Below are 459,193 nucleotides of genomic sequence, written 5' to 3' on the forward strand. Positions count from 1 at the left end.
CAGCAGCCTGTGGCACCGCAACAGTATGCGCCAGCACCTCAGCAGCAGCCTGTGGCATCGCAGCAGTTTGCGCCAGCGCCTCAACAGCAGCCTGTGGCACCGCAACAACAGCCGCAAGACAGTCTGATCCATCCTTTATTAATGCGTAATGGTGACAGCCGTCCAGTTCAGCGTCCAACCACGCCGCTGCCGTCGCTCGATCTGTTAACGCCGCCACCGTCTGAAGTGGAGCCGGTTGATACCTTCGCTCTCGAGCAGATGGCTCGCCTGGTTGAAGCGCGTCTGGCCGATTTCCGCATCAAAGCCGATGTCGTGAACTACTCGCCTGGCCCGGTCATTACCCGTTTTGAACTCAACCTGGCACCAGGCGTGAAAGCGGCCCGAATTTCTAACCTGTCCCGTGACCTGGCTCGCTCGCTGTCGACCGTTGCGGTGCGTGTGGTGGAAGTTATTCCTGGCAAGCCGTATGTCGGCCTGGAACTGCCGAACAAGAAGCGTCAGACCGTTTACCTGCGCGAAGTGCTGGATAACACCAAGTTCCGTGACAATCCCTCTCCACTGACGGTGGTACTGGGTAAAGATATCGCAGGCGATCCGGTGGTTGCCGATCTGGCGAAAATGCCTCACCTGCTGGTTGCGGGGACCACCGGTTCCGGTAAATCGGTGGGTGTCAACGCCATGATCCTGAGCATGCTCTACAAGGCACAGCCGGAAGATGTCCGCTTTATCATGATTGACCCTAAAATGCTTGAATTGTCAGTTTATGAAGGCATTCCGCATTTGCTGACCGAAGTGGTCACCGACATGAAAGATGCGGCCAACGCCCTGCGCTGGAGCGTCAATGAGATGGAGCGTCGCTACAAGCTGATGTCTGCGCTCGGCGTGCGTAATCTGGCGGGTTATAACGAGAAGATTGCTGAAGCAGCGCGGATGGGCCGTCCGATTCCGGATCCTTACTGGAAGCCGGGCGATAGCATGGACGCGCAACATCCGGTACTGGAAAAACTGCCCTATATCGTCGTACTGGTGGATGAATTCGCCGACCTGATGATGACCGTGGGTAAGAAAGTGGAAGAGCTGATTGCCCGTCTGGCGCAAAAAGCGCGTGCCGCCGGTATCCACCTCGTCCTGGCGACCCAGCGGCCTTCCGTAGATGTCATTACGGGTCTTATCAAAGCGAATATCCCGACCCGTATCGCCTTTACCGTGTCGAGTAAAATTGACTCCCGTACCATCCTCGATCAGGGGGGCGCGGAGTCGCTTCTGGGGATGGGCGATATGCTCTACTCCGGCCCGAACTCTACCTCGCCGGTCCGTGTTCATGGTGCTTTTGTCCGCGACCAGGAAGTGCATGCCGTAGTGCAGGACTGGAAAGCGCGTGGCCGTCCGCAGTATGTGGATGGCATTACCTCCGATAGCGAGAGCGAAGGCGGTGGTGCAGGTGGTTTCGATGGTGGAGAAGAGCTGGATCAGCTGTTTGACCAGGCTGTTAACTTCGTTACCGAAAAGCGTAAAGCCTCTATTTCGGGCGTGCAGCGTCAGTTCCGTATCGGCTACAACCGGGCAGCCCGTATTATCGAGCAGATGGAAGCGCAGGGCATTGTGAGTGAAGCCGGGCATAACGGTAACCGCGAAGTGCTGGCGCCGCCTCCCTTTGAGTAATGCGGCTGCTTATTGCAAAGATGCGTAAAGCAGCTAAATTTAAGCATTTTCTTCTGTCACCTGCCTGCGGGCAGGTCCAGAATAGTGGACAAAGAGCGCCCATTCCGGGACGACGTTTTTGAAGGACTAACAATGAAAAAAATCGCAATCGCCTGTGCATTACTGAGTAGCCTTGTCACCAGCAGCGTCTGGGCTGATGCCGCCAGCGACCTGAAAAGCCGTCTGGATAAAGTGAGCAGCTTCCATGCCAGCTTTACGCAGAAAGTCACCGACGGTAGCGGGAACGCGGTACAGGAAGGTCAAGGTGACCTGTGGGTTAAACGTCCTAACCTGTTTAACTGGCATATGACCCAGCCGGATGAAAGCATCCTGGTCTCCGACGGTAAAACCTTGTGGTTCTTTAACCCGTTTGTCGAGCAGGCCACGGCGACCTGGCTGAAAGATGCCACCAGCAATACGCCCTTCATGCTGATTGCGCGTAACCAGTCCAGCGACTGGCAGCAGTACAACATTAAGCAGAATGGTGATGAATTTGTCCTGACGCCAAAAGGGAACAATGGCAACCTGAAGCAGTTCACCATCAACGTGAGCAGCAACGGCACCATCAATCAATTTGGTGCGGTTGAGCAAGACGACCAGCGCAGCAGCTATCAGCTCAAATCCCAGCAAAATGGCGCTGTAGACGCATCAAAATTCACCTTTACCCCGCCGCAGGGCGTAACGGTGGATGACCAACGTAATAAGTAAGAGGCGTGAGTGGGCAATCTGTCGCTCGATTTTTCAGATAATGCGTTTCAACCTCTGGCCGCCCGTATGCGGCCAGAAAATTTAGCGCAGTACATCGGCCAGCAACATCTGCTGGCTGCGGGTAAACCGCTGCCACGAGCGATTGAGGCCGGGCATCTGCATTCAATGATCCTTTGGGGGCCGCCGGGTACGGGGAAAACGACCCTCGCTGAAGTCATTGCCCGCTATGCCAATGCAGATGTCGAGCGTATCTCTGCAGTGACCTCCGGCGTTAAGGAGATCCGCGAAGCGATAGAACGCGCGCGGCAGAACCGTAACGCCGGGCGTCGCACCATTCTTTTTGTTGATGAAGTTCATCGCTTCAACAAAAGCCAGCAAGATGCTTTTCTGCCGCATATCGAAGATGGCACCATCACCTTTATTGGTGCGACCACCGAAAACCCCTCTTTTGAATTGAACTCGGCGCTGCTGTCCCGCGCGCGCGTCTATCTGCTTAAATCCCTTACAACCGAGGATATTGAGCAGGTGCTGACGCAGGCGATGGAGGACAAAGCGCGGGGCTATGGTGGTCAGGATATCGTTTTGCCCGATGAGACGCGTCGTGCCATTGCCGAGCTGGTGAACGGCGATGCGCGTCGGGCGCTGAACACCCTGGAAATGATGGCCGATATGGCCGAGCTGGACGGGGCCAGTAAGCGGGTGTTGAAGCCCGAATCATTGACGGAGATTGCCGGAGAGCGCAGTGCCCGCTTCGATAACAAAGGCGATCGGTTTTATGACCTTATCTCCGCTCTGCACAAATCGGTGCGCGGTAGCGCGCCGGATGCGGCGCTTTACTGGTATGCCCGTATCATCAGCGCAGGCGGCGACCCACTGTATGTAGCGCGGCGCTGCCTGGCGATTGCCTCGGAAGATGTAGGCAACGCCGATCCGCGTGCGATGCAGGTGGCCCTCTCAGCCTGGGATTGCTTCACGCGGGTGGGGCCAGCAGAGGGCGAGCGCGCCATTGCGCAGGCCATTGTCTATCTGGCTTGCGCCCCCAAAAGTAACGCTGTTTATACGGCCTTCAAAGCCGCGATGGCGGATGCTCGCGAACGGCCAGACTACGATGTCCCGGTGCATTTACGCAACGCCCCAACCAAGTTGATGAAGGAGATGGGCTACGGGCAGGCGTATCGCTATGCCCATGATGAGCCCAACGCATACGCTGCCGGTGAGGAGTACTTCCCGCAGGAAATGGCACAAACGCGCTATTATCACCCCACAAACAGAGGTCTTGAAGGCAAGATTGGCGAAAAGCTCGCCTGGCTGGCCGGACAGGATCAAAATAGCCCTATAAAACGCTACCGTTAGGTCCATCGTTGCGGTAATGTTGGCACTGTATACCCGCTCGACTTCAAGCTGCATGTGCATTGGCTGCGCTTGCTTGCCGCCTTCGCGCAGCTTGAATTATCCAGGGTCTATTACTGTGACCGCAGGCTGTGGTTACTTTTTCCTCTTTTAATTCGATAAGCACAGGATAAGCATGCTCGATCCCAATCTGCTGCGTAATGAGCCAGACGCAGTCGCTGAAAAACTGGCACGCCGGGGCTTTAAGCTGGATGTAGATAAGCTGCGCGCTCTTGAAGAGCGTCGTAAAGTTCTGCAGGTACAAACTGAAAATCTGCAGGCTGAACGCAACTCTCGATCGAAATCCATCGGCCAGGCGAAAGCGCGCGGGGAGGACATTGAGCCATTACGCCTGGAAGTGAACAAACTGGGTGAAGAGCTGGATCAGGCGAAAGCTGAACTGGACGTTCTTCAGACCGAAATTCGTGATATTGCCCTGGCTATCCCGAACATTCCTGACGACAGCGTCCCTGTCGGCAAAGACGAAAATGACAACGTTGAAGTGAAACGCTGGGGTACGCCTCGCGAGTTCGACTTTGAGGTTCGCGATCATGTGACCTTAGGCGAGATGCACGCGGGGCTGGATTTTGCCGCTGCGGTTAAGCTGACCGGTTCTCGTTTTGTGGTGATGAAAGGTCAGATAGCACATCTGCACCGCGCGCTGGCGCAGTTCATGCTGGATCTGCACACAGAACAGCACGGCTATAGCGAAACCTACGTTCCGTATCTGGTAAACCACGATACGCTGTACGGTACAGGTCAGCTGCCGAAGTTTGCGGGCGATCTGTTCCATACCCGTCCGCTGGACGAAGAGGCTGATAGCAGCAACTACGCGCTGATCCCAACCGCAGAAGTGCCGCTGACTAACCTGGTGCGCGACGAAATCATCGATGAGGACGATCTGCCGATTAAGCTGACCGCTCACTCACCGTGCTTCCGTTCTGAAGCGGGCTCCTACGGTCGTGATACTCGCGGTCTGATCCGTATGCACCAGTTCGACAAAGTTGAGATGGTGCAGATTGTGCGTCCTGAAAACTCCATGGATGCGCTGGAAGAGATGACCGGCCACGCTGAAAAAGTGCTGGAGCTGCTGGGCCTGCCGTACCGTCGTATGGCGCTCTGTACCGGTGATATGGGCTTTGGTGCGTGTAAAACCTTCGACCTCGAAGTGTGGGTGCCGGCGCAAAATACCTATCGCGAAATCTCATCCTGCTCCAACGTCTGGGATTTCCAGGCGCGCCGCATGCAGGCACGCTGCCGCAGCAAGTCTGACAAGAAAACCCGTCTGGTACACACCCTGAACGGTTCTGGTCTGGCTGTGGGACGTACGCTGGTTGCAGTGCTGGAAAACTACCAGCAGGCCGATGGCCGCATCGAAATCCCTGAAGTGCTGCGTCCTTATATGAAAGGTCAGCAGTTCATCGGTTGATTTGCTTTCAAGCATAAAAAGCGCCTACGGGCGCTTTTTTTATCCCTTTGTTTTGACTCGACGCAATAACCCCTCCCTCTAAAGTAGTAATACTTCTCTGCAGATTTGCCAGCACAAAATACTGCTAAAGGGCTAATCTCGTTATTTATATAAGTATATAGCGGTAACTACCGCACTCTCTTTCTTTGTGAGCAACCAGAGCGAATAGCTATGAAAATCAAAGCGCCAGAGGCTTTGCTGACAGCGGAAGTCAGTCGTCGTGGGTTAATGAAAACTACGGCGGTTGGCGGTCTGGCTGTGGCAAGTAGCGCGATCACACTCCCTTTTACCCGTCTGGCATCAGCCGCGAATGCGCTGGCGCCCGCAGGTGTAAATGAAAAGGTAGTCTGGAGCGCATGTACCGTTAACTGCGGCAGTCGCTGTCCACTGCGCATGCACGTTGTTGATGGCGAGATCAAATACGTCGAGACCGACAATACGGGCGATGATAATTACGAAGGGCTGCATCAGGTACGCGCCTGTCTGCGCGGCCGCTCAATGCGTCGTCGGGTCTATAACCCGGACCGTCTCAGGTATCCGATGAAGCGTGTGGGTAAACGTGGCGAAGGGAAATTTGAGCGTATCAGTTGGGAAGAGGCGTTCGATACCATCGCTGGCAATATGCAGCGCTTAATCAAAGAGTACGGTAACGAATCGATCTATCTGAATTACGGAACAGGTACGTTAGGCGGTACCTTAACGCGCTCCTGGCCGCCGGGTAAGACGCTTATTGCCCGTCTGATGAACTGCTGCGGCGGATACCTGAACCACTATGGTGACTACTCCACCGCCCAGATTGCCGCTGGTCTGAACTATACCTATGGCGGCTGGGCCGACGGCAATAGCCCGTCCGATATCGAAAATAGCCAGTTGGTCGTGCTGTTCGGTAATAACCCCGGTGAAACACGCATGAGCGGCGGCGGGGTCACTTACTATGTAGAGCAGGCCCGCGAAAAATCCAGTGCGCGGATGATCATCATTGACCCGCGCTATACCGATACTGGCGCAGGGCGTGAGGATGAGTGGATCCCTATCCGTCCAGGCACCGATGCCGCGCTGATCTCGGCGCTGACATGGGTGATGATCACGGAAAACCTCGTTGATCAGCCTTTCCTCGACAAATATTGCGTGGGATACGATGAAACCACGCTGCCTGCAGGCGCACCGGCTAATGGTCATTACAAAGCCTGGATTCTGGGCCAGGGCAATGACGGTATCGCCAAAACGCCGGCCTGGGCCTCTGCGATTACCGGCATTCCACAAGAACGGATCGTCAAGCTGGCGCGTGAAATCGCCGGGGCGAAACCGGCCTTTATTTCACAGGGGTGGGGGCCGCAGCGCCATGCCAACGGCGAGCTGGTCTCCCGTGCCATTGCCATGCTGGCGATCCTGACCGGTAACGTAGGGATCCATGGCGGCAACAGCGGGGCGCGAGAAGGCTCTTACTCCCTCCCGTTTGAGCGAATGCCAACCCTTGAAAACCCGGTGCAGACCAGTATCTCCATGTTTATGTGGACCGATGCCATCGAGCGCGGCCCGGAAATGACCGCCACGCGCGACGGCGTACGCGGTAAAGATAAGCTGGATGTGCCGATTAAAATGATCTGGAACTATGCCGGCAACTGCCTCATTAACCAGCACTCGCAGATCAACCGCACCCACGAAATCCTCCAGGATGACAAAAAATGCGAGCTGATTGTGGTCATTGACTGCCACATGACCTCGTCTGCGAAGTATGCCGATATCCTGCTGCCGGACTGCACCGCATCTGAGCAGATGGATTTCGCACTGGATGCCTCATGCGGCAACATGGCCTACGTCATCTTTGCCGATCAGGCCATCAAGCCGCGCTTCGAATGCAAAACCATCTATGAGATGACCACCGAGCTGGCGAAGCGCATGGGCGTGGCGCAACAGTTCACCGAGGGGCGTACTCAGGAAGGGTGGATGCGACATCTTTATGAGCAATCCCGCGAGGCGATCCCGGATCTGCTTCCTTTTGACGAATTTCGTAAGCAAGGCATCTTCAAACAACGCGATCCGCAAGGACACCACGTGGCTTATAAAGCCTTCCGCGCTGACCCCGTAGCCAATCCGCTGACCACGCCGTCCGGCAAAATTGAGATCTACTCCGCGCAGCTGGCTGAGATCGCGGCCACCTGGGAGCTGGAAAAAGGCGACGTGATTGATCCGCTTCCGGTTTATAGCCCGGGCTTTGAAAACTATGACGACCCGCAGAGCAAGGATTATCCGCTGCAATTAACCGGCTTCCACTATAAAGCGCGTACTCACTCAACCTATGGCAATGTCGATGTATTGAAGGCGGCCTGCCGCCAGGAGATATGGATCAATCCGCTCGATGCGCAAAAGCGAGGCATAAAAAATGGCGATCGCGTGCGCATCTACAACGGTCGCGGTGAAGTACATATCGAGGCCAAAGTGACGCCCCGCATCTTGCCTGGCGTGGTCGCGTTAGGGGAGGGGGCCTGGTACAACCCGGATGCTAACCGCGTCGATCAGGCGGGCTGCATCAATGTGCTTACGACGCAGCGGCCTTCACCGTTGGCAAAGGGCAACCCATCACACAGTAACCTGGTCCAGGTTGAGAAGGCATAAGGAGTAGCCGATGACCACTCAGTATGGATTTTATATTGACTCCAGCCGCTGCACCGGGTGCAAAACCTGCGAGCTGGCCTGTAAAGATTACAAAGATCTGACCCCGGATGTGAGCTTCCGCCGCATTTACGAATACGCAGGCGGCGACTGGCAGGAGGATAACGGCGTCTGGCAGCAGAACGTCTTTGCCTACTATCTGTCGATTGCCTGTAACCACTGCGAAGACCCGGCCTGCACCAAAGTCTGCCCGAGCGGCGCCATGCACAAGCGGGAAGACGGCTTTGTGGTGGTTAACGAAGAAGTCTGCATTGGCTGCCGTTATTGCCATATGGCCTGCCCGTACGGCGCGCCACAGTACAACGCAGCCAAAGGCCACATGACCAAATGCGATGGCTGTTACGATCGCGTGGCAGAGGGCAAAAAGCCGGTCTGCGTGGAGTCCTGCCCACTGCGTGCACTGGACTTCGGCCCGATCGACGAGCTGCGGCAGAAACACGGCAAGCTGGCAGCCGTTGCGCCGCTGCCGTCGGCGCACTTTACGAAACCAAGTATTGTCATTAAACCCAATGCCAACAGCCGACCGACAGGTGATACCACCGGCTATCTGGCCAATCCGAAGGAGGTGTGAGATGGGAAGCGGATGGCATGAATGGCCGTTAATGATCTTCACGGTGTTTGGGCAGTGCGTGGTGGGCGGCTTTATTGTCCTCTCATTGGCGCTGTTAAAAGGGTCGTTGCGGGCAGATAAACAGCAACGGCTGATAGGCACCATGTTTGGGCTATGGGTGCTAATGGGAATCGGTTTTATCGCCTCTACCTTGCACCTGGGTTCGCCGATGCGGGCATTCAACTCCCTGAATCGTATTGGTGATTCGGCACTCAGCAACGAAATTGCCAGCGGCGCACTCTTTTTTGCGGTTGGCGGGCTTGGCTGGCTGCTGGCGATGGTGAAAAAACTGCCTGCGGGCCTGCGTACACTGTGGTTGATCGTCACCATGGTGCTCGGCGTGATCTTCATCTGGATGATGGTGCGGGTCTATAACACCATCGATACGGTACCGACGTGGTACAGCGTCTGGACGCCACTGAGCTTCTTCCTGACCCTGTTTATTGGCGGGCCGCTGCTGGGTTATCTGTTACTGCGTATAGCGGATGTTGACGGCTGGGCAATGCGTCTGCTGCCGGTCATCACGCTTATTGCATTGACGGTAAGCGTGGTGGTGGCGCTGATGCAGGGGGCAGAGCTGGCGACTATCCATAGCGCTATCCAGCAGGCCTCGTCGCTGGTACCGGCATACGGTTCCCTGATGGCCTGGCGGGTGGTGATTCTGGTCGCCGCGCTGGTGTGTTGGATTGTGCCCCAACTGAAAGGGAATCAGCCTGCGCTGCCGCTTCTCTCACTGGCTTTTATACTGGTGTTGGTTGGTGAAATGATTGGCCGTGGGGTCTTTTATGGTCTGCATATGACGGTGGGTATGGCTGTCGCAAGTTAACGCGTTTTTTTGTTATATCAAGCCGGGCCGTCGTGCCCGGCTTTCTCTTTTTTCTTCATGAAATTTTTCAACTGAGCGTTTCGCTTGCAATAAACATTAAATCAATAAAAACAGTGGGATGAATTCTGCTGAGTGCGCCACATTGCTTAGCAGGATTAGTTTTATCAATCGACGTGGAACAAATCGTGCGAGGCCCTGAGACCAGTGGATTGACTTTGTTTTTACCAGTGGCATGATGCGCACGAAATCTATACTTCCTCACGGTTTTTAATCCATGTCCACCTATACCCGGCCAGTGCTGTTACTGCTCTGCGGCCTTCTTTTGTTGACGCTGGCGATTGCGGTGTTAAATACCCTCGTCCCGCTTTGGCTCGCCCATGAAAACTTACCGACCTGGCAGGTGGGTATGGTTAGCTCGTCTTTCTTTACGGGTAACCTGCTTGGCACCTTAATGACGGGAAGCCTGATCAAACGTTTTGGTTTTAACCGTAGCTATTATGTGGCGTCGCTGATATTTGCCGTGGGATGTGCCGGATTAGGGCTGATGGTGGGCTTCTGGAGCTGGATGGTCTGGCGTTTTATTGCGGGCGTGGGCTGCGCGATGATCTGGGTGGTCGTGGAAAGTGCGCTGATGTGTAGCGGAACCTCCCGCAACCGTGGGCGTCTGCTGGCTGCCTATATGATGGTTTACTACATCGGTACCGTGCTGGGACAGTTAATGGTCAGCAAATTCCCGACCGACTTGATGAGCGTGCTGCCGTGGGTCACCGGCATGGTGCTGGCGGCGATCCTGCCTCTGCTCTTTACGCGTATTGTGAACCAACATAGCGAACATCAGGAAGCCACGCACGTCTGGCCGATGCTGAGATTGCGCCAGGCGCGTCTGGGCGTTAATGGATGTATTATTTCCGGCATTGTACTGGGTTCACTCTATGGCCTGATGCCGCTCTATCTGAATCACCAGGGCGTCAGCGATTCCGGAATTGGCTTCTGGATGGCGGTGATGGTCAGTGCCGGCATCGTCGGGCAGTGGCCTGTCGGCCGCCTTGCCGACCGTTTTGGTCGCCTGCTGGTTTTGCGCGTACAGGTCTTCGTGGTGATCATGGGTTGTCTGGCGATGCTTAGCAACGCGGCGATGGCGCCCGCGCTATTTATTTTAGGTGCTGCGGGCTTTACGCTCTATCCGGTGGCGATGGCCTGGGCCTGCGAGAAAGTAGAACATCATCAGCTGGTCGCAATGAACCAGGCGCTGCTGCTGAGCTACACGATTGGCAGTTTGTTGGGGCCCACCTTTACCGCCATGCTGATGCAGAACTATTCCGACAATTTGTTGTTCATCATGATTGCCAGCGTGTCGTTTATCTATCTGTTAATGTTGCTGCGCAAAGCGGGCAAGCATCCAACCCCGGTGGCACATGCCTGATTAAATAAAAGCCTGTCGATGACAGGCTTTTTTGTCCTCATCACATATCAGAGTTTTACGCATTGTTTGTTTATTACGCCAGGTAATAATTCACACGAGTACTACCACAATAAGGCAGCAATCATGTCTACTCGTCGTTTTACCACTACAACGCTGGCGATAGTGTTGTCCTTAAGCTTTGCAACCGCACCTGCGATGGCTAATCCAGGAAATGGGAATGGCCACGGTAACGGGCAAGGTAATAGCGGCAATCATGGCAATGGCAATGCCAATAAAGGTAATGCTGGCAACCCGGACCATAAACAAAAAAACGGTCATCAGAACCAGGGCAAATCAAATAAAAGCGTCAGGGATGATGTCGATGCCCGCGTCAGCTACGATCATGCCCGTCACCTGGCGTTGAATTACGGCTTAACGGGGTATGATTCACTGCCGCCGGGGATTGCGAAAAATCTTGCGCGCGGCAAACCTTTGCCTCCGGGCATCGCGAAAAAAACCGTTCCGGCGTCGATGCTGGGGCAATTACCCTCTTATCCGGGCTATGAATGGCGCGTGGTCGGGAAGGATCTGGTCTTAATTGCGCTGAGTACGGCGATTGTGACCACCATTATTAATGGCGTCTTTGACTAATAAATAATACGCCCGGTGAATACCGGGCGTATTTGTTAATACATGACCTTATGACCGTACTGCTCAAGAATGCCTTTTACGCGTTCCATGGTCTCTTTCTTCGGCGGCTTAACGCCGTCCAGCTTATACTCTTCGCCCATTGCCACCCATTTGTGTTTTCCCAACTCGTGGTATGGCAGCAGCTCAATTTTTTCGACATTACCCATATCGCGGGTAAATTCTCCCAGACGATGGGCAGAATCGTCATCGTCTGACCAGCCTGGCACCACGACGTAGCGGATCCAGGTTTTGATGCCTTTGCCGGAGATGTATTTCGCAAACTCCAGGGTACGATGGTTCGACACGCCAACCAGGTTCTGGTGTATCTCATCGTTCATCTGTTTGAGATCGAGCATCACCAGGTCGGTCACTTCCAGCAGTTCATCAATGACGGGATCGTAACGACGCACAAAGCCATTAGTATCGAGGCAAGTATGGATGCCTTCTTCGTGGCAGGCCCGGAACCAGTCGCGGACAAACTCTGCCTGCAGGATGGCTTCACCTCCTGATGCCGTCACGCCGCCGCCGGAAGCATTCATAAAGTGGCGGTAGGTTACCACCTCTTTCATCAGCTCTTCGACTGTAACTTCTTTACCACCGTGCGTATCCCAGGTATCACGGTTATGGCAGTACAGGCAGCGCATCAGGCAGCCCTGGAAAAAGGTGATAAAACGGATGCCCGGGCCATCGACGGTGCCACAGGACTCAAAGGAGTGAATGCGACCAATAGTTGACATTGCGGTGATATCTCCAGCTTCGGCCCGTCCGGGGCCGGTTATGTGCACAGCTCGTGCTGACTGTGTCGAGTCTATTTTGGCTGTTATCCATCAAGTATAGATAGCGGGCAAAAGAGACTGTTGCGGGGAGGTGTTAAAAAGGCCCCACTTGCGTGGAGCCTTTATTGTACGCGCTTTACCGCGTGATTTCAGTCAATTCCCGTTACATGGATTGAGTGAAAGTACGGGTAATGACGTCTTTCTGCTGTTCTTTAGTCAGCGAGTTGAAACGTACTGCGTAGCCAGATACACGGATGGTCAACTGAGGATATTTCTCAGGATGTTCCATCGCATCGAGCAGCATTTCACGGTTCATGACGTTCACGTTCAGGTGCTGACCACCTTCGATGGACGCTTCGTGGTGGAAGTAACCATCCATCAGGCCTGCCAGGTTGGTCTTACGTACTTCGTCGTCTTTACCCAGCGCGTTTGGCACGATGGAGAAGGTGTAAGAGATACCATCTTTCGCGTAGGCAAACGGCAGTTTAGCAACGGAGGTCAGAGAGGCAACGGCACCTTTCTGGTCGCGACCGTGCATTGGGTTAGCACCTGGGCCGAATGGCGCGCCAGCACGACGACCATCTGGGGTGTTACCAGTTTTCTTACCATACACAACGTTAGAAGTGATGGTCAGAACAGACTGGGTCGGGATAGCGTTACGGTAAGTAGTGAGTTTCTGAATTTTCTTCATGAAACGTTCTACCAGGTCCACCGCCATGTCATCAACGCGTGCGTCGTTGTTACCAAACTGCGGGTATTCGCCTTCGATTTCGAAGTCGATAGCCAGACCGTCTTCGTCACGAATTGGTTTAACTTTCGCATATTTGATAGCAGACAGGGAGTCAGCCGCAACGGACAGACCTGCGATACCACATGCCATGGTGCGAACAACGTCACGGTCGTGCAGCGCCATCAGAGAGGCTTCGTAGCTGTACTTGTCGTGCATGTAGTGGATAACGTTCAGTGCAGTCACATACTGCTTAGCCAGCCAGTCCATGAAGTGATCCATGCGGTCCATGACTTCGTCATAGTTCAGCACGTCGCCTTTGATTGGCTCAGACTTAGGACCTACCTGCATTTTCAGTTTTTCATCAACGCCGCCGTTGATTGCGTACAGCATGGTTTTCGCCAGGTTTGCACGCGCACCGAAGAACTGCATTTGCTTACCAACAACCATTGGGCTTACGCAGCAAGCGATAGCGTAGTCATCGTTGTTGAAGTCAGGGCGCATCAGGTCATCGTTCTCGTACTGCAGAGAAGAGGTATCGATGGACACTTTAGCGGCGAATTTCTTGAAGTTCAGTGGCAGTTTTTCAGACCACAGAACGGTAATGTTTGGCTCCGGAGAAGGACCCATGGTGTACAGGGTGTTCAGGAAGCGGAAGCTGTTTTTGGTTACCAGCGTACGACCGTCAACGCCCATACCGCCGATAGATTCGGTTGCCCAAATTGGGTCACCAGAGAACAGTTCGTCGTACTCAGGGGTACGCAGGAAGCGAACCATACGAAGTTTCATGACCAGGTGGTCAATCATTTCCTGAGCGTCTTGTTCGGTGATTTTGCCCGCTTTCAGGTCACGTTCAATGTACGCATCCAGGAAGGTGGATACGCGACCGAAGGACATGGCGGCACCGTTCTGAGACTTAACGGCGGCCAGGTAGCCGAAGTAGGTCCACTGGATAGCTTCCTGAGCGTTAGTTGCAGGACCAGAGATATCGCAGCCGTATTTCGCTGCCATCTCTTTAATCTGACCCAGCGCACGATGCTGTTCAGCAATCTCTTCACGCAGACGGATAGTCGCTTCCAGGTTTACGCCGTTTTCCAGATCAGACTGCAGGGATAGGAACTGGGAGTATTTGTCTTTCAGCAGGAAGTCGATACCGTACAGCGCAACGCGACGGTAATCACCGATGATACGGCCACGGCCATACGCATCTGGCAGACCAGTCAGAACGCCAGATTTACGGCAGTTCAGAATATCTTTGGTGTAAACATCGAATACACCCTGGTTGTGGGTTTTGCGGTATTCGGTGAAGATTTTTTTCAACATTGGGTCCAGCTCGCGGTTATACGCTTTGCAGGAACCTTCAACCATTTTGATACCACCGAACGGGATAATCGCACGTTTCAGTGGGGCTTCAGTTTGCAGACCAACGATTTTCTCAAGGGCTTTGTTGATGTAGCCAGCATCGTGAGAAGTGATGGTGGAAGCAACGGAGGTGTCAAAATCAACTGGCGCGTGAGTGCGGTTTTCCAGTTTAACGCCTTCCATTACGCTGTCCCACAGCTTGGTGGTCGCATCAGTTGCGCCAGCCAGGAAGGATTCGTCACCTTCATACGGGGTGTAGTTTTTCTGAATAAAGTCACGGACGTTGACTTCATTCTGCCAGTCACCTTTCGCAAAACCTTCCCAGGCTGTGGCTAACTTTTCATTAAGCTCGGACATGTAACACCTACCTTCTTAAGTGGATTTTTTATTTACTGCCTGAGACATCATCAATGATGATTATCGCCACGCAGGTAAATGACCCAGTATGTCAACCCGACCAGCAGACCCCCACCGATAATGTTCCCGATAGTGACAGGGATCAGGTTATCTGTGATGAAATTCATAATAGTCAGGTGAGAGAAACTTTCCGGGGAAGAACCGATAGCGGTCCAGAACTCCGGGCTTGCAAAATTACGGATGACGATGCCCATCGGGATCATAAACATGTTTGCAATACTGTGCTCAAAGCCGCTGGCGACAAACATGGCGACAGGCAGAACCATAATCATGGCTTTGTCCATCAGGCTACGGCCGGAGTAGCTCATCCAGACCGCCAGGCAGACCATCAGGTTTGCAAGGATACCCAGCGCCACGGCTTCAATAAATGTATGGTGCATTTTGTGGTCAGCGGTCTGCAGGACATTTAGCCCCCATCCGCCGTTGGCTGTCATATATTCACCCGACAACCACATCAACAGTACAAACAGCAGGCAGCCAATCAGGTTGCCGATGTAAACGTTGACCCAGTTTTTCGCTAACTGCCCCCAGGTAATCTTACCGCTCGCTTTGGCGACAACGATCAATACCGTGGAGGTAAAGAGGTCGGCGCCGCAAATGACGCAAAGAATCAGACCCAGCGAGAAGCAAATGCCGCCAATCAGTTTCGCGATACCAAAGGGCATAGCGGCGGTGCCGGTGGTAGCAGTGATGTAGAAAACGAAGGCTATGGAGATGAACACACCGGCAGTAATCGCCAGGAAAAACGTGGTCATCGGCTGTTTCGTTGCTTTATAGACACCCGCTTCTTCGGCAACTTTCGCCATGGCAGCTGGGAGTAAAAGATCAAAAGGGTTGTCAGCTTTCACACTAACTCTCTCTTTATTAAGTCGGCGACGAGATACTAACAAAGCATTATAGAAGAGAAATTGATATAGATCATATCTCGCCTGGCTTATAGGCCCGCACTCTGCATGGTTTTACAGCAAAAGCGGAGTAAGTATTTGATTATCCGTATAAAAATAAATTTTAAAAGTTATAAAATGATTTGATTTTTTTCTTTCGCCGTCCTCCATAACAGTTAATTATAATGGAGTATTTACTATAAAAAGTTACAACAATATCCAGGCCGCTATTATTATAGTTACCGTTATTTAACTTTATTATTACAATTAAACTTGATTGCCTTATAAATAAAAAACGGGGCAATTAAATTGCCCCGTAATATAACGTAGGCGACGGAATACGCCTACTCTCTATAATGCTATTTGCGGTTATTTTGCCCAGTAAGCGCTTTTGGCTTTCTGCAGTTTCTCGTAGGCTTTTAACAGCGACTGATGCGCCGGGAAGGCTTTCAAATCGCTGTCCACTGCCTGCAGGCCGTAGAACGGTGCCTCACCACTCAGGGCTGCACTGGCAGCCTCAACGGCGTCTGCGCCATACATACGAACGAAGGCGTGCAGATACTGCAGCGGCTCACGCTCTTCTTCCTGAGAGAGCAGCAGCAAGGTCTGCAGGCAACGGTAGTAGTTCGCACGCTCAGCCGAGAAAATAGAGCCGTTGAACTCAATGGTCCATTCAACCCAGGTCAGAGCCTGCTCCAGATCGCCGCCCGCCAGGGCCAGCATTGCCTTTAGCTCACCGATGCGCAGGGTGTACCAGCCGTTGTCTTTACCGGTTGCCAGCCCCAGCAATTCACGTACGCGAGTAAAATCGTCATTACCTTCGTCATCGAGTTGGGTGATGAGGTTGAGATAATCTTCTTTTTCCCAACGGCTTTCCGGGAGGGAGAGCAGGGTTTCGCGCAGATGCGTGCCCATGGTGTTATTGGCCAACCACAGATCTTCAACCGGATAGATATCAGACATGCCCGGCGCAAGAATACGGCAAGCATAGACACCCAGATGTTCGTAATCGGCGATATACACTTCCTGATCTTCTTCACGGAAGATAGCCATCAGCGTGGCGAATTCCTCTTCGGTGGTGCCGGAGAAGCTCCAGTCCACGAACGGGTAATCTGCATCCTGCTTGAACATATCCCAGGAGATCAGACCGCTGGAATCGATAAAGTGGGTTTCAAGGTTAGCGTGTTCAGCGACTTCTTCGTCGTCAAAGGTGGGTGGCGTAAAGACGTCGAGATCTTTCAGACCGCGGCCCTGCAGCAACTCGGTAACCGTACGCTCAAGCGCTACGCCGAAGTCTGGGTGCGCGCCAAAGGAGGCAAAGCAGGTCCCGTTGGCCGGGTTAAACAGTACCACACAGATAACCGGGTATTTACCGCCCAGCGAGCCGTCATACGCGAAAATAGGGAAACCTTCGGCTTCCAGTTTAGCAATGGATTCCACCACGCCCGGGTAACGCGCAAGAACCTCGCTCGGGATCTCCGGCAGGCTGATTGATTCGGCGATAATGCGGTTTTTGATATGACGCTCAAACACTTCAGACAGACCCTGCACACGCGCTTCGTTGCGGGTGTTACCGGCGGACATACCGTTAGAGACATACAGGTTGCCAACGATATTCATTGGAATATAGACGGTCTGTTCGTCGGACTGACGGGTAAACGGCAGGGCACAAATCCCACGCTCATCATTGCCGGATTGCAGATCCACCAGCATGCTGGCGGTCAGTTCGTTGTCCAGATCGTAAAACGCGCGCAGACGATCGTCCAGAATACCTTCCGGCAGCTCGTCATCTTCGGTCAGCGGGAACCACTTCTCGTTCGGATAATGCACAAACGGGCCGTTGGCAATGGTGTCGCCCAGCCAGAAATCCGCAAAGAAATAGTTGGTGGAGAGACGCTCAAAGTACTCACCCAGCGCAGAAGCCAGGGCCGCTTTTTTCGTGGCGCCTTTACCGTTAGTAAAGCACAAGGCACAGTCTTTATCGCGAATATGCACGGACCAGACGTGAGGTACAGGGTTCAGCCAGGACGCTTCTTCAATATTAAAGCCCAGATCGGTCAGTTTTTGCTGGAAGCGTGCGATGGAATCTTCCAGAGCGGCGTCTTTGCCGGGGATAAAGGTTTGGGTCATGATTAGTCAGTTGTTGATGGCAGGATGCGCAATAATACGGCTTTTAAGGAAGGATGGCTATTAACGGGAGAGTGTCAGGGCATGGGGTGACCACATACCCTGGAAGATTAAAGAATAGGGGCGCAGATACTCACGATCATTGCGGCACCCGACAGACTGGTCCCAACAATTCCGGCCGCCATAACGGCGAAGCCAATGCCCAGCGTAAAGGGCCCGGCGATAGCGCCAAGCACAATAGTGGGAATAAACGCCCCCAGACCAAGGCCGGCCGGTAAAGATAGCAGCCCAAAGCCACCACTGACGACGCAGATTTCGTCACAGGTTAATTCACGCATAAAAAATCCTTTTCAATGAGTTTTGATTTCCAGACGAAAGATTTTAGGGAACAGGAATACCGGGAGTAAATCCCGCGATTGGGAGCAACGTCTGAAATCAGAAGAAATCAGATTTGATTTAGCCCCTGAGCAGCGCAGTCAGGCGGCGGAAAGCGGAACCTGAGCTATGCTTACAGGGAGTAACTTACTGTAAAGGAACAACAAAAATGAAAGCGTTCGATCTCCAACGGATGGCATTCGATAAAGTCCCTCCTGAATTTTTAGGTGAAGTTGCGCTGCGTAGCCTCTATACCTTTGTTTTGGTGTTTCTATTTCTCAAAATAACCGGTCGACGCGGCGTGCGTCAGATGTCGCTTTTCGAAGTGTTAATTATTTTAACCCTGGGCTCCGCGGCCGGAGACGTCGCGTTTTATGACGACGTGCCGATGGTGCCCGTGTTTATTGTTTTTGTGTCACTTGCCTTGCTCTACCGACTGGTGATGTGGCTGATGTCTAAAAGTGAAAAGCTGGAAGACCTGTTCGAAGGGAAGCCGGTCGTTATCATTGAAGAGGGGCAACTGGCCTGGGAAAAAGTGCAAAGCGCGAATATGACGGAGTTTGAGTTCTTTATGGAGCTACGTCTCAACAGCGTTGAACAACTGGGCCAGGTCCGACTGGCTATTATGGAAACCAATGGGCAGATCAGCGTCTATTACTACCCCGATGACGAGGTCAGGCCCGGGCTGTGTATCTTGCCGGATATGCTGATTGACCGTTTTAAGACCGTACCTGAGAGCGGGCAGTATGCCTGCATAAAGTGTAGCCATGTCGTGTCCATGCAGGCAGGCGATCATATGTTATGCCCACGCTGTACCAATCCAGAATGGACGAAGGTTAGTCGGGCCAAACGGCTCGCCTGACAGCCAATTTGTCGGTTTTGTGACAGGGCGGTGGTAGATTGTATTGTGTGACCTGCGCCACATTTCCAGGGTCATAAGTTTTAGACATTGCGGCGCGTGTCACTGAATGATAAAACCGATATCCACAGTTATAACTTATTGCTTTAAGCGTGGTGAGGGGAAATGGCTCAGGTCTTTAATTTCAGTTCAGGTCCGGCAATGTTACCGGCAGAGGTACTTAAGCAAGCTCAGCAAGAGCTGGTTGACTGGCAGGGTCTCGGTACGTCGGTGATGGAGATTAGCCACCGTGGTAAAGAGTTTATCCAGGTGGCGGAAGAGGCAGAAAAGGATTTTCGCGATCTGCTGAACATTCCCTCGAACTACAAAGTATTGTTCTGCCACGGCGGGGGACGCGGTCAATTTGCTGGCGTTCCGCTGAATATTCTCGGTGACAAAACCACGGCAGATTACGTGGATGCGGGCTACTGGGCGGCAAGCGCAGTAAAAGAAGCGCACAAATACTGTACGCCGAACGTTATCGACGCCAAAGTCACCGTCGACGGACTGCGCGCTGTGAAGCCAATGCGCGAATGGCAGCTTTCTGATAACGCCGCGTATCTGCACTACTGCCCGAATGAAACCATCGACGGTATTGCCATTGATGAGACCCCGGACTTCGGTAAAGATGTTGTCGTTGCCGCCGATTTCTCCTCCACTATCCTTTCCGCGCCGCTCGATATCAGCCGCTTCGGTGTTATCTACGCTGGCGCGCAGAAGAACATCGGCCCGGCGGGTTTGACAATCGTCATCGTACGTGAGGATCTGTTGGGTAAAGCCCATACAGCTTGCCCATCCATTCTGGACTACACCGTGTTGAACGATAACGACTCTATGTTCAACACCCCGCCAACCTTTGCCTGGTATCTTTCCGGCCTGGTCTTCAAGTGGCTGAAGCAAAATGGCGGTGTGGCGCAGATGGATAAAATCAATCAGCAGAAAGCTGAACTGCTTTATGGCACCATCGATAAGAGCGACTTTTACCGCAACGATGTGGCTAAAGCCAACCGCTCCCGCATGAACGTCCCGTTCCAGTTGGCGGATAGCAATCTGGATAAAGTGTTCCTGGAGGAGTCCTTCGCTGCGGGTCTGCATGCGTTGAAAGGCCACCGCGTCGTCGGCGGAATGCGCGCCTCTATTTATAACGCGATGCCGCTGGAAGGCGTGAAGGCCCTGACCGATTTCATGATCGACTTCGAACGTCGTCACGGTTAATCGCGCTGTTTTCACCCCCGCAGCATCGCTGCGGGGTTTTTATTAAGTTGAGTTGAGAGTTAAGTTTCATGGAATCCCTGACGTTACAACCAATCGCGCGAGTAGACGGCACCATCAATCTGCCGGGTTCAAAGAGTGTTTCGAACCGCGCCCTATTGCTGGCTGCGCTGGCAAATGGCACGACAGTCCTGACCAACCTGCTGGATAGCGATGACGTACGTCATATGCTCAATGCGTTACAAGCGTTGGGCGTTCACTACACGCTCTCTGACGATCGAACCCGTTGTGAAGTTACTGGTAACGGTGGGGCGCTGCGCGCTGCCGAAGAGCTCGAGTTGTTCCTGGGTAACGCCGGCACCGCTATGCGCCCCCTGGCCGCAGCCCTGTGTCTGGGTAACAGCAATATTGTGCTGACGGGCGAACCGCGCATGAAAGAGCGTCCGATTGGTCATCTGGTGGATGCCCTGCGTCAGGGCGGCGCGAGAATTGACTATCTGGAACAGGAAAACTATCCACCACTGCGCCTGCGCGGAGGCTTCACCGGCGGTCATGTTGAGGTAGATGGCAGCGTTTCCAGCCAGTTCTTAACCGCGCTGCTGATGACCGCGCCGCTGGCACCACAGGACACCGTGATTACCATCAAAGGCGATCTGGTCTCTAAGCCCTATATCGATATCACGCTGCATCTGATGCAAACTTTCGGCATCGAGGTGGAAAACCACGCTTATCAGCGCTTCGTAGTGCGCGGTGCACAGCAGTATCAATCTCCGGGCCACTATCTTGTTGAAGGCGACGCCTCTTCCGCCTCCTATTTCCTGGCCGCGGGGGCGATTAAGGGCGGCACCGTTAAAGTAACCGGCATCGGCCGTAATAGTGTGCAAGGCGATATCCGCTTTGCAGACGTTCTGGAGAAGATGGGCGCCACGGTGACCTGGGGGGAGGACTTCATCTCCTGTACGCGTGGCGAACTCAACGCCATCGACATGGACATGAACCATATCCCGGATGCGGCGATGACCATTGCGACGGCAGCGCTTTTCGCAAAAGGGACCACCACGCTGCGTAACATCTATAACTGGCGTGTGAAAGAGACCGACCGTCTGTTTGCAATGGCAACCGAGCTGCGCAAAGTGGGCGCAGAGGTAGAAGAGGGCGAAGACTACATCCGCGTTACACCGCCGGCACAACTGCAGGTGGCTGAAATCGGCACCTATAACGATCACCGCATGGCGATGTGTTTCTCGCTGGTGGCGCTCTCGGATACCCCGGTGACCATTCTCGATCCGAAATGTACCGCGAAAACCTTCCCGGACTACTTCGAACAGCTGGCGCGCATCAGTACGCTGGCGTAATCATCCTTTGCCGCATCATCGGATGCGGCATTTCCTTACGTTTCCTGACCCACACTCCCGCGCATTTCTTCTACACTCTGCTTCATTAATTTCGTTATTTGCACGCAAAGGTAACAGTTGCGCAAGATGACGCGTATAATGCGCGGCGTTTATATGAACGGTATGCCTTATTTAAGGAGAAAACGATGACGGCAGTTGCCCCGGTAATCACCATTGATGGGCCAAGTGGCGCAGGGAAAGGTACGCTGTGCAAAGCTATGGCGGAAGCATTGCAATGGCATCTTTTAGATTCGGGAGCAATCTATCGCGTACTGGCTTTGGCTGCGCTGCACCACCATGTGGATGTCGCCTCTGAAGAGGCGTTGGTCCCGCTGGCTGCGCATCTGGATGTTCGTTTTGTCTCGACCGACGGCAACCTTGAAGTCATTCTCGAAGGTGAAGACGTGAGCGGTGAAATCCGCACCCAGGAAGTGGCCAATGCGGCTTCGCAGGTTGCCGCCTTCCCGCGCGTACGTGAAGCCTTGTTACGACGCCAGCGTGCATTCCGTGAAACACCCGGTTTGATCGCCGACGGTCGCGACATGGGAACCGTGGTTTTCCCTGATGCGCCTGTGAAAATTTTCCTTGATGCCTCATCGGAAGAGCGAGCGCAACGCCGCATGCTTCAGTTGCAGGAGAAGGGGTTTAGTGTTAACTTTGATCGCCTTTTATCCGAGATAAAAGAACGTGATGACCGCGATCGTAACCGCGCCGTCGCGCCACTTGTTCCTGCAGAAGATGCGTTAGTGCTGGACTCTACCAGTTTAACTATTGAGCAAGTGATTGAAAAAGCGCTACAATATGCGCGCCAGAAATTGGCTCTCGCGTAATCGCGACCGATTTAGTAGTACCCCCGCTGCAATGGATTGACGGCGGGTATGTGAAACAACCCCATCCGGCACGGAGCCAGGTGGACGTTAATATTAACCTGAAGATTAAACATGACTGAATCTTTTGCTCAACTATTTGAAGAATCCTTAAAAACAATCGAAACCCGTCCGGGTTCCATCGTTCGCGGTGTTGTTGTTGCTATCGACAAAGACGTAGTACTGGTTGACGCCGGTCTGAAATCTGAGTCCGCCATCCCGGCTGAGCAGTTCAAAAACGCCCAGGGCGAGCTGGAAATCCAGGTCGGTGACGAAGTTGACGTTGCACTGGACGCAGTAGAAGACGGCTTCGGCGAAACCCTGCTGTCTCGTGAGAAAGCTAAACGTCACGAAGCATGGATCACCCTGGAAAAAGCTTACGAAGAAGCTGAAACTGTGGTCGGTGTTATCAACGGCAAAGTTAAAGGTGGCTTCACTGTTGAGCTGAATGGTATTCGTGCGTTCCTGCCAGGTTCACTGGTAGACGTTCGTCCAGTCCGTGACACCCTGCACCTCGAAGGCAAAGAGCTTGAGTTCAAAGTAATCAAGCTGGACCAGAAGCGTAACAACGTTGTTGTATCCCGTCGTGCCGTTATCGAATCCGAAAACAGCGCAGAACGCGATCAGCTGCTGGAAAACCTGCAGGAAGGCATGGAAGTCAAAGGTATCGTTAAGAACCTCACTGACTACGGCGCATTCGTTGACCTGGGCGGCGTTGATGGCCTGCTGCACATCACCGACATGGCGTGGAAACGCGTTAAGCACCCAAGCGAAATCGTGAACGTGGGCGACGAAATCACTGTTAAAGTGCTGAAGTTCGACCGCGAGCGTACTCGTGTATCCCTCGGCCTGAAACAGCTGGGCGAAGATCCATGGGTAGCTATCGCTAAGCGTTACCCAGAAGGTACTAAACTGACTGGTCGCGTTACCAACCTGACCGACTACGGCTGCTTCGTTGAAATCGAAGAAGGCGTTGAAGGCCTGGTGCACGTTTCCGAAATGGACTGGACCAACAAAAACATCCACCCATCCAAAGTTGTTAACGTTGGTGATGTAGTGGAAGTGATGGTTCTGGATATCGACGAAGAACGTCGTCGTATCTCCCTGGGCCTGAAGCAGTGCAAAAACAACCCATGGCAGCAGTTCGCGGAAACCCATAACAAGGGCGACCGTGTTGAAGGTAAAATCAAGTCTATCACTGACTTCGGTATCTTCATCGGCCTGGACGGCGGCATCGATGGCCTGGTTCACCTGTCTGACATCTCCTGGAACGTTGCAGGCGAAGAAGCAGTACGTGAATTCAAGAAAGGCGACGAAATCGCTGCAGTTGTTCTGCAGGTTGACGCAGAACGTGAGCGTATCTCCCTGGGCGTTAAGCAGCTGGCAGAAGATCCGTTCAACAACTGGGTTGCACTGAACAAGAAAGGCGCAATCGTAAACGGTAAAGTAACTGCAGTTGACGCTAAAGGCGCAACCGTAGAACTGGCTGACGGCGTTGAAGGTTACCTGCGCGCTTCCGAAGCTTCCCGTGACCGCGTTGAAGATGCAACTCTGGTTCTGAGCGTTGGCGATGACGTTGAAGCTAAGTTCACCGGTGTTGACCGTAAGAACCGTGCAATCAGCCTGTCTGTTCGTGCTAAAGACGAAGCTGATGAGAAAGATGCAATCGCAACTGTTAACAAACAGGAAGATGCAAACTTCTCTAACAACGCAATGGCTGAAGCTTTCAAAGCAGCTAAAGGCGAGTAATTCAAGTAATCCGATTCCTTTGAGCTATAACGCAGTTACGGCTCTAAGGATAACGAGTCTACTTGACAGATTGCAGGATTCGTCCTGTAATCAATAACAAAGGGCGGCTACGGCCGCCCTTGTTTAATAAGCTGTTCAGCTAATAGGTTTGAAGGAACCGGAGGAATCATGACCAAGTCAGAATTGATCGAAAGACTTGCCAGCCAGCAATCACACATCCCTGCAAAAGCTGTCGAAGATGCAGTGAAAGAGATGCTTGAGCATATGGCCTCGACTCTGGCACAGGGCGAGCGCATTGAAATCCGCGGTTTCGGAAGTTTTTCACTGCACTATCGTGCACCACGCACCGGGCGTAACCCGAAGACTGGCGATAAAGTAGAGCTGGAAGGTAAATACGTTCCGCACTTCAAGCCGGGTAAAGAATTGCGCGATCGCGCCAATATTTATGGCGACTGATTCTGCCCTGCTGGCGTGAATGAGTTGTTGAAGAAAAGCACCTGCGGGTGCTTTTTTTTCGTCTTAAATTCCTCTTCCTGAAAGAACCGCGCAATTTTTAGTGCAACCTTGCAATCATCTTGAAAACTTTTCGTACGCGCTTCCTTATTCATCTTAAGCCATATGACCAGGACTGAATGACCGGGCACACTCCCTGCTAACAGGGAGGTGGAAATGAGTCTGACTGCACTATCAACATGCGTCATCCTGGCGATCGTGCCATTGCTATGGCTGCCTGCGTTGCCAGATTTACATGTTATTCAGGCTATCGCCTTCGCAGGGGCCATCGGTGCCTGGTGTCGCTATCGGCCTGTGCGGTTGACCGGCTTCTGGCTTCTCTTTATGGCCTGGGGGCTGCTTGCCGGGCAGGCGATAGTCTGGCCGATGACCCACCTGACCAAAGGCCGGCAGGAGGCCGAGGTCATTCTTACCGCCAGCGATGGTGACACTACGCACCGGGCGAAAATTATCCGCATCAATGGTCAACGCCTCTCACCTGCCGTCGGGGTGAAGCTCTATGGTCAGGCGCTTCCCCAGGCCGGGTGTGCAGGGCAGCGCTGGCGCATGACGCTCGCCTTGCGTCCAGTGCATGGACAGCTCAATGAAGGGGGTTTTGACGCGCAGCGCCATGCCCTGTCACAACATTTACCGTTGACCGGGCGTTTCACGCACGCCCAGCTGCTGGATGCCCGCTGCAGTCTGCGTGCCCGCTATCTCGCCTCTCTGAGTGCGACGCTGGAGCCATATCAATGGGGAGCCGTCATGCTGGGATTAGGGATGGGGGAGCGGCTGACGGTCAAGCCAGAAGTAAATGACCTGATGCGGGAAACCGGTACATCCCATCTGATGGCGATTTCTGGATTACATATTGCGCTGGCCGCATCAGCTCTCTGGCTTTTGGTGCGTGCTTTCCAGTTTTTTATCCCTGTACATCGAATAGGCTGGCGAAGCCCGCTAGTTGCCGGTTTTTGCTTTGCTACATTTTACGCGGGGCTGACCGGTATGCAGCCTCCTGCGCTGCGTACCGTGGTATCGCTGGCGGTTTGCCTCGCCTTACAACTCAGCGGGCGACGCTGGTCATCATGGCAGGTATGGCGGGTTTGCATAGCCGCGATCCTGTTTGTCGATCCGCTGGCTGTGCTCTCTCATAGCCTGCTGCTTTCCGCCTTTGCGGTAGCGGCGCTTATCTTCTGGTTTCAGTGGTTGCCCGTGACGAATAGGAGGTTACCCCGGGGAGTGCAGTCCATTGCGAACTTGCTGCATCTACAGTTGGGAATGCTGTTTTTACTACTGCCCCTGCAGGTTGCGTTGTTTCATGGTTTCAGCCTTTCTTCGCTGGCGGCGAACCTGGTTGCCGTACCGCTGGTCACTTTTGTCGCGGTACCGCTCATTTTGCTGGGAATGTTTTGCCATCTTGTGGCCCTGAGCATGGTTGAAAATGGGCTGTGGATGGTCACTGATGCCGTACTTGATCTGCTGTTCAGGTTTTTGAAAATTCTGCCCAATGGCTGGATTGGGGTAGACAATCGGTGGACTGGGCTGGCACTCCTTCCCTGGCTTGCGCTTATCGGCTGGCGGATGCGCGTCTGGAAGAGCTCGCCGGTACTCGGTCTGGTGGTCATCATTGTGTTCACGTTCCCGTTTTGGCGAGCCAGGCACGATAACAGCTGGGCACTGCATATGTTGGATGTTGGACAGGGACTGGCTATGGTCATTGAACGTCAGGGCAGGGCGGTGCTTTATGACACAGGCCCAGCGTGGCCGGGGGGAGACAGCGCTCAACTGCACATTATTCCCTGGCTACGCTGGCATCATTTATATCCTGACGGCGTTATTCTCAGTCACGATCATCTGGATCACGCCGGAGGCCTGAACACCTTGCGCAAAACCTGGCCAGATATGTGGGTTCGTAGTCCGCTGCGTCAGGAAGACCATATGCCCTGTTTTCGCGGTGAACGCTGGCAATGGCAGGGGCTGACCTTTACCGCACACTGGCCTGTCGATGCCGTTCGCTGGCGCGGAAATAATCGCTCCTGCGTGGTGAAAGTGGATGACGGGGTACACAGCGTATTATTAACAGGCGATATTGAAGCTGAGGCGGAAAAGGCGATGCTGAGTCACCACTGGCAATATCTTCCGTCTACACTTATCCAGGTGCCTCACCACGGGAGCAATACCTCCTCAACGCTGCCTTTGATACAGCGCGTTAATGGGCATATCGCACTGGTCTCTGCTTCACGATTTAACGCCTGGCGCTTGCCGTCGGTGAAAGTGGCAAATCGCTATCGTAAGGAGGGTTATCAGTGGGTCACTACGCCCCAGAGCGGGCAAATCACGGTGACGTTTACACCGCATGCGTGGCAAATCCAACGTTTACGATATCAATATTTCCATCGTTGGTATCATCAGTGGTTTGGCGTGCCCGGCGATAACGGGTAGAATATGCGGCTATTTCAACAAATGCTGGTTTTATGAATGCATAACGATAAAGATCTCTCCACGTGGCAGACCTTCCGCCGTCTCTGGCCGATGATTGCACCTTTCAAGCCTGGTCTGATCGTGGCAGCCGTCGCGTTAATTCTCAACGCTGCCAGCGATACTTTCATGCTATCGCTTCTCAAGCCACTGTTGGACGAGGGTTTTGGTAAAACGGATCGCTCTGTGCTGCTGTGGATGCCTTTGGTGGTTATCGGCCTGATGGTCATGCGTGGTATCACCAGCTATGTCTCTAGCTACTGCATCTCCTGGGTGTCAGGAAAAGTGGTAATGACGATGCGCCGCCGTCTGTTCAGCCACATGATGGGCATGCCGGTCTCCTTCTTCGACAAGCAGTCCACCGGGACGCTGTTGTCGCGCATTACCTACGACTCCGAACAAGTTGCCTCTTCCTCTTCGGGCGCGCTGATTACCGTGGTGCGTGAAGGCGCGTCGATTATCGGCCTGTTCATCATGATGTTTTACTACAGCTGGCAGCTGTCGCTGATACTCATCGTACTCGCCCCGGTTGTCTCTATCGCCATTCGCGTCGTCTCCAAACGTTTCCGCAATATCAGTAAAAATATGCAGAACACCATGGGACAAGTGACCACCAGCGCAGAGCAGATGCTGAAAGGCCACAAAGAGGTGCTGATCTTCGGCGGTCAGGAAGTTGAAACCAAACGCTTCGATAAGGTCAGCAACAAAATGCGTACCCAGGGGATGAAAATGGTTTCCGCTTCATCCATCTCCGATCCAATCATTCAGCTGATTGCCTCCCTTGCCCTGGCGTTTGTGCTGTATGCCGCGAGCTTCCCAAGCGTGATGGAAACCCTGACGGCCGGTACGATTACCGTTGTCTTCTCGTCAATGATTGCCCTGATGCGCCCGCTCAAATCGCTGACTAACGTCAACGCGCAGTTCCAGCGCGGTATGGCAGCCTGCCAGACGCTGTTCAGTATCCTCGATTCAGAGCAGGAGAAAGACGAAGGGACGCGCGTGATTGAGCGTGCAAAAGGCAATGTCCAGTTCCGCAACGTCACCTTTACTTACCCCGGCCGTGAAGCGCCTGCGCTGCGTAATATCAATCTGGATATCCCGGAAGGTAAAACCGTGGCACTGGTTGGCCGGTCTGGTTCGGGTAAATCGACCATCGCTAGTCTGATGACCCGTTTTTACGATATCGATGAGGGTGAGATTTTACTCGATGGGCACGATTTGCGGGAATATACCCTGCAGTCGCTGCGTAACCAGGTTGCGCTGGTTTCTCAGAACGTCCACCTGTTCAATGATACCGTTGCCAATAACATCGCCTATGCCCGTACAGAAGAGTACAGCCGCGAGCAGATCGAAAACGCTGCCCGTATGGCCTATGCGATGGACTTTATCAATAAGATGGATAACGGTCTTGATACCGTTATTGGTGAAAACGGCGTGCTGCTCTCCGGCGGTCAGCGTCAACGTATCGCGATTGCCCGCGCGCTGCTGCGTGATAGCCCGATACTGATTCTCGACGAAGCCACCTCTGCGCTCGATACCGAGTCAGAGCGTGCCATTCAGTCGGCACTGGATGAGCTGCAGAAAAACCGTACCTCGCTGGTGATTGCGCACCGTCTCTCTACCATCGAACAGGCCGATGAGATTGTGGTGGTGGAAGATGGCGTCATTGTTGAGCGCGGCAGCCATGCCGATCTGCTTGAACAACGCGGTGTCTATGCTCAGCTTCATAAGATGCAGTTTGGCGCATGATTGCCCGCATCTGGTCCGGTGAGTCACCCCTGTGGCTGTTGCTGTTACCGCTCTCCTGGCTGTATGGCCTGGTGAGCGGTCTCATACGCCTCAGCTACAGGCTGGGCCTGAAAAAAGCATGGCGTGCTCCCGTGCCCGTGGTGGTCGTTGGAAATCTTACCGCCGGTGGCAACGGCAAAACGCCGGTTGTTATCTGGCTGGTAGAGCAGTTAACGCGTCAGGGGATTCGCGTGGGCGTTGTCTCACGGGGTTATGGCGGCAAAGCGGCTAGCTATCCTCTGGTGCTTAATGCGCAGACAACGACAGCAGAAGCTGGCGATGAACCGGTATTAATCTTCCAGCGTACCGGAGTGCCGGTGGCGGTGTCCCCGGTACGTAGCGAAGCCGTACAGGCGCTGCTGGAACATGCTCCGGTACAGCTGGTCATTACCGATGACGGTCTGCAGCACTACGCGCTGGCGCGTGATAAAGAGATAGTGGTCGTGGACGGTGTCCGTCGTTTTGGGAATGGCTGGTGGTTGCCTGCCGGGCCGATGCGCGAGCGGGCTTCCCGTTTAGATTCCGTCGATGCGATCATCGTCAATGGCGGCGCGGCCCAGGCGGGTGAGATCCCGATGCGGCTGCAGCCGGGGCTGGCAGTTAATCTGCTCAGCGGTGAACGTCGTAACGTGGCTGAACTCCCGGGCCTGGTTGCGATGGCGGGCATTGGCCATCCGCCGCGCTTCTTCGCCACCCTGGAGCAGTGCGGCGCCACGCTGGTAAAAAAAATCCCGCTGGCTGACCATCAGGCAGTGAGCCAGCAGCAGGTTGCGGCGATGACCACTTCGGGCCAGACATTAATCATGACCGAAAAAGACGCTGTAAAATGTCGCCCCTTTGCGCGTGATAACTGGTGGTATTTGCCTGTCGATGCAGAGTTAGAGGGCGAGCGCCCTGAAAAACTGCTTCTGGAACTGATCGCCCTCGCGCGCCAGGCTAATGAGGTCGCCACCGCGCATTAACTGACAGGACACGCTATGGCTCTCCCCTGGCTTACGCTTTCAGCTGCACGTCATCTTCATCTTTCTGCCCAGGGGCTGCTAAAAAAGCCTCGCCGCCGCGCAACGCCTACGGACATCCTTTTTGCCATTCAACGCATGTCGTTGCTGCAAATCGATACCATCAATATTGTCGCCCGCAGCCCTTACCTTGTGCTCTTCAGTCGTCTTGGTGCGTATTCGCCTGAGTGGCTTGATAACGCCCTCAGTAACGGCGAACTGATGGAGTACTGGGCCCATGAGGCCTGCTTTCTGCCGCGCAGTGATTTTGCCCTGGTGCGCCATCGCATGCGCGCCCCGGACAAGATGGGCTGGAAATACCGCAAAGAGTGGATGGAACAACACGCCGAGGAAATTAAAGCGCTGACAGAGCATATCCAGCAAAACGGCCCGGTCCGTTCCGCTGACTTTGAACATCCGCGTAAAGGTGCTAGCGGCTGGTGGGAGTGGAAGCCCCATAAACGCCATCTCGAAGGACTCTTTACCGCCGGGGAAGTGATGGTGATCGCGCGGCGGAATTTCCAGCGGGTCTACGATTTGACCCACCGGGTGATGCCGCACTGGGACGATGAGCGGGATATGCTCTCTCAGAGCGCGGCTGAAGCTATCATGCTGGAAAACAGCGCCCGCAGTCTGGGCATTTTTCGCCCGCAATGGCTGGCCGATTATTATCGGCTGCGCCAGCCAGCCCTTGCGCCCCTTATGCAGGAGTGGCAGGCGCAACAGCGGATCATTCCCGTGGAGGTAGAGTCGTTAGGCGCAATGTGGTTGCACAGCGATCTGCTACCTGAACTGGAACTCGCGCTGGCAGGAAAACTGACAGCAACCCACAGTGCGGTTTTATCCCCCTTTGACCCGGTGGTATGGGACCGCAAACGCGCCGAACAGTTTTTTGATTTTAGCTATCGGCTGGAGTGTTATACCCCGGCTCCCAAACGCCAGTATGGCTATTTTGTCCTGCCCTTGCTGCATAAAGGGCAACTGGTGGGGCGAATGGATGCCAAAATGCACCGTAAAGCTGGCGAGCTTGAGATTATTTCTCTCTATCTGGAAGAGGGGACGCGAGTCACCGCCGGGCTGGAGAAGGGGTTGCGCGCCGCAATAACTGAATTTGCTGCCTGGCAGGGCGCAACGCGCGTTCGGCTGGGTCAACTGCCGCACGGTCTGTTTGCTACCTGTCGAAGTGGCTGGGAAATAGACGCGGTCTGAAAAAGGAATATGGTAAGCTTTAGCCATAACCTATACGGAGGAATCATGGATCACCGTTTACTTGAAATCATTGCCTGCCCGGTGTGCAACGGCAAACTTTATTACAGCCAGGATAAGCAGGAACTTATCTGTAAAGTGGATAGCCTGGCGTTCCCTCTGCGTGACGGGATCCCTGTCCTGCTGGAAACCGAAGCCCGCGCGCTGGCGGCAGAAGAGAGCAAACCATGAGTTTTGTGGTCATCATTCCTGCGCGTTTTGCCTCCACCCGTCTGCCGGGTAAACCGCTGGTCGATATCAATGGCAAACCCATGATTGTGCATGTCCTTGAGCGTGCGCGGGAATCGGGTGCCGAGCGTGTGATCGTGGCAACCGACCATGAAGAGGTGGCTCGTGCGGTGGAAGCCGCCGGGGGCGAAGTGTGCATGACCCGTGCCGATCACCAGTCCGGTACCGAACGTCTGGCCGAGGTGGTTGAGAAGTGCGGTTTTAGCGACGACACGGTCATTGTTAACGTCCAGGGCGATGAGCCCATGATCCCGGCGGTGATTATCCGTCAGGTCGCGGAAAATCTGGCGCAGCGTCAGGTTGGAATGGCCACGCTGGCGGTGCCCATTCACAGTGCGGAAGAGGCATTTAACCCTAACGCCGTAAAAGTGGTGATGGATGCCGAAGGCTACGCGCTCTACTTCTCCCGCGCGACCATTCCATGGGATCGCGACCGTTTTGCCGCTTCGCGCGAAACCGTGGGCGATACTTTTCTCCGTCATCTGGGGATCTACGGCTACCGCGCCGGATTTATCCGCCGCTATGTGACCTGGGCTCCGAGTCCGCTGGAGCAGATCGAACTGCTTGAGCAGCTGCGCGTGCTCTGGTACGGCGAGAAGATCCATGTCGCCGTGGCCGAACAGGTGCCTGGGACAGGGGTCGATACCCAGGAAGATCTTGAGCGCGTTCGCGCAGAGTTACGCTAATCCCGCCCATCCCCTCCTTCGAGGGGATTTTTTCGCTTCATTTGATGAAATCTTTTCCCGGATTGATCTCAGAAGGGTGACATCCGTCGTCCGCGCGCTCATTATAAAAGCAGTAGTCTTGATGGGGGTAATCTCAAATGGAACAGCTGCGAGTGGAGCTCAGCCATCTGCTGGGAGAAAAATTGAGCCGCGTGGAGTGTGTCCACGAAAAGGCCGATACCACGCTCTGGTCTCTGTATGACAGCCAGGGTAATCCACTGCCGCTACTGGCCAGAAGTTTCTCCTCCCCGGACGTTGCCCGGCAGCTGGCGTGGAAGATCTCCATGCTGGCGCGCAGCGGTACGGTGCGCATGCCCACGGTTTACGGTGTCATGACCCACGAGGATCATCCCGGCCCGGATGTATTGCTGATTGAACGTCTGCGCGGGGTCTCTGTTGAAGCCCCGGCGCGCACCCCGGATCGCTGGGAACAACTAAAAGATCAGATCGTCGAGGCGCTACTCTCCTGGCATCGACACGACAGTGCTGGGCTGGTCGGCCCGGTCGACAGCACTCAGGAAAACCTCTGGCCGCTCTGGTATCGCCAGCGCGTTGAAGTCCTTTGGGGAACACTGAATCAGTATCAGAACACCGGATTAACGATGCAGGACAGACGGATCCTGTTTCGTACCCGGCAGTGTCTGCCCGCACTTTTCGAAGGTTTCAACGACAACAGCGTTCTGATTCACGGCAACTTTACGCTGCGTAGTATGCTTAAAGATCCGCGTAGCGATCAGCTGCTGGCGATGGTGGGGCCGGGGGTTATGCTTTGGGCACCGCGCGAGTACGAGCTGTTTCGTCTGAGCGACAGCGGCCTGGCAGAAGGATTGCTCTGGCACTACCTACAGCGCGCGCCCGTGTCCGAATCCTTCCTCTGGCGTCGCTGGCTTTATATGTTGTGGGATGAAGTGGCACAGCTGGTGAATACCGGCCGTTTCAGCCGTGCCAACTTCGATCTGGCCTCTAAATCACTGCTCCCCTGGCTCGTCTGAAGCACCCTTCAGCCATTGCCAGATTCTGCCCAGCGTCTCATACCCTACGCGATCGCTGTGCATTAACCAGACTGGAGAGGGGATGACCTTCTCCCAGGGGTTGAGCGGGGCGTTGATCGCTAACTGGTTTGCCGGCGCAGGTAGCGGATGCAGCCCCACATGCCTGAAGAAAATCATCGCACGTGGCAGATGAGAGGCGGAGGTCACCAGCAAGAAGGGCGCATCGCCAATCGCCTTCTTGACCGCTGCCGCCTCTTCTTCGGTATCTTTCGGGCTATCGAGCGTGATGATCTCGCTTCGCGGTACTCCCAGTGATTCTGCTACGCGTGCACCCGCTTCGGCCGTGCTTACCGGGTTCGTCTTCGCTGCCGCGCCGGTGAAAATCAACTTCGAGCCGGGGTTCGCCCGCCACAGGCGAATACCTTCGTTAAGCCGCGGCAGGCTATTGTTAATCAGGTTAGAGCTGGGTGCCCACTGGGGATCCCAGGTATAGCCGCCCCCCAATACCACAATGTAGGCCACTTTCTGTGTATTCTGCCAGGTAGGATAGCGCTCCTCTATGGGTCGCAAGAGCCCATCGGCAACCGGCTGCAGGCTTAGCAGCAATAAGGCCAGCCAACCGACGGTGGTCAAAATTTTTCCCGCTTTCTGAAACCGGCTGAACCACAGCAACGCCAGACCCAGCGCGATAATCAGCAGCAGCAGCGGCAGCGGCAACATCATGCCGCCAAGGTATTTCTTCAGTGTAAAAAGCATCCTTTTTGGTTCCTTTTTTAACCATATAGCAGGCTAATACCGGTGATATTACACCAGAGAGGTTCATTCTCCGCGCGGGTGTGACAAAATAGCGGTTTTGCAGTTAGCGAGTGGAACTCTCCCAATGCGGGATCGCAATTTTGATGACATCGCGGAAAAGTTTTCGCGCAATATTTACGGCACCACGAAAGGGCAGTTACGTCAGACGATCCTCTGGCAGGATCTGGACAACATTCTTGCCGAAGCGGGTGACCGTACGTTGCGTGTACTCGATGCCGGTGGCGGGGAGGGGCAGACTGCCATTTTGATGGCGCAGCGTGGTCACCACGTCACACTTTGCGATCTCTCTTCTGAAATGGTTGCGCGTGCACAACGGGCCGCAGAAGAGAAAGGTGTGAGCGAGAACATGCATTTTATACATTGCGCCGCTCAGGACATCCCGCAGCATTTGGAAACGCAGGTTGATCTGATATTGTTCCATGCTGTGCTGGAATGGGTGGCCGAGCCGCAGGCGGTGTTAAAAACGCTGTGGTCGATGTTGTCGCCTGGCGGTACGTTATCGCTGATGTTTTACAACGCCAATGGCCTGCTGATGCGTAACGTACTGGTGGGCAATTTCGGCTATGTGCAGCAGGGTATGTACAAAAAGAAACGGCGCACGCTTTCGCCGGATTTCCCCCGTGAACCGCAGCAGGTCTATGGCTGGCTGGAGGAGATTGGCTGGGAGATCACCGGTAAAACAGGCGTGAGGGTGTTTCATGATTATCTGCGTGATAAACAAAAACAGCATGACTGTTTAGACGCCTTAACAGAAATTGAAACGCGGTATTGTCGCCAGGAGCCTTACTTAAGCCTTGGCCGCTATATTCACGTCACCGCGCGCAAGCCGCAGATGCAAGGATAATCTATGAGTGAATTTTCCCAGACAGTCCCCGAACTGGTTGCCTGGGCCAGGAAAAACGATTTCTCCATCTCGCTGCCGGTAGACCGACTCTCTTTCCTGCTGGCGGTTGCCACGCTGAATGGCGAACGGCTGGATGGTGAAATGAGTGAGGGTGAACTGGTGGATGCGTTCCGCCATGTCAGTGATGCGTTTGAGCAAACCAGCGAAACCATTAGCGTGCGTGCCAACAACGCAATTAACGATATGGTGCGTCAACGTCTGCTGAACCGCTTTACCAGCGAGCTGGCGGAAGGCAATGCCATCTATCGTCTGACCCCGCTCGGTATTGGTATCACCGATTACTATATTCGCCAGCGTGAATTCTCGACCCTGCGTCTCTCTATGCAGCTGTCGATTGTGGCCGGCGAGCTGAAGCGCGCGGCCGATGCGGCGGATGAAGGTGGCGATGAGTTCCACTGGCATCGTAATGTTTACGCCCCGCTGAAATACTCGGTGGCCGAGATTTTTGACAGTATCGACCTTACCCAGCGCCTGATGGACGAACAGCAGCAGCTGTTGAAAGACGATATCGCTCAGCTGCTGAACAAAGACTGGCGTGCGGCCATCTCCAGCTGTGAACTTTTACTGTCAGAAACCTCCGGTACGCTGCGGGAACTGCAGGATACGCTCGAAGCGGCAGGGGACAAACTGCAGGCAAATCTGCTGCGCATCCAGGATGCGACCCTGTCCCACGACGATCTGCACTTTGTTGATCGTCTGGTCTTCGATCTACAAAGCAAGCTTGACCGTATTATCAGCTGGGGTCAGCAGGCTATCGATCTGTGGATCGGCTACGATCGCCACGTGCATAAGTTCATCCGTACCGCAATCGATATGGATAAAAACCGCGTATTCGCTCAGCGCCTGCGCCAGTCCGTACAGAACTATTTTGATGCCCCCTGGGCATTGACCTACGCCAGCGCTGACCGTCTGCTGGATATGCGCGATGAAGAGATGGCTCTGCGCGACGAAGAGGTGACCGGGGAGCTGCCGCCCGATCTGGAATATGAAGAGTTCAACGAAATTCGTGAGCAGCTGGCAGCAATGATTGAAGAGCAGCTGGCGGTTTATAAAGCCAAACAAACGCCACTGGACCTCGGTCTGGTGGTGCGCGACTATCTTGCCCAATACCCGCGCGCGCGCCATTTCGATATTGCGCGCATCGTGGTCGACCAGGCCGTACGTCTGGGCGTCGCGCAAGCAGATTTCACCGGACTGCCGCCGAAGTGGCAGCCGATTAACGATTACGGAGCCAAGGTACAGGCGCATGTCATTGACAAATATTGAACAAGTGATGCCAGTTAAGCTGGCCCAGGCGCTGGCAAATCCGTTATTTCCTGCGCTGGACAGCCAGCTGCGTGCCGGCCGTCACATTGGCCTGGACGAGCTGGATAATCACGCCTTTTTGATGGATTTTCAGGAATACCTCGAAGAGTTTTACGCGCGTTATAACGTGGAGCTCATCCGTGCGCCAGAAGGATTCTTTTACCTGCGCCCACGCTCCACCACCCTCATCCCGCGTTCGGTCCTCTCCGAACTGGATATGATGGTCGGTAAGATCCTCTGTTATCTCTACCTCAGCCCGGAACGTCTGGCGAATGAAGGTATCTTCACCCAGCAGGAGCTGTATGACGAACTGCTAAATCTGGCCGAAGAGAACAAACTGCTGAAGCTGGTGAACAACCGCTCGACGGGTTCGGATCTCGATCGTCAGAAATTACAGGAAAAAGTGCGCTCTTCTCTGAACCGCCTGCGCCGTCTTGGGATGGTCTGGTTTATGGGCCATGACAGCAGCAAGTTCCGCATCACTGAATCAGTGTTCCGCTTTGGTGCCGATGTGCGCACCGGCGACGATCCGCGTGAAGCACAGCTGCGCATGATTCGTGACGGTGAAGCGATGCCGGTGGAGAACCATCTGCAACTCAATGATGAGAATGAAGAGAACCAGCCGGATAGCGGGGAGGAAGAGTAATGATTGAACGCGGTAAGTTTCGCTCACTAACGCTGATTAACTGGAACGGCTTCTTTGCGCGTACCTTCGATCTGGATGAGCTGGTCACGACGCTCTCCGGTGGTAACGGGGCGGGTAAATCCACCACTATGGCGGCGTTTGTTACGGCATTAATCCCGGATTTAACCCTGCTGCATTTCCGTAATACCACCGAAGCGGGTGCCACCAGCGGCTCTCGTGACAAGGGCCTGCACGGTAAGCTGAAGGCGGGCGTCTGTTATTCGGTGCTTGACGTGATTAACTCCCGTCACCAGCGCGTGGTGGTGGGTGTTCGTCTGCAACAGGTTGCCGGTCGCGATCGTAAAGTCGATATCAAACCCTTTGCCATTCAGGGCCTCCCGACCTCTATTCAGCCTACCGCATTGCTCACCGAGACCCTGAACGATCGTCAGGCCCGCGTCCTGAGTCTGCAGGAGCTGAAAGATAAGCTCGATGAGATCGAAGGCGTGCAGTTTAAACAGTTCAACTCCATTACCGACTATCACTCGTTAATGTTTGATCTGGGCATTGTGGCCCGTCGCCTGCGCTCAGCTTCCGATCGTAGCAAATACTACCGTCTGATTGAGGCCTCGCTTTACGGGGGGATCTCCAGCGCCATTACCCGCTCGCTGCGCGACTACCTGTTGCCAGAAAATAGCGGCGTGCGTAAAGCCTTCCAGGACATGGAAGCTGCCCTGCGCGAAAACCGCATGACGCTGGAAGCGATTCGCGTTACCCAGTCTGACCGCGATCTGTTTAAGCATCTGATCAGCGAAGCCACCAACTATGTGGCGGCAGACTACATGCGCCACGCCAACGAGCGTCGCATCCATCTGGATAAGGCCCTTGAGTACCGTCGCGAGCTCTTTACCTCGCGTAAACAGCTGGTGGCAGAACAGTACAAACACGTTGAGATGGCCCGCGAGCTGGGCGAGCACAACGGTGCCGAAGGGGATCTGGAAGCCGATTACCAGGCGGCCAGCGATCACCTGAACCTGGTGCAGACGGCCCTGCGTCAGCAAGAAAAAATTGAGCGTTACGAAGCGGATCTCGATGAGCTGCAAATTCGTCTGGAAGAGCAGAACGAAGTGGTGGCCGAAGCCGCCGATAAGCAGGAAGAGAACGAAGCTCGTGCCGAAGCGGCCGAACTGGAAGTGGATGAGCTGAAAAGCCAGCTCGCCGATTACCAGCAGGCGCTGGATGTTCAGCAGACCCGTGCCATTCAGTACACCCAGGCGCTTCAGGCGCTTGAACGGGCTAAAGCCCTCTGTCATTTGCCGGATCTGACGCCGGACAGCGCCGATGAATGGCTGGAAACCTTCCAGGCCAAAGAGCAGGAAGCCACCGAGAAATTGCTCAATCTCGAGCAGAAAATGAGCGTAGCCCAAACGGCGCACAGCCAGTTTGAACAGGCTTATCAGCTGGTGGTGGCTATTAATGGCCCGCTGGCGCGTAATGAAGCCTGGGATGTGGCGCGTGAATTACTGCGTGACGGCGTCAACCAGCGCCACCAGGCAGAGCAGGTGCAGCCCCTGCGCATGCGTTTGACTGAGCTGGAACAGCGCCTGCGCGAGCAACAGGATGCTGAGCGTCTGCTGGCGGAGTTCTGTAAACGCCATGGCAAGCGCGTCGATATCGACGAGCTGGAATCGCTGCACCAGGAGCTGGAGACCCGCATTGCCTCTCTCTCCGACACGGTATCCAGCGCCAGTGAACAGCGTATGACGCTGCGTCAGGAACAGGAACAGCTGCAATCGCGTATGCAGCGCTTGCAGCAAAGAGCACCGGTCTGGCTGGCTGCCCAGAGTAGCCTGAATCAGCTGAGCGAGCAGTGTGGCGAAGAATTTACCTCCAGTCAGGAGGTAACAGAATATCTGCAGCAGTTGCTTGAGCGTGAGCGTGAAGCGATTGTTGAGCGTGACGAAGTCGGCGCGCGTAAACGTGACGTCGATGAAGAGATTGAGCGCTTAAGCCAGCCGGGCGGTGCAGAAGATGCTCGTCTGAATACGCTGGCAGAGCGGTTTGGCGGCGTGTTGCTGTCAGAAATTTATGATGATGTCGGTCTGGATGATGCGCCTTACTTCTCCGCGCTGTATGGCCCGTCGCGAAATGCCATTGTCGTGCCGGATCTGTCGCTGATTTCAGAGCAGCTGGCGGGCCTGGAAGATTGTCCGGAAGATCTCTACCTGATCGAAGGGGATCCGCAGTCGTTCGATGACAGTGTTTTCAGCGTCGACGAGCTGGAAAAGGCGGTTGTGGTCAAGATCGCCGATCGCCAGTGGCGTTACTCGCGCTTCCCGGAGCTGCCGCTGTTTGGCCGTGCCGCGCGTGAAAACCGCATTGAAAGCCTGCACGCCGAGCGTGAAAAGCTCTCTGAACGTTATGCGACCTTGTCCTTTGACGTCCAGAAAACCCAGCGTCTGCACCAGGCCTTTAGTCGCTTTATCGGCAGCCATCTGGGCGTGGCCTTTGAAGACGATCCGGAAGCTGAAATCCGTAAGCTCACCACCCGCCGTGCTGAGCTGGAACGTGCGATCGCCAACCACGAGAATGATAACCAGCAGAGCCGCGTGCAGTTTGACCAGGCGAAAGAGGGCGTGGCTGCGTTGAACCGTATTCTGCCGCGGCTGAATCTGCTGGCGGATGACACGCTCGCCGATCGCGTCGATGAGATTCAGGAGCGTCTGGCTGACGCGCAGGAAGCCGCGCGCTTTGTGCAGCAGTACGGTAATCAGCTGGCGAAGCTGGAGCCAATGGTCTCTGTTCTGCAGAGTGACCCGGAGCAGTTCGAACAGCTAAAAGAGGATTATGCGTACTCCCAGCAGGTACAGCGCGAAGCACGTCAGCAGGCATTTGCCCTGACGGAAGTCGCCCAGCGCCGGGCGCACTTTAGTTACTCTGACTCCGCCGACATGTTGAGCGGAAACAGCGATCTGAACGAAAAACTGCGCCATCGCCTGGAGCAGGCTGAAGGTGAACGCACCCGCGCCCGTGAAGCGATGCGCGGTCACGCGGCACAACTGAACCAGTACAATCAGGTGCTGGCGTCCCTGAAAAGTTCTTATGACACCAAGAAAGAGCTGTTAACCGACCTGCATAAAGAGCTGCAGGATATCGGCGTGCGTGCAGACAGTGGGGCAGAAGAGCGCGCGCGTCAGCGTCGCGATGAACTCCATGGCCAGCTCAGTAACAACCGTGCTCGTCGCAATCAGCTTGAAAAAGCGCTCACCTTCTGTGAAGCGGAGATGGACAACCTGACCCGTCGTCTGCGCAAGCTGGAACGTGACTACCACGAAATGCGCGAGCAGGTAGTCACCGCCAAGGCGGGCTGGTGCGCAGTAATGCGTATGGTAAAAGACAATGGCGTGGAACGTCGTCTGCACCGTCGCGAACTGGCCTATCTCTCCGGGGATGAGCTGCGTTCAATGTCGGATAAGGCGCTGGGTGCGCTGCGTCTGGCGGTGGCAGATAACGAACATCTGCGCGATGTGCTGCGCATGTCGGAAGATCCAAAACGCCCTGAGCGTAAGATTCAGTTCTTCGTGGCGGTTTATCAACACCTGCGTGAACGTATTCGCCAGGATATTATTCGTACGGACGATCCGGTTGAAGCCATCGAGCAGATGGAGATTGAACTGGGGCGTTTGACCGAAGAGTTGACCTCACGTGAGCAGAAGCTGGCTATTAGCTCCCGCAGCGCGGCGAACATCATTCGCAAAACCATCCAGCGCGAACAGAACCGTATCCGCCAGCTCAACCAGGGGCTGCAGAGCGTCTCGTTCGGTCAGGTGAATAGCGTGCGTCTGAACGTAAACGTGCGTGAGACGCATGCCACGCTGCTGGATGTTCTCTCGGAGCAACACGAACAGCATCAGGATCTGTTTAACAGTAATCGTCTCACCTTCTCTGAAGCGCTGGCGAAGCTCTATCAGCGCCTGAATCCACAGATCGACATGGGGCAGCGTACGCCGCAAACCATCGGCGAAGAGCTGCTGGACTACCGTAACTACCTCGAAATGGAAGTGGAAGTTAACCGTGGCTCCGACGGCTGGCTGCGCGCAGAATCGGGGGCGCTCTCTACCGGGGAAGCGATCGGTACCGGTATGTCGATTCTGGTAATGGTCGTTCAGAGCTGGGAAGATGAAGCGCGGCGTCTGCGTGGCAAGGATATCTCGCCATGCCGTCTGCTGTTCCTGGATGAAGCGGCGCGTCTGGATGCCCGCTCTATCGCCACGCTGTTCGAACTGTGTGATCGTCTGGAGATGCAGTTGATCATCGCAGCGCCAGAGAATATCAGTCCTGAGAAGGGCACCACCTACAAACTGGTGCGTAAAGTGTTCCAGAACAGCGAACACGTACATGTTGTCGGCCTGCGCGGATTTGCGCCGCAGCCGCCGGAATCCTTCCCGGGCACGGCAGACGCCTCCTGAACACTCCGAAAATAACAAAAGGCGGCGAATAAGCCGCCTTTTTTATTCCTTGATGATGTACCCGCGGCTACGATATCTTTAAAATTCTTTACATAAGGCAAGGCTTACCGCGGTATGCCTTCCTATACTGTAAAAAAGCCCGCTGAAGAGGGCGTTGTACACTGCTAACAGGGGGCAAGGGATGTTGCTAAACGAGAAATATGGGGGCCGGCTGTCTGCGCTAAGCATCTGCCTGGCATTACTGGCCGCACCGCTGGTCAACGCATGGGCCGATGAGCCGGAACTGGTGCCGACAGATAGCTCTGCCACCACCGGATCGCAGCCGACGGCGTTATTACAGCCGCTGGAGCAATCACCGGCAACAGCAATAATGGCGGGTATTCAACCGCTGCCCGCCGATACCAACACGGCACAATTGCGACAAGAACTGCTGGCAAACCTGCCCGCGGGTTATACCCCTGCCTACGTTAATCAACTGACGCTGTTATATGCCGCCCGTGACATGAAGCCCATGTGGGAGGATCGCGATGCGGTTCGCGCTTTCCAGCAGCAGCTCGCTGAGGTAGCCATTGCCGGCTTTCAGCCACAGTTCACCACCTGGGTTGAACTGCTGACCAATCCTGACGTCACTGGCATGGCCCGCGACGTGGTGCTTTCCGACGCCATGATGGGCTACCTGCAGTTTGTTGCCGGTATTCCGGTTAACGGGAATCGGTGGCTTTACAGCAACAAGCCCTACAAACTGGCCACGCCGCCGCTGTCGGTGATTAACCAGTGGCAGCTGGCGCTGGACAAAGGCTCGGTGCCGCGTTTTATCACCAGCCTTGCACCCGCACATCCGCAGTATTCGGTCATGCACCAGTCGTTGCTGACGCTGGTGGCCGCTACCCAGACATGGCCACAGCTGCAAAGCACAGCGACGCTTCGTCCGGGACAGTGGAGTAGCGATGTGCCTGCACTGCGCGAAATATTGCAGCGGTCGGGCGTCATTGACGGTGGCCCGAAAATTGCCCTGCCGGGTGACGATCCGCAAAACGTGGTGGTGAGCCCGTCCGCACCGGCCGTCAGTAAAAAAGCCCAGGCTGCGCCGAACAAGCCTGCGGCCTATGATCGCAACCTGGTGGCCGCGGTCAAAGCTTTCCAGTCCTCCCAGGGGCTGGGTGCTGATGGGGTGATTGGCCCCTCAACGCGGGACGCCCTGAATCTGACGCCGGCTCAGCGTGCTGGTGTACTGGCGCTTAATATTCAACGACTGCGCCTGCTGCCGGGAACACTCACGACCGGCATTATGGTGAATATTCCGGCTTACTCGCTGGTCTATTATCAGAACGGCAACGAAGTGCTGGCATCGCGAGTTATTGTCGGCCGGCCGGATCGGAAAACGCCGATGATGAGCAGCGCGTTAAACAACGTCGTAGTCAACCCGCCGTGGAATGTCCCGCCGACCCTGGCGCGCAAAGATATTCTGCCTAAGGTGTGGAACGATCCGGGGTATCTCGAGCGTCATAACTATACCGTGCTGCGTGGCTGGAACAGTAAAGAGCCGATAGATCCCTGGCGGGTTGACTGGGGCACCATCACCCCGTCGAATCTGCCTTTCCGCTTCCAGCAGGCTCCAGGAGCCCATAACTCTCTGGGCCGCTATAAGTTCAATATGCCCAGCTCGGACGCCATTTACCTGCATGATACGCCAAACCATAATCTGTTTCAGAAAGAGGCTCGTGCGCTCAGTTCAGGCTGTGTGAGGGTGAATAAAGCCTCTGAGCTTGCGAATATGTTATTGCAGGATGCGGGCTGGAATGACACCCGCATATCAGATGCCCTGAAGCAAGGTGATACGCGTTATGTGAATATCCGTCATAATATTCCGGTTAATCTCTACTATCTGACGGCTTTCGTTGGTGAGAATGGCCAGACCCAGTATCGTACAGATATTTACAATTACGATGCAATCTCGCGATCCGGCGCACAAATCTTGCCGAAAGCGGAACTTTTAATCAGGTAAATGAAGCAGTTCGGAAAATTCTGTTGTCGTAACTTTGGGTGAAAACGGGGCAATCTGGCTGTGAGCCCCGTCTTTCCTGGGTTTGGGCGCCTTGACGTTAGCTTTATAGCCCGGTAAGGTGCCCTTCGTGCGCTGAAGTGCATATAAACGATAACATTGACCTGTAGACCTGATTATCATGGACAAATTTGACGCTAATCGCCGCAAGTTGTTGGCATTAGGGGGCGTTGCGCTGGGCGCAGCACTCTTACCGACGCCATCATTTGCCACCCTCTCAACGCCACGTCCGCGTATTTTGACCCTCAACAACCTGCATACAGGTGAGTCAATTAAGGCCGAGTTTTTTGATGGCAGAGGCTATATTCAGGATGAATTAGCAAAACTGAACCATTTTTTCCGTGATTTCCGCGCGAATAAAATTAAAGCCATCGACCCCTTGCTGTTCGATCAGCTTTTCCGTCTACAAGGATTGTTAGGCACGCGTAAGCCCGTGCAACTTATCTCCGGCTATCGCTCCCTTGATACTAATAACGAGCTCCGTGCGCACAGTCGTGGCGTGGCTAAAAAAAGTTATCACACCAAAGGGCAGGCGATGGACTTTCATATTGAAGGTGTTTCGTTAGCCAATATTCGCAAAGCGGCGTTATCTCTGCGCGCAGGTGGTGTAGGATATTACCCACGTAGCAACTTTGTGCATATTGATACCGGTCCAGTCCGGCACTGGTAATAACGAACACAGGAGCAGTATGAACTATCGTATTATTCCGGTTACCGCGTTCTCCCAGAACTGTTCATTGATCTGGTGTGAGCAGACCCGCCTGGCGGCGCTGGTTGATCCTGGTGGTGACGCAGAGAAGATCAAACAAGAAGTGGCAGCATCCGGGGTGACTTTGACCCAGATTCTGTTAACCCATGGTCATCTCGATCACGTTGGGGCGGCTGCAGAACTGGCACAACATTATGCTGTGCCGGTAATTGGCCCGGAAAAAGAAGATGAGTTCTGGCTGCAGGGATTACCCTCTCAAAGCCGAATGTTTGGTCTTGATGAGTGCCAGCCCCTGACGCCTGACCGCTGGTTAAATGAAGGCGATAACGTTAGCGTCGGCAATATCTCTTTGCAGGTGCTGCACTGTCCGGGGCATACGCCAGGGCATATCGTCTTCTTTGATAGCGCATCCCGGCTGCTCGTCTCCGGCGATGTGATCTTCAAAGGCGGCGTCGGCCGCAGTGATTTCCCGCGCGGCGATCATAACCAGCTTATTCAGGCGATTAAACAGAAGTTATTGCCGCTTGGCGATGACGTGACGTTTATTCCGGGACATGGCCCGATGTCTACGCTGGGGTATGAGCGTTTGCACAACCCTTTCCTGCAGGACGAGATGCCTGTCTGGTAAGCAAAAAAAAGCCCGCGATGCGGGCTTTTTTTTTATCTATGTCTTACAGCACTGCGACGATGGCTTCGCACAGCGGCGCCATGTTATCTGGCGTCATGCCCGCCACGTTAACGCGGCCAGAGGCGACGGCGTACACGCCAAACTCTTCACGCAGACGCAGCACCTGTTCTTTGGTCAGGCCGCTGAAGGAGAACATCCCGTTCTGTTTGATGATGAAGCTGAAGTCGCGATTTGCCCCTTTCTCCGCCAGGGTGGTGACAAACAGCTGACGCATACGCTGGATGCGCTCACGCATGTCATTCAGCTCTTGCTCCCACAGGGCACGCAGCGCGTCATTGCTCAGAATGGTCGCAACCACTGAAGCACCGTGTGCTGGTGGGTTGGAGTAGTTGGCGCGAATCACGGATTTCATCTGGCTGAACGCACGGTCAACGGTGTCTGCATCGGCAGCAACCAGCGTACAGGCACCCACGCGCTCATTGTACAGACCGAAGTTTTTGGAGTAGGAGCTGGCAACAATCAGCTCTTTATGCAGCGCTGCGAAAGCACGCAGACCTTCTGCATCCTCCTCCAGACCACGAGCGAAGCCCTGATAGGCGAAGTCAAACAGCGGCAGCCAGCCTTTCTCTACGGAGAGCTGCGCCAGCTGTTGCCACTGCTCAAGAGTCGGATCGATACCGGTAGGGTTATGACAGCAGCCGTGGAACAGCACCACATCACCGGCCTGCGCTTCGCTCAGGCTTGCCAGCAGGCCGTCAAAGTCGAGGGTATGATTTGCCGCGTCGTAGTAAGCATACTCGCGTACTTCCAGCCCTGCGGAGTTAAACACGCTCTTGTGGTTAGGCCAGGACGGATTGCTTACCCAGACGGTTTTCGCAGAGGTGTTTTTTGCAAGGAAATCGGCGGCTACGCGCAGGGCACCGGTACCGCCAGGGGTCTGCGCAGTGCGAGCACGTTTATCGCTAATCAGGGTGTTGCCTTTGCCAAACAGGAGCTCCTGAGTGCAGCGGCCAAATTCCGGAATACCGTCGATGCCGAGGTAATTTTTGGTGTTTTCATTTTCCAGCAGGTACTGCTCAGCCTTTTTAACGCTGGTCAGCACCGGGGTTTTGCCGGTTTCATCTTTATAGACACCAATACCAAGGTTAATTTTGCCGGGGCGGTCATCGGCACGAAACAGATCGGCCAGGCCCAGAATTGGGTCGGCAGGGGCGGCGGTAATGTTCTCAAACATGACGAGGTTCCATTGTGATTACAGAAGTGAAATCCGCTACCAGATTAACGGTTGATTTACACGTTGCCAACCGTTTGCGATAAAAAGCGTGCGGCTTTTCAAAAGTCGCTATTTTTTTCTTTGGCACATAAAAAAACAGGGCCGAAGCCCTGTTTATTAAGCATATAACAAAGTGGTGTACTGATTAGAACTGGTAAACGAGGCCCAGAACGTAGGTATCGTCAGTTGCCAGACCAGTTGCAGCGGTGTAATCGTTGTCATCCAACAGGTTGAAACGGTATGCACCGTACACGTTCATGTTTTTGTTGAAGTAGTACCAGCTACCCACTTCTACGTATTTAACCAGGTCAGCGCTGCCGCCGTTGAAATCAGTACCCGCACGAGCGCTCAGCTCTTTACCTTTGGACTGAACGTAACCTACGGAAGGACGCAGGCCGAAATCGAACTGGTACTGAACTACCGCTTCGAAGTTTTCAGTTTTGTTTGCGAACTGGTCATCATTCTCACGCGTCATGTTGCTGGATTCGCCGTACATAACCGCTGCGTACAGGTTGTTCGCATCGTATTTAACGGAGGTCGCCCAGCCTTCAGCACGGGTACCTTTGCCATCAGCTTCCTGATCGTTGGTACGATCGGAGTTGGTGTAGGCTGCAGTAACGTTGAAGCCGTCCAGGAAGTCATAACCCAGAGAGTAGCTGCCGCCGTCGCCGTTCTGACGCTCAACATCGTGGCCGCTTACGTTTTTACCCTGGTACTGCAGACCCAGTGACAGACCATCTACCAGGCCGAAGAAGTTGGAGTTACGGTAGGTAGCAACACCGGTAGTACGGCAGGTCATGAAGTTGTCGGTCTGGCAGAGGGTATCGCCACCGTATTCAACCAGCATGTCGGTAGAAGCCAGCGCATCGTAGAACACGCCATAGTTACGACCGTAATCGAATGAGCCGTAGTCACCCGCTTTCAGGCCAGCAAAGGCCAGACGGGTACGGGTGTCCTGAGAACCTTCCGCGCTGCTGGCGTTCAGGTTGTATTCCCACTGGCCGTAACCGGTTAATTGATCATTAACCTGAGTTTCGCCTTTGAAACCGATACGAGCATAAGAGTCATCTGCGCTGTTGCTGTCGCCGCCAGATTTATCCCAAACGTGTTTGCCAACGACTTTGCCGTACAGATCCAGTTTGTTAGCGTTTTTGTTATAGATTTCTGCTGCGTTAGCTGCACCGGCTACCAGCAGGGCAGGGATAACCACTGCCAGGATATTGCGCTTCATCATTATTTATTACCCTCATTGGTTTTTTTATGACACTCGCCACTGCCGTCAATAAATTCTGTCAATAAATGTTTCCGGAACTATTGATGAGAGTTTGGTGTCTTTATGTATCTGACAGGCATCTTTCCATTCAAATTACCCTTTCGCTAGCCTGAAAGTGCTACAAACATCAAGAATCGGTTACAAAAAGCAATTATGTGTAACTGAATGTAAATTTTGAGGAACTTTGTGAAGCACCTCAAACTTCAGAGCTGAGTGGCGATAAAAACACCGTCTCGATTTCTATCTATATGAATTGCTTATCTTAATTTTAGATAATGGCATTTCTTATTACCAAAAACCTTTACAGCCTCTTTTTCTTATATGTATCTCCAGACATCCAGACTGCCAAAAAACTGCACAAATAATGTGCTAATGCTTTAGAAAAGTATTAGACGCAATAAGACTGGGGTTTATTTTTTGTTTGTAGATGATTCTGGAAATAAAAGGTAACAGCTAAGAGGATTTTGCGGGGTTGCTTTTAGAAATGATTGACGTTCAACTGACAGAAGTTGACATTGCAGCATAAAATAATGGCCAGCAAGGCTGGCCATAAATTTAATATTTAGAACGAGGCGTTGCGCGGCGTACGCGGGAACGGAATAACGTCACGCACGTTCTGCACGCCGGTGACATAGGCAATGAGACGCTCAAAGCCCAGGCCAAAACCGGAATGCGGCACGGTGCCGTAGCGGCGCAGGTCGCGATACCAGCTGTAATCTTCCGGGTTCAGACCCATCTCTACCATACGTGCATCCAGCACATCCAGACGCTCTTCACGCTGCGAGCCACCGATAATTTCACCGATGCCCGGGGCCAGTACGTCCATCGCGGCGACGGTTTTCCCGTCTTCGTTAAGACGCATATAGAAAGCTTTAATATCTTTCGGATAGTTTTTAACGACCACAGGGGCTTTAAAGTGCTTCTCAGCCAGGTAGCGTTCATGCTCGGACGCCAGATCAACACCCCAGAACACCGGGTTCTCAAACTTCTCGCCGCATTTTTCCAGAATCGCGACAGCGTCGGTGTAATCCACCTGAGCGAAGTCTGTGGTAACAAAGCGTTCGAGGCGTGCAATGGCGTCGCTATCTACGCGCTCAGCAAAGAACTTCATGTCGTCTGCACGTTCTTCAAGAACGGCTTTAAAGACATATTTCAGCATCGCTTCAGCCAGGCCAGCAACATCGTCCAGATCTGCAAACGCCACTTCCGGCTCCAGCATCCAGAACTCCGCCAGGTGGCGACTGGTGTTGGAGTTTTCTGCGCGGAAGGTAGGACCGAAGGTGTAGATTTTTGACAACGCACAGGCGTAGGTTTCACCGTTCAACTGGCCGGATACGGTCAGGAACGCCTCTTTACCGAAGAAGTCTTTGTCGTAATCCACTTTGCCTTCTGGCGTACGCGGCAGGTTTTCCATGTCCAGCGTGGACACGCGGAACATCTCTCCTGCACCTTCGGTGTCAGAGGCGGTGATCAGCGGAGTCGAAACCCAGAAATAGCCCTGCTCATGGAAGAAACGGTGCAGCGCCTGTGCAAGGGTATGACGAACGCGGGCCACGGCACCAATCATGTTGGTACGTGGGCGCAGGTGAGCCACTTCGCGCAGATACTCGATGCTGTGGCGCTTCGCCGCCATAGGGTAGGTGTCCGGATCTTCAACCCAGCCGGTGACTTCAACGGAGGTCGCCTGCAGTTCGAAGCTCTGGCCCTGGCCCGGGGAGGCTACCACGGTGCCGGTAACAATCACGGAACAGCCCGTGGTCAGGTGCAGAACGTCATCATTGTAATTGGGCAGAGAATTATTAATGACGGCCTGTACAGGATCAAAGCAGGAACCGTCATAGACGGCAAGGAAGGAGATGCCAGCTTTAGAATCTCGGCGGGTACGCACCCATCCGCGCACGGTGACTTCACTGTCAACGGCGACACGGCCCTGGAGTACGTCGGCTACAGGCACAACGCTCATAATATTCTCTCTGTAATTAGTCGGAAAAAATAAATACTTGTCCGCCCACGATGGGGGGATATCTATGTTACCTGGCATCTGCCATCAGACAAGCAGATTTCGCAGTCAAAAGAGAAGAAATAAGAAATAAATGAGAGAAGGGAGCCCACAAGGCTCCCTGAAAACGTCAACTGGCTTTTTTAACCTGGGGCAGGTCGAAGGCTTTGCGCAAAGCGCGTACAAATGCTTTGTCATGGCAGATAGTTTTGCCCGGGCTATCCGAAAGTTTAGCCACCGGTTTGCCATTACATTCTACCAGTTTAATGACAATATTTAGCGGTTTCACCTGGGGGATGTCGCAGGTCAGGCGGGTGCCAATGCCGAAGCTTAAATTCACTCTTGATGAGAAATGGCGATAGAGATCGACGGCTTTGGTCAGGTCCAGGTTATCCGAGAAGACCAGCACTTTAGTGAGCGGGTCGATGCCCAGCTTTTGATAATGGGCGATGGCTTTCTCACCCCATTCAACCGGATCCCCGGAATCATGCCGCAAACCTTGATAGCGCTCGGCAAATTCTGGCCCGAAATCGCGCAGGAAGGCATCCATAGTTATACAGTCGGTCAGGGCAATACCCAGCTGATTGGGATACTCTTCCAGCCAGGCGGCAAGCGCTGCACGCTGGCTGGTGGCGAGGTCGGGGCTGATCTGCTGATGTGCCTGGAACCATTCATGCGCCTGGGTGCCCATCGGCGTCAGGGAGAGGCGACGCGCCAGATCATAGTTACTGGTGCCGACAAACCACGGCTCCTGCTGAAGCCGTTGCGCAATAGCCTGCTGCACATCGCGAGAGAAACGACGACGCGTGCCAAAATCCATTAAGCGGAAGCGAGACATATCCAGCGATTCCGTCAGACGAGAGAAGTCGACAAGTTTCTCTTCCAGCATCATCAGGGCCTGATCGACGCCGGCATCAGGCGTGCGGTAACGGTGTACCAGTTCGCTGATGACCGCGAGCAGCGGGACTTCCCACATAATCACTTCACGCCACGGCCCGGCAAGGCGGATATTGAGCTTACCGTTTTCGTTGGAGATAGTGACCTGTTCCGGGTTATAGCGGAAATCACGCAGGAAGTTGAGATAGTCTTCTTTAAAGAAAGGCAGGGCCGAGAGCCACTGATATTCGTCGTCCCGCAGCGTCAGATGCTGCATAGCATCGACCTGTTCGCGGATAGCTTCAGCATAGATGCCGAGCAGGTCGTCACCACGGCAGCGAAACTCCGCCGCTACCTGTACATCGTAGTAATGGTGAAAAACGGCTTGCTGCATATGCAATTTATACGCATCGGTATCCAGCAACGTATGCAGAACAGGAGAAGCGAATTGAGTCATAGGTGCGCAGTAGCATCCTCTCACGGGAGCGTTTAGTACAATAAACAACTATTGAAACCGCTGGAGTATACCTTGTTTAGCGATTTATTGAACCCCGATCACACCATAAGCTGGATTTAGGGTCGAGGGCATTTCGTGCCCCGTGTTATACAAATGTAGCAAAAAGGGTGTTTGTAACTGAAAAGATGAACATTCTGCGTAGCGCGATCTACACAACAGGAATAGACTGGATTCGTTATTCGACAAACGATGCAAAAGGTTTTCTATGACACAACAGCCACAAGCCAAATACCGCCACGACTACCGTGCGCCTGAATACCTGATTAGCGATATTGATCTGACTTTTGACCTGGATGCCACAAAAACTCTTGTTACGGCCGTAAGCCAGGTGACGCGCCAGAGCGCGACGGCTGTTCCCCTGCGCCTCGATGGTGAAGACCTGACGCTCGTTTCCATCGCGGTAAACGACCAGGCCTGGACAGACTATAAAGAAGAGAACGGCCAGCTGGTTATTAATAACCTGCCGGAGCGTTTTACCCTGCGCATCGTGACCGAAATTAGCCCGGCAGCCAACACCGCGCTGGAAGGGCTGTACCAATCAGGTGAAGCACTCTGTACGCAGTGCGAAGCCGAAGGTTTCCGCCATATTACCTGGTATCTGGATCGCCCGGACGTTCTGGCGCGCTTCACCACCAAAATCATTGCCGATAAAACTCGCTATCCATTCCTGCTCTCCAACGGTAACCGTGTGGGCGAAGGCGAGCTGGAAAACGGGCGTCACTGGGTGCAGTGGCAAGATCCATTCCCGAAACCTTGCTACCTCTTTGCGCTGGTGGCAGGCGACTTCGATGTGCTGCGCGACACCTTCAAAACCCGCTCCGGACGCGACGTGGCGCTGGAGCTGTTCGTTGACCGTGGCAACCTCGACCGCGCGCCATGGGCGATGACGTCGCTCATCAACTCCATGAAGTGGGACGAGGAGCGCTTTGGCCTCGAATATGATCTCGACATCTACATGATCGTCGCCGTCGACTTCTTCAACATGGGTGCGATGGAGAACAAAGGCCTTAACGTCTTTAACTCCAAATACGTGCTGGCCCGTACCGATACCGCGACCGATAAAGATTACCTGGATATCGAGCGCGTGATTGGCCATGAATACTTCCACAACTGGACCGGTAACCGCGTGACCTGCCGCGACTGGTTCCAGCTGAGCCTGAAAGAGGGCTTAACCGTCTTCCGCGATCAGGAGTTCAGCTCGGATCTGGGTTCGCGTGCGGTTAATCGCATCAGCAACGTGCGCACCATGCGCGGTCTGCAGTTTGCTGAAGATGCCAGCCCGATGGCCCACCCGATTCGCCCGGACAAAGTGATTGAGATGAATAACTTCTACACCCTGACGGTGTATGAAAAGGGTTCTGAAATCATCCGTATGATCCACACTCTGTTAGGGGAAGAGAACTTCCAGAAAGGGATGCAGCTCTACTTTGAGCGTCATGACGGCAGCGCCGCCACCTGCGATGACTTTGTGCAGGCGATGGAAGATGCTTCCAACGTTGATCTTTCGCACTTCCGCCGCTGGTACAGCCAGGCCGGTACGCCGATTGTTACCGTAAAAGATGATTACAATCCTGAAACCGAGCAGTACTCTCTGACCATCAGCCAGCGTACGCCGCCAACGGCCGAGCAGGAAGAGAAGCACCCACTGCACATTCCTTTTGCCATCGAGTTGTATGACAACGAAGGAAACGTGATCCCGCTGCAAAAAGGGGGGCACCCGGTGCACAATGTGCTCAACGTTACCCAGGCGGAGCAGACATTTGTATTCGATAACGTCTATTTCCAGCCGGTGCCGGCGTTGCTGTGCGAGTTCTCTGCACCCGTTAAGCTCGAATATAAGTGGAGCGATCAACAGCTCACCTTCCTGATGCGTCACGCGCGCAACGACTTCTCCCGCTGGGATGCGGCCCAGAGCCTGCTGGCGACCTACATTAAGCTGAACGTAAACCGCCATCAGCAAGGACAGCCGCTGTCGGTGCCGGTCCACGTGGCTGACGCTTTCCGCGCCATTCTGCTGGACGAGAACATCGACCCGGCGCTGGCGGCAGAGATCCTGACCCTGCCTTCCACCAGTGAAATTGCTGAGCTGTTTGAGATCATCGATCCGATCGCCATTGTGGCGGTACGCGAAGCGCTGACCCGCACCCTGGCGACCGAACTGGCCGATGAGTTCCTGGCGCTGTACAACGCGCATAAGCTCGACGAATACCGTGTCGAACATGCTGATATCGGCAAACGTTCACTGCGTAATACCTGTCTTCGCTACCTGGCCTTCGGCGAAACCGAACTGGCTGATACGCTGGTAAGCAAGCAGTATCACGACGCGGATAATATGACCGACGCGCTGGCTGCCCTGGCCGCTGCGGTGGCCGCTGAGCTGCCGTGCCGCGACGCGCTGATGCAGGCGTATGACGACAAATGGCATCAGGACGGCCTGGTAATGGATAAGTGGTTCATTCTGCAATCCACCAGTCCGGCGGCAGACGTGCTGAATACTGTTCGCCGTCTTCTGAAGCACCGTTCATTTACCATGAGCAACCCGAACCGCGTACGTTCTCTGATTGGCGCGTTTGCCAGCAGCAACCCGGCGGCTTTCCATGCCGAAGACGGCAGCGGGTATCAGTTTATGGTCGAGATGTTGACGGAGCTGAATAGCCGCAACCCGCAGGTGGCGTCGCGTCTGATTGAGCCACTGATTCGACTGAAGCGTTACGACGAGAAGCGTCAGGCGAAGATGCGTGCGGCGCTCGAGCAGTTGAAAGGGCTGGAGAACCTGTCTGGCGATCTGTACGAGAAGATCACCAAGGCACTGGCCTGATAAGCAGGTAATAGCGAAACGGCAACCCTGGTTGCCGTTTCTTATTTTCTCCCTCTCGCCGTGAGAGAGGGCCGGGGTGAGGGCATCAGGCATTAACCTTAAAAAATGCCCGCTCACTTACCCCACGCTTCATCACCCGATCCAGCACCTCCGCTTCCAGTTCCGCCAGCCTCGCCGACCCGACGCGCCGCGGACGCGGGATATCCACGTTCAGATCCAGACCAATTTTCCCCTCTTCTATTAACAGCACACGATCGGCCATCGCCACGGCTTCGCTCACATCATGGGTTACCAGCAATACCGTAAACCCGTGTTCCTGCCAGAGGGATTCAATCAAACCCTGCATATCTATCCGCGTCAGAGCATCGAGTGCGCCAAGCGGTTCATCCAGTAGCAGCAAACCCGGGCGGTGAATCAGCGCCCGGGCTAAAGCGACGCGCTGTTTCTGCCCCCCGGACAACGCTGCGGGCCATTCGCTCGCGCGATCCTGCAGACCCACGGCGGCCAGCGCCTGGCTTGCCGCCTCCCGCCAGTGACCTTTCAGCCCCAGACCCACGTTATCGATAACCGTTTTCCACGGCAGCAGGCGCGCGTCCTGAAACATCATTCGGGTATCATCCTGAATCTCCGCCAGCGGCGTATTGCCCGCCAGCAGTTCACCACCATTGGGGGCCTCCAGCCCGGCGAGCAGGCGCAGCAGCGTACTCTTGCCACCGCCGCTACGGCCAACCACTGCTACAAACTGCCCGGCGGGGATATGCAGATCCAGTTGGTTCAGAATGGTGTTGTCACCGTAGCGTTTGGTCACGCCGTTCAGCAGCAACGGCGTTCCCTGGTTCAAGCGTGCAGTATTCATGCGTGTGCCTCACTTTTGACATAAGCCGGATTCCAGCGCAGCCAGATACGTTCCAGCCACTGAGCGCTGACGTCGGCGAGTTTGCCGAGCAGGGCATATAGAATAATCGCCACCACGACGACATCGGTCTGCAGGAACTCGCGGGCATTCATCGCGAGGTAGCCGATACCGGAGTTGGCCGAAATGGTCTCTGCCACAATCAGCGTTAACCACATCAGGCCGAGGGCAAAACGTACTCCCACCATAATCGAGGGCAGGGCGCCGGGGAGGATCACATGGATAAACAGGGAAAAGCCCGATAAGCCATAGCTGCGGGCCATCTCGACCAGCCCACGATCAATGTTACGAATACCGTGCCAGGTGTTGATATAGATAGGGAAGAGGGTGCCGAGGGCCACCAGGAAAATCTTGGCGCTCTCATCAATGCCGAACCACAGAATCACCAGCGGAATCAACGCCAGATGCGGCACGTTTCGCAGCATCTGAATGGAGGTGTCCAGTAGCCGCTCGCCCCAGCGGGAAAGCCCGCTGATCAGCCCCAGCGTCAGACCGATCGTCCCGCCGATCGTGAAGCCAATCAACGCGCGCCAGGAGCTGATCGCCAGATGCTGCCACAGCTCGCCGCTTGAACTTAGCGCCCAGAAAGCCTCTATCACCCCTTCCGGAGAGGGGAGGATCCGGCTCGACAACCAGCCCACTGACGAGGCCAGTTGCCAGATAGCCACGATACTGACAGGCAGCACCCAGGGCGCAATACGCAGCAGCCAGGTTGGGGAAGGTTTCGCCATACGTCCTCCTCAGCTCTGCGCGACGTTACGCGGAATAAATTCGTTGGCGACCGCCTCGCCCTGCAGTTGCAGGCGCTGCGGTTGTGGGACTTCCGGGATAGCAACATCCAGATGAGGGAAAAGAAGCTCACCCACTTTGTACGCCTCTTCCAGATGGGGGTAACCTGAGAGAATAAAACTGTCGATACCCAGATCGGCATACTCATTAATCCGCGCCGCCACGGTCGGACCATCCCCCACCAGCGCCGTGCCGGCGCCCCCGCGCACCAGGCCGACCCCGGCCCACAGGTTAGGGCTAATCTCCAGATTTTCGCGTTTACCCTGGTGGAGGGAGGCCATCCGATGCTGTCCTACGGAGTCGGTTCTGGCGAAAGCAGCCTGTGCTCGGGCAATGGTTTCATCGTCCAGATGGGCAATCAGGCGATCGGCGGCTTGCCAGGCTTCTTCGTTCGTTTCACGCACAATCACGTGCAGGCGGATACCAAAACGCACGTTGCGCCCGCGCGCCGCCGCTTTGGCGCGAACCTGTTCAATCTTTTCTTTCACAAGTTCCGGCGGCTCGCCCCAGGTGAGATAGAGATCGACCTGCTCAGCGGCAAGATCCTGGGCCACATCTGACGAACCGCCAAAATAGAGCGGTGGGCGCGGCTGCTGCACCGGCGGGAAGTAGAGCTTCGCATCGCGGACGTGGATATGTTTGCCCTCGAAGGTAACCGTCTCCCCCTCCAGCAGACGCCGCCAGACGCGGGTAAATTCAGCCGAGGCTTCGTAACGCTCGGCGTGATCCAGAAACACGCCATCGCCAGCCAGCTCCTGTGGGTCACTCCCGGTCACCAGGTTAAACAGAGCGCGGCCATTGGATAAACGGTCCAGCGTGGCGGCCTGACGCGCTGCCACCGTTGGCGAGGTGACGCTCGGGCGCAATGCCACCAGAAATTTTAAGCGCTGAGTCACCGGAATCATCGAAGCCGCGACCAGCCAGGCATCTTCACAGGAACGTCCGGTCGGGATAAGCACCCCGGTAAACCCAATCCGGTCCGCCGCCTGGGCAATCTGCTGAAGATAGCCCTGATCCACCGGGCGTGCACCGGACTCGGTGCCAAGATAGTGACCATCACCGTGGGTAGGTAAAAACCAGAACAGATTCAGACTCATGATTTTGCTCCTTTATGCGCTGTCGGTTGCCAGATACGGTCACGGATATCGATTTTTTTCGGTACCAGTCGATTTTCGTAGAAGAGGTCGGCGGTCTGCTGCTGCAACGCCGCGGTGTGAGTATCCACCGGCTTAATGACGGTGGGTGGGCGGTGATCCAGATAGCTGGCAATGACCGTCTCAGGAAGACCCATAGTCTTTGCCAGCAGAGCGATACTGGCCTGCCGCTGGCTCTGGGTCAGGGCATCTGCGTCGCTGAAGGTATCCAGCACCCCCTGAATAAAGGCACCGTTCTTTTCCGCATAAGGACGCGCTGCCAGATAGAAAGAGCCGGTCTGCTTGAGGGTTTCACCATCTTTCAGCACTCTAACTCCCCCCTGCAGCAAGGCTGCGGAGTAATAGGGATCCCAGATAGCCCAGGCGTCCACATTATGTTGCTGAAACGCGGCGCGGGCATCGGCCGGGGAAAGATAGACTGGCTGTATCTCTTTAAACGTCAGACCGGCCTGTTGAAGGGCCCGTAACAACAGATTGTGTGAACTGGAGCCTTTCTGGAATGCCACTTTGCGGCCTTTGAGATCGGCGACGGTTTTGATCGGGCTGTTTTCCGGTACCAGAATCACTTCCGCTTTTGGTTTTGGCGGCTCGACGCCAACATACACAAGGTCTGCGCCGGCGGCCTGAGCAAAGATGGGGGGAATATCGCCGGTGCTACCCAAATCAATGCTGCCCACATTTAAGGCTTCCAGCATTTGTGGCCCCGCAGGAAACTCGACCCATGAAAAATGGGTGTTCGGGTAGCGTTTTTCCAGCAACTGATGGCTTTTAGCCAGCACCATACTGACGCTACCTTTCTGATAACCAATCCGCAGATTTTCCGGTGCGGGTTCGGCGGCCTGGGCAAAGGAGGCGATCGCGATGATACCGGCCAGGCTCAGGCGGGCGAGGGTGTTAAACATGGACGACTCCTTTCAACTGACCAAAAGCAGGAACCTGGACGTCACGACGATGCAGCGCCTGCCAGAAGGTCTCAAGGGCGCTATCAAGCCGGATTTGCAGGTTGGGGGAGAAATGCGGTTTATGCTGATAGTCAATGACTTGCGAATCATCGGCAAATACGCCGTGCAGGATCTCCTGCGCTTTCAGGGCGCTAAGCACCGGCTTGAGGGCATAATCTACCGCCAGCATGTGCGCCACCGTGCCGCCTGTGGCAAGAGGTAGCACCACTTTGCCCTCAAGGGCGCGTTCCGCAAGCAGATCAAGCAGCGTTTTCAGTGCACCGGAAAACGAGGCTTTATAGACCGGGGTCGCCACAATCAGGCCGTCTGCGCCTTGCAACTGCTCACTAAAAGCCTTTAATGCCGGGCTATCGAAGCGGGCATAAAGCAGATCCTCTGGGGAAAAGTTGTGCAGATTCCAGTGGCATACTTCGACCTCCAGCGAGGTAAGTTTCTCGCGGGCATATTCCAGCAGTGCGCTGGAGCGTGAAGGAAAACGCGGACTTCCAGCCAGAGTAATAACGCGCATACATGCTCCTTATAACCAATTGTTTGCTTTTATCTAACATTGATAACATTTACAGGCAGTGTGTCATTGCGCGCTTATTCCACTAAATGATTTATACGCAAGTGAAATGCTAAAAAACGAATAAGGAGGAGAGGGAAAGTAAACGATTGCGTTGCTCCACGCTTTTTTTGCCGCAGGTCAATTCCCTTTCGGGCAAGATTCGCAGATAATACGCCCCCGGTTTGCACACCGGGAATCCAGGAGAGTTCATGTACTACCCCTTCGTTCGTAAAGCCCTTTTTCAGCTCGATCCAGAGCGCGCCCATGAATTTACATTCCAGCAATTACGCCGTATCACAGGAACGCCGCTCGAAGCGCTAGTGCGCCAGAAAGTGATGGATAAACCGGTGCAGTGTATGGGGCTGACCTTTAAAAATCCGTTGGGTCTCGCAGCAGGACTCGACAAAAACGGTGAGTGTATCGACGCGCTGGGTGCGATGGGGTTCGGCTCTATTGAGATCGGCACCGTCACGCCACGCCCGCAGCCGGGCAATGAGCAACCGCGTCTGTTCCGCCTGGTCGAGGCCGAAGGGCTGATCAACCGGATGGGCTTTAACAACCTCGGTGTGGACCACCTGGTCGAGAACGTGAAAAAGGCCCATTTCGATGGTGTGCTGGGTATCAATATCGGTAAAAATAAAGATACGCCGGTAGAGCAGGGTAAAGATGACTATCTGATTTGTATGGAAAAAGTCTATGCCTATGCGGGTTATATTGCGGTGAATATCTCTTCGCCGAACACCCCGGGCTTACGCTCGTTGCAATATGGCGATGCCCTCGACGATTTATTAATTGCGATAAAAAATAAGCAGAATGATCTTCAGTCCCGGCATCACAAATATGTACCGGTCGCCGTGAAGATCGCCCCGGATCTTTCTGAAGAAGAATTGATCCAGGTTGCCGACAGCTTAGTTCGCCATAATATTGATGGCGTTATTGCAACCAATACGACACTGGATCGATCCCTGGTACAGGGAATGAAGCATTGCAACGAAGCGGGAGGACTCAGTGGCCGACCGGTGCAATTAAAAAGTACAGAAATTATTCGCCGCCTGTCAGCGGAATTAAAAGGTCAACTGCCGATTATTGGCGTGGGTGGCATCGACTCGATAATGGCGGCCCGCGAAAAAATGGCCGCCGGCGCTTCGCTGGTGCAAATTTATTCTGGCTTTATTTTTAAAGGCCCGCCGCTGATAAAAGAAATCGTTAATCACCTCTAATCTTTTCTCTCATTATGACGACCAGGGCTTTATTTCCAGCTCTGGTTGTTTTATATTCCGGGACTGTTGCTTATTTAGACATTATAGTCTTTGATTATTGAAGTAAAAAAACGAGACGGTAATAAGGACTTTCTTACGACAGGACGTTTCGGGGACGGGAGAGGCAAATGCGAATTAAACCTGACGATAACTGGCGCTGGTATTATTGTGAAGAGCACGATCGCATGATGCTGGATTTAGCCAATGGCATGCTTTTTCGTTCTCGTTTTGCCCGCCGGATGTTAACCCCAGACGCCTTCGCCCCCAGCGGTTTTTGCGTGGATGATGCTGCGCTCTATTTCTCTTTTGAAGAGAAATGCCGCGACCTGGAACTCTCTAAAGAACAGCGTGCTGAACTGGTGCTTAATGCTCTGGTGGCGATCCGCTTCCTCAAACCTCAAATGCCTAAAAGCTGGCATTTCCTCGCCCATGGTCAGCGCTGGAGTCCGGCGATGGGGGATGCTGCCTGCGTTCATTTGAGCGATACGGCAGAAGAGGTAAGTTTGCTGGTGGTTGAGTCTGGCGAAAACGCCGCGCTCTGCCTGCTGGCGCAGCCCGGTGTGGTGATTGCCGGGCGCACAATGCAGTTAGGTGATGCAATAAAAGTGATGAATGACCGTCTTAAACCGCAAATGCGGGTGGATTCGTTCAGTCTGGAGCAGGCCGTTTAAGGCGCTAGCTGTAGCGACGTTTTAGGGACGCAGCTGCAGCACAAAATCGTGCCGTCATTACCCAGGGCGGATTGCTTCAATGCGGTCACTTCCCCATCCAGCAACCGAATACGACAGCTCCCACAAATGCCCGCACGGCAGGAATAGGGTACGCGAATACCTGCCTGCTCAAGCTGCTCAAGTAAAATCTGCTGATTATTGCCGTTCAGGGTTTTATCTTGCCACTGAATAGTCACGGTGCTTTGCGGCTGGCTCTCTACCTCGATCTCCTCTTCCGTTGCGCCGGCGCCGTAAACTTTCGCCGGCCCGGTTGCAAGAATTTCAATCTCATCGCCCACGCGGATCACGCCGCTATTGCGCGCTATCAGGTTCTGACCGAAATCCACGTCGCCGTTATCTTGCGCCGTACGGAATGATTGCAGCGTTTTCAGCGGCTCGCCCGCAGGATGTTTTTGCCCTTTTTCCGGACTGATGGTGGTGAAGATACAGCGGCTGCACGGCTTCGCCACGTCAAAAATGACGCTACCAATGCGGATAACTTTCCAGGTGTCCTCTTCCCATGGCTGCGCACCGGTTACCACAATATTGGGGCGGAACTGCTCCATCTGCACGCTGGCCTTGCAGCGGTTTTGCAGATCGCGCAGGGAGGCCTCGTTGGCCAGCAGGTAGGGGTAGCCATCGGCAAAGGAGAGGGGAACGCCTTCGTGACGCTTCACGCGACGCGTAGGAGCCTGTCCGACCCAGCGTAGCTGCACGTCACGGGCGAAAAAGCCGCTCAGCCAGCGGTTAATGGCATCAGGCGCGATATGCGCGGTGAAGTGGTTACCCCATACCTCCGTCGGTGCGTTGTCCGGCGCAAAATCGCTAAAACGTACCACGGCGCTGGAGCCGTCCGGCGCGGTCAGGTGTAAACCATCATGCAGCGGAGAAGGGATAAAGCGTACCATCTGCGGGAACTGACGCGCAGTAATGAAAGTACCATCCGTTTCGGTGAGCATAAAAATACGATCAAAGGCAAAACCGCTGACATCTGCCAGTGCATGCGTCAGCCCAATACCACGCATCGATTTGACCGGATGGATAAAAAGCCTGGATAACGTAGGCACGGCAATCTCCCGCAAATGAAAATAAGCCCTCAACTTTATGACATAGAGCGCATATTAGCTATAATGCGCAGCAATTTTCTAAGAGTAAAAGTGACGATATGAATTCTCTGTTTGCCAGTACGGCCCGTGGGCTGGAAGAGCTGTTAAAAACTGAACTGGAAAGCCTGGGCGCGACAGCGTGTCAGGTGGTTCAGGGTGGTGTCCATTTTGAGGGCGACACACGGCTTATTTACCAGAGCCTGATGTGGAGCCGCCTGGCCTCGCGCATCATGCTGCCGATGAAAGAGTTTAAGGTCTATAGCGATCTCGATCTCTACACCGGCGTACAGATGATCGACTGGACAGAGATCTTTGCGCCGGGGGCGACCTTTGCGGTGCACTTCAACGGCGTGAATGATGAGATCCGCAACAGCCAGTACGGCGCGCTGCGTGTGAAAGACGCCGTGGTCGACTGTTTTACCCGTAAAAATCGTGAGCGCCCGAACGTTGATCGTGAAAACCCCGATCTGCGTATTAACGTGTGGCTGAACAAAGAGACGGCGAGCCTTTCACTGGACATGAGCGGTGAAGGTCTGCATCAGCGCGGATATCGCGATCGCGCCGGTGCGGCGCCGATCAAAGAAAACCTGGCCGCCGCGATTGTCATGCGTTCTGGCTGGCAGCCGGGCACTCCGCTGCTCGATCCGATGTGTGGTTCAGGTACTCTGCTGATTGAAGCCGCTATGTATGCCACCGATCGTGCGCCGGGTCTGCACCGTGGCAACTGGGGGTTCAGCGGCTGGGCGCAGCATGATGACGCCATCTGGAAAGAGGTAAAGGCCGAGGCACAGACCCGCGCACGCGCCGGGCTGGCGGCTTACGGTTCGCGTTTCTATGGCTCGGACAGCGACTCTCGCGTCATTGAGCGCGCGCGCAGCAACGCCCGTCGGGCGGGCATTGGCGAGCTTATCGATTTCAACGTGAAAGACGTGGCGCAGCTGAGCAATCCACTGCCGAAAGGGCCGTACGGCACGGTTATTAGCAACCCGCCTTACGGCGAGCGTCTGGACAGCGAGCCGGCTCTGATCGCTCTGCACAGCCTGCTGGGCCGGATCATGAAAGATCAGTTTGGCGGCTGGAATCTGTCGCTGTTTAGCGCCTCTCCGGAACTACTGAGCTGCCTGCAGCTGCGCGCCGACCGCCAGTTCAAAGCCAAAAACGGCCCGCTGGACTGCGTGCAGAAAAACTATCATCTCGCGGAGAAATCCGGCGAAAGCAAGCCGACCACCGTGGCGGAAGACTACGCGAACCGTCTGCGCAAGAATCTGAAGAAATATGAAAAGTGGGCGAAGCAGGAGGGCATTGAGTGCTATCGCCTGTACGACGCCGATCTGCCTGAATACAACGTTGCCGTAGACCGTTACGCCGACTGGGTCATTGTGCAAGAGTATGCGCCACCGAAAACCATCGACGCGCAGAAAGCCCGCCAGCGTATGCTGGATGTGATTGCGGCAACCATCGGCGTGCTGGGTATTGCCCCGAATAAGCTGGTGCTGAAAACCCGTGAACGCCAGAAAGGTAAAAATCAGTACCAGAAGATGGGCGAGAAGGGCGATTTCCTGGAAGTGGGAGAATATAACGCGCGCCTGCTGGTCAACCTTACGGACTATCTGGACACTGGCCTGTTCCTCGATCACCGCATCGCCCGTAAGATGCTGGGCCAGATGAGCAAAGGAAAAGACTTCCTTAATCTCTTCTCCTATACCGGAAGCGCCAGCGTACACGCCGGCCTGGGCGGTGCGCGTAGCACCACCACGGTGGACATGTCCCGCACCTATCTGGAGTGGGCTGAACGTAACCTGCGTCTGAATGGTCTGACCGGCCGCCAGCATCGCCTGATGCAGGCCGATGTACTGGGCTGGCTGCGCGATACCGACGAACAATTCGATCTGATCTTTATCGATCCACCGACGTTCTCCAACTCTAAGCGTATGGAGGACTCGTTTGACGTTCAGCGTGACCACCTGCGCCTGATGACCGACCTGAAGCGCCTGCTGCGCAAAGGCGGCACCATCATGTTCTCGAACAACAAACGCGGCTTCCGCATGGATCACGACGGCCTGAGCGCTCTGGGGCTGAAAGCTGAAGAGATCAGTCAAAAGACGATCTCTCAGGACTTCGCCCGTAACCGTCAGATCCACAACTGCTGGCTTATTACCGCCGCCTGAAAGGAATAGTAAATGTCATTAATCAGTATGCACGGCGCATGGCTCTCCTTTAGCGATGCTCCCCTTCTCGATGATACTGAACTGCATATCGAGGATAACGAACGCGTCTGTCTGGTAGGCCGCAACGGCGCGGGTAAATCTACCCTGATGAAGATCCTGAACCGTGAACAGGGGCTGGACGATGGTCGTATCGTCTATGAACAGGATCTTATCGTCTCGCGTCTGCAGCAGGACCCACCGCGTAACGTGGCGGGCACGGTTTATGATTTCGTTGCGGAAGGGATCTCTGAGCAAGCCGAATATCTGAAGGGCTATCACGACATTTCACATCTGGTGATGACCGATCCGAGCGAAAAAAATCTCAATGAGATGGCGCGCCTGCAGGAGTTGCTGGATCACCATGGCCTGTGGCAGCTTGAAAATCGCATCACCGAAGTGCTGGAACAGCTCGGTCTGGATCCGGACATGGAGCTGGCATCTCTCTCCGGCGGCTGGCTGCGTAAAGCGGCGCTTGGCCGGGCGCTGGTAAGCGGCCCGAAAGTGCTGCTGCTGGATGAACCGACTAACCACCTGGATATCGAAGCTATCGACTGGCTGGAAGGATTCCTGAAGACCTTTAACGGGACGATTATCTTTATCTCGCATGACCGTTCGTTTATTCGCAATATGGCTACCCGTATTGTCGATCTCGATCGCGGCAAGCTGGTGACCTATCCGGGCGATTACGACACCTATCTGCTGGAGAAAGAAGAGAACCTGCGCGTTGAAGAGCTGCAAAATGCCGAGTTTGACCGCAAGCTTGCGCAGGAAGAGGTCTGGATCCGCCAGGGCATCAAAGCCCGTCGTACCCGTAATGAAGGCCGCGTACGCGCCCTGAAAGCGATGCGTAACGAACGTAGCCAACGCCGTGAAGTGATGGGCAGTGCCAAAATGCAGGTTGAAGAGGCGGCCCGTTCCGGGAAGATCGTTTTCGAACTGGAAAATGTCAATTATCAGGTTGATGGCAAAGTGCTGGTAAACAACTTCACGGCTCAGGTTCAGCGCGGTGACAAAATAGCCCTGATCGGCCCTAACGGCTGTGGCAAAACCACGCTGCTGAAATTGATGCTCGGCCAGCTAAAAGCCGACAGCGGCCGGGTCCACTGCGGTACCAAACTGGAAGTGGCCTACTTTGATCAGCACCGTGCTGAGCTCGATCCTGACAGAACGGTGATGGATAACCTGGCGGAAGGTAAGCAAGAGGTGATGGTAAACGGGAAACCGCGCCATGTGCTGGGCTATCTGCAGGACTTCCTCTTCCACCCGAAACGCGCCATGACGCCGGTGCGGGCACTTTCCGGGGGAGAGCGTAATCGACTGCTGCTGGCACGTCTGTTCCTGAAACCCAGCAACCTGTTGATCCTCGATGAACCGACGAACGATCTTGATGTGGAAACGCTGGAACTTCTTGAAGAACTGATTGATAGTTATCAGGGCACTGTGTTGCTGGTTAGCCACGATCGTCAGTTTGTGGACAATACCGTCACCGAGTGCTGGATCTTCGAAGGCGAAGGCCGCATCGGTCAATATGTCGGAGGGTATCACGATGCCCGCGGGCAGCAGTCTCAATCACAGGCGCTGAAGCAATCCCGCAGCAAAAATGATGCGGAAGCCGCGGTCACCAAATCAGAAACGGTAAAACGAGGCAGCAGTAAGCTAAGCTATAATCTGCAGCGCGAGCTGGAAGGGTTGCCGCAGCGTATGGAAGAGCTGGAAGCAAACCTTGAAGCCTTGCAGGCCCAGGTCGCCGATGGCGCGTTCTTCAACCAGCCGCATGACCACACTCAAAAAGTCCTGGCGGATCTGGCGCTGGCCGAGCAGGCGCTGGAAGAAGCATTCGAACGCTGGGAGTACCTTGAGGCTCTGAAAAACGGCGCTTAAGTAAATATGGAGCCAGAATGTGTGAACATCACCATGCCGACAGGCACATTTTATGCTCACAGTGTGACCTGCTCGTGGCGCTCCCGGCGCTTGAGCATGGTCATAAAGCGGCATGCCCCCGCTGCGGGACAACGCTGACAACCGAGTGGGACGCACCGCGCCAGCGTCCCACCGCGTATGCGTTTGCAGCCCTGTTTATGCTGCTGCTCTCTAACCTGTTCCCGTTCATCTATATGAAGGTCGGGGGTATCACCAGCGAAGTCGAACTGCTGGAGATCCCCCGCGTTATGTTCAGCGAAGATTATGCCAGCCTCGGCACCTTCTTCTTGTTGTTCGTTCAACTGGTGCCGGCGTTCTGTCTGGTGGTCATTTTGCTGCTGGTAAATCGCGTCAAAATGCCCCTGAGCGTAAAGATTTTGCTGGCGCGGATCCTCTTCCAGCTGAAAAGCTGGGGAATGGCTGAAATTTTCCTCGCCGGGGTGCTGGTCAGTTTCGTGAAGCTCATGGCTTACGGTGATGTGGGGGTCGGCAGCAGCTTTATTCCCTGGTGTCTGTACTGTGTACTGCAGTTGCGCGCTTTCCAGTGCGTGGATCGCCGCTGGGCATGGGACGATATCGCTCCTGCGCCAGCCCTCCCGCATGCGCCGCAGGTGGGCGTTCCCGGAATTCGCCAGGGTCTGCGCTCATGCCCTTGCTGTACGGCGATTTTACCGGCCGATCAGCGAGTCTGCCCGCGTTGTGGCACTAAAGGGCATGTCCGGCGCAAAAACAGCATTCAGTGGACGCTGGCGCTGCTCTTTACCTCCATCATGCTCTATCTCCCTGCCAATATTCTGCCGATCATGATTACCGATCTGCTTGGCGACAAGATGCCCTCGACCATTATGGCCGGGGTTGTTCTGCTGTGGGGGGAGGGGTCGTATCCCGTGGCGCTGGTTATTTTTATTGCCAGTATTATGGTGCCGACCCTGAAGATGATTGCGATTGGCTGGCTCTGCTGGGATGCAAATGGGCACGGACAACGTGATAGCGAACGGATGCACCTGATTTATGAAGTCGTCGAGTTTGTCGGCCGGTGGTCCATGATAGACGTGTTTGTCATTGCAGTTTTATCGGCGTTGGTGCGCATAGGGGGATTGATGAATATCTATCCCGCTCTGGGAGCGCTGATGTTTGCATTGGTCGTGATTATGACCATGTTTGCGGCCCTGACCTTCGACCCTCGTTTATCGTGGGATCGTGAGCCAGAGCCAGACCATGAGGATAATAAAAAGCATGGATAACAAAAGTGGAGAGGCGAAAGTGCAGAAGGTTAAACACTGGTCGCCGGTCTGGATCTTCCCTATCGTGACTGCGCTAATCGGTGCCTGGATCCTGTTTTATCATTACAGCCACCAGGGACCGGAAGTCACCCTTATTACCACTAACGCAGAGGGCATTGAGGGGGGTAAAACCACCATTAAAAGCCGTAGCGTAAACGTGGGCGTAGTGGAAAGTGCGACGCTGACCGACGATTTGACCCATGTCGAAATTAAAGCGCGCCTGAATGCCGGTATGGAAAAGGTGCTTCAGGGCGACTCCGTTTTTTGGGTCGTTAAGCCGCAGGTTGGCCGCGAGGGCATTAGCGGCCTGGGGACACTGCTTTCCGGGGCCTATATTGAGCTGCAGCCGGGAACCAAAGGCGGGCAAAAAAATGAGTATCAGCTTCTGGATTCTCCGCCCCTTGCGCCACCTGATGCCAAGGGTATCCGCGTCATTCTCGACAGCAATAAAGCCGGGCAGCTGAGTCCGGGCGACCCGGTGCTGTTCCGGGGCTATCGCGTCGGTTCGGTCGAAACCAGCACCTTCGATACCCAAAAACGCACCATAAGCTATCAACTGTTTATCAATGCGCCAAACGATCGTCTGGTGACCAGTAATGTGCGTTTCTGGAAGGATAGCGGTATCGCCGTCGATTTGACCTCGGCCGGTATGCGGGTTGAAATGGGCTCGCTCACCACGCTGTTTGGCGGCGGCGTCAGCTTTGATGTGCCGGAAGGACAAGAGCTGGGTCAGCCTGTTGCAGAGAAAAGTGCCTTCAAGCTGTTCGACGATCAGAAATCGATACAGGATGCGCTCTACACCGATCACATCGATTATCTGATGTTCTTCAAAGACTCTGTCCGCGGTCTGCAGCCGGGCGCGCCGGTAGAATTCCGGGGTATCCGCCTGGGTACGGTTGGTCAGGTTCCCTTCTTTGTACCGGGACTGAAACAGGTGCTGGATGACGACTACCGTATTCCGGTGCTCATCCGCATTGAGCCGGAACGTCTGATCAACCAGATAGGTGAAGATCAGGATATCGGGACGCATATTACCGAGCTGATGAACCGTGGTCTGCGCGGCTCGCTGAAGACCGGTAATCTGGTGACCGGCGCGCTCTATGTAGATATGGATTTCTATCCGAAAGCGCCAGCCATTACCGGAATGCGGGAGTTTGGCGGGTATAAAATCATCCCAACCATGAGCAGCGGGCTGGCGCAGATCCAGCAGCGCCTGATGGATACGCTGGATAAGATTAACAATCTGCCGTTGAACCCGATGCTTGAAGCGGCCACGCATTCTCTGAATGAGAGCCAGGCCACGATGCGTCGTCTACAGACCACGCTGGATAATCTGAATAAGCTCACTGCCAGCCAGTCGATGCAGCAGCTGCCTCAGGATATGCAGAAAACGCTGCGCGAGCTAAATCGCAGCATGCAGGGCTTCCAGCCAGGCTCCGCCGCGTATAACAAGATGGTGGCGGATATGCAGCGCCTCGATCAGGTATTGCGTGAACTCCAGCCGGTGCTAAAGACGTTGAATACGAAGAGCAACGCGCTGGTCTTTGAAGCGAAAGATCAAAAGGACCCTGAGCCGAAGGGGGCTAAATAATGAAAAAATGGTTATTGATCGCCGCAGCAGCAGTGCTGACTGCCTGTAGCTCGGGTAGCGACAACAAGAGCTATTACCAGTTGCCGCTGGCTAGCCAAACGGGAGGCAACAGCATGGCCAGCCAGGGTAACCGCTTACTTTGGGTAGAACAGGTCGCGGTGCCGGATTATCTGGCAGGTAATGGCGTGGTTTATCAAACCAGCGATGTTAAGTATGTCATCGCAACGAATAATCTGTGGGCAAGCCCGCTTGATCAGCAGTTGCGCAATTCGCTGGTGGCGAACCTCAGCAGCCAGTTACCTGGCTGGGTTGTTGCTTCGCAGCCTCTGGGTAGCGATCAGGATACGCTTAACGTCAATGTGACCGGTTTTCACGGGCGCTATGACGGGCGCGTGATTATCAGTGGCGAATGGCTGGTTAACCATCAGGGACAGCTAATTAAACGTCCTTTCCATCTGGAGCTGAAACAGCAGAACGATGGCTACGAAGAGATGGTGAAGGTGCTGGGGCAGGGCTGGGCGCAGGAAGCCAAAAGCATCGCCAGTGAGATTTCACGCTTGCCATAAGTAAAATTCATTATCCAAAACCGCAATCTGCCTCTCGCTGATTGCGGTTTTTTTTTGATGGTATCTCAGTCTGTTACTTGTGCCGCATCACAGATTTTGTACAAACGAACTTCCGTATAGTTCACATTTATGACACTGGCGTGAATTTTGCGCATTGACGCTGGGCTTTATTCGCGGTATTCGTTAGATGTGATTGCACATTTAGTAATCACTGTTTTCTTTTCCACCAGATCAAATAATGAGGGAAACGAGGCATGAAGAGACAGAAACGAGATCGCCTTGAAAGGGCTCATCAACGTGGTTATCAGGCTGGCATCGCCGGACGTTCTAAAGAAATGTGTCCCTATCAGACCTTAAATCAAAGGTCGCAATGGTTAGGGGGCTGGCGAGAAGCCATCGGAGACAGGGCAGTACTTGCTTGATAGCGTCTCTTTAAAAAAGAAACCTCCGCATTGCGGAGGTTTCGCCTTTAACGCCTTCAGTCAGCAATCAGAAAGCTGACGTATCCTGGAACAGGCCGACCTTCAGGTCGGTTGCGCTGTAAATCAGACGACCGTCTACCAGCACTTCACCATCTGCCAGGCCCATGATCAGACGACGGTTCACAACGCGTTTGAAGTGAATACGGTAGGTCACTTTCTTCGCAGTTGGCAGAACCTGACCGGTGAATTTTACTTCGCCCACGCCCAGCGCGCGGCCTTTACCTTCGCCACCCAGCCAGCCGAGGTAGAAACCAACCAGCTGCCACATCGCGTCGAGGCCCAGGCAGCCTGGCATTACCGGGTCGCCAATAAAGTGGCAACCGAAGAACCACATGTCCGGGTTGATATCGAGTTCTGCTTCTACGTAACCCTTATCGAAGTTGCCGCCGGTTTCCGTCATCTTCACGACACGGTCCATCATCAGCATGTTCGGGGCCGGTAACTGTGGGCCTTTCGCGCCAAACAGTTCACCGCGACCAGAGGCAAGAAGATCTTCTTTTGTATAGGATTCGCGTTTATCTACCATGTTCTCAGTAAGCCTTATTTTAGTGAAGGACGCAGGATAGCTAACACGTGTACGCTGAACAAGTCCGATCAGTTTGGACTAAACCATCCCAACCAGCGCAGCGGCCACGGATAACGATGACGAGACTCCTGCTGAGTCGCCTGGGCGATGCGTTCCTGAATGGTCTGCATGAGCGTTGTCTGACCCTCGCCATCCCATATCAGGTTTGTGAGTAAGGGTAGCGCATCCGCAATATCTTCAATCGCCCAGAGGGAGAATTGTTCCTCTTCTACTGCCTTCAACACATCCTGGCTGAGGCTCAGGTGACGCACGTTTGCCAGCGGAATGATCACACCCTGTTTGCCGTTCAGACCACGCTGCTGGCAAACCGTGAAGAAGCCTTCAATCTTCTCATTGAGGCCGCCTACCGGTTGGGCACGACCAAACTGATCCACTGAGCCGGTTATGGCGATACTCTGGTTAACTGGCACGTCGGCCAGCGCGCTAATCAGGGCACACAGCTCGGCCATGGAGGCGCTATCGCCATCTACTTCGCTATACGATTGTTCAAATGTCAGCGAGGCAGTGAAGGGGATCTGCTGCTCAAGCTGTAGCTCTGACATCAGATAGGCCTGCATGATCATCATGCCTTTAGCATGAATATTACCGCCCAGTTCCGCTTTGCGTTCGATGTCGATAAATTCGCCATCGCCAATATGCACAACGCAGCTGATGCGCGAAGGTTCGCCAAAGGCGCGCGGATGGCCCGGGAATTCAATCACCGACAGGGCATTGATCTGCCCGACACGTTCACCTTCCGTTTCGACCAGGATCTGATCAAGCAGGATTTCATCCTGCATCCGGTCAGCAAGATACCCTTCACGCCATTGGCGTTGCAAAAGCATCTGGCTCAATTGCTCGCCAGTGAAGAAGGCATCCGGCGTTAATGCGGCCACTTCACGGAGTTGCTTACCCAGCCACAGAGGGCAGAGCGGCAAGGTCTCTTGATCGCCTGTGTAACGGACGGCTTCACGAATCAGCACTGGCCAGGCATCAGGGGCAGGGACAGGTAGACCAGCACTTTCGGCCAGGGCGTTTACCCATAAACACCATTGCTGCATCTCTTCTGCATCAGCAATCTGAATGTTGTCTTCAAATTCGCTGTAAATGGCCTGATCGGCCAACTCCGGTTCCATCTCCTGGAAATCGGCCAGTGCTTCGCGATCACCCACCAGGACCACTTTTAATGACAGTGGCATAGAAGGAACGGAGACCGGAAGTGGACGAGACTCGTCAAAACCGACCCAATCAAAGCGCTGCTGACTCGCGATATTCTTTAAGCGCATCCACAAGAGCGGCTGGGCCTGCAGGGTACGCAGGGAGATGAGCAAGACACCGCCATTGGCCTGGTGCACCAGACCCGGCTGGAGGCTGACCTCACCATTAAACTGACGCAAGCAGCCAAAAAGCTGTTCAGCCTCTACCCAACCGGCCGTTGTAACACCGCCAGTGACCGCAAAACGGCCATCTGCAATCTCAGTGGGGGTAAAGGTGATAGTCGTGCCGTTGACGCAATACGTACCGCCAGAGACGGCGTCATTCTCCGGCAACAACTGCCGCATGGCGTCCGCCAGCAGGTTGAGATACTCCGCTTCATCCGGTGCTTTCAGCAACATAAAAGGCGACGTTGCCCAGGGGCTTAACGCCTGCTCCATTGCGTAATGCAAACGTGGCTGCGTGTCGCTTAATGCGGATTCGTCTTCTTTCGCGAGGTCGGGCTGTGCAAACAGTTCTTGATAGCTATCGGTATCCGGAACCAGGTCACGCCATGCTAATTTCGTAATCGTCAAAGTTGATGTTTTTTAGTCAGATGTAAAACGATGGATTATACCGTAAGGCTCAGGCTCTGCCCACGAAGGAATAGGAGTTTCACGCGGTGAATCTCATCTGGCGGTCACAGGCGTTGATTTCTTTTCAGCAGATTGGCAAAAAACTGATATTCTGGACAGAGTTACACGGTCACATTGGGATCGCAATGAAATATCAACAACTGGAAAATCTCGAAAGCGGCTGGAAATGGAAGTACCTGGTCAAAAAACACCGCGAAGGAGAATTGATAACTTGCTACCTTGAAGCCAGTGCGGCGAAAGAAGCGGTAGATTTATTGTTGACCCTCGAGAATGACCCCGTTCGGGTTAACGGCTGGATTGAACGCCATATCAACCCCACGCTGCTGAACCGCATGAAGCAGACTATCCGCGCGCGGCGTAAACGGCATTTTAATGCTGAACACCAGCATACCCGTAAGAAGTCGATCGATCTGGAATTTTTAGTCTGGCAGCGTCTGGCGGGGCTGGCTCAACGTCGTGGGAAAACCCTGTCTGAGACCATTGTTCAGCTGATTGAAGATGCTGAACATAAAGAAAAATACGCCAGCAAGATGTCGACGCTGAAGACCGATCTGCAGGCATTGCTGGGCAAAAAATAGCGTTAGCTTTTTCGCAGGCAATAAAAAACCCCGCAGAGCGGGGTTTTTTTATAAGACGATAACTTATGCCGCAGGCTGAGTTACAACGTCTTTGATGCCTTTAACTTCGATCTCTACGCGACGATCTGGTGCCAGGCAGTCGATCAGCGCTGCACGTGCTTTCACGTTGTCGCAGGTGCTGCCGGTAACTGGGTTAGATTCGCCCATACCACGTGCGGAGATCTTGTTGCTTGGGATACCTTTAGAGATCAGGTAATCAACAACAGACTGAGCACGTTTCTCGGACAGACCCTGGTTGTAAGCGTCAGAACCGATGCGGTCAGTGAAGCCCAGAACCACTACGGAACCGTCTTTCGGATCCAGGTTGCTCAGCTGGCTGTACATCTGATCCAGAGCCTGCTGGCCTTCTGGTTTCAGAGTTGCTTTGTTGAAGTTGAACAGAACGTCAGACTTCAGAGTGAAGTGCTTGGTCTGTACTTCTGGAGCTGGAGCCGGTGCTGGAGCTACGATTGGCGCAGCTTCTTCCTGCTGGCCGAAGCGGTAGGAAACACCTACGCTCAGCAGGCCGTTGTCTGGACGGGTACCAACGGTGTTTGCATCACCGATGTTGTTGGTCCACTGGTATTCCAGACGGGTAGCGATGTCACGGGTCATTGCCCATTCCAGGCCGCCAGCGAATACTGGGGAAACGCCAGTGTCGTGGTCTTTGAAGGAAGCGCCGCCAGGAACGTTAGCTTTAGCATCTGCACGCCAAACCATACCACCCAGACGGGTATAAACGTCCAGATCGTCAGTGATTGGGTAACCCAGTTTAGCGGTCAGCTGAACGCCCTGAGCCTTGAATGCGCCGTTGATGTTGTCGCCTTTGTATGGCATACGACCTAACCAGTCGTAACCCATTTCAAAGCCAACATACGGGTTAACCTGGTAACCACCGAATGCACCAGCGCCCAGCTGGTTTTCGTGGGTTGGACCATTGTTGTTGATAAAACCAGTATCGTGGAACTGAGACCAGCCCAGTTTAGCACCAGTATACCAGGTGTTATCTTTCGGAGCGGCCTGCGCTACGGTAGCGAAGCCAGCCAGTGCCACTGCAATCGCGATAGCTGTCTTTTTCATTTTTTGCGCCTCGTTATCATCCAAAAATCGCCATGAGAATCTCAATGAGAGTTCACGGTTAAATCCTTCACCGGGGGGCGGGGACAATAGAGTAACTCTACCGATATCTTCGGCTTAGGCCGAGCACCCCTGGCGATGTAAAGTCTACAACGTAGTTGGAAACTTACAAGTGTGAACTCCGTCAGGCATATGAAAAAAAAAGTTTTGTATACACAATATTTAACATAAATTGTGGTTATTCATGCCAGACGAAATCAGAGAAACCGCACCAGACAAGACTCTTCGTCGGATTTACACATGGAATTAATGGTGTACAAGTGGCGCAAAAAAAATTCCAGGAAAACTCTTATTTTTACTTAATGATACAAATTCGAGTGAATTTTTAGCCCAGAAAAGTGTCCCTTGCCCTGGGGACCAACCTGAACCGGACGCATTATAAAGCCCAGCGCGTTTCCTTCTTCAGCCGCTTCAGCGAGCAAATATTGCTCATCATCCGATAACGCTTCAGTAAACCAGCCAATAACCACACTGTAATTACCGGTGCGCAATGCTCTGGCCATGGATTCAACAGTATGGCAAGGCGCAAGCTGACTAACCTGCATAACTTTAGTCAAAGGCAGACCCGCTGACTGCACCCACTGGCGACTTAATTTCTGATTAGGCGTGAGCCACAACTGCCAGCGAGACTGCTGCCCCAGTTGCTGTAAAAGCGGCAGCAGCAGGAGTTGGGTCATCATGGGCTGGTCTTCACGGTAGAGCACTTCACTAATCAGCCCGGTGGAGGGACGCGCAGAAGAAGTCATTGCGCTATTGCCTGCAGTTGAAGTGAAAGATGTTGTGCGATTTGAATAGCCTGAAGAGTACATAATCAATCCAGCCCTGTAGTTACTGTATGGATATACAGTAACCCCTGTGCGACTAAAGATCAACCTCATTTTCTGAAAGCGTCTCGCAAAATTCACTCGTTGTTGCTGCCTCTTTCAAAATCATCTTGCCCATCGCCCGCAACTTACCTATTTTTTGACTAACGGATCCGTTAATAAAAACTTCATTTGTTACTTCATGATTTAAAAGGAATTATTATGAAAAAGATATCCTATGAACGGATCTATCAATCTGAAAAATACCTGTCCTCATTGGGAGAAGTAGAGCATCGCGCGTTGTTTGGCGGGTACGCACTGGCCGTAGACAATACGGTGTTCGCCATGGTTTCAGCAGGCGAGTTGTACCTGCGGGCCTGCGAAGAAAGCGCCTCCTATTTCGTCAAACAGGGCGCCTCATTCTTAACGCTGTTAAAACGTGGGCGGCCCGTCTTACTAAACTATTATCGGGTGGATGAGACCCTCTGGCAGGATCAAGAGCGACTGCTACGGCTCTCGTCGTTTGCGCTCGAAGCCGCCCGCCGGGAACGCTGTAAACGCTTTAAACAGGACCGCCTGAAAGATCTCCCCAACCTGACCTTCCAACTCGAACTGCTTCTGTGCGAAGCCGGAATTCCAAACGAAGAGGCGTTACGCACACTCGGCGCTGAGGCATGCTGGTTGAGGATCAAGCGGTTGAATAAGCATCTTAGTTACAAAGTGCTGTTTGCACTGGAAGGGGCGATCCAGGGGCTACATGAAGCGGCTCTCCCGGCAATACGACGCCGGGAGCTGATTGAGTGGTATAAAACATTGCCAGCGCAATAACGCTACTCTGGCAAGTGAGCAACCTGTTGTTGTAGTCGACAAATTTCTGGCAGCAACGCAATAAGCAGACCGATCTGTTGTAGAACCAGTGGCGCTTTGCTCTCCGTGCCAGGTTCAAGATGCGATATACGTTGCGCCAGTTCATTTAATGCTTGCTCTACCCGCGGCTCATCCGCCGGGCGCTGATGCAGTGCATCATCCACATAGCAGACAGCATCATCCAGCAGATCCAGTATCGCTGGGTTCGTGAGCCGCTCACGGTGCGCGCCCAGTGCAGATATATAGCTGGTGAAGGTGTGATTCAGGCACAACAGCCGGAAAGCCACCTCGCGGATCTCCGCCGTGGCGCGTGGCTCCCGCGTCATATTTGAAACCACCGAGGCCAGTTCGGCATCGCGATTATGCGCATCCCGCCGGGCAATACGATAAGCCAGGCGGTTATCGCGCCCCTGGTGGTACTGTTCGAGGATCGCGTCCAGGTAACGACAGTTGGCATTGACCGCCTGAGCCAGTACCCGCGGTAAGTTGCGAAACCGCCAGTCGGGCCAGATAAAACTCACTGCTGCCCAGGCGATAGCGCAGCCTATCAGGGTATCGATCACTCTTGGTAATGCCACTTCGAACCCTTCACCAAGGAGATTAAAGCAGAGCAAAACCAGCAAGGTTATAAACATGGTGGCATGCGCGTATTGCACATTACGGAAGGCAAAGAACAACACCCCGGTAATAACAATCAGAATCAGCTGTCCTTCCACTGAGGGGACGAAATAGAGGATCGGCAGGCCCAGCGCCACCCCGGCGAGGGTGCCAAGAATACGCAGCGCCAAACGGTGTCGGGTGGCATTGTAGTTAGGCTGGCAAACAAACAGGCTGGTCAACAGGATCCAGTAACCATGATGCATCCCGGTAATCTGGATAAAGGCATAACCCACACATAACACCACCGACATCCGCACGGCATGACGGAACAGCGCCGATTCAGGCGAGAAGTGGCGGCTTAGGCGCAGCCAGATATCACTGAAACCATGCATACTGTCGTCTGCCAGCTGGTTTTCCGCCTCATTGCCGGGCTGCGCCAGGGCCTGTTCGGATTCGATGGAGGCGAGCTGGGCATCAATCGCCCGCAGGTTATTAAGCAGGAAACCGAGGGCTTTCATCTGCTCGGCCGAGGTACCGCTGGCCTGCACGCGATCGAGCGCCGCATCCAGATGGCTAAAGGCTCGCTCGAAACGGGGATCATGCTGGTAAGGCGTGCGCAATAAAATAGAGCGAGAGAGCTGCTGACAGGCTTGCGACTGCATCGACAGCAGACGCTGAAAACGGAACATGACATCGCTATAACGAAATTTCTCGCGCAGGGCCGAGTATTGAACGTGAGAGGAACTGGCGCGCTCATGAATATCCTGCGCCACAAAATAGTAATGCAGGGTACGGCGGGTGCCACGCTGACCGCGGTCGCCGCGTAAGCGGGTAAGGAGCGAGGCTTTCGTCTGGTTTAGCGTTGTCACCAGTTGGCCATTCGCCAGCGCCACATCGTAAAGGGGAGCCTGGCTTTCATCTTCAATGTCCGGATCGAAAAGCCGTGATTTAAGTTCCAGATAGTGGGCCAGCTGTTCATAGCTGCGCGCCAGGTTGTCCTGCAGCGGGCGAATGGGGAAGATCAGATGACCCGCAAGGGTTAACAAGTTATACCAGATAGCGCCAATGAGCAGCAGCACCGGCTGTTGATACCACTGGTCGTAAAGCGATACGCCCAGCATGGTGTAAATGGCTATCAGCAACGCGCCGAACGCGATAGTGGCATAGCGCTGGCCCAGGCCACCCAGCAAGATAAAGCAGCTTGTCGAGAGCAGTAGTCCTAATGCAAAGAGCCAGGGCCAGGGGAAGAGCAGCTCCACGGAGGCCGAGGCGATAAAAAAGCAGATTAAGGTAATAACCAGGTTACGCAGTCGTCCGGCGAGGCGATCGTCAAGATCGGCCAGGGCGCCAGCAACCACCCCCAGCGTCAGGGGGATGGTCAGCTTTACCTCGCCCAGCCACCAGGGCAGGGCGGTGCTGCCGCAAAGGGCGATGAAGATCCTGACGTTATAAAGCCAGGCGCTGTTCCATGTATAGCGACGTAGCAGTGGGCTGAGCATGCGCGCAGGTAATCCTTATGACTGAAATCGACGACGGGCGCTATTTTCACGGGCGGCACGGGCGACCTCCACCGGGACCACTCTACGTCCGACCGGCCACAGGGCGATAGCGGCAATCTTAAAATTGGCGATACCAACCGGGATACCAATAATAGAAATACACTGAGCAATGCCCGCCGCAATGTGCATCAGGCACAGCCACCAACCGAAAAAGATCAGCCAGAGAATATTAAGCAGCGTACCGCCGGTGTTCATGATTGCGCTCTTCCCGTCCGGGTTTAACTCATCGACGTGAACGGCTTCGTTACCATAAGGGAAAAGCGAAAGACGGGTGATTTCCCAGCATGATCGCGTTAGCGGCAGGGTGAAAATCAGGACGATACTCACCAGGGTTGCCAGCAGCCAGGAGAGGGTGGTGGCAAAACCACCCAACACAAAATTCAAAATATTCAAAACGGTACGCATAATCCCTCAATTCCTTCCGGTTTGTTCACAGCCTGATGATTGTAACGTTTTTTTGCGCTGGAGCACCTTAAAACTGGCAGTTACACTATCAGGCAACTATCACCCCGTGGATCAGGCTGGACATGGAACTGAAAGCAACTTCGTTAGGCAAGCGCCTGGCACAACATCCCTATGACAGGGTTGTCCTGCTCAACGCAGGCGTTAAGGTTTCAGGCGAGAAGCATGAATATCTCATCCCCTTTAACCAACTGTTGGCTATCCACTGTAAGCGCGGTCTGGTCTGGGGTGAGCTGGAGTTCGTGCTACCGGCGGATAAAGTGGTGCGCCTTCATGGTACCGAGTGGGCTGAGACCCAACGCTTTCATCATCATCTGAATACACTCTGGCAAACGTGGAGTGCTGAGATGAGCGACATCGCGGCACAGGTCTTACAGCAAGTGCTGGCGGAGATCGCAGAGAGCAATGAGCAGAACAGCTGGTTAACCCGCGTCAAGACCCTTGGTCTGCAGCAAAAAATCACCCAGGCGCTGACAGCGCTGCCATTACCTCCCTCCCGGCTGGAGGAGTTTGATAACTGCCGTGACGCGTGGCGGCAGTGTCAGGCGTGGCTGAAAGATATTGACCAGAGCCGTCTGCTGCATAACCAGGCGTGGACGGATACCATGCTGACGCGCTACGCCGATTTTTTTGCCGGGATCGAATCTTCCCCCCTCAACCCGGCGCAGGCGCGGGCAGTGGTCAACGGCGAACACTCGCTATTAGTGCTGGCCGGTGCGGGTAGCGGTAAAACGTCAGTGCTGGTGGCGCGTGCCGGGTGGTTGCTCACCCGCGGCGAAGCGACAGCAGATCAGATCCTGCTGCTGGCCTTTGGTCGTAAAGCCGCGCAGGAGATGGATGAACGGATCGAAGCGCGTCTGCATACGCAGGAGATCACCGCCAGAACTTTCCACGCGCTGGCGCTGCATATTATTCAGCAGGGCAGTAAAAAAGTGCCGGTCGTCAGTAAGCTTGAAAACGACACCCCCGCCCGACAGGCTCTGTTCATCAAGGCCTGGCAACAGCAGTGCAGCGAGAAAAAAGCGCAGGCAAAAGGCTGGCGGCAGTGGCTTGAAGAGGAGCTTAACTGGACCGTCCCGGAAGGGAGTTTCTGGCAGAACGAGAAGCTGGCTCGCCGTCTGGCGCCGCGCTTGGACCGCTGGGTGAGCCTGATGCGTATGCACGGCGGCGCGCAGAGCGAGATGATTGCCGGTGCGCCGGAGGAGATCCGCGATCTCTTCTCGAAGCGGGTGAAGCTAATGGCGCCTCTGTTAAAAGCCTGGAAAACGGCCCTGAAAGAGGAGAATGCCGTGGACTTCTCGGGGCTTATTCATCAGGCGATTCTCATTCTGGAGAAAGGACGCTTTGTGAGTCCCTGGAAACATATTCTTGTGGACGAGTTTCAGGATATCTCGCCTCAGCGCGCGGCGTTGCTGGCGGCGCTGCGGGGGCAAAACAAACACACCTCGCTCTTTGCGGTCGGCGATGACTGGCAGGCCATCTACCGCTTTAGCGGCGCGCAGTTGTCGCTTACTACTGCCTTCCACCACTATTTTGGTGAGGGGGACCGCTGCGATCTGGATACCACCTATCGCTTCAATAACCGAATCGGTGAAATCGCCAACCGCTTTATTCAGCAAAACCCGCATCAGCTGACGAAGCCGTTAAACAGCCTTGCCGCGGGGGATAAAAAAGCGGTCACCCTGTTGGCTGACGATCAGCTCGACGCGCTGCTGGATAAGCTCAGTGGTTATGCCAAACCGGAGGAGCGGATTCTGCTGCTGGCGCGCTACCATCATCTGAAGCCTGCCACGCTGGAAAAGGCCGCGACTCGCTGGCCGAAATTACAGCTCGACTTTATGACTATCCACGCCAGTAAGGGGCAACAGGCGGATTACGTCATTGTGCTGGGATTGCAGGAGGGAAGTGACGCATTCCCGGCCCCTGCCAGGGAGTCGGTCATGGAGCAAGCGCTGCTGCCCGTTCCGGAAGATTTCCCCGATGCCGAAGAGCGGCGGCTATTGTATGTGGCGATAACCCGCGCCCGTCATCGCGTGTGGTTACTCTTTAATAAAGCGCAGCCGTCGTCTTTTGTGGCGGTATTGCGTGACCTGGATGTGCCAGTAGCCAGAAAACCTTGAGATCGTGCCGGGTGGGGGCCACCCGGCAAAGAGCTTACTTGAGACGCTCTGCGAGGTAACGCTGATAATCTGGAATCAGAATATCAACCTGACGATTAAACTGCGGTGACTCGATAATAAAGTCAGCCGTCGACAGGTTTGTGGCAACAGGGATATTCCACACCGTGGCCAGACGCAGCAGCGCTTTCACGTCCGGATCGTGTGGAACGGCGTTAAGCGGGTCCCAGAAAAAGATCAGTACATCAATCTTGCCTTCCGAAATCAGCGCGCCTACTTGCTGATCGCCGCCCATCGGGCCGCTAAGCAGGGCATTCACGTCAAGACCTGTTTCACGGTTAATCAGATTGCCGGTGGTCCCGGTCGCGGAAAGGGCATGGTGTTGCAGCAGGGGTTTATGGCGCTGCACCCAGTTGAGCAGCATCTGTTTGCAGTGATCGTGGGCGACCAGCGCAATGTGTTTACGTTCCGGGAGTGAGCGGGTAGTCAGTTCCATTATCGGTTTCCATCAATGTAAATGGCTACAGATTACTGGAAGCATCTGACGCTGCAAGAGAAAGGGCAAAAAATTGCGGGTCAGGAGGGGGGTTGTTGCTTCGCCCACTGCATGAAACGGTTGCGGGTATCCGTATCCGCCTGCGCAAACCAGTATTTTAACCGCTGTTCGGTTAAAGTTTGCGATTGAGGGGGCGGCATATCGAGTTCAGACACGCCCGACAGCAGCGTACTGTCGTCGGCCATCCTGATGGCAAATTGCGGCAGCGAAGCCGTCAGCCCGGCGCTGTTATACCGCTCAGTATCGCTTTCGTAATTGATCCCTTTCGAGGCGGTGGTGATGGCGAGGATATCCAGTTTGACCGGAATCGGCATCGCATCTCCGTCCAGCAGCTCAATGCGCGGCGCGTTATCAAATGACTGAGACTCTTTTTCCGTCTCCAGACGCGGCAAACTAAAGTTGACCTGGCTGATGCGCTGCGTGTTGAAGCTGGCAACCAGCGGTGGGGAGATATAGATCCGCTGCTCATGGCTGGCGAGACGAATGGTTTTTTCAACCCGAAAAACGATCTGATGGGGGCCGTTATCCAGCTCAATGCTATCTGCGCCACGTAACAGCGAGCTGGAGACCCTTTTACCATCCAGCACCAGCAGATCGATATCGGTGGAGAGTCTCAGCGTGGTAGCGGAAGCGCAAACCGGCATCATTAATACCATCATCAGTGTGGCAATGCCGGTTTTCATAACAGGCTCCTGGGTATCCGATAGGTCGCGGAATAATGTATCTAAATTTTTCGGTGATCATGTTTACTAACATATAGACATCATTGCGCCGTTTGCCCTCATACGAACGTATGGGTTAGATGGTTGCCTGCCCAGCTTTGGCTTACACTCACAAAAAGCCAGGAGGAAAAGATGAAAGAGAACGATATCGTTAACATTTTGACATCGACGCGCACCATTGCGCTGGTGGGGGCAAGCGATAAGCCCGAACGCCCGAGCTATCGGGTCATGAAGTATCTGCTCGATCAGGGTTACCATGTGATCCCTGTCTCCCCCAAAGTGGCCGGTAAAACGCTATTAGGCCAGCAGGGCTACGGGACCCTGGCAGAGGTGCCAGAAAAAATCGATATGGTCGATGTGTTCCGCAATTCAGAAGCGGCCTGGGGCGTCGCGCAGGAGGCAATTGCCGTGGGGGCGAAAACATTGTGGCTGCAGTTGGGCGTCATTAACGAACAGGCGGCCGTGCTGGCGCGTGAGGCGGGGCTGAACGTGGTCATGGATCGTTGCCCGGCTATCGAAATACCCCGTCTGGGAATGGCAAAATAATAAAAAACCCGGTCAGCCCTGGCTACCGGGTTTTTTTTAGTTCCGTAAACGTGGCGCCTGCAACTGTTTACGGATGGTCTGCGCCAGTTCGTCCAGGGTCGGCTGTTCAGGGTGTTCATCCTGTGCTTCGCCACTCAACTGGGCTTCGGCAAGATAGGTATGCACCGGCTGGCCATCGTCATCTTCCATTACCACGTGGTACCAGGGTGCGGCGCGGAGATCTGCGTTAACCGCCAGCTCATCGGCTGACGGTTCATCGAGTGAGTATTCCGGGTCGATATCAACAACCACGCCCAGATACCCTAACAGAGAGTGGCGGACCTGCTGGCCGATACCGAATTTGCTGGCAATCATAGTCACCTCCCGGGAAACGTTACTTACACTATAAGTGTGGGCAACATTCCACTTTTCAAGTTACATGACGCGACAGGCAAATCCTTTCAGATAAAGCCCTTCAGGATAGGTTGCGATCACCGGGTGATCGGCCGCCTGACGGAACTGCTCTATAAATTGTACATCACGACCGGCATCTACAGCGGCATCGGCCACAATTTTCTGGAACAATTCGTTTGTCATCAGGCCAGAGCAGGAGAAGGTCAGGAGCACACCGCCTGGGTTAAGCAGTTGTATCGCCAGCATATTGATGTCTTTATAACCGCGGCAGGCACCCATCAGCTGATTTTTGTTTTCCACAAATTTTGGCGGATCCATCACGATAACGTCGAATTTCTCGCCCTGATCGCGATATTTACGCAGCAGCTTAAACACATCATCCCGCACAAACTCAGCTTTACTCAGATCCAGCTTGTTGAGTTCAACGTTTTGTTTCGCCACGTCCAGAGCCTCCTGAGAGGTATCCACGCTCACCACGCTGGCACAGCCGCCCATCAGCGCAGAAACCGCAAAGCCGCCCGTGTAAGAGAAGCAGTTAAGGACGCGTTTGTCTTTTACGTACTGGCGGGTCGCCAGACGACTGTCACGCTGATCGAGGTAATAGCCGGTTTTATGTCCGCCCTGGATATCCACCAGCAGCTTCATGCCGTGCTCTTGAATCGGCAGCAGCGCAGGTGGCAGTTCGCCGGTGACCGGGCCCTGGGTCAACTCCATACCCTCTTTTTTGCGCACCGCCACGTCGCTGCGGTCATAAATCGCGCATTCCGGATAGAGGCCTTGCAGGGCGCTGATTAACGCCGCGCGTTGATACTCCGCACCCGCGCTCAGCAGCTGCAGAACCAGGAAGTTGCCAAAGCGGTCGATCGTCACGCCCGGCATGCCGTCGGACTCCCCGGCAATCAGGCGATAGCTGTCTAACCCGTCACGCTGTGCTAGCCAGTCTCGCCACTGCTGCGCCTGCTGCAAGCGGCGGGTAAAGAAGGCGATATCGATGGTTTCCTGAGGATCAAAGGTCCAGACGCGCGCACGGATTTGTGACGCGGGCGAGTATGCGCCGCGGGCTAACCATTTCCCCTGATGGTCAACGATATCGATGGTTTCACCGAGGCTGGCTTTTCCTTCCATTCGGGCAACGGCACCGGAAAAGACCCAGGGATGACGACGCAGTAATGACTTCTCGCGCCCTTTGGCTAACACTAAACGTACACTCATAATTGGCTATTCTGTCGATTCAATGAAATGGCCGCCATTTTCCCGAGTTCAGGGGGGAAATGCAACGCGCCACGAGGATAAGGAGAACGATGATGTCAAATATCTGCACGATCGCATGGGTCCACGGCACGGTTCAGGGGGTAGGCTTTCGTTACAGCACCCAGCGAGAAGCGACGCAACTTGGGTTGACCGGCTACGCGCGAAACATGGATGACGGCAGCGTTGAGGTCGTGGCTTGTGGTGATGCAGCGCAGGTGGAAAAGCTCATCGCCTGGCTGAAGGCAGGGGGGCCGCGCAGTGCTCGGGTTGAAAAGGTCTTATCAGAACCGCATCAACCCGGCCGGGAATATACCAACTTTGGTATTCGCTATTAAATACACTTCACCGGTTTAGGCAGGCCGGCGATCTTGGTCGCCTGTTTCGCCGGGCCTTTCGGGAACAGACGATAGAGATAGCGGCTGTTGCCTTTCTCTTCGCCAAACTTTTTAGCCATCGCCTTCACCAGCATACGAATCGCAGGGGAGGTATTAAATTCCAGATAAAAATCACGCACGAAACGCACCACTTCCCAGTGTTCAGGCGACAAAGTAATAGCCTCTTTTTCGGCAATCACTTCCGCCAGCGCTTCGCTCCACTGGCTGCTCTCTTTCAGATAACCGTCGTTATCGGTCTCGATCTCTTTACCGTCAAAGCTCAACATTTTTCATCACACGTCAGTCAAAAACCGCTGCAGTGTAGCAAAAAACAGAGCCCCGCATAAGCGGGGCCCGGGGATACAGCACAGTGAGGGGATTAATCGCGGCTGGCGAAGCCCAGGATACTCAGCAGGCTGACGAAGATGTTGTACAGCGACACATACAGGCTTACGGTGGCGCGGATGTAGTTAGTCTCGCCGCCGTGAATGATGTTGCTGGTCTCATAGAGAATAGCGCCAGAGGAGATCAGGATAAATACGGCGCTGATCGCCAGGTGCAGAGCCGGCAGCTGCAGGAAGATGTTTGCCACCATACCCACCAGCACAATCACAATACCTGCCATCAGCATACCGCCGAGGAAGGACATGTCTTTACGGGTGGTCAGCACATAGGCCGAGCAGCAGAAGAAGACCAGGGCCGTACCGCCCAGCGCCATACCAATCACGTCACCCATACCTGCTGACAGGTAAGTATTCAGGATCGGCCCGAGGATATACCCCAGGAAGCCGGTAAAGGCGAAGGCAGATAAAATACCAACAGGTTTATCTGCGGTTTTATAAGTCAGGAACATCAGGCCATACATGCCCACCAGCGTCAGAATCAGCCCTGGAGAAGGCAGCATCAGTACGGTGCTGGCAGTCGCGGTGAGGGCCGAAAACGCCAGCGTCAGGCTCAGCATGAAATAGGTATTGCGCAGCACTTTATGGGTGCTAAGCAGCGACGCGCGGTCGCGGGAAGAAGTAATTATACGATCCATGAGTCACTCTCTTATGACAGATGTAATTAACGGCAAGAATAGAGAACGACGCAGCCGTAACAAAGTGATTTTACCCATCTTTACTCAGTTCTTCAGGGCTTTACCCAGCATGATCTCTCCCAAAAGGCTTTTACCGCAGAAGGAAAAATGGTTTCAGCAGATTATCGAGATCAAGATCTTATAGGTCTCTGAAATATATTGCTTTATTTTAGTTACCCAGCTAAGAGTTAAATCCGCATCGTCAAAAAACAGACAATAAGGCGAAGGAAATGAAACCACAACCACGCACTATCTTTACACTCTCTTTGCTGACGGCAGGCATCCTGTGCGCAAGCGCAACGGCGTTTGCGGCCAGCGTGCCGGCAGGAACGCAGCTTGCAGAGAAGCAGGAACTGGTCAGGAATAATGGCAATGAACCGGCCTCGCTCGACCCTCATAAAGTCGAAAGCGATGTCGAATTCAATATTATAAGCGATTTATTCGACGGGTTGGTGAGTGTCTCTCCGCAGGGTGAGATTCAGCCGCGCCTGGCGGAAAAATGGGAAAACAAAGACAATACCGTCTGGACTTTCCATCTGCGTCCGGGCATTACCTGGAGCGACGGCACACCGATTACCGCGCAGGATGTGGTCTGGAGCTGGCAGCGGCTGATCGATCCGAAAACCGTCTCTCCTTACGCCAGCTATCCAGGCAGTATGCATATCGTGAATGCCGCCGAGATTGCCGAAGGCAAGCAGCCCACGGATAAGCTGGGCGTGAAGGCGATTAATGACACCACGCTCGAAGTGACACTCACCCAGCCGAACGCGGCCTTCCTTGCGATGCTGGCGCACCCGTCTATGGTGCCGATCGATAAAGTCCTGGTGAGTCGTTTTGGCGAGAAGTGGACCAAGCCCGAGCACATCGTCTCCAGTGGGGCTTACAAGCTGTCGCAGTGGGTGGTAAACGAACGCATCATTGCCGAGCGCAATCCGCGTTACTGGGATAACGCCCATACCGTGATTAACAAAGTGACCTATCTGCCAATCACCTCTGAAGCGTCTGACGTTAACCGCTACCGGGCAGGAGAGATCGATATTGTCTATACGGTGCCTATCAATCAGTTTGCCCAGTTGAAAAAAACGCTGGGCAGCGAGCTGGACGTCTCCCCGCAGCTTGCCACTTACTATTACCAGTTCAATACCACCCGCGCGCCATTTAACGATGTCCGCGTGCGTAAGGCGCTGAATTTGGCGCTCGATAAAGAGATCATCGCCGATAAAGTGTTGGGGCAAGGGCAGCGACAGGCATGGTTGATCAGCCAGCCAGATATCGGCGGCGTCACGCTGAAGAACCCGGACTACGCCAGCTGGCCGATGGATAAACGCATCGCGGAGGCAAAAAAGCTGCTTAACGAAGCCGGCTTTAACGAAAGCCACCCGCTGAGCTTCAACCTGCTTTACAACACCTCTGAGTCGCACCAGCGCATCGCCATTGCTGCAAGCTCGATGTGGAAGAAAAATCTCGGCGTGGAAGCCAGGCTGCAAAATCAGGAGTGGAAAACCATGCTGGATACCATGCACACCCATACGTTTGATGCGGTGCGCTACGCCTGGATTGCGGATTATGACGATGCCGCCACCTTCCTGAATAACTACCGCACCGGTGACAGCCAGAACACCAGCCAGTACAGCAACCCGGACTATGATCAGGCGCTGGTTAACGCCGCGAAGGCCAAAACCCCGGCGGAGCGCGGTAAGTTTTATCAGCAGGCCGAAGATCTACTGGCGCGCGATGTTCCTGCTATTCCGGTCTATCACTATGTGCGTACGCACATAGTGAAACCCTGGGTGGGCGGTTTTACGCCAGATAAGCTGGGCTACTACTACACCAAAGATATGTACATCAAAAAGCATTAAGGCTTAAAACGTGAGATTTTGTGCTGATAAAACGGTCAATGCGTTGTTATTTCAACCGATTGACTGCGATTTGGCTGTTTTTCAGGCAAACGAACACAATGGTGCTTTACAGGGCGTACTGAGGTGTTTATAGTGCGCCTCATTGGAAGCGTGGCCGAGCGGTTGAAGGCACCGGTCTTGAAAACCGGCGACCCGAAAGGGTTCTAGAGTTCGAATCTCTACGCTTCCGCCAAATACGAAGAACCCCGTGATAGCGATATCACGGGGTTTTTTCTTTTATGCTTCTCCAGCACGCTGCAAATCAGCAAGGGTATCGATATCCCTGACAATTCCCTCATCCTCCAGCATTAGATCTGACACAGCCCCCTGACGACGTGCAGCCTGCACAATAGACCTCGCACCAGCCTCGCCGCGTAACGCGCGCAAGGCGGCATAATACCGACGGTCAAAGCCCACCGGATGCCCGGGCTGAGAACAGTAGTGCGGTACGACGAGAGAGGTGTGCGTCAGGGCGTGGGCAACGGCCCTCAGCGTGTCGGGTTGGATAAAGGGCAAATCAGCTGGCAGGATCAGCCAGCCGGAGGCCTCCGGTGTAGCCATCACGCCCAGCGCAATTGACTCACCCATCCCGGCAGTTCCCCCCTCGGGCCTCACCAGATGCCACTCAAGCCGCGAAGCCGTAACGGCGGCCAGGGTATGGTCCAGCACCCTTTGCCCGTTAAGCCTCGCCTCCAGTTTATGGCTCAGCCCGCCGGAGGCCAGAAAGCGTTCGCCGCGCCCGGCCGCCAGCACAATCACCACCGGGGCGGCCACTAACTTGCCGCTCCGGCCTGCCGCGTGGCGGCGATATCCGCCAGCACGGAGAGGGCCAGCGTGCTGGCATCCCGCGCCCGGGGAAAGAGGCCGATGGGGGCCTTAATCCTGGCGATATCCTCTTGATGCCAGCCCAGCGCGAGCAAGGTTTCGCTGCGCTGCGAATGGGTACGCTGGCTGCCCAGCGCGCCGATATAAAAGGGGCGAGCGCGCAGAGCGGCCTGCAATACTGGCAACTCTCGGTGGAGATCATGCCAGAGCAGCACCACGGCGGTATCCGCATCGATAAGGGGGTCTGAAGCGTCCGTAAAACCGGTTACCTCATAGCCTGCCGCCTGGGCCAGCGCGGCGGTCGCTTGCGCCTCGACCGACTGACCCTGCAGGACCAGCTGCACGCGGGGCCGATAGCCGCGTTCAAACCCGCCGCTGCGCCAGCCCGTCGTGACAGCGCCCTCTATCGCATCGAGCTGCTGCGTGGCGGGGCAATAATGCAAACCGGCCGGGGTACGTCTTTCCAGGCTGTTAAGGACCGCCAGCAGTGGGCGAGCTGAACGCAGCCGGTGAAGGGTGAGGGTGATGCCGCCTCCGCAGGGTAAGACAATGTCAAACCAGGGCGATCCTTTGCCATACCGTATCTGGCGATCCTGACCTTTGACCAGGAGATCCAGCGCCTCGAAGGCCACAGCCGACTCCACGCAGCCGCCGGAAACGAAGCCACAATAGTGGCCATCGTCGCGCACGCACATCTGCGACCCCAGCGCGCGGGCCGCGCCGCCCTCGATACCGGTCAGGGTCACCAGCACGGCCTCTTTTCCGGCGGTGAGCGCCTCGACGGCAAAGCGCAGCACGGCGATGCTGTCATCGGTGACAAAGGCGCGGGAAGGGGAGGGAAGCGGCGCGTTGGAGGCAATGTTATTGAGCATCATGCCTCCCTCACACCGCATCCGGCAGGGCATCGATAAGCTTATCGAGGGTGATCGGGTAATCACGCACCCGCACGCCGGTGGCGTTATAGATAGCGTTGGCAATCGCCGCGCTCACCCCGCACAGCCCAAGTTCGCCGACCCCTTTGGCCTTCATGGGAGAGGAGATGGGATCGGTATCCTCAAGGAAAATGACCTCCTGCTCCGGAATATCGGCGTGAACCGGCACTTCGTAGGCCGCCATATCATGGTTGACGAAGTAACCCAGCCGCGTATCTACCGCCAGCTCCTCCATCAGCGCCGCGCCCAGCCCCATGGTCATCGCCCCGATCACCTGGCTGCGCGCGGTGATCGGATTGAGGATCCGCCCGGCGGCGCAAACGGCCAGCATACGGCGCACCCGCACTTCACCGGTAGCGCTGTCCACGCCCACCTCGACGAAGTGTCCGGCAAAGGTGGACTGCTGATACTCCTTATCCAGATCGCCAAACTCGATGCTGTCCTCGGCGGTCAGCACGCCCGATTTTGCCGCCTCGGCCAGCGGCGCGCTGTGCCCCTGGGCGGATATCGTCTCGTCGGCAAATTCGGCTGTCGCCGGGTCGAAACCCAGCTGCCGGGCAATGGCTTCCCGCAGCTTCACGCAGGCGGCATACACGCCTGCGGTAGAGGTATTCGCCCCCCACTGGCCGCCCGATCCGGCAGAGACCGGGAAGCGTGAGTCGCCCAGCCGCACGTCGACCTTCTCCAGCGGCAGGCCCAGCATTTCGGCAGCGGTCTGCGCAATGATGGTATAGCTCCCGGTACCGATATCGGTCATGTCCGTCTCAACCGTCACGCTGCCATCAGCGTTGAGATGGACCCGCGCGCCGGATGTTGCCACCAGGTTGTTACGAAAGCCTGCCGCCATTCCCATACCTACCAGCCAGCGCCCATCGCGCACCTGGCCGGGCTGCGCGTGCCGTTTCTGCCAGCCAAAGCGTTCCGCCCCCGTCTGCAAGCATTCGACAAGCTGGCGACGAGAGAAGCGGCGCTCGGGGTTAGCCGGGTCGACCTGGGTGTCATTCAGAATGCGAAACGCAACCGGATCCACGCCCGCCTTGTCGGCAATTTCGTCGATAGCGATCTCAAGGGCCATCAGGCCGGGGGCCTCACCCGGCGCGCGCATGGCATTGCCCTCAGGCAGATCAAGCGTGGCCAGCCGCAGGCCAGTATGGCGGTTTGCGCCAGCGTAAAGCAGCTCGGTTTGCTGGACTGCCGTTTCCGGCGTGCCGCCGGGAAGATTGCCCGACCAGCTATCATGCGCGATGGCGACAATCTTTCCTTCGGTGTCGGTACCGATACGGATGTGCTGGAGGGTGGCCGGACGATGGGTCGTGTTATTGGGGATCGTCGGCCTCGGCAGCATCACCTTGACCGGGCGCTTCACCGCCCGCGCCCCCAGCGCCGCCAGCAGGGCATCGCTGCGTAAAAAGAGTTTGCCGCCGAAGCCGCCGCCAATATACGGCGAAACGATGCGCACGTTCTCCGGCGGGATCTTCAGGGTCAGGGCCAGATCGGTACGGCACCAGTCAATCATCTGGTTTGAGGTCCAGACCGTAACGTTGTCGCCCTCCCAGACGGCCATAGAGGCATGGGGCTCCATCGCCATATGGCTCTGATCCGGAGTGGTGTAGATCGCATCGAGCTTCACCGCCGCCGAAGCAAAGGCGGTGGCCACGTCCCCGACGTTTTTGTCGGGGGTATCTTCCGGCGGCTCGGTGACGGAGGCTTTTTTCGCCGCCAGATCGTAGGCGCCCTGCGCTCGTTTACAGGTCACCTTGACCAGCGCTGCGGCCGCACGGGCCTGCTCGAAGGTCTCTGCCACCACCAGCGCAACCGCCTGATGGTAGTGCTCAATTTCAGGGCCGCCTAACAGGGTGGCCGTATTTTTCTCTCCCTTGCCAAGCGGTCCGGCGTTATCGGCGGTAATTACTGCCAGCACGCCGGGGGCCGCTTCCGCCGCCTTTGTGTCTATGGCGGTAATGCGCCCTTTGGCAATGGGGGAGCCGACGACGTGTCCGTAAGCAGCATTGGGGGCGATATCATGCCATTCGTACGCATAGTGCGCGCTGCCCGTGGTTTTACGGGGGCCGTCGATACGCGTATGGGGTTGGCCGACAACCCGAAGCGTGTCGATAGGGTTAGTGGTGGCGGGTTTGTCGAATTTCATGCGTGAGCCCTCGCTTCAGACAACACAGAGGCGAGCGTGCGCTTCGCCAGGGTGAGTTTAAAGGCGTTTTCAGGCGTGGGATGGGCATCCGCAAACAGCCTGTCATACACCGCCTGCGCCCCGTCCGGAAGGCGGGCATCTGCTTCATCCAGCCGCCACGGCTTATGGGCTACGCCGCCCAGGGCCACGCGGCCCGTGCCGTCAGGCTGAACGATGGCCGCCACCGACACCAGCGCAAAGGCATAGGAGGCGCGATCGCGCACTTTGCGGTAAATATGGGTCCCCCCTGGTGGCGGAGGCAGCGTGACGGCAACGATCATCTCTCCCGGCGTCAGGACGGTTTCCAGATGTGGCGTGGTGCCCGGGGCACGCCACAGTTCATCGACGGGAAAGGTCCGTGTCTTGCCGTCCGGATCGACCGTTTCGACTTTGGCGTCCAGTACGCGCATGGCGACCGCCATATCGCTGGGATGCGTGGCGATGCAGGCGTCACTTGCGCCCACCACCGCCAGCTGGCGGCTATAGCCCTCGCGCGCCGCGCAGCCGCTGCCGGGCAGGCGCTTATTACAGGGTTGGTTGGTATCATAAAAATAGGGGCAGCGGGTTCGCTGCAGCAGATTACCGGCGGTGGTGGCCTGATTACGTAGCTGGCCGGAGGCCCCGGCAAGCAACGCCCGCGACAAGACCGCGTAATCTTTGCGCACTCGGGCATCGGCGGCCAGATCGGTATTATGCACCAGCGCCCCGATACGCAGACCGCCGTCGTCGGTGGCTTCAATGCTATCCAGTCCGAGGTGGTTAATGTCGATCAGGTGGACGGGGGTTTCGATCTCCAGCTTCATCAAATCCAGCAGATTGGTCCCGCCGGCAATGAATTTTGCCCCCTCGTGGCGTTGGGCGCTCTGTGCGGCCTCGGCCGGGGTCTTTACGCGCTCATAGGTAAAGGCTCTCATGATTTCAGCTCCCCGGCGGCCTCTTCGATGGCGGCAAGAATGTTGGAATAGGCGCCGCAGCGGCAGATATTGCCACTCATGCGCTCGCGCAGCTCGTCAGGGGTCATTTCCGGCGGCGAGACCAGATCGAGAGTCACGTGGCTCGGGATCCCGGCTTCGATCTCTTTCAATACCGCGACCGAAGAGCAGATCTGCCCCGGAGTGCAGTAACCGCACTGGTAGCCGTCGTGTTTAATAAAGGCGGCCTGCATGGGGTGCAGCGCCTCAGGGGTACCCAGCCCTTCAATGGTGGTGATATCGGCATCCTGGTGCATCACCGCCAGCGTCAGGCAGGCATTCAGACGGCGGCCATCCACCATCACGGTGCAGGCGCCACATTGTCCGTGGTCGCACCCTTTTTTGCTGCCGGTCAGCTGCAGATTCTCGCGCAGGGCATCCAGTAAGGTGGTACGGGTATCGACCTCCAGGGTTCGCGGTTCCCCGTTAACCGTAAAAGAGAGGGGAAGACGTTCAGCGGGGGGCGTGGCCGCAGGGCGCTCGTCACCAAACGCCATACCCGGCGCAACGGCGGCGGTGGCGGCGGTGCCCGCGCTGACTTTTAACAGGGTACGACGCGTCAGGCTAAAATCCTGCTCGCCTTCGTCAGGGGTATTGCCATGGTTGCTCATGCCAGGCCTCCGGTATCAAATGAGAAAAGTTATTCCTGAAACGTTTTTTTAAGCTTCAAGCATAGTCCCTGCTGTAGGCAGGATTATTCCTAATTCGTTTGTCGGGAGGCTGGCGCAGGCAGGCTAGTCCATGAGATAGCGGATAACGGTGACGCCCTCTTCTTGCCGTACGCGGGATTTTACCCGCCAAGTCTGTTCAATTTGCTCCGGGGTGAATACCGTTGCGGGCTCGCCGCTTGCCACGATCCGCCCGCCTTTAAGCAGCACCAGCCGCTGGCAGAATCGGGCCGCCAGGTTGAGGTCATGCAGCGCGACGACCACCGTCAGCGGCAGGCTGGCAATCAGGCGCATTAGCTCCAGCTGATGCTGAATGTCGAGATGGTTTGTCGGCTCATCCAGCAGCAGTACCTGCGGTTGCTGAGCCAGGGCGCGGGCGATTTGGCAGCGCTGGCGCTCGCCACCGGACAGGTGACGCCACTGGCGATCGCGCAGCAAGGTGAGCTGCATCAGGCGCAGCGCCTCTGCCACAGCCTGCTCATCTTCGGCGTGCCAGCCCTGTAACAGCCGGCGATGTGGGGTACGTCCCAGGGCGACAATCTGCCCGACGCTGAGATCCCCATCCACCTCGGCATGCTGCGTAACAAACGCCATCTGACGGGCACGCTGCCTGAGGGGGAGGGCATCAAGGGCAATCCCATTCAGGCGTACCTGCTGCGCACCGGCGGGCAGCAGCCCGGCCAGACAGCGGAGCAGGGTCGACTTCCCCGAACCGTTTGGCCCCAGCAGGCCAACCCGCTGCCCGGCGCTCACCTCCAGATCGATACCATGGAGTACGGTTTTTGATTGCAACTGCACCTGCAGTCCCTTCGCTGAGATATTCATCTTTTTCTCTCCCGGCTGCGCCACAGTATCAGGACAAACGCGGGGGCCCCCACCAGCGCGGTGACCACGCCGATCGGCAGCACCTGGTGGGCGATCAACGTCCGGGAAACCATATCTGCGAGGATCATAAAATGGCTGCCGATAAGAAAGGTTAAAGGAATGGATCGCTGATGGCCCGGGCCGCTCACCATGCGCGAGATATGCGGGATCACGAGACCGACAAAGCCCACGGCGCCGATGGTGCTGACCATCACGGCGGTGATCAGCGCGCAGGTTAGCAATAACACCACGCGTACCCAGGTGACCGGAACCCCAAGGGTGGTAGAGACTTCATCGCCGAAGGTAAAGGTATCCAGCGCCCGGGAGAAAGCCACGATTATGAGCAATCCCGCCAGCGTAACCGCCAGCGCCAGTAAAGCATCGGGCCAGCGCACCCCGCTCAGGCTCCCCAGCAGCCAGAACATGACGCTGCGTGACTGCTCGGCGTTGGCCGAGGTGCTTACCACATACGCGGTCAGCGCGTTAAACAGCTGGGTACCGGCAATGCCCGCCAGCAAAATGCGCGGCGGACTGTCGGTCATGCCGCGCGTAATGACCATGATCAGCCCAAAAGCGCCGCAGGCGCCGAGAAAGGCACCGCTGCTGATGCCCAGCGTGGTACCGCCGATGCCCAGCAACATCACGCATACTGCCCCCAGCGATGCCCCGGCGGAGATGCCTAGCAGATAGGGCTCCGCCAGCGGGTTGCGTAGAATCGACTGCAAGACCAGCCCGCACAGGGCCAGCCCGCCGCCGCTGCAGGCCGCCATCAGCGCCCGGCTCATGCGATACTCCCAGACAATACCCGCCTCCACCTGGGGAAGGTCTAAGGCGGTCAACCCTAACCCATTAAGAATGGCCTGGCCTGCCGTGATAAAGGAGACCGCCATCTCCCCCTGAGTGGCGGCGAGCACCAGCATCAAGGGTAGCGCCAGCACGCCTGCCGCCAACAGCGTGCGGTATCGCCAGCGCGGAGGCGAGACGTGCAGACGCATGGCCAGAGTGCTCATGGCTGCGCCTGGAAGGCGGCCAGCTGTTGACCGATCAGCTCGACCGCATCCACGTTGCGCAGAGACGGATTTAACGACATGGCCGGCACCACGATGATGTGGTTATTTTTGACCGCAGGGATATGCTGGGTAACCGGATCGCTGCGTAAAAAGGCCTTTTTCACCGCGACGTCATCGGCGGGATAGAGCCGCCGCGCCATCTCAGCAATCACGATAATATCCGGCTGCGCCTGGGCAATACGCTCCCAGGTGACGGCAGGCCACTCGTCGTGCGAGTCAATAACATTGTTCAGCCCCAGGGTCTGGCCGATCCAGCCCGGCGCGCCAAAATTGCCCGCAACCCAGGGATCGCCGTTCAGGCGGCTACTGGAGAACCAGAACAACACCTTCAGCGGTGTTTTCCGCTGGCTGGCGGCCTGCTTTTGCGCCTTTTCGATGCGTTGCGTCAACGCCTTGATCAGGCTGTCCCCCTGCTGGGGGACGGCGAATAGCGTAGCCAGCTCGCGGATTTCGCGTTCAATTTCCGCAATGGAGAAGGGGGTGCTGCGCGCGCCATCCCCGTTCGAGCTGTCGGTGACGCGCTTGCCAATGCAATCCGCAGGAGAGATCCAGGTGTTGATCCCGAGCGCGGCGAACTGGTCGCGGGTGGCCACTTCGCCCTGGGGTCCGATATGCCAGTGATACTGGGCCAATACCAGCTCGGGTTTTTGCGCGACCACCGCCTCAAAGGAGGGGGCGTTATCGGCCAGCTTTTTCAGCCCTTTGCCCTGGGGGGCAAGCGTATCCGGTAAGGGGCCAAACCATACCGAGGTAGCGGCAATTTTCTTCTCCAGACCCAGCGCCAGTAGCAGCTCGGTTTCATGTTGCCCCACGGTCACAACGCGTTCTGGTGGGTGAGTAAACGTGTGTTTGACGCCGCAATTCTCCAGCGTCAGCGGGAAGGGGCCAGCCGCAAAAGCCTGGGCGGTGAACAGGAGCCATGTAGATGCAGCCAGGGAAAGTAAATGTTTAACGGACACGTGCCAGACCTCAAAAATGTTATGTTATAACATAATACATATAGTTAGGCGGGGTTCAACCCCTGAACAGCGCAAAGCGTCAATCGACGGAAGGAGGGAAGTATGAAGATGCAACGGGCGCAGTCGGACGCTGCGCCCGTGAAGGTTATTGCGTGGCGCGCTTTTGCAGGCCGTCGAGCAACGCCTGATGGAAGCGCACCGGGTCCTGCATCTGCGGTGCATGGCCCATATCGTCAAACTCTATCAGAGTGGCATGGGGGATCCGCTTCGCCGTCTCTTTCCCGAGCACCGCGTAGTTCCCCAACTGCTGGCGAATTTCAGGCGGGGCGAGATCCTTGCCGATGGCGGTATTGTCTTTGGTGCCGATCATCAACAGCACCGGCATCTTCAGTTCACTGAACTCATACATCACCGGTTGGGTGTAGATCATGTCGTAGAGCAGGGCGGAGTTCCACGCCACGCGCGCTTTACCGGGGCCGTTATTCAACCCGGCCAGCATCGTAACCCAGCGCTCGTACTCCGGCTTCCACTCCCCGGCGTAATAGGTATTCTTCTCGTACTGACGAATGCCCTCGGCGCTGGTTTTCAGCTCACGCTGGTTCCACTCATCAACGGTGATATGCGGTACGCCGCGCGCTTTCCAGTCTTCCAGCCCTATAGGGTTCACCATCACCAGCTGCTCGACCTGCTGCGGCCACATCAGCGCGTAGCGGGTGGCGAGCATGCCGCCGGTGGAGTGGCCGATAACCGTCACCTTATCAACACCCAACTGCTTCAGAAGCGCGTGGGTATTATCTGCCAGCTGCTGAAACGTATACTGATACTGTTCCGGCTTGGTGGATTTGCAAAAACCGATCTGATCCGGGGCGATGACCCGATAGCCGCTGGCGCTCAGGGCTTTGATAGTGGCCTCCCAGGTACCGGCGCAGAAGTTTTTACCGTGCATTAGCACCACGGTGCGGCCATTCGCGTTCTCGGGTTTGACATCCAGATAAGCCATATCCAGACGCTGTTTCTGCGAGGTAAACGTAAAGTGCTGAACCGGCCACGCGTAGTCAAAGCCTTCCAGTTTCTCCCCGTAAGCCGGGGCATCGGCCGCCAGTGCCGGAGTGGAAAGGGCAACGAAAAGCGCAAGGCAGGATAATCGTCGTGCGGTCATGCAGGCTCTCCCATAGCAAAGAGTGAAAGTGAACAACAATGACACACTGTAGAGCACCAGACGGAACGGGGGTGTAAAGCGGGGTAAAGATGGCCGGGGCTGCGGTAATTTCCGCAGCCCGCTGGAAGGTTATTCCCAGTTATCCAGTACGCGCTGGCGTACTGCTTCAGGGTAACCCTGGTCAAAGGAGGCATGCAGATGGCGTTTCTCCTGCAGGGTATCAAAGACCACTTTCGCCCCTTTGCCTGCGATGTACTCCGCTTCGTCATAGCATTGAGGCAGGCGTATCACTCGCTGGTCATCAAAGACCACGCGGCGGCCCACCGGGTGCACGCGGGTCGACAGCACCCATACCACTTCTCGCAGGTTGGTAGGATCGAAATCGTCATCCACCACGTACACTTTCGGGATAAAGACCATCGCATCGGTTTTGAATAGCACCTCGCCAATGCGGCGGCTTAACGCTTCGCTACTGACGCCCGGCAGCCGTTCGCGCCAGTTTTGCGGCACCACCACCAGTAGCCAGTGCACGGTAGAATCCTCCGGGATCCAGGCGGTTGTAATCGGCAGGTTTGCCTCGCGCAGCGAGGTCAGCGCATCGGAGGCCAGGCCCATCGCCCAGAGGGTATGTGATTCGTCGGTAGGACGCCCCGTTATCGACATGGGCCAGATAGGATCGTCCCGGTGGGTAATGGTCTCTACGTGGAAGGTAGGCTGCGCGGACGAGCCTTCTCCCAGATAGCCGCCGTACTCCCCATATGGCCCCTCCTGGCAATCCCGCTCGATGGAGACATGCCCCTCGATAACAATTTCGGCCGTGGCGGGAACGTCCAGATCGATGCCGATTGCCCTTACCACCGGCACTGGCGCTCCCGCCAGCGTACCGATGTAGTCAGCCTCATCCGCATGTGCCGGAATGGGAATACCGGACACGCACGAAATCGCTGGCGCAGGACCCTGTACCAGCGCATAGGGCATTGGCTGACCCAATTTCACCCATTCGCCCCAGATCTGGCCAATATGCTGGCTTGGCACGATCAGCCCCACCATACGTTTGCCGTCCACCTTCATTACGCGGGCGATAGACCAGTTCACCCATTTACCGTCTGGGGTTTTGACAATCAGCGTGCCCCAGGTGTTGGCATAACGGCCACCGTCTTTATCATGGGCAAACGGGATAGGGAAACGATCGAGGCTGGCGTCGTCGCCGCGCAAAATGTTCTGATGGCAAAGGGCATCGGCAGATCCCACGCGTACCGGCGGTATGCCGGGCTGACTTCGCGCGGCGGATAACGCTTCGATAATTTGCGGGCCAGTGGACTCGGGTGCCAGCCCCAGGGACATCGCCACACGGGCATAGGGCATGTCGCTGCGGGAGGAGAGGCTGGCCGGGGCGCCAAACAGACGAAAACCGGGCGCTACGCCGGCAACCTTATGAAATAGCGGGGCAGGGGACTGACGTTCATAGCTGCGACGCGTGATGGCGCTCGGCTCAAAATCACCGTCAACTTCCCGGCGGACGTGCATGATATCGCCCATCTCATCCAGGGCATCAATAAAGCTTCTTAAATCATCGTAATACTTCATCTGACTTTCCTTAAGTCCTGGGACGCGGTTCGCCCCAACGTTGCGTTAATGCGTTATCCAGCCCGAACTGATCGAGGATGCGCGACGCGCAGTGGTTAATGATGTCGTCGGTGCTTTGCGGGTGGTTGTAAAAAGCGGGCATGGGCGGCAACATCATTGCGCCCGCACGGGTCAGGGCGAGCATGTTCTCCAGATGGATAGCGTTGAGCGGCGACTCACGCGGCACCAGCACCAGCTTGCGCTGCTCTTTTAAGGTGACGTCGGCGGCGCGGGCAATTAAACCATCACCGTAGCCACAGCGAATGGCGGCGAGGGTTTTCATGCTACAGGGCACGACGATCATCCCATCCACCCGAAACGAACCGCTGGAGATGGCCGCCGCCTGGTCATGTTCGCTGTAACTCTTTGAGGCGAGGGCCAGAACCTCCTGTACACTGTAGGGCGTTTCCAGTTGGAGGGTTGCGCGTGCCCATTTCGAGATGACCAGATGCGTCTCGACGCCCAGCTCTTTGAGCGCGACTAGCACGCGCACACCAATGGCGGCGCCGGTTGCGCCCGTCATGCCAACAACAATTTTCATGGGGTTTATAAGAACCTTTATGATATAGTTTGAACTTAAACTGTTTGTGTTCGAACTATATGGTTATCGATTCAGGGAGTCAAGACAGCCAATGTCAAATCATCGCGACTTAATTCATGCCGCGCCGCTGTGGCCGCACGGTGATAGCTCACTTATGCACCTGATGCGCCGGGCGGGGCAGCACGCCACGCTCTGCTGGAGTCAGTGCGTGGACACGGGATTATCTGCCGTCCAGTACGCCATTCTGGTGGTGCTGGCCGAGGAGACCTCTTGCGATCAGCAAACGCTGGGCAGCCGGGCGGGCTTTGATAAAGCCACCGGCACCTATGTGATTGATCGTATGAGTAAGAGTGGATTACTGTCGGTGCAGACCGATCCCGACAACCGCAGGCGCAAGCTGGTCTCGATGAGTGCGGAAGGCGAGGCAATGCTGGCGAAGATGATTACGCAGGCAAAACAGGCTGAAAACGTGATTACTGAAGGAATGAGTGCGCAGGATATTGCCGATCTGAAGCGACTTCTAAGCAAGATTGGTGGCCTGCAGGCGCCCTGAAAGGGCGTCCCACAGGATCAAGGTCAGGCGACCGCGCGGGCGTTCTCTTCGATATCCGCACTGACGCGCACGTCGTCGGCATCAAAGATCATGCAGTGGCGATCGTCAAAAGCGAGTTCAATCTTCTGCCACGGGGCAAATTTCACGTCGCCCGGCAGGAGGATCTTCACGTTGTCGTGACCATAACACTGACCGAACAGATAGGTATTGTTACCCAGTCGCTCCACCACTTCGCAGTTAAAGGTGATGCGCGTCCCCAGGCGGGTATCGGTGGTTAAATGTTCCGGACGAATGCCCAGCGTCACCTGACTACCGGGGGTGAGCGGGGAGGTCTGGATCGCCAGGGTCAGAGAATGTTGCTGCGACAGGCTCACGGTCAGCTCCCCGGGTTGCCAGGCGGTGACGGTGGCGGGCAGGAAGTTCATTTTGGGTGAGCCAATAAACCCGGCGACAAACTTGTTCACCGGTTTGTAATAGAGATCCATCGGGGCGCCCATCTGCTCCACTTTGCCGTAATTCATCACCACAATTTTGTCGGCCAGCGTCATCGCCTCTATCTGATCGTGGGTGACATAGACCATGGTGGTTTTCAACTCCTGATGCAGGCGTGCCAGATGCAAACGCATCTCCACCCGCAGTTCCGCATCCAGGTTGGAGAGGGGTTCATCGAACATAAAAACGCGTGGGTTACGCACAATCGCGCGGCCTATGGCCACACGCTGACGCTGGCCGCCGGAGAGCTGCTTTGGTTTACGGTCCAGAAGATGCGAGAGCTGTAGCGTTTTGGCCACCATCTCAACCTGATGGCGAATCTGATCTTTAGGCACCTTATTCACTTTTAGCCCGTAGCCCATATTCTCGGCCACCGTCATATGCGGATAGAGCGCATAGGACTGGAATACCATCGCCACGCCGCGATGAGACGGCGCCACGTCATTCATCACCTCGTTGCCAATCAGCACTTCACCTTCGCTCACCTCTTCCAGACCGGCAATCATTCGCAGCAGGGTCGATTTACCGCAGCCAGAAGGGCCGACGAAAACGGCAAACTCACCGTCCTGAATATCCAGATTCACATTGTGCAGCGTAACGGTGTCGCCAAAACGTTTGGTGACACTCCTCAATTGTATATTCGACATTAATGTTCCCCGGTAAGCCGTCGTTTCTGTCTTTTGTGTATTACGTATAACAATTCACAAAGACGTTGTCCGGCGGCGCAAATTATCTGTCACGACTATAACTTCCTCTATTTGCATGCCCTATACAGATATTTCATTAATGTTATGAGGATCACACAACTTACAGTTTTTTGTAGAGTTATCATGATGTGAAGGGTAGCGTATAACAAACCAAAGAGGTCAGGCATCATTCTTAGCAGGCCAGCTATAGCAGGTTTTGCAGGCGCAAGGATAGATCGTCTGGCACCATAACAACCCTAAAATTGTTATACCTTCACATGAGGTTGATAATGAAAAAGAACATTCTCGCTGCTCTTATCCTCTCTGCTATCGCCACCGTTCAGGTTCATGCCGCGCAGCAACTTAACGTCTGGGAAGACATCAAGAAATCTTCAGGCATCAAAGATGCGGTGAGCGACTTTGAAAAGCAGTACGACGTTAAGGTCAACGTGCAGGAGATGCCCTACGCACAGCAGCTGGAAAAACTGCGTCTGGATGGCCCGGCAGGTATCGGCCCGGATGTCCTGGTCATCCCTAATGATCAACTGGGCGGGGCCGTGGTGCAAGGGTTGTTAACCCCTCTGAATATGGCGGCTGGCGCGACTGAGCAGTACACACCGGCGTCAATCAACGCTTTCAAAATGGATAACGTCCTCTATGGCGTGCCTAAAGCGGTCGAAACGCTGGTCTTAATCTACAACAAAGACCTCATCGACAAACCGCTGGATAGCCTGCAGGCGTGGTACGACTTTTCTAAGCAACAGCGGGCGAAGGATCAGTACGGCCTGCTGGCGAAATTTGACCAGATTTACTACAGCTGGGGCGCGATTGAGCCGATGGGCGGCTACATCTTCGGTAAAAACGACAAAGGCGGCTATAACCCGCAGGACGTTGGGCTGAACAAACCGGGCGCGGTCGAAGCGGTTACCTTCCTGAAAAAATTCTATGCCGACAATGTCTTCCCGGCGGGGATTATCGGCGACAACGGCCTGAACGCCATCGACTCCCTGTTTACCGAGAAAAAAGCGGCGGCGGTGATCAACGGCCCCTGGGCTTTCCAGCCGTATGAAGCCGCGGGCATCAACTACGGCGTGGCGCCACTGCCGACCCTGCCGGATGGTAAGCCGATGAGCTCATTCCTGGGTGTGAAGGGCTATGTGGTCTCGACCTGGAGTAAAGACAAAGCGCTGGCGCAGAAATTCATCGAGTTTATTAATCAGCCGCAGTACGTAAAAACCCGCTACGTGGCCACCCGTGAGATCCCACCGCTGACGGCAATGATTGACGATCCGCTTATCAAGAATGACGAGAAAGCCAGCGCGGTGGCGGTGCAGGCCGCGCGTGCATCTGCCATGCCGGGCATTCCGGAGATGGGCGAAGTGTGGGGCCCGGCAAACGCCGCGCTGGAGCTGAGCCTCACCGGTAAGCAGGATCCGAAAGCGGCGCTGGATGGCGCAGAAAAACAGGTTCAGATGCAGATCGAAGCCATGCAGGCCAGCAATCAGTAATTGTCAGAGGTAACAAAACGGGCGCCCCGCGCCCGTTTTTTGAAAGGAGTGGTCAGTGAGTATCATCCCAGAAAATTATGCCAGCGCGCGGCCAGCCGGGCGTCATGCCTGGTGCGGCCTGCTGTTGGCGCTCATCCCGGGTTTCGGCCAGTTTTATCATCGTCAGTGGCTCAAGGGCGTTATCTTTCTCGTGCTGCTGGTAAGCTTTGTCGGCGTGTTTGCAGACTTCCTGGGCGAAGGGCTTTGGGGGCTGGTGACGTTAGGCGAAGAGGTACCGCGCGACAACTCTATCTTCCTGCTGGCAGAAGGGATTATCAGCGTGCTGATCATCGCCTTCGGCGTGGGACTCTATGCGCTTTCGCTGCGGGACGCGTGGGCCAACGGTCGTAAACGTGACGAGGGACAACAGCTTAACAGCGTGCGCAAGCAGTACCAGATGCTGCTGAGCGAAGGCTTCCCCTATCTGATGATCTCGCCCGGCTTTATTCTGCTGGTGTTTGTGGTGGTCTTTCCGATTCTGTTCGGGTTTGCCATCGCCTTCACCAACTACAACCTCTATCACACGCCGCCGGCGAAGCTGGTGGACTGGGTTGGTTTCAAGAACTTTATCAACATTTTCACCCTCTCCATCTGGCGTTCCACCTTCCTGGACGTGCTGCAGTGGACGGTGGTCTGGACGCTGCTGGCGACCACGCTGCAGTGTTCCGTCGGCGTGCTGTTAGCCATCCTGGTGAACCAGAAAGATCTGCGCTTCAAGCCGCTTATCCGCACCATCTTTATTCTGCCGTGGGCAGTGCCGGGTTTCGTCACTATTCTGGTGTTCGCCGGCATGTTTAATGACTCTTTTGGCGTCATCAACAATGCCATTCTGGCCTTCTTTGGTATTGCACCCAAGGCGTGGATGACCGATCCGTTCTGGACCAAAACCGCGCTGATCATGATGCAGACCTGGCTCGGCTTCCCGTTTGTTTTCGCCATGACCACCGGCGTGCTGCAGGCGATCCCGGACGATCTCTACGAAGCCGCCACCATGGATGGCGCCAGCAGCTTTACCCGGCTGCGCACCATTACGTTGCCGCTGGTGCTCTACGCCATTGCCCCGATCCTGATCACGCAATACACCTTTAACTTCAATAACTTCAACATTATCTACCTGTTCAACAACGGCGGGCCGGCGGTAGTGGGGTCGAATGCCGGCGGGACGGATATCCTGGTGTCGTGGATCTATAAGCTCACCATGTCTTCGTCCCAGTATGCGATTGCCGCAACTATCACCATCCTGCTGTCGATCTTTGTCGTCGGGCTGGCGCTGTGGCAGTTCCGTGCCACCAAATCGTTCAAAAATGACGACATGGCATAGGAGAGAGAACAATGGCTCAATCACAAAGTATTAAACGTGAGAAGTGGCTCCGCCTCTCGCTCTCCTGGCTGGTGATCCTGCTGGTCTCCACCGTCATTATCTATCCACTGGTGTGGACGGTAGGGGCTTCGCTGAACGCGGGCAACAGCCTGCTCAGCTCGTCGATCATCCCGGAAAATCTCTCATTCCAGCACTATGCCGACCTGTTCAATGGCCAGGTGAACTATATGACCTGGTACTGGAACTCGATGAAAATCAGCTTTATGACCATGGTGCTGACGCTAATCAGCGTGAGTTTTACCGCCTATGCCTTCTCGCGTTTTCGCTTTAAGGGGCGCCAAAACGGGCTGATGCTGTTTTTGCTGCTGCAGATGATCCCGCAGTTCTCGGCGCTGATTGCCATTTTCGTCCTCTCGCAGTTGCTGGGGTTGATCAACAGCCACCTGGCGCTGGTGTTGATTTACGTCGGCGGCATGATCCCGATGAACACCTATCTGATGAAAGGGTATCTGGATGCGATCCCGAAGGATCTGGACGAATCGGCCCGCATGGATGGTGCCAGTAACTTCCGTATCTTCATCGAGATCATTATGCCGCTGTCAAAACCGATTCTGGCGGTGGTGGCACTCTTCTCCTTCACCGGGCCGCTGGGGGATTTCATTCTTTCAAGCACCATTTTGCGTACCCCGGACAAATACACCTTACCCATCGGGCTTTATAACCTGGTGGCACAAAAAATGGGTGCCAGTTACACCACCTACGCGGCAGGGGCAGTGCTGATTGCCGTGCCGGTGGCGATCCTCTATCTGGCGTTACAAAAATACTTCGTCTCCGGCCTCACCTCCGGCAGTACCAAAGGATAAGCACATGAAAAGATTCCAGCCCGCTCTGCTTGCGCTCTGCCTCTCGTGCGGATTCGCCGTCAGCACCTTCGCTGCTGATGCGCTGAAAACCCGTCCGTTTAACGGCATGCCGGATGATTTTATCAAAGGCGCGGATATCTCCACCTTGCTGGAGGCCGAGCAGCATGGGGCGACGTTTTACAATGCGCAAAACCAGAAGCAGGATGCCATCGCGATTCTGAAAGCGAACGGTGTGAATTACGTACGCCTGCGCCTGTGGGTTGACCCGCAGGACGGACAGGGCAATACCTATGGCGGCGGCAGCAACAACCTGGAGAACACGCTCGCGCTGGCGAAACGCGTAAAGGCCCAGGGGATCAAATTACTGCTCGATTTCCACTACAGCGATTTCTGGACCGACCCGGGCAAACAGTACAAACCAAAAGCCTGGGAGAAAATGGACTATCCGCAGCTTAAAACGGCGATCCACGATTACACCCACGACGTTATTGCCCGCTTCAAGAAAGAGGGTGTGTTGCCCGATATGGTGCAGATTGGCAACGAAATTAACGGCGGGATCCTCTGGCCGGAGGGAAAAAGCTGGGGGCAAAACGGCGGGGAGTTTGACCGCTTAGCCGGGCTGCTGAATGCGGCCATCGACGGCCTGAAAGAGAACCTCACCGAAGGCGAGCAGGTGAAAATTATGCTGCATCTGGCTGAAGGTACGAAAAATGACACCTTCCGCTGGTGGTTTGATGAAATCACAAAGCGTAACGTGCCGTTCGATATTATCGGCCTGTCAATGTACACCTACTGGAACGGCCCCCTCAGCGCGCTGAAGGCTAACATGGATGACATCAGCCAACGCTACAACAAAGATGTGATCGTAGTGGAAGCCGCCTATGGCTATACCCTGGAAAACTGTGACAACGCAGAAAATAGCTTCCAGGCCAAAGAAGAGAAAGATGGCGGTTATCCTGGCACCGTCCAGGGCCAGTACGACTATATACACGACCTCATGCAGACCGTTATTGATGTGCCGGCGCAGCGTGGCAAAGGCATCTTTTATTGGGAGCCAACCTGGATTGCCGTTCCGGGTACCACATGGGCCACTAAAGCTGGCATGAAATATATCCGCGATGAGTGGAAAGAGGGCAATGCCCGCGAGAATCAGGCCCTGTTTGATTGTCAGGGAAAAGTGTTGCCATCAATGACAGTATTTAAATAATCCCCCTCTGATTTCAGGAAGCTGTAAATATGACTAAATTCGCGCCTTTATTTCCTAAGGTTGCTGCGTTACTGCATGGCGCCGATTATAACCCGGAACAATGGGAAAATTACCCCGGTATTATTGAAAAAGACATTACCATGATGCAGCAGGCAAAATGTAATGTGATGTCAGTCGGGATATTTAGCTGGGCGAAACTCGAACCGCGCGAAGGGGAATATGATTTTGCCTGGCTGGATGCGGTAATTGAGAAACTTTACGCGGCGGGTATTCATATATTCCTCGCCACCCCGAGCGGTGCGCGTCCGGCGTGGATGTCGCAAAAATATCCGGAAGTGCTTCGGGTAGGGCGTGACCGCGTGCCGGCGCTGCACGGTGGGCGACACAACCACTGTATGACCTCGCCGGTCTATCGCGAAAAGACGCTGAAAATTAATCGCCTGCTGGCGGAGCGCTACTCGCAGCACCCCGCCGTGCTGGGCTGGCATATCTCTAACGAATATGGTGGCGAGTGCCACTGCGGCCTGTGTCAGCAAAAATTCCGCGACTGGCTGAAAGCGCGTTATAAGACGCTGGATGCGCTCAACCATGCGTGGTGGAGCACCTTCTGGAGTCACACCTACACGGACTGGTCGCAAATTGAATCGCCCGCGCCGCAGGGTGAGGTCTCCATCCACGGCCTGAATCTGGACTGGCGACGCTTTAACACCGCGCAGGTGAGCGACTTCTGCCGTCATGAAGTGGCGCCACTCAAAGCGGTAAATGCCGACCTGCCGGTGACCACCAACTTTATGGAGTACTTTTACGATTACGACTACTGGCAGCTGGCGAAAGAGATCGATTTTATCTCCTGGGACAGCTATCCGATGTGGCACCGTGAGAAAGAGGAAACGACGCTGGCCTGCTACACCGCCATGTATCACGACATGATGCGTTCGCTTAAAGGCGGCAAGCCTTTTGTGCTGATGGAGTCTACGCCCAGCACCACCAACTGGCAGCCCATCAGTAAGCTGAAAAAACCGGGGATGCACATCCTCTCGTCTCTACAGGCGGTGGCTCACGGGGCGGATTCGGTGCAGTATTTCCAGTGGCGTAAAAGCCGCGGCTCGGTAGAGAAGTTCCACGGGGCAGTTATCGACCATGTGGGGCATCTGGATACCCGCGTCGGGCGTGAGGTGAGCAAGCTGGGCGATATGCTGGCGCGTCTGTCGGCGGTGGCGGGTTGCCGCACCGAGGCGCGGGTGGCTATTGTCTTTGACCAGCAGAGCCGCTGGGCAATGGACGATGCCGCAGGCCCGCGCAATATGGGCCTGGAGTACGAAAAAACCGTGAATGAGCACTACCGTCCCTTCTGGGAGAAAGGCATTGCCGTTGACGTGATCGATGCCGATCAGCCGTTGAGCCAGTACGCGCTGGTGATTGCCCCTATGCTCTACATGGTCCGCCAGGGATTCGCCGAACGCGCCGAAGCCTTTGTGGCCGAGGGGGGGCATCTGGTCACGACCTACTGGAGCGGCATTGTGGATGAAAGCGATCTCTGCTTTACGGGCGGCTTCCCTGGCCCGCTGCGCAAGCTGCTCGGGATCTGGGCGGAAGAGATCGACTGTCTGGGCGAGGGGGAACGTAACCTGGTGCAGGGGCTGGCGGGCAATGCGTCGGGTCTGCAGGGGCCGTACCAGGTGCGTCATCTCTGCGAGCTGATCCACACCGAAACCGCCCAGGCGCTGGCGACCTACCGGGATGATTTTTATGCCGGTCGACCGGCGGTAACGGTTAACCGCTTTGGCAACGGCAAAGCCTGGCACGTGGCGTCGCGCAACGATCTGCAATTCCAGCGTGACTTCTTCGCCGGCATTATTAACGAACTGGCGCTGCCGCAGGCCGTCGATGCTGATTTCCCACCGGGCGTGGTGGCTACCGCCCGTACTGATGGCGAGAGTACCTGGGTATTTGTGCAGAACTTCACGGCGCAGCAGCAACTGGTCACGCTGCCAGAGGGCTATACCGACAGTATGACCGATGCTGCGGCGGTGGGCGAAACCGTGCTCCTGCCGTGGGATTGTCGCGTGCTGAAGCGCAGGGCATAACGCCCGGCGCCACGCATTACACGCCTGCTCAAATGAGCAGGCATTTTTTTACCCCTGGATACCCTGAATCATTCGGCTTGCAGACCAGGATGCGTATCGCGTTTGCAGCGTGAAGGATGACGGATATAACTGAGAGGCTACTGATGGATACCAAAATCACTCAGCGTTTAATTCCGGCATTTGGCGGAGAAGAGAATATCGAACATATCGAAGCCTGTATTACCCGCCTGCGCGTCACGGTAAAAGATTTAAATAAGGTTGACTCGCAGGCAATACAGGAGGAGGGGGCGTTAGGGGTCATTATTATTGGGCAACAAGTCCATGCGATATTTGGCCGACAATCCGATACCTTGCGCCAATTACTCGACGACCATTTTAATGGCCGTAAATAAATAAAAAAAACGGGATAGCCAATAAATGGTTATCCCGTAAAGGCCAAAATAACTACCCAGTGTTGGAGATAAAATAATGATAACAGGCAAATCAGAGAATAATGCTTACCACCAGGCTTCAACCTGGATGCCAAAGTTCCAGTTATTATTCGCGGTGCCATCCTGGAATGATTGACCCTTCTCAGAGTCATTCAGATAAGAGGCAAACACGCGCAGTTCCGGACGCGACATAAAATCAGGGCCATCCGCCAGACCCAGAGCGATGGTGTACTTCTCGCCGCTCTGTTTGTATTTCGCGCCGTCGGTGTAGGTGTCTTTCTGATAGAACCCGCCTACCTCGCCGATAAGACGCACATACTCCGTAAACTGATACTGCGCGCGGCCGACGAGGGAGATCAGGCGTGACTTCTCGGTGTAGAGGGTGGTGTCATCCGCCGAGCCCCAGGTGAGAACGTGGTTGAAAGAGAGCTTATCGGTGATGGGAATCAAGCCGGTGTTGATAACACGGTAACCCGAAGCATCGTTGACATAGTTCCACATGTCATACCAGCCTCCGCCCTGAGAGACCATATTCTGCGCCAGCCCTTTGTTGGCATACTGCAGCACCAGCTTGTTATAGCCGCCCAGCATCTCCTGGCTAATCTCGCCGGTGACCATCACGCCGTTATCAGCGTCATACAAGCCGCCGTACTCTTTCTGCTTGTTGGTGGGGTTTGGCATCGCGTAATCGATGCCCACTTCGGTCCACGCGCCTGCCCAGGGTTTCCAGCCGGCGTAGCGTACGTCGATATAGTTGATGTTGACATCGTTGTCGCCATCCACGCGGTAATCCACGTCATTGGCATCGCCACGGATCCACGCCACGGAGATGGCGCCGGGGCCGAGGGTATAGTTTTCAATACCGGCACCGGCGCCGGAAATGTTCCAGTATTTGGTATCGATGATGTGCAGGTCATGACGCTGGTAATAGCGTTTACCGCCCCAAATTACCGCGTTAGGATCGCCCGGGATCAGCCCTTTGATCTGCAGGTTGAGCTGACGCAAGCCGAACTCGGCGTCGTCATCCAGGGTCGATTCGTTGTCATTCGAGCCATCGGACACCATGCTGACCATACTGTCGAGGTAAAAACTGACATCGTTCTTCTTGTAAACTTCTGAGCCTAATTCCAGCTCACCGTAGGTGTCGGTCTCGTTACCCAGACGACCAATCTTGTTTTTTTGCCACTCTTCCATCCCGCCATCCCGCGAGACGCCCACACCAGAGCGAAGATATCCATGGAAATCAATAGGTACTGAAGACGCCGCTAACAGCGAAGGTGAGGCCAGCGCAGCCGCCAACGCAACGGATACAGAGCGGATCGTAGTGTTCATTGTAACCCTCTTATTGTTTTGTAATACGTTCACAAATCCGCTGTCATAAAATGCCTAAACCCTTTCCGTGGCAATTGTGATGTCATAAATGTGTGATTAAGTGCAAATAAAACAGCGAGATTTGTTACGAGAGATGAGATTTAAACAGAAATGTGGCAATGTGAGCGTCATACTTTTTTAGAGCGTGAACCGCGCAATGATGCTGCGATGAGCGTTTTTTTAAATGGCCCCTGTTACAATCAAACAATAACGACACAAGGAACCGGACCATGAAGTCGAAAAGCGCGACGTTAGAGGATGTGGCTCGCCATGCGGGCGTCTCCTATCAGACCGTGTCCAGGGTACTGAACAAATCTGCCAATGTATCCGAAGCCACGCGCCATAAGGTGGAGAAAGCCATTGAAATACTGCGTTATGTTCCGAACCGGCTGGCACAGCAACTGGTCGGCAAGCAGACGCAGACCGTAGGGCTGGTCACCATATCTCTGGCCCTGCATGCCCCTTCACAGGTGGCGGCGGCGGTAAAACGCTATGCCAATCTTGAAGGTTACCAGGTGCTGATCTCCATGATCGATGAGAACGTCAACCACAGCATTCAGGATTCGATCAACGAGCTGAAGTCTCAGCTGGTGAACAAAGTGATCATCAACGTGCCGCTGGAGGCTGACGAGGCGCAGAAAATCGCGTCAGATAACGATGACATCGTCTGCCTGTTCCTGGATGTTGATCCCTACAGCTCTGTGTTTAACGTTTCGTTTAACCCGGCGGATGGCACGCGCGCCAGCGTGAAATATCTGCACGAACTCGGCCACCGAGAGATCGCGCTGCTGGCGGGACCGGCCAGTTCAGTCTCGGCAGAGCTGCGCCTGAAAAGCTGGGTGGAGACGTTGAAGAGTTATGGGCTGGAGCCTGCCACCGTCGTGCGCGGCAACTGGGATGCGCAGAGCGGTTACGCGGGGGCGCTGCAAATGCTGCGTGAGACGGCCCACTTTACCGCCGTGCTGGTGGGGAACGACCAGATGGCGCTGGGGGTGCTAAGCGCCTTCCATCAACATCAGATCCCGATTCCGGGCGAGAAATCGGTGATTGGTTACGATGACACTTATGAAAGCTCATTCTTCTATCCGGCACTGACGACCGTCTCGCTGGATCTGGATCTGCAGGGTAAAGAAGCGGTGCGCCGCATTCTGGACCACGGAGAAGAGAATACGCTGCGCTTGTCGTCCATCCTACCGGCGCGGCTGGTGGTGCGGCACTCCACTGGCCCGAAAGGGGAGAAGGGTAAAAACCTGCAGGCGCTCGCCGACCAGCTGCGGGCCATTGCCCATCAACTGGAGGAGCGGTAAAGCCTCCTCATCATGGCGACTGGCCAGAGTTGCCTCTGAGCGTGCCTCACGCACAGAGGCGCAAGGGCAGCGGCAGGGAGGTAAGCTCTAATGGACAAATATCTAAGCGATACAGCGATAAACTCAGGCTTCTGACCCCGGAAAATAGCCCAACAGGAGCCCGCTGAATGTTTCATCACCTGCGCATTGCCAGACCCGTGACGGATCTCGCACGATCTTTTCATATGTACGCCAGCGGCCTGGGGCTGCAAAAGATTGCCGACTTTGACGATCATGACGGCTTTAGCGGCATCATGCTGGGCCGTGCGGGGCTGCACTGGCATATGGAGTTAACCCTCTGTCTGCACCATCCGGTACAGCCTTCCCCGACAGCAGAAGATCTGCTGGTCATGTACTATCCGGAAAAGCAGGCGTGGGAAGAGGCCTGTGAAAAGATGAGCGCGGCGGGCTTCAGGGCGGTGAACGCGTTTAATCCATACTGGGATAAGCAGGGGGCAACCTTTATAGATCCTGACGGGTACAGGGTCGTTATCCAGAACCGAGCCTGGGAGTCACCTAAATAACGGCTCAGAACGTCGGCTCTGCTGGTACGCATGCAGAATCGCCATGCACACAGGCTTACGCACGCGATAAACAACAGACTCCAGCCGAATGGCTGTATGCGTTATCCCACCACGGAAGACTGCGCCTTTAGAGTGAAAATAAAGGCGCAGATAGCACGTGAAATTACTGTTTTTTGTACCTTATGGTCTGCCCAAAAAAGCGTGTTCTGTTAACGCTGTTCTGAACCGCACCAGGCGCCGAGTAACGCCTTCAACACACTGATAAGACCCAACACTATGAGCGCTGCCAAAGCGGCCAGCAATACAAAATTTGCCATCGGTTAATCCCTTCTGATAACACGTTTCTCAGAAAGCGTAGACGCTGTTTTCAAATTTTCCTCCCTTAATAATCCAGTGCGCTCTTTTTGTTAAATGCTTCGTTTCGCACCGGGCATTTCGGGGCGTCTGGCGGAGGCTGAGGAACAACGCACTGGAGCTGCCAGCGTTGTCCTACAACATCGGCCAGAGTAGCGCCGAGAGAGTCGCCAGCCCGCCGAGAACCACCCACAACACGGTCATGCCACGCAACTGCGCCAGCGCAGTGCGCGTGCAAATAAGCCAGGCGGGAATGAGGAACACGATCACCGCAATGAGCGGCCCACAAAACGTCTCGATCAGGTTGATGACGTCCGGGTTCGCGTAGACGATGCCGAACGTGAGCAGAAACAGTCCCAGAGAGGCGGCGCGCTTGCGAGACGCCGCGTTTTTACCCGATCCGCTGGCCACCAGCTGGCTAAAGGTTTCCGCTACCGACAGGCCCACCCCGAGGAAAGATTTTGTCATGCCGAGTATGGCGATGAACGGAGCCACATAAAAGATGAGGTTGAAGCTGCCGTTTCCTTTAATCACAGAGAGCACGTTCAGGTTCTCCGCCTTCGCCTGCACGAAGCTGTCATGCGGAATACTTAGCACGCAGCTCAGCACGAAGAAGATGATACTGGTAAAGATGGCGATATAAGCCACGCGGATCACCCACAACGCCTTTTCCTCGCCCCCGGCTTTTTTCTCTTTATACCAGGAGGTGAGGGGGGAGATCATCGGCGCACAGCAGAACGAAAACGTAATCAGCGGCAGCGTCAGCCAGATGCCTTTCAGCGTCACCGGCAGCGGAGTGGTTTTCACCTCAGCAACCGCACCGGTGAAATTTGCAAGATGCCACTCCGGGATCAGTGAAACGGCGATAAGCAGCACCGATGCCGCGAAGGGCAGTGCCAGCGCGCTCATCGTCGCGACGACCTTATCGCGCCCCTTACTCAGTACCCCATATAGCGCAGCGACCACGATAAATGAAAGCGGCCCACGGCTGATGCTGGTCATCTGCAGATGATCCACGAGGAAGTTATCCAGCGCATTGACCAGCGCCACCCCGTAAACCAGGGTCACAGGGAAGAAGGTCACGCAGTAGAATAAGGTCATCAACTTCTCGCCGTGACCACTAAAGAAAGAACCGAAGATGGGCAGCATACCTTTTTCAGTCTGCTCCTCCCGCAGATAGACCCGACATAAAAGCAGGTGCGGTATCAGGGATAATGGCAGGCCCAGCAGCAGCATCACCAGGAAGATGACCGGCCCGCGCGTACCAATTTCCACCGGCAGGAAAAGCGTTCCCGCCCCGACCGCTGTGCCATACAGACCCAGGGTCCAGATATTGTCCTGCCAGCGCCAGCCCTTTCGAACGGGGAGGGTGACTGTCGTCGTTGAACTATTCATCATGTTTTACCGCGTGGATAATGACGCCTGAAACAGGGAGACCAAACCGGGAAATCGAATAAGTGTCGCCGGTCATCTTGCCAGTGAGGGGTGTAAAAAGGAGATCATCTGCCTCTGGAAATCGCGGTAGAGACATAACGTCCAGTGCTATCACGTACTGGGCCGAGAGGAGGTGCTTTCGCATACTCAAAACCTTGTAAGTATACCTGTAAGCAACTGTCATTATTTATAGAGTATGCTTTAACAGGCGGTTAATAAGAAAAGGCATTTGTGACATTAACGACTAAATAACGCCTGACTTTCCCTGCCTGCACCGCTTGTTAATCAAAAAAAAATACCTTAATAATTAATTACCATAAGTAATTTTATTTCTGAAGGAGAAGCTTATTCGAATATTTTATAGCGGAGCTGAATAGATGCGCCTGGGGGGAATTAAAAAAACATGAACAATACAATCTCATAACCAGCCTATAGCGTTACGCACGCTAAGGATGCTGCTGAAAATAGCGGGTGTGGGATGCCATAATTTTGTGGCGACAGGACATTGCCGGTTGGGTGAATTTTGTCTGTTTGTTTATATATTGTCGCAGGTTGGCAGCAATGATCGCTAAACCGCACAAATGTGCTAATTTTATAGCATCTATTAACAAAAGATGGCCATTTTCATAAGTTACCCTAATTTTTTGTCAAAGTTATAACATTATGAAAATATCCAAAAACCTTAGTCCTGCGTTCTGGTTCACCTTAATGCTGCCGTTACTGTTTATGGCGGTACGGTTCTCTCCCTTACCCTTATTTGATGCCTCTATGGTGGGTCAGATAGAAAATTATCAGGCACTCTGGTTACTCTTTTGCGGCGTATTCACACTGGCCGCGATGTTGCCACTCTCCCTCAATAAGCCCACCCGGCTATTCTGGATCTGGTCTGCATACTGGTGGTTTGTACTGCTGGGGAGAAGCATTAGCTGGGGGCGTGAATATTTCCCGGATGTGCCACATCTCTATTTCCGTATTATCTCCGTGCTCTGGATTGCACCGCTGATTGTTGCGCTTTTTTCCAGGGCTCTCAGGGCAGAAATAGCGCGCAAAATCAGAGATATTCCTTTCCCGGTGGCTATCTTCTCCCTGGCGCTCATCTCTTTCCTCATCTCCGATACGGTTGAGCATAAAAGAGTGCTCGCCTTCCTTTTCGTTGATAGCCCTGAACATCAGGATATTATTGAAGAGCTGTATGAAATACCCTTTATGGTCGCGCTATTTATGACGGCATGTTATTACATGCGGATTGATAAATTAGCCTTAGCACATCCGGTTCGAAACCGTCCCGATAACAGAGAAGCATCGATAACGCGCTCATAATTAATCGCTATCACGAGTCGTCATGCTGTGTTTTTACGGCATGATGGCAAAACAAAAATAGCGGCCAGGCTCGACTCCCCCTCTTTATGCCGCGAAAGGGGGATGTTTAACGGCCGTCACAAAGCGAAACCGACTATCTCTCTCCTTCATAAAAAGTGAGAAGTGTGCTCACGCCTTACCGCATTGCAACGCGTACTGAGCCGTATAAAACGCGTCGAGGGGCGTATCGTCCCGGTAGACCGCCCGGGTGTCCTCTCTGCATATCCACTCATCAAGAAACCAGTCATCTTTACATCTGGCGTCCCGGGATGGCTTCACCGTCCAGGTGGATTTTCTGCCGAAGAGTCCCCTCCGCTGAACGATACTGCCGATGCCTCTGTCGTCGCCCATGCGAATGATCTCAAACTTCGCCATCATAGCCTCATGCTAACGAATACTAAGCCCAGATTATCCCACCCTTGCGGCGCGGTTTCTTCACAGTCTGCGCTGTATTGCCTTCGTTGATGGAGATGAAAGCGGGGGGGGGGGTAACTCGGGTGACCGCGTAAAACGCGTTTCGTGGCGTGAACCGTCGAACGTTTCACTTTGCGACCCGCATCCGCGCAATCTGTCATAAACCTGTCACACTCAAGGTGATGCGTAAAAAAAAGAGGAAGAAGGGATGAAAAGAGCACTCCTGGCGATCGCCGTGGCAAGCAGCGTCGCACTCAGTTCTGGGGTACAGGCGCAAACCGCGCCGGAAGGGTATCAGCTTCAGCAGGTTTTAATTATGAGCCGCCATAATCTGCGCGCTCCGCTGGCCAATAACGGCAGCGTACTCGAACAATCCACGCCCAGCCAGTGGCCGGAGTGGGATGTACCGGGCGGGCAGCTCACCACCAAGGGCGGCGTCCTGGAAGTGTATATGGGCCATTACATGCGGGAATGGCTCGCCGACGAGGGGATGGTTAAGGCTGGGGAGTGTCCGCCGGCCAGTAACGTCTATGCCTACGCCAACAGCCTACAACGCACGGTCGCTACCGCGCAGTTCTTTATCACCGGCGCCTTCCCGGGCTGCGACGTGCCTGTCCATCATCAGGAACAGATGGGCACCATGGATCCGACCTTTAACCCGGTGATTACTGATAACTCTCCAGCGTTTAAAGAAAAAGCCCTTAAGGCGATGGAGGCCGAGCGGCAAAAAATGCAGCTTGGTGAGAGTTACAAACTGCTGGAGCAGATGACCCACTATGCCGACTCCCCCTCCTGTAAGGAGAAGCAGGTGTGTGATTTGAGCGAAGCGAAGGACACCTTCAGTGCAGACTACCAAAAAGAGCCGGGCGTTGCGGGCCCGTTGAAGGTGGGGAACTCGCTGGTGGATGCCTTTACGCTGCAGTATTACGAAGGCTTCCCGATGGATCAGGTGGCGTGGGGCGAAATCAAAACCGACCAGCAGTGGCGGCTGCTTTCGAAGCTGAAAAATGGCTATCAGGATTCGCTGTTCACCTCGCCAGAGGTGGCACGTAACGTGGCTAAACCGCTGGTGAAATATATCGATAACGCGCTGGTCACCGACCAGGCGAAGGCGCCGAAAATCACGGTACTGGTCGGGCATGATTCCAATATCGCTTCGCTGCTGACGGCGCTCGACTTTAAGCCTTATCAGCTACACGATCAGTACGAGCGTACGCCAATTGGCGGCAAGATCCTCTTCCAGCGCTGGCACGATAAAAACGGTAACCGGGATCTGATGAAGATTGAGTATGTTTATCAGAGTGCGGAACAGCTGCGAAACGCGGATGTCCTGACGCTGAAATCCCCGGCTCAGCGCGTGACGCTGGAGCTGACGGGCTGCCCGATTGATGCAAATGGTTTTTGTCAGATCGACAAATTCAATGCGGTATTAAACGACGCGGCGAAGTAAAAAAGTCCCCCCCGCGCTGGCGGGGGGGTAGTTGTCAGACGTTTTGCCGTTCTATGGTTTGCTCGCCCCAGAACAGCGAGTCTTTATCCGTCTTCTCAAAGGCGCGCACCAGTACTTCATCGCTGCCTTCTTCCCATATTTTCTCCGCCAGCTTCTCATCGTAGTTTGCGACTTCAAAGATAGCCTCTGCGATTTCTGGCGATGTATTACGTAAACTCGCCCATTCGCCCACGCGATGCGCTTTTGCTTCTTGAGTTGGCATATTCGTCCTCCTGTTTACGGTTAACCTTTCAGTTTGACGGCTAAGCCGGCAACATGTTCACCCTGATAGCGGGCAATATTCAGCTCCGCCTCGCTGGGCTGGCGGGAGCCATCTCCCCCGGCAATGGTCGTGGCGCCGTAGGGGGTACCACCACGTACCTGAGAAATATCAAACAGTTCCGGTGAGCCGTAGCCGATAGGTACAATCACCATCCCATGATGTGCAAGGGTAGTCCATGTAGAGGTAATTGTCTGTTCCTGGCCGCCGCCGGTGCCGGTTGAGCTAAACACGCTGGCAATTTTGCCGCGCAGCGCGCCGTTGGCCCACAGCCCCCCGGTCTGATCGAGGAAAGTGCGCATCTGTCCGGCCATATTGCCGAAGCGCGTTGGGGTGCCAATGATAATCGCATCGTAGTCCGCCAGCTCCTGCGGGGTGGCGACCGGGGTATCCTGTGTTTTACCCCCTGCGTTGGCAAACACCTCTGCGGGCATGGTTTCAGGTACACGTTTAATGGTTACCTCAACGCCCCCAATTCTTCTGGCGCCTTCCGCCACTGCCTGCGCCATCGTTTCTACGTGTCCGTACATCGAATAATAGAGCACCAGAATTTTCGCCATCTTGCTTCACTCCTCAATTATTGTCGCGCAGCCGAGCGCTGCAGTACCTTAAAGATATGACGTGCTGGCAGGAGTGCAAATTATTGCGCGGGTTGTTTGATCTGAGCACTGCTGCTTTTGCGGGGCAGGTGAGCGTCGCTTAAGATTCGCTCTGGCCACAAATCGAACTCCATTGCACCGTGCGGCAGCGCTGGTTTGACGATAACCGGCGTTAGGGTCTGCTGGCGCGCCGCGCATCACTCAGTCGTTGCAGCCCGAAGATCATTGTGGCGATAGGGAGCAGGCGCATTGTTGCAATATGAAACATATTTGCCGTATCGAATTTTCGGAACGATAAGAGATGCTTATGTGTAAGCGGCTGCAATTTTCATACGAAAGGCTGATTTCCTGTTGCTGAATATTACGATTCACTGGCCAGATGCCCTATGTTCACTAAGCTTAGTTTCACGCGGCACAGATAAACTGGCTGAGTAAGTGTCGCCAGGTGAAAGAATCCTCTTTTACTGAATGCAGTATGATGTCTAATATGTCGAACTCTGGAGGTAGCACATGGCTAACCATCGTGGTGGGTCAGGTAATTTCGCAGAAGATCGTGAAAGAGCATCAGCAGCAGGCCGTAAAGGTGGCCAGCAGAGCGGGGGTAATTTCAAAAATGACCCTCAGCGTGCGTCAGAAGCTGGCAAAAAAGGGGGCAAAAATAGTCACGGCAGCGGTAACAATAGCAAGTAGTGACTCATGTCTACGATACGGATAGCGTAATCCGTAACGTTGCTCCCACCGCCGGATAGCCCGGCGGTTTTTTTATCTCCGCAACATTGAACTGTTATCACCGACATCGCACACTAGCGGATTAATTCTTGTCTTTGGTGTGACATGTCTGCCTCTCGTTATGTTTTCTCCGTTAAACCGCAAGAAGCGTTATTAATTCTCATCACTATGTTCTGGGGTGGCACCTTTCTGGCCGTCCAGTATGCGGTCACTCTGAGCGATCCCTTTTTCTTTGTCGGCCTGCGCTTCGCCACGGCGGCAATTGCGGTGGCGTTGATCTCACTGAAATCTTTGCGCGGACTTACGCTTAAAGAGCTCAAAGCCGGCGTAGCGATCGGCGTGGCGATCGCCATGGGTTACAGCCTGCAAACCTGGGGTTTACAAAGCATCTCCAGCAGTAAATCGGCCTTTATCACGGCGATGTACGTTCCGCTGGTGCCACTGTTGCAATGGTTATGCCTCGGCAGAATACCGGGAATCATGTCGTGTGTGGGCATCGTGCTGGCCTTTATAGGCCTGATACTGCTGGCCGGGCCGGGCGATAATCTGCTGGCATTAGGACCGGGTGAGATCATCACCCTGGTAGGCGCGATTGCCATTGCGGCGGAGATCATTCTTATTAGTGCGTGGGCGGGACAGGTCGATGTAAAACGAGTCACCGTGGTGCAGCTCGCTACCGCGTCGCTGGTGGCATTTGGCGCGATGGTTCCTGCCGGCGAAGCCGTTCCAGCTCTGTCGCCGGGGCTGATTGTTGTTGCGCTCGGTCTGGGCATTTTTAGCGCCATTATTCAGGTCACCATGAACTGGGCGCAGAAAAGTGTCTCCCCGACGCGTGCGACCGTCATCTACACCGGCGAACCGGTCTGGGCCGGTATTTTTGGCCGCATCGCCGGCGAACGATTGCCTGTCCTGGCCCTGCTTGGCGGCGTCTTTATTGTCGTGGGTGTGCTGGTGAGCGAACTGAAGTTAAAAAAGAAGCGTAAAGCGGCCAGTGCTAACCTCAGACTAAATCGTGGTGAACAGAAATGCCCCTCTTTGGAGGGGCATTGGCTATTAACTGTCCTGCCCGACAACCTCCCCCTGGGGGACGGCTGCCGCCCGTCGGCTTAACAGCGCATTCAACAGAATTGCGCCGAAGGTCGCGGTGCCAATGCCGCCCAGAGTAAAGCCACCCAGCGACAGGGCAAAATCTCCCGCCCCCAGTACCAGCGTCACCGCCACCATGATCAGATTCCCGTTCTGACTCAGATCGACATGGTTTTGCACCCAGATGCGCGCTCCCGCCACGGCAATCAGGCCAAACACCACGATCGAGGCACCGCCAATCACCGGAGCAGGAATGGTGTGGATCAGCGCGCCAAACTTCGGCGAGAAGCCCAGCAGCAGGGCAATTACCGCCGCGGCCACAAACACCAGCGTAGAGTAGACTTTGGTCACCGCCATCACGCCGATGTTCTCGGCATAGGTGGTCACGCCGCTGCCGCCCACCGAGCCTGAAAGCAGGGTCGCCAGTCCGTCACCGACAAAGGCGCGGCCCATGTACGGGTCCATATTGCGCCCGGTCATCCCCGCCACCGCCTTCAGGTGGCCCAGGTTTTCCGCCACCAGGATCACTGCCACCGGGGCAATCAGCATCATCGCCTGGCCGCTAAACGTGGGGGAGGTGAGCTGCGGCACACCAAACCAGGCGGCGTTGTGTACCAGCGTAAAATCCACCGGTTTCCCCAGCCCGAGCAGGTTAGTGACCAGCGCATAGAGCAGGCAGGCGATGATCAATCCCACCAGAATCAAAAGCCGTTGCACCATGCCGCGGGTAAAGACCGCGACCAGGCCAATGCACAGCACCGTCATCACCGCCATCCAGCTATCAAATGCCGAGCCAGAGACCCCTTTCACCGCAATCGGCGCCAGGTTAAGGCCAATGGCCATCACCACCGCCCCCGTGACCACCGGCGGCATGAGCCGTTCTATCCAGCGGGTACCGCTTTTCATCACGATCAGCCCAATCAGGGTATAGACTGCCCCGCAGGCGATAATTCCCCCCAGCGCCACGCTGAGATTGGGGTTTACCCCCTGGCCGCTAAAGCCGGTGGCAGCAATCACCACCCCCACAAAGGCCGCGCTGGAGCCGAGATAGCTTGGCACCCGCCCCCCGGTTATCAGAAAGAACAGCAGGGTGCCGACGCCTGACATCAGGATCGATAAGTTCGGATCCAGCCCCATCAGGATGGGCATCAGCACCGTGGCACCAAACATCGCCACCGCGTGCTGCACCCCCATTACGGCGGTCTGAGGATACGAGAGTCGTTCATCCGGCGCGACCACGCCGCTACCCGTAGAGGTCGATTTCAACTGCCAGTGGGGAAAACCGAACATTGCCATGAGCAAACTCCTTCAGGAGGGTTAACAGGCTGGTCGCATAAGTGCGTGATAGCCGCGATCAAACCACACCAGCCCCTGCGGCGCGGGGTGGCACGTAATAGCCACAATGCTACAAAACAGAATGTCGTGGGTGCCCACGCTCACCACCTGGCTAATGTGGCAATCGAACGACACCAGCGCCTCTTCCAGCCGCGGGCAGCCGGTCTCCCCCCTCTGCCAGCGGGCGGCGGCGAAACGCTCCACCATCGGCGTTTTGCCGCCAAACAGATTAGAGAGCGGTTCTTGTCCGGCGCTCAGGGTATTCACGCACAGGGTGCGGTTTTCGCTAAAAGTGGGCCACACCGAGGCCCCCCGGTTCAGGCACACCAGCAGGGTCGGCGGCTCGTCAGTGACGCTACACACCGCACTGGCGGTAAAGCCCGCCTGTCCGGCAGGACCGTCAGTGGTGATGATATTCACCGCCGCCCCCATGCAGGCCATGGCGTCGCGAAAGGTCTGTTTATCAGGAAGGGTCATGATGGCTCCTTACGCCAGCCCGCAGGCGTCTTCAAAGGTGAGGCGCGGCAGGCGGGCATACACTTTGCTGGCATCGCCATAGCCGATGTTAACGAGCAGATTGCTCTTGAGAGGGGTGCCGGTGAAAAAGGCGGCGTCCACCTTCTCACGGTCGAAGCCGGACATCGGCCCGGTATCCAGCCCCAGCGCCCGGCAGGCGAAAATGAGATAGGCCGCCTGCATGGCGCTATTACGGAACGCCGTCTCCTCGGCCAGCGCCGGGCTTGAGGTAAACCAGCTTCGCGCATCGCCGTGCGGAAACAGCGCAGGCAGGCGATCATAGAACGTGCTGTCCCAGGCGACGATGGCCGTCACCGGAGCGGTAAGCGTCTTTTCCAGGTTGCCGCTGGAGAGCGCGGGGCGCAGCTTCTCTTTGCCCTCCGGCGTACGGATAAACACGAAGCGCGCCGGAGAACAGTTAGCGGAGGTCGGCCCCCATTTCAGCAGCGCATAGATCTCGCGCAGGGTCTCGTCGCTCACCGGCTGGGGCAGCCAGCCGTTGTGCGTGCGCGCCTGGGTAAACAGCGTATTGATTGCGGTGGGGTTGAGTGCTTCGCTCATTTCGACTCCTTAAAAAACGGGTTCGGATCTGTGTAGCAGGCTGGCCAGCCCGTTCAGCAGCAGGGTGTTAAAGGACTCGGGTTCGGTGACATTGCAGGCGTGGCCGCCATGGCGCATCACCACCTTTGTGCTGCGGGGCAGGGCCGCATGCAGCGCTGTGGAACAGACGGTCGGCACCAGCAGATCGTCGGCAGAACAGATCACCTGCACCGGGCAGGCAACGCACGCAGCCTGAAGGCTAAAATCGGCTGCCTTGAGGGCAGCGAGCCTGCGCAGCAGATTGGTTTTGCCCTGGAAGTGGGCCAGTGCCAGCGCCTCTTCCGCCTCCATACGGGGCGCACGGGCGGCCATCCAGTCTGCCGGGTAGAGAAACAGCGGCTGGGCCTCGACCCACGCCTGAGCACCGCCCGCATGCAGGAGCCGCTCGCGAATCTGGAAGCAGCGTCGGGTGTGGGGATTAAGCGTCAGCCAGCCGTTGATACAGACCAGCGCGCTCACGGCCTCAGGCGAGTCGATGGCCAGTTGCAGCCCCACCAGGGCGCCCAGCGCGTGACCCACTACGGCATAGCGTGAGATGCCCGCTGTTAAAAGCGCCTCGTGCAGTTCCCGGGCCATCTGTGCCAGGGAGTAATCCTCGGGCAGCGTCGCGGTATTGCTACCCGTGCCGCGCTGGTCGTAGCAGACCACCTGATACTCCTGCTCCAGCGCGGCGAGCTGAGGCAGCCAGTAGCTGGCGCTGCCCCCGAGCCCCGAAATCATTACCACGACTGGCGCGCCCGCCCAGGGCGGCGGTGAGACGGAGAGTTTCATCAGTCCCTCACTTAGCGATATGCGCAACAGAGGCGATCTCAACCAGCGCTTCCGGCTTCACCAGTCCGCACTGAATGCAGAATCGCGCCGGCTTATCGCCGGGGAAGAACTCCGCGTAAATTTCGTTAATCGCGGCGTAGTTTTTCCAGTCGGTGATAAAGATGCTGTTGAAGGTCACATCCTCCAGGGTGCCACCCGCCGTCTCGATAACGCTTTTGATGGTCTCGAGCACGTGGCGGGTTTGCCCCTTTGGGTCGTCGGGATAGACCACGTTATTCTGCTTATCAAACGGCAGGGTACCGGAGACATAGACCACGCCATCGGCAAGGGTGCCCGGCACAAACGGGGCGATGGGGGTGCTGGTGCCTGGCGGGATAATGACGGATTTAGGCATGGCGTGACTCCTCAGGCGATACGGGCAAGTGTGGCGGATGAAAGGGCATGGCAGAAGCTTTCGACATCGCTGACCCAACCAAAAAAGGTTTCGATATTGAACAGCGCGGCCTCTTGCGCAAATGCAGGGCCCGCCTGGTGGGTCGCGTCCTCCAGCACAACGCCGAAATATTCGAGGAAAAAGCCGTCGCGCAGGGTCGACTCCACGCAGACGTTGGTCGCGATTCCGGTAAAGACCAGATGACGAATGCCCCGGCTACGCAGGATGCTGTCCAGCGGGGTGTTGAAAAAGCCGCTATAGCGCGGTTTTGGCAACACGATATCGCCGGGCTGAGGCACCAGCTCATCCACGAGCTGGTAATCCCAGCTCCCTTTTGCCAGCAGCTTGCCCTGCAGTTCAGGCCGTTTGCGCATGGTTTTCAGGGCGTTCGATTTGTGGTAGTTGGGGGAGCCGGGGCCTCCCGCCTCGACGTACTGCTCATCCCAGCCGTTCTGGAACCAGATGATCAGCATCCCCGCTTCTCGTGCGGCGGTGACGGCGGTATGAATGTTCTCAATTACAGGCCGGGTGGTGGAGACGTCAAATCCGGCCAGATCGAGATAGCCTCCCGGGGTGGCATAGGCGTTCTGCATATCCACCACAATCAGGGCACTCTGCTGCGGCGCAAAGGTAATCGCCTCCGGGCGTGCAGGTAAGGTTGTCATTACGCGACCTCCCGGGTGGTAGCCGGGACATTCGCCCGACACTGCATCAAGGGCTGAATGCGTTCCCCGAAGGCCTCGATGCCCATCAGAAAATCGTCAAAGGTAAGCAACACCCCTTCGGCACCCGGAACGCTGGCAACCTCGTCGAGCATTTTCGCTACGCTGGCGTAAGAGCCAACTAGCGTGCCCATATTGATATTCACCGCTGAGGTGGGGTCGGCCATCTGGCGCACATTGGTGTCGGTGCCGGAGCGGGTGTCTTTCTGGCTCTGCTCGGTGAGCCAGCTCAGAGCCTCTTCGTCTGCCCCTGCTTTATAGTGTTCCCACTTCGCCCGTGCAGCCTCGTCGGTTTCGTCAGCAATCACCATAAACAGGACGTAAGAACCCACGTGGCGCCCGGTTTTCTCCGCCGCCTGCTGCATGCGAGCGGCCGTCGGCGCGAAGGCACTCGGGGTATTGACCCCTTTGCCGAAGCAGAAGTTAACGTCCGCATGCTCGGCGGAGAAGGCCATGCCCGCATCGCTCTGTCCGGCGCAGATCACCTTCATTGGCACCTGCGGCTGCGGGCTGACGCGACAGTCGTTCATGGTGAAGTAGTCGCCCTTGAAATCGCTTTTCCCCGTGCCCCACAGGTCGCGCAGGACGGTGACATATTCGGTCAGGTAGTCGTAACGTTTTGAGAAGTACTCGTCGCCCGGCCAGAGCCCCATCTGCTCATATTCGGGCTTCTGCCAGCCGGTGACCAGATTCACGCCAAAGCGTCCACCGGAGATAGAGTCGATGGTTGAGGCCATCCGCGCCACAATGGCCGGCGGCAGCGTCAGGGTCGCGGCGGTCGCGTAAATCTGGATGCGGGTGGTCACCGCCGCAAGGCCCGCCATCAGCGTGAAGGAGTCCATGTTGTGATCCCAGAACTCGGTTTTACCGCCAAAACCGCGCAGCTTGATCATCGAGAGGGCAAAATCAAAATGGTAGTGCTCTGCCTTTTGCACAATCGCTTTGTTCAGCTCAAAGGTCGGCAGGTACTGGGGGGCATGGGTGGAGATCAGCCAGCCGTTGTTGCCGATAGGGACAAATACGCCAATTTTCATCACAAACCTCTCTTACTCTGTGTGGGGTGAAAGTCAGACGTGGCGCTGCATCCTGCATCTCCTCTTCAGCCGCGTACTCCTGTTTTGCAAAGGCGATGCCAGTTTTGAAAAGGTTAATGTTATTAGTGTGTTAAAAGTAAGTTGATAAAAAAGGCATTTGAAAAGTGGACTAAACGGTCAAAAAGTCTGCACATAAATCAGGCAGTCATGCGCGATCGCGGTGCAGAATATCGTGTCATGTCAGGGGTTTTGCTATGCTGTTGGCAAAGAAAAAGGAGTGAGCACATGGCACAAGGCGCAGTGAAGGGCACCGGTAAGCGGTCGCAGGCGGTGAGCGCAAAGAAAGCGGCGATTCTGGCGGCGGCGCTTGAGACCTTTTCCCAGTTTGGCATCCACGGTACTCGTCTCGAACAGGTCGCTGAGCTGGCGGGGGTGTCGAAAACGAATCTGCTCTATTACTACCCGTCTAAAGAGGTGCTGTACGTAGCGGTATTACGCCAAATTCTTGACGTCTGGCTGGCACCGCTGAAGGCGTTTCGCGAGGAGTTCACTCCGCTGGTGGCCATCTCGGAGTACATTCGCCTGAAACTGGAAGTGTCGCGTGACTACCCGCAGGCTTCCCGGCTTTTCTGTCTGGAGATGTTGCAGGGCGCTCCGCTGCTAAAAGAAGAGCTGACCGGGGGCGTGAAAGCGCTGGTGGATGAAAAATCGGCGATTATTGCGGGCTGGGTGGCCAGCGGCAAACTGGCGGCGGTGGATCCGCACCATCTGATCTTTATGATCTGGGCCGCGACCCAGCACTATGCTGACTTCTCGGCGCAGGTAGAGGCGGTGACGGGCAAGACCTTACAGGATGAGGCGTTCTTCCAGCGCACCGCCGAAAACGTGCAGCGGATGATTATTGAAGGGATCCGCGTGCGTTAGTTGGCCGGGGGAAGCGGGCAGCTCAAATCGCCCTCTTCACACTGCATCAGGCTGGCGAGCATGGCTTCGCGCTCGCTGGTCTTCTCGGTAAGGCACTGATTGACGATCATGGGCTGTACGGAGCCGCCCTCGGTGCCAGAGCCGATAAAGGCGCAGTCAGCGTCGCGCAATTTAATCCACGCAAGTTGGGCGTTTTTCAGCAACCCTTGCTGAGCGCCAGCCGCACGCTTCATTGCTGCCTGGTATGTCTGGTTCAACTTACTATCCGCCTCCTGATACTGTTTTGCCGTGCAGATATTCAGATCCAGTTGCGTCGTCGCGTTTGCGCACTCATCCGCCAGCGCACTGGCGCTTAACAGCAACGCGGTGCCGGCGATCAGTAAAGATTTCATGTTTTCTCCCAGGGCCTAAAACGAAAAAAGCTCCGTTACCGGAGCTTTTATTAGCATAGCGTTAACCGATTGTCATCAGGCTTGCGTTGCCCCCGGCGGCGGCGGTGTTGACGCTGAGCGAACGCTCAACGTACAGACGCTCCAGTAGCAGATTCGTTTCACCGCGGGCGAAGCCCTGCACCGAAACAATCGCCCCTTCGCGGGCCGCAACCTCTTCGCAGAGTTCACGCAGCTGGTCAGAGTCGCCGTGATAAATCACCGCATCGAACGGCTGGCGGGCCAGCTCCTCTTGTTTTGCAAAGTGGATCCGCTCGCTGACCGCCTTAGGCAGCTGTTTAGCCAGGTCGCGGTGCAGGCCATCTTCTGGCCACAGCACTTCACAACCCGTTGCCAGCGCACCGGCCAGCTGGACCAGGGCATCCTGCTCGTTATCCGCCACACAGAGCACACGCTCACGCGGCATCAGCGTCCAGGTATTGCGCTCGCCGGTTGGTCCCGGAAGCAGACGCTGCGTACCGGCCTGCGCCAGCTCGCCATATTGTAGGCACAGGGCATGCAGTTCCGGGCGTTTCTCTGCCCAGGCTGCCAGCGCCTCTAGCGGACGGGTAAGGACGGTTTTCACCTGGGTGTCCACCGCGTACTGCGCATCCTGACGCGCCAGGGTTACACCCAGTGCGTTCTCCGGGCGGTTCGCCAGCAGACGATAAAGGTACATTGGACCACCGGCTTTCGGACCGGTGCCCGACAGGCCTTCACCGCCAAACGGCTGCACGCCGACCACGGCACCGACCATGTTGCGGTTGACGTACAGGTTGCCCACTTTGGCGCTGCCCGTCACCTGCGCGATGGTTTCGTCGATACGGGTATGCACGCCGAGAGTCAGACCGTAGCCGGAGGCGTTGATCTGTTCAATCAGCGCGGCAAGGTTATTACGGCTGTAGCGCACCACGTGCAGCACCGGGCCGAAGACCTCTTTTTTCAGCTCATCGAAGCTGGCGAGCTCAATCAGGGTCGGTGCCACGAAGGTACCGGTTTTCCACTCACGGGCGTCGTCACTATTTTCACGGACGGCCTGGTAGACCGGGCGGCCTTTAGCACGCATCGCCTGAATGTGATTTTCAATGTTGGCTTTCGCTTCGGCATCGATGACCGGCCCGATATCGGTGGTGAGACGACCCGGGTTGCCCATGCGGCACTCGGCCATCGCACCACGCAACATTTTCAGCGTATGGTCGGCAATGTCGTCCTGCAGGCAGAGAACACGCAGGGCGGAGCAGCGCTGACCCGCGCTGTCGAAGGCGGAGGAGAGCACGTCTACCACCACCTGTTCGGTCAGGGCAGAAGAGTCGACAATCATGGCGTTCATGCCGCCGGTTTCCGCAATCAGCGGCGTTGGGCGGCCCTGTGCGTCAAGACGGGTAGCAATGTTGCATTGCAGCATCGAGGCCACTTCAGTGGAGCCGGTAAACATCACGCCGCGCACCCGGGTGTCGGCGGTGAGCTGAGCACCGACGGTTTCACCGCGTCCCGGCAACAGCTGCACCACGCCCGGCGGCACGCCCGCTTCCAGCAGAATAGAGATGCCCTGAGCCGCAATCAGCGGGGTTTGCTCAGCCGGTTTTGCCAGGACGCTATTGCCTGCGGCAAGCGCGGCGGCAATCTGTCCGGCGAAGATCGCCAGCGGGAAGTTCCACGGGCTGATACAGACGACCGGCCCCAGAGGACGGTGCGTTTCGTTATCGAAATCATCGCGCACCTGACCTGCATAGTAGTGCAGGAAATCGACCGCCTCACGCACTTCGGCGATGGCATTACTGAAGCTCTTGCCCGCTTCGCGCACCAGGATGCCAATCAGCTGCTGCATCTGGTCTTCCATCAGCACCGCGGCGCGCTCCAGAATAGCGGCACGTTCCTGCGGCGGGGTGGCGAACCAGATTGGGGCATTATTCACTGCGCTATCCAGCGCCTGGTTAACTTCCTCTTCGGTGGCTTCACGCACATAGCCAACAATATCTTTTGGCTCTGCCGGGTTGAGCACCGGCTGCATATCACCGTCAGCCACCGGCTGTTCGAGGATCGGTTTGGCCTGCCATTTATGCAGGGCGCTGTTGAGCAGGGAAGAGGAGAGGGAGGCCAGACGGTGTTCGTTCGCCAGGTCCAGACCCGCGGAGTTGACGCGACCTTCGCCGTACAGATCGCGCGGCAGGGCAATTTTCGGATGCGGCAGGCCAACCTGACCCTCCTGCGCGGCCATCTTCTCTACCGCCTGTACCGGATCGGCCACCAGCTCATCCAGCGGCAGGGTGGTATCGGCGATACGGTTAACGAAGGAGGTATTAGCACCGTTTTCCAGCAGACGACGAACCAGATACGCCAGCAGCGTTTCGTGGGTGCCGACCGGAGCATAAATGCGGCATGGACGGTTGAGTTTCCCTTCCGCCACTTTACCGGTGACCTGCTCGTACAGAGGCTCACCCATACCGTGCAGACACTGGAACTCATACTGACCCGGGTAGTAGTTCTGCCCCGCCAGCTGATAAATCGCCGCCAGCGTGTGCGCGTTGTGGGTCGCAAACTGCGGGTAGATCAGATTGGGCACGCCAAGCAATTTTTTCGCACAGGCAAGGTAAGAGACATCGGTATACACCTTGCGGGTATAAACCGGATAGCCTTCCAGCCCTTCCATCTGGGCACGTTTGATTTCGCTATCCCAGTAGGCGCCTTTCACCAGACGGATCATCAGGCGGCGACGGCTGCGCGAGGCCAGGTCAATCAGGTAATCAATGACGAACGGACAGCGTTTCTGATAGGCCTGAATAACAAAGCCGATCCCGTTCCAGCCCGCCAGCTCTGGCTCAAAGCACAGTTTTTCCAGCAAATCTAATGAGATCTCCAGACGATCGGCCTCTTCGGCGTCGATGTTAATGCCGATGTCATACTGCCGCGCCAGCAGAGTCAGGGATTTCAGACGGGGATAGAGCTCTTCCATTACGCGGTCGTACTGCGCGCGGCTGTAGCGCGGGTGCAGCGCCGAAAGCTTAATCGAGATACCCGGGCCTTCATAAATGCCGCGCCCGTTGGAGGCTTTACCGATGGCGTGGATCGCCTGCTGATAAGAGACCATATAGGCCTGCGCATCGGCGGCGGTCAGGGCCGCTTCGCCCAGCATATCGTAGGAGTAGCGGAAGCCTTTATCTTCCAGCTTGCGGGCGTTCGCCAGTGCTTCGGCGATGGTTTCGCCGGTCACAAACTGCTCGCCCATCAGGCGCATCGCCATATCCACGCCTTTGCGGATCAGCGGTTCGCCGCTTTTACCGATAATACGGTTAAGGGAGCGGGAGAGGCTGGCTTCGTTGTGGGTAGAGACCAGGCGACCGGTAAACAGCAGACCCCAGGTGGCGGCATTAACAAACAGCGACGGGCTACGGCCAATGTGTGACTGCCAGTTGCCGTTGCTGATTTTGTCGCGGATCAGGGCATCGCGGGTGGCTTTGTCCGGAATACGCAGCAGCGCTTCGGCCAGGCACATCAGGGCGACACCCTCCTGAGAGGAGAGGGAGAACTCCTGCAGCAGGCTCTGCACCATGCCGGCACGGCCGCTGGCGGTTTTCTGATTACGCAGCTTCTCGGCCAGCTGGTATGCCAGGTTATGCGCCTGCGTCGCGATCGGCTCGGGCAGGCGGGCCTGCTCCAGCAGCATTGGCACGGCGTCGGTCTCTGCACGGCGGTAAGCGGCAGTGATGGCGGCACGGCTGACAGACTGCGGCAGGATCTGCTCGGCGAACTCCAGGAAGGGCTGATAGCTCTCTTCCGCTGCGTCGGCCGTCTCGTCGCCCTCGTTAGCCGCGCCGTTCAGCAGGGCTGGCAGCTCCGGTAACCCCTCTTCGCTCTCCAGTCGCTCCAGATAATTAAAAATGGCCTGCTTAATTAACCAGTGCGGCGTGCGGTCAATGCGGGTCGCCGCGCTCTTAATCCGTTCGCGGGTTGCGTCATCCAGCTTAACCCCCATGGTGGTCATGCCCATGCCAAAACTCCTGTTGTTCTTTAATGATGTTCTAACGTTTCGAGAAATATCCACCATGTTGCAACTTTGTGCAACCGTGTTAATTGTGACAGGGCTTGCAAGCTTAAAAATGAATGGATTGTTAACGACTGGTTAGCTGAAGAAAGAGGTAGCCGGCGGCGGCTAAGGCCCGTTTTTATGCGGTGCTTAACACTTTTAAAAGGTGCAACCCGTAAAAGCGTGAGCGAGTGCAACCTATAGGAAAGACCTATAAATTCTGGGATGAATTCGGTGTAAATGCAGTGTTAAATCGTTTGTGTGCGAGCACTGCTTACGGCAGGATACGCGCGGCCAACAGAAATAGAGATCATCATCACGTTCCGATGATGCAATAACAAGACAATCCGGATGATTGTCGCAGAACATTTGCGGAGTAGTTATATGGCAATAAGCACACCGATGCTGGTGACCTTCATCGTTTATATTTTTGGCATGATCCTTATTGGCTTCCTGGCCTGGCGATCTACCAATAGCTTTGATGATTATATTTTAGGTGGCCGCAGTTTAGGGCCGATGGTGACAGCACTCTCAGCGGGCGCCTCCGACATGAGCGGCTGGCTGCTGATGGGCCTGCCGGGTGCCATCTTCATCTCTGGTATTTCAGAAAGCTGGATCGCGATTGGTTTGACCGTCGGGGCCTGGATCAACTGGAAACTGGTGGCGGGCCGTCTGCGCGTGCATACCGAAGCCAACAATAATGCGCTAACCCTGCCGGACTACTTCACTGGCCGCTTCGAAGATAACAGCCGCGTGCTGCGCATCATCTCGGCGGTGGTGATTTTAGTGTTCTTCACCATCTATTGCGCTTCCGGCATTGTGGCCGGTGCGCGTCTGTTTGAAAGCACCTTCGGTATGAGCTATGAAACCGCGCTGTGGGCCGGTGCCGCAGCGACCATCCTCTATACTTTTGTAGGCGGGTTCCTGGCCGTCAGCTGGACAGACACCGTGCAGGCGAGCCTGATGATCTTCGCCCTGATCCTGACGCCGGTCATTGTGATTATCACCGTGGGTGGGTTTGGCGATTCGCTGGAAGTGATTAAGCAAAAAAGCATTGAAAACGTCGATATGCTGAAAGGGCTTAACTTCGTCGCTATCGTCTCCCTGATGGGCTGGGGGCTGGGCTATTTCGGTCAGCCACACATTCTGGCGCGCTTTATGGCGGCGGATTCTCACCACACCATCGTGCATGCGCGTCGTATCAGCATGACCTGGATGATTCTCTGCCTGGCGGGTGCCTGTGCAGTAGGCTTCTTCGGTATCGCTTACTTCAATAACAATCCGGCGCAGGCGGGCGCGGTGAACCAGAACGCCGAGCGCGTATTCATTGAGCTGGCGCAGATCCTCTTTAACCCATGGATCGCCGGGATTTTACTGTCCGCTATTCTGGCCGCGGTGATGTCCACCCTGAGCTGCCAGCTGCTAGTCTGCTCCAGCGCCATTACTGAAGATCTCTATAAGGCTTTCCTGCGTAAAGGGGCAAGTCAGAAAGAGCTGGTATGGGTAGGGCGCTTTATGGTGCTGGTGGTGGCGCTTATTGCCATTGCGCTGGCGGCAAATCCGGATAACCGCGTACTGGGTCTGGTGAGCTACGCCTGGGCGGGCTTTGGTGCCGCTTTCGGCCCGGTAGTCCTCTTCTCCGTACTCTGGTCGCGTATGACCCGTAACGGCGCGCTGGCGGGGATGATCATCGGTGCGGTTACCGTTATCGTCTGGAAACAGTTCGCCTGGCTGGGCCTGTACGAAATCATCCCGGGCTTTATCTTCGCCAGCCTGGGTATTGTGATCTTTAGCTTGCTGGGCAAAGCGCCATCTGCGGCCATGCAGAAACGCTTTGCTGAAGCGGATGCCCATTACCACACGGCACCGCCGGTTAAGCTGCAGGCGGAATAAGCCTGACGCACGCTCTCTAAGCCGGGTACGCCCGGCTTTTTTATTGCTAAATTTTCTGATTTACGTTGATATCTCGGGGCTTATAACAATGAGGATAGCAACCATGATATTTAAAACAGGGTTAATGGCAGGCACACTTTTACTGCTGGCTGGCTGCAGCGCACCGTCGCAACACGCGGCGGTAGCGGAATGTAAAGCCGATAACCAGATGCAGCAAACCACGCTCTATTTCGGGCTTAACCGCCCGGCAGGGGCAGAGATTACCGGTGCGGAGTGGCAACAGTTTGTCGACCAGGATGTTACCCCACGTTTTCGTGATGGCTTAACGGTGTTTGATGCACGTGGGCAATGGCTGGGGAACGACGGGAAAGTGGCGCGGGAGCCGAGCAAGGCGCTGATGCTGATACACGGTAAAGACGCGCAGAGTGAGAAAAATATTGAGGCACTGCGGGGGATTTATAAATCACGCTTCGCCCAGGAGTCAGTGATGCGTATTGACCAGCCGGTGTGCGTCCAGTTTTAACGAAAAACGGCGGGATACCCCGCCGTCAAGATTTACAGCACCAGGCCGGCAAAGCTCGCCGAGAGCAAGCTCACCAGCGTCGCACCGTAGACCAGGCGCAGACCGAAGCGTGATACCACGTTGCCCTGCTGCTCGTTCAGCCCTTTTATTGCCCCGGCGACGATACCGATAGAGGCAAAGTTGGCGAACGAAACCAGGAATACCGACAAAATGCCCAGCCCGCGCGGCGTCATCTCTGCGGCAATTTTTTGCAGCTCGATCATCGCCACAAATTCGTTTGCCACCAGCTTGGTGGCCATAATACCGCCTGCGTGCAACGCATCGCTAAGCGGGATGCCTACCAGCCATGCCAGAGGATAGAACACATAGCCCAGGATCTGCTGGAAGCTTAAACCAAAGATGCTGGAGAAGAGGGCGTTGACGGCGCTAATCAGTGCAATAAAGCCAATTAGCATCGCCAGAATAATCATCGCCACTTTAAAGCCGGCCAGAATATACTCTCCGAGCATTTCGAAGAAACTCTGGGATTCGTGCATTTTCTCCAGCTTAATATCCGGCTCAGCTTCCGGGCGCGTTGGGTTAATGACCGACAGAATGATAAAGGTGCTGAACATATTCAGAATCAGCGCCGCCACCACATATTTGGCCTCCAGCATCGTCATATAGGCGCCCACGATCGAGAGCGAGACGGTCGACATGGCCGTGGCTGCCATCGTGAACAGACGACGGGAGGAGAGATCGCCTAACACCCCTTTATAAGCAATGAAGTTTTCTGATTGGCCGAGCGTAAGGGAGCTGATCGCGTTGAACGACTCCAGCTTACCCATGCCGTTCACTTTTGCCAGCGCGCTACCAAGCAGGCGAATAAAGATCGGCAGAATGCGCCAGTGTTGCAATATCCCAATCAGGGCGGAGATAAAGACGATGGGGCAGAGCACGCCAAGGAAGATAAAGGCCAGCCCTTTGTCACCCATACCGCCAAAGACAAAGTTGGTGCCCTCGGCGGCATATTTCAGCAGCGTTTCAAAGAAGCCCGAAACATATTTAATAATGAACAGGCCGCTTTCGGCATGCAGGAAAAAGAACGCCAGTGCTATTTCGATCACGATGAGCTGTAAAATATAGCGGATACGAATTTTACGGCGATCGAAACTGACCAGCCACGCCAGCGCCAGGATAACCACCAGGGCCAGCAGGAAGTGCAAAATAGTAGACATATTTAATAATCAGCAGGTTTTCGAGGCGCACATTTAGCCACAGCCGCGTTTAAGGGTAAATGGACTTTTATTCATGAGCTTATAAAGCCGTTAGTTAACAGGGTAATGATTACCCTGCAAGGGGTTTACATCCTGTCATTAAAACGCCGCATATTTCGCTTGTATTTCTGCATGCCGTAATGATAATCACTATCACAAGAATTTACCTTTCTTTGCATCAATTGACGGCGATAAACATTTAAGGTGTCGGCATGTTTGTTCCATTTCTCATTATGTTACGTGAAGGCCTTGAAGCGGCCTTAATTGTCAGTCTTATCGCCAGTTACCTGAAACGCACCCAACGCGGGCGCTGGATTGGGGTGATGTGGATTGGGGTTTTCCTCGCCGCAGCGCTCTGCCTGGGGCTGGGCATTGCCATCAACGAAACCACCGGCGAGTTTCCGCAAAAAGAGCAGGAGTTATTCGAAGGCATTGTGGCGGTAATTGCCGTGGTCATCCTCACCTGGATGGTGTTCTGGATGCGTAAAGTGTCCCGTAACGTCAAAGTTCAGCTGGAGCAGGCGGTCGATAGCGCCCTGCAGAAAGGCAATCATCACGGCTGGGCGCTGATCATGATGGTCTTTTTCGCCGTCGCCCGCGAAGGGCTGGAGTCGGTCTTTTTCCTGCTGGCGGCATTCCAGCAGGACGTAGGTATCTGGCCACCGCTCGGCGCGGTACTGGGGCTGGCGACCGCCGTGGTGCTCGGTTTTCTTCTCTACTGGGGCGGCGTGCGTCTCAACCTCGGCGCTTTTTTCAAATGGACCAGCCTGTTTATCCTGCTGGTGGCCGCCGGGCTGGCAGCGGGCGCTATCCGCGCTTTCCACGAGGCCGGGCTGTGGAATCACTTCCAGGATGTGGCTTTTGACCTGAGCACTATCCTCTCTACCCACTCACTGGCGGGAACGCTCCTCGAAGGCATCTTCGGTTATCAGGAGACGCCGAGCGTCAGCGAAGTGGCGATCTATTTTATCTATCTTATTCCGGCGCTGGTGCTGTTTTTCATGCCATCACGCCCCAGCACGCAACCGACGCGGACTGCGCTGTAACGTGCTTTGTTTAGTTACAACATACTTATTAACGGGAAGGGTCATGGCTATTCAATTTCGTCGTACCACGTTACAGGCAGGTATTGCCGCGCTGTTGTCCTCTGCGTTTTATGTGCAGGCTGCCGATATTCCACAGGTGAAAGTCACCGTCAATGACAAGCAGTGTGAGCCGATGACCCTCACGGTCAACAGCGGCAAGACACAGTTCCTCATTCAGAACCATAGCCAGAAAGCGCTGGAGTGGGAGATCCTGAAAGGGGTGATGGTTGTGGAAGAGCGTGAGAACATTGCCCCAGGCTTTAGCCAGAAGATGACGGCCAACCTGGAGCCGGGTGAGTATGAGATGACCTGTGGCCTGCTGACTAACCCGAAAGGCAAGCTGATTGTTAAAGGCGGTGCCACTGCCGAGGCGGCGAAAGGGGAGGCCTTGCTGAGCCTGGGCGACGCCATCACCGCTTACAAAGCTTATGTGACGAAAGAGACCGCCGACCTGGTCGCCGGGACCAAAGCCTTCACCGATGCGGTGAAAGCGGGCGATATCGAAAAGGCCAAATCGCTGTATGCGCCGACCCGTCAGCATTACGAACGTATTGAACCTATCGCTGAGCTCTTCTCCGACCTCGACGGCAGCATCGACGCCCGTGAAGATGATTACGAGCAAAAAGCGGCCGATCCGAAATTCACCGGCTTCCACCGTCTGGAAAAGGCACTGTTTGGCGATAACAGCACTAAAGGGATGGAGCACTATGCCGATCAACTCAATAGCGATGTGCTGGAGCTGCAAAAACGCATCAGCGAGCTGGCATTCCCGCCCTCTAAAGTTGTGGGCGGCGCGGCAGGCCTGATTGAAGAAGTTGCGGCCAGCAAAATCAGCGGTGAAGAAGATCGTTACAGCCATACCGACCTCTGGGACTTCCAGGCGAACGTGGAAGGCGCGCAGAAGATTGTCGACCTGCTGCGTCCTCAACTGCAAAAAGAGAACAGCGCGCTCCTGACGAAGGTGGATGCCAACTTCAAAAAAGTGAACACCATTCTGGCGAAATACCGCACCAAAGACGGTTACGAGACCTATGAAAAGCTGACCGAGGCGGATCGTAATGCCCTGAAAGGACCGATTACTACTCTGGCGGAAGATCTGGCTCAACTGCGCGGCGTGCTGGGTCTGGATTAAGCATCATGAACAAGCACGATGAGTACGACGTTGCCCAGCCTTCGCGGCGTCGGTTGTTAAAAGGGGTCGGCGCGCTTGGCGGCGCGCTCGCTCTGGCAGGGGGTTGCCCGGTAGCGCATGCGGCAAAACCGCAAAGCGCGCCGGGGACGCTCTCCCCGGATGCACGCATGGAGACGCAGCCGTTCTTCGGTAAACATCAGGCGGGTATTCTTACGCCGCAGCAGGCATCGATGATGCTGGTGGCTTTTGATGTTCTGGCCAGCGATAAAGCCGATTTGGAGCGTCTGTTCCGGCTGTTAACGGCCCGTATCGACTTCCTGACGACGGGCGGCCCGGCCCCCGATACCCAGAATACACGCCTGCCGCCCATGGATTCCGGTATTCTGGGGGCCTATATTGCCCCGGATAATCTGACCATTACCGTCTCGCTGGGCGAGTCGCTGTTTGATGCACGCTTTGGTTTGCAAAAGCTGAAGCCTAAGGCGCTGCAGAAAATGGCGCGCTTCCCGAATGATTCGCTGGATGCCGCCCTCTGTCATGGTGATGTCCTGCTGCAAATTTGCGCCAACACCCAGGACACGGTGATCCACGCGTTGCGCGATGTGATCAAACATACTCCGGACCTGCTGAGCGTGCGCTGGAAGCGGGAAGGGTTTATCTCCGATCACGCGGCGCGCAGTAAAGGCAAAGAGACGCCGGTTAACCTGCTCGGTTTTAAAGACGGGACTGCCAACCCCGACAGCAGCGACAATGTGCTGATGAACGAGGTGGTATGGGTCACAGCGGATCAGGGCGAACCGGCCTGGGCCGTAGGCGGCAGCTATCAGGCGGTGCGTATCATTCAGTTCCATGTGGAGTTCTGGGATCGTACGCCGCTGAAAGAGCAGCAGACCATCTTTGGTCGCGATAAACAGAGCGGGGCGCCGCTGGGAATGAAAAACGAGCACGATGTGCCGGACTACGCCCGCGATCCCGACGGGGAGACTATCGCCCTCGATAGTCATATTCGTCTCGCCAATCCTCGCACCAAAGAGACCGCCTCCAGCCTGATGATGCGCAGGGGATACAGTTATTCGCTGGGCGTGACCAACTCGGGGCAACTGGACATGGGGCTGTTGTTTGTCTGTTATCAGCACGACCTGAATAAAGGCTTTTTAACCGTACAAAAGCGGCTAAATGGCGAAGCGCTGGAAGAGTATGTGAAGCCCATTGGCGGCGGCTATTTCTTCGCCTTACCGGGCGCCCTGGATAAAAATCACTACCTCGCTCAGGGTTTACTCGAAGCCTGAATAACTCTCCCGCATCGTGGTGCGGGAGAGCTTTTTTACTATGATCTTCCTGATGTTATTATTTTGTAATAATTCTGAATGACACTGTGGTCTGCTGCAGGGTGACTCTGAAAGTTGCATTCAGGTAAAATAAATGTTGCATTTGTTTTAAATCCTGATGTACTTATTCTAAGAAAGCGGTAAATCCCGGCAGTGATGTCTTTCACTATGGAGATCGCGAATGGTAGGGTCCTGTACTGGACAAGGTAAACGCAATAACCGCAGCACCCGACGCGGAGGCTTAGACTCCGACAACGATTTCTTCACCACAAAAAACGCCCCCACCAACGTAAATCATGATTTTTCCCACGTGCCGAACGGTGCGCGTAGCCGTTCGGCAATGTCCAACAACCAGGCAAGCTATGGCTTAAAAGGAAGCCAAACCTCAGATGTTTGTGCGCATAATCGCGCCGGCAACGGCGTGTGTGATGAATACCAACAACTCAAGGTGCTATCCATGGGAAGACAAAAAGCAGTGATCAAAGCTCGTCGTGAAGCAAAACGTGTGCTGAGACGAGATTCACGCAGCCATAAACAGCGTGAAGAAGAATCGGTCACCTCGCTTGTGCAGATGAGTGGCGTTGAAGCAATTGGCATGGCAAGGGACAGCCGTGATCTTACTCCTGTTGTGGCACGCAATGACGCTCAGGCGCAGTACCTGAATGCTATTGAGAGAAAATCGCTTATCTTTGCAACTGGCGAAGCCGGATGCGGTAAAACCTGGATAAGCGCCGCCAAAGCGGCGGAGGCTCTGATCCATAAGGACGTAGACAAGATAATTGTTACTCGTCCTGTGCTGCAGGCCGATGAAGACCTGGGCTTCCTGCCAGGCGATATCTCGGAGAAGTTTGCGCCTTACTTCCGGCCGGTTTACGACGTGCTCGTTAAACGGTTGGGCGCTTCCTTTATGCAGTACTGCCTACGACCAGAAATTGGCAAGGTAGAAATCGCGCCGTTCGCCTATATGCGCGGACGTACATTTGAAAATGCGGTTGTGATTCTCGACGAGGCTCAGAACGTGACCGCTGCGCAAATGAAGATGTTTTTAACGCGCCTCGGGGAGAACGTGACGGTCATCGTTAACGGTGATATTACGCAGTGCGATTTGCCGGCGGGCGTTCCGTCGGGATTAAGCGATGCGCTGGCACGTTTTGAGGAAGATGAGATGGTGGGTATTGTCCGCTTCACAAAAGACGATTGCGTACGATCGGCTTTGTGTCAGCGAACGCTGAATGCGTATTACTGAGTTCGCTGTTCTGTTCAAGGCCCGGGAAACCGGGCTTTGTTTTTTTGGGAGGGGGATAATGAGAACCCCCGCTGGGGTGCAAGATACGAAAAAAAGCCCGTACTTTCGTACGAGCTCTTTCTCAAATATGGCGGTGAGGGGGGGATTGACTCGCTGCGCTCGCCCTACGGGCAGATTCCTCGCAGGCTCGTCATATGTCCAACTGGCTGCGCCAGTTGTCGAACCCCGGTCGGGGGTTCTCATCCCCCCCTGGCGGAGAATATAAAAGAAAAAAGCCCGTACTTGCGTACGAGCTCTTTCTCAAAATATGGCGGTGAGGGGGGGATTGACTCGCTGCGCTCGCCCTACGGGCAGCCTGTTCGCTTCGCTCCCAGTCTGTCCAACTGGCTGCGCCAGTTGTCGAACCCCGGTCGGGAGTTCTCATCCCCCCGCAGGCGTGCAATATGCGAAAAAAAAGCCCGTACTTGCGTACGAGCTCTTTCTCAAATATGGCGGTGAGGGGGGGATTCGAACCCCCGATACGTTGCCGTATACACACTTTCCAGGCGTGCTCCTTCAGCCACTCGGACACCTCACCATATTGTCATCCCGTTGTTGCTGGGACGGGCGCTAATGTAAGGAAAACCCGAACGGTCGTCAACTCACTTTTTCAGTAATTTAGCGCGTTCATACAAACTTCAAGCAATATGATTCCTAATTGTTCTGAAAGCGCCTCTTTTATCAGCAACGCAGCAGCCGCATTTATTTGTTATGCTGGCAATCCAGTTGAAAATGAAAATAAAACAGCGCAGAAAAGCAGGAGAATTTATGGATATCATCTTTTATCACCCTACATTTGATACCGCTTATTGGCTTAATGCCCTTTCAGCAGCATTGCCGGGCGCGCGGGTTCGCGAGTGGAAGCGGGGAGATAAGGATCATGCGGATTACGCCCTGGTCTGGCATCCACCCGTCGAAATGCTCCAGGGACGCGATCTGAAAGCAGTATTTGCACTCGGCGCCGGCGTTGATTCGATTCTCAGCAAGCTGAAAGCCCATCCAGAGATGTTGCCTGAACATATCCCCCTGTTCCGCCTGGAAGATACCGGGATGGGCGAGCAGATGCAGGAGTACGCCGTGAGCCAGGTATTGCACTGGTTCCGCCGATTCGATGATTATCAGGCCTTCAAGTTACAGGCGCACTGGGAACCGTTAGCGGATTATCAGCGTGAAGACTTTACCATTGGGATTCTGGGGGCGGGCGTGCTGGGCTCGAAAGTTGCCGAAGCGCTGGCACCCTGGGGATTCCCGCTGCGCTGCTGGAGTCGCAGTCGTAAAGAGTTCCCAGGCGTAACCAGCTATGCCGGTGTGGAAGAGCTGCCAGATTTCCTCAAAGAGACCCGCGTGCTCATAAACCTGCTGCCCAATACGGCAGAGACGGCGGGCATTATCAATGGGGCGCTGCTCAGACAACTGCCCGATCAAAGTTATCTCATCAACCTGGCTCGCGGCGTGCACGTGGTTGAACCCGACCTGCTGGCTGCCCTCGAGAGCGGTAAACTGAAAGGGGCCATGCTGGATGTCTACAGTAAAGAGCCGCTGCCGCCTGAAAGCCCGCTCTGGGCGCATCCGCGCGTGGCCATGACGCCGCATATTGCCGCCGTCACGCGTCCGGCAGAAGCCGTCGATTATATTGCCCGCACCATCACACAGCTGGAAGCGGGAAAACCCGTCAGCGGACAGGTAGACCGCCAGCGCGGTTACTGAGTTAAACCCGGCGTTTGCCGGGTTTTTGCTAATATTCGCAGACGATAACTGCTATCCTTTGGGAAAGATGAGAGGAGAGAATGATGTATCCCGTTGACCTGCACATGCACACTGTCGCCAGCACCCACGCCTACAGCAACCTTCATGACTACATCGCACAAGCAAAGCTTAAGAACATCAAACTCTTTGCGATTACCGATCACGGCCCTGATATGGCAGATGCTCCGCACTATTGGCACTTTGTGAATATGCGTATCTGGCCACGCCTGGTAGACGGCGTCGGGATCCTGCGCGGCATTGAGGCGAATATCAAAAACACCCAGGGTGAGATTGACTGTACCGGCCCGATGCTCACCTCTCTGGATCTGATTCTGGCCGGGTTCCATGAACCGGTATTTGCCCCTCAGGATCAGGCCACAAATACCGAGGCGATGATTGCCACCATTGCCAGCGGCAATGTGCATATCATCAGCCATCCGGGCAATCCAAAATATCCTATCGACATTAAGGCAGTGGCGCAGGCCGCGGCCGAACACCGCGTGGCGCTGGAGATCAACAACTCGTCATTCGTTCACTCGCGTAAGGGCAGTGAGGCGAACTGCCGGGCTGTCGCGGCGGCGGTACGAGACGCCGGAGGGATGGTGGCGCTGGGTTCCGACTCCCACACCGCGTTCACGCTGGGTGATTTTAGCGAGTGCCGTAAAATCCTCGACGAGGTCGACTTCCCGGAAGATCAGATTCTGAACGTGACGCCTCGACGCATGCTCGACTTCCTGGCGTCGCGGGGGATGGAACCTATCCCTGAATTTGCTGAATTTTAACTGTGTAATGGACTAAATAAATGAATGAGTTTTCCATCCTCTGCCGCGTGCTGGGCTCTTTGTACTACCGTCAGCCTCAGGATCCGCTGCTGGTGCCGCTCTTCACCCTGATTCGTGAAGGCAAACTGGCGCAGAGCTGGCCGCTGGAGCAGGATGAGCAGTTACAGCGTCTGCAGAATAGTTGCGATATGCAGCAAATTGCCGCAGATTACAACGCTCTGTTTGTTGGCGAGGAGTGCCGTGTGTCACCTTATCGTTCCGCCTGGGAAGAGGGGGCAACAGAGGCCGAGGTACGGGCTTTTCTTTCAGAGCGCGGCATGCCCCTGTCTGATACGCCGGCGGATCACATCGGTACCTTGCTGCTGGCAGCATCGTGGATTGAAGATCATGCCGGGGACGACGAAAACGAGGCGCTTGAAACGCTCTTTGCGGATTACCTTCTGCCGTGGTGTGACACCTTCCTGGGGAAAGTTGAAGCCCATGCGGCCTCTCCATTCTGGCGGACCATGGCTCCCTTAACCCGTGACGCTATCGCAGCCATGTGGGATGAACTTCAGGAAGAGAACGAAGAGTGATTTACGTCACATAAATAATGTAACGGTGAATCTCATTTTACATATTATGTGCTTCTGATCGCATTTCACCGGCGCGTATCTGCTAAGATGCGCGCCATGAACATACTCCTTTCTATCGCAATCACGACAGGCATCCTCTCCGGTATCTGGGGGTGGGTAGCCGTCTCATTAGGGCTACTGAGCTGGGCCGGTTTCCTGGGATGCACGGCCTATTTCGCCTGCCCGCAGGGCGGACTTAAGGGGCTCTTTATCTCCGGCTGCACCCTGATGAGCGGTGTTGCATGGGCGTTGATTATCATTCACGGCAGCGCGCTGGCACCGCATATGGAGCTGGCAGGCTACGTTATGACCGGTATAGTGGCGTTTCTGATGTGCATACAGGCAAAACATCTGCTGCTTTCGTTCGTACCGGGCACCTTTATCGGCGCGTGCGCTACCTTTGCAGGGCAGGGAGACTGGGCGCTGGTGGTGCCGTCTCTACTGCTGGGGCTGGTATTTGGGTATGCCATGAAAAATAGCGGGCTGTGGATTGCCGCCAGGCGAGAGCGATCGCAACGCGTTGCGGCGCTAAATGAATAAAAAAGGCGAGACATCTGTCTCGCCTTTTTTGATGCGCCATTAGCAATCAGGATTCCGGCGGTACCGACATCTGACGGTATTTAACCAGGATATCGTTTTTCACATCATTTTTATTCTGCAGATCCCATAAACCACGATCGATACCGTCGTTAATCAGGAAAATAACCCCTGTCTCGATAGCAGACATCAGGCAGAGCATGACCGGTTCATTCGAGGTGTAGCCAATTTCACCCTCAAGCAGGCGCTGGTAATCAATAAAGCGGAAGACCCCTGCCTGAACCTCATAAGAGAGGATCGTTTTGCTGGTGGTGACCGAAGATAAGATCTCACCCGTGCTAACGTTAATAACACGAAGGTTAACCGCTATCTGATCCAGCTGGTACTGGGTATCGCCGCCGATACCAAAATACCGGGCCCCCACGCCGCCAGATTTCACGTTACTTTCGTAACCAATAATCGAACCTTCCACCATGACGTTTGCTGCAGTTAACGACTCGAGCGGAACACGGTTATTGATGGCAACGGTTCCGTTCTCCTGTGCGGCACGAATAATCTTACGTTCGTTCAGCAGGTTTTGCAGTCCCTGACGTTCCAGCGGCACAAACCAGCGAGAATCTTTTAACGCCGTCACCAGCATTGCCGTGGCGCTTTGCGGTACTGCAGTAGAGAAGTTACTCGCCGGGTAAGGTTTGAATTGTCCGGTCTCATCCTGGATGTTATAGACCGAGACGAAAACTTTCCCGGTCGGCATCGGCAGATGCGTTAAATCACGATAACTTTGGGCCCGAGGCATTAATGTCGGTTTTGCGGCTTCTTTAGGTGGAGCAGTTAAACAACCGCTCAATAAGCACACTGCAACAAGTAACAGTAAGCGCTGCATGATTATTGTCCTTATTACGACGTTGTCTAAAAGTCGGTTGAGTTAGTTTGTAAACCCGAAACCTGGATAGTGGAGGTTTTCCCCGTTTTCCGGTCGGTTACGTTTAACTGCAACTGCCCATCTTTATTAGCAATATCAACGATGTAATCGCTGGTCACCATGCGGCCAGGCTTACCGGTATTAATATTGGTTAACAGTCCACCCAATATTTGCGACTGAATAGCCTGGGTAAAGTTATCCAGCGCAGAGGGCGTTTCGATGCCAAAGTCATCATCAAAACTGGGATCTTTATAGGAGTTCTGAGCCTGGGCACTGTTTAAAAGGAATGCGCCATTATTGGGGTTTCCACCAAAATTAGGGTTGCGGAACTGGAAAGTCATATTCCCGGCCCAGGTAATGGGTGAAATAAACATTAATACAATCACTGCATGTTTTATACGCATGACAGCCTCCGGATAATAATGCTTTTAAAATTCGTCTTGTGCTAAATCGCCTGTGCTCAATAGAGCTTTATCTATTTGCAAACGATTAAGCGCCTCTTCGGTTTGCGCCAGGGCAACATTCACGTTGTCATCGAGACCTTGTTTGCCTGGGAATAAGAAAGTCTGAAATATCACGTCCTGATTGACCGTTATGGTTATCCAGCTTCCCCAACGTGCGCTGGGCCGCTCATTGATGGTTAAGTTGCCGGGGTAATCACTTTCCCATTTGTCGCTAAATGCACGATAAAAGCTGTGCCCGACAGATGAAACTGTGTGATCGGTCAATAATCCGGGGATCTCCACTTCAACCGCGTGCAGCTCCCCGGCAGCAAGTAAAAAACCTGCTGCGGCAATCCAACTCATGGTGCGTTTCATAGCGTTAACGCCTGAGGTTATCGTTTGCCCATGAAACAGCCTGAGTTCGGTTTTTAACAGCTATCTTCTTGAAAAGATTATAAAGGTGAGTCTTAACCGTATTTTCGCTGATAAATAACGAACGGGCGATTTCAATATTTGAAGCTCCGATGCGAAGTTTATTCAAAATCTCTTTTTCGCGATGCGTAAGCAAAGCGGATTCCGAACTGTTGTAGCGATAATTTCCGGAGTGGGTGATGAGATAGCTAGCAAGCTTTTGCGAAAAGTAGCATTCGCCGCGCAATATGCTTTGCAGCCCATCGATAACGCGCGTCTCGTCTTCACTGACATAAAAAACGCCGTTGATATGGGGCCAGCTTTCGATATCTCTGAAGGGATACTCGTCAGGAGTATTCAATAAAAGTACACGGATATTATTGTTTTTCCTGCTTAAAATATCCTGCCAGTAATGGATAAGCTTTTTGTCGGCTTCCATCATATCGAAAAGAATAATACTGCCAGTCGTAATGTCGTCAAAAGAACGTTGAATATTATGCAATTTCCCGTTCAGTGACAGAGTATGTTTCAAATGCTGTAGTAAAGCTGTGGCTTGTAACGAAGGTTTGGTGATCAACAATAAAGCATGACCATGAATACTATGGACTTCATTAAACATGATGAAACCCCTTTTTTCGGGACATCCGGCAGCTGCCCTCTTATATTAAGAGGGCACCAGAAGTACTGACAGATGTTGCACTGCTGTGTGTAGAAGAAAATCATATCCTCCAGAAGGAGGTAAAATAAAAAATACTACTGAACTTCTGATTTCAATCTAGCTATTACGATTTTTAAAGCAAGTGTTAAACATGTAACAGGATGTAAAAATCAATATTAATATGTAAAAACAGAGGGTTTAAAATGCTTAGATTTGATAATAAAGTTGTACATATTGATATTGGTGCACACATTTTAAAAATCATACAAATATTTATAACCAGATGAATTTAAATGTAAATTTAATTTGTACAGGCTTGCGCATCTGGTATGAGTTCTGCCCGGAATCTACGACTCAGGTTACAATCTGTAAACGTCTTAAGAAATGACGCCTTGTGTCACGCTCTTAAAAATATATCCTGTTTTATCACCTATAACGAAGCCGTAACGCCCGGTTCGCTGTCTGCAACGCTTTATTGTTAAAAGTGGAGAATGATCCGTCTGACATAACGATAACCAGACTTATCGCTACCTTGATGAGTATTAATTAATACTTTGGGGTGACCACAAGAATTAAAATACAACTGGCGGGTGAGATATTTAAATTGTTTACCCCGACATACTGTTCTTCGTAACGCGGCGTTAACAAATTTTCACTGTTGTTAACACAATGTTATTCACGTAAGTCCAGGTCCAGGGTGACAACATGAAGAGCAAGATGTTATTGATGTTAACATTGCTGGGTGCGCCTGGGGTAGTTTTCGCGGCAACATCAGATTTAGCGGTTTCTGAATATAATTTCGCGGTTAATGAATTAAGTAAAGCTTCATATAACCAGTCAGCCATTATAGGTCAGCAGGGCGTTAATAATAACGCTGCTGTTCGGCAGGACGGCTCGAAATTATTATCTGTCGTCTCACAGGAAGGCGGAAATAATCGTGCAAGGATAGATCAATCAGGCAGTTACAATCTTGCATATATTGATCAATCCGGTAATTCGAATGATGCAAGCATTAAACAAGCTGCATACGGTAATACCGCGATGATTATCCAGAAAGGTTCTGGTAATAGAGCGAGCATTGCGCAGTACGGTACACAGAAAACAGCAGTTGTAGTACAGAGACAGTCGCAAATGGATATTCGCGTTATCCAACGCTAACCACGCGCGGCACTTAAATCAATCCGATGGGGGTTTACCATGAAACTTTTAAAAGTGGCAGTTATTGCAGCGATCGTAGTTTCTGGCAGTGCTATGGCAGGTTCTGTTCCTCAATATGGCCACGGTGGTAATGGCGGCTGGGGCGGTAATAATGGCGGCCCAAATTCAAATTTGAGCATTTATCAGAGTGGCGGCAGTAACGCAGCACTTGCTCTGCAAACGGATGCAAGAAATTCAGATCTGACTATTCGTCAGAACGGTTTTGGCAACGGCGCAGACGTTGGCCAGGGTGCTGACGACAGCGACATTCTGCTGACCCAGCACGGCTTTGGTAACAACGCTACCATCGACCAGTGGAACGCTAAAAACGCGGATATCAACGTCTCTCAGAGTGGCGGTCGCAACGCCGCCGCAGTTGACCAGACTGCATCAGGCTCGAACGTCGTTGTCCAGCAGGTTGGTTTCGCCAACAACGCGACTGCACATCAGTATTAATCGACAAATCTGTGCTACAAAAAAACAGGGCCATTGCCCTGTTTTTTTTCGGGGGTTATTTATGAATACGCTGCTACTTCTTGCTGCGCTCTCCAGTCAGATAACGTTTCAAACCTCTCAGGAGAACGGCATGCTGACCATTATTCCGCAGGTCACGCTAACGGAATCCTGTCTTTGCCAGGTACAGATCGTCACGTTACGCAAAGGACAGGGGGGACAAAGTACCTCTCAGCAGCGTAATACACTGACGCTACCGGCGAACAGGACTGTCGACTTGAGCCGCATCAGCGTAAACGCCGGGCCTGATGATGCCATCAATATGGTTGTGACAGTATCTGACGGTAAATCGCTTCACCTGTCCCAGCAGTGGCCGCCGTCGAAATCCTGATTTAAAACATTCATTAAATCAATATATTATAGTTCTGGAATTAGTTTGAGCCCCTGTCTATGCTGACGTAATGGGTGTCGTCGATACCCGCCCACAGGTCCATTTTGGGCAGGTGGTTTCATCATCAAGGACGATATCATTAAGGGTCTCACTAATGGTTACGTCAGCCATCAAATATCTCTCTGGTCTCTCTGTCACCCTCCTTTTCCTTGCGCCTGCTCTCTCTGCCACGCTGGAAAACGCAGCGGTTATCAAAATCGTTGGCCGCATTATGGAAGATCCCTGCGTCATCTCGCCGCAACAGCAAACGGTACAATTTACCTGCTATCAGGCCGGTGAAATGCACAGCCGCAACGTCAGCTATCAGGCAGTCAGTGACGGGGCGACCGTGAATGTTGGGGTCGCAGATTTAAGTATGAAATACCTGACTCCAGAGCGAAAACTGGCCATTCTTGAGGTCAATTACCGCTAGGCCCGGCCTCGATTAAAACAGGGAAGAGGTCAAAATCTTCCCTTTATCTACGTGGCCTCTGCGATACAATTAAAAGAAAACCGCAAGCAGAGGTACTTATGCAGGCGCGAATTGAAGTTATCCAGGGCGATATCACCACACTGCAGGTGGATGTCATAGTGAATGCGGCCAATCCTTCCCTGATGGGCGGCGGCGGCGTGGATGGGGCCATCCACCGGGCGGCAGGTCCGGAATTACTAGAGGCCTGTAAAAAGGTGCGTCAGCAGCAGGGCGAGTGCGCCCCGGGTCAGGCGGTCATAACCCTCGCAGGCAATCTTCCTGCTAAAGCGGTGATCCATACCGTCGGCCCTGTCTGGCAAGGCGGCGATCACCATGAAGCCCGTACCCTTGAAGAGGCCTATCTGAACAGCCTGAAACTGGCCGCAGCCAATGGCTATCAAAGCCTGGCATTCCCGGCCATCAGTACTGGCGTTTACGGTTTTCCGCGCGTGGCCGCTGCAGAAATCGCCGTCGCTACGGTTTCAGACTATCTCACCCGCAAGCCTCTGCCGGAGCGGGTATACTTTGTCTGTTATGATGAAGAAAATACCCGGCTATATCAGCGACTCCTTACCCAGGGAGGACAAGAAACCGACGCATAATACGCGGCTAGGCCGCGCCATTGCGCCGGTAAGCTCTGCACATCCCGGCCTGTGTGGTCTACTCCCGCTGGATGACAGCCTCGACGCTTTTGCCTGTCGTTACCGGCTGGCCGAGATGGCAGAGCGCTCGCTTGATGTGCAGTATTACATCTGGGAAGACGACATGTCCGGGCGGCTGTTGTTTTCCGTACTCTTAGCCGCAGCCTCGCGCGGGGTGCGGGTTCGCCTCTTGCTGGATGACAATAACACCCAGGGCCTGGATGAAATCCTTTCTCTTCTGGATGCGCATCCCAATATCTCTGTTCGCCTTTTTAACCCTTTCTCTTTTCGTAGCCTGCGTGCGCTGGGTTATCTGACCGATTTTGCCAGGCTCAATCGGCGCATGCACAATAAGTCGTTCACGGTTGATGGCGAAGCGACCATTATTGGCGGACGCAACGTGGGTGACGCCTATTTTGGCGCCGGTGAAGAGCCGCTTTTTTCTGACTTGGACGTCATGGCCGTTGGGCCTGTGGTAAAGGATGTGGCAGACGATTTTGAGCGGTACTGGCGCTGTGCGTCGGTTTCGACTTTGCGACAAGTGTTAGAGCTTTCCGAGACGGAGATCGCGGAAAAACTCACCCCGCCGGAAACCTGGTACCAGGGGGATATTACCCGCCGCTATCTCGACAAGCTCGCGTCGAGTGAATTTATCACTCGCCTCGAAGCCCGTGACCTACCGCTGATTTGGGCCAAAACGCGACTACTCAGTGACGATCCCGGTAAAGGGCAGGGTAGGGCAAAGCGACACTCTCTACTGCCGCAGCGTTTGCTGGATGTAATGGGCTCGCCGGAACAGCAGATCGATATTATCTCTTCTTATTTTGTTCCCACCCGTTCGGGCGTGGCGCTGCTGCTGCAAATGGTACGGAAAGGGGTGAAGATTGCCATTCTCACCAATTCTTTAGCGGCCAATGATGTGGCGGTAGTTCATGCAGGTTATGCCCGCTGGCGTAAGAAATTGCTGCGACACGGTATAGAGTTATATGAGTTAAAACCGACCCAGGAAGGGCCGCCGGTACTGCACGATCGGGGGATAACCGGGAATTCCGGTTCCAGCCTGCATGCGAAAACCTTTAGCATTGACGGGGAGAAGGTCTTCATTGGTTCGCTCAATTTTGATCCCCGCTCCACGATGCTCAATACCGAGATGGGCTTTGTAATTGAGAGCAAAACCCTGGCACAGCTTATACATAAGCGCTTTTCGCGTAGCCAGCGTCATGAGGCCTGGCAACTACGGCTGGACAAATTCGGGCGTCTGAACTGGATTGAGTACAAAGAGGGCAAAGAGATTGTGCACAAAAAGGAGCCCAAAACCCGCTTCTGGCAGCGCGTGCTGGTCCGCCTCACTTACTGGCTGCCGGTGGAGTGGCTACTGTAAAAGCTGCGCCGGACCATAATCCGGCGCACCGTGATTAGTTTGCGGCTTGTTTGACGCTTTCAGCCTTGTTCTGCGGTTTACCCGAGAAGAGGAAACGCAGCAGGGGAATGCGCAGATGAATTTCGTACAGCACAATCGCCAGGCCGACGACAAACACCAGTCCGGTAATAAATCCTAACAGGTTCGAACCGATATGCGGCGTAATGTATGCACCAAAGAAGAGCGTCAGTGGGTGGTGCACCAGGTAGATGAAGAGCGAGGCATTAACGAAATAGGTCACCCGTGACGATTTAAAATTCAGCAGGCGGTGGCCCAGCGCAAAGACCACATTTACCATCCACAGCCCAAGTAGCATGGTGATCACGCTTTCAGTTTCATACATCCAGGCATCGCCGCTGCCATATTTCTGATTCAACAGATAAGCCATAAATGCCAGCGCCGCACCCAGCGTACATCCGCGGGAAGGGGTGGTAAAAAGCGCCTTCAGCTGAGGATAGATAAAGGCCAGCGCGCCCAGGAGGTAGAAAGGCAGATAGTAGAGCGTCTGCATGACCACAAAGTTGAACATGCCGTCGCTAAGAATAGGGGGGTAGAGGATAAACAGCGTGCGACGAACCGCCGCGTAAGCGATGCCCAATAGCAGGAAGACAATCGACAGTTTACCCAGCGTAATTCGTTCAAACAGACCTTCGCTACGGGTAGCAAGGTGATGCCGCACGCGGCTAAAGATCCACAGACTAATGGTCGTTAATACCACCAGTACCAACAGGAACCAGAGATGTGAAATCAGCTCCCAGGCGAGGGTGTTGTATTTTTCATACCCGGAGAGGTTATGCCAGCCATCCGCTTTTCCCTTCACATACTGAAGCATGATGAATTGAGGTAGCGTGAGGAGCGGAATGGCGGTCAGCATCGGTATCCCGACGCGCTCAACACGCACTTTCCACCAGCGTTTCAGCGGATAGCGCAAAAACAGCATGTAAGAGAAGTAGCCGGAGATAACAAAGAAAACCTGCATCCGGAAAGAGTGAATAAAGTCGTTAAACAGCGTTAGCCACCAGGAGGGCTCGGCGCTATTCACGTGCCAGACGTGGCTTGAATAGATTAATGAGATATGAAAGGGGATCCCCAACAGCATGAGCCATGCCCGAATGGAGTCGAGGAAATATTCACGTTGTGCAGGTGCTGTGCTCATATAACGTTGTGCATTCTCAGACTTTTCGTCTTATCCCTAAAGGTCATAGTGGTTACATTCGAGGCCAACCCTACACGAAGTCCGACACACTGTCTCCAGGATAAGCACGCAAAGTGAAAATGGGTTACTTTCACTTGCTTAATCCATGAGCCAGCGCGCTGAACAAAGCGGTGATTATGTTGTCGGAATGCCTGATTTTCCATTAAAATGGATCGGATCGATATAAGCACACAAAGGGGGAAGTGCTTACTTATTATGAAACATAAACCACAAATGATGAAAATGCGTTGGTTGGGGGCAGCTGTACTGTTGTCTCTATATACCTCATCGGCCTGGTCCTTTACCATCGACGACGTCGCAAAACAGGCAAAATCGATGGCGGGCAAGAGCTATGAAGCGCCAAAAAGTAACCTGCCCTCCGTTTTCCGCGACATGAAATATGCGGACTATCAGCAGATCCAGTTTAACCGCGACAAAGCTTACTGGAACAACACTAAGACCCCGTTCAAGCTTGAGTTTTATCACCAGGGGATGTATTTCGACACGCCAGTCACCATTAATGAAGTGACCGCCACGGCAGTGCGTAAAATCAAGTACAGCCCGGATTATTTTAATTTTGGCAACGTACAGCACGATAAAGACACGGTAAAAGATTTGGGCTTTGCTGGCTTCAAGGTGCTTTACCCTATTAACAGCAAAGATAAAAATGACGAAATCGTCAGCATGCTTGGCGCAAGTTATTTCCGCGTGATCGGTGCCGGCCAGGTGTACGGTATCTCTGCGCGCGGTCTGGCCATTGATACGGCGCTGCCCTCTGGCGAAGAGTTCCCGCGTTTTCGTGAGTTTTGGGTCGAGCGGCCAAAACCTACCGACAAGCGTCTGACGGTTTATGCACTGCTGGATTCCCCTCGCGCGACCGGCGCGTACCGTTTTGTGATCATTCCAGGCCGCGATACGGTGGTTGACGTTCAATCCAAAGTTTACCTGCGCGATAAAGTGGGCAAGCTGGGCGTTGCGCCATTGACCAGTATGTTCCTGTTTGGGCCGAACCAGCCCTCTCCGGCGACCAACTTCCGTCCTGAGCTGCATGATTCCAATGGACTGTCGATTCATGCCGGTAATGGCGAATGGATCTGGCGTCCACTGAATAACCCGAAACATCTGGCTGTTAGCAGCTTCGCGATGGAAAACCCGCAAGGCTTCGGCCTGCTGCAGCGTGGCCGCCAGTTCTCTCGTTTTGAAGATCTCGATGACCGCTACGACCTTCGCCCAAGCGCCTGGATTACGCCGAAGGGCGAATGGGGTAAAGGCAAGGTTGAACTGGTAGAGATCCCGACCAACGATGAAACCAACGATAATATCGTTGCGTACTGGACGCCGGATCAGCTGCCGGAAGCCGGTAAAGAGATGAACTTCAAGTACACCATCACGCTGAGCCGCGATGAGGACAAACTTCATGCTCCGGATAACGCGTATGTCATGCAAACGCGTCGCTCTACCGGTGATGTGAAGCAGTCGAACCTGATTCGTCAGCCCGATGGCACCATCGCATTTGTGGTGGATTTTGCCGGTCAGAACATGAAGACGCTTGCGCCAGATACCCCTGTAACCGCCCAGGCAAGCATTGGAGACAACGGTGAAATCGTTGAAAACAGTGTGCGCTATAACCCGGTCACTAAAGGGTGGCGTTTAACCTTGCGCGTGAAAGTGAAAGATGCGAAACAGCCGACTGAAATGCGTGCCGCTCTGGTGAACGCCGACCAGCCGCTGAGTGAAACCTGGAGCTATCAGCTACCTGCCAATGAATAAGACAACTGAGTATATCGACGCCATGCCGCTCTCTGACATAGAGAAAGCGGCATTGCCGAAGGACGATATCCGCGCGGTACATACCGCGCTGGATGCAGAACGTCACCCATATACCCGTGACGACGATACGCCGCTGGGCTCGGTTAAGGCTCGCCTTGAGCAGGCCTGGCCCGATTCGCTGGCTGAAGGGCAACTGATAAAGGATGACGAAGGGCGTACCCAGCTTGAGGCAATGCCGAAGGCAACGCGTTCTTCCATGTTCCCGGATCCGTGGCGCACGAACCCGGTAGGCCGCTTCTGGGATCGTCTGCGCGGGCGCGACGTCACGCCGCGTTATCTTTCTCGCCTCACGAAAGAGCAGCAGGCAAGCGAGCAAAAATGGCGTACCGTGGGCAGCATCCGTCGCTATATTTTGCTATTGCTGACCGTGGCGCAAACCGTTGTCGCTACCTGGTACATGAAAACCATTCTGCCTTACCAGGGGTGGGCACTGATCAACCCGGCAGACATGCTCGATCAGGATCTGCTCGTCTCCTTTATGCAGATCCTGCCGTACATTCTGCAAAGCGGCATCCTGCTGCTGTTCGCCGTACTCTTCTGTTGGGTCTCGGCCGGTTTCTGGACCGCGCTGATGGGCTTCCTGCAGCTGCTGATAGGCCGTGACAAATACAGCATTTCGCACTCTACGGTGGGGGATGAACCCCTGAATCCCGAGCACCGTACTGCGCTGATCATGCCGATTTGTAACGAAGACGTGGATCGCGTCTTCGCCGGACTGCGCGCTACCTGGGAGTCGGTGAAAGCCACCGGTAACGCGGCGCACTTCGACGTTTATATTCTGAGCGACAGCTACAACCCCGATATCTGCGTTGCTGAGCAGAAAGCGTGGATGGAATTGATTGCGGAAGTGCAGGGCGAAGGGCAGATCTTCTATCGTCGCCGCCGCCGTCGTGTGAAGCGTAAAAGCGGTAACATCGATGACTTCTGCCGTCGCTGGGGTAACCAGTACAGCTATATGGTGGTGCTGGACGCCGACTCCGTTATGACGGGCGACTGTCTGACCGGTCTGGTGCGCCTGATGGAGGCGAATCCGAACGCCGGCATTATCCAGTCTTCGCCGAAAGCGTCGGGTATGGATACGCTGTATGCGCGTTGCCAGCAGTTTGCCACCCGTGTTTACGGGCCGCTGTTTACCGCGGGCCTGCACTTCTGGCAGTTGGGTGAATCCCACTACTGGGGCCATAACGCCATCATCCGTGTTCAACCCTTTATTGAGCATTGCGCCCTGGCGCCACTGCCAGGCGAAGGGTCCTTTGCCGGTTCTATCCTCTCCCATGACTTCGTTGAAGCCGCCCTGATGCGTCGTGCCGGGTGGGGGGTGTGGATCGCTTACGATCTGCCAGGCTCCTATGAAGAGCTGCCGCCGAACCTGCTGGATGAACTGAAACGCGACCGCCGCTGGTGTCACGGGAACCTGATGAACTTCCGTCTGTTCCTGGTTAAAGGGATGCACCCGGTTCACCGTGCGGTGTTCCTCACCGGGGTAATGTCTTACCTCTCTGCGCCGCTGTGGTTTATGTTCCTTGCGCTGTCCACGGCGCTCCAGGTGGTGCATGCGCTCACCGAGCCGCAATACTTCCTGCAACCGCGCCAGCTTTTCCCGGTGTGGCCGCAGTGGCGCCCTGAACTGGCGATTGCGCTCTTTGCATCAACCATGGTGCTGCTGTTCTTGCCGAAACTGCTGAGTATTGTGCTCATCTGGTGTAAAGGCTCGAAGGAGTATGGCGGGTTCTTCCGCGTCACGCTCTCGCTGCTGCTGGAAGTGCTGTTCTCGGTGCTGCTGGCGCCGGTACGTATGCTGTTCCACACCGTGTTCGTGGTTAGCGCCTTCCTCGGCTGGGAAGTGGTCTGGAACTCACCGCAGCGTGACGACGACTCCACGCCGTGGAGCGAAGCCTTTATGCGTCATGGCTCGCAATTGCTGCTGGGTCTGGTTTGGGCAGTGGGTATGGCATGGCTGGATCTGCGTTTCCTCTTCTGGCTGGCACCGATTGTCTTCTCGCTGATTCTGTCGCCGTTTGTGTCGGTGATATCCAGCCGTTCAACGGTCGGTCTGCGTACCAAGCGCTGGAAACTGTTCCTCATTCCGGAAGAGTATTCGCCGCCGCAGGTGCTGGTTGACACTGACAGATTCCTTGAGCTTAACCGTAGCCGTTCGCTGGAAGATGGGTTTATGCACGCCGTATTTAACCCATCCTTTAACGCGCTCTCTACGGCGATGGCAACGGCCCGTCACCGGGCAAGCCAGGTGCTGGAGATCGCCCGCGATCGTCATGTGGAGCAGGCGCTGAATGAAACGCCTGAAAAACTGAACCGTGACCGTCGTCTGGTGCTGTTGAGCGATCCAGTGACCATGTCGCGTCTGCACTATCGTGTCTGGTCAGCCCCGGAGAGATACTCGTCGTGGGTTAGCCATTACGAGACGCTGAAGCTTAATCCGTTGGCGCTGAAGGCGAAATAAGCCTGAGGTAAAAAAATACCGGCCTGTGGGCCGGTATTTTTTTCTATGAGGTAACCATGAAAGTCATCATCGTCATCATGATGTCCCTGATGCTAACTGGATGCGGAAGCATCATTAGTCGCACCATCCCTGGACAGGGGCATGGTAATCAATATTATCCCGGTGTGCAGTGGGATGTTCGCGATTCCGCATGGCGCTACCTGACGGTGCTGGACCTGCCGTTCTCGCTGATATTTGATACGCTGCTCATGCCCATTGATGCCCATCACGGGCCGTACGAATAGTTAACGCTCGTCCCACTCGTCTGCCGCGGTCTGCCCCTCTTCGGTATCCAGCGGCGGTTCGAGCTGGAACTCACCTTCATCCCACTCATGGAGGGTATTCTCCTCCAGCCACTCCTGGCGCAGTTCAATTTCATCGAAATCGCCGTCGAAAACAGCCTGCGCTGCTTCGCCACTTAATACCGGCAGGCATTCCCCCTCCTGGCCATCGTCGGCAAAAAACTCGACCTGCCACATAATGTCCCCATCCTGCAGAACATATTTTTGAATATTGAGTTGCTCAATATTCGCATTCTCTTCCTCAATGCCTGGATTATTGGCGAGATACTCCTCGCGTGCAGCGTCAATAGCTTCTTCCAGCGTGGCGTACATAGTCATAAGTGTCTCCCTGTTTTCGACATAGCATTCAGGGAAAGGATAGCTTATCCACTGAAATTGCAAGTATGAATGCGCAGAAAGCCGTCAGCCATTTTTCTTAATGACGCACTGCCGGGGAGGAAGAAGGGGGATTTCGCGGCGATTTGCGCGTTGCTCTCGCCATGCTGAGCCAGGAATAGATGGCGTTAAAGAGCACGACGCAGGCCGTCACGATAAATACGGCCCTGAAGCCGAAGCTCGCAGAGACACCGGCCCCCACCAGCGGCCCCGTGACATTACCAATATCGCGAAAAGACTGGTTATAACTGAATATCCGCCCGGCAATCTGGTTGGTGGAGTTGTAGACCAGCAGGGTCTGTACGGCGGGCAATAGCGCCCCGTCAGCGGCGCCTAACAGGAAACGTAATACACCCAGTTGCCAGGGGGACTGCACCATCGACATAGGAATCAGCAGCAGCACCGAAATAATCAGGGCTGCGATCAGGATTTTCTCTGGGCCAATGTGATCGCCGAGTTTACCCAGTCGCGGCGCACTGATCAGCGCCGCCACGCCGGGTACCGAGGCAATCATCCCGCTAATAAAGGCGATATTGCTCACGTTGCCCGCTAAATCGCGCACATAGAGCGTAAGGATGGGGGCTATAGAGCCGGTCGCAACCTGAATGATTAAGGTCGTGACAAAGAGACTTAACACCAGTTTCGGATTTTTCAGGGCGCCTATCACCTGACGCGCATGGAGCATCTCTTTCTTCGCCACCGGGGTAAAGTTTTCCCGAATGCACAGCAGGGTGACGATAAAACAGATGAACAGCACCGCCGCGGTGATAAAAAAGACCGGCCGCAGGCCATAAATATCGGCCATAAAACCGCCCGCCAGCGGGCCGAGGAGTGCGCCGCTTACCGCCCCGGTAGAGAGCGTACCCAGCGCCCAACCGCTTTTATGTCGCGGTATCTGCGTAGCAATAAGCGCGTTGGCATTGGGCACAAACCCGCCCAGTAAGCCCAGCAAAGCGCGCAAAATCAGCAACTGCCAGACATTTTGTGCCAGCCCCATCAGCACCATGATGATGGACATGCCCAGCGCTGAGCGCAGGAGCATGATTTTACGCCCTTTCCGGTCAGCAAGTCCGCCCCAGAAGGGGGAGGCAATGGCCGAAAAGAGAAAAGTAATGCTAAACACCAGCCCCGACCACATATTCAGCGCGCTATGGCCGGTTACCCCGAGCTGTTCGACATACAGCGGCAGAAAAGGCATGACCAGACTGAAGGCTGCGCCGGTTAAAAAACAACCGAACCACGCAACCGCGAGATTACGTTTCCAGTTTATAGGGGCATCTGAGGGCGACATAGCAATCCGCAATAATATTATGAGAGGTAATAAGCCTGCTAATTATGCGCCTGCGTGATGATTGCTGCAATGGAGGAGGGCTTTTATCGCTAAAAGAGAGGCGGCCTGCTGGCCGCCCCGGGGAGATTAATAGCGGGAGGGAACGCCCTCCGGCCGGGTTTTAAAGCGACGATGTAGCCACATATACTGTTCAGGTGCCAGCATGATGCACTTCTCCACAACCTCATTCATCCAGCGGGCGGTGGTCTCGGCATCGTCAAGCGGGGGAGCCAGCTCGGGCTCCAGCATCATCAGTTCATAACCTTTACCATCAGGTTTTCGCCGCGGTACGAAGGGAACAATCGCCGCTTTGGACATGCGCGCCAGCATCCAGGTACCGGAGGTCGTCGCTGCCTCTTCTACGGCAAAGAAGGGGACAAAGACGCTGGCGTTACGACCATAGTCATGATCTGGCGCGTACCAGATGACCTCACCTGATTTCAGGGCGCGAATCATCCCTTTCAGGTCTTTACGGTCAATCATGCTCTTATTGGAACGCATACGTCCCCAGGTTTGTAACCAGTCAATCACCGGGTTATCGTTGGGACGATAAACGCCGATGCCGGGCGCCTGCATGCCAAACATTCGTGCACCGATTTCGAGGGTGAGGAAATGGACCCCAATCAACAGCACGCCGGTTTTATCGGCCTGAAGTTGATGCACCGGACCCATGCCGGTACCGGTGACGTCATACCAGCGTGCCATCCGCTTATCAGACCAGAACCAGGCCATGCCTGTTTCCATCAGCCCCATACCGACGGATTCAAAGTTTTTAACCACCATCTCATGGCGTGCCTTTGCGTCCATTTGTGGAAAGCAGAGCTCCAGATTGCGATCGGCAATGCGGGCACGGCGTTTCATCAGGCGCAGGGCAAGGTGGCCCAGAACACAGCCAAGGCGATAGATGATGGGGTAGGGCAGCTTTACCACTAACCATAATAAACCGATCCCCAGCCAGGTAGGCCAATAACGTGGATGGAGTAGCGCCATGGAAAATTGAGGTAAATGGGTCATGTTTTTCCTGTTCTTAAACGTCCTTATGCAGCATTGTCGCATTTTTCAATCTATTGCCCAAATTTCTGCAAAAAAAGCGATCTCATGTTGCGGGTAAAGCGCAAAACGAAATTTTGTGAGTCAGAAATGTAGCGCAAAATGAAGGGATGTAAATTCTCATTGTTTGCTATATCATGCGGCCCGATTTGATTCTCTAACGATTGCAGGAACCGTACACCATGCCAGTGTTACACAACCGCATTTCGAACGAGGAGTTAAAAGCGCGCATGCTGGCCGAAACAGAGCCGCGCACGACTATCTCGTTCTATAAATATTTCACCATCGTCAATCCGCACGAAACGCGTGACACCCTCTACAAAGCCCTGACTGCGCTGAACGTATTTGGCCGCATTTATCTGGCCAAAGAGGGCATCAATGCGCAGATTAGCGTGCCTGAAAGCAAAGTCGACGCGTTACGTGATTATCTCTACGGCTTCGATCCTGCACTGAATGGGCTGCGTCTGAACGTGGCGCTGGAAGATGACGGTAAATCCTTCTGGGTGCTGCGTTTGAAAGTGCGTGAACGCATCGTCGCCGATGGGATTGACGACCCGACCTTCGATGCCAGCGACGTGGGTGACTATCTGAAGGCGGCTGAAGTGAATGCCATGCTCGACGATCCCGATGCGGTGTTTATCGATATGCGTAACCACTATGAATATGAAGTGGGCCATTTCGAGGATGCGCTGGAGATCCCGGCAGATACCTTCCGTGAGCAACTGCCTAAAGCCGTTGAGATGATGCAGGAACATAAAGATAAAAAGATCGTTATGTACTGCACCGGTGGGATCCGTTGTGAAAAGGCCAGTGCCTGGATGAAGCACAACGGCTTCAATAAGGTGTGGCATATTGAGGGCGGCATTATTGAGTATGCCCGCCGTGCCCGTGAGCAGGGCCTGCCGGTACGATTTATCGGTAAAAACTTCGTCTTCGATGAGCGGATGGGTGAGCGAATTTCGGAGGATGTGATCTCGCATTGCCATCAGTGCGGTACATCATGCGACACGCATACCAACTGCAAAAACGACGGTTGTCATCTGCTGTTTATTCAGTGCCCGGCATGTGCTGAGAAGTTTAATGGCTGCTGTAGTGAACTGTGCAGCGAAGAGAGCGCTCTGCCTGAAGAGGAGCAGCGCCGTCGCCGCGCGGGACGTGAAAACGGTAATAAAATCTTCAATAAGTCGCGTGGTCGTCTCAATACCCGCCTGGGTATTCCTGACCCGGAATAACGGCTGTCCGGCCCGGCTGCAGCGAGCAACCGGGCCGACTTCACTTACTTCTTCTGCACGCCTTCAACAGAAATAATCAGATCCACTTCCTGCGATGCCGGACCCAGATCGGTAGTGATATTAAAGTCCTTCAGACGGATTTTACCCTCAGCTTCAAACCCGGCGCGTTTGCCGCCCCACGGATCGTCGCCCTGACCAATCAGCTTCGCTGCCAGCGTCACTGGTTTAGTCACGCCGTTTAAGGTCAGGTTACCGGTGATATCCAGTCCGTCACCTGCTTTTTTAACTTCTGTAGACGCGAAAGTCGCCTGCGGGAACTTCGACACGTTCAGGAACTCTGCGCTGCGCAGGTGTTTATCACGCTCAGCGTGGTTAGTGTCTACGCTGTTGGTATTGATCGTGACATTCACTTTATCGGCAGCCGGATTTTTTTCATCGAAGGTAAAAGACCCATCGAAATCATTAAAGGTGCCGTACAGCCAGCTGTAGCCCAGGTGCTGGATGCGGAAGTTGACGAAGGCGTGCTGCCCTTGTTTATCAATTGTATAGTCTGCTGCAACGGCGGCGCCGGTGGTGAACAGCAGAGTTCCTAAGGTTAATCCCAGCAGGCTTTTTTTCATCTTATGCTCCAGAGTCAGACGACGCTTTACCCAACATACGTGTCAGGGTGGCATCTTTATCGATAACGTGATGTTTGATGGCGGCGAGGCCATGTAAAACGGAAAGAACAACCAGGCTCCAGGCGAGCCATAGATGTAGTGAACCCGCGAGATCCGCCTGCGTACCGGCATCTGCCAGTAGTGCAGGGACATCAAACAGGCCGAATACGCTGATGGGCTTGCCGTCGGCGGTAGAAATCAGGTAGCCGCTAATCAGAATGGCAAAGAGTAGGCCGTAAAGGGCGATATGGGCCGAGGCGGCCGCCAGTCGGGTCAGGCGAGTCTGGCTTTGCAGCGGTGGCGGTACCGGGGAGACGTGGCGCCAGATAATGCGGATCACCAGACCCATCATCAACAGGATGCCAATGCTCTTATGCAGCTCGGGTGCCTGATGGTACCAGCCATCGTAGTAGCTAAGCGTGACCATCCACAACCCGAGGCCAAACATGGCATAAACGACAATGGCCGTTACCCAGTGTAATAACAGGGAAATAACACCATAGCGTGTTGGGGAATTACGTAACTGCATAGTCAGTACCGCAATAATATTAATGTGCGGTCAACATGACGTGTCGGAAATAGTAATGCAAATGATATTTAATAATAATGACTATTAATTTTTATCTTTCAGTTACTTTGATGATGACAGGGATTTTACATCAGCTTTTTCGTAAAAAATGAACTGTTTAGCAGCCCTACAGCCGATTTGATTAGGTTAATAACATTCAAATTATTTGCGATGAATTTATAGTTATTTTAAGAAGTGTAAGGTTGTGTCAGGGGTTATGCCGCATAGAACAGAATATAAACGACATCGATAACGGCTAATAATGACCACAGCACAATATAGAGCATCAGATGCTCACGAATATTGTTGATCAGATAGTTAAGCAGGCGTCGCATTCACTTCCCATTTGCGAAAAGTTAAAGGCTTCGGCATCCCGAAGCCTGGGGCAATTATCAGCGAAAGCGTGCTAAGGAGAAGGGCGTCAGATCAAACGACGGCGTGATATCCTGGGCAAATTGCGCGGCAATCTCACCCAGTACGCTGGCAAACTTAAAGCCATGACCGCTGAGGCCGGTGATCAGCAACGTATTATCATGCCCTGGCAGCGTATCAATAATAAAATCTTCGTCTGGGGTGTTGTCATAGGTGCAGGCTGCTCCATGCAGCAGACCGCCTACGCCCGGCAGTACATTCCGTAAGAATGTAAAACACTCCGATCCATCACTGGCTATGGCACCAAAGGGGACGCGTTCTTGCTGGGACGTGATGGGTTGCCCGCCGTTATGTTTACCGATCTTGAGTTCATCATTTTCAGCAGGAAAACCGTAGAACTGATTGCCGTCTGGCAATTCGCCGGTAAACGCCGGGAAGTGGTTTTTACTGCTGTAGCGGCCATCGGCCTGGAACCACGCAAAGACTTTGCGCACTGGCTGCACTGGCAGGTCAGGCACCAGGCTGGAGACCCAGGTCCCCGAACTGACCAGCAGTCGATGCGCGCTATATGCACCATCAGCCGTTTCTACCGTCACCTCATCATCACCATGCTGAATGCGGCTCACCGGGCAGTTAAACAGCTGCGCGCATCCGGACTCTTTCGCCAGAGCAATCCAGGTCTTAATCGCCAGTTCGCTACGTAACACCCCAGAACTGCCTTCAAACAGACCGACATAGTTCTCAGGCACCCGAATTTCAGGCCAGCGCGCCATAATGGCCTCGCTGCTCATAGACTCTACGTTGAGGTTAAACTTCTGCGCGCTCTGGGCGACATTTGTCAGAAATTCAGAATCAGCAGGCCCCAGGTTGATCACGCCGGTACGCTCAAAGACGGCCTCACCACTGATCTCTGCCAGCTCATCCCACAGCGCCTGCGCGCGTAACACCATCGGGACATAGCGCTCGCCCTCGCCGTAAGCGTGACGAATCAGGCGGGTATCACCATGGTGGCTCCCTTCGGTGTGTGGCGGCATATGGGCATCTATCATCAATACCTTCAGCCCGGCACGGGTTGCATAATAACCTGCGGCGGCGCCGACGGAACCACTGCCAATAATGATTAGATCGTATTTCATATAAATCTCTTTACGCTGCACTTTACATAGCAGAGTAATTAACATGGCGGGGTTATACAAGGGAGAAATAAATAAGGCACCCTGAGGTGCCTGTTGAGTGAAAATTGGGCATATTCTTAATGCCGACGATACTCATTTTCCTGGTAGTCACCAGATTCTATTTTTGCAATTCCTGCTTCTAAAATAGAAATAAACTGGCGTGCGACATCTGTTGTTAACCACAGAGTCTGCCCAACCTCCGCTTCTTCACGGTCCGCCTGATTTGGGGTCTGGTAGTGTAAGCGCAACATCAGCGCGTCGTAGCTGTCTACGGTGCTAATATCCCAGCCGACGAGAGGATGGGTCTGGATGACTTCATTATTCTTTTCCATCTTAACCCCCTTAATACGTGTTAGAAGACAACGACTTTGAGGTTCAATGCGTGTTTTTCTGAAGCTACTTCAGTATACATTAAATAAGGGTTCTGATCGGAAAAAGAAACCATCGCAACGTAAATAGTTACATTTTAGGAATGTTCGAACAATAAATCACCGTGATGCTCACGATTTTAAAAGAAGTCAGGCAGTGCGGGGAACTTTCTTAAAACGAAACGAAAAAAAGCCGGGGCGACCCGGCAAAAAACACAATGAGGGCGTAAAACTTAATCGGTAATAAACCAGTCATCAGCGCTCTCCCAGGTCTCCTGGAGGATTTCGCTGATACGCTCTTTATCTTCTTTGGCACCACCTAATACTGACAGGTTATTGGCGGCAGCATAACGCACGGTAACGGCACCATCGCGCTCGGGAAAGGAATCGTTGATACGACGGGATAATTCACCCGCCAGCGCATCCAGCGCGCCGACAGGCATGGCTGTGGTTCTGGCGATCGTGACTTCAATACGCATAATAACCCCCTGTGCAATATACTGTGTATTTATACAGTTCTATTGTTGCCAACGCAACAGGGGGAGACCACTTTTTTAACCTTTAACCGTCCATTGCACGGTTTCACCCGCCAGGAATGGAATTACGGTGTCATCCGTCAGGGCAATCGACTCCACCACCTGGCTCTCTTCGCGCACCAGTTCAACGAACGTATCGTTAACCGGCAGGTTGTAGAATTTCGGGCCGTTAAGCGAGCAGAAAGCTTCGAAGTGTTGCAAGGCATTCATCTCCTCAAAGACCTGGGCATAGCTCGCCAGTGCGGTAGGCGCATTAAAGCAGCCTGCACAGCCGCAGCTGGCCTCTTTGCGATGACGTGCATGCGGCGCGGAGTCTGTACCCAGGAACACGCGGTCAAAACCGCTGGCGACCAGCTCACGCAGCGCCTGCTGGTGGATATTACGCTTCAGGATCGGCAGGCAGTACAGATGCGGACGCACGCCGCCAACCAGCATATGGTTGCGGTTAAACATCAGGTGCTGCGGGGTAATGGTTGCCGCCAGACGCTCGTTGCCCTCGCGGACATAATCTGCGGCATCTTTAGTGGTGATGTGTTCAAACACCACTTTCAAACCCGGCAGGCGCTGGCGAAGCGGTTCCATCACGGTATCGATAAAGCGGGCTTCACGATCGAAGATATCGATGTCGGCATGGGTCACTTCACCGTGCACCAGCAGCGGCATACCCAGTTTCTCCATGCGCTCCAGTACCGGCATAATGGCATCGACGCTGGTCACGCCGTGGCTGGAGTTGGTGGTGGCGTTTGCCGGATAGAGTTTGGCGGCGGTGAAAACCCCTTCGGTAAAGCCGCGCTCAATCTCTGCTGGATCCAGCGTGTCAGTCAGGTAGCAGGTCATCAGCGGAGTAAAGTCATGCCCGGCCGGTACGGCAGCGAGGATGCGGTTGCGATAGGCAATAGCGGCATCAACGGTAGTGACTGGCGGTACCAGGTTAGGCATGACAATCGCGCGGCCATAAATTTCACTGGTATAAGGCACGACGGTGGCCAGCATGTCGCCATCACGCAGATGGATATGCCAGTCGTCAGGACGGCGGATTTTCAGAACCTGGGGATGTGCAGTCATTAGTATGCTCCGGCTTGGTAGGAATCAGTCATGAAGGCTGTTTTTTGCCGGACACAAAGGATAGGCGGAAACGTTTTCGTTTGCACTCTTTTTACAAAAAAAGGCGCCGAAGCGCCGTTATATTTACTCAGTGAAGGGGATTATGATTTCTCCCGGCTTCACTTCAATGCCTTTGGCATATTTCTTCGCCAACGCTTCGCCTTTGCTCTTATCTTCACTCAGGATATAGGCTGGCTGTTTATTGAAGTAGCTGCGCAGCGACTGGTTGAGATAAGGCATCAGGGTCTGAAGTACCGGTTTCATTTTCTCCGGCGTGACGACCGCATCGGCAATCTCCATCTCCTGCAGATAGATCGCCCCTTCTTCTTTATTGAAGACCGGCAGCGCTTTTAGTTTGAGCTGAATATTGGCCTTCTGGCTGCCAAACAGGGAGCTCATGTCCAGGCTGGCATCACCGGAGAGCATCACTTTGTTTGGCTCTTCCCGGCCAATCTTACTGTCCAGGTTGGTCAGTACAATATGCGCATCCGCCACGCCGGGGACGCCGATATCTTTGGCAAAATTATTATGTTTCTGAAGCGCCTGGTTAATTTCCTGCTCGCTGACGGTGTACTGAGTAAGCTGATTGCAACCAACCAGCAGGCCGCTCACTATAAACGCAGCGGCAATAACGATTTTCTTCATGTTTTTCCTCAACATAATGTCAGCACTTAACGCCCGACGAGCCAGTATGTCAGGCGAGAGTGTTACAGACCAGCAGAAAAAGCTGAAATCAACGGGCGGGCAGAGGGTGCCCGCCCGTCCGGGCTTACAGTGCCTGGGAAGAGAGAAGGTTGATTTGGGTCTGCTTCGCCATGTTATCGCGATAGTCCGCGACCCGCGTTGGCCAGGTAATGCCCGCGACCAGCGTCAGGTTACGCAGCAGTGGGAAGAGGTGAATATCATCGTTAGATAACTCGCCATTGACGGCGTTAGGCTGGACGATGAGCTTGTCCAGCGCCCGCAGGTCATCGCTGATATTTTTTACCAGACCGGCGGTGTGGGCCATATGCTCATCAAAGCTGCCGATAGCGGCCTCTTTCTTCTCAACGAAGTACGCACGGGCCTCTGGTGTAGAAAACTCATCAAACGCAGATTTCGCGAAGCGGGGGATAAGCAGACGATTCACGTAACCGTTCACTTTGCGTAGCCACTCTTCAATGGCGGGGTTTTGCTTGCCAGTGAGCAGCGGCTTGCCATCAAGCTGGTCGACATAGTGGACGATATCCATGCTTTCGGGCAGGTAACGGCTGTCGTCTTTTTGCAGGATGGGGGCCATTTTCTTACCAATCATCCGCGTGGGCGTTGCTTCGTCATCATTCTGCAGCGTGATGAGTTCGACGGGTAGATTCTTCAGACCAAAAATCATTCGGGCTTTAAGACAGAACGGGCAGTGATCGTAAATATAAAGTTTCACGTTTCTCCTCCAGTTGTTGACCATCAATAGTCAGTATGGAGGAGAAAAAAGCATGAGACAAATCAGGCCCCAGGCTCCAGCATGGTGCCCGCGCTACGTTTGTGGCTGAACTGCCAGCCCAGCGCGAAGAAGGTGATCACCCCGATCACCGCCAGCATCACCCAGGGTAACTCCGGCTGACTGAATGCTTTGCCGGCATCAAACAGCCAGCCGCCGCCTGCATAACCCAGCGCACCGCCAATCGCCAGTCCGAGGCGGCTAAAGCCCATATAGCTACCGCGTGCGCGGGCATCCGCCAGCTGGGCGCTCAGGGTTTCACGTGCCGGTTCGGCGATGATCGAGCCAATGTAAAAAGTGCAGATCAGAATAAACAGCTGCTGTAGCGAGCTGACCATCCCGATCGGCAGCATGCTGATCGACATTAACAGCAGTCCTGCCATTAACCGGTGCTCCAGACGAAACCGCTTTTCGCTCCAGCGGGCTATCGGATAGAGCAGAGTCAGCGACAGGCTGGCTTCGATGGCATACATCCATTTCACCGCTGCCGGGGAGCCGGCGATATCGTTGACCATGATGGGCAGCATAAGCATGACCTGCACCGCCAGCATGTAATAACCCGCCAGGGTCAGCACGTAAGTGACGAAGCGTTTGTCCCGCAGCACCCGGCCCATCCCTTCGCGCACCGGGGCCTTAACGGTGGAGAGTTTCCACGCAGGCAGTAGCCAGGCGTTGAAGCCCGCGCACAGGATAAAGAGGACGGCACCCACGGCGCAGACCAGGCGGAAATCATACTGCAATAGCCAGCTACCCAGCAGGGCGCCAATTACCGCGCCGGCACTGTCCTGCATCATCAACAGGGAGAAAAACCGTCCACGCTGCTGCGGACGTATCAGTTTGACCACCAGCGCGGTGCGCGGTGGGTCAAACAATGTTCCTCCGAGCCCGGAGATAAGGCAAGAGGCCCACAGTATCCAGGGTTCGTGAGCAATGCCCATGGTGGCAAACCCGGCCGCACGTAGCAGCATGCCGGTGACGATCATCGGTTTGGCGCCGAAGCGGTCGGCAATCGCGCCACCAAAGATCCCCAGCCCTTGCTGCACAAACTGGCGCAGGCCGAGGGCAATACCGACCATTAATGCCGCCCAGCCCATTTGATCCACAAAGCGGATCGAAATCAGAGGGAATACGACAAAAAAGCCCAGTACCACCAGCATGTTATCGACGAGAAGGAAGTATTTACCCAGGTTCCGGGCCTGCGAGATGCGGGACATTTCCCCTCCGGGAAATTAAAAGGTAAGCGCGCTAATATTCTGCGGGGTTATGAACATTTTTCCCACTGTCCCGGCGACAATATTTTTTTATCAAACGAAGACTTTGATTGGCGCTTTTCATCGTAAAGTGTGAAAAGTCACGAAAATGGTATGTCACTGTTTTCACAGACGGCAACCGCACAGGTATAGTAAAGATAACGGGCCGAGGCTGTAACGGGAAGGAGTGGTATCGATGTTTGGCTATCGCAGTAATGTGCCGAAGGTGCGCCTGACGACCGACCGGCTGGTTGTGCGTCTGGTGCACGAGCGTGATGCCTGGCGTCTGGCGGATTATTACGCCGAGAATCGTCAGTTTTTAAAACCCTGGGAGCCCATTCGGGATGAGAGCCACTGTTATCCCTCTGGGTGGCAGGCGCGCCTGGGGATGATTGCAGAGTTCCATAAGCAGGGCTCGGCATTTTATTTCGCTCTGCTCGATCCCGATGAAAAAGAGATCATCGGCATCGCCAATTTTTCCAACGTGGTGCGCGGGTCTTTTCATGCCTGCTATCTCGGCTATTCAATTGGCCAGAAGTGGCAAGGGCAGGGGTTGATGTTCGAGGCGCTCTCCGCCGCCATTCGCTATATGCAGCGCACCCAACGTATTCACCGCATTATGGCGAACTATATGCCGCACAACCAGCGCAGCGGCGATCTGCTGGCGCGTCTCGGCTTTGAAAAAGAGGGATACGCGAAAGATTATCTATTGATAGACGGCGAGTGGCGCGATCATGTCCTGACGGCGCTCACAACCAAAGAGTGGAGCGCAGGACGCTAAGGAGATGTCATGAAATATCAGTTATCGCTTATGGAAGCGCGGGTGATCGGCAGCCTGCTTGAAAAACAGATCACTACCCCTGAACAGTATCCCCTGTCGATCAATGCCGTGACGCTTGCCTGTAACCAAAAAACTAACCGCGAGCCGGTGATGAACCTTGCAGAACATGAGGTTCAGGATCTGCTTGATGCGCTGGTCAAGCGCCACTATCTACGAACAGTGAGCGGGTTCGGCAACCGCGTCACAAAGTACGAGCAGCGTTTCTGCAACTCTGAATTTGGCGACCTGAAACTCAATCCCGCCGAGGTGGCGGTCATTACCACACTGCTGTTGCGTGGGCCTCAAACCCCGGGTGAACTGCGCAGCCGGGCCGCGCGGATGTACGAATTTGCCGATATGCAGGAGATTGAGCAAACGCTGGAACATCTGGCCTCCCGCGAAGACGGGCCCTATGTCTTGCGTCTGCCGCGGGAGCCGGGCAAACGTGAGAGCCGTTATATGCATCTCTTTAGCGGCAATGTCGAAACGCTGATAAACGTGGTTGAGGCGGTGGCACCGGTAGAGGATGAGAGCCTGCTTGCCCGCGTCGAGGCGCTGGAAGGTGAAGTCGCCGACCTAAAACAGCGGCTCGATTCGCTGCTGGCACATCTGGGAGATTAACCGTGACAAAATTACGCGTAGGTGTTGTAGGGTTGGGCGGCATTGCTCAGAAAGCCTGGCTGCCGGTATTGAGCGCCGCCACCGACTGGACGCTGCAGGGGGCCTGGTCTCCGTCGCGGGACAAAGCGCTGCGTATCTGTGAGACCTTCCGCATGCCCTATGCTGGCTCGCTGACCGAACTGGCCCAGCAGTGCGACGCGGTCTTTGTTCATACCTCTACGGCCACCCATTACCAGGTGGTGAGCGAACTGCTCAACGCCGGCGTGCATGTCTGCGTAGATAAACCGCTGGCAGAAAATATTCAGGATGCCGAGCGTCTGATTGAGCTGGCCGCGCGGAAAAAACTTACCCTGATGGTGGGCTTCAATCGCCGTTTTGCCCCCCTGTATCAGTCGCTGAAAAGCCAGCTCTCCGGCGCGGCTTCTCTGCGAATGGATAAGCACCGCGCTGACAGCGTCGGCCCCGGCGATCTGCGCTTCACGCTGCTCGACGACTATCTGCACGTGGTAGACACCGCACTGTGGCTGGCAGGCGGTAACGCGCAGCTCGATAGCGGCACCCTGCTGGCGAACGAGCAAGGCGAGATGGTCTATGCCGAGCACCATTTCAGTATTAACCATTTGCAGATTACAACCGCCATGCATCGGCGGGCGCGCAGTCAACGGGAGTGGGTTCAGGCCGTCACCGACGGTGCGCTGGTGGATGTCACCGATATGCGTGAGTGGCGAGAAGAGAGAGGGCAGGGGGTGGTACACCGCCCGGTACCGGGCTGGCAGAGTACGCTGGAGCAGCGGGGTTTTGCAGGCTGCGCGCATCACTTTATTGAGTGCGTGCAAAATCAGACCATTCCGGAGACGGCGGGCGAGCAGGCCATTATGGCTCAGCGCATCGTCGAGAAGCTGTGGCGCGAGGCGATGAGCGAGTAACCGTTATCTGCGGGTTCAACCCCTGTAACATCTGCCGATAGTAATTCCCCGGAATCCAGGTAGACTAAGCGCTTCTTTCAACGCCTGCACTGCAGGCGTTTTGCCGTGTGGTTGTGGAAATTCACGTTAATGAACCTATTAAAATCGCTGGCCGCCGTCAGCTCGATGACCATGTTTTCTCGCGTGCTGGGCTTTGCACGCGATGCCATTGTGGCAAGGGTTTTTGGTGCAGGCATGGCGACCGATGCCTTTTTCGTCGCCTTTAAGTTGCCCAACCTGCTGCGTCGTATCTTTGCTGAAGGGGCTTTCTCACAGGCGTTTGTCCCAATCCTGGCTGAGTACAAAAGTAAGCAGGGCGAAGATGCTACCCGGGTGTTTATCTCTTACGTTTCGGGTCTGCTGACCCTGGCGCTGGCCATCGTCACCGTGGTGGGGATGTTGGCAGCGCCGTGGGTTATCATGGTGACCGCGCCAGGCTTTGCCAACACGGCAGACAAATTTGCTCTCACCACCCAGCTGTTGCAGATCACTTTCCCCTATATTTTGCTTATATCGCTCGCCTCTCTGGCTGGGGCGATTCTCAATACCTGGAACCGCTTCTCGGTGCCGGCTTTTGCCCCCACGTTCCTCAATATCAGCATGATCGGATTTGCGCTGTTTGCCGCGCCGCACTTTAACCCTCCGGTGCTGGCCCTTGCCTGGGCGGTGACCGTCGGCGGCGTGTTGCAGCTGGCTTATCAGCTACCGCATCTGAAGAAAATTGGCATGCTGGTCTTGCCGCGCATCAACCTGCGCGATGCCGGAGCGATGCGTGTCGTCAAACAGATGGGGCCGGCGATCCTGGGCGTCTCCGTTAGTCAGATCTCGCTCATTATCAACACCATTTTTGCCTCTTTCCTCGCCTCAGGATCGGTTTCATGGATGTATTACGCCGATCGTTTGATGGAGTTTCCCTCTGGCGTGCTGGGCGTGGCGCTGGGCACCATCTTGCTGCCGTCGCTGTCGAAAAGCTTTGCCAGCGGCAATCATGATGAATATTGCCGCCTGATGGACTGGGGGCTGCGGCTCTGCTTCCTGCTGGCACTTCCCAGCGCGGTGGCGCTGGGGATCCTGGCCAAGCCGCTGACCGTGTCGCTGTTCCAGTACGGCAAATTTACCGCGTTTGATGCGGCCATGACCCAGCGGGCGCTCATTGCCTATTCGGTAGGACTGATGGGGCTGATCGTCGTGAAAGTGTTGGCGCCGGGCTTCTATTCGCGCCAGGACATCAAAACGCCGGTCAAAATTGCCATTGTGACTTTAATTATGACCCAGCTGATGAACCTGGCGTTTATTGGCCCTCTTAAGCACGCCGGCCTGGCACTCTCAATCGGTCTGGCGGCATGTCTTAACGCCGCTCTGCTCTACTGGCAACTGCGTAAACAGAAGATCTTTACCCCGCAGCCGGGTTGGGCACGTTTCCTGGTGCGTCTGGTGATAGCGGTGTTGGTGATGGCGGCGGCATTAGTGGGTATGCTGCATGTGATGCCGGATTGGGCGCAGGGCACGATGCTCTATCGACTGCTGCGGTTAATGGCGGTCGTGGTGACCGGCGTGGTGGCTTACTTTGCGACCCTGGCCATTCTCGGTTTTAAAGTGAAAGAGTTCACCCGCCGTACGGCGTAACGAAAAAAGGGGAGTCACAGACTGTGCTCCCCGTTCCTCTCTCGCTGGCGCGATTAGATAGAAAACTTCTTACCGCCGCCGCGCGAGGCGGACTGTTGTCCATTCGCGCCATACAGGCCTGGCTCCTGATGTGGCTTCAGAACCTCCAGCGCCTGCTGGTTGCGGGTAATTTGTCCTTCCAGTAACCAACCATTGTGCTGGTTAAGGTCGCGCAACTGCTGGGTTTTTTCTGTAATTGTCTGCCAGCGTTCGGCGAAATCATCATTCGCACTACGTTGGGAGACTTGCTCAGCGCGACGCTGCTGCTCCAGGTAATCCAGAGTGGCGAGCAGCGAACTTTTATCTTCAGTAATTCGCTGAAGTGCGCTGCCGCTGATATGCCCGGCAGAGAGCTGTTGTTGTTCAGCATCCATTACCGTTTTCAGGTCGTTAAGAATGACCGTCATTTGATCCAGTATTTCCGAGAGACGACTCATACGGTTTTTACTCTAAGAAACTTTGCGCTTCCTGAATCAGCGCGTCAGCAATTTTGCTGGTATCCATTTTTAGTTCGCCATTACGAATAGCGGTTTTCAGCGCGTCAACGCGTTCCATATTAATATCGTTGCTACCCGGCTGCATCAGCTTCGCCTGGGCATCGCTCAGCGTCACGCTGGTGCTGTTAGCCGACGCCGTTTTTTCAAGGCGAGTTTTTGGCGTGGCAGTGTCATTCGTTTCGCGAGTTTGTACAGTGCTAACCGGCTTTACGGGCGATGTACGATCAATGCTCATTGTGTTGTCCTCATAGAGGGTTCGCGGCGTTGGTGCCTGACATCATCATTTGTTACTACTTTATCGGCAGCCGCCGCAAAATCTTTAAAAAGATTATAGGTTAATCAGAATATTCCCATCAGAACCGACCGTTCCACTGACCACCTGGCCGGAAGCCATACGCACGCGGGCATTCTGGGCCACCGCTGCGTTGTTCAACGCCTTGCCTTCACTGTTCACGCTAAAGCCGTCTCCGCTGGCGACAACCATCACGCGTTGACCAGCTTTAATACGCCATGACTGACGCAGCATACTCAATTGCAGTGGCTGCCCTGGCGCCACATCGCGAAGCGTGACGGCATCTTGCGCCTGGTTAATATCCAGCATGGTGCGCGGTGGCAACTGATCCAGTCTGCCGCGCTTAAGCGTTACGCTACCGGGCTGCAACACGCTGCCGCGAGCAATCACCTGGGAGGCGACAACATAATTGCCCATCGCCTGAACTGCAACCTGAATGTAGCGCTTCTCATTGGCGCAACGTGTCTGCACGCTGAGATTGCCCCACAGTCTGGCACTGCCCGGTACGCTAAATGAGGGCTGCTCACAGCTCGGCAGCAGGTTAGCCGGGGAACGAATGGTCACGGTGACCTCATCGCTAATGCCGGCCAGCCGCTGGGCAAAAAATGCCGTCAGTTGCGCGTCCAGATCCTGCGCCGAAGAGAGGGCGCTCCAGAGCAATAAGGTTGCGGCAAGACCACGTTTGAAAATGCGCATCATAAAATACCCGCCAGTTCCAGGATGAGAGGGATTCTACCTGTCGTCCTTTCTCATCAACGCAATAAATAGCGACGCATTTTGCGCTTATTCCGTCGATAAGGGTGACGGGTTGAGATTTAAGCTGTGAACTGAAATTTTGCCATCAGCGGAGGAGACATGCTCGATAAACTCGACGCCGCGCTACGTTTTCAGCAGGAAGCGCTCAACTTACGCGCCCAGCGTCAGGAGATTCTGGCCGCCAATATCGCGAACGCTGATACCCCCGGGTTTCAGGCGCGCGATATTGATTTTTCCAGTGAACTTAAAAAAGTGATGGAGCGTGGACGGGCCGAAAACACCGGCGTTGCCCTTGCGCTGACATCTGCACGCCATATTCCCGCTCAGGTCGTTAACACCCCGACCACCGATTTACTTTACCGCGTTCCCGATCAGCCATCCCTCGACGGCAATACCGTAGATATGGACCGGGAGCGTACGCAGTTTGCCGATAACAGCCTGAAGTACCAGATGGGGCTGACCGTTCTCGGTGGACAAATTAAAGGCATGATGAATGTCCTGCAGGGAGGCAATTAATTTTGGCTTTACTGAATATTTTTGATATCGCCGGTTCCGCGTTGACCGCCCAGTCCCAGCGTCTGAACGTGGCTGCCAGTAACCTGGCAAACGCCGACAGCGTGACGGGCCCAGATGGTCAACCCTACCGTGCAAAACAGGTTGTTTTCCAGGTCAATGCTGCGCCAGGCGCAGCGACCGGTGGGGTAAAAGTCGCTGATGTGATCGAGAGCCAGGCGCCGGACAAACTGGTGTACGAGCCAGGCAATCCGCTGGCCGATGCCAATGGCTACGTCAAAATGCCAAACGTGGATGTCGTGGGTGAGATGGTGAACACCATGTCTGCCTCCCGCAGCTACCAGGCAAACGTTGAAGTACTCAATACCGTCAAGGGCATGATGCTCAAAACGCTTACTCTCGGTCAGTAAAGGAGACTCGCATGTCCATTGCAGTCAATATGAATGACACCACCAATGCTACCAGCGCAGCCAGCTCCAGCTCGTTGACGGGTAGCAAAGCGTCGGATCTGCAGAGCAGCTTCTTAACGCTACTGGTGGCGCAGTTGAAAAACCAGGACCCCACCAACCCGATGCAGAATAACGAACTGACCACGCAGCTTGCGCAGATCAGTACCGTTAGCGGCATCGAAAAACTGAACACCACCCTGGGCTCTATCTCCGGCCAGATCGACAACAGCCAGTCACTGCAGGCAAGCAGCCTGATTGGTCATGGCGTGATGATCCCGGGTAGCACCATCCTTGCCGGTACCAACACTACCGACGGTACCAGCAATACGTCGACAACGCCGTTTGGCGTTGAGCTGCAGCAGCCTGCCGACAAAGTGACAGCCACCATTACCGATAAGGCTGGCGCCGTCGTTCGCACCATTGACATTGGTGAACTGAAAGCGGGTGTTCACACCTTTACCTGGGATGGCACGCTGGCCGACGGCACGACCGCGCCGAACGGCTCTTATAACGTTGCCATTTCTGCCAGCAGCGGCACGACCCAGTTGGTGGCACAACCTCTGCAGTTTGCGCTGGTTCAGGGCGTCACGCGGGGTAGCGATGGCAACAAACTGGATTTGGGTACCTACGGTACCACCACGCTCGACCAAGTTCGGCAGATTATCTAAGCCTTAATACTTATCAGGAGTAAGTCATGGCCTTTTCTCAAGCGGTCAGCGGCCTGAATGCTGCGGCCACCAACCTCGATGTCATTGGTAACAACATTGCCAACTCCGCGACCTATGGTTTTAAATCCTCAACCGCCTCTTTTGCGGATATGTTTGCGGGTTCTAAAGCGGGTCTGGGCGTCAAAGTGGCCGGCATCACCCAGGATTTCACCGACGGCACCACGACCAACACCGGCCGTGGCCTGGATGTTGCCATTAGCCAGAACGGTTTCTTCCGTATGGTCGACAGCAACGGCTCCGTGTTCTATAGCCGTAACGGCCAGTTCAGCCTGGATGAAAACCGTAACCTGGTGAACATGCAGGGCCTGCAGCTGACCGGTTACCCGGTCGCGGGCTCGCCACCAACGGTGCAGACCGGTGCAAACCCACAGGCGATCACCATCCCGAATACGCTGATGTCGGCAAAACGAACCGATACCGCCACCCAGCAGATTAACCTGAACTCGACTGACAAAGAGCCATCTGTCGCATTCGACGCTACGACCAATAGCCCGAACCCGGACAGCTATAACAAAAAAGGGACGGTGACGGTCTTCGACAGCCAGGGTAACGCCCACAACATGTATGTCTACTATGTGAAAGCAGCGGACAACAAATGGGATCTCTATACCCAGGACGGTAGCGTAAATGGTTCTACGCCGACCAAAGCGGCGCAGATGAGCTTTGACAGCAGCGGTAACCTGGAAGGCGTCTATAACTACGACGCAGCGGGCGTGCTGAGCGCGACTAAAAATGCGGAACCGTCAATCGCCATCACCTCCGGCGCATTAAATGGTGCGACGCCAACCGCGTTCACGCTGAGCTTCCTCAACTCCATGCAGCAGAACACCGGTGCGAACAACATCGTGGCCACTAACCAGAACGGTTACAAGCCAGGCGATCTGGTCAGCTATCAGATCAACGATGACGGTACCGTTGTGGGTAACTACTCCAACGAACAGACCCAGGTTCTGGGCCAGATCGTGCTGGCAAACTTCGCCAACAACGAAGGTCTGCAGTCCGAAGGTAATAACGTCTGGTCTGCGACCCAGTCTTCTGGCGTGGCGCTGCTGGGTACCGCCGGTACCGGCAACTTCGGTTCACTGACCAACGGTGCGCTGGAAGCCTCGAACGTGGATCTGAGTAAAGAGCTGGTGAACATGATCGTTGCGCAGCGTAACTACCAGTCGAACGCGCAGACCATCAAAACCCAGGACCAGATCCTCAACACGCTGGTTAACCTTCGCTAAGTGGCTGACGGGATAGCTTAATGGATCACGCAATATATACCGCGATGGGCGCTGCCAGTCAGACGCTCAATCAGCAGGCAGTGACCGCCAGTAACCTGGCTAACGCCTCGACACCTGGCTTTCGTGCCCAGCTCAATGCGCTGCGTGCGGTACCGGTAGAAGGCTTGTCCTTGCCAACGCGTACGCTGGTTACCGCCTCGACGCCGGGCGCGGATATGACCCCTGGCCAAATGGACTACACCTCGCGTCCGCTGGACGTGGCGCTGCAGCAGGATGGCTGGCTGGCGGTACAGACCGCAGACGGTACAGAAGGTTATACCCGTAACGGTAACATTCAGGTGAATGCGGCGGGACAACTGACGATTCAGGGGCGTCCGGTGATTGGCGAAGCAGGACCGCTCGCCGTGCCGGAAGGCTCTGAGGTCACTATTGCCGCAGACGGTACCATCTCCGCGCTTAACCCGGGCGATCCGCCGAATACGGTGGCGCCGGTCGGCCGTCTGAAGCTGGTAAAGGCCGAGGGTAACGAAGTGCAGCGTGGCGACGACGGTATCTTCCGTCTGACGCAGGCGGCACAGGCAACCCGAGGCGCAGCCCTGCAGGCTGACCCAACCATTCGCGTTATGTCTGGCGTACTGGAGGGCAGTAACGTCAAACCGGTTGAAGCCATGACCGATATGATCGCCAGCGCACGTCGTTTCGAGATGCAGATGAAAGTTATCAGCAGCGTGAATGAGAACGCGGGCAAAGCTAACCAACTGTTGGCAATGACTTAACAGGACTTCCTATGATCAGTTCTTTATGGATCGCAAAAACTGGCCTGGATGCGCAGCAAACCAATATGGATGTGATCGCCAACAACCTGGCGAACGTAAGCACCAATGGTTTTAAGCGTCAACGCGCCGTTTTTGAAGATTTGCTTTATCAAACCATCCGCCAGCCAGGTGCGCAGTCGTCTGAACAGACAACGCTGCCGTCCGGTTTGCAGATTGGTACCGGCGTTCGTCCGGTAGCGACCGAGCGTCTGCATAGCCAGGGTAACCTGTCTCAGACCAACAACAGTAAAGATGTGGCTATCAAAGGGCAGGGATTCTTCCAGGTACAGTTGCCAGATGGCACCTCCGCCTATACCCGTGATGGTTCGTTCCAGGTGGATCAGAACGGCCAGCTGGTCACCGCAGGCGGTTTCCAGGTACAGCCAGCGATCACCATTCCGGCCAACGCCCTCGGCATCACTATCGGGCGTGACGGGGTCGTGAGCGTGACCCAGCAGGGCCAGGCGGCACCTGTGCAGGTTGGTCAGCTCAACCTCACCACCTTTATGAACGACACCGGTCTGGAAAGCATCGGTGAGAACCTGTACATCGAAACCCAGTCTTCCGGCGCGCCGAACGAGAGCACGCCAGGTTTGAATGGCTCAGGTTTGCTCTATCAGGGGTACGTTGAGACCTCTAACGTTAACGTCGCGGAAGAGCTGGTGAATATGATCCAGGTTCAGCGTGCGTATGAAATTAACAGTAAAGCAGTGTCGACGACCGACCAGATGCTGCAGAAACTGACGCAACTCTAAGGTGTAGCCCGGTGCGGTAATCCCCGCACCGGCTCCCTGTTTTCGAAGATGAAGGCAATGCAAAAACACGCGGCGAATCGTTATCCTATAGTGACTCTGCTGGCCGTGACCCTGAGCGGTTGCGCCTGGATCCCGTCTAAACCTTTGGTGCAGGGTGCGACCACCGCCCAACCCGTTCCCGGCCCCGCGCCGGTCGTTAACGGCTCTATTTTCCAGACCGCGCAGCCTATTAACTACGGTTATCAGCCGCTGTTTGAAGATCGTCGTCCGCGTAACGTGGGTGACACACTCACCATCGTCCTGCAGGAAAACGTCAGTGCGAGCAAGAGCTCGTCGGCGAACGCCAGCCGCGATGGCAAAACGAATTTTGGCTTTGACACCGTGCCACGCTACCTGCAAGGGCTGTTTGGTAATGCACGTGCCGATGTCGAGACCTCTGGCGGCAACTCCTTTAATGGTAAGGGTGGCGCCAACGCCAGCAATACCTTTAGCGGCACCCTGACGGTGACCGTCGATCAGGTACTGGTGAACGGTAATTTACATGTTGTGGGTGAAAAACAGATTGCCATCAATCAGGGCACTGAGTTCATTCGATTCTCCGGTGTGGTTAACCCTCGCACCATCAGCGGCACTAACACCGTACCGTCCACCCAGGTGGCGGATGCGCGCATTGAGTACGTCGGTAACGGCTACATCAACGAGGCGCAGAATATGGGTTGGCTGCAGCGTTTCTTCCTTAATTTATCGCCGATGTAAGCGAGGTGACCTATGTTTAAATCCCTCTTGGGTATCGCGTTGGTGCTGGTGGCAAGCTTTGCCCAGGCTGACCGTATCCGCGATCTCACCAGCGTACAGGGCGTACGACAAAACTCCTTGATAGGCTACGGCCTGGTCGTGGGGCTGGATGGTACCGGTGACCAGACGACGCAAACCCCGTTCACCACCCAGAGCCTGAACAACATGCTCTCGCAACTGGGGATCACGGTACCCACGGGCACCAACATGCAGCTGAAGAACGTGGCGGCCGTTATGGTCACCGCGAGCTTCCCCGCCTTTGCGCGTCAGGGGCAGACCATTGACGTGGTGGTCTCTTCCATGGGTAACGCCAAAAGTCTGCGCGGCGGTACGCTGTTAATGACCCCGCTGAAAGGGGTGGACAGCCAGGTCTACGCGCTGGCCCAGGGTAACATTCTGGTTGGCGGCGCAGGCGCCTCCGCGGGTGGCAGCAGCGTGCAGGTTAACCAGCTCAATGGCGGCCGCATCACTAACGGCGCCATCATTGAACGTGAGCTCCCGTCTCAGTTTGGTTCCGGTAATACCATCAATCTGCAGTTGAATAATGAAGATTTCACCATGGCGCAGCAGATTGCCGACACCATCAACCGCAGCCGTGGCTTTGGCAGTGCGACAGCGCTTGACGCGCGTACCGTGCAGATTCGCACCTCCAGCGGCGGCAGCAATCAGGTCCGGATGCTGGCCGATATCCAGAATATGGAAGTCAACGTACCGTTGCAGGATGCGAAAGTGATTATCAACTCCCGTACCGGCTCGGTGGTAATGAACCGCGAAGTGACCCTGGACAGTTGCGCCGTGGCGCAGGGGAACCTCTCGGTAACGGTTAACCGCCAGGCGAACGTCAGCCAGCCTGATACGCCATTCGGTGGCGGCCAGACGGTGGTGACGCCGCAGACGCAGATCGATCTGCGCCAGGAGGGGGGTTCACTGCAGAGCGTACGTTCCAGCGCCAATCTCAACAATGTGGTACGTGCGCTTAACGCGCTGGGCGCCACGCCGATGGAGCTGATGTCGATTCTGCAATCCATGCAGACCGCAGGCTGCCTGCGCGCGAAAGTGGAAATTATCTAATGCTCGGCGATAGCAAACTGATGGCAAGTGCGGCCTGGGATGCCCAGTCGCTCAACGAGCTGAAAACCAGTGCAGGTAAAGACCCGGCGGCGAATCTCCGCCCGGTTGCCCGCCAGGTTGAAGGGATGTTTGTGCAGATGATGTTGAAAAGCATGCGTGAAGCGCTACCGAAAGATGGCATCTTCAGCAGCGACTCAACCCGGCTGTACACCAGCATGTATGACCAACAGATTGCCCAGCAGATGACCTCCGGCAAGGGGCTTGGCCTTGCCGATATGATCGTCAAGCAGATGGAAGCCGCACAGGGAGTTAAGCCGGAAGATCAGCCTCAGCAGGTGCCGATGAAGTTCGACCTGCAAACGGTGACCAGTTATCAAAACCAGGCGCTAACCCAGATGGTGCGTAAGGCCGTGCCGAAAGCGCCGGAGAGCAACGATGAGCCGTTATCCGGCGACAGCAAAGACTTCCTGGCGCAGCTCTCTCTGCCCGCACGCCTGGCGAGCGAGCAGAGCGGCGTGCCGCATCACCTGATTCTGGCCCAGGCGGCGCTGGAGTCGGGTTGGGGCCAGCGCCAGATCCGTCGGGAAAACGGCGAGCCGAGCTTTAACATCTTTGGTGTGAAAGCGTCTGGCAGCTGGAAAGGGCCGACGACCGAGATCACCACCACCGAGTTCGAAAACGGTGAGGCGAAAAAGGTTAAAGCCAGGTTCCGCGTTTACAGCTCCTATCTGGAGGCACTCTCAGATTACGTTGGCTTGCTCACCCGCAATCCGCGCTACGCTGCGGTGACCCAGGCGGCGACGGCGGAGCAGGGTGCACAGGCGCTTCAGAGCGCAGGGTATGCCACCGATCCGAACTACGCCCGCAAGCTCACCAGCATGATCCAGCAGCTAAAAGCAATGGGTGAAAAAGTCAGTAAAGCCTATAGCACAGATCTTGAAAATCTGTTCTGAAAGTTCTCAAGTCCTGATGGTGTCTGCCGATAATCATCATCAGGACTCGTGTCTGAAAGTGTAAAAGGAACCCCCATGTCCAGTTTGATTAACAGCGCCATGAGTGGCCTCGGTGCTGCACAGGCAGCGCTGAATACCGTCAGTAATAATATTTCAAGTTACAACGTGGCAGGGTATACCCGCCAGACTACAGTGCTGGGCGCATCGAACAGCACCCTCACAGGCGGTGGCTGGGTAGGAAACGGCGTTTATGTTTCTGGGGTACAGCGTGAATATGACGCGTTCATCACCAACCAGCTGCGTGCGGCGCAAACCGACAGCAGTGGGCTAACGACGCGCTATCAGCAGATGTCAAAAATTGATGACGTGCTCTCTGATACCACTAACTCTATCTCTACCACGCTGCAAGACTTCTTTAAAAGCCTGCAAACGCTGGTCAGTAACGCCGAAGATCCAGCGGCGCGTCAGACCGTACTGGGTAAAGCCGATGGCCTGGTAAACCAGTTCAAAGTGACCGACCAGTATCTGCGTGACCAGGAAAAACAGATCAACATCGCGCTCACCACCAGCGTTGATCAAATTAATGGTTATGCGAAACAGATTGCCAATCTCAACGATCAGATCTCCCGTCTGACCGGTGTGGGCGCGGGTGCTTCGCCAAACAACCTGCTTGACCAGCGTGACCAACTGGTGAGTGAGTTAAACCAGATCGTGGGCGTTGAAGTTTCCGTCCAGGATAGCGGTACCTATAACATCTCTATTGGTAACGGATATACCCTGGTTCAGGGTAGCAATTCGAACCAGCTGGCGGCGGTATCATCCAGCGCCGATCCGTCCCGTGTGGCGGTCGCGTTTGTTGACGCAACCGGCACATCAGAGATTCAGGAAAAGCAGCTGAACTCCGGCTCTTTAGGCGGCCTGTTGACCTTCCGTTCGCAGGATCTGGATAAGGTGCGTAATAACCTGAACCAGATGGCGCTGGCGTTTGCCGATGCGATGAACAATCAGCAAAAGCAGGGTTTGGACGCGAATGGTGACACGGGCAAAGAGCTCTTCTCCTTCGGGAAGCCTGCGGTCACCAGCAACGCCAAAAACACCGGGACGGCGATCGTCACGGCGACCTTTGATGACACCACCAAAGTTCAGGCAACGGATTATCAGCTGGAAAAAACGGCTTCCGGCTGGACCGTGACCCGCCTTGCGGACAAGACCAGCTTCGCCGTCACGCCGGACGCTAACGGCGATATGAACTTCGATGGCCTGACCGTCAACGTGAGCAATAATGCCGACGCCAACGTGAAAGACAGCTTCATTCTGAAACCGGTTCAGGATGTGATCGTCAACATGAACATGCTGGTCAAAGATGAGTCGAAACTGGCGATGGCCTCAGCCACCGGCGGTGGCAAGAGCGACAACCGTAACGGCCAGGCAATGCTGGATCTGCAAAACAGTAAGCTGGTAGGCGGTAACAAGTCCTTTAACGATGCTTACGCCTCTCTGGTGAGCACCGTGGGCAGCTCAACGGCTTCCCTTAAGACCAGCAGCCAAACGAAAGCCAACGTGGTCACGCAGTTGAGCAATCAACAGCAGTCCATCTCTGGGGTTAACCTTGATGAAGAGTACGGCAACCTGCAACGTTACCAGCAGTACTATCTGGCTAACGCACAGGTACTGCAGACCGCCAGTACGCTCTTTGATGCGTTAATTAACATTCGCTAAGGACGAGGTAATCGATGCGTATTAGCACCCAGATGATGTACCAGCAGCAAATGCAGGGCATCACCAATTCCCAGAGTAAGTGGCTGAACTATGGCCAGCAGATGTCTACCGGTCAGCGCGTCAATCGCCCTTCCGACGACCCTATTGCAGCGTCTCAGGCGGTGGTGCTCTCTCAGGCGCAGTCTCAGAACAGTCAATATGAGCTGGCGCGTAGCTTTGCGACCACCAAAGTCTCGCTGGAAGAGAGTGTGTTGGGGCAGGTGACTACCGCTCTGCAAAGCTCTCTGGAAAAAGTCGTTGCTGCGGGTAACGGGACCTTCACCGACAATGACCGTGCCTCGCTGGCGACTGACCTGAAAGGGCTTCGCGATCAGCTGATGAACCTGGCGAACAGCACCGACGGTAACGGACGCTATATCTTTGCGGGCTACAACACCGAAGCGCCGGCGTTTGATAGCGCCACCGGTACCTATAATGGTGGCACTACGCCAATCAGCCAGCAGGTTGACGCCGCGCGTAACATGGAAGTGAGCCATATCGGCAGTGATGTCTTCGCCAAATTCACCAGCAATGCGATGAAAGAGCCCGATGGCACCCTCGGGGAAGCGAACCTGTTTAAGATTCTGGATACCGCCATCACAGCGCTGAACGATCCCATTGGGGATGATGGCGCTAAGAGTGCAGCGTTGAAAGAGAGCATTGATGTGGCTAACCGGGGACTGCGTAACGTTCAGGATAACATTCTGACCGTGCGTGCCGAACTGGGGACCCGCCTGAACGAACTGGACAAGCTGGACGACCTCGGCGCAGAACGCACGCTTGGACAGACTAAGCAGATGAGCGATCTGATTGATGTTGACTGGAACTCGGTCATTTCGTCCTACACCATGCAGCAGGCGGCGCTTCAGGCTTCGTATAAAGCGTTCACTGATATGCAGGGAATGTCTCTGTTTCAGCTGAATAGATAACATTTTTGACCTTTAGAGTATGGCTTGAAACTGGTCATACTTTGTCTGCCCAACCCGTCATCCCGGGTTGGGCTTTTTTTTATCCGTTTTGCGCAGCGGCGGTAGTCGTTGCGGTGCGCCCGGTCAGGCGAATCACCAGTGCGATAGCGCCAGTGAGGGTAGCCAGGGCCACTACGGCTGGCCAGCCAGCAAGGGCATACACCTTAGTACCCAGCGCAGAGCCCAGCGCCATACCAATGAATACCACGGTAAAGAGGAGGGCATTCAGACGCCCGCGCGCCTGCGGCTCAAGGCTATAAACCAGGTTCTGGTGGGCCACCAGGCTGGATTGCAGACCGAGGTCAAACCCCACAGCCGAAACGGCAATCAGAATCAGTTGACCATGAACGCCCAGCATAGGCATCAGGAACATCAGGGCAAAAGAGACGGTGACCAGTGCGGCGCCTAGCTGGGTGACTTTACCTGCGCCCAGCTTATCAGCCAGCCCACCGGCCAGTGGAGCCGCCAGCGCACCGGCTGCCCCGGCAATACCGAATCCTCCTGCCACCGCGCTGCCCAACTGATAGCGCTCTAGCAGCATCACTGCCAGCGTTGACCAGAAGGCGCTAAAGGCGATTGAGAGGAACCCTTGCGCCAGCGCGGCACGACGCAATGCGGGGTAGCGGCGCCACAGGTGCGCCATTGAGCGCATTAATGCGGGGTAGCTAAGCGTGGAATGAATAGCGAAGCGGGGCAGAACAGCCCACATCACCACACCGATGAGGGCAATACTGGCCGCCGCCAGTTGATACATCACGCGCCAGCCAAAGGCTTCGCCAACGATGCCGCTAACGGTACGGGAGAGCAAAATCCCGAGCAGCAGACCGGTCATCACCGTGCCAACGGTTTTCCCCTGTTTGCCCTCAGGGGCAAGAATGGCGGCCGCCGGAACGATATCCTGCGCCATGGTGGCTGCCATACCAATCAGCAGGCTAACAATCAGTAAGCTGTGCAGTTCCGTGACGAGGCTACTGGCCAGCAAAACCAGCGCCAGGGCCGTGCTTTTCAGCAGAATCAGGGTTCGACGATCATGGCGATCGCCAAGCGGCAGCAGAAACAGAATGCCGATGGCATAGCCTGCCTGGGTCAGGGTAGGTACCAGCCCCATCCCTTCAATACTCAGGTGCAGGTCGCTGCCCATCAGCGGCAGCAAAGGCTGGGCGTAGTAAATCGAGGCGACGCTAAAGCCAGCGCCAATGGCGAGCAGTAAAATGACCCAGCGGCTAATGGCGTGGGCAGGGAGGGTAGTGTTCATAGTGTGTACCTCAATCAGGATGTGAGGCTATTCTTTCGCACCCACGCTTGCGGTGGTAGCCAGCCTGGTGTTAAAACACCTATACGTTAAACGTATAACAGAGGGTGAGATGCAGCGTTCAGAGCGTATAGATAGGGTGGAGTTGATGCGAACCTTCGTCCGCATTGTTGAGGCAGGCTCGCTGTCTGCGGCGGCGAAACAACTTGAAACCACCCAGGCGACGGTCAGCCGCCGTTTGCAATCGCTTGAATCACTGCTGGGTGTGCGACTCATTTTACGCACCACGCATGCCATGAAACTGACCGATGACGGCGAACGCTGCTATCAGCACGCGGGTAGGGTGATAGACAGCTGGCTGGCGCTGGAAGATGAGATGGGCCATGCGGAAGATGAACCCGTTGGTATGCTGCGTGTGCGGGCGCCGCACGCCTTCGGTCAGGAGCAGTTACTGGAGCCATTAACACAGTTTCTGAACCGTTACCCGCGGCTGACGGTCGAGTGGATGCTGAATGACCGTTCGGCAGATTTTATGAGTGAGAATATCGACTGCGCGATTCGGGTCGGGGCGGAGATCGATCCGGCAACGGTTTCAATCCTGCTGGCAGAGGTGCCGCGCTGCATTGTGGCCGCGCCGGAACTCCTGGCTCGCTTCGATCCTGTGCAGTCACCTCAGGCGCTTTCCGCATTGCCCTGGGTGGCATTGAACAGCTTTTATCGTCAACATATCGAGCTCTACACCGACGGAGAGACGCAACTGTTGCGTATCCCTATCTCTCCCCGCTTAAGCACTGACAGCCTGTACGTGACGCGTAAAAGCGCCCTGACCGGGCTGGGGGTAGCGGTGGTGTCGAGCTGGACGGTGGAGGAAGATATCCGGGCAGGGAGGCTGGTGCATCTTTTACCGGAATGGCAGCCTGCGGCACTACCCGTGCACCTGGTCTATCCGTGGTCGCGCTATTACCCTGCGCGCTTAAGACGTTTTCTGGAAATGATGCGTGAAGTGATGCCAGAAATAGCCGGTATGCGTAAGCCGCTGGCGCAAAAAAGGTAAAAAAAAGCCGACCCTAAAGTCGGCTTTTTTATTACGCGGCGCGTTTATTCAACAGACTGCGGACGCGTTGCAGGCGCAGTGGCCTGATGCGTTGCACTGTGGCCACCGGCAGATCCTTTACCTTCGAAGTTGAAGGCTGGACGTACCCAGTCGCTATGGCGCGGTGCTTCTGCGACGTATTCCGGCGCAGGAGCGCGGGTCATAGGGGCAGTCGCATGGTGCAGTGAGGTGTCAGCTTTCGCGGCTGGCGCTGCGTTGACTTCTGGCGCTTTCTCTACAGCGACATCCGCCTTCACTTCAGGCTCAGCTTTCACTTCCGGCTCTGCTTCAACCACAGGCTCTGCTTCAACAACAGGCGCAATTTTCGGTTCAACGTCGGCCACGGCTGCGACAGCAGGGGCTTCCTGAGCAGGCGCTTCGGATGCTTCAGCCACAACAGGTTCTGCTACTGCGACGTCTTCAATCACCTCTTTAGCGACCACGACATCTTCATTGGCGATAATTTGCGGTTGTTCAGCAACAGGCGCGGCAATCACTTCCGGATGGGTTGTCTCCACCGGCGCAACTTGCGACTCAACAGCAATCGCTGCAGCGGTATTCACCTCTTCCGGTGCAACAGTAGTGGCGTCGGTCACAACAGGTTCAACGGCATTGGTTTGCTCATCGATCTGCGCTTCTTGCTCCAGCGGGCGAGCAACCGGATAACGGATCCAGGCTTTACCGGACGCCATCTCTGGGGAGGCGCAGGCAATGGCCAGTGGCATCGGCGACTGCAGCGGGTAACGTTCGTCACGGTAACGACGACGACGCTGACCACTTACACGCAGATGACGCGGGGAACGACGTGAACGACGCGGCATACCGGCGTTATCACGCGCTTCGCCGTTGTCGTCCTGCTCCTGCACGTTTTCCACCACGGCTGGCAGATCCACTTTCGCCAGTTCGGTGCTCTGTGCCGGGGCAACAGGTGCCTCAACGGTTTCTACGGCTGCGGCTTCGTCTGCCTGAGACTGGATACGTACAGATTTGGTCAACTGGCGCTGTTTACGGCGCGGCATCACCTGAACGCGTTCTTCCTGCTCGGTTTCCTGCTCTGGCTGCTCTTCGCGGTTCAGCACTTTAACTTCTTGCTGTGCCTGACGCTTCTCGTCATTACGACGACGGTTGCGCTCACGACGCGGCTGCTGCTCGTCACGGTTACGGGTTTTTTCCGCTTCGGTGCCGGTAGACTGGCGAATTTCGCGCTCTTCCGCGTTCTGCTGCGATTTCTCGCGGCGATTACGACGGTTCTCCTCGCGGCCTTCACGCGCTTCGTTGTTGTCAGCACGGTTGTCGCGACGTTCATTGCGGTCGCCACGGTCGCCACGGTCATTACGATCGCGACGGTTGTTTTGACGTTTACGGCGCTCCTGAGAACGTTCCTGCTTCTCTTCTTTTTTCTCGACTTTCGGCTGTTCAGGCTGCGCCTCTTCACCGGCAAACATCTTCTTCAGCGCACTGAAGAAGCGGCTTAGCAGGCCTTGCTCAGCAGGGGCTGTGCTTGCTACAACGGCTGGTTTCTTCGCCGCAGGTTTGGCGGTTGCCTCTTCCTGTGCAAGTGCTGGCGGTGCTTCAGGCATCACGAAAGCGGCCAGCGCAGGCTGCTCTGGCAGTTTACGTTCGGCGTACTCTTCTTCAGACGGCAGGGCCATCGCTTCTTCATGCAGCTTCGGCAGCATGTAGCTCAGGGTGGCCGTCTCTTCGCCTTTACGCACGCGCAGAACGGAGTAATGCGGCGTCTGCATCTGATCGTTTGGCACGATCACGCAACGAACGCCGCCCAGACGCGTTTCGATGGCGCTCACTGCGGCACGTTTTTCGTTCAGCAGATAAGACGCAATCGGCACCGGAACAATGGCGTGAACTTCTTTGGTGTTCTCTTTCAGCGCTTCTTCTTCAATCAGACGCAGAATGGAGAGGGACAGCGATTCGTTGTCACGCACGGTACCCGTACCGGAACAGCGTGGGCAGACGTGATGGCTGGACTCACCCAGAGACGGGCTAAGACGCTGACGAGACATCTCCAGCAGGCCAAAGCGCGAAATATGACTGATCTGGATACGTGCACGGTCCTGACGCACGGATTCGCGCAGTCGGTTCTCAACGGCGCGCTGGTGGCGAACAGGGGTCATATCGATAAAGTCGATAACGATCAGACCACCGAGGTCACGCAGACGCAGCTGACGTGCAATCTCATCTGCCGCTTCCAGGTTGGTATTAAAGGCCGTCTCTTCGATATCGCCACCGCGGGTTGCACGCGCGGAGTTGATGTCGATTGCGGTCAGGGCTTCGGTAGTATCGATAACGATAGAACCGCCTGACGGCAGACGCACTTCACGCTGGAAGGCGGACTCAATCTGGGATTCAATCTGGTAGTGGCTGAACAGCGGGATTTCACCGGTGTACAGTTTAATTTTGCTGGTGAAATCCGGACGACCCAGTGCGGCGATATGCTGGCGAGCCAGCTCAAGCACTTTAGGGTTATCAATCAGAATCTCGCCAATGTCCTGACGCAGATAGTCGCGGAAAGCACGGACAATGACGTTACTTTCCTGGTGAATCAGGAATGGGGCAGGGCGGCTTTCTGCGGCTTTCTGAATCGCTTCCCAGTGTTTAAGGCGGAAGCTCAGGTCCCACTGCAACGCTTCGGCAGATTTGCCGACGCCCGCGGTGCGAACAATCAGGCCCATGCCGTCCGGCAGCTCAAGGCTTGCCAGTGCTTCTTTCAGCTCAGTGCGATCATCACCTTCGATGCGACGAGAGATGCCGCCAGCGCGTGGGTTGTTTGGCATCAGCACCAGATAGCTGCCTGCCAGGCTAATAAAGGTTGTTAGCGCAGCGCCTTTGTTACCCCGTTCTTCTTTATCGATCTGAACGATAACTTCCTGACCTTCACGCAGAACGTCTTTGATGTTCGGACGACCATGGGCGTTATAGTTGGACGGGAAATATTCGCGGGCAATTTCTTTGAGTGGGAGGAAACCGTGACGCTCAGCACCGTAGTCAACAAATGCAGCTTCAAGGCTGGGTTCAATGCGGGTGATTTTGCCTTTGTAAATGTTCGCTTTTTTCTGTTCGTGGCCTGGGCTTTCAATATCCAGATCGTACAGACGCTGCCCATCCACAAGGGCGACACGCAACTCTTCTTGCTGAGTTGCGTTGATTAACATTCTTTTCATCGTAACTTACTCATTATTCTTACATTGACGACTAAGCTGCGGGCAAGATGACGCTTTCCGGGGTATGAACCGATGGCCTCGTGTCTATTCACGTCGCCAACCTCACGGTTGTCGCTCGCTTAAGAGGCGCAAAGTGTCGGTTGCCTGTATTTCATACGGAAACACAGCGCAATTATCAGGGGAACAGCCTGGGTAAAACTCTCCAGAGAAGATTCCATTTACCGGTAAGTACTGCAACCCGCAGCCCGCTAACTGTCTGAAAGATCAATACGTCTTACGCCATTGCTGCGTGGATGATCGGTCAGACAAAATTGGTCATTCCGTCGTTATCCTTACTTAACCAGGATTTAACACGGAAAACAGCAACATTATTCCATTGCTTCCTGGGTTATAGCAAGTTGACTTTTACCATTTATCACCCGGTTACTCACAGTTTTTTCACTTCTTCGAAAGGATCGGTTTAATAACCATCAAATCGATTGCGTAAAGCAAAGAGTAACCGGTCAAAGGTATATATAAGCATAGAAAAATGAGTGGCGCTAACCGCGACTGATAATTAGAATCGCCCACCATGAAAACAGAGACTCCATCAGTAAAAATCGTTGCCATCACCGAAGATGAAGCGGGGCAACGTATCGACAACTTTTTGCGCACCCAACTGAAGGGCGTGCCAAAGAGCATGATCTACCGCATCCTGCGTAAGGGTGAGGTGCGGGTAAATAAGAAGCGCATCAAACCTGAATACAAACTTGAAGCGGGAGATGAAGTCCGCATCCCGCCGGTCCGCGTCGCCGAGCGGGAAGAGCAGGCGGTCTCGCCGCATCTCAACAAAGTCGCGGCGCTAACGGATGTGATTTTATATGAAGACGATCATATCCTGGTGCTGAACAAGCCTTCAGGCACCGCCGTACATGGCGGCAGTGGGCTGAGCTTTGGCGTGATCGAAGGTTTACGTGCCCTGCGCCCGGAAGCGCGCTTCCTTGAACTGGTACACCGCCTCGATCGCGATACTTCTGGCATCTTGTTGGTGGCAAAGAAACGCTCCGCGCTGCGCTCCCTGCATGAACAGTTGCGTGAAAAAGGGATGCAGAAAGATTATCTCGCGCTGGTTCGCGGCCAGTGGCAATCTCACGTGAAAGTGGTTCAAGCGCCACTGCTGAAAAATATTCTGCAAAGCGGTGAGCGTATTGTGCGCGTGAGCCAGGAAGGTAAACCGTCAGAGACCCGTTTTAAGGTTGAAGAGCGTTACGCCTTTGCAACGCTGGTGCGTTGCAGCCCGGTGACGGGGCGTACTCACCAGATTCGCGTCCATACCCAGCACGCAGGCCACCCGATTGCCTTTGATGATCGCTATGGCGATCGCGAATTTGATAAGCAGTTGGCGGGTACCGGGCTTTCACGCCTGTTTCTGCACGCAGCGGCACTGAAGTTTACCCACCCTAATACGGGGGAGGTCATGCGCGTTGAAGCGCCGCTTGACGACCAGCTCAAACGTTGCCTCAAGGTATTGCGGGACGCGAGCTAAAAGAAGAAACCGGCCATTGGCCGGTTTTTTTACGCCATTAACGGGTTGTAATCTTCCCGACGCAGCATCTGGCAGAGCGCAATGAGCGGCAACCCGACCAGCGTATTGGGATCGCGCCCCTCCAGCCGATCGAACAGCGCAATCCCCAGCCCTTCGCTTTTGAAACTGCCTGCGCAGCTCAGCGGGCGCTCTTTGCGCACGTAGTCGTCGATCTCCTGCTCGCTAAGATGACGGAAGTGGACGTCAAAGGGTTCGCACTCTGTCTGTAGATGGCCCGTCGCGGTGTTATACAGCGCCAGCCCCGTATAAAAGGTGACGATGTTACCGCGCGCTTTCATGAGCTGCTGGCGTGCTCTCTCTTCCGTGTGCGGTTTACCGGTAATTTCGCCATCCAGGACGCAAACCTGATCGGATCCTATAATCAGATGGTTAGGATAACGTGCGGCGAGGCACTGCGCTTTTTCCTGTGCCAGACGAAGAACGAGATGGCGGGGGGACTCACCCGGCTGCGGGGTCTCATCGATGTCCGGTGCGGCACATTCAAACGGTAGACCGAGTTTTTCAAGCAACGCGCGGCGCCAGGGAGATATGGAGGCAAGAATGAGATTCGGCATATTTTTTTCACCAGATATAGCGTATCGATGCCAGCCATTTTAAACTACAGGCCGCAATGTGTGCGAATAATTGGCAAAAGGCAGCTCTGGTTGCCTTTTTCTTTGACTCTATGACGTTACAAAGTTAATATGCGCGCCCTATGCAAAAGGTAAAATTACCCCTGACTCTTGATCCGGTCCGTACGGCTCAAAAACGCCTCGATTACGAAGGAATCTATTCTTCCGATCAGGCAGAGCGTATTGCCGAATCCGTAGTCAGTGTGGACAGTGATGTAGAATGCTCCATGTCGTTCGCTATCGACAACCAGCGCCTTGCCGTTTTAACCGGTGATGCAAAGGTGACGGTAACGCTCGAATGTCAGCGTTGCGGGAAACCGTTTGTACAGCATGTTCACACAACGTATTGTTTTAGCCCGGTTCGTTCCGACGAACAGGCTGAAGCACTCCCGGAAGCGTATGAGCCGATTGAGGTTAACGAATTCGGTGAAATCGATCTTCTGGCGTTGGTTGAAGATGAAATCATCCTCACCTTGCCAGTCGTTCCGGTGCATGATTCTGAACACTGTGAAGTGTCCGAGGCGGACATGGTCTTTGGGGAACTGCCTGATGAAGCGCAAAAACCAAACCCATTTGCCGTATTAGCCAGCTTAAAGCGTAAGTAATTGAGGAGTAAGGTCCATGGCCGTACAACAGAATAAACCAACCCGTTCCAAACGTGGCATGCGTCGTTCCCATGACGCGCTGACTGCAGTTACCAGCCTGTCTGTAGACAAGACTTCTGGTGAGAAACACCTGCGTCACCACATCACTGCTGACGGTTTCTACCGTGGCCGCAAGGTAATCACTAAGTAATCACGCGCAAGCGTGATGAAGCTTAGTGAGGATTTCCCCGGGCAACTGGGGAAACACCAAACCAGGCTGTGACGATACCTTGACACGTCTAACCCTGGCGTTAGATGTCATGGGGGGAGATTTTGGCCCTTCCGTGACAGTGCCTGCAGCATTGCAGGCACTGAACTCTAATTCGCAACTCACACTTCTTTTAGTCGGCAATCCCGACACAATCACGCCATTACTTGCAAAAGCTGACTTTGAACAACGTTCACGTCTGCAGATTATTCCTGCGCAGTCAGTTATTGCCAGTGATGCCCGCCCGTCGCAGGCTATTCGTAATAGCCGGGGCAGTTCAATGCGAGTGGCGCTGGAGCTGGTAAAAGAAGGGCGAGCTGAGGCTTGCGTGAGCGCGGGAAATACCGGCGCGCTAATGGGGCTGGCCAAATTACTGCTCAAACCCATCGAGGGGATTGAGCGCCCGGCGTTGGTGACGGTTTTACCGCATCAACAGAAAGGCAAAACGGTGGTGCTTGATTTAGGTGCTAACGTCGATTGCGATGGCGTGATGCTGGCGCAATTCGCCGTGATGGGCTCGGTGCTGGCCGAAGAGGTGGTAGGCATCACCAATCCCCGCGTCGCCTTGCTGAATATCGGAGAAGAAGAGACCAAAGGTCTTGATAATATCCGCGAGGCCGCCGAGCGACTTAAAACTGTTCCGACCATCAACTATATTGGTTATCTCGAAGCCAACGAATTATTGACCGGAAAAACGGATGTACTGGTGTGTGACGGTTTTACTGGAAACGTCACGTTAAAAACCATGGAAGGGGTCGTCAGAATGTTTCTCTCGCTGCTGAAATCGCAGGGCGAGGGTAAAAAACGGTCCTGGTGGCTGATTTTATTAAAGCGTTGGTTACAAAAAAGCCTGACGCGGCGATTCAGTCACCTCAACCCCGACCAGTATAATGGCGCCTGTCTGTTAGGATTGCGCGGCATCGTGATTAAGAGTCATGGTGCTGCCAATCAGCGAGCCTTTACCGTCGCGATTGAACAGGCAGTGCAGGCGGTGCAGCGACAAGTTCCTCAGCGGATTGCCGCTCGCCTGGAATCTGTATTAGCAAAAAGTGACTGAGCGTACATGTATACGAAGATTTTAGGTACCGGCAGCTATCTGCCCAAACAAGTGCGAACCAACGCCGATCTGGAAAAAATGGTTGATACCTCTGACGAGTGGATTGTCACACGCACAGGTATCCGCGAGCGTCGTATCGCCGCGCCAGATGAAACCGTTTCTACCATGGGTTATGAAGCTGCTCTGCGTGCGCTCGACATGGCTGGCGTCGATAAAAACGACATTGGTCTGATTATCGTTGCAACGACGTCTGCGACCCATGCTTTCCCAAGTGCAGCCTGTCAGGTTCAGAACATGCTGGGCATAAAAGGTTGCCCGGCCTTTGACGTTGCGGCCGCCTGCGCAGGCTTTACCTACGCATTGAGCATCGCCGATCAATACGTGAAATCTGGTGCAGTTAAAAATGCGCTGGTGATCGGTTCTGATGTTCTCGCACGCACCTGCGATCCTGAGGATCGCGGCACGATTATTATCTTCGGCGACGGTGCCGGCGCGGTACTGCTTGGTCAGTCTGAAGAGCCGGGCATCATCTCTACTCACCTGCATGCCGATGGCAGCTACGGTGAGTTGTTAACGCTGCCGAACGCCAACCGCGTTAACCCGGACGACCCGATTTTCCTGACTATGGCCGGAAACGAAGTGTTCAAAGTCGCGGTAACCGAGCTGGCGCATATCGTTGATGAGACGCTGCAGGCCAATAACCTGGAGCGCACGGCGCTCGACTGGCTGGTGCCACATCAGGCCAACCTGCGCATTATCAGCGCCACGGCCAAAAAGTTAGGCATGTCGATGGATAACGTTGTGGTGACCCTTGATCGTCACGGCAACACCTCTGCGGCATCCGTACCTTGCGCGTTTGACGAAGCGGTACGCGATGGGCGAATTCAACGGGGTCAGCTGGTGCTGCTCGAAGCCTTCGGCGGCGGGTTCACCTGGGGCTCTGCACTGGTTCGTTTCTAAAAAGGATTAATAAAAATGACGCAATTTGCATTTGTGTTTCCGGGTCAGGGCTCTCAGGCCGTTGGCATGTTGTCTGATTTAGCAGCAAGCAACCCGGTTATTGAAGAGACTTTCCGTGAAGCTTCTGATGCCCTGGGGTATGATCTCTGGGCACTGACTCAGCAGGGTCCTGCTGAAGAGCTGAACAAGACCTGGCAGACGCAGCCTGCGTTACTGACCGCCTCCGTCGCGCTCTGGCGCCTGTGGCAGCAGCAGGGCGGGAAAGCCCCTGTCATGATGGCTGGTCATAGCCTTGGCGAATACTCCGCACTGGTCTGTGCCGGGGTGATCGGCTTTGCGGATGCGGTGCGTCTGGTTGAACTGCGTGGCAAATTCATGCAGGAAGCCGTGCCTGAAGGGACCGGCGGTATGTCGGCCATTATTGGTCTGGACGATGCGTCTATCGCCAAAGCCTGTGAAGAGTCAGCCGAAGGGCAGGTTGTATCGCCTGTTAACTTCAACTCCCCGGGCCAGGTCGTGATCGCAGGTCACAAAGAAGCAGTGGAACGTGCAGGTGCAGCCTGTAAAGCAGCAGGCGCGAAACGCGCACTTCCTCTGCCTGTCAGCGTACCTTCTCACTGCGCACTGATGAAACCCGCCGCAGATAAGCTGGCGCTGGAACTGGAAAAAATCACCTTCAACGCACCGTCTGTTCCGGTGGTGAATAACGTTGACGTGCAGGCTGAAACCGCACCTGAAGCGATCCGCCAGGCGCTGGTACGTCAGCTGTACAGCCCGGTTCAGTGGACCAAAACCGTTGAATTTATGGCATCGCAGGGCGTTGAGCACCTGTATGAAGTTGGCCCGGGTAAAGTCCTCACCGGCCTGACTAAACGTATTGTTGATACCCTGACTGCCTCGGCCATTAATGAGCCGGAAGCAATGTCAGCGGCACTCTCGCAATAAAAGAGGAAAACCATGAGTTTTGAAGGAAAAATCGCACTGGTCACCGGCGCAAGCCGCGGTATCGGTCGCGCAATCGCTGAGACGCTCGTTGCCCGTGGCGCGAAAGTTATCGGCACTGCAACCAGCGAGAATGGCGCACAGGCCATCAGCGACTATCTGGGTGATAACGGGAAAGGTCTGGTACTGAATGTGACCGATCCTGCATCTATCGAATCTGTTCTGGGAAATATTCGCGCAGAGTTTGGCGAAGTCGATATTCTGGTAAATAATGCCGGTATCACTCGCGATAACCTGCTGATGCGAATGAAAGATGATGAGTGGGACGATATTCTCGAAACCAACCTGTCATCTGTATTCCGTCTGTCAAAAGCGGTAATGCGAGCTATGATGAAAAAGCGTCATGGCCGTATTATCACTATCGGTTCTGTGGTTGGTACCATGGGAAATGCTGGTCAGGCTAACTACGCTGCGGCGAAAGCAGGTCTGATCGGTTTCAGTAAGTCGCTGGCGCGCGAAGTTGCGTCCCGCGGTATTACTGTAAACGTTGTTGCTCCGGGCTTTATTGAAACGGACATGACGCGTGCGCTGACCGATGATCAGCGTGCGGGTACGCTGGCAGCTGTTCCTGCGGGTCGTCTTGGCGATCCTAAAGAAATTGCCAGCGCGGTTGCATTTTTAGCCTCTGACGAAGCGGGTTACATCACTGGTGAGACCCTCCACGTCAACGGCGGGATGTATATGGTTTAATCACGATCGAAAATATTTGCGTTATTGTAGGGATTGGCCTCAAAATAACGTAAAATCGTGGTAAGAACTGCCGGGATTTAGTTGCAAATTTTTCAACATTTTATACACTACGAAAACCATCGCGAAAGCGAGTTTTGATAGGAAATTTAAGAGTATGAGCACTATCGAAGAACGCGTTAAGAAAATTATCGGCGAACAGCTGGGCGTTAAGCAGGAAGAAGTTGTGAACTCCGCTTCCTTCGTTGAAGACCTGGGCGCAGATTCTCTTGACACCGTTGAGCTGGTAATGGCTCTGGAAGAAGAGTTTGATACTGAGATTCCGGACGAAGAAGCTGAGAAAATCACCACCGTTCAGGCTGCCATTGATTACATCAACGGTCACCAGGCGTAAGTGAACATCTCCAGGCGGTCATTCGACCGCCTGAGTTTTATCTTTTATCGTCCCACGAATCTCTTTTATTTATCCCTCCCTGGAGGACAAACGTGTCTAAGCGTCGTGTAGTTGTGACCGGACTTGGCATGTTGTCTCCTGTCGGCAATACCGTAGAGTCCACCTGGAAAGCTCTCCTTGCCGGTCAGAGCGGCATCAGCCTAATCGACCATTTCGATACTAGCGCCTACGCAACGAAATTTGCTGGCTTAGTAAAGGATTTTAACTGTGAAGAGATCATCTCGCGCAAAGAACAGCGCAAGATGGATGCCTTCATTCAATATGGAATTGTCGCTGGCGTTCAGGCCATGCAGGATTCTGGCCTTGTTATTACGGAAGAGAACGCAACCCGTATCGGTGCTGCAATCGGCTCCGGAATCGGCGGTCTTGGTCTGATTGAGGAAAACCATACCTCTTTAGTGAATGGTGGCCCACGTAAAATCAGCCCGTTCTTCGTTCCGTCCACGATTGTTAACATGGTGGCAGGTCACCTGACCATTATGTATGGCCTGCGTGGCCCAAGCATCTCTATCGCAACCGCCTGTACCTCTGGCGTGCATAACATCGGCCAGGCCGCGCGTATCATCGCGTATGGCGATGCAGATGCCATGGTTGCGGGTGGGGCTGAAAAAGCCAGTACACCTCTTGGCGTAGGCGGTTTCGGCGCAGCACGTGCGCTCTCTACGCGCAACGACAACCCTCAGGCAGCGAGCCGTCCATGGGATAAAGACCGTGATGGTTTTGTGCTGGGCGACGGGGCAGGCATGATCGTACTGGAAGAGTACGAACACGCGAAAAAACGCGGCGCGAAAATTTATGCTGAAGTCGTTGGCTTTGGGATGAGTAGCGATGCTTACCACATGACATCACCACCAGAGAACGGCGCAGGTGCTGCGCTGGCGATGGAAAACGCGATTCGTGATGCAGGTATTACCCCTGCACAGATTGGCTACGTGAATGCGCACGGTACCTCTACCCCTGCGGGCGACAAAGCTGAAGCACAGGCTGTTAAGTCTATCTTCGGTGAAGCAGCCAGCCGCGTAATGGTGAGTTCGACCAAGTCCATGACCGGCCACCTGTTGGGTGCGGCGGGTGCAGTAGAATCTATCTACTCCATTCTTGCGCTGCGCGATCAGGCTGTCCCTCCAACCATCAACCTGGATAACCCGGATGAAGGTTGCGATCTGGACTTCGTTCCACACGAAGCGCGTCAGGTCAGCGGAATGGAGTACACCCTGTGTAACTCCTTCGGCTTCGGCGGAACCAACGGTTCTCTGATCTTCAAAAAGGTCTGAGACTGACTCTCCGCTAGTCCTGTTTAAAGGTCCGCTTGTCGGACCTTTTTTATTCAACCTTATCTGCTTGTTCAAGACCCGCCGTCCTGCCAGACTTAATCTCCCCTATAAAGGAGCCATCATGTATTTAATCAATGGATTGCCTCAGGACAGCCTGCCCGTGAACGACAGGGCAGTGCAGTTTGGCGATGGTTGCTTCACCACGGCGCGGATCGTCGATGGAGAGGTCTGTTTACTGACAGCGCACCTGCAGCGTTTGCGCAGTGCCTGTGAAAAACTCTTTATCCCTTTTGAGCAGTGGTCAGCGCTGGAAGCTGAAATGACTACCCATGCCCAGGGAATAACCCGGGGCGTGCTGAAGGTGATCATTACCCGCGGCGGCGGGGGGCGGGGTTACAGTGCGGCAAACTGCCTGCAACCGACCCGTATCCTGTCGGTTTCCGCCTTTCCTGCCCACTATGATCGCTGGCGCAATGAGGGTATTCGCCTGGCATTAAGTCCGGTACGTTTAGGGCGTAATCCGATGCTGGCAGGCATTAAGCATCTTAATCGCCTTGAGCAGGTCTTGATTCGCACGCATCTTGAACAGACGGACTGTGATGAGGCGCTGGTTCTTGACAGCGAAGGGCTCATTACGGAATGCTGTGCCGCTAATTTGTTCTGGCGCTGCGGGCGCGATGTGTTTACCCCGCGGCTTGACCAGGCGGGTGTAAATGGCCTGATGCGCCAGTTTTGTCTGCAACAACTGGCACACTCCGACTATCGTGTTGTCGAAGTCTGTGCACAGGAAGAGGCGCTGGGCGCGGCCGAGGAGGTCATTGTGTGTAATGCCCTGATGCCTCTGGTGCCCGTGCGTCAGTATGGTGAACACCACTGGTCATCGCGAGAGTTGTACCAATTTTTAGCCCCACTGTGTGAGCAAACCAGATAATCATGAAGAAAATGTTTCGTTTTATTCTCCTCATCATCGTCGTGCTGGGTATTGCGGCCGGCGTGGGAATGTGGAAAGTGCGCCAGCTGGCGGACAGCAAGATCCTGATCAAAGAAGAGACCATTTTTAGCCTGAAAGCGGGAACCGGGCGTCTGGCGCTTGGCGAACAGCTTTACGGTGAAAAGGTGATTAACCGTCCACGCGTCTTCCAGTGGCTGCTGCGTATCGAGCCAGACCTCTCTCACTTTAAGGCCGGGACGTACCGCCTGATGCCAGGGATGAGCGTGCGCGAAATGCTGGAACTGCTTGAAAGCGGAAAAGAGGCGCAGTTCCCGCTGCGATTCGTTGAAGGCATGCGGTTGAGCGACTATCTTGCGCAGCTTCGTGATGCGCCATATATCAAGCACACTCTGAAGGACGACGATTACGCCACCGTCGCGCAAGCTCTTAAATTCGACAATCCAGCGCGGATTGAGGGCTGGTTCTGGCCCGATACCTGGATGTATACCGCAGGAACCACCGATATTGCCATGCTGCAGCGCGCGCACAAAAAAATGGTGAGCGCGATAGAGAAAACCTGGGAAGGCAGGGCAGAAGGTCTGCCTTATAAAGATCAGAATCAGTTTGTCACGATGGCCTCGATCATTGAGAAGGAGACGGCGGTGGCCAGCGAGCGGGATCAGGTCGCTTCGGTGTTTATCAACCGTCTGCGTATTGGCATGCGTTTGCAGACCGATCCCACGGTGATCTACGGGATGGGTAAAAATTATAACGGGAAACTAAGCCGTAAAGACCTGGAAACCCCGACCGATTATAATACCTACGTCATTAGCGGCTTACCGCCAGGACCGATCGCCACGCCGGGCCAGGCATCACTGGATGCTGCCGCTCACCCGGCTAAGACGCCTTATCTCTATTTTGTTGCTGATGGCAAGGGCGGGCACACATTCAATACTAATCTTGCCGCTCATAACCGTTCGGTTCAGGACTATCTGAAGGCACTTAAGGAAAAAAATGCGCAGTAATTACATCGTCATTGAAGGGCTGGAAGGCGCCGGAAAGACCACCGCACGGGATACGGTCGTTGAAACCCTGAAGGAGTGCGGCGTAGAAGAGATGGTCTTCACCCGTGAGCCGGGCGGCACGCAGTTGGCTGAAAAGCTGAGAAGCCTGGTGCTGGACATCAAATCCGTCGGCGATGAAGTGATTACCGACAAAGCTGAAGTGATGATGTTCTATGCGGCGCGCGTACAGTTGGTAGAAACGGTTATCAAGCCGGCACTGGCTCAGGGGCAATGGGTGATTGGCGATCGTCATGATCTCTCTACGCAGGCCTATCAGGGCGGAGGGCGTGGAATCGATCAACAGATGCTGGCGACGCTGCGTGATGCGGTGCTGGGGAATTTCCGCCCGGACCTCACGCTCTATCTGGATGTGACGCCGGAAGTGGGCCTCCGACGCGCACGTGCGCGTGGAGAGCTGGATCGGATCGAACAGGAGTCTCTGGATTTCTTTAATCGTACCCGCGCGCGTTACCTTGAACTGGCCGCCCTGGACCCCTCGATTCGCACTGTCGATGCGACTCAATCGCTGGATGAAGTGAAGCAGGCGATTCGCCAGACCGTGCGTGACTGGCTGAAGGAAGTACAGGCATGAAATGGTACCCATGGTTGCGCCCGCATTTTGAACAACTGGTGAAGGGTTATCAGTCGGGGCGGGGGCATCATGCGCTACTTATTCAGTCGTTACCCGGTATGGGTGATGATGCACTTATCTACGCGATAAGCCGCTTAATGATGTGTCAGCAGCCGCAGGGTACCAAAAGCTGCGGACACTGTCGCAGCTGCCAGTTGATGCAGGCCGAAACCCACCCGGATTACTACACGCTCGAGCCGGAAAAGGGGAAAAGTACCCTGGGCATTGATGCAGTACGCGCGGTGAGCGAAAAGCTCTACGAGCGCGCACGGCTGGGTGGCGCCAAGGTGGTGTGGTTGAAAGATGCCGCACAGCTAACCGAGGCTGCTGCCAATGCTTTGCTGAAAACCCTGGAGGAGCCGCCGGAGAACACGTGGTTTCTGCTCTCGTGTCGGGAGCCGGGGAAGTTACTGGCGACGCTGCGTAGCCGCTGCCGCTTACATCACCTCGCTGCTCCTCAGGAATCCTGGGCAATGAACTGGCTCCAGCGAGAAGTGACGGTGTCACAGGACGCGGCATTAACGGCGCTGCGTCTTTGCGGCGGCGCGCCAGCCGCGGCTTTGGATCTACTCCAGCCCAACCTCTGGACGCCCCGTGAGCAGCTCTGTCAGGCCGTGGGCAACGCCAGCGAAAGTCGGGATTGGCTGAGCCTGCTGGCTATCCTCAATCATGACCAGGTGACAAGCCGACTGCAGTGGTTCTCCACTCTGCTGCTGGATGCGTTAAAAATGCAGCAGGGGGCGACACAGGTGAGCAATGTCGACGCCTGGCAACTGATTACCCTCCTGGCTCAGCGTCACAATGGCGCCTGGCTGCGCGCCGTACTACACGATGTCTGCCAGTGTCGTGAACAGCTTATTAGCGTCACCGGGCTTAATCGCGAGCTTGTGCTGACAGACCTGTTACTGAATATTGAGCATTACCTGCAACCGGGTGCCGTCTTGCCCGATACCCACCTCTGAGAGAGACATTATGTTTTTAGTCGACTCACACTGCCATCTCGATGGCCTTGATTACCAAACACTCCATAAAGACGTCGATGATGTGCTGGCGAAAGCCGCCGCACGCGACGTGAAATTCTGCCTGGCGGTCGCGACCACGTTACCAGGATACCGCAGCATGCGCGAGCTGGTGGGGGTGCGTGATAACGTCGTCTTCTCCTGCGGTGTCCATCCGCTTAACCAGGATGAAGCCTACGACGTGGACGATCTGCGCCGGCTCGCGGCAGAAGAGGGCGTGGTCGCTATGGGCGAAACCGGGCTGGACTATTTTTACACGCCGGAAACTAAACCGCGTCAGCAGGAGTCCTTCCGCAACCATATCCGTATTGGGCGAGAGCTGAACAAGCCAGTGATTGTTCACACCCGCGATGCACGTGCCGACACCCTGGCGATCCTTAGCGAAGAAAAGGTGACGGATTGTGGAGGCGTACTACACTGTTTCACAGAAGATAGAGAAACAGCAGGTAAGCTGCTGGATATGGGGTTTTATATCTCGTTTTCCGGGATTGTGACGTTCCGTAATGCTGAACAGCTGCGCGATGCGGCGCGTTATGTACCGCTCGATCGCTTGCTGGTGGAGACCGATTCTCCCTATCTGGCACCGGTACCGCATCGCGGTAAAGAGAATCAGCCCGCAATGGCACGGGATGTGGCCGACTATATGGCCGTGTTGAAAGGCGTCGAGGTTCAAGAACTGGCACGCATTACTACTGAAAACTTTGCCAGCCTGTTTCATATCGACCCCTCCCGCCTGCAATCTGCCTGATTAACCTCTTTTTTTAAGGCTCGTAATTAATAGTTAAAGCGAGTAAAGTTCTCCGCCCTGAAAGGGGCGGTAGAGACGATTTTGGAAACACTTTGACATCTATTTTGTAAAAAACTGCAAGTTTTTAGGATGCCATAAGCTGAAACGTGATAACCGTCAAACAACGACGCGGAGATTTATTTTACTCTGTGTAATAAATAAAGGGCACTTAGATGTCCTGTCCACGGCGCGGTTCTCCCCCCGTGCCAATGCGTGAAAGCGTAAAAAAAAGCACAAATACTCAGGAGCACTCTCAATTATGTTTAAGAATGCATTTGCTAACCTGCAGAAGGTCGGTAAATCGCTGATGCTGCCAGTATCCGTACTGCCTATCGCAGGTATCCTGCTGGGCGTCGGTTCGGCTAACTTCAGCTGGCTGCCAGCCGTCGTATCTCATGTTATGGCTGAAGCAGGTGGTTCTGTTTTTGCAAACATGCCGCTGATCTTCGCAATCGGTGTTGCCCTCGGCTTCACGAATAACGATGGTGTATCCGCACTGGCCGCGGTCGTTGCCTACGGCATCATGGTTAAGACCATGGCGGTCGTTGCGCCTCTGGTGCTGCATTTACCTGCTGAAGAAATCGCGGCAAAACACCTGGCTGATACCGGTGTTCTGGGTGGTATCATCTCGGGTGCGATTGCGGCATATATGTTCAATCGCTTCTATCGCATCAAGCTGCCTGAGTATCTGGGCTTCTTCGCTGGTAAGCGTTTTGTTCCAATCATCTCTGGTCTGGCGGCGATCTTCACTGGCGTGATTCTCTCCTTCATCTGGCCACCGATTGGTTCCGCTATCCAGACCTTCTCCCAGTGGGCTGCGTATCAGAACCCGGTAGTGGCGTTCGGTATCTACGGCTTCATTGAGCGTTGCCTGGTACCGTTCGGTCTGCACCATATCTGGAACGTTCCATTCCAGATGCAGATTGGTGAATTCACCAACGCGGCAGGTCAGGTCTTCCACGGCGATATCCCACGCTACATGGCGGGTGACCCGACTGCAGGTAAACTCTCTGGCGGCTTCCTGTTCAAAATGTACGGCCTGCCGGCTGCGGCAATTGCTATCTGGCACTCTGCTAAACCAGAGAACCGTGCAAAAGTGGGCGGTATCATGATCTCCGCAGCGCTGACCTCGTTCCTGACCGGTATTACCGAGCCGATCGAGTTCTCCTTCATGTTCGTTGCGCCGATCCTGTACATCATTCACGCAGTACTGGCTGGCCTGGCATTCCCTATCTGTATCCTGCTGGGTATGCGCGACGGTACCTCCTTCTCGCACGGCCTGATCGACTTTATCGTACTGTCGGGTAACAGCAGCAAACTGTGGCTGTTCCCAATCGTGGGTGCGGGCTATGCGATTGCTTACTACACCATCTTCCGCGTGCTGATCAAAGCACTGGACCTGAAAACACCGGGTCGTGAAGATGCAACAGAAGACAGCAAAGCAGGCGTGACCAGCGAAATGGCTCCGGCCCTGGTTGCAGCGTTCGGCGGTAAAGAGAACATCACTAACCTGGACGCATGTATCACTCGTCTGCGTGTGAGCGTTGCTGATGTTGCGAAAGTAGACCAGCCGGGTCTGAAAAAACTGGGCGCAGCGGGCGTAGTTGTTGCAGGTTCTGGTGTACAGGCTATCTTCGGGACGAAGTCCGATAACCTGAAAACCGAAATGGATGAGTACATCCGCAACAGCTAAGTTGTGACCTGGGGAGACTAAGGCAGCCGCATGGCTGCCTTTTTTATTGGCGCAACCGGGTGGCCAATGGTCATCGTTGCTCACGATCAAATGGGTATATCCGGCGAGGGCTGAGCAAAGTGCATAGATAAAAAAAGGGAGCCGGCTGGCTCCCTGTATGTTTTACATCTAATCAGAAACTGTAGCTTGCGCTAACCGAGAAGTTTCGTGGTGCGCCATAAACGCCGTAGGTTCCCAGATAGTCGTAATACTCTTTGTCGAAGACGTTGTTCAGGTTTGCCTGTACGGCAAAGTCTTTGGTCACCTGATAACGTGAGAAGAGATCGACAACGGTGTAGCCATCCTGAGTAATCTTGCTGGTACCGTTAGGGCCTGGCGTTTCGAAATCATACCAGGTTTTGTTCTGCCAGCGCGCACCGCCGCCGACGGTTAGCTCTGGCAACATTGGCAACTGATAACGGGTAAACAGCTTCATGGTGGTGCGCGCCTGCTGCGGATTAACCGCATTGCCGTCTTCGTCTTCAGCAATGTAGCGGCTGGCACCAAAGGTGAGCTGCCAGTTATCGGTCAATGCACCGTTCAGTTCAAACTCAACGCCTTTGCTGACGGTACCGTCGATAGATTTGTAGGCAGATTGTCCGCCGGAGCCAGGGATGGTTGTGCCAGTATTCACGGCCACATTATCTTGTTCAATACGGAATACAGCGAACGTTGCGGTCAGGCGAGTGTTGAACCAGTCACCTTTGACGCCTGCTTCATAGCTCTTACCCGTGGTGGGGTCGATGAAGTTGCTGTTGATGTCACGCTGCCCGGAAGGCTGGAAGATAGACGTGTAGCTTGCGTAGGCCGACCAGGTATCGTTGATATCGTAAATCAGACCCGCATAAGGGGTGATATCGTGGAAGTCGGTGTACCGCACTTCATTTGGTTTACGTTCCAGGTTGTACTTGGCGCTCCAGTCGGTGTAGCGCGCGCCCAGAATCAAGTGCAGCGGATCGGCAAGAGAGAGGCGAGTTGCGGCATATACTGATTTCTGACGGATCACATCCCGCTGATACAGCGTGAAGCCAGACCACGTTGGATCGGCCAGGTTACCGTTGTAATCGTAAATGTTGCCCACGTCCATCAGGCCATAATTATCATTCACCGGGTAGGAGTTGTCGTAGTTATTACGTTGACGACTGTAGCTTCCCCCTAACATCAATTCATGCTGACGACCCAGCAATTCATAACCACCCCGAACGAAGGCATCCACCGAGTCCTGTTTACGCTCGCCTTTATTCCAGCCGCCCCAGGCTCCCTGGAAGCTGCTCGCGTCGTACAGGCCAGTGGTTCTGTCCGGATAGCCATCAATGTACATCAGCTTGCTGTCGAAATTGGTTTCCGCATGCATGGCGTTGATTTTCGCTTCCCAGCCGTTATCAAAGCGCTGCGTTAAGTTTGCGAAGACCTTGGTTGAATCGACATTCGAATAGGTCCAGTTAGCGGCTGTATTAAATTCACGACGGAAATGGGTCTTGCTGCCATCGCTGAACAGCGACGGGAAACCGCCCCAGGTTGGGCTGTCTTCTTCGCTTTCCTGGTAGTCATAACCGAGGGAGAGTGTGGTCGAATCCGTTACGTCCGCATCCACTACGCCATAGATGAACTTCTTACGGTAGTGGTTACGCTCAACGAAAGAATCCCTGTCTTCATAACCGGTAATGACGCGGCCACGCACATTGCCGGAGTCGGTCAGCGGGGCCTGCAAATCCAGCACATAGCGCTGTTTATCCCAACTGCCGTAAGTGGCAGAGGCTGAGCCTTTGAACTCTTTGCTGTCGGCATGTTTACGGACCATGTTGACGTAGGCTGAAGGATTGCCTGTTCCACTCATCAGGCCCGCCGCGCCGCGGACCACTTCAATTTTGTCGTAGATGGCGGTATCGCCGGCGGTGTCGCCGAAGTTCCAGCGGTTATCAAGGAAAGTAGGCATATCTTCATAAGCAAAGTTGCTGATGAAGAAGCCACGGGAGTAGAAGTTAGTCCGGCTGGTATCAATGCGGGAGGCGCTTACCCCAGTGGTGTTATCCAGCACCTGCCCAATGGTGTTCAGTTCCTGATCCTGCATACGCTGCTGGCTAATTACGCTGACGGACTGCGGAATATCGCGTGGAACAAGCAGTAATTTGGTGCCGGAAGTGGTGGTTTTTACGCTGTAGTCCTGCGCTTCGTCAGGCTGGTCGTTTGACGTAGAACCGTCAACAACAACCGTCTCTTCCGACGTTGCAGCGAAACTTACGGTCGGCATCAATGCCATCGCAATACAGGCTGCCAGCAACGAGGGGGTTGCGGCAGGCTGACGTTGCCCGTCCCTGGTATGATGAATGAAAGACATTATCAAACCCTTTCTGAGTGAGTTGTAAAAAGCGCCCCAGTCCTGCATTCGGTCTGGGATCATTTGTATGTTCAAAATGCGCATGAAAATGCAAATGCGAAATATACGCATTAGGATTCATCGTGTAAACAGATGTAATCCGGTGAATTAAAATTATGTTTTAGTCTGACGGGGTGGGTAGCTGGTCACTCTGCGACCAGCAAGAGGGGAATAAGGAAAGAATTCACGGGATAAGGTTGAAAGGATTAGAGAAACTCGCTCATACTCTTATTCTGTGTCACTGAAGAGTGCGCCCGCAGGATGAGATTGCCGGGCACGACGTCTGATTAAAAAAGTAATAAGGAAAACGTCATGGCTGAAGAAACTATTTTCAGTAAAATTATTCGCCGCGAGATCCCGGCCGACATCCTCTATCAGGACGATCTGGTGACCGCTTTCCGCGACATTTCGCCTCAGGCACCTACACACATCCTGATTATTCCTAATATTCTGATTCCGACGGCTAATGACGTGAAAACTGAGCATGAACTGGCATTAGGCCGTATGCTGACAGTAGCCGCAAAAATTGCCGCGCAGGAAGGCATTGCTGAAGACGGCTACCGTTTAATCATGAACTGCAACCGCCATGGCGGCCAGGAAGTCTATCATATTCATATGCATCTACTGGGCGGTCGTCCGCTGGGGCCGATGCTGGCGCATAAAGGTTGATGACATGCTAAATGGGCGTATTGCTGCGCTGATGGTAGGACTGGTGCTGGTGGGGTGCAGTTCGCGTCCGGCTATCCCCGTCAACGACGACCAGACGTTGATTATGGAGTCCTCCGTGCTGGCGGCGGGGATCACCGCAGAGGCACCGTCGCTGGCCATCAGTGAAATCCAGCCGTCTGCGTCCTCAACGCTATTTAATGAAAGAAACGTACCTGTTACCGTCCATTACCGTTTTTTCTGGTATGACGCCAGAGGCCTTGAAATGCACCCGCTTGAGGCGCCGCGTAGCGTAACCATTCCGGCTAAGAAGTCGGTTACGCTGTATGGCAGCGCCAACTATCTGGGCGCGCACAAGGTCAGACTGTATCTCTATTTGTAAGGGGTGAACCTTGATTAAGAACCTGACTCGTTACGCGCTGGTCACGGCTTTCGCACTTTTCCTTTCCGGCTGTATTACCCGTACGGAGCAACCGCCTGCGCCCGTTGACGAGGCGAAACCGGGTACGCAGCAACCTACCCAGCCAACGCAACCGGTGCCAACTGTGCCGTCGGTTCCTTCGGTCCCTTCACAGCCGGGCCCGATTGAGCATCCGGACGAAACTGCACAGCCCACGCCGCGCGAACGTCATTATGACTGGAACGGCACCATGCAGCCGATGATGGACAAAATGCTGCAGGCCCAGGGCGTGACCTCCGGCAGCGTGCTGCTGGTGGATAGCGTGAATAACCGTACAAACGGTTCGCTGAACGCAAGCGAAGCCACGGAAACCCTGCGCAATGCGCTGGCCAATAACGGTAAATTTACCCTGGTTTCCGCGCAGCAGCTGGCGGTCGCCAAGCAGCAGCTTGGGCTCTCTCCGCAGGACAGCCTGGGTTCGCGTAGTAAAGCCATTGGCATTGCCCGTAACGTCGGCGCACAGTATGTGCTCTACTCCAGCGCTACCGGCAACGTCAACGCACCTGCATTGCAAATGCAGCTGATGCTGGTTCAGACAGGCGAGATCATCTGGTCGGGCAAAGGTGCAGTTCAGCAACGCTAACCTGTCGCGCGACACGCTGCTGTCGCGCTATTTTCCGCAATATCGACTCCTCGCGCCGCAGGCCCACCCGGGATTGAGCGGCGCGAGCGCCATTATTGAGCACGATAATCACCGGTTGGTACTGCGTCAGTATCATACCGCGCTGGGTTCACCGGCTCATTTTCGCCGTCACTATCATGCGTTACGCCACCTTCCTGAGACGCTGGCGCCGCAGCCGCGTTTTATTGCTCCTGGCTGGATGGCCGTGGAGTATCTTCCGGGCGAAGTGAAACAGGCCCTCCCGGCCACCCGGGCGCTGGCGGCTATGCTGTATCATCTTCACCGACAGCCGCCGTTTGGCTGGCGGATCGTTTTGATGCCGCTGCTTGAGCGCTACTGGCTACAAGCTTCGCCTTCGCGTCGTTCGCCGTTATGGCTACAACAGTTAAAGCGTCTGCGCAAACTGGGCGAGCCGTCACCCTTGCGACTGGCGCCACTGCATATGGACGTGCATGCAGGTAATATTGTGCACACGGCCAACGGCCCGCGGTTACTTGACTGGGAATATTGCGGCGACGGGGATATCGCCCTGGAGCTGGCGAGCGTGTGGACGGAAAATGAAACGCAACGTCAGGTGCTACTGACAGAATATGCTCATCTCGCCAGGTTGCCAGTGCGGCAATTGCACCGTCAGGTCAGACGCTGGCGTCCCTGGGTGCTGATGTTGATGGCTGGCTGGTATGAGCTGCGCTGGCAACAATCGCAAGACAAACAATTTATTACGCTCGCCGATGACATCTGGCAGCAGTTACAAACAAAAGGATAAGAGAGGGTACTGTGGGTCCAGTGATGTTGGATGTGGAAGGGTACGAACTGGATGCGGAAGAGCGTGAAATTCTGGCGCATCCGCTGGTGGGGGGGCTAATCCTTTTTACCCGAAATTATCACGATCCGGCGCAGCTGCGTGAATTGGTGCGCCAAATCCGCGCCGCTTCCCGCCATCGCCTGGTCGTCGCGGTGGATCAGGAAGGCGGGCGCGTCCAGCGTTTCCGTGAGGGCTTTACCCGCCTGCCGGCGGCACAGTCCTTTGCCGCGCTGCTGGGTATGGAAGAGGGTGGGAATCTTGCGCAAGAGGCTGGCTGGTTAATGGCGAGTGAAATGATCGCCATGGATATCGATATCAGCTTCGCGCCGGTTCTGGATGTGGGGCACATCAGCGCCGCCATCGGTGAGCGTTCATACCACGCCGACCCGCAAAAAGCGCTGGCGGTGGCGACCCGCTTTATTGACGGTATGCACGATGCCGGTATGAAAACCACCGGTAAACACTTCCCGGGCCACGGGGCGGTAACGGCGGATTCGCATAAAGAGACGCCGCGCGACCCACGTCCCGAAGCAGAGATCCGCAGTAAGGACATGGCCGTGTTCCGCTCGTTGATTACCGATAACAAGCTGGATGCCATCATGCCTGCGCATGTTATCTACAGTGACGTCGATCCGCGCCCGGCCAGCGGTTCTCCGCACTGGCTCAAAACCGTGTTGCGTGGAGAGCTGGGTTTTAATGGCGTGATCTTCTCAGACGATCTGTCGATGGAAGGGGCGGCAATTATGGGCAGTTATGCTGAACGCGGTCAGGCGTCGCTGGACGCGGGTTGCGATATGATCCTGGTCTGCAATAATCGTAAAGGCGCGGTAAGTGTGCTTGATAACCTGTCGCCGATCAAAGCTGACCGTGTTACACAATTGTATCATAAAGGTTCATTTAGCCGTCAGGAACTGATGGATTCAGCACGCTGGAAGACGGTCAACGCGCAGCTAGAGGCGCTGAATGAACGCTGGCAGGCGCACAAAGCGGGCCAATAATCCCTTCCTGTTATGAGAAGTGTGGCGAGGATACGATGATCATCTATTTGCACGGTTTTGATTCGAACAGTCCCGGTAACCATGAAAAAGTTCTGCAACTGCAGTTCATCGACCCGGATGTACGTCTGATTAGCTACAGCACGCGCCATCCTAAGCACGACATGCAGCATCTGCTGAAAGAGGTGGATAAGATGTTGCAATTAAATGTCGACGATCGGCCGTTGATCTGCGGTGTGGGGTTGGGCGGTTATTGGGCAGAGCGGATCGGTTTTCTCTGTGATATCCGTCAGGTGATCTTTAATCCTAACCTGCTGCCGAACGAGAACATGGAAGGCAAAATCGACCGCCCGGAAGAGTATGTCGACATTGCCACCAAATGCGTAAGTAACTTTCGCGAGAAGAACCGCGACCGCTGTCTGGTCGTGCTCTCACGCCACGATGAAGCGCTGAACAGCCACCGCTCGGCCGAACTGCTGCATCCCTATTATGAGATTGTTTGGGACGAAGAACAGACCCATAAGTTCAAAAACATCTCTCACCATCTGCAACGCATAAAAGCCTTTAAAACCCTCGGCTAATCCCTGTGCTAAGCAGTAGAAAAACCCGGCGCCTCTCGGTTAGCCGGGTTTTCTTTTGCCATAATTGATTAACATTTAAACGGCAAAACTTGATTAATATCAATTTTGGTATGACCAATGCACCGAACATGCTATTCTCGAAAGTGTTGAATGGTTTCAGTGCGGTAACCCTTTGTTAAGTAAAGGTTATTTCTATAACTTTTACTTAACAATTGGTTAATAATTTGAGGGGGTCACGTTGACTACGCCATTGAAAAAGATAGTGATTGTGGGCGGCGGCGCAGGCGGGCTAGAGCTGGCGACGCAGCTAGGTAAAAAGCTTGGGCGCGGCAAAAAAGCCAAAATTACGCTTGTGGATCGTAACCATAGCCACCTGTGGAAACCGCTGCTGCACGAAGTCGCAACCGGTTCTCTGGATGAAGGGGTGGACGCCCTGAGCTATCTGGCACATGCCCGCAACCATGATTTTCAGTTCCAGCTGGGTTCCGTGGTGGATATCAATCGTGAAAGTAAAACCATCACTCTGGCAGAGCTGCGTGATGAGAAGGGCGAGCTGCTGGTGCCAGAGCGTAAACTGGCGTACGACACGCTGGTAATGGCGTTGGGCAGTACCTCTAATGATTTCAACACACCGGGCGTGAAAGAGCACTGCATCTTCCTCGATAACCCGCACCAGGCGCGTCGTTTCCATCAGGAGATGCTGAACCTGTTCCTGAAGTACTCCAATAACCTCGGGGCGAGCGGTAAAGTGAACATCGCCATCGTGGGCGGCGGGGCCACCGGCGTGGAGCTCTCTGCTGAACTGCACAACGCGGTGAAACAGCTGCATAGCTACGGTTATAAAGGGCTAACGAACGATGCGCTGAACGTGACCCTGGTTGAAGCAGGCGAACGTATTCTGCCTGCGCTCCCGCCGCGTATTTCCAGTGCCGCGCATAACGAACTCACCAAGCTCGGCGTGCGCGTACTGACGCAGACCATGGTGACCAGTGCCGATGCGGGCGGTCTGCATACCAAAGAAGGTGAGTATATTCAGGCCGATTTGATGGTCTGGGCGGCGGGTATTAAAGCCCCTGATTTCATGAAAGAGATCGGCGGCCTGGAAACCAACCGTATCAATCAGTTGGTAACCGAACCTACGCTGCAAACCACGCGCGATCCCGATATCTTCGCCATTGGCGACTGTGCTTCCTGCGCCCGCCCGGAAGGCGGTTTCGTGCCACCACGCGCTCAGGCCGCACACCAGATGGCAAGTCTGGTCCTGCACAACATTCTGGCGCAGCGCAAAGGGAAAGAGATGAAGAACTATGTCTACAAAGACCACGGTTCTCTGGTATCGCTCTCTAACTTTTCTACCGTCGGTAGCCTGATGGGCAACCTGATGCGGGGTTCAATGATGGTAGAAGGGCGTATTGCACGTTTCGTCTACATCTCTCTGTACCGTATGCACCAGATTGCACTGCACGGTTACTTCAAAACAGGCCTGATGATGCTGGTAGGCAGAATCAACCGCGTGATACGTCCACGTCTGAAATTGCATTAATCGTCTCGCCCCTCCGCACTCGTCGGAGGGGCTTATTCAGCAGATCCTTCTGTTTCAGTGCCCCTGAAAGTCCAGGAGTTCTCTGAATCACTTCGGTTTCCCCTGTCGTACCACATTTTTAATCCTTTATCCCATTTGCAGACCCCTCTGTCTGGTTGCAGAATTGTTACCAATAGCAACACAAAGGAGGAAGCCCCGTGAATAAGTCAATGTTAGCGGGTATAGGGATTGGCGTAGCTGCTGCGCTGGGTGTGGCGGCGGTTGCCAGTCTAAATGTGTTTCAGAGTGGGCCACAATATGCTCAGGTTGTCTCTGCCACACCGATTAAAGAAACCGTAAAAACGCCGCGTCAGGAGTGCCGTAATGTCACCGTAACGCATCGTCGGCCTGTGCAGGATGAGAACCGTATTGCCGGTTCCGTACTGGGTGCCGTAGCGGGTGGGGTTCTGGGCCATCAGTTTGGTGGTGGCCGCGGTAAAGATGTTGCCACCGTTGTCGGCGCGCTGGGTGGCGGCTATGCCGGCAACCAGGTTCAGGGCGCCATGCAGGATCGTGATACTTACACCACGACCCAGCAGCGTTGCAAGACCGTGTATGACAAGTCCGAAAAAATGCTTGGCTACGACGTGACCTACAAAATTGGCGAACAGCAGGGGAAAATCCGTATGGACAAAGATCCTGGCAGCCAGATCCCGCTGAACGATAAGGGTCAGCTGGTCCTGAATAACAAAGCATAAAAAAGCTGTACTCTGCATTTGCTCCCCATTCGCTCAGGCTGGGGAGCTTTTTTATGCCTGCAATAAAAAGACCTTAAACGCCCGTCTCGATCCCGGCAGGTTTAAGGTCTTTTTCATGTCCACAGTTATCAGATATCGAAGAGATTATGCTGGCGGTGTAAAAACCATCCTGTAAGCAGGATGGAGATAAAAGCAAATAACACAGAACCACCACATAAAATCCAGAGACCAAATAACAATGTTATTACTATTAACACCTTCAATAATGGTAATAGCAAAATCATCTCTATCAATCCTTCTGTATGTGTAGTCAGAAAGTGTTTTGTCCTTGAGGAGAAGTACGATTTTGCCGCCCGCACAGGGTTCAGGAGAGTAAACGTCATTGTTGTTGTTGTCGTCATGACGTTTGCGCAACTTGTGTTGAACGGCTGCTAATCATTAGCAGAACAATAATCACAAGTTAAGGATAGCAAACGCCTTAATTTATGAGAAAGATTTGGCCTATCGTTTAACAGGCCAAACCCTCTTTCTGTGGCAGGTTTACATCTTAATGAGCTCAGGCCACAAGTGCAGCGTGGTCCGGGTGATGCTCTGTAGTTTTTCGAGGGTTGCCCCTTCACGTGCGCTGATAGACATTCCCTGCAGGACACAGCTGAGATACTGCGCCAGCCGGTCTGTTTCACATTGGGCCGGGATTTCACCGCGCTGTTGCCGTTGGCGAAGAAAAAGGCCAAGTGTCTCTTCCTGCATGGCGTGGCGCGATTTCACCGTATTCGCAATCTCTTTAGAAGAGGCGGCAAGGGTGGCGGAGGTATTAATCATAAAACAGCCCGCCGGGGTCTCTTTACTGGTGAAGCAGGTTGCTACTGCGGTGAAATAGTCACTCAGTGCCTGCTCAACGCTCTTCTCTTCACAAAACAGCTGGGCTTCATGTTTCGCCGCAAACCGGGTGATATAGCGATCCAGCACCGCGCGAAACAGCCCCTCTTTATTGGTGAACTCTGCATACAATGTTGGCGCTTTCGCACCCGTCGCTTCCACCAGATCCGCGAGGGATGTCGCCTCATACCCATGTTGCCAGAAGAGTGTCATGGCCTTATCAAGCGCCGCGTCCCTGTCGAACACCTTAGGTCGGCCACGGCTTTTTTTAGCGCAACTCGTCAGTGTGGTTGTCATAGGCCGTCGTACCTTAGTTGGATTGTTGAATAACCATTATAAAAATAATCTCATGGCGCGACCAGCACTCATTTCAGAAAAATAATTTAATCATATCTTTATGAAAAATAAAGGATTTGAAATTAATTTAATGATCATTATAAAAATAATGTTGACGCGTGATGGGGATCACACTTATGATTTACCTATCGATCGTTAAGTAATTAACTTGCGACCCCAAATTCATCTGTCAAAAGGCTATAATCATGAAAAACGTAAAAACTTTGATCGCTGCAACCCTGCTCAGTTCCCTCTCTTTCGCCAGCTTCGCCGCGGTTCAGGTGCAGACCACACCTGCCGATCAGCATAAAGTGGGCACCATTTCTGCCAATGCAGGGACTAACCTGAGTTCTCTGGAAAGTGAACTGGCCCAAAAAGCCGATGAGATGGGTGCAACATCCTATCGCATCACCTCCGTGGCCGGTCCTAACAACCTGCACGGTACTGCTGTTATCTACAAATAAGCCCTGGCTAAACCCTCATACTGCCACTGCTTTACCACTGCTAAAAAAAGGCCCTGCATATGCAGGGCCTTTTTTATTTACATAGACTGGCTGGCAGCCACGTGTCGGGTGACATCGGTGGGCATTCCGGAACGCGCCTCCATCGCTCTTTCCATCACGATGCCGTCAGCCTGGCTTTTAAAAGCCTGCATGCTGGCATTAAGCGTGATGGGCAAGGTTTGCGGATCGTCCTCGATGTTTTTCGACAGGGGCTGATGGATCTCCACGAGGTGTCGGCCATCGGGCTCCACGGAGGCTTTAATCGGCGTATTGATGATATTGACCTTCGTGCCCGGGGTTATTACCCGGAACAGGGTTTCGATGTCGTTATCACGCAGACGAATACAGCCAGAGCTGACGCGCATACCGATACCGAAATCCGCGTTAGTGCCATGCAGTAAATAGACGCCGCCGTAGGCTGCCAGACGAATAGCATGATGGCCCATCGGATTATCCGGCCCGGCAGGCACTACCGCAGGCAAATCGATGCCCTGGGCTTTATAGCGGGCACGAATATTCGCCGTCGGGGTCCAGGTCGGATTGGCGCGCTTGTCCGAGACGGTCGTCACCATGGTGGGTGTTAACGTATTGCTATCCAACTGCCCGATACCGATGGGATAGACGGTCACCTCATTTTTTCCAGGCGGGTAGTAATAGAGGCGAAGTTCGGCCAGGTTGATCACAATGCCTGTGCGTGGTGCATCCGGCAGTAATGTTTGCAGCGGGATGGTCAGTACGCTGCCCGGGCGCGGAACATAAGGGTCGACGCCCGGGTTGGCTTGTAACAGGGCCAGAAAACCGACGTTATAGCGTTTTGCGATCGCCTCCAGCGAGCCGCCGTCATCTTCCACTACGTGAAAGCGGTTCTCACCCACCAGACGACTTCCTGCAGCAGGGAGAGGCCAGGTGTTAGCCCACGCAGGGAGGGCCAGGGCGACGGTGGCGACCAGCGCAAAAAACGTTATCCAGCGAGAAAATCGTTGAGTCATCATCACCAAAATCCATAGCAATAATTGGGTTCATGTTATCTGAACGTTAATTGATAATTATGGTGAATAGATGTGTCGAAAAGTGGCAGGAGATTGCAAAGAGTTTGTAAATCCCCGGCCTGTCAGACAAGCCGGGGAGGGGGATCAGGCGACGGCGTTCTCTTCCAGCAGGCGCATAAAGTTTCGTACCCACTCCATGCGGGTCTTGCGCTCCGTCAGCTCCTGGGTGAACTTGAGACGGGTCGGGCCGTCCAGGCGGAAGTGCTGGGGCTCTTTCTGCAGCAGGCCAATCAGCCACATCGGGTCGACGTGATTCTTCTCAGCAAACTCGATCATGCCCCCTTTTTCGTTACCTTCCAGCTTGCGAATACCCAGTTTCTGCGCCTGCTGACGAAGGCGAGCGATATCCAGCAGATTACGTGCCGCATCGGGGAGCAGGCCAAAGCGATCGATCAGCTCGACTTTTATCTCCTCCAGCTCGGCCTCCTTTTTGGCGCTGGCGATGCGCTTATAGAAGGAGAGGCGAGTATTGACGTCAGGGATGAAATCATCCGGCAGCAGAGAAGGCATGCGTAACTCGACCTCCGTTTGCTGGCTGGTCAGATCTTCGAGCGACGGCTCCCGTCCCGCTTTCAGGGCATCGACGGCGTTTTCCAGCAATTCCATATAGAGCGAGAAGCCAATGGTTTCCATCGAGCCGCTCTGGTCTTCCCCTAACAGTTCGCCCGCGCCGCGAATTTCCAGATCGTGGGTCGCCAGCGCAAAACCTGCCCCCAGATCTTCCAGCGAGGCGATGGCTTCGAGGCGTTTTTGCGCGTCGGTGGTCATCGCTTTCGGGTGCGGGGTTAACAGCCAGGCGTAAGCCTGGTGATGCGAACGGCCCACGCGGCCACGCAGCTGGTGCAACTGCGCCAGACCAAAGTGGTCCGCACGTTCAATAATGATGGTATTCGCCGTCGGGATATCGATGCCGGTTTCAATGATGGTGGTGCAGACCAGCACGTTAAAGCGCTGGTGGTGGAAATCATTCATGACCCGTTCCAGCTCGCGTTCGCGCATCTGGCCATGGCCAATGGCGACGCGGGCCTCCGGCACCAGTTCGGCCAGTCGATCTGCGGCCTTCTGGATGTTCTCCACGTCGTTATACAGATAGTAAACCTGTCCACCACGTAGCACTTCGCGCAGGATCGCTTCGCGTACTACCAGGCTATCGTACTCGCGTACAAAGGTTTTCACCGCCAGACGGCGCGCCGGTGGGGTGGCGATAATCGACAGATCGCGCATGCCGCTCATGGCCATATTGAGCGTACGGGGGATCGGCGTTGCGGTGAGGGTCAGGATATCCACATCCGCACGCATCGCTTTGATGCGCTCTTTATGACGCACGCCGAAACGGTGCTCTTCATCGACAATGAGCAGTCCCAGATCTTTCCATTTCACGTCGCTTTGCAGCAGTTTATGGGTACCGATCAGGATATCGATTTTGCCTTCGCTTGCCTCCTGCAGGATCTGCGTCTGCTCTTTAGCGCTCCGGAAACGGGACAGCATTTCGATGCGCACGGGCCAGTTGGCGAAACGGTCGCGGAAGTTATCGTAGTGCTGCTGTGCCAGCAGGGTGGTCGGTACCAGTACCGCCACCTGCTTGTTGTTCTCCACGGCGAGGAAGGCGGCGCGCATTGCCACTTCGGTTTTACCGAAGCCGACGTCGCCGCACACCAGTCGGTCCATCGCCAGCGGCTGGCACATGTCGCTCAGCACAGCGTTGATCGCCTGGCTCTGATCCGGTGTGGTCTCAAAGGGGAAACTTTCACAGAAGAGCTGATACTGTTCTTTATCATGCTTAAAGGCGTAGCCCGTTTTGGCCGCACGCTGAGCATAGATATCCAGCAGTTCCGCCGCCACGTCACGCACTTTCTCTGCCGCTTTCTGACGCGCACGCGACCAGGCATCGCCTCCCAGTTTATGCAGCGGGGCGTTATCTTCCGCACCGCCGGCGTAGCGGCTGATCAGATGCAGCGAAGAGACGGGCACATACAGTTTGGCGTCGTTGGCGTAGGTGAGCATCAGGTACTCCCCCTTGATGCCGCCTGCTTCAAGGGTAGTCATCCCGGCGTAGCGACCCACGCCATGCTCCAGATGGACGATAGGCTGGCCTGGATGTAGTTCTGCCAGGTTACGGATCAGCGTGTCCGGGTTTATGGTGCGACGGCTATCCTGGCGACGACGCGCCACGCGCTCGCCCAGCAGATCGCTTTCGCAGATCAGGGCCCGGTTGTTGAGGGTATCGACAAAGCCATGCTCGGCGGCACCGATCATCAGATAGCGGCCATTCCCGGTCGCCTCGTCGAGGCGCAGAATGCGTTTAGGTGCGAGCTTAATTCGCCCCAGCAACTCGCCCAGCGCTTCACGGCGGCCTTCGCTTTCTACGGAGAAGATCACCGGGCCGGTAAAGCTTTCAAGGAATTTGCGCAAATTGTCCAGCGGTGACTTCTGCTGGGCCTGCACCGCCAGGTCTGGCAGTTTCTGGAAACCGAGATTGGTATTTGCCGCTTTTTCTGCGAGATTTTCAGTTTTAAGCTGCATGCGCGGCCAGCGTTTCAGCTCACTGAACAGTTCATCGCTGCGTAGCCACAGCTGTTCGGGTGGCAGCAACGGACGCATCGGGTCTACGCCGCGGTTCTCGTAACGCGCACGGGTTTCGCTCTCAAAACGGTTTGCGCTACTTTCCAGATCGCCGGTGTTCACCACCAGGGTATTGGCCGGGAAATAGCTAAACAGCGGCGGCAGCGGCTCGCTGAAGAACAATGGCTGCCAGTATTCAATGCCCGCGGGCAAGGTGCCTTTGCTCACCTGCTGATAGATATGTTCAGCGTCACGTTTCACATCGAACTTATCCCGCCACTGACTCCGGAACAGCTCGATGGCGGTTTTATCCGTCGGGAACTCATGGGCCGGCAGCAGATTAATGGCTTCTACCTCTTCCAGCGTTCGCTGTGTATCGGCATCGAATACGCGCAGGCTATCGATCTCATCGTCGAAGAAATCCAGACGATAAGGGCGATCGCTGCCCATAGGATAGAGGTCGAGCAGCGCGCCGCGCGTAGCATATTCACCGTGCTCCATGACCTGGTCCACATGACGATAGCCCGCGCTGTCGAGTTGCGCTCGCAGCGCATCACGCGACAAACGCTGCCCTTTTTTCATCACCAGCGCATGGCCATGCAGGTAGCTGTGGGGACAGACGCGCTGCATCAGCGTATTGACCGGCACAATCAACACTCCGCGCTGCATAGAAGGCAGTTGGTACAGCGTCGACAGGCGCGAAGAGATAATCTCCTGGTGCGGAGAGAAGCTGTCGTAGGGGAGGGTCTCCCAGTCGGCAAGGCTGAACACCAGGCTGTCGGTAAATTGACGAATTTCATCATGCAGGCGCAGGGCGTTCTGCATATCTGGCGCAACCAGCACCACCGGCCCCGGATGACGTTCAGCGATCTCCGCCACCAGCGTGGCGCAGGCCGCGCCCGTGAGTTCACCCAACTGGCGTTGGTCGCCCGCTTTGTTGGGCAGGGAATAACGATTTAGTTCAGACATAGCTTAGTCAGGATCTCTTATGGGCATATCACTGATACACAATGTCTTTATTATCCTTGATCGTTTTGCTTTAGCAAACCGGAACCGCACGGGAGGAGAAGGCGCCCCCCGGCGGGAGCGCCTGGAGGCTAGCGTGAAGCCTGTAGCGCTGGGGGGGAGAAGAAAAGATCGCCAAACAGAATGCCCGACAGTTTACGTGTACCCAGTCCAACCAGGGTGCAGATCAGCAGGCTGGCAAACGGGTAAAACAGCACCAGCGTGAGTTCCGCCCACTGAGGCCATGTTGCTGCATTCATCTGGCCGATAAAGAACAGGCTGAAAGCCTCGATCAGAATGCGGTGCGTGGTATAGATGGCTATGGTGTTGGAGCCAATCACGTTCAGCAGATTGTTCGGTTGCACGCTATAGCGCTGCTCAAAGCCGTAAAAAAGCTTCATGATCAGCAGAATCGACAGCAGTGAGAGCAGCAGCGGCGCGTTGGCAAACCACAGCACGACCGAAATTGCGGCGAAAAGCGCCACCGGTAGCACGTTACGACGCAGCGCCAGCCCTTTCATCCATGTCATCAGCTGTGCGCCGTACCAGGCCCCCAGACTGTAGTAGATGGCATTACGGACTACGCTGTTCATGCCCCACCAGGGTAACGGCAGGAAGTTAATCGCCAGGCTTGCCAGCGCCAGCAGGGCGATCATGGGCAATTTCCAGCGGCTAAAGAATTTGCACAGGGTGAAATAGACCACCAGCGCGTACAGATACCAGAGACTGGTGCTGGCGGTGAGCATACCTTTGATAAAGTCCGGTAAGGTAGCGGCGTAAGCCGCATTGGAGCCGTGGGGCAGTTCGCGCTCGGGTGCCAGCCAGGCGTTGATATGGCTCAGGGCTTGCCACTGCAGAACGCCCCACAGAATCAGCACCCAGACGATGCTCCAGATCCGTTTATCGATACTGTCACGCCAGGTCACCTCGTCGATGTACCGGCGAATCAAAAAACCGGAGATAAAGAAAAATACCGGCATACGAAAAGGGGCGAGATAAAGATTAAAGTAGACCCAGCATTTCGCCAGCAGCGCTGAAAGGGGAAGTTGTAGTGCATCCAGATGCGGATAAAAAGTGATCACCGAGTGATAAATGACCACTAAACAGATGCAAAGTCCTTTTATCTGATTAATCCATAATGCTTTTTGTTTCATCGGAAACCGATACCTGTATTGCCAAAAACGAACCGTTAAGTCTGCTAAGGGGCGCTGGTGATGTAATGGGTAAGAGTCTGTATCCGGGCGTTTTTAAGAAAAGGTGGAGGGAGTTTGCGGCTAAGTTGTCCACAATTGTGACCTTAGCTGACTGATTTCCGTTGTTTTTTCGGAAAAATGAGAAGCAAAGCTTAGGGTTTCAGTCATTTACGCTTCACGGATTCGCTTATATACTCGTGGGTCTGCTATCAGCAAACAGACGGATTTCATGTACCAACCTGTCGCACTATTCATAGGCTTACGTTATATGCGTGGGCGTGCCGCGGACCGCTTCGGTCGCTTTGTCTCCTGGCTCTCTACCATTGGCATTACGCTTGGCGTGATGGCACTGGTGACGGTGCTGTCGGTGATGAACGGCTTCGAGCGCGAGCTGCAAAACAATATTCTGGGGCTGATGCCGCAGGCCGTTCTCTCTTCTGCCAACGGGTCGGTTAACCCTCAACAGCTACCGGAAAGCGCGGTGAAGTTGCAGGGCGTAAACCGCGTCGCGCCGCTTACCACCGGTGATGTGGTGCTCCAAAGCGCCCGCAGCGTGGCGGTGGGCGTGATGCTCGGTATCGATCCGGCGCAAAAAGATCCGCTCACCCCTTATCTGGTTAATGTGAAGCAGACCGACCTGCAGCCCGGCCAATATAACGTGATCCTTGGCGAACAGCTGGCCGGGCAACTGGGCGTAAACCGTGGCGATCAACTCCGGATCATGGTGCCTTCTGCCAGCCAGTTTACGCCGATGGGGCGCCTGCCGAGCCAGCGTCTCTTTAACGTGATTGGCACCTTTGCCGCCAGCAGTGAAGTCGATGGCTATCAGATGCTGGTGAATATTCAGGATGCCTCACGCCTGATGCGCTACCCGGCGGGCAATATCACCGGCTGGCGTCTGTGGCTGAATGAGCCATTGAAGGTTGACGTGCTCAGCCAGCAGACCCTGCCAGAAGGGACCAAATGGCAGGACTGGCGCGACCGCAAAGGCGAGCTGTTCCAGGCCGTGCGCATGGAAAAGAATATGATGGGCCTGCTGCTGAGCCTGATCGTCGCCGTGGCGGCGTTTAATATCATTACCTCGCTGGGGCTGATGGTAATGGAGAAGCAGGGCGAGGTGGCGATTCTCCAGACCCAGGGGCTGACGCCGCGCCAGATTATGGCGGTCTTTATGGTTCAGGGGGCCAGCGCCGGGATTGTCGGTGCGCTGTTGGGCGCCGTACTGGGGGCGCTGCTCGCCAGCCAGTTGAACAATTTAATGCCTATTATCGGCTCACTGCTTGATGGCGCGGCGTTGCCGGTCGCCATCGAGCCGCTGCAGGTCGTGGGTATCGCGCTGGCCGCGATGGCCATTGCGCTGCTCTCTACGCTTTACCCTTCCTGGCGCGCTGCCGCCACTCAACCCGCTGAGGCTTTACGTTATGAATAAGATCCTGTTGCAATGCGACAACCTGTGCAAACGCTATCAGGAAGGCAACGTGCAGACTGATGTCCTGCACAATGTCAGCTTCAGCGTAGGAGAGGGGGAGATGATGGCCATTGTCGGGACCTCTGGCTCTGGCAAAAGTACCTTGTTGCACCTGCTCGGCGGACTGGATACCCCCACTTCCGGGGATGTGATTTTCTCCGGTACGCCGCTCAGTACCATGTCTTCAACGGCGAAGGCCGATCTGCGTAACCGCGAGCTGGGCTTTATTTATCAGTTCCACCATCTGCTGCCCGATTTTACCGCGCTGGAAAACGTGGCCATGCCGCTGCTGATCGGTAAAAAGAGACCGGCAGAGATCAATGAGCGCGCCAGCGCGATGCTGAATGCAGTTGGTCTGGGCCATCGTGGTAATCACCGTCCATCGGAACTCTCTGGCGGTGAACGCCAGCGCGTGGCCATTGCCCGTGCGCTGGTCAATAATCCGCGTCTGGTGCTGGCGGATGAGCCGACCGGTAACCTGGATGCCCGTAACGCCGACAGCATCTTCCAGCTGCTAGGTGAACTGAACGCCTCTCAGGGTACAGCCTTCCTGGTCGTGACCCACGACCTGCAGCTGGCGAAACGGATGTCGCGCCAGCTTGAGATGCGCGACGGCCGTTTGAATGCGGAACTGACCCTGATGGGGGCAGATTAATGGCTTCACCATTATCGTTACTTATCGGCCTGCGCTTTAGCCGTGGCCGCCGCCGTAGCGGCATGGTATCGCTGATCTCGGTGATCTCCACCGTGGGTATCGCGCTGGGCGTGGCGGTATTAATCGTCGGCCTGAGCGCCATGAACGGTTTCGAGCGCGAGCTGAACAACCGTATTCTGGCGGTGGTGCCGCATGGCGAGATCGAGCCGGTTAATCAACCCTGGAATAACTGGAACGAGGCGCTAAATAAAGTAGAGAAGGTGCCCGGTGTAGCTGCCGCTGCGCCTTATATTAACTTTACCGGCCTGGTGGAGAGCGGCGTTAACCTGCGCGCGATTCAGGTAAAGGGGGTTAACCCTCGTCAGGAAGAGAAACTGAGCGCATTGCCGCAATTTGTGAAAGACGGCGCATGGACGGGCTTTAAAGCGGGCGAACAACAGATCATTATAGGCAAAGGGGTTGCCGACGCGCTGAAAGTGAAGCAGGGCGACTGGGTCTCGATCATGATCCCGAATGCCAGCGCCGATCATAAATTGCAGCAGCCGAAGCGCGTGCGCTTGCACGTTACCGGCATCCTGCAGCTGAGCGGCCAGCTTGATCACAGCTTTGCCATGGTCCCGCTGGAAGATGCCCGTCAGTATCTGGATATGGGTAGCAGCGTCACCGGTATTGCCATCAAGGTGAACGACGTCTTTAACGCTAACAAGCTGGTGCGCGACGCAGGCGAAGTGACCAATAGCTATGTCTATATCAAGAGCTGGATTGGCACCTATGGCTATATGTATCGCGATATTCAGATGATCCGCGCCATTATGTATCTGGCGATGGTGCTGGTGATTGGCGTGGCCTGCTTTAACATTGTCTCGACGCTGGTGATGGCGGTGAAGGACAAGAGTGGCGACATTGCGGTGCTGCGTACTCTCGGCGCCAAAGACGGTCTTATTCGTGCCATTTTCGTCTGGTATGGTTTGCTCGCCGGGCTGCTGGGAAGCCTCTGTGGTGTAGTGATTGGCGTAGTGGTTTCTCTGCAACTCACCCCAATTATCAATGGAATTGAGCGTCTAATCGGCCATCAGTTCCTCTCTGGCGATATCTATTTTATTGACTTCCTGCCGTCTGAATTGCACTGGCTGGACGTCGTTTATGTGCTGATTACAGCACTTTTGTTGAGTCTGCTGGCAAGCTGGTATCCGGCGCGTCGCGCAAGCCGAATCGATCCGGCGAGGGTGCTAAGTGGCCAGTAATTACGTCTTGATGTAGCGATCGCAAGGCCGCTATATCGAAAGAGGAATGCACTATGTATTACGGATTTGATATTGGCGGCACCAAAATTGCGCTCGGCGTGTTTGATGAGAATCTCAAACTGCAGTGGGAAACCCGCGTTCCCACGCCGCATGAAAGCTACGATGAATTCTTAACTACTCTCGTCGCGCTGGTGGGGCAGGCCGATGCGCGCTTTGGTGTGACAGGGAGCGTGGGGATAGGTATTCCCGGCATGCCGGAAACCGATGACGGCACGCTCTACGCCGCCAACGTGCCTGCGGCCAGCGGTAAACCCCTTCGCGCGGATCTCACCCGCCTGTTGGCGCGCGATGTGCGTCTGGATAACGACGCAAACTGTTTTGCCCTCTCTGAAGCCTGGGACGATGAGTTTCGCCGTTATCCACTGGTTATGGGGCTGATTCTCGGCACTGGCGTCGGCGGCGGGCTTATTATTGATGGCAAACCGATCACCGGCCGCAGTTATATAACCGGCGAGTTTGGTCATATCCGGCTTCCTGTCGATGCGCTGGAGGTCGTCGGTCGCGATTTCCCGCTTATCCGCTGTGGTTGCGGCCAGCATGGCTGCATTGAGAATTACCTGTCAGGCCGTGGATTTGCATGGCTGTATGAACACTTCTATCATCAAAAAATGCAGGCACCCGAAATCATCGCCCTGTGGAATCAGGGAGATGAACAGGCGAAAGCGCATGTTGAGCGCTATCTCGACCTGCTGGCGGTCTGTCTGAGTAATATACTTACCGTCGTCGATCCTGACCTGTTGGTCATTGGCGGCGGGTTATCAAACTTTACCGCGATCACGGAGCGGTTATCAGAACGTTTACCACGGCATTTGCTGCCGGTTGCCCGCCTGCCGCGCATTGAAAAAGCGCGCCATGGGGATGCCGGGGGAATGCGCGGTGCGGCGTTCCTGCACCTCAGCCGCTAGCCAGAAGAGGTTTTTATGTTGTCGCGTCGGTCACATCGCCTCACCCGTTTTCGCAGAAATAAACGTCGTTTGCGTGAACGCTTACGCCAGCGAATATTCTTCAGAGATCAGGTAATGCCAGAATTAATGGAAAAACCGAGAGTAGTGGTGCTGACCGGAGCAGGGATCTCCGCAGAGTCAGGCATTCGCACCTTCCGGGCCGCTGATGGGCTGTGGGAAGAGCACCGTGTGGAGGACGTCGCAACGCCGGAAGGCTTTGCCCGTAACCCGCAGCTGGTCCAGTCGTTTTACAATGCGCGTCGCCGTCAGCTGCAATCTGCTGAAATTGCCCCTAACGCGGCGCATCTGGCGCTGGCGAGGCTGGAAGAGGCGCTGGGCGACCGTTTCCTGCTGGTGACGCAGAACATCGATAATCTCCATGAGCGCGCGGGTAACAAGAATGTTATCCATATGCACGGTGAACTGCTCAAGGTACGCTGCGCCTGGAGCGGCCAGGTGCTGGAGTGGACCGGTGACGTCACCCCTGATGACAAATGCCACTGCTGTCAATTTCCGTCGGCGCTGCGCCCGCACGTTGTCTGGTTCGGCGAAATGCCGCTGGGTATGGATGAGATCTACAGTGCGCTGGCGATGGCCGATGTGTTTATCGCCATTGGCACCTCCGGGCATGTCTATCCCGCAGCCGGGTTCGTCCATGAGGCGAAACTGCAGGGAGCGCATACGGTAGAGCTTAATCTTGAACCGAGCCAGGTGGGGAGTGAATTTGAAGAGAAACAGTACGGTCTGGCCAGTGAAGTGGTGCCGGCGTTCGTAGAAAAGTTACTGAAGGGATTGTAAAAAGAGGTGAGGGCGCAGGCCCTCACCGTATTTATTAGCGACCTGCTTTCAACTTCTGATAATACTCTTCGTAGATGCGGCTGGCGTCGCCCACATCGTTTTGCCACTCACCTTTACTGATAGTTTCGGCATCAGGATAGAGTGTCTTATCGTTCGCCACGTCCGGGCTGAGCAGTTTACGCGCCGCGAGATTCGGGGTCGGGTAGCCAATGGTTTCTGCCACCTCTTTGGCCACATCCGGGCGCAGCAGGAAGTTAATCAGCTTCATGGCGCCATCTACGTTCCTGGCGTTTGCCGGGATCGCGAGGCTGTCCATCCAGAAGATGCCCCCCTCTTTTGGCCAGATGACCTCCAGCGGGGTACCGGCCTGACGCGCCACATACGCCGAACCGTTCCATACCATGCCCAGGTTCACTTCCCCTTCCATGTACGGGTTCGCCGGGTTATCGGAGTTAAAGGCCGCCACGTTAGGCATCAGCTTTCTCAGCTCGTTGTAGGCGGCTTCGATCTCTTTCGGATTGGTGGTGTTGCCGGAATAACCGAGTTTACGTAGCGCCATCTGGAACACTTCGCGCGCATCGTCGGTCAACAGCAGGCTACCCTTATACTCGGGTTTCCACAGATCGGCCCAGCTGGTCACCGTTTTCGGATCCATCTCGTCACGGTTTACGCCAATCGCGGTGGCACCCCAGATATAGGGAATGGAGTAGTCGTTGTTAGGATCGAAGGGTTTGTTCAGCACCTCAGGATCGAGGTTAGCGAAGTTGGTCAGCTTCGTCTTATCGATCTTCTGGATCATCCCCTCTTTACGCATTTTATCCACGAAATAGGTAGAGGGTACGACCAGGTCGTAGGCGCCGTCTTTATAGGTTTTGAGCTTGGCATACATGGTTTCGTTCGACTCGTAGGTCGAATAGATCACCTTGATACCGGTCTCTTTGGTGAACTGCTCCAGCAGGCCTGGCGGCACATACTCGGTCCAGTTATAGAAGTAGAGTGTTTTACTGTCGTCCGCGTGCGCAGCGCTCATACCGAAAGCAAGCGCGCCAGCCGCGAGCAGGTGGCGTGACCATTTCATCATTTTAACGTCCCCTGAACTTTTGTTTTATCACGAGCAATAAGCTGGCTGGTAATAACCAGAACCAGCGATAACATCAACAGAATGGTGGCCAGCGCGTTCACCTCCGGCGAGACGCCCACTTTAACCATCGAATAAATTTTCAGCGGCAAGATCTCATAGCTCGGGCCGGTGACGAACGAAGAAACCACGACGTCGTCCATCGACAGGGTAAAGCTCAACAACCATCCGGCTGCCACTGCAGGCATCGCCAGCGGCAGGAGGATCTTGCGCAGAATCACCATCTCACTGGCACCCAGATCTTTCGCCGCTTCCAGCATGCGCACGTCAAATCCCTTCAGACGGGAGTAAACCGTCACCACCACGAAAGGCAGGCAGAAGGTAATATGCGAAAAGAGCAGCGACCAGAAGCCGAGTTGTACGCCCAGCAGCATAAACAGCACCAGCAGCGATATGGCCATGACAATGTCCGGAGACATCATCACCACAAACAGCATGCCGCTCACAAACGGCTTGCCGCGAAAGCGGTAACGGTAGAGGGCCACGGCAGTCAGCGAGCCAATCAAGGTCGCAAACGTGGCCGAGACGATTGCCATCGTCAACGAATGCTGCGCAGCCTGGAGCAAACTGTCGTTGTTGACCAGCAGGCTATACCACTTGGTAGTAAAACCCTGCCAGTTAATCCCGAAACGTGAACTGTTAAATGAATTCACAATCAGGATGATGATGGGAATATACAAATAAGCATAGATGGCGGTCATAAAACCGCCGCGAAGCAGTCGACCCATCATTCCAGCTCACCTTTTTTGTTAAGCAGTCGGGATGCGCGCCAGTAGACCATTAGCATCAGCCCCATAACCACCGTCAGCGTGATGCTGGTGGCGGAGCCAAACGGCCAGTCGCGAATATTGAGGAACTGGCTTTTGATGACGTTGCCAATCAGCAGGTTTTTCGCGCCACCCATCAGATCCGAGACGTAGAACAGCCCCATGGCCGGCAGTATCACCAGCAGGCAACCGGCGATGATACCCGGCATCGTCAGCGGCAGGATTATACGGATAAAGGTCTGCATCTTACTGGCGCCGAGGTCTCTTGCCGCTTCCAGCAGCGGCTTATCGAGCTTCTCGATGCTGGAGTAGAGCGGCATCACCATAAAGGGCAGCAGTATATAAACCAGGCCGATAATGACGGCGCCCGGGGTGTACATAATGCGAAGCGGGGTCTCGATGATCCCCAGCCACAGCAAAAATTCATTCAGATACCCTTTGGTACTAAGGAAAATCTTCAGGCCATAGATGCGAATCAGAGAGTTGGTCCAGAATGGCACAATCAGCAGAAACAGCAGCAGCGGGCGAATTTTCTGTGGCAGACGCGCCAGAAACCAGGCGAAGGGATAGCCCAGCACCAGACAGGCGAGGGTGGCTATCACGGCCATGTTCAGCGAGTGCATCAGCACCTGGAAATAGAGCGGATCCAGCAGGCGCGCGTAGTTATCCAGCGTAAAGACCAGCTTGACGAAGTGGGCATCGTCGCGGGTCAAAAAGCTGGTGGCGATGATCATCAGGTTGGGTAAGAAGACAAACAACACAAGCCAACCGACGATAGTGGCAATCACCACATTCTGGAACTTACTTGTGTTCTTCATCAGCCAGTACGACCTCCCAGCTCTCTACCCAGTTAATGGCCATTTTCTGGTCAAGGGAGTGGTCGAAGTCCGGATCGTCCTCATTGAAGAACTCACTGACCAACACCATTTTGCCATTTTCGAGTTCAACCACCGACTCCAGGGTCATGCCCTTATAGTTGCGCTCGCGGATATAACCAATCAGACCTTCGACGTCGCTGCTGTCATGGATCTCGTCAACGCGCAGATCTTCCGGGCGCAGCATTACGTTCAGCTTTTGCCCTTTTTCTACCGCAAAGTTAACGGTGATGTTGCACTCATGGCCTTCGACGCTGGCGCGGACGCGCTGCGCATCCAGGCGTTCGATAACCGTGGCGCTAAAGTTATTGATCTCACCGATAAAGCTTGCGACAAAGAGGTTTTTCGGCTCTTCATAGATCTCACGCGGCGTGCCGTCTTGCTCGATTTTGCCTTCGCGCATCACGACGATACGGTCGGACATTGTCAGCGCCTCTTCCTGATCGTGCGTCACGAAAACAAAGGTGATGCCCAGCTTACGCTGTAGCGCTTTCAATTCGTTCTGCATCTGTTTGCGCAGTTTGTAATCCAGCGCGGAGAGCGATTCGTCGAGTAATAACAGGCGGGGTTTGTTCACTACCGCGCGGGCAATGGCGACGCGCTGCTGTTGTCCACCTGAGAGCTGATGCGGCTTGCGCTGGGCAAACTCTTCCAGCTGTACCATGCGCAGTGCCTCCGTCACACGCGGGGCAATCTCCTGCGCCGGGGTTTTCTGCATGCGCAGGCCAAAGGCCACATTTTCAAAGACCGTCATATGCGGGAAGAGGGCGTAGCTCTGGAAGACGGTATTGACGTGGCGATGCTCGGCAGGGACGTCGGTGATATCCTGGTTTTCAAGATGAATATGGCCGGTGTCGACGTTTTCCAGCCCGGCGATCAGGCGCAATACTGTTGTCTTACCGCAGCCAGAGGGGCCGAGAAGCGTAAGGAACTCGCCGTTGTTAATGGTCAAATTAAGATCGGCGATAACGGTTTTACCATCAAAACTCTTATTAATGCCCGATAAAAGCACCAGCGGTGACAGTGAACCTGGTTGTGTATTCAATTTATGACTCTGTCCCATATCGACGCTGCGATCTATCTAACGCAGCGGGGTTTGTGTGTAACCACCTTGGTGACTCGTAATGAGGGCGGCCATTCTACGGCAAACCATTGAATTCGCCAATCCTTGATGCTCCCCGATAAGCTACCTTTATTAGCAACGGGATGAGATAAACGAAAAATATTCTCGTTTGCGGGATAAAAGTGACCTGACGCAATATTTGCGTTTTAGGGCTTATTGATAATGTTGTCACAAAAAGTGAGGGTGACTGCATGGATAAATTACTAGAGCGTTTTTTACAGTACGTTTCGCTGGATACCCAATCTAAGCCGGGTGTTCGCCAGGTACCGAGCACAGAGGGCCAATGGAAATTACTGCAGCTGCTAAAGTCGCAGCTTGAAGAGTTAGGCCTGGTCAACGTGACATTAAGTGACAAAGGCACGGTCATGGGCACGCTACCGGCGAACGTGCCGGGTGAGATCCCGGCCATTGGTTTCATATCCCATGTTGATACCTCCCCTGATTATAGCGGCAAAAACGTTAACCCTCAGATTGTGGAGAACTATCGCGGCGGCGATATCGCCCTGGGCGTCGGCGATGAGATTTTATCCCCGGTCATGTTCCCTGTGCTCCACCAGTTGCTCGGCCAGACCCTGATCACGACAGACGGTAAAACGCTGTTGGGAGCAGACGATAAAGCTGGCGTCGCCGAGATCATGACCGCGCTGGCGGTGCTGAAGGGTAAAAACATTCCTCACGGTGATATTCGTGTCGCCTTTACCCCCGATGAAGAGGTGGGGAAAGGGGCGAAGCATTTTGATGTGGAGGCGTTTAACGCAAAATGGGCCTACACCGTGGATGGCGGTGGTGTAGGGGAGCTGGAGTTCGAAAACTTCAACGCCGCGTCGGTCAATATCCGCATCGTGGGCAACAATGTGCACCCAGGCACCGCAAAAGGGGTGATGGTTAACGCACTCTCGCTGGCGGCGCGTATCCACGCTGAAGTGCCTGCCGGGGAGAGCCCGGAGCAGACGGAAGGCTATGAAGGTTTTTATCACCTTACCAGCATTAAAGGCACCGTTGACCGCGCGGATATGCACTACATCATTCGCGATTTCGACCGCGAAGGGTTTGAAGCGCGTAAACGTAAAATCATGGATATCGCCAAAAAGGTTGGCAAGGGGCTGCACCCGGATTGCTATATCGAACTGGTGATTGAAGACAGTTATTACAATATGCGGGATAAGGTGGTCGCACATCCTCATATTCTGGATATTGCCCAGCAGGCGATGCGTGATTGCGATATTGAACCGCAACTTAAGCCGATTCGTGGCGGAACCGACGGGGCACAGCTCTCCTTTATGGGATTACCTTGCCCGAATCTCTTCACCGGGGGCTATAACTACCACGGCAAGCATGAGTTCGTCACCCTGGAAGGGATGGAGAAAGCGGTGCGGGTTATTGTGCGCATTGCCGAACTGACGGCGAAAGGGTAATCAGGAAGAGTCCGGGTGGCGCTATGGCCACCCGGTACAGGCGCGTCTTAGTCCTCAAAGAACCAGTAGCCGCTGTTAACCAGCGCGGCGAGCATCGCCAGGAAGGAGGGGTCATCCAGCGCATCGCCAAACTGTGCGGCATCCAGCACCATATGGCTGGCGATAGCTTCCACGGCAGGGCGGTGAGGTGAATCCAGCTTCTCGCCGTTAACATAAACCTCGCCATCGATACGCAGTACGCGCAGACCACCCAGGCGTACCAGTTTGTCGCCCTGCTGCAGCGCATCGTAGATTTCGTCTGGCTGGTAAGGAGGCTCCGGCGGCGAAACGTCCAGCTCGTGACGAGACTGGCTGACAAACTCACCAAACCACTGGTTAAAATGTTCTGGTTGATTAATCAGGTCCAACATCATCCCACGCAGTTTATCGAGCTCCTGCGGCAGGATATCAGCGGGATGTTCACGGGCAGGGACGTCCGGATCGGCAAAGCGATGGCTTCCCAGCTCGCGCTGCAGGACGTAGTCCGCAAAGCTGCTGATCATCTCCCGGCCGCTTGGCGCGCGGAATCCGACGGAATAGTTCATCGAATTTTCCAGCGAGTAGCCTTCATGCGGGAATCCTGGCGGAATATAGAGTATGTCGCCCGGCTCCAGCTCTTCATCAATAATACCTTCGAAGGGATCGACCTGCAGCAAATCCGGATGCGGGCAGTGCTGCTTCATGGGCACTTTGTCACCCACGCGCCAGCGGCGACGGCCGGTGCCCTGAATGATAAAGACGTCATACTGATCGAGATGCGGGCCTACGCCGCCGCCAGGCACGGAGAAGGAGATCATCAGATCGTCCATCCGCCAGTCAGGCAGCGCGCGGAACGGGCGCATCAGCGCTGCGGTAGGTTCATGCCAGTGGTTGACGGCCTGAACTAACAGCGACCAGTTGGTCTCGCCGAGGTGATCGTAGCTCTCGAACGGACCATGGCTAACCTGCCATTTCCCATCCTCATGACTGACCAGGCGGCTATCGACCTCATTCTCCATCGCTAAGCCAGCGAGTTCGTCAGGGGAGATAGGATCGACGAAATTTGCAATGCCGCGTTTCAGAACGACCGGGCGTTTTTGCCAGTAACGTTCAATAAACTCAGGCCAGTTAAGTGTTAAGTGATAATCCATAATATTTTATTCCGCAGGCTCTTACTGAGACGGATTATAACGGAAGCTCAGACACCTGCGCGTGAGAATCTCGCTTTTTTCACCCGGAGGGCTTAACTCTCATGGTCACCAGGCTGTTGGCGGCCAAAGATTGCCACCATGCGGGCACCGCCGAGCAGGCTGTCGCCCGTTTCGATACGGCCGTCATACTGCTCAACAATATCCCGCGCGACCGAAAGCCCCACGCCCTGGCCTGGACGCAGGGTATCAGCCCGCTGTCCGCGGTCGAAGACCTGATCGCGTTTACCCTGGGGAATACCGGGGCCATCGTCCTCAACAATAATATGAAGTTGATCGTCGTCCTGTCGGGCCGAGATTTCGACAAACTCGAGGCAATATTTGCAGGCGTTATCAAGCAGATTACCCATCACCTCCATAAAGTCGTTTTTCTCGCCAATGAAGCTTATCTCCGGCGAAATATCGAGGCTGATGCTGACCCCTTTACGTTGATAGACCTTGTTCAACGCCGAGGTGAGGTTGTCCAGCAGCGGCGCCACCGGGTGAAGTTCGCGGCTGAGCAACGCACTGCCAGAACGCATACTTGCCCGGTGCAGGTAGTAGCCAATCTGCTGGGAGATACGGCTGATCTGTTCCAGCATCACCGGCTCGGCGTCGTCCACGCTCAGCTTCGCGCTGCGCAGGGATCGTAAGGTACTTTGTAATACCGCCAGCGGCGTCTTCAGACTGTGGGTCAGGTCGGTCAGTGTTGTGCGGTATTTGTCATAGCGTTCACGCTCACTCTTCAGCAGGCGGTTCAGGTTACGCACCAGGCTGGTCAGTTCACGGGTGGTGACCGGGTTAAGTTTCTCCCGGTGATGCTCTTCCAGCTCACGCACCTCTTTCGCCAGCGACTCGATAGGGCGCAGGCTCCACCAGGCGGCGACCCACAGCAGGGGGATCACCAGCAGCAGGTTCGCTACCAGCACATAGACGAACCAGTTCCACACCATATAAGAGCGTTTTAGCTCAACGGGAATGGTGTCGATCACCACAATGGTGAGCTGGGGCATTTCGAGGGTCGCCGGGTAGAGATTAATGGCGACCGAGTGGGTCATCTCAGTGTCGTCGTCATCTTCGCGGATCTCGCTCAGTTGCTGCTGCATAGAGCGGTCATTACCCACCAGGCTGCTGGAGGCGTTAAGATCTGCCTCCAGCTCGTGAAATCCGTTGGTTCTCAGCCACTCTGGCTGGATACGGTTCACCAGCCAGGGTACATCTCGCTGGGCCCAGAGAAGCTGGCCCTTTTCACCGTATATCAGGGCGATGGTCGGACTCTGTCGATCCAGATGTTCCGGCATGTCGATGCTGATTTTATTATTTTCCCAGCGGGCAAGGGTATAAAACAGGTTACTTTCGCCGCGCAGTAGGCGAAAGGTGGTCTTGTCAAAGCTAACGCTGTAACCCACCAACGCCACCAGACCGTAGGCCAAAGAGAGCACCAGCACCACGGCGGCCGTCGCCAGCAGGAAGCGAACCCGCAGCGAAAGCGGCAGGAAGTGACGCAGAATTTTTTTCATTTAGCGTAATTCGAAAAGGTAGCCCTGACCGCGGACCGTCGTAATGACATCTTCCGGATACTGTGCCTGGATCTTTTTCCGCAGACGCCCCATCAGCACATCAATGGTGTGGCTTTCACGCAACTCAGCATCAGGATAGAGCTGCAACATCAGGGAATCTTTGCTAACCACTTTGCCGCTGTTGCGGATCAGGGTTTCCATAATGGTGTATTCGAAAGCGGTCAGTTTGATCACCTCGTCATTGATGGAGAGCTCACGGCGAGAGAGATCGACCTGGAAAGGCGGTAGCGAGATCACCTGAGAGGCGTGGCCGCTGTTACGGCGCATCAGGGCCTGCATGCGGGCAGCGACTTCTTCAATATGGAAGGGCTTGGTCACATAGTCGTCGGCCCCGGCGCTAAGCACCTCGACCTTATCCTGCCACCCTTCGCGGGCGGTTAACACCAGCACGGGCAGTGAGACATCGTGGCTGCGCCAGCGACGAATGAGCGACAGACCGTCTTCATCCGGCAGGCCGAGATCGACGATGGCAATATCCGGCAAGTGTTCATTCAGATAGTAGTCAGCCTCTTTGGCATCTTCGGCATCATCCACCTGATGACCCATTTCCTGAAGTTGAACCTTCAGGTGATGACGTAATAATGCATTATCCTCGACAACCAATACGCGCATCATCGCTTCTCCCTAAAATAAATGCTCTGAATAGTTTAACGCTGATTATGTTGGGAGAGGGATAAACATTTAATAAACCGGGGGAGGGAACCCTCTTTCCGGACGGAAAGAGGGGGAATGCGATTACTTCAGTTCATCAACCATGGTAATGGCGCGGCCGATGTAATTCGCCGGGGTCATTGCTTTCAGACGGGTCTTCTCTTCTTCCGGCACGTCCAGGCTATCGATAAACTGTTTCATGCCTTCTGCGTCAACGCGCTTACCGCGGGTCAGCTCTTTCAGCTTCTCATACGGTTTTTCGATGCCATAGCGACGCATCACGGTCTGAATCGGCTCGGCCAGGACTTCCCAGTTGTGATCCAGTTCGTCCAGCAGACGGTCGCGGTTCACTTCTAGCTTGCTCACGCCCTTCAGGGTGGACTGATAAGCAATCAGCGCATAGCCAATACCCACGCCCAGGTTACGCAGGACGGTGGAGTCCGTCAGGTCGCGCTGCCAGCGGGAAACCGGCAGTTTGCTCGCCATGTGTTGCAGCACGGCATTCGCCAGGCCGAGGTTGCCTTCGGAGTTTTCGAAGTCAATCGGATTCACTTTGTGCGGCATGGTGGAGGAGCCGATTTCGCCGGCGATGGTTTTCTGCTTGAAGTGGTTCAGCGCAATGTAACCCCAGACGTCACGATCAAAGTCGATCAGGATGGTGTTGAAACGCGCGATGCAGTCAAACAGCTCAGCAATATAGTCGTGCGGCTCGATCTGGGTGGTGTACGGGTTCCACTGAATGCCCAGTGAGGTCACGAACTCTTCGCTGAACTGGTGCCAGTCCACTTCCGGGTAGGCAGCGATGTGGGCATTGTAGTTACCGACAGCGCCGTTGATTTTACCGAGAATTTCAACCTGTTCCAGCTGACGGAACTGGCGCTCCATACGGTAGGCCACGTTCGCCATCTCTTTACCCATGGTGGATGGGGTAGCTGGCTGACCGTGGGTACGGGAAAGCAGCGGGATATCGCGATACTCGACCGACAGCGCTTTCACCGCGTCAATAATTTTACGCCAGTACGGCAGCACCACGTCCTGACGCGCAGTTGAGAGCATCAAGGCATGAGAAAGGTTATTGATATCTTCAGACGTACAGGCGAAGTGAATGAATTCGGAGACAGCATTGAGGGCCGGAATGCTGGCCACTTTCTCTTTCAGGAAATATTCAACCGCTTTCACATCGTGGTTAGTCGTGCGTTCAATGGTTTTGATGCGTGCGGCATCTTCTTCATTGAATTGAGCAACGATTTGATCGAGGTAATCGTTTGCCTGGGCGTCAAAAGCAGGAACTTCCTTGATGGCTGCCTGTGCGGCCAGCTTTTGCAGCCAGCGAACTTCAACCTGTACGCGGAACTTCAGCAGACCATATTCGCTGAAAATGTCGCGCAGCGCGCTGACTTTATCGCCGTAGCGTCCATCGACAGGGGAAACGGCGGTCAGTGAGGATAATTCCATAATTCGTAACTCCGGGAGGTTAACAATGAGCAAGAATCTGTTTTGCCTGAGTGCTCAGGCGATGACGAGAAAACATTAACTGCAGGCGGCCACCGCCGACCTGGTGCCACAGCACGGCGGCGCGAATGCCCGCCAGCAGCGAGGCGCGAACTTTGGCCTGCACCTGTGGACTTTGTAGCACTGCCGGGGACCCCGTTACCTGAATGCGTGGCCCCAGTGGGCTAATCACATCCACGTAGATACCCGCCATGGCGCTCAGTAAGGTTTCGGATTGCAGATCGAAATGATCGAGCTGACGCTGCAGCCCGGCAATGCGGTTGCCGAGGGTGTCCATCGCGCCTTTGGCGGCGTTGAGCTTACGCTCCAGCACCATCATGCTTAAGGTATAGCGGGTCAGTTCGGCATTCAGCCCCTGACGATTGTTAGCGTTCAGGACCCCTAACAGGGTTTCAAGGCCGAGGCGAAGATTCGCTTCACTGCCGCCGAAGACACCAAGCGTTGAACTGGGGTTAAGATCAACGATGCTGTTCAGCGACACGTGCAGGGCATCAGCGTCGCAATGACCCTGATGCGCCAACTGTTGCACCAGACGGGCAGACTGGCAAATTCCCGCCAGCGCCAGGGTGATGTCATAATAGTTCTTCGCCACACTTACTCCTTTCTGTGTGCTAACGCATTAGTCGGTTATCAGCGGCAGACGCTGTTCGATGATACCACCGCCCAGACAGATTTCGCCGCTGTAGAAGACCGCGGACTGCCCTGGGGTAACGGCGGAGACGGGCTCGTCGAAGCGCACCTCAATGCGTTCGTCGTCAATCGCGGTGAGGGTGCAAGGAATATCGGTCTGGCGATAGCGGGTTTTCACCGTGCAACGCAGCGTGCCTTTTACCGGCTCGCGATCGACCCAGTGCAGCTGTTGGGCAATCAGCCCCACCGACATCAGACGCGGATGATCGTGCCCCTGCGCCACAATCAGAATATTGTTCTCAACATCTTTATCGACCACGTACCACGGATCTTCGCTGCCTTCTTTGGTACCACCAATCCCCAGCCCTTTGCGCTGGCCGAGGGTGTGGTACATCAGCCCCTGATGCTGACCAATTTCTTCACCATCAACGGTGACGATTTTGCCCGGCTGGGCTGGCAAGTAGCGGCCAAGGAATTCGCGGAATTTACGCTCGCCGATAAAACAGATACCGGTTGAGTCTTTTTTCTTGGCGGTGATCAGATCGAGCTCTTCGGCAATCTTACGCACTTCGGGTTTTTCCAGCTCGCCCACCGGGAACAGGCTCTGGGCAATCTGCTCATGACCGAGGGTATAGAGGAAATAGCTCTGATCTTTATTGCCATCGAGGCCTCGCAGCAGCTGGCTTTTGCCGTTAACATCGGCACGACGCACATAGTGGCCGGTGGCAATGTAATCGGCGCCCAGGTCTTCAGCGGCGAACTCAAGGAAGGCTTTAAATTTGATCTCTTTGTTACAGAGAATGTCCGGGTTAGGGGTACGGCCGGCTTTATACTCTTCCAGGAAATGTTCGAAGACATTGTCCCAGTACTCTGCAGCAAAATTGACGGTATGCAGTTCAATGCCGAGCTTATCGCACACGGCCTGAGCATCGGCCAGATCGGCCGCCGCGGTACAGTATTCCTCGCCGTCGTCTTCCTCCCAGTTCTTCATGAACAGGCCTTCCACCTTATAGCCCTGTTGCAGCAACAGCCAGGCGGAAACGGAGGAGTCGACACCGCCGGACATGCCGACGATCACTTTTTTTGGGCTTTCTGACATTGGAATACTCACGACATTGAACTTCAAGGCGGCGTATTCTATCACGCGCCCCCGGCAATGGCACCCTCTGTAAACGGCCAGTTAAATTCGCCGATGGTCTCTAACGGCAGACGATGACCAGAGAGATAGCAGCGGATGCTCTCGGCAACCAGCGGTGAACGCAGGTTGGTGGCGCTCAGAATCTCGTCGGCCGTCACCCACAGGCAGCGGTCGATATCATCGTCGTGCGGCTCGGTGGCGCACATTTCGTTAAGCTCGATAACAAACAGAAAACGCAGGAACGGGGTCTTATCCGGCGCAATCCAGTGATGAAGACGAATAAACTGCTGCGGTTCAGCGTGAATACCGGTCTCTTCCCACAATTCCCGGCGGGCGGCCTGTACCAGGGTCTCATCGGCTTCAAGATGACCGGCGGGTTGGTTCCACAGCGCTTTGCCGTTGATAGTCTCTTCCACCACCAGAAATTTGCCCTGGGCGTGAACCACTGTGGCCACGGTAACGTGCGGTTTAAACATTCTCTTCTCCTTTTTCTGTCCCGTCGCGCCATTCACCATTGGCGAGATTATCCAGTGAGTAATCGCCCATGGCGTAGCGGATTAAGCGTAACGTCGGGAAGCCGACATGCGCGGTCATGCGACGAACTTGGCGATTGCGCCCCTCATAAAGGGTAATTTTGAGCCAGGATGTGGGGATCGATTTGCGCTCGCGTACGGGCGGCGTGCGCGGCCACAGCCACTCCGGTTCACTCACCCGCTCAATACCGGCGGGCAGGGTAGGGCCATCGTTAAGGGTCACCCCAGTACGCAGAGCGGCAAGCGCCTCTTCGGTAGGTTCACCTTCCACCTGTACATAATAGATCTTTCCGGTGCGCTTACCGGGCTGCGTCAGCCGCGCCTGCAATGCGCCGTCATTCGTTAACACCAGCAGACCTTCACTGTCGCGATCCAGACGGCCTGCGGCGTAGACGCCTGCAACCGGGATAAAGTCTTTCAACGTGCTGCGGCCAGCTTCATCGGTAAACTGCGGCAAAACATCGTAGGGTTTATTGAACAAAATCACCCGTTTGGGCTGGTTTGTTTTCGGTTTTCTGGTGGCTTGTCGTGAGCTGAATCGCTCAACCCGGTGATTTCTAAAAGAAGTTTTCTTCATGGTATTTTCAGGCTTTATCAATTGCCGCATTATAGCCTAATAACGAAGACCTTTCATGGCGCCAGACATTCAGGTACTATCGGGAGGCTCATTACAAATTATTAACATAAGATCAGTAACAACCAGAAGCGCTCGAAGGAGAGGTTAATGGAAAGCAAAGTAGTTGTTCCGGCGGAAGGTAAAAAGATCACCCTGCAAGACGGTAAGCTGAACGTCCCTCATAACCCGATTATCCCGTTCATCGAAGGCGATGGTATCGGTGTAGACGTCACCCCGGCAATGCTGAAAGTGGTGGATGCCGCTGTTGAGAAAGCCTACAAAGGCGAGCGTAAAATTTCCTGGATGGAAATTTACACCGGTGAAAAATCTACCCACGTTTACGGCCAGGACGTCTGGCTGCCAGCTGAAACCCTCGATCTAATCCGCGACTACCGTGTTGCCATCAAAGGCCCACTGACTACCCCAGTCGGCGGCGGCATCCGTTCTCTGAACGTTGCGCTGCGTCAGGAGCTGGATCTGTATGTTTGCCTGCGTCCGGTACGTTATTACCAGGGCACCCCAAGCCCGGTTAAACACCCGGAGCTGACCGATATGGTTATCTTCCGTGAAAACTCTGAAGATATCTATGCGGGTATCGAGTGGAAAGCGGACTCCGCTGACGCCGAAAAAGTGATTAAATTCCTGCGCGATGAGATGGGCGTGAAGAAAATTCGCTTCCCGGAACATTGCGGTATCGGCATCAAGCCGTGCTCCGAAGAGGGGACTAAGCGTCTGGTACGTGCGGCGATCGAATATGCGATCACTAACGACCGTGACTCTGTGACCCTGGTTCACAAAGGTAACATCATGAAGTTCACCGAAGGCGCGTTCAAAGACTGGGGTTACCAGTTGGCGACCGACGAGTTCGGCGGTGAACTGATTGACGGCGGCCCATGGCAGAAGATTAAGAACCCGAACACCGGCAAAGAGATCATCATTAAAGATGTGATCGCCGATGCGTTCCTGCAGCAAATCCTGCTGCGTCCAGCGGAATACGACGTTATCGCCTGTATGAACCTGAACGGTGACTACATCTCCGACGCCCTGGCGGCGCAGGTTGGCGGCATCGGTATCGCCCCGGGCGCGAACATTGGTGACGAGTGCGCCCTGTTCGAAGCGACCCACGGTACTGCACCGAAGTATGCAGGCCAGGATAAGGTGAACCCAGGTTCAATCATCCTGTCGGCAGAGATGATGCTCCGTCATATGGAGTGGTTCGAAGCCGCTGACCTTATCGTTAAAGGTATGGAAGGCGCGATCAACAACAAGACCGTGACCTATGACTTCGAACGTCTGATGGAAGGCGCTAAACTGCTGAAATGTTCAGAGTTTGGTGACGCGATCATCGAAAACATGTAATCCAGTCACTGGGTTATACAAGAACGGGAGCCGAAGGGCTCCCGTTTTTTTGACCCTTCCAAATTTCTTCCCCAAAACTCTCCCCAAAAAGTTTCCCCAAAACCCCCCGGATTTCACCCCGTTTTTGTGCTGACAATCACCCAATCTTTTCCCCGGTCATCGTTATATCTATCTGTCATTTTCCTCGACTTATGCCCGAGCAGTTTCTGAGTGTCTACACCTTGTTCCCTATAAAGTCGCTCCGATAATGATCGCTGCTCGTGGAAGGTTGGGGCAGTGCCTTTCTCCCAAGTAAGTCCACTCTTATCTCGCGCTTTTTTAAATGTGGAGGTTAGCGAACTGGTAGAAACCTTATCCCCACGCATAGCTTGCGAGGTTGAGTGGCGGAAGTGAACGAGGTATTTGCTCACTACTGCATCACGACATTTGGATATAACCTCACGAAGAGTTAAGCCTAAAGCATCGCATCTTAAATCTAATGGGATCGCTAAACGGGAACCTGTTTTCTCTTGTTCAACATGTAACATGTTGTCCCATATGTCTTTAAATTGCATGTTGCAGATATCACCCAAACGCTGGCCGGTAATTAATGCGAGAAGCATTCCGCTCTGTAGATAAGGTTCTTGTTTCTCTGCGGCGTCATAAATGGTTTTCCATTCTTCCAAAGATAGGCGCTGACGAGTAACTCTATTCCTGGGTTGCTTCGTCGCCTGCGCAGGGTTATAGCCTGGTGGTACATGACCGTGATGTTGTGCTTCTTTAAATACGTCAATTAACACCAGGCGTACAACCTGAGCCATGCGGTTATGACCTTCTGCCTTAACCGCATCGGTTATCTCAGCAATATCTAACGTGGAAATATCTTTCAAATGTTGCATCCCGCAGTGTTCTCGAAATAAGCGCACTGGCTTGGCTTTTTGTTTTAATGAATTTGGCCTGAGTTCATTGTGTTTAACGCGTTCTTCCTGAATGACGATGTATTTATCAAGCCACTCGGAAACAGTAATGTCTGCTCTTTTCCCCTTCATACGCGCGAGACGATCATTAACGCTGAGGATCTGGCGGGTCCGCTGTTCAGCAATAATGGTATTTGCCTCAGTCGCTACTTGCTTAGCTTCGGCTTCATCGGTTCCCAGGCTATGGAACCTTCCTGATACAGGGTGTTTGTATTGCCAATAAACCTTGCCTGTACGCTTATCTAATTTGCAGTACAGATTCGGAATGGAAATTTTATGCGCTCTCGGTCTAGCAGCCATCAGCAATGATCCGTTTTAATCTGGGGTTAGAATTCGCAGGGACAACTGGTTCGGCGATTACGCCAACATAACGCGCCTCACGGTCTACCATCCAGCAGCGTCCTACCTTTACGGCTGGGGGGACCATCATTCGACCCTTAGCGTACTTTTTCAATAAGCGTTCGCTCGGGGCTTGATCCCCAAACTCTTCCCGTGCCCAGTCGATTAAAGAAATCATGCGGGACATATGTTCCTCCACTAAACCGGCTGCACCCGGTTAAGGTTTGTAAAACGAGCAAGATGAGCATCCACCACGGAGGCCATCATTGCAGGTACGACATATTTTTGTGTCAGTATGATAGAGCTGGTGGACCATCTCTTTCGGCACCATCACCGGCATCGGCACGCGGATAACCAGACGGCGTAGTTCTGCTATCTCGTCGGCCTGCTCCATGACGCGCGCATGCAGGTCCGAAGCTTCTTCGCGCCACCAGGCGACATCGGCTTTAAGGCGGCGCAAGCGCCGCTGTTTGAGTTTGCTTACCATAAGCCATGCCCGGTTATGGATATGAGCTGGCAGATAGCGAACATCACCGCCGTGATAACTACCACTTTGACAGGAGGCATCACTTCACCTCCACGCACTTTATATTGTTAATGCGCGGTGATGTCTCATTCCATGAGCGCTCTCGCTCCGCAATAGCTAGCGCTTTTATAGCTGCCTGGCACTGAGCCATATTCTTCATCGGCTCGATCTGCATGTTCATGCTCTGGCTGCTAAGAACCATAATCAGAAAGACGTAGCTCATTCCGCCTCCTGCTGCGGTGCTGCTGCGGCGGCACGCTCGTATGATTCATCTGTCACATAAGACAGCGTTCCGTACCCAGACAGGCTGTAGCCTATGAGTTGGGCCAGTTGCATCTGGTATTCAGCTTCAAATTCGTCCAGCGCTATCTCGTTTAGCCCGTAGCCATGCTCTGTGGCGTAATCCAGCAACTTCCTGACGATAGGGTTTTCTTTAAAGCGCAGAGTGCCATGGACGTCGATAGCAAGCGGCTGCATCGGCAACTTGCAAGCCGTCGTTACAGGCTCGGCACCCTGGAGCATGGCGGCGCGGCTACCATTGACCACCTTCACACCCTGTCGGATATCATCAAACTCAAGGTCGCCTTTAATTTCCGCATGCCTGAAAGCGATAGACAGAAATTCCAAGCACTGCTCGTTTGTCCATTCCTCCGCGGCCTCCGCTTCGAGCGATGCCAGCGCCGCAGCATCATCACGAACTTTTCGTAGTTCAAGCACTGCAACCTGAACTGCATAAGCGAACATGGCAGCAGGGCGTTCACCTACTTTTTCGCTATCACGCTGCATATTGACGGCAACAGTCATCAGTTCGTCCAACTGCTCACCGGTCATTGGTTTATTAGTTGTTGTCATGATGATTCTCCTGCTGCTGCAGTTTGTATTGCTTAACGAAGTAGGCAACTGCTTTTGACTGGCTGGCAACGATGCCGTTGAGATTGACGTTCTTGCCCCGGTAGATCGGTGCAGAGCCTATATCAACTCCGTCGAGAGTTACGTAAAGGGTTTTTCCACGTACTTCAGTGGCTGGTATTGGCTGAGACAGGCGGTAAGTTTCTCTAGCCTCAGCAATGGCCTTGTGTTCGTCGATAATGGAAAGTGCTTCAGCAAGCGCTGCGCCTTCGATAGTGAACACACCTTCATCGCTGATAGATGCCTGAGCCATAAGCTCGACGAAACGACGTGCAGTTTTGATGCTAAGTTCTGGCGCGATAGAGCTGCGTGTAACCTTCGTTTTACCCTGGGCAGCAGCTACTGCTTTATCGTGCTGTAGAACCTCGCCAGCCTGTTCGCCATATTCACGGACGCGATCAACAGCAACATCGACTGATACAGAGCCTGATTTCACTTCCTGCTGAACGTCATAGTTGGCGGTGCTTAGCGTGAGTAACTTCTCTACCGTGGCCACAGACTTATTGACCAGTTTTGCAATCTCGCTGGTGGTCTGGTTAAACGCGTTATGCAGTTCCTGGATAACCGCGGCCTGTTCCATATCGGATAATGGAAGCTGGTTATTGCTGGTCATGATGCGAGCCAGGCGCTGAACATCGTTACCGTTGAAAGGCATGATGTGGATGCGGTCTACAGGTTTTCCTTCTTCAGCGCAGCGAGCATAGCAACGACGACGGCGGTGACCTTCGACAACCCACACCCCACCTTCATCACGGGCGATAACTTCCAGCGGAGGTACTGAGCCACCATTCATCAGATATTTGAACAGGTCATCATCAGCCAGGCGGGTACGTTCGTCGTCATCGTGACGTTTATTGAAGCCCTCGCGAACGTGAATATCGTCGAGACTGATGAACATGCCGGTGTCGGTACGCTTGATGGTTCCGTCACGAGACATCAATTTGAATGAGTTAGCCATCACGCAACCCCTTCGTTTAGTACTGTCAGGGTGACAGGCGTGAGTTCGCGAAGCTCGCGCTGGGCTTCAAGCAGGTGCATATTGCTGGGGGTTTTTGTGTGGCGCTCAACGATACGGTCACATTCTTTAGCCCAGCAGGTAACATCTTCTCGAAGAGTGGCATTTTCAGCAGCCAGTGCCTTACGCTGACTCATGGACTCACAAAGCGCCACGCTGGTGTAATCCAGTCGGTTAGCCAGTTCATTCATGATCCCGCGATAAGCAGGTGGAAGGAGAGGGGCGGCTTTACGAGCTGCGTCGATCAGCTGCTCTCTGGTTAAGCGTGGTTGTAACTCGGTGACGTTCTGTGTGGTCGTCATGGTTAGTTTCTCCGTTATATAAGCGCTCTGCACAGCGCTGATTTTTGGTTGCACGAATCCCTCGCCTGGTGGCGACTAAAAATAAAGGGGTTTCGTTTTAGTAAGCACCCGGGCAGGGCACTTAATGAAACGGGCGACTACCATCGCCTGTTAGCTTCTCCACAACTGAGAGCGCGTTCCGCTCGAATTTGCATTTAACGAACTGACACTTAGGTTAAAGGTCCAGAACGCGCTTTCAGTTGTGTAAAAGGGGCGGTCGACATAAGGACATTCAGAACTGCCGACCGCCAAGACTACACACAGCATTTGTTGCAGTTACTACGGGTTTACCACGCTGGCTACGTGATACTGGCGCAGCATGCAGGATTCAAACCTGCGACCCACGGCTTAGAAGGCCGATGCTCTATCCATCTGAGCTAATGCCACAACGCAGAGCGCACTACCTTTGACCAACCTGCCGACGATATGCCCGCCTGACTGTTTGACTGACAAAATACGTAGCCACGACTCAGGACTATAAGGTTCTATCGGGTTCCGGTGTAATGCGCTTTGCTGTTGCATCCTCGTCTCTTCCGAGGTGTCGCACCGTACCGCCTGGATGGTGAATCCAATGCTCGTGCTACTGCTAGGCTTGCACATTCCGGCTACCCGCTAGATCTGGATATTGTCTTCAAAGGAATCCCCGGACCGCTCCGGCACATGTGCCATATGCCGTGGAGTAAAGATAATAATAAATTGCGAATAACGCAAGCATTAAAAATGCGCAATACGCAATTACGGGGCAAAAAAAAAGACCTCCATTGGAGGCCTGTTTTACCAAAGACGGTCTAACCGTGACGTTTATACGCTTGAGATTGGCTTATCAAAACCTTGCCAAAGATGTGAAAGCGATGCTCATTTTCTTTGGTGATGTTCCATTCTCGATATTTGGGATTGTCAGAAATGACAAGAAGCTGATCGGGGATCATTTGTAGGCGTTTTACGTAAACCTTACCGTCAAAGCCAAATACATAAATGCCATCACCATCAAATTCATTAATGTTTACATCAACAAAGATTAAATCACCAGGCTCGATAGTTGAGGCCATGCTATCACCGCGAACGTTGATAACTTTAACGCCAGTTGACGTCCTGCCTCCAAACATAATCACCGCCTGGTCGTTACTGTATTCGATGGCATGAATAACATCGATAACGTCACTACCCTGAATATGTCCTGACCCGGCGCTTGCACTCACATCAAGTACCTCGACTCTATACACATCAATGTCCTTTCGGGCTGATGAATCATTTTTACTGTTTATACATACAGTAGACTCATTTTCCAATGACGTAAATAGGTCGGTAACTTTAACGCCTAAAGCTTGAGCAAGTCTGTTAAGTGTTTGTTCTGAAAACTGCTTTTGCTTTCCGGTTTCAAGCCGAGAAATATTGGCAGCATCAACCCCCACAGCTTCAGCGAGTTCTGCGATTTTCATGTTCTTCGTCAGGCGAAGATGTCGTATGCGAGATCCTATATTCATGCGCCTATTACATGTTGTTTTTGCGCCTCATGCAAAGCAACTTGCGCAATCCGCCAGAATGAAATAATATGCGTATTACGCAAATTAAGGAGGCATTATGCAATCACCGTTAAGAAAATTGCGTAAATCGCATGGTATGACTTTGTTGCATGTTGCAACTGGCGTGCAAGTCGATCCAGCTACGCTGAGCCGCATTGAAAGATGCGAGCAAGTACCGTCTGTAGAGCTAGCCGAACGTCTTGCCAAGTTCTTCCATGGCGAAATCAATGAATTACATATTTTATATCCGAGCCGCTATCAAACTCCTGACGACGTTCTCAGCAAGCGAAATCTTAGTTCGAAAGTAGCTAACTAAATAACTACCAAAGGAAAAACAAAATGGTAGACAGCATAAACACAGCGATTCGCCTTATGTGCAAGGCACACAAACACGGTCGTGTAGGCCTGGCAGCTGATCTTGGCATGACCATCGATCAATTTCACAACCATCTATACCAAAAATGCGGCAGTCGTTTTTTTACGGTAGTCGAACTTGAACAGATGCAGTCCATTTCCGGCACGTCTTATCTGGCTGAGTATTTCGCTAAGCGCTGCGGAAAAATGCTGGTTGACATTCCAGTTCCCGAGAGCATCGACAATGTCGATTTGTATGAAATCGATATGAAAGCGACGGTCGCAGCTGGCGAACTGGCGTCAGCAAAAGTTGCAGCTATTGCTGACGGTGTAATCGATATGAAAGAACGGCAGACACTTTCCGATTTATTCAACAAGAAGTTGCGTCACCAGATTCACGGCTTCCTGGGTTTTATGGCTCTGTATGGGGCGGGAATTTCAGATCAGGCAGTCGATGTTTTCGTTTCAACCGGCAGAAAAGGTGACGCCCCGAGTGTGCAGCTCGAGGCGTCTGGCGCGCCGGTTCTTTAAGTGGAGAAACTAACGCATGAACAGTTTAAACCGATTCAGACCAGCTAAGCAATTCAGATGCCTGCCGCTGGTGGGGAAAAACTCCCCGTTCGGCTATGTGGAAATAGTACACAGCGCTGATGGTGCCAACAACTACCAGGCATGTGCAGAGATGGTAGGTGCATTTGCTCTGATGAACGAGAAGGGGCGCGAGGAATGGCTGAAGTTGACCGGAGGTTCAAAGACCACAGAGGTATCCCGGTGCGGGTCATTCGATGGGAGCCAGAAAGCCGACGCGTTATATACCTTCGCGAAGGGTACGATCATGAGTGCTTCAGCCCTCTTGAGCAATTCCAGCGCAAATTTACAGAGTTAAAGGACTGCCATGAGCCTGTTAATGCCATCCCGGCCGATAGTAATTAACCCTGACCTTGCATACAGCATTGGCCTGAACGAGGCCATTGCGTTGCAGCAGGTGAATTACTGGCTGAAAGAGACAAATTCCGGTCTGGAACGTGACGGTGTGCGCTGGATTTACAACACGAACGAGCAGTGGCTGGAGCAGTTCCCGTTCTGGTCCGAGTCTACCCTGAAGCGCACCTTCACCCGCCTGAAGACCCTCGGAGTGCTCAAAATTGAGCAACTGAACAAGTCTCAGCGCGACATGACGAACTACTACACGATTAACTATGAAAGCGAGCTTTTAGATGAGGTCAAAGTGACCAAATCGAAGAGTTCAAAATGCACTCGTCCATCAGGTCAAAATGAACTAATGGAAGAGGTCAAAGTGGAACGCTCCATCGGGTCAAAACGAACCGATGTCATCAGGTCAAAACGGCCTGATGTTCTTACAGAGAATACAACAGAGAATACTACAGATATTAAAAACCCTTCTTGTCCGGTTGCTGCGCAACCCGACCGTGATGTGGTTATCACTGACCAGGCCAAACAGGTCTTAACTCATCTCAACCAGGTGACAAACTCACGCTATCAGGTATCGACCACATCGTTGCAAAACATCAGGGCCCGTATCGGCGAGGGTTACACCGTTGAAGAGCTGAAACTGGTGGTGGACTATTCAAACGCCAAGTGGGCCGACGATCTGAAAATGGCCGCGTATCTGCGCCCACAAACCCTTTTCCAGCCGAACAAATTTCCCGGCTACCTGAAATCTGCAGGGAACTGGTCAAACGCTGGCAAGCCTCCACGCATAAACGGCGAATGGGCTCGTGAAGATGGCATTTTCAAATCCAGTTTCCAGAACACAGACTACAGCAAGATCCCCGCTGGTTTCAGAGGAGCTAACTCATGAGCCTTTTGAAAAACATTCAGCTATTCATCGCAAACAACCCTGGCCTGACCAACAAGCAGTTGGCGGCATCGATGCCACAGTTTGACGTTCACGCCGTGCAGCGTGGCGTATGTCACTTGGTAAAACTTAACCGCGCCACACGTAAGCATAACGGCAAGTGCTACCAGTATTTTGCTAAGCCGCCGAGCGGAGAAGTCGGGGAAGTAATTTCCCGCTTAAAAATAGACCGAGCGCAGAGCGCTACTGATGTTGAGATGGACAGCGTAGTTAACCCCGCAGTAGCTGCATTGATGCTGAAAGCCCAGGGGCTTACTGAAAAGGGCCTGTTTCAGCGAGCGGCCACGGTCCTGATGGAAGCATTCCACAAAACTAAAAGCGAAGTCCTGCGCGAGAAGATACTTGTTGAGCGCCAGCGATACCTTAGCCAAGCCAAAAAGCAGAAAGCGGCAAAAGATACGTGTTTTTTGGCAGGCAACAGCTTAAGGAGCGTGGGATGAAATATTCGTTAATCTACGCAGACCCTGCCTGGGAGTACGGCAACACCATCAGCAACGGGGCAGCGAGTAACCACTACGGCACGATGAAACTCATCGACATGAAGCGCCTGCCGGTGTGGGAGCTGGCTGCCGAAGATGCTGTACTGGCCATGTGGTTCACTGGCACCCACACCCGCGAAGCGATAGAGCTGGCTGAGGCATGGGGCTTTAAAGTCCGAACCATGAAGGGATTCACCTGGGTGAAGTTCAACCCTCTGGCAGAACAGCACATCAACAAAGCGCTGGCATCCGGCAATGTTGAGGACTTTTACGACTTCCTCGATCTGCTTAACGGTCAGACGAAGATGAACGGCGGCAACTACACCCGAACCAACACCGAGGATCTTCTCATCGCCACCCGTGGTAAGGGGCTGGAAAGACTGAGCGCCAGCGTGAAGCAGGTTATCTACAGCCCACTGGGTGAGCATAGCGCGAAACCGGAGGAGGCCCGATTCCGTCTGGAGAAGCTTTACGGTGACGTTCCACGCATTGAGCTATTCAGTCGTTGCGGCGCACCTGGCTGGCATCACTGGGGTAATCAGGCCGAATCATCTGATGTAGAGCTTTTTCCTGGTTATGTAAACAAAACTTCTAAAGTGGAGGCCGCGTGAATGAGTTGGCTCTTTTCGCAGGCGCTGGTGGAGGAATACTCGGCGGACACCTGCTCGGATGGAACACAGTATGCGCAGTTGAACGTGATGCCTACGCCGCACAAGTTCTCGCGCAACGACAAAACGATGGAATCCTCAGACCTTTCCCGATTTGGTCTGACGTGTGCAGTTTTGACGGAAAGCCGTGGAGAGGAATTGTTGATGTCGTTTCTGGCGGCTTCCCGTGCCAGGACATCAGCGCAAATGGAACTGGTGCCGGCATCGAGGGAAAACGTTCAGGCTTATGGTCAGAAATGGCGCGAATTATCGGTGAAGTTCGACCTCAATTCGTTTGCGTGGAAAATTCTCCACGACTCAGAGGAAAAGGTCTTGCCATGGTCGTCAGTGACCTTGCCGCAATGGGGTATGACTGTGAATGGTTTCGTTTATCAGCATCGAACTGCACAGCGCCCCATACCAGAGACCGCTTGTGGGTTGTGGCCTACCGTCAAATCGACAATAAGAAGCGATTGCAAGAGCGAGAGGTTACGTCACGCCCCAGACCTTGTTTCAGTTATCAAGATGAGGCCATTACCAGATGGAACGATGCCACCCCAGGATGGACAACTGAGCCCCGAATGGGTCGAGTGGTTCATGGGATGGCCCATCGGGTGGACAGAATTAAAGCCCTTGGAAATGGACAAGTTCCAAGAGTGGCTGCGGCAGCATTCTCCGCGCTTGCAAAAGGTTGAGGAAGCAGCATGAAACTTTCAGCCGAGCAGGAAAATGCAGTACGCGATGTTGCGCGACGCTGCATCCGGGAGATAAGGGAAGCGCTTAAACAGAAGCCTAAACCAAGCTGGAACACTGCTGTTCCCCCGATCCTGAAAAAATATCACGAACTGGTGAAGCCGATGGGCGTAACGCTGGTGAAGTTTAACAGTGAAATTGGTCGCCTGAACGGGCGCTATGGAGTGGAGTCATGAACCATTTAACGCCCCGTCAAAGTGAAGTTCTGGATGCAATAGTGCTCTACAAGGATAGAACCGGATTCCCGCCGACGATTCTGGAGCTTGCCGGTTTAATTGGCTGTGCATCACCTAATGCTGCTGCCGAGCATGTGAAGGCGCTTAAGAAAAAGGGGTACATCTCAATTGCTCCTGGCGCTGCCAGGGGGATTACCGTAGTCAAAACGGAATGGGATGCAGATCCTGTAACGATCATTAAAGAGCTGCTATCGGGTGGTGAAAATGCCAGAGATAACGCTGTGGAATGGCTGAAAAAGCAGGGAGTGACGTTATGAAACTTGTACTCCCGTTCCCACCGAGCGTAAACACCTACTGGCGAGCCCCGAACAAGGGACCACTGAAAGGCCGTCACCTCATTAGCGCAAAGGGCAGGGCATACCAGAGTGCAGCTTGTTCGGCTATTGTCGATCAGCTGCGCCGCCTGCCAAAACCCTCCACCGCACCGGCGGCAGTGGAGATCCTTCTGTTTCCACCAGATTCTCGCCGCCGCGACATCGATAACTACAACAAAGCGCTGTTCGATGCGCTAACCCATGCTGGTGTCTGGGAGGACGACAGTCAGGTACAACGAATGCTGGTGGAGTGGGGGCCGAAGGTGGCCGGAGGCCGGGTAGAAATAACGATCACCACACATGAACCAATGGCGGGTGCAGCCGCCTAAAAAGTGGAGAAGAGCATGAACCAGATGAACGTAACCGTAATGTGTCAGGCACATCATGCAGTTGCTATGGGACAGCAAATAACGATGTCGAGTCGGGAAATTGCTAAGCTGGTAGATTCTCGCCACAGCAATGTATGCGTGACCATTGAACGACTCATGAATAGCGGTGTTATTGGGGGGTATGCTGCAATGCAGTACACCCACCCTCAGAACCAGCAGACCTACCATTACTACGAAGTTAATAAACGCGACAGCTATGTGATTGTTGCTCAGCTTTGCCCTGAGTTTACTGCTCGGCTTGTAGACCGCTGGCAGGAACTGGAGAACGGCGCCGGCATGGTGCTTCCTCAGACACTACCTGAAGCACTGCGCATGGCTGCAGATCTTGCTGAACAAAAACAGCGACTGAGTGAAGAGCTGGCCATTGCAGCACCTAAAGCTGAATTTGTGGATCGCTATGTAACCGCCACCGGCTCAATGACTTTCCGGCAGGTGGCCAAATTGCTCAACGCCAAAGAGCCTGAGTTCCGTCTGTTCCTGATGGATAATCACATCATGTATCGCCTGAGTGGGGTGCTTACCCCTTATCACCAGCACATCGAGGCCGAGCGCTTTGAAGTTAAGACAGGCACAACCAACGCCTCTAATTATGCCTTTAGCCAGGCACGCTTCACCGCTAAAGGCGTTAAGTGGATCGGTGGTCTGTGGGCTGAGCACATCGCTAAGGGGCAAATGGCGTGAGGGCACTACTTACACCTGAAATTGCGCCTATGGCCGGGGTAGTTATCTTCCGTCCCGGAACTGATTTGCTCTGGCTATTCCGTCAGGGCAGGGTGGTAATTGAAAAGCCATCGGAAGCTATACAGCATCTACCGTCTGGCCTTCTTCCAGAGTCATACCAGCCACTGAAACATGATGACAGTATGCAGGTTGTTTTTGAGAACGAGCGCGTTATTCAGCGTGCTGGTGGCCTGAACGGTCTGGATCCCTGGCTGGAGCAAAAGTATGAATGTCAGTGGCCACACGAAGAATGGCATTCCCATGATTTTACAGTGATGCGCCACGCTCCCGGCAGTATACGTTTGTGCTGGGGTTGCGATAACAATCTGCGAGATCAAACCACTGTAAGACTTGCAGGAATTGCACGTGAAAACCTGGTATCCTGGCTACTGGCAACCGTAAGCGGTCAACTTGGCTTCAGTGAAGGCCATGTGCTGACACTTCCGGAGTTCTGCTGGTGGTTGGTAAAGAACGGGCTGGCAGATGTTATCCCGGAAAGTATGGCTATCAAGGCCCTGAGGTTGCAGCCAGAACCCATGCAATCTGTGATGCGAGAAAGTGACATAACCCCATCATTACCAGCGGTAGAACTGCTGCAGGAGAAAGCAAAAAAGATAGTGGCGGTGAAGGTTGATCCAGACACCCCGGAATCCTTCATGATGAAACCTAAGCGCCGTCGCTGGGAAAATGAAAAGTACACCCGTTGGGTTAAGTCGCAGCAGTGCATGTGCTGTAACAACCTGGCAGATGATCCCCACCACCTGATAGGCCACGGGCAGGGTGGAATGGGTACAAAGGCGCATGACCTGTTTGTGATACCTCTGTGCAGAGAGCATCACGACGAGTTGCACGCCAGCCCTGTGGCATTCGAAGCGAAGCACGGCGACCAGTTAACGCTGCTGTTTCGATTTTTAGATCGTGCGCTGGCTATCGGCGTATTAGCATGAACAGTGGAGATAACATGCGCGATATGTATGAAGTTATGGATCTATGGGGAGCTTGGGCATCTTCAGACAATAGCAGCGTTGACTGGCAACCAATTGCGGCAGGCTTCAAAGGTTTATTGCCACATGGTAAGAAATCACGGCCTCAGTGTAACGATGATGAGGGGATCATGATTGATGGATGCGTTGCGAGGTTGAAAAAATTCAAACCTAATGAATGTGAACTTCTGATTGCTCATTTCGTTATCGGAATCTCATTGAGAGCAATTGCGAAAAAAAGAAAAGTCTCCGATGGTACTATTAGGAAAGAACTACAGACTGCAATGGGGTTTATTGATGGCTGCATTTGTATGTTAAGATGAGTATCAGGCAGCACTAGCTGCCTGATTTATCATTAAGTTCTTTCTTCTCTGTGTAAAGCTTTTTCAATTTCAAAGGTATGAACGTAGACTGAATAAATGAGAAGCAAGTTAAGAATGATATTGCATGGGTTATCACGCTTATTGATAATGATAACGCCAAACCTGTGTGGTTTTTATCTTTTGAGAGTAAGTAATATATGAAGATTAGTGCTAATGTTAAAAGATACAACAAAAACAAACTGTAATATCTATTGAATCTAATTAAGAATCTATTTGTTTGATATGTGCGCTCAACTTCAGTTAGCCCAATTGAAACGGAAGAATTATCGCCTGACAGTGTGATGACTAACAATAAAAAGCCAGTCAATATTGAGAATATATTGGCAACCAAGTTGAGTGCGTCAGTGTTATTAGTAAGAGTTTCAGTAAAGAAATAAGAAAAAAATAAAGAGGCGAGCATGTTTAACGCTGTGATAGCAATTGCATTTATATCAAGGTTTCTCATTATCTCAAGCCTCTTAGAAATCTCATTAAAACTCGTTTTTTACAAAATCGCTTAAAATTTCTTCCGCATATTTTGACAGGATCGACTTTGCCCCATAGGGAATAGTGTAGTATACCTGTGTAAGTCTTAAGCTGTCACTGGTTATTTTTTCGCTTTTTTTTGTTTCAAAGTAAAAGTCACTATCTAAATCACTTATCCAAGGGATTGGATTATTTTCAATAGATTTAGCGAGTTGTGGGTTTCCTTTATGATCAATAGTTAGATGACCTGAAATTCCTGTCTGTTTTACAGCAGGTTCATTTTGGATCAATGATTTTAAAAAGCCAGGTTGTTTATTAAAATCAGAGCTCATAACTTCCAGATTTACATGGACCGCTTTTAATCCGTCTGATTGCAATTTCGCAACTGTATCCTGGCGGAGGATGCATGTTGGAATAATGTCTATCTTAAAATGACCAAATAATTTACTGGTCTTAACCTCTGGCCAATTTGTCGATATTAACATTAGTGATGCTATTTTGTTCCCTTTAATCATGTAGAAAGCATGCAGGTTGTCATGGTTTTTGACTGGGAAAAGATCTTTATCTTTAGGATTGATAGGTGAGACTGAGACCTGCTCATTAGGGTTGTATGAAGTAAAGTGAATAAAATGTGTATTATTTATAGTTTTGATTTCTTTGCATTTGATGTGCTTGGTAGCTGAATATTGAATAATGGTGCCCGCAGCTAAACTTTTACTAGCTGCGATCTGCTTATATAAGTTGTTGTTATTATTCGAGTTTACTTTAAATGCCCTAACCGTAACCTTGCGGGTTAGGTTGGCTTGCTTTTGTTTTGAGAAGTTCATCGCTTTTCCTTAAGGTTAGAGTTTGGGCGAGCATACTTTAAAAAACTAACGCGTACGCAAAATGTATAGTATTCTGCTATGAGTTGTCACTACGCACTGACACATAACATTCGAAACCTCGCCAGCCGGCGGGGTTTTTTTATGGCCGCAATTCCTGCTTTATCCCCGCGCCATTGGTCTCGTCGCTAATGGATGGCGGTAAGTTGGAATTATCCGCGAGGTCAGGCCAACAATCATAAGCCTCGGCATCCTGCCGGGGCTTTTCTTTTTCAGGCTCCCGGAACCCCATAACTCGTTTTGTTGTTAATTCATCCGGAGGGCCTGATCCCTTACCAAATAGCACCCGCATCCCAGCGAGGTGAGAGAAATGTCCCGTATGAGCAAACTTGTCACCGGAGTCGCCCTCGGCACCTCAGGAGGAACCATCCTGAACGGCGTCCTCACAAAACTGAGTCCTGACGAATGGAGCGCCATCGGCGTACTGGCGGGTATTGCCGGGATAATCGTTACAGGACTCATTAACTGGTATTTCAAACGCAAGGTCGCTAATGCGCAGGTTAAGGCGCTGGAGAAATACGGCCCGGCGGTGAAAGTTGGAGAAGACTGAAATGCCAATGACCAGCAGCCTTCGCAATAAACTGATCGCCGCAGCTGGTGGCGGCGCAATGCTGATTGCCTCGCTGTTCCTCGGCGGGCAGGATGGTGTAGAAGGGCGAAAGTACGAAGCTTATACAGATGTCGCCGGAGTGTGGACTGTCTGCGACGGCCATACGGGACGGGATATCGTCAGGGGCAAGACTTATACCGATCGTGAGTGTGACCAGTTGTTGTGGAAAGACATCCAGCCAGCCAAGCGTACGGTAGACAATCTGGTCAGGGTGCCGCTGGGCGAGTATCAGCGCGCCGCGCTTTACAGCTTTGTCTTTAACGTTGGTTCTGACGCGTTCTCGAAGTCCACGCTTCTGCGCAAGTTGAACAAAGGTGATCACGACGGGGCGTGCGAAGAAATGCGCCGTTGGGTTTACGCTGGTGGCATGAAATGGAAAGGCCTCCAGAATCGGCGAGAGATGGAGCGATCGATGTGCCTGGCGGAGAGCAAACATGACCTTTAGCCTTCGAACGATTCTGCTGATTACTCTCGCAGCCGTTCTGCTGGCAGGTGGCTATGGCGAGCTACGTTACCGGAATGGCTGGTACGCCCATGCCGACCGTATCAACGTGCTGGCTGCTGATAAGCGGGCCAAAGCAGAAAAGGCTATTCAGCCTGTCGAACTGAAGGCCGCTCAGGCCAGAGAAGAAGGCCGGGTAATCTACCGAACCATAACCCGTGACGTGGTGAAATATGTCCAGGATCCAAATCGTACCGTTTGTGATTTTGATGATGAGTCTGTCCGGCTGCGCCAACGTGCCATCGACGCTGCCAATTCCATCAGCGGATTTGATGCAGGAGCCGTGTCAGGCAAGTGATGCTGGCACCAACAGCGACGAAGACCTGCAGGCAGATATCGAAACTGCTGAATGCCTGCAGCGGCTGCGCCTCGATAAGTACCGCTGGCAGGCTTGGTACAAAGCAGTAAAATGAATACGACTCTGCTTATCTCGTAATGAGCGATGTCGCGGTTATTATTTGAGAAGCTCAGGTAGCGACAATCGTAGAAGAGTTTTTCCATCTCAAGTTGGATAATCGTTATAGCTTGATAAGTTTAACAATGTGATACCTTAAGTATTCCTCTTCTTCTAGTTAAATGGCAATATAGGAATAAATGACCATTTAACAGGATAAGAAATTGGAAACGCAAATAATCTCTTCATTGGTTAGTGTAAGTGGCGCTTTAATTGGTGCTTTTGGTGGTGCATTTCTTGCTAATCGCTTTGCTGAAAAAAGATTTTTTAAGCAGACTCAGCTAGATGCCGAAAAAGACATGAAAAAACTACTAGTTTCAAAAACTGAAGAGCTGCACATATTAATTTCAAAGTGGTCAAAGTATATAAGCAGTCTCCATATGTATCGAAGTAGCTTACTATTAAATAAAATCACGCTTGCAGATTTTTATAAGCATTCTGCAGCCTTGGAGCTTGAGAGTGGCGTTCATGATAGGCTAGAGGCGCTTATTTATTTGTATTTTCCATCATTCGAGCCTGACCTTTTAGAAGTTAAAGATCTTCTTAAGATTTCTAATCGTACAGAAAATGATGTGCTTCATCATCGCATTAATAGCGAGGAAGCTTACGAGATAATAGATGACTGCGGCACCCAACTGGAAAGAAAATTCGTGCAAATGAATAAAAAACTGATTTCTTCAGTGCAATTATAGAGACAGAAAAATTAAAAACTGAAGCCACCATCCCTGCTGGTGGCTTTTTTATTGGAGTGAATATGTCATCCACTTCACCCTGGCACCGACTCTATAACACCAAATGCTGGTACCGGCTTCGTTATCACCAGCTTCAGAAGCAGACACTCTGCGAGTTTCATCTCAAACGAAATCAGGTAATAGCCGCAACTGTTGTTGATCATATCAAACCACACAAGGGTGATGAGACCCTCTTTCATGACCCGGAAAATTTGCAAAGTTTATGCAAATGTTGCCACGACTCGGTAAAGCAACGTATGGAGAAGGGCGGTACGGTCACTGAGTTCGACAATGAAGGCCGGGTTATCTGGTAACAGGAGCAACGCATGAAAGATCTAAAGATTGAATACCGCGACGGTAAGCTGACAGAGCTGAGCATCGACGGCGTGAGCTTCAATATTGTCACTGCCATCACTTTCAGCCACACGGTGGGCGAGACGCTGCCGACGGTCAGCCTGGCCTTTACGCTCGGCATTGGCGAACGGCTTATGCCCTCAAGCCTTTCCCGCGAAAACCTGCACATCATTGAGAAATGATACTAATTCTCATTTAAATCCGCGAGGCAGGGGGAGGGGCAAAACTCTGGCGGCAGCATTATAAAGACCGCGCTCCCAGGTTTATTTTTAAAAACGTCCAGAAAAAAAGGAAAAACGTGATGGCACAGCGAGGCAGAAAGTCTCTGGCTGCGACGTCTGCTGTCTCGCTGCCGGCACTGGCTGAAAGCAGGCTGCAGCCGTCCATTCATCTGAGCGATCCGGAGATAAACGTCTGGGTCCGGTTGGTCAATGACAACCCCACCAGCTCATTTACCGAAACGCACCGCGACATGCTGGAAATGTATTGCCGGCATGTCGTGCAGGCGCGGCTGTTGACCACGCAGATTGAAGAGTTCGAGCTGGAATGGCTGGCGCGGGATGATGGTTTAAAGCGCTACGACAAATTACTCACCATGCGCGAGCGCGAAGTACGTTCCGCATCATCACTGGCGACGCGGCTGCGAATCACCCGGCAGGCTACTGCCGATCCCAAAACGGTAGGCCGTGCCAACAACAATCTGCCACGGGAGAGAAAACCCTGGGAAATTGAATAAGGCTCTTCGATGGCTAAAAAAACTCTGACAAGAGCCGAGAGGAATATCCTCTGGTGCGAAAGAAATATCGTTATCCCTGAAGGTAAGTTTGTTGGCCAGCCCCTGAAAATGGCTGAGTTCATGAAAGACGACTTCAGGGCTATCTTTGACAACAAGCATGGCACTCGCCGCGCCATCATCAGCCGCGGGCGCAAGAACGCCAAGACCGTTGAAACCGCCATGCTGATGCTGCTCTATCTGGTGGGGCCAGAAGCGGCGCCGAACTCGCAGCTGTATTCTGCCGCACGTTCGCGTGACCAGGCGGCCATTCTGTTTAACCTGGCCTCCAAGATGTGCCGGATGAACCCGGTGCTTATGCAGTATGTGGCGATCAAGGATTCAGCAAAAGAAATTCACTGCCCTGAACTGGGTTCTTATTATCGCGCACTGAGCGCAGAAGCCACCACGGCCTACGGTTTCTCGCCGAGATTTGTCGCCCACGATGAGCTGGGGCAGGTTCGTGGGCCGCGTGACCCGCTTTATGAAGCGCTGGAAACGGCGACCGCTGCTCAGGATAACCCTATCTCGGTAATCATCAGCACCCAGGCACCCGATGCGAGCGACCTGCTCAGCCTGCTGATTGATGATGGCCTGACCGGGGCCGATCCGCGAACGGTGGTCAGGCTCCAGACCGCGCCGGAAGATATCGATCCTTTCTCTGTTGAAGCCATCAGGCTGGCAAACCCCGCCTTCGATGTATTCATGAACCAGAAAGAAGTGCTGGATATGGCCGCCAGCGCAAAACGCCTGCCGTCGCGCCAGGCAGAGTTTGAGAACCTTGTACTGAACCGCAGGGTTGAGGCGAAAAGCCCGTTCGTGAGTCAGACCGTCTGGCACATGAATAAAGAGGAACCCGGCGAACTGGCGGGCGCTACCGTCTGGGGCGGTCTGGACCTTTCCAGCGTGTCGGACCTCACCGCGCTGATTCTCAACACAACCCATGGCGATGTGCACTGTAAGTTCTGGCTACCAGAGGAAGGGCTGGCAGACAAGGCGCGTAACGATCGCGTGCCTTATGACATCTGGGCGAGGCAGGGCTGGCTGAACACGACTCCGGGCAAAGCCATTGAGTATGCCTTTATCGCCAGAGAGCTGCGGCACGTTTTTGATATCTGTAACGTCAGGGTGCTGGCGTTCGACCGCTATAACATGCGTTTCCTTCGCCCTCATCTCATCGACGCCGGATTTACTGAAGCGGAGCTTGAGCGTTTTGTGGAATTTGGCCAGGGCTTTGTATCAATGTCTCCCGCACTCAGGGAACTGGAGGCCAGATTGCTTGGTGCGCAGCTGAAGCACGGCAACCATCCAATCCTCGAGATGTGCGCCAAAAACGCCACGGTAATCACCGACCCCGCCGGTAACCGCAAATTTGTTAAAGGCAAGTCGAGTGGCCGTATCGACGGGATGGTAGCACTGGCAATGTCCATCGGCGCGCAGACCAGTGATGAGGTAGAGGATCAGGGAGATGTTAACGATTTTATCTATAACTTTTTGAGCGTGTAAAAATGGCAGATACCGATTACAGCATTGACCTGCGAACGCGATCGCCATTCTGGGCGCGCATGGCCTCCATCCTGACCGGGGGCAGACTGGTGACGCCAGAGAAAGGCTCTCAGATGGCTGGCACCTCTGCACACGGCGTTGTTGGTGAATCCGTCGTCACTGATGAGCGCAACATGCAAATCAGCACTGTGTGGGCCTGTATCCGTCTGATTTCTACGGTCACTGCATCCTTACCGCTTGATGTGTACCAGACCAGTGACGATCAGCGCAGCAAGGTTCCCGGCACCCATCCTCTCGCAAAGCTACTGAGGTTCCGGCCAAACAATTTCATGACCGCTCTGGAGTTCCGCGAGGCTATGACCATGCAGCTGTGCGCCTACGGCAATGCTTACGCGCATGTGGAACGTAACAGCGTTGGCGATGTTATAAGCATGGTTCCGCTGATGAGCGCCAATATGGAGGTGCGGCTCAGTGAGAATGGCAAAAACATTATCTACCGTTATCGCCGTGATACGGAATACGCCAACTTTTCGCAGAAGGAAATTTTTCATCTTAAAGGGTTTGGCTTCAATGGACTCACTGGCCTCTCACCGCTGGCCTTCAGTGCTAAGTCAGCCGGAGTGGCTATCGCCATGGAAGACAATCAGCGTGAGTTCTTCGCAAATGGAGCGAAGTCTCCGCAGATTCTGATGACTGACGGCAAGGTGCTGACTAAAGAGCAGCGCGGCCAGCTGGAGGAGAACTTTAAGGAGATTGCCGGCGGACCAGTTAAAAAGCGGTTGTGGATCCTGGAGAGCGGGTTTACTACGCAGGCTATAGGGGTTTCGCCTCAGGATTCGGAAATACTGGCTGCACGAAAATTTCAGGTCGCCGAACTGGCCCGCTTTTACGGTGTGCCTCCGCATCTGGTCGGCGATGTTGATAAAACCACCTCCTGGGGCTCTGGAATTGAGCAGCAAAACCTGGGCTTTCTTCAGTACACGCTAAAACCCTACCTTGACCGCTGGGAGTACAGCATTGAACGCTGGCTGGTGAAAGAGTCAGAGCAGGGCGCTATTCATGCCGAACATAACCTCGACGGGCTGTTACGCGGCGACTCAACAAGCCGGGCATCATTCATGCAGATCATGGTCAATACCGGCATTCGCACCGTTAACGAGGTTCGACGGCTGGATAACCTGCCACCACTGCCCGGCGGTGACGTGGCGACGCGCCAGTCGCAGAACGTACCCATTACCGATCTTGGATCAAGCAAAGAGCCCCGCAATGACGGGGCTTAATTTTTATGGGGGCCATCATGCCTGAAATTCACAAGACGCTGGCGTTCGACCAGACCGAAATCAAGTTCACCGGCGACGGCACCAAGGGAACGTTTGAAGGGTACGCCTCGGTTTTCAATAACACCGATGCTGATGGCGACATTATTTTGCCCGGCGCTTTCGCTGGAGTGGTCGCTAACCAGAGCCGCAAGGTGGCGATGTTCTTTAACCACCAGACGCGAGCCATCCCGGTTGGCAAGTGGGATGCCATGCACGAAGACGAGAAGGGGCTTTTTGTACGTGGGCAACTCACTCCGGGGTTAAGCCTGGCCGAAGATCTGAAGGCCGCCATGCAGCATGGCACGGTTGAAGGCATGTCGGTCGGTTTTTCAGTCGGCCCCGATGATTACACCGTCGGCACGTCAGGCCTGATTTTCAAAAACATTTCTTACCTGCGGGAAATCAGTGTCTGCACCTTCCCGGCCAACGAACTGGCAGGCGTAACTGCCATGAAGAGCATCGACGGCATTAAAACCATTCGTGACGCGGAGGCCTGGCTGAGGGATTCAGTCGGCCTTACTCGCGCAGAAGCGCAGGCGTTTATCGCCCGCGTGAAGTCCGCAGGCCGAAGCGAGTTCGGCGGCGGCGACATTGACGCGCTTGCACAGCGCATTACCTCATTTGCCGCTAACCTGCGGACACCTTAACGGAGTAACACATGTCTGAATTATCTGTACTGGAAAAAGCAATCGAGAACTCCCAGAAAGAAGTGAAGGAGCTTATCGAAGAACAACGTAAATCCATCAACCAGAACGGGGAAATCAACAAGCAACTGCAGACCGATCTGGCTAAAGCCCAGGATGAACTGAAAACCACCGGTACCCGCCTGTTTGATCTTGAGCAGAAACTGGCTGGAAACTCACCTGACCAGACCGCCCAGAAGTCCTTTGCAGAGCGCGTATCCGAAGACCTGATGAAAGGCTGGGACGGCTCACGCACCAAAGCGAAAGTGACCAGTTTTGATAAAGCGATCGGGTCTGGCGCCAACTCCGCCGGCTCTCTGGTTCTGCCGCAGCAGAATCCAGGTATCTTGATGCCTGGCCTGCGCCGCCTGACCGTACGTGATCTTCTGGCCCAGGGGCGCATCACCAGTAATGCGCTGGAGTATGTTCGTGAGAACGTGTTCACCAACGCTGCCGCGCCAGTGGCGGAAGGCACCCTCAAGCCGGAAAGTAACATCACCTTCACCAAAGAAATGGCGAACGTGAAAACCATCGCCCACTGGATCCAGGCATCCCGACAAATCATGGATGATGCGCCAGCTCTGGAGTCGTACATCAATGCCCGCATGATGTACGGCCTGGCTCTGGTGGAAGAGAACCAGATGCTGAACGGAGATGGTACCGGCGACAACCTGCAGGGGCTGAACGTGGTGGCGAACGACTACGAAGCAGCCCTCAATGCGACAGGTGATACCGGCGCTGATGTTCTGGCGCATGCCATCTATCAGGTATCGCTGAGTGAGTTCGAAGCCGATGGCATCATCCTGAACCCAGCGGACTGGCACCGAATCGCGTTGCTGAAGGACGCTAACGGCAATTACATCCTTGGCGGCCCGCAGGCGTTTGCCTCCAAAGTGCTGTGGGGGCTGCCGGTTGTATCGACTACCGCGCAGACGGCAGGCAAATTCACTGTGGGTGCGTTTGGCCTAGCGTCGCAGGTGTGGGATCGAATGGATGCCACAATCGAGATCAGCAATCAGGATCGCGACAACTTCGTTAAGAACATGCTGACCATCCTGTGCGAAGAGCGCCTGGCGCTGGCGCACTACCGTCCTGCCGCCATCGTCACCGGCGATATTGCGGTTTCTTCCGGCGAATAACAGAAGGGCGCGGTCAGCAATGGCCGCGTTTAACCTATGAAAATTAAAGCTCTCCGTATGTTCTCGCATTATCACCTGGGCACTGTATCCCAGGGCGAAACCCGCATCGTGAAAAAAGAGGTTGGCGAGATGCTGGTAAAAATGTATCTGGCTGAAGAGGTTGAACCTGAGAAGGTGAAAAACTCCAGTCCTGAACAGCCTGAACAGCCTGAACAGCCTGAACAGCCTGAACAGCCTGAACAGCCTGAACAGCCTGAACAGCCACAAAAAGCCAAAACCGGGGGTAAAGGTGGAAATAAGCGCGGAGCAGATGGCGCTGATAAAGACGCATCTGAGGGTTGATAACGACGCCGAAGATTCTCTTATCACTGCCTATACAGCTGCGGCCGTCGATTATGTTGAAAAGTTTTGCGACGGTTCGCTGGTGGAATCCCTTTCGCCGCCCCCTGAAGACAAAGAGCCTCCCCGGGAGGTTCTTTTTACGCCCGGGATCTGGGCGGCAATGCTTTTGCTGATTGGTCACTGGTATGCGAACCGGGAAGCCGTGAATGTGGGAAATATCACTTCTGAGCTACCGCTTGGTGTAGAGGCGCTTCTTTTCCGTCACCGGAGATGGCACTGATGGCCTGCTCAGGATGTGCCGCACGCCGTGAGTGGCTGAAAAAATGGATGGCTATTGCCTATGAACGAGCAACAGGTAAACGAACTTCTGAAAGCGCTGGAGTTGCAGACAAAAGCGCAGACAGAGCAGACCGCGGCGATAAACCGCCTGGCTGAATCCAGTGAATCACTGGCTGCCTTACTTTATGAGTACATGGCGGGAGAGATAGAAACCACCACACTCGATTCTCCGGTACCGACTTACCTCAGCGGAAAGCCCAGGGGGTGAGCATGCAGGCCGGAAAACTTCGTCACCGCGTTATATTGCAGAGGCCTGTTAAAACCCAGAGTCCGGCTACCGGGGCCATTATCAACGGCTGGGCTGACGTTGCTACCCTGTGGGCCAGTGTTGTCGATCTTTCCGCGCGTGAGTTTGTGGCGGCCCAGGCAGGGCAAAGCGAAGTCACGACGCGGATCACTATTCGCTGGCGCGATGACGTAACCAGTAAGCACCGCATCCTTTATCTCGGCCGTGTTTATAACGTCCATGGCGTTCTGTCCGACGACAAAAGCGGGCGCGAATATCTGACACTTCCATGTTCGCAGGGGGTTAACGATGGCTGATGGTATTGAGTTCAGCATTACTGGCGTCGATTCTTTGCTGGGCAAACTGGATGCCGTCAGCGTCGATTTGCGTCGCAAAGGTGGCAGGGCAGCGCTCAGGCGTGCCGGCAACGTCATCGTCGAGAAAGCGAAGACTAACGCCCGTCGCGTTGATGACCCGGGTACCGGCAGGAGCATCGCAGATAACATCGCCATGCGCTGGAATGGCCGTCTTTTTAAGCGGACGGGCGATCTGAGTTTTCGCATTGGCGTGCTGCACGGCGCGGTCCTTAAAAAGCACCCCGATTTTGGCAAGAACGCACCCACTCCTCACTGGCGACTTATTGAGTTCGGTACCGAGAACGTTCGCGCCCAGCCAATTATGCGCCCGGCAGCGGAGAGCAGCGTCGGCGAAGTGTTAAATACCTTTGGCACTGAGTATGAAAAGGCCATTGACCGGGCCATTAAGCGCGCTCAGAAAAAAGGAATACCACCATGATTGCGCCCATATTTGGTGTATGCGCGGCCAGTGCGGCGGTAACCGCGCTACTCGGATCTGATCCGGTGCGACTATACCCCTTCGGCCAGCAGGATGATGCTGTCGCTTACCCGTATGCGGTGTGGCAGAACATCACTGGCTTGCCGGAAAACTATCTGGCACAGCGGCCGGATGCAGACTCCTTTACGCTGCAGGTAGATGCGTATGCCGACACGGCGGACGAGGTTATCGCCGTCGCCTCTGCGCTGCGTGACGCCATCGAGCCTCACGCTTATATCACACGCCTGGGCGGTCAGGAGAAAGACCCGGAAACAAAGCGATATCGCTACTCATTCGATGTTGACTGGATAGTCACTCGAGAAACGAATTATTCAACCACCGGCCTTGAGCCGGTTTTTTTATAACCGGAGATAACAATGTCTGTATTGACGCAAGGTACGCAGCTCTTTGTGCTCGTAAAAGGCGCGGTGAGCGAAGTTGAATGTATCACTGCATTTTCACCCGGCAGCAATCCGGCTGACCAGATTGAAGACACCTGTCTTTCTGAACGCTTTGATCGCAGCTATAAGCGTGGTCTTCGAACGCCTGGCACAGCATCACTGACGCTTAACGCTGATCCTAAAAATACCAGCCACATCATGCTCTACAACCTGTCGATTTCGGACGATGAAGAGGATCAGGACCTGACGTTCGCAATTGGCTGGTCAGACGGAACGGCTTCTCCTACAGCTGCGGCAGAAGATGCTAGCGGCGCCGTGGACGGGTTGGTTCTTCCGCCGAGTCGAACCTGGTTTGTATTCAAAGGCTATGTCTCCGACTTCCCGTTTGATTTTGCAGCTAACACTGTTGTTTCTACTTCAGCATCTGTCCAGCGCTCCGGATCTGCTGTATGGGTGCCAAAAGTCGTGACCCCATAAAATCAGGGCGGCAACGCCCTTTTTACTCAGGATAAATAATGAAACTTACGCTTGAAGCACTCAAAGATTCCGGCGCGTTTACCGGTCGCCCGGTTGAGAAAGAAATCTCATGGAAACAGGGTGATAAAAAAATCACTGCGACCGTGTATGTTCGCCCTATGGGTTATCACACAGCAACCTCCGATGTACTGGCTTTTGGGGGTAAGGTCGATGGTGTGGCAGGACGTATTGCTGCATCTATCTGCGATGAACTGGGTAAGCCCATCTTCACTCCGGCAGACATTACTGGTGAGGCCGATCCTGAACGTGGTGCACTGGATGGCGGTCTGACGGTAGCGCTGCTGCTGGCCATTCAGGAAGTTAACGATCTGGGAAAGACTTCGAGCTCAGCGCCGAAGACGAATTCTGGTGCGAGCTCGTCCTCAACGGAATCGGAGGCAAAACGATCGCCGAAGCGCGCGAGTCGCTCTCATTCAAAGAAACTCAGCTCTGGGCAAAGTACCGGGAAAGATACGGAAGTCTGAACCCTATGTTGCGGGTTGAGTGGGGTGCCGGGCTGGTGACCAGCATGATAGCCAACGTTAACAGAGACCCTAAACACCCACCATTCACCGCGACCGATTTCACACTGCACTTTACCAAAGTCAAAGCTGCTGATGGGCCAATCTCGTTAGAGGAGGCCAGAGCCAGCTGGACATAACGCCGCCAACGGAGAGTTTATGGCTTCCAAATCACTGGGCACCCTGACGATAGACCTGATTGCCAAGGTGGGCGGTTTTGTCTCTGGCCTCTCACAGGCTGAGCGAGCTTCACAAAAATGGCGTAAGCAGGTAAAGGAGGATGCCGCAGCTGCTGCAGTTGCCATGACCGGATTCGCAACAGCAGTCGGCGCTGCAGCCATCGGAGCCGGAGTGGCGGGGTATAACCTGCTCAAAACAACTTCACGTCAGATAACCGAATCAGACCGCTGGGCAAAGTCCCTTAACATGTCCACGCAGTCACTGTTAGCCTGGCAATATGCTGCAGAAAAAGCAGGGGTTTCCGGCGATCAGATGGCCGATATCTTTAAAGATGTCGGAGACAAAATCGGTGATGCCGTTCTTAATAAATCTGGTGAGGCGGTCGGTGCGCTGGACTCTCTTGGGTTGTCAGCTAAGAAACTGGCCGGAGAATCTCCCGATAAGCAACTTCTGGCTATCAGCGACGCCCTGGAGAAAGTTAAGTCCAACGCCGAGAAGACCACCATTCTCGAAAGCCTGGGCAATGATCTCTCAAAGATGCTGCCGCTCCTCGAAAATGGCAGTGAAAAGCTGCGTCAGTATATGGATGCCGCGAAGAAGTTTGGTGTGGCGCCAGATGACGCAGATATTGAAAAACTGGTTAGAGTTAACGCCCTGTTTGAGGATATGGAGACGCAGGTCAACGGCGTCAAAATTGAACTTGCTGCGGGGCTCGCCAGCGTAGATTTGAGTGGGCTCCAGAAGTCTATTGGAGATATGGGGGATGTATTTAAAGATCCGGCCGTTATTCAGGGGCTGACTGATCTTGTTGGTGGGGTAGTGGACCTGGCCACCTGGCTGGTAAGAGTGGGGGCCGAGGCAGGGAAGCTGATAGACCAGTACAAAGGCGGGAGTTCTGTCGGCCTGAACGCCTCCATTCCAGAAATTGAACGGCGCATCAAGAACCTGAATGCAGATCTCGATGATAAAGGCGTACTGGCGAGTTTCAACAGAATAGGTATGGACGTATCCGGTAAGGAGGCCGAAAGGGCTGAGCTCCAGAGGCGACTGGCCTTTTTGAAGAACTCCCAATCTACTCTACCGGAAATAAAACTGCCCGAGCCAGTCAAAACAAACTATAGCCTTGGCAGCGGGGAAAAAAACGGTAAGCCGCAAAATAATACCTCTGGTCAAAAACTGGATTCTGCGTTTAAAAGCGTTGAGCGTAGTTACTTGCGCCAGATCGAACTCATCGACACTACCGGCAAAAAAACGGCTGTGGTGACCGAGCAGCAAAAACTACAGTTCGATATTGCCGACGGTAAGTTGCAGTCACTTAACGAAGCGCAGAAGACGCGGCTGGTATCTCTGGCTCAGGAAGTGGATCGCCTGAACGCTGTCAAAAAAGCCAATGAAGAAAATGCCAGGGTAGCGGCGTTTGTGGCAAATCTGCAGGCACAGAACGAGAATGCGCGTGCGGATTTAGGCGTGGATGTGCAAGGTGCAGGAATCGGCAATAAGCAGCGTGAGCGGCTCAGGGAACGCCTGAGTATTGAGCGCGATTTTCTCGACCAGCAGCGGGAGCTGCAAAAGCAGTATCAGTCCGGTGATATAAGCCAGACGGTTTATGACCGGGAAACGCAGGCTCTGAAGGATGCGCAGTCTGAAAGGCTCGAAGTTCAGGAGGATTACTACAAGAAAGTCGATGCGCTACAGGCTGACTGGGTAACCGGCGCCCGGGACGGACTTGCCGACTGGGTGGATGACTCCACGAACTATGCAATGCAGGCGGCCGACGTCATGAAAAGCGCTCTCTCCGGGATCAGCAGCAACATTGTCGAGATGCTCAACGGCAATAAAGCGAGCTGGAAAGACTGGGGTATAAGCGTTCTGAAAATCATAGAACAGGTGATGGTAAATATGATGGTCGCGAACGCGGCCAGCTCTATCGGTTCGCTGTTTAGCGGTGCCGCCTCATCCTCTGCCAGTAGCGGAACAGCAATCCAGAACTACGGTGCAAATCTGCAATTAAACGCCAAAGGCGGCGTTTACTCTTCAGCCGATCTCAGTCAGTACAGTAACTCTGTCGTCAGTTCACCGACGTTGTTTGCGTTTGCAAAAGGTGCCGGTCTGATGGGAGAGGCTGGTCCTGAAGCCATTATGCCTCTTACCCGCGCGTCTGATGGTTCCCTGGGGGTCCGCGCCGTGGGAAATGGCGGCGTCACGCCAGGTAGTGGAGGAGCACCGCAGGTCAGTATCCAGATTGATGGCAACGGGAACAACCAGACTCAGGCAACCAGTGGTTATGAACAGTTCGCGCGAGAGGTGGGGAATTTTGTCGACAGGCGCTATCGGGAGCTTATTGGCCGCGATTTATCCCCGGGCGGTGCTGTCTGGAATCTCGCAAAAGGAGGCCGCTGATGGCTCTTGAAACATTCAGCTGGTGCCCACGCATCAACGCGGAGCAGGAGGTAACGTTCCGCCGCCGCTCCGCTAAGTTTGGTGACGGGTATGAACAGGTTTCCGGTGATGGCTTAAATCCGCGTTCACAAAAGTGGAACTTACAGTTTACCGGCACCGAAACGTATATCGGGGAAATTAAAAACTTTCTCGATCGCCACCAGGGAACAAAGTCTTTTCAGTGGCACCCACCGCTTGAACCGCTGGGGCTGTATCGCTGTGATACTTACACTCCGTCGCCGCTTGGCGCTGGGCTCTTCAACCTTTCTGCAACTTTTGAACAGGCCTATAAACCATGAGTCTTAACGCAGATTATCAGAAACTCGAGCCAGGCGATGAGGTCAGGCTTTTCGAAGTGGATGGCACTGCATTTGGTACAGGTGAGGTCTTACGGTTTCACAACTACAGTCTCGCACATACTGAAGCAGAAATAACAGCGGCTGGCGGTGACGAAAACAAGCTCCCTGCCAAATCAATCTGGTGGCAGGGCGAAGAATATAAAGCGTGGCCATCCCAGATTGAGGGGATCGAGGCTTCTACCTCTGGGAGTAGTGCGCAGCCAAAACTTTCGGTTGCTAACCTCGACAGCTCGATCACCGCACTTTGCCTGGCTTATGACGATATGTTGCAGGCGAAGGTGACGATACATGACACCCTGGGTAAATATCTCGATGCGAAAAACTTCACCGGGGGTAACCCGACAGCCGATCCGACCCAGGAAAAGCTGAAGGTTTTCTATATTGATGCGAAGAGCAACGAGACTAACGAGGTCGTTGAATTCACCCTTTCCAGCCCGATGGACCTACAGGGGTTGATGATACCTACGCGCCAGCTTCATTCGTTGTGCACCTGGTGCATCCGTAACAAGTACCGTACCGGTGATGGTTGCGACTATGCCGGCACGCGCTATTTCGATAAAAACAATAACCCGGTAAGCGATCCATCCCTGGATGAATGCAACGGAACGCTGACGGCCTGCAAACTTCGGTTCGGAGAAAATAACGAGCTGTCGTTTGGTGGTTTCCCGGGTACATCTTTAATCAGGAGCTGATATGCGCCAGAAAACCACCGAAGCCATCATGGCGCATGCTGCAGCTGAATATCCTCGTGAATGCTGCGGCGTGGTGGCACAGAAGAGCAGGGTGGAGCGATATTTCCCCTGCCGCAATCTGGCATCAGATCCGGAGGAAAACTTTGTCCTTTGTCCTGAAGACTACGCCGCCGCTGAAGACTGGGGGGCGGTGACCGCAATCGTGCACAGTCACCCTGATGCAACTACCCAACCGAGCGAAACGGATAAAGCTCAGTGCGATCTCAACGGCCTGCCCTGGCACATTGTCAGCTGGCCGGAGGGTGACCTGCGCACAATTATGCCCAGAGGAGAAATCCCCCTTATTGAGCGGCCTTTCGTGCTGGGCGTTTACGACTGCTGGGGTCTGGTAATGAGCTACTTCCGGCAGACCCAGGGAATTGAATTGCACGATTACCGGGTTGATTATCCGTGGTGGGAAAATGAATACCCGGATAATTTCTATCAGGACTGCTGGTACGAATGCGGTTTCCGGGAATTCAACGGCCCGACTCAGCCAGGCGATATGGTGATCATGCAGGTTCAGGCTGACAAGTGGAACCATGCCGGCATCCTGCTGGAAGGTAATATGCTGCTGCACCATCTGTACGGTCATCTGAGCCAACGAGTGCCTTACGGTGGATACTGGCAGGAAAGAACAGCGATAGTTCTTCGCTACAAAACTCTGTGTTAATCTTCGGAAAAACAAAGGGGATAAGGATATGAAAAGAACACTGCTGACACTTTCTTTCTGTTTTTTGGCTGGTTGCGCTACGAAGCCAGTTACAAATGAGCAGGCGAAAGATGTTCCAGCCAAACAAATTATCGACAGTACGCTTCTTGTCAAAAATGCAGATTCTGGAAAAGTAATTATAAAGCGTGATTCTGGTTTCATGGGTAGTGCATGTTTGACTCGTGTATATGTTGATGGAAAGGATGTTGCAGATTTAGATACTGCTGAGAAAGTTACTGTTTATCCTAAATCAGGAGATCATATTTTCAGCGCATGGCCTAAAGGGATTTGCGGTGGAGGTATGAGTGAACAATCAGGAAAAGTAACGGAAAATGGTACTCTAATGTATCGTATTGGGTATGGAACCAATGGAGACTTTGGTATTTATCCCACTGCTTTCTAGCTGAATAAAGCATAATTTTCATAGAACCTCGCTTCGGCGGGGTTTTTTTATGGAGTTTGTATGAAAGAAACGACGGTAAGAATTGAGCTTGGTGGGCTTTTGGGGAAAACATTTGGCCCAGTTCATTACAGACTTATCAGAACTACTCATGAAGCTACACGGGCGCTAGCTGCCACAGTGAAAGGTTTTGAGCAATACATGATTTCAAGTCAGCGTCGCGGTCTAACCTATGCTGTTTTTAGAGGCAAAAAAAATATTTCTGAAGATGATCTTGGGATGCCTGTTACCGAAGAAGTCATTCGGGTCGTACCAGTAATTATCGGGAGTAAAAAAGCTGGCGTATTGCAAACTATTTTAGGCGCTGTTCTGGTTGTTGTTGGTGTAGTTATCAGTACTTTTACCGGTTGGACAGTAGCTGGTATAGGTGTTGGCGGTGCGATCACCAGCCTCGGTGTATCAATGATGGCAGGCGGCGTAATCCAGATGCTTTCTCCTCAACCGGCAGGCCTCGCCAGTAAACAGGATGCAGATAACCGGGCATCATATGCTTTCGGTGGCGTGACCAATACCGCTGCGCAAGGGTATCCGGTGCCTCTTCTTTACGGGCGCCGGCGCATCGGAGGTGCGATTATTTCAGCTGGCATTTACGTCGAAGATCAACAGTAGAAAGTCATTCATTCCAATTCCGAGGATATTAAACGATGAAATTGCTTCATGGTTATATCTTGTGCAGCCCACCATTAAATAAAGAAAAAAACGTCCCCGATCCCCTTCTAAAGGCTCAGAAAGCACTCGAAGAAGCTATAAGCGGAGCATCTTATCTCGACTGGGATAATCCGGATTGGTCTGCAGGCGGACATGTACATAACTGGCATAACTATGCCTCAGAAGCATTACAGTTGATATGGAAAGATTTCAGCCCCGAGCAGAAACAAATAATCGCTGCTGCACTTGATGAATGTGCAAGCAATGAGCACTGGGATTAACACCTTCGAATAACCAACCGCCTCCGGGCGGTTTTTTTATGGGCGCAATATGGTAAACGCAACCGCTATAAGAGGCCGCAAGGGTGGCGGCTCAAAATCACGCACGCCTACCGAACAGCCTGACGATCTCCAGTCTATTGCGAAGGCCAAATTATTAATCGCGCTTGGTGAGGGTGAGTTTTCAGGCCAGTTAACCGGCAAAGATATTTATCTCGATGGTACCGCTATTGAGAATGCTGACGGCTCTCAGAACTTCAGCGGCGTCACCTGGGAGTTTCGTTCCGGCACTCAGGCGCAGAAATATATCCAGGGCATACCCGGCACCGAAAACGAAATCAGCGTGGGTACCGAAGTATCAAGCGCCACAGCCTGGACTCGCACTTTTACCAATACCCAGCTTTCTGCCGTTCGTGTGCGCCTGAAGTGGCCATCGCTTTTCCAGCAGGAAGACGACGGCGATCTGGTCGGGTATTCGATTAAATATGCGATTGATCTGCAGACCGACGGCGGCACCTGGAAGACGGTACTGAATACCAGCGTAACCGGTAAAACCACATCCGGTTATGAGCGCAGCCACCGTATTGATCTTCCGCAGGCCGGCAGCACCTGGACGCTTCGTCTGCGTAAAATCACCGCTGACGCGAATAGCGCGAAGATCGGCGATACGATGACGCTGCAGAGCTTTACCGAGGTGATTGACGCTAAACTGCGCTATCCGAACACCGCGCTGCTGTACATCGAATTCGACTCAAGCCAGTTCAATGGCTCTATTCCTCAGATTTCATGCGAACCGCGCGGACGCGTTATCCGTGTTCCGGATACCTACGATCCAGAAACCCGAACCTACAGCGGTACATGGACGGGGACGTTTAAGTGGGCATGGACAGATAACCCGGCGTGGATTTTTTATGACCTGGTGGTGACCGACCGCTTCGGGCTGGGTGACCGCCTGACGGCGGCGAATATCGACAAATGGACGCTGTACCAGGTGGCCCAGTATTGCGATCAGCTGGTGCCGGACGGTAAAGGCGGCAACGGTACCGAACCTCGCTATACCTGCAACGTCTATGTTCAGGAGCGAAACGACGCTTACACCGTTCTGCGTGATTTTGCGGCCATCTTCCGGGGTATGACGTACTGGGGCGGGGATCAGATTGTATCCCTTGCAGACATGCCCCGTGATGTCGATTACAGCTATACTCGCTCGAACGTTATCGACGGGCGTTTTAATTACTCCAGCAGTACGACCAAAACACGTTACACGACTGCGCTGGTGTCCTGGTCAGACCCGTCTAACGCCTATGCCGATGCCATGGAGCCCGTATTTGAGCATGCGCTGGTGGCGCGTTACGGATTTAATCAGCTGGAAATGACGGCGATTGGTTGTACCCGTCAGTCGGAGGCTAACCGTAAAGGGCGCTGGGGCATTCTGACCAATAATAAGGATCGGGTCGTTTCCTTTGATGTCGGCCTGGACGGTAATATTCCCCAGCCTGGCTACATCATCGCCGTTGCAGATGAGCTTTTATCCGGAAAGGTGATGGGCGGCCGCATCAGCGAAGTTAATGGCCGTGTTATCACACTGGATCGGGAGCCTGACGCCACCGCCGGGAATCGCCTCATCCTCAACCTGCCATCTGGCGCCGCGCAGAGCCGAACCATTCAGTCTGTCAGCGGCAGGAAGGTAACCGTCACCACAGCCTATAGCGAGACCCCGCAACCGGAATCGGTCTGGGTGGTGGAGTCGAGCGAGCTCTACGCGCAGCAATACCGCGTAGTCAGCGTGGCCGACAATAACGATGGTACGTTTTCCATTGCAGCAGCCTGGCACGATCCGGATAAATATGCTCGCATCGATACCGGCGCCATAATTGACCAGCGTCCTGTAAGCGTCATTCCTCCGGGTAACCAGTCGCCACCTGCTAACATCGTGATCAGCTCGTTCTCCGTGGTGCAGCAGAACATCAGCGTTGAAACCATGCGCGTGAGCTGGGACCAGGCGCAGAACGCTATCGCCTATGAAGCGCAATGGCGCCGCAACGACGGGAACTGGGTTAACGTGCCGCGCAGCTCCACCACGTCCTTCGACGTGCCGGGGATTTACGCCGGGCGCTACCTGGTCCGGGTGCGTGCAATTAATGCTGCCGAAATATCCTCCGGATGGGGCTATTCGGAAGAGAAAACGCTGACGGGTAAGGTGGGCAACCCGCCGAAGCCGGTGGGCTTCACCGCCTCTGAAAACGTGGTATTTGGTATTGAGCTGAACTGGGGGTTCCCGGCGAATACGGACGACACGCTGAAAACAGAAATCCAGTACAGCCTGACCGGGAGCGAGGATGATGCCGTCCTTCTGAGCGATGTTCCCTATCCGCAGCGCAAGTATCAGCAGATGGGCCTGAAGGCGGGGCAAATTTTCTGGTACCGGGCGCAGCTGGTGGACAGGACAGGCAATGAGTCGGGTTACACAGACTGGGTACGTGGACAGGCCAGCATCGACGTATCGGATATCACCGATGTTATCCTGGAGGATATTAAAGAATCGGACACGTTCAAGGAACTGATCGAAAGCGCAGTCGACAGCAACGAGAAAATTGCTGGCATGGCCGACGACATCAGACAGAACGCTGACGATCTGGAGCAACAGGCGCTGGCCATCAAGGAAAATGGCGATGGTCTCGCGCAGGCCGAGGTGAAGATTGACGAAATCTTTGTCTCAATGGATGGCATGACGGGAGGCGTTAAAAACTCCTCTATCGCGGTTATTCAGAACAGCCTCGCGCAGGTCACCAGCCGTCGATCCCAGACAGCCACCAACGCCGGGAACAGCGCCAGTATCGACCGCATCGACACCACCATTGCAGACACCAGCCAGGCGGTTGCCCGTGCGCTGGTGACGCTTGATGCTTCTGCCGGTGGCAATGTCTCAAACGCGACCGATCTCACCGAAACCCTTGCTGATTTCACGCAGGCCTCGGCCACGAAAATTAACTCCCTGACGGTTACGGTAAACGGCCAGACTGCAGCAATTAACCAGACTGCGCAGGCGGTGGCTGATGTAAACGGCAACCTGAGCGCGATGTACAACATCAAGGTGGCGGTGGACTCCAACGGACGCCAGTACGCCGCCGGGATGGGGATCGGCGTTGAGAATACACCGAGCGGCATGCAATCGCAGGTATTGTTCCTGGCTGACCGCTTCGCCGTCATGGCTCAGGCAGGCGGTAAAGTTACGCTGCCTTTCGTGATTCAGAACGGTCAGACCTTCATCAATGATGCGTTCTTCCGCGATGCGAGCATTCAGTTTGGGAAAATCACTGATTCTCTGAAGTCTGATAATTTTGTGGCTGGCAAGACAGGCTGGAATATGCCGAAAAGTGGTAACGCAGAACTGAACAACGTCACCGTGCGAGGAGCTTTGTATGCAACAACCGGTAATTTCGGATTTAGTGGGCCGAACAAGGCGACTGTGATCGACAGTGATGGCCTCACGGTCAATCTGTCTGGTGGTGGAAGGATTGTGCTTGGGGAGTGGTCATAATATGCCTACAGGACTGTTGATTGATCTCAATGACGGCGGGAAGCGTATGGAGATAACGGCGGGCCTGCGGTGCCCGTCGTTTGGGGCCAACTTTGTCAGTGGCTACCAGAAAGCCAAGTACGTTGATATTGCCGATTATGTTTCCGGTGCGCAGGTGCTGTTTATCCCGCATGCGACAGCTTACCTTGATTCAGGGCTGCTTCATAAAATGAACTCGGTCACTATATCCGGTGGCCGTGTGACGCAGAACTCCACGATGAAGGATGTAAGCATCAGTGAGCGTGAGAGTACGTACACGTTCCCCGGAAGCATCTGGCAGATATTTCCGCCAGGCCAGCGTAAAGGCGAAGGCCTGCTTATTGGTGACAGCACCGACTTCCTGGCGATTACCAACGCCACGCAGTCAGGGCAGTGTATCTGGAAAGGAACCGTCAATGTTCCCACTGGGGGCTGGGCGATTCCCACGATAGCGGGGTACGATAAGTCCAAATATATTGTCTTTGGTCGCTGTAATAGCGGTAACACTGTCGATTTCGATGGCAGCACGGTCAGATTCTTCAGCCCTCCGTCCACCAACGATGATGCTCCGACGACGGGCATAATAGATATTGTCATATTCGCCAGTGGCGTGGCACCACAGCCTGGCACCGGTCTCAATATCTTTAATGCTGCAGGAGTCTGCACGTTTTCAACGACAAGACGGCCTTTCGTCTACCTCAATCAGCTCTGGACACCTTCGAAAAATGGCGTGAGCATCGGTAACGGATATGTTCCGCTGGGCAGATTCGGCCTGATGGCTCACGAAGTAAATGGCATGTATGTGTATCGAATGTTCGGAATAAAAATACAGAACGGCAGTGCTTCGGTACAGGGTGGGAAATATCTGGGCCGCGAGCGGTATGCAATTTTCGGTAATGACACGGTAACGCCGCTGAATCTTCCCGTTCTTCCCGATATGTACGTCTGAATAAACTGTCTTTTTAATCAACCTCGCTGCGGCGGGGTTTTTTATTGCCTGGAGAAAATATGCTTTATAACACTGGCACCATCGCCATTAACGGAAACACTGCCACCGGCACAGGAACAAACTGGACGGCACCGGCCAGCCAGGTCCGCGCTGGTCAGACGATTATGGTCATGTCCAACCCCGTTCAGTTGTTCCAGATCACGTCCATCAATAGCGCAACATCGTTAACGGTCACGCCTGCAGCGTCACCCGCGCTCAGCGGCCAGAAGTACGGCATTCTGGTAACAGATGCCTTGTCAGTCGATGGCCTGGCACAGAGCATTTCGCAGCTCATTAACGAGTACGACGAGAATATTGGCGGCTGGGAAACGTTCGCCACTACCTCAGCAAACCAGAACATCACGGTCACCATCAACGGTAAAGCAGTCACCATTCCCGCTATTGGTAAACTACTTCAGAAAGGTAGCGGGGGAGGGCTGGCTATCGGAGATGGAGGCACTGGCGCAACCACCGCCGATGGCGCACGCACAAACCTCGGCTTGGGAAGTAGCGCAACACGCAACGCATACAGTAACTCTGGCGACATGCTGTCGGTAGGTGATTTTGGACTTGGTTCAACAACCGGAAATTCGTACAACGACTTCACGGCCACCCAGACCATTTTTTCAAACTCTGGCGGCCCGGTAGCGGCTAACTTCCTTGGTTTCACGATCAAGGCGGCTGCCGGTGATTATGCTCTTCAGCTTTCAGGACGCAGCGGACAGAACTTCTACTGGCGAGGTCGTGATCCAGGTAGTACCTCGTCGTGGCGCAGAATCTGGGATGATGGCAACACTACGGTAGACACTAATGGGTACATTAAGCGCGCTTCGCCGGTGGTTAAGCTTTACGCCAATGGCAGTTACGAAACGAACGACGAATCTGAGGGCGTGATCGTGACACGATTAAGTGAGGGGCAATACCTGATTGATGGTTGCATGGGTATGAATTCGGATGCTGCCTGGGGCGGTATTGATGGAGGATTCGATATCCCGAAAGATCGAAATGGCCAGGCGCTTATCTGGTTGGATTATGAAGTAAATGCTGATGGAGCTGTGGTGGTAAAAACCTATCACCGTACACATCCGGAGGCGCCGGCATTCGCCAGAAATGAAGTGGACGGTGTGAGCAATGGCGATCCTATAGATATTCCTCGCGACCAGTTCGTTTCCGTCCGTGTAGAAATGCCTCAGAACAGCATCTGGAATAAAAGGATTGCAGAGGCATCACAAGAGCAGAAAGTGAACACCGACCGCCATCAGTCGTAATAATTGATAGGCGGCTTCGCATTGATCTAATCCCTGTTAAAAACTACTGTATATAAAAACAGTATAAACAGGAGTGATCTTTCATGGAATTTTACACACCAGTAGAGTTACGCGGCATTGTCGCGTTACCGCTTTATGGGAGCCTTGTTCAGTGTGGCTTTCCTTCCCCTGCTGCAGACTATGTCGAGCAGCGCATCGATTTGAACGAACTGCTAATCCAGCACCCGAGCGCCACATATTTTGTCAAGGCCGCGGGCGATTCAATGGTTGAAGCAGGCATCAGTGATGGTGACCTGCTGGTCGTGGACAGCTCCAGGGTTGCAGAACATGGTGACATAGTCATCGCCGCGATCGGGGGTGAGTTCACCGTTAAACGACTTCAGCTTCGTCCGACTGTTCAACTCAATCCTATGAACAGCGCCTACTCACCGATCCTGGTAGAAAGTGAAGATACGCTCGATGTTTTCGGGGTCGTGACATTCATCGTTAAAGCGGCCAGTTGAGATGTTTGCGCTTTGTGATGTGAACAGCTTTTACGCGTCATGTGAAACGGTGTTCAGACCCGATTTAAAGGGGCGGCCCGTCGTTGTTCTCTCGAATAACGACGGGTGCGTTATAGCCAGAAGCGCCGAGGCGAAACAGATTGGCATAAGTATGGGTGAGCCGTTCTTCAAACAACGTGAATTATTTCGTCGATACAATGTGGCCACGTTCTCCAGTAACTACGAGCTGTACGCGGACATGTCTCACCGGGTGATGACCACTCTGGAGGTCATGAGCCCTCGAGTTGAAATCTACAGTATCGACGAGGCATTTTGTGACCTGACCGGGGTTCGTAACTGCCGGAACCTGGAAGATTTCGGCAGGGAGATTCGTGCCACTGTTTTGCGGGATACTCACCTCACTGTGGGTGTGGGAATAGCGCAAACGAAAACTCTGGCGAAGCTGGCAAACCACGCTGCTAAAAAGTGGCAGCGGCAAACGGGCGGAGTTGTCGATTTATCAAATATCGATCGCCAGCGCCGGTTAATGGCGCTCGTCCCAGTAGAGGATGTCTGGGGCGTAGGGCGCCGAATCAGTAAAAAACTGAATGCCATGGGTATCAAAACCGCTCTCGATCTCTCAGAGCAGAGCACCTGGATTATCCGGAAGCATTTCAATGTGGTACTGGAGCGAACCGTGCGTGAGCTGCGTGGCGAACCTTGTCTCGAACTTGAGGAGTACGCGCCGGCCAAACAGGAAATAGTCTGCTCGCGCTCATTCGGCGAACGCGTCACAGAATATGAGCATATGCACCAGGCCATATGTAGTCATGCGGCGCGCGCGGCGGAGAAGCTGCGCGGTGAGCACCAGTATTGTCGCTACATCTCTGCATTCGTGAAAACCTCGCCCTTCGCAATCAATGAGCCGTATTACGGGAATAGTGTATCTGTGAAGCTGCTGACGCCAACTCAAGATAGCAGGGACATTATCAGTGCCGCAGTACGCTGCCTGGATAATATCTGGCGTGATGGCCACCGATATCAGAAAGCGGGAGTGATGCTTGGGGACTTCTTCAGCCAGGGCGTTGCGCAGCTAAACCTGTTCGACGACACGGGGCCACGACGAAACAGCGAACAACTCATGGAGATACTGGATCACCTGAACGCCAAGGGAGGGAGGGGGACATTGTTTTTTGCCGGGCAGGGAATACAGCAGCAATGGCAAATGAAAAGGGAGATGCTCTCGCCTCGCTATACGACGAGGTTCTCCGATCTGCTATTTGTTCGTTGAAAAAGGGTGCGCACCTTAAATCCTACAATCGGATCGATGTGATTATGCTGGTGGGCGTGAAGAGCGTAAAGAAATGAGTCGCGGAACTGGAAGAAGCTACGCAAACCTTCCCCAAAACTAAAATCATCAACCATAAATTCAAAGTGTTACGAAAATCAGTTGGTGACATTGTTGGTCACCAAATTATAATATTTTTCTTGCAAATTCAGTTGGTTAAAATGAAATCGATAATGTAATGCTCCGTCATATGGAATGGTTCGAAGCAGCAGACCTTATCGTTAAAGGTATGGAAGGCGCGATCAACAACAAGACCGTGACCTATGACTTCGAACGTCTGATGGAAGGCGCTAAGCTGCTGAAATGTTCAGAGTTTGGTGACGCGATCATCGAAAACATGTAATCCAGTCACTGGGTTATACAAGAACGGGAGCCGAAGGGCTCCCGTTTTTTTATATCTGATAAACTTTTCCCTTATGCCGGGCGGCTCGAGGTTGCCACGCATAGTGTGATAACGGCTGAGTTATATATTAAGGCGAATGGTATTGAGGGCTGTAATAGTAATTTCTGCTGCGCTTATGAATATCTAAATTATTATTCGGAATAATCGGAAAGGAGATGCTGCGAGAATAAATTGCGCGTCAAAACGGTCTCTTTAAGCCTTATGCTCTCTGCGGTACAGGGGTGAAGAACAAAGTAAACAGCCCGGTAAACACCGGGCCTGCTCAGTTAAAACCAGTTGAATTTGGCGGACAGCAGACATAACAGCGCGCCTGCTGAAACAACATTTATAAAAATGATGAATCGACTAGATACGTTCATATTATCAATTTATGTATAGGATATTGAACCAGTGCGAATAATCGTAATAGCAAATGCTAAAACGATCAATGCGGGTACAGATAAAAAAAAGCCCACACGAGGTGGGCAAGAAATACTGGAAGCAATGTGAGCAATGTCGTACTGAATACCTGAGTGTTTCGCTCAACTATTCAGTATTGAGAAAGATAATCTTTCTCATTGGAACATGCAACCCCTTCTTTTGTGCGGATTGCCTCTTTTTCAGATGGCGTTAAATCGTGCACGTGATGCTTATCACAATTTGCAAATCTAAATCCTGTGCTATCCTTTGTGTGTACTTGATTTAACGACAAAAACCATACAGAGAGGAACGATATGGGAATTTTATCCTGGATTATCTTTGGGCTTATCGCGGGTATTCTGGCGAAGTGGATCATGCCGGGCAAAGACGGCGGCGGCTTCATTGTCACCATCATCCTGGGGATTATTGGTGCCGTGGTCGGCGGTTGGATCAGTACACTTTTCGGGTTCGGCAAAGTGGATGGGTTTAACTTCGGTAGCTTTGTAGTGGCGGTGATCGGTGCGCTGGTCGTGCTGTTTGTTTACCGTAAAATCAAGAGCTAACAGATAAAAAGACCGCCTTCTGGCGGTCTTTTTATTGTCATCACCACCAGCCCAGCTGGCTTCCGGCTACGGCAACAACAGCGACAATTAGCATAATAATGGTCGTTTTTCTCATTTATCCCCCTGGTGCCGCGTAACCGCCGACAAAAAACCACGTTAAAAATACTACCGCCGTTATAAAGATAACGACCGGAAACAAAATACCGATCCGCATGTTTTTATCCATCCTGATAATCAAAGCCCGTTGAGTGTACGGGGTTAATCCACATTGAGGAAAGCGGTTTTACGTCGGGATTTTTTATCCACGTACATAGCCGCATCGGCCGAGCGCAGGGCGCTGTCGGCATCAGTCGAAAGCGGATCCACTTCGATTACCCCAAGACTGGCCCCTGGATAGACAATATGCACATTGCCTAGCCAATACTCTCCGGCTATACGCGCATTGATTTGCGTCTTCAATAGCGAGAGCGATTGCTCTTCCTGCGTTCCCTCATTCCGGGACAGGCAAGCAACCATAAACTCGTCTCCGCCCAGTCTGCCGACGATATCATCATCACGACGGCCGTCGTTAAGCCGCTTCCCCACTTCAACCAGGAACTTGTCACCCGCTTCATGGCCAAAGCGGTCATTAATCAGTTTAAAATCGTCCAGATCGATATAAGCGATAATGGCGTTCCGCTTTACGTGTCGCGCCAGGGAGAAAAGGGTAGAGAGGTCTTCAAAAATCGCACGCCGATTCGGCAGGCCCGTCAGCGCATCGGTATAGGAGTAGGCAATCAACGCCGCGTTGGCTTCCCGCAGTTGAGTGACCAACGACTCTTTTTCAATGGACTGGGCAATCAGCCCGGCAAACAACTTCAGCACATGTTCGGCGCGCTCTCTCAATCTCTTTTTATGCGTGCTGGTCGCGCACAGGGTGCCGTAGAGAGACCCATCCGCAAGATGAATGGGGATGCTCATATAGGTTGTGATCCCCAGCGCTCTGGCTGCATCGCAATCGGGAAACTGTTCGCCAACGTGATCGCTAAAAAAGGTACTGGAGTCGATCGCGCGCTTACACAGGGTATCGCCCCAGGGAACGCTCAACCCTTCCGGGATCTGCATCTGCTGGCTATTACGGGCATAAAGAATATGCTGCAAACGGGCGCTGATATCGATTTTAGTGAGATAGGTAGACTCCATCTCGGTAACAATCTCGAGCATTTCAAGAAGCTGGCGCACCAGACTCTCAAGAGATTGTTCGGTGGCAAGCGTTTCAGAAACACGGGCAAGAATTAGATCCGACATGCGATGCTCGACTCCCATACAGAGACCTCTGTATCTGTATGTTTTGCTGAAAAAATGGGCTTCGGCGCATAGTAAAACATGAATGTGAATAATTTGATATATCCAGGAATCGTCCGTTATGTTTCGGCGAGAGAATAAAAAAAGCCCCGGTAGTTAACCGGGGCAAAATAGATCTTGATTACGGAATGATGTTCTCTGGTCAAGGTGAGAACGGGGCCACTATAACCCCCAAAGATGCAGTATTAATGAAGAAATCATGGAGAAAGTGATTGCGATAATAGGCGGGATTAAGAATAATCTTAGCCCTCAGAATTCAACCTGCAATGAGTGAAGTATGTTTCAGTTAAAGCCGGGCAACCTGGCGTTAGTCATTGGCGCCCGTACGACTGCCGGCCGTCGCAATATTGGTAAATCCGTTGAGCTGTTTGGTCTTTGCCAGCCTGGACAGCGTTTTTTGAATCCGGTGAATGGCGTAATAACCGAAATGCCAGATACCGCCGAACGCGCGCTCTGGCTGGTGACCGGCGATGTCTTTGCCTGTGATAATCAGCACGGTTTTGCCTTTGTGCGCCCGGAACATCTGTTGCCGCTCAATCCGCAACAACTACCTGAAATCTTGCTCACAGCACTGCACGACTAAATTACAGACGGCGGAGCCATGCGGCCAACACCTGGGCGTGGTTCTGCTCGCGATCTTTCGCACCATAGAGCAGCGTGACCCTTTGTTTATCTGCCAGCCTGGCGATGCGTTTTCCTTCCTCAACGTTTTCTTCCAGCTCTTGCTGATACGCCTTACTGAAGCTGGCAAAGTCGATGGTTTCGCTATGGAAGGCTTTGCGCAGCTCGCCTGAAGGCGCCAGAACCTTGCACCATTCATCGCAGGCCAGGTCCGTTTTCTTCACTCCTCGTGGCCAGAGACGGTCAACCAGAATGCGGTAACCATCCTCTTTACTGGCGTCGTCATAGAGACGTTTGCACTGAATCATGATCTTTATCTCCTTATTTTGCCACCTAATTTAAGGTGTTGTGATAATTGCAAAAGATCGGTAGTCTGAGATTCCTTATGTTATCCGGAATTTTTCTGGCATAAGGAATACCTGATGGAACACACTCCGCAAAAAGATACCCTCCGCATTGCCCTGGTTGGGGATTATAACCCTGACGTTCTGGCGCACCAGGCGATACCGCTCGCCATTGATGATGCCGCCGCTGTACTGGATATTACCGCTGATTACGACTGGATAGCGACCACCGAGCTTAGTAGTCCGGAGGATCTGGTCGGTTATGACGCACTCTGGCTGGTTCCGGCAAGTCCTTATAAAAACGTGCAAGCGGCGTTCATTGCCGCCCGCTATGCCCGCGAAAACAGCCTCCCGTTCCTCGGTACCTGTGGCGGCTTCCAGCATGCGCTGATTGAATATGCGCGTAACGAGCTGGGCTGGCATGACGCTGCCCATGCTGAAACGGACAGCGACGGGCGCATGGTGATCGCACCGCTCACCTGTTCTCTGGTGGAGGTCACGAACACCATCGAGTTGCGCGCCAATACCCTGATTGCGAAAGCGTATGGTCGGGAAGAGATTGTCGAGGGGTATCACTGCAACTACGGTGTGTCTGAAGCCTTTGCGGCAGAGCTGGAAAAGGGCGACCTGCGGGTCACCGGCTGGGATGAACAGGGTGATATTCGCGCCGTTGAGTTAGTGACGCATCCGTTTTTTGTCGCCACGCTGTTCCAGCATGAGCGTGCGGCGCTGGATGGGCGTCCTGCGCCGCTGGTGCAGGCACTGCTGCGTGCGGCGCAGGGCTAAAGGCCTGTTAACGCGGCGCGATCTCCCGGTCGCGCCCGGCCAGTATGCCGCAAACGGCCATCACGATTGAGGCCAGCGCACAGGCAAGCAGCGGGATATGCCAGTCGCCGCTGGTATCATGAATTTTCCCCATCAGCGGTGGGCCGCAGGCGGCCAGCAAATAGCCCACCGACTGCGCCATCCCCGAAAGCGCCGCAGCCTGATGCGCGGAACTGGCACGCAGGCCAATAAAGGTCAGGCCGAGGATCATCGTCGCCCCTGAACCGAAGCCGAATATCAGCGTCCAGACCACAGCCTGCGAGGGCATAAACCAAAAGCCGGCGGCACTGACCGCACACATTAACGCCACCACTCCGGCCAGCGCGCGCTGATCTTTCAGACGATGAAGAATCAGCGGAACGGCCAGCCCCGGAGCGGCAGTGGCCAGCTGCAGCAGGCCGTGCATGGAGCCGGCCTCGGTTTCGCTGTAGCCGTGACTTTGTAAAATAGCGGGTAACCAGCCGATAATGACGTAATAGATCAGCGAGTTAATGCCGAGGAACAGCGTCACTTGCCAGGCCAACGGTGAGCGCCAGATCCCCCGGTTATGCAGCGCCCGTGCACCACTGAGCTGGCTGGCCGGTTGCTGTCGCCATTGTGGGAGCCACAGCAGCAACGCCAGCAGCGGGAAGACCATCAGCATCAATAAGGCGCCGTGCCAGCCTGCACCGCCCAATGCCACCGGCACCACCAGCGCTGAGCCCAGCGCAGCCGCCGCGCCCATGGTCAGAGAGTAGGCCCCGGTTAACTTCGCTACCTGGCCTGGAAAATCACGTTTAATCAGTCCTGGCAGTAAAACATTGCCCAGTGCAATGCCGCAGCCGATCACGGCGGTGCCGATAAACAGCAGCGATGCCGCGGGCAGGGAACGCAGCGCAATACCGCTGATAATCAGCAGTAACGCTACAAACAGGCTGCGCTCCATCCCAATGCGCCGGGCAAGGCCTGCCGCTAACGGCGATATCAGCGCAAAAGCCAGCAACGGCAGGGTGGTCAGTAATCCAGTCTGAGCTGTACTCAGGGCGTAGTCGAGACGAATCGCATCCAGTAGCGGTGCGGCGCCGGTAAAAGTCACTCGCAGCGTGGTGGCGATTAACAAAATCCCGGCAATCAGCAGGGCGCGCTGTTTCCCGGTGGCAGAGAGTGCAGTGGTCATTGTTTTCCCTGGTCTGAAATGAAGGCCACACGATACCCGTTTTCGTTGCTGATGGAATCAAGCTAAAATGACAGATTATCGCTAAATTCGGACAAGATGATGTCTGGTCTCGGTTTAAATGGTTATGACCCGGATAGCCAGCACGCTGCGGCAGTGGCTTTCCATATTCGCGTGGTGGAAGAGGAGCAGTTCATTCCGCTGCATCAGCACCGCAAGGGACAGTTGATCCTGGCGCTACGCGGCGCCATCACCACGGAGGTGGAAAACGCCATGCTGATGGTGCCGCCCCAGTATGCGGTGTGGATCCCGGGGCAGCTTCCCCACAGTAATAAAGCCACCCCCGGCGCGCGGCTCTGCTTCTTATTTATTGAACCCGGCGCTATCGCGCTACCCGATCGCTGCTGCACATTAAAAATCTCGCCGCTGGTTCGAGAGGTGATCCTCGCAATGGCAGAACGTCAAAACATCGCCTGCCAGCGGCTGGTGGAGGTGCTGGGCGATGAACTGCCGAGCCAGCCGCAGGAACAGTTACAGTTGCCGGTATCACCGCATCCTAAAATCCGTCAGATGAGTGAAATGATGATCGCCCAGCCCGCCGCCTGGCAAACCCTGCATCAGTGGGCGCGTCATTTTGCGATGAGTGAGCGTAACCTGGCGCGGCTGGTGGTTAACGAAACCGGGCTGAGTTTTCGCCGCTGGCGCCATCAGCTACAACTGATTGTCGCGCTACAGGCATTAATATCCGGGCAGACGGTGCAGCAGGTCGCGCAAATGCTGGGCTACGACTCCACCACCGCCTTTATTACTATGTTCAAGAAGGGGCTTGGGCAGACCCCCGCGCGCTACATTGCCACCCTGGCTACGTCTTACCGATAAACAGCGAGACCAGACCGGCGGCGATAAGCGGGCCAACGGGAACGCCGCGAAACAGCGCGACCCCCAGTACGGTACCCACCAGCAGGCCGGCAACCAGCGTCGGCTGAGAGCTCATTAAGGTTACGCCCCGTCCCCCCAGCCAGGAGACAAAGACGCCCACGGCAATGGCGATCAATGATTTCCAGTTCATAAAGGCGTGGATAAGCGTTGAGGCAGGTAGCGTACCGCTGGCGATGGGCGCCATCACCCCAATGGTGAGAATAATGATGCCGATGGTCAGGCCCTGTTTTTCAATCCAGGGGAAAAAGCCGCTGAGTGGCGTAACGCGCACAATAATTAACACCAGAATGGAGATGGCAACCGTGGTGTTATGGCTGACAAAGCCCAGTGCAGCCAGCCCGAGCAGGATAAGCAGGGTAGGGTCAAACATGAAGAGATCCTTGCCAAAAATAGTAAGCCTGCTTACTTTACCCGCAACCGGGTGAGTAAACAGGCTTTTCTAAAAAATTCCACTATTTTTGGGCGGCTGCCTGAAGGTTACGCCACTAACAGCGATACCAGCGGGCTTCCTTCGCGCACAAAGACAGGAATGGTCTCCAGTGCGGCCTCAACGCGGATACGTTCACCGCCCTGGTAGCGCTCACCGTTCAGTGCGATCCACTGCTGGCCCGCAGGCAACCAAACCTCACGCTGGCGTTGTCCGGCGTGCATCACCGGCGCGACCAGCAGGTCCTCGCCAAAGAGATATTGATCTTCAATTTCCCAGCTCTGGGGCTGCTGCGGATAGTGCCAGAAGAGCGGGCGCATTAGCGGATCGCCGTGCTGATGGGCATTGTCATACAGCTCATCAATATAAGGTCGCAATTTCTCGCGTACCGTCAGCCAGTGCTGCATGATGCTGAAGTTCGCTTCGCCATAACTCCACAGTTCGTTCGGGGAGCCGCTGTTGCACTGAGGAATGCCGTCGCGATAGCGCTCTGGCGGCTGGATTTGTGGCTCACGATAACCGTGCATCCGCAGAACCGGGCAGAAGACCGCCCACTGGAACCAGCGGATCAGCAGTTCATGGAACGCCGGATCGTTAACGTTGCCGCCCTGGAAGCCGCCGATATCGGTCGTCCACCACGGGATGCCTGCCAGCCCCATATTGAGCCCTGCGGCGAGCTGATTGCGGAAGGCGTGGAATGATGAGTGCACATCGCCTGACCAGGCCAGCACGCCATAGCGCTGGCTGCCTGCCCATGAACAGCGCACCAGGTTAACAATATCCTTTTCGCCGTTGGCCTTCAGCCCCTCGTAGAACCCTTGCGCGAAGTCGCGTGGATAGCGGTTACCCACTTCCAGCACCGGGCCTGCGTGGTAACGATAGTTATCAAAGTCGTAGGCACGATACTCAGGCTCGGCCTCATCCAGCCAGAACAATTTGATACCCAGATCATAATAATTCTGTTTTACCGTATCCCAGACGAAGGCGCGCGCCTGGGGATGCGTCGCGTCAAAGAAGGTCGTGTTACCCATAAAGTCGAGATTTACCTGCACCCCGCGTTCGCTGGACACCAGCCAGCCTTTGGCTTTCATGTGGGGATAGAGCGGGCTACGTGCTTCAACCGTGGGCCAGACCGAGACCATCAGCTCAATGCCCAGGCCGTTAAGCTCTTCAACCATCGCTTTCGGATCGGGCCAGTCGACCGGATCAAAACACCAGGTCCCCTGATTCGGCCAGTGGAAAAAATCGATCACTATCACCGACAGCGGTAGGTTGCGGCGACGGTACTCACGGGCTACGTCCAGCACCTCCTGCTGGGTGCGATAGCGCAGTTTGCACTGCCATAATCCGCTGATAAATGCCGGGGCCGGCGGAGGTGTCCCCGTGGCCTTGACATACTGGCGGGTAATGGCCTGGATAGAGTCCGCGGCGGTGATCCAGTAATCCATCTCGCCGGTCACGCGGGCGCGCCATTCGGTCTGGTTTTTGGCGAAACTGACCTCGCCGATGGCCGGGTTGTTCCAGAGCATGCCATAACCGAGGCTCGACTGCATAAAGGGAACGCTGGCCTGGGAGTTGCGCTGTGCCAGCTCAAGGGTGCAGCCTTTCAAATCCAGCCACGGCTGTTGGTACTGACCCATGCCGTAAATCCGCTCATCAGGGCGCGACTCAAAACGGACGGCGAGTTGATATTTTCCCCCCGCAAGCGGTTTGAATTCCCGACCATCAAGCTTCAGGGCACTGACGTACTTATCCTGACTCTTTTCACTTGCCCCAATGCCTACCGTGGAGCGCTGACGCCACATCTCCTCCAGCAGCAACTCTCCGCGCTGGTTATAAAAGGCCAGTTGCCCCTTCAGGTTGAGCACTGCGGTAATATTGCCATTACGCAGGGTCAGGATCTCGGGCTGGACGTTAATGTCAGCCGTAGACGGTGTCGCCGGCAGTAAGGCGTGATTTTCATCATTGAACGCCGGTGAACAGGTCGCTCGCACACGCAGGCTGTGCTCTCCCCAGGGCTCTATACGTAAGATTTGACGCTCAAAACGCCACTCAATACTGTTGGTGTGTCGAATAAGTTCACTCATGAATGCTGCGTCCTTTTAAGAAAAAGTCTGTTTGGCGAGTTGGATGGATTTCATGGTGCTGTCGTCGAGTTTGTACCAGCGCAGAGTCGCGAAGGCGGCCAGCGAAAGGATGCCCGGCACCACGGTAAAGAGGGCGATGATGCAGTACATGGCGGTAGAGGTCTGTTCCGGCGCATTCGCCACATAGCCGCTAAAGCCCAGCGTCCAGCCAACAATGGCGCCGCTGATGGCCATACCGAGTTTGAGCACCGCCAGGAAGGTCGAGAAGATAACCCCATCCATGCGTTTGCCCTGTTTCCATTCGCCGTAGTCGGCGACGTCGGCCATCATGACCCACATTAGCGTGGTGGTGGCCTGGTAGAGGGTAGAGATGATGAATGTCATTGGCACCAGCACCAGCACGGATTTTGGCGCGAAGAACAGGGCGATGCTCAGTACCCCGGCCAGCACCGCGCAATAGCCGAACATCTGCACTTTGCTGTAGTCACGCGTCAGGCGTTTTGCCAGTGCGCTACCGGCGGCTTTACCCAGAATATGCGCCCCCAGCATCCACATAAAATAGCTGGCGCTGCCGAGATAATAGGTGACGAAATACATCATGGCGCCGAGGCGAATTACGCCGAAGCCGATGTTAGTCAATACCAGAACAGCCACAACGCGCCACTGATCGTTGCGTAACAAATCGCGTAATTCTGAGAGGTAATTATTATGGGTCGCAGGGGCTTTAATCCTTTCCCGGGTATTGGCGAAGCAGATCCAGAACATGATGACCGCCACCGTTGCCATTATTCCCATGGCCCAGCGATAACCGACTAATTTGTCATCTCCGCCAATAAACTCGGCCAATGGCATCATAAAGAAAGTGGATAATGCGCCGCCCAGGGTGGCAAGGAAGAAGCGATAAGATTGCAGAGAAATACGCGCTTCGTTATCTGGCGTAATGACCGCCCCCATAGAGCAGTATGGAATATTAATGGCGGTGTACATCAGCATCATCAGGGTATAGCTGACGGTGGCGAAAATCATTTTACCATGAAGATCGAGCGATTCCGGTACCGCATAGGTCAGCAGGCAGCTGGCACCAAATGGCAGGGCCAGCCACAACATCCATGGTCGGAACTTACCCCAGCGGGTACGGGTGCGGTCAGCAATATATCCCATGGCCGGGTCAATGATGGCATCGGCGGTACGCGCCAGTAAAAACATGGTGCCAACAAAGGCAGCAGGCAGCCCGACCACGTCGGTATAATAGAAGGTCAGAAAAATAATGACGTTATCCAGCCCTATATGGCTGGCCATATCGCCCAGCCCGTAGCTGATTTTTTCTTTACGGGTAATTTTTTCGGTCATTCTATTCCCCTGCCGGTAGGCGGTGTATTTGTTGTGATGTTCTGCAGCTTATGTTTTATCAGTAACGAATGTTTAACAATTACGAGATCTGGCATCGTAGTTACGGAAACTTATTTTCGTGATACCGGTAACAAATCACCCTGTAAGGGTTAGCGTTTATTTGAATTAAGTGGTTTAAGAGGCTAGAGCTGTCTGAATCGTTTCAGTATGAAGATATTTATTTCTTACTAAAAATGTCATTGAAGTGTCATTTCTCCGGCGTAAAAACGAGTAAAACACGACGGGAGAATGATGATGAACGATCCGGCTTTTGGAGATGTAATCTATATTTCCGGCACCTTTTTCACCATTATTTTTATTCTGGTCGCCTCGGTACTTTGGCTCGAAAAGCACGCGTAAATCCGTGACTCCGGGTCGTTAGATCCCCTTTTTCAACCCTTTTTTCACGCCGTTATTCTCCTCGTTTTTTATTGTTGCGCCCCGTTCCCCGCGGCACACTTTTTCATTCAGATCCCTGTGCCTGCCCATCTCTCCCACTCTCTGAACAAGGGATTTGTCTTCACGGCAGGACAGCAACACTCTTTTAAGTTTGGGTTCAGGAATGAATAAAGAACGCTTTGTCCTTCATCCGCTGGCGCTTGCGCTACTGGGCGCATTGTCATTTACTTCTCAGGCGGCTGAACGAACTACGGCCCCGCAGGTAAACGACGGCGATGTCATCACCGTAACCGCGCCCGTGCTCTCCCCGCTGGAAGTGGTGACCTCGCCAAAAACGCCACGCCAGCCGGTGCCGGCCAGCGACGGTTCTGATTACCTCAAAACCATTCCCGGGTTTAGCCAGATCCGTAACGGAGGGAGCAACGGCGACCCGGTATTCCGGGGCATGTTTGGCTCACGCCTGCGCCTGTTGACCAATGACAGCGAGATGTTAGGTGCCTGTCCTTCGCGTATGGATGCGCCAAGCTCTTATATTTCGCCAGAAAGTTATGATCTGCTGACGGTGATCAAAGGGCCCGAAACCGTACTCTGGGGGCCGGGTAACTCTGCCGGAACGGTACGATTCGAGCGTGAACCGCCGCGTTTCGACAAAGCGGACATAAAGGGGGACGCCAGTTTGCTGGTCGCCTCTAACGATCGCTTTGATGAAAATGCCGACGTCAGCTTTGGCAACGATAAGGGCTACGTGCGCCTGACGGGGAATAATTCGAAAGCGGGGGATTACAAAGATGGCAATGGCGATCGCGTCGCCTCGAAGTGGGATAAATGGAACACCGATTTGGCCATCGGCTGGACGCCGGATGCGGACACGCTGCTGGAGTTGACAGCCGGGCAGGGCGATGGCGATGCCAGCTATGCCGGGCGTGGCATGGACGGCTCGCAATTCAAACGTGAAAGCCTGGGGCTGCGCTTCAAAAAAGAGAATATCGGCGAGGTCTTCGATTCGCTGGATATGAGCGCGTATTACAACTATGCCAACCACATTATGGATAACTACTCCATGCGTTCGCCGGGAGCGCCCGCTTCAGGCACCATGCCGATGGGATCGATGGATATGTCGATGCCAATGGAAAAACAGGTCGATCGCCGGACGGTGGGGGGCAGGGTGATGGGAACCTGGCTGTGGTCTGATTATGAGCTGAAAAGCGGTCTCGATACGCAACTGAATACCCATCGCAGCAACGAAGATGATGAGGACGAAGGCTGGCAGGAAGATGCTCGCTTTCATGACTATGGTGCCTTTAGCGAACTGACGTGGAGTGCGACCGACCTCAGCAAAGTGATTGGCGGTGCGCGTCTGGATAAGGTGGAAGTGGATAACTTTACCGGCGTTGGCAGCAGCAGTCGGCAAGACACACTTCCGGCCGGCTTCTTACGGGTTGAGCATAATCTCGGATCGCAGCCCGCGATGGTCTACGCCGGACTGGGCTACACCGAGCGTTTCCCGGATTACTGGGAACTCTTTTCACCCACCTATGGACCGGATGGCACCACGGATGTCTTTGATAATCTGAAACCGGAAAAAACCACCCAGCTTGATGTTGGGGCACAATACAAAGGGAAAAAAACGACCGGCTGGATCTCCGCCTATATCGGACGGATTAACGACTACATCCTCTTCCTGTACGATCCCGATGATAGCCACGTCAGCCAGGCAGATAACATTGATGCCACCATTATGGGTGGCGAGATGGGTGCCTCTTATCAGCTGAGCGAACGGTGGAAAACCGATGCCACGCTGAACTACTCCTGGGGGGAAAATACGGACGAACATCAGCCGCTGCCACAAATGCCGCCGCTGGAAGCTCGCCTTGGCCTGACGTGGGAGAAAGGCGACTGGAGCTCTACAGGGCTGTTGCGTATGGTCAGCCCACAGCACCGGGTGGCGTTGAGCGAGGGGAACGTGGTTGGCAAAGACTTTGATCAGAGTGCCGGGTTCGCCATTGTTTCCGCCAACGCTGCTTACAAGGTCAATAAATTCCTGAAACTCAGCAGTGGCGTAGATAATCTGCTGGATAAAAGTTACAGCGAACACCTTAACCTGGCGGGAAATAGTAGCTTCGGTTACTCCTCTGATACCCCTGTCAATGAGCCAGGGCGTACCATCTGGGCCAAAATGAACGTTGAATTTTAAGCCTCTGCCCTCCGTCGTTATTATTTAATGGGACGTGAGGGCTATTAAATAGAATTAAACAGGTTGGCCTGTTTTAACTGATAATAATATCGTTGCTTGATATATGCACTTTAACGAATAACTAAATTTTCTTATTTAATAGGGAGTTTCTGTTTTTAATGCCGTTAATTTAGATATACTGACAAAAATAGATATTTAATATGGTATACTCTTTACAGGTTATTCTTTTGTTATGTGAAGGTTAATATGAACAGGAAGTTCAGAGATATCGACGCGACCGTGCGTGGACTCAATAGCGCAACTGATGCGCATTTTAAATGGCTGGTAAAAGTTCTGCGTTATGTAGCGAGTCGTGAGGGCGATTTACCTGAAATCACCTGCACCGACGCGCATCATCATTGTGAATTTGGACACTGGCTGAATGACAAATTGCTTGAGGAGCGAGAGGATAAAAACTTTCTCCTGGACATTAATAAACAGCATATTGTAATTCATTACGCCTGTCGTACCATGATTACGGAAATCATCGAGAACAAAGATGCTTCCAGTGCCTATGAGGACTTTGAAAACGCGCTGTTAGCCTTCACGGAATCTCTCACTCTTTTTAAAGTGCATCTTTTGCAGCTGCGCACAAGTTATGACGTACTCACAGGGTTACCTTTACGCCGCGTGCTTGATGAATCTTTCGCGAGCATGAATAAAGAGTTAAGTGATGATGGTCTTTATCTGTTGCTGCTTGATGTCGATCATTTCAAAAAAGTGAATGATGATTACGGCCATTTGAATGGCGATATTGTATTGCAATCATTGGCAACGCATCTTGATAACCATGTTCGCGCGTCAGAGTCGGTATTTCGCTACGGGGGTGAAGAGTTTATTATTCTGCTGCACGTCAGGGATGATAACGAAGCTATCGCGGCGGCGGAACGACTCCGTCGACTGATTTCTGAAATGGTGATTGTCGCAGGGGAATATCATATCAATGTGACGTTCACCTCGGGATTAACCAGAATAAAGTATGGCGAACCCCTTCGGGAAGCGGTCGAGAGAGCGGATTTAGCTTTATATAAAGGCAAAGCCAGCGGCCGAAATTGTACGATGTTGATTAACACCCAGCGTGAAACGCAGAGATATAGCGATTAAAAAAGAACAGCCAGTTAGTTATAACTGGCTGTTTTGTTTAGCTGTTGCTGGTGGCCGATTGCTTGTGGAAGAGCTCACGGAATACGGGATATATATCATCCTGGTCGCGGATATGCTGCATCGCGAAGTTTTCAAACGTCGCCTGCAGATGTTCATATTCACGCCACAGGGTCTGGTGTGCCCGACGAGTGATCTCAATATAGCTATAATAGCGCACCACGGGCAGCAGTTTTTTCGCCAGGATCTCATGACACAGCGGTGAATCGTCTGCCCAGTTATCGCCATCGGAAGCCTGAGCCGCATAGATATTCCATTGTGCCGGGTCGTAGCGCTCTTTCACTACCTCGTCCATTAACTTCAGGGCGCTGGAGACAATGGTGCCGCCTGTCTCTTGCGAGTAGAAGAATTCGTGTTCATCCACCTCTTTCGCCTGAGTGTGGTGACGAATATAGACCACCTCCACGTTTTTATAGGTTCTGCTCAGGAACAGATAGAGCAGGATATAAAAGCGTTTGGCCATATCCTTTGTGGTCTGATCCATCGAGCCGGAGACGTCCATCAGACAGAACATCACCGCCTGGCTGGAGGGCTCAGGGCGTTTTTCATAGTTCCTGTAACGCAAGTCGAAGGTGTCGATAAAGGGCACACGTTCGATCTTCGCGCGTAACTCGGCAATCTCTTTGCGCAGACGCTCCTCTTCCAGCAGTTGCACAGGCTCGCTGTTTTCCACCGTTTGCAGGCTGGCTTCCAGTTCACGTAGCGCCCGACGTTTGCCCGCTGTCATGGCGGTCCGCCGCGCCAGCGAGTTCTGCAGCGATCGCACTACGCTGATGTTTGCCGGCACGCCATTCGCGGTATAACCCGCGCGATGGGTTTTATACTCGGTTAACTGACGGTGCTGATTTTTCTTCAGATTTGGCAGGGCCAAATCTTCAAACAGCAGATCGAGATACTCATCTTTGGAGATCTGAAAAACGAATTCATCCTGTCCTTCACCATCCTGACTCGCCTGGCCCTGGCCGCTGCCAGAACCGCCACCGCCGCCCTGCGGACGCTCGATGCGGTCATTCTGGATAAAGTGATCGTTACCGGGATGTACGCGATGGCGTAAACCGCCGCGTCCCTGGTGAAACATTGGCTCGCTAATATCGTCCGTCGGAATAGAGACGGACTCGCCGCTATCGACATCGGTCACCGAACGCTTATTAATGGCCTCGGAGATCGACTGTTTGATTTGCGCTTTATAACGGCGCAAGAAGCGTTGGCGATTCACCGTGCTCTTGTTTTTGCCGTTAAGACGCCGGTCAATAAACCAGGTCATATGTCCCCCGTACTGCATTTGCCAACTTTGTACCCTTACGGGTATGCGCAGTTGCTGTTTGCCCGGCAGGCTTTCACCGCCGGGCAGCATTGTTATGATGATTTACGGACGCGGAGATACCATTCACACAGCAGGCGAACCTGCTTGCGGGTATAGCCTTTCTCCATCATACGGTCGACAAAGTCGTCGTGCTTTTTCTGCTCGTCGGTGGAAGTTTTGGCGTTAAATGAAATAACCGGCAGCAACTCCTCGGTATTAGAGAACATTTTCTTCTCAATGACCGTGCGCAGTTTTTCATAACTGGTCCAGTTGGGGTTGCGACCGTTGTTATTTGCCCGGGCACGCAGCACAAAGTTAACGATCTCATTACGGAAGTCTTTCGGGTTACTGATCCCGGCAGGCTTCTCGATTTTTTCCAGCTCGGCGTTCAGCGATTCACGATCGAAGAGCTGACCGGTGTCCGGATCGCGGTACTCCTGATCCTGGATCCAGAAATCGGCATAGGTAACATAGCGGTCAAAAATGTTCTGGCCGTACTCGGAGTACGATTCCAGGTAGGCGGTCTGGATCTCCTTGCCAATGAATTCAGCATATTTCGGGATCAGATAACCTTTCAGGAACTCAAGGTAACGTTCGGCCTGCTCCTGCGGGAACTGCTCACGCTCAATTTGCTGTTCCAGAACATAGAACAGGTGTACCGGGTTTGCCGCCACCTCCGCATGGTCGAAGTTGAATACGCGAGAGAGGATCTTAAACGCGAAGCGCGTAGACAACCCGTTCATCCCTTCATCAACACCCGCATAGTCGCGATACTCCTGGTAGGATTTCGCTTTCGGGTCAGTGTCTTTCAGGCTCTCACCATCGTATACGCGCATTTTTGAGTAGATGCTTGAGTTTTCAGGCTCTTTCAAACGCGACAAGATTGAGAAGCGTGACAGCGTTTCCAGGGTGCCAGGGGCGCAGGGCGCATGCACCAGCTCACTGTGATTCAGCAGTTTTTCGTAAATTTTGATCTCTTCTGAGATGCGCAGGCAATAAGGCACCTTGACGATGTAAACACGGTCAAGGAAGGCCTCATTGTTTTTGTTATTTCTGAACGTGACCCACTCCGATTCGTTTGAGTGCGCCAGGATAATGCCGTTGAACGGCAGGGCGGAGATGCCTTCAGTCCCGTTGTAGTTGCCTTCCTGCGTCGCGGTCAGCAGCGGGTGCAGCACTTTGATGGGGGCCTTAAACATCTCGACAAATTCCATCACCCCCTGGTTTGCCCGGCAGAGCGCACCCGAGTAGCCGTACGCATCTGGATCGTTTTGGGCATGGTTTTCCAGTTTACGGATATCGACTTTACCGACCAGGGCAGAGATATCCTGGTTGTTCTCATCACCCGGTTCCGTCTTGGCGATAGCAATCTGTTCCAGAATGGACGGCCAGACTTTTACCACGCGGAATTTGGTAATATCGCCGCCAAATTCGTGCAGACGTTTTGCCGCCCAGGGTGACATGATGGTGCCCAGATAACGACGGGGAATGCCGTACTCTTTATCCAGGATCTGCGCATCTTCCTGCGGATTAAATAGACAGAGCGGGTGATCATTCACCGGGCTGCGCTCACCGTTAGCGCTCAGCACATAGATTGGCACCCGCTGCATTAATGATTTAAGACGTTCAGCCAGTGACGATTTACCGCCACCCACCGGCCCCAGCAGATACAGAATCTGTTTCTTCTCTTCCAGCCCTTGTGCCGCGTGCTTCAGATAAGAGACGATCTGCTCAATGGCATCCTCCATGCCATAAAACTCTTCGAACGCAGGATATCGGGCGACGACCCGATTGGAAAAAAGACGGGAAAGCCGTGGTTCCTGGGCAGTGTCCACCATCTGTGGCTCACCGATAGCCATCAATAGCCGTTCTGCCGCGTTAGCATAGGCACTGCGATCTTGCTTACAGATGGCAAGAAACTCCTGCAGTGTGAACTCTTCGTCCTTGGCAGCTTCATAGCGCTGGCGATAGTGATCGAATATATTCATGGCATGCCGTCCTTTCGTTTTTTAGCACAGGATAAGAGCCGTTCGTATGAATAGTGGAGGCTCCCGGAAGCGGGATCCTTTGCACCTCACTGCAAAAGCAGCAACCCGTGTGCCAGGTCGGGGGCTAAAACTGCGGGGTGGTCAGGAATTCATCTTCTTAAAATTAAGCGTAGATGGCATTTGCAAAACTTGCATGTCGCCCAAATCTAATTTCAATGACATATCAATAACTCATCCGAAAAATCAGCGATAATTTTTAAGTCAAACACACTTATTTCGCGGTTCTGTCATCGGAGTGACAATATTTCGTCATGTGTATCGCAGAAATTAATCTGTTTATCAGAAATATTCGTATGTAAAAAATTGGGAAAGCGCGCGAAGGGCGGTTAAACTCCTTTCGCGGATTATTTGACTACAGGAAAGAATGGATTGTGACCAAACTCAAACTTCTGGCACTGGGAATTCTCGCTGCCGCTTCAGTGGGTACCGCTAGCGCGGAGAATCAGTGGTCTGTCGGCGCAGGCGTCGGCGTGCTCAATAGCCCGTACAAAGACTATGACCGTGATGTCTATCCGGTACCGGTGATCACCTATGAAGGTGACAACTTCTGGTTCCGCGGTCTTGGCGGTGGCTATTATCTGTGGAATGACGAAAGCGATAAGCTCTCGATCATGGCTTACTACGATCCGATGCACTTCAAGCCGGGCGACAGCGACGACTGGCGACTGAAGCAGCTCGATAAACGTAAGAGCACCATGATGGCGGGTCTCTCCTACGTGCATAACACCCAGTATGGTTTCCTGCGTACCTCCCTGGCAGCTGACACGCTTGATAACAGCAACGGCTACATTTGGGATCTGGCCTGGTTGTATCGCTACACCAATGGTGGCCTGACGCTGACGCCGGGCATTGGCGTGGAGTACACCAGTGAAAACTACAATGACTACTACTATGGGGTGTCCCGCCGTGAGGCAAATCGTAGTGGTTTAAATCGCTACAATGCTGACGATGGCTGGAACCCGTACCTGGCGCTCACTGCCAGCTACGAATTCACTCAGGACTGGAATATCTACGGCACCGGCCGTTACACCCGTCTGAGCGATGAGATCAAGGACAGCCCGATGGTCGACAAATCCTGGGCAGGCGCGTTCTCTGTTGGGGTGACCTACAGTTTCTGATTGTGCATCTTCACAGTGCAATCACTGCATTACAACGGGGCGCTTGCGCCCCGTTTGCATTATGTTGGTGCGGTGAAACAGGAGAAACAGATGAGCAAAAAAACCGTTATGTTTGGCGAAAAAGAGGCTCTGCCGGCCATTGGCCAGGGCACCTGGTATATGGGTGAGAAAAACAGCCTTCGTTCTCAGGAGGTCACTGCGCTGCGCACGGGCATCGAACTGGGCCTCACCCTGATCGATACCGCAGAAATGTACGCAGACGGCAAAGCAGAAGAGGTGGTTGGCGAAGCGATTAAAGGAGTGCGTGATAAAGTCTATCTGGTCTCCAAAGTCTATCCGTGGAACGCGGCAGGCCAGAAAGGGATGGCGGCCTGTGAAGCCAGCTTACGCCGCCTGGGTACGGACTACCTCGATCTCTATCTTCTGCACTGGCGAGGCGAGTACGGCCTGGAGGAGACCGTCGGGTTGATGGAGACCTTGCAGCGTCAGGGCAAAATTCGCCGCTGGGGTGTATCTAATCTGGATGTTGAAGATATGCAGGCGCTCTGGCAAGTGCCCGGAGGGCAGGCCTGCGCGACAAATCAGGTCCTCTATCATCTGGCTTCGCGAGGCATCGAATACGATCTTCTTCCCTGGTGTCAGCAACAGCAGATGCCGGTAATGGCTTACTGCCCCCTGGCTCAGGCCGGGCGATTACGTTCTGGATTAATGACGCATCCGGTGGTCAATGAGATAGCACAACGTCATCGCGCCACGCCGGCGCAGATCCTGTTGGCATGGGTCATTAGTCATCAGGGGGTGATAGCGATTCCAAAAGCGGGCTCGCCGGAGCATGTCAGGGATAACGTGCAGGCGTTAGAGATTACGCTCTCTGACGAAGAGATAGCTATGCTTGCGGACGCATTTCCGGCGCCTGGCCATAAAACGCCGCTGGATATGGTGTGATGATAAAACGCCCCGCTCCCGTGGGGAGTGGGGCGGGCATCATTAATTAGCGCTGAATGATGCTAATAGTTTGTCCCAGGCGAGAAGGCTTCTCTTCGCTGGTCTTCTGTGGTGATGTTACGCAGGCGGTTTCTACACAGACGAAGGTCTTATAACCCTCGTCCGGTACGTCGGCCATGCTCACAGAGAGCGCCGGGCCCGGGTTCCAGCCCACAACGTTGCTATGGTGATGGTGCACCACTTCGACGCTGCGGTTCAGCGCGGCGTCATGAATGACGCTGCACGCTTCCGGGTGCAGATAAACGCGGTCGGTACGATCCGGGAAGGTCTGAACGCCGTCGCTCAGTTTGCCCTCTTTGGCGTTATCCACTTTGTCGATAAAGGTATCGCCCAGTCCACTCACCTTGACCGCGCTGATGTCACCCACGTTGAAATAGGTGTGCAGGGCGCTAGTGGTTTCAAATTCGCCGTGAGCTTCCAGTTCGATTTCACAGGTTTTACCCAGCTTGAAGCGTGCATAGAGGGTGAAATCGTGCGGCCAGAGCGCACGGGTCTCCTCATTTGCCTGCAGTTCAAACGTCAGTACCACACCATTTTCATCGTCATTGTGCGCTTTCAAGGTCCACTGCTGATTACGGGCAAACCCGTGAGCAGGCAAACCTGACTGTGCCGCCGGGCCAAACCACGGCCAGCAAATCGGCACACCGCCGCGGATCGCCGCCCCTTTTTTGAAAGAGGTGTTGTCGCTGAGCCACAGCGCTTCGGTTTGACCTTCTGGTTTCCAGGAGAGCAGGTGAGCGCCATTCAGCGCTACGGAGGCTTTTACGCGCGGGTGATCAACGACGATGATGTCGGCTCCGTCAATCTGACGGCGGGAAAGCACAGGGGTAAGTTCTTCGACTACCGGAAGTGCAAAAATTTTATTAATCATTAAGCAATCCTCTGTCTTGAAGCAATAAAAAAGGCGACCGAAGTCGCCTTTTGGATCAGTGTCTCATCTCAACTTATTTGGAGATGTGAGCGATCAGGTCCAGTACTTTGTTGGAGTAACCGGTTTCGTTGTCGTACCAGGATACCAGCTTAACGAAGTTGTCGTTCAGTGCGATACCTGCTTTAGCATCGAACACGGAAGTGCATACTTCGCCGTTGAAATCGGTAGAAACAACGTCATCTTCGGTGTAACCCAGAACGCCTTTCATTGCGCCTTCGGAAGCAGCTTTGATTGCTTTCTTAATTTCTTCATAAGAAGCAGCTTTTTCCAGACGAACGGTCAGGTCAACAACGGATACGTTAGGAGTCGGAACGCGGAACGCCATACCAGTCAGTTTGCCATTCAGTTCTGGCAGTACTTTACCTACCGCTTTAGCAGCACCGGTAGAGGATGGGATGATGTTCTGAGCCGCGCCACGGCCGCCACGCCAGTCTTTGTGAGACGGGCCGTCAACGGTTTTCTGAGTTGCGGTGGTCGCGTGAACGGTGGTCATCAGGCCTTCAACGATACCGAAGTTGTCGTTGATAACTTTCGCCAGCGGCGCCAGGCAGTTGGTGGTGCAGGATGCGTTGGAAACGATATCCTGGCCAGCGTAAGTTTCGAAGTTAGCACCACGTACGAACATTGGGGTGTTGTCTTTGGAAGGACCCGTCAGAACAACTTTTTTCGCGCCAGCGGTGATGTGCTTACGTGCAGTTTCGTCGGTCAGGAAGATACCAGTCGCTTCAGCAACCACGTCAACACCGATTTCGTTCCACTTCAGGTTAGCTGGATCTTTTTCAGCAGTAACACGGATGGTTTTGCCGTTAACAACCAGGTGGCCGTCTTTAACTTCAACAGTACCGTTGAAGCGACCGTGGGTTGAGTCGTACTTCAGCATGTACGCCATGTATTCAGCGTCCAACAGATCGTTGATACCAACGATTTCGATGTCAGAACGTTCCTGAGCAGCACGGAAAACAATGCGACCGATACGGCCAAAACCGTTGATACCTACTTTGATAGTCATATATTCCACCAGCTATTTGTTAGTGAATAAAAGGTTGCCTGTAAAATTACAAAAACCATACGCAGCGTCAAGCGGAATCGTGTCAATCATTGCGACAAATCAATCCTTCGCGCGACCTTTGGGCGATTGACTCGCCTAACATTCCCTCGGAGCTTGCAACCATATGGGGACTGCGCCGTGAATTTTAAAGGGCTGGCCGAAGAAAAATGTGGATTTGATCACATTTGGCCGACCGCCTTTTCGCAACGACTAAGTTTAGAACAAAAGTTCACACTTCAGTGTTAATGTTTTGTTAGAATCGACCTAAACGTTGTCTGTTTTCAATCGTGAGATATGAGCTTATGTCGAATCAATCCAACCCGGACGAACTGAAGAAAAATCTAACAGAAATGCAGTTCTACGTGACCCAGAACCACGGCACCGAGCCGCCATTCACCGGGCGTTTACTGCATAACAAACGTGATGGGATTTACCACTGCCTGGTGTGTGATGCCGCCCTGTTTAACTCTGAAAGTAAATATGATTCTGGCTGCGGTTGGCCAAGCTTCTATGAGCCCGTTAGCGATGAGGCAATCCGCTATCTGACCGACAACTCTCATGGTATGCAGCGCATCGAAATCCGCTGTGGAAATTGCGATGCCCACCTCGGTCATGTTTTCCCGGACGGCCCTCAGCCAACAGGGGAGCGTTTCTGCGTCAATTCTGCCTCGTTAAGCTTCACCGATGACCAGAATGGCGACCAGACTAAAGGTTGAAAAATCGATTCAGCAAATTATTCCACCGGAGCCGGGTAAATCATGAATATTGACGAGATGATTAGTGGGATGACAGAGGACGTTTATCAACGCCTGGTCACCGCCGTTGAGCTGGGAAAATGGCCTGATGGGGTGGCGCTGACCCCGGCCCAGAAAGAGAACAGCCTGCAACTGGTTATGCTCTGGCAGGCGCGTCATAACACCGACGCGCAACACATGACCATTGATACCCAGGGGCAGATGGTGATGAAGAGTAAACAACAGCTGAAGGAAGATTTCGGCATCGCGCCAAAATCGATTGCCATGTTCAAATCCTGATGGGTTTGTGCATGCCGGGCGGTGAAAGTGCCGCCGCCCGGCAAAAGGACTACGCCTGTGTCTCTTGCCAGTCTTCCAGCGTATACAGGGTAGCACCGGCGGCGGCCATATCCATAAACGCCTGCGCGCTATCCTGAGGCTGAAGATTGACGCCGCGGCAGCCATCGGTAATCACATTGACGGTGTACCCCAGCTGGAGTGCGTCCAGCACGGTAAATTTCACGCAATAATCTGTCGCCAGACCCAGCACAATAAGCTCAACGATTTCATGGTGGCGTAGCCACGCATCCAGCGCCGTTTTCTGACGATGACCGTTATCAAAGAACGCGCTATAACTGTCGATGGCCGGGTTTTCGCCTTTGTGGAACACCGCATCAATCGTTTTTTGGTTAAGTAAAGGGTGGAGCTCAGCGCCTTCGGTCTGCTGAACGCAGTGATCCGGCCAGAACGTCTGTGCCAGCCCGTCGAGTTCGCCCTGGCTATAAGGTTCAACGTCATGCTGGCTGGCAAAGCTACCGTGATTTTCCGGATGCCAGTCCTGGCTTGCCACCACGGCATCGCCGCGGGCTTTACACCACTCAATAAGCGTATTAGCGATATCAACAGTGCTGTCGCCTTCTGCTACCGCCAGTGCGCCGCCTGCGCAAAAATCATTTTGCAGATCAACCAGTAATAAAGCTCGTTGCGTCATATTCATTCCTTAAAAGCAGCGTATTTATCATCTAATTTTAATGGTGAAGCGGGGCCATAGAACGCTATCCGGAGCATTCCTGGACGCCCGGGCATTAACGACAAAAGACGACAGGGACTCGTTTCGAGTAGATAAACCAGGGCACTAAAACAATCAGGCTGAAAGAGGAGACCAGGAGCCAGAGCAGATCGGCGAATTGCAGCGACATATCGAAGGCGATCCCGCTGTAGATGACCGAACCGGCGTTGATAACAAAATTACCCACGTAATAGGCAATCATGGCTTTTCGGGTTCGCTTACTTTTTCTGAAGAACTGCCAGCAGGCGTTGCCCAGCAAAGTCAGATAGACAATGCTCGGCAGGGTTAACGCTGCAACAGCCAGCCCGACGTCATGGTCTTCACCCGTGAAAAAGAGCCACAGAAGTAACACGACCACCCAGGCGTTGAACGCCCCGGCGATGCAGGAAAGTATCAAACCGGCTGCAGGAAACAAGAGAAAACCGTCAATTTTGGTACTGTTGCTCATAAGCTCCCTCTCATGAGATAGCGGGCGAGGAGGGCAACGCCGTCACCCTCTCGTGCTTCCCAACCGACTCTATTCGTCTGGCGTCAATTCGCCGCGCAGGTTCTGCATCATGGCGAGACGTATGGCGTGGATATCCAGATCCTGGCTCAGAAGGTAGTGCAATTTGGTAAGGGTGGCTTCCACCGTCATATCAAAGCCGCTGATCACCCCGGCATGCGCCAGCGCGTTACCCGTGGCGTATCCGCCCATATTGACCTTACCGGACATGCACTGCGTCAAATTCACCACCACAATGCCGCGTTCGCTTGCGGCCTGCAGCTCTTGCAGAAATTCACCATTCTGCGGAGCATTGCCCACCCCGTATGAACGCAGTATTAACGCTTTCACCGGCTGACGCAGAAAGTTTCGCACCACATCCGCCGAGATCCCCGGGTAGATCGTCACTACGCCAATCGGCTGCGGCGTAATCGGATGGACCACTAGTTCGCCCAGGGTATTTGGCGCAGGCGGGGTACCGAGGCGGCGAATATGAATACCCGCCTCCAGCAGCGGTTGCAGGTTAGGTGAGGCAAACGCATCGAAACCATCCGCGTGGGCTTTGGTGGTGCGGTTACCCCGGAAGAGGCGGTTATTAAAGAACAGCGCAACCTCGTTAATCGGGTAGTTCGCCGCTACGTACAGGGAGTTCAGCAGATTGATCTGCCCGTCAGAGCGCAGCTCGGCCAGCGGGATTTGCGAGCCGGTCACAATCACGGGCTTACCCAGGTTCTCCAGCATAAAAGAGAGCGCCGAGGCGGTAAACGCCATAGTGTCGGTGCCATGCAGGATCACGAAGCCGTCATACAGATCGTAATGAGCTTTAATATCGTCGGCAATATGCTGCCAGTCCTCTGGCGTCATATCAGAGGAGTCCATTAGCGGGTCATACTCGTGAATGGTGAAGTCCGGCATCTCCGGGCGATGAAACTCCGGCATCAGCGCCAGCTGGCGTTGCAGATGACCCGAGACCGGAATGTAACCATTTTCAGAGCGCTGCATACCGATGGTACCGCCGGTATAAGCCACGTAGATCGATTTCTTGTGCATGATGTTGTGTTCTTGGCTTCAAAGAAAAATCCCCTCTTCACGGAAGAGGGGATGAGGATTAACGTACGTTGGCGCAAGTTAGACAGAACGCGTAACGATTTTGTGGATCGTTAAAGGCCGCGAGCTTATCGCTTTCACCTTTTACCACGCTGGCCGCCGAGGCCAGCGGTGCCGGCAGCATCGCCTGTAGCGCCTGCGGCAACATGGCGCGCACCGAGCCTGACATGCTGTTCACGACCACGTCGAAGAACGTAGGTTCGTCCTGATAGTAGTCCACATGCCACTGCTTCAGCTTCGCCAGTTCAGCCGCTTTCGCGACGGCATCGTCGAAATCGCCGAGGCTATCAACCAGACCGTTCTTTTTGGCATCCTGACCGGTCCAGACGTGACCCTGGGCAATCTGATCGATCTGCTCCGGCGTCTTCTTGCGCGAGTCGGCAACCAGCGTAATAAAGCGCTTGTAACCATTCTCAATGCTGAGCTGCATCATCTGCGACACTTCTGGCGGCAGCGCTTTGGTTACCGCGACATCTGCCAGCGGTGAGGTGGCTACGCCGTCGGTATGCACACCCAGATAATCCAGGCTGTTCTCCATGGTGTTGATGACCCCGAAGATACCGATAGAGCCGGTCAGGGTGCTCGGGTTCGCCACGATGTAGTTCGCTGGCGTGGAGATCCAGTAACCGCCAGAGGCCGCCATACCGCCCATCGATACGACCACCGGTTTACCTGCCGCGCGCGCCGCAGCCAGCTCGGCGCGGATCACCTCAGAAGCGCTGACGCTGCCGCCCGGGCTATTAACCCGCAGAACAATCGCTTTCACTTTTGGATCGAGGCGTGCATCGCGGATCTGCGAAGCGGTAGTATCACCGCCCACGTTACCCGGCGTCTCTTCCCCGTCCATGATGGCGCCGTTAGCAAACACCACCGCAATACTGTCGCCAGCATCGGCTGGTTTGTTCGGCTGGTAATCATAGAAGCTGATGGCGCTGAAGTTTTTGTCCTCTTTGCTCCAGCCAAACTGTTTGGTCAGGGCTTTTTCGATGTCGGCGCTCGAGCCGAGCACATCGACCAGTTTGTTATTCAGGGCATATTTCGCCGTGTCGCCATCGACCTTACGCAGGCCATCAAGCACCGCCTGTGCGCCCGGGAAAAGCTGTTCAGGCGTGATCTGGCGGTTAGCGGCCACGGTGCCGAGATAGTTCTGCCACAGTTCGCCAATCCAGCGGCTGTCAGCCTCGCGGGCGGCAGGGGACATATCATCGCGAATAAACGGCTCAACGGCCGATTTATAGGTGCCAACACGGAAGACATGGGTGGTGACTTTCAGCTTATCCAGCAGCGATTTGTAATAAAGGCCATTGGTCGCAAAGCCATGCAGGTCCACGGTACCTTGCGGCGAGAGCCAAATTTTATTGGCGAAACTGGCCAGATAATATTGCCCCTGACTGTAGTTATCGCCCACAGCGATGACCGGTTTGCCGCTGTCGCGGAACTCGCGTAGCGCTTTACCAATGTACTGCATGGAAGGCTGGTCGGCCCCCGCGAAGTTTCTCAGGTCGAGAACGATCCCGGTGATGTTACGATCTGCTTTCGCCTGGCGAATCGCGTCGACGATGTCAAACAGCGAATTCTCCTGCAGACGATCGCTGCTGGCACCAAACAGCTGGCGACCCAGCACGCCGAGTCGGTTGTTGGTAGACGGTTTATCGACCACCACCCCTGCAATATCCAGCAGCAGCGCACCGCGCGTAGCATGCTGACTTTGACTGGTGCTGCTTATATGCATCCAGACGCCAACGCAAACCATCACCAGCAAGATGAAAAAGAGGTTCATGACCAGCTGACGGACGAAATTCAGCAGCCGCCACGTCCATTTAAAAAATCCGGCAAAAAAACGCCAAAGGGTTCGCATCTCTTCTCCCTGTCCAAAAATTACCCGGCCCGTCGCCATGGACGGGTTGTCGGGCTATCGTAATGACCCAACTGCCTCTTGTCAGCAGGAATCGCCTGCCACGCTGTAACAAAATCTGCTGTCGTGTTAATTTTGAGTAAATCCGTAGACAGGAGTTACCCCATGGATGCACTAGAACTGCTGGTTAACCGCCGCAGCGCCTCACGCCTTACTGAGCCCGCTCCCGCTGGTGAACCGCTGGAAAATATCCTTCGCGCAGCCTTGCGCGCGCCCGATCACGGTACGTTACAGCCGTGGCACTTCTTTATCATAGAAGGTGAAGGCCGCACGCGTTTCAGCGCGCTGCTGGAAAAGGGGGCTATTGCCGCTGAGCAGGATGAAAAAGCGATCGAGAAAGCGCGAAATGCGCCATTCCGCGCGCCGATGATCATCGCCGTAGTCGCTAAATGTCAGCCGAATCACAAAGTTCCCGTCTGGGAGCAGGAGATGTCCGCCGGATGCGCGGTCATGGCAATGCAGATGGCTGCCCTCGCGCAGGGCTTCAATGGTATCTGGCGCAGCGGGGCATTAACCGACAGCCCGGTGGTACGGGATGCGCTGGATTGCAGAACAGAAGATAAAATCGTCGGTTTCCTCTATCTCGGTACGCCGCAGTTGAAAGCGTCCACCACCGTCTCAGTGCCCGATACCTCGCCGTTCGTCACCCGCTTCTGACGACCTGGGCTAAACTGTCTGGATTCTGTGCAAGTGCACCAGAATTCAGACACCCATACTTACCCCGTAATGGAATGAGCGTTAACATAACGCAATTGCAATGACAGGAGATGTCCATGAGCGAGCAAACCATTCGTTTAACGCAATACAGCCACGGAGCCGGTTGCGGTTGTAAAATTTCCCCCAAAGTGCTGGAGACCATTCTTCACAGCGAGCAGGCGAAGTTTGTCGACCCGAACCTGCTTGTTGGCAACGAAACCCGTGACGACGCCGCCGTTTACGATTTAGGCAACGGGACCAGCATCATTAGCACCACCGATTTCTTTATGCCGATTGTCGACAACCCGTACGACTTTGGCCGCATCGCCGCCACCAACGCCATCAGCGATATCTTCGCGATGGGGGGTAAACCCATTATGGCGATTGCCATTCTTGGCTGGCCCATCAACACCCTGGCACCGGAAATTGCCCGCGAGGTGATTGAGGGCGGGCGTTTTGCTTGCCAGCAGGCGGGCATTGCGCTGGCAGGCGGCCACTCTATCGACGCACCAGAGCCTATCTTTGGCCTGGCGGTGACCGGCGTGGTGCCCACCGAACGCGTTAAACGCAACAGTACCGCCGAGCCCGGCTGCAAACTCTATCTGACCAAGCCGCTGGGGATTGGCGTGCTCACCACCGCGGAGAAGAAATCTCTGCTCAAGCCTGAACATAAAGGCCTGGCGGCGGAAGTGATGTGTCAGATGAACCTCGCCGGGGCGGCTTTTGCCAACATTGATGGTGTGAAGGCGATGACGGACGTCACCGGCTTTGGCCTGCTTGGCCACCTGAGCGAGGTGTGTCAGGGAGCGGGCGTCCAGGCGCAACTCTGGTATCAGGATGTGCCGAAACTGCCGGGTGTCGAAGCATATATTGCCCAGGGGGCGGTGCCGGGTGGCACCCAGCGCAACTTTGCCAGCTACGGTCATCTGATGGGCGAGATGCCCGCCGAGTGGCGTGATCTGCTGTGCGATCCGCAAACCTCTGGCGGTCTGCTGCTGGCGGTAACGCCAGAGGCCGAAGCCGAAGTGAAAGCCACCGCCGCGGAATACGGCATCAACCTGAGCGCCATCGGCGAGCTGGTCACGGCTCGTGGTGGACGGCCAATGATCGAGATCCAGTAATTCGATGCGGTTATTTATTGCCGAAAAACCGAGTCTCGGTCGCGCCATCGCCGATGTGTTGCCTAAACCGCACCGCAAAGGCGATGGTTTTATTGAGTGTGGTAATGGGCAGGTGGTGACCTGGTGTATCGGCCACCTGCTGGAGCAGGCGCAGCCCGATGCCTACGACAGCCGTTATGCCCGCTGGAATCTTAACGACCTGCCCATCGTGCCGGAAAAATGGCAGCTTCAGCCGCGTCCGTCGGTAACTAAACAGCTCAATGTGATTAAGCGATTCTTGCACGATGCGGCGGAAATCATTCACGCCGGTGACCCGGACAGGGAAGGGCAGTTGCTGGTGGATGAGGTGCTGGACTACCTGCAACTGGCACCAGAAAAGCGTCAGCAGGTGCAGCGCTGTCTGATTAACGATCTCAACCCGCAGGCGGTCGAGCGCGCCATCTCGCGGCTGCGCGCCAATAGCGAGTTTGTCCCGCTCTGCGTCTCGGCGCTGGCCCGGGCGCGCGCCGACTGGCTGTACGGCATTAATATGACCCGCGCCTACACCATTCTTGGGCGCAATGCAGGTTATCAGGGTGTGCTCTCCGTGGGCCGCGTCCAGACGCCGGTCCTGGGGCTGGTGGTGCGTCGTGACGAAGAGATTGAAAACTTCGTTGCCAAAGATTTCTTTGAAGTGAAAGCGCATATCGTTACCCCTAAAGAGGAGCGCTTTACCGCGACCTGGCAACCCAGCGAAGCCTGCGAACCCTATCAGGATGAAGAGGCGCGTTTGCTTCATCGTCCTCTGGCAGATCACGTCGTGAACCGTATCGGCGGGCAACCGGCGGTCGTGACCAGCTATAACGATAAACGGGAATCAGAACCGGCACCGCTGCCGTTTTCGCTCTCAGCGCTGCAGATTGAAGCGGCGAAACGCTTTGGCCTGAGCGCGCAAAACGTGCTCGATATCTGCCAGAAGTTGTACGAAACCCATAAATTGATAACTTATCCGCGTTCTGACAGCCGATACCTGCCCGAGGAGCATTTTGCCGGGCGGCACGCGGTGATGAACGCCATCGGTGCGCATGCGCCGGAGTTATCAGGCCAGCCTGTCGTTAACGCAGATACCCGCAACCGCTGCTGGGATGACAAAAAAGTCGATGCCCACCACGCCATTATTCCGACGGCGCGCAGTAGCAAGGTCACGCTGACGAACAACGAAGCGAAAGTGTACAACCTGATTGCCCGCCAGTATCTGATGCAGTTCTGCCCTGATGCGGTATTCCGCAAGTGCGTCATTGAGCTGGAGATCGCCAAAGGCAAATTCGTGGCCAAAGCGCGTTTCCTGGCCGAAGCCGGATGGCGGACGCTGCTGGGCAATAAAGAGCGCGATGAAGAGAACGACGGTACGCCGCTGCCGGTGGTGGCAAAAGAGGACGAACTGCTCTGTGAGAAAGGCGAAGTGGTTGAGCGGCAGACGCAGCCGCCGCGTCACTTTACCGATGCGACGTTGCTCTCGGCCATGACCGGTATTGCCCGCTTTGTGCAGGACAAAGATCTGAAGAAGATCCTGCGCGCGACGGATGGATTAGGCACCGAAGCTACCCGCGCCGGGATCATCGAGCTGCTGTTCAAACGGGGTTTTTTGATCAAGAAAGGGCGCTACATTCACTCCACCGATCCGGGACGGGCGCTGATCCACTCGCTGCCTGAACTGGCCGCACGGCCGGATATGACAGCCCACTGGGAATCGGTACTGACACAAATCAGTGAGAAGCAGTGCCGTTATCAGGACTTTATGCAGCCGCTGGTGGGCACCCTGTTTGATTTGATTAACCAGGCGAAGAGTACCCCGGTCAGGCAGTTCAGGGGGATGTCAGCGCCAGGTAGCGGCAACAAGAAACCCTTTAAAAAAAAGCGCAGCGCAGCATAAATAAAGCCCGGTGAGGTAACCTGCACCGGGCTTTTAACGTCTGCCATTTCAGAGAATTTAAATCACTCCCTGGCCCATCATCGCATCGGCGACCTTTACGAACCCGGCGATATTTGCCCCGCGTACGTAGTTGGTCTGTTTCTCTTCACCGCCGTACTCGACGCAGGCGTGGTGAATATCCAGCATGATGTGGTGCAGGCGCGCATCCACTTTTTCGGCTTTCCAGCCCATCCGCGCGGCGTTTTGCGCCATCTCAAGACCTGACGTCGCCACGCCGCCGGCATTAGCCGCTTTACCCGGCGCAAAGAGTACACCCGCCTCCAGGAACAGATCGGTCGCTTCGATGGTGGTGGGCATGTTGGCCCCTTCCGCTACCGCTTTCACGCCGTTTGCCACCAGCTGACGCGCGGCATCGATATCCAGTTCATTCTGGGTGGCACACGGCAGGGCGATATCCACCGGCACGGCCCATGGCTGTTTACCCTCAAGATAGGTCAGCCCAAATTCGCGGGCATAATCGGCCACGCGGCCATCGCGGCTGGCTTTAATTTCGCAAAGACGTGCCAGCTTCTCGGCAGTAAAACCGGCTTCATCAACCACGGTGCCGCTGGAGTCAGAGGCGGTGATGACCCGTGCGCCAAACTCCATCGCTTTCTCAATGGCATACTGAGCCACGTTCCCCGAGCCAGAGACCGCCACGCGCATCCCTTCAAAGCTCAGACCATGGCGCTGTAACATCGCCTGGGTGAAATAGACCAGACCATAGCCGGTGGCTTCTGGACGGATCAGGCTGCCGCCGAAGGAGAGACCTTTGCCGGTAAACACGCAGGCGCTGTTATTGGAGAGTTTCTTCATCATCCCGGCCATAAAGCCCACTTCACGTCCGCCTACGCCGATATCCCCCGCCGGTACGTCGGTGTCCGGCCCCAGGTGACGATAAAGTTCAGTCATCAGCGCCTGGCAGAATCGCATGACCTCACCTTCACTTTTGCCTTTCGGATCGAAATCACTGCCGCCTTTACCGCCGCCCATCGGCAGGGTAGTGAGGGCGTTTTTAAAGGTTTGTTCAAAACCGAGGAACTTAAGAATGGAGAGGTTAACGGAAGGATGGAATCGCATGCCGCCCTTAAACGGACCAATTGCTGAGTTGAACTGTACACGCCACGCACGGTTAACCTGGACCTGATTGCGGTCATCCACCCAGACCACGCGGAACTGAATTACGCGCTCAGGCTCAACCAGACGCTCCAGCAGGGACATCTGACGATAGCGTGGGTTCTGTTCAAGGAACGGCCACAGGGTGGTCATCACTTCGCGAACGGCCTGCGAAAACTCACTCTGATGCGGGTCGCGCTGTTGAACAGTATTCAGAAACGATTCCAGAGAGCATACCTGGTCCATAAGTATAAGTTCCTATTATAAATAGAATTATTATCTTTTTGACGGTTTTATCTGTGATGTGTTGTGGTTTTCGACTATATCACTCGTACCAGTTTGTGACGCAAGTGAAAATTTCCCCATCCAGGGAAATTCATCATCCGCCCCGGGTCATAATAAAAAACGATGATGGAAAGGGTTAAAGCTTGCGGGTGACTGTCCGTTATAGTGTTAAGAGGACAAAACAGGATGAAACGTCTATGAATCGATTAATGATTGCCGCCATGCTCGGGCTTTTCTCTCTCAGCAGTTATGCCGAGCAACGTCTGCGCCCGGATATCGACGTTAACGTGCCGCCGGAAGTGTTCAGCTCTGGCGGGCAGCGGGCGCAGCCGTGCAACATGTGTTGTATCTATCAGGATCAGAACTATTCGGAGGGGGCGGTGGTTCGCGCTGACGGGGTATTGTTACAGTGTCAGCGCGACGAACGGACAATCAGTACGAATCCACTGGTGTGGCGTCGTGTGAAAGAATAAAGGCTTCCAGTAGCGGGACATCCGCAGGTGCAAGGTTGTAGGTCAACGCCTGCCGTGGGGTACACCACACCAGCTGGGTGTGATAGTGCGCCACCGGGGTGCCGCTAAAGTGCGGCACGTGCCAGGCGTGCAGGTGGATCAGCCGGCGGGAGACTTCCCGCTGGTGGCTGGCAACATAGTCGCCGGGCTGAACCTCAATGGCGAGCTCCTCACGCAGCTCGCGAATCAGAGCCTCTTGCTGCGTCTCACCCGGTTCCACTTTGCCCCCGGCCAGTTCCCACATTCCCGCCTGATCGGCATCCTCTGGCCGCTGGGCCAGTAAAATCTGGCCATCCCGTTCGAGGATGGCGCAGACGACGTCAATTTTTTTGACCTTCATCGCGGTGAGCTTAGAGATCAAACTTCGCCCAGACCGGCGCGTGGTCAGACGGTTTTTCCATGCCGCGGATGGCGTAATCAATCCCGGTGTCGATACAACGTTCCGCCAGCGGATGGCTTGCCAGCAGTACATCGATGCGCAGACCACGGTTATCATCAAAACCTTTGGAACGGTAGTCGAACCACGAGAAACGATCCTGGGTTTCCGGGTTGGCGTAGCGGAAAGTGTCCACCAAACCCCAGTCCAGCAGGCGACCCATCCACTCGCGCTCTTCCGGCAGGAAGGAGCATTTACCGGTGCGCAGCCAGCGTTTGCGGCTCTCTTCACCAATACCGATATCAAGATCCGTCGGGCTAATATTGATGTCTCCCATGATTAGCACCGGGTTCTCTTTCTGCAGCTCAGTTTCAAGATAACGCTGGAGATCCTGATAGAACTTCTCTTTCGCCGGGAACTTGGTCGGATGGTCGCGGCTTTCGCCCTGTGGGAAATAGCCATTGATAACCGTGATGTTTCCCATCGGCGAAGGCAGTTCTGCCATGATGATGCGGCGTTGCGCCTCACCGTCATCGTCCGGGAAGCCACGACGAACAGAAACTGGCGTCTCTTTGGTCAGCAGCGCCACGCCGTAGTGACCTTTTTGCCCGTGATAAAAGACGTTATAGCCCAGTTTTGCCACCTCTTCGAGGGGGAACATATCGTCGTGAACTTTCGTCTCCTGCAGACCAATGACGTCGGGCTGATGTTGTTCGACGATGGCTGCCAGTTGATGGGGACGGGCGCGCAGGCCGTTGATATTAAATGAGACAAATTTCATAGTCGCTGCCAGTGCAAGGTGAATAGTGCAAGGATGGTAGCAGAATTTAGCGCGACTGACTGCCACCGCCAGCAGGGAAAAACCGATAACGGCGATAGATGTAAATAATGGTGCAACTTTTGCACTTTTTAGGCGCAGCTTGCCCGATAAAAGCGCGTAAAGAGTTAAGTAATTTCGCGAGGGATCACAATTCCAGAATTATATTTGGTAAATGAATAATATTACTATTTTTCATCCGGCAAACCCGCGCTTGTTGCAAAAATATTCACTATTTATGCAAAAATAATGAATAACGCCTCGACGTAACTTGTTGATTTTACGTTTACACCTCCCTTTTATGCACTTTTATCGCTAGCTGGCACGAACAGTGCAATCTACATTTAGAGCGCAAACACTCAAATATTTAACATCTAAATAACCTTTTATTTACCGGATGAGGTCGCTATGTCTCTGTCAATTACGCGTGAAAATTTCGATGAATGGATGATGCCGGTTTATGCGCCGGCGGCTTTTATTCCGGTGCGGGGAGAGGGTTCACGGCTGTGGGATCAGCAGGGTAAAGAGTATATCGACTTTGCCGGCGGGATTGCGGTTAACGCGCTGGGCCATGCGCACCCGGCATTGCGTCAGACCCTGAACGAGCAGGCGGCCAGGTTTTGGCATACGGGAAATGGCTACACCAACGAGCCGGCGTTGCGTCTGGCGAAGAAGTTGATCGACGCCACCTTCGCGGAGAAAGTGTTCTTCTGTAACTCGGGCGCCGAAGCCAACGAGGCGGCGCTGAAGCTGGCGCGCAAATATGCCCACGACCACTTTGGCAGCCAGAAAAGCGGGATCGTCGCGTTCAAAAACGCGTTCCATGGCCGCACGCTATTTACCGTCAGTGCCGGCGGGCAGCCCTCTTATTCTCAGGATTTTGCACCGCTGCCGCCGGACATTCGCCACGGCGTCTATAACGATCTGAACTCAGCCCGCGATCTGATCGACGACATGACCTGCGCGGTGATCGTTGAGCCGATGCAGGGGGAGGGGGGCGTGTTACCGGCAGACAAAGCGTTCCTGCAGGGGTTACGCGAACTCTGCGAGCGTCACAACGCGGTGCTGATTTTCGATGAAGTCCAGACCGGCGTCGGCCGTACCGGTGAGTTGTATGCCTATATGCACTACGGTGTAACGCCAGATGTACTCTCTACCGCCAAGGCGCTCGGCGGCGGCTTCCCGATTGGGGCGATGCTGACCACCAATAAATTCGCCAGCGTCATGGGCGTGGGGACGCATGGCACAACCTATGGCGGTAACCCACTGGCTACAGCGGTGGCCGGGCAGGTGCTGGATATTATCAATACGCCAGAGGTGCTGAATGGCGTGAAACAGCGTCATGACTGGTTTGTTGAGCGTCTCACGGCCATCAACAATCAGACCGGCCTCTTTAAGGAGATTCGTGGCCTTGGCTTGCTGATTGGCTGTGTGCTAACCGAGGAGTACGCCGGAAAAGCGAAATTGATTTCACAGGAAGCGGCGAAAGCAGGGGTCATGGTGTTAATTGCCGGGGCCAACGTGGTGCGTTTTGCCCCCGCGCTGATTGTGAGCACCGAAGAGGCGCAAACCGGGTTAGACCGGTTTGCGCAGGCCTGTGAACGTGTGAAGTCCGGGGTGTCATCATGATGGTTATCCGTCCCGTTGAACGTGAGGATCTCCCTGCGCTCATGCAGCTTGCCGGTAAAACAGGCGGTGGGTTGACCTCGTTGCCTGCCGATGAACAGACGCTGTTGGCGCGTATCGAGCGTGCCATTCAAACCTGGCAAGGGACGGTGCCGAAAGGTGAACAGGGCTATGTCTTTGTGCTGGAAGAGTGCGAAACCGGCACCGTGGCAGGGATCTGCGCCATTGAAGTGGCGGTGGGGCTCAACGATCCCTGGTACAACTACCGCGTAGGCACACTGGTTCACGCCTCGAAAGAGCTGAACGTCTATAACGCGCTGCCGACGCTATTTCTCAGTAACGATCACACCGGCAGCAGTGAACTTTGTACCTTGTTTCTCGATCCCGCCTGGCGCAAGGAGGGCAATGGCTACCTGCTCTCTAAATCGCGTTTTATGTTCATGGCGGCCTTCCGCGATCGCTTCAATGACAAAGTGGTGGCTGAGATGCGCGGCGTGATCGACGAAACGGGTTTCTCTCCGTTCTGGAAAAGCCTCGGCGAGCGCTTCTTTTCCATGGAATTCAGCCGCGCTGACTACCTGTGCGGCACCGGGCAAAAAGCCTTTATCGCTGAGCTGATGCCCAAACACCCGATCTATACCCACTTCCTTAGCGAAGAGGCGCAGTCGGTGATTGGCGAAGTGCATCCGCAAACCGCGCCGGCTCGTGCGGTGCTGGAAAAAGAGGGATTCCGCTACTGTAACTATGTGGACATTTTCGACGGCGGGCCAACGCTGGAGTGCGATATCGATCGGGTGCGCGCGATTCGTAAAAGTCGGCTGGTGGAGGTGGCAGAAGGCCAGCCTGCACCGGGCGAGTGGCCAGCCTGTCTGGTCGCCAACGAACAGTATGACCATTTTCGCGCCACGCTGATTCGCGTGGATCCCGACTGCGAACGTCTGGTGCTCACCGCCGCGCAACTGGATGCCCTGAAATGCCACGCAGGCGACCGTATCCGCATGGTGCGTCTGTGTCCTGAGGAGAAAACAGCATGACTTTATGGATTAACGGCGACTGGGTCACCGGCGCGGGAGAAAAACGCACGAAAACCAATCCGGTTGGACAAGAGACCCTCTGGCAGGGCAACGACGCCAGCCCGGATCAGGTTGAGCAGGCCTGCCGTGCCGCCCGGGCGGCCTTCCCGGCATGGGCCAGGTTGCCCTTTACCGCGCGCCAGAGCATTGCGGAAAAATTCGCCGGACTACTGGAAGCCAATAAAACTGAACTGACGAGCATCATTGCTCGCGAAACCGGGAAACCGCGCTGGGAAGCAGCGACCGAAATCACGGCGATGATCAATAAAGTGGCCATCTCGGTGAAGGCCTACCATACCCGTACTGGCGAGCAACGCACCGAGATGGTAGACGGCGCGGCAACCCTGCGCCATCGTCCTCATGGGGTGCTGGCGGTGTTCGGCCCCTATAACTTCCCCGGCCACCTGCCGAACGGACACATCGTTCCGGCGCTGTTGGCGGGTAATACCCTGATCTTCAAACCCAGTGAACTGACCCCCTGGACGGGCGAAGCGGTGGTTAAGCTGTGGGAGCAAGCCGGTTTGCCGCCGGGCGTGTTGAATCTGGTGCAGGGGGGACGGGAAACGGGCCAGGCGCTGAGCGGCCTTCGCGACGTGGATGGCTTGCTGTTTACGGGCAGCGCCGGCACCGGGTATCAGCTGCACCGTCAGCTGGCAGGACAGCCGGAAAAAATTCTCGCGCTGGAGATGGGCGGCAATAACCCCCTGATCGTTGATGAGCCCGCCGATATTGATGCCGCCGTCCACCTTACCATTCAGTCCGCCTTTATTACGGCGGGCCAGCGCTGTACCTGCGCGCGTCGCCTGCTGGTAAAACGCGGTGCGCAGGGGGATGCGTTTCTGGCGCGCCTGGTAGAGGTATCGTCAGCGCTGATACCCGGCGAGTGGGATGCTCTGGATCAACCGTTTATCGGCGGCCTAATCTCTGAGCAGGCAGCTATACAGGTGTATAACGCCTGGCGCGAGCATGTTGCGAAGGGCGGGACCTCGTTACTGGATCCGCGACGGGTAAAAGCGGGTACCTCTTTATTGACGCCAGCTATCGTCGAGATGAGCGGCGTGCAGAGCGTGGCGGATGAAGAGGTCTTTGGCCCCCTGCTGTGCGTCTGGCGTTATGACACCTTCGATGAAGCCATCGCCATGGCTAATGCCACCCGCTATGGCCTGTCGAGCGGGTTAATCTCCCCGGATAGAGAAAAGTTTGACCAGCTGTTGCTGGAAGCGCGGGCCGGGATCGTCAACTGGAACAAACCCCTTACCGGTGCCGCCAGTACCGCGCCATTTGGCGGCGTGGGTGCCTCTGGCAACCATCGTGCCAGCGCCTGGTACGCCGCAGATTACTGCTCGTGGCCGATGGCGAGCCTGGAAACGGAAACCATCGCGCTGCCAGAGCAGCTCAATCCGGGCCTCGATTTTACACAGGGGAAGCGCCATGAAAGCGCGTGAAGTCAATTTTGACGGCCTGGTCGGGCTGACCCACCACTATGCCGGGCTCTCTTTTGGGAATGAAGCCTCAACCAAACACCGTTTCCAGATCTCAAATCCTCGTCTGGCGGCGAAACAGGGGTTGCTCAAAATGAAAGCCCTGGCTGACGCCGGGTTTCCGCAGGGGGTGATCCCTCCTCATGAGCGGCCAAACGTGGCCGTTTTACGCCAGCTTGGTTTCAGCGGGACTGACGAGCAGGTCGTAGAGAAAGCCGGCACTTTGTATCCGGATCTGCTCTCCGCCGCCAGTTCAGCGTCGGCGATGTGGGTGGCTAATGCCGCCACCGTGGCGCCCTCTGCCGATACGCTCGACGGCAAAGTGCATCTCACCGTGGCTAACCTCAATAACAAATTCCACCGCGCCACCGAAGCGCGAACCACTGAACAGCTGCTGCGATCGATTTTCCGCGACAGAACGCACTTTAGCGTTCATGAGGCCCTGCCGCAGGTGGCGATGTTTGGAGACGAAGGTGCAGCCAACCATAACCGACTGGGAGGGGAGTATGGCGAACCGGGTGTTCAGCTCTTCGTCTATGGCCGCGATGAATCCGGGCATGCCACTCCGTCACGCTATCCCGCCCGTCAGACCCTGGCGGCGAGCCAGGCGGTGGCCCGGCTGAATCAGGTCAATCCGGGTCAGCTGATTTTCGCCCAGCAAAATCCCGAGGTGATTGACCACGGGGTATTCCATAACGATGTGATTGCCGTCTCCAACCGTCAGGTACTGTTTTGCCACGAGCAGGCGTTTGTGGACCAGCAGGCGCTGTTCGGGATCCTTCGCAGCCGCGTGCCGGGCTTTACCCCGCTGGAGGTGCCCACAAAGGCGGTCTCGGTCGCGGATGCCGTAGCCACCTATCTCTTTAACAGCCAGCTTCTGAGTAAAGACGACGGCAGCATGATGCTGGTGCTACCGCAGGAGTCGCAACTTCATGCTGGCGTTTGGCATTACCTGAATACCTTGCTGGAAGGGGACAACCCCATCAGCGAATTGCGCGTATTTGACCTTCGCGAAAGCATGGCGAACGGCGGCGGCCCGGCATGCCTGCGGTTGCGGGTCGTCCTCACGCCAGAGCAACAGCAGGCGGTCAACCCGGCGGTGATGATGAATGAGACGTTGTTCAACACACTTAATGACTGGGTGGATCGCTACTATCGCGATCGCTTAACCCAGGCCGATCTGGTTGATCCGCAATTGTTGCGTGAAGGGCGCGAGGCGCTGGATGCCTTAACCCGAATTTTACAGCTCGGTTCGGTCTATCCGTTCCAGCAATAAAGGAGGCGAGATGGAAAACCTGTTGGCCCTGACGCTGGCCGCGGAGTCACCGGCCCAGCATGCGGGCACCGGCCCTTCGTTTCACTGGCGCTGGCTGGCGCCAGGCGTGGTGGAATTGACCCCTGAGACACAGAGCACGCGTTCGCTGGTGCTTTCGTCAGGGATCCATGGCAATGAGACGGCACCGGTTGAAATCGTCGATGCCTTACTGAGCGCCCTGTTCCGCGGCGAAATGATGCTGAGCTGTCGTCTGCTGGTGATCTTCGGCCATCCGCTGGCGCTGGTGGCGAATAAGCGCTATCTGGAGTGGGATATCAACCGCATGTTTGGTGGACGCTGGACGCAGTTTCCGCCTGGGGAAGATGCCGCCCGGGCCCAGGTGCTGGAACAGTGTGTAGCTGAATTCTTTGCCGATGCAGGGGATGATCGCTGGCATCTGGATCTGCATACCGCGATCCGCGCCTCTTACCACGTGCGCTTTGGGGTGTTGCCCCAGCGGGACGCCCCCTGGGATGAGGCATTTCTGGGGTGGCTGGGGGATGCAGGGCTGGAGGCGCTGGTGTTCCATCAGACTCCGGGCGGAACCTTTACCCATTTCAGCTGTGAACGCTTTGGTGCGCTGGCCTGTACTTTGGAGCTCGGGAAAGCCCTGCCTTTTGGGCATAACGATCTTCGCCTGTTTGCTGTCACTCAGCAGGCCCTGCAGGCACTATTAAGCGGAAAAACGCCGACCCGGCAGTCAGGCGAAGTGGAGCGCTATCGGGTGGTGCAACAAATCACCCGCCGCAGCGACGCCTTTCGCCTGCATATGGCGGCACATACGCTGAACTTTACCCCGTTTCGTCGGGGCGTGCTGCTGGCGGAAGATGGTGAGGAGCGCTACGAGGTGCAAAAGTCGACCGAGTATGTGCTCTTTCCAAACCCCTCGGTTGCCTTTGGGCTGCGCGCAGGATTAATGCTGGAAAAAATAAACTGATAACGGCTGCCCCGAAAGGGGCGGTCATTCATCGTTGCGTTTATTTTGATTGATCTTTAATGCGCCAGATTTTTTATACGGATTATTCCTGGATAATTGCTTTATTATTAAACGTCATGCCGCTATACTTCTCCATAATTCCTTTAAAATCATTCATATGATTATTGTTGTTTCATCTCTCCACGGTTTATCCTTATTTCCTTCACAATTGAACAAATATTGTTTTTTACACTTTCACAGTTTTACTGTTGCTCTGATTTATTGACGATAAACCCCGTAAAGTTTATCTCGTCAACACGGCATAGCGCCGAAGAATAACTGAAAGAAAGGACAAGATTATGCGTAAATTAACTGCACTGTTTGTTGCTTCTACCCTGGCTCTGGGCGCTACCAGCATGGCGTTCGCAGCGGATACCGCCACAACGACCGCGGCGCCGACTGAAGGCAAAATGATGCACCATAAAGGCAAGCCGGGCATGCATCACGATATGATGTTTAAAGACCTGAATCTGACCGACGCGCAGAAACAGCAGGTGCGCGACATCATGAAAAGCCAGCGCGACCAGATGAAGCGTCCACCTCTGGAAGAGCGTCGCGCAATGCACGACATCATCGCCAGCGACTCCTTCGATAAAGCGAAAGCAGAAGCGCAGATCGATAAAATGGCCGAGCAGCACAAAGCCCGTATGCTGGCGCACATGGAAACCCAGAATAAGATCTACAACATTCTGACGCCTGAACAGAAAAAACAGTTCAATGCCAATTTTGAGAAGCGTCTGACAGAACGTCGCGCACCAGAAGGTAAAATGCCAGCACCTGCCGAATAATCGGCCCCTCCTTAAGACCGCCGGAGTCCTGTTCACAAAAGCGAATTCGCTGTGGACAGGTCCGGCGGTTTTTTTCTTTACCGCCCTCTTGTAAGCCGCCAGAAGCGCGGTATTCTCCTGTAACGGCTTGAATGTACTTACACTTATGGCCAGAAATTTTTCCTGACCAGCCTAAAATCTGTAAGCACGCTTGCCGATACTACGTCTGTAGTAAACCAACTAACGATAACAATCAATTCAGCGACCGTGGTAAACGGCCGCTCTGGTGCGTGTTGCGCCATTCAGGAGTGGTGATGGAGTTTTTCGATATCCGTAAAATGCCGGTCAATCTTTGGCGTAATGGCGCCGGAGAGACGCGAGAAATTTGTTGTTTGCCTCCGGCAACCCGTGACTTTACCTGGCGGGCCAGTATCGCGTCCATTGCCGGTAATGGTGAGTTCTCTCTCTTTCCGGGCGTTGACCGGGTCATTACGCTACTAGAAGGGGGGGAGGTCGCTCTCGATGGGGGCCATGCGTTTAACCACAGGCTACGTCGCCATCAACCCTTCAGCTTTGCAGGTGATACGCCGGTAAAAGCGAAGCTCACTGAAGGGCAGATGTCGATGGATTTCAATATCATGACCCGACGTGACCGCTGTCGGGCCAAAGTGCGGGTGGCCGATCGCACCTTTACGACCTTTGCCTCGCGCGGGGGCGTAGTCTTTGTCATCAGCGGCGCATGGCAGATGGGCGACAAGCTTCTGACCGCCGATCAGGGGGCATGGTGGCAGGAAGGCCGACATACCCTGCGTTTACTGAAGGACGAAGGCAAGCTGCTGTTTAGCGAAATTATTTGGCTACCCGGTCATTAAGGGGGGTGATCTCATAACTGCCGGAGAGCAACGGTTTACAGAGGATCTTATACCCATCCTGATCGAACCCCGCAGGCGTGCGGAGCAACTCCGGCGCCTCGTCCAGCGAATTCACTGCGCCCAGCCAGAGCCAGTTGTGGATGATATGATAATGGGTCATCCCCTCTCGCGACTCTTTAAGTGCAATGGCACTGTCCCACGGCCAGCAGGTGACGCCAATGTTTTCCAGCCCCGTCAGCAGCCGTTGCTGATGATCCTCCACGCTCTCTTTGCCGCAGCAGGCACCCGCGCAGCGTTTTAGCGCTGAGCGAAAGCAGGCGCGCCCGCGGGTTAAGGACTCCAGCCCCAACAGGCCGTAACAGAGCTTCTCCGTATCGGCGAGGCTTTGCAGAGTTTGTAACGCCGCACGGCGGTTAGCAAAGAGGCCGTAGAGATTGGGCGTATGGGAGAAATCGACCTCGCGGGCATACACCACCTGCGGTTTCCCCTCGCTAATATGCAGCGAGCAGAGCTGCCGGTTGCGGCGCAGCCGTTTGTTAAAGAGCGGCTGCTGCTCTTTAATCAGGCGCGCTTCCAGCAGCAGCGCACCAAGCTCACCGGCGGTCTGCGTCCAGCTAATGCGCCGGGACTGACGTAACATCGCGGCCTCTTCCGGGGTACGCAGATGCGACAGGACCCGGCTGCGAATATTGACGCTTTTACCTATGTACAGCGGCATGGCATCGCTCTCGCCATGGAAAAAGTAAACGCCGGGCTGCTTGGGTAACGCTTCAAGCCATGGGCGCAAATGTTCGGGGTATTCATAGATGGCAGCCGCTTCAAATTCGAGACGCGGTGCGGATTGACGCCTGCTCACAACTTACTCCTGATACTGTTCAGGTATACAGTGTAGCAGCCTGTTGCTGGTTAAAAAAGAGGCGGCTTACGCCGCCTGCAGGAATTTATCGTTTCCAGAAGTCGTCAAATGGCGTGATAGGTGGGCGACGTTTATGCTCCGTCTTCACATACCAGCCTTCGATAATGCGCGCAGTTCCTTCGTCGAGAACCTTGCCTTCCAGATAATCATCAATATTCTCATAGGTTACGCCCAGCGCGGCTTCGTCCGGCAGGGAAGGGCGATCGTCTTCCAGATCGGCGGTTGGGGCTTTTTTGTACAGATGCTCCGGACAGCCCAGTGCGGCCAGCAGCTGTTTACCCTGGCGCTTGTTAAGACGGAACAGCGGGTTGATGTCCGTGCCGCCATCACCGTATTTGGTGAAGAAACCGGTCAGCGCTTCTGCGGCGTGGTCGGTCCCAACGACGATCCCTTTGGTCATACCGGCAATGCTGTACTGCGCTTTCATTCGCTCGCGGGCCTTTTCGTTACCGCGAACAAAATCGCTTAGCTCAATACCAGCATCGCGCAGCGCTTTTTCACTGGCCAGCACCGATTCTTTAATATTGACGGTCAATACCCGATCCGGCTGAATAAAGTTGAGTGCATCCTGGCAATCCTGCTCATCGAATTGCACGCCATAGGGCAGGCGTACCGCGATAAACTGCAGCGTGGCGTCGCCGGTTTCATCACGCAATTCCGTGATGGCCTGCTGACTCAGTTTACCCGCCAGCGTGGAGTCCTGACCGCCGCTGATGCCCAGCACCAGGGTCTTAATGAAGGGGTAGGTTTTCAGATAGGTTTTCAGAAAATCGACGCTACGACGGATTTCATCCTCCGCGTTGATCGTCGGTTTGACCCCGAGCGCTTGAATAATCTCTTGTTGCAGAGCCATTTAGCCCCTCCGTTTCGTGAATTCGCTTAATGAATGATTCGTTAAAATTACCCCGTCAGGCGTAAAACGACAAGGATCCCTGTTATCACTGTGGCAAAAGCACGCGATTTTGCTGCTAATCGCTGTTTTATTAGAATTTTCCTAAAAAGCCGCGCTGGGCTGTCCGGGGTTGAAAAAAGTAATTTTATATTCCAGGCTTATCTAACACGCTGATAAACAAGAGGACGGAATATGAACAAGAATATCGCAGGAATGTTGGGTGCAGCGGCGGTACTGACTATGCTGGCAGGCTGTACGGCGTATGACCGTACAACGGACCAGTTCACACAGCCTGTTGTTAAAGACGTTAAGAAAGGGATGAGCCGTGCGCAGGTTGCGCAGGTAGCCGGCAAACCTTCTTCAGAAGTTTCAATGATTCATGCACGCGGTACCTGCCAGACATACATCCTGGGTCAACGTAATGGTAAAGCAGAAACTTACTTTGTTGCCCTGGACGATACCGGTCACGTGATCAATTCGGGCTACCAGACCTGTGCGGAATACGATACTGACCCGCAGGCACCTAAAGCCCAGTAAGGCACTCTCCTTAGCTCTGATACAAACCGGCCACTGCGCCGGTTTTTTTACATCCCACCGACGCTTAATTCTCCACGCGAATTATTTGCCTGAAATGTGAAGGTAATCATTACGCCAGGTCAATGAGAGACAATTATAAACCTCTTAGGATTATTACCGGCATAGCGGTTGCCGTATACTCATGCCATACCGAAACGTCAACGATACACCGAGGAAAGTGGAGGCTGGCGTTGTCACCCATCGGGTAGCCATATAAGAGGGAAGTTGGGATGGAAAAGAAACACATCTATCTGTTTTGTTCTGCGGGCATGTCAACGTCACTGTTAGTGTCAAAAATGCGTGCGCAGGCGGAGAAGTACGAAGTACCGGTCATCATCGAAGCATTTCCGGAGACCCTGGCAGGCGAGAAGGGCGTTAACGCCGATGTCGTTCTGCTCGGCCCGCAAATTGCTTATATGCTGCCAGAAATCCAGCGTTTATTACCCAATAAGCCGGTAGAAGTGATCGACTCTGCGCTGTACGGCAAAGTTGATGGTTTAGGTGTACTTAAAGCTGCCGTTGCAGCGATTAAAAAAGCTGCAAATTAAAATTTTATTTTTTCCCGTCAAAGAGCAATTTCACACTCACTTACGCCGCAATTTTATTGCGGCATTTAAGGGTATTTTTCTATGAGTAGAGTCATTGGTGCACTTGAAAAGGTACTCCTTCCTTTTGCAGTTAAAATAGGAAAGCAACCCCATGTCAACGCCATCAAAAACGGTTTTATTAAATTAATGCCGTTAACGCTGGCCGGTGCCATGTTCGTTTTAATTAATAACGTTTTTCTAAGTTTTGGCGATGGCTCATTTTTCTACTCATTAGGTGTTCGGTTAGACCCCTCAACCATTGAAACGTTAAATGGTTTCAAAGCCATCGGCGGCAATGTATATAACGGTACGCTGGGTATTATGTCGCTGATGGCCCCTTTTTTTATTGGGATGGCGCTGGCTGAAGAACGTAAAGTGGACTCGCTGGCGGCGGGGCTGTTATCTGTTGCTGCCTTTATGACCGTCACGCCCTATAGCGTTGGCGAAGCCTATGCGGTAGGCGCGAACTGGCTGGGTGGCGCCAATATTATCTCCGGTATCGTCATCGGGCTGGTAGTTGCGGAACTCTTTACCTTTATTATTCGTCGTAATTGGGTCATTAGATTACCCGATAGCGTGCCGGCATCGGTGTCACGCTCCTTCTCAGCGCTGATCCCGGGCTTCATCATTCTTTCTATAATGGGCACCCTTGCCTGGGCGTTGTCGCACTGGGGGACGAACTTCCACCAGATCATCATGGATACTATCTCCACGCCGCTGGCATCGATGGGCGGTGTAGTCGGCTGGGCTTACGTTATTTTCACCTCGTTGCTGTGGTTCTTTGGCGTGCATGGCTCGCTGGCGCTGGCGGCACTCGACAGCGGCATCATGACCCCGTGGGCGCTGGAAAACGTGGCGCTGTATCAGCAGTATGGCTCCGTGGATGCGGCACTGGCAGCCGGGAAAACCTTCCATGTATGGGCGAAACCGATGCTCGACTCCTACATCTTCCTGGGGGGCACCGGTGCTACGCTTGGCCTGATCATCGCGGTCTTTATCACTTCACGCCGCGCTGACCATCGTCAGGTGGCGAAACTGGCGCTGCCATCCGGGATCTTCCAGATTAACGAGCCGATTCTGTTTGGTCTGCCGATCATTATGAACCCGGTGATGTTTATACCTTTTATCCTTGTTCAGCCGCTGCTGGCGGCCATCACTCTGACCGCCTACTACTTAGGCATTATCCCACCGGTGACCAACATCGCGCCGTGGACGATGCCCGCTGGTCTGGGTGCGTTCTTCAACACCAACGGCAGCGTAGCGGCCTTCCTGTTGGCGATGTTTAACCTTGGGGTGGCAACCCTGCTTTATATGCCGTTCGTGGCCATTGCCAACAAAGCGCAGACCACCATTGATGAAGAAGAGAGCGAAGAAGAGATCGCCCTCGCACTGAAATTCTGATGTCGACTGGCGCGAGGTAACTCGCGCCTGTAAAGGAGAAGAGCATGTTTGATTTGGATAACGTCGTGGCAGAAGAGGCCGTTGAAAACGATCTGGAAGAGGTGGTGATGGGCCTCATTATCAACTCAGGGCAAGCGCGCAGCCTGGCTTATGCCGCGCTGAAGCAGGCTAAGCAGGGCGATTTTGCCGCTGCGCGTGCGATGATGGACCAGTCCCGCCTGGCGCTGAATGAAGCGCATTTGGTACAAACTAAACTGATTGAAGGCGATCAGGGTGAAGGTAAAATGAAAGTGAGCCTGGTGCTGGTACATGCCCAGGATCATCTGATGACCTCAATGCTTGCCCGCGAGCTGGTCACCGAACTCATCGATCTTCACGAAAAAATTCAGTAAGTATGGACAGGCAGGAGGTCAGCGCGATGGAGATCAAAACCGCACGTGAGCAGCAACTGTTCAATGGCAAAAATTTTCACGTGTTCATCTACAACAAGGTTGAGAGCATCAGTGGTTTGCATCAGCATGACTACTATGAATTCACCATTGTGCTGACTGGCCGTTACTATCAGGAGATCAACGGCAAGCGGGTACTACTGGAGCGCGGTGATTTTGTTTTTATCCCGATGGGCTCACATCACCAGAGCTTCTACGATTTTGGCGCCACGCGTATTCTCAACGTGGGGATCAGCAAGCGCTTTTTCGAAACGCATTACCTGCCGCTTCTGCCGTTCTGCTTTGTCGCCTCGCAGATTTATCACATCAAAGCAGAGTTCCTGACCTGGATCGAAACGGTGATTGCATCGCTGAATTTTCGCGACAGTGAATTTGATGAGTTTATCGAAACCGTCACCTTTTACGTCATCAACCGCCTGCGCCACCATCGCGAAGAGCAGCAGGTGGCGGATGATATTCCCCAGTGGCTGCGTACCACCGTTGAGGTGATGCACGATAAACTCAAGTTTGGCGAAAACGCGCTGGAAAATATGGTGCAACTCTCCGGTAAATCACAAGAATATCTCACCCGTGCGACTCAGCGCTATTATCGTAAGACGCCGGTGCAGATTATTAATGAAATTCGCATTAATTTCGCCAAGAAGCAGCTGGAAATAACCAACTACTCAGTGACGGATATTGCTTATGAGTCGGGTTATAGCAGTCCCAGTCTGTTTATAAAGACGTTTAAAAAATTCACCTCATTTACACCTAATAGCTATCGCAAAAACCTGACGGTAATCAATTAAACGCCGGCGGATCTGCCGCCGGGAATATCGATTTCAAAAACTTGCCCATAACTGGTGGGAAGGGAGCGCTATACTTAACGGGCGGCTCTCCCAGGGAGAATAATATGCAGAAGAAATTAAAAGTAGTTACGATCGGCGGCGGCAGCAGTTATACCCCGGAATTACTTGAAGGCTTTATTAAGCGTTACCACGAACTGCCGGTCAGTGAATTATGGCTAGTCGATGTGGAAGAGGGGCAGGAGAAGCTGAATATTATTTTCGACCTCTGCCAGCGGATGGTGAAAAAAGCTGGCGTACCTATGACGGTGCATAAAACGCTGGATCGCCGTGAGGCACTGAAAGACGCCGATTTCGTCACCACCCAACTACGCGTAGGCCAACTCAAAGCGCGTGAGCTGGACGAGCGTCTGCCGCTGAGTTACGGCTACCTCGGACAAGAGACCAACGGTGCGGGCGGTCTGTTTAAGGGGCTGCGCACTATTCCGGTGGTCTTCGACATCATCAAAGATGTGCAGGCGATCTGCCCGAACGCGTGGGTGATTAACTTTACCAATCCGGCTGGCATGGTCACCGAGGCGGTCTATCGTCATACCGATTTCAAACGCTTTATTGGTGTCTGTAATATTCCCATCGGTATGAAGATGTTCATACGCGACGTGCTGGCGCTTAAGGAGAGCGATGCGCTCTCTATCGACCTCTTTGGTCTGAACCATATGGTCTTTATCCGCGATGTGCTGGTAAACGGGCAGTCGCGCTTTGCCGAACTGCTGGACGGCGTAGCCAGCGGCAATCTTAAGGCTGCCTCGGTGAAAAATATCTTCGACCTGCCGTTCAGCGAAGGGCTGATTCGCTCCCTGAATCTGCTGCCTTGCTCGTATCTGCTCTACTACTTCAAGCAGAAAGAGATGCTGGCCATCGAAATGGGCGAGTACTACAAAGGCGGGGCACGTGCGCAGGTGGTGCAGAAGGTCGAAAAACAGTTGTTCGAGCTGTATAAAGATCCGCAACTGAACATTAAGCCGAAAGAGCTGGAGCAGCGCGGCGGCGCCTATTACTCCGACGCGGCCTGCGAAGTGATCAACGCTATCTATAACGATAAGCAGGCCGAACATTACGTGAACATTCCGCATCATGGTCACGTTGAAAATATTCCGGCTGACTGGGCGGTAGAAATGACCTGCATCCTGGGGCGTGACGGCGCAAAACCGCACCCACGTATCACCCGCTTCGACGATAAAGTGATGGGGCTTATTCACACCATCAAGGGCTTTGAGGTGGCGGCAAGCCAGGCGGCGCTAAGTGGCGAGTTCAACGATGTGCTACTGGCGATGAACCTCAGCCCGCTGGTGCACTCGGATCGCGATGCTGAAAAACTGGCACGTGATATGATTCTGGCCCATGAAAAATGGCTGCCAAATTTTGCAGCAACCATCGATAAGCTCAAGAGCGAACAGCATTAAGAGGGCGTGCAATGGAAAATCTGCTGATCGTCAACGCCGATGATTTTGGTCTGTCGAAAGGGCAGAACTACGGCATCGTGGAAGCCTGCCGGCATGGCGTGGTGACCTCTACCACCGCCATGATGAATGCTGAGGCAATTGAGCACGCCGTTGCCCTGAGTCGTGACCTGCCTGCTTTGGGCGTCGGGATGCACTTCGTCCTGACGTTAGGCAGGCCCCTGACCGCAATGCCTGGCCTGGCGCGCGAAGGGGAGCTTGGAAAATGGATCTGGGAAATGGCTGAGCAGGGCGGCCTGCCGCTTGAGGAGATTGCCAAAGAGCTGGAGTGTCAGTTCAACCGCTTTGTCGATCTCTTCGGTCGTTCGCCGACGCATATCGACAGCCACCACCATGTGCACATGATCCCGGCGATTTTCCCGCTGGTGGCTGAATTTGCTCGCCGTAAAGGGGTGGCGATGCGGGTGGATCGTCAGGAGGCCGCCTTTAAAGCGACGTTGCCGGCGTTGCCGCCGATTACCGACGGCTTCAGCAGCGCGTTCTATGGCGATGCCATCGACGAGGCGCTGTTCTTGCAAACGCTTGATGATTCGGCGCAGAAGGGGGAGCGAAGTCTGGAGGTGATGGCGCATCCGGCCCTGATCGACAATACTCTGCGTAACAGCGCCTATTGCTGGCCGCGACTGGATGAGCTGGAGGTATTGACCTCGGCGTCACTGAAAACTGCGATTGCCGAGCGCGGATATCGACTGGGAACCTTTAACGACCTGTAAAAAAACAAAGCCGGGTGGCATCACCACCCGGCTCTTTTTATGCCGGAATAGCGGCTATCTTGTTGCTACGTGACCAGACACGGTGCGCGGCCAGCAGATTCAAAAGCTGATCGGTGAAGGCGCTATCTGCGCTGTCACCTTCCACAATGCCCTCTTCACCCTGATCCGCAACCTTAAGCAGCGCTTTAAACTGTCGCGCATCGCCCGCCAGCGCGATAGGTTTAAGATGCTTATAGGCCTCCAGCAGGTAATATTGCGCATCGCCATTATTCAACAAGCTTTGAATATCACCACATGGCACCACCACGGCATCTACCGTCAAGGAAGGCGCACCGGCAAAGGTCGCGGCTATCGGCAGGGTAGAGCCGTCGTCAGCCGTCACTTCACCCATGCGGGCGTAGAGCAGCTTTGCATGAACCCCCCGGGACTTGAGGGCCTGTAACACCGCCAGTAGATCCGACGAACGGGTTTTATCATTCAGCAGTACGCCAACCACACGACCTTTAATATCGCCGCCCGGCACCGCATAAAGGCTGAGGCTGGGATCCTTTTTCAGGTTGTTGACGTCCTTCGGCGGCGCAATGTTGCGCTGTGCTTCAGTGAGGGTAATCCCCAGATTTTCAGCGACCCCCTGGGCAAGCGTGATATCAATGTGGGCCAGCTGATCCACGACCCGCTCCCGGATATAGGCGCGAACCACCTTGCTCAGCTCGAAACTGAAGGCACCAATAATATGCTGCTGCTCTACCGGCGTTTGACTCTGCCAGAAGAGGCGAGGGTGGGCATAATATTCGCCAAAGGAGGGGCTGCGCTCACGCACTTTATGACCCTCAACGCGTTCCTGATACGACTCAAAGCCGCCGCGTTTTGGGCCTGGAGGGGTTTCGCGCGGCCAGTTATCGTTAATCGAGTTCGGTTCATAGTTGGCCGGGTTGGTATCGATATCCTGACGGTGCATGCCATCGCGCTGGAAGTTGTGGTACGGGCAGGTCGGGCGATTAATCGGGATCTCGTGGAAGTTAGGTCCGCCCAGGCGGCTGATCTGCGTATCAGTATAGGAGAACAGACGCCCCTGCAACAGCGGATCGTTAGTGAAGTCCAGCCCCGGTACGATGTGGCCTGGATGGAAAGCAGCCTGTTCGTTTTCGGCGAAGAAGTTATCCGGGTTGCGGTTGAGGACCATTTTGCCGACGCGTTGCACCGGCACCAGCTCTTCAGGAATCAGCTTGGTAGGATCCAGCAGGTCAAAATCATATTTGAATTCATCTTCTTCCGGGATGAGCTGGAAGCCCAGTTCATACTCCGGATAATCGCCCGCTTCGATGGCTTCCCACAATTCACGGCGATGGAAATCCGGATCGCGCCCCGTCAGTTTTTGCGCCTCATCCCAGACCAGAGAAGCTTTACCCGCTACGGGCTTCCAGTGGAAACGAACAAACGTGGCTTTACCTTCGGCGTTAATCAGCCGGAAGGTGTGGATGCCAAAACCTTCCATGGTGCGATAGCTACGCGGGATACCGCGATCGGACATCGCCCACATCACGTTGTGCAGGGTTTCCGGCTGCAGGGAAACATAATCCCAGAAGGTGTCATGGGCGCTCTGTCCCTGGGGAATGGCCCAGTGTGGCTCGGGTTTAACGGCATGGACGAAGTCGGGAAACTTATGCGCGTCCTGAATAAAGAAGATCGGCGTGTTGTTGCCCACCAGGTCAAAGATACCCTCGTCGGTATAAAATTTGGTGGCGAACCCGCGGATATCACGCACCGTATCGGCGGAGCCTGCACCGCCCTGTACCGTTGAAAATCGTACGAATACCGGGGTGATCTTATCGGGGTCAGAGAGAAAATCCGCTTTGGTCAGGTCGCTCAGGCTCTTATAGGGCTGGAAATAACCGTGTGCTGCCGAGCCGCGCGCATGCACGATACGCTCCGGAATGCGCTCGTGGTCGAAATGGGTGATCTTCTCGCGCAGGATAAAATCTTCCAGCAGCGTGGGGCCGCGGCTACCGGCGCGCAGGGAGTTTTGATCGTCGGCGATACGTACGCCCTGATTGGTCGTTAGCGGAAAGTTCTCGCCATTTTTACGCTGGCACTCCAGCGCGTTGAGCTTTTCGTTACCCGTGTGCGGTGCCTTCAGGCTACCTGGCGCAGTGGGTTGTTCTCCTGGTGCGGTTGGGGCAGCCGTGGGCCGGTGAGAGCCGTCCTCCGGCGCCAGCGAGTCCAGTCCGGGTTTTGCTTCGTTTTCGTTGTGAACTGGAGATTGATGGGGTTTATGGGGATTATCATTCTGCGACATTACTCTCGTCTCCTGTTTTCATTGCTGAAAAGCCTTTTTTATTGGCATCAAAACCTATTAACTATAGAACAAGAGGCGTAATAATCCCGGTTAGAGCGTGATATCTCGCTGTTCAAGTGGGAGTAAAAGGCACGCAAGGCACGACGCAGGAGGGGCAATCAGCTATGATAGGATTTTACTGATTCTTGAATTTGCTTTAGTGAACCAGTCGCTTATGAAACCACTTCGCCAACAAAACCGTCCTGTCATTAGCTACGTACCCCGCGTGGAACCCGCCCCGCCTGACCATGCCACTAAAATGGAGGGGTTTCGTGATGTCTGGCTATTGCGCGGCAAATATGTGGCGTTTGTGCTGATGGGGGAGCATTTTCGCCGTTCCCCACCGTTTACCGTGCCAGAGTCGGCCCAGCGCTGGGCGACACAGGTACGTCAGGAAAACGAGTTAAAAGAGTAGCCATAAAAAAAACCGCCCGAAGGCGGTTTTTTTTATGCTGTTAGCGATTAACGGTGCGCCAGTTCGGCGTTGTCGTCGCTCTCCAGAATCTCTTTATCGGTCTGTTTCAGCCACTGGCTGGTCAGTGTACCGGCAGTCATAGAACCACTCACGTTCAGGGCGGTACGGCCCATGTCGATCAGGGGCTCTACAGAGATGAGCAGGGCAACCAGCGTGACCGGCAGGCCCAGTGCAGGCAGAACAATCAGTGCGGCGAAGGTCGCACCGCCACCCACGCCGGCTACGCCTGCGGAGCTGATGGTGACGATACCTACCAGCGTTGCAATCCAGACGGGATCCAGCGGGTTAATCCCGACGGTTGGAGCCACCATCACTGCCAGCATCGCCGGATAAAGGCCCGCACAGCCATTCTGACCAATGGTGGCACCAAAGGAGGCAGAGAAGCTGGCGATAGATTCCGGTACGCCCAGACGACGGGTCTGCGCTTCAACGTTCAGCGGAATAGAGGCCGCGCTGGAGCGGCTGGTGAACGCGAAGGTCAGAACCGGCCAGACTTTGCGGAAATATTTCAGCGGGCTCACGCCGTTCACGCCCAGCAGGATCCCGTGAACCACAAACATAATGCCCAGGCCCAGATACGAGGCGACAACGAAGCTACCCAGCTTAATGATGTCTGCCATATTTGAACCGGCAACCACTTTGGTCATCAAAGCCAGGACGCCGTATGGCGTCAACTGCATCACCAGACGGACCAGCTTCATTACCCAGCTCTGCAGGGTATCGATAGCGGTGATAACACGCTGACCTTTCGGCGCATCTTCTTTCAACAGCTTGAGTGCGGCCACGCCCAGGAACGCCGCGAAGATCACCACGCTGATGATCGACGTCGGGCTCGCACCCGTCAGATCGGCAAACGGATTTTTAGGCACGAAAGAGAGCAGCATTTGCGGCACGGTCAGGTCGGCCACTTTGCCCGCGTAGTTTGTTTCGATCGCCGTCAGACGTGCGGTTTCGGCCGTACCCTGTACCAGACCTTCGGCAGTCAGGCCGAAGAGGTTGGTTACCAGCACACCCACCAGCGCGGCAATCAGCGTGGTAAACAGCAGCGTACCGATGGTCAGGAAGCTGATTTTACCCAACTGAGAGGCGTTATGCAGACGCGCAACCGCGCTCAGAATAGAGGCAAAGACCAGCGGCATTACGATCATTTGCAGCAGTTGAACGTAGCCGTTACCGACAATGTTAAACCACTGGATGGAGTCTTTCAGAACCGGGTTGGCGGCACCGTAAATAGCCTGCAACGCCAGGCCAAATACCACACCCATTACCAGACCTACCAGCACCTTTTTGGCCAGGCTCCACTGACGATGACGCGTTTGCGCCAACAGCAATAGCAAGACTACGAACACCACGATGTTCGCGATTAATGGAAAGTTCATCCCCGTTCTCCTGATTTATTATCAGATCGGACGTCAGCCCGATCCTGTTGGCGCAAGGGTAGCAGATGTGAACCAGGTCTCTTATATCCAAATGGAATGGATTATGCCAAACCGACCAATAACGTTGGTTTATTGTTCAATCTGGTGATGAATAAAGCGATTGAACTGCATTTGCAGGGAATTGATCATCTGCGATGACCACCGCACTGCACCATTATCGGGCAAGGTTTGCGGCATCCACACCGCCCAGGCAAAGAGCGCCATGCAGAGCACACGCTCAAGCTGGTTGCCTTTTTGCGGCGCCAGAATAGGCAGGCGAAAACGCCAGCGGCAGGGCCAGAGCAGCGGAACGCCGGCCGGGGTGAGCATATCCGCAAGGATATGGCTGAGATAACCGAGTACCATCCCCTGAATGGCATCCGCGGGGATAATCCAGTCTTCAGGCACTTTTAAATAAAAGAGGGTGAGGGCGATGAAAACCGCCAGCAGGCTGTGGGTAAAGCCCCGGTGACCAAACATGCGGGCCACCGGCTTTGAGATCCACTTGAGGCGCTGCCCCAGCAGCGATTTTGGGTGATCGATATCCGGAAGCAGACAGGTCAGTACCGCGGAGGGCACAATGTGCCACCAGTCGCCCTGCGCCAACACAGGCGTAAGCTCAGCGTTTTTGGCAAACACTGCGCAGGCGAGAGAAAAAAGCAGATGACCTTCCGCCGTCATGATAAAACCCACTAAACTGTCGATTCATCCAGTATAGGGTTTTTATACAGTAGACGGAAGAGGTGACGTTGTAACCCTTTGTCACAAATTGCGCTTAACGCGCCAGCCAGCCGCCGTCTACCGCCAGAGTATGACCATTAATATAGTCGGAGGCCGACGAGGCTAAAAACACGACGGGCCCTTGCAGGTCGGCGGGCGTACCCCAGCGACCGGCGGGAATACGATCAAGAATCTCTTTGCTGCGCTGCGCATCATCGCGCAGTTGCTGCGTATTATTGGTTGCCATATAACCTGGTGCAATCGCGTTAACGTTAATTCCCTGCGTTGCCCATTCGTTGGCCAGCAGTCGTGTAATACCTAGTACACCACTTTTAGAGGCCGTATATGAGGGCACCCGGATACCGCCCTGGAAGGAGAGCATCGACGCGATATTAATGATTTTGCCGCCCTGACCCTGGCGAATAAACTGCCGCGCCACGGCTTGCGAGAGGAAAAAGACCGACTTCAGGTTCAGGTTCATGACCTCATCCCAGTCTTTTTCGCTAAAGTTAAGGGCATCTTCCCGGCGGATAGTTCCGGCGTTATTGACCAGAATATCTACCCGGCCCATCTCCGTCACCGTCTGGTTGACGATATCGTCCAGGGCATCCTGCTTACTGAGGTCGGCCTGAATAGCCATAAAGCGGCGACCCAGCGCGTTGACTTTTTCGGCGGTCTCTTGCGGGATTTTGCGGTTTACGCCGACGATGTCGCAGCCTGCCTGTGCCAGGCCGAGCGTCATTCCCTGGCCTAAGCCCGTGTCGCAACCGGTGACTATCGCCACTTTACCTGAAAGATTAAAGGCATCCATTATCATGTTGACCTCAGAAAGTAGGGTTATTGTGATTCTGAGATAAGAATAGAAGTGGCGTATAGAAAATACAAACTAAAATGAAATGGCGTTTTAAAAATATTTAAATCGATCGCATTTCTGGGCAACCTGGATTGCCCAGTGTCGCATTAACCGAGCAGGTGGGCAGGGGTTAGCTGCGTTAGAGAGTGAAGTTTAACATCGGCCAGCGCATAGCGTGCGTCCTGTTGATTCTCCTCGGCAGGTACCACGATAGCGCGCATGCGTGCCGCTTTACTGGCGATCATGCCATTAACGGAATCTTCCAGCGCGACGCACGCCGTAGGATCGACGCCCAGCTTAGCCGCACAATCCATATAGACCTGCGGGTGCGGTTTGCTGTAAGGCAGTTTTTCGGCCGATGCGAGCGCATCGAAGCTGCTGCGCAGATCAAACATCTCCAGCACTTTTTCCAGCATATGAAGCGGCGAGGCGGATGCCAGACCCACCCGTAACCCCTGCGCTTTACAGAGCGCGACGGCTTCGCGCGCGCCTGCCAGCAGCGGGCGGCTCTCTTCAACCAGCGCAATGGCGCGGTTGATAATTAAGTCGGTGACCTCGGCGCGGCTCGGACCCGACCAGGGTTGCTGGGCAAACCACAACTCCACCACCATGTCGATCCGCAGACCGAGTGTATCCGGCAGTTCATTGCGGCGGCTGATATCCACGCCAAGGCTGGCCATGACATCCAGTTCAGCACGATCCCAGAGCGGCTCGGAATCGATCAGTAATCCATCCATATCAAAAATGGCAGCAATAATTTGACGCGAGTTTGACATTATAACTTCTCCATAAAGGGGGCCGAACACCGTGGGTGTACACAGCAATTTACCATATTGTCCTCAAAGATCGGGCGAAAATGGCGACCAGCAGGTAGACTTATCCACTATGTAAGCGTCTCTATAACGAGGAACCAATGACGTATCAACAAGCTGGACGCATAGCCATTCTTAAGCAGATCGCGGGCTGGGTGATTTTTATTCCAACGGTAATTTCCACGATCATCTCTGTTTTGAAATTTATGTATGACCACAGCGAAAAGCAGGCCGGTATTAACGCCGTCATGCTGGACTTCGCTCACGTTATGATTGAGATGATGCGTTTTAACACGCCGTTTCTTAATTTTTTCTGGTTTAACTCCCCAACTCCGGATTTTAAACAGAGCCTGAATATCGGTTTCTGGATTATCTTTGCCCTTATTTTTGTCGCGCTGGCGTTACAGGCTTCAGGCGCCCGGATGCGGCGGCAAACCCGTTTTCTGCGCGAGGGGCTTGAAGATCAGCTGATTCTGGAGAAAGCGAAAGGGGCAGAAGGAATGAGCCGGGAGCAGATTGAGTCGCGTATCGTGGTGCCACACCACACCATTTTCCTGCAAATCTTTCCGCTGTATGTGCTGCCGGTCATTTTGATTATTGGCGGCTACTTCTTCTTTTCACTGCTCGGGTTTTTGTAAGAGCATTGCCGGGCAGGTTGGCTGCCCGGCAGTTCCGTCAGGCCGCCAGTACCCTTTCCAGCGCTTTTTGGGCATTGACCAGATGCTGTCCGCCAAAGAGGATCGCACGGTTCATCAGCGTATAAAGCTGGTAAATAGGTTGGCGCTCAAGGAAGTCTGCCGGCAGGGGAGAGACCGACTGGTAACCGTCGTAGATTTGTGGCGGCTGTTCAGGGTGCAGCGGCAACATCGCCAGGTCACACTCTCTGTCCCCCCAGTAGCAGGCCGGGTCAAAAATGTAAGGCCCCTGTGGGCCGAGCGCGCAGTTATCTGACCAGAGATCGCCATGCAGGAGCGACGGCTGCGGTTGATGGGAAGAGAGCCGCTGGCGGATATGTTCCACGATAGTATCGATATTCCCGAACTCCAGCCCTTTTTCAGCCGCCAGTTCAAGCTGCCAGCCAATGCGTTGTTCGGCAAAAAAAGTAGACCAGCGCCGCTGCCAGGCGTTGGGCTGAGGCGTGGTGGAAAGATCGTTATCAAAATCGAGGCCGAATTGAGGCTGGTCGCTCCACTGGTGCAGCCGTGCAATCTGTTGCCCCAGAATAAAGGCGTTGTGGGCATCCAGCGGACGGGGAGGGAGATAATCCACCACCAAAAAACTGTAATCGCGATCGCTTCCAACGGCCAGGACCTGCGGCACGCTCACCGTTTTGCTGCGAGAGAGGAGTTCCAGCTGATCGGCCTCGGCGGTGAATATGGGCAGTAACTCCCGCTCATCGCATTTAACGAAAAGGTCGCGCCCCGCATAGCGCAGATGCCATGCGGCATGGATCTCTCCGCCTGGCAGTTCGTTACGCAGTTCAATTTCACCTTCACCCAGTTGTTCACGTAAAAGATGACTGATAGCCTGCCACATGTGCTCTCTCCCATGTTGTCTGCCAGATCATAAAGTTAGCGTAAATTGGTGGTAAAAAAATACGAACTAACGCACATCTGCGCCGTTTGGTACGAGCGAGGGCACTTATTGTTGCTTGTGCCACTCATCCCAGGTGGCAATCTCAACCGTCGCCTCTTTACCGGTAGCACTTGCCACCAGCCCTTTCGCCAGCGCTTCTACCTCATCCGGACTAAGTGGACTCACCAGACCAAAGGTATTGGGGCCGAGTTCATGCAGATTGCCCTCATCATCCGTGAGCGTTAATAAAAAACCGCTGCGGGTAAGATGGTTATTAATTTCGTTCAGTTCAGTCAGCGAATCTTCGTGGACCTTTACGGTTACGACGTAGCGGGTGATGTCACCACTGCTCATATTTCACCTCATTGTTATCATGAAATTTTTCTAGCTTAGTCGATTCATCTGGTTTGGCGACCCCTCCGGCAGGCCGAAGCGGGAATATCAGGATTTCGCCAGGTATTGATATATTTTATCGGTGTCCGCCAGAGAACAGAGACGGGTGCCCTGATTTATGGTGGCTGCGCTACCTGCGGCGACGCCGTAGCGCGTCATCTCCTGCAGCGATGCCCCCTGCGCCAGCTTGAGCGTCATGGCGCCCACCATACTGTCACCGGCACCGACGGTGCTCTGGCTTTTCATCGGGGGCGGCACCACCTGGACGAAGCCAGTGGAATCTACGGCCAGTGCTCCCTGTGGACCCAGGGAGACCACCACGCGGTGTGCTTTGCCGCTTTTTACCAGCTCTTCTGCGGCGGTACGGACGTCATCCGGCTGGGTGAGATCGCGTTTTACCAGCGCGCTCAGCTCTTTTTGGTTGGGTTTCACCAGTTCAATCCCGCCGAGTGCCAGCGCCGCGGTAAGCGCATCACCCGAGCTGTCCACAATGCAGCGAATACCTTGTCGCTGGGCGGCCTGAATGAGCTGCGTGAGTTTGTCGGTTTTGACCCCTGGCGGAAGGCTACCGCTAATAACCAGGATGGATCCGCTTTCAATCGCGAGGACTTTTTCTTCCAGTTGGCGAAACTCGTCATCACTCAGTGTGGCGCCGGGCATCACAAAGCGGTATTGCTCGCTGTTAGACTCCACGTGAACATGCAGGTTCTGCCGTGTCCAGTCGTGCGCATCCACGGTCTGAACCGGAACCTGTTCATCCGCAAGCAGGGTAACCAGGTGCTCGCCGGTTGCCCCGCCTGCAGGGAAAATCGCTGTCGCTTTGCCCCCCAGGTGGGTAATGGCGCGAGCGACATTGATGCCACCGCCGCCCGGTTCGAACACGGGCGCGCTACAGCGTAATTTACCTTCCGGGTAGATCTGCGCGGTGATGGTCGCGCTATCCAGTGAAGGGGAGAGCGTTAAAGTAAAGATTCGGACCATTTTAACCTCCATTTTGTATGGGCAGCTTAAGCCTGGCACCGATAAGCCGATTGCGAAAGTAAATAACAGTATGATTTCTCATATAAATATTTTTTTGCGATGTCGCTTCTATTTATATTTTTTTAAAGGGTTTGGGATCGTTCTTATTCAAAAAATGAAATAAGAAATCATTGCTATGTTATTTGAGCCTTTTTATAATTTGTTACCTTTCGATGGGCGGCTTGTTATTGATCCATAAGAAGGTTTCCGGGACCGTGATGGTCTCTTTTTTTGTTGTACGGACTCTTTATAAATGAAGCTCTTAAAGACAGTACCCGCTGCGATGATGTTAGCGGGGGGCATGTTTGTATCTCAGTATGCAGCTGCCGATGATTCCGTTTTTACTGTCATGGATGATCCCTCCACTGCGCAGAAACCTTTTGAAGGCAACCTTAACGCAGGTTATCTGGCGCAATCCGGTAACACGAAAAGCTCATCTCTGACGGCTGACAGCACACTGACCTGGTACGGTAATACGACCGCATGGTCACTGTGGGGGAATGCCAGCAACACCTCTTCTAACGATGAGCGCTCTTCCGAGAAATATGCGGTGGGCGGACGTAGCCGTTACAATTTGACTGATGTGGATTACCTGTTTGGCCAGGCAAGCTGGCTGACCGACCGCTACAACGGCTATAAGGAGCGCGATGTGGGGACCGTCGGTTACGGTCGTCAGTTCCTGAGTGGCCCGGTTCACAGCTTCCGTTTTGAATTTGGTCCGGGCGTACGTTACGACAAATATACCGACGGCGATAGTGAAACTCAGCCGCTGGGTTATGCGTCCGGGACTTACGCCTGGCAGATGACAGACACCACCAAATTTACCCAGGGTGTTTCTGTCTTTGGTGCAGAGGATACTACCGCAAACTCAGAAACGGCGCTTAACGTTGCCATTAACGAGCATTTCGGTTTGAAAGTCGCTTACAACGTGACCTGGAACTCCGAGCCGCCGTCGTCTGCGCCAGAGCATACTGACCGCAGAACCACGCTTTCACTGGGCTACAAGATGTAATAATGGCGGGCCAATTAATTTTGGCCCGTTTTTAATTCTGTGCCAGGAAATAACAAACGCCGTTTTAAAATATTAGCGTAGCTGATATCTCCATATTTCCTCCATCATTCCTTTGACTGAGCTTTGTCAGTTTATTTGACACGAATTGATAAATATTTTGACTAGGCAAAAGTGTGATCCAGATCTACACTGTGAACACAGGCAATATAAAGCCTATTAAGTTGTTCTGTATTAATTCTGTGTGAGATATCTATTATGAATAAAATTACAACTGCGGCTGCAGTGACTGTGCTTTCTGCACTTTCATTCGGCGTACTTGCCGCCGATGCCGTTTATGACTCTGCCAGTAACATGAATAGCCAAATTGGTATTACTCAAGCTTCCGACGTTGAAGCAGGTTCAAACATCGCGCCGGGTTCACAGTCCACAGGGCAGTCCATGGACAAAGCCTTTGATGTGCATACTCTGGTTGCGGGTGAATGGTCCTGACACATGCTAATAATGGCTGGCCGTTGATTTTACATCGTCGTGCCGAGTAAAAAAAACCGGATCTTGTCGTACCGGTTTTTTTATTTTTCGCATTAATGGCTAAAATATTTAAAATTGAATTTTAGTTCTGCGCACAGAGTGCAAATATAAGTAAAGATCGCTTGCCCGAAACGAGGGGATTATCCCCAAATCATCGCAGCCCAACGTAATAACAACATCGCAGCGCATATTGCGATAAGTATCAGCACCATTTTCCAGTGTTTTTTTGAAAAGCGTTTCGTTGGCATAGTTTCCATCCCTGTTCGAATCCCGACGAAGTTTATCAAACTTCGCCTGACGATGCTTCCACCCACTCGCTCGGGAAAAACGCGGCAGAGGTTATGTCTTAAAACCAGTGAAATTTATTCGCCAGGATCAGTACCACACCCGCTGCGGAGAGAATGTTCAGGATAACCACGGTTCGACTGGATACATTCATACGACGCCCCATTATCTGTTAACGGACCAGTACAAGGATAGCTCAGCAATTGCGCCTTGCCTGTTCCCGCTTTGAATCTCAGACAAAAGTACCAGTGACTCATTCTCCGGGGAGGGTGTTTTCACTCTTTTGTTAGTGTTACCATCGGCATGCTGATCGAAAGGGGAAACCACACCCTTCGATCTTGTGCGGGATGACAAGCCAATTTGACGATTGTTGGTCAGATGGTTCGGTAATCCACTGTTAACTGTAAAATTATTCTCTTTGCATATGCTCTTATGTGTGGGGCATCACTGCGAATAAGGACATAAAATGCCTGTTATTACTCTTCCTGATGGTAGCCAACGCCATTTCGACCACGCTGTAAGCCCAATGGATGTCGCCCTGAACATCGGTCCAGGTCTGGCGAAAGCCACCATTGCCGGCCGCGTGAACGGCGAACTGGTTGATGCTTCCGATCTCATTGAAAACGATGCGCAGCTCTCCATCATTACTGCGAAAGACGAAGAAGGTCTGGAGATCATTCGTCACTCCTGTGCGCATTTGTTAGGTCATGCCATCAAACAGCTGTGGCCCAACACCAAAATGGCGATTGGCCCGGTTATCGACAACGGCTTCTATTATGACGTTGATCTTGACCACACCCTGACCCAGGAAGATATCGACGCGCTCGAAAAGCGTATGCACGAGCTCGCTGAAACCAACTACGATGTCATCAAGAAGAAAGTAAGCTGGCATGAAGCGCGTGAAACCTTCGTGAAGCGTGGCGAGAGCTATAAAGTCTCTATTCTTGACGAGAACATCGCCCATGATGACAAGCCTGGCTTGTACCATCATGAAGAATACGTCGACATGTGCCGTGGACCGCACGTGCCGAATATGCGCTTCTGTCATCACTTTAAGCTGATGAAAATCGCCGGCGCTTACTGGCGTGGCGATAGCAACAACAAAATGTTGCAGCGTATCTATGGTACGGCCTGGGCAGACAAAAAAGCCCTGAATGCCTACCTGCAGCGCCTGGAAGAGGCCGCAAAACGTGACCACCGTAAAATCGGTAAGCAGCTTGACCTGTACCACATGCAGGAAGAAGCACCGGGCATGGTGTTCTGGCACAACGATGGCTGGACCATCTTCCGCGAACTGGAAACCTTCGTACGCTCCAAGCTGAAAGAGTACCAGTACCAGGAAGTGAAAGGCCCGTTCATGATGGACCGCGTGCTGTGGGAAAAAACCGGCCACTGGGAAAACTACAAAGATGCGATGTTCACTACCTCTTCCGAGAACCGTGAATACTGCATCAAGCCGATGAACTGCCCGGGTCACGTGCAAATCTTCAACCAGGGTCTAAAATCCTACCGTGACCTGCCGCTGCGTATGGCTGAGTTCGGTAGTTGTCACCGTAACGAGCCATCAGGTGCGCTGCATGGTCTGATGCGTGTACGTGGCTTTACCCAGGATGATGCGCATATCTTCTGTACCGAAGATCAGGTTCGTGATGAAGTTAACGCCTGTATTCGTATGGTCTACGATATGTATAGCACCTTTGGCTTCGAGAAGATCGTCGTCAAACTCTCAACGCGTCCGGAAAAACGTATCGGTAGCGATGAGACCTGGGATCGCGCGGAAGCGGACCTCGCCGTGGCGCTGGAAGAGAACGGTATCCCGTTCGAATACCAGCTGGGTGAGGGCGCCTTCTACGGTCCTAAAATTGAATTTACCCTGTATGACTGCCTCGATCGCGCATGGCAGTGCGGAACAGTACAGCTGGACTTCTCCCTGCCGCAGCGTTTAAGCGCCTCTTATGTTGGCGAAGACAACGAGCGTCAGGTACCGGTTATGATTCACCGTGCAATCCTCGGTTCTCTGGAGCGCTTCATCGGCATTCTGACCGAAGAGTTTGCTGGCTTCTTCCCAACCTGGCTGGCGCCAGTGCAGGTCGTGGTCATGAACATTACTGATTCTCAGGCCGATTACGTTAAAGAATTGACGCAGAAACTACAAAATGCGGGCATTCGCGTAAAAGCGGACTTGAGAAATGAGAAGATTGGCTTTAAAATCCGCGAGCACACTTTACGTCGTGTCCCTTATATGTTGGTCTGTGGTGATAAAGAGGTGGAAGCAGGCAAAGTTGCCGTTCGCACCCGCCGTGGTAAAGACCTGGGGAGCCTGGACGTAAGTGAAGTGATTGAGAAGCTGCAACAAGAGATTCGCAGCCGCAGTCTTCAACAACTGGAGGAATAAGGTATTAAAGGCGGAAAACGAGTTCAAACGGCACGTCCGAATCGTATCAATGGCGAGATTCGCGCCCAGGAAGTTCGCTTAACAGGTCTGGAAGGCGAGCAGCTGGGGATTGTGAGTCTGAGAGAAGCAATCGAAAAGGCTGAAGAAGCTGGAGTAGATTTAGTTGAAATCAGCCCTAACGCCGAACCGCCAGTTTGTCGTATCATGGACTACGGCAAGTTCCTTTATGAAAAGAGTAAGTCTTCTAAGGAACAGAAGAAGAAGCAAAAAGTTATCCAGGTTAAGGAAATCAAATTCCGTCCTGGTACCGACGATGGCGATTATCAGGTAAAACTCCGCAGCCTGATTCGCTTTCTGGAAGATGGCGATAAGGCCAAGATCACACTGCGTTTCCGCGGTCGTGAGATGGCCCACCAACAGATCGGTATGGAAGTGCTTAACCGCGTCCGTGAAGATCTGAGTGAACTGGCAGTAGTCGAATCCTTCCCTACGAAGATCGAAGGCCGCCAGATGATCATGGTGCTCGCTCCTAAGAAGAAACAGTAAGGCCTTCAAGCAGCAAAATCTGTGGAGCCTTCGGGCCTCATAGGTTTTGCTCGCCTATGTTTCGTTTATTTAACAATGCGAAGTGGAAGTTATTAAGATGCCAAAAATTAAGACCGTACGCGGTGCTGCTAAGCGCTTCAAAAAAACCGGTGGTGGTGGATTTAAGCGTAAGCACGCAAACCTGCGTCATATTCTGACCAAAAAATCTACTAAGCGTAAACGTCACCTGCGTCCAAAAGGCCTTGTTTCTAAAGGCGATCTGGGTCTGGTTATCGCGTGCCTGCCGTACGCATAAGCCGTTAACGTTTAATTTTTTTACTAAGAATATAGATACAGGAGAGCACATATGGCTCGCGTAAAACGTGGTGTAATTGCACGTGCACGTCACAAGAAAATTTTGAAACAAGCTAAAGGCTACTACGGTGCGCGTTCACGCGTTTACCGCGTTGCCTTCCAGGCTGTTATCAAAGCAGGTCAGTACGCTTACCGTGACCGTCGTCAGCGTAAGCGTCAGTTCCGTCAACTGTGGATTGCGCGTATCAACGCAGCAGCACGTCAGAACGGTATTTCTTACAGCAAATTCATCAACGGCCTGAAAAAAGCCTCTGTTGAAATCGACCGTAAGATCCTGGCTGACATCGCAGTATTCGACAAAGTAGCGTTCACCGCTCTGGTCGAAAAAGCGAAAGCAGCTCTGGCATAAGCCAGTTGAAAGAGGGGGCTTTGCTCCCTCTTTTCATATACCCGTCATACTTCAAGCTGTACCTGCATTGGCTGCGTTCGTTCACTTCAGTCACTGATGTAAGGGCCTGAGGATTCTCTCTCTTGCCGCCTTGTTACAACGTGAATTATTTGGGGTATAACCTTATCAGAACATTGACATTTATCCGTGCAGGCTTTTCAATAAGCGCTTAACGGTTTTTCCACACAAGGTAACGCAAGCATGAATGCTGCTATTTTCCGCTTCTTCTTTTACTTTAGCACCTGAATTCAGGAGGCTAGCGCGTGAAAGATGAAACGAAAAACAGCGCCAATTAAGCCTCCCGATGGAGGCTTTTTTTGTGTCTAAATTCGAGAGATTAAGTCCACCAAATCGGTGTCTGCACCGACATAATGAGGAAAACCATGTCACATCTCGCAGAGCTGGTTGCCAGTGCAACGGCTGCCATTAACCAGGCCTCAGATGTTGCCGCGTTAGACAACGTCCGCGTCGAATACCTGGGCAAGAAAGGGCATCTGACTCTTCAGATGACCACCCTGCGTGAGCTGCCGCCGGAAGAGCGTCCAGCTGCAGGCGCAGTGATTAACGAAGCCAAAGAGCAGGTCCAGCAAGTTCTGAATGCGCGTAAAGCCGAATTAGAAAATGCCGCGCTGAACGCCCGTCTCGCTGCAGAGACCATCGACGTCTCCCTGCCGGGTCGCCGCGTTGAGAACGGTGGTCTGCACCCGGTTACCCGCACCATTGACCGTATTGAAAGTTTCTTCGGTGAACTGGGCTTTACCGTCGCCACCGGGCCGGAAATTGAAGATGACTACCATAACTTCGATGCCCTGAACATTCCGGGTCACCACCCGGCACGTGCCGACCACGACACCTTCTGGTTTGATGCGACCCGTCTGCTGCGTACCCAGACCTCTGGCGTACAGATTCGCACCATGAAAAACCAGCAACCACCGATTCGCATCATCGCGCCGGGCCGTGTTTACCGTAACGATTACGACCAGACTCACACCCCGATGTTCCACCAGATGGAAGGTCTGATTGTTGATAAGAACATCAGCTTCACCAATCTGAAGGGCACGCTGCACGAGTTCCTGAATAACTTCTTTGAAGAGGATCTGCAGGTGCGTTTCCGTCCGTCTTACTTCCCGTTCACCGAACCCTCTGCTGAAGTGGATGTGATGGGTAAAAACGGCAAATGGCTGGAAGTGCTGGGCTGCGGTATGGTGCATCCGAATGTACTGCGCAACGTGGGCATCGATCCGGAAGTTTACTCCGGCTTTGCGTTCGGCATGGGTATGGAGCGACTGACCATGCTGCGTTACGGCGTAACCGACCTACGCGCTTTCTTCGAAAACGATCTGCGTTTCCTCAAACAGTTTAAATAAGGGCAGGACAGAACAATGAAATTCAGTGAACTGTGGCTACGCGAATGGGTGAATACCTCTCTCGACAGCGAAGCGCTTTCTAACCAGATCACCATGGCTGGCCTGGAAGTGGACGGCGTTGAGCCGGTTGCGGGCGCTTTCAACGGCGTGGTAGTGGGCGAAGTGGTGGAGTGCGGTCAGCACCCTAACGCCGATAAATTGCGTGTTACCAAGATCAACGTAGGCGGCGAACGCCTGCTGGATATCGTCTGCGGCGCACCTAACTGTCGCCAGGGGCTGAAAGTTGCGGTGGCGACTATCGGCGCCGTACTGCCGGGTGACTTCAAAATTAAAGCCGCAAAACTGCGCGGCGAGCCTTCCGAAGGCATGCTCTGCTCCTTCTCTGAGCTGGGTATTTCCGACGATCATAACGGTATTATCGAATTGCCAGCCGATGCGCCTGTCGGTACCGACATTCGTGAGTACCTGAAACTCGATGACAACACCATCGAAATTAGCGTTACGCCAAACCGTGCGGATTGCTTAGGTATTATCGGTGTGGCACGTGACGTCGCCGTGCTGAATCAGACCGAGCTGAACGTACCAGAAATCGTGCCTGTTGAAGCGACCATCAGCGACACGCTGCCTATCCAGGTTGAAGCTGCAGACGCCTGTCCGCGCTACCTGGGGCGTGTGGTCAAAGGCATCAACGTGAAAGCGCCAACTCCGCTGTGGATGAAAGAGAAGCTTCGTCGTTGCGGCATTCGCTCTATCGATGCCGTCGTTGACGTCACTAACTACGTTCTGCTGGAGCTGGGTCAGCCGATGCACGCGTTCGATAAAGATCGTATCGAAGGCGGCATCGTGGTGCGTATGGCGAAAGAGGGCGAAACCCTGGTTCTGCTGGACGGCACCGAAGCCAAACTGAATGCCGATACGCTGGTAATTGCTGACCATAACAAAGCGCTGGCCATGGGCGGCATCTTTGGTGGGGAGCACTCTGGGGTTAATGATGAAACGCAGAACGTGCTGCTGGAGTGTGCGTTCTTCAGTCCGCTCTCCATCACCGGTCGTGCACGTCGTCACGGCCTGCACACCGATGCGTCTCACCGCTACGAGCGCGGCGTGGATCCTGCACTGCAGTATAAAGCGATGGAGCGTGCGACACGCTTGCTGCTCGATATCTGCGGCGGCGAAGCGGGCCCGGTTATCGATGTCACTCACGAAGCGACCCTGCCGAAGCGTGCAACCATTACGCTGCGCCGCAGCAAGCTGGATCGCCTGATTGGTCACCACATTGCCGATGCGCAGGTAGGTGACATTCTGCGCCGTCTGGGCTGCGAAGTGACCGAAGGTCAGGATCAGTGGCAGGCTGTTGCCCCAGGCTGGCGTTTCGATATGGAGATCGAAGAGGATCTGGTTGAGGAAGTTGCCCGCGTCTATGGCTACAACAACATTCCTGACGCCCCTGTTCAGGCGGGTCTGGTCATGGGCTCGCACCGCGAAGCTGGCCTGTCCCTGAAGCGTGTGAAAACCATGCTTAACGACAAAGGCTACCAGGAAGTCATCACCTACAGCTTTGTCGATCCGAAAGTGCAGCAGCTGGTTCATCCATGTGAAGAAGCGCTGATTTTGCCAAGCCCGATCTCCAGTGAAATGTCTGCAATGCGCTTGTCATTGCTGACCGGTCTGCTGAGCACCATCGTTTATAACCAGAACCGTCAGCAGAGCCGCGTGCGTATCTTTGAAACCGGCCTGCGTTTTGTACCGGATACCCAGGCTGATCTCGGTATCCGTCAGGATCTGATGCTGGCCGGCGCCATTTGCGGCAACCGCTACGAAGAGCACTGGGATCTGACGAAAAACAGCGTTGATTTCTACGATTTGAAAGGTGACCTCGAGTCCGTGCTCGATCTGACCGGTAAATTATCCGAAATTGAGTTCCGTGCTGAAGCTATTCCAGCCCTGCATCCGGGCCAGTGTGCGGCAATTTATCTGCAGGGAGAACGCGTTGGTGTCATTGGCGTTATCCATCCGGAGCTTGAGCGTAAACTGGACCTGAATGGCCGCACGCTGGCGTTTGAGCTGGAGTGGAACAAGGTTGCAGACCGCGTTATTCCTCAGGCTCAGGACGTTTCTCGCTTCCCGGCGAACCGTCGTGATATCGCTGTTGTGGTGGCCGAAAACGTGCCTGCCGCAGATATTTTGGCCGAATGTAAGAAAGTTGGCGTAAATCAGGTAGTTGGCGTAAACTTATTTGACGTGTACCGCGGCAAGGGCGTAGCAGAGGGCTTTAAGAGCCTGGCTATCAGCCTGATCCTTCAGGATACCGGCCGTACACTCGAAGAAGAGGAGATTGCCGCTACCGTTGCCAAATGTGTAGAGGCATTAAAAGAGCGATTCCAGGCATCATTGAGGGATTGAACCTATGGCGCTTACAAAAGCTGAAATGTCAGAATATCTGTTTGATAAGCTTGGGCTTAGCAAACGGGATGCTAAAGAGCTGGTAGAGCTGTTTTTCGAAGAGATCCGTCGTGCTCTGGAAAATGGTGAGCAGGTAAAACTCTCCGGCTTTGGCAATTTTGATTTGCGAGACAAAAACCAACGTCCGGGCCGTAACCCGAAGACGGGGGAAGATATTCCCATTACAGCCCGCCGCGTGGTGACCTTCAGACCCGGACAGAAGTTAAAAAGCCGTGTCGAAAACGCTTCGCCAAAAGCAGAGTGATATGAACTAACTAAAAAGGCCGCTTTTGCGGCCTTTTTTCTTTGCGCTGTTGTAAACCCACCGTAAAATCAATCACCTCATTCATACGCATAATGATACCCATGCCCGAATTCGCCCGTCATCAATACCGCGCCGATCTGCGAAAATTACTGTTGCTGATAGTGGCGCTGGTGGCGGCACTGGGGTTTAGCCTGTGTGCGGGTGAGCAGTGGATTTCGCCGCAGGCCTGGTTTAGTGATGACGCGCGTCTTTACATCTGGCAAATACGGCTTCCGCGTACCCTGGCGGTGGTGTTGGTGGGGGCGGCCCTGGCCCTGAGCGGCACCATTATGCAGGCGCTGTTTGATAATCCCCTCGCCGAGCCCGGTCTGTTGGGCGTCTCAAACGGTGCCGGTGTGGGTCTGATTGCGGCAGTCATGCTGGGGGGCGGGGCGCTCTCGGGGACGGCGCTAAGCCTCTACGCCATTCTCGGCGCGCTGATCATTACCACTATCCTGCTGCGCTTCGCCCGCAAACATCTCTCCTCCAGTCGTCTGTTGTTGGCAGGCGTGGCGCTGGGCATTATCTGTAGCGCGCTCATGACCTGGGCGGTCTATTTCTCCACCTCGTTTGACCTTCGCCAGCTAATGTACTGGATGATGGGGGGCTTTGGTGGTGTCGACTGGAGTCAAGGCTGGTTGATGCTACTGCTGATACCTGTGATTCTCTGGGCGTGCCTGCAAGCCTCGCCGCTGAATATGTTAGTGCTGGGAGAGACCTCCGCGCGCCAGCTCGGCCTGCCGCTGACCTTCTGGCGTAACACGCTGGTGATGGCTATCGGATGGATGGTGGGCGTCAGCGTGGCGCTGGCGGGTGCCATCGGATTTATTGGTCTTGTCATTCCACACATGCTGCGCTTAGCCGGTATCACCGATCATCGTCTGTTGCTGCCTGCCGCGGCGGCGGCCGGGGGGGCCATATTGCTGCTGGCCGATATCATCGCCAGGCTGGCGCTGAATGCTGCAGAACTGCCCATCGGTGTCGTGACCGCGACATTGGGCGCACCGGTGTTTATCTGGCTACTCTTAAAGGCCGGACGTTAATCGCCGCCAACCTGAAACACAACCTGAGGTAAAACTATGTCGACAGATATTTTGCATACTCAAGTGACGACCATCGATGGGGAAAAGACCACCCTGGAAAGCTATAAAGGTAACGTTTTGCTGGTGGTGAACGTGGCATCAAAATGTGGCCTCACGCCGCAGTATGAACAGCTGGAAGCGCTGCAAAAGAGCAAAGAACAAGAGGGCTTCACCGTACTCGGCTTCCCGTGCAATCAGTTTCTGGGACAGGAGCCAGGCAGCGAAGAAGAGATCAAGACCTTCTGCAGCACGACTTATGGCGTGACTTTCCCGATGTTTAGTAAGGTAGAGGTTAACGGAGAACAGCGTCATCCTCTCTACCAGAAGCTTATCGCTGCGGCTCCTGCGGCCGTCGCTCCAGAGGGCAGCGGTTTTTACGAGCGAATGGCAAGTAAAGGTCGCGCGCCGCTCTATCCGGACGATATTCTCTGGAACTTCGAGAAATTCCTCATTGGCCGCGACGGACAGGTCATTCAGCGCTTTTCACCGGATATGACGCCAGACGATCCGCAAGTCACTGCCGCTATTGAGAAGGCACTGGCCAGCTAATGACGGCGCTGATGCAGCTCAACGGCGTTGCGGTGGCGAACAGGCTAGGGCCGATCGATGTGCAGGTCAACGCAGGGGAGATTATTCACCTTGTGGGGCCGAACGGCGCCGGTAAAAGCACCTTGCTGAGCCGGATGTCAGGGTTGTCAGACGGTGCAGGGGAGATCCATTTTCAGGGTAAACCGCTGGCCGACTGGTCGCCAGCCTCGCTTGCCACTCGACGCGCCTGGCTGGTTCAGCAGCAAACCCCGCCGTTTGCCATGCCGGTCTGGCACTATTTGATGCTGCATCAGCACGATAAAGCCCAGGAGTCGTTACTGCTGGAAGTTGCGGACGCGCTGGGCGTTAAGGATAAGCTCACCCGCAATGTCAATCAGCTCTCCGGCGGCGAGTGGCAGCGAGTGCGCCTGGCTGCAGTGATCCTGCAAATTCATCCGTCAGGTAACCCACACGGCCAGTTACTGCTGCTGGATGAGCCAATGACCAGCCTTGATGTTGCGCAGCAGGTAGCGCTCGACAGAGCGCTCAGCGCGCTATCGCAGCAGGGGATCGCCATTGTGATGAGCAGCCACGATCTTAATCATACGTTGCGGCATGCCCACCGCGTATGGCTATTAAAGCGCGGCGAGTTGCTCGCCAGCGGCGCGCGAGACAAGGTTTTAACCCCGCCTAATCTTGCCCGCGCCTACGGGATGCCATTCCGCCGGCTGGATATCGAAGGTCACAGAATGATCATTTCCACCGGACAGGAATAAGCGCAGGTTGCGCCGTAGCGCTAAGACAGGCTAAATTACGGAAAGAACAAAAAAAGCAGAGGATTCGTCTGGAATGCGATTCTGGTTTCCCCTTGTGGTGGCGCTATTTCTGGCCGGGTGCAGTAGCCATCGTGCGCCACCGCCAAACGCGCGCCTCTCTGACTCGATCACGGTCATTGCTAACCTAAACGATCAGTTGCAGAACTGGCGCGGCACACCTTACCGCTATGGCGGGATGAGTCGTGGCGGGGTGGACTGCTCGGGCTTTGTGTTAATGACCTTCCGCGACAAGTTTGATTTGCAACTCCCCCGGGAGACGCGTAAACAGGCTGAAATAGGCACCGAAATTAATAAAGATGACCTCCTACCAGGGGATCTGGTTTTTTTCAAAACCGGGTCGGGCGAGAGTGGGCTTCACGTCGGTATTTATGATACCGACAACCAGTTTATTCACGCTTCTACCAGCCGCGGCGTGATGCGCTCGTCGCTGGATAATGTCTACTGGCGTAAAAATTTCTGGCAGGCCAGACGTATATAAATGGGTGGCGCCGCAAGGCGCTCTCGCTTTAAAAGTCCCGCAATATTCTTTCAACGACGTTATTTTCTGTTGTAATAATTAGCCGTAAATGCGTTGCTTATCAAAAACTGGCTATTAATGGATATCCAGGATAAGATTATTTCGAGTCTAAGGAAACTCCTAAAATTATAACGGAACTAATGAAATTCTTCCTATTAAAATCCATGATATTGAATTACATATCTATATGTTTCAGGATGACACATAGCGTCATAAGTACGGGGCGGGAAAATGATAATTACGCTGGATAACGCTTATCAGTCTGAGCTGTTAATAGTGCCAGCCCGCAATGATTCAGGGGCGCTAATCGGAATCGAAATAATCGTCAACTTTGTTGGCGTGGCTACAAATGTACGTATGCCGACTGAACTGGTTATGCCGTATCTCACGGCCAGGCAAGAGATTGAGCTGTTTCAGGAAAAGTTGTTACTGCTCGATAGCTGTAAACTCTTTTTTATTCAACATCAGCTGACCGCATGGATAAATATTACCCCTACGGTCGTAACCTGGTTAATTAGCGAAGGTAATGGTATTGCAATTTGTGAACGTTACCCGTCACTCGAGTTTACTGTTAATGAGAATTATCCTGAACTTAATAAAGGAAAAGAAAATACCAGTTTGATGAACTTCGCGCTTCGCTTTCCGCTGGTATTAGCCAATTTTGGTGCGGGTGATGCCTCCACCAAAGCCATTTTCGATGGATTGTTTAATCGCGTGGTGCTGGATAAAAACTTCATTCAACAACATTTAACTGATCGAACGTTTGAACCCTTTATCCGGGCCATCATGATGCAGGTTTCACCTTATTGTCAGTCGGTGATGGTGGCTGGAGTGGATGACAAAGAGACCTTGCAGCGTCTGTCGGGTTTTGGCTTTAGCGCCATGCAGGGGAGTCTGTGGCCCCCGGTATCTGTAGAAAACATCACCTCCCTGGTGCAGGATAACCCTTAGGTTACCCCGTGTTTAACACCGGATAAACGCACTACACTAAAGGCAGGAGGATCTATGACCCTGTCTTTTACTTCTCACTGGCATGATGAACTGCCAGGTTTTTACACCGCGCTGAAACCCACGCCGCTCAGTAATGCTCGTCTGGTCTGGCATAACGCCGCCCTGGCGGACGAACTGGGTATCCCTGCATCACTGTTTACCCCAGCCGAAGGGGCTGGCGTCTGGGGAGGCGAAACGCTGCTCCCGGGCATGAAGCCGCTGGCACAGGTCTATAGCGGCCACCAGTTTGGCGTCTGGGCCGGACAACTCGGCGATGGTCGTGGCATCCTGCTGGGCGAACAGCAGCTTGCGAATGGCCAGACGGTCGACTGGCACCTGAAAGGGGCTGGCCTGACGCCTTACTCCCGCATGGGGGATGGCCGAGCCGTGTTGCGCTCAACCATCCGGGAAGCCCTCGCTTCCGAGGCGATGCACGCGCTGGGCGTGCCCACCAGCCGTGCTTTATCGATCGTCACCAGCGATACCCCGGTATCACGTGAATCGGTGGAGCAGGGTGCGATGCTGATGCGTATAGCCCAAAGCCATGTGCGTTTCGGTCATTTTGAACATTTCTACTATCGCCGTGAGCCAGAAAAAGTGCGACAGCTGGCGGATTTCGTTATTGCCCATCACTGGCCCCATCTGCAGAACGATGCCGATAAGTATCGGCTCTGGTTCCGTGATGTTGTCGCCCGCACCGCCTCGCTAATGGCCTGCTGGCAGACGATCGGTTTTGCGCACGGGGTAATGAATACCGATAACATGTCGATACTGGGTCTGACTTTTGATTATGGCCCGTACGGTTTTCTGGATGATTACCAGCCCGGTTTTATCTGTAACCACTCCGATTATCAGGGACGCTATAGCTTCGATAACCAGCCGTCCGTGGGATTATGGAACCTGCAACGGCTGGCCCAGTCGTTATCGCCGTTTATCGACGTGGATGCCCTCAATGATGCGCTCGATGAGTATCAGGAGGTGTTGCTGCAGCAGTACGGTAAACTGATGCGCCGCAAACTGGGGCTGATGCGTCAGGAGAAGGGTGATAACACCCTCCTGAACGGGCTGTTTACGCTGATGGCAAAAGAGGGCAGTGACTATACGCGAACCTTCCGCATGCTGGGCCAGACGGAGCGCCAGAGCGGGGCGTCCCCGCTGCGGGATGAATTTATTGACCGCCAGGCCTTCGACCAGTGGTTCGCCCTCTACCGCGAGCGCTTACAGCTGGAAGATGCGGACGATGCTGCCCGACAGACGCAAATGAACGCCGTCAACCCGGCAATGATACTGCGTAACTGGCTGGCACAGCGCGCTATCGAGCAGGCAGAGCAGGGGGATTATGCCGAACTCCATCGTCTACATGAGGCGCTTCGTACGCCGTTTGCCGAACGGGATGATGACTACGTCAGCCGCCCACCGGACTGGGGCAAGCGGCTGGAAGTGAGTTGCTCAAGCTAAGGGGCAAGAAAAACCTGCGGTGTGGCGCTGGCAGGATGTGTACCAACGTGGATCTCAGCGCCATACCAGCGGGTGAGGGTATCAGCTTGTAAAACATGCTGCGCTGTTCCCCCGGCAACGAGATCGCCGTTGTGCAGCAACAGCACACGATCTGCCCACAGCGCGGCGAGGTTGAGATCGTGCAGGACAACGCACACATGCAGATGCCCGTGCTCTGTCAAACGCTTCAATAAACGCAGTATGTGTTGCTGGTGGTAAAGATCCAGCGCTGAGGTAGGTTCATCCAGAAACAGCCAGCCTCGGGGCGCCCCGTTGCGCCAGAGCTGCGCCAGCGCACGGGCGAGTTGCACCCGCTGCTGCTCACCGCCGGAGAGCGCCGAATAAGAACGCCCGGCCAGCGGCAGGCAGCCGGTCAGCTGCATGACCTGGGTGATTATCGATCTGTCCGGCGTTAAGCCCCAGGGGGTACGCCCCATGGCGATGACCGCTTCAACCGGCCAGTCAAAACCAGGCTGGGTGAGCTGGCGCATCACCGCCCGGGTACGCGAAAGGGCCGGTGCGCTCCAGTGTGCCAGGTCTTTACCCTCGAGTTTGCACTGCCCGGCCTCGGGCTTCAGGTAGCCGGTCAGCAGCCGTAATAACGTCGATTTCCCCGCTCCGTTGGGGCCAATCAGCGCCACCAGTTCGCCCGGTATCAGAGTGAGAGAGATGTTGCGGATCACCGTCCGATCCGCCACGCGATAAGTCAGGTTTTGTGCGACAAACGTCTCAGCCATGGTGCCCTCCCCGGCGGAAGATCAGCCACAGGAACCAGGGGGCGCCGAGGAGGCTGGTCAGCAGGCCAACCGGCATCTCCGCAGGCGCCACCAGCGTACGGGCGGCCGTATCGGCGATCAACAGCAGCAATGCTCCCGCCAGCACGGAGCCTGGGATCACCGCCCGATGATCGGAACCCAGCCACATGCGCAACAGATGGGGAACCACCAGCCCGATAAAGCCAATCACGCCGCTTACCGCCACGGCAGCAGCCACCAGCAGGGCGCTGCAGAGCAGTAAAATCCGCTGCACCATCCGCACCTCAATGCCGAGGTAGTGTGCTTCTTCATCGCCCAGCTGCAGCACGTTAAGCGCCGACGCCAACCGACAGATAATTAATACCGTGGGGATCATCAGGGAAGTGATCGCCAGTAGCGTTGACCACTGGGCCTGACCCAGGCTACCCATGCCCCATAGCGAGAGTTGGCGTAGCTGGGCATCGTTACTGACCCACGACAATACGCCCACTGCGGCACCGCACAGGGCATTGATCGCGATCCCCACCAGCAGCAAGCGAGACAGCGAACTGTCGCGCTGCTGGCTCAGGATAAAGATCACTCCGGTTGCCGCCAGTGCGCCGACAAACGCTGCCAGCATTGGCGCGTAGAGCATCAATAGCGCGGGTAAAGAGAGCGGTAAGACCACCCATAAAGCCACAGCTAACGCCGCACCGCTACTGATCCCCAGCAGGCCTGGATCGGCGAGGGGGTTACGAAACAACCCCTGCATCACGCAGCCTGCCAACGCCAGCGAGCCGCCAATCACCAGCGCCAGCAACACGCGGGGCAAACGGATGGTAAACCAAATCTGGCGCAGAGCATCGTCACCCCTGCTCCAGAAGAGACTTACCGGCAGACGCAACGCGCCAAAACCGGTAGCAAGCAGGGTCGCGAGGGCCAGCGAAAGGGCCAGTAACCATAGCGAGAGCGTGATTTTACGGGACATCAGGGGAGTTGCCCGGCTTTGGTACGCAGCTGCTGGATGGCCTGCGGCGTGCGAATGCTAAAGCCAAGCAGCGCCATATCGTCAATAACCAGAAGCTGTTTATGACGCCCGGCCGGGGTTTGTGCCAGGCCGGGTAACGTCCACAGGTTATCCTCGCCGCCCAGCGCTTTCACGCCGTCCTGCGAGATCACTACCAGATCGGGTTGGCTGGCGATCACCCCTTCTTGCGAAAGGGGCTGATAGCGGGTAAATCCCTGCATCGCATTTTGCAATCCGGCGGCACGGATCGCCGCATCGGCAGCGGTTTGCTGGCCTGCGGCCATCGCGGTCATTCCCCCATGATTCAGTATGAAAAGGACACGCTTGTGGAGCGAAGAGTCAGGCAGCGCAGCCAGCTGCGCGCGCAGCCTGTTGCGCAGAACCTCGCCTTCAGCTTCCCGGTGCGTCGCCTTAGCCACAATCCGCACTTTCTCATCGATCGCGCTCAGGTCAGGACTCCCTGGCACCGTGACCACCGCGACGCGGCTTTGTTCAACCTGCTTCAGGGCCAGAGAGGGTTGCGCCTGATCGCTGGCCAGCACCAGCGTCGGACGCATGGCGAGGATCCCTTCGGCATTGAGCTGACGCAGATAGCCCACGTCCGGCAATGATTTCGCCTCGGCGGGCCACAGGCTGGTACTGTCTCGCGCTACCAGCGACGACTGCGCACCCAGGGCATAGACGATCTCGGTAACGTCGCCCCCGAGGGCGACGATTTTTTGCGGAGTGGCGGCAAAAACCGTCAGCGGCAAGGCGGCGATCAGGACCAACAGTCTTTTCATGCGGCCAGCCCCTTAGGCAGCAGGGTGTCGATCTGAGTCCGCCACTGGGGCTGCTCTGGCTCCCCTTCGGTGCGCTGGCCATAAAGCTGGGCGATTTGCGTCCCATCGGCCGCAAAGAGCTCAAGGCTGGTGACGTGACCGTCGGCGGTGGGTTTACGGGTCACCCAGGTTTCTGCGATGGTCTCTTCCAGCAGATGGAGGGTGAAAGTCGGGTTGAAGATATTTAGCCAGCCTTTCATCGGCACCACTTTTTCGACCGCACCCGTGAAAATCTGCACGCAGCCACGATTGCCGACAAAAACCATAATTTCATTGCCATCCTGACGGGTGGTCTCCAGCAGTCTGCTCAGGGCGCTGTTATCCACCCGGCAGGCCAGATCGTCACTCACCAGGCGGAAGGCCTGCTGGCGGCTCAGGTTATGGCGTTTCAACAGACCAAAGAACTGATGCACATCGGTCATGGCGTGCCATTCTTTATCCAGGGTAGCGGCATCTGCCCCTTCGGCGTAGGTGACGGCGTCGGCCGGTTTGAGCGTCAGCGGCGGATTGTCGGCAGAGATAAAGCGCGTGAGCAGATCGCCCCAGGCGGCAACGTCGGTCTTGTCGGTGGTGTAAACCTTCAATAGCGCATCGCCCTGATGGTCAAAAAACTGGATGCTCTGACGCGCGCCCCGGGCGTTGACCTCGCTAATATGGAAGGCGCTGGCCCACTGGCCGAGGAACAGGCGCAGATCCAGGGCCCGCGGATTCAGCACCAGCCCGGCGTGACCCTTAAGATGCTGATTGCTGAAGGCACCTACCTGCTCGTGTACCGCATATTCATTACGGCAAATGCACTTTGTTTCTCCCACGGCCTCCAGCGCGCCGAGGATCTCGCGGATCTCGCCCTGCAGACGCCAGGCATCATGCCCCACGCGCGCAGAGGTGAGTTCTGCTTCGCTGATACTCATCATGCCTGCGATGTCGCGAGCATATTTACCCGGATGTTCTTCTTTTAGCGCAAGCCAGCGTGTGTAGTCATTCATTGTCTCTTCCTTCCGAATAAAGACCCCGGCGAACCGGGGCAAGGGGATTACCATTGATAACTTACGAAGATCTTACCGTTACGGCCATCCTGCGGGATGCCCTGCGGTGACCAGTACTCTTTGTCGAAGGCGTTGCCCAGCACCAGCGTGGTGGTGACACCTTTCAACTGCGCCTGACCTTCGTAGCTGACGTAGAAGTCATTTACCGCGTAGCCAGGCTGCTTACTGTAGCTGCTGCTAACGTGGGTTGAACGGTCGGCAAAGGTACCGATCCAGCCGACGGAGAAGCCGCTCTGGGCCACCGGTATGTTCAGTTTACTGGTGACAGTGTCCGGGTTGATGCTGGAGATGTACTCCCCGGTGTCGGTATCTTTGCCGCGAGTGCGGTTATAGGCCATGTCGAGGCTAAACAGGTCGGCGGAATATTTTGCCATCACGTCCCAGCCCCAGATTTTGGCATTCGGCACGTTGTAGGACATGGTGGTCGCAGCGGCAAAATCGACGGTGGTCGAGATGTAGTCTTTGGCGTTGGTATCAAAGTAGCTGGCTTTGAACTCCAGCGCATCGTTGCCAAGCCAGAGATTGTCAAAGCGCAGACCAAAACCATACTCCTGCGTTTCGTTGGTTTCTGGTCGCAGATTCGGGTTTGGTACCCAGTAGTTGGTGTAGAAACTGCCGATGGAGAAGTGTTTCTCATCGTTATACATCTCACCCATGGTTGGGGCGCGGAAGGCCTGGGCATACGAGCCAAACAGCATCAGCCAGTCGGTTGGGCTAACGGTTAACCCGGCACGGGATGACCACTTATGCGCATCCACATCTTCATAGCCGTCGCTACTTCCGCGATAGTTGTCATAGCGGGTACCGCCAAGAAGGGTGACCGGCAGATCGCGCAGGGTGATCTCATCCTGCAACCAGCCTGAGCTGAAGTCGATTTTCGCATCCGGGAAGCCTGTCGCAGCGCCAGATGCGTTCTGCTCCTGACGGTAATACTCGCCGCCGTAAGTCAGTAAATGAGAGGCGAAGGAGTCGCTGAACAGGCGGGAGCGGTTTTCCACTTTCCCGCCTTTGGTGGTCTGTTTGCGGAATTCGCCGGTGTCATCGAGGTTTTGCGCGTTGATGCGGGCTTCTGACCAGTACACTTTGGCATCTGCATTCAGCCAGTCGTTACCCGCCGGCGCAATCTTATAGCCAAGCTGGGCGTCACGCTGAATAGTAGAACGGTCAGTCATGGGGTTGCTGCTATCCACTTCGCCTGGCGTTTGCGGGTTTTTTGGCTCCTGCGCGGCATTATTGTAGTAACGCAGCATTCCGCTCAGGGTCTGAGCGCTGTCAATTTTCCAGTTCCCTTTTGCCAGCATGTTATTGATGGATTCATCGTTGGGCGCGGTATCGCCGTCGCTCTGACGAATATCGCCCCGGTCACGGCTGGACCAGGAGAGGAGGCCGTCGAGGGTGTCGGTACGGCCAAAGGCGCTGGCGCCCATGCCCAGGCTATGATCCCCGGTGGCGGCGGTGCCGAATACACGATATCCGCTGTTTTTCCCAGCCTCCAGCAGATCGCTGGCATTCACCGTATCGTAAGCAATCACGCCCCCCAGTGCGCCGCTGCCGTACAGCAGGGCGGAGGGGCCACGCACCACTTCGATGCGCTTAATAAGGGCGGGATCGAGAAAAGTGCTGTTGAGATGACCGGTATCGGTCCCCTGGCGCACCCCATCTACCAGGATCAGTACGCCACGACGATCGTAACCGCGCAGGTTCACGTCCTGGCCGTTAGTGCGACCACTACCGTCGAGGGTTATCCCCGGTACCTGGCGCAGCAAATCGGCGGCAGAGCTGGCGGTCTGATTTTCTGGGGCGGTGGCATCGATAACGCTCACCATCATCGGGGCTTCAAAGGTGCTCCGGGCGTTGCCCGTGGCGGTGACGGTCATCTCCTCCGCAGCAGCAAAAGCGGCGCCGGGTAGGGTACTGAAAATCGCCAGCGCCAGCAGCGACGGGCGCAAAGACGCGGAATGCAGGTATGGCATAGCAACTCTCCATAAGGATATGAAAGCGCTGGCTGCCTGGGGATGACCTGGGTGGCTGGCGAGGTTTTTTATTTTGTCAGGATTAATTTTCCGGCATGGGTTTGACGCAGCAGATACTGCTGGCCGTCATGCTCGATAATGACGCGGCCTTCATCGCCCAGCAGCGTTTTACTGCTGATACGACGATCGGCTGCATCGGGCGCAGGCTGTGTTTTGTCTTCAGGACGAGAAAGCGTTGCTGCAGTGTTATCCATACGTGACATAGTGTTTTCAAAATAGCAATCAATGTAACAATGATAATCATTATCAACAAAAGATCTGACTCGGCAAGCGTTTTTACCAAAAAAGCGCGAGAGGATCGGATTACCAACAAATGTGAAGAAAATGAGGAGATTAAGCGCGGAGAAACCCGGCGCAAAGGCCGGGTATTAGTTTAAAACCGGGTATCAACCGCGGCAGCGAGCTTTTCAATCAGCAGCTCAGTATCTTCCCAGCTGAGGCACGGATCGGTAATGGACTGGCCGTAAGCAATCGGCTGACCGACCACCACTTTTTGCGTCCCTTCTTTGATAAAGCTTTCAGCCATAATGCCGGCGATGGCGGTGGAGCCGCTGCGGATCTGCTGGCAAACGTCATCGCAAACCTCCAGCTGGCGACGGTGTTGTTTCTGGCAATTACCGTGGCTGAAGTCGACAACCAGCTGCTCCGGCAGGACAAATTCACGCAGCGTTTCACACGCCTCATGAATATCCTGAGCATGATAATTCGGCTTTTTGCCGCCGCGCATAATAATGTGACCGTACGGGTTGCCGCTGGTCTGGTAGATCGTCATCTTACCGTTTTTATCCGGCGAGAGGAACATATGGCTAGCCCGCGCCGCGCGAATCGCATCTACGGCGATACGGGTATTGCCGTCGGTGCCATTTTTAAAGCCCACAGGGCAGGAGAGCGCTGAGGCCATTTCACGGTGGATCTGGCTTTCCGTCGTACGGGCGCCGATTGCGCCCCAGCTAATGAGGTCGGCGATAAACTGTCCGGTCACCATATCGAGAAATTCAGTGGCCGTCGGCATGCCAAGCTCGTTCACCTGCAGCAGCAGTTTACGCGCCAGTTGAATACCCTGATTAACGCGATAGCTACCATTCAGATCGGGATCGGAAATCAGCCCCTTCCAGCCTACCACCGTGCGTGGTTTTTCGAAGTAGGTGCGCATGACGATCTCAAGCCGGGCCTGATGTTTGTCACGCAGCACTTTCAGCCGTTGGGCATAGTCGATAGCGGCATCAAGATCGTGGATGGAACAAGGGCCAACAATTACCAGCAGGCGAGGGTCGTCGCCATTAAGGATTTTTTCGATACGTTTTCGTGACGTTGTCACGTTTTCTGCCACGGCGGCAGAGAGAGGATAGCGCTCGGCCAGTTCGGCTGGCGTGACGAGAGTGTCAATGCGCGCCGTGCGGAGTTCATCGGTTTTATTCATGGAATATCTCAGAATTTTGTGCTTCATCGGCAAACTACCGGGAAGTGATGGGCATCACCTTAAACCAATCCCCGCTGATTTCAAGTGCAGGGCGTTATCCGCCCTGCCGTTGCGCAGCAGTATACGCTTTTATGAATTCATGTACTAGCATGTTAGTACATGCGGCGGCTCAGCCCCATTATGTCGAGGATTTTGGTGGCAATCTCTTCCACCGAATAGTTAGTGCTGTTTAGCCAGGGGATCTGGTTTTTTCGGTACAAAGCTTCCACTTCAGAGACTTCCATCCGGCACTGACGCATAGAGGCGTAACGGCTATTTTCGCGGCGCTCTTCGCGGATAGCGGCCAGCCGTTCCGGGTTGATCGTCAGGCCAAAAAGTTTGTGTTGCAGCGGTTTAAGGGCCGCAGGCAGAACAAGATTGTCCATGTCGTCGGCAATAAAGGGGTAGTTGGCGGCGCGGATACCAAACTGCATCGCCAGATAGAGGCTGGTGGGGGTTTTACCGCAGCGCGAGACGCCCAGCAGGATCACCTGCGCCTGATCAAGGTTACGCATCGAAATGCCATCGTCGTGCGCCAGGGTGTAATCAATGGCGGCAATACGGGCATCGTATTTGATGATATTGGCCGGGTTCAGGCCGTGCGTACGGTGGGCGATAGGGGTCGGATCGAGCTGCAACTCATTCTGCAACGGAGCAACCAGCGCCTGAACAATATCCTGGCAGAATCCTTCGCTCTGCAAAATGATGGCCCGGATTTCAGGAAGCACAATGGAGTAAAACACCAGCGGACGTACGCCGGTTTGCTGAAAAATAGCGTCGATTTGATCCTTCACCGCTCTGGCGCGGCTTTCGTTTTCCACAAAAGGGAGTGTGATGCTGTTAATGGCGACCGGGAACTGTGACATTACCGCGTGGCCCAGCACTTCGGCGGTAATTGCCGTCCCATCGGAAATATAAAAAACCTGGCGATCCACAGCATTATCCATTTTGCGTACCCTGAATATCAAACGTAATTGTCTGAAAGCATAAATTAAAAAAGTAAATTACAACAGTCAAACAGCGGGCATAATTAAAAATGAAATGGTGTTTTTATTTTTAATGAAAAGTGGATTTCATTTTTATAAACAGCGTTGTATACCGATTATTTTTGTGGGAATCCATATTAATCATTAGGTTAGCAATTGAGCGGGAACAGTCCGAAAAGCGAAAAAATAAATCTGCTTACACGATTCACCGTTTTTTTAGCGCGGATAAATATGCCAGTATAAATACCGCAGTAAGGTGTTTCTTAACCCGTTCATATATCATAAAAGGATTGTTTCGATGTCCAACAATGGCTCGTCACCGCTGGTGCTTTGGTATAACCAACTCGGCATGAATGATGTAGACAGAGTTGGAGGCAAAAATGCCTCCCTGGGTGAAATGATTACAAATCTGTCAGGTATGGGTGTCTCCGTACCGAATGGATTTGCTACCACCGCCGATGCGTTTAATCTGTTTTTAGACCAGAGCGGCGTAAACCAGCGCATTTACGACCTGCTGGACAACACGGATATTGATGATGTCTCTGCGCTTGCAAAAGCCGGGGCACAAATCCGCCAGTGGATTATCGACACACCTTTCCAGCCGGAACTGGAAAAAGCCATCCACGATGCGTACAACCAGCTCTCGGCTGATGACGCACAAGCCTCTTTTGCCGTGCGCTCATCCGCCACCGCAGAAGATATGCCCGATGCCTCCTTTGCCGGGCAGCAGGAGACCTTCCTCAACGTGCAGGGCTATGATGCCGTGCTGGTGGCAGTGAAACACGTCTTTGCCTCCCTCTTTAACGACCGCGCCATCTCTTATCGCGTACACCAGGGCTACGACCATCGCGGGGTGGCGCTGTCTGCTGGCGTTCAACGCATGGTGCGCTCCGATCTCGCCTCATCGGGTGTGATGTTCTCTATTGATACCGAATCCGGTTTCGATCAGGTGGTCTTTATCACCTCGGCCTGGGGGCTGGGCGAAATGGTGGTCCAGGGGGCGGTGAACCCGGATGAGTTCTACGTGCATAAACCGACGCTGGCCGCCGGGCGCCCGTCGATTGTGCGTCGTACCATGGGCTCGAAAAAAATTCGTATGATCTATGCCCCGAACCAGGAGCACGGTAAACAGGTGACGATTGAAGATGTACCGCAGGAAGAGCGCGACCGCTTCTCTCTGACCGATGCTGAAGTGCAGGAGCTGGCGAAACAGGCGGTACAGATCGAGAAACATTATGGCCGTCCGATGGATATTGAGTGGGCCAAAGATGGCAACACCGGCAAGCTGTTTATCGTCCAGGCGCGTCCGGAAACCGTGCGCTCACGCGGGCAGGTGATGGAGCGTTACACGCTGCATGCGCAGGGCAAAATTGTCGCCGAAGGCCGTGCTATCGGCCATCGTATCGGCGCCGGCCCGGTAAAAGTGATCCACGATATCAGCGAGATGAACCGCATTCAGCCCGGCGATGTGCTGGTCACCGACATGACCGACCCGGACTGGGAACCGATCATGAAGAAGGCCGCGGCCATCGTCACTAACCGTGGCGGCCGTACCTGTCACGCGGCGATCATCGCCCGTGAGCTGGGGATCCCTGCCGTTGTTGGCTGTGGGGATGCGACGGAGCGCATGAAGGATGATGAGAAGGTGACCGTCTCCTGTGCCGAGGGTGATACTGGTTATGTCTACGCCGATATTCTGGACTTCAGCGTGAAAAGCTCCAGCGTGGATACCATGCCGGATCTGCCGCTGAAGATCATGATGAACGTCGGTAACCCGGATCGCGCCTTTGACTTTGCCTGTCTGCCGAACGAAGGCGTGGGTCTGGCGCGACTGGAATTTATCATCAACCGCATGATTGGCGTTCACCCACGTGCGCTACTGGAGTTTGATGACCAGCCGGCGACGCTGCAGAACGAAATCCGTGAAATAATGAAAGGCTACGACTCACCGAAAGAGTTCTACGTGGGCCGTCTGTCCGAAGGAATTGCCACCCTGGGCGCGGCATTCTACCCGAAACGCGTGATCGTACGTCTGTCGGACTTTAAGTCGAATGAGTACGCCAATCTGGTCGGCGGTGAGCGTTACGAGCCGGAAGAAGAGAACCCGATGCTGGGCTTCCGTGGTGCGGGTCGCTACGTCTCCGACAGCTTCCGCGACTGCTTCGCGCTGGAGTGCGAGGCGGTGAAACGCGTGCGCAACGACATGGGGCTGACCAACGTTGAGATCATGATCCCGTTTGTGCGTACCGTAGACCAGGCGAAAGCGGTGGTAGACGAGCTGGCGCGTCAGGGGCTGAAGCGCGGTGAGAATGGGCTGAAGATCATCATGATGTGCGAAATTCCGTCCAACGCACTGTTGGCAGAACAGTTCCTTGAGCACTTTGATGGCTTCTCTATCGGCTCGAACGACATGACGCAGCTGACGCTGGGTCTGGATCGCGACTCCGGCGTGGTCTCTGAGCTGTTTGATGAGCGTAACGAAGCGGTGAAAGCGCTGCTTTCTATGTCTATCCGCGCGGCGAAGAAGCAGGGCAAATATGTCGGGATTTGCGGACAGGGCCCGTCCGACCATGAAGACTTTGCGGCGTGGCTGATGGAGGAGGGTATCGATAGCCTCTCCCTGAACCCGGATACCGTGGTGCAGACCTGGCTGAGCCTGGCTGAGCTTAATAAGTAAAACCTGATCCCGGTTTTTTATAAGGCCGGGAAAGAGTGAAAAGGGCGAGGAGAATACTCCTCGCCCTTTTTATTTTCTCTTATTTGCTGCGCATCACAAATAATGCAAAAAACTAAATATCATAATTTGTCTGTTAATTTCGACAATTGTTAGCCTGGCAGGTGTTGCTAATACTTTGGCCTTAACTGCGCATTGACCTGAAATCTGCGCATCCTGGTTGAAACACGTTTTAACCTGATAATAAGGCCAATAAAATGACACTCTCCTCTGTTTTAACTACGAAAGATAAAATAGGTTACGGTTTTGGCGATATGGCCAGTGCGCTGGTCTGGCAAACAGCAACGTTATTTCTTGCTTATTTCTATACGGATGTTTTCGGTTTGCCTGCAGCGATTATGGGAACCATGTTTTTAGTGGTTCGCGTCGTGGATGCCTTTGTCGATCCCTGCATCGGTGCCCTGGTCGACCGGACGCAAACCCGCCATGGTCGATTTCGTCCCTGGCTACTGTGGTTCGCCATTCCGTTTGGCGTAAGCTGTCTCATCACCTTCTACGTACCGGACGTGGGGGCGACGGCGAAAATTGTCTATGCCTGCCTCACCTATACCCTCCTGAGCCTGATCTACTCTGCTATCAACGTCCCGTATTGCGCCATGCCCGGTGCCCTGACGCTGGATCCGCGTGAACGTCACTCGTTACAATCCTGGCGCTTTGGACTGTCGTTCATCGGCGGGTTGATTGTCACGGTGATTGCCCTGCCGCTGGTTTCGCTCCTCGGTAATGGAAACGTACAGAAAGGCTATTTCTACGCCATGAGCCTGATGGGATTACTGGGTATCATTTTATTTTTCTGCTGCTTCTTCATGACCCGCGAACGTTATTCCCCGCGAAATGATACTTCGGGCTCTATGTTGTCTGATTTAAAACTGCTGGCCGGCAACAGCCAGTGGCGAATTGTTTTCCTGTTTAATATTTTACTGTTAACCGCAGTGGTGACGCGTGGCTCGGCGACAATGTATTACGTTAATTATGTCCTGCTGCGCCCGGATCTGGTCTTTGCCTTTATCGTGGCCGGAATGGTCGCGGCCCTGAGCGGGGCGTTATTGTCCGAACGTCTGTTAGGTAAATTCGACCGCGTACGTGCTTATCAGTGGACAATAATCTCTTTCGTGATATTTGGTGCGCTGATCTTCTTTATTCCCCCATCACAGATCTGGCTTATCTTTGGCCTGAATATCATTTTTAGCTTTATTCAAAACCTGACGACGCCATTACAGTGGACGATGTTCTCTGACGTGGTCGACTACGAAGAACATCGCAGCGGTCGTCGCCTTGATGGGCTGGTTTTTTCAACCGCGCTGTTTGCCATTAAGTTCGGCCTGGCGCTGGGCGGTGCCGTTGTGGGCTGGGTGCTGGGTATGGTGAATTATGCCCCAGGACAGGCGACCCAGACGCCCCACGTGCTTACCACGATTAATGCGCTCTTTACCCTCATTCCTTGCGCGCTATTTCTGGGCATGGTGGTACTGCTTGCCCTCTACAAGCTTAACAGCCGGGTGGTGGATTCCATCGCCCGTGAGCTCGCCAGCAAGCGCGACGCACAGACCGCTGCCAGGCCGCTTAGCCCTGCCATTCAATCTGCCACACAGGAGTAAACTATGACTGCTATCTACAAGGATGCGGGCCGTCCCGTTCAGGAACGCGTTGCTGATTTACTGGCGCGCATGACTCCGGAAGAGAAATTTGCCCAGATGCACGCCTACTGGTTGATCCTCGATGAGCACGGTCACCACCGTGAGCGCAGCGATCTCAGCGATGAATTTGCGGGCGTCACTGAGCAGGCATCCCTTAATGAACGCCTCAAGTTAGGCGTGGGACAGATCACCCGTCCGCTGGGAACCCATATTGTGGAGGCAAAAACTGGCGTTCGTGCCGCAAACCGGCTGCAACGAATGATGATGGAGGAAACCCGGCTGGGTATTCCTGCGCTGTTCCATGAAGAGTGCCTGGTCGGCCTGTTATGTAAAGATGCCACCCTGTTTCCCTCTTCACTGAATTATGGATCGACCTGGGATCCGGCACTGGTTCAGCGTGCCGCAGAGCAGATTGGCAAGGAGGCGCGATCTGTGGGCTGCCAGCAGGGACTGGCGCCGGTGCTGGACGTCTCCCGTGATGTACGCTGGGGCCGCACTGAAGAGACCTTTGGGGAAGATCCCTGGCTGGTGGGGGTGATGGCGACGGCGTATGTCAAAGGGCTGCAGGGAAAAGAGCGTGATCTGCTGGCCACGCTAAAACACTATGTGGGCCACTCCTTCAGCGAAGGGGCGCGTAACCATGCTCCGGTACATCTCGGCTTTAGCGAACTGAACGATACCTTCCTGCTGCCGTTCGAGATGGCGGTTAAGCTGGCCAACGCCGGCTCGGTGATGCCGGCCTACCACGATATCGATAATCAGCCGGGGCATAGCGATAGCTTCCTGCTGACCACGGTCTTACGCGAACAGTGGGGGTTTGACGGGCTCATTGTCGCCGATTACGGCGGCGTGAGTTTGCTGCATCAGCATCACGGTATCTCTCATGACGCTGCGGAGTCAGCAGCGCTGGCGTTTAATGCCGGGCTGGACGTCGAGCTACCGAAGGATGATTGCGCCCGCCATCTCGCAGATGCGGTCGCGCGCGGGCTGATAACGATGGCGAAGATTGATGAAATCGTCGCGCGCGTGCTCACGGAAAAATTCCGTCTTGGCTTATTTGAACAGCCTTACGTGGATGAGAGCGGTATCGACCTGCAGAACGAAGAGACCCGGCAGGTGGCACGCGAAGTGGCCACGCGCTCCATGACCCTGCTGGTGAATAACGGGATCTTACCTCTGTCCTCGACACCGCAGGTGGCCGTCGTCGGGCCTACCGCCGATGATCCCCTTGCGCTGCTGAGTGGCTATAGCTTCCCGGTGCATCTGATTATTAGCGATATGGTGGAGGAAACTGTTCAGGTCACTACACCGCTGGCGGCCCTGAAACACTACCTCGGAGAGGGCAATGTCCGCTATGCCAAAGGTTGCCATATCATTGAGCACCGGATGGCGGGGGCGCCGGTCTTCCCGGGGGAGAGCAGCGGCAAGCCAATGCAGCAATCACCGGTCTCGCACGATACCGGTCTGATAGCGCAGGCGGTGCGCGCCGCGCAGGATAGCGAGGTCGTGGTGGCATGCGTCGGGGATCTGGCGGGCTTATTCCAGAGTGGCACCGTTGGCGAAGGGTCCGATACCGATAGCCTGAATTTACCGGGTGTACAACAGCAACTGCTGGAAGCGCTGGTTGCCACCGGCAAACCGGTAATTGTGGTGATGACCGGCGGCCGACCTTACAACCTGCAGGGGCTGGAGGAGAAGGTGGCCGCCCTGATGCTGGCCTGGGCTCCGGGTCAGGAAGGGGGCTGGGCCATCGCGGACGTGCTGACAGGGCGCGCTGAGCCTGAAGGCCGGCTGGTGGTCAGCGTACCGAAAAGCGCAGGGGCGATACCGTATTACTACAACCACAAGCTGAAAAGCGGCGGCACGCCGTTTGCTTTCCATTTTGGCGCGCGCTACCCCTTCGGCTTTGGTCTGGGATGGACGCAATTTGACTGGAGCGCGGCGCAACTCGCTGAAAGTCAGGTTGCGATAACCGGTGACGTTGCGGTGAGTATTACCCTGAAGAACGTAGGCGAGCGTAGCGGCAGTGAAGTCGTCCAGCTGTACGTACGCGATAAAGTGGCGACGCAGGTAAGGCCCTTACAGGAGTTAAAAGCGTTTCAACGGGTCACGCTTGCGCCAGGCGAATCGGCGACGCTCACCTTCACGCTGCCTGTCGATATGTTCAACTTTACGCGCCGCGACGGCAAGCGCATCGTCGAGCCCGGCGAGTTTGAACTCCAGCTCGGGGCGTCGTCGGCGGATATTCGTGATGTTGTCACGGTCAACGTAACGGGTGAGACTCGGATTCTGCCTGCCCAATGGCGAATGGTGGGGCGGTGCGAGGTCAATCGCGGATAGCAGGATAAAAAAAAGCCCATCGTGGGAGATGGGCAAAGACTACACACAGCAATTCGTTGTTTCACTCAGGGGATTTCCATGCTTATAAATCAACGCGTTGATTCATAACCGTGACCTAATAGTAGGCTTGCGCGCTTTTTGCGTCGATCGGATTCCTCTCAATAGTTTAAAAGCGTTGAAGATTTTTCGAGGTTTATGAGGCAATTGCGAGCACTTAGTAGGTCAGAGGGGATAAATACACTCAATAAATATTAGCAACGCTTAACATTCTGGTGGGCGAACCCACCAGAACCGTGGTTTCACTTATGCCGTTGTTCAGCGTCGCTAATCTCTTCGGGTACCAGGTGCGGATCCTTGACGGGGAAGGGCACTTCATTCACCCACGCTGAGAAAAGACGCCAGGAGACGGCCAACAGGACCGGGCCGATAAACAAGCCTATCATGCCGAAGGCGATCAGCCCGCCGATGACGCCGGACAGAATCAGAATGAGCGGCAAATCCGCGCCCATCCGGATAAGTATTGGGCGAATGACGTTATCCATCGTGCCCACAACGCAGCTCCAGACCAGCAACACGGTGCCCCAGGTGGTATCGCCACTCCAGTAAAGCCAGATAATCGATGGTACCAATACCGTCAGCGGTCCCAACTGCACCAGACAGGAGAACAGCATTACGACGGTGAAGAGGGTTGCGTAGGGCACACCGGCAATCGCCAGACCAATGCCACCCAGCACCGACTGCACCAGCGCGGTCACCACAACACCCAGCGCCACGGCGCGGACCGCCTGCGCAGCCAGCACCATCGCGGCATCGCCACGCGCAGAGGCGAGGCGCGTGGCGAAGTGACGTACACCCAGCGCCACTTGCTCGCCCCGCCAGTAGAGCAGAGCGCTAAACAGCAGCATCAGGGCGCAGTGCACGATAAAGCGACCAATATGCGCCGCCTGGCCGACAAACCAGGCCGTGGTGGCGCCCACGTACGGGCGTACCTTCGCCATAATTGCGCTGCCGCCCATATCCAGCAGGTTGTGCCAGCCGGCGTACAACTTATCGCCCACCAGCGGAATACTGTTCAGCCAGGCCAGATCCGGTAACGTGAGATCGCCGCTGGTCAGTGCTTTGATAATCGGGCCGCTGCCATCTACAAGGCTGTTCACCAGCAGGGCGACAGGAATCACAAACAGCAGCACCAAGAGAAGCGTCATCACCAGCACCGCCAGTGAACGACGGCCAAACAGCAGGCGCTGAAGACGGATAAAAAGCGGCCAGGTGGCAATCACCACCGTACCCGCCCAGGCAAAGCCGAGAATAAAGGGTTGAACAATCCACAGACACGCAATGATCATGATGGCCAAAAACAGCACCGACAGCAGTATCTGCGCAACATCCCTGGGCTGACGAAGAGAGGTCATAAATGAAATTTTCCTTAATGTACACCCGCCGGGCTGGCAGGAAGGGAAACCGCGTCACTCTAATCATCAGTGATTTCCCCGGTTTTTAACAGGCGGATTCTGCCTGTAATTCTACTGAGCGTATAAGAAAAAAATGTGATAAAACTTTCCGGACACAACGCAAACGATTATCCCCCTCCTGGTTCAAGCTGCAGATGCGTGGGCTGCGTGTATTCACCCGGTGTGCTGTGCGCCCGGGGATCTGTTCACATGCCGCCTTTCTGTAGCGCGAATGAGTAAGGGGATCCACAACTCTTATTAGGGTCGACAGTAATGATCCCACAGATTTCTCAGGCACCCGGCGTCGTTCAGCTGGTGCTCAATTTTTTGCAAGCACTGGAGCAACAGGGTTTTACCGGCGATACCGCCACGGGCTACGCCGACAGGCTGACCATGGCCACCGACAACAGTATCTACCAGCTACTTCCCGATGCCGTCGTATTTCCCCGTTCTACCGCTGACGTGGCGCTGATTGCCCGTCTTGCCTCTCAGGAACGTTTTACGTCACTGATTTTTACCCCGCGCGGCGGCGGCACCGGCACCAATGGTCAGGCGCTTAACCAGGGCATCATCATCGATATGTCCCGCTATATGAACCGCATCATCGAAATCAATCCTGAAGAGGGATGGGTGCGCGTAGAAGCGGGGGTGATCAAAGACCAGCTTAATCAGTACCTCAAGCCATACGGCTACTTTTTTGCGCCGGAACTCTCTACCAGTAACCGCGCCACCATCGGGGGGATGATCAACACCGATGCGTCCGGCCAGGGCTCGCTGGTGTATGGCAAAACATCCGACCACGTCCTCGGCGTCCGTGCCGTATTGCTGGGCGGTGACATCCTTGATACCCGGCCCATGCCGGTTGCGCTGGCCGAGACGCTGGGCAACGATAGCACCGCCACGGGGCGAATTTATCGTACCGTGCTGGAGCGTTGCCGGGATAACCGCCAGCTGATTATTGATAAATTCCCGAAACTGAACCGCTTCCTGACGGGGTACGATCTGCGCCACGTTTTCAATGACGATCTGAGCGAGTTCGATTTAACCCGTATTCTCGCAGGCTCCGAAGGAACGCTGGCGTTTATTACCGAAGCGCGGCTGGACATTACGCCGCTGCCAAAAGTGCGCCGTCTGGTGAATGTGAAATACAACTCCTTCGACTCCGCGCTGCGTAATGCCCCCTTTATGGTCGATGCGCGGGCGCTGTCGGTAGAGACGGTTGATTCCAAAGTGCTGAACCTGGCGCGGGAAGATATCGTCTGGCACTCGGTAAGCGAACTTATTACCGACGTTCCCGACAAAGAGATGCTCGGTCTGAATATCGTCGAATTTGCCGGGGATAATGGCGAGTTGATCGACCACCAGGTTAACACGCTCTGCCAGCGCCTCGATGAGCTGATCGCCGCGGGCGAAGGCGGCGTGATTGGCTGGCAACTGTGCAGTGAGTTGGCGGGTATAGAACGTATCTACGCTATGCGTAAAAAAGCGGTGGGACTGCTGGGTAATGCCAAAGGCGCGGCCAAGCCCATTCCCTTTGCCGAAGATACCTGCGTGCCTCCCGAACATCTGGCCGACTATATTGTGGAGTTCCGGGCGTTGCTCGACAGCCACGGCCTGAGCTACGGCATGTTTGGTCACGTGGATGCGGGTGTGCTGCATGTGCGTCCTGCGCTGGATATGTGCGACCCGCAGCAAGAGATGCTGATGAAACAGCTCTCTGATGACGTGGTGGCGTTAACGGCCAAATACGGCGGGCTACTCTGGGGTGAACACGGTAAAGGCTTCCGCGCGGAGTACAGCCCGGCGTTCTTCGGAGAGGCGCTCTACGGCGAGTTGCGCAAGGTGAAAGCGGCGTTCGATCCGGATAACCGCCTGAATCCGGGAAAGATCTGCCCGCCAGAGGGCATCGATGCCCCCATGATGAAGGTCGATGCCGTCAAACGCGGCACCTTTGATCGTCAGATCCCTATCGCGGTGCGCGCCTCCTGGCGCGGCGCGATGGAGTGTAACGGTAACGGGCTGTGCTTTAACTTCGACGCAAAAAGTCCGATGTGCCCGTCAATGAAGATCACCAGCAACCGCATTCACTCGCCAAAAGGGCGCGCCACCCTGGTGCGTGAATGGCTGCGTCTGTTGGCCGATCGGGGTGTGGATCCGCTGGTGCTGGAAAAAGAGCTGCCCGGGAAACGCGCCAGCCTGCGTTCACTTATCGAGCGCACGCGCAATAGCTGGCATGCCCGCAAAGGGGAGTATGACTTCTCGCATGAAGTAAAAGAGGCGATGTCCGGCTGTCTGGCCTGTAAAGCGTGCTCTACGCAGTGCCCAATCAAGATCGATGTGCCGGAGTTCCGGTCACGCTTCCTGCAGCTTTATCACACCCGCTATCTGCGCCCGGTGCGCGATCACCTGGTGGCGACGGTGGAGAGCTACGCCCCCCTGATGGCCCGCGCGCCGAAGACCTTCAACTTCTTCCTTAAACAGCCGATGGTGCGCAAACTTTCCGGTAAGCACATCGGTATGATCGATCTGCCGCTGCTATCGGTGCCGTCGCTGCAGCAGCAGCTTGTGGGTCACCGCTCCGCCAACACTACGCTCGAACAGCTCGAAGCCATGAGCGACGAACAGAAAGCCCGCACCGTGCTGGTGGTGCAGGATCCTTTTACCAGCTATTACGACGCGCAGGTTGTGGCCGATTTCATCCGGCTGGTGGAACGCCTCGATTATCAACCCGTGGTGCTGCCGTTCTCGCCCAACGGCAAGGCGCAGCATATTAAGGGGTTCCTCAACCGCTTTGCGAAAACCGCGCAGAAGACCTCTGATTTCCTCAACCGCGTGGCGCAGTTGGGGATGCCGATGGTGGGTGTCGACCCGGCGCTGGTGCTCTGTTATCGCGATGAGTACAAACAGACGCTGGGAGACAAACGTGGAGATTTCCACGTTCAGCTGGTGCATGAATGGCTGCCAGCCGTCCTGAATAACCGTGCGGTGCCGGAGTCCAGCGGGGAGTCCTGGTATCTGTTTGGTCACTGTACGGAAGTGACGGCGCTGCCCGGGGCGCCGGGACAGTGGGCATCTATCTTCGCCCGTTTTGGCGCGAAGCTGGAAAACGTCAACGTAGGGTGCTGCGGTATGGCAGGAACTTACGGACATGAGGTGAAAAACCATGCCAACTCGCTGGGTATTTATGAGCTCTCCTGGCGCCAGGCGATGCAGCGCCTGCCGCGAAACCGCTGTCTGGCTACCGGCTACTCGTGCCGCAGCCAGGTGAAGCGCATCGAGGGCAGCGGCGTGCGTCACCCTCTGCAGGCATTACTGGAGATTATGGGATGATCTGGAGACGTACCACTACGCTTGAGGCCTTAAACACCATGGGTGCGGACAATATGGTCGGCCTGCTGGATATACAGTTCACCCGCCTCGGTGATGATGAGCTGGAAGCCACCATGCCCGTCGATAGCCGGACGCATCAGCCATTCGGTCTGCTGCATGGCGGCGCCTTCGTGGTGCTCGCCGAAACGCTGGGGTCGGTCGCCGGTTATCTCTGCACCGAGGGGGAACAGAAGGTGGTCGGCCTCGAGGTCAATGCCAACCATCTTCGTTCTGTGCGGAGTGGTAGGGTGCGCGGCGTCTGCCGCGCGCTGCACGCCGGGGGGCGCCATCAGGTGTGGCAGATTGAGATCTACGATGAGCAGCAACGGCTGTGCTGCTCCTCGCGGCTCACAACCGCGGTAGTGTAAAAAAGGCGGGGATGCCTTGTTTATGGTCAAAAAACGAACAGTAAAGTGTGATATACTGGTCGCGTTTTGTACATAAACGAGGACATTATGGATACCGATTTGAACCCAACCCAACTGGCCATTGAATATTTACGCCGCGATACGAGCAACCTTTCTCCGGCTCAGTATTTGAAAAAGCTGAAACAGCTTGAACTGGAATTTACGGATCTGCTCACGCTCTCTTCAAGCGAACTCAAAGAAGAGATCTACTTTGCCTGGCGGTTGGGTGTTCACGTCCATTAATTTCTGCACTCTGTAATAAAGGCCGCGATTGCGGCCTTTATGCTTTCTGTGCGCTTTGCAGAGCGGCGCCGCAATTTATGTCAAATCACCGCCCGCTATTCATGAGACTATTCTGATGCTCCTTCAAGAGCTAAGCCACAGAGTGCCGGAGATAAGCGCCGGATGGAGCAAGGAACCCTTAAGATTACCCTCGGGTAGTCTTAAGGGTTTTCTTTTGGCTGAATTACAATGACAGGCCGATCGCCGCGTTCACTATGCTCGAAGCCATAAAGACTCCACCCACGATGAGAAACGCCCGGTTTTTGCGAGTGCCCGCGAGCGTCAGCATTACTATAGCCACCACGAAAAACGGGATGGCAATAATCGAAAATGTATTCATAGTGGCACCTGATCTTTGAGAGGCAGATAACGTAACCGGGTCTACCCCCTAACGCCAGACTTTGCGAACCGCCAATACAGGTAGGGTCTCGCTTCACACCTGGTTTCCCTTCTATAACTGTTCCGGAAGAGTCGGGTTGCCGGCCGCGCTCTTCATCAACAAAGCCTGCTCAAAAAACTATCTCATAAATAGGCATTCCCTATACAACTTTTCCATTTCTACCCGTCTCATCGATTAGCGCGTCTAAATCCATTATTAATCAATAAATTGATTAAAAAAATCCTTGCCTGATAACAACTCAGGCAGGGTCTATGCTTAATGAAAGTAGCCAAAAAGGGCGATTAAGCAGAAAGTCCCTGCTGTCAGGGGGTTGAAGTGATAATCGTTATCACTAACATGGTGTTATGCCCTGATGGCGCAACAAATGAGGTGGACCTATGGAATTGCATTCAGAAACGTTCAACCCAGCGGATTTCACATGGCGCGGACTGTCGCTTACCCCTGCGGCAGCGAAGCACATTCATGAGCTGGTGGAGAAACAGCCCGGCATGCTGGGCGTGCGCTTAAGCGTCAAGACGACCGGCTGCGCCGGTTTCGGCTATGTGCTGGATACCGTCAGCGAACCGCAAAAAGACGACCTTATTTTCGAGCATGACGGTGCAAAACTGTATGTACCGTTACAGGCGATGCCGTTTATTGACGGTACCGAAGTGGATTACGTGCGCGAAGGTTTAAACCAGTTATTCAAATTCAACAACCCGAAAGCCCAGAACGAATGTGGGTGCGGCGAAAGCTTTGGGGTATAGGCGGTACTATGTCTCGTAATACTGAAGCAACTGACGATGTCAAAACCTGGTCCGGTGGCCAACTCAATTATAAAGAGGGCTTTTTCACCCAATTACAAACCGACGAGCTGGCAAAAGGGATCAGCGAAGAGGTGGTGCGCGCTATCTCAGCACGCCGTAATGAGCCTGAGTGGATGCTTGAATTCCGTCTGAGCGCTTACAAAGCCTGGCTGGAAATGGACGAGCCGCACTGGCTGAAGGCGCACTACGATAAGCTGAACTATCAAGATTACAGCTACTACTCCGCCCCTTCCTGCGGTAACTGCGACGATACCTGCGCCTCGGAGCCGGGGGCCGTACAGCAGACCGGCACCAACACCTTCCTGAGCAAAGAGGTGGAAGAGGCCTTTGAGCAGCTCGGGGTGCCGGTGCGTGAAGGGCGAGAAGTGGCCGTAGACGCCATCTTTGACTCCGTCTCCGTGGCGACGACCTATCGTGAAAAACTGGCGGAACAGGGGATTATCTTCTGCTCCTTTGGTGAGGCGATACACGATCATCCGGAGCTGGTGCAGAAATATATTGGCACCGTGGTGCCCAGCAACGACAACTTCTTTGCAGCGCTGAATGCGGCCGTGGCCTCGGACGGCACCTTCATCTACGTGCCAAAAGGGGTGCGCTGCCCGATGGAGCTGTCGACCTATTTCCGTATCAATGCGGAAAAAACAGGTCAGTTTGAACGCACTATCCTGGTCGCCGATGAGGGCAGTTACGTCAGTTACATCGAGGGCTGTTCTGCGCCGGTACGAGACAGCTATCAGCTACATGCGGCCGTGGTGGAAGTGATTATTCACAAAGATGCGGAAGTGAAGTACTCCACGGTACAAAACTGGTTCCCGGGGGATAACAACACCGGCGGCATCCTGAACTTCGTCACCAAGCGAGCCCTGTGCGAAGGTGAAAACAGCAAGATGTCCTGGACCCAGTCGGAAACCGGCTCCGCCATCACCTGGAAGTACCCAAGCTGCATTCTGCGCGGCGATAACTCCATCGGTGAGTTTTACTCCGTGGCGCTGACCAGCGGTCATCAGCAGGCCGATACCGGCACCAAGATGATCCACATCGGCAAAAACACCAAATCAACCATTATCTCGAAGGGGATCTCTGCCGGACAGAGCCAGAACAGCTATCGGGGGCTGGTAAAAATCATGCCAACGGCCACTAACGCCCGAAACTTCACCCAGTGCGATTCGATGCTGATCGGGCCAGACTGTGGGGCGCACACCTTCCCCTACGTGGAGTGCCGGAACAACAGCGCACAGCTGGAGCATGAAGCCACCACCTCGCGGATTGGTGAGGATCAGCTCTTCTACTGCCTGCAGCGCGGCATCAGCGAAGAGGATGCCATCTCCATGATTGTTAACGGCTTCTGTAAGGACGTATTCTCTGAATTGCCGCTGGAGTTTGCCGTTGAAGCACAGAAACTGCTGGCGATTAGCCTTGAACACAGCGTCGGTTAAGCATTAAGGAAAGCACATGTTAAGCATTAAAGATTTACAGGTCAGTGTGGAAGATAAAGCGATCCTGCGTGGGCTGAGCCTGGAGGTTCGCCCGGGCGAGGTGCATGCCATTATGGGGCCGAACGGCTCCGGGAAAAGTACGCTCTCTGCAACCCTGGCCGGGCGTGAAGATTACGACGTGGTGGGCGGCTCGGTGGCGTTCAAGGACAAAGATCTGCTGGAACTGTCGCCCGAAGAGCGCGCCGGTGAAGGGATCTTTATGGCCTTCCAGTATCCGGTCGAGATCCCGGGCGTCAGTAATCAGTTCTTCCTGCAAACCGCGTTAAACGCCGTGCGCAAGTACCGTGATCAGGAAGCGCTGGACCGCTTCGACTTCCAGGACTTAATGGAAGAGAAGATTCAGCTTCTAAAAATGCCGGAAGATCTGCTTACACGTTCGGTAAACGTCGGCTTTTCCGGCGGCGAGAAGAAGCGTAACGACATTTTGCAGATGGCGGTACTGGAGCCTGAGCTGTGTATTCTGGATGAGACCGACTCCGGTCTGGATATTGATGCGCTGAAAATCGTTGCCGACGGGGTGAACGCCCTGCGCGATGGCAACCGCTCATTTATCATCGTCACCCACTACCAGCGTATTCTCGACTACATCAAGCCAGACTTTGTACACGTACTTTATCAAGGGCGCATTGTGAAATCGGGTGATTTCACCCTGGTTAAACAGCTGGAGGAGCAGGGCTATGGCTGGCTTACCGAACAGCAGTAACGCGCTACAGCAGTGGCATCGCCTGTTTGAGGCGCAAGGTCAACCGCGCTCTGAACAGGCCCAACAGCATCTGCAGCAGATGCTGCGTCTTGGATTGCCTGGGCGGAAACATGAAAACTGGAAGTACACCCCCCTGGACGGATTGCTGAATAGCCAGTTTGTCACCCGTCTGGCCGAGGTGAGCGCAGCGCAGCGAGATGCGCTGAGCATAGCGGTGGATGCCGTACGGCTGGTCTTTGTCGACGGTCAGTTTATTCCGGGCCTGAGCGACAGTAGCGAAGGGAGCGGTTTTGACATTGAGATCAACGACGCGCGTCAATCCTTGCCCGCGCCGGTCCAGCCTGAACTCTTCCTGCATCTTACCGAAAGCCTGGCGCAATCGGTCACGCACATTCGCGTGAAGCGCAATCAGCGTCCCGCCCGGCCTTTGCTGTTGCTGCACATTACCCAGGGGCTTGCGGGGCAAGAGGAGGTGAACACCGCCCACTACCGCCACCATCTGGAGCTGGAGCAGGGGGCCGAAGCGACGGTCATCGAACACTATGTCAGCCTGAATGATGTTCGCCATTTTACCGGTTCACGAATGACCATGAACGTGGCGGCAAATGCGCAGTTGCACCATCTGAAGATGGCGTTTGAAAATGCGCTTTGTCATCACTTCGGCCACAACGACATCTTGCTGGCTGCAGACGCGGCGGCCCACAGCCACAGCTTCCTGCTGGGCGGCGCGGTGTTACGCCACAATACCAGTACCCAACTTAACGGCGAAAATACCACGCTGCGCATTAACAGCCTGGCGATGCCGGTGAAATCCGAAGTGTGCGACACCCGCACCTGGCTCGAACACAACAAAGGGTTCTGCAACAGCCGTCAGCTGCACAAAACCATCGTCAGCGATAAAGGTCGCGCGGTGTTTAATGGGCTGATCAAGGTGGCCCAGCATGCCATCAAGACCGACGGGCAGATGACCAACAACAATCTGCTGATGGGGCGCCTGGCTGAGGTGGATACCAAGCCGCAGCTGGAAATCTATGCGGATGATGTGAAGTGCAGCCACGGGGCAACCGTGGGCCGTATCGACGACGAGCAGATGTTCTATCTCCGTTCGCGCGGTATTGACCAGCAGGCTGCCGAAAAGATGATTATCTACGCCTTTGCCGCTGAGCTGACAGAAGCTATTGGTGACGAAGGGGTAAAACAGCAGGTCCTGACCCGCATCGGTCAGCGCTTGCCTGGAGGTAAGGCATGAATTTTCCGGTGGAGAAAGTGCGGGCGGATTTTCCGGTCCTGACCCGTGAAGTGAACGGTCTGCCGCTCGCCTATCTCGACAGCGCCGCCAGCGCCCAGAAGCCAGCGCAGGTGATCGATGCCGAAGCGGAGTTTTACCGACACGGCTATGCGGCGGTACACCGGGGTATCCATACCCTCAGTGCGGAAGCGACTCAGCGCATGGAAAATGTGCGCAACCAGGCGGCGGCGTTTTTAAACGCCCGTTCGCCGGAAGAGCTGGTCTTCGTGCGCGGCACCACCGAAGGGATCAACCTGGTCGCTAACAGCTGGGGCAGCGCCTCGGTTCATGCCGGGGATAATATTGTCATCACTCAGATGGAACATCATGCCAACATCGTGCCGTGGCAGATGCTCTGTGAGCGCGTGGGGGCCCAACTGCGGGTGATCCCGCTGAACCAGGACGGTACGCTGCAGCTGGCGCAGCTGGATGCGCTGCTTGATGAACGTACCCGACTGGTGGCGGTGACGCACATCTCTAACGTTCTGGGGACTGAAAACCCGTTGGCGGAGATTGTAGCCAAAGCGCATCAGGTGGGGGCGAAGGTGCTGGTGGACGGTGCCCAGGCGGTGATGCACCAGGGTACCGATGTCCAGGCGCTGGACTGCGATTTTTATGTGTTTTCCGGACATAAACTCTACGGACCGACCGGGATCGGCGTGCTCTACGTGAAGGAGGATATCCTGCAGGCTATGCCGCCGTGGGAAGGGGGCGGGTCGATGATCGCCACCGTCAGCCTCACCGAGGGGACGACCTACGCTAAAGCGCCCTGGCGCTTTGAAGCGGGTACGCCAAACACCGGCGGCATTATTGGTCTTGGGGCTGCTATAGAGTATGTCTCAGCCATTGGTCTTGAGAAGATTGCCGCGTACGAGCAGAAGCTGATGGATTACGCCTTGCACGCCCTGGCCGAGGTGCCGGATCTGGTTCTCTATGGACCGGCAGATCGCAAAGGGGTCATTGCCTTTAACCTGGGTAAACATCACGCCTATGATGTGGGGAGCTTCCTCGACAATTACGGCGTTGCGGTGCGCACCGGGCACCACTGTGCAATGCCGCTGATGGCCTTTTATCAGGTTCCGGCCATGTGCCGCGCGTCGCTGGTCATGTATAACACCACAGAAGAGATCGACAGGCTGGTGGCAGGGCTGAAACGCATCCACCAGCTGTTAGGTTAACAGGGAGGCAAGAGATGGCCGCGTTGCCAGACAGAGATAAATTACTGCGTAACTTTACACGTTGCGCAAACTGGGAAGAGAAGTACCTGTACATCATTGAGCTTGGGCAGCGACTGCCTGAGCTTAGTCCGGAAGCCCATAACCCGGACAATATTATTCAGGGGTGTCAGAGCCAGGTCTGGATCCTGATGCACCAGAACGAGGCGGGGGTGATAGAACTGCAGGGCGATAGCGATGCGGCCATTGTGAAGGGGCTGATCGCCGTGGTGTTTATTCTCTATCATCAGATGTCTCCGCAAGACATTCTGGCTTTCGATGTGCGCCCATGGTTTGAACAGATGGCGCTGACACAACACTTAACGCCGTCCCGTTCTCAGGGGCTGGAAGCGATGATCCGCGCAATCCGCACCAAAGCCGCCAACATTAGCTAAACTTACCAGACAGCATTCATTCTGTTTCGCGAGGCGGTTCCCGCCTCGCTGGTTTTCAGCTTTCTGACGTCCTGTCAGTGAATAAGGAATATCAGCATGAAGCGCGCGTCTCTGATTACACTTTTACTTATTGGGTCGCTCGGCGCGGTAAATAGCGCCAGAGCGGTAGATTATCCATTGCCGCCTGCGGGCAGTCGCCTAATAGGCCAGAATCAGACTTACACTATTCAGGAGGGCGATAAAAATCTGCAGGCAATCGCCCGCCGGTTTAATACTGCTGCGCACTTAATTCTCGAAACCAATAACACCATTGCCCCGGTTTATCCGGCTCCGGGCACGGTGATTACTATTCCATCGCAAATGTTACTGCCCGATACGCCGCGCGAAGGAATTGTGGTTAATCTTGCCGAACTGCGGCTCTATTATTTCCCCTCCGGGGAGAATAGCGTGCAGGTTTATCCTCTGGGGATAGGCCAGTTGGGGCTGGAGACGCCGGTCACCACGACCCGCATTAGCCAGAAGATCCCCAATCCCACCTGGACGCCACCAGCCGGCATCCGGGCGCGCTCACTGGCGCAGGGGATAAAACTGCCGCCCGTGGTCCCGGCAGGGCCAAATAATCCACTGGGGCGCTTCGCATTGCGTCTGGGGGTGGGTAACGGCGAATACCTGATTCACGGCACCAGCGCACCCGACAGCGTAGGCCTGCGCGTGAGTTCTGGCTGTATGCGTATGAATGCGCCGGATATTAAAGCGCTCTTCTCGCAGGTTCGGGTCGGCACCCGGGTGCAGATCATCAATGAGCCGGTGAAATTCGCCGTCGAGCCGGACGGCAGACGCTATGTTGAGGTGCACCGCCCGCTGGCGGCTATTGAAGGTGATAATCCACAGATCCTGCCTATTCCGCAGTCTGCTGGTTTTGCGTCCTTTGTTGCTGAGAGCGGTAGCGATAAAGCGCTGGTGGATAAAGCAATGTCACGCAGGGCAGGCATTCCGGTCGCCGTTTCGGTAGGGGCCACGCCTTCAGCGAATCACACTGTGCAGTCGGTGCAGAATCAGCGCACGCCGGTGACCTCTGTTGAGGAGACGCGCGAGCAGGTTACGCAGTAGGGAAGGGGAATCGCAGGCAAAAAAAATGGCGCACAATGTGCGCCATTTTATTAACAGGTACTATTACTTACGGTATTTAGTAGCCTGGTTGTCCAGACGCTGGTTAGCGCGTGCTGCGTCGTCTTTAGCAGCCTGAACGTCGGAACGCATTGCGTTCACGTCGTTGCTCAGCTGGTCAACTTTAGCGTTCAGAGTCTGAACGTCAGAAGACAGCTGATCGATTTTAGCGTTGCTGGAGCAACCTGCCAGCAGAGTAGAACCCAGGATTACCGCGCCCAGTACCAGTTTAGTACGATTCATTATTAATACCCTCTAGATTGAGTTAATCTCCATGTAGCGTTACAAGTATTACACAAAGTTTTTTAGGTTGAGAATATTTTTTTGTTGGGAATCCGCCTATTTTTGATCGTTCGCTCAAAGAAGCATCGAAATCGGCTATATCAGCCAAAAAATGCTGTTAAAACAAAATATTTTAATCGGATTCATCTTAGTAAAAGTGCGTATTAAATAGAAAAACCCGATTTGATTTTTTAATGACTATGGTCGATGGCACAAATAAAAAAAGCGCTCCGAAGAGCGCTTTTTAAACTAATTAATTCGGACAGTAATTATTACAGAACGTGAACAGATGCGGTATTGGTGGTGCCTGATGGTACCAGCGCGCCAGAAACCATCACCACAACGTCGCCTTTCTGTGCCAGACCGCACTCAACCAGCTGCAGAGCCACTTCTTTACCCAGACGATAGAAATCATCGGTAGAAGCAATCTCTTTCACCAGATGCGGAACCACGCCTTTGCTCAGCACCAGCTGACGTGCTGTGGTTTCGTTGGTGGTCAGTGCAAGGATGGTGGCGTTCGGGAAGTATTTACGTACAGCTTTCGCAGATTTGCCGCCCTGGGTTGCCACAACGATCAGCGGCGCTTCCAGTTTCTCAGCGGTCTCTACCGCACCGCGGCAGACGGCTTCGGTGATGCGCAGCTTACGGCTGTCGTTGTTGTTGTCCAGACGGCTCTTCATCACGCGGTCGGTACGCTCACAGATGGTCGCCATGATGGAGACCGCTTCCAGCGGGTATTTACCTTTTGCGGATTCGCCAGAGAGCATAACGGCATCGGTACCGTCGAGGATGGCGTTAGCCACGTCGCCTGCTTCAGCGCGGGTTGGGCGTGGGTTTTTGATCATGGAGTCCAGCATCTGCGTCGCGGTGATAACCACTTTACGTGCACGCACACACTTCTCGATCATCATCTTCTGCGCGAAGATTACCTCTTCAACCGGAATCTCAACGCCCAGGTCGCCACGAGCAACCATGATGCCGTCAGACGCTTCGAGGATCTCATCGAAGTTGTTCAGACCTTCCTGGTTTTCAATTTTGGAGATGATCTGGATATTTTCGCCGCCGTGCGCTTTCAGGTGCTCACGGATTTCAACGACGTCAGAACGTTTACGGATGAAAGAGGCCGCCACGAAGTCAACGCCTTGCTCACAACCGAAGATCAGGTCTTGCTTATCTTTTTCTGCCAGGGCAGGCAGCGCGATGGAGACACCCGGCAGGTTCACGCCTTTGTTCTCACCCAGGTCGCCGTTGTTCAGCACTTTACAAACAACGTTCTTACCTTCGATAGCGGTCACTTCCATGCCGATCAGACCGTCATCCACCAGCACGGTGTTGCCCACGGAGAGATCGCTGGTGAAGCCTTCGTAAGTCACAGCAACGATTTCGCTGTTGCCGACCACGGACTTGTCTGTAGTGAACGTGAAGGTCTGGCCCGCTTTCAGCGAAACGTCATTGCCGCCTTCCAGTTTGATGGTACGAATTTCTGGACCTTTGGTATCCAGCAGGATTGCTGCTTTTTTACCGGTCTTGCTCATCACGTTGCGCAAGTTCTGAATGCGCTGGCCGTGTTCAGCATAGTCACCGTGAGAGAAGTTCAGACGCATAACGTTCATGCCGGCGTCCAGCATTTTGGTCAGCATCTCTTCAGATTCGGTTTTCGGGCCGATGGTGCAAACAATTTTCGTCTTTTTCATGACAGTCTTAGTCTTTAAGTTGAGAAGGATATGGAAATCTCGCTCCGGGGGCGCTGGGCCTCAGAGTCAAACCTGTGTTGCGAATGATTTTATGGCACGCAGTAAGGATAGGTGACATCAATTGAGCGTGCAGAAGAAAGTGTGCCTGTGTTTCAGCCCAGGAGGTGAGGGAAAGTTGTATGCGTTGTTTTTTGTATTCCAAGCGCTGAAACCATTCATCAGGGATTAGGCGCGCATTATACGCCTAAGTATGCGCAAAAGGAAAATGAAAACAGCGTTTCAAAAATTATATGTGCAGATTCACAAAGGATTGTTATCAACGCGTTAAGCTTGCCCAGGCGGATGTTGCGGCAACGAAAAACCTAACCGCAAATTTGCCAGATTTGCTGCTTTTCCAGCGATACGCCGCCCTTTCTGGCCCCTGAATCCGGGTAAAAGGCGAACCAGAGGTACATTTGCGGAAAATAGCTGACCTTTTCCATAATGCAGCTATCCCGCTCTCCCCAGTCAAACTGCCGTTTATAACTCAAAATTATATGAAATTCTTTTTTGGTCATTTCAAAGATAATCACGGCTGATTACTATCATTTGGACATCCATACTGCTAAACCGCTAAATGCTAACGGATAAGTATAAGAATGATAGTTCTCAGGAATATTTCGAAGATTTTTGATGACGGAAAAGTCTCGCTGACCGCCGTTGACGACGTCAACCTGGCGATTGAGCAGGGGCAAATTTACGGCATCATTGGCTACAGCGGTGCCGGAAAAAGTACGCTGATTCGCCTGTTAAACGGACTGGAAAAACCGACTACAGGCACGGTGACCATTAACGGGCAGGAGATTTCCGCGGCGAAAGGCGAGGCCCTGCGTCAGGCACGTCTGAAGATCAGCATGGTGTTTCAGCACTTTAATCTGCTCTGGTCGCGCACGGTGAGTGAGAACATCGCCTTCTCTATGCAAATTGCCGGCGTATCCAAAGCCAGGATCGCTGCGCGCGTCGCCGAGCTGGTAGAACTGGTGGGTTTAAAAGGGCGTGAAAATGCTTATCCATCCCAACTGAGCGGCGGGCAGAAACAGCGCGTAGGCATTGCCCGGGCGCTGGCCAATAATCCGGATGTGCTGCTCTGCGACGAGGCCACCTCGGCGCTTGACCCGCAAACCACCGATCAGATCCTCGATCTACTGCTGGACATCAACCGTCGCTTTAAGCTGACCATTGTATTGATCACCCACGAAATGCACGTGGTGCGCAAAATCTGCGACCGCGTGGCGGTGATGGAAAACGGCAAAGTGGTGGAGGAGGGCGAGGTGCTGCAGGTCTTTACCCATCCGCAAAAGGCGATCACGCAGCAATTTGTGCGTCAGGTAAGCCAGTATGCAGAAGAGGAAACCTTCAATCCGGAACTGACAAACGCGCTGGAAGGCACGGTAATCAAACTGACCTTTACCGGTCACAGCACCCATCAGCCGATCGTTGGGGAGCTGACCCTGCGCTATGGCCTGCCCTTTAACATACTGCACGGCAAAATGACACAAACCGCCCACGGCGTCTTCGGACAGCTCTGGCTGCACGTCGTTGCAACGGAAGAACAACTTAACAATATCCTCGCCGACCTGCAGCAAAGCGATATTGAAGGCGAGGTAGTTAAACATGGCTGAAAATCTCTTCCCACACCTGAAGTGGGACCAGCTCTGGGCCGCCACCCAGGAGACGCTGTACATGACAGCCTTGTCTGGCGTGGCGACATTTGCGCTGGGGTTGATTCTGGGACTGGCGCTCTTTTTAACCGCCCGCGGCGGTATGTTCCAGAACCGCACGGTCTATAGCCTGATCTCCATTGTGGTGAACGTCTTCCGCTCGATTCCTTTCATCATTCTGATCGTGCTGCTGATCCCCTTCACCAAAACCGTGGTGGGCACCATTCTCGGCGCTAACGCCGCATTGCCGGCGTTGATTGTCGGGGCGGCCCCTTTCTATGCGCGTCTGGTGGAGATCGCCCTGCGCGAAGTGGATAAAGGCGTTATTGAAGCCACGCGATCGATGGGCGCACGACTGAGCACATTAATCTTTCGGGTTTTATTGCCGGAGTCATCACCCGCGCTGGTATCAGGCATGACGGTCACGCTGATTGCCCTGGTGAGCTACAGCGCAATGGCAGGGGTGATTGGTGCTGGCGGTTTAGGAAATCTGGCTTATCTGGAAGGATTCCAGCGCAACCATGGTGACGTCACGCTGGTGGCAACGGTGACCATTTTAATCATCGTTTTCATTATCCAGTTCTGCGGCGATGTCATTACTTCACTGTTAGATAAAAGATAATCACGAATAACACACAGGAACCAACATCATGAAAAAAACACTGACGCTGATCGCCGCCGCAACCCTGAGCGCCCTGAGCTTTGCCTCCTGGGCCGACACCCTGACCGTGGGCGCGTCTAACACCCCGCATGCGGAAATTCTGGAGCAGGCTAAGCCGATTCTGGCGAAGCAGGGTATCGACCTGGAGATTAAACCTTTCCAGGACTATATTCTGCCGAACACCGCGCTGGCGGGGCGTGATATTGACGCCAACTATTTCCAGCATATCCCTTATCTGAACAGCGTGCTGAAAGACCACGCCGGTGACAAAGAGTATGACTTTGTCAGCGCAGGCGCTATCCACATTGAGCCTATCGGTATCTACTCTAAAAAATACAAATCGCTGAAGGATCTGCCGGAAGGCGGCAAAATCATCATGCGTGACGCCGTGTCTGAAGAGGGCCGAATCCTCTCCATTTTCGAGAAAGAGGGCGTGATTAAGCTGAAGCCGGGTGTCGACAAAGTAACCGCCCGCATTAGCGATATCGTGGAAAACCCGAAAAAACTGCAGTTTACGCCGAACGTGGAGGCCTCTCTGCTGCCGCAGATGTATAACAATGACGAAGGCGCCGCCGTGGTGATTAACGCCAACTACGCGATTGATGCTGGTCTGGACCCGGTTCACGACCCCATCGCGGTAGAGAGCGGTGAGAACAACCCGTATGCCAACATCATCACCGTGCATCGTGGCGATGAGAAGAAGAAAGATATCGTGGCGCTGGTGGACGTGCTGCACTCGAAAGAGATTCAGGACTGGATCCGCACCAAATATAAAGGCGCGGTGATCCCGGTAAATAACTAATCCCCTGATTTATTTTAAAAAAGCCTGGTGAGCCACTCGCCGGGCTTTTTTTGTATAAGAGGTATGAATGCTTTAAGCTGGCCTTTTCGGGCAAAGGAGTGAAAGCGATGGGCAATGTGAGCAAAGACGACGCGCTGTATCAGGAGATGTGCCGGGTGGTAGGAAAAGTGGTGCTTGAGATGCGTGATCTGGGACAGGAACCGAAGCATATTGTGATTGCCGGGGTAGTGAGAACATCACTGGCGAACCAGCGCGTGAAGCGAAGTGAATTAACCACCGAAGCGATGGAGCGCGTCATTAAAGCGCTGGCAGGCTAACCACCACGCACGCGGGCGCTTTGCGCTGCCCGTCCGGTTTGTGCGAATTTCGCAAAACCTCTGCCGGTTTTGGTATTTCCCTCGTCCTCTTTCTGCTGCTTAACTAAGGGCAGGCTGAAATGACGAGGAACAGGACCATGCGAAAATGGATAAGTACGTTACGGCGGTTTTTTGCCACACCCGAAACGCGTGCAGAGAACAGTGCGCAACGTATTATTGAGTCGATTTTGCCTGTCGCCAGCCTGTATGGCGTGGACATCGCCACTATCGACCCGGAGTGGTTCCATGCGCAAACGCAACGTTAAAAACCGCTTCATGCGGGAAACTTACTGGAACGAGGTGTGCGTTCTGTGACCGGGATCCCCGGCACCTTTTGTCCGTAACCTGACAACCTGCTAAGGTTTCTGGCGTCTACCCACCACGCCAGCTAACCGGATGAACAGCAAAAATTTTATTAGACGTAGCCTCCTGCTCTGGCTCTCCTTTAGTCTGCTCTGTAGCGCGCTACTCTACGCCGAGCAAATCCGCCGTCAGTACTGGGATCGCGATCGGGATTTCAGCGCCCTCTGGTCAGCCATCGGTGCGATACTCACCCAAAACGAATCGGTTCTGCCGCTGCTTAGCGGCGATGAAGATCTGCTGGCGTTGCGCAAAAAATTTCCGCAAATTGTGGCGCTGGAAAAAACGGCTAACCGTCGCCTCGATGCCGCACGCGTTGAACCCTCAGGCGGCAATCAATACTGGCTCTATAACCCCTGGCGACAAATACGGGTGCGCATTGACCTGCAACCCATGCTGGAGACCCACCACCGTTTTACCGCCTTGCGCCTGTATCTCACCGATCCTGTTGCCGCACCCGACACCACGGCCTTCTGGCACTGGCAGCGCCCGTTTCCTCAGCACACTCAACCGTTCTTGCTGAGCGCCGAGGCAAAGCCGGCCTGGTTTCAGGTCTCTGCCGGGCCGTTCATGCTGCTGATTCTGCTCTGCGGCGCGGTGACCGGGGTCGGTCGACTGTTCGTCTGGCAGCGTCTGCAGCGGCAGAATGCCGAACGCCGCGCCTGGTATTATCAGCATGCCCGCCTGAATACGCTGGGGGAGATCACCGCCGGGATTGTCCACGAAATTAACCAGCCGTTGACGGCCGCGCAGACCTGGATACAGGGTGCAAAGCGACAGGTGCGACAAGGGAATCTGGATGTCACAGGACAGGCACTGGACGCAGCCCTGGTGCAAACGCAGCGGATCAGCGCCTTGCTAAACCGCTTTCGTAAACATGTGGCCGAAGAGAAAGTGGATTTACAGGCGGTCGATCTGGCCGAGTGCTGGCAGCATGTGGGCAATTTACTGCAACATGAACGCAGTGCGAAACATATTCGCATTACCCACGATTTTCCCCCTGATGGACGCTGCATCCTGGCAGACCGTTTATGGCTGGAGCAGGTGCTGCATAACTTGCTCAGCAACGCCATTCAGGCCCAGCAAGAGCGCCCGGCGGGCTGGGTACATATTGCCAGCCAGCGTCGGGCTGAGCATATCCTGGTAACATTAACCGACGGTGGCCCCGGCTTTACCCCTGAAGCCCTCGAGAAGGCCTTTATGCCGTTTTATAGCGGCCGGCAGGCGGGTATCGGCTTGGGGATGACCCTGACGGAGTCGCTGGTAGAGAGAATGAACGGCACGATTTCACTGCATAATGCGCCCGAAGGCGGAGCCCGGATCGCGCTGCAATTCACCCATCCGGAGGAGACAACACATGGGTAGTCACATCTATTTAATCGATGACGATGCGGCCATCCGGGAATCCTTAGCCTTTTTGCTCTCGAATATGGGCTGGCAGGTCGTTCCCTTCGAGAGCATTGCCGCCTTTATTGCCGTGCACGGCAGCGACCCATCCTTGACCGGCTGCCTGCTGCTGGATATGCGCATGCCGGGGAAAGGGGGATTGACGTGGCTGGAAGAGGGGCAGTGGCCGTGGCCGCTGCTGCCGGTGATCCTGATGACCGGACATGGGACCATCGACGCCTGTCGCCGGGCATTTCATAACGGGGTGTTTGAGTTCTTCACTAAGCCTCTGGACGCCGATAAGCTTATCGAAACCCTCGGTTTCGCGCTCGAGGAGAGCACCGCGCGCATGACGCGCTGGCAGGAAAGCCGGCGCGTGCGAATCTTATTTGAGCAGCTCACCGCCCGCGAACATGAGGTGCTGAAAGCACTGATGGAAGGCCATAGTAACAAAGAGGTGGCGCAGCGGCTGCATCTCTCCCCGCGTACGGTAGAGGCGCACCGGGCGGCAGTCTTCGCCAAGCTGGGCGTCACCAGCCTGGTGCAGGCCATACGTGAATATGACAAATTGCAATCCGTATAACTACCAGGTGGATTGCGTAATCAACCGAATAACTTTTCATCGCGCGCTTTCGTACTCTGTGCCTGTTTCCCCTCACAAGAGAATGAGCGATGAAAAAGAGAATGATGGCAGCGGCCCTGATTGCGGGTCTGGTAAGCGTATCGGCACAGGCGCAGTCTGTCGCGCAGAAAAGCCTCTCATTGACCCAGGCCAATGCCCTGGCGACGGCGGCCATTCAGGCCTGCATGGCCAAAAACTATCAGGTCACGGTGACCGTGGTCGATCGCGCAGGGGTGGTAAAAGCCGTCCAGCGCACGGATAACGCGGGTCCGCATACGGTTAAGGCCAGTGAAATGAAAGCCTGGACTGCCCTGAGCACCAAAAATTCCTCCGGCAAGGTGATGGAGGCGGCGCAAAACAATGCCGGGGCACAAAACATGCGTGATGTTCCTGGCTTCTTGCTGCTCGCGGGTGGGCTACCGGTGAAAGAGGGGGATGAGGTGATTGGTGCCATCGGTATCGGCGGCGCACCGGGGGGCCAACTTGATGAAGCCTGCGCTCAGCAAGCCATTGAAGGCCTCGATAAGTAATAAAAAGCCCCGAGGTATCGGGGCATTTCATTTAGATCTTGCAGGCATCGCCGCAGTCGTTGTCCGCGATAATTTCCTGAGCTTTCTTATCTGCATCTTCCAGACGCTCTGCGTTACGCTCTTCTGCCTCATCCAGCCCGCTAAAGACCAGATTATCGAGATCGATTTCCATACACCACCTGCTTTATCAGTTTGATCATCGGCTCAGTATAGGCAGGTGACAGGCAAACTGCACGTCGCAATCTGTGCGGTTACGCGCCACGTTTCACACATGCACTGCATGGCGAGATTGTTGACGAGCGCTATACATTTGCTGACATATCCCTTACATTGCTCTCCTCATAATAAAACAAATAGTTCTCATTACTATTCGCATTGGCGCTCAGTGGGCATCAGACGCTGGCGTAAAAGACGATAAAGGGCAGGGCACAAGATGACATTTCTACGCAGAAAGCGTGGCAGGAAACTCGCCGCGTCGATCCCACTTAAACCGCTTACCGTTTCTCTGCTGGCGGTGGCAATCCATGCGCTGGTGCAGCCGGCATATGCCGCTGACGAAGCAGACATGGTGGTGTATGGCAGCGGCGAAAGCACGGCTGAGTCACAGCAAGACTATGCGGTAAAAACCACGCGGGCGGGCACGAAAATGGTGCTGGCACCGCGCGACATCCCCCAGGCGGTGAGCGTGGTAACCACCCAGCGGATGGCGGATCAAAACCTCCAGTCGGTGGATGACGTCTTAACCAACGCCACGGGCGTTTCGTCCCAGGCCATCGACAGCGAGCGTAGTTATTACTATTCGCGCGGCTTTGCGATCACGAGCTTCTCTTACGATGACATCCCCACCGCCACGGGCGATGCGTGGAACTACGGCGACGCGGCGGGAGATACCGCCATCTACGATCGCATCGAAGTGGTGCGCGGGGCGACCGGGCTCATGACCGGGGCTGGCGATCCGGGGGCCTCTATTAACATGGTGCGAAAAACAGCTGCCTCGAAAACCCCCGCAGCGAATATTAGCGCCAGCTACGGCAGCTGGAATGCACAGCGCTACGTCGCCGATCTTGCCACACCGCTTAACAGCGACGCCAGCCTGCGCGGGCGAGTGGTGACGGGGTATCAGGATCAAGACAGCTGGCTGGATCGCTACCATAAAAGAAAGAAATTCCTCTACGGCGTGGTGGATGCCGATCTGACCGAACGCACAACGTTGTCGCTGGGCTGGGATTATCAGCAGAATAATACCGCTAATCCAACCTGGGGCGGCCTGCCGAGTCTTTATAGCAATGGCACCAGAACCCATTACAACCACAGTACCAACACGGCGGCCGACTGGACGGGTTATGAGGTTGAATCACGTAAGGTCTTCGCGACCCTCACCCACGCCTGGGATAATGGCTGGACATTCCGCCTTAACGGGACGCACGGAGAGCAGACCTTTAACGATACCTTGCTGTATGTGATGGGCAACCCCGATGTGAACACCGGCGAAGGCACCACCGGCTGGGGCAGTAAAGATCGCGGCGAACGTAAGCTCGACGCCTGGGATGCGTATCTCAGCGGCCCCTTCGAGCTGCTGGGACGCCAGCATCAGCTGATGGCGGGAGCCAACTATAGCCGCCAGCATAATGCGACCGAAAGCCGCGATGGCCCGCTGGACAGCGAGCAGATGGGCATTTTTAGCAATAACTGGGACGGCAGCGTGGCAGAACCGACCTGGGGCGACTGGTATCAGAATGCGGATGATGTTGTCCGGCAGAAATCAGCCTACACCGCAGCACGGTTGTCGATCACCGATCCGCTGTCGCTGATTCTGGGGGCGCGTTACACCCAGTACAACACCAACGGCAGCAGCGGTGAGATGCGGAAATATAACCTCACCCCTTATGGCGGCGTGGTTTATGACATCACCGACAGTCTGTCGGGCTACGCCAGCTATACCTCAATCTTCTCACCGCAGACAAAACGCGACCCCCGCGGCGCATGGCTCTCGCCGGTGACCGGCAAAAACTACGAAACTGGTTTGAAAGCCGACTGGGCGGATGGCCGCCTGACGACCAATCTGGCCATTTTCCGCATTGAGCAGGAGCATGCCGCCGAGGCGATCAGCGGCCAGTTTGTTAACGGCTCCAGCGAGCAGGCCTATCAGGAGACGGAAGGCGCGGTGAGCAAAGGGGCTGAGCTGGAAGTTAACGGTGCCGTCACCGATAATCTGCAGCTCACCTTCAGTGCGACGCGTTACGTGGCGCGGGATAAGCGCGGCCGGTTTAACAGCTATGCGCCGCAAACGCAGCTCAAGCTCTTTACCCGTTACCAGCTTCCGATGCTGCCGGAATTGACAGTCGGCGGCGGCGTGAACTGGCAAAACCGGGTCTACAAAGACGTGACCGGGCCTGATGGCGAGACGCAGCGCCTCCATCAGGGCAGCTATCCGCTGGTGGATCTGTTTGCTCGCTACCAGCTGACCCGACAGCTAGCGGTGCAGGCGAACGTCAGCAACCTGTTTGATCGTGAATACTATTCATACCTGGATGACTCCGCCGTCTATGGCGATCCCCGTCACTTCTCGGTGAGCCTCAATTACCAGTTCTGATTTTCCTTCCCCGGCCTGGCCGGGGATTTTCTTGCAAAACGTGTCATCTCGCTTAATTCCCCTTCCGGTTTTACCTGCCGGTGGTACACTTTAAAACTGTGATCTTTGTCATGCAGTCATTAAAACCGAAAAAGAGACAGTGCTATGCAACATATCATTGAGGGTTTCCTCAACTTTCAGAAAGAAATTTTCCCACAACGTAAAGAACTGTTCCGCAGCCTGGCTTCCAGCCAGAACCCCAAAGCGCTTTTTATCTCCTGCTCCGACAGCCGCCTGGTACCGGAACTGGTCACCCAGCAGGAACCGGGACAGCTCTTTGTGATTCGTAACGCGGGCAACATCGTTCCGTCATTCGGCCCAGAGCCGGGCGGCGTGTCTGCAACCATCGAATATGCGGTGGTTGCGTTGGGCGTGACCGATATCGTGATTTGCGGCCACTCCAACTGTGGCGCGATGAAAGCCATCGCCGCGAACCAGGATCTGGAGCCGATGCCGGCTGTCGCCCACTGGTTACGTTACTCAGACGCGGCGAAAGCGGTAGTGGATAAGAAAAGCTGGGAAAACGAGACAGATAAAGTGAACGCGATGGTGCAGGAAAACGTCATTGCGCAGCTTAATAACATTAAAACCCATCCGTCTGTCGCGGTCGGTCTGCGTAACAACGCGCTGCGCCTGCATGGCTGGGTCTACGATATTGAAAGCGGCGTGATTCATGCGCTGGATAAAAACAGCAAATCATTCGTTTCGCTTTCGGATAATCCGGACGTTTACTGCGAATAATCTAAACGCGGCTCAGGCCGCGTTTTTTTATCCCCTCTGCCAGTAGAGTGGCGAGCCAAACGCCTCCAGATAGTAATCAATGACCGCCCTGACATTCAGAGAAGGATGACGCGCATCGGGATAAAGTGCCGAAATCAGTTGCGGCTCGGTATTGATGGTCGCCTCAAATTCGGGCAGTAGCGCAACAAGTTCCCCGCTTTGCAGCTTATCGCCAATCAGCCAGTCCGGAAACAGCACCAACCCCATACCCCCCAGCGCGGCGATGAGCAAAGCCTCCGCATTGTTAGATGTCATCAAGGGCGACACCGGGTAGTGCGTCCAGTCAGCGCCCATCGCGCGGAAAAACCAGCGGTTAGGACCCGAAGAACCCCGGTATACCAGACAACGGTGAGATGAAAGGTCGTCAGGGCTCGCAGGCGTGCCAGAGTGGCGCAGATAGCCAGGGGCGGCGGCCAGATGATACACCTGGCGTCCGAAGGTACGGGCGTGAAACGACGAGTTGGTCAGCGCGCCGATGCGAAAGATCACATCAGCAGCGTCTTTATGCGGATCGATATAGTCGTCGGTCAGAATGAGCTCGATATCCAGTCCCGGATAGCGCTCGCTCAGGCCCGGCAGGGTAGGGGCAACGTGCCGCTGGCCGAAAAACACCGGAGCGTTAATACGCACCAGACCGGTGGGCTGCTGGGTTCTGGCGGCTAGCTCCCGACGCGCCTCGTCGAGGCTACGAGTCATCTCTCGGGCATAGCGGATAAACAGATGACCATTTTCGGTGGGGATGATTGAGCGCGTGTTGCGATAAAAGAGCTGCTGACCGAGCGCATCTTCGAGCTGATGGATCACCCGCGACACCTGTGAAGCCGAGATCCCCTGTTGGCGTGCCACCACGGAAAAATTATGCGTTTCATAGACTTCTATAAAAATAAGTAAGGTACGCAGGGTGATACTACCCGAATCGGTCATTGATGCAGATCCTGCAAAGGTGTTTATCCGATTGTAGCATTTTTCTCATGAATACAAACGCGTACCCTTCCGGACCTGAACAACAAAAGAGTCACTACTATGCAATTTTTATTGATCGGGTTAGTCATTGCCGGAGGGATGGGACTGTCCGTAGAGGCCGGTCTGCTGGGGCCGCTGGGACAAGAGGTGGGCGATTTATGGGCAACGTTGAGCATATTTGGCGTAGGCGCGGCGTTAACGTTTTTGCTGATGCTCTTTTTTAGTCCACGTAATGCGCCTTCGTATTTTTCGCAACCCGGTTGGCAGCTGCTGGGCGGCATTCTTGGGCCGGTTTACGTCATTATCCTGACGGTTACCACCCCAATGATCGGCATTGCGTTAACGATGATAGGTATTCTGGCCGGGCAGGTGTTCAAAAGCCTGGTGATAGATCATTACGGCCTGTTTGGTACGCCGCACCGTAAAATTGACCGTAAACGGCTTCTTGCGCTGGTGTTTATTATTGCCGCGCTCATTTTCGTCGCGCAGGGGTAGGATATGACGATATTAATGATTATGCTCGCCGTGATTGGCGGGGCGATGTTGAGTATTCAGGCTGCGATTAACGGGCAGCTTGGCAGTAAAGTGGGGGTCTTCAAGAGCGCGTTTCTGACCTTTTCTGTGGGCGCGTTGGTGACGTCGCTGCTCATCCTCTTCTTTGAACCCGCTCATCCGGTCACGCTGCTGGATGTTCCGAAATGGCAACTGGTCGGCGCCCTGTTTGGCGTCCCTTACATCATTATTATGGTGATAGCGGTGCAACGCATCGGCACCGCCGTAGCCACGGTGGCGGTCATTTTTGGGCAACTGGCCATGAGCCTGCTTATCGACAATTTTGGCTGGCTGGGCAATGCGGCTATCCCTTTTTCCTTCAACCGCTTTGGCGCCGTGATCTGCCTGGGCATTGCCCTGTGCTTTATCTACGCCAGCAGCGTTGCTGAAAAACGTCGCTCATAGCGCCCCCGTTGTGTCACGCCGACGCTAGGCTAAGCGTCGGCGTATCCGTTGCGACGGAGAGAGAATGGCCCTCGCCATGGCGGCACCAATGTCAGCACTTTCGGTCAGACCCTGCACAAAGGGTCGGTCCTGCATCAGCCATGGCAGGGCACCAAAGGCGATGCGGCCCCGTGCTTCGACGGGATCGTGCAGAGTGTAATTCTCGGTCACGTCCGGAATGTCGTCCCCGACGGCCTGAACCTGTTCGCGCAGGCGTGGGAATGGCAGATCTTTGGTTTTTAGTGCCCGCTGACCGCGTGCGTCAATATAGACATCAAATTCATAGCGCCGCTCGTCAGTGGTAATGATGGTTCGGTCTTCCTGAATATCCAGACGATAGTCGGTGCCCAGCGCGATAATGTTGATGATCCCGGCCTCACGCAGTGCAAGCAGGCGGCGAATCGACTGCGAGGGGATTGCCGCATAGTTGTCGATAAAGACCCGGGCCAGGCCGGATTTAAACCTTTTTCTGTCGTCATCGTTCAGGTGAGGCACGATCTCCTGAACCGGCTCATGCATACGCAAAATAGCGTATCGCCAGGGGACGGTATGCTTGTTACGTTTGTTCTCCTCGACTTCACGCAGATTCTCTTCGGCCCATTTAAAAGGGTCATGCTCACGACGTTCAGCGAACCAGGCTTTTGAGAAGCTATCTGCATCATGGGTCGCCAGCGCGATATGGTCACTCCAGGCCGGATCGGCAAGGCTAATCTCCTTTACCATCAGGGCAAAGACGCGGTCAAGTAACCCCTCCGGGCCCTGTTCGATTTCAGCCTTTAGCGCGGCGTCTGTGACCACCTCAAGGGGCTCGTAGGGCAGCGGACAGTAAAAGTCCGCTTCGGGAAACACTCCGGTGCGCGACATTAACGCTACCTTCAACCCTTCACGGCCATCATCGAGCTCAAAGCGGCATGGCTGTGAATCAGATTCGATAAACGTCCCGTGCTGGATAACCACCGCCATGGCCGCATCGAGACCACTCAATGAGGTGCCCATAATGCCCACCCGACAGGCCGGAACCGTTGCTTCCATCAGGCCGGACCAGGGGCTTGGGAAATACGTGCGGCTAGACTCCTCTTCATCCGGCCAGACATGCCCGGTAGCAATCGCAACAAAATCATAACTACGCGGCTCGGGTGCCGAATCTTCCCACAGCATGACCCCGTCTTGTGTTGCTTGCAGATCAGTAACCTGACAAGACTCTTTTATCTCAACGTCGAAGCCTTGTTTTTTCGCCTGCTCCACGCAGGCGAGAAAGCGATCGCGCAGGTATTCGCCCAGAAGCAAGCGGGGCAGAAACTGTCGATCGTGCAGGGAGTCTCGTGCAACATCATAACGGGCCAAATGCTCAACAGGTTGCAGACGTAGCCAGTCGAGGTAAGTCATAAAGAGAGGAGGGATTTCGATACTGGCGATGTTGGCCAGCATCATCCTGGAGTTATCGTCATGGCTGTACGGCATGCCGATACCGGCTTTATCACCCTGTTCATAAACCGTAATCGATAACGCTTCTTTCGCCTCAAGCAACGAAAAGAACGTGTAAATCCCTGTGGGACCCGAGCCGACAATCGCTATTTTTTTCATTTTTTTATGCATCCTTATCTCAACGCCATGCCGAAAAAAGTCCTGTAGATCAAGTGTGGACGAAAAATGTGAAACCCGGCAGGTCTGGCGGGTAAACGAGGCACGAAGTGCGTAAAAAATGTTCTGCCACAGGCGAATACTGACTTCAGAAAGCATATGACCTTGCGATAAACAACAATCAGGAGGGAGATGCTATGAACGAACACAATCCGTATTCCGTCACCAATTTTGACTTTCTGGCGCGCAGTTTTGCCCGGATGCAGGCGATGGGACGACCCGTTGATATTGGTGCTGTCACTGGCAATATGAATGACGAACAAAAGGTCTGGTTTCGGGAAAGATACCAACGTTACCTGGAGCAGGCGACAAGGGCAAAGGAAAAAGCACTGAGCTAATCATCACGACCAACGGGCTTTCGGGCCCGTTTTCTTTTCGTCGAAAGGGGGGATTAAAAAGAGAGGCACTGAGATTCAGCAGAATGGTGCGTCCGGGTAAATCCGTCCACCGCCCCCCATTCTGTCAATCGGTTAGGGCTACCAACATATTCTGTTCAGATAATAGCGACCTGCCTGGACATTTACCTGACGAGATACTTTGTAGGTGGTGTCAACGCTATCTCTTATTTCTGCTGTTGGTTTTGCCTTGAGTATCGAATGAAAAGAATAGTCTGCGGTTCGTCTCCGGCGCTGCATAATCAGAATGAAGAAGCCCGCAATTCTCTCTTAAATTCTTAAACAAAAAATGCTGGAGATATTTTTTGTCTGACAATGGTGTCAATCTCAGCGCAGGCCTGCAAGAACAGGCCGAAGAATATTCCTAATGAAATAATCTCCATAAAAGTCGTAATAAAGATACGTTGTTGAATGGAGTGATCTAAATCAATAAATAATGATAATTTCGATATAAAAGTAATGATTTTTATATTACTAGCCTATTTGTCTAGCCTTCTCAAACAAAGCAGCTGATTTCTCTTATCTGTCAGGCATGCGTAATGTTAATCATATTCTCAATGAAGAAGAAAATTCTTAAGTAATTTCTTATGGTGGCTCAAAGATCTAAAATCTTGATCTTTATTAGTGGTTTACACTATTATCGCTTTTGCAATAAAGTGCCCATCCACTCAATAAACATTTTGCAAGGAAAGGGAATGCTATGGCTGACACGTTCCAGAATGAAGTGCCAAAAGCACGAATAAATTTAAAATTGAGCCTGCATACAGGGGGCGCGCAGAAGAATGTCGAACTGCCGCTTAAACTCCTCACCATGGGTGATTTCAGTAATGGCAAAGAATCCCGGCCATTGTCTGAACGAGAGAAAATCAACGTCAATAAAAACAACTTCAACAGCGTACTTTCAGAATTTAATCCAGAGGTGAACCTGAGCGTTAAGAATACGCTGTCAAACAGTGACTCCGCAGAAAATGTAAAGCTGAGTTTTTCCGATATCAAAGATTTCGAGCCAGAACAGGTTGCTCGTCAAATACTTCAACTCCGCGCCATGCTGGCAATGCGTAATTTATTACGCGACCTTAAATCCAATCTCCTTGATAACGCCACTTTCAGAAAAGAGCTCGAGAAAATTCTCAAAGATCCAGCTCTGTCTCAGGAATTACGCGAAGAAATGAGTGCGCTGGCCCCGAAATAATCGTTGGGCCTCTCTTTTAATGGATTAATCGGGAACATGCTGATGACTGTCAATACTGAAACTGCTGCGGCGCCGGGTCATACTACGGTGCTGGAAAAAGAGAGCGTTTACGCCTCCCTGTTCGAAAAAATTAATCTGACGCCGGCTTCTCATCTGGGCGATATCAACGCCTTTATGGATGATGCTGCCCTTGCCGATGCGCCTGTGGGCGAGCGTTTGACGGCGGCGATGCAGGTCTTTATGGACTGTATCCGTAAATCCGGGCAGCAGGTGGAAAAGCTCGACAAGACCTTGATCGATCACCATATCGCCGAACTGGATTACCAGATTAGCCGCCAGCTTGATGCGGTAATGCACCATCCTGAATTCCAGAAAGTCGAATCCCTGTGGCGTGGCCTGAAACAACTGGTCGACAATACTGACTATCGTCAGAACGTAAAAACCGAAATTCTGGATGTGTCCAAAGACGATCTGCGTCAGGACTTCGAGGACGCGCCGGAACTGATCCAGAGCGGCCTCTACTGGCACACCTACACCGCCGAATACGATACCCCGGGCGGTGAGCCGATCGGTTCGGTGATCTCCTCTTACGAGTTTGACGCCAGCCCGCAGGACATCGCGCTGCTGCGCAACATCTCCAACGTCTCCGCCGCGGCACATATGCCGTTTATCGGCTCCGTTGGCCCGACATTCTTCCTGAAAGACTCCATGGAAGAGGTGGCCGCGATTAAGGATATCGCCAACTACTTCGACCGCGCCGAATACATCAAGTGGAAATCCTTCCGTGACACCGACGACTCCCGCTACATCGGGCTGGTAATGCCGCGCGTGCTGGGCCGCCTGCCGTACGGTCCGGACACCGTGCCGGTGCGTAGCTTCAACTACGTTGAGCAGGTGAAAGGCCCGGATCACGAGAAATACCTCTGGACCAGCGCGGCGTTCTCATTCGCCTCCAATATGGTGAAGAGCTTCATCAACAACGGCTGGTGCGTGCAGATCCGTGGCCCGCAGGCGGGCGGCGCGGTGAAAGATCTGCCTATCCACCTGTATGATCTCGGCACCGGTAACCAGGTGAAAATCCCGTCAGAGGTGATGATCCCGGAAACCCGCGAGTTCGAGTTCGCCAACCTCGGCTTTATCCCGCTGTCGTACTACAAGAACCGCGATTACGCCTGCTTCTTCTCGGCGAATTCTGCCCAGAAACCGGTGCTGTACGATACCGCCGATGCGACCGCCAACAGCCGCATCAACGCGCGTCTGCCGTACATCTTCCTGCTGTCGCGCATTGCCCACTACCTGAAGCTGATCCAGCGTGAAAACATCGGCACCACCAAGGATCGCCGCCTGCTGGAGCTGGAGCTGAACACCTGGGTGCGGGGTCTGGTGACCGAAATGACCGATCCGGGCGACGCGCTGCAGGCATCCCATCCGCTGCGCGATGCGAAGGTGGTAGTGGAAGACATCGAGGACAACCCGGGCTTCTTCCGCGTGCGTCTGTATGCGGTGCCGCACTTCCAGGTGGAAGGGATGGACGTGAACCTGTCTCTGGTCAGCCAGATGCCGAAAGCGAAAGCGTAAGGCGGTAGCAGGGATGAAAATTTATCGTCCGTTATGGAGTGACGGGGCGTTTCTGGCCCCGCAACAGTTCCAGCAGCAGGCCCGCTGGGATGCGCACGTTGCTGATAACGTCGCGCGAATGGCGCTGGCGCATCCCTGGGGTGTGCTGTGCGCTGAGTTTGACGACAGCGCACTGTCGCTCTCCCGCCTCAATGCCACGCGTCTGGCGGTACGTTTTGCCGACGGAACGCTGGTGGACACGGATCTGGCGGATAACCTGCCGCCAGTATGTGATGTGTCCGCAGTGGGGCAGGAGAGTGTAGAGCTGCTGCTGTGCCTGCCCCTGCTCAGCGCGAACGGCGGTAATCTGGATGACGGGCGCGACAGCGCCCGTCCTCGTCGCTGGATGTCTGAGCGGGTGACGGTTCAGGAGCTTGCCGGTCATGAACGTAGCGATCTGGCGGTACTGCGTCATGCGCTGACGCTGCGGCTATCCACTCAGGAAAACAGCGCGTATCTGACCTGCCCGGTGGCGAGGCTTACCCGCAATACGCAGGGACAGTGGGTCCGGGATGCCGAATTTATCCCACCGCTGCTGTCGCTGGAGGCCAGTCCCGTACTGACGGATGAACTCAGGGATCTCCTGCACCGCCTGTCAGCACGGCGTAAGCGTCTGATGTCGATGCGACGTGAAAGCAATGAGCGGATGGCGGATTTCGCCGTGGCGGACGTTTCCCTGTTCTGGCTGCTTAATGCCCTGAACAGCGCCGAGCCCGTGCTGACAGAGCTGCACCAGACGCCGACACGCCACCCTGAACTGCTGTATCGGGAGCTGGCACGGCTTGCCGGCAGCCTGTTGACGTTTTCTCTCGAGCACAACGCCGACGATATTCCTCCTTACCGGCACGACACGCCGGAGCGAGTGTTTCCCCCGCTGTTTACCCTTCTGGATCATCTTCTGGAGGCCAGCCTGCCGTCGCGGGTTATCGCCATTGCGCTGGAACAGGGTGAGGACCAGGAAATCTGGCGCGGAAAACTGCACGATGCGCGGCTGCGCGAAGGCGCAGATTTCTATCTCTCCGTGCGTTCTTCCATGCCAAACCACGAACTGCAGACCCGCTTCCCGCAGCTGTGTAAAGCAGGTAGCCATGACGATGTGTCTGAGGTGGTCAATATCGCCCTGAGCGGCATGGTCATTAAACCGCTGAGCCATGTCCCTGCGGCTATCCCGCTGCGTCTGGAGAACCAGTACTTTGCGCTTGACCTGTCCACCGATGCGGCCCGCGCCATGCTGGAAGCAGGAAACTGCACCTTCTACACGCCGCAATCGCTGGGTGACGTGAAACTTGAACTCTTTGCGGTGCTGCGCTCATGAATACCCCGGATATAGACCTGATTAACCAAACGTTTTATCCAGGCTGGCTGATGGTCAGCCAGTTGCGAAGTGGCCACGAGATCCAGGACGGCGAGGCGCTTTACCGCCACGCCTGCCGGTGGGTGAAGGACGCCCGCGAATCTCTGACTCAGGCTGGCTTCAGCGAGCTGAGCTGTGACCGGATGTTATATGCCTACTGCGCCCTGCTGGATGAGAGCGTGCTCAACCGTGACAGGCAGGATGATGGCTACCGCAGGTGGCGTAAAGATCCGTTGCAGGCCCGGTTTTTTAGCACCCTGAACGCGGGTGAAGAGCTGTGGGAGCGCATCCGCCTCATCCTGCGGGAACCCGCGCCGGATGTTGCGGTACTGACCTGCCTGTACCGGACGTTACAGCTCGGTTTTGTCGGCGAATACCGTGCGCAAAATGACGAGCGGCGCGAGGACGTGATCCGTGCGCTCAGCAAGCATGTCCCGCCCTTTACCCTGACGCAGGATTCGCCTGTGGTGGTCAAGGCACCAGGGCTGCGCAGTGGACGCAGGCTCTACTGGCTGGGCTGGGCGGCAGGTTTTGTGGTGCTGGTGGCGCTGTGGTTCACCTTTTCCTCAGTACTGGCGCAGATGGTGTCACAAATTGCAGGGCAGGGATAAGGGATGCGTGAATTATCCCGGGTAGTACTGACGATGCTCACTACTGTACTGGCGCTGTGGCTGGTCCTGGGTTTCTGGCCGCTTTCCGGCGGGAGCAGGTTTGCCCTCTGCCTGTGTATTTTACTGACGGGCGGCGCGGTGCTGTGGCGGCAGTGGCGACGGTTTCGGCGTCTATCTGCGGCCCGTGAGCAGCGCGAAGAGAACAATCTGCCGCCCGAGGAATTTCAGGGGGCAGTGGTATTCGTCTGTGGCGATACCGCATCGCTGTTTTCGCAGGGCCTGGCGCATAGGGAAACGCGCCAGGGCTGGTATCTGCGGGTAGAGAATGCTGAGCAACTGCCTTTGCTGGCCCGGCATCTGGCGAACGTCCGTCCTGACCTGATACCCCAGGTTTCGGTGCTGCTGGCGGTTGTGCCGGAGCAGCATCATTCAGAAGAGGGGCTGGCGCAGTCCCTGCGCGGATGGCGGCGAAGTATTGCGCAGTGCCGCGCGTGGCTGAATGGCCTGCCGCCAGTCTGGAACACAGTCTGGGTAACACCGCCGGACGGCGAATGCCCGCAACAGGAGCGCTGGTTTACCGTGACGCCGGACCTGCCGGGTGTGCGGGTGCGTCAGAGCAGCCATGTTCCACTTCCGGTTGAGGACTGGCAGCGTGAGGCCGCCGGTCACGCTTTCCGGCTCTACCACACGCTCTGGCTGAACAGCGTACTGGCGCTGACAGATCGTCATATTACCCCGCCGCTGAGTACCCGACAGGCCGAACTTCCGGCCCTGACACTCTGCGCCTGCGGTATCAGTCTGACGCCGGTCTCTGCCGTTGCGGATAATCTCTGGCAGCAGCAAATAGGGGAGATCACCACGCTCGCCCCGGACAGTGCGCCCGTGTCGGAAATGCTCTCTCTCCCGGATGTCCTTCTTCCGTATCTGCCGCGCCGCCAGGGTGTCAGTCGCCGGATGCAGGATATACGTCTGGCTGGGGGTGTCTGTTTTCTTTTCCTCGCGCTGGCGATGCTGGCTTCCTTTATTAACAACCAGCGGCTGGTCCGCAGCGTTGGCGATCACCTTGCCGTCTATTACCGCCTCAGCGGTACGCCCCCTGAGCCAAAACTGCAGGCTCAGCAGCGTCTTCGCGCCGATAGCCGCCTGCTTGATGACTGGCTGCGTCGCGGCGAGCCGCTGCGCTACGGTCTGGGGCTGTATCAGGGGATGCGTCTGATCCCGTCTGTGGAGGCAGCCATAAACGACTGGACGCCGCCACCTCCGCCTCGCCCGATCATCAAGCAGATCGTGAAGGGACCGCAGACGATCCGCCTCGACAGCATGTCGCTGTTCGACACCGGCAGGTGGGCGCTGAAGCCGGGTTCCACGAAGCTGCTGGTTAATTCGCTGGTGGGCATTAAGGCGAAGCCCGGCTGGCTGATTGTGGTGGCGGGCCATACCGACAGCACCGGTGATGACAAGTCCAACCAGCTGCTTTCCCTTAAGCGTGCGGAATCGGTGCGCGACTGGATGCGCGACACCGGCGACGTGCCGGAGAGCTGTTTTGCCGTGCAGGGCTATGGCGAAAGACGGCCTGTCGCAACCAATGACACGCCGGAAGGCCGGACGCTGAACCGCCGTGTCGAAATCAGTCTGGTGCCGCAGGCGAACGCCTGCCAGATGCCGGGCAACACCCGTGCGTCATCGCAGGATGATGGCGCATTAAAAAATGAAATGGAGAAATAACATGGCAATTCCTGTTTATCTGTGGCTCAAGGACGACGGCGGTGCGGACATCAAAGGGTCTGTAGATGTTAGAGATCGTGAGGGCAGCATCGAAGTGGTGGCGCAGGAGCATAACCTGTACATCCCGACCGACAACAACACCGGCAAGCTGACCGGCACGCGTATCCACACCCCCTTCCTGTTCACCAAGGAAATCGACTCCTCCAGCCCGTACCTGTATAAGGCGGTAACCACCGGTCAGACCCTGAAATCGGCCGAATTCAAGTGGTACAAAATCAACGACGCGGGCCAGGAAGTGGAGTACTTCAACACCAGACTGGAAAACGTGAAGGTGGTGAAAGTGAACCCGCTGATGCACGACGTCAAAGATCCCTCCTTCGAGAAGCACAACCATCTGGAACAGATTGAGCTGCGCTACGAAAAAATCACCTGGACCTATAAAGACGGCAACATCATTCATTCTGACTCGTGGAACGAGCGTACTACTGCGTAATTACCCTGGCAGACGGTTTTCCGTCTGCTTTTTTTTGCTGAGCGCCTGCCATAACGGACGCTCAGTAAAGAACACACAATCTGCCTGCCTGACCTGATGCGCTTTGGTAAGTCAACAGCGAGGGGCGGTAGCGTGCCCGGAACTGACAAAGAGAGAATCTCATGGAAAATCCAGCCATCCTGCTACGTCGTCTAAACCCTTACTGCGCCCGTGCGATGGAAGGGGCTGCCTCCCTGTGTCAGACCCGGGCGCACGCTGAAATCCTCCCCGAGCACTGGCTGCTGAAGCTGCTGGAGCAGGGCGAGGGCGACATCATGGTGATTGCCCGCCGCTACGAATGGAACATGGAGGCGATATGGCAGGATCTGCTGGCATTCCTGGAGACACTTCCGCGTTCGGTGCGCAGCCGTCCGCAGCTCTCGGACGGTTTGCAGACCCTGATGCAGAACGCGTGGCTGCACGCCTCGCTGGCGGGGGAGACGCACATCCGCAGCCAGCACCTGCTGATGGCGGTGGTGGAAAAGCCTTCGCTCCTGCGCTGCGACGGCCTGTGGCCGCTGACCACCACCGGGCAGAGCCAACTTGAGCGCCTGCGTGGGCTACTGGATACGCAGTCCGACGAGCGGGAAGAGGTGCAGCAAGAGGCTTCCCTGAGCAGCTGCGGTGACGTGGAGTTTGTTGGCCGCCCGCTGATTGCGGATATAAATGAAGGGGAGCTCAGCCCGGCCCTGCAGAACGTGCTGGAAAAATTCACTCTCGACGTCACTGCCCGCGCCCGCGAAGGCAAAATCGACCCGGTGTTCGGCCGCGACAATGAAATCCGTCAGATGGTGGACATTCTCTCAAGGCGCCGCAAGAACAACCCAATTCTGGTCGGCGAGCCGGGTGTCGGCAAGACCGCCCTGGTGGAGGGGCTGGCGCTGCGCATTGCCGAAGGCAACGTTCCGGAGAGCCTGAAACCCGTCGCCGTGCGCACCCTCGATCTCGGCCTGCTGCAGGCGGGCGCAGGCGTGAAGGGGGAGTTCGAGCAGCGCCTGAAAAACATCATTGAAGCGGTGCAGCAGTCACCGCTGCCTGTTCTCCTTTTCATTGACGAGGCCCACACCATCATCGGGGCGGGCAACCAGACGGGCGGCGCGGACGCGGCCAACTTGCTGAAACCGGCTCTGGCGCGCGGGGAGCTCAGAACCATCGCCGCCACTACCTGGAGCGAGTACAAACAGTATTTCGAGCGCGACGCCGCGCTGGAGCGCCGTTTCCAGATGGTCAAAGTCGATGAGCCAGACGACGACACCGCCTGCCTGATGCTGCGAGGTCTGAAATCCCGCTACGCTGAACATCACGGCGTGCACATAACCGACGAAGCGGTCCGCGCCGCCGTCACGCTTTCCCGCCGTTACCTTACGGGCCGCCAACTGCCGGACAAGGCGGTAGATTTACTGGATACCGCCTCGGCGCGGATTCGCATGAGCCTCGAGACCGTGCCGGAGCCGCTAACCCGCCTGAAAGCGCAGCTGACCGCGCTGGGAATGGAAAAGCAGGCGCTGCTGGAAGATATTGCGGTCGGGAATAACAGCCACGGCGAACGTCTGGTGACGATTGAACCGGAAGAGATAGGCATCATCCTCGAACTCGATGCGCTGGAAACCCAGTACGGAGAGGAACTGAGGCTCACGGAGCAGTTGCTGGCCTGCCGTCAGGACATCTCCCGCCACGCTGAAATCGCAGACATGCTGCAGAAGCTTAGTGGCGTGCAGAACGGTAGCCCGCTGCTGGGCCTGGACGTGGACGCCCGCACCGTGGCAACGGTGATTGCCGACTGGACCGGCGTGCCGCTCTCCTCATTAATGAAGGACGAGCAGTCAGAACTGCTGAGCCTGGAGGATAACCTGGCCAGGCGCGTGGTGGGCCAGGACGCGGCGCTGAACGCCATTGCTCAGCGCCTTCGCGCCGCTAAAACTGGCCTTGCGCCGGAGAACGGCCCGCAGGGCGTGTTCCTGCTGGTCGGGCCGAGCGGCACAGGAAAAACCGAGACAGCACAGGCGCTGGCCGACGAGCTGTTCGGCGGTGAGAAATCGCTGATTACCATCAACCTCTCCGAGTACCAGGAGCCGCACACCGTCAGCCAGCTCAAGGGCTCCCCGCCGGGCTACGTGGGCTACGGCCAGGGCGGCATTCTCACCGAAGCGGTGCGCAAGCGCCCGTACAGCGTGGTGCTGCTCGATGAAGTCGAGAAAGCGCACCGGGACGTGATGAACCTGTTCTACCAGGTGTTTGACCGGGGCTTTATGCGCGACGGCGAGGGGCGCGAAATTGACTTTCGCAACACGGTCATCCTGATGACCTCGAACCTCGGCAGCGACCACCTGATGCAGATGCTCGATGAACAGCCGGAGGCCAGCGACGGGGACCTGCACGAACTGCTGCGCCCCATCCTGCGTGACCACTTCCAGCCCGCGCTGCTGGCGCGCTTCCAGACGGTGATTTACCGCCCGCTGACACAACCGGCCATGCGCACCATTGTCGGCATGAAGTTGAACCAGGTGAGCAAAGGCCTGGCGCGCCACTACGGCATAAAGACCACAATTGCCGACGGCCTGCTGGACGCGCTGACCGGTGCCTGCCTGCTACCGGACACCGGCGCGCGCAACATCGACAGCCTGCTGAACCAGCAGATTTTGCCGGTGCTGAGCCAGCAACTACTGACACATATGGCGGCGGGTAAGAAGCCGCAGAGCCTGGCGCTGGGGTGGGATAAAGACGAGGGCATCGTCATTGAACTACAGCAGGAAGGTGAATAATGACCATACATGACAAAGAGAAGGACAGAGAAAAAAAGGATAAGAAAGAAGGAACGTTGCGGTTACTGATGCCAGGAGAGATTGCGCTGGCGAAGTCGGTATTCAGGTCAACGATCCCGTATCATAAAGTCTGGATCCACTGCGGCAGTTATCTGCCATTTGGCCTGCAAAATGACTTTGTAGCTATGACCCCAAATGGTGAGATCTATTTTCGTCACTGGTACAGAGATGACTACGCATTAACTGTTCCTTTCCTGCAACATCTCTTTATTCATGAAATGGCGCATGTCTGGCAACGGGAAAAGGGGATGAATGTCATCGGACGGGGGCTAATTAGCTGGGCGGTAAGTTACCGCTATGTACTGGATGGCCGTCTGTTGAGTGAATATCCGATGGAGCAGCAGGCGCAAATTATTGCCGATCATTTTTCCCTGCAGGCAGAGGGGTATGATAACTGGTGTGAACTAAGAAAAAATAATGATGTCACGCTTGAAGGAAATATTTCCGAAAATGTTATCCGTCAACAATATGCCAATGCGTTACGGGGGTTCCCGTGGTGATAATAATAATTTCGCACACCCGGGATGCTATTTTATTTTTGCTCAGCTTAGCGTTACTGACCGGATGTCCTGGGAGTGGAGACGCGCTTCGGCCTGATGAAATATCAGTGTCCAGTACGAAAGGTGACAGCGTTTGTTTCAGTGTTCCAGAGTCTGAGGATTATCAACCTGTCACTATCTCCATCGAACCGAGAGGAACACGATTCAGGGATCGGGAAATTACGTTTGACCCTAAGCTTCGTGTTGTAAATAACCTGTTGTGCATCCCCCCATCTTTTTATCTTTTCCCGGATAAAGGCCAGTTTATTATCAGCTATGTTCTGCGCTCAAAACGTCATAAAGACACACCGCGCAGAATGGTCGCCGGGATAGAAATTCACAACGACTGTATTTTCGACATTCCGCTTAATGACATGGAAGCGGTGAGGCCATATGGCGAGTTGAGCAACAGTAATGCTCAGCATTTCCAGAGCAGGCGCTACGTCCCCTGCGAACACCCTTTTAAACCTGTTCATGGAGTGAATAATAATGAATTTCACTGACGGTCTGCAAAGTGTTTTATCGACGTCGGGAACCCTGAATCGCTACCGGCTTGATATTCCCTCCAGCCCGTCGCCGCTGGACGTTGAAGAGTTCAGCGGGTCTGAAAGCATGAGCCGGATGTTCAGTTACGACATTATTTTTACCAGTACAAACAAACATCTTGATGCCAGCGAGTTGCTGCGTAAACCAGCCAGTCTGACAATGGGTGACGGTATGCTCAAGCCCCTGACGGGGCAGAAAAAAGTACACGGTGTTATTACTGATTTCCGGAGGTTGTCCGGCTCTGCTGACCAGATGTTATACCGTGTTACGCTGAAACCGTTTCTTTTCCTGCTGGATAAGCAGCATCGCTCCCACCGCTTTTTTGTCAATAAATCGGTGCCCGAGGTGGTGGAGCAGGTGCTACAGGAGCACGGACTGCAAGGCTGGGAGTACGAGTTTAACCTGAAGCACAGCTACCCGAAGCGCGAGCAGATAAACCAATACCACGAAAGCGACCTGGCCTTTGTTCAGCGTCTCCTGGCAGAGGTGGGGATATTTTACTGGTTCACGCTGCAGGAGGATGCGCAGACGGAAGTAGTGCAATTTGCCGACGCGCAGCGTGCGCTGATGTTTGGCAAAACACTGCAGGTGAACAGCCCGTCCGGGATGAGCGACAGCGGGGCGGATTCTTTGTGGGGGCTTAACGTCTCCCACAACGTGGTGGAAGCGAATGTCACCACGAAAGATTACAACCACCGTGACGCGCAGAGTGTACTCCAGTCCGCCCCTGCCGATATGACGAGGGGCGACGGGGAAGGGATGACCTACGGTGAGGTGTATCACTACCATATGCGCCATCTTGAGCGCGGCGACAAGATTGAGCCGCAGGCGGAAACCGCCAACTTTTATGCTAGGCTCGACCATGAACGTTTTCTGGCAAGGCAGACGCTGATTAGTGCTGCCAGTACCGATTCCACCCTTTCTCCGGCGCAGGTGCTGACCATCAGCGACAGCCTGCCACCGACTCTTCCAGAGGTGCTGAAGGCACCAGTGTTGATTGTCAGTACACATTTCACCGCCAGCCGAAAAGATGCACTACGTGTGAATATCATAGCTGTCCCGTACAGCGAAACGCTGTGCTGGCGTCCGCCACTGCTGCCGCGCCCGAAAGTGACCGGCACCATGACGGCGCGCGTCACCAGCGCAAAGGCTAACGATATCTATGCCTGGCAGGATGCGTCCGGCCTGTACCGGGTGAAATTTGATGCCGACCGGGATGACAAGTCGCAGGGCCAGGAGAGTATGCCGGTGCGCCTCGCCAAACCCTACGGCGGTGATGTGTACGGCTTCCACTTCCCGTTAATTCAGGGGACGGAAGTGGCAATAGCGTTTCATGAGGGCGACCCTGACCGGCCGTATATCGCCCATGCCCTGCACGACTCCCGCCACGTCGACCATGTCACGGAGAAGAACAGCTCCCGCAACGTGATCCGCACGCCGGCGAACAACAAACTGCGGATGGAGGACAAACGCGGCGAGGAGCATATCAAGCTCAGCACCGAGTACGGCGGCAAAACGCAGCTGAACCTGGGGCATAACGTAGATGCCGGGAGGAAACTTCGGGGGGAAGGATTTGAGCTCAGAACTGACTCGTGGGGAGCATTACGTGGTGGTAAGGGGCTATTCATTACAGCAGATGCCCAGTCGTTAGCCAGTGGTAAAATGCTCGAAATGCAGGATACGCTGGACAGACTAAAGCAAGCGGGTGATGAAATGGACTCGCTGTCTCGTGATGCTCAGTCAGCCAAAGCTGATCCTGCCCAGATCGATCAACAGTTAGCGTTTATGCGCGAACAAATCGACCAGCTTAAAGAGGCTGTTGCCGTACTCAGCGCGCCAAAAGGTGTTGCTATAAGCAGCGGCAAGCATTTGCAATTGACGGCAAATCGCAATCTGATAGTCAATGCCGGGGCTGATGCAGATATGGGGGTAATGAAGCGTCTTTTTATCGGTGTTGGGGAAGGGCTTAGTCTGTTTGTACGCAAGTTGGGTATGAAGATCATCTCTAACCAGGGTCCTGTGACAATTCAGGCACAAAACGACCAACTGCAATTGCTGGCACGTAAAGATCTTGAGATCGTCAGTACGGACGATGAAATTCACATTATCGCGAAGAAAAAAATCATTATAAACGCTGGAGGGAGTTATCTGACACTCGATCCCTGCCGGATAGAATTCGGTACCAACGGTGATTTTGAAGTTAAAGCCGCCGATTTTATGTATAGCGGGCCTGCCAGTATGAAGGCCGATCATCCAGACTATCCCCCGCTCCAGTCCAATGTCCGACAGTCTTTGAATCTGAAAATCATGCAATCTCCTAACGCACAGGGAATTAGCTGGGCAGGAATGCCTTACACCCTTTATGCCGATGGCGCACCACTGAAAAACGGTGTGTTGGACGAAAGAGGACAGATACCAATAGATCATCAGGTCGTGACGCAAAATTACAAACTGGAGATGGCTAACGGCGTAACTTATCAGATTCCGGTGGTTGAAGCGTACAGTAACCCTGAACAGGGTAAACTCGCTAACCGTGGTTTTCATCACCATGCTTCTCAGGCGGACGCAGAAATCAGTTCCCCTTCCTCACATACGGAGCATCGTAATATTTATGCTGATTTGCTTGATGGCCGTATTGATAAGGAAGAATGTCAATGAGCCAGAAAGATATTGTTACACCCATTGCCACGGTTGACACCAGTCAGTGCATGCTCACCTCTCCCTGGTTTGTTCAGAATACGGAATACCCACCAGCGCTGGCGACGTATAAGCCGCTGGTAAATGGGGAAGAGGCGTTTGCTGCCGTTTATCATGCCATTATGAATGCACAGAAAACGGTGGATATCATTTGCTGGGGATTTCAGCCTTCTATGTACTTTGTTCGTGATGGTAAGTCACTATGTATCGGCGAATTACTTTGTAAGATTGCGGAAACAAAAAAAATACAGGTACGCATTCTGGGCTGGGAAATGCCTTGTAACGCGGCTGGTGTGGGAGGAGAAGCCAACTTACCAGGTAAGGGAGCCATTCGTTTTAAAGACCGAGAAGGCCAGAGTACTACTGATGAACGTTATGCCTATGACCGACAATGGTTCAGTAAGTACTCCTTGTCAGGTGAATGGTCCGATCATCAATTGAAGGATGGTCAGGCAGGAATATCGGAAATCGCGGCCGCGCCAGTCGCACAACGACAAGAAAAATTAAGCTCGCTTTCTCCTTTGTTTGTCGGTCGCGGGTTCAATCCCCTGGAAAGAGCTGAAATTGCATATCGTGCTGCGAATATGGCGCTTGACCCAGACATCAGTCCTGACACGATTCTTACTCTTGCAGGTACCGTTACTCATCATCAAAAAACGGTGCTGGTTGACTATGAATTGCCGGACTCTGCCGTTGGTTTTGTTATGGGGCACAACATGCTTGATGAGTACTGGGATACGGACAAACATTCTGCAATGTTTCGTCCAGGTAATAAAATGGACCCCCGTTTAGGTGCTAACGGTAAACTGCCTCGACAGGATATATCCAGTCGAGTAACTGGCCCGATTCTGGAGCATCTGCACCATAATTTTGCTACTGCATGGAAAAAGGAAACCGGTCAGGATTTGCTGACTATTCGTGATGCCGTGTCAGTCGCTAAGAAGTTGAAAGCGCGTGCGCTGCACGGTACGCCGATGATGGCGCAACTGTTACGCACCCAAGCGCAGGCGGGAAAACATGATATTGAAACGCTTTACCTGCAAGCAGTGAATAATGCGACGCAGTTTATTTATATCGAAAATCAATATTTTCGCTGGCCGCCGCTGGCGGAATTAATTAATACGATTGCTGCAAAACTGAGTAAAGCAGGGGGCGAACTCCATCTGTTTGTGGTGACTAACGTTACTGATGAAGGCATTGGTGCGGGAACGGTAAATACTCAGCGCATGCTGGAGCTGCTCGGCCAGGCAAACACCATTCCTGAGGTGACCAAATTGCGTAAAATAGGGCAGCTCAGCAACAAAACGTTTGACGGTTCTGTCGGCTATATTGACCCAGGTGAAATAACTAAACGTAACCGTGAGATGAACGAGAAAATCGGCCTTCTTAAAAAGAATGCCGATGAAATTCAGAGTAGCCAGATCTTCTCTGAAGATCGCCCCGGGCTAAAGGTTCATATCTGTTCATTAGTCGCGCCTGACTCACCGCCGGAAGCATGGATGCCGGTGTATATTCACTCGAAGCTGATGATCGTAAATGATGTATTTACTACCCACGGCTCGGCCAATATCAATACGCGGAGTATGCAGGTGGACAGTGAAATGAATATTGCCCATGAATGGGCCAGCGTGACGCGGGATTTACGGCGGCGGTTGTGGAATCTGCATACAAACGGAAAAGGAGGGCAGGATGATGCAAGGGGGGCGTTTAAGGCTTGGGGAGATCTTCTTGATACAAATGAAAAGTATCAGGGGACAGGAAAAAAACATCCCGAGGCTTCGTTGATCAAATTTTTGTACAACAAGCCAACACTGAGCGATCTGGACTGATGAAACGACTCTTACTTTTATCCTGCCTACTGCTGACCGCCTGCGACCAGAACAATACCCATAAGGATGCGCCCATGGACCCGCTGACCGAGATTAACGCCCGGCTGGCGTTTAAGTGTAAACACCAGATTATCCCAGAAGCATCCTCTGACGCAGACGTACTGTTTAAATATGCCCGCTGGATGCAGAAAAATAACCTGATAAACCGGGATAAAGCGGTGGATGCTGGAATTGCCCGGCTGTACCGTATTGCGGCGGAAAACGGGCACTATAAGGCCAATATAAACCTGCAGAACGGCGCGCTGCGGGGGCGTTTTTCGCTGAGCAGTCATGAGCGTTTACGCCTGAGTCAGCAATTAATTGATGCGAAGGTGGCGGCGGGTTACTACTTTATTGCCATCTATCTGGAATATGGCGCGGCGGGCCTGGTGCAGGATCCGGAGATGGCGCTGCGCTACTACCGCAAGGCGGCGGATGAGGGGAATCCCCAGGCTCAGGCTTATGTTGGTGAAAAACTGTCTCCGGCAAAAATGGCGCCGCAGGTAGCGATGCAGATGCTCTACTGTGCTGCTAAGCAGGGGGAGGGGAAGGCGGCAAAATCATTAGGAATAATGCTTACTATCGATGAAAAATATCCGGAGGCGGTTGAGTCTTTCCAGATGGGCGTAGCAGCAGGAGATTCAGGTTCTGCAAGTTTCCTTGAACATGGATTTGCCGGGCCTGAACCAACAGACATGTACTATCTGGCATTGGAAAAAGACCTGAAGCGTGTCTGGCGGTATGAGCAGATAGGCGAAGTGTTGGCGAAATACTCTTGGGCCCATCCCACCGTTCCAGAAATCCACGATATCGTCCCGCTGCCGCCCGCGCCCTTGCCTGAGTGGGACGGCAGGCTGAAGTGGGTGGAAGAGCGCGAGGCCAATATCGCGCCGCCAAAACCCAGTGAAGCACAGATAGCGGAGCTGGCAAAAGCGAAACAGCTGAACCCGGCGACGGGCAGGCCGCTGCCATCCTCCCCGGATTTTGAGAAGGACAGCACCGCCCTGCTGCTGTGCCGCAGCGGTGAACCCTGCCCGAAAAGCGGTTACTGGCAGCCAGCATGGCTGCCGAACCGCGGGGTGAGTAGAGAAGAGATCCGTTATGTTAAGCAGGGCGAGATCATGCCCACCGACAGGGTGGAGCGGGTCCACCCGCGTCCCTGGCCGCTGAAGGACAGGTGGATACAGGAAGAGCAGCGGGTGGAGTGGCATCTGGTGGGTGAGGCATAGCTACGACAGACTGAAGCCGCAGCAGATATCAACAAGCCTGCGTCGCATGCTGAGCATAGTAATGTTTACGCAGAGTGAACGATAAGGAAAAAAAGCAAATGAGCCAGAACGATATAGTTGCCCCGGTTGCGAAATCTGATACCAGCCAGTGCACGATTACTTCCCCGTGGTTTATTCAGGATACGGAATACCCGCCAGCACTGGCGACCTACAAACCGCTGGTAAACGGAGAAGAGGCCTTTGCGGCGGTGCATCATGCCATCGCGAATGCACAGAAAACCGTCGATATCATCTGCTGGGGATTTCAGCCCTCGATGTATTTTATACGGAATGGTCAGGAGCCCTGTATTGGCGAACTGCTTTGTAAGATAGCTGAAGGGGAAAAAAAAGTGCAGGTGCGCATTCTGGGGTGGGAAGCGCCTTTCAATACAGCAGGATTTGCGGACGAAGCCAACCTGCCAGGAAAAGGGGCTATTCCGCTAAAGGATCGTGCAGGGCAGAGTGCGACAGATACACAGTATGCTTTTGATCGCCAGTGGTTTTCTCAACATTCATATAGTGATGATCTTCTGGAACTCAATCCAGCGTTGAGCCCTGGAGTAAAAAAAATGAATCAGCTTACAAAAAATCCGCTATTCGTTGGCCGCGGCTTTAATGAGAAAGAACGGGCTGAAATTGCCTGGCGCGCAAAATACAGGGCGCTCGACAAAGAACTCAGTGCCAGTACGGTGGGAATAATGGCTGCTGCCCCCTCACACCATCAGAAAACGGTGCTTGTTGACTACGAATTGCCGGAGTATGCCGTTGGTTTTGTAATGGGACACAACATGCTGGATGAGTACTGGGATACCGATGCGCATTCATCATCAAATCGGATCGGTAGTCAGGCACCATGGGGACCTGATGAAGGTGCACGTGGTTTTTTACCCCGCCAGGATATTTCCAGCCAGGTGACGGGGCCTGTTCTGGAACATTTGCATGAGAATTTTGCTAAAGCATGGCGCAAAGAGACGGGAGAGGATCTCATTTCATTACGTAATGCCAGGTTGGTCGGGAAAATGCTCAAACCCCGAAAAGAATATGGTACCCCTTTAATTGCCCAGCTTTTACGTACTCAGCCGCAAGAAAATAAACGCGATATTGAAAAAGTCTATCTGCAGGCGGTCAATAATGCGACGCAGTTTATCTATATTGAAAACCAGTATTTCCGCTGGCCGCCGCTGGCGGAGGTCATTAAAAAAGCGGCGCTTGTCCAGAGGGTAAAAGGACGCACGCCTGAAAAGGATGGATCATTACATTTGTTTGTCATAACCAATGTAACGGAAGGTGGAATAGGGGCGGGTACGGTTAATACCCAGCGAATGCTCGAAAGTCTGGGACGTGCTGACACTATACCGGGGGTAACCCGGGAGCGGATGATTGACAAAATCAGGGATGAAGCGCCGGGCAAATACGCTTCTGGCGCCTGGTCCCGCGATCCTGCAACTCAGGAGCGGATCAATAAAGAGTTTATCCGTCAGCAGAAAGAATATGAAGCAAAACTAAAAAAGGCAGAAGAGTTAAAAGATTCTGATATCAAAATGGTGCCGGTGCCAGGCCTGAAAATACATATCTGTTCTCTGGTTGCTCAGGACTCTCCCCCGGAAAACTGGGTACCGGTTTATGTTCATTCAAAGCTAATGATCGTTAATGACATTTTTATCACCCACGGTTCGGCGAATATTAATACCCGCAGTATGCAGGTGGACAGTGAAATGAATATTGCGCACGAGTGGAGCAGTGTGACCAAATCTTTGCGGAAACGCTTATGGGATTTGCATACCAATAAACTGGGGACAAAGGATAATGCTTCTGTTGCGTTTGACGCGTGGGAGGATATTCTCAGCAAAAATAAGGATCGTCAGCAGAATAATCAGGAACCTGTTGCCCCGGTGATTACGTTTTATTACGCCAATAACGAACTGAAGGATCTGGACTGATGCGCCAGTTAATAGTGTTCTGCCTGTTGCTGATGGCGTGTAGCCAGCACAGCGTACTGTCTGCTGAAAAGGATTTATCTGTGAGCCCACTTTCTGATATTAACACCCGTCTGGCGTTTACCTGTAAACATGAAACCATCCCGGCGGCCTCTGCGGACACGGATATATTGTTTAACTACGCCCGCTGGTTGCAGAAGAATAATCTGCTCAACCAGGACAAGGCTGTGGACGGGGAAACGGAGCGCCTGTACCGCATCGCGGCAGAAAACGGGCACTATAAAGCCAGTATCAACCTGCAGAACGGCGCGCTGCGCGGGCAGTTTGCGCTGAGCGGCCATGAACGTCTGCGTCTGAGCCAGCGGCTTATCGATGCGAAAGTGGCGACCGGCTACTACTTTATCGCCATGTACCTGGAGCATGGCGCCGCCGGTCTGAAGCAGGAACCGGAGCTGGCGCTGCGCTACTACCGCAAGGCGGCGGATGAGGGCAATCCCCAGGCCCAGGCATATGTGGGTGATAAGCTGGCGCCGGTGGGGATGGCGCCGGATTTTGCACGCCAGATGCGTCGTTGTGCTGCGGAGCAGTGGGAAGGGAAAGCCGCGGTGATGCTGGGCATTAACTTGCAGGGAAAAGGACATTATCAGGATGCTATTGAAGCTTTTCAGTTGGGCGTGGCGGCCGGAGATGGAAGTTCCGCTCGATTTTTGGCGAATGGCTTTAACGGCCCTGAACCGACCAACCCGCTCTACTATCTGGCCCAGCCGGCAGATCCGGAGCGTGCCCGGCGTTATAAGGTTATCAGTAAGATACTGAGCAACTATTCCTATGCCAGTCCGAAGGTACCGGAAATCAACGATATCGTCCCGCTGCCGCCCGCGCCCTTGCCTGCATGGGACGGCAGGCTGAGGTGGGTGGAAGAGCGCGAGGCCAATATCCCGCCGCCCAAACCTGGCGAGGCGCTGATAGCGGAGCTGGCCAGAGCGAAACAGCTGAACCCGGCGACGGGCAGGCCGCTGCCATCCTCCCCTGATTTTGAGAAGGACGACACAGCCCTGCTGCTGTGCCGCAGCGGCGAGCCCTGCCCGAAAAGCGGTTACTGGCAGCCAGCGTGGCTGCCGAACCGCGGGGTGAGTAGAGAAGAGATCCGGTATGTTAAGCAGGGTGAAATAATGCCCACCGACAGGGTGGAGCAGGTCCACCCGCGTCCCTGGCCGCTGAAGGACAAATGGATACAGGAAGAGCAGCAGGTGGAATGGCGTCTGGTGGGTGAGGCATAGACTTACTGACGGGGTGTTGATAACTGAAGCCATGGAAAGGGAACAGAGGAATGAAAGTAAAAATAGTGTGGATGGTGTTTGTCAGTCTGCTGCTGACGGGCTGCGACCAGGACAGTGTCCCGTCATCTGCAACCCCTGTACATAAGAATATTTCCGTAAACCCGCTCGATAATATTAACGCCCGCCTGGCGTTTACCTGTAAACATGAAACCATTCCAGCGGCCTCTGCGGACAAGGATATGCTGTTTAACTACGCCCGCTGGCTGCAGAAGAATAACCAGCTCAACCAGGACAAGGCTGTGGACGGGGAAACGGAGCGCCTGTACCGCATCGCGGCAGAAAACGGGCACTTTAAAGCCAGTATCAACCTGCAGAACGGCGCGCTGCACGGGCAGTTTACGCTGAGCGGCCATGAACGACTGCGCCTGAGCCAGCGGCTTATCGATGCGAAAGTGGCGACCGGCTACTACTTTATCGCCATGTACCTGGAGCATGGCGTCGCCGGTCTGAAGCAGGATCCGGAGCTGGCGCTGCGCTACTACCGTAAGGCTGCGGATGAGGGCAATCCCCAGGCCCAGGCGTATGTGGGTGATAAGCTGGCGCCGGTGGGGATGGCGCCGGATATTGCACGCCAGATGCTCCGTTGTGCCGCTGAACAGGGTGATGGTAAAGCGGCAGGCGAGCTTGGCATTGATATGCAAATCAATGAACGATATCAGGATGCCATTGAAGCTTTTCAGTTGGGCGTGGCGGCCGGAGATGGAAGTTCCGCTCGATTTTTGGCGAATGGCTTTAACGGCCCTGAACCGACCAACCCGCTCTACTATCTGGCCCAGCCGGCAGATCCGGAGCGTGCCCGGCGTTATAAGGTTATCAGCAAGATACTCAGTAACTACTCTTACGCCAGCCCAGTGGTACCGGAAATCAACGATATCGTCCCGTTGCCACCAGCGCCTCTGCCTGAGTGGGACGGCAGGCTGAAGTGGGTGGAAGAGCGCGAGGCCAATATCGCGCCGCCAAAACCCAGTGAAGCACAGATAGCGGAGCTGGCAAAAGCGAAACAGCTGAACCCGGCGACGGGCAGGCCACTGCCATCCTCCCCGGATTTTGAGAAGGACGGCACAGCCCTGCTGCTGTGCCGCAGCGGCGAGCCCTGCCCGAAAAGCGGTTACTGGCAGCCAGCGTGGCAGCCGAATCTAGGGGTAAGCAAAGAGGAAATTCGTTACGTGAAGCAGGGCGAAATAATGCCCACCGACAGGGTGGAGTGGCGATTCGTAGGGGAAGCGTAATTAAATCCTCAGTGTATGTCCGGTAGTCTGGGGCGATCCGCTGGCCCATTAATTAAGTTTAATTACACCGAATACAACGTCACGGATAAAGACTGATACGTCAACTCTTCTTGCCTTCTTGCCTGTTACTGGTGGGCTATGATAATTCAGTCACTTCGGGCCCGGTTTCTGTATGGCCGGATACATAGATAACAGTTTTAGTTTATCCGCGGCACACTTTGATTTTTCTGTCGTAGTACGTAAGCATTCTTTCATTAAAGAATGTACGGGAAATAATAAACGAAATGCAATCGCATATTATTTGATATATCAATTCTAACGCAATTATCAATATCTTCTCCGGAAGGAATTTGGAGGGGGTATATGGTGAGGTTAAGATAAAAATGAAAGGTATTATTCGTGTTGGTGATAAAAACACTGGGGGTGGTTCCGTATTAAGCGGTTCCACAAATATGAAATTTTGTGGGATCGGGGTGGCGCGACTAGGCGACCCTGTCAGTTGCCCAATAGAAGGCCATGGCCCGACGGTTATTGCTGAAGGGCATCCAACCTTCAAAGACAATGGCTTACCTGTTGCATTCCACGGTCACCGCTGTGCCTGCGGATGTACACTTATTTCGGGCCTGCCGCAGGCTGCTGTGAGCTGAATATGGCAGTGAATTTGAAGTTAATCCAGGCTCCAGCCATCAAGCCTCAACCTCCGGTATGGTGGATGTGGTTACTGTTGCTGGTTGTTGTGTTGCTGGCCGGTACAGTGGGTACGATTCTGAACAGTACGGCAAAGCCGCAGATCAATGCGAATGCATTCTGGGAAACCGCGTTGGGGCTTCCTTCATTATTCTGGCTTGTCCTGCTGGTAGTTCGTATTACCTGGTATAGGGGACAACTGGCAATTGCCCTGAGCAGGGATAACGAACGTGAAAAAATACTTCGCCGTGAAATCCTGCGTGGTCGCCGTTTTTTGCATGTACTGGGCGTTAGTCTACACACTGCGTTGCGTGAACATGCTGATACTGATGGTCAGAGGCAACGGAACGCTCTGCTGAAAAAAACACAAATCCTTAAAACCCAGACTTCCTGGAAAAGCCAGGAAGGCATACGACACAGTCGCCTGGTCAGATCTGAGGGGGAAACGGCAGAACAAACGCTGACCCGGGTTCTAAAGAAAACTCTCGAAGAACTCAGCGTCGTTCTGGCTTCAGTCCCTGCCGATGTACCTCTTTCATTATTAATGGAAATTAACACCAGCTTGCAACAACGCGAGACAGATGCAATCTGGCAGAAATGCTGGGCTGAAAGCCATATTCGACAACGTGTCACACGTATTGAGGGCAGCGGTCTGAACGTTGTGGATCAGTGGCTGGATCACCGTAGTACTGAACGCGCACTGCTGCTGGTTGTGGCAATGCAGGTCGTGCCCGATCAGCCAGAAGGTACGGCTGAAAGCGTCGTAGGTTTATTGCTTGGCAATCCAAATTTCGTAATGCCTTTAACACCGCTTGCTTACCTGCATCGCCCTGAGCAGGCGCATCAGGCTGGCGCTGATGATTTGCACTATGCCCTGAAACAGGCTCTCTGTTGGGGAGATTTGGTGTCTGACGATCTAAAAAGTGGCTGGTCAGTAGGTATTAAGCCGAAGTGGCATATGGCGATTGCGACAGGATTACTGGCGTTAAAAAGCCCGATCAATATTGGTCAGGATTTGCGCGATCTGAACGCTACCCTGGGATATCCAGGCCCGGCAGCACCGTGGGTGGCTATTGCCAGCGCAACACAGGGATGTGGTAATGGGGCAGCGCAACTGATTGTAAGTGGTGATAACGGTATGGAGACCCCACTTTGGGTGACAGTGGTGAAACCCGCAAAGGAATAGCAGGGAACGGTTTCCAGTTGTCGTTCCCGTAAAACGGAGAAGGCACAATAAAAACGGGCCGGAGAATTAAATCAACATTGGCAGAACAGGAAAAAAGGATGATTGCATCGGGTAGTACTGAACACTGGAGCAGCCGCTTCTGGTTTGTCGTACTGGTACTGGCTGGCATTGCCTGGGGAATTTATCATTTTGGTGACAGGATCGGTCTGACAAGCTCTCAGGCAAAGCTTTATGCTTTTACAGGATTGTGTATTGTTGTGTTTCTGCTGCGTTACGGGGGACTGATAGTTCAGTTCTTCTGGCTCAGGTACAAAAACAAAGATGCTAACACCCGCACCTCATCATCTGAAATATCTCCGCTGGGACAAAAAACGACACATGTAGCGACACTGACCACATTGAAGCAGGTGCTTCGCGATAAGTATGGGCTTTTCTGGCGGCGAAAGGTCACCATCCTGATGTTGGCAGGCAGCGTTACTGATGTGGAACATCTTGCACCAGGTCTGAGTAGCCAGTATTGGCTGGAAGATCAGGGAACAGTATTGCTGTGGGGGGGAGATATTAACATTTCGCCAGACAGCGACTGGTTCAAGGCTGTACGCACATTATGTTCTTGCCCGGTGGATGCGTTGGTTTGGGTGACATCCATATTTGATAAGTTTGCAATACTGAACGAGCCGGTAAATGACGCCACATTATCGTCAGATGAAATGGACAGCATTTCGAATCGTCTTGTTACCCGGTATGAGCATACAGGCTGGCGGTTACCATTGTATATCTGGTCTGTGCATCCAGGGCGTTGGCATAAGGGTAAAACGACCCAGCCAGTGGGGGGCTGCCTGTTGCCGGAATGTGCGAAACCCGCTGATATTGATACACAGTTACAGCATCTGGCCGGACAACTGACGCTCCCTGGTATACAGCAAATTTGTCTTAACCCGGAATTCACATTTTTGTTGGATCTAAAATGGTTACTTTCAGTATCCGCAGAAAAAATAAGCGCTCCTTTGTCTGCACTTCTGAATCCGTACCATTCGTTGTCCCTGGCTGGGCTTCTGTTCAGTCCATCATCCCCGGATGTAGCCCGTCGTGTAAAACATCACTGGGGTAAAGATGAACGCTGGGATGTGTTGCTGGACTCTCTCGTAACCTTGCCCGCCGGGTTAAAAGTACATAAAAAGGGATTATCACGGAGAAAAGGACTGTTGGCAGTGGCCCCCATCCTTATGCTGTTGTTGAGCATTTCGATGATGGTCTCCTTCACCGCCAACCGCAGTCTGGTAGCGTCCGCACAGGAGCAAGTTCATCAGGCCTCCGCAGACAATAAGCCGCTGGCTGCGCGTCTGCAGGCACTTTCGGAACTGCAGAAAACCCTTTCCCGCCTTCAGTATCGCGCGGAACACGGTGCGCCGTGGTACGCCCGCGGCGGCCTTAGCCAGAATGATGATCTGCTGGCGGCCTTGCTGCCGCGCTACGGCGAAAATGCGATACCGCTGCTGCGCGATGCGGCGACTACCCATCTTCAGAAACAGCTGAGCGCCTTCGTGCAGCTTCCGCCGGACAGCCCTCTACGCGAGAAGATGACCAAAACCGCTTACGACCAGTTGAAACTGTACCTGATGCTGGCCCGACCGGAGCGAATGGACGCCGCCTGGTTCTCCGGCATGCTGATGCAGGACTGGCCGCAGCGTTCGGGTGTGAAAGACGGCATCTGGCAGGGAAGCGGCACTTCGCTGCTTCGGTTCTACGGCGCCAATCTGGTGACCCACCCGCAGTGGCGATTGCATCCTGATGAAGGGCTGATTAGCCAGGCACGGACGCTGCTGATCCGCCAGATGGGGATGCGTAACAGCGAATCCACGCTGTACCAGAAGATGCTCGCGCAGGTGGCAAACCAGTATGCCGACATGCGCCTGTCGGACATGACCGGCGATACGGATGCGTCGCGCCTGTTCACGACCGGTGAAGTGGTGCCGGGGATGTTCACCCGCCAGGCGTGGGAGCAGGCGGTGCAGCCCGCCATTGAAAAGGTCGTCAGGGAGCGTCGCGATGAAATGGACTGGGTACTGAGCGACACTAAACAGCCAGCCACACAGCAGGCCTCCCCGGACGCGCTGAAAGCGCGCCTGACGGAACGCTACTTTGCTGATTTTGGCGGCGTCTGGCTCGACTTCCTCAATAGCCTGCGACTCCAGCCGGCAGCCACACTGTCGGACGCTATTGACCAGTTGACCCTGATGGCCGATGTGCGTCAGTCGCCGCTGGTAGCCCTGATGAACACCCTGAGCGTACAGGGACGCACCGGGCAGACCGGGGAGGCAATATCCGATTCGCTGGTCAAATCGGCGAAAAACCTGTTTAACCGCGATGAGCAACCCGCCATCGACCAGCAGGTCGGTGCTCATGGCCCGCTCGATGCAACCTTTGGGCCGGTACTGGCGCTGATGGGCAGTCAGACGAAAGGGACGGGCAATGCGGACCTCAGCCTGCAAACCTTCCTGACTCGCGTGACTCAGGTGCGCCTGCGCCTACAGCAGGTGACCAATGCCACCGATCCGCAGGCGATGACCCAGTCGCTGGCTCAGACGGTGTTCCAGGGAAAGGCGGTGGATTTAACTGAAACCCGTGACTACGGCAGCCTGGTGGCGGCGGGACTGGGCCAGGAGTGGAGCGGCTTCGGGCAGACGGTATTCGTTCGCCCCATGGAACAGGCCTGGCAGCAGGTGCTGACCCCGGCAGCGGAAAGCCTCAATGCCCAGTGGCAAAGCGCGGTGGTCGCGGACTGGAACACGGCGTTTGGCGGCAGGTATCCGTTTAAGGATGTCAGCAGCGAGGTATCCCTGCCGCTGCTGGCCAAATACCTCAATGCCGATTCCGGACGCATTACGCAGTTTCTGCAGACCCGGCTAAACGGCGTACTGCATAAAGAAGGAAGTCACTGGGTGCCGGACAGCATAAACGCTCAGGGGTTAACCTTTAATCCGGCCTTCATTCGCGCGGTCGATACCCTGAGCCACCTCTCCGATGTGGTGTTTACCAACGGCGAGGCCGGGCTTTCTTTTGAGATCCGCCCCGGCACGGCTGATGGCGTTATGCAAACCACGCTGGTGATTGATAGCCAAAAGCTGAGTTATATGAACCAGATGCCCGCCTGGAAGCGATTCACCTGGCCTGCGGATACGGAAGCCCCGGGCGCGGCCCTGAGCTGGATCAGTACCCAGGCCGGAACGCGGCAGTACGCCGATATGTCCGGCGCATGGGGCTGGATACGGCTCCTGGACAAAGCCACGGTCAGCGCCTACCCGGGAACGGGCAGTAGCTGGAGTCTGAGCTGGCAGGCTCAGGATGGCAGGCCGCTGAACTATACCCTGCGCACCGAAGCGGGAGAAGGGCCGCTGGCTCTGTTGAAATTACGTAATTTTAGCCTGCCGGAGGCCATATTCAGCGTCAGCGCACCTGCAATGGCCTACCCGACAGAGGACGAAGATAATACAGAGGAGACGTACTGATGGCGACCGTTGAGACATTGATTAGCGCCTGCCAGGCCAATGAGGATGACGTGGCTGCGCGGACGCAACAGCGTCTGTCGCTATGGGAAAACTGGCTGCAACCGGTATCAGCTGAAAATCCAGTCGGGGAAGACCCGGGCTACGATGATGATTTTCAGCAGATGCGGGAGGAGGTAAACAAACTCTCCGGCGCAGACACGGATCGGGTCTGTCAGCTTGCCGAAAAACTGCTGACCACCACAACCAAAGATATTCGCGTGGTCTCTTATTATGCCTGGGCGCGCCTGCATCGCGATGGTGAGGCGGGCCTGGCAGACGGTCTTGAGCTGATGGCAGCATTAGTGCTGCGTTATGGCGTACAACTGCATCCGCAGCGCGAGCGCAGTCGCCTGGGGGCGTTCGAATGGCTTGCCAGCGCCAGAATGCTCGACAGCCTCGCACGTTACCCGGAAGTCAACAATGCCGATACCCTGCGTAGTGCCGGTGCGCTGTTACTGCTGGAGCAGGCAGGAGAAATCGTTTTACCGGCTGGGCTTTACACCGCGCTGGAAACGCGTCTGCAAAAATCCGGCGGCCCGGAGGCCGTTGTGCCGCAAAACGTTAGCGATACCGGTCATACATCCATGACGGACGCGAACGTGCCCTCGCTGGGCGGAATCGCGTCAGGGCAGGAGCTGCTGGCGCAGGCGCGAGTGCTGGCTGATTACCTGAGAAACCAGCCGGAAGGCTGGCTGTCCGCCCACCGTTTAATAAAAAACCTTCGCCACGACACGCTTCACGAGCTACCGCCTCTCCTGGCGGACGGCAGAACCCGCATTGAGCCGCCGAAACCTGACCAGCGGGCGCTTCTGAAACGCCTGTATCTGCAGCAGAGCTGGCGGGAGCTGATGGAGGAGGCGGACAGCCTGCTGTCACGCGGGGCCAACCATCTGTGGCTGGATGTGCAGTGGTATCTGCATCAGGCGCTGGTCAAATCAGGCCGTGAACACGAGGCGGCTATTATCCAGGCTGACTTGAAAGGGTTTCTCTCACGTCTGACGGGAATGGAGACGCTGGCCTTTAACGACGGTACGCCCTTTGCCGACGACGTGACGCTTAGCTGGATCCAACAGCAAGTGCAGGAGAGTACGACAGGCTGGTCTGAGGCACACACGCTCGGGGCTTCTCCCGCGGTGGGCGATGAGGACATTCTGCAGCTTGAGACAGAAGCCTTAGCCTTTGCCGATAGCGAGGGACGGAGGCTGCGCTGGCGTGGCTGCAAAATCGCCCTGGCATCACCTCAAGGCGCAACCGCTGGCTGCTGCGTCTGTTGAAGGCGAGAGTCGCCGAGCAGACGGGCAAAAATGAGCTGGCGCTGCACCTTTTGGGTGAGCTGGACGACGGGGCGACAGCCGTCACGCTCACCCAGTGGGAACCCGGGCTTCTGTTTGAAGTAAAAGCCCGCCGCCTGCAACTGCTGCGCATGAAAGCAGGACGTAGCGAGGCGGATAAGGCGCGTCTGAATCCGGAAATGGAGTTGCTGCTGGCAGGGCTGGTTGCAATTGATCCGGTAAAAGCCGCAGTACTGTGCGGCTGATTACTTTCTCACCATATTATTTATTCTATAAGGAAATAGAAACATATGCGTTTCGTAAAAACCGTCATGTTGTCTTTCGTATTTTTAGCGTCAGGATGTACAGCTCTGCTTTGGAGCGGTAACGAAGTCGTTGAGCATCGATATGGATATAAAACGGTTATTGAGGACAATGTAACGGCGGCTTTTCAATATAAAAACCTTTCAGTTACGGCCTTGCAAGGCACATCTTCAATAAAAGTGTCTATTCCTGAAAATGGTGTTGCATTTCTGGGAAAGCAAAATATTTATATTCTTACTACTGGGGCTAATGAGCTTCTGGCGCTAGATAAAATATCGACTCAATACCCTTTAGTCTTGGGCTTCGAAAAAAAAGACGCTCTAAGGCTTGAGCTTAAAAAACCAGATAATGATGGTGCAATATTAAGTTTCTCCGATGAACACTTTGTATTCGTAAATCAACAAATTAAAACAATTACAGACCACGATGTCGAAACGTTAAAGCAGGTTGGTTTTCAGCGTAAAGGTGAAGACTATGTCAAACGTATATCTTTAGCTGGGGTAATACTTCCTCGTGAGAAAAATAACAGCTTGTTCAATGATATGACGCTACTGGATAAACCCCATAAGGTCGAATTTTATGTCGATAATGATTCTACAGAATTCCATCCTGTTAATTTAGTGACAAATGTCGTTCTCACGCCTTTCGCCGCGGCTGCTGATATCGTTTTTTTCCCAATTAGTATTCGCGTGTTAGGGCTAATCACCAACCCTCCTACTGGACGTTAACGATCTGGAATCTATGGAAGATTTAACCCTGCGTTATTTTGACGCCGAAATGCGCTACTTGCGCGAGGCGGCAAAGGAGTTCGCGCAAACCCACCCGGACCGGGCGGCGATGCTGGATCTTGATAAGGCCGGTACGCCAGACCCGTACGTCGAGCGCCTGTTTGAAGGGTTTGCCTTCTCGATGGGCCGTCTGCGCGAGAAAATTGATGACGACCTGCCGGAGCTGACGGAAGGGCTGGTCAGCATGCTGTGGCCACACTACATGCGCACCATTCCGTCGCTGTCGATTGTGGCGTTCAGCCCGGACGTTGCGGCGATGAAGATGAGCGAAGTCATTCCCGCCGGGCTGGAAATCTCGTCCCGCCCGGTGGGGCAGAAAAATACCGTTTGCCGCTACCGCACCACCCGTGATCTTAGGCTCAACCCGCTGGTGGTGTCAGACGTGGTGATGACCACAGAGCCGGACGGACGTTCAGTCCTGCGGTTACGCTTCACTTGCAGCGGCCAGGCCGACTGGTCGCAGGTCGATCTGCGCCGACTGCCGTTGTATCTCGGGGAAGAGGTCGTGACGGGCAGCGCCCTGCACCTGTGGCTGACCAAACGCCAGGCCAGCCTTTACCTGCGTTTGCCGGGGCAGACGGATCGCATCGCGCTCGACGGTTACTTCTCGCCAGGCGGCTTTGGCGATGAAGACGGCCTGTGGCCTAAAGCGGGCAGTGCGTTTAGCGGGTATCAGCTGCTGCTGGAGTATTTCACGTTCCGTGAAAAATTTATGTTCGTGCACCTTAACGGCCTGGAAAACATCACACTGCCGTCGGGGACAGAACATGTTGATATCGAAGTGGTGTTCAGCCAGGTCTGGCAGAGCGATTTGCCGGTGACCCGCGACACCCTGCGCCTGCACTGCGTTCCGGTGATTAACCTGTTCATGCTTGAGGCCGATCCGCTGACTATCAGCGGGCTGGAAAGCGAGTATCTGCTGCGTCCGAAGCGCCTGCAGGACGGGCACACCGAGATTTACTCCGTTGACAGCGTTACCGGCTCCGGGCGTACCGGGGATGCGCGCTATGTGCCGTTCACCAGCTTCCGTCATCAGGGCGGGATGATGCGCCGCCACGCGCCGGAACGCTATTTCCACACTCGCGTGAAGCGGGGCGTGAACGGCATGCACGATACCTGGCTGATCCTCGGCGGCCAGCAGTGGGAGGCTGACCGGGAAATAGCCCGGGAAACCGTGTCGTTGCGTATCACCGGCACCAACGGCCAGCTGCCGCGCCGGGCGCTGCAAAGCACGCTGCTTGACCGCTGTGAACAGGTCTCCGAAACGCCGCTAATCGTGCGCAACCTGTGTAAGCCGACGCTCCCGGCCTACCCTCCTGCGGAAGATCGTTTCCACTGGCGGGTGATGAGCCATCTGGGAACCCGCTTTCTGAATATGATGAGCAGCGCGGATGTGCTGCGCGGCACGCTGTCGCTCTATAACTGGCGGGACGATGAGTTAAACAACCGTCGCCTGGACGCCATTCTGGACGTCAGGCACCACCGTATTCAGCGTTTCGAAGAGGGGTTTCTGCTGCGGGGTCTGGACGTGGAAGTGACGCTCGACAGCAACGGCTTTACGGGTGAAGGCGACATCCACCTGTTTGGTGAAATGCTCAACCGCTTTTTTGCCCTGTACGCCGACATGAACCAGTTTAACCAGCTCACGCTGAGTGTTCAGCCTGAAGGGAAGTGTATCCGGTGGAAAGAGAATCACAGTCCGCGCCTGCCCGGATGATGGAAAGGGTACGGCCCCAACTGCCGTACATGAATTTTTACCGCTTCTGCCGGTTGCTTGAACAGAGTCAACCGGATGCGCCGGTGCCTGGCAGCGACTGGCAGCCACGTCAGGAGCCTGTCCGTTTCCGCCCGCATCCGGGGATGGGGTTCCCGGCCAGTGAAATCAGGGGACTGACGGAGCCGGAACCTGAACATACGCATCTGCCGCCATCGGTCAATATCACCTTTATGGGCCTGTACGGCGTCGAATCGCCGCTGCCGACGCACTATATCGACGATATCGCCCAGCGGCGGGAGGGAGTTGAAGCCACACGCGATTTTCTCGATATCTTCAACCATCGGCTGATCGCCCAGTATTACCGTATCTGGCGTAAGTATTCTTATCCGGCGACTTTTGAGGCGGGCGGCACTGACAATACCTCGCAGTATCTGCTTGGGCTGGCGGGGCTGGGGATACCCGGTTGTGCGGACAATACCGCCACGCCGCTGTCGCGCTTTCTGGCGCTGATGCCGGTCATGTTGCTACCGGGGCGCACGGCGGAGGGGATCGCTGCGCTGGTTCAACTCCTGGCACCGGATACCCGAGCGACGGTGTATCCCCACGACCGTTGCCGCATCGAGTTGAAGCATCCGCTCACCATGAGTACGCAGCGACCGATTGGCCTGCGGCTTCGTCCTGTCATGGGCACGCACGGGACGGACGTGAATGGTCAGGTGCTGTTGCAATTGACCTCAGATAACCCCGACGAGGTGCGCGGCTGGCTACCCGGCGGGGAGTTGCACGGCGATCTGATGGCGCTGCTGCATGTCTATCTGGGATCACATCTGGACGTGCGGATGCAGCTGTGCGTGGCGCGGCATCTGCTGCCGGATGCCCGTCTGGCGTGCCATGACGACCAGAGGGGGCAGCTCGGACGGACGGCGGTACTGCGGCCGCTCAATGCGCAGCAAAACAACAATGACGTTATCACCATTCACCTGGGCCGTTATCAGCGCGTTCAGGAAAATATTCACCGAAGGGAGAGCGATGAAGATGGCGATTACCGCTGGTAATACCACTGCGACGCTGCTGGCATTAACACTCGCCACGGCCTTAACCGGCTGCGGGCTGACGCAAACGGTAAAAGACGGGACGGTCGCAATGACCCGCTCCATTTTTTACAAACAGGTTAAAACCCTGCATCTGGATATTCAGGCGCGCTCGGGGGTAAATAACAACGCGAAAGGGGCGTCGCTGGCGACGGTCGTACGCATTTACCAGCTGAAAGACCGCAAGGCATTCGACAGCACCGATTATCCGTCGCTGTTTGCCGATGACAGCCAGGCCATTAAAGTTGACCTGGTGGCCGAAAAAGATATCCGTCTTCGTCCGGGAGAATCCGTAACGCTGGACATGCCGCTGGAAGAGGCGGCACAGTTCGTCGCGGTGGCGGGGATGTTTATGTCGCCGGACCAGGCGAACGATACATGGCGTCTGGTCCTCACCCGCGACGACCTCGACCCGGATAAACCCCGCATTATTGAAGCCAGCAATAACCGCCTGACCCTGCAACCGCTTAAGGAGGACTGAAATGCCACGTCCGTCTCTGTATGAAACGCTTTTCGGCAACTTCGTCGGCGGCCTCGACCTGGACAGCGTCGGCGAGGAGAACCAACTCATCCTGTCGGTGCTGGACAACATGCAGCGCATTCTCAATTGCCGCGCCGGGACGCTGGCACATCTGCCGGACTACGGCCTGCCGGATATGACCAAAATCCTCCAGGGGATGCCCGGCACCGCGCACCAGCTGATCGCGACGCTCTCCGCCGTGCTGCTGAAATACGAGCCGCGCCTGAGCAAAATCACCGTAGTGATGCTGGATCAGCGGCAGCCTGGCGAGCTGCGCTACGCCATTGATGCGGAACTAAAGGGCATCGGACTGGTGCGCTACGGTACCGAGTTTATGCCGGAAGGCAGGGTCTTAATCCGCCATCTTAAACAGCAGCAGTACCTGAACGCTCGCGCCGCAATTTAACGCTCTTTCTGTCGGAAATGACTATGCCAACCTTTCCTGAACGCCACCTCAAAACCGGTGGCGATCCGCGCACGCTTGCGGATTATGTTGCCCTGCGCGATGAAATCAACAAACTGACCCATCCGGCGCGCCCGGATGTCGACTGGATTTATATCGAGAAACGCTGCCTTTCGCTGTTTGAGCATAATGGTGTCGAGTTGCAGACCGCCGCCTGGTATACGCTTGCCCGTACGCATAATGCCGGGTTGTCCGGCATGAACGAGGGGTTAACGGTTCTGATGGCGCTGGTCTCCTGGCAGTGGGAGCACCTCTGGCCGCATCCTGCTAATGCGCGAGTGGAAGTCCTCAGCACGCTCAGTAAACGACTTCAACAGGGGATGCGCACCCTGACCCTGACATACACCGACCTCAGTCAAATGTACCAGGTCGAATCGCATCTGAAAGCGCTGGAAGAGGTATTGCTGCGCCGGGAATTAAATCATGGCGGTCATCTGACTGCGCTGCGCACGTTACTGCATAACGCGGTGATACGGCTGGAAAAGAGCGATGGTGCGACCGGGGCGGTTTACCCCTCTCCCGTTGCCGAGCCGGGTGACGTAGAGCCCCCCGCTCGCGACAGTAAACCAACAGATCCTGTGAAAAGGGTCTACGTCGTACAGCCGGAGCCGCAACCTCATATCGAGTATGCGCGCGCCTCCTCACAAGCCGCAAAGTGGTGGAGGCCATTTATCGCCGGAATGCTGACCATGCTGGTCATGGCAGGCGGCACCGTAGGCGGATGGCAGGCGATGCGCCAGCCGGATCCTCTACAGGCGCAGCTTGCCGCCTCGCTGGCACCCTTGCCCGTCGCGCTTGCTCCGGCGCAGTTGAAGACGTTGCCGCAGAGCTTGCTGTTGCCGGAAAGGGGGATTAGCCAGACGAAGCAGCAATTAGCAAGGCTGGGGCAATTAGAGCCGGACTGGGCCTTCAGCTATAGCCGACAGCTGGTGCAGCAGGCGCTGACGCTGTGGCCTGAGCAGGCAAAACCGCTGGCGACGCAGTGGCAGCAGCAGGTTGCGGCACAGGCGTTACCCACGACCGGCCTGAACGGCTGGTATCAGGGGATGACGGGGCTACAGAACCTGGCGAACCAGCTCAATGCACTGGATGAAAAGCGCGGCAAGTATATGACCGTCAGCGAACTTAAAACGCAGGTGTTTGCCATTATGCAGTCGTTTAACCGCGCCATTCCGGCAGAAGAACAGCTGCGCCAGCTCTCTGTCTTACCCGAAGGCGAACCGTGGCCTGCGGCGCAGCAGAGCCTGACGGAGCAGCATCTGCAACAACTTAATGCTCGTTACGGCCTGCTGAAACAGGCAAAGCCATAATAGCCGTTCAGCACAGGGGATGAATGTGTCAGCCAGAGAGCGAATGTGAGAATGTGATCATGACGGAGGCCTGTTTTTTCGACGCCATTGAACGCCTGGCCTGAGTGTGACAACGCTTTGGGGGAGGCAAGATTGTCGTCGCAACCGTTGGGGGGGGTAGCTAATCAGCAAAACGGGCAGGGGAGAGCAGGTTAACCCTTCGCTACAGGATAAGCTAAAGACATTACAAGGTTTAAGGTAAAAAGCTGGGAATGAACGAGATAAAACAGAATGGTGCGTCCGAGTGGACTCGAACCACCGACCCCCACCATGTCAAGGTGGTGCTCTAACCAACTGAGCTACGGACGCACTGAAGAGATGGTGCGTTCAATTGGACTCGAACCAACGACCCCCACCATGTCAAGGTGGTGCTCTAACCAACTGAGCTATGAACGCATTGTTGTGTGTGACAACGGGGTCGAATATTAGCGGCAGAGGCGGGAGGTGGCAAGAGGTAAACTGCAAATTTCTTTCGGATTTCACGCGATTGCTTCATTCCCGCGCAAAATGAAGAGAAAGTAGCCGCCCGCAGGCGGCTTCTGTGCACTTAGCGGGCGGCGCGCTGTAAAATCACCTGGGACGGTTGGCGCTGCAGGTGACGCATTCGCAGCATCATCATAATGGCCGCTGAGGTTAACCCGATGATAAAGCCCATCCAGAATCCGGCAGGCCCCATCCGATCCACCACCAGATCGGTGAGCGCGAGAATGTAGCCGGTCGGCAAGCCCAAAACCCAGTAGGCAATAAAGGTAATAAAGAAAATAGAACGCGTATCTTTATAACCCCGCAGCACACCGCTGCCTATCACCTGAATAGAGTCCGAGATCTGATAAATCGCTGCCAGCAGCATCAGATGTGAGGCCAGGGTGATAACCTCCGGGTTATCGTTATAAAGCAGGGCAATCTGCTCGCGCAGGGTAATGGTGAAAAGGGCGGTGAAAACCGCCATACATACGCCCACGCCAATGCCGGTACGCGCCGCCGTTTGCGCCTCCAGCGTGGATCCCTGGCCAAGACGGAAGCCCACCCGGATAGTCACCGCCGCGGCCAGCGACAGCGGCATCACGAACATCAATGAACTGAAGTTCAGCGCAATCTGGTGACCAGCCACGTCCACGATCCCGAGCGGCGAAACCAGCAGGGCGACAACCGCGAACAGCGTCACTTCGAAAAAGAGCGCCAGTGCGATAGGCAGGCCCAGTTGTATCAGGCGAATCATGATGGCTTTATCCGGCTTGCTAAACGGCACTTCATGGCGAATATCACGCATCGAACGGGCACGCTTCACGTAGGAAATCATGCTGAAGAACATCACCCAGTAGACCGCCGCGGTGGCGACGCCACAGCCCACACCGCCAAGTTCAGGCATACCAAAATGGCCATAAATAAAGACGTAGTTCACCGGAATGTTCACCAACAACCCGATAAAGCCCATCACCATGCCCGGTTTGGTTTTTGCCAGCCCTTCACACTGGTTACGAGCCACCTGGAAGAAGAGATAGCCGGGTGTTCCCCAGAGCAGAGCCCGCAAATAGCCCACCGCTTTATCTGCCAGGGCCGGGTCGATATTGCGCATCGCATGAATGATATACCCCGCGTTCCACAGTACCACCATGATCAAGAGCGAGACAAAGCCCGCCAGCCAGAACCCCTGACGTACCTGATGCGCGATGCGGTCCCGGCGTCCGGATCCATTTAACTGGGCGATGACCGGCGTTAATGCCAATAGCAGGCCGTGACCAAATAAAATGGCCGGCAGCCAGATAGAGGTGCCGATGGCGACGGCGGCCATATCGGTGGCGCTGTAGCCTCCCGCCATCACTGTATCGACAAAACCCATCGAGGTCTGGGCAATTTGCGCGAGTATCACCGGGATCGCCAGGGCTAATAACTGACGCGCTTCACTCATGTACTTCTGCACGTGAACACCTTTGATATTGTTGTTATTTGAGAGACTAAAAAAGCCGCCGTAACTGGCAGCAAGAAGAAGAAATAGAGGGAATTTCAGCTATTGTAGCGGGGTTTAGCCATTTATCTAGTGAAAAAAACGTCAGATAGGGCAGGGTGCTGGCAACCTCTATTTCCAACTGTTATTGTGATGCGATTAACGGTGGAATCACCGTACCGATCCTGGAGGAGTTGTACGCATGTTTACTGGTATTGTGCAGGGCACCGCAAAACTGGTGTCTATCGATGAAAAACCGAACTTCCGTACCCACGTCGTGGCGCTGCCCGACACCATGCTTGACGGGCTGGAGACGGGGGCATCGGTTGCACACAACGGTTGCTGTCTGACGGTAACTGAGATCAACGGCAATCTGATCAGCTTTGACCTGATGAAAGAGACGCTGCGCATTACCAACCTGGGTGAGCTGGTGGAAGGCGACTGGGTGAACGTCGAGCGCGCTGCGAAATTCAGCGACGAGATTGGCGGCCACCTGATGTCTGGCCATATTATGACTACCGCCGAGATTTCTAAGATCCTTACCTCTGAAAACAATCGTCAGATCTGGTTCAAGGTACAGGACCCGACGCTGATGAAGTACATCCTCTATAAAGGCTTTATCGGCGTAGATGGTATTAGCCTGACCGTGGGTGAAGTGACCCCAACCCGCTTCTGCGTGCACTTAATCCCGGAAACTTTGCAACGCACCACGCTTGCGAATAAAAAACTGGGCCATCGTGTCAATATTGAAATCGATCCGCAAACCCAGGCGGTGGTTGACACCGTAGAGCGCGTCCTGGCGGCAAAAGAGGCAGCCATAAAACAGGCTGTTGATGAAGCATAAAAAAATACCCCGGCAAGCCGGGGTATTTTTTAACGGGCGACCCGCAGGCCGTGTTCAACGCCGCGGCTAAAGACCACCTGCCACAGCTGAATATCACGCGCGCGAAAAGCCCCTGCACAGGCATTCAGATAATAGCTGAACATCCGTTTAAACCGTTCTGAATAGTTGTCCGCAATTTCCGGCCAGCTGGCGAGGAAACGCGAATACCATGCCATTAGCGTGGTATCGTAATCTGCGCCGAAATTATGCCAGTCTTCCATCACGAAGTGCGGTTCGCTGGCAGTAGCAATCTGGCGTACAGAGGGTAAACAGCCATTCGGAAAGATGTATTTGTTGATCCAGGGATCCACCTTCAGGTCCGTTTTTTTCGAGCCGATGGTATGCAGCAGAAATAACCCGTCAGGTTTAAGGTTACGATCGACCACTTCAAAATAGGTGCGGTAGTTCTTGGGCCCCACGTGCTCGAACATCCCTACCGAAACGATGCGGTCAAACTGATCGCGCAGTTCACGGTAATCCTGCAGTAAAATCGTGACATCCAGCCCCTCACACCGCGCCTGTGCCATTTTTTGCTGCTCAGCAGAGATAGTCACCCCGACGACGCTCACGCCATAGTGCTGCGCCATATACTGGGCCAGCCCACCCCAGCCGCAACCGATATCCAGCACCCTCATGCCGGGCTCCAGCTGCAATTTCTGGCAAATAAGCTGCAGTTTATCCTGCTGGGCTTGTTCAAGAGAGTCTGCCTCTTTCCAGTAACCGCAGGAATACTGCATAAAGGGGTCAAGCATGCGGGTAAAGAGATCGTTTCCGAGGTCGTAATGTTCCTTTCCGACGATCCAGGCGCGTTTTTTGCTTTGAAGGTTGAGCAGGCGGGCAGTGGCAATGCGCAGCGTATCTTTCAGATGACTGGGTAACTGATTTTCCAGTCCGGCGCGGAGAACGCGAGTGAAAAAGATATCCAGCCGTTCGCACTCCCACCAGCCGTCCATATAACTCTCGCCAAGACCCAGCGAACCTTCCCGCATGACACGTTTGAAAAAGTCCGGGTGTTTGACCTGAATATCAGAGGGGGCCGTGCCGTTAATCGCGATGCCCGCGCGGCTTAGCATTTCATTGACGATCCGGAACCAGTTGTCGTCCCGGATGGTGACTTCTTCTATACACGATGAACTCATAGCTTCTCCATCACTCGCTGTGATCAGAACCTTTAAACAGCGTAGACGCTCTTTTGGTTTGTGAGAAATCTCACGGCTTTCCCGCGAGGCTAGTATCCGACGTAGAACAGAGGAAGGGAGGTGACCCTTGCCGAAAGGCCTTCCATGGTGAAACGGGAGCTCTCCGGCTCCCGTTACTACATAATAAGTATCGTTATTATTAGACCGCGAACTCAGTATAGGCCTGAAAAAAGCCTCCTTCAACAGAAAGTTGTTAGCAGGCTAATAACTGATTTTTAACATAATGTCTGGCGGCACTATGCCTTTGAGGATTCTGGCTGCAGCGCTTCGTGCTGCTCTGATGCTTTTACATACTGCATCCGATAGCCCAGCCCCGCCAGCGCCACGGTGGCCAGCATCACGCTGGTGGTCGTCAGCAGCGGTGTCGCAATAAGCCAGGAGACAAGCAGGCTCGCCAGGAAACAGAGCCCCAGCTGCAATGTATTTTGCAGCGCCGCCGCGCTCCCGGTGGCCTGTGGGAAGGGACGCAACGCCTGCGCTACCACAATCGGGTAGATCGCGCCGTTAGCCACCGCCATCAGACAGAACGGGATCAGCAACTCCACGAGGTTCGCGCCGGGGATAAAACCGACAGCCCAGGTAGCAACCACGCTCAGGGCATACAACACCAGCAGCCATGGCAGCATCTGATGCCCGTGCCATTTTTGCAGGGCTGCGCGGCAACCATAGCCGCCAACCAGAAAGGCGATAGTCTGCGGCACATAGCTCAGGCCAATTACGGCCGGGCTGTAACCCATTTCGTTGAGAATAAACGGCGAACCGGTCAGCCAGGCGAAGAAGCTGGCGGAGCAGGCGGCATAAATCAGCACGTTGCCACGATACGCGCGGGTGCGCAGGAGCGTGGTGAAGGTGACGGGTGCGGCGGCGCTAACATGCTGCACGCTACGGCGTTTAAGGGTGAAGGCCGGAAGCATCAACAACAGCGTAATCGCGAACAAGACGGCAAAGATGGCTTGCCAGTCAAAGTGAGCCAGTAGCCAGCTGCCCAGCAGCGGGGCGAGAGCAGGGGAGAGCCCGACCAGCGGCATAATGGTGGCAAATATACGGTTGGTACGGGACGCCGGATAGTAGTCTGTCACCAGCGCCTGCCAGGTGACCGCCGCAGCACATACGCCCACGGCCTGCACGAATCGTAATACCAGCAGCCAGGTCGCATCGCGCACCCATAGCATGCCGAGGCAGCCGACAGCGAAAATCGCTAAACCGGTCAGCAAGATTGGTTTACGACCAAAGCGATCGGAGAGCGGCCCCCAGAGCAACTGCGCAAAGGCGAAGCCGGCCAGGAACACGCTCAGGCTGGCGCTGATGGCAGCAGCTGGTGTTTGTAAATCTTCCTGCATCGCCGCAAAAGCGGGCAGGTACATATCGGTTGCAAGAAAGCCCAGCACGCTTAAGCCGCCAAGCCAGACTAAAAATCCTTTCCCGGGTGTCACGATGGTATTCCCCATTTTGTATGCAGGTGTGGCAGCCGCTGAGTGTAGAGAGTGCAATACCGCTTGTGAAACGTTAATATTTGGCGGTTGCATTCAAAAAATTTGCAGGCAGAAAATGTGGTCAGAATATTCCCTTGAAGTCGTAGATGCGGTAGCTCGTAACGGCAGCTTTAGCGGCGCAGCGCAAGAGCTGCATCGCGTGCCTTCTGCCATCAGCTATACGGTGCGCCAGCTGGAGGAGTGGCTGGCGGTGCCGCTGTTTGAACGCCGCCACCGTGACGTGGAACTGACCCCGGCAGGGGCATGGTTTTTGAAAGAAGGGCGCTCTGTTATCAAAAAAATGCAGATCACCCGCGAGCAGTGCCAGCAGATTGCGAACGGCTGGCGCGGGCACCTCTCTATCGCCGTGGATAATATCGTCCGCCCCGAGCGTACCCGCCAGATGATCCTCGATTTTTATCGCCACTTTTCTGATGTGGAGCTGCGCGTCTCGCAGGAGGTGTTCAATGGCGTCTGGGATGCGCTGGCCGATGGTCGGGTAGAGATGGCGATCGGCGCGACTCAGGCCATCCCCGTGGGTGGGCGCTGGGCGTTTCGCGATATGGGAACCCTCAGCTGGTACTGCGTGGTGGCAAGCCACCATCCGCTGGCGGCGATGCCAGGGCCGCTCAGCGATGATACCTTGCGCAGCTGGCCCTCGCTGGTGCTGGAAGATACCTCCCGCTCATTACCCAAACGCATTACCTGGCTGCTGGATAACCAGCGGCGAATCGTTGCCCCGGAGTGGGCATCCTCTGCCGATTGCCTCTCTGCCGGGCTCTGCGTGGGGATGGTTCCCGCCCATTTTGCCCGCCCCTGGATCGATGCCGGCAAATGGGTGGCGTTGCAACTTGAGAATCCCTTCCCGGATGCGGCCTGCTGCCTGACATGGCAACAGAATGACATGTCGCCTGCGCTGGCCTGGCTGCTGGATTATCTTGGGGATAGCGAAACGATGAACAGAGAGTGGTTGCGGGAGCCAGACGCGCTGGCTCCGCAGGAGGATTAACGGCGATAATCGCGGAACGGGCCGTCGGCCACCGAGCGGCGTTCAATAAGGCGGGGATGCACTTCAATTGATTGCGACTCTTCTCGCTTATTGACGATGCGATCCAGCAGCATGTTAAACGCGGTTTCACCGAGGAAATCTTTAGGCTGATGGATGGTGGTCAGAGCCGGGGTGAAGAAGCGCGCGTTGCGCACGTTATCATACCCGATCAACGAAATGTCTTGCGGCACCCGCAGTCCCATCTCGTCTGCAGCGCAGAGCGCGCCCATCGCCATCACATCTCCCCCGCAGAACACGGCGGTCGGGCGCGGAGATTGGGAGAGGATCTGCTGCATGGCACGATAGCCGGACTCGGGCTCAAAATCGCCCTGCACAATCCAGTTTTCTGGCACGGTGATCAGCGCCTCTTCCATCGCTTTCATAAACCCAGCCAGACGTCCGGCGCCGGTATTACGCTCCAGCGGGCCGGGGATAACGCCGATTTCACGGTGTCCGCGTTCAATCAGATAACGCCCCGCCATGTAACCCCCCTCGAAGGCGTTATCGATAACGGAGTCGGTAAAGTCAGCTTTCGCTTCACCCCAGTCCATCACCACCATCGGGATATTGCGATACTCTTCCAGCATCGTCAGCACGGGTTCCGGGTACTCTGAACACATCACCAGCAGACCGTCGACACGCTTTTGCGCCATCATCGATAAATAGGCCCGCTGCTTTTCCAGGTTATTCCACGCGTTGCCAAGAATCAGGGTATAGCCCTTCTGGAAGCAGTTTTTCTCCACGGCTTCGATAATCTCGGCAAAGTAGGGCGCTTCGCTACTGGTTGCTAACAAGCCGATAGATTTGGTGTGATTCACTTTCAGGCTGCGAGCGACCGCGCTCGGTGAATAGTGCAGCTCTTTGATCGCCGCCCAGACGGCATTACGCGTCTCTTCAGCGACAAAGCGCGTTTTGTTAATTACATGTGATACGGTTGTAGTGGAAACGTTTGCTCGTTTCGCTACGTCTTTGATTGTTGCCATTAGATGTCACTCCAGACCATATCCTAAACTCCTGAAAAACCGAAAGGTAAACGATTGCCTTCTCTCACCCTAATTGCGCAATCTGAATTGCGGTACGCCGGGAAAACGACACAGGACGTCAGGAGGGGGTCAATGGCCGGTACGCTAATAAATTAAGCCTGGAATTTTGTCTGATCTTGACCAAAAGGGGAAGAGCAAAAACGGATATCGCACTAAATCCTGCAAGATTTTTAGCGTAAATTGTGTAAAAATGAGCAGGCTCACTTTTCGTGGGGGGATTATAAGGAGAAAAATTGATGAATACCGATCTTAAGTTTTCGCTGACAACAACCATCATTGTTCTGGGTCTGATTGTTGCGGCAAGTTTTACCGCGATTCTGCACTGAGTGACTGGGGGGAGTATCACCTCCCTCCTGCCTTTCCTGATTGTTACCCTTCTGGCAAAAATCTTTTGCGCAATTGTTAACTTCTCATTTTTTGTGATTGATGTCATGCTTTCGCCTTCACTGTTCTGTGTCGCATCAAGACACGGTTTCTGGAGTTGACGTATGAAAATCAATTTTCCCCTGCTGGCCCTGGCGATAGGTGCCTTCGGGATTGGCACGACTGAATTCTCTCCCATGGGATTACTCCCGGTCATTGCCCGTGGCGTAGATGTCTCTATCCCGGCGGCGGGGATGCTAATCAGTGCTTACGCCATCGGCGTGATGGTGGGGGCGCCGTTGATGACGCTTCTCCTCTCGCACCGCGCACGCCGCAACGCACTTATTTTCCTGATGGCAATTTTCACCGTCGGCAATGTGCTATCTGCCGTAGCGCCGGATTACTGCACCCTGATGCTCTCGCGCATCCTGACCAGCCTGAATCATGGGGCGTTCTTCGGCCTCGGCTCGGTGGTCGCGGCCAGCGTGGTACCTAAACATAAGCAGGCCAGCGCCGTGGCGACCATGTTTATGGGTCTCACCATCGCCAATATCGGCGGCGTTCCGGCAGCTACCTGGCTGGGGGAAACCATTGGCTGGCGTATGTCTTTCTTCGCCACGGCCGGGTTAGGCATGGTGGCGATGGTCGCCCTCTACTTCTCTTTACCGAAAGGGAGCGCGGGTGAGCGTCCGGAGGTGCGTAAAGAGCTGGCGGTGTTACTGCGTCCGCAAGTGCTTTCCGCGCTGTTAACCACCGTGCTGGGTGCCGGGGCAATGTTTACCCTTTATACCTATATCTCACCGGTGTTGCGCGATATTACCCATGCGACGCCCGCGTTTGTCACCGCCATGCTGGTGTTGATTGGCGTCGGATTTTCCATTGGCAACTATCTGGGCGGCAAGCTGGCGGATCGCTCGGTCACCGCCACGCTGAAAGGCTTTTTACTGCTGTTGATTGTCATCATGCTTGCCATTCCGTGGCTGGCGCGCAGTGAAATTGGTGCAGCCATCAGCATGGTGGTATGGGGTGCCGCTACCTTTGCCGTGGTGCCTCCACTGCAGATGCGGGTGATGCGGGTCGCCAGCGAAGCGCCGGGATTGTCCTCTTCGGTGAATATCGGGGCGTTTAACCTCGGGAATGCGCTTGGTGCGGCAGCGGGTGGTGCGGTCATCTCCAGCGGAATGGGCTACAGCGTGGTTCCAGTGATGGGAGCGGTGATAGCCGGTTTTGGCTTGCTTCTGGTGCTGCTGTCGGGTCGTCGTCAGCCTGAACAGGTCTGCGTTGCGGAGTAGATACTAGCGCAGAAGGGGTGACCCTTCTGCGTTTTCGTTATGCAGCGAAATTCTTCGCCACAAAGTCCCAGTTTACCAGCGCCCAGAAGTGTTCCAGATAGTTCGGGCGCGCGTTACGGTAGTCGATGTAATATGCATGTTCCCATACGTCCACGGTCATCAACGGGGTTGCGCTGGTGGTCAGCGGCGTGCCGGCGTTTGAGGTTGAAACGATGGCCAGTTTGCCGTCGGCCTCTTTCACAAGCCAGGTCCAGCCTGCGCCAAAGTTCTTCACCGCCGCATCGGTAAATTTTGCTTTGAAATCAGCAAAGCTGCCGAAGCTTGCAGCAATCGCCTGCGCCAGTTCACCTGTTGGTTCTCCGCCCGCATTCGGTGCCAGGCAGTGCCAGTAGAAAGTGTGATTCCACACCTGCGCTGCGTTGTTGAAAACGCCCGCTTCGGAAGTCCGAATAATCTCTTCCAGGGATTTGCCTTCGAAAGCCGTACCCGCAATGAGATTGTTCAGGTTCGTGACATAGGTCTGATGATGTTTACCGTAATGGTATTCGAGTGTTTCTGCCGAAATATGAGGTTCCAGCGCCGTTTTTTCGTATGGTAATGCAGGTAATTCGAACGACATTGCTTCACTCCTTATTATAGTTGCGCACCCAATAACCATATTGAGTGTAGGGTTAGGGTATCAAATAGCGGAGTGGGGTTAAAGCGTTGTAAATCCCGCTGCAGTTGCAGCGGGGTGGGGCGTTAACGAATGGTTTTTGGGGTCATGACGCGGCGGGCACCCACATAATGGCGTTGCCAGTAATCTTCACTCAGGGAGGTGATCTGAATATCCTGACCCGTACGTGGAGACTGAATAAACTTCCCATTGCCCACATACACCCCCACGTGATCGGCGGTACCACGACCTTGAGTGCGGAAGAAGACCAGGTCCCCGCTCTCCAGTTCGCCGCGATTGACCGGCGAGGCATCGCGCAGGTGGTACATCTCATTGGCGGTACGTGGAATACGGAACTTCACCAGATCTTTATAGGCATACCAGACCAGACCGCTGCAATCGAAACCGGTACGTGGCGAGTTGCCACCCCAGCGATAAGGTTTACCAATCTGGCCCATCAGTTTATTCATTGCCGTCTTTTGCGCTTTCTGCATCCGCACTTTATGCGCCTCGGCAAGCGTCGTGGGCTTGCTGGTTTTGACGCAGTGGGTTTTATGGCCTTTTCGGACGGTGCATTTTTCAGTCACCACGCGAGAAGCGGTTTTGGGCGCGGTGCGGGAAGAGGTTTTACTTTTTTTACTGGAGGAGGCGGTCTGCGTTTTTGCGAGGTTTTTTTTGCTACTGCTCTTTTTACTGCTCTCTTTCTTCGTGGTTTTTTTGCTGCTGCTCTTTTTCTTGGGTTCCGTCACTTTCACCAGATGTTTTTTTTGCACGGCCGAGGTCCGCGCCTGCTCTGAGGCGGTCGCCGTTGAGGTGAAAGTCAGTGTCGTAAACAGCAAAGCACAGAGCGTGATCGAGATTTTATTTATCCGCGCCACTGGGCAATCCCCTAATAATTCCGGGCAACAATAATACCCGCGTGTGATTTACAAAGCCCGTCGATTCTAATCCATAAAAAGGGACAAAGTTAATAAACTTTCACCGCTAAAACGACGTTTCGTTAGCGAGCGCAAAAAAAATCACCATAAAGAGAGCGTATTGTACATTCGCTGAACAAAACCCTGGGCAGAACAGGGTTAAGTTACTTTTAGAATGCAGCTTTATCGGTAGCGCGATACAATAGATAACGTGACGAAAATGTTATTTTCCGTTGTCGTTCTGAAACGCTACAATGACAGACGATTGCCGTAACAGAAGTTAAAGGAAGCAAGACATGAGCACCACTATTGAAAAAATTCAGCAGCAAATCGCTGAAAACCCGATTCTCCTGTACATGAAAGGTTCTCCGAAGCTGCCAAGCTGTGGTTTTTCCGCACAAGCAGTGCAGGCGCTTTCTGCCTGTGGTGAGCGTTTTGCTTACGTTGATATTCTGCAGAACCCGGACATTCGCGCCGAGCTGCCGAAATACGCAAACTGGCCGACCTTCCCACAGCTGTGGGTTGATGGTGAACTGGTTGGCGGCTGCGATATCCTGATCGAGATGTATCAGCGCGGTGAACTGCAGCAGCTCATCAAAGAGACCGCTGCCAAGTACAAATCGGAAGAGCCGGGCGCAGAGTAACGTCTCTCGCCATGCAAAAAAGCGACCTTACGGTCGCTTTTTTTATTCCTCGCTGTCGCCTATCGGCAGCGGCCAGCCGCCCAGGCGTTTCCAGCGGTTGACGATCTCGCAAAACAGCTCCGCGGTACGCTCAGTATCATAGAGGGCTGAGTGTGCCTGGCTGCCATCAAATTCAATACCCGCGGTAATACAGGCTTTAGACAGCACCGTCTGACCCAGCGCGAGTCCGCTCAGGGCCGCGGTGTCAAAGGTCACAAACGGGTGGAACGGGTTGCGTTTCAGGGAAGAGCGCTCGGCGGCAGCCATCATAAAGCTATGATCGAAGGTCGCGTTATGGGCGACCATAATGGCGCGATTACAGTTCTGGTCTTTCATCCCCTTGCGTACCATTTTGAAGATGGCGTGCAGGGCGTCGTATTCGCTTACCGCGCCACGCAGCGGATTGTGCGGGTCGATGCCGTTAAAGGCCAGCGCCTCTGGCTGCAGATTGGCACCTTCAAAAGGCTCCACGTGGAAATGCAGCGTCTCGTCCGGCATCAACCAGCCCTGTTCATCCATTTTCAACGTGATCGCGGCGATCTCAAGCAGCGCATCGGTTTTAGCATTAAATCCGGCGGTTTCTACATCAATGACGACAGGATAAAAGCCACGAAAACGGTCACACAGACCGGAAAATTGAGCGATATCGGACATCTGGGTCTCTTAAAAGGGGGAAAAAGCAGTGCGCATTATGGCAAATTTTGAGAAGGGATGCAGTAAAACAACGGGCGCGTAGCGCGCCCGGGGGATTAATTGCCCAGACCGCGACCGGCGTCTTTGGCTTCAATCAGTTCAATTTTATAACCGTCTGGATCTTCAACAAACGCAATCACGGTGGTGCCGCCTTTAACCGGGCCAGCTTCACGGGTGACATTACCGCCGTTGGCACGGATGCGCTCGCACGCCTCTGCTGCGTTGTCCACTTCCAGCGCGATATGACCGTAAGCGGTGCCCAGCTCATAGCTGTCCACGCCCCAGTTGTAGGTCAGCTCAATGACCGCTTCTTCGCTCTCTTCGCCATAACCGACAAAGGCGAGGGAGTATTTGTACTCCGGGTTTTCGCTGGTGCGCAGCAGTTTCATGCCCAGCACGTTGGTGTAAAATTCGATGGAACGTTGCAGGTCGCCAACACGCAGCATGGTATGAAGTAAGCGCATAGTATCCTCTTAGCTTTTTATCATCTTGAACAGAAACGATGTTTTAGTATAGCGGCGAAGTGTCGCCGCTATCAATGCGCCGTTTATAAAGTTGGATAATCGGTATAACCTTCAGCACCGCCGCCATAGAAGCTTTCCGGACGCTGCGGGTTGAGTTCGGCTTTATGTTTCAAACGCGCGACCAGATCCGGGTTAGCAATATAATCGCGGCCAAAAGCAACGGCATCAATCAGACCTTTGTTGATCAGATCTTCCGCTTTCTCAGGTGTATACGCACCCGCACCGATAATGACGCCCTGGAAACGGGCACGCACTTTTTCACGGAATGCTTCAGAGTAAGGCTGGCCACCGGCCCAGTCCGGCTCGGACATGTGCAGATAGGCAATGTCGCGTTTTGCCAGCTCTTCGATCAGGTACAGCGCATCGGCTTCTTCGTTCGGGCCGTTATCCACATTCTGGAAGCTGCCAATCGGTGATACGCGAATACCGACGCGGTCAGCACCGATTTCAGCTACCACAGCATCGACCACTTCCAGCACCAGGCGCGCGCGGTTTTCAACGCTGCCGCCGTACTGATCGGTACGCTGGTTAGAAGACGGGGAGAGGAACTGGTGCAACAGGTATCCGTGCGCAGAGTGCAGCTCGATCATATCGAAGCCGGCTTCACGGGCGTTTGCCACCGCCTGTCGGAAATCATTCACAATACCAGGGATCTCTTCGAGTTCCAGCGCGCGCGGCGTAGTGGTATCCACGCGGATAGCGCGGCCTTGTTCGTCGCGCAGCGAGGTGCGGGTGCCGGCGTTCAGGGCTGAGGCCGATACCGGCGCCTGGCCGTCAGGTTGAATGCTACTGTGCGAAATACGCCCGGTATGCCACAGCTGAACGGCAATACGTCCCTCTTCAGCATGTACGCCTGCGGTGATTTTTTTCCACGCGGCAATCTGTTCCGGGCTGTGCAGACCCGGTGCACCGGCATAGCCTTTCGCCTGGGCGGAAATCTGCGTTGCTTCGGAGATAATCAGACCTGCGCTGGCGCGCTGGCGATAATATTCGCCCATCAGCGGCGTCGGGATATCACCCGGCTCAATGCTGCGCAGACGGGTCAGCGGGGCCATAAATACGCGGTTTGGCGCGGTCACGGCACCGACTTTCAGTGGGGTAAACAATTTTGAAGCTGACATAGCGTCTCCTGAGTAGACCGGTCGTCTAGTAAAGTGCGAAATAAAAACGCCTGTTAACCACCAGGCGTGATAATGATGTTCTGGACGTGCGCCAGTGCGCTCTCAAGCGGTACGGCACTGTGCGATATTTTGGCCTGCAGGTTCGCCCCCAGCCACAAGGAGTAGAGCACTTGTGCCTGGGTCAACGGCTCGCCAATAAAGCTCAGTGATTTTTCATCACGCCCCGCAGACAACGCCTGAGCGAGGAGGGTAATCACCCCGCTGGCCCCTTTGTCCATCGCCGTGCGCATATCTTCTGAAAGATCGCACACCTCGGCAGAGAGCTTCACGGTAAGGCATCCACTGATAATGCCCTGCGAACAAAACTGGTTCAGCGTCTCTTGATAATACGCCAGCACACGATCACGATGATTACCTGCGCCGCCCGTAAAATGTTGAGCAAGGCGCTGATGGTAATTAGCGTAATGCCGTTCGAGCAATGCCACCCCAAACGCCTCTTTCGAGCGGAAGTAGTGGTAAAACGACCCCTTTGGCACATCGGCGGTTTTAAGCAGTTCGCTCAGCCCCATGCCGGTAAATCCCCTGTGCATGCAGAGCTTTTCACCGGTGGCCAGGAGGTGTTCGCGGGTATCGTGTTCAGTGTGTCTGTTCATGGCCTCAATGTAGTAGACCGTTCGGTCTAATGCAAGCGTTATGTTCGTCGACAGGGGTTCAGCAAATCGCTTTGAGGCTGATACACCGAGGTTTGCACATTCATCATGCCGAGCACCGTGGAGAACAGATTATCTTGCGATACGGCCTCGGTCTGCGCCTGTTGGCGCACGCACTGTTCGTCAATGCCGAAGCCTTTCTGATAATCCGCCGATAGCCAGAACAAAAACGGAATATGGGTCTGTTGCGACGGTGCCAGCATATACGGGGTACCGTGCAGATACAGGCCGTTCTCTCCCAGTGATTCACCGTGGTCGGAGAGATAGATCAGCGCCGTATTCATGCTGTTCTGTCGGGCCTTCAGCGCATCAATCGTTTTGCTCACCACGCTATCGGTGTAGAGAATGGTGTTGTCGTAAGTATTAAGCAGCGCCTGATGATCGCAGTTCTGAATTTCATTGGTATCGCAGGTGGGCGTAAAACGACGGAACTGCGGCGGATAGCGCCGATGATAGGCCGGGCCGTGGCTACCCATCAGGTGAATAACCAGCACGCTGTCCTGCTTCAGACCGTCCAGAACTTTATCCAGACGATAGAGATCAACGTCATCAATGCAGACACTGTCTTTGCAGAGTTGATCCTGCTTCCACTGGGTCATATCGGTAAAGTGCACACGATTGCAGGCCCCTTTACAGCCTCCGTCATTATCGCGCCACAACAGATTCACACCCGCGTGGGCGAGCACGTCCATCAGCCCCTCCTTATGATGGGCGAGATCGGCATCATACTGCTTGCGCGGCATTCCGGAGAACATGCAGGGAACAGAAACGGCAGTTTCTGTGCCACAGGACGACGCCTGGGGGAAGTTAATCACGTTCTGTTTTTTCAGTTCCGGATTCGTCTCACGCCCATAGCCATTGAGCGAATAGTTTTCTGTCCGTGAGGCCTCGCCCAGCACGAGCACCAGCACGGTTTTTTTATGCTGAGCCAGCAAAACCGGCCCTTTATGGGCATCTTCTCCCTGCCGAATCAGGGTTTGATCGCCTTCAAACCAGCGCGCTTTGCTGTATTTCACTATCGCACTCACGTAGTTCGCCGGCGTGACCATCTTGACGATGCTTTTGTTATTGCGAAACAGCGAGGCGTAATCCTTATAGAAGACCGCGGCAATCAAAATAATAATCAACAAGCTTCCCAGGATCGACGCCAGACGCATCACCAGCACATGCCACCAGCGGGCAGGGCGGATGCGAACCATCGCCAACACCACAGCCGGCACCAGCCCGGCCACCGTCAGCCATAGCACCAACTGCGGGGTAATCAACGCCGTCGCTTCCTGTGAATTCGTCTCGAAGACGTTCACCATCATGTTCTGATCGATAACCGCCCCGTAGGTAAACATGAACCAGGTCGCCGCGGCGCAGCCGAGCGTCAGTAGCACCAGCAACGGTTTACGAATCAGCGGGATGTTTAAAAAGCTAAAAACGATTACCCAGCCGCAGAACAGCACCACTGGAATCGAGAGCGCGAAGAGATATTCATGCAGTCGGGCTGGCGCAATAATGGCCCAGCTACGATGAATGAACAGGGCATTCAAAAGTGTAAAAAAGAGCGCGCAGCCGAGCGTAAACCGGGTATCGTTACACTGTAACTTATTAAAAAGGCGCATCATCAGTAAAACCCTTCATTGTTGTGATGACGCGAGTATAAGGAGCAAAGATTAGTGAAACCTTAGCCCCACATTTCTGATATTGACGCCTTGCGTAACCCCGGCTTAAGGTCTTCACTTTACTCTATTCATTGGGCCGGGAGGTGGGTGTGGCAGAACAACTGGAGTTTTTTCCCGTTCAGAGCCCGTGCCGGGGTATCTGCCAGTCGGATGAACGTGGATTCTGTCGGGGCTGTATGCGTAGCCGGGAGGAGCGCTTTAACTGGCAAACCCTGAGCGACGCGCAAAAGCAGGAGGTACTGCGCCTCTGTCGCCAACGTCTGCTGCGCAAATTACGCGCAAACAGGCCGCCCGATGCCGAAGAACCCCAGCAACCCTCACTGTTTTAACCTGCAGAATGCGTATACTCATCTCATCTTTATGTTGAGGAAAATCCAATGGTTCAGCGTATTACTCTCGCCCCGCAGGGGCCGGAATTCTCGCGTTTTGTGATGGGTTACTGGCGTTTGATGGACTGGAACATGTCCGCCCGCCAGCTGGTGAGCTTTATTGAAGAACATCTTGATTTAGGGATCACCACCGTCGATCAGGCGGATATCTATGGCGGTTATCAATGCGAAGCGGCGTTTGGCGAAGCGATGAAGCTGGCGCCGTCGCTGCGTCAGCGGATGGAGGTGGTGACCAAATGCGGTATCGCCACCACCGCCAAACCTGAGCATGCCCTGGGTCACTACATCACCGATCGCGACCACATTGTGCAAAGCGCTGAGCAGTCGCTGGTAAATCTGGCGACCGACCATATCGACCTGTTGCTGATCCACCGCCCGGACCCTTTAATGGATGCTGACGAGGTTGCAGAGGCTTTCCTGGCACTTCACCAGAGCGGCAAAGTGCGCCATTTCGGCGTCTCGAATTTTACCCCTGCGCAGTTCGCGCTGCTGCAGTCTCGTGTGCCTTTCACTCTGGCGACCAACCAGGTAGAGATTTCGCCGGTACATCAGCCCCTGTTGCTGGACGGTACCCTCGATCAACTGCAACAGTTACGTGTGCGTCCAATGGCATGGTCCTGCCTGGGTGGCGGTCGTCTGTTTAATGACGAACAGTTCCAGCCGCTGCGCGATGAGTTGGCGCAGGTGGGGCGCGAGCTGAATGCACAATCGATTGAACAGGTGGTCTACGCCTGGGTGCTTCGCCTGCCGTCACGCCCGTTGCCGATTATCGGATCTGGCAAAATCGAACGCGTGCGCTCGGCCATTGCCGCTGAAGAGCTTAAGATGACGCGTCAGCAATGGTTCCGCATTCGTAAAGCTGCTTTAGGTTACGACGTCCCCTAAATCTCTATTTATCTGACTTTCCGGTGAAATCCTTGCCCCTCGTATAAACTTAAGGGGCAAAAAATAACCTGAGGAGGTCATATGAAGCGTTTTACTCTGGCAATATTGGCGCTGGTGGTCAGCGCAGGTGCGCAAGCCGCCAGCGACGAAGTTGAGATGAACCTTGTCACACCTCAGGGGGTAGGTCAGTCAATCGGTACGGTGACCATCACCGAAACGGATAAAGGGCTGGAATTTACCCCCGCGCTTAACGCCCTTCCTCCGGGCGAACATGGCTTCCACGTACACGCGAAAGGCTCCTGCCAGCCAGCGATGAAAGAGGGGAAACCGTCGGCGGCTGAAGCGGCGGGCGGACACCTTGATCCACACCAGAGCGGTAAGCACGAAGGGCCAGACGGTATGGGGCACCTTGGCGATCTGCCGGTGTTGGTCGTGAACAACGACGGCAAAGCCACGGACGCGGTGGTGGCCCCTCGACTGAAAAAACTGGATGAGGTGAAAGGCAAAGCGCTGATGATCCACGTGGGGGGTGACAATATGTCCGATCAGCCGAAACCCCTCGGCGGCGGCGGCGCGCGTTACGCCTGCGGCGTCATTTGATCCCCCAGCGTCCCCGGCGCAGGAGCATGCTCGAGCTGGGATAATGAGCAGTGTAGACGCCAGACCAGCGCAGCCAGATCCTGCGCCGCCGGCTGCGGATGGCGCGCCAGCGTATCGCAGATACGCTGCAACTCGTTAAGCGTGGTGGAGAGCGGACGTTGCTGCACACCGCGTTCGCTCATCACATCCCGCAGAAGTGAAATACAGATATCACGCACCTGGGAGAGTGGGTCAGACCGTGTCTCCCAGCTGCGTAATTGCCATACCACATGCGAACAGTTGAGTAACACTACCCCCCAGCGCAGCAGCCAGCGACGCGCCTGCGCATCCTGACTGGTATTAAGCTGACTGACATGATGATAAACCAGCGACTCATAACCATTCTCATCCCGCTGAGGCCTGCGGCTAAGCTGGTCGACAAACCCACGCCGCAACTCACGAATATGACGACGGCTTTTACGCGCGTCAGAGCCCGGGCGTAATACCGCAAACGCCAGCCATACCAGCCCAACGCCCAGGATTTTAGCCAGATCGTCATTTAAAAAATCGGCAAAGTCATAGGTCGGTGGATTGGTCACCGCGATAAAAGAACCCATAAAAACGATCAACTGCCCCCAGAGTCCCGCCAGTTTCGGCATCTGTAGCTTGAGAAGCTGCATCGTAGTGAGCAAGGGGAAGAGGAACAGCAGGAACTGCCAGAGATCGCTTATCTGCACCATCAGCCCGAACTTCACCACAAAGCTGAACAGCGAGAGCAAGATCAGCGTGCGCAGCAGCAGGTTGAGTGATTTAAACGGCGAGGGCGAAACTGAATAAAGTACGCTGCTGATGGCGGCCAGCGTCAGCGCGGCAGCACCGGCGTCCCACTGCGTAGCAAGAGTCCAGGCGCCGATAAGCGTTAGTGCGCAGAAGGTACGAAAACCGCTCCATAACGCTTCGAGGTTATCAGTATGCCGGGCCAGCGCCGGGCTGCGCGGTACGTTAAAGGTGGTAATGGGTGTCGCCGCTTCCAGCATGGCAATCCAGCGGCTACTCCGCAGGTAGAGTCGGCTAAACCAGAGGAGTCGCTGCCAGAAGGCGTGATGGCGATAATCTTGCCCCTCTTGCGGTTTTAGCGGTGCGATAATACGCGCCACGGTATAGAAATCGGTCTCCGGACGGCTCAGCGCCTCCAGCAGCTGTTGTATGACCGGCTGGATCGTCTCAGGCGGATCGGGCCAGTTGAGCAGCATGCGGCGTAGACTGGAGATCGCGCTGGTCATTCGCAACTGCTGATGGAGCAAATAGTTGAGCAGGGCGTTTTGACGGCGAAAACGGTAGTGGCTCCAGAAGGCCTGAATGCGCAGTAAATTGGTGGTCAGAATCTGGGCGATGACTTTTTCGTGTGCAAGACGGATTGCATCGTTGGTGTCAGGTTGCCAGAGCAGCCTGGCATGCTCCAGCAGTCGGGCGTGCATATTTTGTAGGGCGGTAATGAGTGCCGTCCCGTCGGAGGTACTGGGCAGGATCATCATCATCAGACCACCGCAGAGTATGCCGAGCATGACTTCGCATACCCGCGCCTGCGCCATATCCCATAACTCCGTGGTATCAAGAATGTTGATGACCGGAAAGGCGATGATAGCCGCCGTATAGCCTGCAAGTTGAAAAGCATAGGCGACGTTATTGGTGAAGTGGGCGCAGGCCCAGGTACAGACCCCAAGCCAGGTCGCCATACAGAATAAAAACAGCCACGGATCGTTCAGCGTGTGTCCGGCAATAATCAGCGCGGCGGTCGCCCCTAACAGACTGCCCGCCACCCGGCCCAGGCTTTTACTTATGACACCACCGACGGTAGGGAAGCTGACCACTGCCGCAGAGGTCATCGCCCAGTAAGGTTCATCCAGATTCAGGTAATAGGCGCAGGTCAATGCCAGACACATAGCAATCCCGTTGCGCAGCGCGTAGCGCCACTGCCCAGGGGTCGCCTTGAGCCACGGCGTGTTACGCCAGCTGAACGTAGAGAGTGTCACCGGGCTGTTCCGATAGAGACGCTACAGGTGGTGCCGGAGACGAACGTCAAATCCCTCGGCAGCTCGTCGAACTCGATACGCACCGGAATACGCTGAGCCAGCCGTACCCAGGGGATATTCGGCTTCACGTCCGGTACCAGCCCCGAGTCGGTCTCCACGCTCTGATCAAAGATGGCACGGCCAATGCTGCCGACGTGACCCTGTAACGTCACACCGCCGCTATAGAGGGTAATTTGAGCCGGGGCGCCAGTACGGATATGGCGTAGCTTGGTCTCTTCAAAATATCCCACCACGTAAAACGAGTGGCTGTCCACCAGGGCGAACAGCGGCTGGCCGGTGGTGGCGTAATCGCCGGTGCGGGTGGAGAGGTTGGTTACCCAGCCATCCACCGGGGCTTTAACCACCGTCTGCGTCAACTGCCACTCGGCCTGTTTTAGCGTCGCTTCAGCGACTTTTACGCTTGCCTGCATCGCCTTCACGTTGATATTGGCGGTATCCAGATCTTCTGCCGAAATGTAGTTATGTGACAGGTGGCGGCGACGATTCGCTTCATTGTTGGCTTTGGCGAGATCGGACTCGGCTTTCGCCAGCTGCGCCTGCGCATTCAGCACCGCGATATGATAGGGGGTCTCGTCAATTTGAAACAACACGTCGCCGCTGTGGACAAGTTGATTGTCTTTCACCTTTAAGGCCGTAATCGCACCGGAAACCTGCGGGGTAATGCTGACCTGCTCGGCGCGGATCTTGCCGTCCCGGGTCCACGGCGACTGCATGTAGTAATTCCACACCCACCATCCGGCGACAAGGGCCAACGCAAGCACGGCTAAACTGGAAAAATATTTGAGCGTTTTTAACATGGTTGTCACCAGAAAGTCAGGATAACCAGCGCCAGGCAGACGCAGAGCACGAACAGCGAGAGATCCATGAGCATCGGATGCCAGATTTCACCGGCGTAGATCCAGTCGCGCAGCAAACGGTGGACCAGTAGCCAGAGGAAAAAGCCGGGGATCACCGCTTTAAATAACGGAGGGAAGTAAATGGATGCACCCACGATGAGATCCTGAAGCGGTAGCCCCGCGGCGAGAGATGTGATTTTCACCAGCTCGTTCCTTTGCAATTGAAAATTGGCCATAACGGCCCAGCCTGACGCGCGACGGCCTCAGAACTTGAGTGTAAATCATGGTGTCATCAAGGATGTAGGACGTATTGCATTTGTTTTGGCAATATAAATGCTGCACACTATTCTAAAATCAGTATAATAACTTAGCAAGCTAATTATAAGGAGATGAAATTGGAATCGCCATTAGGTTCTGATCTGGCAAGGTTAGTACGCATCTGGCGTGCTCTGATTGACCATCGCCTGAAACCTCTGGAACTGACGCAGACACATTGGGTAACGCTGCATAACATTCATCAGCTGCCTCCCGACCAGTCGCAGATTCAACTGGCAAAAGCGATAGGCATTGAGCAGCCATCTCTGGTTCGTACGCTCGATCAACTGGAAGAGAAGGGACTAATCTCCCGTCAAACCTGTGCCAGCGATCGACGTGCTAAACGCATCAAGCTGACAGAAAAGGCTGCGCCTATCATCACTGAGATGGAAGCGGTCATCAGCAAGACGCGTGGCGAGATCCTTTCGGGTATCTCACCGGCGGAACTGGAACAGCTGATAGCGTTGATTTCTCGCCTTGAGCAGAATATCAACGAGCTTCAGTCCCGCGGCTAACCTGCCATACATTAAAAAAGCCTTGCTGATGCAAGGCTTTTTTTTACTTAGCGCTGCTGATATTCACGGTTAGCGTGGGGAGACGGTCACCTGGCTGCCATTGCTGGCCAGCACGACACGCTGCCCGGCGGCGAATCTGGTCGCCCCTTGTTTCTGCACTACCATGATGGTGCTACCGTCATCTTTACGAATCTCAAGCTCTACGCCCTGAGATTTGTTCATTGCACCCTGGACACCCTGGCCCGCTACGCCACCGGCAACGGCACCTGCCGCTGTTGCAAGGCTGCGACCGGCGCCCCCGCCAACGGTGTTACCCAGGAAACCACCCAATACCGCACCGCCAAGTGCACCAATAACGTTGCTTTCGTCTCCACCCTGGATTTGTACCGGGCGAGCGTTAACAACGGTTCCGTAGGTGACATTCTGAACTTGTTTCGCTTCAGAAGCACTGTAGACATCCCCTGAGAGGGAACTGTCGTTGACACAGCCTGCCAGTGTAAACCCTACAAGGGAAACAGCCAGTACACGTAAAATCATTTGAATCTCCTGTTCACCAAAAACGCTCAAAGAGCATCCGTTATGGCTAAATTATAAGGCATTGGCTGCCATAGATCATATTCTTGCGTAAACACCAGCAGAATGGTACTGGATTTTGACGTAACGAAAGATAAACGGCTTAAAAAATGGGCACAATTCTGGCGCTGAATAATGAGAATATCGCTCGGCTGGCGCGGGAGTGTTAAAAAGTATTATCCCGCCATAGCATTGCCCCGGCGTTTATGATGGAGTGGGCCACTCCCCACGCGAATAAAGGAAAGCGTATGAAATCGGGTCGTTACATCGGCGTTATGTCAGGAACCAGTCTCGACGGTGTGGATGTTGTTCTCGCGGCAATCGACGAGAACATGGTGGCACAGCAGGCCAGTCTCAGTTGGCCTATCCCCCCCGAACTCAAACAGGCCATTCTCGACATCTGTCAGGGCCAACAGTTGACGCTCTCCCAGTTGGGACAGCTGGATACCCGTCTGGGGCAGCTGTTTGCCGAGGCGGTACAGGCGCTGCTGGACCAGGAGAATCTGCGCCCACAGGATGTGGTCGCCATTGGCTGTCATGGCCAGACCGTCTGGCATGAACCGACCGGCGATGCCCCGCATACCCTGCAAATTGGCGATAACAATCAGATTGTGGCCCGCACCGGCGTGACGGTGGTGGGCGATTTTCGCCGCCGTGACATTGCGTTAGGCGGGCAGGGTGCACCGCTGGTGCCCGCGTTTCATCAGGCGCTGCTAACGCATCCCACTGAACGGCGAATTGTGCTGAATATTGGCGGGATCGCCAACCTCTCATTGCTGATCCCAGGTCAGCCGGTACGGGGTTACGATACCGGGCCAGGCAACATGTTGATGGATGCCTGGATTTGGCGACAGATGGGCAAACCCTATGACAAGGACGCGCAGTGGGCCCGTAGCGGGAAGGTGATCCTCCCCCTCCTGCAGAATCTCCTGAGCGATCCCTATTTTGCCGCACCGGCACCGAAAAGCACCGGGCGCGAATATTTCAATTACGGCTGGCTTGAGCGCCACCTCGTCACCTTCCCGGGACTGGCAGCGGAGGATGTCCAGGCGACGCTGGTCGAACTCACGGCGGTATCTATTGCCGAACAGGTTCTGCTCAGCGGCGGCTGCGAACGTCTGCTGGTCTGCGGTGGTGGCAGCCGAAACCCACTGGTAATGGCTCGTCTGGCTGCGTTACTGCCGGGTACCGAAGTCACCACAACCGATGAAGCGGGTATCAGTGGGGACGACATGGAGGCGCTGGCATTTGCCTGGCTGGCCTGGCGTACCGTGGCGGGGTTACCAGGGAATTTACCCTCTGTGACCGGTGCGCGTGAAGCAAGCGTGCTGGGAGCGGTCTATCCCGCTAACCCCCGGCAAAATCAGAGTTAACTGAAATTCGCCTTACCAGGCAGGCAGTACACTAAGGGCATGTGGGAGGGTGATTTCACCCTCCAGGACCAGGAAAGTCTTTGGAACAGATCCATGAAAAAACTGCTGCTTGTGATTGCCCCTCTCTTACTCTCCGGCTGTAGCTACTACAACCAGTTTGTCGAACGTATGCAGACCGACAAACTGGAGTACCAGTGCGATGAGAAACCGATCACCGTCAATCTCAATAACCCGCGTCAGGAAGTGAGCTTCGTCTATGACAACAAACTGCTGAACCTGAAGCAGGGGATCTCTGCCTCTGGGGCGCGCTATACCGATGGGGTCTATGTCTTCTGGTCTAAGGGAGACACGGCCACAATTTATAAACGCGACCGCATCGTCATGAACAACTGCCAGCTGCAGAATCCGAAGCGTTGAGATTTTCAAAGGGGCGGCGCACAATAGCGCCACCCACTTCTTATCTCAGATAACGCCATGTCAGATAACGATCACTTGCAGCAAATTGCGCATCTGCGCCGTGAATACACCAAAGGGGGGCTGCGCCGTCAGGACCTGCCTGCTGAACCGCTGGCGCTGTTTGAACGCTGGTTGAAACAAGCCTGCGAAGCGAAACTGGCCGATCCCACGGCCATGGTTGTCGCGACCGTTGATGAAAATGGCCAGCCCTATCAGCGCATCGTATTGCTCAAGCACTTTGACGAGAAAGGTCTGGTGTTTTATACCAACCTCGGCAGCCGCAAAGCCCACCATCTGGAGAACAATCCGCGTATCAGCCTGCTTTTCCCCTGGCATATGCTGGAGCGTCAGGTCATGGTGACCGGCAAAGTGGAACGTCTGTCTACGCTCGAGGTGGTGAAATATTTCCATAGTCGCCCACGTGATAGCCAGATAGGTGCCTGGGTCTCTAAGCAGTCAAGCCGCATCTCCGCCCGTGGCGTGCTGGAGAGTAAATTCCTCGAGCTGAAGCAAAAGTTTCAGCAGGGCGAAGTGCCGCTTCCCAGTTTCTGGGGCGGATTCCGTATCCCCATCGATCAGATGGAGTTCTGGCAGGGCGGTGAACACCGTCTTCACGATCGCTTTTTATACCAGCGCGATAATGGCGGCTGGAAAATCGACCGTCTGGCTCCATAATCCCCGAAATTTGTTGTGTTAAGCGCTAGCGCATGCCGCGCTTGCGCTTTATTCTATGTCTCTTTCGCGTCTGGCGAAAAGTCGTGTACCGACAGAGGTGCAGTCGATTATTAATGGAGCATTTGATGGCAAGCAGTAACTTGATTAAACAATTGCAAGAGCGGGGCCTGGTGGCTCAGGTGACGGATGAAGAAGCGTTAGCTTCGCTGCTGGCGCAAGGTCCCATCGCGCTCTATTGCGGCTTCGATCCCACCGCTGACAGCTTGCATTTGGGGCATCTTGTTCCTTTGTTATGCCTGAAACGCTTCCAGCAGGCAGGCCATAAGCCTGTCGCGCTGGTGGGTGGCGCAACCGGTCTGATTGGTGACCCAAGCTTTAAAGCCGCCGAGCGTAAACTGAACACCGAAGATACCGTGCAGGAGTGGGTGGATAAAATCCGCAAACAGGTTGCACCGTTCCTCGACTTTAACTGTGGCGATAACTCTGCGATTGCTGCCAATAACTACGACTGGTTTGGCGGCATGAACGTGCTGACCTTCCTGCGTGATATTGGCAAGCACTTCTCTGTAAATCAGATGATTAACAAAGAAGCGGTGAAGCAGCGTTTGAATCGTGACGACCAGGGCATCTCCTTTACCGAGTTCTCCTATAACCTTTTGCAGGGCTATGACTTTGCCTGTCTGAACAAGCTGCACGGCGTGTCGCTGCAGATTGGCGGCTCCGATCAGTGGGGTAACATTACCTCCGGCATCGACCTGACTCGCCGTCTGCATCAGAACCAGGTCTTCGGTCTGACCGTTCCGCTGATCACCAAAGCCGATGGTACCAAGTTTGGTAAAACCGAAGGCGGCGCGGTATGGCTTGATCCGAAGAAGACCAGCCCGTACAAGTTCTACCAGTTCTGGATTAACACCGCGGATGCCGATGTTTATCGCTTCCTGAAATTCTTCACCTTTATGGACATTGAAGTCATCAACGCCCTGGAAGAAGAAGATAAAAACAGCGGTAAAGCCCCACGCGCGCAATATGTGCTGGCGGATGAAGTGACGAAACTGGTACACGGTGAAGAGGGGCTGGCTGCGGCAAAACGCATTACCGCCAGCCTCTTCAACGGCACCCTGAGCGATCTGAGCGAGGCTGACTTCGAGCAGCTGGCGCAGGATGGCGTACCTATGGTTGAGATGGAAAAGGGCGCAGACCTGATGCAGGCGCTGGTTGATTCAGAGCTGCAGCCGTCCCGCGGTCAGGCACGTAAAACCATCGCCTCCAATGCCATCACGATCAATGGTGAAAAACAGGCCGATCCGGAATATACCTTCGTTGAGGGCGATCGCCTCTACGGCCGCTACACGCTGCTGCGTCGCGGGAAGAAAAATTACTGTCTGGTCTGCTGGAAGTAATAATCAGTACACAGGGGCGTGGGAAACCACGCCCCTTTATTTTTTCAGGGTTGTGGTAAGTAAAACATGAAGAACATCCTCGCCATCCAGTCCCACGTCGTGTTTGGCCATGCGGGTAACAGTGCCGCAGAGTTTCCAATGCGTCGCCTTGGCGCCAATGTCTGGCCTTTAAACACCGTCCAGTTTTCTAACCATACGCAGTACGGTAAATGGACTGGCTGCGTCATGCCGCCGTCGCACTTGACCGAGATTGTGCAGGGGATCGCTGAGATAGATAAACTTAAAACCTGCGACGCGGTGTTAAGCGGCTATCTGGGCTCGGCGGAGCAGGGCGAGCACATTCTGGGTATTGTGCGCCAGGTGAAGGCGGCAAACCCCGGTGCGAAGTATTTCTGCGACCCGGTGATGGGCCATCCGGAGAAGGGCTGCATTGTGGCGCCGGGCGTGGCGGAGTTTCACGTGCGCCATGCACTGCCGGCCAGCGATATCATTGCCCCCAATCTCGTGGAGCTGGAAATTCTTTGCGAGCATCCGGTGACAAACGTTGAAGAAGCGGTCGCCGCCTCGCGGGAGTTGATCGCTCAGGGCCCTGAAATCGTGCTGGTAAAACATCTGGCACGCGCGGGTTTAAGTCAGGATCGCTTTGAAATGTTGTTGGTTACGAAAGACGAAGCCTGGCACATCAGCCGTCCTCTGGTGGATTTTGGGGTACGCCAGCCGGTGGGCGTCGGCGATGTGACCAGCGGTCTGCTGCTGGTGAAGCTGCTCCAGGGGGCAAGCCTGCGAGAGGCTCTGGAGCACGTTACCGCAGCGGTGTACGAGATCATGGTCGCTACAAAGGGGATGCAGGAGTACGAACTACAGGTGGTTGCGGCGCAGGATCGCATTGCCCAGCCAGAGCACTATTTTAGCGCGACACAGCTTTAAAAGATGCCGGGCGGCATTGCGCCGCCCGGTAACGCTTAGTTCAGCCCTTCAGCCTGCAGCGCCGCTGCCACCGTCGGACGTGCCGCCACGCGATCCATATAGGACGCGATATGGCCCAGACCTTCCATATTCAGTTTAACCGCACGTGCCCAGCGCAGTACGGTAAACAGATAGGCATCGGCAATCGTAAAGCGCTGGCCGCAAATCCACTGGTCATCCTTCAGGGAGTCGTTCACGTACTGCAGTTTTTTCTCCAGCAGCGCGCGGACGGTCGGTTTGTACTCTTCAGGCGTATCCGGGCGGAAGAGCGGCGTAAAACCTTTATGCAGCTCGGTAGCGATGTAGTTCATCCACTCCAGCGTCTTGTAGCGCGCGACGCTGCCAGTAGGGGCCAGCAGCTGGCGATCCGGCACGGCGTCAGCCAGGAACTGCATGATGGCGACCCCTTCAGTCAGCAGGGTGCCATCATCAAGCAGCAGCGCAGGAACCTGTCCCTTCGGGTTAATTGCGAGAAAATCATCGCCGTTTTCCAGGCGTTTCTTCATCAGGTCAACGCCGTTTAGCGTGTAATCTTTACCGCTCTCTTGCAGCGTGATGTGTGACGCAAGCGAACAGGCACCCGGTTTGTAGAACAGTTTCATCGGTAACTCCTTTTGGCTAAGGTTATCGCTATGTTAGTGCGCCGCCAGATAAAAAAAAAGCCGCTAACGCACAGTTAGCGGCTTCTCTTCAGTCGTTTCCCGATGACATTACACGGTCGCGGTGTTGCTCGCTTTCGCCGTCGTGTCGTCGTCCTGAGTCATACGGTTCAGTTTCGGGGCCGTCAGCAGCATCAGTGCTGCGATAACGGCGGTCACAATACCAATCTGCAGGAACACGGAGCCATAGACATTCAGGGAGAGCAGCGGATCGGTCACGTTTTCCGGTACTGCCATCAGGGAGGCAATTTTACCTGCAATGATCGCTGCGCCCGCGGTGGTCAGGAACCAGCTACCCATAATGAAGCCCATCAGACGCTGCGGCACCAGTTGAGCAACCATTGCCAGACCGAGACCGGAGATCATCAGCTCGCCGACAGACTGCAGCGCGTAGCTCAGGATCAGCCAGTTAACAGAGACAATACCCGCATCACTGGCGAATTTCGCACCCAGCGGCAGCACCAGGAAGGCGCCCGAGCACAGCACCATACCGATAGCGAATTTGTGCGGCATTGGCAGACGGTCACCCATCTTGTTGTAAATCGCCGCCAGAATCGGGCTACCGACCATGATCCAGAATGGGTTCAGCGCCTGGAACTGCTCCGGCTCGAACGCGATACCGAGGATAGAGTGCTCAACGTTACGAATGGCGAAGAAGTTCAGTGAAGTCGGCATCTGGCTGTAAAGCACGAAGAAGGCAATGGCTTCAACCATCAGAATGAAGGCCACAATCATCTTACGACGTGCAGCACCCTGCATAGAGAAGGCTTCTTTACCGAAGATGATCACAATACCCAGTGCAACCACGCCCAGAACCGCACGCGCGATGCCCTGGTTGTGCAGCAGCCAGGTGGCAATGGCAACCAGTACAACCACACCTACGATGGTTGCCAGCAATTTACCCATCTGCACAGGAGCGAAGTCCGGTTTAGAACCGTACTCTTTAACCCAGCTGCGGCAGAACAGGAAGTTCACCACGGTGATCAGCAGCCCGACGAAGCTCAGGGCAAATGCCACGCTCCAGCCGAATTTTGCCGCCAGCCAAGGGGTCGCCAGCATGGAGAAGAAGGAGCCGATATTGATGGACATATAGTACATGGTGAATGCACCGTCCAGACGCGGATCGTCTTTGTTATAGCAGGTAGAGAGCAGTGAGGACGGGTTCGCTTTAAACAGGCCGTTACCCACGGCAATCGTCGCCATCCCTAAATAGACCACACCTGCATCGTGGCCGGACCAGGCGACCAGGCCATAGCCGATTGCCAGAACGATGGCACCCAGCAAAATAACACGTTTGGTCCCCAGGACTTTATCGCCCAGCCAGCCGCCAATCGCGACCAGGCCATATACCAGCGCACTGAAAGAAGAGAACAGCGTGATGGAATCGGCTTCTGACATACCCAGCTGTTTAACCAGGTAAACCGCCATGATCCCTTGCAGGCCGTAGAAACCAAAACGCTCCCATAACTCGATAGAGAAGATGAGATAGAACGATTTAGGTTGTTTGAAAGCGTTAAGACTTACGCTCTCTTCCGCTGGTTTATTGTTTGCAGTAGACACATATACCTCTTTTTTTACATCCCATATTAACGGGGGTGTTCATAGCGTGATGTCTAAAAAACCATCCGCTTTATAGTTATAGTTGGATGGGAAACGGCGGGTAATGTTCACTATCCTGACCCATCTGGCAATACATTTGTAATGGTCTGTTACATTTAACTAAGCCGATACAATACGCCAGAAATCTAAATGTTATTTAGCGTTAAATTTCATCCATTAGGTTTTACTGGATTTTTTCACTACCAGGGCGGGGAGGGAATGGGCTTATGGCGATATGTTCTGCTGTTTGGTTGTTTGAGTGGTGATATGGGCTATGTTCTGAAAATTAGCTGGTCAGATATGTTGCATGGGCGGTTGTATCACCTGCGCGCGGAAGGGGTTACCCGTCTTTTATACACAAAAAACTAACATCACGTTATCAGGGTGATCGCGATCACAGAGTTATAGAAATTTTCGCTGACAAAAAAACAATTAACCTGTCTTTCCGTTAATGCGCCCTATGAAATCACTGCGCGTTGGCAAAGCAAGAGCAGGATCGACGTATAAAAAGCGAACAGGCAGGTTGGGTTTCAAAGGCTTGCTGTTGCCAGGGGTAATAATGAACCGTCGGACGACGGTTCAGGCGTAGACTTTCTCTTTATATTCGCAGAGATCTTCAATGATGCACGAGCCACAACGTGGTTTGCGCGCAATACAGGTATAACGCCCGTGAAGGATGAGCCAGTGATGGCAATCCACTTTAAACGAGGCAGGGACCACTTTCAGAAGCTTCTCTTCAACCTGCTCGACATTTTTCCCGGGGGCAAACTGGGTGCGGTTGCAGACGCGAAAGATATGGGTATCTACTGCGATTGTCGGCCATCCGAACGCCGTGTTTAATACCACGTTCGCCGTTTTGCGCCCCACGCCAGGTAGCGCCTCCAGGGCTGCGCGATCTTCCGGTACCTCGCTACCGTGCTGTTCAACGAGGATCCGGCAGGTTTTGATCACGTTTTCCGCTTTGCTATTAAAG

The 459,193-nt window shown here is 54.5% G+C and carries 448 protein-coding genes, 5 tRNA genes, 3 other RNA genes, 4 pseudogenes and 1 other annotated feature (1 of these 461 running past the window's edge); of the genes and pseudogenes, 284 read left to right on the plus strand and 176 right to left on the minus strand.

From position 1 onward, the window contains the following. From ftsK to B3511_RS06415, 9 genes and pseudogenes are all read left to right on the plus strand, one after another. Window positions 1–1,662 (plus strand): annotated as a pseudogene (ftsK, locus tag B3511_RS06375) (DNA translocase FtsK); the annotation flags it as partial. A gap of 132 nt (window positions 1,663–1,794) precedes the next feature. Then, entirely contained in the window at window positions 1,795–2,409 is a 615-nt protein-coding gene (lolA, locus tag B3511_RS06380; RefSeq protein ID WP_040076344.1) for an outer membrane lipoprotein chaperone LolA, read from the plus strand. 9 nt (window positions 2,410–2,418) lie between these two features. Then, window positions 2,419–3,762: a replication-associated recombination protein RarA gene (gene rarA / locus B3511_RS06385; protein ID WP_286777784.1), complete on the plus strand. Its 1,344-nt coding sequence runs from the start codon at window positions 2,419–2,421 to the stop codon at window positions 3,760–3,762. Between the two features lie 172 nt (window positions 3,763–3,934). Next, window positions 3,935–5,227 carry a serine--tRNA ligase gene (gene serS / locus B3511_RS06390; RefSeq protein ID WP_040076342.1) on the plus strand — a complete coding sequence of 431 codons (1,293 nt, stop codon included), beginning with the start codon at window positions 3,935–3,937 and terminating at the stop codon, window positions 5,225–5,227. 210 nt (window positions 5,228–5,437) lie between these two features. Further along, window positions 5,438–7,882 carry a dimethylsulfoxide reductase subunit A gene (gene dmsA / locus B3511_RS06395; protein WP_286777785.1) on the plus strand — a complete coding sequence of 815 codons (2,445 nt, stop codon included), beginning with the start codon at window positions 5,438–5,440 and terminating at the stop codon, window positions 7,880–7,882. A gap of 10 nt (window positions 7,883–7,892) precedes the next feature. Next, window positions 7,893–8,510: a DMSO/selenate family reductase complex B subunit gene (locus B3511_RS06400; protein ID WP_040075798.1), complete on the plus strand. Its 618-nt coding sequence runs from the start codon at window positions 7,893–7,895 to the stop codon at window positions 8,508–8,510. 1 nt (window position 8,511) lies between these two features. Continuing rightward, window positions 8,512–9,375: a dimethyl sulfoxide reductase anchor subunit family protein gene (locus B3511_RS06405; protein ID WP_212477498.1), complete on the plus strand. Its 864-nt coding sequence runs from the start codon at window positions 8,512–8,514 to the stop codon at window positions 9,373–9,375. A gap of 274 nt (window positions 9,376–9,649) precedes the next feature. Beyond that, window positions 9,650–10,798 carry an MFS transporter gene (locus B3511_RS06410; protein WP_046887192.1) on the plus strand — a complete coding sequence of 383 codons (1,149 nt, stop codon included), beginning with the start codon at window positions 9,650–9,652 and terminating at the stop codon, window positions 10,796–10,798. A gap of 123 nt (window positions 10,799–10,921) precedes the next feature. Continuing rightward, entirely contained in the window at window positions 10,922–11,428 is a 507-nt protein-coding gene (locus B3511_RS06415) for an anti-virulence regulator CigR family protein (protein ID WP_286777786.1), read from the plus strand. Between the two features lie 35 nt (window positions 11,429–11,463). Here B3511_RS06415 and pflA read toward each other — a convergent pair whose 3' ends face one another. The 5 genes from pflA to B3511_RS06440 all read right to left on the minus strand — a co-directional run bounded on the left by pflA (window position 11,464) and on the right by B3511_RS06440 (window position 18,098). After that, complete coding sequence (gene pflA / locus B3511_RS06420) at window positions 11,464–12,204, minus strand: pyruvate formate lyase 1-activating protein (RefSeq protein WP_040076337.1); 741 nt, start codon at window positions 12,202–12,204, stop codon at window positions 11,464–11,466. Between the two features lie 202 nt (window positions 12,205–12,406). Then, complete coding sequence (pflB, locus tag B3511_RS06425) at window positions 12,407–14,689, minus strand: formate C-acetyltransferase (protein ID WP_046887190.1); 2,283 nt, start codon at window positions 14,687–14,689, stop codon at window positions 12,407–12,409. A 50-nt stretch (window positions 14,690–14,739) separates the two neighbouring features. Next, window positions 14,740–15,597, minus strand: coding sequence for a formate transporter FocA (gene focA / locus B3511_RS06430; RefSeq protein WP_046887189.1), 858 nt, complete (start codon window positions 15,595–15,597; stop codon window positions 14,740–14,742). Window positions 15,598–16,002: 405 nt separating this feature from the next. Beyond that, entirely contained in the window at window positions 16,003–17,763 is a 1,761-nt protein-coding gene (gene ycaO, locus B3511_RS06435; protein ID WP_046887188.1) for a 30S ribosomal protein S12 methylthiotransferase accessory factor YcaO, read from the minus strand. 107 nt (window positions 17,764–17,870) lie between these two features. Further along, window positions 17,871–18,098 (minus strand): hypothetical protein, encoded by a 228-nt coding sequence (locus tag B3511_RS06440; RefSeq protein ID WP_207293363.1) that lies wholly within the window; start codon window positions 18,096–18,098, stop codon window positions 17,871–17,873. 206 nt (window positions 18,099–18,304) lie between these two features. Between B3511_RS06440 and B3511_RS06445 the strand changes: the two genes are divergently transcribed. The 13 genes from B3511_RS06445 (at window position 18,305) to B3511_RS06505 (ending at window position 33,221) form a co-directional block, all read left to right on the plus strand. Continuing rightward, window positions 18,305–18,997: a DUF421 domain-containing protein gene (locus tag B3511_RS06445; protein ID WP_286777787.1), complete on the plus strand. Its 693-nt coding sequence runs from the start codon at window positions 18,305–18,307 to the stop codon at window positions 18,995–18,997. Between the two features lie 162 nt (window positions 18,998–19,159). Continuing rightward, window positions 19,160–20,248: a 3-phosphoserine/phosphohydroxythreonine transaminase gene (gene serC, locus B3511_RS06450; RefSeq protein ID WP_040076331.1), complete on the plus strand. Its 1,089-nt coding sequence runs from the start codon at window positions 19,160–19,162 to the stop codon at window positions 20,246–20,248. A gap of 68 nt (window positions 20,249–20,316) precedes the next feature. Continuing rightward, a complete protein-coding gene (gene aroA / locus B3511_RS06455; RefSeq protein WP_286777788.1) occupies window positions 20,317–21,600 on the plus strand; it encodes a 3-phosphoshikimate 1-carboxyvinyltransferase in 1,284 nt (427 codons plus the stop codon). Between the two features lie 185 nt (window positions 21,601–21,785). Next, a complete protein-coding gene (cmk, locus tag B3511_RS06460) occupies window positions 21,786–22,469 on the plus strand; it encodes a (d)CMP kinase (protein WP_040076329.1) in 684 nt (227 codons plus the stop codon). A gap of 111 nt (window positions 22,470–22,580) precedes the next feature. Next, window positions 22,581–24,254 (plus strand): 30S ribosomal protein S1, encoded by a 1,674-nt coding sequence (gene rpsA / locus B3511_RS06465; protein ID WP_006174462.1) that lies wholly within the window; start codon window positions 22,581–22,583, stop codon window positions 24,252–24,254. Window positions 24,255–24,422: 168 nt separating this feature from the next. After that, window positions 24,423–24,710 carry an integration host factor subunit beta gene (gene ihfB, locus B3511_RS06470; protein WP_040076328.1) on the plus strand — a complete coding sequence of 96 codons (288 nt, stop codon included), beginning with the start codon at window positions 24,423–24,425 and terminating at the stop codon, window positions 24,708–24,710. Window positions 24,711–24,923: 213 nt separating this feature from the next. Then, entirely contained in the window at window positions 24,924–27,188 is a 2,265-nt protein-coding gene (locus tag B3511_RS06475; RefSeq protein ID WP_286777789.1) for a ComEC family protein, read from the plus strand. Between the two features lie 36 nt (window positions 27,189–27,224). Next, entirely contained in the window at window positions 27,225–28,973 is a 1,749-nt protein-coding gene (gene msbA / locus B3511_RS06480) for a lipid A ABC transporter ATP-binding protein/permease MsbA (protein WP_040076326.1), read from the plus strand. After that, window positions 28,970–29,974 (plus strand): tetraacyldisaccharide 4'-kinase, encoded by a 1,005-nt coding sequence (gene lpxK, locus B3511_RS06485; RefSeq protein ID WP_286777790.1) that lies wholly within the window; start codon window positions 28,970–28,972, stop codon window positions 29,972–29,974. The genes msbA and lpxK overlap by 4 nt, the downstream gene beginning before the upstream one ends. Window positions 29,975–29,989: 15 nt before the next feature. Beyond that, window positions 29,990–31,219, plus strand: a complete 1,230-nt coding sequence (locus B3511_RS06490; RefSeq protein WP_286777791.1) for a winged helix-turn-helix domain-containing protein — start codon at window positions 29,990–29,992, stop codon at window positions 31,217–31,219. Window positions 31,220–31,264: 45 nt separating this feature from the next. Then, complete coding sequence (gene ycaR / locus B3511_RS06495; RefSeq protein WP_040076323.1) at window positions 31,265–31,447, plus strand: protein YcaR; 183 nt, start codon at window positions 31,265–31,267, stop codon at window positions 31,445–31,447. Further along, window positions 31,444–32,190: a 3-deoxy-manno-octulosonate cytidylyltransferase gene (kdsB, locus tag B3511_RS06500; RefSeq protein WP_040076322.1), complete on the plus strand. Its 747-nt coding sequence runs from the start codon at window positions 31,444–31,446 to the stop codon at window positions 32,188–32,190. The genes ycaR and kdsB overlap by 4 nt, the downstream gene beginning before the upstream one ends. Window positions 32,191–32,327: 137 nt before the next feature. Beyond that, window positions 32,328–33,221: a YcbJ family phosphotransferase gene (locus tag B3511_RS06505; RefSeq protein WP_286777792.1), complete on the plus strand. Its 894-nt coding sequence runs from the start codon at window positions 32,328–32,330 to the stop codon at window positions 33,219–33,221. On the opposite strand, the gene elyC is transcribed toward B3511_RS06505, so the two are convergent. Next, window positions 33,198–33,977: an envelope biogenesis factor ElyC gene (gene elyC / locus B3511_RS06510; protein ID WP_286777793.1), complete on the minus strand. Its 780-nt coding sequence runs from the start codon at window positions 33,975–33,977 to the stop codon at window positions 33,198–33,200. The two genes, B3511_RS06505 and elyC, sit on opposite strands and share 24 nt — an antisense overlap. A gap of 124 nt (window positions 33,978–34,101) precedes the next feature. Between elyC and cmoM the strand changes: the two genes are divergently transcribed. The 7 genes from cmoM (at window position 34,102) to B3511_RS06545 (ending at window position 44,739) form a co-directional block, all read left to right on the plus strand. After that, window positions 34,102–34,881, plus strand: coding sequence for a tRNA uridine 5-oxyacetic acid(34) methyltransferase CmoM (gene cmoM / locus B3511_RS06515; protein WP_040076319.1), 780 nt, complete (start codon window positions 34,102–34,104; stop codon window positions 34,879–34,881). A gap of 3 nt (window positions 34,882–34,884) precedes the next feature. Then, window positions 34,885–36,207 carry a chromosome partition protein MukF gene (gene mukF, locus B3511_RS06520; protein ID WP_286777794.1) on the plus strand — a complete coding sequence of 441 codons (1,323 nt, stop codon included), beginning with the start codon at window positions 34,885–34,887 and terminating at the stop codon, window positions 36,205–36,207. Then, a complete protein-coding gene (mukE, locus tag B3511_RS06525) occupies window positions 36,188–36,892 on the plus strand; it encodes a chromosome partition protein MukE (protein WP_046887179.1) in 705 nt (234 codons plus the stop codon). Before mukF ends, mukE begins: the two co-directional genes overlap by 20 nt. Continuing rightward, the gene (mukB, locus tag B3511_RS06530) at window positions 36,892–41,340 is read left to right on the plus strand and encodes a chromosome partition protein MukB (RefSeq protein ID WP_233803911.1); all 4,449 of its coding nucleotides are present in this window, start codon (window positions 36,892–36,894) and stop codon (window positions 41,338–41,340) included. The genes mukE and mukB overlap by 1 nt, the downstream gene beginning before the upstream one ends. Window positions 41,341–41,521: 181 nt before the next feature. Then, the gene (gene ldtD / locus B3511_RS06535) at window positions 41,522–43,345 is read left to right on the plus strand and encodes a L,D-transpeptidase (protein WP_263616811.1); all 1,824 of its coding nucleotides are present in this window, start codon (window positions 41,522–41,524) and stop codon (window positions 43,343–43,345) included. 178 nt (window positions 43,346–43,523) lie between these two features. Next, entirely contained in the window at window positions 43,524–44,072 is a 549-nt protein-coding gene (locus B3511_RS06540; RefSeq protein WP_040076314.1) for a YcbK family protein, read from the plus strand. A gap of 19 nt (window positions 44,073–44,091) precedes the next feature. After that, entirely contained in the window at window positions 44,092–44,739 is a 648-nt protein-coding gene (locus tag B3511_RS06545) for an MBL fold metallo-hydrolase (RefSeq protein WP_046886687.1), read from the plus strand. 43 nt (window positions 44,740–44,782) lie between these two features. Here the strand turns inward: B3511_RS06545 and aspC are convergent, their stop codons facing one another. From aspC to pncB, 4 genes are all read right to left on the minus strand, one after another. Next, window positions 44,783–45,973 carry an aspartate transaminase gene (gene aspC, locus B3511_RS06550; RefSeq protein WP_046886686.1) on the minus strand — a complete coding sequence of 397 codons (1,191 nt, stop codon included), beginning with the start codon at window positions 45,971–45,973 and terminating at the stop codon, window positions 44,783–44,785. A gap of 184 nt (window positions 45,974–46,157) precedes the next feature. Next, window positions 46,158–47,246 carry a porin gene (locus tag B3511_RS06555; RefSeq protein WP_046886685.1) on the minus strand — a complete coding sequence of 363 codons (1,089 nt, stop codon included), beginning with the start codon at window positions 47,244–47,246 and terminating at the stop codon, window positions 46,158–46,160. A 601-nt stretch (window positions 47,247–47,847) separates the two neighbouring features. Further along, on the minus strand, window positions 47,848–49,248 hold the full coding sequence (asnS, locus tag B3511_RS06560; RefSeq protein WP_046886684.1) for an asparagine--tRNA ligase: 1,401 nt from the start codon (window positions 49,246–49,248) through the stop codon (window positions 47,848–47,850). A 166-nt stretch (window positions 49,249–49,414) separates the two neighbouring features. Next, complete coding sequence (pncB, locus tag B3511_RS06565) at window positions 49,415–50,617, minus strand: nicotinate phosphoribosyltransferase (protein ID WP_046886683.1); 1,203 nt, start codon at window positions 50,615–50,617, stop codon at window positions 49,415–49,417. Window positions 50,618–50,882: 265 nt separating this feature from the next. Between pncB and pepN the strand changes: the two genes are divergently transcribed. Next, entirely contained in the window at window positions 50,883–53,495 is a 2,613-nt protein-coding gene (gene pepN, locus B3511_RS06570; protein WP_286777799.1) for an aminopeptidase N, read from the plus strand. Between the two features lie 85 nt (window positions 53,496–53,580). Here the strand turns inward: pepN and ssuB are convergent, their stop codons facing one another. Genes ssuB through ssuE form a run of 5 tightly spaced genes read right to left on the minus strand, consistent with a single transcriptional unit; the run spans window position 53,581 to window position 57,821 of the window. Then, window positions 53,581–54,351 (minus strand): aliphatic sulfonates ABC transporter ATP-binding protein, encoded by a 771-nt coding sequence (gene ssuB, locus B3511_RS06575; RefSeq protein ID WP_286777801.1) that lies wholly within the window; start codon window positions 54,349–54,351, stop codon window positions 53,581–53,583. Further along, a complete protein-coding gene (ssuC, locus tag B3511_RS06580; protein ID WP_286777802.1) occupies window positions 54,348–55,139 on the minus strand; it encodes an aliphatic sulfonate ABC transporter permease SsuC in 792 nt (263 codons plus the stop codon). The genes ssuB and ssuC overlap by 4 nt, the downstream gene beginning before the upstream one ends. 9 nt (window positions 55,140–55,148) lie before the next feature. Beyond that, window positions 55,149–56,294 carry an FMNH2-dependent alkanesulfonate monooxygenase gene (gene ssuD, locus B3511_RS06585; protein ID WP_207293405.1) on the minus strand — a complete coding sequence of 382 codons (1,146 nt, stop codon included), beginning with the start codon at window positions 56,292–56,294 and terminating at the stop codon, window positions 55,149–55,151. Continuing rightward, entirely contained in the window at window positions 56,291–57,253 is a 963-nt protein-coding gene (locus tag B3511_RS06590) for a sulfonate ABC transporter substrate-binding protein (RefSeq protein WP_286777804.1), read from the minus strand. The genes ssuD and B3511_RS06590 overlap by 4 nt, the downstream gene beginning before the upstream one ends. After that, window positions 57,246–57,821: an NADPH-dependent FMN reductase gene (gene ssuE / locus B3511_RS06595; RefSeq protein WP_286777806.1), complete on the minus strand. Its 576-nt coding sequence runs from the start codon at window positions 57,819–57,821 to the stop codon at window positions 57,246–57,248. Before ssuE ends, B3511_RS06590 begins: the two co-directional genes overlap by 8 nt. Window positions 57,822–58,069: 248 nt before the next feature. On the opposite strand from ssuE, the gene pyrD reads away from it, so the two are divergent. Then, entirely contained in the window at window positions 58,070–59,080 is a 1,011-nt protein-coding gene (gene pyrD / locus B3511_RS06600) for a quinone-dependent dihydroorotate dehydrogenase (protein WP_040076299.1), read from the plus strand. 167 nt (window positions 59,081–59,247) lie between these two features. Next, window positions 59,248–59,790, plus strand: a complete 543-nt coding sequence (gene zapC, locus B3511_RS06605) for a cell division protein ZapC (RefSeq protein WP_040076298.1) — start codon at window positions 59,248–59,250, stop codon at window positions 59,788–59,790. On the opposite strand, the gene B3511_RS06610 is transcribed toward zapC, so the two are convergent. Further along, window positions 59,787–60,896, minus strand: a complete 1,110-nt coding sequence (locus B3511_RS06610) for a YcbX family protein (RefSeq protein WP_286777807.1) — start codon at window positions 60,894–60,896, stop codon at window positions 59,787–59,789. The genes zapC and B3511_RS06610 overlap by 4 nt on opposite strands. A gap of 98 nt (window positions 60,897–60,994) precedes the next feature. On the opposite strand from B3511_RS06610, the gene rlmKL reads away from it, so the two are divergent. The 6 genes from rlmKL to rmf all read left to right on the plus strand — a co-directional run bounded on the left by rlmKL (window position 60,995) and on the right by rmf (window position 68,924). Next, window positions 60,995–63,103: a bifunctional 23S rRNA (guanine(2069)-N(7))-methyltransferase RlmK/23S rRNA (guanine(2445)-N(2))-methyltransferase RlmL gene (rlmKL, locus tag B3511_RS06615; protein WP_046886674.1), complete on the plus strand. Its 2,109-nt coding sequence runs from the start codon at window positions 60,995–60,997 to the stop codon at window positions 63,101–63,103. A gap of 12 nt (window positions 63,104–63,115) precedes the next feature. Then, window positions 63,116–65,023, plus strand: coding sequence for an ABC transporter ATP-binding protein (locus B3511_RS06620; protein ID WP_263617133.1), 1,908 nt, complete (start codon window positions 63,116–63,118; stop codon window positions 65,021–65,023). Window positions 65,024–65,040: 17 nt separating this feature from the next. Then, on the plus strand, window positions 65,041–66,306 hold the full coding sequence (gene pqiA, locus B3511_RS06625; RefSeq protein ID WP_233803895.1) for a membrane integrity-associated transporter subunit PqiA: 1,266 nt from the start codon (window positions 65,041–65,043) through the stop codon (window positions 66,304–66,306). After that, entirely contained in the window at window positions 66,299–67,936 is a 1,638-nt protein-coding gene (gene pqiB / locus B3511_RS06630) for an intermembrane transport protein PqiB (RefSeq protein WP_046886671.1), read from the plus strand. Before pqiA ends, pqiB begins: the two co-directional genes overlap by 8 nt. Further along, a complete protein-coding gene (pqiC, locus tag B3511_RS06635; protein WP_040076290.1) occupies window positions 67,936–68,502 on the plus strand; it encodes a membrane integrity-associated transporter subunit PqiC in 567 nt (188 codons plus the stop codon). Before pqiB ends, pqiC begins: the two co-directional genes overlap by 1 nt. 254 nt (window positions 68,503–68,756) lie before the next feature. Continuing rightward, entirely contained in the window at window positions 68,757–68,924 is a 168-nt protein-coding gene (rmf, locus tag B3511_RS06640; protein ID WP_010429337.1) for a ribosome modulation factor, read from the plus strand. A gap of 67 nt (window positions 68,925–68,991) precedes the next feature. On the opposite strand, the gene fabA is transcribed toward rmf, so the two are convergent. Next, window positions 68,992–69,510 (minus strand): bifunctional 3-hydroxydecanoyl-ACP dehydratase/trans-2-decenoyl-ACP isomerase, encoded by a 519-nt coding sequence (fabA, locus tag B3511_RS06645; protein ID WP_040076289.1) that lies wholly within the window; start codon window positions 69,508–69,510, stop codon window positions 68,992–68,994. A gap of 68 nt (window positions 69,511–69,578) precedes the next feature. Next, window positions 69,579–71,339 (minus strand): Lon protease family protein, encoded by a 1,761-nt coding sequence (locus B3511_RS06650; protein WP_286777808.1) that lies wholly within the window; start codon window positions 71,337–71,339, stop codon window positions 69,579–69,581. Window positions 71,340–71,524: 185 nt separating this feature from the next. Between B3511_RS06650 and matP the strand changes: the two genes are divergently transcribed. Further along, on the plus strand, window positions 71,525–71,977 hold the full coding sequence (gene matP / locus B3511_RS06655) for a macrodomain Ter protein MatP (protein WP_040076287.1): 453 nt from the start codon (window positions 71,525–71,527) through the stop codon (window positions 71,975–71,977). 63 nt (window positions 71,978–72,040) lie between these two features. Here matP and ompA read toward each other — a convergent pair whose 3' ends face one another. Then, window positions 72,041–73,096, minus strand: a complete 1,056-nt coding sequence (gene ompA / locus B3511_RS06660; RefSeq protein WP_046886669.1) for a porin OmpA — start codon at window positions 73,094–73,096, stop codon at window positions 72,041–72,043. Between the two features lie 356 nt (window positions 73,097–73,452). Further along, window positions 73,453–73,962, minus strand: a complete 510-nt coding sequence (gene sulA / locus B3511_RS06665) for an SOS-induced cell division inhibitor SulA (RefSeq protein WP_233803889.1) — start codon at window positions 73,960–73,962, stop codon at window positions 73,453–73,455. 216 nt (window positions 73,963–74,178) lie between these two features. On the opposite strand from sulA, the gene B3511_RS06670 reads away from it, so the two are divergent. Further along, entirely contained in the window at window positions 74,179–74,784 is a 606-nt protein-coding gene (locus tag B3511_RS06670) for a TfoX/Sxy family DNA transformation protein (RefSeq protein WP_207293416.1), read from the plus strand. A gap of 2 nt (window positions 74,785–74,786) precedes the next feature. Here B3511_RS06670 and yccS read toward each other — a convergent pair whose 3' ends face one another. Then, the gene (yccS, locus tag B3511_RS06675) at window positions 74,787–76,922 is read right to left on the minus strand and encodes a YccS family putative transporter (RefSeq protein WP_286777809.1); all 2,136 of its coding nucleotides are present in this window, start codon (window positions 76,920–76,922) and stop codon (window positions 74,787–74,789) included. A 15-nt stretch (window positions 76,923–76,937) separates the two neighbouring features. Then, entirely contained in the window at window positions 76,938–77,387 is a 450-nt protein-coding gene (locus B3511_RS06680) for a YccF domain-containing protein (protein ID WP_040076281.1), read from the minus strand. A gap of 122 nt (window positions 77,388–77,509) precedes the next feature. On the opposite strand from B3511_RS06680, the gene helD reads away from it, so the two are divergent. Beyond that, the gene (helD, locus tag B3511_RS06685) at window positions 77,510–79,564 is read left to right on the plus strand and encodes a DNA helicase IV (RefSeq protein WP_286777810.1); all 2,055 of its coding nucleotides are present in this window, start codon (window positions 77,510–77,512) and stop codon (window positions 79,562–79,564) included. Window positions 79,565–79,598: 34 nt separating this feature from the next. On the opposite strand, the gene mgsA is transcribed toward helD, so the two are convergent. Together mgsA and csgI are read right to left on the minus strand one after the other, a co-directional pair. Continuing rightward, window positions 79,599–80,057, minus strand: a complete 459-nt coding sequence (mgsA, locus tag B3511_RS06690; protein ID WP_040076279.1) for a methylglyoxal synthase — start codon at window positions 80,055–80,057, stop codon at window positions 79,599–79,601. An 80-nt stretch (window positions 80,058–80,137) separates the two neighbouring features. Next, window positions 80,138–80,800 (minus strand): curli synthesis inhibitor, encoded by a 663-nt coding sequence (gene csgI, locus B3511_RS06695; RefSeq protein WP_286777811.1) that lies wholly within the window; start codon window positions 80,798–80,800, stop codon window positions 80,138–80,140. 171 nt (window positions 80,801–80,971) lie between these two features. Here csgI and B3511_RS06700 point away from each other — a divergent pair, with 171 nt between their 5' ends. Next, the gene (locus B3511_RS06700; protein WP_040076277.1) at window positions 80,972–81,385 is read left to right on the plus strand and encodes a CoA-binding protein; all 414 of its coding nucleotides are present in this window, start codon (window positions 80,972–80,974) and stop codon (window positions 81,383–81,385) included. A gap of 36 nt (window positions 81,386–81,421) precedes the next feature. Here B3511_RS06700 and hspQ read toward each other — a convergent pair whose 3' ends face one another. Together hspQ and rlmI are read right to left on the minus strand one after the other, a co-directional pair. After that, window positions 81,422–81,739 (minus strand): heat shock protein HspQ, encoded by a 318-nt coding sequence (hspQ, locus tag B3511_RS06705; protein ID WP_040076275.1) that lies wholly within the window; start codon window positions 81,737–81,739, stop codon window positions 81,422–81,424. Between the two features lie 60 nt (window positions 81,740–81,799). Further along, window positions 81,800–82,990 carry a 23S rRNA (cytosine(1962)-C(5))-methyltransferase RlmI gene (gene rlmI / locus B3511_RS06710; RefSeq protein ID WP_207293419.1) on the minus strand — a complete coding sequence of 397 codons (1,191 nt, stop codon included), beginning with the start codon at window positions 82,988–82,990 and terminating at the stop codon, window positions 81,800–81,802. A gap of 92 nt (window positions 82,991–83,082) precedes the next feature. Here rlmI and yccX point away from each other — a divergent pair, with 92 nt between their 5' ends. Next, window positions 83,083–83,364 (plus strand): acylphosphatase, encoded by a 282-nt coding sequence (gene yccX / locus B3511_RS06715; RefSeq protein WP_172657829.1) that lies wholly within the window; start codon window positions 83,083–83,085, stop codon window positions 83,362–83,364. On the opposite strand, the gene tusE is transcribed toward yccX, so the two are convergent. After that, a complete protein-coding gene (gene tusE, locus B3511_RS06720; protein ID WP_040076271.1) occupies window positions 83,361–83,690 on the minus strand; it encodes a sulfurtransferase TusE in 330 nt (109 codons plus the stop codon). The genes yccX and tusE overlap by 4 nt on opposite strands. A 92-nt stretch (window positions 83,691–83,782) precedes the next feature. Continuing rightward, window positions 83,783–84,442: an FtsH protease modulator YccA gene (gene yccA, locus B3511_RS06725; RefSeq protein ID WP_040076269.1), complete on the minus strand. Its 660-nt coding sequence runs from the start codon at window positions 84,440–84,442 to the stop codon at window positions 83,783–83,785. 269 nt (window positions 84,443–84,711) lie between these two features. On the opposite strand from yccA, the gene B3511_RS06730 reads away from it, so the two are divergent. After that, entirely contained in the window at window positions 84,712–86,340 is a 1,629-nt protein-coding gene (locus B3511_RS06730; RefSeq protein ID WP_286777814.1) for an ABC transporter substrate-binding protein, read from the plus strand. A gap of 144 nt (window positions 86,341–86,484) precedes the next feature. Continuing rightward, window positions 86,485–86,572 (plus strand) — tRNA-Ser (locus B3511_RS06735). 44 nt (window positions 86,573–86,616) lie between these two features. Here the strand turns inward: B3511_RS06735 and B3511_RS06740 are convergent. The 11 genes from B3511_RS06740 to B3511_RS06790 form a co-directional block, all read right to left on the minus strand. Beyond that, window positions 86,617–87,153, minus strand: a complete 537-nt coding sequence (locus tag B3511_RS06740; RefSeq protein WP_286777816.1) for a nucleotidyltransferase family protein — start codon at window positions 87,151–87,153, stop codon at window positions 86,617–86,619. After that, window positions 87,153–88,076 carry an XdhC family protein gene (locus tag B3511_RS06745; protein WP_286777817.1) on the minus strand — a complete coding sequence of 308 codons (924 nt, stop codon included), beginning with the start codon at window positions 88,074–88,076 and terminating at the stop codon, window positions 87,153–87,155. Before B3511_RS06745 ends, B3511_RS06740 begins: the two co-directional genes overlap by 1 nt. A 10-nt stretch (window positions 88,077–88,086) precedes the next feature. After that, entirely contained in the window at window positions 88,087–90,285 is a 2,199-nt protein-coding gene (paoC, locus tag B3511_RS06750; protein WP_286777818.1) for an aldehyde oxidoreductase molybdenum-binding subunit PaoC, read from the minus strand. Beyond that, window positions 90,282–91,238 (minus strand): FAD binding domain-containing protein, encoded by a 957-nt coding sequence (locus B3511_RS06755; protein WP_286777820.1) that lies wholly within the window; start codon window positions 91,236–91,238, stop codon window positions 90,282–90,284. Before B3511_RS06755 ends, paoC begins: the two co-directional genes overlap by 4 nt. Next, complete coding sequence (paoA, locus tag B3511_RS06760) at window positions 91,235–91,906, minus strand: aldehyde dehydrogenase iron-sulfur subunit PaoA (protein WP_040076262.1); 672 nt, start codon at window positions 91,904–91,906, stop codon at window positions 91,235–91,237. Before paoA ends, B3511_RS06755 begins: the two co-directional genes overlap by 4 nt. 123 nt (window positions 91,907–92,029) lie before the next feature. Continuing rightward, window positions 92,030–92,788: an ABC transporter ATP-binding protein gene (locus B3511_RS06765; RefSeq protein WP_286777822.1), complete on the minus strand. Its 759-nt coding sequence runs from the start codon at window positions 92,786–92,788 to the stop codon at window positions 92,030–92,032. Next, on the minus strand, window positions 92,785–93,837 hold the full coding sequence (locus B3511_RS06770; protein WP_286777823.1) for a FecCD family ABC transporter permease: 1,053 nt from the start codon (window positions 93,835–93,837) through the stop codon (window positions 92,785–92,787). The genes B3511_RS06765 and B3511_RS06770 overlap by 4 nt, the downstream gene beginning before the upstream one ends. Then, window positions 93,834–94,856 carry an ABC transporter substrate-binding protein gene (locus tag B3511_RS06775; protein ID WP_286777824.1) on the minus strand — a complete coding sequence of 341 codons (1,023 nt, stop codon included), beginning with the start codon at window positions 94,854–94,856 and terminating at the stop codon, window positions 93,834–93,836. The genes B3511_RS06770 and B3511_RS06775 overlap by 4 nt, the downstream gene beginning before the upstream one ends. Before the next feature lie 145 nt (window positions 94,857–95,001). Then, window positions 95,002–96,015, minus strand: a complete 1,014-nt coding sequence (locus B3511_RS06780; RefSeq protein WP_207293428.1) for an alpha/beta fold hydrolase — start codon at window positions 96,013–96,015, stop codon at window positions 95,002–95,004. A 129-nt stretch (window positions 96,016–96,144) separates the two neighbouring features. Next, a complete protein-coding gene (locus B3511_RS06785; protein ID WP_286777825.1) occupies window positions 96,145–97,602 on the minus strand; it encodes a UbiD family decarboxylase in 1,458 nt (485 codons plus the stop codon). A gap of 10 nt (window positions 97,603–97,612) precedes the next feature. Further along, on the minus strand, window positions 97,613–98,182 hold the full coding sequence (locus tag B3511_RS06790; protein ID WP_046886654.1) for a UbiX family flavin prenyltransferase: 570 nt from the start codon (window positions 98,180–98,182) through the stop codon (window positions 97,613–97,615). 91 nt (window positions 98,183–98,273) lie between these two features. Between B3511_RS06790 and B3511_RS06795 the strand changes: the two genes are divergently transcribed. After that, window positions 98,274–98,735 carry a MarR family winged helix-turn-helix transcriptional regulator gene (locus tag B3511_RS06795; protein WP_207293431.1) on the plus strand — a complete coding sequence of 154 codons (462 nt, stop codon included), beginning with the start codon at window positions 98,274–98,276 and terminating at the stop codon, window positions 98,733–98,735. Window positions 98,736–98,758: 23 nt separating this feature from the next. On the opposite strand, the gene B3511_RS06800 is transcribed toward B3511_RS06795, so the two are convergent. After that, on the minus strand, window positions 98,759–99,874 hold the full coding sequence (locus B3511_RS06800; RefSeq protein ID WP_207293432.1) for an ABC transporter ATP-binding protein: 1,116 nt from the start codon (window positions 99,872–99,874) through the stop codon (window positions 98,759–98,761). A 329-nt stretch (window positions 99,875–100,203) separates the two neighbouring features. Here B3511_RS06800 and B3511_RS06805 point away from each other — a divergent pair, with 329 nt between their 5' ends. The 6 genes from B3511_RS06805 (at window position 100,204) to B3511_RS06830 (ending at window position 107,330) form a co-directional block, all read left to right on the plus strand. After that, window positions 100,204–101,421 carry an extracellular solute-binding protein gene (locus B3511_RS06805; protein WP_040076252.1) on the plus strand — a complete coding sequence of 406 codons (1,218 nt, stop codon included), beginning with the start codon at window positions 100,204–100,206 and terminating at the stop codon, window positions 101,419–101,421. Between the two features lie 55 nt (window positions 101,422–101,476). Beyond that, window positions 101,477–102,781 (plus strand): carbohydrate ABC transporter permease, encoded by a 1,305-nt coding sequence (locus B3511_RS06810; protein WP_046886651.1) that lies wholly within the window; start codon window positions 101,477–101,479, stop codon window positions 102,779–102,781. Window positions 102,782–102,792: 11 nt separating this feature from the next. Beyond that, entirely contained in the window at window positions 102,793–103,644 is an 852-nt protein-coding gene (locus tag B3511_RS06815) for a sugar ABC transporter permease (protein WP_207293435.1), read from the plus strand. 4 nt (window positions 103,645–103,648) lie between these two features. Continuing rightward, on the plus strand, window positions 103,649–104,851 hold the full coding sequence (locus B3511_RS06820; RefSeq protein WP_286777826.1) for a glycoside hydrolase family 53 protein: 1,203 nt from the start codon (window positions 103,649–103,651) through the stop codon (window positions 104,849–104,851). A 29-nt stretch (window positions 104,852–104,880) separates the two neighbouring features. Next, a complete protein-coding gene (locus B3511_RS06825; RefSeq protein ID WP_286777827.1) occupies window positions 104,881–106,938 on the plus strand; it encodes a beta-galactosidase in 2,058 nt (685 codons plus the stop codon). 143 nt (window positions 106,939–107,081) lie between these two features. After that, a complete protein-coding gene (locus tag B3511_RS06830) occupies window positions 107,082–107,330 on the plus strand; it encodes a PTS transporter subunit EIIB (protein WP_080346648.1) in 249 nt (82 codons plus the stop codon). A 105-nt stretch (window positions 107,331–107,435) separates the two neighbouring features. Here the strand turns inward: B3511_RS06830 and B3511_RS06835 are convergent, their stop codons facing one another. Beyond that, window positions 107,436–108,701: a maltoporin gene (locus B3511_RS06835; RefSeq protein WP_046886646.1), complete on the minus strand. Its 1,266-nt coding sequence runs from the start codon at window positions 108,699–108,701 to the stop codon at window positions 107,436–107,438. A gap of 269 nt (window positions 108,702–108,970) precedes the next feature. Between B3511_RS06835 and B3511_RS06840 the strand changes: the two genes are divergently transcribed. After that, the gene (locus tag B3511_RS06840) at window positions 108,971–110,047 is read left to right on the plus strand and encodes a LacI family DNA-binding transcriptional regulator (protein WP_286777828.1); all 1,077 of its coding nucleotides are present in this window, start codon (window positions 108,971–108,973) and stop codon (window positions 110,045–110,047) included. Window positions 110,048–110,214: 167 nt separating this feature from the next. After that, the gene (locus tag B3511_RS06845) at window positions 110,215–110,610 is read left to right on the plus strand and encodes a VOC family protein (RefSeq protein WP_286777829.1); all 396 of its coding nucleotides are present in this window, start codon (window positions 110,215–110,217) and stop codon (window positions 110,608–110,610) included. A 489-nt stretch (window positions 110,611–111,099) separates the two neighbouring features. Here the strand turns inward: B3511_RS06845 and B3511_RS06850 are convergent, their stop codons facing one another. Next, window positions 111,100–112,359: an amino acid permease gene (locus tag B3511_RS06850; RefSeq protein ID WP_080346646.1), complete on the minus strand. Its 1,260-nt coding sequence runs from the start codon at window positions 112,357–112,359 to the stop codon at window positions 111,100–111,102. Window positions 112,360–113,061: 702 nt separating this feature from the next. On the opposite strand from B3511_RS06850, the gene B3511_RS06855 reads away from it, so the two are divergent. Beyond that, entirely contained in the window at window positions 113,062–113,718 is a 657-nt protein-coding gene (locus B3511_RS06855) for a hypothetical protein (RefSeq protein ID WP_286777830.1), read from the plus strand. Between the two features lie 661 nt (window positions 113,719–114,379). Continuing rightward, the gene (gene agp / locus B3511_RS06860) at window positions 114,380–115,621 is read left to right on the plus strand and encodes a bifunctional glucose-1-phosphatase/inositol phosphatase (protein WP_286777831.1); all 1,242 of its coding nucleotides are present in this window, start codon (window positions 114,380–114,382) and stop codon (window positions 115,619–115,621) included. A gap of 34 nt (window positions 115,622–115,655) precedes the next feature. Here agp and B3511_RS06865 read toward each other — a convergent pair whose 3' ends face one another. After that, on the minus strand, window positions 115,656–115,883 hold the full coding sequence (locus B3511_RS06865; RefSeq protein ID WP_040076238.1) for a YccJ family protein: 228 nt from the start codon (window positions 115,881–115,883) through the stop codon (window positions 115,656–115,658). Window positions 115,884–115,903: 20 nt separating this feature from the next. Further along, window positions 115,904–116,500, minus strand: a complete 597-nt coding sequence (gene wrbA / locus B3511_RS06870; protein WP_040076237.1) for an NAD(P)H:quinone oxidoreductase — start codon at window positions 116,498–116,500, stop codon at window positions 115,904–115,906. A 549-nt stretch (window positions 116,501–117,049) separates the two neighbouring features. On the opposite strand from wrbA, the gene B3511_RS06875 reads away from it, so the two are divergent. Further along, window positions 117,050–117,229, plus strand: coding sequence for a general stress protein (locus tag B3511_RS06875; protein WP_040076236.1), 180 nt, complete (start codon window positions 117,050–117,052; stop codon window positions 117,227–117,229). 144 nt (window positions 117,230–117,373) lie between these two features. Beyond that, window positions 117,374–118,261, plus strand: a pseudogene (locus B3511_RS06880) (DMT family transporter); the annotation flags it as partial. 60 nt (window positions 118,262–118,321) lie between these two features. Here the strand turns inward: B3511_RS06880 and rutG are convergent. From rutG to rutA, 7 genes are read right to left on the minus strand one after another with little or no spacing between them, the layout of a single operon-like run. Beyond that, on the minus strand, window positions 118,322–119,650 hold the full coding sequence (rutG, locus tag B3511_RS06885; protein WP_286777835.1) for a pyrimidine utilization transport protein G: 1,329 nt from the start codon (window positions 119,648–119,650) through the stop codon (window positions 118,322–118,324). 21 nt (window positions 119,651–119,671) lie between these two features. Continuing rightward, window positions 119,672–120,166 carry an NADH-dependent FMN reductase RutF gene (gene rutF / locus B3511_RS06890; RefSeq protein WP_040076233.1) on the minus strand — a complete coding sequence of 165 codons (495 nt, stop codon included), beginning with the start codon at window positions 120,164–120,166 and terminating at the stop codon, window positions 119,672–119,674. A gap of 9 nt (window positions 120,167–120,175) precedes the next feature. After that, window positions 120,176–120,766, minus strand: coding sequence for a malonic semialdehyde reductase (locus B3511_RS06895; protein WP_212477595.1), 591 nt, complete (start codon window positions 120,764–120,766; stop codon window positions 120,176–120,178). A 9-nt stretch (window positions 120,767–120,775) separates the two neighbouring features. Continuing rightward, window positions 120,776–121,576, minus strand: a complete 801-nt coding sequence (rutD, locus tag B3511_RS06900) for a pyrimidine utilization protein D (protein WP_286777838.1) — start codon at window positions 121,574–121,576, stop codon at window positions 120,776–120,778. A gap of 7 nt (window positions 121,577–121,583) precedes the next feature. Further along, window positions 121,584–121,970, minus strand: a complete 387-nt coding sequence (gene rutC / locus B3511_RS06905; protein ID WP_040076230.1) for a pyrimidine utilization protein C — start codon at window positions 121,968–121,970, stop codon at window positions 121,584–121,586. Window positions 121,971–121,981: 11 nt separating this feature from the next. After that, window positions 121,982–122,674, minus strand: coding sequence for a pyrimidine utilization protein B (rutB, locus tag B3511_RS06910; RefSeq protein WP_286777840.1), 693 nt, complete (start codon window positions 122,672–122,674; stop codon window positions 121,982–121,984). Beyond that, on the minus strand, window positions 122,674–123,765 hold the full coding sequence (gene rutA / locus B3511_RS06915) for a pyrimidine utilization protein A (protein WP_286777842.1): 1,092 nt from the start codon (window positions 123,763–123,765) through the stop codon (window positions 122,674–122,676). Before rutA ends, rutB begins: the two co-directional genes overlap by 1 nt. Window positions 123,766–124,050: 285 nt before the next feature. On the opposite strand from rutA, the gene rutR reads away from it, so the two are divergent. Beyond that, on the plus strand, window positions 124,051–124,689 hold the full coding sequence (rutR, locus tag B3511_RS06920) for an HTH-type transcriptional regulator RutR (RefSeq protein ID WP_040076226.1): 639 nt from the start codon (window positions 124,051–124,053) through the stop codon (window positions 124,687–124,689). Here the strand turns inward: rutR and B3511_RS06925 are convergent. Continuing rightward, window positions 124,686–125,081, minus strand: coding sequence for a lysozyme inhibitor LprI family protein (locus B3511_RS06925; RefSeq protein WP_040076225.1), 396 nt, complete (start codon window positions 125,079–125,081; stop codon window positions 124,686–124,688). The genes rutR and B3511_RS06925 overlap by 4 nt on opposite strands. A gap of 61 nt (window positions 125,082–125,142) precedes the next feature. Beyond that, a complete protein-coding gene (gene putA, locus B3511_RS06930; protein WP_286777844.1) occupies window positions 125,143–129,105 on the minus strand; it encodes a trifunctional transcriptional regulator/proline dehydrogenase/L-glutamate gamma-semialdehyde dehydrogenase in 3,963 nt (1,320 codons plus the stop codon). Window positions 129,106–129,525: 420 nt separating this feature from the next. Here putA and putP point away from each other — a divergent pair, with 420 nt between their 5' ends. Next, a complete protein-coding gene (gene putP, locus B3511_RS06935; RefSeq protein ID WP_207293447.1) occupies window positions 129,526–131,034 on the plus strand; it encodes a sodium/proline symporter PutP in 1,509 nt (502 codons plus the stop codon). Between the two features lie 103 nt (window positions 131,035–131,137). Beyond that, complete coding sequence (locus tag B3511_RS06940) at window positions 131,138–131,557, plus strand: DUF3574 domain-containing protein (RefSeq protein ID WP_286777846.1); 420 nt, start codon at window positions 131,138–131,140, stop codon at window positions 131,555–131,557. Between the two features lie 32 nt (window positions 131,558–131,589). Here B3511_RS06940 and B3511_RS06945 read toward each other — a convergent pair whose 3' ends face one another. Further along, window positions 131,590–132,774 carry a NupC/NupG family nucleoside CNT transporter gene (locus tag B3511_RS06945; protein ID WP_046886632.1) on the minus strand — a complete coding sequence of 395 codons (1,185 nt, stop codon included), beginning with the start codon at window positions 132,772–132,774 and terminating at the stop codon, window positions 131,590–131,592. Between the two features lie 251 nt (window positions 132,775–133,025). Here B3511_RS06945 and efeU point away from each other — a divergent pair, with 251 nt between their 5' ends. The 4 genes from efeU (at window position 133,026) to phoH (ending at window position 137,604) form a co-directional block, all read left to right on the plus strand. After that, the gene (gene efeU / locus B3511_RS06950; protein ID WP_046886631.1) at window positions 133,026–133,859 is read left to right on the plus strand and encodes an iron uptake transporter permease EfeU; all 834 of its coding nucleotides are present in this window, start codon (window positions 133,026–133,028) and stop codon (window positions 133,857–133,859) included. A 43-nt stretch (window positions 133,860–133,902) separates the two neighbouring features. After that, window positions 133,903–135,030, plus strand: a complete 1,128-nt coding sequence (efeO, locus tag B3511_RS06955) for an iron uptake system protein EfeO (RefSeq protein ID WP_286777847.1) — start codon at window positions 133,903–133,905, stop codon at window positions 135,028–135,030. Window positions 135,031–135,035: 5 nt separating this feature from the next. Next, entirely contained in the window at window positions 135,036–136,319 is a 1,284-nt protein-coding gene (efeB, locus tag B3511_RS06960; protein ID WP_233803838.1) for an iron uptake transporter deferrochelatase/peroxidase subunit, read from the plus strand. Between the two features lie 496 nt (window positions 136,320–136,815). Then, the gene (gene phoH, locus B3511_RS06965) at window positions 136,816–137,604 is read left to right on the plus strand and encodes a phosphate starvation-inducible protein PhoH (RefSeq protein ID WP_040078532.1); all 789 of its coding nucleotides are present in this window, start codon (window positions 136,816–136,818) and stop codon (window positions 137,602–137,604) included. A 128-nt stretch (window positions 137,605–137,732) separates the two neighbouring features. Here the strand turns inward: phoH and B3511_RS06970 are convergent. The 3 genes from B3511_RS06970 to B3511_RS06975 all read right to left on the minus strand — a co-directional run bounded on the left by B3511_RS06970 (window position 137,733) and on the right by B3511_RS06975 (window position 138,181). Continuing rightward, a non-coding RNA gene (locus tag B3511_RS06970) (RtT sRNA) lies at window positions 137,733–137,868 on the minus strand. 44 nt (window positions 137,869–137,912) lie between these two features. Then, a non-coding RNA gene (locus tag B3511_RS20715) (RtT sRNA) lies at window positions 137,913–138,049 on the minus strand. Window positions 138,050–138,093: 44 nt separating this feature from the next. Continuing rightward, window positions 138,094–138,181, minus strand: a tRNA-Ser gene (locus B3511_RS06975). 230 nt (window positions 138,182–138,411) lie between these two features. Here B3511_RS06975 and ghrA point away from each other — a divergent pair. The 4 genes from ghrA to B3511_RS06995 all read left to right on the plus strand — a co-directional run bounded on the left by ghrA (window position 138,412) and on the right by B3511_RS06995 (window position 141,325). Further along, complete coding sequence (ghrA, locus tag B3511_RS06980) at window positions 138,412–139,350, plus strand: glyoxylate/hydroxypyruvate reductase GhrA (protein ID WP_286777848.1); 939 nt, start codon at window positions 138,412–138,414, stop codon at window positions 139,348–139,350. Between the two features lie 83 nt (window positions 139,351–139,433). Next, window positions 139,434–140,171: a phosphatase gene (locus B3511_RS06985; protein WP_286783338.1), complete on the plus strand. Its 738-nt coding sequence runs from the start codon at window positions 139,434–139,436 to the stop codon at window positions 140,169–140,171. A 20-nt stretch (window positions 140,172–140,191) separates the two neighbouring features. Next, window positions 140,192–140,746 (plus strand): TorD/DmsD family molecular chaperone, encoded by a 555-nt coding sequence (locus B3511_RS06990; RefSeq protein ID WP_040076213.1) that lies wholly within the window; start codon window positions 140,192–140,194, stop codon window positions 140,744–140,746. Between the two features lie 96 nt (window positions 140,747–140,842). Further along, a complete protein-coding gene (locus B3511_RS06995) occupies window positions 140,843–141,325 on the plus strand; it encodes a DUF1097 domain-containing protein (protein WP_207293454.1) in 483 nt (160 codons plus the stop codon). A gap of 46 nt (window positions 141,326–141,371) precedes the next feature. Here B3511_RS06995 and csgG read toward each other — a convergent pair whose 3' ends face one another. The 4 genes from csgG to csgD are packed head-to-tail and all read right to left on the minus strand — an operon-like array spanning window position 141,372 to window position 143,717. Further along, window positions 141,372–142,205 carry a curli production assembly/transport protein CsgG gene (gene csgG, locus B3511_RS07000; protein WP_040076211.1) on the minus strand — a complete coding sequence of 278 codons (834 nt, stop codon included), beginning with the start codon at window positions 142,203–142,205 and terminating at the stop codon, window positions 141,372–141,374. Between the two features lie 26 nt (window positions 142,206–142,231). Continuing rightward, window positions 142,232–142,648 (minus strand): curli production assembly/transport protein CsgF, encoded by a 417-nt coding sequence (gene csgF, locus B3511_RS07005; protein ID WP_040076210.1) that lies wholly within the window; start codon window positions 142,646–142,648, stop codon window positions 142,232–142,234. A gap of 24 nt (window positions 142,649–142,672) precedes the next feature. Further along, window positions 142,673–143,062 (minus strand): curli production assembly/transport protein CsgE, encoded by a 390-nt coding sequence (gene csgE / locus B3511_RS07010; protein ID WP_040076209.1) that lies wholly within the window; start codon window positions 143,060–143,062, stop codon window positions 142,673–142,675. 4 nt (window positions 143,063–143,066) lie between these two features. Further along, window positions 143,067–143,717 (minus strand): biofilm master transcriptional regulator CsgD, encoded by a 651-nt coding sequence (gene csgD / locus B3511_RS07015; protein WP_046885729.1) that lies wholly within the window; start codon window positions 143,715–143,717, stop codon window positions 143,067–143,069. 744 nt (window positions 143,718–144,461) lie between these two features. Between csgD and csgB the strand changes: the two genes are divergently transcribed. From csgB to B3511_RS07045, 6 genes are all read left to right on the plus strand, one after another. Further along, complete coding sequence (gene csgB, locus B3511_RS07020) at window positions 144,462–144,914, plus strand: curli minor subunit CsgB (RefSeq protein WP_046885728.1); 453 nt, start codon at window positions 144,462–144,464, stop codon at window positions 144,912–144,914. Window positions 144,915–144,953: 39 nt separating this feature from the next. Continuing rightward, window positions 144,954–145,409 carry a curli major subunit CsgA gene (gene csgA / locus B3511_RS07025; RefSeq protein WP_040076204.1) on the plus strand — a complete coding sequence of 152 codons (456 nt, stop codon included), beginning with the start codon at window positions 144,954–144,956 and terminating at the stop codon, window positions 145,407–145,409. 61 nt (window positions 145,410–145,470) lie between these two features. After that, a complete protein-coding gene (gene csgC, locus B3511_RS07030; protein ID WP_040076203.1) occupies window positions 145,471–145,797 on the plus strand; it encodes a curli assembly chaperone CsgC in 327 nt (108 codons plus the stop codon). A gap of 154 nt (window positions 145,798–145,951) precedes the next feature. After that, entirely contained in the window at window positions 145,952–146,269 is a 318-nt protein-coding gene (locus tag B3511_RS07035; RefSeq protein WP_286777854.1) for a type 1 fimbrial protein, read from the plus strand. A 98-nt stretch (window positions 146,270–146,367) separates the two neighbouring features. Beyond that, window positions 146,368–146,910, plus strand: a complete 543-nt coding sequence (ymdB, locus tag B3511_RS07040; RefSeq protein ID WP_286777856.1) for an O-acetyl-ADP-ribose deacetylase — start codon at window positions 146,368–146,370, stop codon at window positions 146,908–146,910. Then, complete coding sequence (locus B3511_RS07045) at window positions 146,846–148,330, plus strand: phospholipase D family protein (protein WP_207293825.1); 1,485 nt, start codon at window positions 146,846–146,848, stop codon at window positions 148,328–148,330. The genes ymdB and B3511_RS07045 overlap by 65 nt, the downstream gene beginning before the upstream one ends. Window positions 148,331–148,364: 34 nt before the next feature. On the opposite strand, the gene mdoC is transcribed toward B3511_RS07045, so the two are convergent. Continuing rightward, window positions 148,365–149,525: a glucans biosynthesis protein MdoC gene (gene mdoC / locus B3511_RS07050; RefSeq protein ID WP_046885723.1), complete on the minus strand. Its 1,161-nt coding sequence runs from the start codon at window positions 149,523–149,525 to the stop codon at window positions 148,365–148,367. 273 nt (window positions 149,526–149,798) lie between these two features. Here mdoC and mdoG point away from each other — a divergent pair, with 273 nt between their 5' ends. Genes mdoG through B3511_RS07065 form a run of 3 tightly spaced genes read left to right on the plus strand, consistent with a single transcriptional unit; the run spans window position 149,799 to window position 154,139 of the window. Continuing rightward, entirely contained in the window at window positions 149,799–151,334 is a 1,536-nt protein-coding gene (gene mdoG, locus B3511_RS07055; RefSeq protein WP_207293457.1) for a glucan biosynthesis protein G, read from the plus strand. Next, entirely contained in the window at window positions 151,327–153,855 is a 2,529-nt protein-coding gene (gene mdoH / locus B3511_RS07060; protein WP_046885721.1) for a glucans biosynthesis glucosyltransferase MdoH, read from the plus strand. The genes mdoG and mdoH overlap by 8 nt, the downstream gene beginning before the upstream one ends. Before the next feature lie 56 nt (window positions 153,856–153,911). Further along, window positions 153,912–154,139, plus strand: a complete 228-nt coding sequence (locus B3511_RS07065) for a YceK/YidQ family lipoprotein (RefSeq protein ID WP_286777860.1) — start codon at window positions 153,912–153,914, stop codon at window positions 154,137–154,139. Here the strand turns inward: B3511_RS07065 and B3511_RS07070 are convergent, their stop codons facing one another. The 3 genes from B3511_RS07070 to B3511_RS07080 form a co-directional block, all read right to left on the minus strand. After that, window positions 154,140–154,514 (minus strand): MysB family protein, encoded by a 375-nt coding sequence (locus tag B3511_RS07070; protein ID WP_040076196.1) that lies wholly within the window; start codon window positions 154,512–154,514, stop codon window positions 154,140–154,142. It abuts the gene before it with no gap. Window positions 154,515–154,611: 97 nt separating this feature from the next. Beyond that, entirely contained in the window at window positions 154,612–155,862 is a 1,251-nt protein-coding gene (gene mdtG, locus B3511_RS07075) for a multidrug efflux MFS transporter MdtG (RefSeq protein WP_286777862.1), read from the minus strand. A 126-nt stretch (window positions 155,863–155,988) separates the two neighbouring features. Continuing rightward, the gene (locus tag B3511_RS07080; RefSeq protein ID WP_046885719.1) at window positions 155,989–156,915 is read right to left on the minus strand and encodes a Kdo(2)-lipid IV(A) acyltransferase; all 927 of its coding nucleotides are present in this window, start codon (window positions 156,913–156,915) and stop codon (window positions 155,989–155,991) included. Window positions 156,916–157,133: 218 nt separating this feature from the next. Between B3511_RS07080 and B3511_RS07085 the strand changes: the two genes are divergently transcribed. Then, complete coding sequence (locus tag B3511_RS07085) at window positions 157,134–158,183, plus strand: rhodanese-related sulfurtransferase (RefSeq protein WP_046885718.1); 1,050 nt, start codon at window positions 157,134–157,136, stop codon at window positions 158,181–158,183. Between the two features lie 44 nt (window positions 158,184–158,227). Here B3511_RS07085 and B3511_RS07090 read toward each other — a convergent pair whose 3' ends face one another. The 10 genes from B3511_RS07090 to mdtH form a co-directional block, all read right to left on the minus strand. Next, complete coding sequence (locus B3511_RS07090) at window positions 158,228–158,803, minus strand: YceI family protein (RefSeq protein WP_040076191.1); 576 nt, start codon at window positions 158,801–158,803, stop codon at window positions 158,228–158,230. 1 nt (window position 158,804) lies between these two features. Beyond that, entirely contained in the window at window positions 158,805–159,371 is a 567-nt protein-coding gene (locus B3511_RS07095) for a cytochrome b (RefSeq protein ID WP_207293461.1), read from the minus strand. A gap of 254 nt (window positions 159,372–159,625) precedes the next feature. Beyond that, entirely contained in the window at window positions 159,626–159,745 is a 120-nt protein-coding gene (locus tag B3511_RS07100) for a YceO family protein (protein WP_046885716.1), read from the minus strand. Between the two features lie 57 nt (window positions 159,746–159,802). Then, entirely contained in the window at window positions 159,803–160,918 is a 1,116-nt protein-coding gene (gene solA / locus B3511_RS07105) for an N-methyl-L-tryptophan oxidase (RefSeq protein WP_286777866.1), read from the minus strand. A 116-nt stretch (window positions 160,919–161,034) separates the two neighbouring features. Then, entirely contained in the window at window positions 161,035–161,289 is a 255-nt protein-coding gene (gene bssS / locus B3511_RS07110; protein WP_040076189.1) for a biofilm formation regulator BssS, read from the minus strand. Between the two features lie 269 nt (window positions 161,290–161,558). Then, window positions 161,559–161,804: a DNA damage-inducible protein I gene (gene dinI / locus B3511_RS07115; RefSeq protein ID WP_040076188.1), complete on the minus strand. Its 246-nt coding sequence runs from the start codon at window positions 161,802–161,804 to the stop codon at window positions 161,559–161,561. 75 nt (window positions 161,805–161,879) lie between these two features. After that, window positions 161,880–162,926 (minus strand): dihydroorotase, encoded by a 1,047-nt coding sequence (gene pyrC, locus B3511_RS07120; RefSeq protein WP_286777868.1) that lies wholly within the window; start codon window positions 162,924–162,926, stop codon window positions 161,880–161,882. 123 nt (window positions 162,927–163,049) lie between these two features. Continuing rightward, complete coding sequence (locus tag B3511_RS07125) at window positions 163,050–163,610, minus strand: lipoprotein (protein ID WP_286777870.1); 561 nt, start codon at window positions 163,608–163,610, stop codon at window positions 163,050–163,052. A 124-nt stretch (window positions 163,611–163,734) separates the two neighbouring features. Continuing rightward, a complete protein-coding gene (gene grxB, locus B3511_RS07130) occupies window positions 163,735–164,382 on the minus strand; it encodes a glutaredoxin 2 (protein ID WP_286777871.1) in 648 nt (215 codons plus the stop codon). 62 nt (window positions 164,383–164,444) lie between these two features. Then, window positions 164,445–165,653, minus strand: a complete 1,209-nt coding sequence (gene mdtH, locus B3511_RS07135) for a multidrug efflux MFS transporter MdtH (protein ID WP_046885711.1) — start codon at window positions 165,651–165,653, stop codon at window positions 164,445–164,447. Between the two features lie 232 nt (window positions 165,654–165,885). Here mdtH and rimJ point away from each other — a divergent pair, with 232 nt between their 5' ends. From rimJ to murJ, 4 genes are all read left to right on the plus strand, one after another. Then, a complete protein-coding gene (rimJ, locus tag B3511_RS07140) occupies window positions 165,886–166,470 on the plus strand; it encodes a ribosomal protein S5-alanine N-acetyltransferase (RefSeq protein ID WP_286777872.1) in 585 nt (194 codons plus the stop codon). A 9-nt stretch (window positions 166,471–166,479) separates the two neighbouring features. Further along, window positions 166,480–167,130 carry a YceH family protein gene (locus B3511_RS07145; protein WP_040076181.1) on the plus strand — a complete coding sequence of 217 codons (651 nt, stop codon included), beginning with the start codon at window positions 166,480–166,482 and terminating at the stop codon, window positions 167,128–167,130. Window positions 167,131–167,132: 2 nt separating this feature from the next. After that, window positions 167,133–168,056 (plus strand): Gfo/Idh/MocA family protein, encoded by a 924-nt coding sequence (locus B3511_RS07150; RefSeq protein WP_286777874.1) that lies wholly within the window; start codon window positions 167,133–167,135, stop codon window positions 168,054–168,056. 129 nt (window positions 168,057–168,185) lie between these two features. Beyond that, window positions 168,186–169,721, plus strand: a complete 1,536-nt coding sequence (gene murJ, locus B3511_RS07155) for a murein biosynthesis integral membrane protein MurJ (RefSeq protein WP_040076179.1) — start codon at window positions 168,186–168,188, stop codon at window positions 169,719–169,721. 53 nt (window positions 169,722–169,774) lie between these two features. On the opposite strand, the gene flgN is transcribed toward murJ, so the two are convergent. From flgN to flgA, 3 genes are all read right to left on the minus strand, one after another. Next, window positions 169,775–170,197 carry a flagella biosynthesis chaperone FlgN gene (gene flgN / locus B3511_RS07160; RefSeq protein ID WP_286777876.1) on the minus strand — a complete coding sequence of 141 codons (423 nt, stop codon included), beginning with the start codon at window positions 170,195–170,197 and terminating at the stop codon, window positions 169,775–169,777. Between the two features lie 7 nt (window positions 170,198–170,204). Then, the gene (flgM, locus tag B3511_RS07165; protein WP_040076177.1) at window positions 170,205–170,492 is read right to left on the minus strand and encodes a flagellar biosynthesis anti-sigma factor FlgM; all 288 of its coding nucleotides are present in this window, start codon (window positions 170,490–170,492) and stop codon (window positions 170,205–170,207) included. 93 nt (window positions 170,493–170,585) lie between these two features. Further along, a complete protein-coding gene (gene flgA / locus B3511_RS07170; protein WP_046885740.1) occupies window positions 170,586–171,245 on the minus strand; it encodes a flagellar basal body P-ring formation chaperone FlgA in 660 nt (219 codons plus the stop codon). A gap of 159 nt (window positions 171,246–171,404) precedes the next feature. Here flgA and flgB point away from each other — a divergent pair, with 159 nt between their 5' ends. From flgB to flgL, 11 genes are all read left to right on the plus strand, one after another. After that, entirely contained in the window at window positions 171,405–171,821 is a 417-nt protein-coding gene (gene flgB / locus B3511_RS07175; protein ID WP_046885708.1) for a flagellar basal body rod protein FlgB, read from the plus strand. Between the two features lie 2 nt (window positions 171,822–171,823). After that, window positions 171,824–172,228 carry a flagellar basal body rod protein FlgC gene (flgC, locus tag B3511_RS07180; protein ID WP_040076175.1) on the plus strand — a complete coding sequence of 135 codons (405 nt, stop codon included), beginning with the start codon at window positions 171,824–171,826 and terminating at the stop codon, window positions 172,226–172,228. A gap of 11 nt (window positions 172,229–172,239) precedes the next feature. Beyond that, window positions 172,240–172,935: a flagellar hook assembly protein FlgD gene (gene flgD, locus B3511_RS07185; RefSeq protein ID WP_040076174.1), complete on the plus strand. Its 696-nt coding sequence runs from the start codon at window positions 172,240–172,242 to the stop codon at window positions 172,933–172,935. A 26-nt stretch (window positions 172,936–172,961) separates the two neighbouring features. Then, complete coding sequence (gene flgE / locus B3511_RS07190) at window positions 172,962–174,224, plus strand: flagellar hook protein FlgE (protein ID WP_286777879.1); 1,263 nt, start codon at window positions 172,962–172,964, stop codon at window positions 174,222–174,224. A 20-nt stretch (window positions 174,225–174,244) separates the two neighbouring features. Beyond that, entirely contained in the window at window positions 174,245–175,000 is a 756-nt protein-coding gene (locus B3511_RS07195) for a flagellar basal body rod protein FlgF (RefSeq protein ID WP_286777880.1), read from the plus strand. 11 nt (window positions 175,001–175,011) lie between these two features. Continuing rightward, window positions 175,012–175,794, plus strand: coding sequence for a flagellar basal-body rod protein FlgG (gene flgG, locus B3511_RS07200; RefSeq protein WP_040076171.1), 783 nt, complete (start codon window positions 175,012–175,014; stop codon window positions 175,792–175,794). Between the two features lie 57 nt (window positions 175,795–175,851). Next, window positions 175,852–176,550, plus strand: a complete 699-nt coding sequence (flgH, locus tag B3511_RS07205) for a flagellar basal body L-ring protein FlgH (protein ID WP_040076170.1) — start codon at window positions 175,852–175,854, stop codon at window positions 176,548–176,550. A gap of 12 nt (window positions 176,551–176,562) precedes the next feature. Further along, the gene (locus B3511_RS07210) at window positions 176,563–177,660 is read left to right on the plus strand and encodes a flagellar basal body P-ring protein FlgI (protein WP_040076169.1); all 1,098 of its coding nucleotides are present in this window, start codon (window positions 176,563–176,565) and stop codon (window positions 177,658–177,660) included. Beyond that, window positions 177,660–178,613, plus strand: coding sequence for a flagellar assembly peptidoglycan hydrolase FlgJ (gene flgJ, locus B3511_RS07215; RefSeq protein ID WP_040076168.1), 954 nt, complete (start codon window positions 177,660–177,662; stop codon window positions 178,611–178,613). Before B3511_RS07210 ends, flgJ begins: the two co-directional genes overlap by 1 nt. A 75-nt stretch (window positions 178,614–178,688) precedes the next feature. After that, window positions 178,689–180,332: a flagellar hook-associated protein FlgK gene (gene flgK, locus B3511_RS07220; RefSeq protein ID WP_286777882.1), complete on the plus strand. Its 1,644-nt coding sequence runs from the start codon at window positions 178,689–178,691 to the stop codon at window positions 180,330–180,332. Window positions 180,333–180,346: 14 nt separating this feature from the next. Further along, window positions 180,347–181,300: a flagellar hook-associated protein FlgL gene (gene flgL, locus B3511_RS07225; protein WP_233802241.1), complete on the plus strand. Its 954-nt coding sequence runs from the start codon at window positions 180,347–180,349 to the stop codon at window positions 181,298–181,300. Window positions 181,301–181,379: 79 nt separating this feature from the next. Here flgL and B3511_RS07230 read toward each other — a convergent pair whose 3' ends face one another. Next, a complete protein-coding gene (locus B3511_RS07230) occupies window positions 181,380–182,594 on the minus strand; it encodes an MFS transporter (RefSeq protein ID WP_233802239.1) in 1,215 nt (404 codons plus the stop codon). A 109-nt stretch (window positions 182,595–182,703) separates the two neighbouring features. Between B3511_RS07230 and B3511_RS07235 the strand changes: the two genes are divergently transcribed. After that, entirely contained in the window at window positions 182,704–183,645 is a 942-nt protein-coding gene (locus B3511_RS07235; protein WP_286777884.1) for a LysR family transcriptional regulator, read from the plus strand. Window positions 183,646–183,689: 44 nt separating this feature from the next. Here the strand turns inward: B3511_RS07235 and rne are convergent, their stop codons facing one another. Next, window positions 183,690–186,863, minus strand: a complete 3,174-nt coding sequence (gene rne, locus B3511_RS07240) for a ribonuclease E (protein WP_286777885.1) — start codon at window positions 186,861–186,863, stop codon at window positions 183,690–183,692. 571 nt (window positions 186,864–187,434) lie between these two features. Here rne and rluC point away from each other — a divergent pair. Then, on the plus strand, window positions 187,435–188,388 hold the full coding sequence (rluC, locus tag B3511_RS07245; RefSeq protein ID WP_040076159.1) for a 23S rRNA pseudouridine(955/2504/2580) synthase RluC: 954 nt from the start codon (window positions 187,435–187,437) through the stop codon (window positions 188,386–188,388). A gap of 29 nt (window positions 188,389–188,417) precedes the next feature. Here the strand turns inward: rluC and B3511_RS07250 are convergent, their stop codons facing one another. Then, the gene (locus B3511_RS07250) at window positions 188,418–189,002 is read right to left on the minus strand and encodes a Maf family protein (RefSeq protein WP_286777886.1); all 585 of its coding nucleotides are present in this window, start codon (window positions 189,000–189,002) and stop codon (window positions 188,418–188,420) included. Between the two features lie 140 nt (window positions 189,003–189,142). Between B3511_RS07250 and yceD the strand changes: the two genes are divergently transcribed. The 14 genes from yceD to ptsG all read left to right on the plus strand — a co-directional run bounded on the left by yceD (window position 189,143) and on the right by ptsG (window position 201,470). Continuing rightward, window positions 189,143–189,664, plus strand: coding sequence for a 23S rRNA accumulation protein YceD (gene yceD, locus B3511_RS07255; protein WP_006174678.1), 522 nt, complete (start codon window positions 189,143–189,145; stop codon window positions 189,662–189,664). 16 nt (window positions 189,665–189,680) lie between these two features. Continuing rightward, on the plus strand, window positions 189,681–189,854 hold the full coding sequence (gene rpmF / locus B3511_RS07260) for a 50S ribosomal protein L32 (protein WP_003857964.1): 174 nt from the start codon (window positions 189,681–189,683) through the stop codon (window positions 189,852–189,854). A gap of 79 nt (window positions 189,855–189,933) precedes the next feature. After that, window positions 189,934–190,968, plus strand: coding sequence for a phosphate acyltransferase PlsX (gene plsX, locus B3511_RS07265; RefSeq protein WP_154298858.1), 1,035 nt, complete (start codon window positions 189,934–189,936; stop codon window positions 190,966–190,968). 6 nt (window positions 190,969–190,974) lie between these two features. Continuing rightward, entirely contained in the window at window positions 190,975–191,928 is a 954-nt protein-coding gene (locus B3511_RS07270) for a beta-ketoacyl-ACP synthase III (RefSeq protein ID WP_286777972.1), read from the plus strand. A 15-nt stretch (window positions 191,929–191,943) separates the two neighbouring features. Beyond that, on the plus strand, window positions 191,944–192,873 hold the full coding sequence (fabD, locus tag B3511_RS07275) for an ACP S-malonyltransferase (RefSeq protein ID WP_207293473.1): 930 nt from the start codon (window positions 191,944–191,946) through the stop codon (window positions 192,871–192,873). 12 nt (window positions 192,874–192,885) lie between these two features. Continuing rightward, window positions 192,886–193,620, plus strand: coding sequence for a 3-oxoacyl-ACP reductase FabG (fabG, locus tag B3511_RS07280; protein WP_040076152.1), 735 nt, complete (start codon window positions 192,886–192,888; stop codon window positions 193,618–193,620). A 154-nt stretch (window positions 193,621–193,774) separates the two neighbouring features. Next, a complete protein-coding gene (gene acpP, locus B3511_RS07285) occupies window positions 193,775–194,011 on the plus strand; it encodes an acyl carrier protein (protein WP_003857954.1) in 237 nt (78 codons plus the stop codon). 92 nt (window positions 194,012–194,103) lie between these two features. Further along, window positions 194,104–195,345 carry a beta-ketoacyl-ACP synthase II gene (fabF, locus tag B3511_RS07290; RefSeq protein ID WP_040076150.1) on the plus strand — a complete coding sequence of 414 codons (1,242 nt, stop codon included), beginning with the start codon at window positions 194,104–194,106 and terminating at the stop codon, window positions 195,343–195,345. A 121-nt stretch (window positions 195,346–195,466) separates the two neighbouring features. After that, window positions 195,467–196,276, plus strand: a complete 810-nt coding sequence (pabC, locus tag B3511_RS07295) for an aminodeoxychorismate lyase (RefSeq protein WP_286777980.1) — start codon at window positions 195,467–195,469, stop codon at window positions 196,274–196,276. 2 nt (window positions 196,277–196,278) lie between these two features. Next, complete coding sequence (gene yceG / locus B3511_RS07300; RefSeq protein ID WP_286777982.1) at window positions 196,279–197,301, plus strand: cell division protein YceG; 1,023 nt, start codon at window positions 196,279–196,281, stop codon at window positions 197,299–197,301. Continuing rightward, complete coding sequence (gene tmk, locus B3511_RS07305; RefSeq protein ID WP_286777985.1) at window positions 197,291–197,932, plus strand: dTMP kinase; 642 nt, start codon at window positions 197,291–197,293, stop codon at window positions 197,930–197,932. Before yceG ends, tmk begins: the two co-directional genes overlap by 11 nt. Further along, complete coding sequence (gene holB, locus B3511_RS07310) at window positions 197,929–198,933, plus strand: DNA polymerase III subunit delta' (RefSeq protein WP_286777987.1); 1,005 nt, start codon at window positions 197,929–197,931, stop codon at window positions 198,931–198,933. The genes tmk and holB overlap by 4 nt, the downstream gene beginning before the upstream one ends. Before the next feature lie 10 nt (window positions 198,934–198,943). Further along, window positions 198,944–199,738: a metal-dependent hydrolase gene (locus tag B3511_RS07315; protein WP_040076145.1), complete on the plus strand. Its 795-nt coding sequence runs from the start codon at window positions 198,944–198,946 to the stop codon at window positions 199,736–199,738. Between the two features lie 298 nt (window positions 199,739–200,036). Then, entirely contained in the window at window positions 200,037–201,470 is a 1,434-nt protein-coding gene (ptsG, locus tag B3511_RS07320) for a PTS glucose transporter subunit IIBC (protein WP_040076144.1), read from the plus strand. 172 nt (window positions 201,471–201,642) lie between these two features. On the opposite strand, the gene fhuE (B3511_RS07325) is transcribed toward ptsG, so the two are convergent. Next, window positions 201,643–203,847 carry a ferric-rhodotorulic acid/ferric-coprogen receptor FhuE gene (fhuE, locus tag B3511_RS07325; protein WP_046885693.1) on the minus strand — a complete coding sequence of 735 codons (2,205 nt, stop codon included), beginning with the start codon at window positions 203,845–203,847 and terminating at the stop codon, window positions 201,643–201,645. Window positions 203,848–204,198: 351 nt separating this feature from the next. Between fhuE (B3511_RS07325) and hinT the strand changes: the two genes are divergently transcribed. From hinT to B3511_RS07365, 8 genes are all read left to right on the plus strand, one after another. Next, window positions 204,199–204,555, plus strand: coding sequence for a purine nucleoside phosphoramidase (hinT, locus tag B3511_RS07330; RefSeq protein WP_040076141.1), 357 nt, complete (start codon window positions 204,199–204,201; stop codon window positions 204,553–204,555). A 4-nt stretch (window positions 204,556–204,559) separates the two neighbouring features. Beyond that, window positions 204,560–204,934, plus strand: coding sequence for a YcfL family protein (locus tag B3511_RS07335; RefSeq protein WP_046885692.1), 375 nt, complete (start codon window positions 204,560–204,562; stop codon window positions 204,932–204,934). Window positions 204,935–204,944: 10 nt separating this feature from the next. After that, window positions 204,945–205,595: a penicillin-binding protein activator LpoB gene (gene lpoB, locus B3511_RS07340; protein ID WP_286777991.1), complete on the plus strand. Its 651-nt coding sequence runs from the start codon at window positions 204,945–204,947 to the stop codon at window positions 205,593–205,595. After that, a complete protein-coding gene (gene thiK / locus B3511_RS07345; protein WP_286777992.1) occupies window positions 205,576–206,400 on the plus strand; it encodes a thiamine kinase in 825 nt (274 codons plus the stop codon). Before lpoB ends, thiK begins: the two co-directional genes overlap by 20 nt. A gap of 11 nt (window positions 206,401–206,411) precedes the next feature. After that, the gene (nagZ, locus tag B3511_RS07350) at window positions 206,412–207,437 is read left to right on the plus strand and encodes a beta-N-acetylhexosaminidase (protein ID WP_040076136.1); all 1,026 of its coding nucleotides are present in this window, start codon (window positions 206,412–206,414) and stop codon (window positions 207,435–207,437) included. Between the two features lie 35 nt (window positions 207,438–207,472). Beyond that, window positions 207,473–208,015, plus strand: coding sequence for an alpha/beta hydrolase YcfP (ycfP, locus tag B3511_RS07355; protein WP_040076135.1), 543 nt, complete (start codon window positions 207,473–207,475; stop codon window positions 208,013–208,015). A 238-nt stretch (window positions 208,016–208,253) separates the two neighbouring features. Further along, window positions 208,254–209,558, plus strand: coding sequence for an NAD(P)/FAD-dependent oxidoreductase (locus B3511_RS07360; RefSeq protein ID WP_040076133.1), 1,305 nt, complete (start codon window positions 208,254–208,256; stop codon window positions 209,556–209,558). A gap of 197 nt (window positions 209,559–209,755) precedes the next feature. Then, the gene (locus tag B3511_RS07365) at window positions 209,756–210,295 is read left to right on the plus strand and encodes a glycine zipper 2TM domain-containing protein (RefSeq protein WP_072039520.1); all 540 of its coding nucleotides are present in this window, start codon (window positions 209,756–209,758) and stop codon (window positions 210,293–210,295) included. 540 nt (window positions 210,296–210,835) lie between these two features. Here B3511_RS07365 and B3511_RS07370 read toward each other — a convergent pair. Next, window positions 210,836–211,471, minus strand: coding sequence for a TetR/AcrR family transcriptional regulator (locus B3511_RS07370; RefSeq protein WP_286777996.1), 636 nt, complete (start codon window positions 211,469–211,471; stop codon window positions 210,836–210,838). A gap of 245 nt (window positions 211,472–211,716) precedes the next feature. On the opposite strand from B3511_RS07370, the gene bhsA reads away from it, so the two are divergent. Next, on the plus strand, window positions 211,717–211,974 hold the full coding sequence (bhsA, locus tag B3511_RS07375) for a multiple stress resistance protein BhsA (RefSeq protein ID WP_040076128.1): 258 nt from the start codon (window positions 211,717–211,719) through the stop codon (window positions 211,972–211,974). Between the two features lie 77 nt (window positions 211,975–212,051). Here the strand turns inward: bhsA and ldtC are convergent, their stop codons facing one another. From ldtC to B3511_RS07390, 3 genes are all read right to left on the minus strand, one after another. Further along, on the minus strand, window positions 212,052–213,005 hold the full coding sequence (gene ldtC / locus B3511_RS07380) for a L,D-transpeptidase LdtC (RefSeq protein WP_414671872.1): 954 nt from the start codon (window positions 213,003–213,005) through the stop codon (window positions 212,052–212,054). A gap of 141 nt (window positions 213,006–213,146) precedes the next feature. After that, complete coding sequence (mfd, locus tag B3511_RS07385) at window positions 213,147–216,593, minus strand: transcription-repair coupling factor (RefSeq protein ID WP_286777999.1); 3,447 nt, start codon at window positions 216,591–216,593, stop codon at window positions 213,147–213,149. A gap of 128 nt (window positions 216,594–216,721) precedes the next feature. Continuing rightward, window positions 216,722–217,783 (minus strand): acyltransferase family protein, encoded by a 1,062-nt coding sequence (locus tag B3511_RS07390; protein WP_233802216.1) that lies wholly within the window; start codon window positions 217,781–217,783, stop codon window positions 216,722–216,724. A gap of 268 nt (window positions 217,784–218,051) precedes the next feature. Here B3511_RS07390 and lolC point away from each other — a divergent pair, with 268 nt between their 5' ends. The 5 genes from lolC to cobB are packed head-to-tail and all read left to right on the plus strand — an operon-like array spanning window position 218,052 to window position 222,991. Further along, entirely contained in the window at window positions 218,052–219,251 is a 1,200-nt protein-coding gene (gene lolC, locus B3511_RS07395) for a lipoprotein-releasing ABC transporter permease subunit LolC (protein ID WP_286778000.1), read from the plus strand. Continuing rightward, window positions 219,244–219,945 (plus strand): lipoprotein-releasing ABC transporter ATP-binding protein LolD, encoded by a 702-nt coding sequence (gene lolD / locus B3511_RS07400; RefSeq protein ID WP_040076120.1) that lies wholly within the window; start codon window positions 219,244–219,246, stop codon window positions 219,943–219,945. The genes lolC and lolD overlap by 8 nt, the downstream gene beginning before the upstream one ends. After that, window positions 219,945–221,189 carry a lipoprotein-releasing ABC transporter permease subunit LolE gene (gene lolE, locus B3511_RS07405; RefSeq protein ID WP_040076119.1) on the plus strand — a complete coding sequence of 415 codons (1,245 nt, stop codon included), beginning with the start codon at window positions 219,945–219,947 and terminating at the stop codon, window positions 221,187–221,189. Before lolD ends, lolE begins: the two co-directional genes overlap by 1 nt. Window positions 221,190–221,242: 53 nt before the next feature. Continuing rightward, window positions 221,243–222,154 carry an N-acetylglucosamine kinase gene (gene nagK, locus B3511_RS07410; RefSeq protein WP_286778003.1) on the plus strand — a complete coding sequence of 304 codons (912 nt, stop codon included), beginning with the start codon at window positions 221,243–221,245 and terminating at the stop codon, window positions 222,152–222,154. Window positions 222,155–222,169: 15 nt separating this feature from the next. Then, on the plus strand, window positions 222,170–222,991 hold the full coding sequence (gene cobB / locus B3511_RS07415) for a Sir2 family NAD+-dependent deacetylase (protein ID WP_040076117.1): 822 nt from the start codon (window positions 222,170–222,172) through the stop codon (window positions 222,989–222,991). Window positions 222,992–223,025: 34 nt separating this feature from the next. Here cobB and potD read toward each other — a convergent pair whose 3' ends face one another. Genes potD through potA form a run of 4 tightly spaced genes read right to left on the minus strand, consistent with a single transcriptional unit; the run spans window position 223,026 to window position 226,834 of the window. Next, on the minus strand, window positions 223,026–224,072 hold the full coding sequence (gene potD, locus B3511_RS07420) for a spermidine/putrescine ABC transporter substrate-binding protein PotD (RefSeq protein ID WP_286778005.1): 1,047 nt from the start codon (window positions 224,070–224,072) through the stop codon (window positions 223,026–223,028). Continuing rightward, the gene (gene potC / locus B3511_RS07425) at window positions 224,069–224,860 is read right to left on the minus strand and encodes a spermidine/putrescine ABC transporter permease PotC (protein ID WP_040076115.1); all 792 of its coding nucleotides are present in this window, start codon (window positions 224,858–224,860) and stop codon (window positions 224,069–224,071) included. Before potC ends, potD begins: the two co-directional genes overlap by 4 nt. Beyond that, window positions 224,857–225,714, minus strand: a complete 858-nt coding sequence (potB, locus tag B3511_RS07430; protein WP_040076113.1) for a spermidine/putrescine ABC transporter permease PotB — start codon at window positions 225,712–225,714, stop codon at window positions 224,857–224,859. The genes potC and potB overlap by 4 nt, the downstream gene beginning before the upstream one ends. Next, window positions 225,698–226,834, minus strand: a complete 1,137-nt coding sequence (gene potA, locus B3511_RS07435; protein ID WP_052452763.1) for a spermidine/putrescine ABC transporter ATP-binding protein PotA — start codon at window positions 226,832–226,834, stop codon at window positions 225,698–225,700. The genes potB and potA overlap by 17 nt, the downstream gene beginning before the upstream one ends. 251 nt (window positions 226,835–227,085) lie before the next feature. Between potA and pepT the strand changes: the two genes are divergently transcribed. Next, window positions 227,086–228,309, plus strand: a complete 1,224-nt coding sequence (pepT, locus tag B3511_RS07440) for a peptidase T (protein WP_040076112.1) — start codon at window positions 227,086–227,088, stop codon at window positions 228,307–228,309. A gap of 47 nt (window positions 228,310–228,356) precedes the next feature. Here pepT and B3511_RS07445 read toward each other — a convergent pair whose 3' ends face one another. The 8 genes from B3511_RS07445 to rluE form a co-directional block, all read right to left on the minus strand. Further along, on the minus strand, window positions 228,357–229,478 hold the full coding sequence (locus B3511_RS07445; protein WP_286778010.1) for a cupin domain-containing protein: 1,122 nt from the start codon (window positions 229,476–229,478) through the stop codon (window positions 228,357–228,359). A gap of 92 nt (window positions 229,479–229,570) precedes the next feature. After that, entirely contained in the window at window positions 229,571–231,034 is a 1,464-nt protein-coding gene (gene phoQ / locus B3511_RS07450) for a two-component system sensor histidine kinase PhoQ (protein WP_046885680.1), read from the minus strand. Further along, window positions 231,035–231,706, minus strand: a complete 672-nt coding sequence (gene phoP / locus B3511_RS07455) for a two-component system response regulator PhoP (RefSeq protein ID WP_040078526.1) — start codon at window positions 231,704–231,706, stop codon at window positions 231,035–231,037. A gap of 123 nt (window positions 231,707–231,829) precedes the next feature. After that, the gene (gene purB, locus B3511_RS07460; protein WP_212477851.1) at window positions 231,830–233,200 is read right to left on the minus strand and encodes an adenylosuccinate lyase; all 1,371 of its coding nucleotides are present in this window, start codon (window positions 233,198–233,200) and stop codon (window positions 231,830–231,832) included. 19 nt (window positions 233,201–233,219) lie between these two features. Next, entirely contained in the window at window positions 233,220–233,849 is a 630-nt protein-coding gene (hflD, locus tag B3511_RS07465; protein WP_040076078.1) for a high frequency lysogenization protein HflD, read from the minus strand. Between the two features lie 27 nt (window positions 233,850–233,876). Further along, complete coding sequence (mnmA, locus tag B3511_RS07470) at window positions 233,877–234,986, minus strand: tRNA 2-thiouridine(34) synthase MnmA (RefSeq protein ID WP_046885871.1); 1,110 nt, start codon at window positions 234,984–234,986, stop codon at window positions 233,877–233,879. A gap of 41 nt (window positions 234,987–235,027) precedes the next feature. After that, window positions 235,028–235,501: an NUDIX hydrolase gene (locus B3511_RS07475; protein ID WP_212477853.1), complete on the minus strand. Its 474-nt coding sequence runs from the start codon at window positions 235,499–235,501 to the stop codon at window positions 235,028–235,030. Then, window positions 235,494–236,165 (minus strand): 23S rRNA pseudouridine(2457) synthase RluE, encoded by a 672-nt coding sequence (gene rluE / locus B3511_RS07480; protein ID WP_212477854.1) that lies wholly within the window; start codon window positions 236,163–236,165, stop codon window positions 235,494–235,496. The genes B3511_RS07475 and rluE overlap by 8 nt, the downstream gene beginning before the upstream one ends. A 117-nt stretch (window positions 236,166–236,282) precedes the next feature. Between rluE and icd the strand changes: the two genes are divergently transcribed. Next, entirely contained in the window at window positions 236,283–237,533 is a 1,251-nt protein-coding gene (icd, locus tag B3511_RS07485; protein ID WP_040076074.1) for an NADP-dependent isocitrate dehydrogenase, read from the plus strand. 113 nt (window positions 237,534–237,646) lie between these two features. On the opposite strand, the gene B3511_RS07490 is transcribed toward icd, so the two are convergent. The 8 genes from B3511_RS07490 to B3511_RS07525 all read right to left on the minus strand — a co-directional run bounded on the left by B3511_RS07490 (window position 237,647) and on the right by B3511_RS07525 (window position 243,103). Next, complete coding sequence (locus tag B3511_RS07490) at window positions 237,647–238,789, minus strand: site-specific integrase (RefSeq protein WP_286778015.1); 1,143 nt, start codon at window positions 238,787–238,789, stop codon at window positions 237,647–237,649. Then, window positions 238,779–239,015, minus strand: a complete 237-nt coding sequence (locus B3511_RS07495; RefSeq protein WP_286778017.1) for an excisionase — start codon at window positions 239,013–239,015, stop codon at window positions 238,779–238,781. The genes B3511_RS07490 and B3511_RS07495 overlap by 11 nt, the downstream gene beginning before the upstream one ends. A gap of 30 nt (window positions 239,016–239,045) precedes the next feature. Next, complete coding sequence (locus B3511_RS07500) at window positions 239,046–239,315, minus strand: hypothetical protein (protein WP_286778018.1); 270 nt, start codon at window positions 239,313–239,315, stop codon at window positions 239,046–239,048. Window positions 239,316–239,573: 258 nt separating this feature from the next. Beyond that, window positions 239,574–240,206: a hypothetical protein gene (locus B3511_RS07505; RefSeq protein WP_286778020.1), complete on the minus strand. Its 633-nt coding sequence runs from the start codon at window positions 240,204–240,206 to the stop codon at window positions 239,574–239,576. Beyond that, window positions 240,193–241,221, minus strand: a complete 1,029-nt coding sequence (locus B3511_RS07510; protein ID WP_286778021.1) for a chromosome partitioning protein ParB — start codon at window positions 241,219–241,221, stop codon at window positions 240,193–240,195. The genes B3511_RS07505 and B3511_RS07510 overlap by 14 nt, the downstream gene beginning before the upstream one ends. Beyond that, window positions 241,221–241,580 carry a hypothetical protein gene (locus tag B3511_RS07515; protein WP_286778023.1) on the minus strand — a complete coding sequence of 120 codons (360 nt, stop codon included), beginning with the start codon at window positions 241,578–241,580 and terminating at the stop codon, window positions 241,221–241,223. The genes B3511_RS07510 and B3511_RS07515 overlap by 1 nt, the downstream gene beginning before the upstream one ends. 349 nt (window positions 241,581–241,929) lie before the next feature. Next, a tRNA-Arg gene (locus B3511_RS07520) sits at window positions 241,930–242,006 on the minus strand. Between the two features lie 401 nt (window positions 242,007–242,407). Then, entirely contained in the window at window positions 242,408–243,103 is a 696-nt protein-coding gene (locus B3511_RS07525) for an XRE family transcriptional regulator (protein ID WP_286778025.1), read from the minus strand. A gap of 97 nt (window positions 243,104–243,200) precedes the next feature. On the opposite strand from B3511_RS07525, the gene B3511_RS07530 reads away from it, so the two are divergent. From B3511_RS07530 to B3511_RS07590, 13 genes are all read left to right on the plus strand, one after another. Next, window positions 243,201–243,458: a helix-turn-helix transcriptional regulator gene (locus B3511_RS07530; RefSeq protein ID WP_286778026.1), complete on the plus strand. Its 258-nt coding sequence runs from the start codon at window positions 243,201–243,203 to the stop codon at window positions 243,456–243,458. Between the two features lie 23 nt (window positions 243,459–243,481). Then, a complete protein-coding gene (locus tag B3511_RS07535) occupies window positions 243,482–244,027 on the plus strand; it encodes a YmfL family putative regulatory protein (RefSeq protein ID WP_286778028.1) in 546 nt (181 codons plus the stop codon). A 195-nt stretch (window positions 244,028–244,222) separates the two neighbouring features. Further along, window positions 244,223–244,429 (plus strand): DUF4222 domain-containing protein, encoded by a 207-nt coding sequence (locus B3511_RS07540; protein ID WP_286778030.1) that lies wholly within the window; start codon window positions 244,223–244,225, stop codon window positions 244,427–244,429. Then, window positions 244,392–245,318, plus strand: a complete 927-nt coding sequence (locus B3511_RS07545) for a conserved phage C-terminal domain-containing protein (RefSeq protein WP_286778031.1) — start codon at window positions 244,392–244,394, stop codon at window positions 245,316–245,318. Before B3511_RS07540 ends, B3511_RS07545 begins: the two co-directional genes overlap by 38 nt. Continuing rightward, window positions 245,315–245,815: a hypothetical protein gene (locus B3511_RS07550; RefSeq protein WP_286778032.1), complete on the plus strand. Its 501-nt coding sequence runs from the start codon at window positions 245,315–245,317 to the stop codon at window positions 245,813–245,815. The genes B3511_RS07545 and B3511_RS07550 overlap by 4 nt, the downstream gene beginning before the upstream one ends. Next, on the plus strand, window positions 245,812–246,465 hold the full coding sequence (locus B3511_RS07555) for an MT-A70 family methyltransferase (RefSeq protein WP_286778033.1): 654 nt from the start codon (window positions 245,812–245,814) through the stop codon (window positions 246,463–246,465). Before B3511_RS07550 ends, B3511_RS07555 begins: the two co-directional genes overlap by 4 nt. Continuing rightward, entirely contained in the window at window positions 246,462–247,196 is a 735-nt protein-coding gene (locus B3511_RS07560) for a DNA cytosine methyltransferase (RefSeq protein WP_286778034.1), read from the plus strand. Before B3511_RS07555 ends, B3511_RS07560 begins: the two co-directional genes overlap by 4 nt. Window positions 247,197–247,205: 9 nt before the next feature. Further along, a complete protein-coding gene (locus B3511_RS07565; protein ID WP_144837568.1) occupies window positions 247,206–247,430 on the plus strand; it encodes a hypothetical protein in 225 nt (74 codons plus the stop codon). Further along, window positions 247,427–247,747, plus strand: coding sequence for a LexA family transcriptional regulator (locus B3511_RS07570; RefSeq protein WP_286778036.1), 321 nt, complete (start codon window positions 247,427–247,429; stop codon window positions 247,745–247,747). Before B3511_RS07565 ends, B3511_RS07570 begins: the two co-directional genes overlap by 4 nt. Then, the gene (locus B3511_RS07575) at window positions 247,744–248,133 is read left to right on the plus strand and encodes a RusA family crossover junction endodeoxyribonuclease (protein ID WP_286778037.1); all 390 of its coding nucleotides are present in this window, start codon (window positions 247,744–247,746) and stop codon (window positions 248,131–248,133) included. The genes B3511_RS07570 and B3511_RS07575 overlap by 4 nt, the downstream gene beginning before the upstream one ends. Before the next feature lie 24 nt (window positions 248,134–248,157). Further along, on the plus strand, window positions 248,158–248,874 hold the full coding sequence (locus B3511_RS07580) for a phage antirepressor KilAC domain-containing protein (RefSeq protein WP_349676215.1): 717 nt from the start codon (window positions 248,158–248,160) through the stop codon (window positions 248,872–248,874). Further along, complete coding sequence (locus B3511_RS07585) at window positions 248,871–249,860, plus strand: DUF968 domain-containing protein (protein ID WP_286778040.1); 990 nt, start codon at window positions 248,871–248,873, stop codon at window positions 249,858–249,860. The genes B3511_RS07580 and B3511_RS07585 overlap by 4 nt, the downstream gene beginning before the upstream one ends. A 14-nt stretch (window positions 249,861–249,874) precedes the next feature. Beyond that, window positions 249,875–250,219: an antiterminator Q family protein gene (locus B3511_RS07590; RefSeq protein WP_286778041.1), complete on the plus strand. Its 345-nt coding sequence runs from the start codon at window positions 249,875–249,877 to the stop codon at window positions 250,217–250,219. Between the two features lie 530 nt (window positions 250,220–250,749). Here the strand turns inward: B3511_RS07590 and B3511_RS07595 are convergent. Continuing rightward, window positions 250,750–251,571: a hypothetical protein gene (locus tag B3511_RS07595; RefSeq protein WP_286778042.1), complete on the minus strand. Its 822-nt coding sequence runs from the start codon at window positions 251,569–251,571 to the stop codon at window positions 250,750–250,752. A gap of 376 nt (window positions 251,572–251,947) precedes the next feature. Here B3511_RS07595 and B3511_RS07600 point away from each other — a divergent pair, with 376 nt between their 5' ends. The 33 genes and pseudogenes from B3511_RS07600 to B3511_RS07755 all read left to right on the plus strand — a co-directional run. Beyond that, entirely contained in the window at window positions 251,948–252,178 is a 231-nt protein-coding gene (locus tag B3511_RS07600; protein ID WP_051916132.1) for a class II holin family protein, read from the plus strand. A gap of 7 nt (window positions 252,179–252,185) precedes the next feature. Continuing rightward, window positions 252,186–252,683: a lysozyme gene (locus B3511_RS07605; protein ID WP_286783341.1), complete on the plus strand. Its 498-nt coding sequence runs from the start codon at window positions 252,186–252,188 to the stop codon at window positions 252,681–252,683. Next, complete coding sequence (locus B3511_RS07610) at window positions 252,673–253,038, plus strand: hypothetical protein (RefSeq protein ID WP_286778046.1); 366 nt, start codon at window positions 252,673–252,675, stop codon at window positions 253,036–253,038. Before B3511_RS07605 ends, B3511_RS07610 begins: the two co-directional genes overlap by 11 nt. A gap of 320 nt (window positions 253,039–253,358) precedes the next feature. Continuing rightward, complete coding sequence (locus tag B3511_RS07615) at window positions 253,359–253,886, plus strand: hypothetical protein (protein ID WP_286778047.1); 528 nt, start codon at window positions 253,359–253,361, stop codon at window positions 253,884–253,886. Window positions 253,887–253,948: 62 nt separating this feature from the next. Continuing rightward, window positions 253,949–254,239 (plus strand): HNH endonuclease, encoded by a 291-nt coding sequence (locus B3511_RS07620; RefSeq protein ID WP_286778048.1) that lies wholly within the window; start codon window positions 253,949–253,951, stop codon window positions 254,237–254,239. Between the two features lie 12 nt (window positions 254,240–254,251). Beyond that, complete coding sequence (locus B3511_RS07625; RefSeq protein ID WP_286778050.1) at window positions 254,252–254,461, plus strand: serine acetyltransferase; 210 nt, start codon at window positions 254,252–254,254, stop codon at window positions 254,459–254,461. 119 nt (window positions 254,462–254,580) lie between these two features. Next, window positions 254,581–255,015 carry a hypothetical protein gene (locus tag B3511_RS07630; RefSeq protein ID WP_286783343.1) on the plus strand — a complete coding sequence of 145 codons (435 nt, stop codon included), beginning with the start codon at window positions 254,581–254,583 and terminating at the stop codon, window positions 255,013–255,015. A 9-nt stretch (window positions 255,016–255,024) separates the two neighbouring features. Beyond that, window positions 255,025–256,557 carry a terminase large subunit gene (locus B3511_RS07635; RefSeq protein WP_286778051.1) on the plus strand — a complete coding sequence of 511 codons (1,533 nt, stop codon included), beginning with the start codon at window positions 255,025–255,027 and terminating at the stop codon, window positions 256,555–256,557. Between the two features lie 2 nt (window positions 256,558–256,559). Beyond that, the gene (locus tag B3511_RS07640) at window positions 256,560–257,837 is read left to right on the plus strand and encodes a phage portal protein (RefSeq protein ID WP_286778052.1); all 1,278 of its coding nucleotides are present in this window, start codon (window positions 256,560–256,562) and stop codon (window positions 257,835–257,837) included. Window positions 257,838–257,854: 17 nt separating this feature from the next. Continuing rightward, entirely contained in the window at window positions 257,855–258,523 is a 669-nt protein-coding gene (locus B3511_RS07645) for an HK97 family phage prohead protease (protein WP_286778054.1), read from the plus strand. Window positions 258,524–258,534: 11 nt separating this feature from the next. After that, a complete protein-coding gene (locus B3511_RS07650) occupies window positions 258,535–259,698 on the plus strand; it encodes a phage major capsid protein (RefSeq protein ID WP_286778055.1) in 1,164 nt (387 codons plus the stop codon). A gap of 36 nt (window positions 259,699–259,734) precedes the next feature. Then, the gene (locus tag B3511_RS07655) at window positions 259,735–260,040 is read left to right on the plus strand and encodes a hypothetical protein (RefSeq protein ID WP_063921719.1); all 306 of its coding nucleotides are present in this window, start codon (window positions 259,735–259,737) and stop codon (window positions 260,038–260,040) included. Further along, window positions 260,009–260,320, plus strand: coding sequence for a head-tail connector protein (locus B3511_RS07660; RefSeq protein ID WP_286778056.1), 312 nt, complete (start codon window positions 260,009–260,011; stop codon window positions 260,318–260,320). The genes B3511_RS07655 and B3511_RS07660 overlap by 32 nt, the downstream gene beginning before the upstream one ends. A 60-nt stretch (window positions 260,321–260,380) precedes the next feature. Continuing rightward, a complete protein-coding gene (locus B3511_RS07665) occupies window positions 260,381–260,587 on the plus strand; it encodes a hypothetical protein (protein ID WP_263616109.1) in 207 nt (68 codons plus the stop codon). A gap of 2 nt (window positions 260,588–260,589) precedes the next feature. Continuing rightward, window positions 260,590–260,922, plus strand: a complete 333-nt coding sequence (locus tag B3511_RS07670) for a phage head closure protein (protein WP_263616108.1) — start codon at window positions 260,590–260,592, stop codon at window positions 260,920–260,922. After that, the gene (locus B3511_RS07675; RefSeq protein WP_286778058.1) at window positions 260,915–261,400 is read left to right on the plus strand and encodes an HK97-gp10 family putative phage morphogenesis protein; all 486 of its coding nucleotides are present in this window, start codon (window positions 260,915–260,917) and stop codon (window positions 261,398–261,400) included. The genes B3511_RS07670 and B3511_RS07675 overlap by 8 nt, the downstream gene beginning before the upstream one ends. Then, entirely contained in the window at window positions 261,397–261,804 is a 408-nt protein-coding gene (gene gp17 / locus B3511_RS07680) for a tail completion protein gp17 (RefSeq protein WP_286778059.1), read from the plus strand. The genes B3511_RS07675 and gp17 overlap by 4 nt, the downstream gene beginning before the upstream one ends. A gap of 12 nt (window positions 261,805–261,816) precedes the next feature. Further along, entirely contained in the window at window positions 261,817–262,317 is a 501-nt protein-coding gene (locus B3511_RS07685) for a phage tail tube protein (protein ID WP_286778060.1), read from the plus strand. A gap of 38 nt (window positions 262,318–262,355) precedes the next feature. Further along, a complete protein-coding gene (locus B3511_RS07690) occupies window positions 262,356–262,841 on the plus strand; it encodes a phage tail assembly chaperone family protein, TAC (RefSeq protein ID WP_286778061.1) in 486 nt (161 codons plus the stop codon). Between the two features lie 5 nt (window positions 262,842–262,846). Then, window positions 262,847–263,017, plus strand: a complete 171-nt coding sequence (locus B3511_RS20720; protein WP_422393482.1) for a hypothetical protein — start codon at window positions 262,847–262,849, stop codon at window positions 263,015–263,017. 19 nt (window positions 263,018–263,036) lie between these two features. Further along, on the plus strand, window positions 263,037–265,457 hold the full coding sequence (locus B3511_RS07695) for a phage tail tape measure protein (protein ID WP_286778063.1): 2,421 nt from the start codon (window positions 263,037–263,039) through the stop codon (window positions 265,455–265,457). Beyond that, window positions 265,457–265,795 (plus strand): phage tail protein, encoded by a 339-nt coding sequence (locus tag B3511_RS07700; protein ID WP_286778064.1) that lies wholly within the window; start codon window positions 265,457–265,459, stop codon window positions 265,793–265,795. Before B3511_RS07695 ends, B3511_RS07700 begins: the two co-directional genes overlap by 1 nt. Then, on the plus strand, window positions 265,792–266,547 hold the full coding sequence (locus B3511_RS07705; protein ID WP_286778066.1) for a phage minor tail protein L: 756 nt from the start codon (window positions 265,792–265,794) through the stop codon (window positions 266,545–266,547). The genes B3511_RS07700 and B3511_RS07705 overlap by 4 nt, the downstream gene beginning before the upstream one ends. Before the next feature lies 1 nt (window position 266,548). Then, a complete protein-coding gene (locus tag B3511_RS07710) occupies window positions 266,549–267,259 on the plus strand; it encodes a C40 family peptidase (protein ID WP_286778068.1) in 711 nt (236 codons plus the stop codon). A gap of 28 nt (window positions 267,260–267,287) precedes the next feature. Then, complete coding sequence (locus tag B3511_RS07715; protein WP_286778069.1) at window positions 267,288–267,701, plus strand: hypothetical protein; 414 nt, start codon at window positions 267,288–267,290, stop codon at window positions 267,699–267,701. Between the two features lie 60 nt (window positions 267,702–267,761). After that, complete coding sequence (locus B3511_RS07720; protein WP_286778071.1) at window positions 267,762–268,367, plus strand: tail assembly protein; 606 nt, start codon at window positions 267,762–267,764, stop codon at window positions 268,365–268,367. Window positions 268,368–268,402: 35 nt separating this feature from the next. Next, window positions 268,403–268,687: a hypothetical protein gene (locus B3511_RS07725; protein ID WP_286778072.1), complete on the plus strand. Its 285-nt coding sequence runs from the start codon at window positions 268,403–268,405 to the stop codon at window positions 268,685–268,687. A 49-nt stretch (window positions 268,688–268,736) separates the two neighbouring features. After that, window positions 268,737–272,225 carry a host specificity protein J gene (locus B3511_RS07730; protein ID WP_286778073.1) on the plus strand — a complete coding sequence of 1,163 codons (3,489 nt, stop codon included), beginning with the start codon at window positions 268,737–268,739 and terminating at the stop codon, window positions 272,223–272,225. A gap of 1 nt (window position 272,226) precedes the next feature. Continuing rightward, window positions 272,227–273,192, plus strand: a complete 966-nt coding sequence (locus tag B3511_RS07735) for a DUF6453 family protein (protein ID WP_286778074.1) — start codon at window positions 272,227–272,229, stop codon at window positions 273,190–273,192. 59 nt (window positions 273,193–273,251) lie between these two features. Beyond that, a complete protein-coding gene (locus B3511_RS07740; protein ID WP_286778075.1) occupies window positions 273,252–274,499 on the plus strand; it encodes a phage tail protein in 1,248 nt (415 codons plus the stop codon). Between the two features lie 83 nt (window positions 274,500–274,582). Further along, the gene (locus B3511_RS07745; protein ID WP_286778076.1) at window positions 274,583–275,002 is read left to right on the plus strand and encodes a translesion error-prone DNA polymerase V autoproteolytic subunit; all 420 of its coding nucleotides are present in this window, start codon (window positions 274,583–274,585) and stop codon (window positions 275,000–275,002) included. A 1-nt stretch (window position 275,003) separates the two neighbouring features. Continuing rightward, entirely contained in the window at window positions 275,004–276,272 is a 1,269-nt protein-coding gene (locus tag B3511_RS07750) for a Y-family DNA polymerase (protein WP_286778077.1), read from the plus strand. Window positions 276,273–276,504: 232 nt separating this feature from the next. Then, window positions 276,505–276,672: pseudogene (locus B3511_RS07755) on the plus strand (isocitrate/isopropylmalate family dehydrogenase); the annotation flags it as partial. Window positions 276,673–276,998: 326 nt separating this feature from the next. Here B3511_RS07755 and yncL (B3511_RS07760) read toward each other — a convergent pair. Then, on the minus strand, window positions 276,999–277,091 hold the full coding sequence (gene yncL, locus B3511_RS07760; RefSeq protein ID WP_072039515.1) for a stress response membrane protein YncL: 93 nt from the start codon (window positions 277,089–277,091) through the stop codon (window positions 276,999–277,001). A 354-nt stretch (window positions 277,092–277,445) separates the two neighbouring features. Here yncL (B3511_RS07760) and B3511_RS07765 point away from each other — a divergent pair, with 354 nt between their 5' ends. Beyond that, window positions 277,446–277,694, plus strand: coding sequence for a GlsB/YeaQ/YmgE family stress response membrane protein (locus B3511_RS07765; RefSeq protein ID WP_040076073.1), 249 nt, complete (start codon window positions 277,446–277,448; stop codon window positions 277,692–277,694). A 40-nt stretch (window positions 277,695–277,734) separates the two neighbouring features. Here B3511_RS07765 and yoaJ read toward each other — a convergent pair whose 3' ends face one another. From yoaJ to B3511_RS07775, 3 genes are read right to left on the minus strand one after another with little or no spacing between them, the layout of a single operon-like run. Then, window positions 277,735–277,809 (minus strand): protein YoaJ, encoded by a 75-nt coding sequence (gene yoaJ, locus B3511_RS20655; protein WP_072039564.1) that lies wholly within the window; start codon window positions 277,807–277,809, stop codon window positions 277,735–277,737. Beyond that, window positions 277,810–277,908, minus strand: a complete 99-nt coding sequence (locus tag B3511_RS07770; protein WP_154298865.1) for a YoaK family small membrane protein — start codon at window positions 277,906–277,908, stop codon at window positions 277,810–277,812. A gap of 44 nt (window positions 277,909–277,952) precedes the next feature. Continuing rightward, window positions 277,953–278,981, minus strand: a complete 1,029-nt coding sequence (locus B3511_RS07775; RefSeq protein ID WP_286778079.1) for a sensor domain-containing diguanylate cyclase — start codon at window positions 278,979–278,981, stop codon at window positions 277,953–277,955. 334 nt (window positions 278,982–279,315) lie between these two features. On the opposite strand from B3511_RS07775, the gene B3511_RS07780 reads away from it, so the two are divergent. Continuing rightward, complete coding sequence (locus B3511_RS07780; RefSeq protein ID WP_286778081.1) at window positions 279,316–279,621, plus strand: hypothetical protein; 306 nt, start codon at window positions 279,316–279,318, stop codon at window positions 279,619–279,621. Window position 279,622: 1 nt separating this feature from the next. Here B3511_RS07780 and B3511_RS07785 read toward each other — a convergent pair whose 3' ends face one another. After that, window positions 279,623–279,967, minus strand: a complete 345-nt coding sequence (locus tag B3511_RS07785; protein ID WP_040076069.1) for a DUF488 domain-containing protein — start codon at window positions 279,965–279,967, stop codon at window positions 279,623–279,625. Window positions 279,968–280,081: 114 nt separating this feature from the next. Between B3511_RS07785 and B3511_RS07790 the strand changes: the two genes are divergently transcribed. Continuing rightward, a complete protein-coding gene (locus B3511_RS07790; RefSeq protein ID WP_286778082.1) occupies window positions 280,082–280,789 on the plus strand; it encodes a CTP synthase C-terminal region-related (seleno)protein in 708 nt (235 codons plus the stop codon). Between the two features lie 7 nt (window positions 280,790–280,796). Here B3511_RS07790 and B3511_RS07795 read toward each other — a convergent pair whose 3' ends face one another. After that, window positions 280,797–281,984: a CynX/NimT family MFS transporter gene (locus tag B3511_RS07795; protein WP_286778083.1), complete on the minus strand. Its 1,188-nt coding sequence runs from the start codon at window positions 281,982–281,984 to the stop codon at window positions 280,797–280,799. 99 nt (window positions 281,985–282,083) lie between these two features. Between B3511_RS07795 and B3511_RS07800 the strand changes: the two genes are divergently transcribed. Continuing rightward, entirely contained in the window at window positions 282,084–282,860 is a 777-nt protein-coding gene (locus tag B3511_RS07800; protein WP_286783345.1) for an AraC family transcriptional regulator, read from the plus strand. Here B3511_RS07800 and B3511_RS07805 read toward each other — a convergent pair. The 3 genes from B3511_RS07805 to B3511_RS07815 form a co-directional block, all read right to left on the minus strand. Beyond that, window positions 282,844–283,290 carry a DUF441 domain-containing protein gene (locus tag B3511_RS07805; protein WP_040076064.1) on the minus strand — a complete coding sequence of 149 codons (447 nt, stop codon included), beginning with the start codon at window positions 283,288–283,290 and terminating at the stop codon, window positions 282,844–282,846. The genes B3511_RS07800 and B3511_RS07805 overlap by 17 nt on opposite strands. A 107-nt stretch (window positions 283,291–283,397) precedes the next feature. Further along, the gene (locus B3511_RS07810; RefSeq protein WP_286778084.1) at window positions 283,398–285,434 is read right to left on the minus strand and encodes a TIM-barrel domain-containing protein; all 2,037 of its coding nucleotides are present in this window, start codon (window positions 285,432–285,434) and stop codon (window positions 283,398–283,400) included. Window positions 285,435–285,449: 15 nt separating this feature from the next. Continuing rightward, window positions 285,450–286,784, minus strand: a complete 1,335-nt coding sequence (locus B3511_RS07815; RefSeq protein WP_286778085.1) for a glycoside-pentoside-hexuronide (GPH):cation symporter — start codon at window positions 286,782–286,784, stop codon at window positions 285,450–285,452. Window positions 286,785–287,078: 294 nt separating this feature from the next. Between B3511_RS07815 and yoaI the strand changes: the two genes are divergently transcribed. The 3 genes from yoaI (at window position 287,079) to B3511_RS07830 (ending at window position 290,559) form a co-directional block, all read left to right on the plus strand. Then, complete coding sequence (yoaI, locus tag B3511_RS07820) at window positions 287,079–287,183, plus strand: small membrane protein YoaI (RefSeq protein ID WP_286783347.1); 105 nt, start codon at window positions 287,079–287,081, stop codon at window positions 287,181–287,183. A gap of 202 nt (window positions 287,184–287,385) precedes the next feature. Next, the gene (locus tag B3511_RS07825; RefSeq protein WP_286778086.1) at window positions 287,386–289,416 is read left to right on the plus strand and encodes a TonB-dependent copper receptor; all 2,031 of its coding nucleotides are present in this window, start codon (window positions 287,386–287,388) and stop codon (window positions 289,414–289,416) included. 246 nt (window positions 289,417–289,662) lie between these two features. Further along, window positions 289,663–290,559, plus strand: a complete 897-nt coding sequence (locus B3511_RS07830; RefSeq protein WP_286778087.1) for a diguanylate cyclase — start codon at window positions 289,663–289,665, stop codon at window positions 290,557–290,559. 37 nt (window positions 290,560–290,596) lie between these two features. Here the strand turns inward: B3511_RS07830 and B3511_RS07835 are convergent, their stop codons facing one another. Further along, the gene (locus B3511_RS07835) at window positions 290,597–291,880 is read right to left on the minus strand and encodes a YeaH/YhbH family protein (protein WP_040076058.1); all 1,284 of its coding nucleotides are present in this window, start codon (window positions 291,878–291,880) and stop codon (window positions 290,597–290,599) included. 92 nt (window positions 291,881–291,972) lie between these two features. Beyond that, entirely contained in the window at window positions 291,973–293,907 is a 1,935-nt protein-coding gene (gene yeaG / locus B3511_RS07840; protein ID WP_046885883.1) for a protein kinase YeaG, read from the minus strand. Window positions 293,908–294,338: 431 nt separating this feature from the next. Here yeaG and B3511_RS07845 point away from each other — a divergent pair, with 431 nt between their 5' ends. Together B3511_RS07845 and B3511_RS07850 are read left to right on the plus strand one after the other, a co-directional pair. Further along, entirely contained in the window at window positions 294,339–295,085 is a 747-nt protein-coding gene (locus tag B3511_RS07845; RefSeq protein WP_046885884.1) for a MipA/OmpV family protein, read from the plus strand. A 90-nt stretch (window positions 295,086–295,175) separates the two neighbouring features. Further along, a complete protein-coding gene (locus tag B3511_RS07850; protein WP_286778089.1) occupies window positions 295,176–296,030 on the plus strand; it encodes an aldo/keto reductase in 855 nt (284 codons plus the stop codon). A gap of 46 nt (window positions 296,031–296,076) precedes the next feature. Here the strand turns inward: B3511_RS07850 and B3511_RS07855 are convergent, their stop codons facing one another. Together B3511_RS07855 and gapA are read right to left on the minus strand one after the other, a co-directional pair. Then, a complete protein-coding gene (locus tag B3511_RS07855) occupies window positions 296,077–296,961 on the minus strand; it encodes a D-hexose-6-phosphate mutarotase (protein WP_046885886.1) in 885 nt (294 codons plus the stop codon). Between the two features lie 73 nt (window positions 296,962–297,034). Continuing rightward, entirely contained in the window at window positions 297,035–298,030 is a 996-nt protein-coding gene (gene gapA, locus B3511_RS07860) for a glyceraldehyde-3-phosphate dehydrogenase (protein ID WP_006174810.1), read from the minus strand. Window positions 298,031–298,371: 341 nt separating this feature from the next. Between gapA and msrB the strand changes: the two genes are divergently transcribed. Further along, a complete protein-coding gene (gene msrB, locus B3511_RS07865; RefSeq protein ID WP_040076050.1) occupies window positions 298,372–298,785 on the plus strand; it encodes a peptide-methionine (R)-S-oxide reductase MsrB in 414 nt (137 codons plus the stop codon). Window positions 298,786–298,827: 42 nt separating this feature from the next. Then, window positions 298,828–299,103, plus strand: a complete 276-nt coding sequence (locus B3511_RS07870; RefSeq protein WP_040076049.1) for a YeaC family protein — start codon at window positions 298,828–298,830, stop codon at window positions 299,101–299,103. Window positions 299,104–299,152: 49 nt separating this feature from the next. Here the strand turns inward: B3511_RS07870 and pncA are convergent, their stop codons facing one another. The 4 genes from pncA to sppA form a co-directional block, all read right to left on the minus strand. Next, entirely contained in the window at window positions 299,153–299,794 is a 642-nt protein-coding gene (gene pncA / locus B3511_RS07875; RefSeq protein WP_286778090.1) for a bifunctional nicotinamidase/pyrazinamidase, read from the minus strand. 94 nt (window positions 299,795–299,888) lie between these two features. Beyond that, window positions 299,889–300,320: a DUF2569 family protein gene (locus tag B3511_RS07880; protein ID WP_052953274.1), complete on the minus strand. Its 432-nt coding sequence runs from the start codon at window positions 300,318–300,320 to the stop codon at window positions 299,889–299,891. Window positions 300,321–300,389: 69 nt separating this feature from the next. Further along, window positions 300,390–301,406, minus strand: coding sequence for an asparaginase (gene ansA / locus B3511_RS07885; protein WP_040076047.1), 1,017 nt, complete (start codon window positions 301,404–301,406; stop codon window positions 300,390–300,392). A 58-nt stretch (window positions 301,407–301,464) separates the two neighbouring features. Beyond that, entirely contained in the window at window positions 301,465–303,321 is a 1,857-nt protein-coding gene (gene sppA / locus B3511_RS07890) for a signal peptide peptidase SppA (RefSeq protein WP_286778091.1), read from the minus strand. 162 nt (window positions 303,322–303,483) lie between these two features. Between sppA and B3511_RS07895 the strand changes: the two genes are divergently transcribed. The 3 genes from B3511_RS07895 (at window position 303,484) to B3511_RS07905 (ending at window position 307,107) form a co-directional block, all read left to right on the plus strand. After that, window positions 303,484–304,035, plus strand: coding sequence for an NAD(P)H nitroreductase (locus B3511_RS07895; protein WP_286778092.1), 552 nt, complete (start codon window positions 303,484–303,486; stop codon window positions 304,033–304,035). A 116-nt stretch (window positions 304,036–304,151) separates the two neighbouring features. Continuing rightward, window positions 304,152–305,195, plus strand: a complete 1,044-nt coding sequence (selD, locus tag B3511_RS07900) for a selenide, water dikinase SelD (protein ID WP_046885890.1) — start codon at window positions 304,152–304,154, stop codon at window positions 305,193–305,195. A gap of 4 nt (window positions 305,196–305,199) precedes the next feature. Beyond that, window positions 305,200–307,107 (plus strand): DNA topoisomerase III, encoded by a 1,908-nt coding sequence (locus B3511_RS07905; protein ID WP_286778094.1) that lies wholly within the window; start codon window positions 305,200–305,202, stop codon window positions 307,105–307,107. Between the two features lie 57 nt (window positions 307,108–307,164). Here B3511_RS07905 and gdhA read toward each other — a convergent pair whose 3' ends face one another. Beyond that, window positions 307,165–308,508 (minus strand): NADP-specific glutamate dehydrogenase, encoded by a 1,344-nt coding sequence (gene gdhA, locus B3511_RS07910; RefSeq protein WP_046885892.1) that lies wholly within the window; start codon window positions 308,506–308,508, stop codon window positions 307,165–307,167. 248 nt (window positions 308,509–308,756) lie between these two features. On the opposite strand from gdhA, the gene B3511_RS07915 reads away from it, so the two are divergent. Next, the gene (locus B3511_RS07915) at window positions 308,757–309,020 is read left to right on the plus strand and encodes a YnjH family protein (protein WP_414671878.1); all 264 of its coding nucleotides are present in this window, start codon (window positions 308,757–308,759) and stop codon (window positions 309,018–309,020) included. Here B3511_RS07915 and B3511_RS07920 read toward each other — a convergent pair. Together B3511_RS07920 and xthA are read right to left on the minus strand one after the other, a co-directional pair. Then, the gene (locus B3511_RS07920; protein WP_286778095.1) at window positions 308,980–309,399 is read right to left on the minus strand and encodes a pyrimidine (deoxy)nucleoside triphosphate diphosphatase; all 420 of its coding nucleotides are present in this window, start codon (window positions 309,397–309,399) and stop codon (window positions 308,980–308,982) included. The two genes, B3511_RS07915 and B3511_RS07920, sit on opposite strands and share 41 nt — an antisense overlap. Before the next feature lie 10 nt (window positions 309,400–309,409). Then, a complete protein-coding gene (gene xthA, locus B3511_RS07925; RefSeq protein WP_286778096.1) occupies window positions 309,410–310,216 on the minus strand; it encodes an exodeoxyribonuclease III in 807 nt (268 codons plus the stop codon). 444 nt (window positions 310,217–310,660) lie between these two features. Between xthA and astC the strand changes: the two genes are divergently transcribed. From astC to ves, 7 genes are all read left to right on the plus strand, one after another. Continuing rightward, entirely contained in the window at window positions 310,661–311,881 is a 1,221-nt protein-coding gene (gene astC / locus B3511_RS07930; protein WP_286778097.1) for a succinylornithine/acetylornithine transaminase, read from the plus strand. Further along, a complete protein-coding gene (astA, locus tag B3511_RS07935; RefSeq protein WP_286778098.1) occupies window positions 311,878–312,912 on the plus strand; it encodes an arginine N-succinyltransferase in 1,035 nt (344 codons plus the stop codon). The genes astC and astA overlap by 4 nt, the downstream gene beginning before the upstream one ends. After that, window positions 312,909–314,396 carry a succinylglutamate-semialdehyde dehydrogenase gene (gene astD / locus B3511_RS07940; protein ID WP_286778099.1) on the plus strand — a complete coding sequence of 496 codons (1,488 nt, stop codon included), beginning with the start codon at window positions 312,909–312,911 and terminating at the stop codon, window positions 314,394–314,396. The genes astA and astD overlap by 4 nt, the downstream gene beginning before the upstream one ends. After that, window positions 314,383–315,708, plus strand: a complete 1,326-nt coding sequence (gene astB / locus B3511_RS07945) for an N-succinylarginine dihydrolase (RefSeq protein WP_286778100.1) — start codon at window positions 314,383–314,385, stop codon at window positions 315,706–315,708. The genes astD and astB overlap by 14 nt, the downstream gene beginning before the upstream one ends. Before the next feature lie 10 nt (window positions 315,709–315,718). Next, window positions 315,719–316,684 (plus strand): succinylglutamate desuccinylase, encoded by a 966-nt coding sequence (gene astE, locus B3511_RS07950; RefSeq protein ID WP_286778101.1) that lies wholly within the window; start codon window positions 315,719–315,721, stop codon window positions 316,682–316,684. Between the two features lie 338 nt (window positions 316,685–317,022). After that, window positions 317,023–317,511 carry an ATP-independent periplasmic protein-refolding chaperone Spy gene (spy, locus tag B3511_RS07955; RefSeq protein ID WP_040076032.1) on the plus strand — a complete coding sequence of 163 codons (489 nt, stop codon included), beginning with the start codon at window positions 317,023–317,025 and terminating at the stop codon, window positions 317,509–317,511. 293 nt (window positions 317,512–317,804) lie between these two features. Next, window positions 317,805–318,362 (plus strand): environmental stress-induced protein Ves, encoded by a 558-nt coding sequence (gene ves, locus B3511_RS07960; RefSeq protein ID WP_040076031.1) that lies wholly within the window; start codon window positions 317,805–317,807, stop codon window positions 318,360–318,362. On the opposite strand, the gene cho is transcribed toward ves, so the two are convergent. Together cho and nadE are read right to left on the minus strand one after the other, a co-directional pair. Continuing rightward, complete coding sequence (gene cho / locus B3511_RS07965; RefSeq protein WP_207293573.1) at window positions 318,340–319,218, minus strand: excinuclease Cho; 879 nt, start codon at window positions 319,216–319,218, stop codon at window positions 318,340–318,342. The two genes, ves and cho, sit on opposite strands and share 23 nt — an antisense overlap. An 85-nt stretch (window positions 319,219–319,303) precedes the next feature. Further along, entirely contained in the window at window positions 319,304–320,131 is an 828-nt protein-coding gene (gene nadE, locus B3511_RS07970; RefSeq protein ID WP_263616928.1) for an ammonia-dependent NAD(+) synthetase, read from the minus strand. 231 nt (window positions 320,132–320,362) lie between these two features. Between nadE and osmE the strand changes: the two genes are divergently transcribed. The 7 genes from osmE to chbG all read left to right on the plus strand — a co-directional run bounded on the left by osmE (window position 320,363) and on the right by chbG (window position 326,201). Continuing rightward, window positions 320,363–320,707: an osmotically-inducible lipoprotein OsmE gene (gene osmE, locus B3511_RS07975; RefSeq protein ID WP_040076027.1), complete on the plus strand. Its 345-nt coding sequence runs from the start codon at window positions 320,363–320,365 to the stop codon at window positions 320,705–320,707. 269 nt (window positions 320,708–320,976) lie between these two features. Next, entirely contained in the window at window positions 320,977–321,294 is a 318-nt protein-coding gene (chbB, locus tag B3511_RS07980; protein WP_040076026.1) for a PTS N,N'-diacetylchitobiose transporter subunit IIB, read from the plus strand. Window positions 321,295–321,375: 81 nt separating this feature from the next. Then, the gene (gene chbC / locus B3511_RS07985; protein WP_040076024.1) at window positions 321,376–322,734 is read left to right on the plus strand and encodes a PTS N,N'-diacetylchitobiose transporter subunit IIC; all 1,359 of its coding nucleotides are present in this window, start codon (window positions 321,376–321,378) and stop codon (window positions 322,732–322,734) included. 44 nt (window positions 322,735–322,778) lie between these two features. After that, a complete protein-coding gene (gene chbA, locus B3511_RS07990) occupies window positions 322,779–323,126 on the plus strand; it encodes a PTS N,N'-diacetylchitobiose transporter subunit IIA (protein WP_040076023.1) in 348 nt (115 codons plus the stop codon). 2 nt (window positions 323,127–323,128) lie between these two features. Beyond that, window positions 323,129–323,971: a transcriptional regulator ChbR gene (chbR, locus tag B3511_RS07995; RefSeq protein ID WP_072039513.1), complete on the plus strand. Its 843-nt coding sequence runs from the start codon at window positions 323,129–323,131 to the stop codon at window positions 323,969–323,971. A gap of 104 nt (window positions 323,972–324,075) precedes the next feature. Beyond that, a complete protein-coding gene (locus B3511_RS08000) occupies window positions 324,076–325,431 on the plus strand; it encodes a 6-phospho-beta-glucosidase (protein ID WP_286778103.1) in 1,356 nt (451 codons plus the stop codon). Window positions 325,432–325,442: 11 nt separating this feature from the next. Continuing rightward, window positions 325,443–326,201 (plus strand): chitin disaccharide deacetylase, encoded by a 759-nt coding sequence (chbG, locus tag B3511_RS08005; protein ID WP_286778104.1) that lies wholly within the window; start codon window positions 325,443–325,445, stop codon window positions 326,199–326,201. 37 nt (window positions 326,202–326,238) lie between these two features. Here chbG and katE read toward each other — a convergent pair whose 3' ends face one another. Then, on the minus strand, window positions 326,239–328,497 hold the full coding sequence (gene katE, locus B3511_RS08010; RefSeq protein ID WP_212477929.1) for a catalase HPII: 2,259 nt from the start codon (window positions 328,495–328,497) through the stop codon (window positions 326,239–326,241). Between the two features lie 199 nt (window positions 328,498–328,696). Between katE and cedA the strand changes: the two genes are divergently transcribed. After that, window positions 328,697–328,951, plus strand: a complete 255-nt coding sequence (cedA, locus tag B3511_RS08015; RefSeq protein WP_072039512.1) for a cell division activator CedA — start codon at window positions 328,697–328,699, stop codon at window positions 328,949–328,951. 47 nt (window positions 328,952–328,998) lie between these two features. On the opposite strand, the gene B3511_RS08020 is transcribed toward cedA, so the two are convergent. From B3511_RS08020 to hxpB, 4 genes are all read right to left on the minus strand, one after another. Further along, the gene (locus tag B3511_RS08020) at window positions 328,999–330,390 is read right to left on the minus strand and encodes an L-cystine transporter (protein WP_040076018.1); all 1,392 of its coding nucleotides are present in this window, start codon (window positions 330,388–330,390) and stop codon (window positions 328,999–329,001) included. 129 nt (window positions 330,391–330,519) lie between these two features. Then, complete coding sequence (locus tag B3511_RS08025) at window positions 330,520–331,110, minus strand: metal-dependent hydrolase (protein WP_040076017.1); 591 nt, start codon at window positions 331,108–331,110, stop codon at window positions 330,520–330,522. A 94-nt stretch (window positions 331,111–331,204) separates the two neighbouring features. Continuing rightward, window positions 331,205–331,966: a 2-dehydro-3-deoxy-D-gluconate 5-dehydrogenase KduD gene (gene kduD, locus B3511_RS08030; RefSeq protein WP_207293581.1), complete on the minus strand. Its 762-nt coding sequence runs from the start codon at window positions 331,964–331,966 to the stop codon at window positions 331,205–331,207. 143 nt (window positions 331,967–332,109) lie between these two features. Next, the gene (hxpB, locus tag B3511_RS08035; protein ID WP_046885905.1) at window positions 332,110–332,778 is read right to left on the minus strand and encodes a hexitol phosphatase HxpB; all 669 of its coding nucleotides are present in this window, start codon (window positions 332,776–332,778) and stop codon (window positions 332,110–332,112) included. A 137-nt stretch (window positions 332,779–332,915) separates the two neighbouring features. On the opposite strand from hxpB, the gene B3511_RS08040 reads away from it, so the two are divergent. Beyond that, complete coding sequence (locus B3511_RS08040; protein ID WP_046885906.1) at window positions 332,916–333,452, plus strand: YniB family protein; 537 nt, start codon at window positions 332,916–332,918, stop codon at window positions 333,450–333,452. 37 nt (window positions 333,453–333,489) lie between these two features. Here the strand turns inward: B3511_RS08040 and B3511_RS08045 are convergent, their stop codons facing one another. From B3511_RS08045 to pfkB, 3 genes are all read right to left on the minus strand, one after another. Then, the gene (locus tag B3511_RS08045; RefSeq protein WP_040076013.1) at window positions 333,490–334,350 is read right to left on the minus strand and encodes a fructosamine kinase family protein; all 861 of its coding nucleotides are present in this window, start codon (window positions 334,348–334,350) and stop codon (window positions 333,490–333,492) included. A gap of 105 nt (window positions 334,351–334,455) precedes the next feature. Continuing rightward, the gene (gene ghoS / locus B3511_RS08050) at window positions 334,456–334,743 is read right to left on the minus strand and encodes a type V toxin-antitoxin system endoribonuclease antitoxin GhoS (protein WP_207293584.1); all 288 of its coding nucleotides are present in this window, start codon (window positions 334,741–334,743) and stop codon (window positions 334,456–334,458) included. Between the two features lie 87 nt (window positions 334,744–334,830). After that, the gene (gene pfkB, locus B3511_RS08055) at window positions 334,831–335,763 is read right to left on the minus strand and encodes a 6-phosphofructokinase II (protein ID WP_286778105.1); all 933 of its coding nucleotides are present in this window, start codon (window positions 335,761–335,763) and stop codon (window positions 334,831–334,833) included. 292 nt (window positions 335,764–336,055) lie between these two features. On the opposite strand from pfkB, the gene B3511_RS08060 reads away from it, so the two are divergent. After that, on the plus strand, window positions 336,056–336,814 hold the full coding sequence (locus tag B3511_RS08060; protein WP_212477934.1) for a DUF481 domain-containing protein: 759 nt from the start codon (window positions 336,056–336,058) through the stop codon (window positions 336,812–336,814). Between the two features lie 255 nt (window positions 336,815–337,069). After that, window positions 337,070–337,303: a hypothetical protein gene (locus B3511_RS08065; protein WP_286778106.1), complete on the plus strand. Its 234-nt coding sequence runs from the start codon at window positions 337,070–337,072 to the stop codon at window positions 337,301–337,303. Between the two features lie 179 nt (window positions 337,304–337,482). On the opposite strand, the gene yniD is transcribed toward B3511_RS08065, so the two are convergent. Together yniD and yncL (B3511_RS08075) are read right to left on the minus strand one after the other, a co-directional pair. Then, window positions 337,483–337,590, minus strand: a complete 108-nt coding sequence (gene yniD, locus B3511_RS08070) for a small membrane protein YniD (protein ID WP_154298868.1) — start codon at window positions 337,588–337,590, stop codon at window positions 337,483–337,485. A gap of 98 nt (window positions 337,591–337,688) precedes the next feature. Further along, window positions 337,689–337,781 (minus strand): stress response membrane protein YncL, encoded by a 93-nt coding sequence (gene yncL, locus B3511_RS08075; RefSeq protein ID WP_156132618.1) that lies wholly within the window; start codon window positions 337,779–337,781, stop codon window positions 337,689–337,691. 312 nt (window positions 337,782–338,093) lie between these two features. Here yncL (B3511_RS08075) and thrS point away from each other — a divergent pair, with 312 nt between their 5' ends. From thrS to selO, 14 genes are all read left to right on the plus strand, one after another. After that, a complete protein-coding gene (gene thrS / locus B3511_RS08080; protein WP_040076006.1) occupies window positions 338,094–340,022 on the plus strand; it encodes a threonine--tRNA ligase in 1,929 nt (642 codons plus the stop codon). Window positions 340,023–340,025: 3 nt separating this feature from the next. Then, window positions 340,026–340,568: a translation initiation factor IF-3 gene (gene infC / locus B3511_RS08085; RefSeq protein ID WP_059287945.1), complete on the plus strand. Its 543-nt coding sequence runs from the start codon at window positions 340,026–340,028 to the stop codon at window positions 340,566–340,568. Between the two features lie 97 nt (window positions 340,569–340,665). Further along, window positions 340,666–340,863, plus strand: coding sequence for a 50S ribosomal protein L35 (rpmI, locus tag B3511_RS08090; RefSeq protein ID WP_003030583.1), 198 nt, complete (start codon window positions 340,666–340,668; stop codon window positions 340,861–340,863). A gap of 51 nt (window positions 340,864–340,914) precedes the next feature. Then, window positions 340,915–341,271 carry a 50S ribosomal protein L20 gene (gene rplT, locus B3511_RS08095; RefSeq protein WP_000124850.1) on the plus strand — a complete coding sequence of 119 codons (357 nt, stop codon included), beginning with the start codon at window positions 340,915–340,917 and terminating at the stop codon, window positions 341,269–341,271. Between the two features lie 235 nt (window positions 341,272–341,506). Continuing rightward, window positions 341,507–341,631: a sequence feature (Phe leader region), on the plus strand. Then, entirely contained in the window at window positions 341,512–341,556 is a 45-nt protein-coding gene (pheM, locus tag B3511_RS08100) for a pheST operon leader peptide PheM (RefSeq protein WP_001386830.1), read from the plus strand. Its footprint overlaps the feature before it by 45 nt. A 62-nt stretch (window positions 341,632–341,693) precedes the next feature. Continuing rightward, complete coding sequence (gene pheS, locus B3511_RS08105) at window positions 341,694–342,677, plus strand: phenylalanine--tRNA ligase subunit alpha (RefSeq protein WP_207293586.1); 984 nt, start codon at window positions 341,694–341,696, stop codon at window positions 342,675–342,677. 15 nt (window positions 342,678–342,692) lie between these two features. Further along, window positions 342,693–345,080, plus strand: a complete 2,388-nt coding sequence (gene pheT / locus B3511_RS08110) for a phenylalanine--tRNA ligase subunit beta (RefSeq protein ID WP_286781055.1) — start codon at window positions 342,693–342,695, stop codon at window positions 345,078–345,080. A 4-nt stretch (window positions 345,081–345,084) separates the two neighbouring features. Continuing rightward, window positions 345,085–345,384: an integration host factor subunit alpha gene (gene ihfA, locus B3511_RS08115; RefSeq protein ID WP_006820203.1), complete on the plus strand. Its 300-nt coding sequence runs from the start codon at window positions 345,085–345,087 to the stop codon at window positions 345,382–345,384. Between the two features lie 101 nt (window positions 345,385–345,485). After that, window positions 345,486–346,466 carry a vitamin B12 ABC transporter permease BtuC gene (btuC, locus tag B3511_RS08120; RefSeq protein ID WP_286781056.1) on the plus strand — a complete coding sequence of 327 codons (981 nt, stop codon included), beginning with the start codon at window positions 345,486–345,488 and terminating at the stop codon, window positions 346,464–346,466. A 36-nt stretch (window positions 346,467–346,502) separates the two neighbouring features. Continuing rightward, window positions 346,503–347,054: a glutathione peroxidase gene (locus tag B3511_RS08125; protein ID WP_286781057.1), complete on the plus strand. Its 552-nt coding sequence runs from the start codon at window positions 346,503–346,505 to the stop codon at window positions 347,052–347,054. Continuing rightward, window positions 347,054–347,809, plus strand: a complete 756-nt coding sequence (btuD, locus tag B3511_RS08130; protein WP_286781058.1) for a vitamin B12 ABC transporter ATP-binding protein BtuD — start codon at window positions 347,054–347,056, stop codon at window positions 347,807–347,809. Before B3511_RS08125 ends, btuD begins: the two co-directional genes overlap by 1 nt. A gap of 73 nt (window positions 347,810–347,882) precedes the next feature. Then, window positions 347,883–348,347 carry a C40 family peptidase gene (locus B3511_RS08135; RefSeq protein ID WP_040075998.1) on the plus strand — a complete coding sequence of 155 codons (465 nt, stop codon included), beginning with the start codon at window positions 347,883–347,885 and terminating at the stop codon, window positions 348,345–348,347. Between the two features lie 270 nt (window positions 348,348–348,617). Continuing rightward, window positions 348,618–349,337 (plus strand): EAL domain-containing protein, encoded by a 720-nt coding sequence (locus B3511_RS08140; protein ID WP_286781059.1) that lies wholly within the window; start codon window positions 348,618–348,620, stop codon window positions 349,335–349,337. Between the two features lie 54 nt (window positions 349,338–349,391). Further along, on the plus strand, window positions 349,392–350,834 hold the full coding sequence (gene selO / locus B3511_RS08145; protein WP_286781060.1) for a protein adenylyltransferase SelO: 1,443 nt from the start codon (window positions 349,392–349,394) through the stop codon (window positions 350,832–350,834). Here selO and B3511_RS08150 read toward each other — a convergent pair. The 8 genes from B3511_RS08150 to ppsR all read right to left on the minus strand — a co-directional run bounded on the left by B3511_RS08150 (window position 350,831) and on the right by ppsR (window position 358,940). Continuing rightward, window positions 350,831–351,610: a heme ABC transporter ATP-binding protein gene (locus B3511_RS08150; protein WP_286781061.1), complete on the minus strand. Its 780-nt coding sequence runs from the start codon at window positions 351,608–351,610 to the stop codon at window positions 350,831–350,833. The genes selO and B3511_RS08150 overlap by 4 nt on opposite strands. Then, the gene (locus tag B3511_RS08155; RefSeq protein ID WP_263616724.1) at window positions 351,603–352,595 is read right to left on the minus strand and encodes a FecCD family ABC transporter permease; all 993 of its coding nucleotides are present in this window, start codon (window positions 352,593–352,595) and stop codon (window positions 351,603–351,605) included. The genes B3511_RS08150 and B3511_RS08155 overlap by 8 nt, the downstream gene beginning before the upstream one ends. Further along, a complete protein-coding gene (locus B3511_RS08160) occupies window positions 352,595–353,416 on the minus strand; it encodes a heme/hemin ABC transporter substrate-binding protein (RefSeq protein ID WP_286781062.1) in 822 nt (273 codons plus the stop codon). The genes B3511_RS08155 and B3511_RS08160 overlap by 1 nt, the downstream gene beginning before the upstream one ends. Continuing rightward, window positions 353,413–354,441 (minus strand): hemin-degrading factor, encoded by a 1,029-nt coding sequence (locus B3511_RS08165; RefSeq protein ID WP_286781063.1) that lies wholly within the window; start codon window positions 354,439–354,441, stop codon window positions 353,413–353,415. The genes B3511_RS08160 and B3511_RS08165 overlap by 4 nt, the downstream gene beginning before the upstream one ends. Before the next feature lie 47 nt (window positions 354,442–354,488). Continuing rightward, a complete protein-coding gene (locus tag B3511_RS08170; protein ID WP_286781064.1) occupies window positions 354,489–356,474 on the minus strand; it encodes a TonB-dependent hemoglobin/transferrin/lactoferrin family receptor in 1,986 nt (661 codons plus the stop codon). 68 nt (window positions 356,475–356,542) lie between these two features. Next, on the minus strand, window positions 356,543–356,737 hold the full coding sequence (hemP, locus tag B3511_RS08175) for a hemin uptake protein HemP (protein ID WP_040075988.1): 195 nt from the start codon (window positions 356,735–356,737) through the stop codon (window positions 356,543–356,545). Between the two features lie 170 nt (window positions 356,738–356,907). Then, the gene (aroH, locus tag B3511_RS08180) at window positions 356,908–357,954 is read right to left on the minus strand and encodes a 3-deoxy-7-phosphoheptulonate synthase AroH (RefSeq protein WP_286781065.1); all 1,047 of its coding nucleotides are present in this window, start codon (window positions 357,952–357,954) and stop codon (window positions 356,908–356,910) included. Between the two features lie 152 nt (window positions 357,955–358,106). Continuing rightward, window positions 358,107–358,940 carry a posphoenolpyruvate synthetase regulatory kinase/phosphorylase PpsR gene (gene ppsR / locus B3511_RS08185; protein WP_040075986.1) on the minus strand — a complete coding sequence of 278 codons (834 nt, stop codon included), beginning with the start codon at window positions 358,938–358,940 and terminating at the stop codon, window positions 358,107–358,109. Between the two features lie 337 nt (window positions 358,941–359,277). Here ppsR and ppsA point away from each other — a divergent pair, with 337 nt between their 5' ends. The 3 genes from ppsA (at window position 359,278) to B3511_RS08200 (ending at window position 365,690) form a co-directional block, all read left to right on the plus strand. Then, window positions 359,278–361,656, plus strand: coding sequence for a phosphoenolpyruvate synthase (gene ppsA / locus B3511_RS08190; RefSeq protein WP_286781066.1), 2,379 nt, complete (start codon window positions 359,278–359,280; stop codon window positions 361,654–361,656). A 254-nt stretch (window positions 361,657–361,910) separates the two neighbouring features. Next, complete coding sequence (locus B3511_RS08195) at window positions 361,911–363,311, plus strand: MFS transporter (RefSeq protein WP_046885924.1); 1,401 nt, start codon at window positions 361,911–361,913, stop codon at window positions 363,309–363,311. 3 nt (window positions 363,312–363,314) lie between these two features. Next, complete coding sequence (locus B3511_RS08200) at window positions 363,315–365,690, plus strand: glycoside hydrolase family 3 N-terminal domain-containing protein (RefSeq protein ID WP_286781067.1); 2,376 nt, start codon at window positions 363,315–363,317, stop codon at window positions 365,688–365,690. Between the two features lie 4 nt (window positions 365,691–365,694). Here B3511_RS08200 and rprA read toward each other — a convergent pair. Together rprA and ydiK are read right to left on the minus strand one after the other, a co-directional pair. Then, window positions 365,695–365,802: antisense sRNA RprA (gene rprA / locus B3511_RS08205), an RNA gene on the minus strand. A gap of 187 nt (window positions 365,803–365,989) precedes the next feature. Continuing rightward, window positions 365,990–367,102 carry an AI-2E family transporter YdiK gene (gene ydiK / locus B3511_RS08210; RefSeq protein ID WP_046885926.1) on the minus strand — a complete coding sequence of 371 codons (1,113 nt, stop codon included), beginning with the start codon at window positions 367,100–367,102 and terminating at the stop codon, window positions 365,990–365,992. Window positions 367,103–367,414: 312 nt separating this feature from the next. Between ydiK and ydiJ the strand changes: the two genes are divergently transcribed. From ydiJ to B3511_RS08225, 3 genes are all read left to right on the plus strand, one after another. After that, a complete protein-coding gene (gene ydiJ, locus B3511_RS08215; RefSeq protein WP_286781068.1) occupies window positions 367,415–370,471 on the plus strand; it encodes a D-2-hydroxyglutarate dehydrogenase YdiJ in 3,057 nt (1,018 codons plus the stop codon). Next, window positions 370,468–370,878: a 1,4-dihydroxy-2-naphthoyl-CoA hydrolase gene (gene menI / locus B3511_RS08220; protein WP_286781069.1), complete on the plus strand. Its 411-nt coding sequence runs from the start codon at window positions 370,468–370,470 to the stop codon at window positions 370,876–370,878. Before ydiJ ends, menI begins: the two co-directional genes overlap by 4 nt. A gap of 87 nt (window positions 370,879–370,965) precedes the next feature. Continuing rightward, entirely contained in the window at window positions 370,966–371,160 is a 195-nt protein-coding gene (locus B3511_RS08225) for a YdiH family protein (protein ID WP_040075977.1), read from the plus strand. A 223-nt stretch (window positions 371,161–371,383) separates the two neighbouring features. Here the strand turns inward: B3511_RS08225 and B3511_RS08230 are convergent, their stop codons facing one another. Next, on the minus strand, window positions 371,384–371,539 hold the full coding sequence (locus tag B3511_RS08230) for a hypothetical protein (RefSeq protein ID WP_207293600.1): 156 nt from the start codon (window positions 371,537–371,539) through the stop codon (window positions 371,384–371,386). A 437-nt stretch (window positions 371,540–371,976) separates the two neighbouring features. Between B3511_RS08230 and sufA the strand changes: the two genes are divergently transcribed. The 7 genes from sufA (at window position 371,977) to ldtE (ending at window position 378,611) form a co-directional block, all read left to right on the plus strand. Continuing rightward, window positions 371,977–372,345, plus strand: a complete 369-nt coding sequence (gene sufA, locus B3511_RS08235; RefSeq protein ID WP_040075975.1) for a Fe-S cluster assembly scaffold SufA — start codon at window positions 371,977–371,979, stop codon at window positions 372,343–372,345. An 8-nt stretch (window positions 372,346–372,353) separates the two neighbouring features. Beyond that, window positions 372,354–373,841 (plus strand): Fe-S cluster assembly protein SufB, encoded by a 1,488-nt coding sequence (gene sufB, locus B3511_RS08240; RefSeq protein ID WP_286781070.1) that lies wholly within the window; start codon window positions 372,354–372,356, stop codon window positions 373,839–373,841. A gap of 16 nt (window positions 373,842–373,857) precedes the next feature. Then, a complete protein-coding gene (gene sufC / locus B3511_RS08245) occupies window positions 373,858–374,604 on the plus strand; it encodes a Fe-S cluster assembly ATPase SufC (RefSeq protein ID WP_046885930.1) in 747 nt (248 codons plus the stop codon). Beyond that, a complete protein-coding gene (gene sufD / locus B3511_RS08250) occupies window positions 374,579–375,853 on the plus strand; it encodes a Fe-S cluster assembly protein SufD (protein ID WP_286781071.1) in 1,275 nt (424 codons plus the stop codon). The genes sufC and sufD overlap by 26 nt, the downstream gene beginning before the upstream one ends. Continuing rightward, a complete protein-coding gene (sufS, locus tag B3511_RS08255) occupies window positions 375,850–377,070 on the plus strand; it encodes a cysteine desulfurase SufS (RefSeq protein WP_046885932.1) in 1,221 nt (406 codons plus the stop codon). The genes sufD and sufS overlap by 4 nt, the downstream gene beginning before the upstream one ends. Before the next feature lie 14 nt (window positions 377,071–377,084). Further along, the gene (gene sufE / locus B3511_RS08260) at window positions 377,085–377,501 is read left to right on the plus strand and encodes a cysteine desulfuration protein SufE (protein ID WP_046885933.1); all 417 of its coding nucleotides are present in this window, start codon (window positions 377,085–377,087) and stop codon (window positions 377,499–377,501) included. A gap of 96 nt (window positions 377,502–377,597) precedes the next feature. Continuing rightward, entirely contained in the window at window positions 377,598–378,611 is a 1,014-nt protein-coding gene (ldtE, locus tag B3511_RS08265; RefSeq protein ID WP_286781072.1) for a L,D-transpeptidase LdtE, read from the plus strand. Between the two features lie 63 nt (window positions 378,612–378,674). On the opposite strand, the gene lpp is transcribed toward ldtE, so the two are convergent. From lpp to B3511_RS20725, 3 genes are all read right to left on the minus strand, one after another. Continuing rightward, a complete protein-coding gene (lpp, locus tag B3511_RS08270) occupies window positions 378,675–378,911 on the minus strand; it encodes a murein lipoprotein Lpp (RefSeq protein ID WP_001082307.1) in 237 nt (78 codons plus the stop codon). Window positions 378,912–379,222: 311 nt separating this feature from the next. Then, entirely contained in the window at window positions 379,223–380,644 is a 1,422-nt protein-coding gene (gene pykF, locus B3511_RS08275) for a pyruvate kinase PykF (protein WP_040075967.1), read from the minus strand. A gap of 7 nt (window positions 380,645–380,651) precedes the next feature. Then, window positions 380,652–380,846, minus strand: a complete 195-nt coding sequence (locus B3511_RS20725; RefSeq protein WP_422655491.1) for a hypothetical protein — start codon at window positions 380,844–380,846, stop codon at window positions 380,652–380,654. Window positions 380,847–381,282: 436 nt separating this feature from the next. Here B3511_RS20725 and B3511_RS08280 point away from each other — a divergent pair, with 436 nt between their 5' ends. The 8 genes from B3511_RS08280 (at window position 381,283) to B3511_RS08315 (ending at window position 387,061) form a co-directional block, all read left to right on the plus strand. Beyond that, the gene (locus tag B3511_RS08280) at window positions 381,283–382,305 is read left to right on the plus strand and encodes a methionine ABC transporter ATP-binding protein (RefSeq protein ID WP_207293604.1); all 1,023 of its coding nucleotides are present in this window, start codon (window positions 381,283–381,285) and stop codon (window positions 382,303–382,305) included. After that, a complete protein-coding gene (locus B3511_RS08285) occupies window positions 382,298–382,966 on the plus strand; it encodes a methionine ABC transporter permease (protein WP_040075965.1) in 669 nt (222 codons plus the stop codon). The genes B3511_RS08280 and B3511_RS08285 overlap by 8 nt, the downstream gene beginning before the upstream one ends. Window positions 382,967–382,994: 28 nt before the next feature. After that, window positions 382,995–383,807 (plus strand): MetQ/NlpA family ABC transporter substrate-binding protein, encoded by an 813-nt coding sequence (locus B3511_RS08290; protein ID WP_286781679.1) that lies wholly within the window; start codon window positions 382,995–382,997, stop codon window positions 383,805–383,807. Window positions 383,808–383,914: 107 nt separating this feature from the next. Further along, complete coding sequence (fumD, locus tag B3511_RS08295; RefSeq protein ID WP_040075964.1) at window positions 383,915–384,124, plus strand: fumarate hydratase FumD; 210 nt, start codon at window positions 383,915–383,917, stop codon at window positions 384,122–384,124. 137 nt (window positions 384,125–384,261) lie between these two features. Continuing rightward, complete coding sequence (locus B3511_RS08300) at window positions 384,262–384,429, plus strand: hypothetical protein (protein ID WP_046885936.1); 168 nt, start codon at window positions 384,262–384,264, stop codon at window positions 384,427–384,429. Between the two features lie 130 nt (window positions 384,430–384,559). Next, window positions 384,560–385,888 (plus strand): sensor histidine kinase, encoded by a 1,329-nt coding sequence (locus tag B3511_RS08305; RefSeq protein ID WP_286781682.1) that lies wholly within the window; start codon window positions 384,560–384,562, stop codon window positions 385,886–385,888. After that, a complete protein-coding gene (locus B3511_RS08310) occupies window positions 385,881–386,492 on the plus strand; it encodes a response regulator transcription factor (RefSeq protein WP_286781684.1) in 612 nt (203 codons plus the stop codon). Before B3511_RS08305 ends, B3511_RS08310 begins: the two co-directional genes overlap by 8 nt. Window positions 386,493–386,581: 89 nt before the next feature. Further along, the gene (locus tag B3511_RS08315; protein ID WP_286781685.1) at window positions 386,582–387,061 is read left to right on the plus strand and encodes a GlcG/HbpS family heme-binding protein; all 480 of its coding nucleotides are present in this window, start codon (window positions 386,582–386,584) and stop codon (window positions 387,059–387,061) included. A gap of 31 nt (window positions 387,062–387,092) precedes the next feature. On the opposite strand, the gene B3511_RS08320 is transcribed toward B3511_RS08315, so the two are convergent. Beyond that, window positions 387,093–387,233: a hypothetical protein gene (locus B3511_RS08320; protein ID WP_046885940.1), complete on the minus strand. Its 141-nt coding sequence runs from the start codon at window positions 387,231–387,233 to the stop codon at window positions 387,093–387,095. A gap of 261 nt (window positions 387,234–387,494) precedes the next feature. Between B3511_RS08320 and fhuE (B3511_RS08325) the strand changes: the two genes are divergently transcribed. Together fhuE (B3511_RS08325) and B3511_RS08330 are read left to right on the plus strand one after the other, a co-directional pair. Further along, entirely contained in the window at window positions 387,495–389,654 is a 2,160-nt protein-coding gene (gene fhuE, locus B3511_RS08325; protein WP_286781688.1) for a ferric-rhodotorulic acid/ferric-coprogen receptor FhuE, read from the plus strand. Window positions 389,655–389,798: 144 nt separating this feature from the next. Next, complete coding sequence (locus tag B3511_RS08330) at window positions 389,799–390,434, plus strand: carbonic anhydrase (protein ID WP_040075960.1); 636 nt, start codon at window positions 389,799–389,801, stop codon at window positions 390,432–390,434. A gap of 27 nt (window positions 390,435–390,461) precedes the next feature. Here the strand turns inward: B3511_RS08330 and B3511_RS08335 are convergent, their stop codons facing one another. Next, window positions 390,462–391,397: a LysR family transcriptional regulator gene (locus tag B3511_RS08335; RefSeq protein WP_286781691.1), complete on the minus strand. Its 936-nt coding sequence runs from the start codon at window positions 391,395–391,397 to the stop codon at window positions 390,462–390,464. Window positions 391,398–391,496: 99 nt separating this feature from the next. On the opposite strand from B3511_RS08335, the gene B3511_RS08340 reads away from it, so the two are divergent. Next, entirely contained in the window at window positions 391,497–391,931 is a 435-nt protein-coding gene (locus B3511_RS08340) for a DMT family transporter (RefSeq protein ID WP_046885942.1), read from the plus strand. 3 nt (window positions 391,932–391,934) lie between these two features. Then, window positions 391,935–392,393, plus strand: a complete 459-nt coding sequence (locus B3511_RS08345) for a DMT family transporter (protein ID WP_286781692.1) — start codon at window positions 391,935–391,937, stop codon at window positions 392,391–392,393. Between the two features lie 24 nt (window positions 392,394–392,417). Here the strand turns inward: B3511_RS08345 and B3511_RS08350 are convergent, their stop codons facing one another. Continuing rightward, window positions 392,418–394,016 carry an FAD-NAD(P)-binding protein gene (locus tag B3511_RS08350; RefSeq protein WP_286781693.1) on the minus strand — a complete coding sequence of 533 codons (1,599 nt, stop codon included), beginning with the start codon at window positions 394,014–394,016 and terminating at the stop codon, window positions 392,418–392,420. Between the two features lie 194 nt (window positions 394,017–394,210). Between B3511_RS08350 and glgS the strand changes: the two genes are divergently transcribed. The 26 genes and pseudogenes from glgS (at window position 394,211) to B3511_RS08480 (ending at window position 428,650) form a co-directional block, all read left to right on the plus strand. Next, a complete protein-coding gene (glgS, locus tag B3511_RS08355; protein ID WP_212477963.1) occupies window positions 394,211–394,411 on the plus strand; it encodes a cell surface composition regulator GlgS in 201 nt (66 codons plus the stop codon). Between the two features lie 757 nt (window positions 394,412–395,168). Beyond that, on the plus strand, window positions 395,169–395,660 hold the full coding sequence (gene tssB / locus B3511_RS08360; protein WP_286781696.1) for a type VI secretion system contractile sheath small subunit: 492 nt from the start codon (window positions 395,169–395,171) through the stop codon (window positions 395,658–395,660). A gap of 42 nt (window positions 395,661–395,702) precedes the next feature. Then, window positions 395,703–397,238 carry a type VI secretion system contractile sheath large subunit gene (tssC, locus tag B3511_RS08365; protein ID WP_286781698.1) on the plus strand — a complete coding sequence of 512 codons (1,536 nt, stop codon included), beginning with the start codon at window positions 395,703–395,705 and terminating at the stop codon, window positions 397,236–397,238. Window positions 397,239–397,251: 13 nt separating this feature from the next. Further along, window positions 397,252–398,592, plus strand: coding sequence for a type VI secretion system baseplate subunit TssK (tssK, locus tag B3511_RS08370; RefSeq protein ID WP_286781700.1), 1,341 nt, complete (start codon window positions 397,252–397,254; stop codon window positions 398,590–398,592). After that, window positions 398,589–399,242: a type VI secretion system protein TssL, short form gene (gene tssL / locus B3511_RS08375; protein WP_286781702.1), complete on the plus strand. Its 654-nt coding sequence runs from the start codon at window positions 398,589–398,591 to the stop codon at window positions 399,240–399,242. Before tssK ends, tssL begins: the two co-directional genes overlap by 4 nt. Window positions 399,243–399,245: 3 nt before the next feature. After that, window positions 399,246–400,967 carry an OmpA family protein gene (locus tag B3511_RS08380; protein WP_286781703.1) on the plus strand — a complete coding sequence of 574 codons (1,722 nt, stop codon included), beginning with the start codon at window positions 399,246–399,248 and terminating at the stop codon, window positions 400,965–400,967. Between the two features lies 1 nt (window position 400,968). Beyond that, window positions 400,969–401,460, plus strand: coding sequence for a type VI secretion system effector Hcp (gene hcp, locus B3511_RS08385; RefSeq protein ID WP_286781704.1), 492 nt, complete (start codon window positions 400,969–400,971; stop codon window positions 401,458–401,460). A gap of 161 nt (window positions 401,461–401,621) precedes the next feature. Further along, entirely contained in the window at window positions 401,622–404,261 is a 2,640-nt protein-coding gene (tssH, locus tag B3511_RS08390; protein WP_286781705.1) for a type VI secretion system ATPase TssH, read from the plus strand. Further along, window positions 404,261–404,821 (plus strand): type IV secretion protein Rhs, encoded by a 561-nt coding sequence (locus tag B3511_RS08395; protein ID WP_286781707.1) that lies wholly within the window; start codon window positions 404,261–404,263, stop codon window positions 404,819–404,821. The genes tssH and B3511_RS08395 overlap by 1 nt, the downstream gene beginning before the upstream one ends. After that, the gene (locus tag B3511_RS08400; protein WP_349676216.1) at window positions 404,818–405,363 is read left to right on the plus strand and encodes a putative T6SS immunity periplasmic lipoprotein; all 546 of its coding nucleotides are present in this window, start codon (window positions 404,818–404,820) and stop codon (window positions 405,361–405,363) included. The genes B3511_RS08395 and B3511_RS08400 overlap by 4 nt, the downstream gene beginning before the upstream one ends. Continuing rightward, window positions 405,350–408,064, plus strand: coding sequence for a type VI secretion system Vgr family protein (locus B3511_RS08405; RefSeq protein WP_286781709.1), 2,715 nt, complete (start codon window positions 405,350–405,352; stop codon window positions 408,062–408,064). Before B3511_RS08400 ends, B3511_RS08405 begins: the two co-directional genes overlap by 14 nt. Beyond that, entirely contained in the window at window positions 408,061–409,932 is a 1,872-nt protein-coding gene (locus B3511_RS08410; protein ID WP_137273467.1) for a phospholipase D-like domain-containing protein, read from the plus strand. Before B3511_RS08405 ends, B3511_RS08410 begins: the two co-directional genes overlap by 4 nt. Continuing rightward, window positions 409,932–411,200, plus strand: a complete 1,269-nt coding sequence (locus B3511_RS08415) for an SEL1-like repeat protein (RefSeq protein ID WP_286781713.1) — start codon at window positions 409,932–409,934, stop codon at window positions 411,198–411,200. The genes B3511_RS08410 and B3511_RS08415 overlap by 1 nt, the downstream gene beginning before the upstream one ends. Window positions 411,201–411,298: 98 nt before the next feature. Further along, the gene (locus tag B3511_RS08420; protein WP_286781715.1) at window positions 411,299–413,179 is read left to right on the plus strand and encodes a phospholipase; all 1,881 of its coding nucleotides are present in this window, start codon (window positions 411,299–411,301) and stop codon (window positions 413,177–413,179) included. Then, a complete protein-coding gene (locus B3511_RS08425) occupies window positions 413,179–414,456 on the plus strand; it encodes an SEL1-like repeat protein (protein WP_286781717.1) in 1,278 nt (425 codons plus the stop codon). Before B3511_RS08420 ends, B3511_RS08425 begins: the two co-directional genes overlap by 1 nt. A gap of 50 nt (window positions 414,457–414,506) precedes the next feature. Then, window positions 414,507–415,745 (plus strand): SEL1-like repeat protein, encoded by a 1,239-nt coding sequence (locus tag B3511_RS08430; RefSeq protein ID WP_286781718.1) that lies wholly within the window; start codon window positions 414,507–414,509, stop codon window positions 415,743–415,745. A gap of 383 nt (window positions 415,746–416,128) precedes the next feature. Then, window positions 416,129–416,392, plus strand: a complete 264-nt coding sequence (locus tag B3511_RS08435) for a PAAR domain-containing protein (RefSeq protein ID WP_286781721.1) — start codon at window positions 416,129–416,131, stop codon at window positions 416,390–416,392. 65 nt (window positions 416,393–416,457) lie between these two features. Then, window positions 416,458–417,618, plus strand: a complete 1,161-nt coding sequence (locus B3511_RS08440) for a hypothetical protein (protein WP_286781722.1) — start codon at window positions 416,458–416,460, stop codon at window positions 417,616–417,618. 98 nt (window positions 417,619–417,716) lie between these two features. Continuing rightward, window positions 417,717–421,127, plus strand: coding sequence for an ImcF-related family protein (locus tag B3511_RS08445; protein WP_286781724.1), 3,411 nt, complete (start codon window positions 417,717–417,719; stop codon window positions 421,125–421,127). After that, window positions 421,127–422,703: pseudogene (gene tssA, locus B3511_RS08450) on the plus strand (type VI secretion system protein TssA). Before B3511_RS08445 ends, tssA begins: the two are co-directional and overlap by 1 nt. 45 nt (window positions 422,704–422,748) lie before the next feature. After that, window positions 422,749–423,489, plus strand: a complete 741-nt coding sequence (locus tag B3511_RS08455; protein WP_286781726.1) for a hypothetical protein — start codon at window positions 422,749–422,751, stop codon at window positions 423,487–423,489. Window positions 423,490–423,502: 13 nt separating this feature from the next. Next, window positions 423,503–425,266 (plus strand): type VI secretion system baseplate subunit TssF, encoded by a 1,764-nt coding sequence (tssF, locus tag B3511_RS08460; protein WP_286781728.1) that lies wholly within the window; start codon window positions 423,503–423,505, stop codon window positions 425,264–425,266. Next, window positions 425,266–426,321 (plus strand): type VI secretion system baseplate subunit TssG, encoded by a 1,056-nt coding sequence (gene tssG / locus B3511_RS08465; protein WP_286783669.1) that lies wholly within the window; start codon window positions 425,266–425,268, stop codon window positions 426,319–426,321. Before tssF ends, tssG begins: the two co-directional genes overlap by 1 nt. Next, complete coding sequence (gene tssJ, locus B3511_RS08470) at window positions 426,302–426,838, plus strand: type VI secretion system lipoprotein TssJ (protein WP_286781730.1); 537 nt, start codon at window positions 426,302–426,304, stop codon at window positions 426,836–426,838. The genes tssG and tssJ overlap by 20 nt, the downstream gene beginning before the upstream one ends. A gap of 1 nt (window position 426,839) precedes the next feature. After that, entirely contained in the window at window positions 426,840–427,283 is a 444-nt protein-coding gene (gene tssE, locus B3511_RS08475) for a type VI secretion system baseplate subunit TssE (RefSeq protein WP_286781732.1), read from the plus strand. A 23-nt stretch (window positions 427,284–427,306) separates the two neighbouring features. Then, on the plus strand, window positions 427,307–428,650 hold the full coding sequence (locus B3511_RS08480; protein ID WP_286781734.1) for a VasL domain-containing protein: 1,344 nt from the start codon (window positions 427,307–427,309) through the stop codon (window positions 428,648–428,650). Window positions 428,651–428,921: 271 nt separating this feature from the next. On the opposite strand, the gene B3511_RS08485 is transcribed toward B3511_RS08480, so the two are convergent. The 3 genes from B3511_RS08485 to mdtK form a co-directional block, all read right to left on the minus strand. Beyond that, a tRNA-Val gene (locus tag B3511_RS08485) sits at window positions 428,922–428,998 on the minus strand. 10 nt (window positions 428,999–429,008) lie between these two features. After that, window positions 429,009–429,085: transfer RNA gene (locus B3511_RS08490), tRNA-Val, on the minus strand. Between the two features lie 151 nt (window positions 429,086–429,236). Beyond that, complete coding sequence (gene mdtK / locus B3511_RS08495; RefSeq protein WP_212477978.1) at window positions 429,237–430,610, minus strand: MdtK family multidrug efflux MATE transporter; 1,374 nt, start codon at window positions 430,608–430,610, stop codon at window positions 429,237–429,239. 226 nt (window positions 430,611–430,836) lie between these two features. On the opposite strand from mdtK, the gene B3511_RS08500 reads away from it, so the two are divergent. Then, entirely contained in the window at window positions 430,837–431,478 is a 642-nt protein-coding gene (locus B3511_RS08500; RefSeq protein ID WP_046885965.1) for a riboflavin synthase, read from the plus strand. A 29-nt stretch (window positions 431,479–431,507) separates the two neighbouring features. Here the strand turns inward: B3511_RS08500 and cfa are convergent, their stop codons facing one another. Together cfa and punC are read right to left on the minus strand one after the other, a co-directional pair. Continuing rightward, the gene (gene cfa, locus B3511_RS08505) at window positions 431,508–432,656 is read right to left on the minus strand and encodes a cyclopropane fatty acyl phospholipid synthase (protein WP_286781737.1); all 1,149 of its coding nucleotides are present in this window, start codon (window positions 432,654–432,656) and stop codon (window positions 431,508–431,510) included. A 296-nt stretch (window positions 432,657–432,952) separates the two neighbouring features. Then, the gene (punC, locus tag B3511_RS08510; protein ID WP_286781739.1) at window positions 432,953–434,149 is read right to left on the minus strand and encodes a purine nucleoside transporter PunC; all 1,197 of its coding nucleotides are present in this window, start codon (window positions 434,147–434,149) and stop codon (window positions 432,953–432,955) included. Between the two features lie 115 nt (window positions 434,150–434,264). Here punC and punR point away from each other — a divergent pair, with 115 nt between their 5' ends. Further along, window positions 434,265–435,197: a DNA-binding transcriptional activator PunR gene (gene punR / locus B3511_RS08515; RefSeq protein ID WP_286781741.1), complete on the plus strand. Its 933-nt coding sequence runs from the start codon at window positions 434,265–434,267 to the stop codon at window positions 435,195–435,197. On the opposite strand, the gene purR is transcribed toward punR, so the two are convergent. After that, a complete protein-coding gene (purR, locus tag B3511_RS08520) occupies window positions 435,194–436,219 on the minus strand; it encodes an HTH-type transcriptional repressor PurR (protein WP_040075925.1) in 1,026 nt (341 codons plus the stop codon). The genes punR and purR overlap by 4 nt on opposite strands. Before the next feature lie 296 nt (window positions 436,220–436,515). Here purR and B3511_RS08525 point away from each other — a divergent pair, with 296 nt between their 5' ends. After that, window positions 436,516–436,605, plus strand: a complete 90-nt coding sequence (locus B3511_RS08525; RefSeq protein WP_040075924.1) for a YnhF family membrane protein — start codon at window positions 436,516–436,518, stop codon at window positions 436,603–436,605. Between the two features lie 162 nt (window positions 436,606–436,767). Next, the gene (locus tag B3511_RS08530; RefSeq protein WP_286781746.1) at window positions 436,768–437,934 is read left to right on the plus strand and encodes an MFS transporter; all 1,167 of its coding nucleotides are present in this window, start codon (window positions 436,768–436,770) and stop codon (window positions 437,932–437,934) included. Between the two features lie 37 nt (window positions 437,935–437,971). Here B3511_RS08530 and sodB read toward each other — a convergent pair whose 3' ends face one another. Further along, complete coding sequence (gene sodB / locus B3511_RS08535) at window positions 437,972–438,553, minus strand: superoxide dismutase [Fe] (RefSeq protein WP_212477983.1); 582 nt, start codon at window positions 438,551–438,553, stop codon at window positions 437,972–437,974. A 122-nt stretch (window positions 438,554–438,675) separates the two neighbouring features. Next, the gene (locus B3511_RS08540) at window positions 438,676–439,467 is read right to left on the minus strand and encodes a C40 family peptidase (RefSeq protein WP_286781749.1); all 792 of its coding nucleotides are present in this window, start codon (window positions 439,465–439,467) and stop codon (window positions 438,676–438,678) included. 335 nt (window positions 439,468–439,802) lie between these two features. On the opposite strand from B3511_RS08540, the gene grxD reads away from it, so the two are divergent. Continuing rightward, a complete protein-coding gene (gene grxD, locus B3511_RS08545) occupies window positions 439,803–440,150 on the plus strand; it encodes a monothiol glutaredoxin 4 (protein ID WP_032617810.1) in 348 nt (115 codons plus the stop codon). Window positions 440,151–440,192: 42 nt separating this feature from the next. Here grxD and rnt read toward each other — a convergent pair whose 3' ends face one another. The 5 genes from rnt to eptA form a co-directional block, all read right to left on the minus strand. Further along, the gene (gene rnt / locus B3511_RS08550; protein WP_046885971.1) at window positions 440,193–440,843 is read right to left on the minus strand and encodes a ribonuclease T; all 651 of its coding nucleotides are present in this window, start codon (window positions 440,841–440,843) and stop codon (window positions 440,193–440,195) included. 95 nt (window positions 440,844–440,938) lie between these two features. Then, window positions 440,939–441,346 carry a lactoylglutathione lyase gene (gloA, locus tag B3511_RS08555; protein WP_046885972.1) on the minus strand — a complete coding sequence of 136 codons (408 nt, stop codon included), beginning with the start codon at window positions 441,344–441,346 and terminating at the stop codon, window positions 440,939–440,941. A gap of 83 nt (window positions 441,347–441,429) precedes the next feature. Beyond that, window positions 441,430–442,527 carry an alkene reductase gene (locus tag B3511_RS08560; protein ID WP_286781755.1) on the minus strand — a complete coding sequence of 366 codons (1,098 nt, stop codon included), beginning with the start codon at window positions 442,525–442,527 and terminating at the stop codon, window positions 441,430–441,432. A gap of 53 nt (window positions 442,528–442,580) precedes the next feature. Then, window positions 442,581–443,180, minus strand: a complete 600-nt coding sequence (locus B3511_RS08565; RefSeq protein WP_046885973.1) for a TetR/AcrR family transcriptional regulator — start codon at window positions 443,178–443,180, stop codon at window positions 442,581–442,583. 38 nt (window positions 443,181–443,218) lie between these two features. After that, on the minus strand, window positions 443,219–444,847 hold the full coding sequence (eptA, locus tag B3511_RS08570; protein WP_286783670.1) for a phosphoethanolamine transferase EptA: 1,629 nt from the start codon (window positions 444,845–444,847) through the stop codon (window positions 443,219–443,221). Between the two features lie 149 nt (window positions 444,848–444,996). Between eptA and B3511_RS08575 the strand changes: the two genes are divergently transcribed. The 3 genes from B3511_RS08575 to sodC all read left to right on the plus strand — a co-directional run bounded on the left by B3511_RS08575 (window position 444,997) and on the right by sodC (window position 446,781). After that, a complete protein-coding gene (locus B3511_RS08575; RefSeq protein ID WP_040075915.1) occupies window positions 444,997–445,236 on the plus strand; it encodes a DUF1289 domain-containing protein in 240 nt (79 codons plus the stop codon). Between the two features lie 48 nt (window positions 445,237–445,284). After that, entirely contained in the window at window positions 445,285–446,181 is an 897-nt protein-coding gene (locus B3511_RS08580; protein ID WP_286781758.1) for an aldo/keto reductase, read from the plus strand. Window positions 446,182–446,262: 81 nt separating this feature from the next. Next, on the plus strand, window positions 446,263–446,781 hold the full coding sequence (gene sodC, locus B3511_RS08585) for a superoxide dismutase [Cu-Zn] SodC (protein WP_040075913.1): 519 nt from the start codon (window positions 446,263–446,265) through the stop codon (window positions 446,779–446,781). On the opposite strand, the gene B3511_RS08590 is transcribed toward sodC, so the two are convergent. The 3 genes from B3511_RS08590 to B3511_RS08600 are packed head-to-tail and all read right to left on the minus strand — an operon-like array spanning window position 446,760 to window position 449,892. Beyond that, window positions 446,760–448,793, minus strand: a complete 2,034-nt coding sequence (locus B3511_RS08590; protein ID WP_286781760.1) for an FUSC family protein — start codon at window positions 448,791–448,793, stop codon at window positions 446,760–446,762. The genes sodC and B3511_RS08590 overlap by 22 nt on opposite strands. After that, the gene (locus B3511_RS08595; protein WP_286781762.1) at window positions 448,790–449,650 is read right to left on the minus strand and encodes an HlyD family secretion protein; all 861 of its coding nucleotides are present in this window, start codon (window positions 449,648–449,650) and stop codon (window positions 448,790–448,792) included. The genes B3511_RS08590 and B3511_RS08595 overlap by 4 nt, the downstream gene beginning before the upstream one ends. Window positions 449,651–449,655: 5 nt before the next feature. Continuing rightward, window positions 449,656–449,892, minus strand: coding sequence for a DUF1656 domain-containing protein (locus B3511_RS08600; protein WP_040078506.1), 237 nt, complete (start codon window positions 449,890–449,892; stop codon window positions 449,656–449,658). A 186-nt stretch (window positions 449,893–450,078) separates the two neighbouring features. On the opposite strand from B3511_RS08600, the gene slyA reads away from it, so the two are divergent. Beyond that, window positions 450,079–450,519, plus strand: a complete 441-nt coding sequence (slyA, locus tag B3511_RS08605) for a transcriptional regulator SlyA (protein WP_040075910.1) — start codon at window positions 450,079–450,081, stop codon at window positions 450,517–450,519. Window positions 450,520–450,588: 69 nt separating this feature from the next. Here slyA and slyB read toward each other — a convergent pair whose 3' ends face one another. Then, a complete protein-coding gene (gene slyB, locus B3511_RS08610) occupies window positions 450,589–451,056 on the minus strand; it encodes an outer membrane lipoprotein SlyB (RefSeq protein WP_046885978.1) in 468 nt (155 codons plus the stop codon). A 284-nt stretch (window positions 451,057–451,340) separates the two neighbouring features. On the opposite strand from slyB, the gene anmK reads away from it, so the two are divergent. From anmK to pdxY, 5 genes are all read left to right on the plus strand, one after another. Further along, entirely contained in the window at window positions 451,341–452,465 is a 1,125-nt protein-coding gene (anmK, locus tag B3511_RS08615) for an anhydro-N-acetylmuramic acid kinase (protein WP_286781766.1), read from the plus strand. Between the two features lie 93 nt (window positions 452,466–452,558). Continuing rightward, window positions 452,559–452,882: a C-type lysozyme inhibitor gene (gene mliC / locus B3511_RS08620; RefSeq protein ID WP_040075907.1), complete on the plus strand. Its 324-nt coding sequence runs from the start codon at window positions 452,559–452,561 to the stop codon at window positions 452,880–452,882. Between the two features lie 57 nt (window positions 452,883–452,939). Further along, window positions 452,940–453,596 carry a pyridoxamine 5'-phosphate oxidase gene (gene pdxH, locus B3511_RS08625; RefSeq protein ID WP_286781768.1) on the plus strand — a complete coding sequence of 219 codons (657 nt, stop codon included), beginning with the start codon at window positions 452,940–452,942 and terminating at the stop codon, window positions 453,594–453,596. Between the two features lie 125 nt (window positions 453,597–453,721). Further along, window positions 453,722–454,996, plus strand: coding sequence for a tyrosine--tRNA ligase (gene tyrS, locus B3511_RS08630; RefSeq protein ID WP_040075905.1), 1,275 nt, complete (start codon window positions 453,722–453,724; stop codon window positions 454,994–454,996). 66 nt (window positions 454,997–455,062) lie between these two features. Further along, window positions 455,063–455,923: a pyridoxal kinase PdxY gene (gene pdxY, locus B3511_RS08635; RefSeq protein WP_046885981.1), complete on the plus strand. Its 861-nt coding sequence runs from the start codon at window positions 455,063–455,065 to the stop codon at window positions 455,921–455,923. Between the two features lie 35 nt (window positions 455,924–455,958). Here the strand turns inward: pdxY and gstA are convergent, their stop codons facing one another. From gstA to nth, 3 genes are all read right to left on the minus strand, one after another. Next, window positions 455,959–456,564, minus strand: coding sequence for a glutathione transferase GstA (gene gstA / locus B3511_RS08640; protein ID WP_040075902.1), 606 nt, complete (start codon window positions 456,562–456,564; stop codon window positions 455,959–455,961). 108 nt (window positions 456,565–456,672) lie between these two features. Continuing rightward, window positions 456,673–458,181, minus strand: coding sequence for a dipeptide/tripeptide permease DtpA (gene dtpA / locus B3511_RS08645; RefSeq protein WP_212477989.1), 1,509 nt, complete (start codon window positions 458,179–458,181; stop codon window positions 456,673–456,675). A gap of 618 nt (window positions 458,182–458,799) precedes the next feature. Then, window positions 458,800–459,193 carry the 3' portion of an endonuclease III gene (nth, locus tag B3511_RS08650; protein ID WP_046885983.1) on the minus strand. It continues 242 nt past the right edge of the window, so the window shows 394 of its 636 coding nt (coding positions 243–636); its start codon lies beyond the right edge, outside the window — the gene reads right to left on this strand; the stop codon is at window positions 458,800–458,802.

The organism is Leclercia sp. UBA1284, assembly GCF_002308415.1.
Taxonomy (GTDB): Bacteria; Pseudomonadota; Gammaproteobacteria; order Enterobacterales; family Enterobacteriaceae; genus Enterobacter; species Enterobacter pneumoniae.

Bases quoted from the DNA above. Each gene is read 5' to 3' on its own strand.
- phoQ (WP_046885680.1), bottom strand. From the start codon at position 231,034: ATGAAAAAAATTCTGCGTCACTTCCTGCCGCTTTCGCTGCGGGTTCGC.
- B3511_RS07065 (WP_286777860.1), top strand. From the start codon at position 153,912: ATGAAAGTCATCATCGTCATCATGATGTCCCTGATGCTAACTGGATGC.
- B3511_RS07870 (WP_040076049.1), top strand. From the start codon at position 298,828: ATGAATATTGACGAGATGATTAGTGGGATGACAGAGGACGTTTATCAA.
- yceD (WP_006174678.1), top strand. From the start codon at position 189,143: ATGCAAAAGGTAAAATTACCCCTGACTCTTGATCCGGTCCGTACGGCT.
- B3511_RS08335 (WP_286781691.1), bottom strand. From the start codon at position 391,397: ATGACCGATTCGGGTAGTATCACCCTGCGTACCTTACTTATTTTTATA.
- glgS (WP_212477963.1), top strand. From the start codon at position 394,211: ATGAACGAACACAATCCGTATTCCGTCACCAATTTTGACTTTCTGGCG.
- B3511_RS06835 (WP_046886646.1), bottom strand. From the start codon at position 108,701: ATGAACACTACGATCCGCTCTGTATCCGTTGCGTTGGCGGCTGCGCTG.
- B3511_RS06555 (WP_046886685.1), bottom strand. From the start codon at position 47,246: ATGATGAAGCGCAATATCCTGGCAGTGGTTATCCCTGCCCTGCTGGTA.
- ansA (WP_040076047.1), bottom strand. From the start codon at position 301,406: ATGCACAAGAAATCGATCTACGTGGCTTATACCGGCGGTACCATCGGT.
- B3511_RS07530 (WP_286778026.1), top strand. From the start codon at position 243,201: ATGCAATCACCGTTAAGAAAATTGCGTAAATCGCATGGTATGACTTTG.
- tssE (WP_286781732.1), top strand. From the start codon at position 426,840: ATGCCACGTCCGTCTCTGTATGAAACGCTTTTCGGCAACTTCGTCGGC.
- B3511_RS08300 (WP_046885936.1), top strand. From the start codon at position 384,262: ATGCGAAAATGGATAAGTACGTTACGGCGGTTTTTTGCCACACCCGAA.
- rluE (WP_212477854.1), bottom strand. From the start codon at position 236,165: ATGCGGCAATTGATAAAGCCTGAAAATACCATGAAGAAAACTTCTTTT.
- B3511_RS07685 (WP_286778060.1), top strand. From the start codon at position 261,817: ATGTCTGTATTGACGCAAGGTACGCAGCTCTTTGTGCTCGTAAAAGGC.
- yccX (WP_172657829.1), top strand. From the start codon at position 83,083: ATGTCAAATATCTGCACGATCGCATGGGTCCACGGCACGGTTCAGGGG.
- B3511_RS06995 (WP_207293454.1), top strand. From the start codon at position 140,843: ATGAACATACTCCTTTCTATCGCAATCACGACAGGCATCCTCTCCGGT.
- B3511_RS08410 (WP_137273467.1), top strand. From the start codon at position 408,061: ATGAGCCAGAAAGATATTGTTACACCCATTGCCACGGTTGACACCAGT.
- murJ (WP_040076179.1), top strand. From the start codon at position 168,186: ATGAACCTATTAAAATCGCTGGCCGCCGTCAGCTCGATGACCATGTTT.
- astA (WP_286778098.1), top strand. From the start codon at position 311,878: ATGATGGTTATCCGTCCCGTTGAACGTGAGGATCTCCCTGCGCTCATG.
- yeaG (WP_046885883.1), bottom strand. From the start codon at position 293,907: ATGAATATATTCGATCACTATCGCCAGCGCTATGAAGCTGCCAAGGAC.
- mdtH (WP_046885711.1), bottom strand. From the start codon at position 165,653: ATGTCCCGCATCTCGCAGGCCCGGAACCTGGGTAAATACTTCCTTCTC.
- B3511_RS07915 (WP_414671878.1), top strand. From the start codon at position 308,757: ATGATTGCCGCCATGCTCGGGCTTTTCTCTCTCAGCAGTTATGCCGAG.
- tssF (WP_286781728.1), top strand. From the start codon at position 423,503: ATGGAAGATTTAACCCTGCGTTATTTTGACGCCGAAATGCGCTACTTG.
- B3511_RS06745 (WP_286777817.1), bottom strand. From the start codon at position 88,076: ATGCTCAATAACATTGCCTCCAACGCGCCGCTTCCCTCCCCTTCCCGC.
- holB (WP_286777987.1), top strand. From the start codon at position 197,929: ATGAAATGGTACCCATGGTTGCGCCCGCATTTTGAACAACTGGTGAAG.
- flgL (WP_233802241.1), top strand. From the start codon at position 180,347: ATGCGTATTAGCACCCAGATGATGTACCAGCAGCAAATGCAGGGCATC.
- B3511_RS07690 (WP_286778061.1), top strand. From the start codon at position 262,356: ATGAAACTTACGCTTGAAGCACTCAAAGATTCCGGCGCGTTTACCGGT.
- csgE (WP_040076209.1), bottom strand. From the start codon at position 143,062: ATGAAACGCACCATGAGTTGGATTGCCGCAGCAGGTTTTTTACTTGCT.
- hinT (WP_040076141.1), top strand. From the start codon at position 204,199: ATGGCTGAAGAAACTATTTTCAGTAAAATTATTCGCCGCGAGATCCCG.
- csgD (WP_046885729.1), bottom strand. From the start codon at position 143,717: ATGTTTAATGAAGTCCATAGTATTCATGGTCATGCTTTATTGTTGATC.
- B3511_RS07510 (WP_286778021.1), bottom strand. From the start codon at position 241,221: ATGGCTAACTCATTCAAATTGATGTCTCGTGACGGAACCATCAAGCGT.
- yoaI (WP_286783347.1), top strand. From the start codon at position 287,079: ATGAACGATCCGGCTTTTGGAGATGTAATCTATATTTCCGGCACCTTT.
- B3511_RS08440 (WP_286781722.1), top strand. From the start codon at position 416,458: ATGTGGTTACTGTTGCTGGTTGTTGTGTTGCTGGCCGGTACAGTGGGT.
- B3511_RS07595 (WP_286778042.1), bottom strand. From the start codon at position 251,571: ATGAACTTCTCAAAACAAAAGCAAGCCAACCTAACCCGCAAGGTTACG.
- B3511_RS07580 (WP_349676215.1), top strand. From the start codon at position 248,158: ATGAACGTAACCGTAATGTGTCAGGCACATCATGCAGTTGCTATGGGA.
- yceG (WP_286777982.1), top strand. From the start codon at position 196,279: ATGAAGAAAATGTTTCGTTTTATTCTCCTCATCATCGTCGTGCTGGGT.
- rplT (WP_000124850.1), top strand. From the start codon at position 340,915: ATGGCTCGCGTAAAACGTGGTGTAATTGCACGTGCACGTCACAAGAAA.
- B3511_RS08430 (WP_286781718.1), top strand. From the start codon at position 414,507: ATGAAAGTAAAAATAGTGTGGATGGTGTTTGTCAGTCTGCTGCTGACG.
- ydiK (WP_046885926.1), bottom strand. From the start codon at position 367,102: ATGACCTCTCTTCGTCAGCCCAGGGATGTTGCGCAGATACTGCTGTCG.
- pqiA (WP_233803895.1), top strand. From the start codon at position 65,041: ATGTGTGAACATCACCATGCCGACAGGCACATTTTATGCTCACAGTGT.
- B3511_RS07390 (WP_233802216.1), bottom strand. From the start codon at position 217,783: ATGAAACAAAAAGCATTATGGATTAATCAGATAAAAGGACTTTGCATC.
- putA (WP_286777844.1), bottom strand. From the start codon at position 129,105: ATGGGCATGACCACCATGGGGGTTAAGCTGGATGACGCAACCCGCGAA.
- flgE (WP_286777879.1), top strand. From the start codon at position 172,962: ATGGCCTTTTCTCAAGCGGTCAGCGGCCTGAATGCTGCGGCCACCAAC.
- B3511_RS06865 (WP_040076238.1), bottom strand. From the start codon at position 115,883: ATGCCAACTCAAGAAGCAAAAGCGCATCGCGTGGGCGAATGGGCGAGT.
- B3511_RS06815 (WP_207293435.1), top strand. From the start codon at position 102,793: ATGGCTCAATCACAAAGTATTAAACGTGAGAAGTGGCTCCGCCTCTCG.
- potB (WP_040076113.1), bottom strand. From the start codon at position 225,714: ATGAAGAACACAAGTAAGTTCCAGAATGTGGTGATTGCCACTATCGTC.
- B3511_RS07745 (WP_286778076.1), top strand. From the start codon at position 274,583: ATGGAATTTTACACACCAGTAGAGTTACGCGGCATTGTCGCGTTACCG.
- B3511_RS06800 (WP_207293432.1), bottom strand. From the start codon at position 99,874: ATGTCGAATATACAATTGAGGAGTGTCACCAAACGTTTTGGCGACACC.
- B3511_RS08170 (WP_286781064.1), bottom strand. From the start codon at position 356,474: ATGCCATACCTGCATTCCGCGTCTTTGCGCCCGTCGCTGCTGGCGCTG.
- B3511_RS06590 (WP_286777804.1), bottom strand. From the start codon at position 57,253: ATGTTTAACACCCTCGCCCGCCTGAGCCTGGCCGGTATCATCGCGATC.
- flgH (WP_040076170.1), top strand. From the start codon at position 175,852: ATGCAAAAACACGCGGCGAATCGTTATCCTATAGTGACTCTGCTGGCC.
- B3511_RS07810 (WP_286778084.1), bottom strand. From the start codon at position 285,434: ATGAGTGAACTTATTCGACACACCAACAGTATTGAGTGGCGTTTTGAG.
- rpmF (WP_003857964.1), top strand. From the start codon at position 189,681: ATGGCCGTACAACAGAATAAACCAACCCGTTCCAAACGTGGCATGCGT.
- B3511_RS06620 (WP_263617133.1), top strand. From the start codon at position 63,116: ATGTCATTAATCAGTATGCACGGCGCATGGCTCTCCTTTAGCGATGCT.
- pepN (WP_286777799.1), top strand. From the start codon at position 50,883: ATGACACAACAGCCACAAGCCAAATACCGCCACGACTACCGTGCGCCT.
- mliC (WP_040075907.1), top strand. From the start codon at position 452,559: ATGAAAAAACTGCTGCTTGTGATTGCCCCTCTCTTACTCTCCGGCTGT.
- B3511_RS08195 (WP_046885924.1), top strand. From the start codon at position 361,911: ATGACACTCTCCTCTGTTTTAACTACGAAAGATAAAATAGGTTACGGT.
- icd (WP_040076074.1), top strand. From the start codon at position 236,283: ATGGAAAGCAAAGTAGTTGTTCCGGCGGAAGGTAAAAAGATCACCCTG.
- B3511_RS07035 (WP_286777854.1), top strand. From the start codon at position 145,952: ATGGTTACGTCAGCCATCAAATATCTCTCTGGTCTCTCTGTCACCCTC.
- pflB (WP_046887190.1), bottom strand. From the start codon at position 14,689: ATGTCCGAGCTTAATGAAAAGTTAGCCACAGCCTGGGAAGGTTTTGCG.
- B3511_RS07740 (WP_286778075.1), top strand. From the start codon at position 273,252: ATGCTTTATAACACTGGCACCATCGCCATTAACGGAAACACTGCCACC.
- efeB (WP_233803838.1), top strand. From the start codon at position 135,036: ATGAACAAGCACGATGAGTACGACGTTGCCCAGCCTTCGCGGCGTCGG.
- B3511_RS07830 (WP_286778087.1), top strand. From the start codon at position 289,663: ATGAACAGGAAGTTCAGAGATATCGACGCGACCGTGCGTGGACTCAAT.
- mdoG (WP_207293457.1), top strand. From the start codon at position 149,799: ATGATGAAAATGCGTTGGTTGGGGGCAGCTGTACTGTTGTCTCTATAT.
- B3511_RS06940 (WP_286777846.1), top strand. From the start codon at position 131,138: ATGATATTTAAAACAGGGTTAATGGCAGGCACACTTTTACTGCTGGCT.
- B3511_RS06795 (WP_207293431.1), top strand. From the start codon at position 98,274: ATGTCAAATCATCGCGACTTAATTCATGCCGCGCCGCTGTGGCCGCAC.
- yncL (WP_156132618.1), bottom strand. From the start codon at position 337,781: ATGAATGTATCCAGTCGAACCGTGGTTATCCTGAACATTCTCTCCGCA.
- xthA (WP_286778096.1), bottom strand. From the start codon at position 310,216: ATGAAATTTGTCTCATTTAATATCAACGGCCTGCGCGCCCGTCCCCAT.
- B3511_RS07735 (WP_286778074.1), top strand. From the start codon at position 272,227: ATGCCTACAGGACTGTTGATTGATCTCAATGACGGCGGGAAGCGTATG.
- B3511_RS07710 (WP_286778068.1), top strand. From the start codon at position 266,549: ATGCGCCAGAAAACCACCGAAGCCATCATGGCGCATGCTGCAGCTGAA.
- B3511_RS07525 (WP_286778025.1), bottom strand. From the start codon at position 243,103: ATGAATATAGGATCTCGCATACGACATCTTCGCCTGACGAAGAACATG.
- sufC (WP_046885930.1), top strand. From the start codon at position 373,858: ATGTTAAGCATTAAAGATTTACAGGTCAGTGTGGAAGATAAAGCGATC.
- dinI (WP_040076188.1), bottom strand. From the start codon at position 161,804: ATGCGTATTGAAGTCACGATCGCCAGAACCACAGCCATGCCTGTCGGC.
- B3511_RS08315 (WP_286781685.1), top strand. From the start codon at position 386,582: ATGAAAAAGAGAATGATGGCAGCGGCCCTGATTGCGGGTCTGGTAAGC.
- B3511_RS07725 (WP_286778072.1), top strand. From the start codon at position 268,403: ATGAAATTGCTTCATGGTTATATCTTGTGCAGCCCACCATTAAATAAA.
- aroA (WP_286777788.1), top strand. From the start codon at position 20,317: ATGGAATCCCTGACGTTACAACCAATCGCGCGAGTAGACGGCACCATC.
- thrS (WP_040076006.1), top strand. From the start codon at position 338,094: ATGCCTGTTATTACTCTTCCTGATGGTAGCCAACGCCATTTCGACCAC.
- B3511_RS07705 (WP_286778066.1), top strand. From the start codon at position 265,792: ATGAGTCTTAACGCAGATTATCAGAAACTCGAGCCAGGCGATGAGGTC.
- B3511_RS07700 (WP_286778064.1), top strand. From the start codon at position 265,457: ATGGCTCTTGAAACATTCAGCTGGTGCCCACGCATCAACGCGGAGCAG.
- B3511_RS07640 (WP_286778052.1), top strand. From the start codon at position 256,560: ATGGCAGATACCGATTACAGCATTGACCTGCGAACGCGATCGCCATTC.
- rpsA (WP_006174462.1), top strand. From the start codon at position 22,581: ATGACTGAATCTTTTGCTCAACTATTTGAAGAATCCTTAAAAACAATC.
- B3511_RS08155 (WP_263616724.1), bottom strand. From the start codon at position 352,595: ATGTCCCGTAAAATCACGCTCTCGCTATGGTTACTGGCCCTTTCGCTG.
- pyrC (WP_286777868.1), bottom strand. From the start codon at position 162,926: ATGACTGCACATCCCCAGGTTCTGAAAATCCGCCGTCCTGACGACTGG.
- sufD (WP_286781071.1), top strand. From the start codon at position 374,579: ATGGCTGGCTTACCGAACAGCAGTAACGCGCTACAGCAGTGGCATCGC.
- B3511_RS06765 (WP_286777822.1), bottom strand. From the start codon at position 92,788: ATGAATATCTCAGCGAAGGGACTGCAGGTGCAGTTGCAATCAAAAACC.
- hxpB (WP_046885905.1), bottom strand. From the start codon at position 332,778: ATGTCAAACTCGCGTCAAATTATTGCTGCCATTTTTGATATGGATGGA.
- B3511_RS07920 (WP_286778095.1), bottom strand. From the start codon at position 309,399: ATGAAGGTCAAAAAAATTGACGTCGTCTGCGCCATCCTCGAACGGGAT.
- chbC (WP_040076024.1), top strand. From the start codon at position 321,376: ATGAGTAGAGTCATTGGTGCACTTGAAAAGGTACTCCTTCCTTTTGCA.
- hemP (WP_040075988.1), bottom strand. From the start codon at position 356,737: ATGTCACGTATGGATAACACTGCAGCAACGCTTTCTCGTCCTGAAGAC.
- mgsA (WP_040076279.1), bottom strand. From the start codon at position 80,057: ATGGAACTGACTACCCGCTCACTCCCGGAACGTAAACACATTGCGCTG.
- B3511_RS06875 (WP_040076236.1), top strand. From the start codon at position 117,050: ATGGCTAACCATCGTGGTGGGTCAGGTAATTTCGCAGAAGATCGTGAA.
- B3511_RS06840 (WP_286777828.1), top strand. From the start codon at position 108,971: ATGAAGTCGAAAAGCGCGACGTTAGAGGATGTGGCTCGCCATGCGGGC.
- mukF (WP_286777794.1), top strand. From the start codon at position 34,885: ATGAGTGAATTTTCCCAGACAGTCCCCGAACTGGTTGCCTGGGCCAGG.
- B3511_RS07730 (WP_286778073.1), top strand. From the start codon at position 268,737: ATGGTAAACGCAACCGCTATAAGAGGCCGCAAGGGTGGCGGCTCAAAA.
- ldtC (WP_414671872.1), bottom strand. From the start codon at position 213,005: ATGATGACTCAACGATTTTCTCGCTGGATAACGTTTTTTGCGCTGGTC.
- lpxK (WP_286777790.1), top strand. From the start codon at position 28,970: ATGATTGCCCGCATCTGGTCCGGTGAGTCACCCCTGTGGCTGTTGCTG.
- B3511_RS07315 (WP_040076145.1), top strand. From the start codon at position 198,944: ATGTTTTTAGTCGACTCACACTGCCATCTCGATGGCCTTGATTACCAA.
- B3511_RS07095 (WP_207293461.1), bottom strand. From the start codon at position 159,371: ATGCAGTTACGTAATTCCCCAACACGCTATGGTGTTATTTCCCTGTTA.
- ssuD (WP_207293405.1), bottom strand. From the start codon at position 56,294: ATGAGTCTGAATCTGTTCTGGTTTTTACCTACCCACGGTGATGGTCAC.
- ymdB (WP_286777856.1), top strand. From the start codon at position 146,368: ATGCAGGCGCGAATTGAAGTTATCCAGGGCGATATCACCACACTGCAG.
- paoC (WP_286777818.1), bottom strand. From the start codon at position 90,285: ATGAAATTCGACAAACCCGCCACCACTAACCCTATCGACACGCTTCGG.
- spy (WP_040076032.1), top strand. From the start codon at position 317,023: ATGCGTAAATTAACTGCACTGTTTGTTGCTTCTACCCTGGCTCTGGGC.
- B3511_RS06670 (WP_207293416.1), top strand. From the start codon at position 74,179: ATGAAAAAGATATCCTATGAACGGATCTATCAATCTGAAAAATACCTG.
- B3511_RS06780 (WP_207293428.1), bottom strand. From the start codon at position 96,015: ATGACCGCACGACGATTATCCTGCCTTGCGCTTTTCGTTGCCCTTTCC.
- mdoC (WP_046885723.1), bottom strand. From the start codon at position 149,525: ATGAGCACAGCACCTGCACAACGTGAATATTTCCTCGACTCCATTCGG.
- B3511_RS07780 (WP_286778081.1), top strand. From the start codon at position 279,316: ATGTTTCAGTTAAAGCCGGGCAACCTGGCGTTAGTCATTGGCGCCCGT.
- tmk (WP_286777985.1), top strand. From the start codon at position 197,291: ATGCGCAGTAATTACATCGTCATTGAAGGGCTGGAAGGCGCCGGAAAG.
- B3511_RS07790 (WP_286778082.1), top strand. From the start codon at position 280,082: ATGGAACACACTCCGCAAAAAGATACCCTCCGCATTGCCCTGGTTGGG.
- B3511_RS07335 (WP_046885692.1), top strand. From the start codon at position 204,560: ATGCTAAATGGGCGTATTGCTGCGCTGATGGTAGGACTGGTGCTGGTG.
- B3511_RS07515 (WP_286778023.1), bottom strand. From the start codon at position 241,580: ATGACGACCACACAGAACGTCACCGAGTTACAACCACGCTTAACCAGA.
- grxD (WP_032617810.1), top strand. From the start codon at position 439,803: ATGAGCACCACTATTGAAAAAATTCAGCAGCAAATCGCTGAAAACCCG.
- B3511_RS06805 (WP_040076252.1), top strand. From the start codon at position 100,204: ATGAAAAAGAACATTCTCGCTGCTCTTATCCTCTCTGCTATCGCCACC.
- matP (WP_040076287.1), top strand. From the start codon at position 71,525: ATGAAATATCAACAACTGGAAAATCTCGAAAGCGGCTGGAAATGGAAG.
- B3511_RS07775 (WP_286778079.1), bottom strand. From the start codon at position 278,981: ATGTCGGATCTAATTCTTGCCCGTGTTTCTGAAACGCTTGCCACCGAA.
- B3511_RS07610 (WP_286778046.1), top strand. From the start codon at position 252,673: ATGACCTTTAGCCTTCGAACGATTCTGCTGATTACTCTCGCAGCCGTT.
- flgN (WP_286777876.1), bottom strand. From the start codon at position 170,197: ATGAGTCGTCTCTCGGAAATACTGGATCAAATGACGGTCATTCTTAAC.
- elyC (WP_286777793.1), bottom strand. From the start codon at position 33,977: ATGCTTTTTACACTGAAGAAATACCTTGGCGGCATGATGTTGCCGCTG.
- B3511_RS06475 (WP_286777789.1), top strand. From the start codon at position 24,924: ATGAGTCTGACTGCACTATCAACATGCGTCATCCTGGCGATCGTGCCA.
- B3511_RS08310 (WP_286781684.1), top strand. From the start codon at position 385,881: ATGGGTAGTCACATCTATTTAATCGATGACGATGCGGCCATCCGGGAA.
- B3511_RS08480 (WP_286781734.1), top strand. From the start codon at position 427,307: ATGCCAACCTTTCCTGAACGCCACCTCAAAACCGGTGGCGATCCGCGC.
- ihfB (WP_040076328.1), top strand. From the start codon at position 24,423: ATGACCAAGTCAGAATTGATCGAAAGACTTGCCAGCCAGCAATCACAC.
- hcp (WP_286781704.1), top strand. From the start codon at position 400,969: ATGGCAATTCCTGTTTATCTGTGGCTCAAGGACGACGGCGGTGCGGAC.
- B3511_RS07835 (WP_040076058.1), bottom strand. From the start codon at position 291,880: ATGACCTGGTTTATTGACCGGCGTCTTAACGGCAAAAACAAGAGCACG.
- ptsG (WP_040076144.1), top strand. From the start codon at position 200,037: ATGTTTAAGAATGCATTTGCTAACCTGCAGAAGGTCGGTAAATCGCTG.
- serS (WP_040076342.1), top strand. From the start codon at position 3,935: ATGCTCGATCCCAATCTGCTGCGTAATGAGCCAGACGCAGTCGCTGAA.
- B3511_RS06770 (WP_286777823.1), bottom strand. From the start codon at position 93,837: ATGAGCACTCTGGCCATGCGTCTGCACGTCTCGCCTCCGCGCTGGCGA.
- rne (WP_286777885.1), bottom strand. From the start codon at position 186,863: ATGAAAAGAATGTTAATCAACGCAACTCAGCAAGAAGAGTTGCGTGTC.
- B3511_RS07850 (WP_286778089.1), top strand. From the start codon at position 295,176: ATGAGCAAAAAAACCGTTATGTTTGGCGAAAAAGAGGCTCTGCCGGCC.
- B3511_RS06405 (WP_212477498.1), top strand. From the start codon at position 8,512: ATGGGAAGCGGATGGCATGAATGGCCGTTAATGATCTTCACGGTGTTT.
- ssuC (WP_286777802.1), bottom strand. From the start codon at position 55,139: ATGGCGAAACCTTCCCCAACCTGGCTGCTGCGTATTGCGCCCTGGGTG.
- B3511_RS08000 (WP_286778103.1), top strand. From the start codon at position 324,076: ATGCAGAAGAAATTAAAAGTAGTTACGATCGGCGGCGGCAGCAGTTAT.
- kdsB (WP_040076322.1), top strand. From the start codon at position 31,444: ATGAGTTTTGTGGTCATCATTCCTGCGCGTTTTGCCTCCACCCGTCTG.
- chbR (WP_072039513.1), top strand. From the start codon at position 323,129: ATGGACAGGCAGGAGGTCAGCGCGATGGAGATCAAAACCGCACGTGAG.
- B3511_RS08060 (WP_212477934.1), top strand. From the start codon at position 336,056: ATGAAGCTCTTAAAGACAGTACCCGCTGCGATGATGTTAGCGGGGGGC.
- B3511_RS07655 (WP_063921719.1), top strand. From the start codon at position 259,735: ATGAAAATTAAAGCTCTCCGTATGTTCTCGCATTATCACCTGGGCACT.
- ghrA (WP_286777848.1), top strand. From the start codon at position 138,412: ATGGATATCATCTTTTATCACCCTACATTTGATACCGCTTATTGGCTT.
- potD (WP_286778005.1), bottom strand. From the start codon at position 224,072: ATGATGAAATGGTCACGCCACCTGCTCGCGGCTGGCGCGCTTGCTTTC.
- bssS (WP_040076189.1), bottom strand. From the start codon at position 161,289: ATGGAAAAGAATAATGAAGTCATCCAGACCCATCCTCTCGTCGGCTGG.
- B3511_RS07670 (WP_263616108.1), top strand. From the start codon at position 260,590: ATGCAGGCCGGAAAACTTCGTCACCGCGTTATATTGCAGAGGCCTGTT.
- B3511_RS06925 (WP_040076225.1), bottom strand. From the start codon at position 125,081: ATGAAATCTTTACTGATCGCCGGCACCGCGTTGCTGTTAAGCGCCAGT.
- B3511_RS08340 (WP_046885942.1), top strand. From the start codon at position 391,497: ATGCAATTTTTATTGATCGGGTTAGTCATTGCCGGAGGGATGGGACTG.
- yccA (WP_040076269.1), bottom strand. From the start codon at position 84,442: ATGGATCGTATAATTACTTCTTCCCGCGACCGCGCGTCGCTGCTTAGC.
- pheS (WP_207293586.1), top strand. From the start codon at position 341,694: ATGTCACATCTCGCAGAGCTGGTTGCCAGTGCAACGGCTGCCATTAAC.
- punR (WP_286781741.1), top strand. From the start codon at position 434,265: ATGTGGTCAGAATATTCCCTTGAAGTCGTAGATGCGGTAGCTCGTAAC.
- serC (WP_040076331.1), top strand. From the start codon at position 19,160: ATGGCTCAGGTCTTTAATTTCAGTTCAGGTCCGGCAATGTTACCGGCA.
- B3511_RS07650 (WP_286778055.1), top strand. From the start codon at position 258,535: ATGTCTGAATTATCTGTACTGGAAAAAGCAATCGAGAACTCCCAGAAA.
- B3511_RS07630 (WP_286783343.1), top strand. From the start codon at position 254,581: ATGGCACAGCGAGGCAGAAAGTCTCTGGCTGCGACGTCTGCTGTCTCG.
- B3511_RS08405 (WP_286781709.1), top strand. From the start codon at position 405,350: ATGAATTTCACTGACGGTCTGCAAAGTGTTTTATCGACGTCGGGAACC.
- sulA (WP_233803889.1), bottom strand. From the start codon at position 73,962: ATGTACTCTTCAGGCTATTCAAATCGCACAACATCTTTCACTTCAACT.
- B3511_RS08345 (WP_286781692.1), top strand. From the start codon at position 391,935: ATGACGATATTAATGATTATGCTCGCCGTGATTGGCGGGGCGATGTTG.
- B3511_RS08415 (WP_286781713.1), top strand. From the start codon at position 409,932: ATGAAACGACTCTTACTTTTATCCTGCCTACTGCTGACCGCCTGCGAC.
- chbG (WP_286778104.1), top strand. From the start codon at position 325,443: ATGGAAAATCTGCTGATCGTCAACGCCGATGATTTTGGTCTGTCGAAA.
- mfd (WP_286777999.1), bottom strand. From the start codon at position 216,593: ATGTCTGAACTAAATCGTTATTCCCTGCCCAACAAAGCGGGCGACCAA.
- B3511_RS06830 (WP_080346648.1), top strand. From the start codon at position 107,082: ATGGATACCAAAATCACTCAGCGTTTAATTCCGGCATTTGGCGGAGAA.
- B3511_RS07475 (WP_212477853.1), bottom strand. From the start codon at position 235,501: ATGTTTAAACCGCACGTTACCGTGGCCACAGTGGTTCACGCCCAGGGC.
- pabC (WP_286777980.1), top strand. From the start codon at position 195,467: ATGTATTTAATCAATGGATTGCCTCAGGACAGCCTGCCCGTGAACGAC.
- B3511_RS07715 (WP_286778069.1), top strand. From the start codon at position 267,288: ATGAAAAGAACACTGCTGACACTTTCTTTCTGTTTTTTGGCTGGTTGC.
- mukE (WP_046887179.1), top strand. From the start codon at position 36,188: ATGTCATTGACAAATATTGAACAAGTGATGCCAGTTAAGCTGGCCCAG.
- B3511_RS07565 (WP_144837568.1), top strand. From the start codon at position 247,206: ATGAAACTTTCAGCCGAGCAGGAAAATGCAGTACGCGATGTTGCGCGA.
- pheT (WP_286781055.1), top strand. From the start codon at position 342,693: ATGAAATTCAGTGAACTGTGGCTACGCGAATGGGTGAATACCTCTCTC.
- sufE (WP_046885933.1), top strand. From the start codon at position 377,085: ATGGCCGCGTTGCCAGACAGAGATAAATTACTGCGTAACTTTACACGT.
- lolA (WP_040076344.1), top strand. From the start codon at position 1,795: ATGAAAAAAATCGCAATCGCCTGTGCATTACTGAGTAGCCTTGTCACC.
- B3511_RS08380 (WP_286781703.1), top strand. From the start codon at position 399,246: ATGCGTGAATTATCCCGGGTAGTACTGACGATGCTCACTACTGTACTG.
- B3511_RS06505 (WP_286777792.1), top strand. From the start codon at position 32,328: ATGGAACAGCTGCGAGTGGAGCTCAGCCATCTGCTGGGAGAAAAATTG.
- rutR (WP_040076226.1), top strand. From the start codon at position 124,051: ATGGCACAAGGCGCAGTGAAGGGCACCGGTAAGCGGTCGCAGGCGGTG.
- B3511_RS06410 (WP_046887192.1), top strand. From the start codon at position 9,650: ATGTCCACCTATACCCGGCCAGTGCTGTTACTGCTCTGCGGCCTTCTT.
- sppA (WP_286778091.1), bottom strand. From the start codon at position 303,321: ATGCGAACCCTTTGGCGTTTTTTTGCCGGATTTTTTAAATGGACGTGG.
- B3511_RS07210 (WP_040076169.1), top strand. From the start codon at position 176,563: ATGTTTAAATCCCTCTTGGGTATCGCGTTGGTGCTGGTGGCAAGCTTT.
- B3511_RS07805 (WP_040076064.1), bottom strand. From the start codon at position 283,290: ATGTTTGACCCTACCCTGCTTATCCTGCTCGGGCTGGCTGCACTGGGC.
- B3511_RS07765 (WP_040076073.1), top strand. From the start codon at position 277,446: ATGGGAATTTTATCCTGGATTATCTTTGGGCTTATCGCGGGTATTCTG.
- pncB (WP_046886683.1), bottom strand. From the start codon at position 50,617: ATGACTCAATTCGCTTCTCCTGTTCTGCATACGTTGCTGGATACCGAT.
- pflA (WP_040076337.1), bottom strand. From the start codon at position 12,204: ATGTCAACTATTGGTCGCATTCACTCCTTTGAGTCCTGTGGCACCGTC.
- B3511_RS08165 (WP_286781063.1), bottom strand. From the start codon at position 354,441: ATGAATGACTACACACGCTGGCTTGCGCTAAAAGAAGAACATCCGGGT.
- putP (WP_207293447.1), top strand. From the start codon at position 129,526: ATGGCAATAAGCACACCGATGCTGGTGACCTTCATCGTTTATATTTTT.
- fhuE (WP_046885693.1), bottom strand. From the start codon at position 203,847: ATGTCTTTCATTCATCATACCAGGGACGGGCAACGTCAGCCTGCCGCA.
- B3511_RS08565 (WP_046885973.1), bottom strand. From the start codon at position 443,180: ATGAACAGACACACTGAACACGATACCCGCGAACACCTCCTGGCCACC.
- B3511_RS07070 (WP_040076196.1), bottom strand. From the start codon at position 154,514: ATGACTATGTACGCCACGCTGGAAGAAGCTATTGACGCTGCACGCGAG.
- acpP (WP_003857954.1), top strand. From the start codon at position 193,775: ATGAGCACTATCGAAGAACGCGTTAAGAAAATTATCGGCGAACAGCTG.
- B3511_RS07490 (WP_286778015.1), bottom strand. From the start codon at position 238,789: ATGGCTGCTAGACCGAGAGCGCATAAAATTTCCATTCCGAATCTGTAC.
- rutG (WP_286777835.1), bottom strand. From the start codon at position 119,650: ATGGCAATGTTCGGTTTTCCCCACTGGCAGTTGAAATCGACCTCTACG.
- potC (WP_040076115.1), bottom strand. From the start codon at position 224,860: ATGATGGGTCGACTGCTTCGCGGCGGTTTTATGACCGCCATCTATGCT.
- B3511_RS08395 (WP_286781707.1), top strand. From the start codon at position 404,261: ATGACCATACATGACAAAGAGAAGGACAGAGAAAAAAAGGATAAGAAA.
- tusE (WP_040076271.1), bottom strand. From the start codon at position 83,690: ATGTTGAGCTTTGACGGTAAAGAGATCGAGACCGATAACGACGGTTAT.
- csgC (WP_040076203.1), top strand. From the start codon at position 145,471: ATGAATACGCTGCTACTTCTTGCTGCGCTCTCCAGTCAGATAACGTTT.
- ydiJ (WP_286781068.1), top strand. From the start codon at position 367,415: ATGATCCCACAGATTTCTCAGGCACCCGGCGTCGTTCAGCTGGTGCTC.
- B3511_RS07660 (WP_286778056.1), top strand. From the start codon at position 260,009: ATGGCGCTGATAAAGACGCATCTGAGGGTTGATAACGACGCCGAAGAT.
- B3511_RS06785 (WP_286777825.1), bottom strand. From the start codon at position 97,602: ATGAAGTATTACGATGATTTAAGAAGCTTTATTGATGCCCTGGATGAG.
- hspQ (WP_040076275.1), bottom strand. From the start codon at position 81,739: ATGATTGCCAGCAAATTCGGTATCGGCCAGCAGGTCCGCCACTCTCTG.
- B3511_RS06730 (WP_286777814.1), top strand. From the start codon at position 84,712: ATGAAACCACAACCACGCACTATCTTTACACTCTCTTTGCTGACGGCA.
- B3511_RS07895 (WP_286778092.1), top strand. From the start codon at position 303,484: ATGGATGCACTAGAACTGCTGGTTAACCGCCGCAGCGCCTCACGCCTT.
- B3511_RS08445 (WP_286781724.1), top strand. From the start codon at position 417,717: ATGATTGCATCGGGTAGTACTGAACACTGGAGCAGCCGCTTCTGGTTT.
- B3511_RS07100 (WP_046885716.1), bottom strand. From the start codon at position 159,745: ATGCGACGCCTGCTTAACTATCTGATCAACAATATTCGTGAGCATCTG.
- tssL (WP_286781702.1), top strand. From the start codon at position 398,589: ATGAATACCCCGGATATAGACCTGATTAACCAAACGTTTTATCCAGGC.
- pncA (WP_286778090.1), bottom strand. From the start codon at position 299,794: ATGACGCAACGAGCTTTATTACTGGTTGATCTGCAAAATGATTTTTGC.
- B3511_RS06895 (WP_212477595.1), bottom strand. From the start codon at position 120,766: ATGAGCGAAGCACTCAACCCCACCGCAATCAATACGCTGTTTACCCAG.
- bhsA (WP_040076128.1), top strand. From the start codon at position 211,717: ATGAAAAACGTAAAAACTTTGATCGCTGCAACCCTGCTCAGTTCCCTC.
- B3511_RS06850 (WP_080346646.1), bottom strand. From the start codon at position 112,359: ATGAATAGTTCAACGACGACAGTCACCCTCCCCGTTCGAAAGGGCTGG.
- tssB (WP_286781696.1), top strand. From the start codon at position 395,169: ATGGCTGACACGTTCCAGAATGAAGTGCCAAAAGCACGAATAAATTTA.
- pepT (WP_040076112.1), top strand. From the start codon at position 227,086: ATGGATAAATTACTAGAGCGTTTTTTACAGTACGTTTCGCTGGATACC.
- B3511_RS07825 (WP_286778086.1), top strand. From the start codon at position 287,386: ATGAATAAAGAACGCTTTGTCCTTCATCCGCTGGCGCTTGCGCTACTG.
- B3511_RS08225 (WP_040075977.1), top strand. From the start codon at position 370,966: ATGGATACCGATTTGAACCCAACCCAACTGGCCATTGAATATTTACGC.
- B3511_RS07370 (WP_286777996.1), bottom strand. From the start codon at position 211,471: ATGACAACCACACTGACGAGTTGCGCTAAAAAAAGCCGTGGCCGACCT.
- cmoM (WP_040076319.1), top strand. From the start codon at position 34,102: ATGCGGGATCGCAATTTTGATGACATCGCGGAAAAGTTTTCGCGCAAT.
- B3511_RS08065 (WP_286778106.1), top strand. From the start codon at position 337,070: ATGAATAAAATTACAACTGCGGCTGCAGTGACTGTGCTTTCTGCACTT.
- ldtD (WP_263616811.1), top strand. From the start codon at position 41,522: ATGTTGCTAAACGAGAAATATGGGGGCCGGCTGTCTGCGCTAAGCATC.
- B3511_RS07250 (WP_286777886.1), bottom strand. From the start codon at position 189,002: ATGCCGAATCTCATTCTTGCCTCCATATCTCCCTGGCGCCGCGCGTTG.
- B3511_RS07045 (WP_207293825.1), top strand. From the start codon at position 146,846: ATGAAGAAAATACCCGGCTATATCAGCGACTCCTTACCCAGGGAGGAC.
- flgM (WP_040076177.1), bottom strand. From the start codon at position 170,492: ATGAGCATTGATCGTACATCGCCCGTAAAGCCGGTTAGCACTGTACAA.
- anmK (WP_286781766.1), top strand. From the start codon at position 451,341: ATGAAATCGGGTCGTTACATCGGCGTTATGTCAGGAACCAGTCTCGAC.
- phoP (WP_040078526.1), bottom strand. From the start codon at position 231,706: ATGCGCGTATTGGTTGTCGAGGATAATGCATTATTACGTCATCACCTG.
- flgB (WP_046885708.1), top strand. From the start codon at position 171,405: ATGCTCGATAAACTCGACGCCGCGCTACGTTTTCAGCAGGAAGCGCTC.
- mukB (WP_233803911.1), top strand. From the start codon at position 36,892: ATGATTGAACGCGGTAAGTTTCGCTCACTAACGCTGATTAACTGGAAC.
- B3511_RS07625 (WP_286778050.1), top strand. From the start codon at position 254,252: ATGAAAGATCTAAAGATTGAATACCGCGACGGTAAGCTGACAGAGCTG.
- B3511_RS07695 (WP_286778063.1), top strand. From the start codon at position 263,037: ATGGCTTCCAAATCACTGGGCACCCTGACGATAGACCTGATTGCCAAG.
- rlmKL (WP_046886674.1), top strand. From the start codon at position 60,995: ATGAATTCTCTGTTTGCCAGTACGGCCCGTGGGCTGGAAGAGCTGTTA.
- B3511_RS06700 (WP_040076277.1), top strand. From the start codon at position 80,972: ATGAAAGAGAACGATATCGTTAACATTTTGACATCGACGCGCACCATT.
- B3511_RS07665 (WP_263616109.1), top strand. From the start codon at position 260,381: ATGAACGAGCAACAGGTAAACGAACTTCTGAAAGCGCTGGAGTTGCAG.
- B3511_RS08525 (WP_040075924.1), top strand. From the start codon at position 436,516: ATGAATACCGATCTTAAGTTTTCGCTGACAACAACCATCATTGTTCTG.
- rutB (WP_286777840.1), bottom strand. From the start codon at position 122,674: ATGACAACCTTACCTGCACGCCCGGAGGCGATTACCTTTGCGCCGCAG.
- B3511_RS08305 (WP_286781682.1), top strand. From the start codon at position 384,560: ATGAACAGCAAAAATTTTATTAGACGTAGCCTCCTGCTCTGGCTCTCC.
- B3511_RS08160 (WP_286781062.1), bottom strand. From the start codon at position 353,416: ATGAAAAGACTGTTGGTCCTGATCGCCGCCTTGCCGCTGACGGTTTTT.
- B3511_RS07500 (WP_286778018.1), bottom strand. From the start codon at position 239,315: ATGGTAAGCAAACTCAAACAGCGGCGCTTGCGCCGCCTTAAAGCCGAT.
- purR (WP_040075925.1), bottom strand. From the start codon at position 436,219: ATGGCAACAATCAAAGACGTAGCGAAACGAGCAAACGTTTCCACTACA.
- B3511_RS07620 (WP_286778048.1), top strand. From the start codon at position 253,949: ATGTCATCCACTTCACCCTGGCACCGACTCTATAACACCAAATGCTGG.
- fabD (WP_207293473.1), top strand. From the start codon at position 191,944: ATGACGCAATTTGCATTTGTGTTTCCGGGTCAGGGCTCTCAGGCCGTT.
- B3511_RS08350 (WP_286781693.1), bottom strand. From the start codon at position 394,016: ATGAAAAAAATAGCGATTGTCGGCTCGGGTCCCACAGGGATTTACACG.
- tssH (WP_286781705.1), top strand. From the start codon at position 401,622: ATGGAAAATCCAGCCATCCTGCTACGTCGTCTAAACCCTTACTGCGCC.
- B3511_RS07445 (WP_286778010.1), bottom strand. From the start codon at position 229,478: ATGGATTATCACTTAACACTTAACTGGCCTGAGTTTATTGAACGTTAC.
- nadE (WP_263616928.1), bottom strand. From the start codon at position 320,131: ATGGCTCTGCAACAAGAGATTATTCAAGCGCTCGGGGTCAAACCGACG.
- ves (WP_040076031.1), top strand. From the start codon at position 317,805: ATGGAGTTTTTCGATATCCGTAAAATGCCGGTCAATCTTTGGCGTAAT.
- flgK (WP_286777882.1), top strand. From the start codon at position 178,689: ATGTCCAGTTTGATTAACAGCGCCATGAGTGGCCTCGGTGCTGCACAG.
- pqiB (WP_046886671.1), top strand. From the start codon at position 66,299: ATGGATAACAAAAGTGGAGAGGCGAAAGTGCAGAAGGTTAAACACTGG.
- selO (WP_286781060.1), top strand. From the start codon at position 349,392: ATGACCCTGTCTTTTACTTCTCACTGGCATGATGAACTGCCAGGTTTT.
- menI (WP_286781069.1), top strand. From the start codon at position 370,468: ATGATCTGGAGACGTACCACTACGCTTGAGGCCTTAAACACCATGGGT.
- phoH (WP_040078532.1), top strand. From the start codon at position 136,816: ATGGGAAGACAAAAAGCAGTGATCAAAGCTCGTCGTGAAGCAAAACGT.
- B3511_RS06445 (WP_286777787.1), top strand. From the start codon at position 18,305: ATGAAAGCGTTCGATCTCCAACGGATGGCATTCGATAAAGTCCCTCCT.
- potA (WP_052452763.1), bottom strand. From the start codon at position 226,834: ATGGGACAGAGTCATAAATTGAATACACAACCAGGTTCACTGTCACCG.
- B3511_RS06845 (WP_286777829.1), top strand. From the start codon at position 110,215: ATGTTTCATCACCTGCGCATTGCCAGACCCGTGACGGATCTCGCACGA.
- sufS (WP_046885932.1), top strand. From the start codon at position 375,850: ATGAATTTTCCGGTGGAGAAAGTGCGGGCGGATTTTCCGGTCCTGACC.
- pdxY (WP_046885981.1), top strand. From the start codon at position 455,063: ATGAAGAACATCCTCGCCATCCAGTCCCACGTCGTGTTTGGCCATGCG.
- flgG (WP_040076171.1), top strand. From the start codon at position 175,012: ATGATCAGTTCTTTATGGATCGCAAAAACTGGCCTGGATGCGCAGCAA.
- flgA (WP_046885740.1), bottom strand. From the start codon at position 171,245: ATGCGCATTTTCAAACGTGGTCTTGCCGCAACCTTATTGCTCTGGAGC.
- B3511_RS07815 (WP_286778085.1), bottom strand. From the start codon at position 286,784: ATGACCGAAAAAATTACCCGTAAAGAAAAAATCAGCTACGGGCTGGGC.
- B3511_RS06400 (WP_040075798.1), top strand. From the start codon at position 7,893: ATGACCACTCAGTATGGATTTTATATTGACTCCAGCCGCTGCACCGGG.
- fhuE (WP_286781688.1), top strand. From the start codon at position 387,495: ATGACATTTCTACGCAGAAAGCGTGGCAGGAAACTCGCCGCGTCGATC.
- B3511_RS06440 (WP_207293363.1), bottom strand. From the start codon at position 18,098: ATGCGTGAATTAACCTGTGACGAAATCTGCGTCGTCAGTGGTGGCTTT.
- ompA (WP_046886669.1), bottom strand. From the start codon at position 73,096: ATGAAAAAGACAGCTATCGCGATTGCAGTGGCACTGGCTGGCTTCGCT.
- sufB (WP_286781070.1), top strand. From the start codon at position 372,354: ATGTCTCGTAATACTGAAGCAACTGACGATGTCAAAACCTGGTCCGGT.
- wrbA (WP_040076237.1), bottom strand. From the start codon at position 116,500: ATGGCGAAAATTCTGGTGCTCTATTATTCGATGTACGGACACGTAGAA.
- cmk (WP_040076329.1), top strand. From the start codon at position 21,786: ATGACGGCAGTTGCCCCGGTAATCACCATTGATGGGCCAAGTGGCGCA.
- mnmA (WP_046885871.1), bottom strand. From the start codon at position 234,986: ATGTCAGAAAGCCCAAAAAAAGTGATCGTCGGCATGTCCGGCGGTGTC.
- pfkB (WP_286778105.1), bottom strand. From the start codon at position 335,763: ATGGTCCGAATCTTTACTTTAACGCTCTCCCCTTCACTGGATAGCGCG.
- rmf (WP_010429337.1), top strand. From the start codon at position 68,757: ATGAAGAGACAGAAACGAGATCGCCTTGAAAGGGCTCATCAACGTGGT.
- rutA (WP_286777842.1), bottom strand. From the start codon at position 123,765: ATGAAAATTGGCGTATTTGTCCCTATCGGCAACAACGGCTGGCTGATC.
- fabA (WP_040076289.1), bottom strand. From the start codon at position 69,510: ATGGTAGATAAACGCGAATCCTATACAAAAGAAGATCTTCTTGCCTCT.
- astE (WP_286778101.1), top strand. From the start codon at position 315,719: ATGGAAAACCTGTTGGCCCTGACGCTGGCCGCGGAGTCACCGGCCCAG.
- agp (WP_286777831.1), top strand. From the start codon at position 114,380: ATGAAAAGAGCACTCCTGGCGATCGCCGTGGCAAGCAGCGTCGCACTC.
- chbA (WP_040076023.1), top strand. From the start codon at position 322,779: ATGTTTGATTTGGATAACGTCGTGGCAGAAGAGGCCGTTGAAAACGAT.
- B3511_RS08040 (WP_046885906.1), top strand. From the start codon at position 332,916: ATGACGTATCAACAAGCTGGACGCATAGCCATTCTTAAGCAGATCGCG.
- B3511_RS06755 (WP_286777820.1), bottom strand. From the start codon at position 91,238: ATGAGAGCCTTTACCTATGAGCGCGTAAAGACCCCGGCCGAGGCCGCA.
- B3511_RS06790 (WP_046886654.1), bottom strand. From the start codon at position 98,182: ATGAAAATTGTTGTTGGCATGACGGGCGCAACCGGCGCCGCCATTGGT.
- B3511_RS07645 (WP_286778054.1), top strand. From the start codon at position 257,855: ATGCCTGAAATTCACAAGACGCTGGCGTTCGACCAGACCGAAATCAAG.
- btuC (WP_286781056.1), top strand. From the start codon at position 345,486: ATGCCCGAATTCGCCCGTCATCAATACCGCGCCGATCTGCGAAAATTA.
- B3511_RS07235 (WP_286777884.1), top strand. From the start codon at position 182,704: ATGCAGCGTTCAGAGCGTATAGATAGGGTGGAGTTGATGCGAACCTTC.
- lolC (WP_286778000.1), top strand. From the start codon at position 218,052: ATGTACCAACCTGTCGCACTATTCATAGGCTTACGTTATATGCGTGGG.
- B3511_RS08200 (WP_286781067.1), top strand. From the start codon at position 363,315: ATGACTGCTATCTACAAGGATGCGGGCCGTCCCGTTCAGGAACGCGTT.
- pykF (WP_040075967.1), bottom strand. From the start codon at position 380,644: ATGAAAAAGACGAAAATTGTTTGCACCATCGGCCCGAAAACCGAATCT.
- gdhA (WP_046885892.1), bottom strand. From the start codon at position 308,508: ATGGACCAGGTATGCTCTCTGGAATCGTTTCTGAATACTGTTCAACAG.
- dmsA (WP_286777785.1), top strand. From the start codon at position 5,438: ATGAAAATCAAAGCGCCAGAGGCTTTGCTGACAGCGGAAGTCAGTCGT.
- ppsR (WP_040075986.1), bottom strand. From the start codon at position 358,940: ATGGATAATGCTGTGGATCGCCAGGTTTTTTATATTTCCGATGGGACG.
- B3511_RS07575 (WP_286778037.1), top strand. From the start codon at position 247,744: ATGAAACTTGTACTCCCGTTCCCACCGAGCGTAAACACCTACTGGCGA.
- B3511_RS08530 (WP_286781746.1), top strand. From the start codon at position 436,768: ATGAAAATCAATTTTCCCCTGCTGGCCCTGGCGATAGGTGCCTTCGGG.
- selD (WP_046885890.1), top strand. From the start codon at position 304,152: ATGAGCGAGCAAACCATTCGTTTAACGCAATACAGCCACGGAGCCGGT.
- mdoH (WP_046885721.1), top strand. From the start codon at position 151,327: ATGAATAAGACAACTGAGTATATCGACGCCATGCCGCTCTCTGACATA.
- ghoS (WP_207293584.1), bottom strand. From the start codon at position 334,743: ATGAGCAGTGGTGACATCACCCGCTACGTCGTAACCGTAAAGGTCCAC.
- B3511_RS08595 (WP_286781762.1), bottom strand. From the start codon at position 449,650: ATGTTAAAAACGCTCAAATATTTTTCCAGTTTAGCCGTGCTTGCGTTG.
- B3511_RS08020 (WP_040076018.1), bottom strand. From the start codon at position 330,390: ATGAACTTTCCATTAATCGCGAACATCGTGGTGTTCGTAGTCTTGCTA.
- chbB (WP_040076026.1), top strand. From the start codon at position 320,977: ATGGAAAAGAAACACATCTATCTGTTTTGTTCTGCGGGCATGTCAACG.
- gp17 (WP_286778059.1), top strand. From the start codon at position 261,397: ATGATTGCGCCCATATTTGGTGTATGCGCGGCCAGTGCGGCGGTAACC.
- ihfA (WP_006820203.1), top strand. From the start codon at position 345,085: ATGGCGCTTACAAAAGCTGAAATGTCAGAATATCTGTTTGATAAGCTT.
- B3511_RS07230 (WP_233802239.1), bottom strand. From the start codon at position 182,594: ATGAACACTACCCTCCCTGCCCACGCCATTAGCCGCTGGGTCATTTTA.
- B3511_RS06680 (WP_040076281.1), bottom strand. From the start codon at position 77,387: ATGCGTACCGTTTTGAATATTTTGAATTTTGTGTTGGGTGGTTTTGCC.
- eptA (WP_286783670.1), bottom strand. From the start codon at position 444,847: ATGCGCCTTTTTAATAAGTTACAGTGTAACGATACCCGGTTTACGCTC.
- yncL (WP_072039515.1), bottom strand. From the start codon at position 277,091: ATGAACGTATCTAGTCGATTCATCATTTTTATAAATGTTGTTTCAGCA.
- B3511_RS07855 (WP_046885886.1), bottom strand. From the start codon at position 296,961: ATGATTAATAAAATTTTTGCACTTCCGGTAGTCGAAGAACTTACCCCT.
- B3511_RS07675 (WP_286778058.1), top strand. From the start codon at position 260,915: ATGGCTGATGGTATTGAGTTCAGCATTACTGGCGTCGATTCTTTGCTG.
- efeO (WP_286777847.1), top strand. From the start codon at position 133,903: ATGGCTATTCAATTTCGTCGTACCACGTTACAGGCAGGTATTGCCGCG.
- B3511_RS08150 (WP_286781061.1), bottom strand. From the start codon at position 351,610: ATGGCTGAGACGTTTGTCGCACAAAACCTGACTTATCGCGTGGCGGAT.
- pqiC (WP_040076290.1), top strand. From the start codon at position 67,936: ATGAAAAAATGGTTATTGATCGCCGCAGCAGCAGTGCTGACTGCCTGT.
- mdtG (WP_286777862.1), bottom strand. From the start codon at position 155,862: ATGTCGCCCTCAGATGCCCCTATAAACTGGAAACGTAATCTCGCGGTT.
- B3511_RS08320 (WP_046885940.1), bottom strand. From the start codon at position 387,233: ATGGAAATCGATCTCGATAATCTGGTCTTTAGCGGGCTGGATGAGGCA.
- B3511_RS07785 (WP_040076069.1), bottom strand. From the start codon at position 279,967: ATGATTCAGTGCAAACGTCTCTATGACGACGCCAGTAAAGAGGATGGT.
- solA (WP_286777866.1), bottom strand. From the start codon at position 160,918: ATGAAATACGATCTAATCATTATTGGCAGTGGTTCCGTCGGCGCCGCC.
- B3511_RS07600 (WP_051916132.1), top strand. From the start codon at position 251,948: ATGAGCAAACTTGTCACCGGAGTCGCCCTCGGCACCTCAGGAGGAACC.
- gloA (WP_046885972.1), bottom strand. From the start codon at position 441,346: ATGCGCTTACTTCATACCATGCTGCGTGTTGGCGACCTGCAACGTTCC.
- B3511_RS07770 (WP_154298865.1), bottom strand. From the start codon at position 277,908: ATGCGGATCGGTATTTTGTTTCCGGTCGTTATCTTTATAACGGCGGTA.
- B3511_RS08290 (WP_286781679.1), top strand. From the start codon at position 382,995: ATGAAAAAAACACTGACGCTGATCGCCGCCGCAACCCTGAGCGCCCTG.
- ycfP (WP_040076135.1), top strand. From the start codon at position 207,473: ATGATCATCTATTTGCACGGTTTTGATTCGAACAGTCCCGGTAACCAT.
- B3511_RS07495 (WP_286778017.1), bottom strand. From the start codon at position 239,015: ATGTCCCGCATGATTTCTTTAATCGACTGGGCACGGGAAGAGTTTGGG.
- B3511_RS08230 (WP_207293600.1), bottom strand. From the start codon at position 371,539: ATGAATACATTTTCGATTATTGCCATCCCGTTTTTCGTGGTGGCTATA.
- ldtE (WP_286781072.1), top strand. From the start codon at position 377,598: ATGAAGCGCGCGTCTCTGATTACACTTTTACTTATTGGGTCGCTCGGC.
- B3511_RS08560 (WP_286781755.1), bottom strand. From the start codon at position 442,527: ATGTCAGCTTCAAAATTGTTTACCCCACTGAAAGTCGGTGCCGTGACC.
- B3511_RS08330 (WP_040075960.1), top strand. From the start codon at position 389,799: ATGCAACATATCATTGAGGGTTTCCTCAACTTTCAGAAAGAAATTTTC.
- B3511_RS07505 (WP_286778020.1), bottom strand. From the start codon at position 240,206: ATGACAACAACTAATAAACCAATGACCGGTGAGCAGTTGGACGAACTG.
- sodC (WP_040075913.1), top strand. From the start codon at position 446,263: ATGAAGCGTTTTACTCTGGCAATATTGGCGCTGGTGGTCAGCGCAGGT.
- tssK (WP_286781700.1), top strand. From the start codon at position 397,252: ATGAAAATTTATCGTCCGTTATGGAGTGACGGGGCGTTTCTGGCCCCG.
- rlmI (WP_207293419.1), bottom strand. From the start codon at position 82,990: ATGAGTGTACGTTTAGTGTTAGCCAAAGGGCGCGAGAAGTCATTACTG.
- fumD (WP_040075964.1), top strand. From the start codon at position 383,915: ATGGGCAATGTGAGCAAAGACGACGCGCTGTATCAGGAGATGTGCCGG.
- lolD (WP_040076120.1), top strand. From the start codon at position 219,244: ATGAATAAGATCCTGTTGCAATGCGACAACCTGTGCAAACGCTATCAG.
- yniD (WP_154298868.1), bottom strand. From the start codon at position 337,590: ATGCCAACGAAACGCTTTTCAAAAAAACACTGGAAAATGGTGCTGATA.
- rimJ (WP_286777872.1), top strand. From the start codon at position 165,886: ATGTTTGGCTATCGCAGTAATGTGCCGAAGGTGCGCCTGACGACCGAC.
- btuD (WP_286781058.1), top strand. From the start codon at position 347,054: ATGACGGCGCTGATGCAGCTCAACGGCGTTGCGGTGGCGAACAGGCTA.
- B3511_RS06490 (WP_286777791.1), top strand. From the start codon at position 29,990: ATGGCTCTCCCCTGGCTTACGCTTTCAGCTGCACGTCATCTTCATCTT.
- B3511_RS07880 (WP_052953274.1), bottom strand. From the start codon at position 300,320: ATGAGCAACAGTACCAAAATTGACGGTTTTCTCTTGTTTCCTGCAGCC.
- B3511_RS07085 (WP_046885718.1), top strand. From the start codon at position 157,134: ATGCCAGTGTTACACAACCGCATTTCGAACGAGGAGTTAAAAGCGCGC.
- B3511_RS07795 (WP_286778083.1), bottom strand. From the start codon at position 281,984: ATGACCACTGCACTCTCTGCCACCGGGAAACAGCGCGCCCTGCTGATT.
- B3511_RS08125 (WP_286781057.1), top strand. From the start codon at position 346,503: ATGTCGACAGATATTTTGCATACTCAAGTGACGACCATCGATGGGGAA.
- B3511_RS07550 (WP_286778032.1), top strand. From the start codon at position 245,315: ATGAGCCTTTTGAAAAACATTCAGCTATTCATCGCAAACAACCCTGGC.
- B3511_RS06415 (WP_286777786.1), top strand. From the start codon at position 10,922: ATGTCTACTCGTCGTTTTACCACTACAACGCTGGCGATAGTGTTGTCC.
- B3511_RS08280 (WP_207293604.1), top strand. From the start codon at position 381,283: ATGATAGTTCTCAGGAATATTTCGAAGATTTTTGATGACGGAAAAGTC.
- B3511_RS07605 (WP_286783341.1), top strand. From the start codon at position 252,186: ATGACCAGCAGCCTTCGCAATAAACTGATCGCCGCAGCTGGTGGCGGC.
- aroH (WP_286781065.1), bottom strand. From the start codon at position 357,954: ATGAATAAAACCGATGAACTCCGCACGGCGCGCATTGACACTCTCGTC.
- B3511_RS06820 (WP_286777826.1), top strand. From the start codon at position 103,649: ATGAAAAGATTCCAGCCCGCTCTGCTTGCGCTCTGCCTCTCGTGCGGA.
- B3511_RS08425 (WP_286781717.1), top strand. From the start codon at position 413,179: ATGCGCCAGTTAATAGTGTTCTGCCTGTTGCTGATGGCGTGTAGCCAG.
- B3511_RS08045 (WP_040076013.1), bottom strand. From the start codon at position 334,350: ATGTGGCAGGCTATCAGTCATCTTTTACGTGAACAACTGGGTGAAGGT.
- katE (WP_212477929.1), bottom strand. From the start codon at position 328,497: ATGTCGCAGAATGATAATCCCCATAAACCCCATCAATCTCCAGTTCAC.
- ycaO (WP_046887188.1), bottom strand. From the start codon at position 17,763: ATGACCCAAACCTTTATCCCCGGCAAAGACGCCGCTCTGGAAGATTCC.
- B3511_RS06945 (WP_046886632.1), bottom strand. From the start codon at position 132,774: ATGTCTACTATTTTGCACTTCCTGCTGGCCCTGGTGGTTATCCTGGCG.
- B3511_RS07195 (WP_286777880.1), top strand. From the start codon at position 174,245: ATGGATCACGCAATATATACCGCGATGGGCGCTGCCAGTCAGACGCTC.
- csgG (WP_040076211.1), bottom strand. From the start codon at position 142,205: ATGCAGCGCTTACTGTTACTTGTTGCAGTGTGCTTATTGAGCGGTTGT.
- B3511_RS07145 (WP_040076181.1), top strand. From the start codon at position 166,480: ATGAAATATCAGTTATCGCTTATGGAAGCGCGGGTGATCGGCAGCCTG.
- B3511_RS07535 (WP_286778028.1), top strand. From the start codon at position 243,482: ATGGTAGACAGCATAAACACAGCGATTCGCCTTATGTGCAAGGCACAC.
- astC (WP_286778097.1), top strand. From the start codon at position 310,661: ATGTCTCTGTCAATTACGCGTGAAAATTTCGATGAATGGATGATGCCG.
- sufA (WP_040075975.1), top strand. From the start codon at position 371,977: ATGGAATTGCATTCAGAAACGTTCAACCCAGCGGATTTCACATGGCGC.
- B3511_RS07590 (WP_286778041.1), top strand. From the start codon at position 249,875: ATGCGCGATATGTATGAAGTTATGGATCTATGGGGAGCTTGGGCATCT.
- B3511_RS08435 (WP_286781721.1), top strand. From the start codon at position 416,129: ATGAAAGGTATTATTCGTGTTGGTGATAAAAACACTGGGGGTGGTTCC.
- astD (WP_286778099.1), top strand. From the start codon at position 312,909: ATGACTTTATGGATTAACGGCGACTGGGTCACCGGCGCGGGAGAAAAA.
- kduD (WP_207293581.1), bottom strand. From the start codon at position 331,966: ATGATAATGGATGCCTTTAATCTTTCAGGTAAAGTGGCGATAGTCACC.
- nagK (WP_286778003.1), top strand. From the start codon at position 221,243: ATGTATTACGGATTTGATATTGGCGGCACCAAAATTGCGCTCGGCGTG.
- B3511_RS07080 (WP_046885719.1), bottom strand. From the start codon at position 156,915: ATGACCCATTTACCTCAATTTTCCATGGCGCTACTCCATCCACGTTAT.
- B3511_RS07635 (WP_286778051.1), top strand. From the start codon at position 255,025: ATGGCTAAAAAAACTCTGACAAGAGCCGAGAGGAATATCCTCTGGTGC.
- rnt (WP_046885971.1), bottom strand. From the start codon at position 440,843: ATGTCCGATATCGCTCAATTTTCCGGTCTGTGTGACCGTTTTCGTGGC.
- cfa (WP_286781737.1), bottom strand. From the start codon at position 432,656: ATGAGTTCATCGTGTATAGAAGAAGTCACCATCCGGGACGACAACTGG.
- B3511_RS08420 (WP_286781715.1), top strand. From the start codon at position 411,299: ATGAGCCAGAACGATATAGTTGCCCCGGTTGCGAAATCTGATACCAGC.
- B3511_RS08135 (WP_040075998.1), top strand. From the start codon at position 347,883: ATGCGATTCTGGTTTCCCCTTGTGGTGGCGCTATTTCTGGCCGGGTGC.
- csgB (WP_046885728.1), top strand. From the start codon at position 144,462: ATGAAGAGCAAGATGTTATTGATGTTAACATTGCTGGGTGCGCCTGGG.
- ssuB (WP_286777801.1), bottom strand. From the start codon at position 54,351: ATGAATACTGCACGCTTGAACCAGGGAACGCCGTTGCTGCTGAACGGC.
- B3511_RS07570 (WP_286778036.1), top strand. From the start codon at position 247,427: ATGAACCATTTAACGCCCCGTCAAAGTGAAGTTCTGGATGCAATAGTG.
- pdxH (WP_286781768.1), top strand. From the start codon at position 452,940: ATGTCAGATAACGATCACTTGCAGCAAATTGCGCATCTGCGCCGTGAA.
- pyrD (WP_040076299.1), top strand. From the start codon at position 58,070: ATGTACTACCCCTTCGTTCGTAAAGCCCTTTTTCAGCTCGATCCAGAG.
- B3511_RS08025 (WP_040076017.1), bottom strand. From the start codon at position 331,110: ATGACGGCGGAAGGTCATCTGCTTTTTTCTCTCGCCTGCGCAGTGTTT.
- B3511_RS07720 (WP_286778071.1), top strand. From the start codon at position 267,762: ATGAAAGAAACGACGGTAAGAATTGAGCTTGGTGGGCTTTTGGGGAAA.
- slyB (WP_046885978.1), bottom strand. From the start codon at position 451,056: ATGATTTTACGTGTACTGGCTGTTTCCCTTGTAGGGTTTACACTGGCA.
- paoA (WP_040076262.1), bottom strand. From the start codon at position 91,906: ATGAGCAACCATGGCAATACCCCTGACGAAGGCGAGCAGGATTTTAGC.
- msbA (WP_040076326.1), top strand. From the start codon at position 27,225: ATGCATAACGATAAAGATCTCTCCACGTGGCAGACCTTCCGCCGTCTC.
- tyrS (WP_040075905.1), top strand. From the start codon at position 453,722: ATGGCAAGCAGTAACTTGATTAAACAATTGCAAGAGCGGGGCCTGGTG.
- gstA (WP_040075902.1), bottom strand. From the start codon at position 456,564: ATGAAACTGTTCTACAAACCGGGTGCCTGTTCGCTTGCGTCACACATC.
- rutD (WP_286777838.1), bottom strand. From the start codon at position 121,576: ATGAAACTCTCCGTCTCACCGCCGCCCTGGGCGGGCGCGCCAGTCGTG.
- zapC (WP_040076298.1), top strand. From the start codon at position 59,248: ATGCGAATTAAACCTGACGATAACTGGCGCTGGTATTATTGTGAAGAG.
- slyA (WP_040075910.1), top strand. From the start codon at position 450,079: ATGAAATTGGAATCGCCATTAGGTTCTGATCTGGCAAGGTTAGTACGC.
- rpmI (WP_003030583.1), top strand. From the start codon at position 340,666: ATGCCAAAAATTAAGACCGTACGCGGTGCTGCTAAGCGCTTCAAAAAA.
- B3511_RS07270 (WP_286777972.1), top strand. From the start codon at position 190,975: ATGTATACGAAGATTTTAGGTACCGGCAGCTATCTGCCCAAACAAGTG.
- B3511_RS06545 (WP_046886687.1), top strand. From the start codon at position 44,092: ATGAACTATCGTATTATTCCGGTTACCGCGTTCTCCCAGAACTGTTCA.
- B3511_RS07800 (WP_286783345.1), top strand. From the start codon at position 282,084: ATGTCTGGTCTCGGTTTAAATGGTTATGACCCGGATAGCCAGCACGCT.
- B3511_RS07750 (WP_286778077.1), top strand. From the start codon at position 275,004: ATGTTTGCGCTTTGTGATGTGAACAGCTTTTACGCGTCATGTGAAACG.
- B3511_RS07090 (WP_040076191.1), bottom strand. From the start codon at position 158,803: ATGAAAAAAAGCCTGCTGGGATTAACCTTAGGAACTCTGCTGTTCACC.
- fabG (WP_040076152.1), top strand. From the start codon at position 192,886: ATGAGTTTTGAAGGAAAAATCGCACTGGTCACCGGCGCAAGCCGCGGT.
- B3511_RS06990 (WP_040076213.1), top strand. From the start codon at position 140,192: ATGAATGAGTTTTCCATCCTCTGCCGCGTGCTGGGCTCTTTGTACTAC.
- B3511_RS07555 (WP_286778033.1), top strand. From the start codon at position 245,812: ATGAAATATTCGTTAATCTACGCAGACCCTGCCTGGGAGTACGGCAAC.
- osmE (WP_040076027.1), top strand. From the start codon at position 320,363: ATGAACAAGAATATCGCAGGAATGTTGGGTGCAGCGGCGGTACTGACT.
- rutC (WP_040076230.1), bottom strand. From the start codon at position 121,970: ATGCCTAAATCCGTCATTATCCCGCCAGGCACCAGCACCCCCATCGCC.
- ppsA (WP_286781066.1), top strand. From the start codon at position 359,278: ATGTCCAACAATGGCTCGTCACCGCTGGTGCTTTGGTATAACCAACTC.
- astB (WP_286778100.1), top strand. From the start codon at position 314,383: ATGAAAGCGCGTGAAGTCAATTTTGACGGCCTGGTCGGGCTGACCCAC.
- ycaR (WP_040076323.1), top strand. From the start codon at position 31,265: ATGGATCACCGTTTACTTGAAATCATTGCCTGCCCGGTGTGCAACGGC.
- sodB (WP_212477983.1), bottom strand. From the start codon at position 438,553: ATGTCGTTCGAATTACCTGCATTACCATACGAAAAAACGGCGCTGGAA.
- cobB (WP_040076117.1), top strand. From the start codon at position 222,170: ATGTTGTCGCGTCGGTCACATCGCCTCACCCGTTTTCGCAGAAATAAA.
- B3511_RS07125 (WP_286777870.1), bottom strand. From the start codon at position 163,610: ATGAAGAAAATCGTTATTGCCGCTGCGTTTATAGTGAGCGGCCTGCTG.
- rutF (WP_040076233.1), bottom strand. From the start codon at position 120,166: ATGACCCTTCCTGATAAACAGACCTTTCGCGACGCCATGGCCTGCATG.
- tssC (WP_286781698.1), top strand. From the start codon at position 395,703: ATGACTGTCAATACTGAAACTGCTGCGGCGCCGGGTCATACTACGGTG.
- B3511_RS08580 (WP_286781758.1), top strand. From the start codon at position 445,285: ATGGTTCAGCGTATTACTCTCGCCCCGCAGGGGCCGGAATTCTCGCGT.
- csgI (WP_286777811.1), bottom strand. From the start codon at position 80,800: ATGAAAACCGGCATTGCCACACTGATGATGGTATTAATGATGCCGGTT.
- gapA (WP_006174810.1), bottom strand. From the start codon at position 298,030: ATGACTATCAAAGTAGGTATCAACGGTTTTGGCCGTATCGGTCGCATT.
- tssG (WP_286783669.1), top strand. From the start codon at position 425,266: ATGGAAAGGGTACGGCCCCAACTGCCGTACATGAATTTTTACCGCTTC.
- aspC (WP_046886686.1), bottom strand. From the start codon at position 45,973: ATGTTTGAGAACATTACCGCCGCCCCTGCCGACCCAATTCTGGGCCTG.
- efeU (WP_046886631.1), top strand. From the start codon at position 133,026: ATGTTTGTTCCATTTCTCATTATGTTACGTGAAGGCCTTGAAGCGGCC.
- B3511_RS07540 (WP_286778030.1), top strand. From the start codon at position 244,223: ATGGCTGAAGTTGACCGGAGGTTCAAAGACCACAGAGGTATCCCGGTG.
- B3511_RS06540 (WP_040076314.1), top strand. From the start codon at position 43,524: ATGGACAAATTTGACGCTAATCGCCGCAAGTTGTTGGCATTAGGGGGC.
- B3511_RS08455 (WP_286781726.1), top strand. From the start codon at position 422,749: ATGCGTTTCGTAAAAACCGTCATGTTGTCTTTCGTATTTTTAGCGTCA.
- purB (WP_212477851.1), bottom strand. From the start codon at position 233,200: ATGGAATTATCCTCACTGACCGCCGTTTCCCCTGTCGATGGACGCTAC.
- rluC (WP_040076159.1), top strand. From the start codon at position 187,435: ATGAAAACAGAGACTCCATCAGTAAAAATCGTTGCCATCACCGAAGAT.
- B3511_RS06825 (WP_286777827.1), top strand. From the start codon at position 104,881: ATGACTAAATTCGCGCCTTTATTTCCTAAGGTTGCTGCGTTACTGCAT.
- helD (WP_286777810.1), top strand. From the start codon at position 77,510: ATGGAACTGAAAGCAACTTCGTTAGGCAAGCGCCTGGCACAACATCCC.
- B3511_RS20720 (WP_422393482.1), top strand. From the start codon at position 262,847: ATGTTGCGGGTTGAGTGGGGTGCCGGGCTGGTGACCAGCATGATAGCC.
- csgA (WP_040076204.1), top strand. From the start codon at position 144,954: ATGAAACTTTTAAAAGTGGCAGTTATTGCAGCGATCGTAGTTTCTGGC.
- B3511_RS08140 (WP_286781059.1), top strand. From the start codon at position 348,618: ATGATAATTACGCTGGATAACGCTTATCAGTCTGAGCTGTTAATAGTG.
- csgF (WP_040076210.1), bottom strand. From the start codon at position 142,648: ATGCGTATAAAACATGCAGTGATTGTATTAATGTTTATTTCACCCATT.
- B3511_RS06855 (WP_286777830.1), top strand. From the start codon at position 113,062: ATGAAAATATCCAAAAACCTTAGTCCTGCGTTCTGGTTCACCTTAATG.
- B3511_RS07545 (WP_286778031.1), top strand. From the start codon at position 244,392: ATGAGCCTGTTAATGCCATCCCGGCCGATAGTAATTAACCCTGACCTT.
- msrB (WP_040076050.1), top strand. From the start codon at position 298,372: ATGTCGAATCAATCCAACCCGGACGAACTGAAGAAAAATCTAACAGAA.
- ssuE (WP_286777806.1), bottom strand. From the start codon at position 57,821: ATGCGCGTTATTACTCTGGCTGGAAGTCCGCGTTTTCCTTCACGCTCC.
- B3511_RS06985 (WP_286783338.1), top strand. From the start codon at position 139,434: ATGTATCCCGTTGACCTGCACATGCACACTGTCGCCAGCACCCACGCC.
- B3511_RS07905 (WP_286778094.1), top strand. From the start codon at position 305,200: ATGCGGTTATTTATTGCCGAAAAACCGAGTCTCGGTCGCGCCATCGCC.
- flgD (WP_040076174.1), top strand. From the start codon at position 172,240: ATGTCCATTGCAGTCAATATGAATGACACCACCAATGCTACCAGCGCA.
- asnS (WP_046886684.1), bottom strand. From the start codon at position 49,248: ATGAGCGTTGTGCCTGTAGCCGACGTACTCCAGGGCCGTGTCGCCGTT.
- lpp (WP_001082307.1), bottom strand. From the start codon at position 378,911: ATGAATCGTACTAAACTGGTACTGGGCGCGGTAATCCTGGGTTCTACT.
- B3511_RS08285 (WP_040075965.1), top strand. From the start codon at position 382,298: ATGGCTGAAAATCTCTTCCCACACCTGAAGTGGGACCAGCTCTGGGCC.
- B3511_RS08500 (WP_046885965.1), top strand. From the start codon at position 430,837: ATGTTTACTGGTATTGTGCAGGGCACCGCAAAACTGGTGTCTATCGAT.
- lolE (WP_040076119.1), top strand. From the start codon at position 219,945: ATGGCTTCACCATTATCGTTACTTATCGGCCTGCGCTTTAGCCGTGGC.
- tssJ (WP_286781730.1), top strand. From the start codon at position 426,302: ATGGCGATTACCGCTGGTAATACCACTGCGACGCTGCTGGCATTAACA.
- flgJ (WP_040076168.1), top strand. From the start codon at position 177,660: ATGCTCGGCGATAGCAAACTGATGGCAAGTGCGGCCTGGGATGCCCAG.
- yccS (WP_286777809.1), bottom strand. From the start codon at position 76,922: ATGCTCAGCCCACTGCTACGTCGCTATACATGGAACAGCGCCTGGCTT.